At 72.4% G+C, this 450,369-nt stretch carries 392 protein-coding genes, 1 tRNA gene, 6 pseudogenes and 1 riboswitch (1 of these 400 only partly in view); of the genes and pseudogenes, 173 read left to right on the top strand and 226 right to left on the bottom strand.

Going from position 1 to position 450,369, the window contains the following annotated elements:
* Window positions 1-42: 42 nt before the first annotated feature.
* The 7 genes from AC3IYJ_RS36565 to AC3IYJ_RS36535 all read right to left on the bottom strand — a co-directional run bounded on the left by AC3IYJ_RS36565 (window position 43) and on the right by AC3IYJ_RS36535 (window position 9,698).
* Window positions 43-1,089: a glycosyltransferase family 2 protein gene (locus tag AC3IYJ_RS36565; RefSeq protein ID WP_489398810.1), complete on the bottom strand. Its 1,047-nt coding sequence runs from the start codon at window positions 1,087-1,089 to the stop codon at window positions 43-45.
* The gene (locus AC3IYJ_RS36560) at window positions 1,086-4,325 is read right to left on the bottom strand and encodes a DUF4082 domain-containing protein (protein WP_489398809.1); all 3,240 of its coding nucleotides are present in this window, start codon (window positions 4,323-4,325) and stop codon (window positions 1,086-1,088) included. The genes AC3IYJ_RS36565 and AC3IYJ_RS36560 overlap by 4 nt, the downstream gene beginning before the upstream one ends.
* Window positions 4,326-4,408: 83 nt before the next feature.
* Complete coding sequence (locus AC3IYJ_RS36555) at window positions 4,409-5,524, bottom strand: DegT/DnrJ/EryC1/StrS family aminotransferase (protein WP_489398808.1); 1,116 nt, start codon at window positions 5,522-5,524, stop codon at window positions 4,409-4,411.
* Complete coding sequence (locus tag AC3IYJ_RS36550) at window positions 5,521-6,321, bottom strand: NeuD/PglB/VioB family sugar acetyltransferase (RefSeq protein ID WP_489398807.1); 801 nt, start codon at window positions 6,319-6,321, stop codon at window positions 5,521-5,523. Before AC3IYJ_RS36550 ends, AC3IYJ_RS36555 begins: the two co-directional genes overlap by 4 nt.
* A complete protein-coding gene (locus AC3IYJ_RS36545) occupies window positions 6,318-7,514 on the bottom strand; it encodes a DegT/DnrJ/EryC1/StrS family aminotransferase (protein WP_489398806.1) in 1,197 nt (398 codons plus the stop codon). Before AC3IYJ_RS36545 ends, AC3IYJ_RS36550 begins: the two co-directional genes overlap by 4 nt.
* Entirely contained in the window at window positions 7,511-8,530 is a 1,020-nt protein-coding gene (locus AC3IYJ_RS36540) for an NAD-dependent epimerase/dehydratase family protein (protein ID WP_489398805.1), read from the bottom strand. The genes AC3IYJ_RS36545 and AC3IYJ_RS36540 overlap by 4 nt, the downstream gene beginning before the upstream one ends.
* A 67-nt stretch (window positions 8,531-8,597) precedes the next feature.
* The gene (locus tag AC3IYJ_RS36535) at window positions 8,598-9,698 is read right to left on the bottom strand and encodes a Gfo/Idh/MocA family protein (protein WP_489398804.1); all 1,101 of its coding nucleotides are present in this window, start codon (window positions 9,696-9,698) and stop codon (window positions 8,598-8,600) included.
* A gap of 407 nt (window positions 9,699-10,105) precedes the next feature.
* On the opposite strand from AC3IYJ_RS36535, the gene AC3IYJ_RS36530 reads away from it, so the two are divergent.
* The 3 genes from AC3IYJ_RS36530 to AC3IYJ_RS36520 all read left to right on the top strand — a co-directional run bounded on the left by AC3IYJ_RS36530 (window position 10,106) and on the right by AC3IYJ_RS36520 (window position 13,579).
* Window positions 10,106-11,011, top strand: coding sequence for a glycosyltransferase family 2 protein (locus AC3IYJ_RS36530; RefSeq protein WP_489398803.1), 906 nt, complete (start codon window positions 10,106-10,108; stop codon window positions 11,009-11,011).
* A gap of 157 nt (window positions 11,012-11,168) precedes the next feature.
* Entirely contained in the window at window positions 11,169-12,569 is a 1,401-nt protein-coding gene (locus AC3IYJ_RS36525) for an MFS transporter (protein ID WP_489398802.1), read from the top strand.
* Window positions 12,566-13,579, top strand: coding sequence for a TolB-like translocation protein (locus tag AC3IYJ_RS36520; RefSeq protein WP_489398801.1), 1,014 nt, complete (start codon window positions 12,566-12,568; stop codon window positions 13,577-13,579). The genes AC3IYJ_RS36525 and AC3IYJ_RS36520 overlap by 4 nt, the downstream gene beginning before the upstream one ends.
* 49 nt (window positions 13,580-13,628) lie before the next feature.
* On the opposite strand, the gene AC3IYJ_RS36515 is transcribed toward AC3IYJ_RS36520, so the two are convergent.
* Window positions 13,629-14,006, bottom strand: coding sequence for a helix-turn-helix domain-containing protein (locus AC3IYJ_RS36515; protein WP_489398800.1), 378 nt, complete (start codon window positions 14,004-14,006; stop codon window positions 13,629-13,631).
* Window positions 14,007-14,209: 203 nt separating this feature from the next.
* On the opposite strand from AC3IYJ_RS36515, the gene AC3IYJ_RS36510 reads away from it, so the two are divergent.
* Window positions 14,210-14,590 carry a hypothetical protein gene (locus AC3IYJ_RS36510; protein WP_489398799.1) on the top strand — a complete coding sequence of 127 codons (381 nt, stop codon included), beginning with the start codon at window positions 14,210-14,212 and terminating at the stop codon, window positions 14,588-14,590.
* A 102-nt stretch (window positions 14,591-14,692) separates the two neighbouring features.
* Here the strand turns inward: AC3IYJ_RS36510 and AC3IYJ_RS36505 are convergent, their stop codons facing one another.
* The 3 genes from AC3IYJ_RS36505 to AC3IYJ_RS36495 form a co-directional block, all read right to left on the bottom strand.
* A complete protein-coding gene (locus tag AC3IYJ_RS36505) occupies window positions 14,693-15,004 on the bottom strand; it encodes an SCO5918 family protein (RefSeq protein WP_489398798.1) in 312 nt (103 codons plus the stop codon).
* A 110-nt stretch (window positions 15,005-15,114) separates the two neighbouring features.
* Entirely contained in the window at window positions 15,115-16,758 is a 1,644-nt protein-coding gene (locus AC3IYJ_RS36500; RefSeq protein ID WP_489398797.1) for a DEAD/DEAH box helicase, read from the bottom strand.
* Between the two features lie 349 nt (window positions 16,759-17,107).
* Entirely contained in the window at window positions 17,108-17,311 is a 204-nt protein-coding gene (locus AC3IYJ_RS36495) for a cold-shock protein (RefSeq protein ID WP_053678014.1), read from the bottom strand.
* 343 nt (window positions 17,312-17,654) lie between these two features.
* On the opposite strand from AC3IYJ_RS36495, the gene AC3IYJ_RS36490 reads away from it, so the two are divergent.
* The 5 genes from AC3IYJ_RS36490 (at window position 17,655) to AC3IYJ_RS36470 (ending at window position 23,010) form a co-directional block, all read left to right on the top strand.
* Window positions 17,655-18,110 carry an SRPBCC domain-containing protein gene (locus AC3IYJ_RS36490; protein ID WP_489398796.1) on the top strand — a complete coding sequence of 152 codons (456 nt, stop codon included), beginning with the start codon at window positions 17,655-17,657 and terminating at the stop codon, window positions 18,108-18,110.
* Entirely contained in the window at window positions 18,107-18,505 is a 399-nt protein-coding gene (locus AC3IYJ_RS36485) for an ArsR/SmtB family transcription factor (RefSeq protein ID WP_489398795.1), read from the top strand. Before AC3IYJ_RS36490 ends, AC3IYJ_RS36485 begins: the two co-directional genes overlap by 4 nt.
* 132 nt (window positions 18,506-18,637) lie before the next feature.
* Entirely contained in the window at window positions 18,638-19,438 is an 801-nt protein-coding gene (locus AC3IYJ_RS36480; RefSeq protein ID WP_489398794.1) for a class I SAM-dependent methyltransferase, read from the top strand.
* A gap of 84 nt (window positions 19,439-19,522) precedes the next feature.
* Window positions 19,523-20,365 carry an NAD(+) synthase gene (gene nadE / locus AC3IYJ_RS36475; protein ID WP_489398793.1) on the top strand — a complete coding sequence of 281 codons (843 nt, stop codon included), beginning with the start codon at window positions 19,523-19,525 and terminating at the stop codon, window positions 20,363-20,365.
* Between the two features lie 278 nt (window positions 20,366-20,643).
* Window positions 20,644-23,010 carry a family 20 glycosylhydrolase gene (locus tag AC3IYJ_RS36470; protein WP_489398792.1) on the top strand — a complete coding sequence of 789 codons (2,367 nt, stop codon included), beginning with the start codon at window positions 20,644-20,646 and terminating at the stop codon, window positions 23,008-23,010.
* 66 nt (window positions 23,011-23,076) lie between these two features.
* Here the strand turns inward: AC3IYJ_RS36470 and AC3IYJ_RS36465 are convergent, their stop codons facing one another.
* Together AC3IYJ_RS36465 and AC3IYJ_RS36460 are read right to left on the bottom strand one after the other, a co-directional pair.
* A complete protein-coding gene (locus tag AC3IYJ_RS36465; protein ID WP_489398791.1) occupies window positions 23,077-23,808 on the bottom strand; it encodes a ribonuclease H family protein in 732 nt (243 codons plus the stop codon).
* A gap of 14 nt (window positions 23,809-23,822) precedes the next feature.
* On the bottom strand, window positions 23,823-26,057 hold the full coding sequence (locus tag AC3IYJ_RS36460; RefSeq protein WP_489398790.1) for an MMPL family transporter: 2,235 nt from the start codon (window positions 26,055-26,057) through the stop codon (window positions 23,823-23,825).
* Window positions 26,058-26,172: 115 nt separating this feature from the next.
* On the opposite strand from AC3IYJ_RS36460, the gene AC3IYJ_RS36455 reads away from it, so the two are divergent.
* Window positions 26,173-26,817, top strand: a complete 645-nt coding sequence (locus tag AC3IYJ_RS36455; protein WP_489398789.1) for a TetR/AcrR family transcriptional regulator — start codon at window positions 26,173-26,175, stop codon at window positions 26,815-26,817.
* Window positions 26,814-27,650: an LmeA family phospholipid-binding protein gene (locus AC3IYJ_RS36450; protein WP_489398788.1), complete on the top strand. Its 837-nt coding sequence runs from the start codon at window positions 26,814-26,816 to the stop codon at window positions 27,648-27,650. The genes AC3IYJ_RS36455 and AC3IYJ_RS36450 overlap by 4 nt, the downstream gene beginning before the upstream one ends.
* Window positions 27,651-27,654: 4 nt before the next feature.
* On the opposite strand, the gene AC3IYJ_RS36445 is transcribed toward AC3IYJ_RS36450, so the two are convergent.
* The 4 genes from AC3IYJ_RS36445 to AC3IYJ_RS36430 form a co-directional block, all read right to left on the bottom strand.
* Complete coding sequence (locus AC3IYJ_RS36445; protein ID WP_489398787.1) at window positions 27,655-32,424, bottom strand: DNA repair ATPase; 4,770 nt, start codon at window positions 32,422-32,424, stop codon at window positions 27,655-27,657.
* 88 nt (window positions 32,425-32,512) lie between these two features.
* Window positions 32,513-34,531, bottom strand: coding sequence for a flotillin family protein (locus AC3IYJ_RS36440; RefSeq protein WP_489398786.1), 2,019 nt, complete (start codon window positions 34,529-34,531; stop codon window positions 32,513-32,515).
* Window positions 34,532-34,603: 72 nt separating this feature from the next.
* The gene (locus tag AC3IYJ_RS36435) at window positions 34,604-35,269 is read right to left on the bottom strand and encodes a hypothetical protein (protein ID WP_489398785.1); all 666 of its coding nucleotides are present in this window, start codon (window positions 35,267-35,269) and stop codon (window positions 34,604-34,606) included.
* A 219-nt stretch (window positions 35,270-35,488) separates the two neighbouring features.
* Entirely contained in the window at window positions 35,489-37,372 is a 1,884-nt protein-coding gene (locus tag AC3IYJ_RS36430; RefSeq protein ID WP_489398784.1) for a D-alanyl-D-alanine carboxypeptidase family protein, read from the bottom strand.
* 180 nt (window positions 37,373-37,552) lie between these two features.
* Here AC3IYJ_RS36430 and AC3IYJ_RS36425 point away from each other — a divergent pair, with 180 nt between their 5' ends.
* Window positions 37,553-38,248 carry a peptidoglycan recognition protein family protein gene (locus AC3IYJ_RS36425; RefSeq protein WP_489398783.1) on the top strand — a complete coding sequence of 232 codons (696 nt, stop codon included), beginning with the start codon at window positions 37,553-37,555 and terminating at the stop codon, window positions 38,246-38,248.
* Window positions 38,249-38,351: 103 nt separating this feature from the next.
* Here the strand turns inward: AC3IYJ_RS36425 and AC3IYJ_RS36420 are convergent, their stop codons facing one another.
* On the bottom strand, window positions 38,352-40,088 hold the full coding sequence (locus AC3IYJ_RS36420) for a chloride channel protein (RefSeq protein ID WP_489398782.1): 1,737 nt from the start codon (window positions 40,086-40,088) through the stop codon (window positions 38,352-38,354).
* 248 nt (window positions 40,089-40,336) lie between these two features.
* Between AC3IYJ_RS36420 and AC3IYJ_RS36415 the strand changes: the two genes are divergently transcribed.
* Together AC3IYJ_RS36415 and AC3IYJ_RS36410 are read left to right on the top strand one after the other, a co-directional pair.
* Window positions 40,337-41,671 (top strand): cytochrome P450, encoded by a 1,335-nt coding sequence (locus AC3IYJ_RS36415; RefSeq protein ID WP_489398781.1) that lies wholly within the window; start codon window positions 40,337-40,339, stop codon window positions 41,669-41,671.
* Window positions 41,672-41,965: 294 nt separating this feature from the next.
* Window positions 41,966-43,180, top strand: coding sequence for an IS110 family RNA-guided transposase (locus tag AC3IYJ_RS36410; RefSeq protein ID WP_489398780.1), 1,215 nt, complete (start codon window positions 41,966-41,968; stop codon window positions 43,178-43,180).
* Between the two features lie 77 nt (window positions 43,181-43,257).
* Here the strand turns inward: AC3IYJ_RS36410 and AC3IYJ_RS36405 are convergent, their stop codons facing one another.
* Entirely contained in the window at window positions 43,258-44,367 is a 1,110-nt protein-coding gene (locus tag AC3IYJ_RS36405) for an alpha/beta hydrolase (RefSeq protein WP_489398779.1), read from the bottom strand.
* A 106-nt stretch (window positions 44,368-44,473) separates the two neighbouring features.
* Between AC3IYJ_RS36405 and AC3IYJ_RS36400 the strand changes: the two genes are divergently transcribed.
* The gene (locus tag AC3IYJ_RS36400) at window positions 44,474-45,094 is read left to right on the top strand and encodes an L-threonylcarbamoyladenylate synthase (protein WP_489398778.1); all 621 of its coding nucleotides are present in this window, start codon (window positions 44,474-44,476) and stop codon (window positions 45,092-45,094) included.
* An 18-nt stretch (window positions 45,095-45,112) separates the two neighbouring features.
* On the opposite strand, the gene AC3IYJ_RS36395 is transcribed toward AC3IYJ_RS36400, so the two are convergent.
* From AC3IYJ_RS36395 to AC3IYJ_RS36380, 4 genes are all read right to left on the bottom strand, one after another.
* Window positions 45,113-45,364: a hypothetical protein gene (locus AC3IYJ_RS36395; protein ID WP_489398777.1), complete on the bottom strand. Its 252-nt coding sequence runs from the start codon at window positions 45,362-45,364 to the stop codon at window positions 45,113-45,115.
* Window positions 45,361-46,020, bottom strand: coding sequence for a TetR/AcrR family transcriptional regulator (locus tag AC3IYJ_RS36390; protein WP_489398776.1), 660 nt, complete (start codon window positions 46,018-46,020; stop codon window positions 45,361-45,363). The genes AC3IYJ_RS36395 and AC3IYJ_RS36390 overlap by 4 nt, the downstream gene beginning before the upstream one ends.
* Window positions 46,017-47,525 carry an MFS transporter gene (locus tag AC3IYJ_RS36385; RefSeq protein WP_489398775.1) on the bottom strand — a complete coding sequence of 503 codons (1,509 nt, stop codon included), beginning with the start codon at window positions 47,523-47,525 and terminating at the stop codon, window positions 46,017-46,019. The genes AC3IYJ_RS36390 and AC3IYJ_RS36385 overlap by 4 nt, the downstream gene beginning before the upstream one ends.
* A 124-nt stretch (window positions 47,526-47,649) precedes the next feature.
* Window positions 47,650-48,534, bottom strand: a complete 885-nt coding sequence (locus tag AC3IYJ_RS36380) for a hypothetical protein (RefSeq protein ID WP_489398774.1) — start codon at window positions 48,532-48,534, stop codon at window positions 47,650-47,652.
* Between the two features lie 211 nt (window positions 48,535-48,745).
* On the opposite strand from AC3IYJ_RS36380, the gene AC3IYJ_RS36375 reads away from it, so the two are divergent.
* From AC3IYJ_RS36375 to AC3IYJ_RS36365, 3 genes are all read left to right on the top strand, one after another.
* A complete protein-coding gene (locus tag AC3IYJ_RS36375) occupies window positions 48,746-49,333 on the top strand; it encodes a hypothetical protein (RefSeq protein ID WP_489398773.1) in 588 nt (195 codons plus the stop codon).
* Between the two features lie 67 nt (window positions 49,334-49,400).
* The gene (locus AC3IYJ_RS36370; RefSeq protein ID WP_489398772.1) at window positions 49,401-50,648 is read left to right on the top strand and encodes a sensor histidine kinase; all 1,248 of its coding nucleotides are present in this window, start codon (window positions 49,401-49,403) and stop codon (window positions 50,646-50,648) included.
* Window positions 50,618-51,373, top strand: a complete 756-nt coding sequence (locus AC3IYJ_RS36365; RefSeq protein ID WP_489398771.1) for a response regulator transcription factor — start codon at window positions 50,618-50,620, stop codon at window positions 51,371-51,373. Before AC3IYJ_RS36370 ends, AC3IYJ_RS36365 begins: the two co-directional genes overlap by 31 nt.
* Before the next feature lie 7 nt (window positions 51,374-51,380).
* Here AC3IYJ_RS36365 and AC3IYJ_RS36360 read toward each other — a convergent pair whose 3' ends face one another.
* A complete protein-coding gene (locus AC3IYJ_RS36360) occupies window positions 51,381-52,583 on the bottom strand; it encodes an AI-2E family transporter (RefSeq protein ID WP_489398770.1) in 1,203 nt (400 codons plus the stop codon).
* 272 nt (window positions 52,584-52,855) lie between these two features.
* Between AC3IYJ_RS36360 and AC3IYJ_RS36355 the strand changes: the two genes are divergently transcribed.
* The 9 genes and pseudogenes from AC3IYJ_RS36355 (at window position 52,856) to AC3IYJ_RS36315 (ending at window position 62,641) form a co-directional block, all read left to right on the top strand.
* Window positions 52,856-53,221 (top strand): hypothetical protein, encoded by a 366-nt coding sequence (locus AC3IYJ_RS36355; protein ID WP_489398769.1) that lies wholly within the window; start codon window positions 52,856-52,858, stop codon window positions 53,219-53,221.
* A gap of 224 nt (window positions 53,222-53,445) precedes the next feature.
* Entirely contained in the window at window positions 53,446-57,516 is a 4,071-nt protein-coding gene (locus AC3IYJ_RS36350; protein ID WP_489398768.1) for an nSTAND1 domain-containing NTPase, read from the top strand.
* A gap of 90 nt (window positions 57,517-57,606) precedes the next feature.
* Window positions 57,607-58,020, top strand: coding sequence for a cytidine deaminase family protein (locus AC3IYJ_RS36345; protein ID WP_489398767.1), 414 nt, complete (start codon window positions 57,607-57,609; stop codon window positions 58,018-58,020).
* 141 nt (window positions 58,021-58,161) lie between these two features.
* Complete coding sequence (locus tag AC3IYJ_RS36340) at window positions 58,162-59,442, top strand: serine hydrolase domain-containing protein (protein WP_489398766.1); 1,281 nt, start codon at window positions 58,162-58,164, stop codon at window positions 59,440-59,442.
* Between the two features lie 123 nt (window positions 59,443-59,565).
* The gene (locus AC3IYJ_RS36335; protein WP_489403037.1) at window positions 59,566-60,402 is read left to right on the top strand and encodes an NPP1 family protein; all 837 of its coding nucleotides are present in this window, start codon (window positions 59,566-59,568) and stop codon (window positions 60,400-60,402) included.
* 191 nt (window positions 60,403-60,593) lie between these two features.
* Window positions 60,594-61,190, top strand: a complete 597-nt coding sequence (locus tag AC3IYJ_RS36330; RefSeq protein ID WP_489398765.1) for an HPP family protein — start codon at window positions 60,594-60,596, stop codon at window positions 61,188-61,190.
* Between the two features lie 85 nt (window positions 61,191-61,275).
* Window positions 61,276-61,461, top strand: coding sequence for a DUF6381 family protein (locus AC3IYJ_RS36325; RefSeq protein ID WP_489398764.1), 186 nt, complete (start codon window positions 61,276-61,278; stop codon window positions 61,459-61,461).
* 42 nt (window positions 61,462-61,503) lie between these two features.
* Window positions 61,504-62,423: pseudogene (locus AC3IYJ_RS36320) on the top strand (ISAzo13 family transposase); the annotation flags it as partial.
* Window positions 62,369-62,641, top strand: coding sequence for a hypothetical protein (locus AC3IYJ_RS36315; protein WP_489403071.1), 273 nt, complete (start codon window positions 62,369-62,371; stop codon window positions 62,639-62,641). The pseudogene AC3IYJ_RS36320 and the gene AC3IYJ_RS36315, both read left to right, overlap by 55 nt.
* Window positions 62,642-62,725: 84 nt before the next feature.
* Here AC3IYJ_RS36315 and AC3IYJ_RS36310 read toward each other — a convergent pair whose 3' ends face one another.
* Window positions 62,726-62,944: a hypothetical protein gene (locus tag AC3IYJ_RS36310; RefSeq protein WP_489398763.1), complete on the bottom strand. Its 219-nt coding sequence runs from the start codon at window positions 62,942-62,944 to the stop codon at window positions 62,726-62,728.
* 83 nt (window positions 62,945-63,027) lie between these two features.
* Window positions 63,028-63,246 (bottom strand): cold-shock protein, encoded by a 219-nt coding sequence (locus tag AC3IYJ_RS36305; RefSeq protein ID WP_489398762.1) that lies wholly within the window; start codon window positions 63,244-63,246, stop codon window positions 63,028-63,030.
* 1,150 nt (window positions 63,247-64,396) lie between these two features.
* On the opposite strand from AC3IYJ_RS36305, the pseudogene AC3IYJ_RS36300 reads away from it, so the two are divergent.
* Window positions 64,397-64,690: pseudogene (locus AC3IYJ_RS36300) on the top strand (DDE-type integrase/transposase/recombinase); the annotation flags it as partial.
* A 66-nt stretch (window positions 64,691-64,756) separates the two neighbouring features.
* Here the strand turns inward: AC3IYJ_RS36300 and AC3IYJ_RS36295 are convergent.
* Window positions 64,757-65,151 (bottom strand): annotated as a pseudogene (locus AC3IYJ_RS36295) (TSUP family transporter); the annotation flags it as partial.
* A gap of 562 nt (window positions 65,152-65,713) precedes the next feature.
* Between AC3IYJ_RS36295 and AC3IYJ_RS36290 the strand changes: the two are divergent.
* Window positions 65,714-66,043 carry a hypothetical protein gene (locus tag AC3IYJ_RS36290; RefSeq protein ID WP_489398761.1) on the top strand — a complete coding sequence of 110 codons (330 nt, stop codon included), beginning with the start codon at window positions 65,714-65,716 and terminating at the stop codon, window positions 66,041-66,043.
* Window positions 66,044-66,133: 90 nt separating this feature from the next.
* A complete protein-coding gene (locus AC3IYJ_RS36285; RefSeq protein ID WP_489403036.1) occupies window positions 66,134-66,964 on the top strand; it encodes an IS5 family transposase in 831 nt (276 codons plus the stop codon).
* Window positions 66,965-67,033: 69 nt separating this feature from the next.
* Here AC3IYJ_RS36285 and AC3IYJ_RS36280 read toward each other — a convergent pair whose 3' ends face one another.
* Complete coding sequence (locus AC3IYJ_RS36280; protein WP_489398760.1) at window positions 67,034-67,372, bottom strand: hypothetical protein; 339 nt, start codon at window positions 67,370-67,372, stop codon at window positions 67,034-67,036.
* Between the two features lie 136 nt (window positions 67,373-67,508).
* Window positions 67,509-68,702, bottom strand: coding sequence for a cytochrome P450 family protein (locus tag AC3IYJ_RS36275; RefSeq protein ID WP_489398759.1), 1,194 nt, complete (start codon window positions 68,700-68,702; stop codon window positions 67,509-67,511).
* Window positions 68,703-68,817: 115 nt separating this feature from the next.
* Here AC3IYJ_RS36275 and AC3IYJ_RS36270 point away from each other — a divergent pair, with 115 nt between their 5' ends.
* On the top strand, window positions 68,818-69,582 hold the full coding sequence (locus tag AC3IYJ_RS36270) for a dienelactone hydrolase family protein (RefSeq protein WP_489398758.1): 765 nt from the start codon (window positions 68,818-68,820) through the stop codon (window positions 69,580-69,582).
* Window positions 69,583-69,663: 81 nt separating this feature from the next.
* On the opposite strand, the gene AC3IYJ_RS36265 is transcribed toward AC3IYJ_RS36270, so the two are convergent.
* Together AC3IYJ_RS36265 and AC3IYJ_RS36260 are read right to left on the bottom strand one after the other, a co-directional pair.
* Window positions 69,664-71,463: an Ig-like domain-containing protein gene (locus tag AC3IYJ_RS36265; RefSeq protein ID WP_489398757.1), complete on the bottom strand. Its 1,800-nt coding sequence runs from the start codon at window positions 71,461-71,463 to the stop codon at window positions 69,664-69,666.
* Between the two features lie 8 nt (window positions 71,464-71,471).
* Window positions 71,472-72,551 (bottom strand): hypothetical protein, encoded by a 1,080-nt coding sequence (locus AC3IYJ_RS36260; protein ID WP_489398756.1) that lies wholly within the window; start codon window positions 72,549-72,551, stop codon window positions 71,472-71,474.
* Between the two features lie 251 nt (window positions 72,552-72,802).
* On the opposite strand from AC3IYJ_RS36260, the gene alc reads away from it, so the two are divergent.
* Entirely contained in the window at window positions 72,803-73,978 is a 1,176-nt protein-coding gene (gene alc, locus AC3IYJ_RS36255; RefSeq protein ID WP_489398755.1) for an allantoicase, read from the top strand.
* Between the two features lie 76 nt (window positions 73,979-74,054).
* On the opposite strand, the gene AC3IYJ_RS36250 is transcribed toward alc, so the two are convergent.
* Window positions 74,055-74,465 (bottom strand): organic hydroperoxide resistance protein, encoded by a 411-nt coding sequence (locus AC3IYJ_RS36250; protein WP_371619311.1) that lies wholly within the window; start codon window positions 74,463-74,465, stop codon window positions 74,055-74,057.
* Window positions 74,466-74,592: 127 nt separating this feature from the next.
* Here AC3IYJ_RS36250 and AC3IYJ_RS36245 point away from each other — a divergent pair, with 127 nt between their 5' ends.
* Complete coding sequence (locus AC3IYJ_RS36245; RefSeq protein ID WP_489398754.1) at window positions 74,593-75,066, top strand: MarR family winged helix-turn-helix transcriptional regulator; 474 nt, start codon at window positions 74,593-74,595, stop codon at window positions 75,064-75,066.
* Here AC3IYJ_RS36245 and AC3IYJ_RS36240 read toward each other — a convergent pair.
* The 5 genes from AC3IYJ_RS36240 to AC3IYJ_RS36220 form a co-directional block, all read right to left on the bottom strand.
* Entirely contained in the window at window positions 75,029-75,790 is a 762-nt protein-coding gene (locus tag AC3IYJ_RS36240) for a cytochrome b/b6 domain-containing protein (protein ID WP_489398753.1), read from the bottom strand. The two genes, AC3IYJ_RS36245 and AC3IYJ_RS36240, sit on opposite strands and share 38 nt — an antisense overlap.
* Window positions 75,774-76,451: a molybdopterin-dependent oxidoreductase gene (locus AC3IYJ_RS36235; protein WP_489403035.1), complete on the bottom strand. Its 678-nt coding sequence runs from the start codon at window positions 76,449-76,451 to the stop codon at window positions 75,774-75,776. Before AC3IYJ_RS36235 ends, AC3IYJ_RS36240 begins: the two co-directional genes overlap by 17 nt.
* Before the next feature lie 227 nt (window positions 76,452-76,678).
* Window positions 76,679-77,380 (bottom strand): NADPH-dependent F420 reductase, encoded by a 702-nt coding sequence (locus AC3IYJ_RS36230; RefSeq protein WP_489403034.1) that lies wholly within the window; start codon window positions 77,378-77,380, stop codon window positions 76,679-76,681.
* Window positions 77,381-77,500: 120 nt separating this feature from the next.
* Complete coding sequence (locus AC3IYJ_RS36225) at window positions 77,501-78,862, bottom strand: FAD-dependent oxidoreductase (RefSeq protein ID WP_489398752.1); 1,362 nt, start codon at window positions 78,860-78,862, stop codon at window positions 77,501-77,503.
* A 133-nt stretch (window positions 78,863-78,995) separates the two neighbouring features.
* A complete protein-coding gene (locus AC3IYJ_RS36220) occupies window positions 78,996-79,748 on the bottom strand; it encodes a hypothetical protein (protein WP_489398751.1) in 753 nt (250 codons plus the stop codon).
* A gap of 104 nt (window positions 79,749-79,852) precedes the next feature.
* Between AC3IYJ_RS36220 and AC3IYJ_RS36215 the strand changes: the two genes are divergently transcribed.
* Window positions 79,853-80,422, top strand: a complete 570-nt coding sequence (locus tag AC3IYJ_RS36215; protein ID WP_489398750.1) for an HAD domain-containing protein — start codon at window positions 79,853-79,855, stop codon at window positions 80,420-80,422.
* Here AC3IYJ_RS36215 and AC3IYJ_RS36210 read toward each other — a convergent pair.
* Window positions 80,412-80,960 carry a hypothetical protein gene (locus AC3IYJ_RS36210; protein WP_489398749.1) on the bottom strand — a complete coding sequence of 183 codons (549 nt, stop codon included), beginning with the start codon at window positions 80,958-80,960 and terminating at the stop codon, window positions 80,412-80,414. The two genes, AC3IYJ_RS36215 and AC3IYJ_RS36210, sit on opposite strands and share 11 nt — an antisense overlap.
* Before the next feature lie 237 nt (window positions 80,961-81,197).
* Here AC3IYJ_RS36210 and AC3IYJ_RS36205 point away from each other — a divergent pair, with 237 nt between their 5' ends.
* Window positions 81,198-81,935 (top strand): HNH endonuclease family protein, encoded by a 738-nt coding sequence (locus AC3IYJ_RS36205; RefSeq protein ID WP_489398748.1) that lies wholly within the window; start codon window positions 81,198-81,200, stop codon window positions 81,933-81,935.
* An 81-nt stretch (window positions 81,936-82,016) separates the two neighbouring features.
* On the opposite strand, the gene AC3IYJ_RS36200 is transcribed toward AC3IYJ_RS36205, so the two are convergent.
* From AC3IYJ_RS36200 to AC3IYJ_RS36185, 4 genes are all read right to left on the bottom strand, one after another.
* Window positions 82,017-83,177 (bottom strand): YncE family protein, encoded by a 1,161-nt coding sequence (locus AC3IYJ_RS36200; protein WP_489398747.1) that lies wholly within the window; start codon window positions 83,175-83,177, stop codon window positions 82,017-82,019.
* A 208-nt stretch (window positions 83,178-83,385) separates the two neighbouring features.
* Window positions 83,386-83,919 carry a GNAT family N-acetyltransferase gene (locus tag AC3IYJ_RS36195; protein WP_489398746.1) on the bottom strand — a complete coding sequence of 178 codons (534 nt, stop codon included), beginning with the start codon at window positions 83,917-83,919 and terminating at the stop codon, window positions 83,386-83,388.
* Between the two features lie 52 nt (window positions 83,920-83,971).
* Window positions 83,972-84,988 carry an isopenicillin N synthase family dioxygenase gene (locus AC3IYJ_RS36190; protein WP_489398745.1) on the bottom strand — a complete coding sequence of 339 codons (1,017 nt, stop codon included), beginning with the start codon at window positions 84,986-84,988 and terminating at the stop codon, window positions 83,972-83,974.
* Window positions 84,989-85,043: 55 nt separating this feature from the next.
* A complete protein-coding gene (locus AC3IYJ_RS36185) occupies window positions 85,044-86,099 on the bottom strand; it encodes a GNAT family N-acetyltransferase (RefSeq protein WP_489398744.1) in 1,056 nt (351 codons plus the stop codon).
* Between the two features lie 215 nt (window positions 86,100-86,314).
* Here AC3IYJ_RS36185 and AC3IYJ_RS36180 point away from each other — a divergent pair, with 215 nt between their 5' ends.
* Entirely contained in the window at window positions 86,315-87,115 is an 801-nt protein-coding gene (locus AC3IYJ_RS36180) for a VOC family protein (RefSeq protein WP_489403033.1), read from the top strand.
* Here AC3IYJ_RS36180 and AC3IYJ_RS36175 read toward each other — a convergent pair.
* Window positions 87,030-88,118, bottom strand: a complete 1,089-nt coding sequence (locus AC3IYJ_RS36175; RefSeq protein ID WP_489398743.1) for a PHP domain-containing protein — start codon at window positions 88,116-88,118, stop codon at window positions 87,030-87,032. The two genes, AC3IYJ_RS36180 and AC3IYJ_RS36175, sit on opposite strands and share 86 nt — an antisense overlap.
* Before the next feature lie 144 nt (window positions 88,119-88,262).
* Window positions 88,263-89,390: a hypothetical protein gene (locus AC3IYJ_RS36170; RefSeq protein WP_489398742.1), complete on the bottom strand. Its 1,128-nt coding sequence runs from the start codon at window positions 89,388-89,390 to the stop codon at window positions 88,263-88,265.
* Window positions 89,391-89,574: 184 nt separating this feature from the next.
* On the opposite strand from AC3IYJ_RS36170, the gene AC3IYJ_RS36165 reads away from it, so the two are divergent.
* From AC3IYJ_RS36165 to AC3IYJ_RS36155, 3 genes are read left to right on the top strand one after another with little or no spacing between them, the layout of a single operon-like run.
* Window positions 89,575-90,087 (top strand): mycothiol transferase, encoded by a 513-nt coding sequence (locus AC3IYJ_RS36165; protein ID WP_489398741.1) that lies wholly within the window; start codon window positions 89,575-89,577, stop codon window positions 90,085-90,087.
* Window positions 90,087-91,793: a carboxylesterase/lipase family protein gene (locus tag AC3IYJ_RS36160; RefSeq protein ID WP_489398740.1), complete on the top strand. Its 1,707-nt coding sequence runs from the start codon at window positions 90,087-90,089 to the stop codon at window positions 91,791-91,793. The genes AC3IYJ_RS36165 and AC3IYJ_RS36160 overlap by 1 nt, the downstream gene beginning before the upstream one ends.
* Window positions 91,790-92,932 carry a serine hydrolase domain-containing protein gene (locus tag AC3IYJ_RS36155; RefSeq protein WP_489398739.1) on the top strand — a complete coding sequence of 381 codons (1,143 nt, stop codon included), beginning with the start codon at window positions 91,790-91,792 and terminating at the stop codon, window positions 92,930-92,932. Before AC3IYJ_RS36160 ends, AC3IYJ_RS36155 begins: the two co-directional genes overlap by 4 nt.
* Before the next feature lie 12 nt (window positions 92,933-92,944).
* Here AC3IYJ_RS36155 and AC3IYJ_RS36150 read toward each other — a convergent pair whose 3' ends face one another.
* From AC3IYJ_RS36150 to AC3IYJ_RS36135, 4 genes are all read right to left on the bottom strand, one after another.
* Entirely contained in the window at window positions 92,945-94,468 is a 1,524-nt protein-coding gene (locus tag AC3IYJ_RS36150; protein ID WP_489398738.1) for an MFS transporter, read from the bottom strand.
* A 52-nt stretch (window positions 94,469-94,520) separates the two neighbouring features.
* A complete protein-coding gene (locus tag AC3IYJ_RS36145) occupies window positions 94,521-95,078 on the bottom strand; it encodes a TetR/AcrR family transcriptional regulator (protein ID WP_489398737.1) in 558 nt (185 codons plus the stop codon).
* A 285-nt stretch (window positions 95,079-95,363) separates the two neighbouring features.
* Window positions 95,364-95,624: a DUF6158 family protein gene (locus AC3IYJ_RS36140; RefSeq protein WP_489398736.1), complete on the bottom strand. Its 261-nt coding sequence runs from the start codon at window positions 95,622-95,624 to the stop codon at window positions 95,364-95,366.
* Window positions 95,625-95,673: 49 nt separating this feature from the next.
* Window positions 95,674-96,645, bottom strand: a complete 972-nt coding sequence (locus AC3IYJ_RS36135; RefSeq protein WP_489398735.1) for a LysR family transcriptional regulator — start codon at window positions 96,643-96,645, stop codon at window positions 95,674-95,676.
* 437 nt (window positions 96,646-97,082) lie between these two features.
* Between AC3IYJ_RS36135 and AC3IYJ_RS36130 the strand changes: the two genes are divergently transcribed.
* Window positions 97,083-97,511, top strand: a complete 429-nt coding sequence (locus AC3IYJ_RS36130; protein ID WP_489398734.1) for a type II toxin-antitoxin system PemK/MazF family toxin — start codon at window positions 97,083-97,085, stop codon at window positions 97,509-97,511.
* On the opposite strand, the gene AC3IYJ_RS36125 is transcribed toward AC3IYJ_RS36130, so the two are convergent.
* The 7 genes from AC3IYJ_RS36125 to AC3IYJ_RS36095 form a co-directional block, all read right to left on the bottom strand.
* Entirely contained in the window at window positions 97,508-98,386 is an 879-nt protein-coding gene (locus AC3IYJ_RS36125) for an aminoglycoside phosphotransferase family protein (protein ID WP_489398733.1), read from the bottom strand. The genes AC3IYJ_RS36130 and AC3IYJ_RS36125 overlap by 4 nt on opposite strands.
* 192 nt (window positions 98,387-98,578) lie before the next feature.
* The gene (locus AC3IYJ_RS36120; protein ID WP_489398732.1) at window positions 98,579-101,779 is read right to left on the bottom strand and encodes a TIM-barrel domain-containing protein; all 3,201 of its coding nucleotides are present in this window, start codon (window positions 101,777-101,779) and stop codon (window positions 98,579-98,581) included.
* 131 nt (window positions 101,780-101,910) lie between these two features.
* Complete coding sequence (locus tag AC3IYJ_RS36115) at window positions 101,911-103,404, bottom strand: hypothetical protein (RefSeq protein WP_489398731.1); 1,494 nt, start codon at window positions 103,402-103,404, stop codon at window positions 101,911-101,913.
* A 46-nt stretch (window positions 103,405-103,450) separates the two neighbouring features.
* Window positions 103,451-104,668, bottom strand: a complete 1,218-nt coding sequence (locus AC3IYJ_RS36110) for a cytochrome P450 (RefSeq protein WP_489398730.1) — start codon at window positions 104,666-104,668, stop codon at window positions 103,451-103,453.
* A gap of 180 nt (window positions 104,669-104,848) precedes the next feature.
* Window positions 104,849-105,496 carry a TetR/AcrR family transcriptional regulator gene (locus AC3IYJ_RS36105; protein ID WP_489398729.1) on the bottom strand — a complete coding sequence of 216 codons (648 nt, stop codon included), beginning with the start codon at window positions 105,494-105,496 and terminating at the stop codon, window positions 104,849-104,851.
* Window positions 105,497-105,986: 490 nt separating this feature from the next.
* Window positions 105,987-106,664, bottom strand: coding sequence for a response regulator (locus tag AC3IYJ_RS36100; protein WP_489398728.1), 678 nt, complete (start codon window positions 106,662-106,664; stop codon window positions 105,987-105,989).
* On the bottom strand, window positions 106,661-107,947 hold the full coding sequence (locus AC3IYJ_RS36095; protein ID WP_489398727.1) for a sensor histidine kinase: 1,287 nt from the start codon (window positions 107,945-107,947) through the stop codon (window positions 106,661-106,663). Before AC3IYJ_RS36095 ends, AC3IYJ_RS36100 begins: the two co-directional genes overlap by 4 nt.
* A 281-nt stretch (window positions 107,948-108,228) precedes the next feature.
* Here AC3IYJ_RS36095 and AC3IYJ_RS36090 point away from each other — a divergent pair, with 281 nt between their 5' ends.
* Window positions 108,229-110,436: an MMPL family transporter gene (locus AC3IYJ_RS36090; protein WP_489398726.1), complete on the top strand. Its 2,208-nt coding sequence runs from the start codon at window positions 108,229-108,231 to the stop codon at window positions 110,434-110,436.
* Between the two features lie 91 nt (window positions 110,437-110,527).
* On the opposite strand, the gene AC3IYJ_RS36085 is transcribed toward AC3IYJ_RS36090, so the two are convergent.
* The 4 genes from AC3IYJ_RS36085 to AC3IYJ_RS36070 all read right to left on the bottom strand — a co-directional run bounded on the left by AC3IYJ_RS36085 (window position 110,528) and on the right by AC3IYJ_RS36070 (window position 114,964).
* Window positions 110,528-112,333 (bottom strand): ABC transporter permease/substrate binding protein, encoded by a 1,806-nt coding sequence (locus AC3IYJ_RS36085; RefSeq protein ID WP_489398725.1) that lies wholly within the window; start codon window positions 112,331-112,333, stop codon window positions 110,528-110,530.
* Window positions 112,333-113,406 carry a quaternary amine ABC transporter ATP-binding protein gene (locus AC3IYJ_RS36080; RefSeq protein WP_489398724.1) on the bottom strand — a complete coding sequence of 358 codons (1,074 nt, stop codon included), beginning with the start codon at window positions 113,404-113,406 and terminating at the stop codon, window positions 112,333-112,335. The genes AC3IYJ_RS36085 and AC3IYJ_RS36080 overlap by 1 nt, the downstream gene beginning before the upstream one ends.
* Before the next feature lie 182 nt (window positions 113,407-113,588).
* On the bottom strand, window positions 113,589-114,617 hold the full coding sequence (locus tag AC3IYJ_RS36075) for a SigB/SigF/SigG family RNA polymerase sigma factor (protein WP_489398723.1): 1,029 nt from the start codon (window positions 114,615-114,617) through the stop codon (window positions 113,589-113,591).
* A gap of 56 nt (window positions 114,618-114,673) precedes the next feature.
* Window positions 114,674-114,964: a hypothetical protein gene (locus AC3IYJ_RS36070; protein WP_489398722.1), complete on the bottom strand. Its 291-nt coding sequence runs from the start codon at window positions 114,962-114,964 to the stop codon at window positions 114,674-114,676.
* A 188-nt stretch (window positions 114,965-115,152) separates the two neighbouring features.
* Here AC3IYJ_RS36070 and AC3IYJ_RS36065 point away from each other — a divergent pair, with 188 nt between their 5' ends.
* Window positions 115,153-116,739 carry a S8 family peptidase gene (locus tag AC3IYJ_RS36065; RefSeq protein WP_489398721.1) on the top strand — a complete coding sequence of 529 codons (1,587 nt, stop codon included), beginning with the start codon at window positions 115,153-115,155 and terminating at the stop codon, window positions 116,737-116,739.
* 91 nt (window positions 116,740-116,830) lie between these two features.
* Here AC3IYJ_RS36065 and AC3IYJ_RS36060 read toward each other — a convergent pair whose 3' ends face one another.
* Complete coding sequence (locus tag AC3IYJ_RS36060) at window positions 116,831-118,306, bottom strand: cellulose binding domain-containing protein (RefSeq protein ID WP_489398720.1); 1,476 nt, start codon at window positions 118,304-118,306, stop codon at window positions 116,831-116,833.
* A gap of 26 nt (window positions 118,307-118,332) precedes the next feature.
* Window positions 118,333-119,910 carry a beta-N-acetylhexosaminidase gene (locus tag AC3IYJ_RS36055; RefSeq protein WP_489398719.1) on the bottom strand — a complete coding sequence of 526 codons (1,578 nt, stop codon included), beginning with the start codon at window positions 119,908-119,910 and terminating at the stop codon, window positions 118,333-118,335.
* Window positions 119,911-120,122: 212 nt separating this feature from the next.
* On the opposite strand from AC3IYJ_RS36055, the gene AC3IYJ_RS36050 reads away from it, so the two are divergent.
* The 5 genes from AC3IYJ_RS36050 to AC3IYJ_RS36030 all read left to right on the top strand — a co-directional run bounded on the left by AC3IYJ_RS36050 (window position 120,123) and on the right by AC3IYJ_RS36030 (window position 130,038).
* On the top strand, window positions 120,123-121,040 hold the full coding sequence (locus AC3IYJ_RS36050) for a GntR family transcriptional regulator (RefSeq protein ID WP_489398718.1): 918 nt from the start codon (window positions 120,123-120,125) through the stop codon (window positions 121,038-121,040).
* Between the two features lie 191 nt (window positions 121,041-121,231).
* Window positions 121,232-123,124: a hypothetical protein gene (locus tag AC3IYJ_RS36045; protein ID WP_489398717.1), complete on the top strand. Its 1,893-nt coding sequence runs from the start codon at window positions 121,232-121,234 to the stop codon at window positions 123,122-123,124.
* On the top strand, window positions 123,121-126,141 hold the full coding sequence (locus AC3IYJ_RS36040) for an ATP-binding protein (protein ID WP_489398716.1): 3,021 nt from the start codon (window positions 123,121-123,123) through the stop codon (window positions 126,139-126,141). Before AC3IYJ_RS36045 ends, AC3IYJ_RS36040 begins: the two co-directional genes overlap by 4 nt.
* Entirely contained in the window at window positions 126,138-128,078 is a 1,941-nt protein-coding gene (locus AC3IYJ_RS36035; RefSeq protein WP_489398715.1) for a hypothetical protein, read from the top strand. The genes AC3IYJ_RS36040 and AC3IYJ_RS36035 overlap by 4 nt, the downstream gene beginning before the upstream one ends.
* A 1,045-nt stretch (window positions 128,079-129,123) precedes the next feature.
* A complete protein-coding gene (locus AC3IYJ_RS36030) occupies window positions 129,124-130,038 on the top strand; it encodes a hypothetical protein (RefSeq protein ID WP_489398714.1) in 915 nt (304 codons plus the stop codon).
* A 10-nt stretch (window positions 130,039-130,048) separates the two neighbouring features.
* Here the strand turns inward: AC3IYJ_RS36030 and AC3IYJ_RS36025 are convergent, their stop codons facing one another.
* Both AC3IYJ_RS36025 and AC3IYJ_RS36020 read right to left on the bottom strand, forming a co-directional pair.
* Window positions 130,049-130,867 (bottom strand): winged helix-turn-helix domain-containing protein, encoded by an 819-nt coding sequence (locus tag AC3IYJ_RS36025; RefSeq protein ID WP_489398713.1) that lies wholly within the window; start codon window positions 130,865-130,867, stop codon window positions 130,049-130,051.
* A 136-nt stretch (window positions 130,868-131,003) separates the two neighbouring features.
* Window positions 131,004-132,617: an IucA/IucC family protein gene (locus tag AC3IYJ_RS36020; protein ID WP_489398712.1), complete on the bottom strand. Its 1,614-nt coding sequence runs from the start codon at window positions 132,615-132,617 to the stop codon at window positions 131,004-131,006.
* A gap of 133 nt (window positions 132,618-132,750) precedes the next feature.
* Between AC3IYJ_RS36020 and AC3IYJ_RS36015 the strand changes: the two genes are divergently transcribed.
* The 4 genes from AC3IYJ_RS36015 (at window position 132,751) to AC3IYJ_RS36000 (ending at window position 137,701) form a co-directional block, all read left to right on the top strand.
* Window positions 132,751-134,334: an IucA/IucC family protein gene (locus AC3IYJ_RS36015; RefSeq protein ID WP_489398711.1), complete on the top strand. Its 1,584-nt coding sequence runs from the start codon at window positions 132,751-132,753 to the stop codon at window positions 134,332-134,334.
* 104 nt (window positions 134,335-134,438) lie between these two features.
* A complete protein-coding gene (locus AC3IYJ_RS36010; RefSeq protein WP_489398710.1) occupies window positions 134,439-135,095 on the top strand; it encodes a class I SAM-dependent methyltransferase in 657 nt (218 codons plus the stop codon).
* 128 nt (window positions 135,096-135,223) lie between these two features.
* Complete coding sequence (locus tag AC3IYJ_RS36005) at window positions 135,224-136,744, top strand: FAD-binding oxidoreductase (protein ID WP_489398709.1); 1,521 nt, start codon at window positions 135,224-135,226, stop codon at window positions 136,742-136,744.
* Between the two features lie 39 nt (window positions 136,745-136,783).
* Window positions 136,784-137,701: a hypothetical protein gene (locus tag AC3IYJ_RS36000; protein ID WP_489398708.1), complete on the top strand. Its 918-nt coding sequence runs from the start codon at window positions 136,784-136,786 to the stop codon at window positions 137,699-137,701.
* Here AC3IYJ_RS36000 and AC3IYJ_RS35995 read toward each other — a convergent pair.
* Window positions 137,655-138,047 (bottom strand): hypothetical protein, encoded by a 393-nt coding sequence (locus AC3IYJ_RS35995; RefSeq protein WP_489398707.1) that lies wholly within the window; start codon window positions 138,045-138,047, stop codon window positions 137,655-137,657. The genes AC3IYJ_RS36000 and AC3IYJ_RS35995 overlap by 47 nt on opposite strands.
* Window positions 138,048-138,099: 52 nt before the next feature.
* Complete coding sequence (locus AC3IYJ_RS35990; protein ID WP_489398706.1) at window positions 138,100-139,047, bottom strand: AEC family transporter; 948 nt, start codon at window positions 139,045-139,047, stop codon at window positions 138,100-138,102.
* Window positions 139,048-139,134: 87 nt separating this feature from the next.
* Here AC3IYJ_RS35990 and AC3IYJ_RS35985 point away from each other — a divergent pair, with 87 nt between their 5' ends.
* From AC3IYJ_RS35985 to AC3IYJ_RS35970, 4 genes are all read left to right on the top strand, one after another.
* Window positions 139,135-140,484, top strand: a complete 1,350-nt coding sequence (locus tag AC3IYJ_RS35985) for a sensor histidine kinase (protein WP_489398705.1) — start codon at window positions 139,135-139,137, stop codon at window positions 140,482-140,484.
* Window positions 140,481-141,161, top strand: a complete 681-nt coding sequence (locus AC3IYJ_RS35980; protein WP_489398704.1) for a response regulator — start codon at window positions 140,481-140,483, stop codon at window positions 141,159-141,161. Before AC3IYJ_RS35985 ends, AC3IYJ_RS35980 begins: the two co-directional genes overlap by 4 nt.
* 133 nt (window positions 141,162-141,294) lie before the next feature.
* Window positions 141,295-142,338, top strand: a complete 1,044-nt coding sequence (locus tag AC3IYJ_RS35975) for an alpha/beta hydrolase (RefSeq protein ID WP_489398703.1) — start codon at window positions 141,295-141,297, stop codon at window positions 142,336-142,338.
* Entirely contained in the window at window positions 142,335-143,603 is a 1,269-nt protein-coding gene (locus AC3IYJ_RS35970; protein ID WP_489398702.1) for an acyltransferase family protein, read from the top strand. Before AC3IYJ_RS35975 ends, AC3IYJ_RS35970 begins: the two co-directional genes overlap by 4 nt.
* A 117-nt stretch (window positions 143,604-143,720) precedes the next feature.
* On the opposite strand, the gene AC3IYJ_RS35965 is transcribed toward AC3IYJ_RS35970, so the two are convergent.
* Window positions 143,721-144,143: a DUF350 domain-containing protein gene (locus tag AC3IYJ_RS35965; RefSeq protein ID WP_330300040.1), complete on the bottom strand. Its 423-nt coding sequence runs from the start codon at window positions 144,141-144,143 to the stop codon at window positions 143,721-143,723.
* Between the two features lie 102 nt (window positions 144,144-144,245).
* Here AC3IYJ_RS35965 and AC3IYJ_RS35960 point away from each other — a divergent pair, with 102 nt between their 5' ends.
* Window positions 144,246-146,072, top strand: a complete 1,827-nt coding sequence (locus AC3IYJ_RS35960) for a GNAT family N-acetyltransferase (RefSeq protein WP_489398701.1) — start codon at window positions 144,246-144,248, stop codon at window positions 146,070-146,072.
* On the opposite strand, the gene AC3IYJ_RS35955 is transcribed toward AC3IYJ_RS35960, so the two are convergent.
* On the bottom strand, window positions 146,015-148,207 hold the full coding sequence (locus tag AC3IYJ_RS35955; protein ID WP_489398700.1) for an AMP-binding protein: 2,193 nt from the start codon (window positions 148,205-148,207) through the stop codon (window positions 146,015-146,017). The two genes, AC3IYJ_RS35960 and AC3IYJ_RS35955, sit on opposite strands and share 58 nt — an antisense overlap.
* 139 nt (window positions 148,208-148,346) lie before the next feature.
* On the opposite strand from AC3IYJ_RS35955, the gene AC3IYJ_RS35950 reads away from it, so the two are divergent.
* Window positions 148,347-150,263 (top strand): ABC transporter ATP-binding protein, encoded by a 1,917-nt coding sequence (locus AC3IYJ_RS35950; protein WP_489398699.1) that lies wholly within the window; start codon window positions 148,347-148,349, stop codon window positions 150,261-150,263.
* A 124-nt stretch (window positions 150,264-150,387) separates the two neighbouring features.
* On the top strand, window positions 150,388-151,248 hold the full coding sequence (locus AC3IYJ_RS35945) for an NAD(P)-dependent oxidoreductase (protein ID WP_489398698.1): 861 nt from the start codon (window positions 150,388-150,390) through the stop codon (window positions 151,246-151,248).
* A 12-nt stretch (window positions 151,249-151,260) separates the two neighbouring features.
* Here the strand turns inward: AC3IYJ_RS35945 and AC3IYJ_RS35940 are convergent, their stop codons facing one another.
* The 3 genes from AC3IYJ_RS35940 to AC3IYJ_RS35930 form a co-directional block, all read right to left on the bottom strand.
* Window positions 151,261-153,402, bottom strand: a complete 2,142-nt coding sequence (locus AC3IYJ_RS35940) for an ATP-binding protein (RefSeq protein ID WP_489398697.1) — start codon at window positions 153,400-153,402, stop codon at window positions 151,261-151,263.
* A gap of 74 nt (window positions 153,403-153,476) precedes the next feature.
* Window positions 153,477-153,950, bottom strand: coding sequence for a hypothetical protein (locus AC3IYJ_RS35935; RefSeq protein ID WP_489398696.1), 474 nt, complete (start codon window positions 153,948-153,950; stop codon window positions 153,477-153,479).
* Between the two features lie 868 nt (window positions 153,951-154,818).
* Window positions 154,819-155,565 carry a FadR/GntR family transcriptional regulator gene (locus AC3IYJ_RS35930; RefSeq protein WP_489398695.1) on the bottom strand — a complete coding sequence of 249 codons (747 nt, stop codon included), beginning with the start codon at window positions 155,563-155,565 and terminating at the stop codon, window positions 154,819-154,821.
* 166 nt (window positions 155,566-155,731) lie between these two features.
* On the opposite strand from AC3IYJ_RS35930, the gene AC3IYJ_RS35925 reads away from it, so the two are divergent.
* Both AC3IYJ_RS35925 and AC3IYJ_RS35920 read left to right on the top strand, forming a co-directional pair.
* Window positions 155,732-156,226, top strand: a complete 495-nt coding sequence (locus AC3IYJ_RS35925) for a gluconokinase (RefSeq protein ID WP_489403032.1) — start codon at window positions 155,732-155,734, stop codon at window positions 156,224-156,226.
* Between the two features lie 66 nt (window positions 156,227-156,292).
* The gene (locus AC3IYJ_RS35920) at window positions 156,293-157,690 is read left to right on the top strand and encodes a GntT/GntP/DsdX family permease (RefSeq protein ID WP_489398694.1); all 1,398 of its coding nucleotides are present in this window, start codon (window positions 156,293-156,295) and stop codon (window positions 157,688-157,690) included.
* Here AC3IYJ_RS35920 and AC3IYJ_RS35915 read toward each other — a convergent pair.
* From AC3IYJ_RS35915 to AC3IYJ_RS35895, 5 genes are all read right to left on the bottom strand, one after another.
* Window positions 157,687-157,935, bottom strand: a complete 249-nt coding sequence (locus AC3IYJ_RS35915) for a hypothetical protein (protein ID WP_489398693.1) — start codon at window positions 157,933-157,935, stop codon at window positions 157,687-157,689. The genes AC3IYJ_RS35920 and AC3IYJ_RS35915 overlap by 4 nt on opposite strands.
* Window positions 157,932-159,119 carry a hypothetical protein gene (locus tag AC3IYJ_RS35910; protein ID WP_489398692.1) on the bottom strand — a complete coding sequence of 396 codons (1,188 nt, stop codon included), beginning with the start codon at window positions 159,117-159,119 and terminating at the stop codon, window positions 157,932-157,934. Before AC3IYJ_RS35910 ends, AC3IYJ_RS35915 begins: the two co-directional genes overlap by 4 nt.
* Before the next feature lie 146 nt (window positions 159,120-159,265).
* Window positions 159,266-160,504, bottom strand: a complete 1,239-nt coding sequence (locus AC3IYJ_RS35905; RefSeq protein ID WP_489398691.1) for a cytochrome P450 — start codon at window positions 160,502-160,504, stop codon at window positions 159,266-159,268.
* Window positions 160,505-160,693: 189 nt separating this feature from the next.
* Window positions 160,694-161,215 (bottom strand): protein-tyrosine phosphatase family protein, encoded by a 522-nt coding sequence (locus AC3IYJ_RS35900; protein WP_489398690.1) that lies wholly within the window; start codon window positions 161,213-161,215, stop codon window positions 160,694-160,696.
* Window positions 161,216-161,240: 25 nt separating this feature from the next.
* The gene (locus AC3IYJ_RS35895; protein ID WP_489398689.1) at window positions 161,241-162,107 is read right to left on the bottom strand and encodes a serine hydrolase domain-containing protein; all 867 of its coding nucleotides are present in this window, start codon (window positions 162,105-162,107) and stop codon (window positions 161,241-161,243) included.
* Window positions 162,108-162,290: 183 nt separating this feature from the next.
* Here AC3IYJ_RS35895 and AC3IYJ_RS35890 point away from each other — a divergent pair, with 183 nt between their 5' ends.
* Window positions 162,291-163,025, top strand: coding sequence for an ATP-grasp domain-containing protein (locus AC3IYJ_RS35890; protein ID WP_489398688.1), 735 nt, complete (start codon window positions 162,291-162,293; stop codon window positions 163,023-163,025).
* 60 nt (window positions 163,026-163,085) lie between these two features.
* Window positions 163,086-164,570: an MFS transporter gene (locus AC3IYJ_RS35885; RefSeq protein WP_489398687.1), complete on the top strand. Its 1,485-nt coding sequence runs from the start codon at window positions 163,086-163,088 to the stop codon at window positions 164,568-164,570.
* A 19-nt stretch (window positions 164,571-164,589) separates the two neighbouring features.
* Here AC3IYJ_RS35885 and AC3IYJ_RS35880 read toward each other — a convergent pair whose 3' ends face one another.
* A complete protein-coding gene (locus tag AC3IYJ_RS35880) occupies window positions 164,590-166,533 on the bottom strand; it encodes a glycosyl hydrolase family 28-related protein (protein WP_489398686.1) in 1,944 nt (647 codons plus the stop codon).
* 254 nt (window positions 166,534-166,787) lie between these two features.
* On the opposite strand from AC3IYJ_RS35880, the gene AC3IYJ_RS35875 reads away from it, so the two are divergent.
* Together AC3IYJ_RS35875 and AC3IYJ_RS35870 are read left to right on the top strand one after the other, a co-directional pair.
* Window positions 166,788-167,483, top strand: coding sequence for a DUF6629 family protein (locus tag AC3IYJ_RS35875; RefSeq protein WP_489398685.1), 696 nt, complete (start codon window positions 166,788-166,790; stop codon window positions 167,481-167,483).
* Between the two features lie 408 nt (window positions 167,484-167,891).
* The gene (locus tag AC3IYJ_RS35870) at window positions 167,892-169,547 is read left to right on the top strand and encodes a GMC oxidoreductase (protein WP_489398684.1); all 1,656 of its coding nucleotides are present in this window, start codon (window positions 167,892-167,894) and stop codon (window positions 169,545-169,547) included.
* 117 nt (window positions 169,548-169,664) lie between these two features.
* Here the strand turns inward: AC3IYJ_RS35870 and AC3IYJ_RS35865 are convergent, their stop codons facing one another.
* The 5 genes from AC3IYJ_RS35865 to AC3IYJ_RS35845 form a co-directional block, all read right to left on the bottom strand.
* Window positions 169,665-170,144: a carboxymuconolactone decarboxylase family protein gene (locus AC3IYJ_RS35865; RefSeq protein WP_489398683.1), complete on the bottom strand. Its 480-nt coding sequence runs from the start codon at window positions 170,142-170,144 to the stop codon at window positions 169,665-169,667.
* Window positions 170,141-171,223 (bottom strand): NAD(P)H-dependent amine dehydrogenase family protein, encoded by a 1,083-nt coding sequence (locus tag AC3IYJ_RS35860; RefSeq protein WP_489398682.1) that lies wholly within the window; start codon window positions 171,221-171,223, stop codon window positions 170,141-170,143. The genes AC3IYJ_RS35865 and AC3IYJ_RS35860 overlap by 4 nt, the downstream gene beginning before the upstream one ends.
* Before the next feature lie 65 nt (window positions 171,224-171,288).
* On the bottom strand, window positions 171,289-171,462 hold the full coding sequence (locus AC3IYJ_RS35855) for a DUF6126 family protein (RefSeq protein ID WP_489398681.1): 174 nt from the start codon (window positions 171,460-171,462) through the stop codon (window positions 171,289-171,291).
* A gap of 28 nt (window positions 171,463-171,490) precedes the next feature.
* Window positions 171,491-172,162 (bottom strand): helix-turn-helix domain-containing protein, encoded by a 672-nt coding sequence (locus AC3IYJ_RS35850; RefSeq protein ID WP_489398680.1) that lies wholly within the window; start codon window positions 172,160-172,162, stop codon window positions 171,491-171,493.
* Between the two features lie 94 nt (window positions 172,163-172,256).
* Entirely contained in the window at window positions 172,257-173,807 is a 1,551-nt protein-coding gene (locus tag AC3IYJ_RS35845; RefSeq protein ID WP_489398679.1) for an ATP-dependent DNA ligase, read from the bottom strand.
* A 251-nt stretch (window positions 173,808-174,058) separates the two neighbouring features.
* Here AC3IYJ_RS35845 and AC3IYJ_RS35840 point away from each other — a divergent pair, with 251 nt between their 5' ends.
* The 3 genes from AC3IYJ_RS35840 (at window position 174,059) to AC3IYJ_RS35830 (ending at window position 178,536) form a co-directional block, all read left to right on the top strand.
* On the top strand, window positions 174,059-176,803 hold the full coding sequence (locus AC3IYJ_RS35840; protein ID WP_489398678.1) for an alpha/beta fold hydrolase: 2,745 nt from the start codon (window positions 174,059-174,061) through the stop codon (window positions 176,801-176,803).
* A complete protein-coding gene (locus AC3IYJ_RS35835; protein WP_489398677.1) occupies window positions 176,800-177,699 on the top strand; it encodes an ABC transporter permease in 900 nt (299 codons plus the stop codon). The genes AC3IYJ_RS35840 and AC3IYJ_RS35835 overlap by 4 nt, the downstream gene beginning before the upstream one ends.
* Before the next feature lie 147 nt (window positions 177,700-177,846).
* Complete coding sequence (locus AC3IYJ_RS35830; RefSeq protein ID WP_489398676.1) at window positions 177,847-178,536, top strand: carbonic anhydrase; 690 nt, start codon at window positions 177,847-177,849, stop codon at window positions 178,534-178,536.
* Window positions 178,537-178,599: 63 nt separating this feature from the next.
* Here AC3IYJ_RS35830 and AC3IYJ_RS35825 read toward each other — a convergent pair whose 3' ends face one another.
* Window positions 178,600-179,547 (bottom strand): aldo/keto reductase, encoded by a 948-nt coding sequence (locus AC3IYJ_RS35825; RefSeq protein WP_489398675.1) that lies wholly within the window; start codon window positions 179,545-179,547, stop codon window positions 178,600-178,602.
* Window positions 179,548-179,677: 130 nt separating this feature from the next.
* Window positions 179,678-181,477, bottom strand: coding sequence for a glycoside hydrolase family 35 protein (locus tag AC3IYJ_RS35820; protein ID WP_489398674.1), 1,800 nt, complete (start codon window positions 181,475-181,477; stop codon window positions 179,678-179,680).
* Window positions 181,478-181,657: 180 nt separating this feature from the next.
* On the opposite strand from AC3IYJ_RS35820, the gene AC3IYJ_RS35815 reads away from it, so the two are divergent.
* Together AC3IYJ_RS35815 and AC3IYJ_RS35810 are read left to right on the top strand one after the other, a co-directional pair.
* A complete protein-coding gene (locus AC3IYJ_RS35815; protein ID WP_489398673.1) occupies window positions 181,658-182,821 on the top strand; it encodes a LacI family DNA-binding transcriptional regulator in 1,164 nt (387 codons plus the stop codon).
* A gap of 189 nt (window positions 182,822-183,010) precedes the next feature.
* Entirely contained in the window at window positions 183,011-184,003 is a 993-nt protein-coding gene (locus AC3IYJ_RS35810; RefSeq protein WP_489403031.1) for a hydroxyacid dehydrogenase, read from the top strand.
* Window positions 184,004-184,035: 32 nt separating this feature from the next.
* Here AC3IYJ_RS35810 and AC3IYJ_RS35805 read toward each other — a convergent pair whose 3' ends face one another.
* Both AC3IYJ_RS35805 and AC3IYJ_RS35800 read right to left on the bottom strand, forming a co-directional pair.
* Window positions 184,036-184,824 carry a sugar phosphate isomerase/epimerase family protein gene (locus AC3IYJ_RS35805; RefSeq protein WP_489398672.1) on the bottom strand — a complete coding sequence of 263 codons (789 nt, stop codon included), beginning with the start codon at window positions 184,822-184,824 and terminating at the stop codon, window positions 184,036-184,038.
* Window positions 184,821-185,903, bottom strand: coding sequence for a LacI family DNA-binding transcriptional regulator (locus tag AC3IYJ_RS35800; RefSeq protein ID WP_489398671.1), 1,083 nt, complete (start codon window positions 185,901-185,903; stop codon window positions 184,821-184,823). The genes AC3IYJ_RS35805 and AC3IYJ_RS35800 overlap by 4 nt, the downstream gene beginning before the upstream one ends.
* 211 nt (window positions 185,904-186,114) lie before the next feature.
* Between AC3IYJ_RS35800 and AC3IYJ_RS35795 the strand changes: the two genes are divergently transcribed.
* The 6 genes from AC3IYJ_RS35795 to AC3IYJ_RS35770 all read left to right on the top strand — a co-directional run bounded on the left by AC3IYJ_RS35795 (window position 186,115) and on the right by AC3IYJ_RS35770 (window position 193,977).
* The gene (locus AC3IYJ_RS35795; protein ID WP_489398670.1) at window positions 186,115-187,266 is read left to right on the top strand and encodes a Gfo/Idh/MocA family protein; all 1,152 of its coding nucleotides are present in this window, start codon (window positions 186,115-186,117) and stop codon (window positions 187,264-187,266) included.
* Window positions 187,263-188,420 carry a dihydrodipicolinate synthase family protein gene (locus tag AC3IYJ_RS35790; protein ID WP_489398669.1) on the top strand — a complete coding sequence of 386 codons (1,158 nt, stop codon included), beginning with the start codon at window positions 187,263-187,265 and terminating at the stop codon, window positions 188,418-188,420. The genes AC3IYJ_RS35795 and AC3IYJ_RS35790 overlap by 4 nt, the downstream gene beginning before the upstream one ends.
* Complete coding sequence (locus tag AC3IYJ_RS35785; RefSeq protein ID WP_489398668.1) at window positions 188,417-189,256, top strand: sugar phosphate isomerase/epimerase family protein; 840 nt, start codon at window positions 188,417-188,419, stop codon at window positions 189,254-189,256. Before AC3IYJ_RS35790 ends, AC3IYJ_RS35785 begins: the two co-directional genes overlap by 4 nt.
* A 66-nt stretch (window positions 189,257-189,322) precedes the next feature.
* A complete protein-coding gene (locus AC3IYJ_RS35780) occupies window positions 189,323-191,716 on the top strand; it encodes a polysaccharide lyase 8 family protein (RefSeq protein ID WP_489398667.1) in 2,394 nt (797 codons plus the stop codon).
* A gap of 58 nt (window positions 191,717-191,774) precedes the next feature.
* The gene (locus tag AC3IYJ_RS35775; RefSeq protein ID WP_489398666.1) at window positions 191,775-193,430 is read left to right on the top strand and encodes a N,N-dimethylformamidase beta subunit family domain-containing protein; all 1,656 of its coding nucleotides are present in this window, start codon (window positions 191,775-191,777) and stop codon (window positions 193,428-193,430) included.
* A gap of 160 nt (window positions 193,431-193,590) precedes the next feature.
* Window positions 193,591-193,977, top strand: coding sequence for a VOC family protein (locus tag AC3IYJ_RS35770; protein ID WP_489398665.1), 387 nt, complete (start codon window positions 193,591-193,593; stop codon window positions 193,975-193,977).
* Here AC3IYJ_RS35770 and AC3IYJ_RS35765 read toward each other — a convergent pair.
* From AC3IYJ_RS35765 to AC3IYJ_RS35750, 4 genes are all read right to left on the bottom strand, one after another.
* Window positions 193,965-194,780 (bottom strand): ABC transporter ATP-binding protein, encoded by an 816-nt coding sequence (locus AC3IYJ_RS35765; protein ID WP_489398664.1) that lies wholly within the window; start codon window positions 194,778-194,780, stop codon window positions 193,965-193,967. The two genes, AC3IYJ_RS35770 and AC3IYJ_RS35765, sit on opposite strands and share 13 nt — an antisense overlap.
* Window positions 194,777-195,853: a FecCD family ABC transporter permease gene (locus AC3IYJ_RS35760; protein WP_489403030.1), complete on the bottom strand. Its 1,077-nt coding sequence runs from the start codon at window positions 195,851-195,853 to the stop codon at window positions 194,777-194,779. Before AC3IYJ_RS35760 ends, AC3IYJ_RS35765 begins: the two co-directional genes overlap by 4 nt.
* A complete protein-coding gene (locus tag AC3IYJ_RS35755) occupies window positions 195,853-196,845 on the bottom strand; it encodes an ABC transporter substrate-binding protein (protein ID WP_489398663.1) in 993 nt (330 codons plus the stop codon). Before AC3IYJ_RS35755 ends, AC3IYJ_RS35760 begins: the two co-directional genes overlap by 1 nt.
* 56 nt (window positions 196,846-196,901) lie before the next feature.
* A riboswitch (cobalamin riboswitch) is annotated at window positions 196,902-196,977 on the bottom strand.
* A 67-nt stretch (window positions 196,978-197,044) separates the two neighbouring features.
* Window positions 197,045-199,213, bottom strand: a complete 2,169-nt coding sequence (locus AC3IYJ_RS35750; protein WP_489398662.1) for an ATP-binding protein — start codon at window positions 199,211-199,213, stop codon at window positions 197,045-197,047.
* A 249-nt stretch (window positions 199,214-199,462) separates the two neighbouring features.
* On the opposite strand from AC3IYJ_RS35750, the gene AC3IYJ_RS35745 reads away from it, so the two are divergent.
* Window positions 199,463-199,675 (top strand): hypothetical protein, encoded by a 213-nt coding sequence (locus AC3IYJ_RS35745; protein WP_489398661.1) that lies wholly within the window; start codon window positions 199,463-199,465, stop codon window positions 199,673-199,675.
* On the opposite strand, the gene AC3IYJ_RS35740 is transcribed toward AC3IYJ_RS35745, so the two are convergent.
* Window positions 199,618-199,977 carry a hypothetical protein gene (locus AC3IYJ_RS35740; protein ID WP_489398660.1) on the bottom strand — a complete coding sequence of 120 codons (360 nt, stop codon included), beginning with the start codon at window positions 199,975-199,977 and terminating at the stop codon, window positions 199,618-199,620. The genes AC3IYJ_RS35745 and AC3IYJ_RS35740 overlap by 58 nt on opposite strands.
* A 122-nt stretch (window positions 199,978-200,099) precedes the next feature.
* Window positions 200,100-200,173: transfer RNA gene (locus AC3IYJ_RS35735), tRNA-Trp, on the bottom strand.
* Between the two features lie 144 nt (window positions 200,174-200,317).
* Between AC3IYJ_RS35735 and AC3IYJ_RS35730 the strand changes: the two are divergent.
* Window positions 200,318-201,274, top strand: a pseudogene (locus AC3IYJ_RS35730) (glycoside hydrolase family 18 protein); the annotation flags it as partial.
* Between the two features lie 100 nt (window positions 201,275-201,374).
* Window positions 201,375-202,589 (top strand): serpin family protein, encoded by a 1,215-nt coding sequence (locus tag AC3IYJ_RS35725; RefSeq protein WP_489398659.1) that lies wholly within the window; start codon window positions 201,375-201,377, stop codon window positions 202,587-202,589.
* Here AC3IYJ_RS35725 and AC3IYJ_RS35720 read toward each other — a convergent pair.
* Together AC3IYJ_RS35720 and AC3IYJ_RS35715 are read right to left on the bottom strand one after the other, a co-directional pair.
* Entirely contained in the window at window positions 202,562-203,566 is a 1,005-nt protein-coding gene (locus tag AC3IYJ_RS35720; protein ID WP_489398658.1) for a PfkB family carbohydrate kinase, read from the bottom strand. The two genes, AC3IYJ_RS35725 and AC3IYJ_RS35720, sit on opposite strands and share 28 nt — an antisense overlap.
* On the bottom strand, window positions 203,563-204,231 hold the full coding sequence (locus tag AC3IYJ_RS35715; RefSeq protein WP_489398657.1) for a bifunctional 4-hydroxy-2-oxoglutarate aldolase/2-dehydro-3-deoxy-phosphogluconate aldolase: 669 nt from the start codon (window positions 204,229-204,231) through the stop codon (window positions 203,563-203,565). The genes AC3IYJ_RS35720 and AC3IYJ_RS35715 overlap by 4 nt, the downstream gene beginning before the upstream one ends.
* Window positions 204,232-204,317: 86 nt before the next feature.
* On the opposite strand from AC3IYJ_RS35715, the gene AC3IYJ_RS35710 reads away from it, so the two are divergent.
* Complete coding sequence (locus tag AC3IYJ_RS35710; RefSeq protein WP_489398656.1) at window positions 204,318-205,118, top strand: IclR family transcriptional regulator; 801 nt, start codon at window positions 204,318-204,320, stop codon at window positions 205,116-205,118.
* A gap of 69 nt (window positions 205,119-205,187) precedes the next feature.
* Here the strand turns inward: AC3IYJ_RS35710 and AC3IYJ_RS35705 are convergent, their stop codons facing one another.
* Window positions 205,188-207,317 (bottom strand): tetratricopeptide repeat protein, encoded by a 2,130-nt coding sequence (locus AC3IYJ_RS35705; RefSeq protein WP_489398655.1) that lies wholly within the window; start codon window positions 207,315-207,317, stop codon window positions 205,188-205,190.
* Window positions 207,318-207,402: 85 nt separating this feature from the next.
* Window positions 207,403-208,446 carry a S66 family peptidase gene (locus tag AC3IYJ_RS35700; RefSeq protein ID WP_489398654.1) on the bottom strand — a complete coding sequence of 348 codons (1,044 nt, stop codon included), beginning with the start codon at window positions 208,444-208,446 and terminating at the stop codon, window positions 207,403-207,405.
* 115 nt (window positions 208,447-208,561) lie between these two features.
* On the opposite strand from AC3IYJ_RS35700, the gene AC3IYJ_RS35695 reads away from it, so the two are divergent.
* The 4 genes from AC3IYJ_RS35695 to AC3IYJ_RS35680 all read left to right on the top strand — a co-directional run bounded on the left by AC3IYJ_RS35695 (window position 208,562) and on the right by AC3IYJ_RS35680 (window position 213,826).
* Window positions 208,562-209,035 (top strand): helix-turn-helix domain-containing protein, encoded by a 474-nt coding sequence (locus AC3IYJ_RS35695; protein WP_489398653.1) that lies wholly within the window; start codon window positions 208,562-208,564, stop codon window positions 209,033-209,035.
* Entirely contained in the window at window positions 209,028-209,408 is a 381-nt protein-coding gene (locus AC3IYJ_RS35690; RefSeq protein ID WP_489398652.1) for a DUF4180 domain-containing protein, read from the top strand. The genes AC3IYJ_RS35695 and AC3IYJ_RS35690 overlap by 8 nt, the downstream gene beginning before the upstream one ends.
* A 77-nt stretch (window positions 209,409-209,485) precedes the next feature.
* A complete protein-coding gene (locus AC3IYJ_RS35685; RefSeq protein WP_489398651.1) occupies window positions 209,486-211,144 on the top strand; it encodes a sigma-70 family RNA polymerase sigma factor in 1,659 nt (552 codons plus the stop codon).
* A gap of 114 nt (window positions 211,145-211,258) precedes the next feature.
* On the top strand, window positions 211,259-213,826 hold the full coding sequence (locus tag AC3IYJ_RS35680; protein WP_489398650.1) for a helicase associated domain-containing protein: 2,568 nt from the start codon (window positions 211,259-211,261) through the stop codon (window positions 213,824-213,826).
* 35 nt (window positions 213,827-213,861) lie between these two features.
* Here AC3IYJ_RS35680 and gad read toward each other — a convergent pair whose 3' ends face one another.
* Window positions 213,862-215,253: a glutamate decarboxylase gene (gene gad, locus AC3IYJ_RS35675; protein ID WP_489398649.1), complete on the bottom strand. Its 1,392-nt coding sequence runs from the start codon at window positions 215,251-215,253 to the stop codon at window positions 213,862-213,864.
* A gap of 314 nt (window positions 215,254-215,567) precedes the next feature.
* Between gad and melC1 the strand changes: the two genes are divergently transcribed.
* Both melC1 and melC2 read left to right on the top strand, forming a co-directional pair.
* Window positions 215,568-215,960 carry an apotyrosinase chaperone MelC1 gene (gene melC1, locus AC3IYJ_RS35670; RefSeq protein ID WP_489398648.1) on the top strand — a complete coding sequence of 131 codons (393 nt, stop codon included), beginning with the start codon at window positions 215,568-215,570 and terminating at the stop codon, window positions 215,958-215,960.
* Window positions 215,960-216,823 (top strand): tyrosinase MelC2, encoded by an 864-nt coding sequence (gene melC2, locus AC3IYJ_RS35665; protein WP_489398647.1) that lies wholly within the window; start codon window positions 215,960-215,962, stop codon window positions 216,821-216,823. The genes melC1 and melC2 overlap by 1 nt, the downstream gene beginning before the upstream one ends.
* Here melC2 and AC3IYJ_RS35660 read toward each other — a convergent pair.
* Both AC3IYJ_RS35660 and AC3IYJ_RS35655 read right to left on the bottom strand, forming a co-directional pair.
* Complete coding sequence (locus AC3IYJ_RS35660) at window positions 216,763-217,485, bottom strand: response regulator (protein ID WP_489398646.1); 723 nt, start codon at window positions 217,483-217,485, stop codon at window positions 216,763-216,765. The two genes, melC2 and AC3IYJ_RS35660, sit on opposite strands and share 61 nt — an antisense overlap.
* Window positions 217,482-219,218 carry a sensor histidine kinase gene (locus tag AC3IYJ_RS35655; RefSeq protein WP_489398645.1) on the bottom strand — a complete coding sequence of 579 codons (1,737 nt, stop codon included), beginning with the start codon at window positions 219,216-219,218 and terminating at the stop codon, window positions 217,482-217,484. Before AC3IYJ_RS35655 ends, AC3IYJ_RS35660 begins: the two co-directional genes overlap by 4 nt.
* Before the next feature lie 123 nt (window positions 219,219-219,341).
* On the opposite strand from AC3IYJ_RS35655, the gene AC3IYJ_RS35650 reads away from it, so the two are divergent.
* Together AC3IYJ_RS35650 and AC3IYJ_RS35645 are read left to right on the top strand one after the other, a co-directional pair.
* Window positions 219,342-220,691 (top strand): cation:dicarboxylate symporter family transporter, encoded by a 1,350-nt coding sequence (locus AC3IYJ_RS35650; RefSeq protein ID WP_489398644.1) that lies wholly within the window; start codon window positions 219,342-219,344, stop codon window positions 220,689-220,691.
* Between the two features lie 267 nt (window positions 220,692-220,958).
* Window positions 220,959-222,725 (top strand): S8 family peptidase, encoded by a 1,767-nt coding sequence (locus AC3IYJ_RS35645; protein ID WP_489398643.1) that lies wholly within the window; start codon window positions 220,959-220,961, stop codon window positions 222,723-222,725.
* 17 nt (window positions 222,726-222,742) lie between these two features.
* Here AC3IYJ_RS35645 and AC3IYJ_RS35640 read toward each other — a convergent pair whose 3' ends face one another.
* The 4 genes from AC3IYJ_RS35640 to AC3IYJ_RS35625 all read right to left on the bottom strand — a co-directional run bounded on the left by AC3IYJ_RS35640 (window position 222,743) and on the right by AC3IYJ_RS35625 (window position 227,430).
* The gene (locus AC3IYJ_RS35640) at window positions 222,743-224,170 is read right to left on the bottom strand and encodes an alpha/beta hydrolase family protein (protein WP_489398642.1); all 1,428 of its coding nucleotides are present in this window, start codon (window positions 224,168-224,170) and stop codon (window positions 222,743-222,745) included.
* A 76-nt stretch (window positions 224,171-224,246) separates the two neighbouring features.
* The gene (locus AC3IYJ_RS35635; RefSeq protein ID WP_489398641.1) at window positions 224,247-224,942 is read right to left on the bottom strand and encodes a (2Fe-2S)-binding protein; all 696 of its coding nucleotides are present in this window, start codon (window positions 224,940-224,942) and stop codon (window positions 224,247-224,249) included.
* Between the two features lie 106 nt (window positions 224,943-225,048).
* Window positions 225,049-226,101, bottom strand: coding sequence for an SIS domain-containing protein (locus AC3IYJ_RS35630; protein ID WP_489398640.1), 1,053 nt, complete (start codon window positions 226,099-226,101; stop codon window positions 225,049-225,051).
* 66 nt (window positions 226,102-226,167) lie between these two features.
* Window positions 226,168-227,430, bottom strand: coding sequence for a PTS transporter subunit EIIC (locus tag AC3IYJ_RS35625; protein ID WP_489398639.1), 1,263 nt, complete (start codon window positions 227,428-227,430; stop codon window positions 226,168-226,170).
* Window positions 227,431-227,607: 177 nt separating this feature from the next.
* Between AC3IYJ_RS35625 and AC3IYJ_RS35620 the strand changes: the two genes are divergently transcribed.
* Window positions 227,608-228,375, top strand: a complete 768-nt coding sequence (locus AC3IYJ_RS35620; RefSeq protein ID WP_489398638.1) for a GntR family transcriptional regulator — start codon at window positions 227,608-227,610, stop codon at window positions 228,373-228,375.
* 117 nt (window positions 228,376-228,492) lie between these two features.
* Here the strand turns inward: AC3IYJ_RS35620 and AC3IYJ_RS35615 are convergent, their stop codons facing one another.
* Together AC3IYJ_RS35615 and AC3IYJ_RS35610 are read right to left on the bottom strand one after the other, a co-directional pair.
* Window positions 228,493-229,776, bottom strand: a complete 1,284-nt coding sequence (locus AC3IYJ_RS35615; protein WP_489398637.1) for an MFS transporter — start codon at window positions 229,774-229,776, stop codon at window positions 228,493-228,495.
* 100 nt (window positions 229,777-229,876) lie between these two features.
* Window positions 229,877-230,683 carry an alpha/beta fold hydrolase gene (locus tag AC3IYJ_RS35610; protein ID WP_489398636.1) on the bottom strand — a complete coding sequence of 269 codons (807 nt, stop codon included), beginning with the start codon at window positions 230,681-230,683 and terminating at the stop codon, window positions 229,877-229,879.
* Between the two features lie 140 nt (window positions 230,684-230,823).
* Between AC3IYJ_RS35610 and AC3IYJ_RS35605 the strand changes: the two genes are divergently transcribed.
* On the top strand, window positions 230,824-231,510 hold the full coding sequence (locus AC3IYJ_RS35605; protein ID WP_489398635.1) for a GNAT family N-acetyltransferase: 687 nt from the start codon (window positions 230,824-230,826) through the stop codon (window positions 231,508-231,510).
* A 78-nt stretch (window positions 231,511-231,588) separates the two neighbouring features.
* On the opposite strand, the gene AC3IYJ_RS35600 is transcribed toward AC3IYJ_RS35605, so the two are convergent.
* Genes AC3IYJ_RS35600 through AC3IYJ_RS35590 form a run of 3 tightly spaced genes read right to left on the bottom strand, consistent with a single transcriptional unit; the run spans window position 231,589 to window position 234,854 of the window.
* The gene (locus AC3IYJ_RS35600; RefSeq protein ID WP_489398634.1) at window positions 231,589-232,617 is read right to left on the bottom strand and encodes a TolB family protein; all 1,029 of its coding nucleotides are present in this window, start codon (window positions 232,615-232,617) and stop codon (window positions 231,589-231,591) included.
* A gap of 21 nt (window positions 232,618-232,638) precedes the next feature.
* Window positions 232,639-233,970: an MFS transporter gene (locus AC3IYJ_RS35595; protein ID WP_489398633.1), complete on the bottom strand. Its 1,332-nt coding sequence runs from the start codon at window positions 233,968-233,970 to the stop codon at window positions 232,639-232,641.
* Between the two features lie 2 nt (window positions 233,971-233,972).
* Complete coding sequence (locus tag AC3IYJ_RS35590; protein WP_489398632.1) at window positions 233,973-234,854, bottom strand: alkaline phosphatase family protein; 882 nt, start codon at window positions 234,852-234,854, stop codon at window positions 233,973-233,975.
* 265 nt (window positions 234,855-235,119) lie between these two features.
* Between AC3IYJ_RS35590 and AC3IYJ_RS35585 the strand changes: the two genes are divergently transcribed.
* The gene (locus AC3IYJ_RS35585) at window positions 235,120-236,517 is read left to right on the top strand and encodes an alpha/beta hydrolase (protein WP_489398631.1); all 1,398 of its coding nucleotides are present in this window, start codon (window positions 235,120-235,122) and stop codon (window positions 236,515-236,517) included.
* Here the strand turns inward: AC3IYJ_RS35585 and AC3IYJ_RS35580 are convergent.
* The gene (locus tag AC3IYJ_RS35580) at window positions 236,495-238,021 is read right to left on the bottom strand and encodes a carboxylesterase/lipase family protein (RefSeq protein ID WP_489398630.1); all 1,527 of its coding nucleotides are present in this window, start codon (window positions 238,019-238,021) and stop codon (window positions 236,495-236,497) included. The genes AC3IYJ_RS35585 and AC3IYJ_RS35580 overlap by 23 nt on opposite strands.
* Before the next feature lie 137 nt (window positions 238,022-238,158).
* Between AC3IYJ_RS35580 and AC3IYJ_RS35575 the strand changes: the two genes are divergently transcribed.
* The gene (locus tag AC3IYJ_RS35575; protein WP_489398629.1) at window positions 238,159-238,542 is read left to right on the top strand and encodes a hypothetical protein; all 384 of its coding nucleotides are present in this window, start codon (window positions 238,159-238,161) and stop codon (window positions 238,540-238,542) included.
* Between the two features lie 119 nt (window positions 238,543-238,661).
* Window positions 238,662-238,940, top strand: a complete 279-nt coding sequence (locus AC3IYJ_RS35570; RefSeq protein WP_489398628.1) for a chaplin — start codon at window positions 238,662-238,664, stop codon at window positions 238,938-238,940.
* A gap of 101 nt (window positions 238,941-239,041) precedes the next feature.
* Here AC3IYJ_RS35570 and AC3IYJ_RS35565 read toward each other — a convergent pair whose 3' ends face one another.
* From AC3IYJ_RS35565 to AC3IYJ_RS35520, 10 genes are all read right to left on the bottom strand, one after another.
* On the bottom strand, window positions 239,042-239,905 hold the full coding sequence (locus AC3IYJ_RS35565; RefSeq protein WP_489398627.1) for a tyrosinase family protein: 864 nt from the start codon (window positions 239,903-239,905) through the stop codon (window positions 239,042-239,044).
* A gap of 5 nt (window positions 239,906-239,910) precedes the next feature.
* On the bottom strand, window positions 239,911-240,303 hold the full coding sequence (locus AC3IYJ_RS35560; RefSeq protein WP_489398626.1) for a tyrosinase family oxidase copper chaperone: 393 nt from the start codon (window positions 240,301-240,303) through the stop codon (window positions 239,911-239,913).
* A gap of 74 nt (window positions 240,304-240,377) precedes the next feature.
* A complete protein-coding gene (locus AC3IYJ_RS35555) occupies window positions 240,378-240,905 on the bottom strand; it encodes a GNAT family N-acetyltransferase (protein ID WP_489398625.1) in 528 nt (175 codons plus the stop codon).
* A gap of 16 nt (window positions 240,906-240,921) precedes the next feature.
* Complete coding sequence (locus AC3IYJ_RS35550) at window positions 240,922-241,533, bottom strand: trimeric intracellular cation channel family protein (protein WP_489398624.1); 612 nt, start codon at window positions 241,531-241,533, stop codon at window positions 240,922-240,924.
* 122 nt (window positions 241,534-241,655) lie between these two features.
* A complete protein-coding gene (locus tag AC3IYJ_RS35545; RefSeq protein ID WP_489398623.1) occupies window positions 241,656-242,180 on the bottom strand; it encodes an SMI1/KNR4 family protein in 525 nt (174 codons plus the stop codon).
* A gap of 49 nt (window positions 242,181-242,229) precedes the next feature.
* The gene (locus AC3IYJ_RS35540; protein WP_489398622.1) at window positions 242,230-253,407 is read right to left on the bottom strand and encodes a LamG-like jellyroll fold domain-containing protein; all 11,178 of its coding nucleotides are present in this window, start codon (window positions 253,405-253,407) and stop codon (window positions 242,230-242,232) included.
* 166 nt (window positions 253,408-253,573) lie between these two features.
* Window positions 253,574-254,074, bottom strand: a complete 501-nt coding sequence (locus AC3IYJ_RS35535) for a BMP family ABC transporter substrate-binding protein (protein ID WP_489398621.1) — start codon at window positions 254,072-254,074, stop codon at window positions 253,574-253,576.
* A gap of 226 nt (window positions 254,075-254,300) precedes the next feature.
* Window positions 254,301-255,470, bottom strand: a complete 1,170-nt coding sequence (locus AC3IYJ_RS35530) for an acyl-CoA dehydrogenase family protein (protein WP_489398620.1) — start codon at window positions 255,468-255,470, stop codon at window positions 254,301-254,303.
* Complete coding sequence (locus tag AC3IYJ_RS35525; protein WP_489398619.1) at window positions 255,467-256,681, bottom strand: acyl-CoA dehydrogenase family protein; 1,215 nt, start codon at window positions 256,679-256,681, stop codon at window positions 255,467-255,469. Before AC3IYJ_RS35525 ends, AC3IYJ_RS35530 begins: the two co-directional genes overlap by 4 nt.
* Window positions 256,678-257,661 (bottom strand): NADPH:quinone oxidoreductase family protein, encoded by a 984-nt coding sequence (locus tag AC3IYJ_RS35520; protein WP_489398618.1) that lies wholly within the window; start codon window positions 257,659-257,661, stop codon window positions 256,678-256,680. Before AC3IYJ_RS35520 ends, AC3IYJ_RS35525 begins: the two co-directional genes overlap by 4 nt.
* Window positions 257,662-257,901: 240 nt before the next feature.
* Between AC3IYJ_RS35520 and AC3IYJ_RS35515 the strand changes: the two genes are divergently transcribed.
* The 3 genes from AC3IYJ_RS35515 to AC3IYJ_RS35505 all read left to right on the top strand — a co-directional run bounded on the left by AC3IYJ_RS35515 (window position 257,902) and on the right by AC3IYJ_RS35505 (window position 260,817).
* Window positions 257,902-259,131 carry a hypothetical protein gene (locus AC3IYJ_RS35515; RefSeq protein ID WP_489398617.1) on the top strand — a complete coding sequence of 410 codons (1,230 nt, stop codon included), beginning with the start codon at window positions 257,902-257,904 and terminating at the stop codon, window positions 259,129-259,131.
* Between the two features lie 64 nt (window positions 259,132-259,195).
* Window positions 259,196-260,095: an SDR family oxidoreductase gene (locus tag AC3IYJ_RS35510; protein WP_489398616.1), complete on the top strand. Its 900-nt coding sequence runs from the start codon at window positions 259,196-259,198 to the stop codon at window positions 260,093-260,095.
* A 119-nt stretch (window positions 260,096-260,214) separates the two neighbouring features.
* Window positions 260,215-260,817, top strand: coding sequence for a TetR/AcrR family transcriptional regulator (locus AC3IYJ_RS35505; RefSeq protein WP_489398615.1), 603 nt, complete (start codon window positions 260,215-260,217; stop codon window positions 260,815-260,817).
* Between the two features lie 7 nt (window positions 260,818-260,824).
* On the opposite strand, the gene AC3IYJ_RS35500 is transcribed toward AC3IYJ_RS35505, so the two are convergent.
* The 4 genes from AC3IYJ_RS35500 to AC3IYJ_RS35485 are packed head-to-tail and all read right to left on the bottom strand — an operon-like array spanning window position 260,825 to window position 264,313.
* Window positions 260,825-262,132: an MFS transporter gene (locus AC3IYJ_RS35500; protein WP_489398614.1), complete on the bottom strand. Its 1,308-nt coding sequence runs from the start codon at window positions 262,130-262,132 to the stop codon at window positions 260,825-260,827.
* Window positions 262,129-262,647 carry a hypothetical protein gene (locus AC3IYJ_RS35495; RefSeq protein WP_489398613.1) on the bottom strand — a complete coding sequence of 173 codons (519 nt, stop codon included), beginning with the start codon at window positions 262,645-262,647 and terminating at the stop codon, window positions 262,129-262,131. Before AC3IYJ_RS35495 ends, AC3IYJ_RS35500 begins: the two co-directional genes overlap by 4 nt.
* Before the next feature lie 44 nt (window positions 262,648-262,691).
* On the bottom strand, window positions 262,692-263,525 hold the full coding sequence (locus AC3IYJ_RS35490; protein ID WP_489398612.1) for an enoyl-CoA hydratase/isomerase family protein: 834 nt from the start codon (window positions 263,523-263,525) through the stop codon (window positions 262,692-262,694).
* A 23-nt stretch (window positions 263,526-263,548) separates the two neighbouring features.
* Window positions 263,549-264,313 (bottom strand): PIG-L deacetylase family protein, encoded by a 765-nt coding sequence (locus tag AC3IYJ_RS35485; RefSeq protein WP_489398611.1) that lies wholly within the window; start codon window positions 264,311-264,313, stop codon window positions 263,549-263,551.
* Between the two features lie 18 nt (window positions 264,314-264,331).
* Here AC3IYJ_RS35485 and AC3IYJ_RS35480 point away from each other — a divergent pair, with 18 nt between their 5' ends.
* Window positions 264,332-265,147, top strand: a complete 816-nt coding sequence (locus tag AC3IYJ_RS35480) for an MBL fold metallo-hydrolase (RefSeq protein ID WP_489398610.1) — start codon at window positions 264,332-264,334, stop codon at window positions 265,145-265,147.
* A 74-nt stretch (window positions 265,148-265,221) separates the two neighbouring features.
* Complete coding sequence (locus AC3IYJ_RS35475; protein ID WP_489398609.1) at window positions 265,222-265,722, top strand: DUF3887 domain-containing protein; 501 nt, start codon at window positions 265,222-265,224, stop codon at window positions 265,720-265,722.
* A gap of 42 nt (window positions 265,723-265,764) precedes the next feature.
* On the opposite strand, the gene AC3IYJ_RS35470 is transcribed toward AC3IYJ_RS35475, so the two are convergent.
* From AC3IYJ_RS35470 to AC3IYJ_RS35460, 3 genes are all read right to left on the bottom strand, one after another.
* Window positions 265,765-267,078 (bottom strand): alpha/beta fold hydrolase, encoded by a 1,314-nt coding sequence (locus tag AC3IYJ_RS35470; protein ID WP_489398608.1) that lies wholly within the window; start codon window positions 267,076-267,078, stop codon window positions 265,765-265,767.
* A gap of 149 nt (window positions 267,079-267,227) precedes the next feature.
* Window positions 267,228-268,313, bottom strand: a complete 1,086-nt coding sequence (locus tag AC3IYJ_RS35465) for an S-(hydroxymethyl)mycothiol dehydrogenase (RefSeq protein ID WP_489398607.1) — start codon at window positions 268,311-268,313, stop codon at window positions 267,228-267,230.
* Between the two features lie 109 nt (window positions 268,314-268,422).
* Complete coding sequence (locus AC3IYJ_RS35460) at window positions 268,423-269,364, bottom strand: LysR substrate-binding domain-containing protein (RefSeq protein WP_489398606.1); 942 nt, start codon at window positions 269,362-269,364, stop codon at window positions 268,423-268,425.
* A 70-nt stretch (window positions 269,365-269,434) separates the two neighbouring features.
* Here AC3IYJ_RS35460 and AC3IYJ_RS35455 point away from each other — a divergent pair, with 70 nt between their 5' ends.
* Window positions 269,435-270,346 carry a dihydrodipicolinate synthase family protein gene (locus AC3IYJ_RS35455; protein WP_489398605.1) on the top strand — a complete coding sequence of 304 codons (912 nt, stop codon included), beginning with the start codon at window positions 269,435-269,437 and terminating at the stop codon, window positions 270,344-270,346.
* On the opposite strand, the gene AC3IYJ_RS35450 is transcribed toward AC3IYJ_RS35455, so the two are convergent.
* Entirely contained in the window at window positions 270,343-271,194 is an 852-nt protein-coding gene (locus AC3IYJ_RS35450) for a GNAT family N-acetyltransferase (RefSeq protein ID WP_489398604.1), read from the bottom strand. The genes AC3IYJ_RS35455 and AC3IYJ_RS35450 overlap by 4 nt on opposite strands.
* A 172-nt stretch (window positions 271,195-271,366) precedes the next feature.
* Here AC3IYJ_RS35450 and AC3IYJ_RS35445 point away from each other — a divergent pair, with 172 nt between their 5' ends.
* Together AC3IYJ_RS35445 and AC3IYJ_RS35440 are read left to right on the top strand one after the other, a co-directional pair.
* Entirely contained in the window at window positions 271,367-272,395 is a 1,029-nt protein-coding gene (locus tag AC3IYJ_RS35445; protein ID WP_489398603.1) for a DUF5954 family protein, read from the top strand.
* A 354-nt stretch (window positions 272,396-272,749) separates the two neighbouring features.
* Window positions 272,750-273,478, top strand: a complete 729-nt coding sequence (locus tag AC3IYJ_RS35440; RefSeq protein WP_489398602.1) for a transglycosylase SLT domain-containing protein — start codon at window positions 272,750-272,752, stop codon at window positions 273,476-273,478.
* 21 nt (window positions 273,479-273,499) lie between these two features.
* Here the strand turns inward: AC3IYJ_RS35440 and AC3IYJ_RS35435 are convergent, their stop codons facing one another.
* The 7 genes from AC3IYJ_RS35435 to AC3IYJ_RS35405 form a co-directional block, all read right to left on the bottom strand.
* Window positions 273,500-274,105: a response regulator gene (locus tag AC3IYJ_RS35435; RefSeq protein ID WP_489398601.1), complete on the bottom strand. Its 606-nt coding sequence runs from the start codon at window positions 274,103-274,105 to the stop codon at window positions 273,500-273,502.
* Window positions 274,102-275,316, bottom strand: a complete 1,215-nt coding sequence (locus tag AC3IYJ_RS35430) for a sensor histidine kinase (protein ID WP_489398600.1) — start codon at window positions 275,314-275,316, stop codon at window positions 274,102-274,104. The genes AC3IYJ_RS35435 and AC3IYJ_RS35430 overlap by 4 nt, the downstream gene beginning before the upstream one ends.
* Before the next feature lie 161 nt (window positions 275,317-275,477).
* Window positions 275,478-276,398: a squalene/phytoene synthase family protein gene (locus AC3IYJ_RS35425; protein WP_489398599.1), complete on the bottom strand. Its 921-nt coding sequence runs from the start codon at window positions 276,396-276,398 to the stop codon at window positions 275,478-275,480.
* A 39-nt stretch (window positions 276,399-276,437) separates the two neighbouring features.
* Complete coding sequence (locus AC3IYJ_RS35420; protein WP_489398598.1) at window positions 276,438-278,129, bottom strand: serine/threonine-protein kinase; 1,692 nt, start codon at window positions 278,127-278,129, stop codon at window positions 276,438-276,440.
* Between the two features lie 76 nt (window positions 278,130-278,205).
* A complete protein-coding gene (locus AC3IYJ_RS35415; protein WP_489398597.1) occupies window positions 278,206-278,472 on the bottom strand; it encodes a GlsB/YeaQ/YmgE family stress response membrane protein in 267 nt (88 codons plus the stop codon).
* A 144-nt stretch (window positions 278,473-278,616) separates the two neighbouring features.
* Window positions 278,617-279,645 (bottom strand): hypothetical protein, encoded by a 1,029-nt coding sequence (locus AC3IYJ_RS35410; RefSeq protein WP_489398596.1) that lies wholly within the window; start codon window positions 279,643-279,645, stop codon window positions 278,617-278,619.
* On the bottom strand, window positions 279,642-280,439 hold the full coding sequence (locus AC3IYJ_RS35405; RefSeq protein WP_489398595.1) for a phosphatase PAP2 family protein: 798 nt from the start codon (window positions 280,437-280,439) through the stop codon (window positions 279,642-279,644). The genes AC3IYJ_RS35410 and AC3IYJ_RS35405 overlap by 4 nt, the downstream gene beginning before the upstream one ends.
* A 242-nt stretch (window positions 280,440-280,681) precedes the next feature.
* On the opposite strand from AC3IYJ_RS35405, the gene AC3IYJ_RS35400 reads away from it, so the two are divergent.
* On the top strand, window positions 280,682-281,407 hold the full coding sequence (locus AC3IYJ_RS35400) for a TetR/AcrR family transcriptional regulator (protein WP_489398594.1): 726 nt from the start codon (window positions 280,682-280,684) through the stop codon (window positions 281,405-281,407).
* 198 nt (window positions 281,408-281,605) lie between these two features.
* Here AC3IYJ_RS35400 and AC3IYJ_RS35395 read toward each other — a convergent pair whose 3' ends face one another.
* Both AC3IYJ_RS35395 and AC3IYJ_RS35390 read right to left on the bottom strand, forming a co-directional pair.
* The gene (locus AC3IYJ_RS35395) at window positions 281,606-282,142 is read right to left on the bottom strand and encodes a TerD family protein (protein ID WP_489398593.1); all 537 of its coding nucleotides are present in this window, start codon (window positions 282,140-282,142) and stop codon (window positions 281,606-281,608) included.
* A gap of 99 nt (window positions 282,143-282,241) precedes the next feature.
* Complete coding sequence (locus AC3IYJ_RS35390; protein ID WP_489398592.1) at window positions 282,242-283,369, bottom strand: hypothetical protein; 1,128 nt, start codon at window positions 283,367-283,369, stop codon at window positions 282,242-282,244.
* A gap of 280 nt (window positions 283,370-283,649) precedes the next feature.
* Between AC3IYJ_RS35390 and AC3IYJ_RS35385 the strand changes: the two genes are divergently transcribed.
* Window positions 283,650-284,459: a glutamate ABC transporter substrate-binding protein gene (locus AC3IYJ_RS35385; RefSeq protein ID WP_489398591.1), complete on the top strand. Its 810-nt coding sequence runs from the start codon at window positions 283,650-283,652 to the stop codon at window positions 284,457-284,459.
* Window positions 284,460-284,568: 109 nt separating this feature from the next.
* On the opposite strand, the gene AC3IYJ_RS35380 is transcribed toward AC3IYJ_RS35385, so the two are convergent.
* The gene (locus AC3IYJ_RS35380; protein WP_489398590.1) at window positions 284,569-285,135 is read right to left on the bottom strand and encodes a DJ-1/PfpI family protein; all 567 of its coding nucleotides are present in this window, start codon (window positions 285,133-285,135) and stop codon (window positions 284,569-284,571) included.
* Window positions 285,136-285,399: 264 nt separating this feature from the next.
* Between AC3IYJ_RS35380 and AC3IYJ_RS35375 the strand changes: the two genes are divergently transcribed.
* Window positions 285,400-286,239 (top strand): endonuclease I family protein, encoded by an 840-nt coding sequence (locus AC3IYJ_RS35375; protein WP_489398589.1) that lies wholly within the window; start codon window positions 285,400-285,402, stop codon window positions 286,237-286,239.
* A gap of 23 nt (window positions 286,240-286,262) precedes the next feature.
* On the opposite strand, the gene AC3IYJ_RS35370 is transcribed toward AC3IYJ_RS35375, so the two are convergent.
* The 5 genes from AC3IYJ_RS35370 to AC3IYJ_RS35350 all read right to left on the bottom strand — a co-directional run bounded on the left by AC3IYJ_RS35370 (window position 286,263) and on the right by AC3IYJ_RS35350 (window position 290,560).
* Window positions 286,263-286,715: a GNAT family N-acetyltransferase gene (locus AC3IYJ_RS35370; RefSeq protein ID WP_489398588.1), complete on the bottom strand. Its 453-nt coding sequence runs from the start codon at window positions 286,713-286,715 to the stop codon at window positions 286,263-286,265.
* A gap of 83 nt (window positions 286,716-286,798) precedes the next feature.
* Window positions 286,799-286,990, bottom strand: a complete 192-nt coding sequence (locus AC3IYJ_RS35365) for a hypothetical protein (protein WP_489398587.1) — start codon at window positions 286,988-286,990, stop codon at window positions 286,799-286,801.
* A 67-nt stretch (window positions 286,991-287,057) separates the two neighbouring features.
* Window positions 287,058-288,722: a beta-N-acetylhexosaminidase gene (locus tag AC3IYJ_RS35360; RefSeq protein ID WP_489398586.1), complete on the bottom strand. Its 1,665-nt coding sequence runs from the start codon at window positions 288,720-288,722 to the stop codon at window positions 287,058-287,060.
* A gap of 80 nt (window positions 288,723-288,802) precedes the next feature.
* Window positions 288,803-289,255 carry a GlcG/HbpS family heme-binding protein gene (locus tag AC3IYJ_RS35355; protein WP_489398585.1) on the bottom strand — a complete coding sequence of 151 codons (453 nt, stop codon included), beginning with the start codon at window positions 289,253-289,255 and terminating at the stop codon, window positions 288,803-288,805.
* A 72-nt stretch (window positions 289,256-289,327) separates the two neighbouring features.
* Entirely contained in the window at window positions 289,328-290,560 is a 1,233-nt protein-coding gene (locus AC3IYJ_RS35350) for an MFS transporter (RefSeq protein WP_489398584.1), read from the bottom strand.
* A 210-nt stretch (window positions 290,561-290,770) separates the two neighbouring features.
* On the opposite strand from AC3IYJ_RS35350, the gene AC3IYJ_RS35345 reads away from it, so the two are divergent.
* Entirely contained in the window at window positions 290,771-291,235 is a 465-nt protein-coding gene (locus tag AC3IYJ_RS35345) for a MarR family winged helix-turn-helix transcriptional regulator (RefSeq protein ID WP_489398583.1), read from the top strand.
* 38 nt (window positions 291,236-291,273) lie between these two features.
* Window positions 291,274-291,867, top strand: coding sequence for a hypothetical protein (locus tag AC3IYJ_RS35340; protein WP_489398582.1), 594 nt, complete (start codon window positions 291,274-291,276; stop codon window positions 291,865-291,867).
* On the opposite strand, the gene AC3IYJ_RS35335 is transcribed toward AC3IYJ_RS35340, so the two are convergent.
* The 3 genes from AC3IYJ_RS35335 to pdxR all read right to left on the bottom strand — a co-directional run bounded on the left by AC3IYJ_RS35335 (window position 291,806) and on the right by pdxR (window position 294,488).
* Window positions 291,806-292,468, bottom strand: a complete 663-nt coding sequence (locus AC3IYJ_RS35335) for a SigE family RNA polymerase sigma factor (protein WP_489398581.1) — start codon at window positions 292,466-292,468, stop codon at window positions 291,806-291,808. The two genes, AC3IYJ_RS35340 and AC3IYJ_RS35335, sit on opposite strands and share 62 nt — an antisense overlap.
* Before the next feature lie 7 nt (window positions 292,469-292,475).
* The gene (locus AC3IYJ_RS35330; RefSeq protein WP_489398580.1) at window positions 292,476-292,907 is read right to left on the bottom strand and encodes an LAETG motif-containing sortase-dependent surface protein; all 432 of its coding nucleotides are present in this window, start codon (window positions 292,905-292,907) and stop codon (window positions 292,476-292,478) included.
* A gap of 126 nt (window positions 292,908-293,033) precedes the next feature.
* Window positions 293,034-294,488: a MocR-like pyridoxine biosynthesis transcription factor PdxR gene (pdxR, locus tag AC3IYJ_RS35325; RefSeq protein ID WP_489398579.1), complete on the bottom strand. Its 1,455-nt coding sequence runs from the start codon at window positions 294,486-294,488 to the stop codon at window positions 293,034-293,036.
* A gap of 29 nt (window positions 294,489-294,517) precedes the next feature.
* On the opposite strand from pdxR, the gene AC3IYJ_RS35320 reads away from it, so the two are divergent.
* On the top strand, window positions 294,518-295,504 hold the full coding sequence (locus AC3IYJ_RS35320; protein ID WP_489398578.1) for a DMT family transporter: 987 nt from the start codon (window positions 294,518-294,520) through the stop codon (window positions 295,502-295,504).
* Between the two features lie 32 nt (window positions 295,505-295,536).
* Window positions 295,537-296,424 carry a helix-turn-helix domain-containing protein gene (locus tag AC3IYJ_RS35315; RefSeq protein ID WP_489398577.1) on the top strand — a complete coding sequence of 296 codons (888 nt, stop codon included), beginning with the start codon at window positions 295,537-295,539 and terminating at the stop codon, window positions 296,422-296,424.
* Here AC3IYJ_RS35315 and AC3IYJ_RS35310 read toward each other — a convergent pair.
* The 5 genes and pseudogenes from AC3IYJ_RS35310 to AC3IYJ_RS35290 all read right to left on the bottom strand — a co-directional run bounded on the left by AC3IYJ_RS35310 (window position 296,421) and on the right by AC3IYJ_RS35290 (window position 302,440).
* Window positions 296,421-297,875, bottom strand: coding sequence for a discoidin domain-containing protein (locus AC3IYJ_RS35310; RefSeq protein ID WP_489403029.1), 1,455 nt, complete (start codon window positions 297,873-297,875; stop codon window positions 296,421-296,423). The two genes, AC3IYJ_RS35315 and AC3IYJ_RS35310, sit on opposite strands and share 4 nt — an antisense overlap.
* 78 nt (window positions 297,876-297,953) lie before the next feature.
* A pseudogene (locus tag AC3IYJ_RS35305) lies at window positions 297,954-299,858 on the bottom strand (endo-alpha-N-acetylgalactosaminidase family protein); the annotation flags it as partial.
* Window positions 299,859-300,043: 185 nt separating this feature from the next.
* Window positions 300,044-300,418, bottom strand: coding sequence for a YbjQ family protein (locus tag AC3IYJ_RS35300; protein ID WP_489398576.1), 375 nt, complete (start codon window positions 300,416-300,418; stop codon window positions 300,044-300,046).
* An 83-nt stretch (window positions 300,419-300,501) separates the two neighbouring features.
* Window positions 300,502-301,212, bottom strand: a complete 711-nt coding sequence (locus tag AC3IYJ_RS35295) for a response regulator (RefSeq protein WP_489398575.1) — start codon at window positions 301,210-301,212, stop codon at window positions 300,502-300,504.
* The gene (locus AC3IYJ_RS35290) at window positions 301,202-302,440 is read right to left on the bottom strand and encodes a sensor histidine kinase (protein WP_489398574.1); all 1,239 of its coding nucleotides are present in this window, start codon (window positions 302,438-302,440) and stop codon (window positions 301,202-301,204) included. The genes AC3IYJ_RS35295 and AC3IYJ_RS35290 overlap by 11 nt, the downstream gene beginning before the upstream one ends.
* A 483-nt stretch (window positions 302,441-302,923) precedes the next feature.
* On the opposite strand from AC3IYJ_RS35290, the gene AC3IYJ_RS35285 reads away from it, so the two are divergent.
* Both AC3IYJ_RS35285 and AC3IYJ_RS35280 read left to right on the top strand, forming a co-directional pair.
* Window positions 302,924-303,427, top strand: coding sequence for a hypothetical protein (locus AC3IYJ_RS35285; protein WP_489398573.1), 504 nt, complete (start codon window positions 302,924-302,926; stop codon window positions 303,425-303,427).
* A 134-nt stretch (window positions 303,428-303,561) separates the two neighbouring features.
* The gene (locus AC3IYJ_RS35280) at window positions 303,562-304,236 is read left to right on the top strand and encodes a hypothetical protein (RefSeq protein ID WP_489398572.1); all 675 of its coding nucleotides are present in this window, start codon (window positions 303,562-303,564) and stop codon (window positions 304,234-304,236) included.
* Window positions 304,237-304,256: 20 nt separating this feature from the next.
* On the opposite strand, the gene AC3IYJ_RS35275 is transcribed toward AC3IYJ_RS35280, so the two are convergent.
* Window positions 304,257-304,625 (bottom strand): PIN domain-containing protein, encoded by a 369-nt coding sequence (locus tag AC3IYJ_RS35275; protein ID WP_489398571.1) that lies wholly within the window; start codon window positions 304,623-304,625, stop codon window positions 304,257-304,259.
* A gap of 183 nt (window positions 304,626-304,808) precedes the next feature.
* Between AC3IYJ_RS35275 and AC3IYJ_RS35270 the strand changes: the two genes are divergently transcribed.
* Together AC3IYJ_RS35270 and AC3IYJ_RS35265 are read left to right on the top strand one after the other, a co-directional pair.
* Complete coding sequence (locus AC3IYJ_RS35270) at window positions 304,809-305,027, top strand: hypothetical protein (RefSeq protein ID WP_489398570.1); 219 nt, start codon at window positions 304,809-304,811, stop codon at window positions 305,025-305,027.
* Window positions 305,020-306,243, top strand: a complete 1,224-nt coding sequence (locus AC3IYJ_RS35265; RefSeq protein ID WP_489398569.1) for a helix-turn-helix domain-containing protein — start codon at window positions 305,020-305,022, stop codon at window positions 306,241-306,243. The genes AC3IYJ_RS35270 and AC3IYJ_RS35265 overlap by 8 nt, the downstream gene beginning before the upstream one ends.
* Window positions 306,244-306,349: 106 nt before the next feature.
* On the opposite strand, the gene AC3IYJ_RS35260 is transcribed toward AC3IYJ_RS35265, so the two are convergent.
* The 4 genes from AC3IYJ_RS35260 to AC3IYJ_RS35245 form a co-directional block, all read right to left on the bottom strand.
* A complete protein-coding gene (locus tag AC3IYJ_RS35260; protein ID WP_489398568.1) occupies window positions 306,350-307,321 on the bottom strand; it encodes a phosphatase domain-containing protein in 972 nt (323 codons plus the stop codon).
* 5 nt (window positions 307,322-307,326) lie between these two features.
* Window positions 307,327-308,535, bottom strand: coding sequence for an RNA ligase (locus AC3IYJ_RS35255; RefSeq protein WP_489398567.1), 1,209 nt, complete (start codon window positions 308,533-308,535; stop codon window positions 307,327-307,329).
* Between the two features lie 62 nt (window positions 308,536-308,597).
* Window positions 308,598-309,305, bottom strand: coding sequence for a Rossmann-fold NAD(P)-binding domain-containing protein (locus AC3IYJ_RS35250; RefSeq protein ID WP_489398566.1), 708 nt, complete (start codon window positions 309,303-309,305; stop codon window positions 308,598-308,600).
* Window positions 309,306-309,334: 29 nt separating this feature from the next.
* Complete coding sequence (locus tag AC3IYJ_RS35245) at window positions 309,335-309,769, bottom strand: VOC family protein (protein WP_489398565.1); 435 nt, start codon at window positions 309,767-309,769, stop codon at window positions 309,335-309,337.
* A gap of 212 nt (window positions 309,770-309,981) precedes the next feature.
* Here AC3IYJ_RS35245 and AC3IYJ_RS35240 point away from each other — a divergent pair, with 212 nt between their 5' ends.
* Entirely contained in the window at window positions 309,982-310,689 is a 708-nt protein-coding gene (locus tag AC3IYJ_RS35240; protein ID WP_489398564.1) for a YoaK family protein, read from the top strand.
* A gap of 62 nt (window positions 310,690-310,751) precedes the next feature.
* On the opposite strand, the gene AC3IYJ_RS35235 is transcribed toward AC3IYJ_RS35240, so the two are convergent.
* Complete coding sequence (locus tag AC3IYJ_RS35235) at window positions 310,752-311,675, bottom strand: tellurite resistance/C4-dicarboxylate transporter family protein (protein WP_489398563.1); 924 nt, start codon at window positions 311,673-311,675, stop codon at window positions 310,752-310,754.
* 499 nt (window positions 311,676-312,174) lie between these two features.
* On the opposite strand from AC3IYJ_RS35235, the gene AC3IYJ_RS35230 reads away from it, so the two are divergent.
* The 12 genes from AC3IYJ_RS35230 (at window position 312,175) to AC3IYJ_RS35175 (ending at window position 324,730) form a co-directional block, all read left to right on the top strand.
* The gene (locus AC3IYJ_RS35230; protein ID WP_489398562.1) at window positions 312,175-313,140 is read left to right on the top strand and encodes an urea transporter; all 966 of its coding nucleotides are present in this window, start codon (window positions 312,175-312,177) and stop codon (window positions 313,138-313,140) included.
* A 153-nt stretch (window positions 313,141-313,293) separates the two neighbouring features.
* Window positions 313,294-313,599 (top strand): urease subunit gamma, encoded by a 306-nt coding sequence (locus AC3IYJ_RS35225; protein ID WP_489398561.1) that lies wholly within the window; start codon window positions 313,294-313,296, stop codon window positions 313,597-313,599.
* A gap of 3 nt (window positions 313,600-313,602) precedes the next feature.
* A complete protein-coding gene (locus AC3IYJ_RS35220) occupies window positions 313,603-314,442 on the top strand; it encodes a sirohydrochlorin chelatase (protein WP_489398560.1) in 840 nt (279 codons plus the stop codon).
* 22 nt (window positions 314,443-314,464) lie between these two features.
* Window positions 314,465-314,965, top strand: a complete 501-nt coding sequence (locus AC3IYJ_RS35215; protein WP_489398559.1) for an urease subunit beta — start codon at window positions 314,465-314,467, stop codon at window positions 314,963-314,965.
* On the top strand, window positions 314,965-316,689 hold the full coding sequence (gene ureC / locus AC3IYJ_RS35210; protein ID WP_489398558.1) for an urease subunit alpha: 1,725 nt from the start codon (window positions 314,965-314,967) through the stop codon (window positions 316,687-316,689). Before AC3IYJ_RS35215 ends, ureC begins: the two co-directional genes overlap by 1 nt.
* Window positions 316,686-317,402, top strand: coding sequence for an urease accessory protein UreF (locus AC3IYJ_RS35205; protein WP_489398557.1), 717 nt, complete (start codon window positions 316,686-316,688; stop codon window positions 317,400-317,402). The genes ureC and AC3IYJ_RS35205 overlap by 4 nt, the downstream gene beginning before the upstream one ends.
* A 70-nt stretch (window positions 317,403-317,472) precedes the next feature.
* Window positions 317,473-318,096: an urease accessory protein UreG gene (ureG, locus tag AC3IYJ_RS35200; protein ID WP_489398556.1), complete on the top strand. Its 624-nt coding sequence runs from the start codon at window positions 317,473-317,475 to the stop codon at window positions 318,094-318,096.
* A gap of 5 nt (window positions 318,097-318,101) precedes the next feature.
* Window positions 318,102-319,112, top strand: coding sequence for an urease accessory protein UreD (locus tag AC3IYJ_RS35195; protein WP_489403028.1), 1,011 nt, complete (start codon window positions 318,102-318,104; stop codon window positions 319,110-319,112).
* A 47-nt stretch (window positions 319,113-319,159) separates the two neighbouring features.
* Complete coding sequence (locus AC3IYJ_RS35190; RefSeq protein WP_489398555.1) at window positions 319,160-320,521, top strand: ammonium transporter; 1,362 nt, start codon at window positions 319,160-319,162, stop codon at window positions 320,519-320,521.
* Window positions 320,518-321,885 carry an ammonium transporter gene (locus tag AC3IYJ_RS35185; RefSeq protein WP_489398554.1) on the top strand — a complete coding sequence of 456 codons (1,368 nt, stop codon included), beginning with the start codon at window positions 320,518-320,520 and terminating at the stop codon, window positions 321,883-321,885. The genes AC3IYJ_RS35190 and AC3IYJ_RS35185 overlap by 4 nt, the downstream gene beginning before the upstream one ends.
* 109 nt (window positions 321,886-321,994) lie before the next feature.
* The gene (locus AC3IYJ_RS35180) at window positions 321,995-323,950 is read left to right on the top strand and encodes an APC family permease (RefSeq protein WP_489398553.1); all 1,956 of its coding nucleotides are present in this window, start codon (window positions 321,995-321,997) and stop codon (window positions 323,948-323,950) included.
* Between the two features lie 108 nt (window positions 323,951-324,058).
* Window positions 324,059-324,730 (top strand): DUF6445 family protein, encoded by a 672-nt coding sequence (locus tag AC3IYJ_RS35175; protein ID WP_489398552.1) that lies wholly within the window; start codon window positions 324,059-324,061, stop codon window positions 324,728-324,730.
* Window positions 324,731-324,736: 6 nt separating this feature from the next.
* Here the strand turns inward: AC3IYJ_RS35175 and AC3IYJ_RS35170 are convergent, their stop codons facing one another.
* Complete coding sequence (locus AC3IYJ_RS35170) at window positions 324,737-325,246, bottom strand: universal stress protein (protein WP_489403027.1); 510 nt, start codon at window positions 325,244-325,246, stop codon at window positions 324,737-324,739.
* 533 nt (window positions 325,247-325,779) lie between these two features.
* On the opposite strand from AC3IYJ_RS35170, the gene AC3IYJ_RS35165 reads away from it, so the two are divergent.
* Window positions 325,780-326,793 (top strand): Rossmann-fold NAD(P)-binding domain-containing protein, encoded by a 1,014-nt coding sequence (locus AC3IYJ_RS35165; protein ID WP_489398551.1) that lies wholly within the window; start codon window positions 325,780-325,782, stop codon window positions 326,791-326,793.
* On the opposite strand, the gene AC3IYJ_RS35160 is transcribed toward AC3IYJ_RS35165, so the two are convergent.
* The 3 genes from AC3IYJ_RS35160 to AC3IYJ_RS35150 form a co-directional block, all read right to left on the bottom strand.
* Complete coding sequence (locus AC3IYJ_RS35160) at window positions 326,790-326,993, bottom strand: heavy-metal-associated domain-containing protein (protein ID WP_489398550.1); 204 nt, start codon at window positions 326,991-326,993, stop codon at window positions 326,790-326,792. The two genes, AC3IYJ_RS35165 and AC3IYJ_RS35160, sit on opposite strands and share 4 nt — an antisense overlap.
* Before the next feature lie 8 nt (window positions 326,994-327,001).
* Window positions 327,002-328,066 carry an urease accessory protein UreH domain-containing protein gene (locus AC3IYJ_RS35155; RefSeq protein WP_489398549.1) on the bottom strand — a complete coding sequence of 355 codons (1,065 nt, stop codon included), beginning with the start codon at window positions 328,064-328,066 and terminating at the stop codon, window positions 327,002-327,004.
* A gap of 93 nt (window positions 328,067-328,159) precedes the next feature.
* The gene (locus tag AC3IYJ_RS35150; RefSeq protein ID WP_489398548.1) at window positions 328,160-328,597 is read right to left on the bottom strand and encodes a hypothetical protein; all 438 of its coding nucleotides are present in this window, start codon (window positions 328,595-328,597) and stop codon (window positions 328,160-328,162) included.
* Window positions 328,598-328,663: 66 nt separating this feature from the next.
* On the opposite strand from AC3IYJ_RS35150, the gene AC3IYJ_RS35145 reads away from it, so the two are divergent.
* Window positions 328,664-329,071 carry a hypothetical protein gene (locus AC3IYJ_RS35145; RefSeq protein WP_489398547.1) on the top strand — a complete coding sequence of 136 codons (408 nt, stop codon included), beginning with the start codon at window positions 328,664-328,666 and terminating at the stop codon, window positions 329,069-329,071.
* A gap of 35 nt (window positions 329,072-329,106) precedes the next feature.
* On the opposite strand, the gene AC3IYJ_RS35140 is transcribed toward AC3IYJ_RS35145, so the two are convergent.
* Both AC3IYJ_RS35140 and AC3IYJ_RS35135 read right to left on the bottom strand, forming a co-directional pair.
* On the bottom strand, window positions 329,107-330,282 hold the full coding sequence (locus AC3IYJ_RS35140) for a winged helix DNA-binding domain-containing protein (protein WP_489403026.1): 1,176 nt from the start codon (window positions 330,280-330,282) through the stop codon (window positions 329,107-329,109).
* Between the two features lie 105 nt (window positions 330,283-330,387).
* Entirely contained in the window at window positions 330,388-331,842 is a 1,455-nt protein-coding gene (locus AC3IYJ_RS35135; RefSeq protein ID WP_489398546.1) for a hypothetical protein, read from the bottom strand.
* Between the two features lie 378 nt (window positions 331,843-332,220).
* On the opposite strand from AC3IYJ_RS35135, the gene AC3IYJ_RS35130 reads away from it, so the two are divergent.
* Complete coding sequence (locus tag AC3IYJ_RS35130; RefSeq protein ID WP_489398545.1) at window positions 332,221-333,087, top strand: class I adenylate-forming enzyme family protein; 867 nt, start codon at window positions 332,221-332,223, stop codon at window positions 333,085-333,087.
* Between the two features lie 196 nt (window positions 333,088-333,283).
* On the top strand, window positions 333,284-334,663 hold the full coding sequence (locus AC3IYJ_RS35125) for an aspartate aminotransferase family protein (RefSeq protein ID WP_489398544.1): 1,380 nt from the start codon (window positions 333,284-333,286) through the stop codon (window positions 334,661-334,663).
* 130 nt (window positions 334,664-334,793) lie between these two features.
* Here the strand turns inward: AC3IYJ_RS35125 and AC3IYJ_RS35120 are convergent, their stop codons facing one another.
* Window positions 334,794-335,411: a helix-turn-helix domain-containing protein gene (locus tag AC3IYJ_RS35120; protein ID WP_489398543.1), complete on the bottom strand. Its 618-nt coding sequence runs from the start codon at window positions 335,409-335,411 to the stop codon at window positions 334,794-334,796.
* Window positions 335,412-335,505: 94 nt separating this feature from the next.
* On the opposite strand from AC3IYJ_RS35120, the gene AC3IYJ_RS35115 reads away from it, so the two are divergent.
* A complete protein-coding gene (locus AC3IYJ_RS35115) occupies window positions 335,506-336,903 on the top strand; it encodes an MFS transporter (RefSeq protein ID WP_489398542.1) in 1,398 nt (465 codons plus the stop codon).
* A 21-nt stretch (window positions 336,904-336,924) separates the two neighbouring features.
* On the opposite strand, the gene katG is transcribed toward AC3IYJ_RS35115, so the two are convergent.
* On the bottom strand, window positions 336,925-339,156 hold the full coding sequence (gene katG, locus AC3IYJ_RS35110; RefSeq protein WP_489398541.1) for a catalase/peroxidase HPI: 2,232 nt from the start codon (window positions 339,154-339,156) through the stop codon (window positions 336,925-336,927).
* 301 nt (window positions 339,157-339,457) lie between these two features.
* Between katG and AC3IYJ_RS35105 the strand changes: the two genes are divergently transcribed.
* Window positions 339,458-339,868: a Fur family transcriptional regulator gene (locus AC3IYJ_RS35105; RefSeq protein WP_489398540.1), complete on the top strand. Its 411-nt coding sequence runs from the start codon at window positions 339,458-339,460 to the stop codon at window positions 339,866-339,868.
* Window positions 339,869-339,927: 59 nt separating this feature from the next.
* Here the strand turns inward: AC3IYJ_RS35105 and AC3IYJ_RS35100 are convergent, their stop codons facing one another.
* Window positions 339,928-341,232 carry an ion channel protein gene (locus AC3IYJ_RS35100; protein ID WP_489398539.1) on the bottom strand — a complete coding sequence of 435 codons (1,305 nt, stop codon included), beginning with the start codon at window positions 341,230-341,232 and terminating at the stop codon, window positions 339,928-339,930.
* Between the two features lie 97 nt (window positions 341,233-341,329).
* Here AC3IYJ_RS35100 and AC3IYJ_RS35095 point away from each other — a divergent pair, with 97 nt between their 5' ends.
* A complete protein-coding gene (locus tag AC3IYJ_RS35095; RefSeq protein WP_489398538.1) occupies window positions 341,330-341,545 on the top strand; it encodes a hypothetical protein in 216 nt (71 codons plus the stop codon).
* Between the two features lie 134 nt (window positions 341,546-341,679).
* Window positions 341,680-341,892: a hypothetical protein gene (locus AC3IYJ_RS35090; protein ID WP_489398537.1), complete on the top strand. Its 213-nt coding sequence runs from the start codon at window positions 341,680-341,682 to the stop codon at window positions 341,890-341,892.
* Between the two features lie 45 nt (window positions 341,893-341,937).
* Here the strand turns inward: AC3IYJ_RS35090 and AC3IYJ_RS35085 are convergent, their stop codons facing one another.
* From AC3IYJ_RS35085 to AC3IYJ_RS35060, 6 genes are all read right to left on the bottom strand, one after another.
* A complete protein-coding gene (locus tag AC3IYJ_RS35085) occupies window positions 341,938-344,058 on the bottom strand; it encodes a PIG-L family deacetylase (RefSeq protein ID WP_489398536.1) in 2,121 nt (706 codons plus the stop codon).
* Between the two features lie 604 nt (window positions 344,059-344,662).
* Complete coding sequence (locus AC3IYJ_RS35080) at window positions 344,663-345,370, bottom strand: ABC transporter ATP-binding protein (RefSeq protein WP_489398535.1); 708 nt, start codon at window positions 345,368-345,370, stop codon at window positions 344,663-344,665.
* Complete coding sequence (locus AC3IYJ_RS35075) at window positions 345,367-346,128, bottom strand: ABC transporter ATP-binding protein (RefSeq protein WP_489398534.1); 762 nt, start codon at window positions 346,126-346,128, stop codon at window positions 345,367-345,369. The genes AC3IYJ_RS35080 and AC3IYJ_RS35075 overlap by 4 nt, the downstream gene beginning before the upstream one ends.
* On the bottom strand, window positions 346,125-347,114 hold the full coding sequence (locus AC3IYJ_RS35070; protein WP_489398533.1) for a branched-chain amino acid ABC transporter permease: 990 nt from the start codon (window positions 347,112-347,114) through the stop codon (window positions 346,125-346,127). Before AC3IYJ_RS35070 ends, AC3IYJ_RS35075 begins: the two co-directional genes overlap by 4 nt.
* A complete protein-coding gene (locus AC3IYJ_RS35065) occupies window positions 347,111-347,989 on the bottom strand; it encodes a branched-chain amino acid ABC transporter permease (RefSeq protein ID WP_489398532.1) in 879 nt (292 codons plus the stop codon). Before AC3IYJ_RS35065 ends, AC3IYJ_RS35070 begins: the two co-directional genes overlap by 4 nt.
* Before the next feature lies 1 nt (window position 347,990).
* Complete coding sequence (locus AC3IYJ_RS35060; protein WP_489398531.1) at window positions 347,991-349,169, bottom strand: ABC transporter substrate-binding protein; 1,179 nt, start codon at window positions 349,167-349,169, stop codon at window positions 347,991-347,993.
* Window positions 349,170-349,435: 266 nt separating this feature from the next.
* On the opposite strand from AC3IYJ_RS35060, the gene AC3IYJ_RS35055 reads away from it, so the two are divergent.
* Window positions 349,436-351,064, top strand: a complete 1,629-nt coding sequence (locus AC3IYJ_RS35055) for a carboxylesterase/lipase family protein (RefSeq protein WP_489398530.1) — start codon at window positions 349,436-349,438, stop codon at window positions 351,062-351,064.
* A gap of 46 nt (window positions 351,065-351,110) precedes the next feature.
* Here the strand turns inward: AC3IYJ_RS35055 and AC3IYJ_RS35050 are convergent, their stop codons facing one another.
* The 3 genes from AC3IYJ_RS35050 to AC3IYJ_RS35040 all read right to left on the bottom strand — a co-directional run bounded on the left by AC3IYJ_RS35050 (window position 351,111) and on the right by AC3IYJ_RS35040 (window position 353,976).
* On the bottom strand, window positions 351,111-352,166 hold the full coding sequence (locus AC3IYJ_RS35050) for a tartrate dehydrogenase (RefSeq protein WP_489398529.1): 1,056 nt from the start codon (window positions 352,164-352,166) through the stop codon (window positions 351,111-351,113).
* Window positions 352,167-352,236: 70 nt separating this feature from the next.
* The gene (locus AC3IYJ_RS35045; RefSeq protein ID WP_489398528.1) at window positions 352,237-353,124 is read right to left on the bottom strand and encodes a LysR family transcriptional regulator; all 888 of its coding nucleotides are present in this window, start codon (window positions 353,122-353,124) and stop codon (window positions 352,237-352,239) included.
* A 3-nt stretch (window positions 353,125-353,127) separates the two neighbouring features.
* A complete protein-coding gene (locus AC3IYJ_RS35040) occupies window positions 353,128-353,976 on the bottom strand; it encodes an MBL fold metallo-hydrolase (RefSeq protein WP_489398527.1) in 849 nt (282 codons plus the stop codon).
* Window positions 353,977-354,091: 115 nt separating this feature from the next.
* Here AC3IYJ_RS35040 and AC3IYJ_RS35035 point away from each other — a divergent pair, with 115 nt between their 5' ends.
* Entirely contained in the window at window positions 354,092-355,603 is a 1,512-nt protein-coding gene (locus AC3IYJ_RS35035) for a carboxylesterase/lipase family protein (protein ID WP_489398526.1), read from the top strand.
* Here AC3IYJ_RS35035 and AC3IYJ_RS35030 read toward each other — a convergent pair.
* The 4 genes from AC3IYJ_RS35030 to AC3IYJ_RS35015 all read right to left on the bottom strand — a co-directional run bounded on the left by AC3IYJ_RS35030 (window position 355,600) and on the right by AC3IYJ_RS35015 (window position 361,929).
* Entirely contained in the window at window positions 355,600-357,654 is a 2,055-nt protein-coding gene (locus AC3IYJ_RS35030) for an ATP-binding SpoIIE family protein phosphatase (protein ID WP_489398525.1), read from the bottom strand. The genes AC3IYJ_RS35035 and AC3IYJ_RS35030 overlap by 4 nt on opposite strands.
* Window positions 357,655-357,777: 123 nt before the next feature.
* Complete coding sequence (locus tag AC3IYJ_RS35025) at window positions 357,778-358,722, bottom strand: DUF4436 family protein (RefSeq protein ID WP_489398524.1); 945 nt, start codon at window positions 358,720-358,722, stop codon at window positions 357,778-357,780.
* A gap of 30 nt (window positions 358,723-358,752) precedes the next feature.
* A complete protein-coding gene (locus AC3IYJ_RS35020) occupies window positions 358,753-360,357 on the bottom strand; it encodes an alpha/beta hydrolase (protein ID WP_489398523.1) in 1,605 nt (534 codons plus the stop codon).
* A gap of 12 nt (window positions 360,358-360,369) precedes the next feature.
* The gene (locus AC3IYJ_RS35015) at window positions 360,370-361,929 is read right to left on the bottom strand and encodes an alpha/beta fold hydrolase (RefSeq protein ID WP_489398522.1); all 1,560 of its coding nucleotides are present in this window, start codon (window positions 361,927-361,929) and stop codon (window positions 360,370-360,372) included.
* A 235-nt stretch (window positions 361,930-362,164) separates the two neighbouring features.
* Between AC3IYJ_RS35015 and AC3IYJ_RS35010 the strand changes: the two genes are divergently transcribed.
* The 4 genes from AC3IYJ_RS35010 to AC3IYJ_RS34995 all read left to right on the top strand — a co-directional run bounded on the left by AC3IYJ_RS35010 (window position 362,165) and on the right by AC3IYJ_RS34995 (window position 367,892).
* Window positions 362,165-363,271, top strand: a complete 1,107-nt coding sequence (locus tag AC3IYJ_RS35010) for a serine hydrolase domain-containing protein (RefSeq protein WP_489398521.1) — start codon at window positions 362,165-362,167, stop codon at window positions 363,269-363,271.
* Window positions 363,272-363,525: 254 nt separating this feature from the next.
* Entirely contained in the window at window positions 363,526-365,058 is a 1,533-nt protein-coding gene (gene nhaC, locus AC3IYJ_RS35005) for a Na+/H+ antiporter NhaC (protein WP_489398520.1), read from the top strand.
* Between the two features lie 41 nt (window positions 365,059-365,099).
* A complete protein-coding gene (locus AC3IYJ_RS35000; RefSeq protein ID WP_489398519.1) occupies window positions 365,100-366,560 on the top strand; it encodes a basic amino acid/polyamine antiporter in 1,461 nt (486 codons plus the stop codon).
* Between the two features lie 72 nt (window positions 366,561-366,632).
* Window positions 366,633-367,892 (top strand): arginine deiminase, encoded by a 1,260-nt coding sequence (locus tag AC3IYJ_RS34995; RefSeq protein ID WP_489398518.1) that lies wholly within the window; start codon window positions 366,633-366,635, stop codon window positions 367,890-367,892.
* A 92-nt stretch (window positions 367,893-367,984) separates the two neighbouring features.
* On the opposite strand, the gene AC3IYJ_RS34990 is transcribed toward AC3IYJ_RS34995, so the two are convergent.
* Window positions 367,985-368,431 carry a DUF7144 family membrane protein gene (locus AC3IYJ_RS34990; protein ID WP_489403025.1) on the bottom strand — a complete coding sequence of 149 codons (447 nt, stop codon included), beginning with the start codon at window positions 368,429-368,431 and terminating at the stop codon, window positions 367,985-367,987.
* 271 nt (window positions 368,432-368,702) lie between these two features.
* On the opposite strand from AC3IYJ_RS34990, the gene AC3IYJ_RS34985 reads away from it, so the two are divergent.
* Window positions 368,703-368,897 carry a DUF1269 domain-containing protein gene (locus AC3IYJ_RS34985; RefSeq protein WP_489398517.1) on the top strand — a complete coding sequence of 65 codons (195 nt, stop codon included), beginning with the start codon at window positions 368,703-368,705 and terminating at the stop codon, window positions 368,895-368,897.
* Window positions 368,898-369,084: 187 nt separating this feature from the next.
* On the opposite strand, the gene AC3IYJ_RS34980 is transcribed toward AC3IYJ_RS34985, so the two are convergent.
* Genes AC3IYJ_RS34980 through AC3IYJ_RS34960 form a run of 5 tightly spaced genes read right to left on the bottom strand, consistent with a single transcriptional unit; the run spans window position 369,085 to window position 374,495 of the window.
* The gene (locus AC3IYJ_RS34980) at window positions 369,085-369,825 is read right to left on the bottom strand and encodes a response regulator transcription factor (protein ID WP_489398516.1); all 741 of its coding nucleotides are present in this window, start codon (window positions 369,823-369,825) and stop codon (window positions 369,085-369,087) included.
* A 20-nt stretch (window positions 369,826-369,845) separates the two neighbouring features.
* The gene (locus tag AC3IYJ_RS34975; protein WP_489398515.1) at window positions 369,846-372,506 is read right to left on the bottom strand and encodes an ABC transporter permease; all 2,661 of its coding nucleotides are present in this window, start codon (window positions 372,504-372,506) and stop codon (window positions 369,846-369,848) included.
* Complete coding sequence (locus AC3IYJ_RS34970; RefSeq protein WP_489398514.1) at window positions 372,503-373,201, bottom strand: ABC transporter ATP-binding protein; 699 nt, start codon at window positions 373,199-373,201, stop codon at window positions 372,503-372,505. The genes AC3IYJ_RS34975 and AC3IYJ_RS34970 overlap by 4 nt, the downstream gene beginning before the upstream one ends.
* The gene (locus tag AC3IYJ_RS34965; RefSeq protein WP_489398513.1) at window positions 373,198-373,896 is read right to left on the bottom strand and encodes an ABC transporter ATP-binding protein; all 699 of its coding nucleotides are present in this window, start codon (window positions 373,894-373,896) and stop codon (window positions 373,198-373,200) included. The genes AC3IYJ_RS34970 and AC3IYJ_RS34965 overlap by 4 nt, the downstream gene beginning before the upstream one ends.
* A complete protein-coding gene (locus AC3IYJ_RS34960; protein ID WP_489398512.1) occupies window positions 373,896-374,495 on the bottom strand; it encodes a hypothetical protein in 600 nt (199 codons plus the stop codon). The genes AC3IYJ_RS34965 and AC3IYJ_RS34960 overlap by 1 nt, the downstream gene beginning before the upstream one ends.
* A 112-nt stretch (window positions 374,496-374,607) precedes the next feature.
* Between AC3IYJ_RS34960 and AC3IYJ_RS34955 the strand changes: the two genes are divergently transcribed.
* A complete protein-coding gene (locus tag AC3IYJ_RS34955; protein WP_489398511.1) occupies window positions 374,608-375,900 on the top strand; it encodes a HAMP domain-containing sensor histidine kinase in 1,293 nt (430 codons plus the stop codon).
* A gap of 28 nt (window positions 375,901-375,928) precedes the next feature.
* On the opposite strand, the gene AC3IYJ_RS34950 is transcribed toward AC3IYJ_RS34955, so the two are convergent.
* Window positions 375,929-376,774 (bottom strand): COG4705 family protein, encoded by an 846-nt coding sequence (locus AC3IYJ_RS34950; RefSeq protein ID WP_489398510.1) that lies wholly within the window; start codon window positions 376,772-376,774, stop codon window positions 375,929-375,931.
* 64 nt (window positions 376,775-376,838) lie between these two features.
* Window positions 376,839-377,918, bottom strand: a complete 1,080-nt coding sequence (locus AC3IYJ_RS34945) for a bile acid:sodium symporter family protein (RefSeq protein WP_489398509.1) — start codon at window positions 377,916-377,918, stop codon at window positions 376,839-376,841.
* Window positions 377,919-378,131: 213 nt separating this feature from the next.
* Here AC3IYJ_RS34945 and AC3IYJ_RS34940 point away from each other — a divergent pair, with 213 nt between their 5' ends.
* Window positions 378,132-378,944 carry a COG4705 family protein gene (locus tag AC3IYJ_RS34940; protein ID WP_489398508.1) on the top strand — a complete coding sequence of 271 codons (813 nt, stop codon included), beginning with the start codon at window positions 378,132-378,134 and terminating at the stop codon, window positions 378,942-378,944.
* Here the strand turns inward: AC3IYJ_RS34940 and AC3IYJ_RS34935 are convergent.
* The 8 genes from AC3IYJ_RS34935 to AC3IYJ_RS34900 form a co-directional block, all read right to left on the bottom strand.
* Window positions 378,925-380,301 carry an ATP-binding protein gene (locus AC3IYJ_RS34935; protein WP_489398507.1) on the bottom strand — a complete coding sequence of 459 codons (1,377 nt, stop codon included), beginning with the start codon at window positions 380,299-380,301 and terminating at the stop codon, window positions 378,925-378,927. The genes AC3IYJ_RS34940 and AC3IYJ_RS34935 overlap by 20 nt on opposite strands.
* On the bottom strand, window positions 380,298-380,960 hold the full coding sequence (locus AC3IYJ_RS34930; protein WP_489398506.1) for a response regulator transcription factor: 663 nt from the start codon (window positions 380,958-380,960) through the stop codon (window positions 380,298-380,300). Before AC3IYJ_RS34930 ends, AC3IYJ_RS34935 begins: the two co-directional genes overlap by 4 nt.
* 43 nt (window positions 380,961-381,003) lie before the next feature.
* Window positions 381,004-381,849: an iron uptake transporter permease EfeU gene (efeU, locus tag AC3IYJ_RS34925; protein ID WP_489398505.1), complete on the bottom strand. Its 846-nt coding sequence runs from the start codon at window positions 381,847-381,849 to the stop codon at window positions 381,004-381,006.
* A gap of 22 nt (window positions 381,850-381,871) precedes the next feature.
* Complete coding sequence (efeB, locus tag AC3IYJ_RS34920) at window positions 381,872-383,161, bottom strand: iron uptake transporter deferrochelatase/peroxidase subunit (RefSeq protein ID WP_489398504.1); 1,290 nt, start codon at window positions 383,159-383,161, stop codon at window positions 381,872-381,874.
* Window positions 383,162-383,203: 42 nt separating this feature from the next.
* Window positions 383,204-384,343: an iron uptake system protein EfeO gene (efeO, locus tag AC3IYJ_RS34915; RefSeq protein ID WP_489398503.1), complete on the bottom strand. Its 1,140-nt coding sequence runs from the start codon at window positions 384,341-384,343 to the stop codon at window positions 383,204-383,206.
* Between the two features lie 156 nt (window positions 384,344-384,499).
* Window positions 384,500-384,769, bottom strand: coding sequence for a phosphatase PAP2 family protein (locus tag AC3IYJ_RS34910; protein ID WP_489398502.1), 270 nt, complete (start codon window positions 384,767-384,769; stop codon window positions 384,500-384,502).
* Window positions 384,770-385,056: 287 nt separating this feature from the next.
* Complete coding sequence (locus AC3IYJ_RS34905; protein WP_489398501.1) at window positions 385,057-385,665, bottom strand: phosphatase PAP2 family protein; 609 nt, start codon at window positions 385,663-385,665, stop codon at window positions 385,057-385,059.
* A complete protein-coding gene (locus AC3IYJ_RS34900) occupies window positions 385,662-386,345 on the bottom strand; it encodes a DedA family protein (RefSeq protein WP_489398500.1) in 684 nt (227 codons plus the stop codon). Before AC3IYJ_RS34900 ends, AC3IYJ_RS34905 begins: the two co-directional genes overlap by 4 nt.
* A 123-nt stretch (window positions 386,346-386,468) precedes the next feature.
* Here AC3IYJ_RS34900 and AC3IYJ_RS34895 point away from each other — a divergent pair, with 123 nt between their 5' ends.
* From AC3IYJ_RS34895 to AC3IYJ_RS34885, 3 genes are all read left to right on the top strand, one after another.
* Entirely contained in the window at window positions 386,469-386,846 is a 378-nt protein-coding gene (locus AC3IYJ_RS34895; protein WP_489398499.1) for a BlaI/MecI/CopY family transcriptional regulator, read from the top strand.
* Window positions 386,843-387,793 (top strand): M56 family metallopeptidase, encoded by a 951-nt coding sequence (locus AC3IYJ_RS34890; protein ID WP_489398498.1) that lies wholly within the window; start codon window positions 386,843-386,845, stop codon window positions 387,791-387,793. Before AC3IYJ_RS34895 ends, AC3IYJ_RS34890 begins: the two co-directional genes overlap by 4 nt.
* A 377-nt stretch (window positions 387,794-388,170) precedes the next feature.
* Window positions 388,171-388,467, top strand: a complete 297-nt coding sequence (locus AC3IYJ_RS34885; protein ID WP_489398497.1) for a hypothetical protein — start codon at window positions 388,171-388,173, stop codon at window positions 388,465-388,467.
* Between the two features lie 306 nt (window positions 388,468-388,773).
* On the opposite strand, the gene AC3IYJ_RS34880 is transcribed toward AC3IYJ_RS34885, so the two are convergent.
* Window positions 388,774-389,739 carry a pirin family protein gene (locus tag AC3IYJ_RS34880; protein ID WP_489398496.1) on the bottom strand — a complete coding sequence of 322 codons (966 nt, stop codon included), beginning with the start codon at window positions 389,737-389,739 and terminating at the stop codon, window positions 388,774-388,776.
* A gap of 189 nt (window positions 389,740-389,928) precedes the next feature.
* Here AC3IYJ_RS34880 and AC3IYJ_RS34875 point away from each other — a divergent pair, with 189 nt between their 5' ends.
* The 7 genes from AC3IYJ_RS34875 to AC3IYJ_RS34845 all read left to right on the top strand — a co-directional run bounded on the left by AC3IYJ_RS34875 (window position 389,929) and on the right by AC3IYJ_RS34845 (window position 394,911).
* Window positions 389,929-390,279, top strand: a complete 351-nt coding sequence (locus AC3IYJ_RS34875) for a tetratricopeptide repeat protein (RefSeq protein ID WP_489398495.1) — start codon at window positions 389,929-389,931, stop codon at window positions 390,277-390,279.
* 114 nt (window positions 390,280-390,393) lie between these two features.
* Window positions 390,394-391,590, top strand: coding sequence for a methyltransferase (locus AC3IYJ_RS34870; RefSeq protein ID WP_489403024.1), 1,197 nt, complete (start codon window positions 390,394-390,396; stop codon window positions 391,588-391,590).
* A gap of 111 nt (window positions 391,591-391,701) precedes the next feature.
* Window positions 391,702-392,457, top strand: coding sequence for a MerR family transcriptional regulator (locus AC3IYJ_RS34865; protein WP_489398494.1), 756 nt, complete (start codon window positions 391,702-391,704; stop codon window positions 392,455-392,457).
* A gap of 128 nt (window positions 392,458-392,585) precedes the next feature.
* On the top strand, window positions 392,586-393,239 hold the full coding sequence (locus AC3IYJ_RS34860; RefSeq protein WP_489398493.1) for a DUF6230 family protein: 654 nt from the start codon (window positions 392,586-392,588) through the stop codon (window positions 393,237-393,239).
* Window positions 393,230-393,649: a DUF6114 domain-containing protein gene (locus AC3IYJ_RS34855; protein WP_489398492.1), complete on the top strand. Its 420-nt coding sequence runs from the start codon at window positions 393,230-393,232 to the stop codon at window positions 393,647-393,649. The genes AC3IYJ_RS34860 and AC3IYJ_RS34855 overlap by 10 nt, the downstream gene beginning before the upstream one ends.
* Complete coding sequence (locus tag AC3IYJ_RS34850) at window positions 393,646-394,299, top strand: hypothetical protein (protein ID WP_489398491.1); 654 nt, start codon at window positions 393,646-393,648, stop codon at window positions 394,297-394,299. Before AC3IYJ_RS34855 ends, AC3IYJ_RS34850 begins: the two co-directional genes overlap by 4 nt.
* A 312-nt stretch (window positions 394,300-394,611) precedes the next feature.
* Window positions 394,612-394,911, top strand: coding sequence for a DUF2087 domain-containing protein (locus AC3IYJ_RS34845; protein WP_489398490.1), 300 nt, complete (start codon window positions 394,612-394,614; stop codon window positions 394,909-394,911).
* On the opposite strand, the gene AC3IYJ_RS34840 is transcribed toward AC3IYJ_RS34845, so the two are convergent.
* From AC3IYJ_RS34840 to AC3IYJ_RS34805, 8 genes are all read right to left on the bottom strand, one after another.
* Window positions 394,884-395,693: a metallophosphoesterase gene (locus AC3IYJ_RS34840; RefSeq protein WP_489398489.1), complete on the bottom strand. Its 810-nt coding sequence runs from the start codon at window positions 395,691-395,693 to the stop codon at window positions 394,884-394,886. The two genes, AC3IYJ_RS34845 and AC3IYJ_RS34840, sit on opposite strands and share 28 nt — an antisense overlap.
* A gap of 65 nt (window positions 395,694-395,758) precedes the next feature.
* Complete coding sequence (locus AC3IYJ_RS34835) at window positions 395,759-396,778, bottom strand: MFS transporter (RefSeq protein WP_489398488.1); 1,020 nt, start codon at window positions 396,776-396,778, stop codon at window positions 395,759-395,761.
* 55 nt (window positions 396,779-396,833) lie between these two features.
* Window positions 396,834-397,718: an NmrA family NAD(P)-binding protein gene (locus AC3IYJ_RS34830; RefSeq protein WP_489398487.1), complete on the bottom strand. Its 885-nt coding sequence runs from the start codon at window positions 397,716-397,718 to the stop codon at window positions 396,834-396,836.
* Between the two features lie 103 nt (window positions 397,719-397,821).
* Window positions 397,822-398,322 (bottom strand): hypothetical protein, encoded by a 501-nt coding sequence (locus AC3IYJ_RS34825; RefSeq protein ID WP_489398486.1) that lies wholly within the window; start codon window positions 398,320-398,322, stop codon window positions 397,822-397,824.
* A 162-nt stretch (window positions 398,323-398,484) separates the two neighbouring features.
* Window positions 398,485-399,003, bottom strand: a complete 519-nt coding sequence (locus tag AC3IYJ_RS34820; RefSeq protein WP_489398485.1) for a MarR family winged helix-turn-helix transcriptional regulator — start codon at window positions 399,001-399,003, stop codon at window positions 398,485-398,487.
* 151 nt (window positions 399,004-399,154) lie between these two features.
* Complete coding sequence (locus AC3IYJ_RS34815; protein ID WP_489398484.1) at window positions 399,155-400,414, bottom strand: MFS transporter; 1,260 nt, start codon at window positions 400,412-400,414, stop codon at window positions 399,155-399,157.
* Window positions 400,411-401,559, bottom strand: a complete 1,149-nt coding sequence (locus AC3IYJ_RS34810; protein ID WP_489398483.1) for a PLP-dependent cysteine synthase family protein — start codon at window positions 401,557-401,559, stop codon at window positions 400,411-400,413. The genes AC3IYJ_RS34815 and AC3IYJ_RS34810 overlap by 4 nt, the downstream gene beginning before the upstream one ends.
* Before the next feature lie 132 nt (window positions 401,560-401,691).
* Complete coding sequence (locus tag AC3IYJ_RS34805; protein ID WP_489398482.1) at window positions 401,692-402,120, bottom strand: hypothetical protein; 429 nt, start codon at window positions 402,118-402,120, stop codon at window positions 401,692-401,694.
* Between the two features lie 368 nt (window positions 402,121-402,488).
* Here AC3IYJ_RS34805 and AC3IYJ_RS34800 point away from each other — a divergent pair, with 368 nt between their 5' ends.
* The 3 genes from AC3IYJ_RS34800 (at window position 402,489) to AC3IYJ_RS34790 (ending at window position 404,087) form a co-directional block, all read left to right on the top strand.
* Window positions 402,489-403,049 (top strand): TetR/AcrR family transcriptional regulator, encoded by a 561-nt coding sequence (locus AC3IYJ_RS34800; RefSeq protein ID WP_489398481.1) that lies wholly within the window; start codon window positions 402,489-402,491, stop codon window positions 403,047-403,049.
* A 68-nt stretch (window positions 403,050-403,117) separates the two neighbouring features.
* Window positions 403,118-403,561, top strand: a complete 444-nt coding sequence (locus AC3IYJ_RS34795; RefSeq protein ID WP_489398480.1) for a PaaI family thioesterase — start codon at window positions 403,118-403,120, stop codon at window positions 403,559-403,561.
* Window positions 403,562-403,649: 88 nt separating this feature from the next.
* Window positions 403,650-404,087, top strand: a complete 438-nt coding sequence (locus tag AC3IYJ_RS34790) for a hypothetical protein (RefSeq protein WP_489398479.1) — start codon at window positions 403,650-403,652, stop codon at window positions 404,085-404,087.
* 55 nt (window positions 404,088-404,142) lie between these two features.
* Here AC3IYJ_RS34790 and AC3IYJ_RS34785 read toward each other — a convergent pair whose 3' ends face one another.
* The 5 genes from AC3IYJ_RS34785 to AC3IYJ_RS34765 all read right to left on the bottom strand — a co-directional run bounded on the left by AC3IYJ_RS34785 (window position 404,143) and on the right by AC3IYJ_RS34765 (window position 410,255).
* Window positions 404,143-405,573 (bottom strand): dihydrolipoyl dehydrogenase family protein, encoded by a 1,431-nt coding sequence (locus AC3IYJ_RS34785; protein ID WP_489398478.1) that lies wholly within the window; start codon window positions 405,571-405,573, stop codon window positions 404,143-404,145.
* 40 nt (window positions 405,574-405,613) lie between these two features.
* A complete protein-coding gene (locus AC3IYJ_RS34780; RefSeq protein ID WP_489398477.1) occupies window positions 405,614-406,099 on the bottom strand; it encodes a thioredoxin family protein in 486 nt (161 codons plus the stop codon).
* Window positions 406,100-406,151: 52 nt separating this feature from the next.
* The gene (locus AC3IYJ_RS34775; RefSeq protein WP_489398476.1) at window positions 406,152-407,591 is read right to left on the bottom strand and encodes an aldehyde dehydrogenase family protein; all 1,440 of its coding nucleotides are present in this window, start codon (window positions 407,589-407,591) and stop codon (window positions 406,152-406,154) included.
* A gap of 192 nt (window positions 407,592-407,783) precedes the next feature.
* A complete protein-coding gene (locus tag AC3IYJ_RS34770) occupies window positions 407,784-408,983 on the bottom strand; it encodes a thiolase family protein (protein ID WP_489398475.1) in 1,200 nt (399 codons plus the stop codon).
* 189 nt (window positions 408,984-409,172) lie between these two features.
* The gene (locus AC3IYJ_RS34765) at window positions 409,173-410,255 is read right to left on the bottom strand and encodes a LacI family DNA-binding transcriptional regulator (RefSeq protein ID WP_489398474.1); all 1,083 of its coding nucleotides are present in this window, start codon (window positions 410,253-410,255) and stop codon (window positions 409,173-409,175) included.
* A gap of 307 nt (window positions 410,256-410,562) precedes the next feature.
* On the opposite strand from AC3IYJ_RS34765, the gene AC3IYJ_RS34760 reads away from it, so the two are divergent.
* From AC3IYJ_RS34760 to AC3IYJ_RS34745, 4 genes are all read left to right on the top strand, one after another.
* Window positions 410,563-411,813 (top strand): MFS transporter, encoded by a 1,251-nt coding sequence (locus AC3IYJ_RS34760; RefSeq protein ID WP_489398473.1) that lies wholly within the window; start codon window positions 410,563-410,565, stop codon window positions 411,811-411,813.
* A 99-nt stretch (window positions 411,814-411,912) separates the two neighbouring features.
* The gene (locus AC3IYJ_RS34755) at window positions 411,913-412,608 is read left to right on the top strand and encodes an alpha/beta fold hydrolase (RefSeq protein WP_489398472.1); all 696 of its coding nucleotides are present in this window, start codon (window positions 411,913-411,915) and stop codon (window positions 412,606-412,608) included.
* Window positions 412,609-412,811: 203 nt separating this feature from the next.
* A complete protein-coding gene (locus AC3IYJ_RS34750; protein WP_489398471.1) occupies window positions 412,812-414,116 on the top strand; it encodes an NAD(P)/FAD-dependent oxidoreductase in 1,305 nt (434 codons plus the stop codon).
* Entirely contained in the window at window positions 414,117-414,578 is a 462-nt protein-coding gene (locus AC3IYJ_RS34745) for a type II toxin-antitoxin system PemK/MazF family toxin (protein ID WP_489398470.1), read from the top strand. It abuts the gene before it with no gap.
* 50 nt (window positions 414,579-414,628) lie between these two features.
* On the opposite strand, the gene AC3IYJ_RS34740 is transcribed toward AC3IYJ_RS34745, so the two are convergent.
* Both AC3IYJ_RS34740 and AC3IYJ_RS34735 read right to left on the bottom strand, forming a co-directional pair.
* Window positions 414,629-414,922 carry a hypothetical protein gene (locus AC3IYJ_RS34740; protein WP_489398469.1) on the bottom strand — a complete coding sequence of 98 codons (294 nt, stop codon included), beginning with the start codon at window positions 414,920-414,922 and terminating at the stop codon, window positions 414,629-414,631.
* A 253-nt stretch (window positions 414,923-415,175) separates the two neighbouring features.
* The gene (locus AC3IYJ_RS34735) at window positions 415,176-416,006 is read right to left on the bottom strand and encodes a TIGR02452 family protein (protein WP_489398468.1); all 831 of its coding nucleotides are present in this window, start codon (window positions 416,004-416,006) and stop codon (window positions 415,176-415,178) included.
* 109 nt (window positions 416,007-416,115) lie between these two features.
* Here AC3IYJ_RS34735 and egtA point away from each other — a divergent pair, with 109 nt between their 5' ends.
* The 4 genes from egtA to egtD are packed head-to-tail and all read left to right on the top strand — an operon-like array spanning window position 416,116 to window position 420,771.
* Entirely contained in the window at window positions 416,116-417,495 is a 1,380-nt protein-coding gene (gene egtA, locus AC3IYJ_RS34730) for an ergothioneine biosynthesis glutamate--cysteine ligase EgtA (protein WP_489398467.1), read from the top strand.
* Window positions 417,492-418,856 (top strand): ergothioneine biosynthesis protein EgtB, encoded by a 1,365-nt coding sequence (gene egtB, locus AC3IYJ_RS34725; protein WP_489398466.1) that lies wholly within the window; start codon window positions 417,492-417,494, stop codon window positions 418,854-418,856. The genes egtA and egtB overlap by 4 nt, the downstream gene beginning before the upstream one ends.
* Window positions 418,856-419,668, top strand: a complete 813-nt coding sequence (egtC, locus tag AC3IYJ_RS34720) for an ergothioneine biosynthesis protein EgtC (RefSeq protein WP_489398465.1) — start codon at window positions 418,856-418,858, stop codon at window positions 419,666-419,668. The genes egtB and egtC overlap by 1 nt, the downstream gene beginning before the upstream one ends.
* Entirely contained in the window at window positions 419,665-420,771 is a 1,107-nt protein-coding gene (gene egtD, locus AC3IYJ_RS34715) for an L-histidine N(alpha)-methyltransferase (RefSeq protein WP_489398464.1), read from the top strand. Before egtC ends, egtD begins: the two co-directional genes overlap by 4 nt.
* 284 nt (window positions 420,772-421,055) lie before the next feature.
* On the opposite strand, the pseudogene AC3IYJ_RS34710 reads toward egtD, so the two are convergent.
* The 3 genes and pseudogenes from AC3IYJ_RS34710 to AC3IYJ_RS34700 form a co-directional block, all read right to left on the bottom strand.
* Window positions 421,056-421,586, bottom strand: a pseudogene (locus AC3IYJ_RS34710) (lysophospholipid acyltransferase family protein); the annotation flags it as partial.
* Window positions 421,583-422,434: a GNAT family N-acetyltransferase gene (locus AC3IYJ_RS34705; protein ID WP_489398463.1), complete on the bottom strand. Its 852-nt coding sequence runs from the start codon at window positions 422,432-422,434 to the stop codon at window positions 421,583-421,585. The gene AC3IYJ_RS34705 and the pseudogene AC3IYJ_RS34710, both read right to left, overlap by 4 nt.
* 200 nt (window positions 422,435-422,634) lie before the next feature.
* Window positions 422,635-423,894: an extracellular solute-binding protein gene (locus AC3IYJ_RS34700; RefSeq protein ID WP_489398462.1), complete on the bottom strand. Its 1,260-nt coding sequence runs from the start codon at window positions 423,892-423,894 to the stop codon at window positions 422,635-422,637.
* Window positions 423,895-424,059: 165 nt separating this feature from the next.
* On the opposite strand from AC3IYJ_RS34700, the gene AC3IYJ_RS34695 reads away from it, so the two are divergent.
* Window positions 424,060-424,275: a dodecin gene (locus AC3IYJ_RS34695; RefSeq protein WP_384652974.1), complete on the top strand. Its 216-nt coding sequence runs from the start codon at window positions 424,060-424,062 to the stop codon at window positions 424,273-424,275.
* Between the two features lie 129 nt (window positions 424,276-424,404).
* Here AC3IYJ_RS34695 and AC3IYJ_RS34690 read toward each other — a convergent pair whose 3' ends face one another.
* The gene (locus AC3IYJ_RS34690) at window positions 424,405-424,899 is read right to left on the bottom strand and encodes a phosphatase domain-containing protein (protein WP_489398461.1); all 495 of its coding nucleotides are present in this window, start codon (window positions 424,897-424,899) and stop codon (window positions 424,405-424,407) included.
* 79 nt (window positions 424,900-424,978) lie between these two features.
* On the opposite strand from AC3IYJ_RS34690, the gene AC3IYJ_RS34685 reads away from it, so the two are divergent.
* Both AC3IYJ_RS34685 and AC3IYJ_RS34680 read left to right on the top strand, forming a co-directional pair.
* The gene (locus tag AC3IYJ_RS34685) at window positions 424,979-425,974 is read left to right on the top strand and encodes an LLM class flavin-dependent oxidoreductase (RefSeq protein ID WP_489398460.1); all 996 of its coding nucleotides are present in this window, start codon (window positions 424,979-424,981) and stop codon (window positions 425,972-425,974) included.
* Between the two features lie 30 nt (window positions 425,975-426,004).
* A complete protein-coding gene (locus AC3IYJ_RS34680) occupies window positions 426,005-428,473 on the top strand; it encodes an excinuclease ABC subunit UvrA (protein WP_489398459.1) in 2,469 nt (822 codons plus the stop codon).
* Window positions 428,474-428,482: 9 nt separating this feature from the next.
* Here AC3IYJ_RS34680 and AC3IYJ_RS34675 read toward each other — a convergent pair whose 3' ends face one another.
* The 5 genes from AC3IYJ_RS34675 to AC3IYJ_RS34655 form a co-directional block, all read right to left on the bottom strand.
* On the bottom strand, window positions 428,483-428,854 hold the full coding sequence (locus AC3IYJ_RS34675) for a cupin domain-containing protein (RefSeq protein WP_489398458.1): 372 nt from the start codon (window positions 428,852-428,854) through the stop codon (window positions 428,483-428,485).
* Window positions 428,855-428,943: 89 nt separating this feature from the next.
* Window positions 428,944-429,633 (bottom strand): hypothetical protein, encoded by a 690-nt coding sequence (locus AC3IYJ_RS34670; RefSeq protein ID WP_489398457.1) that lies wholly within the window; start codon window positions 429,631-429,633, stop codon window positions 428,944-428,946.
* A gap of 103 nt (window positions 429,634-429,736) precedes the next feature.
* A complete protein-coding gene (locus AC3IYJ_RS34665; RefSeq protein WP_489398456.1) occupies window positions 429,737-430,483 on the bottom strand; it encodes a succinate dehydrogenase/fumarate reductase iron-sulfur subunit in 747 nt (248 codons plus the stop codon).
* Complete coding sequence (locus tag AC3IYJ_RS34660; RefSeq protein ID WP_489403023.1) at window positions 430,480-432,432, bottom strand: fumarate reductase/succinate dehydrogenase flavoprotein subunit; 1,953 nt, start codon at window positions 432,430-432,432, stop codon at window positions 430,480-430,482. Before AC3IYJ_RS34660 ends, AC3IYJ_RS34665 begins: the two co-directional genes overlap by 4 nt.
* A gap of 92 nt (window positions 432,433-432,524) precedes the next feature.
* Window positions 432,525-433,229, bottom strand: coding sequence for a succinate dehydrogenase (locus tag AC3IYJ_RS34655; protein ID WP_489398455.1), 705 nt, complete (start codon window positions 433,227-433,229; stop codon window positions 432,525-432,527).
* 95 nt (window positions 433,230-433,324) lie between these two features.
* On the opposite strand from AC3IYJ_RS34655, the gene AC3IYJ_RS34650 reads away from it, so the two are divergent.
* The gene (locus AC3IYJ_RS34650) at window positions 433,325-434,203 is read left to right on the top strand and encodes a LysR family transcriptional regulator (protein WP_371619026.1); all 879 of its coding nucleotides are present in this window, start codon (window positions 433,325-433,327) and stop codon (window positions 434,201-434,203) included.
* Between the two features lie 31 nt (window positions 434,204-434,234).
* Here the strand turns inward: AC3IYJ_RS34650 and AC3IYJ_RS34645 are convergent, their stop codons facing one another.
* Together AC3IYJ_RS34645 and AC3IYJ_RS34640 are read right to left on the bottom strand one after the other, a co-directional pair.
* A complete protein-coding gene (locus AC3IYJ_RS34645) occupies window positions 434,235-434,549 on the bottom strand; it encodes a hypothetical protein (RefSeq protein ID WP_489398454.1) in 315 nt (104 codons plus the stop codon).
* The gene (locus tag AC3IYJ_RS34640) at window positions 434,546-435,217 is read right to left on the bottom strand and encodes a TetR family transcriptional regulator (RefSeq protein ID WP_489398453.1); all 672 of its coding nucleotides are present in this window, start codon (window positions 435,215-435,217) and stop codon (window positions 434,546-434,548) included. The genes AC3IYJ_RS34645 and AC3IYJ_RS34640 overlap by 4 nt, the downstream gene beginning before the upstream one ends.
* Window positions 435,218-435,348: 131 nt before the next feature.
* Between AC3IYJ_RS34640 and AC3IYJ_RS34635 the strand changes: the two genes are divergently transcribed.
* Window positions 435,349-436,425, top strand: coding sequence for an FAD-dependent monooxygenase (locus AC3IYJ_RS34635; protein ID WP_489398452.1), 1,077 nt, complete (start codon window positions 435,349-435,351; stop codon window positions 436,423-436,425).
* A gap of 1 nt (window position 436,426) precedes the next feature.
* Here the strand turns inward: AC3IYJ_RS34635 and AC3IYJ_RS34630 are convergent, their stop codons facing one another.
* Both AC3IYJ_RS34630 and AC3IYJ_RS34625 read right to left on the bottom strand, forming a co-directional pair.
* Window positions 436,427-438,610, bottom strand: a complete 2,184-nt coding sequence (locus AC3IYJ_RS34630; RefSeq protein WP_489398451.1) for a putative bifunctional diguanylate cyclase/phosphodiesterase — start codon at window positions 438,608-438,610, stop codon at window positions 436,427-436,429.
* On the bottom strand, window positions 438,607-439,437 hold the full coding sequence (locus tag AC3IYJ_RS34625; RefSeq protein WP_489398450.1) for an SAM-dependent methyltransferase: 831 nt from the start codon (window positions 439,435-439,437) through the stop codon (window positions 438,607-438,609). The genes AC3IYJ_RS34630 and AC3IYJ_RS34625 overlap by 4 nt, the downstream gene beginning before the upstream one ends.
* Window positions 439,438-439,753: 316 nt before the next feature.
* Between AC3IYJ_RS34625 and AC3IYJ_RS34620 the strand changes: the two genes are divergently transcribed.
* The 3 genes from AC3IYJ_RS34620 (at window position 439,754) to AC3IYJ_RS34610 (ending at window position 442,140) form a co-directional block, all read left to right on the top strand.
* Entirely contained in the window at window positions 439,754-440,458 is a 705-nt protein-coding gene (locus tag AC3IYJ_RS34620) for a hypothetical protein (protein WP_489398449.1), read from the top strand.
* Between the two features lie 33 nt (window positions 440,459-440,491).
* Window positions 440,492-441,262, top strand: coding sequence for a bestrophin-like domain (locus tag AC3IYJ_RS34615; RefSeq protein ID WP_489398448.1), 771 nt, complete (start codon window positions 440,492-440,494; stop codon window positions 441,260-441,262).
* 230 nt (window positions 441,263-441,492) lie between these two features.
* Window positions 441,493-442,140 carry a hypothetical protein gene (locus AC3IYJ_RS34610; RefSeq protein WP_489398447.1) on the top strand — a complete coding sequence of 216 codons (648 nt, stop codon included), beginning with the start codon at window positions 441,493-441,495 and terminating at the stop codon, window positions 442,138-442,140.
* Window positions 442,141-442,267: 127 nt separating this feature from the next.
* Here AC3IYJ_RS34610 and AC3IYJ_RS34605 read toward each other — a convergent pair whose 3' ends face one another.
* The gene (locus AC3IYJ_RS34605; RefSeq protein ID WP_489398446.1) at window positions 442,268-442,786 is read right to left on the bottom strand and encodes a hypothetical protein; all 519 of its coding nucleotides are present in this window, start codon (window positions 442,784-442,786) and stop codon (window positions 442,268-442,270) included.
* A gap of 352 nt (window positions 442,787-443,138) precedes the next feature.
* On the opposite strand from AC3IYJ_RS34605, the gene AC3IYJ_RS34600 reads away from it, so the two are divergent.
* Window positions 443,139-443,831 carry a class F sortase gene (locus AC3IYJ_RS34600; protein WP_489398445.1) on the top strand — a complete coding sequence of 231 codons (693 nt, stop codon included), beginning with the start codon at window positions 443,139-443,141 and terminating at the stop codon, window positions 443,829-443,831.
* Between the two features lie 97 nt (window positions 443,832-443,928).
* Here the strand turns inward: AC3IYJ_RS34600 and AC3IYJ_RS34595 are convergent, their stop codons facing one another.
* Together AC3IYJ_RS34595 and lysX are read right to left on the bottom strand one after the other, a co-directional pair.
* Window positions 443,929-444,867: a polysaccharide deacetylase family protein gene (locus tag AC3IYJ_RS34595; RefSeq protein ID WP_489398444.1), complete on the bottom strand. Its 939-nt coding sequence runs from the start codon at window positions 444,865-444,867 to the stop codon at window positions 443,929-443,931.
* Window positions 444,868-444,957: 90 nt separating this feature from the next.
* Complete coding sequence (gene lysX, locus AC3IYJ_RS34590) at window positions 444,958-448,260, bottom strand: bifunctional lysylphosphatidylglycerol synthetase/lysine--tRNA ligase LysX (protein WP_489398443.1); 3,303 nt, start codon at window positions 448,258-448,260, stop codon at window positions 444,958-444,960.
* 60 nt (window positions 448,261-448,320) lie between these two features.
* On the opposite strand from lysX, the gene AC3IYJ_RS34585 reads away from it, so the two are divergent.
* Entirely contained in the window at window positions 448,321-448,782 is a 462-nt protein-coding gene (locus AC3IYJ_RS34585; RefSeq protein WP_489398442.1) for a universal stress protein, read from the top strand.
* Between the two features lie 11 nt (window positions 448,783-448,793).
* Here AC3IYJ_RS34585 and AC3IYJ_RS34580 read toward each other — a convergent pair whose 3' ends face one another.
* Window positions 448,794-449,996 carry a CapA family protein gene (locus tag AC3IYJ_RS34580; protein ID WP_489398441.1) on the bottom strand — a complete coding sequence of 401 codons (1,203 nt, stop codon included), beginning with the start codon at window positions 449,994-449,996 and terminating at the stop codon, window positions 448,794-448,796.
* A 299-nt stretch (window positions 449,997-450,295) separates the two neighbouring features.
* Between AC3IYJ_RS34580 and AC3IYJ_RS34575 the strand changes: the two genes are divergently transcribed.
* On the top strand, window positions 450,296-450,369 hold the start of the coding sequence (locus tag AC3IYJ_RS34575; RefSeq protein WP_371619012.1) for a sigma-70 family RNA polymerase sigma factor. The gene runs 466 nt beyond the window's last position; 74 of the gene's 540 nt are visible here — the first part of the coding sequence; the start codon lies at window positions 450,296-450,298; the stop codon falls past the right edge of the window.

The raw sequence follows: 450,369 nt of genomic DNA, 5'->3' as shown, positions 1-450,369 counted from the left end.
CCCCAATGAAGGGGTGGCGGTGTTCGTGGTGGTGCTGGTTCATCAAATCCCTCGGCGTTTCCAGGACTGCCACCAGAGCCACTCGCGTCCCCGGTCGGCGACGGCCGAGAGCACCAGCGGCTGGAGGTACGGCATGACGCGGGCCCCGATCCTGCGGCGCCTGCGCAGTGCCCCGTATTCGCCCAGCGAGGTGTAGTCCGACAGGCACTCGGCGGCGAACGCCTCCAGTTCCTCGACCGGAACCGCCCCGGTGCGCCCGCGGTCGTAGGCCCGGTAGGCACGCCGCAGCGCGTACCGGGCGAGCCGGGTCCGCGCCAGGACCGACAGCCGGCCGGCCTCCGGAAGGAGGCCGGCGCACTTCTCCAGCACCGAGTCGAAGGCGACGAGGCGCTGGCGCAGGTCGTCGAGCTGTCCACCGAATTCGGTGGTGGACATGTTGTTTCCGTGGACCCGGTAGAAGGCCTGATCGGCGCCGCGGACGTAGCCCACGTCGGCGTGTGCCGCCAGCCGCATCCACATCTCGATGTCCCCCGCGTGCGGGAGGTCGGGGTCGTATCCCCCGACCTTGCGCTGGAGGCTGGTGCGGACGACCACCTCGGGCGAGGTGATGCACCCGGTGCCCTCCCTGAACCGCCGCTCCAGCCACCACCTGCCGGGGTAGACCACCGAACCGGTGCTCCGGGTCCGGGCGGCGGGCAGCGGCCCGCCGTGCTGGAACCGCAACGGCCTGCCGTAGGCGAATCCGGCCTCGGGGTGTGCGTCCAGCAGGGCCGCGGCGCGCACCAGGGCCCCGGGGACCAGCCGGTCGTCGGCCGAGAGCAGCGCGACGTAGTCCCCGTCGGCCCACTCCAACAGGCCCTCGTTGTAGGTGGCGATGTGGCCCTGGTTCTTCTCGTGGACCCGGACCTCGATCCGGGGGTCGGAGGCGGCGAGGGCGCGTGCGACCTCCCCCGAGTCGTCCGGGGAGGCGTCGTCGATGATCAGGACGCGTACGTCCACGCCCTCCTGCTCGTCGAGGACGCTACTGACGCAGTCGGCCAGGAAGTGCCCGTACTTGTAGCAGGGGATGACCACGCTGACGGTGCTCACTGGCTGGGCACCTCCGTCGCGGCCTGCGCGTCGAGGGCGGCCGGGGCCGTGGTGCTGAAGACGGGGCCGACCCAGTAGTTCACCGAGCCGAAGGTGTTGTTCGGGAAGGCCGCGGAAGAACCGTACTTGTAGAGGCCGTTGGCGCCGCCGCTGCCGTCGGCCGGTGCGACCAGCGGATAGGAGCGGTGCGCCGCGGTGAAGTACCCGCCGTCCACGGAGTACTTGCCGTTCGGCGCGTGGTACGAGGCCACGTAACTGGTGTTGGCCGTGATGGCCACCGGGGTGGTGAAGTGGAGCTGCTGCCAGCCTGACAGGGTTTCACTGCCGAAGGTGCCGGTGGCCAGCAGGGTGCCATCGGCCGACCAGAGACTGCCGGTGTGCGTGCCGGTGTTCCCGGGGCCCTTGTAGAAGGTGATGCCGGTGACGTAGCCGCCGACCGTGGACTGGAAACGGGTGCCCAGTTCCACGGAGTTGGTGTCGTCGTTGACGTTGGCGGTGGTCGGCTCGGCGGTGGACGGCCACAGGGTGCAGGGGCAGTTCACCGCGGGCGGGCTGGTACTGGTGGTGAAGTTCCAGGTGACCGGCGCGGCCATGTTGTTGCCCCACAGGTCCGCGGCCTGCACCGAGGCCGTGTACGTGGTGTTCAGCCCCAGTTCGGTGGAGGGGGTGAAGGTGGCGCTGTTCGAGGCGGTGAGCACCTTGGTTCCGGGGACGGTGGCGCCGCCCGGGTCCTTCAGCGTGAACTGAAGCGTGTCCACGTCGACGGCCGCGTTGAAGGTGGCCTTGACCGTGGCCGTGATCGCGGTGCCGGTGGCCGCCGACTGCGGGGTGGTGGAGGTGACGGTGGGCGGGGCCGTGCTCGCGGTGGCCGTGTCCAGGACGGCGTCCACCCAGTAGTTGCTGCCCGAGGACGTCGTGGAGGGGAATCCGCCCGTGGTGCTGTACTTGTAGACGCCGTTGCCGCCGTCGGTGCCGCTCTTCAGCGCCGTCAGCGGGGCCAGCCCCGCGTCGGAGGAGGCGAAGGTGTTGTCGTAGGAGTACCCGCCGCCCGGGGCGAAGTAGGAGGCGATGTACGTGGTGTTGGCCTTGACGGGGACCGGCGAGGAGAAGTTCAGCTGCTGCCAGCCGGAGGCCGTCTCGTTGGTGAAGGTGCCGGTGGCGAGCCGCTGTCCCGTACTGCTCCACAGGCTGCCGGTGTGGGTGCCGGTGTTGGCCGGGGACTTGTAGAAGCGCACGCCCGTGATCGAACCGGGAACGGAGGAGCGGATCTTGACGCCGAGCTCGACGGCGCCGCCGTCACCGGCGTTGATGGTCCCGGGTACCGCCGCGGCGGGCCAGACGGTGCAGGGGCACTGCTGGGGGCCGACGGTGAGCGGCACGGTGGTGACGGCGCCGATGTTGACGCTGTCGTCCACCGCCCGGACCTTGATCTGCAGGGAGGCGGGGGTGGTCGGGGTCCACGTGTAGCTCCAGGGCCCGACGCCCGTGGCCGCCTTCCAGGTGGTGCCGCCGTCGGTGGAGACCTCCACGCGGGCGACCACGCCGCCGCTGTCGGTGGCCGTGCCGGTGACGGTCACCGGGCGCAGCGCGGGAACGGTGGCGTTGGCCGCGGGACTGGTGACGGTGACGGCGGGACCGGTGGTGTCCGAGGAGGCGTCCGCGTTGACCAGGTCGTCCTGCTTGGACTTGGGCTTGACGCCCATGTCGGCGAACAGGTTCACCGTCGCCTGCTGCATCCTCTTGTCCGCGGTGACGACCACGTCGTCCGGATTGCCCGTCGGCATGTTGGTCAGGCCCCAGGACCACTGCACGGTGCCGGCGCCGAAGACCAGGGCGTGCGAGGTCTGGTCCCGGAAGGCGACCAGGCTGTGCTTGGCGGTGCCGTTGCCGTAGGTGTTGCCGTAGTCGAGCCGGAGTTTGCCGTCGTTGATGTCCACGGTGGTGGAGGACATGGCGATCTGACCGGGCGGGCGCGCCGCGTCCTCGACGTCGCTGTCCCACTCGTAGCCGAGCGTGCCGACCGGGAAGGTGGCGGTCTGCGAGGGGGTCAGGTTCGCGACGGTGGTGTTGCGCCACAACCGCATCTTGGCGTAGGCGCCGGGCACGGTGATCGCGTCGCTGCGGTAGCCGTTGACGCTGAACAGGGAGCCGGTCAGCTGGTTCTGCGGCTGGTAGGGGCGCCCGTTCGTGGAGCTGGCCGGGTCCATGAAGGTGCCGGTCCAGATTCCGCTCGGGTCCGGGATGCCGTTGGGCTGGGGGAAGGAGAGCTTGGTCTCCTTGTAGCAGACCAGCGTCCGGTTGGCGGTGTTGGCGCCGTCGATGCTGGGGGCCAGGCGGGTCTTCCAGAAGACCTCGTTGCCGCTGAAGTAGGTCTGGTTGACCCCGGCGTGACGGGCGTTCAGGGCGTTCGTGAACTGGTCCTGGGTCCAGTACTCGTCGTGCCCGGAGGACATGAAGACCTTGTGGTTCTGGAGCTGGGTGGCTCCGCGGGTGGACATGTCGATGCCGGACATGTAGCTGAGGTCGTACCCGTTGCGCTCCAGCCAGGAGATCATCTGGTACTCGGACCCGTAGATCCCGTTCTCCCCGCCGATGTCCATCGGCCGGTTGTAACTGACCTCGTACGCGCGGCCGTCGGGCGCGGGTCCGGCGCCGTCGTACAGGTCCTGGCCACCGTAGTTGTTGTACGCCTGCCAGGTCTGGTCGCTGGTCTGCACGACGATGTCGGAGTGGCTGGAGTCGTTGCGGACGACGAACGGGTAGGGCATGACCCCGTTGCCGTCCGCCTGGTCGAAGTTGGCGATGTACAGGCCGGACACGGCGTCCGGGGGAACCGTCCAGGTCGCCGTGACGGGCCAGTTGCCGCAGTCGACCAGGCCGGTGGCGGCCTTTGTGGTGCAGCTGCGCGGATTGCCGCCCGGCTGGAAGTTCGCCGGGTAGGTCTGGGCCGCCTGCGCCGGAGTGGACAGCATCCGGGCTCCGTTGCCCCCGTAGTAGCCCAGCCGGTAGACCGAGACCTTGTACGGGGTCGACGACTGGACCTTGAACTGCACGGTGTCGCCCGTCTGGACGCTCATCTGGGCGCTGAAGCCCTTGATGTCACCGTAGGCGCTCGGTGCGAACCAGTCGGACATCGGCGTGCCCGCCTTGGAGTTCTCGCACACGATCGCGTTCGTGCCGGACCCGCAGGGGTCCACCGCACCCGCCACCGCGGCCGGAGGTAAGACCGTGGCCATCAGAGCCACGATGGCTGTGAAGAGTCCGTATCGGAGCAGCCTTGTCCGTCTGTTCATCTGTACCTTCTTATGCGTCTCTGGCGTCAGCGCAGGGCGTCGGTGAGCGCTTCCACGACCCGCTGCTGTTGAGCGGGCGTGATCTGGGGGAAGAGCGGGAGGGAAAGCATCCGGTCCGCGGCCAGTTCGGCGTGCGGGAAGTCCCCGCGTCCGTGGCCTAGGTGGGCGAAGGCCCCGGTGAGGTGGACGGGGGCCGGGTAGTGCACGCCCGCACCGATGCCCTCCGCGTTGAGCTTGCCGACGACCGCGTCGCGGTCCGCGTCGCGGACCCGGACCACGTACAGGTGCCAGACGTGGACGTTGCCCAGCGCCGTGGCCGGCAGGGTCAGGCTTCCGGCGGCGGCGAGGTCGGCCAGCAGCTCGTCGTAGCGGGCGGCGGCGGCGCGGCGGGCCGCGTTCCCCTCGGCCAGCCGGGCCAGCTTGGCCCGCAGCACCACGGCCTGAAGCCCGTCCAGGCGGCTGTTGAACCCGGCAACGTCGTGGCGGTACTTGGCGACGCCGCCGTGGTTGGCGAGCGCCCGCACCAGGTCCGCGGTCTCCTCGTCGTCGGTCACCACCGCGCCCGCGTCCCCGTACGCGCCCAGGTTCTTGCCCGGGTAGAAGCTCGTTGCGGCGATCCCGCCGCTGCCGGGAGAGCGTCCGGCGCGGGTGGCGCCCTGGCTCTGCGCGGCGTCCTCCACGACCCTGGCGTGCGCGGGCAGGGCCGCGGCCAGCTCCCCGGCGTCGGCGCACTGTCCGTACAGGTGGACCGGGACCACCGCCCGGGTGGCCTTCCCGACCGCGTCCAGCGCGGCCTGCGGATCGATCAGCAGGGTGTCGGGGAGGCAGTCCACCAGGACCGGCCGCGCTCCGATGCGGGCGACGGCCCCGGCGGTGGCGATGAACGTGTTGGCGGGCAGCACCACTTCGTCGCCGACGCCCACTCCCACGGCGCGCAGCGCCAGTTCCAGCGCGTCGGTGCCGTTGGCCACGCCGACGCAGTGGCCGGTCCCGGCGAAGGCCGCGTATTCGCGCTCGAAGGCGCGTACCTCCTCGCCGCCGATGAAGGCGGTGCCGGCCAGCACGCGGTCGAATCCGGCGCGTATCTCCTCGGCGACTTCTGCGTGCGCCGCCTTGAGGTCGACGAGCGGTATCTGGTTCATCGGGTTGTGCTCCCCATCCGTGTCTCCGGCCTCCGGCCGGTCTCCAAGGCATCGGCCCGCAGCTCCTCGAGCGCCGGGCCACCGGCCTCGCGCAGCCGGCGGGCCGGGCTTCCCGCCCACACCTCGCCGGGCGGCACGTCGGCCAGGACCGTGCTTCCCATCCCGGTCAGCGACCAGGCGCCGACCGTGGTGTACTCCCGCACCAGTGCGCCCGCGCCCACATACGCGCCCCTGCCCAGGCGCACCCCGCCGCCGAGGCGGACCCCTGAGGCGAGGGTCGCGAAGTCCCCGATGGTGTCGTCGTGGGTGAGGACCGTGTGCGGCATCACCGCCACGTGGGCCCCCACGCGTACCGCCGCAGTCAGCACGCAGTGCGCGAGCAGCACCGAGCCCGCGCCGAGCTCCGAGGATCCGGAGACCGACGCCGTCGGGTGGACCACCGTCGCGTAGCGGGTTTCGGGCAGCGCGAGGCGGCGTACCAGCCGGGCCCGTACCGCGTAGTCGCGCGGACTGCCCACGCAGACCACCACGCGGGCGGACGGGCGGCTGTGCACCAGGTCGCAGCCGCCCAGCACCTCCACGCCGTCCACGTCCCGGCCGTGCAGGGCCGGATTGTCGTCCAGATGTCCGGCCAGCCGCCAGCGCGGTACGCGGCCGCCCGCCAGGTCGGCGGCGGCCGCGTCCCGTACGGCCTGGGCGGCCTCGCGGGCGAATCCGCCCGCGCCGACGACCAGCAGGTCCTCGGTGGCCGCGGTGGACCCGGCCGCCCCGGCGCCCCTGGTGCGGGGCCCGCTCATCCGCCGACCTGTCCGCGCAGCACAGCCACCACCCGGTCCTGCTGGTCCTGGGTCATCGTGTGGAACAGCGGCAGGATCAGCGAGTCCCGGCTGATCCGCTCGGTCACCGGCAGCGGGGCCGCCCCGTGTCCGGCGTACGCCGGCTCCAGGTGCGAGGCCATGATTCCGCGCCGGGCCGAGATCCCGGCTTCGGCCAGCACCGCCAGCAGCTCGTCCCGGCCGACCGGGTACTCCTCGGTGAGCAGCACCCAGTACGACTGGAAGTTGCCCTCGCCGTGGGCGGGGTCCCGCACGGGGCGCAGGCCCGTGATCCCGGCCAGCAGTCGCGCGTACCGGGCGGCGAGCCTGCGCCGGCGGGCCACGATCTCGTCCAGCTTGCCCAGCTGCACCAGGCCGACCGCGGCCTGGATGTCGGTCATCCGGTAGTTGTAGCCGACTTCCAGATAGCTCTCGGCGATCGGCTTGCTGCTCGCGTGCCGCTGCGCCGCGGACACGTTCATGCCGTGCTCGCGCAGTCGGCGCAGCCGCTCCGCCCACTGGGCGTCGTCGGTGGTGACCATGCCGCCCTCGCCGGTGGTGATCACCTTGCGGGGGTGGAAGGACCAGGCGGCCAGCAGGGCTCCCTGGCCCACGGACTTGCCGCCCACGGTGGCGCCGATCCCGCAGGCCGCGTCCTCCACCAGCGGGACGCCCCAGTCGGCGCAGGCCGCGCGCAGCGCGTGCACGTCGGCCGGCACCCCGCCCTGGTGGACGGCGAGCACCGCCCTGGTGCGCGGGGTACGCACTGCGTCCACGGTGGCCGGGGTCAGGTTCCCGGTGGCCTCCTCCACGTCCGCGAAGACGGGGTGCGCCCCCACGTAGCGCACCGCGTTGGCGGTGGCGATGAAGGAGAGCGAGGGGACGATCACCTCGTCGCCCGGTCCGAGCTCCAGGGCGATCAGGGCCAGGTGCAGGGCGGTGGTGCACGAGCTGACGGCGATGCCGTGCTCGGCGCCCACCCGCTCGGCGAAGGCCCGCTCGAACTCCGCGACCCTGGGGCCCTGGGCCACCCAGCCGGAGAGGACCGCGTCGGCCGCGGCCTTCGCCTCGTCCTCGCCGAGCCACGGGATCATGACCGGGACGCGGGCGGGGGCCTCCTTGGCGGCGGGGTCCGGCGCGGCGGGGTCCGGGGCGCCGGCGTCCGGCGCGCTCATCGGCCGGTTCCCTCGGCCGCGGCGGCGCGCGTGGCGGCAGAGGCGGCGTCCGCCGCGCGCTCGGCCCGCCACCAGTCCACCAGGTCGCGCAGCCCGGTGCGCAGGTCGATCCCGGCCGTGAAGCCGAGGCGCTGCGCGGCCTGCGTGGTGTCCGCGAGACGGCGGGTCACCCCGTTGACCGTGCGGGCCGGCCCGTGTTCGGGGACCAGGCCCTGCGCGCCCATGGCCTCCAGCAGCCCGTTGGCCAGGCCGAGCAGACTCGTCTCGGACCCGCTCGCGATGTTGAACACCTCGTCGGTCAGATCCGACTCGGCGGCCAGCAGGTTGGCGCGTGCGATGTCCCTGACGTCGACGAAGTCCATGGTCTGGGTGCCGTCGCCGAGGATCAGCGGCGGCTCGCCGGTGGCGATCCGCTCCATCCAGCGGATCAGCACCTCGGTGTACAGCCCGTGGATGTCCATCCGGGGGCCGTAGACGTTGAAGTAGCGCAGCGCGACGTAGTCCAGCCCGTACATGGAGTGGAAGCTGCGCAGCACCGCTTCGTTGAAGGCCTTCGCGGCCCCGTAGAAGGTGTCGTTGTTGTACGGGTGGTGGCGCTCGGTGGTCGGGAAGGACTCCGCAAGCCCGTAGACGGACGCCGAGGAGGAGGCGATGACCTTGCCCACCCCGGCGGCGGCCGCGGCCTCCAGCACGTTGAAGGTGCCGTCGACCATAACCTCGTTCGCCAGCCGCGGTTCCGCCGCGCACTGGGTGATCCGGATGGCCGCCAGGTGGAAGACCAGGTCGGCGCCCTCGGTCACCTTGTGTACGGTGGCCGCGTCCCGTATGTCGCCCTCGACCAGCTCGACCAGGCCGCTCGGCAGGGCCCGCGCCAGGTTGGCGGTGCGCCCCCGCACGAAGTTGTCGAGGACCACGATCTCGCGGGCCCCGTTGTCCACCAGCAGGTCGACCAGGTGGGAGCCGATCGTGCCCGCTCCGCCGGTGACCAGAATCTTCTTGCCTCGTACGCTGCTCAACGCCCTGCCCCTACTGAGTCGGTCATGGTCTTCCCTGCTGCGTCCGTCGTGGACGCCGCCGCGCCCGTCAACGCCCGGTGCGCAGTCCGACGACCGCGCCACGGAACTCCAGGCTCCGGGAGGCCGCTTCGAGGATGTCGAGGACCTGCAGTCCCGCCCGGCCGTCGGTCAGCGCCGGCCGTCGTGTCGTGATCGCCGCGGCGAACTCCTCGACCATGCTGCGCAGGGCCTCCTTCTCGCCGAGCGCGGGCGCCACCATGTCGCCGCTCCGGTAGGAGACGAGCATGTCGCGGCGCTCGTCCGCGCCGATCTCCTGCGGGGCCGTGAGGTCCACGCCGCGGTCGAACACGGCAACGCGCTGGCTGGGGTTGAGGTCGTCCCACACGAGGGTGCGCTTGGAGCCACCGACCATCGTGGTGCGGACCTTGACCGGGGAGAGCCAGTTGACGTGCACGTGGGCGATGGCGCCGGTGTTGAGCTGGAGCGTCAGATAGGCCACGCAGGACTGTCCGGCGCCGATCGGGTCGGCCCCGTGGGCGGCCACGGCCACCGGGTGGACGTTGTCCGGGAGGATGAAGTCGAGGACCGAGAGGTCGTGGGGGGCCAGGTCCCACAGGACGTCGATGTCCTTCTGGACCAGCCCCAGGTTGATCCGGACCGAGTCGACGAACTGGATCTCGCCGAGTTCCCCGGAGCGGACCATGTCGCGGATGCGGGCCACCGCGGGGGTGTAGCAGTAGGTGTGGTCGCACATGAGGGTGAGACCGCGTTCCTCGGCCTCCTTCACCAGCCGCAGACCGTCCTCGTACGTGGCCGCGAGGGGCTTCTCCACGAGGACGTGCTTGCCGGCGCGCAGGGCGGCCAGCGCCACGTCGAGGTGGGTGCCGGCCGGGGTGGCCACGGCGACCGCGTCGACGGCCGGGTCGGCCAGGACCGCCGCGTAGTCGGAGGTCGCCTGAACCGTGGAGTATCCGCCGAGCACCTGGCGAGCCCGGTCGACGTTCAGATCGCAGAGCCAGCGGAGCCGGAACTGCGGACTCGACTGGAAATTGCGGACGAGATTGGGGCCCCAGTAGCCCGCGCCGACGACGGCGACACCTAACGGCTCCACCGGCCCCGCATGTGCGGCCCCGGCTTCCTGCCGGGCGTCCTTCGCGGTGTCCTTCACAGCGTTCCCTTTCCTTCCGCGCACGCCCGCAGGCGTGTCGACGACCCATGGCCGGGGCGCGTGCGGAGGAAGGAGGTGCCGTCGACGGCAGGCCGGGCGCCTGCGCGACCCGTGCGTGACCCGCCCAACGGTGATGGCCCCCCACGACCGATGCCGTACGTGTTCCACGTACTTCCGCCCCCCGGCCGTCCGGCACCCCACGCGCCGGTCCGGCCATGGGCAGGCGGCTCGTTCCCCCAAGCCGCCGAACCCGTACCTGCCACAACTTCCCTGATCCGACCGGACAACGGCGGCGCCGAAGCACGCCGAATCCGGTCGGCTGCGTTCAATCTAGACCACGGGGCGTACCCCCGGGGTGAGTTGGAGGAAACGGTCGGTACGGGCGTTCGACCATGCATACTTCCGGGGTGACCAGCATCGTGATCCCGGCCCACAACGAGGGCCGGGTCATCGGCCGGCTCCTCGACGCGCTCCTGGCCGAGGCACCCGCCTCCACTCCCCCTTCGGCCTCCGGACTCGACATCGTCGTGGTGTGCAACGGCTGTACGGACGACACCGCCGCGGTGGCGGGCGCCCGCGGCCCCCTCGTACGGGTGGTCGAGATCCCGACTCCCTCCAAGCACACGGCACTTCGGGTCGGCGACGAGCACGCGCGGGGCTTCCCCCGGCTGTACGTGGACGCCGACGTCGTGGTCGGAGCCGCCGATGTACGGGCCCTGACCGGCGCCCTCGCCGCCGGACCGGAGCTCCTGGCCGCCGCCCCCGGCCGCGACATCCCGCTGGCCGGATGCGCCTGGCCGGTCCGGGCGTACTACCAGGTCTGGCAGCAGCTCCCGGCCGTCCGCGAAGGGCTGTTCGGCCGCGGGGTGATCGCGGTCTCCGAGGCGGGCCACGCGCGGATCGCCGCCCTGCCCCCGCTGATGGCCGACGACCTGGCGGCCTCCCTGGCCTTCGCGCCGGGAGAACGGCGCGTGGTCGAAGCGGCCCGTGTCTCGGTCCATCCGCCGCGCACCTGGGCCGACTTGATCCGTCGCCGCGTACGGGCGGCGACCTCCTCCGCCGAACTGGAGGCGTTCCAGGCCTCCCGGGCCGCCGCATCCCCGGACACCCTCCCTGGGGACGCGCCGCCCGCCCCTTCCGCGCGCACCGGTTTGGGCGACCTGCGCGCGCTGCTCCGGAGCCGGCCACAACTGCTGCCCGGGGTCGTCGTGTTCGCCGTCGCGGCGGTCGCCGCCCGCCGCGGCTCCCGCAAGGCCATCCGCACCGGGGACTTCTCCACCTGGCTGCGCGACGAGAGCAGCCGTCAGGGCTGATCCGCCCGGACAGGCCGAATCCGGCCGTACACAGCACAGTTGGCCCGTACAAGCACTAGGGTCACTCGTGCGTGCGAGCGCCGTACGCACGAGTGACGCGCATACGGCCGCGTACGCACGAGTGACCCAGACCGTCGCCACCGGGAGCTCCAGAGCCATGTACCTCGCGGACCGCTCCGCGCCCTCCGGCGCGAAGACCGCACCGGACGGGAGACCCGTCCGGGCCCCCGCGGTCGCCTCGGCCGTCCTCGCACTGGGCGCGGTCAGCCTGATCACCGACGTCTCCTCCGAGATGGTCACCGCCGTCCTGCCGCTGTACCTGGTCGCCGGACTGGGCCTGAGCCCCCTCGGGTTCGGCGCGCTCGACGGGCTCTACAACGGGGTCAGCGCCCTGGTGCAGCTGACCGGCGGCCACCTCGCCGACCGGATACGCAACCACAAGCTGATCGCGGGCATCGGCTACGGCCTCTCCGCCCTGTGCAAACCGCTGCTGCTGGTCGCCCACAGCCTCGGCCCCGTGGGCATGGTCCTCGCCCTGGAACGCACCGGCAAGGGGCTGCGCACCGCCCCGCGCGACGCGCTCATCTCCCTCTCCACACCTGCCGAGTTGCAGGGGCGCGCCTTCGGCGTGCACCGTGCGATGGACACCACCGGTGCGCTGCTCGGCCCCCTGGCCGCCTTCTTCATCCTGAGCGTGACGGTCGACGGGTACGACGCCGTCTTCGGGGTCAGCGCCTGCGTCGCCGCCCTGGGCGTCGTGGTGCTCATGCTGTTCGTCCCCTCCGGAGCAGGCCCCGGAGCGGACCCCGCCCCGGCCCGGACGAAACCCGCCGCCTCCCCGACCTCGTCCGCCGCCACCTCTGCCTCCGCCGCCTCCCCGGAGCCGGCGCCGGAGCCGGGCGCGGTGAACGTGCGCGAGGCACTGGCCCTGCTGCGGCTGCCCCGGCTGCGCGCCCTGGCCGGCTGCGCCGCCCTGCTGGGCCTCACCACCGTCAGCGACGCCTTCCTCTACCTGCTGCTCCAGGACCGCGCCGGCATCGGCGAACAGTGGTTCCCGCTGCTGCCGCTCGGTACCGCCGCCGTGTTCCTGCTGCTGGCCGTCCCGGCCGGCGCCCTCGCCGACCGGATCGGGCGCCGCACCGTGTTCCTCGCCGGACACGCCCTCCTACTGGCCGGCTACGGGCTGCTGCTGTGGGCCCCCGCCCACTCCACGCTGCCCTACCTGGTCCTCGCCCTGCACGGCATGTTCTACGCCGCCACCGACGGGGTCCTGCCCGCCGCCGTGGCCGCGACCGTCCCCGTACGGCTGCGGGCCACCGGCATCGCCGTCGTCGGCACCAGCCAGGCACTGGCCCGCTTCGGCTGCTCCCTCGCCTTCGGCGCCGCGTGGACGCTTCTGGGCTCCGGTCCCGCACTCGCCGCCGCCGCGGCCGCCCTGTGCTGCTGCGCGGCCGTCGCGGGCTTCGTACTGCGGCCGACGGCTCCGGCCGGGGACGGGGACGCCCCCGGTCCGGCCCGCACTCCCCCGCACCCCCGACGCTCCCGAGGAACCCGATGACGCGCTCACGCCGGCTGCTCGTACTCGCGCTGGCCGTGCTGCTCCTGGGAGGTCTCGCGGCGGTCGCGGTGCTGCGCGCCGCCGCCCGCTCCGAGCAGACCCGGGAGGGCGATCCCACGGTCGCCCAGGGCAAGGTCACGCTCGGCCGGTCCGACGCGCTGGCCTTCCTCAACGGCGCGCAGGGCCCGCACCGCGGAGCCGTGGCCTCGGTGGCGGCCGGGGCACCCCAGGCCGGACGCACGGCCTCGGACCTCACCTGCCAGCGCTTCTACGCGGCCGCCGGGACCGGAGTGTGCCTCAACTCCAAGCCGGGCGCCCTCGCCCAGGACAACCGGGCCCTGATCGTCGACTCCGACCTGCGCACCCTGCACAGCTTCCCGCTCGCGGGCACCCCGTCCCGGGCCCGGGTCTCCCCCACCGGCCACTTCGCCGCCTGGACCGTCTTCGTCGCCGGGGAGTCCTACGGAGCCGCGTTCTTCTCCACCCGGACCTCGATCGTGGACACCCGGACCTCGACGCTCGAACCCGACCTGGAGAAGTTCTCCATCGTGAAGGACGGCCGCCCCTACACCTCGGGCGACGTGAACTTCTGGGGCGTCACCTTCTCCAAGGACGACGACACCTTCTACGCCACCCTCGCCACCGCCGGCCAGACCTACCTGGTCAGGGGATCGCTCTCCCGACGCGAGGTCACCACCCTGGCCCAGAACGTCGAGTGCCCATCCCTGTCCCCCGACGAGACCCGGGTGGCGTACAAGAAGCGCGTGATGCGCGGTGCTTCCCTGTGGCGCGAGCACGTCCTGGACCTGAGCACCCTGCGGGAGACGCCCCTCTCGGAGAAGCGCAGCGTCGACGACCAGGCCCTGTGGCTCGACGACCGCACCCTGGCCTACGCCCTGCCCGCCGACGGCTCGGTGGACACCACGGACCTCTGGACGGTTCCGGCGGACGGCACCGGCTCCCCCCGGATCCTGGCCCCGGCGGCCTCCTCGCCGACCCGCCTGGGCTGAGCCCCCGGCAACCGGGTACTGGGGCCCGGGGCCCGGCACCCGCTCCGGATCAGGCCTCGGAGCCGGTACCCGCCCCGGTGTCCGTGTCGGTACCCGAGTCGGTAGCCGTGTCGGTGCCCGCCGCCCGCCGGTACTCGGCGTTGATGCGCTGGGCTTCCTCCAGCTGGTCCTCGAGGATGACGATGCGGCAGGCGGACTCGATCGGGGTCCCCTGGTCGACGAGCTCCCTGGCCCGGGCGGCGATGCGCAACTGGTAGCGGGAGTACCGGCGGTGGCCGCCCTCGGAACGCAGCGGGGTGATCAGGCGGGCTTCGCCGATCGCCCGCAGGAAACCGGGGGTGGTGCCGAGCATCTCGGCCGCCCGACCCATGGTGTAGGCCGGGTAGTCATCATCGTCAAGACGACCCAGAGAGTTCTCTGCTGTCACTTTCACCTCGTTTGTGGGACGCGTCGAGGGGCCCAGGCGCTGTACGGCACCGGGGCCCCGAGCCGCATTCAACACCATTTGCCGCGCCCCACTCCCCCTGCGCACCCTCCACGGGGTGGTGCGCGCCGACCCCCGGCCCCGTCCGGGCGTCCGCCGTCGGGTTCAGGGCGTACCCGTGGACGCGGAGAATCGTTGGGGCAGGCATGGGCACCACACACGCCGCTTCCCCGTCCCTGGCACGGCACAGGGCACCCGACCGCGGCTCCGCCGGGACGGTGCGGGCCATCCCCCGGCAGCAGTCTCCGCTCGGCTCTCCGCCCGCCGGCCGGGCCGCCGGCGGATCCGTCGTATTCGATCAGCTCGCACGTGAATGGGAGGCCCGGGGGGCCACCGTTCCCGGCCTGCCCGACCCGCTGTGGGACCGGCTGATCACCTACGAGCATTTCCAGCGCGAGACGGACGCCACCCTGCGCAGTCTGCGCCTGGACCGTGCCGACCCGCCACCACCGGCCCCGCCCGCCGCCCCCGCGCCCGTCCCGGCGGCTCCGGCCGCTCCGGCGGGCCCGCGCTGGACCCGGGCATGACGAAGCACCGAGGGCCCCGGCGGCTCGTGCCGTCCGGGACCCTCGGTGCTGTGCGTGCTGTTCGTGCCGTACGTGCGGTACGCGTCGTACGTGCGCCTTCGCTCAGACCCCGGCCGGGGCCCCGAGCAGCGCGGACGCCTTCTGGACCGGGGTGAGACCGGCGTCGGGCGGCGTCTCCGGGGCGAGCGCACGGCAGGTGAAGCCCAGCGCGGTCAGCGCCCTGGTCACCTCGGCGGCCGTGAAGTCGCGGCGGTCCTGGCGGGTGATGACCGCGCCCACCTGCTTGACGGGGTAGGCGCGGCGGCCGATGATCACGGACTCACCCGTGATCGGTTCGGGCTTGACGCCCTTCATCGAGGCCAGCACCCCGCTCTTGTCGAGGTCGAACGGAAAGCGTGCGATGACGAAGCGCATGATTCCTCACAGGGGGAAGAGAACCGTCCCGGCCGCTGCGGCACGGGGACGCCGGGGCGCGGAGCCCACGGGCGTGGAGGTGCGGAGCTGTGGAGCTTGACCGGGGCGGATCAGGCCGCGGTGGAGAAGGAGCTCCCGCGCTCGGACCGCGCGGGCGACGAGCCCGACCGGCTGCGCCGCTCCTGCGCCGGACGGCTCCGGCGGCCCCGGGAGGACGTACCGCTCTTGGAGCGCTCGGGGACGGGCGCGGTGATGGTGACCGGGATTCCGGACGGCGCCTGGGCGCCGGTGATCCGGTTCAGCTCGGGCTCGCCGGAGCGGACCTGGGTGGTCTGCGGGGTGATCCCGGCGGCCGCCATCAGGCGGGTCATCTCGCGGCGCTGGTTGGGCAGGACCAGCGTGACGACGCTGCCGGACTCGCCGGCACGGGCGGTGCGGCCGCCGCGGTGCAGGTAGTCCTTGTGGTCGGTCGGCGGGTCCACGTTCACGACGAGGTCGAGGTTGTCCACGTGGATGCCGCGGGCCGCGACGTTGGTGGCCACCAGCACCGTCACGTGCCCGGTCTTGAACTGCGCGAGCGTACGGGTGCGCTGGGGCTGCGATTTGCCGCCGTGCAGCGCCGCGGCGCGCACCCCGTTGTGGAGCAGGTGCTCGGTGAGCCGGTCCACGGCGTGCTTGGTGTCCAGGAACATGATCACGCGGCCGTCGCGGGCGGCGATCTCGGTCGTGGCGGCCTGCTTGTCGAAGTTCTGGACGTGCAGGACGTGGTGCTCCATCGTCGTGACGGCACCGGCCGAGGGGTCGACGGAGTGCACGACGGGGTCGGTCAGGTAGCGGCGGACCAGCAGGTCCACGTTGCGGTCGAGGGTGGCGGAGAACAGCATCCGCTGGCCCTCGGGACGCACCTGGTCGAGCAGGGCGGTCACCTGAGGCATGAACCCCATGTCGGCCATCTGGTCGGCCTCGTCCAGGACGGTGATGCCGACCTGGTTCAGCCGGCAGTCGCCGCGCTGGATGAGGTCCTTCAGGCGACCGGGAGTGGCGACGACCACTTCCGCGCCGCCGCGCAGTGCCTGCGCCTGCCGGTAGATGGGCATGCCGCCGACGACGGTGGCCATGCGCAGCTTGACGGCACGGGCGTAGGGGGTGAGCGCGGCCGTGACCTGCTGGGCGAGCTCACGCGTGGGTACGAGGATCAGCGCGAGCGGCTGGCCGGGCTCGGCGCGCTGCCCGGCGGTACGGGCGAGCAGCGCCAGGCCGAAGGCGAGGGTCTTGCCGGATCCGGTGCGGCCCCGGCCCAGGACGTCGCGGCCGACGAGGGTGTTGGGCAGGGTCGCGGCCTGGATCGGGAACGGCGTGGCCATGCCCTCGGCGTTGAGGGTGGCCAGCAGCTGGGCCGGCATGTCGAGGTCGGCGAAGGCCTCGACGGCGGGCAGCCCGGGGACCACGGTGACCGGCAGGGCGAACTCGCCCTGCGGTGCGGAGCTGCGGCGGCCGTAGCCGCCACCACCGGAGCGGGAGGGGCCGCCGGAACGGCCGGGGCCACCGGAACGGCTGGGAGCACCGGAACGGCTGGGGGCCGACGAGCCGAAACGGCTGCCTCGGCTCGCGGAGCCGGCGGAGCCGCCGTAGGAGCCCGTGGAGCCCCCGTAGGAGCCCGCGGAGTCCCCGTAGGAGCCGGTGGAGCCCCCGTAGGAGCCGCCGCTCTTACGGCTGCCGGAAGAGCGGTTGTTCGTACGTGTCGTGCGGTTCATGCGGAACCTTCCTCGATACGGCACACATCGAGGAATTCGGCAGCAGAAATCGAGCCGCACGATGATTCGCAAGAATGAGCCGATACAAAATCAGATATGACGAAGCCGGATTTAACTACTTCCGGGTTGTCACGAAGGGGGCGCCGCGCGGCGCGCCGATGGGAACGGCGGTCACACGCGGGCAGGGAGCCGAGGAAAAATCCATCGGCAGAACAGCTGGGCGCTGGGACAGCGAGCGCTGTCGCGCCGCTCACACGGGCCGCGACGGCCGGCGGAGCCTTGAAAACTACAACGAGCTGGGGCCCGCACCCCAAGGTGCGGGCCCCAGCTGCGTGGTTACGCTTCAGCGTCAGGCAGTGACGATGTTCTCAGCGGTCGGGCCCTTCTGGCCCTGCGCGATGTCGAAGCTGACCTTCTGACCTTCCTGAAGCTCGCGGAAGCCCTGGGAGGCGATGTTCGAGTAGTGGGCGAACACGTCAGGACCGCCACCCTCCTGCTCGATGAAGCCGAAGCCCTTTTCCGCGTTGAACCACTTCACGGTGCCATTAGCCATGTTAAATCTCCTTCGGGGCACAGCCCAGAGATCCGCACTGTGCGAACCTCAAGTCGCCGATGATTGCCCAGCCCGGAAAATGCCGGAAGTAAAATCTTGGGAACCACAACTGCAACTGAAACCACAGTAGCACGCCGGAACCGGCCGGGGGAGAACAATAATTCCACTCCGCCGGTCGGACCAGAAATTCTTACCGCACCCTGCATTCATTTCTGTCCTGGCCAACACAGATATTTCGACGACCAGACTCACGCAACCCTGCGGTTGCACCAACCCGCCCCGATGTGCAACCCTGAAGTTGCACCTCATCGTGGCGGTGGGGACCGAACCGAAGGAGTCCGCAATGAGTACGGATCGGATCGAACGCGACACCCTGATCGAGGCCTCCCTTGAGCGGGTCTGGTCGCTCGTCGCCGAGCCCGGCTTCTGGGTGGCCGACGACGCGGGCCTGACGGTGCTGGCGGGCACCGTGGCCAAGGAAGGGGAGTCGGTCGTGGTGACCAACGCCCAGTACGGCGACTTCCCGGTGCGCGTGGAGAAGGTGGAACCCCCGACCTACCTGGCATACCGCTGGGCCAGCGCGTTCCCCGGGCAGGAACCGAGCGAGGACAACAGCACCCTGGTGGAGTTCACCCTGACCCGGGAGGGCGACAAGACCCGGCTCCGCGTGGTGGAGAGCGGTTTCGCGATGCTGGCCGGGTCCCAGGAGCTGCGCGACCGGGCCCTGAAGGACAACACGGGCGGCTGGCCGCAGGTGCTCGACGCCTTCAGGAAGCGCGTCGAGCAGTCGGCGGCGTGACGGACGGCGAACGCCCCGGCGCGGACTCGGCGGTCGACGACGTCCTCGCCGCCCTCGCCGACCCGACCCGGCGCAAGCTGCTCGACCTGCTGGCCGCACAGGGCCGGGTCACCGCGACCACGCTCGCGCAGGGCCTTCCCGTCTCCCGGCAGGCGGTGGTCAAACACCTCGCCGTCCTGGACGCCGCCGGGCTGGTCTCCGGGAGCCGGGTCGGACGCGAGGTCCGGTACACGGTGCGGCCCGCGGCCCTGGACGCCACGGCACGGTGGATGGCCACCCTCGCCGCCGACTGGGACCGGCGACTGGCGGGCATCAAGCGCATCGCGGAAGCCGCCGAGGCCGCCGAGGCCGCGGAAGCCGCCGAGGCGGAGCGGGACGGGCGGCAGTCCCCGTAGTACCGAATGCCGAGTAGTACCGAAACCGGCGACGCCGGGGCCGGGGCCACAGGGGCCCCGGCCCCGGCCGCCGCACGATGCCACCGTGTCGTACCGCCCGGCCCGGCCGGTCGTGGCCCGATAGTGGTGACCGTGAGCGACAGGCCAGAGGGAACCGGGATGTCCGCGGCGGGTGCCGGGGAAGAGGGCGTCGCGTGGTCCGGGCCGCAGGGCGCGCGGGCCTTCGCGGCCGTGGACGCGGCCACCGACTGGCTGCTCGGGTACCCCTTCGTGTTCCGGGCCCTGGCGGGGTGGATCGACGGCCGCAGCGTCCTGGTGGACTACGGGTGCGGGCCGGGCAAGGTGGCCGACCACGCGGCCCGGCTGCTCGGAGCGCGGGTGCTGGGCGTGGACACCTCCCCCGAGATGCTGGCCCTGGCCCGCGGCTCCGGGACCGCGGTGGCCGAGTACCACCTGGTCGAGGGCGGCCGCACGGTCTGCCTCGCGGACGGCAGCGCCGACGCGGTGATGTGCAACCACGTGCTCGCCTCGCTGCCGACCGAGGAGACGGTGCTCTCGGTGTTCGGCGAGATCCGCCGGATCCTGCGCCCCGGCGCCCCGTTCGTACTGCTGGCCACCGATCCCGCGTGCAGCGGCACCGAGTACGCGTCCCTGCGCATCGGGGATCCGGGCGAGGAGTACGGTCCCGGCGACGAGCTGTTCGTACGGCTCCGGCGCACGGACGGAACCTGGCAGGCGATGCCCAACCACGCCTGGCCCGTGGAGCTCTTCCCCGCCCTGCTGGTGCGCGCCGGATTCCGGGACGTCGTCCAGCACCGCCCCACCGTGGACGAGGCACTGGCCCTGGCCGACCCCGCTCTCGCCGCGAGCCGCACGTGGGCGGCGGAGCGGGCGAAGCCGCCCTTGGTGATCACCACCGCCCTGGCGCTCTAGGTCCCGGTTCCGGACCTCTCCCCCACCGGGCGACCGCTCAAGATCGGCTTCCCCCAGTTCGAATTCGGCCAGTACAGTACGTGGATGGTGAACCTCCGCGAGCAGATTCTCGCCGAACTCGGCGTCAAGGCGACCATCGTCCCCAAGGTCGAAATCCGGCAACGGATCGACTTCTTGAAGGACTTTCTGCGGTCGACCCCGGCAACCGGCTTCGTGCTCGGGATCAGTGGCGGCCAGGACAGCACGCTGACCGGCCGGCTGTGCCAGCTCGCCTCCGAGGAGCTGCGCGCCGAGGGCCACGAGGCCACTTTCGTCGCGGTGCGGCTGCCCTACGGGGTCCAGGCCGACGAGCACGACGCGCAGATCGCGCTGGAGTTCATCCGGCCGGACCGCTCGATCGCGGTGAACGTCAAGCCGAGCGCGGACGCCGTCGGCGCCGAGGCGGCGCTCGGCCTGCAGGAGTTGCTGGGCGGCGAGCCGAAGCTCCGGGACTTCGTGCGCGGCAACATCAAGGCCCGCGAGCGCATGGTGATCCAGTACTCGATCGCGGGGCAGCTGGGGATGCTGGTCGTGGGTACCGACCACGCGGCCGAGGCGGTGACCGGCTTCTTCACCAAGTTCGGCGACGGCGGCGTCGACGTCACCCCGCTGACCGGACTGAGCAAGCGGCAGGGCGCGGCGCTGCTCCAGGAGCTGGGAGCACCGCCGAGCACCTGGGAGAAGGTTCCGACGGCCGACCTCGAGGACGACCGTCCCGCACTGCCCGACGAGGTGGCTCTCGGCCTGACCTACGCGCAGATCGACGACTACCTGGAAGGCGCCGCCGTCACCGCCGAGGTGGCGGCCAAGCTGGAGTCGATCTTCCTCGCGACCCGGCACAAGCGGACCGTCCCGGTCACCCCGCTCGACGAGTGGTGGCGCCCCTGATCCGGCCGCGGTAGCGGCTCTTCCCCGGACACCTCCGCGCCAGTGCCGCGTCGGGCGACTTCCGCCCGACGCGGCACTGGCCGTTTCCGGGGCCGCCGCCGCGGCCGGTCGGCCGGTGCGAGCCCGGCCGTGATCACCGATTCCCAGAGTCAGTTGCTCGATGTTGCTCGTTCAGGTGTGGTTTCGAGCAACTCTTGACATAGGTCGGGGACTGCGCTGCACTTTGGCCACTCCCTCCGGCAGTCACGGCCGGAAGGAGATACCGCCATGAAACCGCCATGAACTCCCCCTACCCTGACCACACCTGGGGACTCGCCATGCGTCTGCTCAGATTCCTCACCGCCTCCGCCTTAGCGGTGGCCGCACTCTCATTGCCCGGCGCCGCTTCCGCTTCCGCTTCCCCGGCGGCCGCCGCGGCCGCCGCGGCCGCCGCCGCGCCGCAGACCGTACCGGCCCTGCGGCAGTGGACCGCCGGCAGTGGCACGTACAGCTTCACGAGCACCAGCCGGATCGTCGTCGATCCCGCCTACACCGCCCAGCTCTCGGACGAAGCCGCCACTCTCGCCGAGGACTTGGGCGCGCTGGCCGGGCGCTCCGTGGCCGTGGTCACCGCAAGCGCTTCCCCCGGCGACATCGGGCTGAGCCTCGGTGACGGCTCGCTGCCCGCCGAGGGGTACCGCATGACCGTCGGGCAGAGCGTCGCCATTCAGGCGGGGACGGACACCGGGGCCTTCTACGGCACCCGTACCGTGCTGCAACTGCTGCACCAGTCGGCCTCGGTGCCCGCCGGAACGGCCGTGGACTGGCCGACGAAGGCCGAGCGCGGGCTCATGATCGACCAGGGCCGGAAGTTCTTCACCGTCGACTGGGTCAAGCAGCACATCAAGGAACTGGCCTACCTCAAGCTCAACTACTTCCACTTCCACGTGTCGGACACCTTCGGCTTCCGGCTGGAGAGCTCGACCCACCCCGAGATCGTCTCCACCGACCACTACTCCAAGCAGGACATCGCCGACCTGGTCGCGCTCGGGCAGAAGTACCACGTCACGATCGTCCCCGAGATCGACACCCCGGGGCACATGAACCAGATCCTGGCGGCGCATCCGGAACTCAAGCTCAAGAGCAGCTCCGGCGCGGTCAGCCCGGACTTCATCGACTTGTCGATGCCCGCCTCGTACACCCTGATCAAGGACTTGATCAACGAGTACCTGCCGCTGTTCCCGGCCGCGTACTGGCACATCGGTGCGGACGAGTACGTCACCGACTACAGCAAGTACCCGCAGCTGCTCAGTTACGCCCGCGCCCACTACGGCGCGAACGCCACCGCGAAGGACACCTACTACGGGTTCGTGAACTGGGCCGACGACCTGGTCCGGGCCGGCGGGAAGACCACCCGGATGTGGAACGACGGGATCAAGGCCGGGGACGGCACCATCACCCCGCACGCCGGCATCCTCGTCGAGTACTGGTACAGCTACGGGCTCACCCCGCAGCAGCTGGCGGCGGCCGGGCACAAGGTCGCCAACGAGTCCTGGACGCCCACCTACTACGTGCTCGGCGGCGCGAAGCCCGACACCAAGTGGATGTACGAGACCTGGACCCCGGACACGTTCGAGGGGGGCAACGTCCTCGCGGACGGGGCGAAGAACCCCGGCTCGCTGGTCCACGTCTGGTGCGACAACCCGAACGCCGAGACGGAGACCCAGATCGCCGCCGGCATCATGTACCCGCTGCGCGGCCTCGCCCAGCAGACCTGGGGTTCCCCGAAGCCGGTGAGCACCTACGCCGCCTTCACCCCGATCGTGGCCGCGATCGGCCACAACCCCGCGTGGCCGGGCACCTCGCAGCCGGGCAATCTCGCCCTGGGCCGCCCCACCACCGCCTCCAGCACCGAGACCGCCAACTTCCCCGCCCCGCTGGCCACGGACGGCGATCCGGGCACCCGCTGGTCGAGCGCGTACAGCGACCCGCAGTGGCTCGAGGTCGACCTCGGCTCCAGCCAGGCCGTCAACCGGGTGGTGCTGCGCTGGGAGGCCGCCTACGGCAAGGCCTTCCAGGTCCAGCTCTCCGACGACAGGACCACCTGGCGAACCCTGTACTCCACCACGGTCGGCACGGGCGGGGTCCAGGACCTGACCGGCCTGTCCGGCTCCGGCCGCTACCTCCGCCTGTACGCCACCCAGCGCGGCACCACGTACGGCTACTCCCTGTACGAGTTCGAGGCGTACGGGGGCCAGTTGAGCGGGACCCGGACCCTGTCGGCCGCCGGCAAGTCGCTCGACGACCCGGCGAGTTCCAGCGCCTCCGGGACCCAGCTGATCACGTGGACCCCGCACGGCGGACCCAACCAGCAGTGGCGACTCGCCCTCAACACCGACGGCAGCTACAGCATGACCAACGGCTCCTCCGGCCTCTGCGCGGACACGGCGGGCGGCTCGACCTCCGCCGGCGCGGCCGTGGTCCAGGCCACCTGCGGCACGGGCGACAGCCAGCGCTGGCTGCTGGCGCCCCTCGGCGCGGGCGAGTACTCCGTGACCAACAAGAAGAGCGCGTTGCTGCTGACCACGGCCTCCGGATCGGACGGCGCCCTGGTCAGCCAGCAGCCGAGCAGTGGTTCCGCCTATCAGCGGTGGCAGATCGGCTGACGGCGGGCGTGACCGGCGCTCCCCGCGCCGCCGGACCGGAACGGGTCCGGCGGCGCGGCGGAGGTCCTACTCGGCGGCCGCGCCGCCGCAGTCCGGGTGTCCCCAGCGGGACCCGAGCTTGGAGATCTTCTCTCCGGCGGCGTACTGCTTCCCGCACGGGCAGGTGCCCGGGAACTTCGCCTTGATGGTGACGCCGCCGCTCCGCGCGCCGGTCGCCTTCCGGGCGGTCGCGGTGCCGGTGCCGGTGCCCGTACCGGAACCGGCGGTACGGGCCTTCGTGGCGCGGGCCGGGGTGCTGCGGGCGGGCGCCGGGATCGGCATCGCGGTGTGGCCCAGCACCGTGCCGGCCGGCTCCTGGCTCACCGCCGCCTCGCTGGCGGCCTGGTCGGCGATCGCGTTGAGGTGGTCGCCGTCCTCGCGGTGCGCGGGGACGTAGCGGAACTCCACGTCCCGGTCGGTCAGCAGCGCGTCGATGCTCTCGACGAGCTCCCGGTTGGCCACCGGCTTGCCGGCCGCGGTCTTCCAGCCGTTGCGCTTCCAGGCCGGGAGCCACTGTGTCACGGCCTTCATCGCGTACTGCGAGTCCATGCGCACCTGGACGGCCGTCCCCGGCGCCACCGCCTCCAGCAGCCGCTGCAGGGCGGTGAGTTCACCCACGTTGTTGGTGGCCCGGCCCAGCGGCCCGGCCTCCCAGCGTTCGGGGTGGCCGTGCGCGTCGGCGATGACCCAGGCCCATGCGGCCGGCCCGGGATTTCCCTTGGCCGCCCCGTCACAGGCGGCGATGATGCGATCAGACATCCCCCGATCATGCCTCACCTCCGGGCCCTCCCCGGACCCTCCCCGTGCCCGGCCGCTTCCCGCGGGTGCGGCAGGAGGCGGTCGAGGAAGGGCGGCAGCCACCAGTTGGCGCGCCCCATCAGGAACATCGCCGCCGGAACGAGCACCAGCCGCACCACTGTCGCGTCCAGGATCACACTTACAGCGAGTCCCAGCGCGAGCATCTTGACGACCACGGTGGGCGAGGCCGCGAAGGACAGGAAGACCGCCGTCATGATGAGGGCCGCGCTGGAGATGACCCGCCCGGTGGCCGCCAGGCCGGTGCCGACGGCGAGGGTGTTGTCGCGGGTGCGGTGCCAGGTCCCGGCGATGGCGGAGAGCAGGAAGATCTCGTAGTCCATCGACAGGCCGAAGACGATCGCGAACATCATCATCGGCACGAAGGACTCGATGGGCACCGGCTCCGACAGCCCGATCAGGCTGCTCCCCCAGCCCCACTGGAACACCGCGACGAGGATCCCGTAGGACGCGGCGGTGGTGAAGAGGTTGAGGGCGACCGCCTTGAGCGGGATCACCACACTGCGGAACACGAAGATCAGCAGCACGAGCGCGGCCGCCAGGACGATGCCGATGATGAGCGGCAGCCGGTCCTTGACGGTGTCGCAGAAGTCCAGCTGCCCGGCGGTGGATCCGGTGAGGTAACCCTCGGCTCCGGTGCCCCTGAGCGCGGTGGGCAGGGTGGTGTCGGTGAGCCGGGTGAACAGGCTGCCCGTGCCGGCGGTCTGCGGCCCGGTGGCCGGGGTGAGCGTGGAGATGAGGAGCTTGCCGTCGGGGCTTGGGGTGAGCGGGGTGAACCGGGCGACCCCGGCCGTGTCCCGCAGGGCGGTGGTGAGCTCCGCGCTGATCCGGTCGGCCGGAACGGTGGCGTGGTGGAGGTCGGCCACCAGGACGAAGGGGCCGTTGGCCCCGGGGCCGAAGCCCGGTCCGCTGCCCTCGGCGATCCAGTCGTACGCCTGGCGGGTGCTGCTGCCCGCCTTGTCGGCGCCGTCGTCCACGTGGCCGAGCCGCATGGAGAACAGCGGTACGGCGCACAGGCCTAGCAGCAGGGTGCCCGCGGTCAGGAACTTCCACGGGTGCCGGGCCACCAGGGCCGAGTAGCGGTGCCAGCCGTCCTGGCTGCCGGAGGTTTCGGCGACCGGGCGGCGCACGGTGAACCGGTCGATGCGGCGCCCGACCAGGCCCAGGGCGGCCGGCACCAGGGTCAGCGCGGCAGCGCCCGTGATGGCGACGACGAGGGTGGCGGCCAGCCCCATGCGGCCGATGAAGCTCAGTCCGCAGGCGTACAGGCTCAGCATGGCCACGACGACGGTGACGGCGGCCACCACGACGGCGCGGCCGCTGGAGGCGGCGGTTCGGCCGGCCGCGTCGACCGGATCGTGCCCGTCGATGAGGTCCTGGCGGAAGCGGGTGGTGAGGAAGAGGGCGTAGTCGATGCCGACGCCGAGGCCGATCATCGTGGCGAGGGTGGGTGCCGCGGTGGCGAGGGTGACGGTGCCCGCGACGATGCCGACGACTCCGATGCCCACGCCCACGCTGATCAGGGCCGTGGCCAGGGGCAGCAGCGCGGCGGCGATGCTGCCGAAGGCGAGGACCAGGATCAGCAGGGCCGCGATCACGCCCACAGCTTCGCTGGCCTTGTCGTTGGCCGGCGGCCGCACGACCTGGTTCAGGTCCCCGCCGTACGCGACCTCCACCCCCGAGGCGCGGGCCGGGGCGGTGGCCGCGTCGAGCGTCTCCCGGTAGTCGTGCCCGAGCGTCTTGACCTGCCGGTCGAAGGACACGGTGGTGTAGGCGGTGCGGCCGTCCGCGCTGGTCACGACCGGGGACGCGGCGGCGACGTGGGGCATCTTCGCCAGGTCGGCCCGGCTCTCGTCGACGGCCTGACGGTGTCCGGCCAGGGATCCGGAACCGACGTGGAAGACGACGCGCCCGCTGGGGTCGCCGACCCCGGGGGCGGAGTCGGCCAGCAGATCGGCGCCGGTACGGGACTGCGTGCTGGGGAGGGAGATCTGGTCGCTGTAGGTGGGGTCGGCCAGGTGGCGGCCGAGTACCGCGCCGGCCAGCAGCAGGAGCCAGACCGCGATCACCCACACGGGATGACGGGCGCAGAAGACTCCGAGGCGGCCCAGACGGGAGGCCGGGGCCGGGGCAGCGGCCCGGGCTTCGGCTTCGGCCGGGGCCTGCGGTGCGGATGGCTGGGGGGACTGCACGAGGCCTCCAAGAAAGTGTCAGGACTGACACGAAGCACCTTGGCAGAAAATGTCATGACTGACAATTGTCGTGGGTGACAATTGACAGGAGTGACGTCATTGCTAGGCTGCGGCCATGACCCAAGATCCGCCCGACCCCGAAGCGGAAGCCGAATCCGGACTGCGCGAGCGCAAGAAGGAGCGGACCCGCAAGCTGCTGCGCGAAGGCGCCGCCGCGCTCTTCGCCGAGCACGGCTTCGCGGGCACCACGGTCGCGGACATCGCCGCCTGCGCCAACGTCTCGGAGCGGACCTTCTTCCGCTACTTCGAGAGCAAGGAGGCACTGCTCCTGCCCGACAGCATCGACCTCTTCGCGTACGTCGAGGCCGAGCTGGCCCGGCGCCCCGCGGAGGAGGCCCCGCTCGACGCGGTCTGCAACGCCCTGGTCTGCGCGGTCGCCCCGTTCGCGGCCTCCAGCCTCACCGCGCTGACCCACTCCATCGAGGGTGCCGAACGCGCCGTGGCCGCCCAGCTCGTGCACATCTTCACGGACTTCGACGACCGGCTCTCCCTCATCGTCGAGAGCCGCCTCCCCGCCGACACGCCCAACGCGGACCTCCGCGCCGCGGTGATCGCCGGCGCCGCACTGTCCGCCGTACGCGCCGTCCTGCGCACCCAGCGCCGGCGCCGCGCGAACGGCACCGCCACCGATTCCCCGCCGGCCCACCTCCTGCTCGAGGCCTTCGGCATGCTGAAGCAGATCGGATCCGCCCCGCAATGAAGCTCGCCACCCCCGCCACCTCCGGCACCCCGGCCACCCCCACCACCCCCGCCACCAAGCTCCGGCGCACCCCCGTACTCGTCACCGCAGGCATCGTCGTCGCCCTCGCCGCCGGCGTCTGCATCACCGACACCGTGGTCGCGCACAGCGCCCAGGACCGGATAGCGCGGGCCGCCGGCTGCCGCCTGCGGGCCGACGGCCCCGTCACCGCCGAGCTGGGCGGCACCTTCGCCGGACTCCGCGCCCTTTCGGGCGAGGTGGGCTCCCTCCATCTGGAGGCGCGCGGGGTGCACCGCTCGGACACCGACATGAAGGTCGAGGCCGATCTCTACGACGTCACGCGCGACGGCGGCGTGGGCGGCGGCCGGGCCACGGCCACCGTGGCCTACGGAGAGCTGCAGAAGCGTCTCGCCGCAACCGGTCAGGGCGGCGAGGCAGCCTCCGGCCTGAAGGTGGGCGCCGACTCGAAGGGTCTGACCTTCACCGGAACGGTGGGCGGCCTGGGCCTGCCCGTCACCGTCCACGCGAGCACCAGCACCACGGCGAACAGCGTCACGATCACGCCGACCACCGTCTCCGTCCTGGGCCGCGACATGTCCATCGGCAGTCTCAAGGCCCTGCCGGGCACCGCCGGCCTGACCGAACAGCTCGCTCCCCGGACCGTGAACATCGAGGACCTGCCCGAGGGGGCCCGCCTCACCGGCGCCCGGACCACCAGCGCGGGCCTCGGCCTGGACGTCACGCTCGCCCGCTCCACCGCCGCTCCGGGCTCCGCCGCCGGCTCGGACGGAGCCGCCGACGGCCCGGCCGGGACCCGCTGCCCCGCTGCGTGACGCCTCAGGACCCGCCCGGCCCCTGCGGACCCGATGCGTACGGGGCCTTGAGCGCGCTCCAGCGCGCCGCCTGCTCCCGGGTCGACGTGCCGCGCAGTTCGGCGAGTTTGAGGAGGTTGGCCTCGGCGCCCGCGGTCAGCGTCTGGGCCTCCGCGCGGTAGTGGTCGTCAATGATTGCGGCCAGCTCGGCGGAGTTCATCACCGGGTCGATCCGTGCCGCGATCCTGTTCATGTTCCGGTACGAGCCCTGCAGCCGGAACGGCGGTTCCGTACGGGTGGCGTCCTCCTGGGCCGCCGAGGCGATGTAGGCCGCGTTGACGGTGACCACCACGTCCCGGGCGGCCAGCAGATGCCGCAGCACGGCCAGGATCCGGTCGAGTTCGGCCGGGGCGTACCCGTGGACCAGGCGCTCCGCCCCGGCGGTCGGGTCCCCGGCCGCCAGCCGGGTCAGCAGTTCGAGGTCGGCGCGGTCGCGTCCGGCGAGCGGGGCGAGCACCGGGTGGGAGGTGAGGGCGTTCTCCACGAAGCTGGCCGCGAAGGCGGCCTCCTTGCCGGTCAGGACATCGCCGAGGTTCCACACGTCGGCCCGGTTGGCCAGCATGTCCGGGATCCGGAACCGCTCCCCAGATTCGGTGTACGGATTGCCCGCCATGCACACCGCGAACCGCTTGCCCCGCAGGTCGTAGGTGCGCGGCTCGCCCTCCCAGACCCCTTCCATCCGCCGCGTGGCATCGCAGAGCGGAATGAACTTCTGCAGCAGCTCCGCCGAGACGTGCTGGATGTCGTCGAGGTACAGCAGGGTGTTGTTGCCCGCCTCCAGCGCGAAATTGATCTTCTCGACCTCGCGGCGCGCCGTCGCGTCGGGCGCCTGCCCGGGATCGAGCGAGGTCACCCCGTGCCCGAGTGCCGGACCGTCCACCTTCACCAGGACCAGCCCGAGCCGGTCGGCCACGTACTCCATCAGCGTGGTCTTGCCGTACCCCGGCGGGGAGACGAGCAGCAGCAGGCCGTTGCTGTCGGTGCGCCGTCCCTCCCCCGTGGTGCCCAGCTGCTTGGCCAGGTTGTCGCCGATCAGCGGGAGGCAGACCTCGTCGACTAGGCGGCCGCGGACGAAGGAGGAGAGCACCTTCGGCCGGTGGTCCTCCAGCCGCAGCCGGACCCGCTCTCCGGCGACCAGGGCCGCGCGGCGGCGCTGGTAGTCGCGGAACCCGGGTGCTCCGGCGGCCAGTTCACCGGCCCGGGAGAGCAGGTCGTCGATGCGCACGGTGAGCGAACGGCCGTCGATCCGGGGGTGGTTCCCGAGGAGGCCGTCGACCGTCGCGGTCAGCGGCGCGTCCACGTCGTAGCGCGACAGCTCGGGGCAGAGTTCGGCGGCGACCGCCTCCGCGAGGTCCCCGGGGGCGATCCGCTCCCCGGCGGCCTGCGCGTACGCGCCGAGCCAGGCCTCCACCGCCTGGCGGCGATCGCCGAGTTCACCGAGCGCCGCGAGTCCCTCGTCGTACACCGAAGTGCCCATCGAGCGGCGGAACTTCTCCAGCAGGGTACGGACCCCCGCGCTCGTGACGAAGCCCCCGCTCCCGGCGGCCTGGTCGCGCGACAGCTCGTCGAAGAGGTACGCCGCCGCGCCTTCGGCACCCGATCCGCCGATGGCCGCGGCGAGTTCGGCCCGGAGCTCGGCGATCGCCGGAACCGGGCCCGCGAAGGTGTCCCGGGCCCGCGCGAGCAGGACCGCCCGGCTCGTCCACCGCGTACGGTCCTGCGCGCTCGCCCGGTGCGCCCAGAAGAGCTGTGCTCGCGCCCGGACCCCGGACGGGTGGCGCAGCAGCCCGGCGTTCGCGTGCAGGCCGAGCGCCGCGTTCAGGATCAGCACGGCGTCGTGGTCGTGGACCCCGCGCTCGTACCCCTCGTCGTAGGCGGCTTCGGCGGCCGAGCGCACCAGCGCGGGCAGGTCGGCCCCCGCCAGCGCGTCCGCTCCCCGCTCGGTCAGCAACCGCACCGCCAGGTACTCGGACCGGTAGACCCCGGCGCTCTCGGAGGGCAGCGACCGGTCCCAGTACGGGCGGGTGGCGGCGAACCGCGGGTCGGTGACCGGTGAGCGGTAGTCGGTCCCGGTGAGGGCGAAGGCCAGGCCCTCGCCGTGCGGGACCAGGGTCAGGTCGAAGGGCTGGGTGTTGACGGCGAAGCGGTGGCGGCCCAGGCGCAGGGTCCGGCCGCCGTCCGCGTAGAGCTCGGTGCGGTCGCGCAGGGACCGGGCGGCCTCCTGGCGGGCTGCCGCGATGCGGCCGTCGAGCTCCTCGGCCCGGGTCCGCTCGCCGAGTTCGCGCAGTTCGGCGGCGATGCGTCGGATCTTGGAGACCATGGGGTCGGAGGCGAAGAAGGTGCTGACGGCGTCGCCGTCGGCGAGGCCGGCCGCCCGCCGGGCGACCGTTCCCAGGACCCGTGCGGCCGAGTCGGTGAGCCGTTCGGCGCGGCGGGCGCGGGCGTCCTGGAGGGTCTGCTTGCGGGCCGAGAAGACCTCGTGGACCTCGGAGCGCCGGTCGGCCAGCCGGGCGAGGAACTCGTCGCTCTCCGCGAACCGCGATTCGAGGTCCTCCAGGCGCAGCAGCAGCCGGGACAGCTGCTCGTCGCAGGCCTCGGGGGTCCCGGCGGCGGCGAGCGCACCCGTCACCGCCTGCTCCAGGAGGGCGGATTCCGCGGCGAACTCGGCCCGCCCCTCCGTGCTCACCAGTTCCCGGCGCCGGGCGTCGAGGACGGCCCGCGCCCGGTTGACCCCGCCGAGCACCTCGGCGATGCGCTCCAGGATGGACGTGCGGACGGTGGTGTCGCCGATGTCCAGCCCGGCGACGACCTCGGTTACGGTGCCCAGACCCTCGCTCTGCGCGTCGAGCCGTTCGGTGAGCCGGGCCGCCTCGGCGGTGCCGGCCATCGCCCCGGCCTCCGCGGCCAGTCGGCCGATGTCCGCGTGGTGCGCGGCGAAGGCGTCCTCGCGTGCGAGGAAGGCCACGGCGCGGCGGGCGAAGGTGTCGATGTCGCCTTCGATGCCGGCGGCCAGGGCGTCGACGGCCTCGGGGTCGGCGTACCGCCGTTCCTTGAGGGTCAGCACGTGCCCGTGTGCGCGGCGCAGTTCCGTGAGCCGCTCCACCCACTCGCCGGTGGTGCGGGGGGCCTCGCCGCGGGCCCGGCGGATCAGCGAGGCGGTCCGCGCCGCCGCTTCGCCGAGCGCGTCGGCGGCCTGGCGGGTCAGGGTCAGCACGGTCTCGAACTCGGCGAGGACCTGCTCGGCGGTGGCCCGGACCTCGTCGAGCGGGGCCCGCAGGTCGCCGAGTTCGGGGTCGGCCAGCCAGTGGTGCTGGTCGCCGGCGCGGACGCAGGCGGCGACGAGGCTCTCGTACACGCCGGTGGTCGGCGTGGTCCCGGCGGCGGCTCCCGCGATGGAGAGGCAGTCGGAGATGCCGCGTACGAGGTCGGCGTTGCCGACGCGGGCCGCCGCTCCGGAGCCGGCCGGGCGCGAAGCCGCGTAGGTGTCCGAGACGAACGGGGAGCTCCAGCGCTGCACGGGGTGGACGCGGGAGGGTTCTGCGCCGTCGGCGCGCAGGACGAGCAGCGTGCCGTCCTCGAAGAGGGCGTGGCCGTGGCAGGTGAGCGGGGCGGCGAACTCCTTGCGGATGACGTTGTACGCCAGGAGCAGGCCGCGGCCGCCGCCCCGGGGCTGGAACACGTACAGCAGGTCCTCGCCGTTGGGTGAGCGTACGGTCCGCTCGAAGCGGAGGGGGGCGAGGAGCGCGGCGTCGATGTCGAAGGTCTTGGCGGCGCCGGTGCCTCGGGGGGCGCCGGCGAGGTGGTATCCGCCGGGGAAGACGATGCCCTGGTCCTCGGGGAGCCTGCGCGCGGCCTGCCCGATGGCGTCGAGGCGGACGACCTCGCGGGTGAGGGTGTCGAAGACCAGGTGACGGTCGGTCTCCTCCTTGTACGGGCGCACGCGCAGCAGGATCAGCGGCCCGACGCGGGCGTACGCGATGTCCGCGTCGGCGAGCGACTGGAGCGGTTCGTCGACCGGTTCGCCGTGGATCCCCTCGGCGGTCTCGGTGTCGTCCTCGGTCTTGACGGTCAGGGTGCCGCCGACGGTGGAGACGTAGAGCTCCGCGCCGATGGAGACGTGCGGGTGGCGGCCCAGGACGTGGTCGGCGCGGGTGGTGGCGGTCCATTCGAAGTCGTGGTCGTGGGAGGGCGGGTAGGCGTGGTCGCGCTCGCCGCGGGCGTCGAGGAACCTGGCGCCGCCGTCGGGGTCCAGGGCCCAGCGCAGGACGCGGATGTCCTCGCCGGTGTCGCCGGTGCGGAAGACCGCGAGCAGTCTGCCGTCCAGGCGGCGCAGCCGCAGCAGGCGGGCCTGGTGGTAGTAGCGGTGCAGGGCGGTGAACTCGCGCAGGAACCCGGGGTCGTCGAGGAGGCCGGGGACGGTGTCGTCGGGGAGCCTGTTCAGGTCCCGGTCGTGGAGGGCGAAGACTTCCGCGACCGCGCTCTCCCCCTTGACGGCGGGGGACGCGTGGTAGCCGAAGAGGAGGGTGTCGCCGACGGCCACGACGTCCCGGGGCGCACAGGGGAGTCCGGTGCGCAGGCTCCCGGTGGATTCGAGGGCGAGGCCCCGGGATCCGAACTCCTCGGTCCGGCGGGCGTTGAGGACCTCGGCGCGCCGCGCCAGCTCGCCGCCCTGGGCGGCGAGCCGGTCGCGCAGCACCTCGTAGGTGCCCGCGTCCAGGGGGGACGTGCTGGTCATGTGCGACTCCTGCGGGGCGCTGCGCCGGCGGGTCGGGGACCGGCCGGACCTCGCGGGGTCCGGCCGGTCCTGAGGCGGGTGGGTCGGGTCAGGCCTTGGCCGAGCCGTTGAGGGCGGAGGGCGCCGGACCGGTCTTCGGTTCGGGGCCTGTCGGGCCCGGGCCGCCGGCCTGGGCGAGCTTCGCCAGCAGGGCCGAGACCGTCAGGTTCTGCACGTCCGCGGTGGAGAACGAGCTCAGGACGCGCGTGAGGTCCTCGGTGAAGTCGTGGGTGCCGTCCAGCCACGATCCGGCGAGGCCGCGCGCGGTGTCGGAGTGCTGGACGAATCCGTCGATGCTCCTGCCGAGCGAGATGGAGGAGACCAGACGGTCGAAGAAGACCGAGTCCCCGCCCACGATGCTGATCTCGGCCTTCTCCAGCCCCGCCGCGACCACCATGGCCTGTGCCTCCGCGAGCCCCCGCTGGACGTCGAGCCCGGCCAGCCGGATCTCCTTCTCCGCGGCCAGCCGCAGCCGGTACTCCTCGTGCCCGCGCGAGGCCTCGTCCAGCGCGGCCATCGCCGCCGCCTTCTCGGTCAGACCCTGGGCCTCCGCCTTCAGCTTCTCGCCGATCGAGAGGGCCTCCGCGAGCGCCCTGACGCGGATCCCCTCGGCTTCCGCCTTCAGCCGCGCCTCCATCGCCTGGGCCTCGGCCCGCCCGGACTTCTCGATGGCGTCGGCCTCCTTCTCCCGTACCTGTACGGCCGCCAGCCCCTCGGCGGCGGACTCGGCCTGCACGCCCTCCGCCAGCCGCAGCTTGGCGCGCGCGTCGAGGTCGGCGGACTTCAGCCGGGCCTCGGCGAGCGTGAGCTGCTCCGCCGCCCGGTGGACGGCCGCGGACTCTGCGGCCTCCGCCGCCTTGATGTCCTTGACCAGCCGCTCCTGTGCCTCGGCCTCGGCCGCGATGACCACGGCCTGCCGGGTCCGCTCCGCCTCCTCGACCATCCGGAGCTTCTTGATCGACTCCTCCTGCTCGGCGACCGTACGGTCCACCGCGATCCGCTCGCGCACCACCTCGGCGACCTCGCGGCGCTCCGCCTCCACCTCCTTGTCCTTGGCGATCGAGGACAGCGCGGTCTCCCGCTCGCGCGCGATGACCTCCAGCATGCGGTCCTTCTCGATCCGCTCGTTCTCGACGGCGATGACGCGCTCGCGGTTCTTCTGCGCGACCGTGATCTCGCGCGCCTGGTTCTCGCGCTGCACCCCGAGGTGCTCCTCGGTGCGCAGGAACGCGCCCTGGGCGCCGAGGCGTTCCTCCTCCTGCACCTTGGCGGTGGCGGCCTCCTCCCGGGCCCGCAGCGTCTCGACCTCCCGGCGCTGCTTGATCTCGGCCTCGGCCTGGCGCCGTTCGAGCTCCAGGATGGTCTCGCGGGCGTCGACGTTCTGCCGGGTGATCTCCTTCTCCTCCGTGCGCTGGAACTCGTTGGTCCGCACGTGCTCGATGGTCGTCAGTTCGGTGATCTTCCGGATGCCCTGCGCATCGAGGATGTTGGCGGCATCCAGCTGGGTCATCGGGGTCTGTTCGAGGAAGTCGATGGCGGCGTCGTCGAGGTGGTAGCCGTTCAGGTCCGTTCCGATGACCGAGATGATCCGGTCGCGGAACTCCTCGCGCTTGGTGTAGAGGTCGACGAAGTCGAGCTGCTTGCCCACGGTCTTGAGCGCCTCGGAGAACTTCGCGGCGAAGAAGTCCTGGATGGCGACCTTGTCGCTCGCGGTCGCCGTTCCGATGGACTGGGCGACCTTGATGACGTCCTCGACGGTCTTGTTGACGCGGACGAAGAAGCTGATGTGGATGTCGGCCCGGATGTTGTCCTGGCAGATCAGCCCCTCCCGCCCGGTACGGCGGATCTCGATCGTCTTCACCGAGATGTCCATGTACTCGGCCTTGTGCAGCACCGGCAGTACGACGGCCCCGGTGAAGGTGACGTCGACCCTCTTCGTCTTGGAGATGATCAGGGCCCGGCCCTGCTCCACCTTGCGGAACAGCCGGCTGACCACCAGCAGCAGCACGACCGCGACGAGCAGGACAACGGCGACGAGTACGCCGATGCCCAGGGAAATGGCATCCATGGTGACGTCCTTGCGATGGAAGTGCGATGAGTGCGATGAGGTGCGTTCGGATCCGGCCCTGAGCTCGCGCGCTCAGCCGGCGGTACGGGGATCGAGCGCGGGGTCGTAGGGCGCGACCCAGAAGAACTCGCCCTCCTCGTCGTACGCGTACAGCAGCGCCGTGCTCCCCGACCCGAGCACGTCCCGCCCCTGCTGGCGGACCTGCACCACTGCGGTGGATCCGTCCTGCGCCGCGACCTCGGCCTGACCGAACCGCCCGGAGACCGAACCGGTCCGGATCGTGCAGGTCAGGCCGATGAAGTCCAGCCGGGACGGCGGCGGGTGGTCGGGGAACAGTGCGCGCAGGCGGCGCACCAGCAGCCGGGTCACGCCCCAGGCGAGCAGCAGGGCGGCGGCGAGCACCCCGAGGTCCAGGGCGGTCCGCGCGGTGCCCGAGGCACCGGAGCGGCGGACGAGCACGGAGCCGGTGAAGCTGATGAACCACGCGAGGGTGATCAGCAGCGAGGCCACGACCGTGACGGGCACCCCGCCGATGCCCTGTGCGTCGGTACGGGCGCTCCCGCCGGATCCGGAGTCCCCGTGCGCGGGTACGTGCACGTGTCCGGGCACGTGTCCGTGGAAGCCGCCGTGGTCGGCGGCGCCGAGCAGGACGAGGAACCAGAAGGCGACGACCACGACCAGCGCGGCGGTGAACAACGCGGCCGGGAAGCCGAGCGCGGCATCACGGAACTCGTCCACCTTGCATCCCTCCCCCGTCCCCGGCCTGGTGCGGCCCGGGATCCCCCGCTGCCATGGTGGCAAGCACCGTCGCGCGGCACATTGCCGGAGCCCGGCAGTCTTCGGGGTTCCTGCTTGCCGGAGCCCGGCGGGGACCGGGGGTCAGGAAACGCGCAGCCCCCGTACGTGGCTGCGTGCGGGGCTGCGTACGGGGCTGCGTGCGGGTGACGGGGCAGGCCGTCACCGCAGGCGCGTCAGCTTCGCGCCGAGGGAGGGGGCGGACAGGTCCTTCCCCAGTGCCACCGGGATCTTCTGCGCGCCGGGCCCGGTGCCGATGGTCAGCACTCCGACCTCCGTGCCCGCCTTCGCCTCGTGCGGGAGGTCCTTCTCCCCCGCGGCGAGGGTCAGGTCGACCTTCTGGCCCGGCACGGCCACGGCGGTCGCGTCCTTGGTGGCCACGACCGGGGTACGGGTCCCGAGCCCGTCGTCCACGTAGCCGACGACCTGCCCCTTCTTGACCGCGCCTGCCGTTGTCAGGGCCTCGCGGACGGCCTCGATGACCTTCTTGCTGTTGTCCTTGACGAGGACCAGGCTGTTGGAACCATCGGGGTCGGCCCCGGTGACGTGCTGGTCGAGCATGGTGCCGAGGATCATTGGGGTCTTGTCGCCCACGGTCTTGTAGGCCGCCCACATCAGCGTTCCACCGGCCGCCGAACTGGAGCCGGTCTTGATGCCCTTGATGCTGAGCCCGGACAGCAGCAGGTTGCCGTTGTTGTTGATGAGCGGCGTCGGATGGCCGGAGACCGAGGCGCTGGGCAGCATCACGATCGCGCGGAACGCGTCGATCTGCATGACCGCCTCGGCCAGCTTCAGCTGGTCGACGGCGGTGCTCACGGTCTTGGCGTCGAGTCCGCTCGGGTCCGTGTAGGTGGTGGAGTCCATGCCCAGCGCCTTGGCCTCGGCGTTCATCTTCTCCACGAACGCCGCCACGTCACCGCTGCCGGTGTCCCAACGGGCGAGCAGCCGGGCGATGTTGTTGCCCGAGGGGATCATCAGCATCTTCAGCATGTCCTGCTGGCTGAAGCGCGCGCCGGCCGTCAGGCCCTCGATGCGCGACTCGCTGTCCGACGTGCCGTCCGCGACCGCCTTGTCGTCGACCTCGATCGAAGGGCCGGCCTCGTCCTTCTTCAGCGGGTGGCCCTTGAGAATCACGTAGGCCGTCATCACCTTGGCCACGCTGGCCGTCGGCACGGGCTTCTGCTCCCCGAAGGTCCCCACGTCGCCCGCGCCCGCCACCCGCAGGGCGGCCTGGCCCTTCTCGGGCCAGGGCACGTCGAAACGGCCGTCGAGGGTGATGGACGACGCGGCATCCCCGCTCACCAGGGCGGCCGCGGGCACCGGACGCAGCGCCTGCACGACGGCGAGCACGGCGGCCAGCAGCAGGAGCAGCGGCACCCAGATCCGGACCCGGCGCGCGGCGGTGCGGGCCGGGGTCTCGGGCGGCGGCGGGGTGTTGGTGAGCTGTGCGAGCAGGTCGAGCGGGGGCAGCGGCTGCTCGGCGGTCCCCTGCGGGACGGGACCGGGGACGGGCGCGGGAGCGGGTACGGGTACGGGATCCGGCGCGGCTTCCGGTACGACGGCCCAGGAGGGGACGGGCACGGGGGCGGGCAGGGGGGCGGGCAGGGGCCGGGGCGCGGGAGGGTCCTCGTCGAGCGACTTGAGCGCGATGAAGGTGCTGGTCCGCTCGGCGTCCGACTCCGGCACGCCCTCCGAAGCCGGTTCCTGCTCGGGCTCCGGTTCCTGCTCCGACTCCGTGGCCGCCGCCGACTCCACCGAGGGAACCGCGTCGGGCTGTTCCACAGCTTCCGACTCCGGCTCCGGCTCCAGGTCGGGCTCCGAGGCGGACTCCACTGCCGGTTCCGTTTCCGGGTCGGGCTCCGGGGCCTTCCTCGGCCCGCGCACGTCAGGGGTACCGGCCTCGTCGGTCGTCCCGGCGGCTGCGGGCCTGTCCTCGTCCGCCGTCGCCGTCGCCGTCGCCTTCGTAGCCGCCGCGTCGGGCTTCTCGCCCTTCACCGGTACCGCCGTCATGCCGTACACCGCCTTGTTCGTGCTCTTCTCGATCACCGGCCAGTCTCCGCATCCCATGTGCGCGAGCAATGCGCACAGGATGACCATTTCGTCACGATCGGGCGAGTTCACGCCCCGTCATCAAACGATCATCTGGCCATCACGTCGCCATCATGCGGAACCCGAAGAATCACTTCCTCCCCCACGCGAGGCCCTTCAGGAAGCCGGACACCGTTCATGAACCACAGGAAACCCGCCCCCTCCAATCCGGGCAGGCGGCGCCTGCTGGCCAGGGGCGGAGCACTCCTCTTCGCCGCGACCGCCGGGACCCTGCTGGCCGCCAGGCCTGACAGGGCCGACGGTCCCGGCCGGCCCGGCGACGACCGCACCCCCTCCGGCGATCCACTGGCCTCCTCCACTGCCTCGGCGGCATCCGGCTGGATGCCCGGGGTGACCAGAAAGCCGCTGGAGCGGAACTTCGTCGTGGGCGAGCGCGATGCGCAACGCGGGCTCGTCCTCCACGTCCAGGAGGGCGAAGGCTCCCTGCACGAGCGGTTCAGCACCCCCGGAATCAAGGCCTCCTCCCACTTCTGGGTCTCGCAGGACGGCGAGACGGAGCAGTACGTCTCCGTACTCGACCGCGCCTGGGCCCAGGTGGACGGAAACGGCGCCTGGGCCTCGGTCGAGACCTCCGGCTTCACCACCCGGCCGCTGACCGAGGCCCAGGTGGACGCCGTATCCCGCATCTACACGTGGGGCGCGAGCGCCCACGGCTGGCCGCCCTCGATCAGCGACAGCCCGAACCAGCCCGGCCTCGGCACGCACGTCATGGGCGGCGCGGCCTGGGGCGCCCACGCCTGCCCCGGCCCGGTCCGCTCCGCCCAGCGCACCGAAATCATCCGCCGCGTGAAACAGCGCTCACCGGCCACGTGACCACCACCGCACCACGACGGCGACGCCGCCAGTCCGCCCGGCGAGCACCGGCCCGCGCCCGCGCACCCGGCGGGTCGCCATCCGCTTCTTGACCCGGCCGGCCTCAGGGCTGGGGGTGGAGGGCCAGGAGCGCGGAGCGGTGGGAGATCCAGCCCAGGAGGCGGCGGCCTTCCTCGTCGAGGACCGCGAGTCCTTCGCTCTCGCTCGCAGCGAGCAGCGGCATGGCTTCCCCCAGGGACTGGCCGGGGAGCAGGGTCGGCGGATACTCCCGTACCGCCTCGACCGAATCCTGCTCCGTGGCGCCCTCGTGCGGGGGTTGGGCCAGGGCGCGGGCCAGGGCCTGCGCGCCGACCGAGCCCTCGTAGCGGCCGTGGGCGTCGAGGACCGGGAGGCGGGTCGCGCCCGCCTCGATCATCGCCGCGGCGGCCTCGCGCAGCCGCGTACCGGGGGCCAGCGGGGCCGGCGGCGGACCCATCGCCGCGCGGACCTCGACTGCGGCGGGGCCCGTCAGGTCCAGATCGACCCCGCGGCGGCGGAGTTTGGCCGTGTAAACGGTGTCGCGGCTGAGCGCGTGGCTGACTCCGGTGGCTACCGAGATGGCAGCCATCAGCGGCAGGATGATCCCGTACTCGCCGGTCAGCTCGAAGATGATGATGACGGCGGTGATCGGGGCGCGGGCCGAGCCCGCGAAGACCGCGCCCATGCCGATGACCGCGTAGGTCGTGGCCGAGCCGGTCACTCCGGGCGCCAGGTGGTCCATCGTCTGCCCGAAGGAGCTGCCGAGCATGGCCCCGACGAAGAGGCTGGGCGCGAACACGCCGCCCGAGCCGCCGATTCCGATGGTGACGCTGCACGCGATGATCTTGCCTACGAGCAGCACCAGCAGGAATCCGACGGCATAGCCGCCCACCGCGGCCTTGCCGAGGACCGGGTAGCCGACCCCGTACATCTCGGGCAGCGCGAGCAGGATGGCACCGAGCAGGAGGCCGCCGGCCGCCGGGCGGAGCCATTCGGGGCCGTGCCAGACGGCGTCGCAGATGTCCTCGACCCAGTACAGGACCTTGGTGAAGAGCACCCCGACGGCTCCGGCCACCGCACCGAGCAGTACGTACAGGGCGTACGCGGCCACGTGGTCGACGCCCACCGGGGTCAGGTCCAGGAACCGCTCGTCCCCGAGCGCCGCGCGACCGATCACACTGGCGGTGACGGCCGAGACGGCCACCATGCCGAAGCCGCGGGCCGTGAAGTCGCGCAGGATCAGTTCCATGGCGAAGAACACGCCGGCCAGGGGTGCGTTGAAGGTGGCCGCGATGCCGCCGGCCGCACCGCAGGCGACCAGCAGCCGCATCCGCTCCTCGTCCATGCGCAGGACCGCGCCCGCGGTGGATCCCAGGGCGGACCCGATCTGCACGATCGGGCCCTCGCGGCCGACCGAGCCGCCGCCGCCGATGCACAGGGCGGACGCGATCGATTTCACCACGGCGACCCGGGGCGGGATCCGGCCGCCCCGGCGGGCGACGGCGTACATGACCTCGGGTACGCCGTGGCCGCGCGCTTCCTTGGCGTAGCGGTGGACGAGGGGGCCGTAGACCGCGCCCGCGACCACGGGTGCGAGCAGGACGAAGTACGGTCCGAGCCAGGGGACGTAGGGGTTGGCGGCGTGGCCCGCCGAGGAGTAGTCGTCGTGCCCTGACAGGATCTTGGTGACGCCCTCGATCAGCCATCGGAAGCCCACCGCGCCCAGTCCCGCCCCGGCCCCGACCAGCACCGCGGTCAGCAGCAGTCCGGTCTGGCTGCGGCACAGCGCGGCCCATGCCCCCTCTGCGGCCAACGGTCTCATCTCCACTCCTTCGGAGCCGGTGTCTTCCCGATCGCGCGCCCCGACCCCCTGACCACGATCCCCCGGACCACCCCATCCAAGGGTCCGCGTCCCGCCCCGCCCCGGAGGCGGGCCGGGGGCTACACCCGCACGGCCCAGCGGACGCCGGGGGGTTTGGGGGTGGTCGGGGGCCGCTGGGGACGGTTGCGGGGGCCGCTCGGGTGGTAGGACCGGCGGGAGCAGACGCAGCGGACGAACAGGGGAACCCGATGGCCGTCGAAGCCAGTCCCGAGCACCTCCCTCCGGCCCGGCTCGGGCCAGCGGTTCCAGAGCTGGATCCCGCCGTGGTGGAGCGGTGGCGGGCCGGCGGAGGTGAACTGGTCGAGCTGCTGGCCGAGGTGTGCGGGCGGCTCGGCGGGGTCGGCGCGTTCCGCCTCGGGGACGGGCCCGGGGAGCGGCCGACCGTGCTGGTCACCGCCCCGCAGGCGGTCCAGCACGTGCTGGCTCTGCATCCGCAGCGGTACGTCAAGCGCTCGCACCGCGCCCGCCTGCTGATCGGCGACGGTGTGCTCGCCGCGACCGGCGAGGCGTGGAAGCGGCAGCGGCGGCTCCTGCAGTCCCAGTTCACCGGGACCGGGATGCGCCGCTACGAGCAGCGGATCGCCGAGGCCGCGCGGACCACCGCCGGGCGCTGGGCCGCGTACGCCCGTAGCGGTGAAGTCCTCGATGTAGGCGAGGAGATGCGGCGCTTCGCCCTCGACACCATCTGGCGTTCCCTGACCGGGCATCCCCTCGACGCGGAAACCGAGCGCGAACTGGCCTCCGTCGCGGCCGTGGTGGCCGCCCTGCCGAAGCTGCCCGCCGACTCCGCCGACGCGGGGGAGGCCGTCGCCGCCGATCTGGCCAGGATCGACGCCGTCGCCGAGCACGCCATCGCCGCCGCGCGCAGCGGCGCCGCCGGGCCGGACGGGCCGGGGCTGCTGCACCTGCTGGTCGAGGCCTCCGCCGAGCGGCCCGAGTACACCGACCGGCTGATCCGTGACGAGCTGGTCACCCTGCTGGTGGCCGGTCACGAAACCACCGCCACCACCCTGACCTGGCTGTACCTGCTGCTGGACCGCGATCCGGCGGCCCGCGAGCAGGCCCTGGCAGCGGGCGGCGAGGGTTCACCGGAGCGTCGGGAGGCCGTCGCGGCGCTGGTCAGCGAGACGCTGCGGCTGTACCCGTCGGCCTGGATCCTGCCCCGGCACGCCGTCGAGGACGACACCTTGGCCGGCTACGCGATCGAGGCGGGCACCGATGTGGTCGTCTGCCCCTACCTCGCCCACCGCGACCCCGGGCTGTGGCCGGATCCCGAGCGCTTCGACCCGCGGCGGTTCACCACCGCGGGTGGCCGTCCGGCGGTGGCGGGCGGGTACGTGCCCTTCGGCATCGGGCCGCGCGCCTGCCTCGGCCTCCAGTTCGCGCTGCGCGAGTCGGCCGTACTGCTCGAACACCTGCTGCCCGCGTACACCCTGGCCTTCCGCTCCGTCCCGCGGAAGGCCGCCTACAGCATCACGGTCCGCCCCGACGGTCCGACCCCGGCCACGCTCACCGCCGTGTGACGGCTCCCCCCTTTGCTCCCTTGTGCTGCCCCCGTTATGTTTTTCGCGGTCCTGCAACGGGACCGCTGGCCTCCGGGCCCGGTATGACTGTGTCCCCTCTGTCGAAGTGATGGCCTGGGGGGTGGTGTCGCCGGGCCCGTGGGGTGCCGTCGGAGCCGCTGATGAGAGACCCGGCCACCGCCCGGTCCGGCGCAATGCCGGACAGAGACGTGGGCGGCAGGTCTGCATAACGTGGATGCGCGAGTACGGTGCCAACGCCGTGGCCGGCCAGGTCAACCACCCAGGAGGGGTTCGATGTTAGACACCGGCGATGTGGGCGTCTTCCTGGGTATGGACGTCGGCAAGAGCGCCCACCACGGCCACGGGCTGACGCCGGCGGGCAAGAAGGTCTTCGACAAGCCGATGCCCAACAGCGAACCCAGGCTGCGGGCCGTCTTCGACAAACTCAAGGCCAAGTTCGGCACGGTGCTGGTGATCGTGGACCAGCCCGCATCGATCGGCGCTCTGCCGCTGACCGTCGCCCGCGACGCCGGCTGTGAGGTCGCCTACCTGCCCGGGCTCTCGATGCGGCGGATCGCTGACCTGTATCCAGGCGAGGCGAAAACCGACGCGAAGGACGCGGCGGTGATCGCGGACGCCGCCCGAACCATGCCGCACGTCCTGCGGTCGCTGGAGCTGACCGACCAGATCACCGCCGAGCTCACGGTGCTGACCGGCTTCGACCAGGACCTCGCCGCCGAAGCCACCCGCACTTCGAACCGGATACGCGGCCTGCTGACCCAGTTCCACCCCAGCCTCGAACGAGTCCTGGGACCGCGGCTGGACCACCCGGCCGTCACCTGGCTCCTCGAGCGTCACGGATCCCCGGCCGCACTGCGGAAAGCCGGCCGCCGCAGACTCGTCGAACTCATCCGCCCCAAGGCCCCACGCATGGCCGTCCGGCTGATCGACGACGTCTTCGACGCCCTCGACGAGCAGACCGTCGTGGTCCCGGGAACCGGCACCCTCGACATCGTGATCCCGTCCCTGGCCGCCTCGCTCGCCACGGTCCATGACCAGCGCCGTGCGCTGGAAGCGCAGATCAGCAGCCTGCTGGAGGCCCACCCTCTTCACCAGGTCCTGACCTCGATGCCCGGAGTCGGAGTCAGGACCGCCGCCGTCCTGCTGGTCACCGTCGGAGACGGCACCAGCTTCCCCAGCGCCGCCCACCTCGCCTCCTACGCCGGCCTCGCCCCCACCACGAAGTCGTCGGGGACCTCAATCCACGGCGAACACGCACCCCGCGGCGGAAACCGCCAGCTCAAACGCGCCATGTTCCTCTCCGCCTTCGCCTGCATGAACGCCGACCCAGCCTCCCGCGCTTACTACGACCGGCAAAGAGCCCGCGGCAAAACCCACACCCAGGCACTCCTACGACTCGCCCGACAACGCATCAGTGTCCTGTTCGCCATGCTCCGAGACGGCACCTTCTACGACTCCAGAGTCCCCGCCGCCACCCTCGCCCCATGACCATCCCAAACAGCCTCATACCCGGCACCACGTCCTTGACGAAAGACATAGAGACACCCCCCCCCGGGAGGCTCCCGCTATTCGGTGGTGAGGCGGGTGCTGAGCCACTCCAGGGACGGCGGGATCTCGCGGTTCCAGGTCTTGAAGTTGTGCCCGCCGTGGTCGAGGGTGATCGAGGAGACCCGGGCGGGGTCCTTCACCTTCGCGATGAACTTCTGGGTGGGGCGGTAGTTCTCCTCGCCCTGGAGCGAGGTGGTGACGAGGAAGTTCGTCCTGCCCTGGGGCAGGTGGTCCAAGGCCCACAGCAGGTCGGACCGCTTCTCCTCGGCGGTGTTGCCGTGGAAGAGGTCGCCGGAGTCCCCGTCGATCTCCGGCGCGTAGTCCGCGGACAGGCCCACTCCGGCCGAGTAGGTCTCCGGGTGCTCCAGCGCGACCTTGAGCGCGCAGTAGCCTCCGGTGGAGTCGCCCATGATGCCCAGGCTCCGGGGCGAGGCGCCGATCCGGTAGGCGCCGGTGAGGGCCTTGGGGAGGTCCGTCCCGAAGAAGGTCTCGGTCTGCGGGCCGCCCTTGATGTCCACGCACTGGGTGTTGCGCGGCGGGGCCACGGTGGGCCGCATCAGCACCAGGATCATCGGCTGCATCTTCTTCTGCTTCGCCAGGCTCCAGGCGGTCTTCGGGTACCGCAGACCGTGGAGGAGGTTCTCCGCCGTGCCGGGGAAGCCGGTGAGGACCACGGCGGCGGGGAAGACCCGCTTCTCGTTGCCCTTCTGGAAGTACTCGGGCGGCAGGTAGACGTAGGCCGGGGTGGCGATCTGCGACCGCTCCCCCTGGATCATGATCTTCTCGATCTCGCCGCCCACGTGCTTGTTCGCGCCGCCGGGCACGTCCGGCTTCTGCCGGCCGATCAACTTCACGGCGGAGGTCCCGCCGGCGTCCTGGCTGAGGGCGGCCGGCTTGTCCACTCCGGCCAGCTCCGCCCACGAGCCGTAGATGAGGAAGCTCCTGTTCGCCGCGAGGCCGATGACCGACAGGGTGAGCACCTGCACGACGAGGACCAGGCCGATCCGGCCCAGGACCTGGCGCCACCCCTGCCGCGCCAGGCGCGGCCACAGCCATACGACGGCCCCGAACATCAACACGGTGATGAGCAGGGTCGTGAAGAAGAGCGAAGTACTTGTCAGAGTCACGTGAATCCAGATGGTCCTGAGCGCCGTTCCGTTCCCGGCCACAGCGTCCCATGATCACACTTCCGTGTCCGGATGCCGGAACCCCTGGATCCCGTAGGCTCGTCGGATGGCTAAGTACTTCGACGTACACCCCGACAACCCCCAGCCCCGGACCATCGGCAGCATCGCCGACAGCATCCGTTCCGGCGGGCTCGTCGCCTATCCGACGGACTCCTGCTACGCGCTGGGCTGCAAGATGGGCAACCGTGAAGGCGTCGACCGGATCCGGTCGATCCGACAGCTCGACGACCGCCACCACTTCACCCTGGTCTGCGAGAACTTCGCACAGCTCGGCCAGTTCGTGATCATCGACAACGACGTCTTCCGCGCGATCAAGGCCTCCACCCCGGGCAGCTACACCTTCATCCTCCCGGCGACGAAGGAGGTGCCGCGCCAGCTCCAGCACCCGAAGAAGAAGACGGTCGGCGTCCGCATCCCCGACCACGTGGTGGCCCAGGCCCTGCTGGCCGAGCTCGGCGAGCCGCTGCTGTCCAGCACGCTGCTGCTGCCGGACGAGACCGAGCCCATGACCCAGGGCTGGGAGATCAAGGACCGGCTCGACCACGTCGTGGACATGGTTGTCGACTCGGGCGAGTGCGGGACGCTGCCCACCACCGTCATCGACTTCTCCAGCGGCGAGGCCGAGATCGTCCGGCGGGGCGCGGGGGACACCACCCGCTTCGAGTAGCGGACGGCGGCACCCCGGTCACTTTTTCGGGTGCAGGACGGGCTTGAGGCCGTAGTCGAGTTCGGAGCCGTCCACCAGGAGGGCTTCGACCGTCCGGGTGACGGGATCGATGTCGGCCACCATCCCGTCCCCGGAGTAGCGCGGGTATCCCGAGGCACCGCTCTGGCCGGTCGGCGCGACCACGGCCGACCGGACGGCGTCGTCGCTGGACCCCTCCACCACGTGCTCGGGCACCAGCAGGATCTCGAACTTCTGCGTTTCGCTGCTCATCCCCCGACGCTAACCGGCGCTTCCCGGTCGTGCCGGACGGCCGCGCCGTCGATGAGCACCTGGAGTCCGGGCGCGTACAGATCCGCCAGCCGCTCCGGCGGCGTACGGGTTCCCGCGCCATCGGGCCGGTGCAGGCTCAGGGTCGCGCCCAGGCCCAGCAACTGGCCCGCGATCAGCTCGGCGCGCAGCTCCCGGTCGTGCCCGGCGAGGGAGCCGGCGAGCCGTGCGGTGACCTGTTCCCGGAAGCGTTCGCGCAGCAGGGTGCGCTCGTCGTCGATGCCCAGGGAGAAGACCACCCGCAGCAGCGGGTCCCCGCGCAGCTCGTCCCGGAGCCGGAGCGTGGTCAGGACCAGATGGCGGCCCAGCGCGGCCGGCGCCGCCGAGAACAGCGCGTCGGCGGCCGGCCGGAAGTCGGCGACGGTGTTGAAGAGCCGCTCCTTGCTGCCGAACCGCTTCACGATCAGGGACGGGCTGACCCCGGCGTCGGCGGCGATGCCGCGCAGGGTGACCTCGGCGTACGGGCGCAGGGTGAACGCCCGGCGGGCGGCGCGCACGATGGCGTCGCGGCCGGTCCCGGTGTCCGTGTCGGAGTCGTGGGCGGCGTCGGCAGCGGTGTCCGTGCCGGTCTCGGCGCCGGATTCCTCGGCGGTGCTCATGTGGCCTCCCGGGCAACGGGCGCGGACTGCGTCACCGCGACCGTACCGGGCGCACCGGCGGTGTCGGTGGTGCCGGGCGCCCCGCCCGGGGGCAGACAGAGCGCGGCCGCCAGCGCGGCGAGCGCGGCGCCGGCCGCGATGAGGAAGACCAGCAGGTACGCGTGCAGGGTGGGGGCGCTGCGCCCGCCCGCCAGGAAGGTCATGTGGGCGAGTACGGCCGCGACGGCGGCGCTGCAGCAGGCCTGGCCCACGGAGCGCATCAGGGTGTTGAGTCCGTTCGCCGCCCCGGTCTCGGTCACCGGCACCGCCCGCATGACGAGCGCGGGCAGCGCCGAGTAGGCCAGGGCCGTGCCGCAGGCGACCACCGTGGCTCCGGCCACGATCAGCCAGAGGACGTGGCTGGTGAAGAAGCGGACCACGTACCCCAGTGTCATGACGGCCGCGCCGAGGGCGAGGGCGGACCGGGGCCCGTAGGCGGCGGAGAGCCGCGCCGAGACCGGGGACAGCACGACCATGGCCAGCCCGCCGGGCAGCAGGCACAGGCCGCTGACCACGATGGAGGCGCCGAGCCCGTACCCGGTGCTGGTCGGCTCCTGCACCATCTGGGCCGTGACCAGGGAGTTCGCGTAGAAGGCGAAGCCGACGAGGAGGGCCGCGACATTGGTGAGCAGGACGGCGGGCCGCGCCGAGACCCGCAGGTCGACCATCGGGGAGCCGGTCCGCAGCTCGTAGCGGCCCCAGAGCACGCCGACGACCAGGGCGGCGGCGAGCAGGCCGAGGGTGGCCGCGGAGGTCCAGCCCCAGTCCGCGCCCTGGGTGATCGCGAGGAGCAGCGCGACGAGGGTCGTGGCGAGGCCGAGTGTGCCGGGTACGTCGAAGCGGCCCTCGGTGCGCAGCGGTGACTCGGGGACGATCCACAGCACGAGGAGGACGTCGAGCAGCCCGAGGGCGGCGGAGGCCCAGAACATGGCGTGCCAGTCGAAGTTCTCGACGACCAGGGCGGCCACCGGCAGGCCGATGGCGGCCCCGATGCCGAGGGTGGAGCTCATCAGGGCGATGGAGGGGAGGATGCGCTCCGCCGGGAGTTCGTCCCGGATGATGCTGATGCCGAGCGGGATGACGGCGAGGGCGGACCCCTGGAGGGCTCGGCCGCCGATCAGCCATCCGATGTCGGAGGTGACGGCGCACATGACGGAGCCCGCGGTGAGCACGCCGAGCGAGGCGAGGAGCACGCGGCGCTTGCCGTACATGTCTCCGGCCCGGCCGAGTACGGGGGTGAAGACCGCACCGGTGAGCAGGGTGATGGTGACGAGCCAGCCCGCCGCGGCCGGACTGCTGCCCGTCAGGTCCGGGACGTGCGGCAGCAGGGGGACGACCAGGGTCTGCATGACGGCGACGACCGCACCGCAGAAGGCGAGGACGGGGACGATCAGGCGCGGACGGGCGCCGGGACCGGGGCTGGGGCCGGGGCTGGGGCTGGGGCTGGGTGTCTCGGCGTGCTGCATGGTGCTCCCAACGCTGGCCCGGTGGGGGGTGTACGCGTGTTCACCCCCCAGGGTAAACGTTTGTGCACCCCCTGTCTCCGGCCCGTCGTGATGCGGCCGACCACGGGCACTCGGGGCCGACTGACTACGGGCGGCGCGCGCCGTCGGTCTGTCCGGCCTCGTCGCGGGGCGCCGAGGGGTGGCGCAGCAGGCCGTGGGCCCAGCGTTCGTTGAGCCCGGCCAGGAAGCCGATGGCGCCCCAGAAGAACCACGCCTTGACCAGGGCCTCGTGCCCGGCGGCCGTGAGCGGGCCGGGGCCGCACAGTTCGGCCGGGGAGACGGGCGGGGTCAGGACCGTCAGGATGCCGCCGCTGACCAGCAGGAACAGCGAGGTGGCCAGGAACCAGCCCACCACCACCCGGTACCAGCCCTCCTGGCGCAGGACCTGGGCCAACTGGACGGGGTCGGAGGCCAGGTTGCCGTGCCCGACCCGGGTGCGGATCAGCTTCTGCGGATCGCGCAGCCGGATGATGACGCTGAAGACCGCGCCCATCGCGCCGCCCGCGAAGCACACCAGGGCATGGACCAGGGCCTGCCGCTCCTGGCAGCCGAAGTCGATGCCGAAGAGTCCGGGCACCCACGTCCCCAGCGCGAAGACCACCATCAGCACCACCGGGCTGACCACGATCCCGAAGGTCAGGCCGGTGTTGAGGCCCCGCGACGCGGCGGTGACCGTATCGGCCTCCAGCCGGGCCCCGGCGAGGGCGACCGCATCCTCCAGCCGGGCGACGTCCGCGCCCTGGGCCACCGCGCGCAGGGCGCGGAGCAGGTCCTCGGTGACGGCGGCTCGCGTCCGGCGTTCGAAGGCCCGCTGCGAAGCCGCGTAGAGCCGGTCGAGTCGGAGCATCAGCTCCGGTTCCGCGCACCACAGTTCGCGCAGCCGCTCCGGGTCGATGCCGGGCACTTCTTCCAGTGCGCGTATCTCCCCGTCGGCCGCGCCCAGGAACCATTCGGTTGTCCCCCGCCGCATCTCAGCCCCCTCTTCGCTCAGCAGTTGTACCGTGCTTCGCCCCGGGGCGGTACCCGGGCCCCCGCACAGGCACCCCGCGGTACTACGCGCGCCTGCCCGGATCACCCCTGACCTCGCCGCACGGGGTGACGCCCGGCGCCGGGCCCGCTCCTAGCTTGGAGGAACCGGAGCGGACCGGGGCAGCCCGCCCGCCCTCCACAGAGGAGTCCTGATGAACGGTGTGCTGGAAGTCCTGCTGGCACTGATGGTGGTCGCGTTCGTGATCAAGCGCCAGCTCCGGAGCTCGCCGCTGCGGGGCAAGCGGCTCGTCGTGATGCCGGTGGTCCTGACGGTCGTCGGCGCCGCCGGCCTCGCCAGGAGCGGCGTCGCCCCGTCCGTGGCCGACATCGTCTGCCTCTCCGCAGGCGCCCTCGTGGCCCTGGGGGTCGGATTCGGGCAGGGCCGGGCGACGGTCCTGGAGGAGCGCGAGGGGGTCCTGTGGGCGCGGATGCCCGCGTGGGGTCTGTGGTGGTGGGCGGCGCTGATCGCCTCCCGGATCGCCGTCATGGTGATCGCGCACGGCCTGGACGCCCGGCTCGCCGCCTCCACCGCTCCGCTGCTGCTGATGCTCGGCGTCAACCGCATCGGGCAGGCCCTGGTCATCGCCACGCGCGTGCTGGCCGGTCCGGTGCCGTTCGCCCCCGAGAAGGACGGGTCCACCTTCCCCGCTGCGGACTCCGCGGTCGTCTCGCTACTGGGCCGGCAGGCCTCGCGTCCGTCCGGGCGAGCTCGCTCTGGGCACCGTGAGTACCGGAAGTGACCTCACCGGGCCACCGGGACGGGCCTTGCGACGGCCCGGAACGGCGGCCCGCCCGTATCGTGGCCATGTGCTGCGTACCGTGCCCTGGCTGATCCGGTCGGCCGCGTTCGCCGCCATCGGCGCCGGGGCCTTCTACCGGGCGTCCGACGCCGACCGCTCCGCCCACCTGGTGGTGGTGACCGCCTACGTGCTCTGCGGGGGCTTCCTGGCGCTCTGGGCCCTGCTGGACGTCCGGGGCGGGGCGCGGGGCGCGCGCGGTTCCGCGCTGCTGCCCGTCGCCTTCGCCGGAATGGCCGTGGCCGGCGGGTTCGCGGGCCCCTACCCCAACAGCGCGGCCCTCCTGGGCCTGGCCGGGATGGCCGTCATCGCGGCGGGCAGCGAGACCGCTCCCCCGGCCGGCTGGGCGGTCACCGCCGCGGGGGTCTTCGCGACCGTGGCCGGTGCGCTGGTGAACGACTCGCCCCGCGGGATCCTGCTGGGCTTCCCGCTCCTGCTGCTGATGGGCCTGCTGATCGGCCACAGCCGCCGGGCGTCCCGGGTCCGCGCCGAGCAGAACGTCGTCCTGCTGGCCCAGGCCGAGGAACTGCGGGCCGAGCAGGGCCGCACGGCGGTCCTGGACGAGCGGGCCCGGATCGCCCGCGAGATCCATGACGTACTGGCCCACTCGCTGGGCGCCCTCGGCATCCAGATCCAGACGGCCCGCGCCCTGCTCGCCGGGGGCGACCCCCGGCGGGCCGACGAGATCCTGGCCACCGCCCAGCGGCTGACCACCGAGGGGCTGACCGAGACCCGGCGCGCCGTCCACGCCCTGCGCAGCGATCTCGCGCCGCTGCCCGAGGCGCTGGCCGAGATGGCCGACGCCCACCGCCGTCGGCACGCGGACCCGGTCACCACGGCCGTCGAGGGCACCCCCGCGCAGCTCCCGCCCGAGCAGGTGCTGTGTCTGCTGCGCGCCGCCGGGGAAGCCCTGACCAACGCCGCCAAACACGCTCCCGGCCGGCCGGTGGGAGTGACCCTGAGCTACGAGGACCACGCCGTGACCCTGACCGTCCGCAACCCCCTCGGCAACAGCGGCAGAGGCGGCAAAGGCGGCAAAGGCAACGGCGACGCCGAAGCCCGCGGCCCGGGTGAGCCGGGGAGCGGCATCCGGGACGGGAACGGGGACGAGGACGAGGACGGGAAGCCGGGCTTCAGGACCGTCGACGGCGGCTTCGGGCTCACCGGCATGCGCGAACGGCTCCTGCTCGTCGGCGGCGCCCTGACCGCGGGCGTCGAGGAGGGCGAGTGGACCGTCACCGCCAGGATCCCGCGATGACCGGCCCGGCGCCGGGCGGTACCGCCGGGACCGGCGCGTCCGACCCCGCCGCCCCGCTGCGCGTCGTGGTCGCGGACGACCAGGCGACCATCCGCGAGGGGCTGGCCATCATGCTGGACCTGCTCGACGACATCCGCGTGGTGGGCACGGCCGCCAACGGCCGGGAGGCCCTGGACCAGGTGGCCGAGCACCTCCCCGACGCGATCCTGCTGGACCTGCACATGCCGGTGATGGACGGGACCGAGGCCACCCGGCACCTCACGGCCCGCTTCCCCTCCGTCGCGGTCGTGGTGCTGACCACGTACGCGGACGACGATTCCGTCCTGGAAACCCTGCGTGCGGGCGCCCGCGCCTATCTCACCAAGGACGCCGAGCGCGATCACATCGCCCGTACGCTGCACAGCGCGGCCGGTGGCTACACGGTCCTGGACCCGCAGGTCCAGGCGACCCTGCTGGCCGCCGCCGCCCGCCCGCCGGCACCCGAGGCCGAGGCCGAGGCCGGGCCGGTTTCCGTGCCCGCCGCGACGCTCCCGGACGGACTCACCCCGCGCGAGGGCGAGATCCTGACCCTGCTGGCCCGGGGCCGGAGCAACGCCGAGATCGCGGCGGACCTGTTCCTGAGCGCCAACACGGTCAAGACCCACATCAACCGCGTCTTCGCCAAGACCGGTTCCCGCGACCGCGTCGCCGCCATCCGCTACGCGCAGCTCCACCACCTCGGCTGAATCCCGCTCAGCGGGCACGGCCCCCGTGCGGGGAACCGTCGGTCAAGGAGCCGTCGTTCAAGGAGCCCTCGTCCAGAGGTCCCCCATGCAGGGACTGGCGGACCGACCAGGCGACCGAGACCAGGGGCACCGCCACCACGGCCCCCACGATCCCGGCGGCGATGGCCCCCGCGACCACCGACAGGGCCACCACCATGGGGTGCAGGCGTACGGCCCAGCTCATCACCAGGGGATGCAGCAGGTGCCCCTCGATCTGGCCGATGACCACGATGAGCGCGATCACCAGGGCCGCCACGAGCGGCCCCTTGGTGGCCAGGGCGACGACCACGGCCACGCCCAGGGCCACCGGGGAGCCGATGAGCGGGACGAACGCGGCGAAGAACTCCAGCAGCGCCAGCGGGACCGCCAGCGGCACCCCGAGGGCGAACAGCGCGATCCCCACGAGAACGGCGTTGGTCGCGGCCACGAGGACGATGCCGTGGGTGTAGCCGGTGAAGGTCCGCCAGGCCGCCGCCCCCGCCCGCGCCACCCGGTCCCGCGCGCCCCGCGGCAGCTGTTCGCAGAACCAGCTCCAGTGCCGGTCGCCCGAGTGGATGAAGAACACCGAGCAGAACAGCCCGAGGGCGGCCACGGTGAACACCGCCACGACCCGGCCCGCCCCGCTCAGCACCGTGCTCATCAGGGTCGAGCGGTGGCTGGAGAGGTAGGAGCCGATCCGGGACTGGAAATCGTCCAGCACGTGCGCGTCCAGCCGTAGCGGGGGACCCGCGAGCCAGTCCTGGATCCGGCCCAGTCCGTCCCTGAACTCCCGCACCAGTGACGGCCACTCCCCCGCCACCGCCTCCCCGACCAGCGCGAGGCCGCCGAGCACCAGGACCGCGCTGCTGATCAGCGTGCACGCCACCGCGAGCCCCCTCGGCATCAGCCGGGCCAGCAGGTCGGCCGGGGGGCGCAGCATGGCGGCGGCCACCAGGCCGAGGAAGAGGGCCAGCGCGATCTCGTGGAACCGTCCCAGTACCGCGAAGACCCCGTAGGCCGCCGCGCCGACGACCAGCAGCCGCCAGGCGTAGGCGGCCGCCGTGCGCAGGGCCGGGGAGACCGCGGAGACCCGGGGGGCCGGTGGACGGGCCGTACCCGCCCTGCCGGCGCGGCCCTCGCCGCGTGCGGCGCCCCGGCGTCGCGGCGGCCGTGTCAGGAGTCGCCTGGTCATGTGCGGCCGCACCTCCGAGGTGTGTTGGCCACCACGGCTATCACTCCGGCGGTGCCCGCTCCGCGCGCCGCGCAGCGCGTTCGCCCGAAGGCCTCATCCCCGCTGGGCCGAAGGGGCCGCGGCAGGTGTTGCCTCCGCTTAGGCTCCCGCGCTGGTCAGCGGGGGTTTCCCTGGGCGGGCCGCCGACCGGCAACGGGAAACCCGTCGACCCCCGGGTCCGCCGGGGACAGGCTGAAGTCGTCAGCAGGAGCCAAGACCCACAAGGGGACATCATGCGCAAGATGATCCGCGGCGCCGCCGCGTTCGCCACCGCGACGGCCGCCGTTCTGGCCCTCGGTGGCACGGCCGGCGCGCACCCGGCCGATGCCTGGGCCGGCTGCCCGGACGGCGCGGTCTGCATCTATCCCCAGAACCAGAACCCCGCCGTCAAGCCGAGCCAGATCTACTACAGCTACGGGGCCCACAACCTGAGCAACCAGTTCGGGAACCACTGGGTGCTCAACAACCAGACGGGCGGCGCCTCGACGAGCCTGTGTTACGGCTCCAACGGCACCAACTGCGGCAACCCCATCGCCGCGGGCACCGGGGTCTACGCCGACCTCGGGCCGATCAACTCCATCACCCTCAACCGGCCGTAGCCGGGCGCGCCACCACCCGCCCGTCCACCTGTCCGATCATCCGATCATCCACCCGTTCAATCATTCGCTCGTTCGCGAGAACGTTCCGGAGCCGGCCGCTGGACGGCTCCGGAACACCTCCGTTTCACGCCGCGCCGCACGAATGGCCGGTAGGCCGTCCGACCCCCGCGCTAGCCTGGGCATCCGCTCTCACGACCTGGGCGCACTGTGCCATGGGGGATGCCTTGGGGGATCCGGACCGCGGACGAACCACCGGCCGGCACGACACCTCGCACGATCCGGCCGAAGACACCGTGCCGCCCTTTCCCGCCCAGTTGCGGCGGCTACGGGTGGAGCGCGGCCTCTCGCTCGCCGACCTGGCCCGCCGCACGCACTACAGCAAGGGCTATCTGAGCAAGATCGAGACCGGCGTCAAGCCGGTCACCGCCGAAGTCGCGCGCAGCTGCGACCGGGTCCTGGGGGCGGGGGGCGAACTCCTGCGGCTGGTACCGGAGACCGAGGCGGCCGAGCCCCCGGCCACGGCGCGCACCGGCGCCGCCCGGCGCGAGGAGCCGGCTCCGCCTTCCGGGCCGCCGTCGGAGCGCGCGTGCCCGTACCGCGGCCCGGCCGCCTTCACCCCGCAGGACGAGCGGTGGTTCTTCGGCCGGGAGCGCGCCACGGCCGCCCTCGTCGAACGGGCCTACGAGCGCCTCGGCCACGGGCCGCTGCTGCTCCTCGCCGGATCGGGCGTCGGCAAGTCCTCGCTGCTCGGCGCCGGTCTGGTACCGGCCCTCGGGCGCGGCGCCTTTCCGGTCGCGGGGGCCGCCGGGTGGCCCGTCGTCAGGTTCACCCCCACCGCCCACCCGCTGCGGGAGCTGCTCGACGCGACAGCCAAGGCGGTGGGCGGTGATACGGGCATCACCCCGGAGATGCTGCGCGCCCGGCCGGAGCTGCTGCTCGAAGCCGTCCACCGGCTGTCGGACGGGGCCGGGGCCAACGCCGGGGCCGGACCGGAGTCCGGCGGGCTCCGGCCGGGGGGTGCCACGCGTCATCTGCCGACCGTGCGCCCGGTGCTGATCGTCGACCAGTTCGAGGAGCTCTTCACCCTCTGCGCCGACGAGGACGAACACCAGGCCTTCGTCAGGGTGCTCTGCGCCGTGGCCGGGTCCCGGCCCGCGGTGACCGGGTACGACCCCGCCGTCGTGGTGCTCGCGGTACGGGCCGACTTCTCCGCGAGCTGTCTCGACCTTCCCGAGCTGGCCGCCGCCTTCGCCGCCGGACCCTTCGTGCTGCCCCCGATGTCCGTGGCGGAGCTGCGGGAGTCCATCACGCGCCCGGCGGAGCTGGCCGGACTCACCCTGGAACCCGGGCTGGTGTCGTTGCTCCTGCGGGACGCGGGCGTACGCGAAGGCGCGGAGCAGGCCGTCCCTCAGGGCACCGCGGCTCCTTCGGGAGATCCTTCGCGGACAGCCGCGAACGCGGGCCCGGAGCCGGGTCCGGGCGGCGGTCCGGGCGGCGGTCCGGGTGCGGGACCATCCGCAGGGGCGGGCGCCGGGCCGGTCGCGGCGCCGGGCCCCGACGCGTACGCCGGGCCCGGCGATACGCCCTCCGGCGCCCTGCCCCTGATGTCCCACGCGCTGATGGCCACCTGGCAGCGGCGCGAGGGCTCCACGCTGACCGTCGCGGGGTACGAGCACGCGGGCGGTGTCCGGGGAGTCGTCGCGCAGCGCGCCGAGAAGGTCTTCGCCCGGCTGTATCCGGTCGAACAACAGGCGGTCCGAAGGCTCCTGGTGCGGCTGGTCCACATCGCCGACGGGGCCGGGCCCGCCCGGCGCCGCGTCGGCCGGGCCGCGCTGCTGGAACAGGACGCGACAGGCCGGACCGCGGCCGCCCTCGACGCCTTCGTCCGGGCCCAGCTGATCACCACGGACAGCGACACCATCGAGATCACCCACGAGGCCCTGCTGCACGCCTGGCCGCGGCTGCGCGGCTGGATCCACGCCGACCGGGCCGCGCTCCTCGCCCGCCAGCAGCTGGCCCAGGCGGCCGACGACTGGGTGCGCGAGGGCCGCGACCCGTCGCTCCTCTACCGCGGCTCCCGCCTCGCCGCCGCCCGCGCCCGGGCCGACGAGTTCGACGGCTGCGGCCCCTTGGCACCCCGGGAGGCCGAGTTCCTCCGGGCCGGACGGGCCGCGGAGGACGGCCTGCTCCGCCGGGCCAGGCTCCAAGTCCGCCTGCAGCAGCGGATGCTGGCCACCCTGGTCGTCCTGCTCCTGCTGGCGCTGACCGCGGGCGGCGTGGCGTACCAGCAGCGTGCGGGGGCGCTCGGCCAGGAACGTACCGCCCGCTCGCAGGCGCTCGCCGCACGGTCCCTCTCGCTGGCCGCCGGACAGCCCGAGGCCTCGATGCGGCTCGCCGCCGAGGCGTACCGTGCCGAGGCCACCCCCGAGGCACGCGGCGCCCTGCTCAGCACCCAGGCCCAGCCGTTCCTGGCCCGGCTCGGCGGGCACGGCGGCCCGGTCAACGCTGTGGCCTTCGCTCCCGGCGGCGCCCTGCTGGCCACGGCCGGCTCCGACGGGAAGGTCCTGCTGCGCCGTGTGTCCGACCGACGGACCCTCGCGGTGTTCACCGCGCCCGGCCGGGTGCGTACGGTCGCCTTCAGCCCCGACGGGCGGACGCTGGCGGCCGGTTCCACCGACGGCCCGGTCCGGCTCTGGGCCACTAGCGGGGCCGGCCCGGCGGCCGTGCTGCCCCCGAGCACGACGGGAGCCAGGGCGGTGGCCTTCGCCCCGGACGGCCGGACCCTCGCGGTGGCGACCGGGGACGGGACCGTCCAGCTGCGCGATCCCGCCGGCGAGCACCGCGAGGTCGCCACCCTGACCGGGCACACCGGACGGGTCTACGCGCTGGCCTACGCGCCGGACGGCCGGACCCTGGCCTCGGCCGGCGCCGACCGGACCGTACGCCTGTGGGACACGGCGCGGGCACTCCCGCTCGCCGTGCTGGAGGGGCACACCGGCGAGGTTCTGGGCGTGGCCTTCGCCCCGGACGGGCGGACGGTCGCCTCCGGCGGCGCGGACCGGACCGTACGGGTGTGGGACGCGGCCACCCACGAGACGGTCTCCACGCTGGCCGGGCACAGCGACGACGTCAACTCCGTGGCCTACACGCCGGACGGCACCACCGTGGTCAGCGGGGGCGGCGACGGCACCACCCGGCTGTGGGACCTGCGCGGCGGCCGGGCCGCCGCGATCCTCGCCGGGCACACCGACTACGTGCTCGCGGTCGCCGTGGATCCCGCCGGAGGACTGCTGGCCACCGCCGCGTTCGATCAGTCCGTGGTGCTGTGGGACCTGCGCGGGCCGGTGCTGACGGCGCGTCCCTTCACCGAGGTCTGGCACGCCGCGTACAGCCCCGACGGGAGACTGCTGGCCACCGCCGACGCCGATCACACGGTGCTGCTGTGGGACGTGGCCGCGCGCCGGGTCCTGGAAACCTTCAGGGGACACACCGAGACCGTGTTCTCGGTGGCCTTCTCGCCGGACGGCCGGACCCTGGCCTCGGCGGGCACCGACGGCACCGTACAGCTGTGGGACACCACCACCCGCAGCGCCCTCGCCACCCTCACCGGGCACGAGGGGACGGTGTTCTCGGTGGCCTTCTCGCCGGACGGCCGGACCCTGGCCTCGGCCGGCGCCGACGGCACCGTACGGCTGTGGGACCCCTCCACCCACAGGGCCCTCGCCACGCTCACCGGACACACGGACTTCGCCAACGACGTCGCCTTCAGCCCCGACGGGCGGACGCTGGCCAGCGCCGGGGACGATCTGACCGTACGGCTGTGGGACTTGACCGGGCACCACCCGCCGGCCGTGCTCACCGGGCACGCGGGAGCGGTACGGGCCGTCGCGTTCAGCCCGGACGGACGGACGCTGGCCAGCAGCGGAAACGACGGCACGGTCCGGCTCTGGGACCCGGCCCGGCGCCGCGACACCGCCGTCCTGACCGGGCACACCGGATCCGCGCGCGGCATCGCCTTCTCCCCCGACGGACGGACCCTGGCGAGCAGCGGCAACGACCGCACGGTGCGCCTGTGGGACGTGCCCCGACACCGGCTCCGGGCCGCCCTCTCGGGCCACACCAACGCGGTGTGGGGCGTCGCCTACTCCCCCGACGGCCGCACGGTGGCGAGCAGCAGCAACGACGGCACCGTCCGCCTGTGGAACCCGGATCCCGCGACCCGCCTGGCGGAAATCTGCCGCATGCGACTGCCCCCGGCAACCCTGGACCGCCCGGCGGACGCCTGCGGCGGCTGAGACGACGTCAGGCGCGCCCCGCCGATATCCGCTTGCGCATCCGTCCGCGCGCGGGGCAACGTCGCCCGACACCTCACGAAGGCAGAGAACATGACCACGCAGTTCCGCCCCGTCGACCACGAGCTCGTCCGGGCAGCGGCCGAAGTCGCGCGCACCCGCTGCCGGGGCGACAACCACACCATGGCGGCCGCGGCCCGCACCCGGGACGGCAGGATCGTCACGGCGGTGAACGCCTACCACTTCACCGGCGGCCCCTGCGCCGAGCTGGTCCTCATCGGCGCGGCAGCCTCCCAGGGCGCCTACGAGCTCGACACGATCGTCGCCGTCGGCGACCGCGAGCGGGGGGTCGTTCCGCCGTGCGGCCGGTGCCGCCAGGTCCTTCTCGACTACTTCCCCGCCATCGAGGTCATCGTCGGCGAAGGCGACGGCGTCCGGAGCGTCCTCATCACCGACCTGCTGCCGGCGAGTTACGTCTGGGCCGACCACCAGCTCGACGCCGAGTAGACGGGCCCCCGGGTGGGGGACATCCCGGTTCGGGGTGCAGATTGGCCGAAATGCGCGCCTACCCGCCGATGATCGTTTGTAGGCTCTGAAACGGCCTTACCCTGCCCATCTGCACCCTTTCCCACCAAGTCGAGGACCAACGTGCGCCTTTCGTCCCACCAGCGACGTCTTGCCGTCAGCGCCACTCTGCTCGCCGCGATCGCCGGCGGTGTGCTGCCGGCCACCGCCGCGCAGGCCGCCACCGCGGCGCCCGTCTCCGTAGCCGGACCGGCGGCACCGGGTCCGGTCGCGCCCGATCTGGACGCGTTGACGCAGGCGTTGCGCAATACGACGGCGGCCGGAGCGCCCGGCGCGATGGCCCGCTTCACCGGTCCGGGCGGGGTCCAGACCCGGGTGGAGGGGGTCCGCGACCGGAGCACCGGCGCGGCCATGGATCCCAAGGCCCGCTTCCGGATCGGCAGCGTCACCAAGACGTTCTCCGCCGTCGTCCTGCTCCAGCTGGTGGACGAGGGCAAGATCGAGCTGGACAAGCCGGTCAACAGCTACCTGCCGGGCCTGCTGCCCGACGACCGGATCACGGTGCGCCACCTGCTGAGCCACCGCAGCGGCCTCGCGGACTACACGAACGCGATGTTCGAGCACACCGTTCCCGGCTTCGAGGCCGTCCGGAACAAGGTGTTCACGTACAAGGAGCTCGTCGGCCTCTCGCTCGCCGAACCGAGGACCACCGAGCCCGGCGTGGCGTACCGGTACTCGAACACGAACTTCGTCGTCGTGGGCATGCTGATCGAGAAGCTGACCGGCAAGCCCGTGGCCAAGGAGTACGAGCGCCGCATCATCAAGCCGCTGAAGCTGCGCGACACCTCCTACGTCCACCCCGGCACGGCCATCAAGGGCCTGCACGTCAACGGTTACCTCCACCCGGACGAGGAGGGCGCGCCGCTGGTCGACTCCACCGAGCAGACCGTGTCCTGGGCGCAGTCCGCGGGCGCGATGATCTCGAACGCGGCCGATCTCAGCACCTTCACGTCCGCCCTGGTCCGCGGCAAGCTGCTGCGACCGGGCACGCTGGACGCCATGCTCACCATGACCCCGACCGACGCCACCAACACCCGCTTCTACGGGCTGGGACTGCGCCGGTACGACCTCTCGTGCGGTACCCAGGTCTACGGCCACACGGGCACGGTGCAGGGCTTCTACACGTACACCTTCACCACCCGGGACGGCAGCCGCGGCCTGTCCGCGATGGCGAACACCTCCAACCGGGGCCAGGCCAACACCGCCCTGGGCGGGACCCTGGAAGCGGCCTTCTGCGGCAAGCGGCCCGCCGGTCCGGCCGCCGTCTCCGGCTCGGACGGCCCCGCCGCCGTACGCGGCTTCGCGCTCGCCCCGGCCGAGGCGGATCTGCCCGAGCGCCGCTGACGGCGATTCCCGGCCACGGCAGGCTTCCGTCCCCCTGGTGTGGGGGGCGGAAGCCCGGGAAGCTGAACTCCGCATTCCCGTACGGGTGTTGCCCGTGCGACCGATGAGGAGGACGCGATGACGATGGCCATGCCGAGAGCGACGGCAACGGCAGGAGGAGACGGCTCGGCCGCGAAGCGGTCCGGGTCGGTCCGCCCGGCCCGGCGGACCCGCAGGACCCTGCTCGCGGCCACGGCGGGGGCCGCAGCCCTCGTCCTCGCCCTCCCCACCGCCGCCTACGCGGCTCCGCCCCGGGCCCTGCCCGGCAACGCCGACGGGCTGGAACAGACCTTCCAGCCGGCCTTCGACTACGACCGGGACGGCTGCTACTCCAGCCCCGCCATCGGCCCGGACGGCACCATCGCCCCCGGCCTCAAGCTGGGCGGGGACGTCAACGGCAACTGCCGCGACCTCTCCGACCTGGACAACACCAACGGGTACTCGCGCGAGAAGTGCAACAACGGCTGGTGCGCGATCATGTACGCGCTCTACTTCGAGAAGGACCAGGTCTCGCTCGGCCCCGGGAGCGCCGGGCACCGGCACGACTGGGAGCACGTCGTGGTGTGGGTCCAGAACAACCAGGTCGCCTACGTCTCGACCTCCGCACACGGCAACTTCGTGGTCCACGACCGCTCGCAGATGCGCTTCGACGGCACCCACCCCAAGGTCGTCTACCACAAGGACGGAATCGGCACGCACTGCTTCCGTGCCGCGAACTCCAACGACGAGCCGCCCGAGAACCACAAGGGGACCTGGCAGTTCCCGACGCTGGTCGGCTGGAACGGCTACCCCGCGGGCCTGCGCGACAAGCTGAGCCAGGCCGATTTCGGCAGCGCCCTCCTCGGGATCAAGGACGGGCAGTTCAACGCCCACCTCGCCAAGGCCAAGCCGGCCGGCATCGCCTTCGACCCGAACGCCTGACCGGCTGACCGGCTGACCGGCTGACCGTCCGGGGGTCCGGCCGGCTGGCCGGGCGGCCGTCGCGGGACCCGTATCCGGCGCGCGGCAGGCCGCCGGATAGGCTCCTCGCGGAACCTGTCGCCGCCCCGATGGCTTCCGCCCCCGCCCTGCCCGGCCGACGGCCGCCCTGCCCGGAAACCACCTGCCGAAGAATGAGTACCGCGCTCCACTCCGCACCCGCCCCCGATGCCACGCCCGCGGCCACATCCGTAGCCCCTGCCGACGGCCCGGCCACGGGCCCGGCATCGCCGCGCCGCCGGGCGATCGCCGGCCGGGCTCCCGCCCGGCCGACGGCCGCCGCCGCGATCCACAGCATCAGCGCCGCGACCACGGTCCTGCTGTCGCTGGTGGGCATCGGGGCCATGCTCCACGAGCCGATCCTGATACCCCCCTTGGCCGCCAGCGCCGCCCTGATCCACAGCGCCCCCACGCTGCCGCTGGCACAGCCGCGCGGGGTGGTCATCGGTCACATGCTGGGGGCCGCCGTGGGCTACGGCGTCCTGGCCGCGGCCGGAAGCAGCGCCTGGGCCGCCGCGGTGGCCGCCGGCGTCACGCTGGCCCTGGTGATGGCCGCGCGCACCCCGCACTCCCCCGCCTGCGCCACGGCCGTGGTGGTCGTGCTCCAGAGCCCGGTGGCGACCCGCTTCGTCCCGCTGCTCTTCGGCTCGACCGTGCTGCTCGTCCTCACCGGGTACGCGGCCTCGCGCGTGCGCCGCAAGGCCCCGAGGTATCCCGCGTACTGGTGGTAGCGGTTCGTCACCGTACGCGACGGCTCGAGATGCGCTCGGGGCCTGCGGCTGGTTCGCTGAATCCCCACGGCACGCAGGAGTGAACATGAGTGCAGGCGAGTCCCACGGCCGGTCCCGGCAGCTGCGCGACAAGGCCCAGGAGCTCAACGAGGCGGCCGCGCGGTCGACCGACCCCGACGAGAGCCGAAGGCTGCGCGACAAGGCCCGCCGCCTCCAGGAGCAGAGCGAGCAGGAACGCGTCATCGACGACCCGGGCATGGACCTGCGCTAGGCCATCTCCTTCGGCCTCTTTCGGGCTCCTTCGGCCTAGGCGCTGTTTCCCCACCTGGACGAGCGACAGCGCCGTCTGGCGGCCGGGGCTGAGGCCCGATCGTTGGGGCATGGTGGGATCCGGGTGGTGGCTCGGGCTGCCGGGATGCGTGCGGGCACCGTCTCCCGCGGAGTGGACGAGTTGGATTCGGCTGTGGAGCCGAGCGGCCGGGTCCGGCGCCCGGGTGGTGGTCGCAAGAAGCTGTCCGATCTGGACCCGGAACTGGTTCCGGCACTGTTGGCGCTGGTCGAGCCGGACATGCGCGGGGACCCGATGTCGCCGCTGCGCTGGACGACGAAGTCGACCAGGAATCTGTCCCGCGAACTGACCGCGGCCGGTCACCGCTGTTCGGCCGACACGGTCGCCGGCCTCCTGCACGTGGAGGGCTTCAGCCTGCAGGGCAACGCCAAGACGGTGGACACCAAGAAGAAGGAGCTGATCGGCGAGTACCGCAACGCCGGGACCGAGTGGGCGCCCGCCGGGCAGCCGGTCCCGGTGCGCACCCACGACTTCCCCGACGAGACCCTGGGCAAGGCGATCCCCTACGGGGTCTACGACGTGTCGGCGAACACCGGCTGGGTGAACGTCGGGGTCGACCACGACACCGCCGCGTTCGCCGTGGAGTCCCTGCGCCGCTGGCGGACCGCGATCGGCCGGGACACCTATCCGCAGGCCGGACGGCCATTGATCACCTGTGACGCCGGCGGGTCCAACGGCTACCGGCGCAGGTCCTTCAAGACGAGCTCGCCGCGTTCGCCGAACAGAGCGGCCTGGCCGTGACTGTCTGCACACTGCCGCCGGGCACGTCGAAGTGGAACCGCATCTTCCGGCGCTTCCTCGAGGACACCGGCCTCTTCTATGTCGGGCGGTGCCCAAGTCCCAACAGGTCCACGGTCCGCACACCGACCGCCGCGTCGGCCAGGATCCGCCCGAGGCCTGGCGGCGTCTTTCCGCAGCCCAAGACGCCAAGGGCAAGCGCGTCCACGACTGGGCGGCAGCTCGTCTGCCCTCGGTCTGGGAGTTCGACGGCGACGAACCGGTCCGGCAGCGCTGGATGTCGGCCCGCCGCAGCATCCACAGGCCCGACGAGATCCCCCACTGCCTCGCATGCGCGCCGTTGGAGCCACGGTCGAGGACCTGATCCGAGTCACTGGCTGCCGGTGGAAGATCGAGGAGTGCTTCCAGAGCGCGAAGCACGAATGCGGGCCAGAGTCCGGCTGGAGTACTAAGGGGCGGGGTTTTCGTTCTTGAAGGTGAGCCATTGCCGGGTGATAGTTCTGGCTTCGTCCGCCTGGTCTGGTGTGACGACGCCCTCTGTATGCGGAGCACGCTCCAGGAGGCTGCGCACCTGTTCGCTTTCTTCGGTGGTTACGTACCAGAAAGATGAGGTGGATGAGCCGTCGTCATGCCAGTCGAGGATGGTTAAGGTATGCCGGTCGGTCATGGCGTCCTCCTTGGAGCGCTCACCAGCCGTGCCGGAGGTGTGCCCACGTAGGCACACACCTCCAGCTTGCGGGTCGGCCAGAATTACTTGAGTTTCGTAACATTCACCGCCTGTAGCCCTTTGGCCCCTTTCTCGACGCTGAACTCAACATGCTGATTCTCCTCCAGGGAACGGAAGCCCTCTCCCGCAATCTCCGAGTAGTGAACGAAGACATCGGCGGTTTTGTCGTCCGGAGTGATGAACCCGAATCCCTTTTCAGAATTGAACCACTTAACGACGCCTTTAATGGTGGCTTGAGTCATGGCCCCTCCCGGGGTCGACCCCGCTGACCTGTCGGCCGGTTGCGGCCGGAAGGTCGGCAGGGGTCAAAATAAGAGAGCAGATGGACAGATGAGATACAACAACCCATACCGTACATCCAATACTTCCCGAACATCCAACCCCTGGGCGAATTCTTTACCCTTGCGCCTCAAGTATTCGAACACGCCTAACCGGGAGCTCGCGGTGATGGAATTCACTTCCCCCTGAGCCCGGGTTTACCGCGCCGCACCAGAACACAATTGAGGTGGAACTGTCGAGCTACCGTCGATCTCGATAGGAGTTTCCGTCCGGCCCTCTCAAGAGGTGATGGTGGCGGAGACGGAGGCCTCCGGACCATCGCGGGCAACGACGGCCGCCACCACCGGACCGTGGAGACATTTGAAGGCAGTTGCAGCACTGCACTCCGAAGCAGGACGGCGCGGCACCGGTCGGGGCCCTGCTCGTCCTTGAAAGTTCGAATGATCGGTTCGCTGGAGATGCCGTCGGTCTTCAAGGTGACAGCGGCCGGCGCGAAGGTGGCCACACCGCCCTTGCAGGCAGCCACGGTCGCCATTTGGGTCCCGGCAGATGAGGAAGTTGCCCGCGATGACCATGTCCTGCCACCGTGCGTGGTTGGCGGTACCCGCCTGGAACCGGGGCGGGAACAATGCCCGAAACGTGCGGCGTAGCACCTGTCTCCGCCCCATTCTGCGGAGTGGTGCCCATCGGCGCGCCAAGGCCAGAGCAGGGCGCCAGCAGCACACTCTCCGGATGCGCCGCCACACTGGTGAGCCTCCCACCAGCGAAGAGCGCGACGCATCAGCCCGACCCGCAGCCATCTCCACGCTCGGATCCAGCCGCGACCCTGAACCAGCACCGTTGACGAACATCCGGCACGCCCACTCTCTGTGAAGCAAACAGACGAAAAGGAAGCCAGCCCAACACGGGCCATTAACGCCTTCTAAGTCACCACCCCTGCAACCCCCCTCGCTCCGACAGGAAAAACTTCGGTGCTGTGGGTCTGCGGGGGATCTGTCCGGGAAGTCGAGTAAGCCCGTGATCTGACGATTGACGCAGGTCCGGTTGGACCCGTCCGTCGGAGAGGCAAGATCGCGTGACTGAGACTGAGATAGCCGACCCGTTCTTGTTTCGTGGCGGGTCGTCGACACTGACGTCATCCTTGTCCAGCACCCTCGCGACAAGGCCTTGGCCAGGCGTTTCTTCCGCCGGCTGCTGAAGACCGCGCGGCCGGTGCCACGGGTGGTCGTCACGGACAAGCTCCGCTCCTGCGGCGCCGCGCACCATGAGGTGATGCCCTCGGGGGAGCACCACTCCCACGAGGGCCTGAAGACCGGGCGGAGTACTCACACCAGTCGACGAGGCAGCGTGAACGCGCGTTGAAGGGGGTTCCAGTCCGCCGGATCGGCACAAAGACTCCCGTCATCACCGGGCAGGGGTCCCGTGCTCGTGGTGCCGTGAGGCGGTGTGCCTGCAGGTGCTGACGGCTGTATCGGGGTGCGGTCGGTGGCGGGCGGGGCGCAGGGTGCGCCAGCACAGCCAGGTCCCCAGCCGCAGGAGGAAGGTGGCGACGAGGATACGGAGGACGCCGGGCCGGAGAGGGCGAAGACGCGGATGGCGGGGCCGGTGACGACGCCGGGCAGGGTCCGCAAGACCAGGCACCGGGCCAGTCCGCCGCGCAGAGCGCCGGTACGGCGGTGGCGCCACAGGACCCCGTGCCCGGCCACCACGCTGAACAACAGGTTCGTCGGAGTGACGGCTGGACTGGGCGCGCCGGGAACGCTGATCTGAACCGGGAGAAGGCAGACCGGCCCGGGCACACCCACCGGCGCGGTCACCGTCGAGATCAGCAGCCCGGCGGTGAAACCGGCCCAGATCGTCCGCTCCACCGGCCGACACGGCCTCAAACGACCTCGCTCAGCCACCCACCAGCCCCAACTGAATCGGCGAGGCTAGCCTTTGACACACGCGAGTTGGCATAGCCGGATGGTTCTGGAGGGGTTTACCGCACCATCCAGACTCCGACCGGGGCCCTTCGCTGGGGTCCGGAGTCCGCAGCTCACCGCAAGCAAGGGAGACTGGCGTCAGGGAACTAGCAACTTTAAGTGCGAGAAAGGGATGAAGAGTCATCTCCCCTCTCATCCTTTCAGGGAATTGAGGGGTTCCAGAGAGATCGGAGCTGCGGTAATGCGGCCAAGAACTAAGTCACCCGTATCCTTTCAGATATCCGCAAGGCGTAAAAAGATTCGCGCTGCCCTCGTCACTATCACCATCGCCATCTCGGCCTGCCTTTTCCAGGCGTCTCCAGCGACGGCTTTAACGGTCCTCTCATGCACAGGCACCTACGCGACCACCTACAGCCCTGGCCTGACCTATACTCCGCAGCAGGTCACCTACAACACTTCCAATACCTACGGTCCCCCCAGCGGACACTGCTTGGGCGGTGGCGCGGTGATCTCCGGCACGTCAGGCCTGACCAACGCGCTGCTGCCTGCGGCATCATGCGTGGATCTCCTCGGATCCACCGTCACCGGATCAACCACCGTCACCTGGAACACCGGCGAAACCACCAGGTACGAGTGGAGCAGCACAGCCGCTGACGTCCTGGGCACACTCGTCACCACCACCACAGGCAAGGTAGTCAATGGCAAATACCTTGGTGGCAGCGTTCAACGCATCAGCATCGCACCGAATCTCCAAGTGCTGCAGAACGCCTGCAACAGCCCTCAAGGCCTCACCAGCGACAATGGAACGGTCACATTGACCATCCAATCCTTGTGATGCGTAGCGTGGAGCTTTGACCGCCCGACAACCGCATGCTGGACACAGCACATGAACCGAGCCCCCGCCCGGGATGTTGAGTTCTAGGCACTGTTTCTCGGATCTGGCGGTGCCCGTGGGGGCCGTTGGAGTGATCACCGCCGGGTGATCAACGGGGTGCTCTACCGGGTCCGGACGGGCGTGCAGTGGAGGGACCTGCCTGAGCGGTTCGGGCCGTGGGAGACCGTCTGCAAACGCCATCGGCGCTGGTCAGCGGATGGAACGTGGACGATGCTGTTGTCTCGGATCCAGGCGGCCGAGGACGCCGCGGGCCGGATCGACTGGGAGGTGTCGGTGGACTCGACAGCGGTGCGGGCCCACCAGCACGCCGCCGCGCGAGGAAGTCACCGGCGACCACAGGCCTTCAAAAGGGGAACCAGCGGGGGACGAACCAGGTCGATCTGGTTGGCGGAAACTGACGGTCCGGCTGGAGGAGGTGGTCCGATCGTCGAGTGCCTGGGACGCTCCCGCGGCGGATTCACCACCAAAATCCACCTCGCCGCCGACGGGCGATGCAGGCCCCTCGCCTTCGTCCTGACACCCGGACACTACGGTGACGGCCCCCAGCTCGAGCGGGTGCTGGAGCGGGTCTCCGTGCCCTGCATCGGCGTCGGACGGCCTCGGACCCGGCCCGACCATGTCCTGGCCGACAAGGCCTACACCTCCCGGAAGAACCGCCGCTACCTGCGACGACGCGGAATCCGGCACACCATCCCCGAACGCCTCGACCAGCAAAGGCACCGCAAGAACCGCGGGTCCCGAGGCGGCCGCCCCACCGGCTTCGACAGCGAGCGATACAAGAAACGCAACACCGTCGAACGCGCCATAAACCGCCTCAAGGGCTTCCGCGCCGTCGCCACCCGCTACGAGAAACGCGCCTAGATCTACCTCGGCACCGTCACCCTCGCAGCACTCATCATCTGGCTCCGAACATGATCCGAGAAACAGTCCCTAGAGGGCCGGGGCCTCGTCGAGCTCCCAGGCGTGGCGCTTGAACTCGCGGATGAAGTCCGCGTGGTCCTCCCACTGGCGGGCGATGCCGCGCAGCACGTCCCAGTGGTGCTCCACCGACTGGTCGATGACCCGGCGCACCGCGGGCTCGGCCGCGTCCCGCTGCTCGATGAGCCCCTTGGCCACCGAGGCCTCCAGCGCGGCGTTGCGCAGCGCGCGCAGGGCGCGGGAGGTGTCGTCCATGGCGAAACCGTTCTCGCTGCCCGTCTCCTCGGCGAAGAGCGGGGTGAGCCGCGCCTCGATGAACGCGGTGATCCGCTCGAAGTGACGTACGTCCATCGGGGGCTCCATCTCGGGTCGTTCTCGGCTTGCGGTGCGGGCCCTGCCCGTACCGCCGATCATTATCCCGGAGCCGGAACCCCTCCCCGATCCGGGGCCCCTTCAAGATCCGCTGGAGACGATCCGGTGCCGCCCGCTACCAGCGGAGCGGGAGCCTGCCGACCCCGCGCATCAGGCTGCCCGTCAGCCAGGCGGGAGGTCCGGCCGCCGGGTCCTCGGCCAGGTCGGGGAAGCGTTCGAGCAGGGAGCGGATCGCGATGCGGCCCTCCATGCGGGCCAGCGGGGCGCCGATGCAGAAGTGGAGTCCGTGCCCGAAGGCCAGGTGGCCCTGGGGGGCGCGGCGGATGTCGAAGGTGTCGGGCTCGGCGAAGCGCGCGGGGTCGCGGTCGGCTCCGGCCAGGGAGACGAGCACGGTGGATCCCTGCGGGATGGCCGTCCCCCCGATCTCCAGGGCCTCGCGGGCGTATCGGTAGGTGGAGTGCTGCACGGGGCCGTCGTAGCGGAGCATCTCCTCGACCGCCCCGTCGAGCAGTCCGTCCAAGTCGGCGCGCAACGCGGCCATTTGGGCGGGGTGGGCGAGCAGGGCACGGACGCCGTTGGATATCAGGTTCACGGTGGTCTCGTGGCCCGCGACCAGCAGCAGGAAGGCCATGCCGGTCACTTCGTCGTGCGAGAGGGAGTCGCCGTCCTCGTCGCGGGTCCGGATCAGCGCGCTGAGCAGGTCCTCGCCGGGCTCCTTGGCCTTGGCGTCGATGAGCTCCGTGAGGTAGGCGCCGAGCTGTTGGTGCGCGGTGTTGTCCGGAGCGCCGGGGGCGGGGGCGACGACCGCGTTGGACCAGGCGCGGAAGCGGTCGCGGTCCAGGTCGGGGACGCCGAGCAGTTCGCAGATCACGGTCATGGGCAGGGGGAAGGCCAGGGTCTCGATCAGGTCGGCGGCGCGTTCGGGCCGGGCGGCCATGGCGTCGAGCAGTCCGTCGGTGATCTGCTGGACGCGGGCGCGCATGCCTTCCACCCGGCGGCCGGTGAACTCCCGTGCGACCAGTCGGCGCAGCCGGGTGTGGCGCGGCGGGTCCGACTCCAGCATGTTGGAGTTGACGGCGGCGACGAGCGTTTCGGGGAAGTTCCCGGAGCTGCTCCAGTCCTTCGACAGGGCCGGGTGGTTGAGGGCCTGGCGCGCTTCCTCGTGGCCGACGACGAGCCAGCTCGGCTCGTATTCGTCGGCGGAGACGACGACCTGGTGGACCGGTCCCGCTTCGCGGAGCCTCGCGTAGTAGGAGTACGGGTCGGCGTTGAAGTCCTCGGCACTGGCACTGATGTCCACTACTGGCATCGGACAACAGTAAAGCGGCAGTTGACGCACGGAGGGGGCGATTTCCGGACACTCTGGTATGACTCGTCGATCACGGTATTCTGCCGCCCCTGCCATACGAAAGAGGGGGACGGCCATGACCACCGCACACGAGGTACGCCGGACAACCGTGGACATCACCACTCAGGACGGCACGGCCGATGCCTACCTGGTCCAACCGGAGGGCGAAGGCCCGTATCCCGGGGTCCTGCTGTACATGAACGCCCTCGGGGTGCGTCCGCACATCAAGTCGATGGCGGACCGGATCGCCGCGGCGGGGTACGTCGTCCTGCTGCCCAACCTCTTCTACCGTCACGGGCGCACACCGGTGTTCGAGCTGCCCGAGTTCGTCGACTTCGAGCGCCAGCCCGAGCTGTTCGACCGGGTCGGCCCGGTCCTGGACTCCCTGACCCCGGAACTCGTGGTGCGCGACGCGCCGGCCTATCTGGACTGGCTGGCGGGCTTCCCGTTGGTCGCCGCCGGGCCGGCCGCGATCGTGGGGTACTGCCTGGGTGCCCGGCTGGGTCTGCTCACGGCGGGCACTTACCCCGAGCGGGTGGCCGCCGTGGCCGGGTTCCACGGAGGTCTCCTGGCCACCGAGGCGGCCGACAGCCCGCACCTGCTCGCGGACCGGATCACGGCGGAGCTGTACTTCGGCCATGCCGACCAGGACCCGTCGCTGCCCGCCGAGCAGATCGACCGGCTGGAAAAGGCCCTGTCCGAGGCCGGTGTCCGCCACCGCGCACAGGTGTACGAGGGTGCGCCGCACGGGTTCACCCTGGCCGATACCGTCTCCTACGACGCCGCCGCGGACGAACGGCACTGGGCGGAGCTGTTCGCGCTACTGGACCGTACGTTCTGACGACGCCCGGTTCGTGGGGCGGGGAGGCGGTGTCCGCCGCCTCCCCGCCCCACGGCCTACGGGGCTCCGCCCGTCAGGCCGTCATCGGCACTGGCCGGACCGGGGTCCGAGGACGGTGACGTCGCTGACGTGCGGCGCCGGGGCGTTGGCCTCGCAGCTCAGCGGGCCGCTGACCCGGTCGGCCGAGAGCTCCACGCCTCCGGTGTTGCCCACCAGGGAGACCGGTCCCGTGATGGTGTTGCCCGCGCAGTCGGAGACCTGCGAGTCGGGGCCCGCACCGATCAGCACGGAGCCGCTGGTGGTCCGGACGCTCAGCGTGCCGGTCAGCTTCGATCCGCAGATGGAGACGGCGAGCGCCCCGTCGGCGGACACCGGGCCGGCCATCTGCCCGTTCGACACGGCCAGCGCGCCGCCGGGCCGGACCGTCACCGGGCCGGTCTGGCTGCCGCCGGAGCCGATGCAGACCGACTGTCCGGCGGCCACGGTCAGCGGGCCGTGGGAGGCGGTGGTGATGCAGGGCCGGCTGAATCCGACGGTGACCTCGGCCGGTTGGCCGGTGGCGCTCGCCGTGTGGTCGGCGTCCGGGGTGTACGAGGCGCTGATCGGGTGGAGGCCGGGACGCAGCGCGCTCGTGCTGAAGGTGGCCTTTCCGGCTTCGAGGGGAACGGTCGCGAGCGGGGTGGTCCCGTCCGAGAAGGTGACGCTGCCGCCCGGGGTGGCCGCGAGGGGGTTCGCCGAATCCACGGTCGCCGTCAGGGCGGCGGCGTGCCCGAACAGCGGGGTGGAGGTGTCGGCGACGAGCGAGGTCGACGTGGCGAAGCGGAACGAAATGACCGCCTTGCCGTCGCCGTGCTGGACGCCGGGGAACAGGCCGGCTTCGGAGACGCCCGCCTCCGCGGGGGCCGCGTAGCCGCTGCCGCCACCACCGCCCGCGCCGTAGAGGTTGCCCGGGTTGCCGCCGCCGGAGCCGCCGCCACCGCCGTGCCAGCCGCCGCCACCGCCGCCGCCGCCGTTGCCGCCGCGGCCGCCGTTGCCGCCCGTGCCGCCGCTGCCCGGGTTGGGCAGGCCGGTGTTCTGGTCGATGTCGCCCGCGTTGCCGCCGCCGGCACCGACCGGGTTGGTCCGGACGCCGGTGCCCGCCTGGGTCTGCGTGCCGCCGGTGCCGCCGATGCCGGAGCCTTCGGGGCCGCCGCCGTCGCCGCCGTTCTCGCCGGCGGGGCCGCCGCCGTTGCCGCCGTGCAGCAGGGGGCCGCCGTTGCCGGCGCCGCCTCCGCCGCCGGCCACCAGGATCCGCTCGGCCGGGCCGAAGCCGCCGGTGCGCAGGTCGGTGGCGCCGCCGCCTGAGCCGCCTCCGCCGTGGGCGCCGCCGCCGCCGGAGCCGTGGCCGAAGCCGCCGACCCGGGCGTACTCGCCGTGCCGGGAGGTGCCGGAGCTGCCGACTCCGCCCCGGGTGATCTGGAGGGTCTGGCCGGGGGTGACGGTCAGGGTCGCGCGGGTCCGGCCGCCGAGGCCGCCGGGGGAGCCGTCGTTCGGCGGGCTCGGGACCACGTATCCGGCCGCGCTGCCGCCCTCGGCCCCGTACAGGTCGACGGTGAGGGTGCTGACGCCCGCGGGGACGGTGAAGACGTCCGTGCCCGCGGTGGCGTACGTACAGGTGGGCGGGGAGCTGGTGAAGGCTCCTGCCGGGCCGCAGGGTCCGGCGGTGGCGTCCACCGGGTCGGCCGCCGCGGTGAGGGGGACCAGCAGGGCGGCGAGGAGGCCGGCCGCGCCGAGGGCCACCGCCGTCCGGGAGACGGCGTACGGGCTGCGGCCGGGTCCGGCCCCGGTCATGTTCCCGGTCATGTTCCTGGTCATCTTCGCGGTGCTCTCATGGTTCGTCATCGGGCGGCTCAGACTCCGTCGTTGGCGCACAGTGCCCAGGCTTCGGAGTAGGTGTTCGGGGAACTGCCGCCGCCGGTGTGCGTGGAGGCCGTCCAGTACGCGGCCGTGGTGGCCCCGTCGCCGACCGGGGTACCACCGGAGTCGCTGGGGAAGCTGCCGTTGAGGTGGTCGCCCGGCGAGCCCGGCCCGGTGAAGTCCGTGGTCGTCACGGAGCCGCCGCTGATGGCCGCGCCGCCGCTGATGAGCTTTCCGTCGTTGCCGCCGCAGGCGGCCGTCAGGGTCGCGCCCGCGGTCGCCGAGGTCGGGCCGCTGACCTCGTTGAAGCGGACCTTCACGGTGGTGCCGCTGATGTTGATGTTGTTGCCGCTGCAGATCGCGTAGGCGTACGTGGTGTTGTCGGTGCCGCCGCCCCCGCCGTTCCAGCCGACCGCGGTCCAGGAGTCGGGGTTCGTCTCGCCGTCGGCGGCCGCCTTCTTGCCGTAGTCGTGCCCGGCGTTGTTGAAGGTGGGGAAGGAGGCGATCGGCTTGAGGCTGCCGACGTCGGCCGGGGTGATGCGGGCACCGCCGCCGAGGAGGCGGGTGTTGGCCGGGCAGGTGGCGGTGACCAGGCCCACCGTGGAGGCCGAGATGGGGCCGGCGACCTTGTTCATCACCACCTGGGTGTGGTTGATCAGGTTGCTGGTGAAGCACATCGCGTAAGGGGTGCTGGAGAACGAGGCGTTCACCGCTCCGCCGCTTCCGCCGATGCCCAGCCAGTGGGTCACGTCGGTGCCGACGACGCCGGTCGAGCCGAGGTACTCGGTGCTGCCGTCGGAGCTGGGCGAAGTGCCGTTGACCTTGTTGCCGTTGGAGGACGTTCCCGTGCCGATGGCCTGGTTGATGCCACCGCCGGATATGAGGCCGGAGGAACAGTCCGCGTGGGTGGAGATCTCGGCGAAGGTGGCCGCGGGTCCGGCGGTGGCACCCGGGGTCTTGACGGTGACGCCCACGGTGTTGGCGTAGGCCGTGGCCGGCACCAGGAGTGCGAGCAGGGCGCCGACGACCAGTGACTTTCCTGCGACGGCGCGCCGCAGAACTGTCTTTGCCATGAAATTTTCTCCCTCATCCAGAGTCGCGCATGCGGACTGTAACAGTCCTTTTGCCGGTCATCTACTGGGTGAACCAGCTGTCTCACCTGGCAGATGCCGCATTGAATCCGGAGGCGGTCGCCGGCTGCATCTTTCAGCAATCCTGAAAGGAATTATCAAAAACAATCGATGGACCTGAGTGATCAGGATGGGCGAGAGTCGAGGCATCAACCCCCAACTCCCTTCCCCTACAAGGAAAGAAGGCCCTTCACATGCATGTCGAGACCACCGACTTCGCCGCCGCGCCCTACGTCTCCGGTGACCCCTACGCCGACTACCGGGGCGGCACCTTCCCCTTCTCCCACCTCACCGACCTCGCGGACCGCCGCCTCGGAGCGGGGGTCGTCGCCGCCAACGACGAGTTCTTCGCCGATCGGGAGAACCTCCTGCTGCGCACCCCGGCCGTCTTCGACGTCCACTCCTACGGCAACAAGGGCAAGACCATGGACGGTTGGGAGACCCGGCGGCGGCGCGGGGCCGGTGCCGAGGAGCCCTTCCCGACGGACAGCGACCACGACTGGGCCCTGATCCGGCTCGGCGCCCCCGGAGTCGTCCGCGGGATCGTCGTGGACACCGCACACTTCCGCGGCAACTACCCGCAGCAGGTCAGCGTTCAGGCCGCCGCCTTCGAGGGGACCCCCTCGGTGGCCGAGCTGCTCGCCCGGAAGGACGCCTGGGTGGAGATCGTGCCCCGCACCCCCGTGCGCGGCCACGCCGCCAACGGCATCGAGGTCGAATCCGAGCGCCGCTGGACCCACCTGCGGGTCACCCAGCACCCCGACGGGGGCATCGCGCGGCTGCGGGTCCACGGGGAGGTGCTGCCCGATCCGGCGTGGCTGGCCCTGCTCGGCACGGTGGACGTGGCCTGCGTCGTCAACGGCGGGGCCGTCGAGGACGCTTCGGACGGGTTCTACTCCTCCCCCGGCAACACGATCATGCCCGGCCTGTCGCAGAAGCAGGACGACGGATGGGAGACCCGGCGCCGCCGCGACAAGGGGAACGACTGGATCTCCTACCGGCTCGCCGGGCAGTGCGAGATCCGCGCGGTGGAGGTGGACACCGCCAACCTCAAGGGGAACGCGGCCGACTGGGTGTCCCTGTCCGTCAAGGACGTCACCGGCATCACGGACGGCGGGGACGGCGGGGAAGGCGCGGACGGCGCGGACGGCGCGGACGGCGAGTGGCGCGAGGTGCTCCCGCGCACGCGCCTGGAGCCCGACAGCCCGCACCGGCTGCCGCTCGCCGCGCCGGTCCTGGCCACCCACGCCCGGCTCGACGTCTTCCCGGACGGCGGCATGGCCCGGCTGCGCCTGCACGGCGGCCTGACCGACGCCGGAGCGGCCGCCCTCACCGCCCGCGCCGCGCGTGCCACGGGCACGGCGGGCTGACGGTGGGGACGGCCGCTCCGGCGGTGCGCCCGGGGACGGGCCGCGGGAACCGATCGGTCCGCGCGGCCTGCCCGGCCTACTCGACGACGAGCTCGACCTCGATGTTGCCGCGGGTGGCGCGGGAGTACGGGCAGACCTCGTGGGCCTGCTTGACCAGCAGGGTGCCGGTCTCGCCCGCCAGGGCGTCGGGGAGCTCCACACGCAGCACGACAGCCAGTCCGAAGCCCGCGCCGTCCTTGCCGATGGAGACCTCCGCCGTCACAGAGACCTCACTGGTGTCCACCTTGGCCTGCCGGCCGACCAGGCCGAGGGCGCTGGCGAAGCAGGCGGCATACCCGGCCGCGAAGAGCTGCTCGGGGTTGGTGCCCTGGCCGTTCCCGCCGAGGGCCGGGGGCATGGCCAGCGCGAGGTCGATCTGGCCGTCGGAGCTGACGGCGCGGCCTTCGCGTCCGTTGGCGGTGGCGACGGCGGTGTAGATCGCGTCCATCTCGGGTGTTCCTCTCACGGGGCGGAGGCGGGGCCGTCGGTCGTCGACCTCGCTCCATCAATATGGCACACAATTCAGTTGTGCACAACTTAGTTGCTGACACGGCACCCCGAGTACACTGGCCCGTATGACCGAGCAGCCGAGCGACACCCTCCCCGACCAGGACTTCCTGCGCCTCGACGGCCAGATCTGCTTCGCGCTCGGCGCGGCGAACCGCGCCTTCGGCGGCCTCTACCGCGTCGTCCTGAAGGACCTCGGGCTGACCTACCCGCAGTACCTGGTGATGCTGGTGCTCTGGGAGCACGGGGAGATGCCGGTCAAACAGCTCGGACAGCACCTGCGCCTGGACTCCGGGACGCTCTCACCGCTGCTCAAGCGCCTCGAAGCAACCGGTCTGATCGTCCGCGAGCGCAGCACGGCGGACGAGCGCTCCGTGCACGCCCGCCTCACCCCGGCCGGTACGGCGCTGCGTGCCCGCGCCGTCGAGGTGCCCCGGCGCATCGCCGCGGCGACCGGCTTCGAACTCGGCGAGATCAAGGACCTCCAGGACCGCCTGCGGCGGCTCACCGCCGCCCTGGACGCGGCGGTTCCGCAGGAGTAGGCCGTTGCCCGGGAGCAGCGGGGGCACTCACGGCGGGAGTCGCGGGCGGCGGGCGCCACAGGGGATGTTCCCGCCGCGCCCAGTCGGCGGCCACCGAGCCGGTGCGCATGCCCCGGCGGGCTTCCGGGTCGGCCAGGGCCTTCATGACGTGGCCGCCGACGGCCACGGCCAGGGCGATGGCCAGCCAGTCGTGGACGAAGGTCGCGCCGGTCCGCCAGGGCAGCGGGGCCAGGCCGGTGAACCACATGAGCAGGCCGGTGCCCAGCATCACCAGGGCCGCCCCCGCGCTCCAGCTCGCGTAGAGCTTCTGCCCGGCGTTGAACTTGCCCGCCGGGCGGGCCGTTCGCCGGTGGTCGCGGCGCAGCGCGGACCGCAGCCAGGTGCGGTCGTGCGGGCCGAACCGGTTGATCCGGCGCAGGTCGGCGCGGAAGGCCCGGGAGACGAGCCCCAGCAGGAAGGGGGCCGGGAGCAGCAGACCGGACCACTCGTGGACGGTGACCACCAGGTGGCGGCGGCCGACGAGTTCGGCGAGCGGCGGCAGGTAGAGGCAACCGGCCGTGACCAGGCACAGCCCTCCGAGGGCGGCGGTGGTCCGGTGGATCCAGCGCTCGGCGGTGGTGAAGCGGCGCACCCGGTGGGCCCGGCCCGCCGGGCCCGCCCCGTTCGCGCCGCTTTCGCCGCTTTCGCTGCCTTCGCCGCCCCCGCGTTCAGACCGTAGGGGCATCTTCGCGTCCGTTCGATTTGCCGACCCAGGCGTCGACGTCGTAGCGGAGTTCCTCCCAGTAGCCGGGCTTCACCTCGTCGGTGAGGGTGATGCCGGACAGCCACTTGGCCGACTTGTAGAAGTACATGGGCGCCACGTAGAGGCGGACCGGGCCGCCGTGTGCGTGGCTGAGCGGCTTGTCCTGCATGTTCAGGGCGACCATGACGTCTTCGCGGCGCGCCTGCGGGAGGGTGAGGCTCTCGGTGTAGGCGCCGTCGAAGCAGGTGAAACGGATCGCGCGGGCCTCGGGCCGCACGCCGGCGGCGTCCAGGAGACGCAAGAGCGGGACTCCCTCGAAGGGAGTGCCGGGGACCCGCCAGCCGGTGACGCACTGCACGTCGCGGACCACGCGCGTCTGCGGCAGGCCGCGCAGTGCGTCGAGGGTGTACGTGGCCGGGCGCTCGACCAGGCCGTCGACGGTGAGCCGGTAGTCCGCCGGGCCCCGTTCGGGGACCGAGGAGGTGACGGAGTAGTAGCGGAACCCGCCGCCGCCCGGCAGCAGTCCGGTGAGACCGGTGGGGTCCTTGGTCGCGGCCGCGCCGAGTACGGCGTCGAACCCGCTCTGGAGTCGCGGCCCGGCGGCCAGGCCGAGGGCGCCGAGCCCCACCATGCCGAGGACCAGCCGTCGGCCGACGGGGACACCACGGCCGTCGGGGTCGGCGGGTCCGTCCGGGTCGGCGGGTCCGCCGGGCCCCCCGGAGGCGTGCGGGGGGCCCGGATCGGCGTCCTGTTCTCTGCTCACCTGCCGATTCGACCACCCGCCGCACCCGGCGGCCAGGGTTCGCGGCCTTCCGTCAGACTTCCGTCAGATTTCGGCCGGGCCTCCCGGGCTTCCCTCCGAGACCCCCGCTAACCGCGGAAGTCCTCCTGTCGTTCCGCCGAGGCCTCGGCGAGGGCCTTGACCACGGCCTGCGTGCCCGCCCGGAGCCCGTAGACGGGGGTGCCGGGCTGCTGGCGCCAGGAGTCGTCGATGCCGCCCGAGTCCACGCTGTCGAAGCCGAGTTCGTCGATGAGGGCCCGTACGGTCGTCTTCGCCGCCTCGTCGTCGCCCGCCACGGGCAGGGCCAGCCGGTCCGGGTGGCCCGCGTCGAGCGGACGGGCCAGGATGTCTTCGGCGTAGGTGCCGTTGAAGGCCTTGACGACGGGGTGGCCGAGGTGGCCCTCGGTCCAGCGGCTCTCGGTGAGGCCCTCGTCCTCGATGCCGGCGATCCGGCCGTCGCGCTGGCGGGGGTAGTAGTTCCCCGTGTCGATGACGGCGAAGCCGGGCGCCGCGCCGTCGAAGAGACCTGCGGGCAGGTCCGGGACGTTCTTCAGAGGGATCGTCACGACGACGACCTCGGCCCCGCGGGCCGCCTCGGCGACGGTGACCGGCACGGCGCCCGTCTCCTCGGCGAGGTCGGTCAGGGTCTGGGGGCCGCGCGAGTTGGCGACGGCCACGTCGTGTCCGAGGGCGGTGAGGCGCCGGGTCAGGTTGCCGCCGATGTTGCCCGCGCCGATGATGCCGATCTTCATGAGCTCTCCCGTGCGTCCTGGGTGGTCGGGTGTCGCGATGATCCGAACCTCCCGCGGGCGCCGGGCATTCCGCCCCGGGGCGACGAGTTGGCGCGTTCCCCCGTACGAGGGAACGCCGCGGCCGGGACCCGTACCTCACGGATCCCGGCAAGAGACGGCCTAAGCCCCGCTCGCCTTGAGCATGTCCTCGCGCTCGACGAGCTTCACGCGCTCACGGCCCTGCGGCTCGCCCAGCGCCTTCTCGGCGGCGTCGAGCCTGTGCCAGCCCTCCCACGTGGTGAAACGGATCTCCCGCTCGGTGAGGAAGGTTTCGACCGCCTCCGGCGCCGGGGCGGCCGGGGTGCGCAGGCGGCCGTCCGCGTGGTCGGCGAGGAGGTTGGCGACGGTCTCGTTCGCGTCGCCCTTCGTGTGCCCGATCAGGCCGATGGGGCCGCGGCGGATCCAGCCGGTGACGTAGGTGGACGCCAGGTGCTCGCCGGCCTCCATGACGCGGCCGCCCTCGTCCGGGACCGTGCCGGAGTCGACGTCCCAGGGGAGCTTGGGCAGTTCGTCGGAGAGGTAGCCGACGGCGCGGTAGACGGACTGGACGTCCCAGTCGGTGAACTGGCCGGTGCCCTTGACGTTGCCGGTGCCGTCGAGCTCGGTGCGCTCGGTGCGCAGTCCGACGACCTTGCCGTCCTCGCCGAGGATCTCGGACGGGGACTCGAAGAAGTGAAGGAAGAGTTTGTGCGGGCGGTCGCCGATGTCGCGGATCGCCCAGTTCTCCAGGGTCTTCGCGACCATGTCCGCCTGCTTGTTGGAGCGGCGGGTGGTGATCGAGCCCTCGTCGTAGTCGATGTCCTCGGGGTTGACGATGACCTCGATGTTCGGCGAGTGGTCCAGCTCGCGCAGCTCCATCGGGCTGAACTTGGCCTGCGCGGGGCCGCGGCGGCCGAAGACGTGGACCTCGAGCGCCTTGTTGGCCTTGAGGCCGTCGTAGACGTTCGCCGGTATCTCGGTCGGCAGCAGCTCGTCGGCGGTCTTGGCGAGGATGCGGGCGACGTCGAGGGCGACGTTGCCGACGCCGAGGACGGCGACCTTCTCGGCCTCCAGCGGCCAGGTGCGCGGGACGTCGGGGTGGCCGTCGTACCAGGAGACGAAGTCGGCGGCGCCGTGGGAGCCGTCGAGCTCGACGCCCGGGATGGTCAGCGCGCGGTCCGCGGTGGCGCCCGTGGAGAAGATCACCGCGTCGTAGAACGAGTGCAGTTCGTCGAGGCTGATGTCGTTCGGGTAGTCGACGTTGCCGAAGAGGCGGACCTGCGGCTTGTCGAGCACCTGGTGGAGGGCGGTGATGATGCCCTTGATGCGTGGGTGGTCGGGGGCGACGCCGTAGCGGATCAGGCCGAAGGGCGCCGGCATCCGCTCGAAGATGTCGATGGACACACCCGGCTCGGTGGCCGCCTCGGACTTCAGCAGGGCGTCGGCGGCGTAGATGCCGGCGGGGCCGGCACCGACGATTGCTACCCGCAGGGGGCGAGGCATGGCTGGGTTCCCTTCGAACGACGAAAGACTCGATCAAGGGAACCCTAAACTGAGGCAAGCCTAACCCAGCACCCACCCCCTGCTTATGACCCTATAACCCTGACTTATGACTTCCCCAAGCAACGCTTGGGTCTCACCAGGACTCGGTCACGATCTCGGAAGACATCCGGAAGTCGCGGACGGTGAGCGTGCCCTTGTCCCCGTACACCTCGTGGCGCCAGGCCGCGAAGACCTCCGCCAGGGAGCGCGCGTCCTCGGCCTGCCCCTTGCCCACGCTCCCGGTGGTGATGGACAGCTCCGCGAGACAGGCTCCGCGCACCTTGCGGACGCGGACCTCACTGATGACGTCGGCAGGCATGCCGTCCGCCCACTTCCCCCGGTGCTTGTCGAAATAGGCGGCGAAGTCCGCGGTCATGTCGAACCAGCCGGCCGCGCCGCAGGGGCCGGCGCCGTTCGTGATGCCGGGGCGCTTGGAGGGCGCGGCCGTCCCGTCGGTGGGCGGACCGGGAGTGCTGGTGTCCTGGTCCGTGGGGGGATCGGGGGTCCCGGTGTCCTGGTCCGTGGGCGGATCGGGGGTCCCGGTGTCCTGATCGGTCGGCGGGTCGGGCGGTCCCGTCTCCTGGTCCGTGGGCGGACCCGCGTATCCGCCGGTCTGCTCCTCCGTCGGGATGTCGGGGGTGGCCGTGCCGCCGCCCGTGCCGCCGCCCGCCGTCCGGTCCAGATCGCAGATCTCCGCACTGGGCGCCGCCACCGGGGCGGGCCCCGCCGCCTCCCCGGTGCGTACGGTGCCGCAGCCCGCCAGCGTGGCGCACAGCAGCGCCGCCATTCCGGCCAGAGCCGTCCGCCCGGTCCGGGACATCCCGGTCCCCGTCGTGGTCCTTGTCATGGTCATCGCCCCCCTTTGCCCCTGAAGAGGGATTCACCGTAGCCGCGGTTCCCCCCGGGGGGCTCCTTTCCGTGCCGGTCCCGGGCCGTGGTCCCCTGTGCTCCATGGACACCGACACCGGTACACCCGGGCCCGACCGCCCGGTCCTCTTCCTCGATGTCGACGGGCCCCTCATCCCCTTCGGGGGGACGGACGGCTATCCGGTCCACGAGGTCCAGGGCCCGGCGGGCGCCGGAGCCTCGGCGCATCCGCTCCTGTCCCGGATCGATCCGGGACTCGGGCCCAGGCTCGCCGCGCTGCCGTGCGAGCTGGTGTGGGCCACGACCTGGGAGGAGGACGCGAACCTCTGCGTCGCCCCGCGGCTCGGGCTGCCGCGACTGCCGGTGGTGCACTGGCCCGAGCCCTCGGACGAGGACGGCCGGGGCGGGACCCACTGGAAGACCCCGGCCCTCGTCGCACGGGCGGCGGGCCGGGCCTTCGTCTGGGTGGACGACGAGATCGGCCGGGCGGACCGGCTCTGGGTCGCCGCCCACCACCCCGGCGCGGCCCTGCTGCACCGGGTCGACCCGCGCACCGGGCTCGGGGAGGCGGACTTCGCCGCGATCGACGCCTGGCTGTGCGGCCTCGCGGGCACCGCGCCCGGACAGCCCGGACGGCCCGGGATCAGCCGATGACCAGTACGCCCTCGCAGTTCGGCGGCTCCTCGGAGCGGCGCACCGCCTCCCGCCAGATCTCCTCGGTCCCCGTGGCCCCTCCGTCGTCCCCGTCCGGCTCGGCGTCGTCGTCGGTGCGCACCGCGCCCCAGACCAGCCCGTCGCCGTAGGACTCGGACGGAACCAGGGAGACCACGTAGCGCCGGCCCGGCTCCAAGGGCTGGATCAGCGGCTCGGCTTCCGGTGAGGTGCCGGCCGGCTGGCCGACGCTGACCTCTGAGGGGACCGCGCCCTTGAGTGTCTTCTCCACGTGCAGCGAGAGGAGTTGGCCGTCCGGGGAGGAGGCACGGTCGGAAACGGTGGCCACGATCACCTCGCTGGCCACGTGAACGATGTACTCCGGCTTCGACCACGGATCGGCGCACGGCCGGACCCCGGCCGTCGGCGGCACGTCATGGGCGTCCCACACGTCCCAGGCCTTCCACGTCTCCCAGCCGGTGGTGCCCAGCGTGGCGACGGCGGTCACGGCGACGACGATCCGCACGGACCACGACATCATCGGCTTTCCTTCCTCACGGATCGGCGAAGGCTCGCATGATGACAGCGCCTGCGCGCCGGATCCCAACTCCGTTCACCCATCAGGGGGATTGCACCGGCTGTGATCGCCCGCAGGCCGTCCGGCCGCGCACGAAAGGCGGCTTCGGGGTCGCCGTCCGGCGCGCCGCATGGCTTCGCGGCCCGTCCGAAATGGGTAGGCTTCCCGGGACATCGTGCACGGCGGGTTCGGGGTGGGGTTATGGGACGTCAGATACGGCTGCCCGGCGTGGTGCTGGCGGTCTCGCTGCTGCTCGGCGCGGCCGCGTGTTCCGGATCCGGTGCGGGAGCCGGCGGCCCGGCCAAGGATGCGAAGCCGGGTGCCTCCGCGCCCGCCAAGTCCGGGGCCCCCGCCCCCGCCGGCGGGAAGCCCGCCTCCGGGGACGTACTGCCCGGCATGGTCTCCGCCTCCGTGGCCCGGACCCAGCTCGCCGCGCTGGAGGTGGCCCCTCCCGGGACCATGTCCGGTTACAGCCGGGACAAGTTCACGCACTGGGCGGACCAGGGCAACAAGTGCGACACCCGCGAGGTCGTCCTCCAGCGGGACGGCGCCGACGTCACCCGGGACTCCGAGTGCAAGGCGGTGTCCGGCACCTGGAAGAGCCTCTACGACGACGTGGTGGTCACCGAGGCCTCGAAGATGGACATCGACCACATGGTGCCCCTCGCCGAAGGGTGGCGCTCCGGCGCCGCGGGCTGGGACGCCGCCAAGCGCAAGGCCTTCGCGAACGATCTGACCCGTCCCCAGCTGCTGGCGGTGAGCGCGTCCTCGAACCGGTCGAAGGGCGACCAGAGCCCCGATATGTGGCAGCCGCCGTCGAAGACGGCCTGGTGCCAGTACGGTCGGGCGTGGACGACGGTGAAGTCCACGTACGGCCTGACGGTCACGGAGCCCGAGAAGAAGATGCTCTCGACCATGCTGGACACCTGCGCGGCATGACGGGCGGGCCTGATCGAGGCGGAGCTCGGCCGCGTGGACGGCATCCCGGGGGCCGGTCCTGAACACGCCCCGCGGGGCCGCTCACAGCACCGCGATGCCCAGCGGCCGGGAGCCCGCCGCGAGCCGGTGGGTGCTCCCGCCGTCCAGGTCCACGACCGTGATGCCGTTCCAGTAGCCGTCGCGCGTGTAGCCCCCGGTGACGTAGGCCGTGCGCCCGTCCCGGGAGACGGCCACGTCCTCGTGCGGCCCGTCCAGCGGGTACACCCGCTCCGCGCCGTCCGGTGAACGGACCGTGAGCGAGGGCCCCTTGCCCTTACCGGGCTCCACGGCGCCGGTGCCGACGATCAGGAGTCGGCCGTCGGCGGTGACCGTGGTCCCGTGCTGGTGGGTGTCGGCCGTCAGCTTCTCGATCGTGGTGCGGCCGGTACCCGGATCCACGACGGCCAGCCGCTCGCCCTCGAAGGGGAACAGCAGCATTCCGTCCGTCGGCCGCACGGCGGCGTAGTGCGGTTTCAGCCAGGACCCGAGGCCGCCTTCGGTCCCGTACGGGGCCACCTCGATGCGGCGCGGCCGCAGTGAACCGGTGGGGACGACGGTGACGTCGAAGGAGTCGTGGCCGGTGACGTAGACCTCGGAGCCGTCGCGCGACACGTCCACGTCGAAGGGCCGTCGGCCCACCGGGACCACGGCGGAGACCCGGGCCGTCGCCGTGTCGATGACCTCCAGCACGCCGGTGGTCCCGGGAACGTTGACGCCCACGTAGGCGTGCGCGCCGTCGGGCGACAGCGCGATGCCCATGCCGCCGCCCCGGTACTCGCCGCCGGTGACGGGCCCCGTACCGGTGGTGCGGTAGGGGATCCGGGCCGTCCTGGTGCGCGTGCGGGTGTCGACGACGGCGACCCCCTCGGCCGTGGCCACCCAGGCCCGGCCGTCCGCGCCGACGGCCAGGCCGTACGGGGCCCTGCCGACGGGGACGGAGCCGACGGAGCCCCGCTCGGGGTCCACGAAGGTGACGGTGTCGGCCCCGAAGTCGGCGACCAGCAGGGTGCCCTGCGGGGTGGGCGAGGCCGTCGGGAGCGGGGAGGCGGCGGGCGCGGCGGCCGGAGCCGTGCCGGCCTGGGTGCAGGCTCCGAGGAGCAGCGCCGCGGCGAGGGCGGCGAGGGTGGTACGGGTGCCTCGTGCGCGGCGGTGCGCGAGCGGACGCGGACGCCGGCGCTGAGGGTGGCGGTCGTGCTCCGGCATGGGTGCCCCTCTCGGTTCCGGGGGGCGGGGCCGGTGGTGCGCCCGCTCCCCCGTACCCATCCTCACCGCGCGGGACCCGCCACCCGGTCCGCCCGGCGGCCGACAACCGGGTCAGCCGATCGGTTGACCCCGCGCGGCCCGGGGGTGTGCGGGGGCGGCGGGCGCAGGTGCGAGGTACGAGGTGCGAGGTGCCGGACGTGGGGCTGGCTCAGGCCTCGTACTCCGTGAGGTCGATCCCGTGGATGTTGAGCAGCGCGCCGCTCTCCGGGGCCGAGACGTCCTTCTCGGCCGTCATGCCCAGCTTGCGGATCACGTTCTCGGACTCGTCGTTGCCCGCCCGGTTGACGGCGACGACCCGGTCCAGCCCCCGGTCCTGGAGGGCGAACTCCAGCGTGGCGTGCGCGGCCTCGGAGGCGTAGCCCTGACCCCAGAAGGAGCGGCCGAGGCGCCAGGTGATCTCCGCGGCCGGCAGGACCTCGGGGAGCCACCACGGCATCGAGAGCCCGACGGCGCCGATCAGCTCGCCGGAGGCCAGCAGCTCGACGGCGAAGATCCCGAAGCCCTCCTCGTCCCACTCGTCCTCCCAGGCCTCCAGGAGCTCGGCGGTCTCCTCCAGGTCGAGGGTCTCCCCGTCACCGATCCAGCGCATCACTTCCGGGTCGGCGGTGATCTCCGACAGCGGGACGAGGTCGTCCTCGGTCCAGCGGCGGAGGAGGAGGCGGGGGGTACGGATCTCGGTCATGAGCACATCCTGCCGAACGCGCCCGGCATCGGGTAATCGGGGTCTCCCCGCCCTACCCGTCGGCCCCAGCGCCCGCCTCCTCGTCACCCTTCGCGTTCCCGTCGACCGGGACGGTGATGGCGTCGAGCTTCGCCCTGAGGTAGGCGTGCGAGTCGACCGGCTCGTGCGTGATGCGGCCGATGGGCGCGGGCAGGGACTCCACGAGGACATGGGGGTCGCACTCGTAGAAGTAGACCAGCGAGATCAGCTCCTCGGCCGGTGCGTCGGCGGGCGGGGGCAGCACCCGGTGGCGGCCGGCCCGCCACCGGTCGCCCGTCCAGCGCGCCATCAGGTCGCCGATGTTCACGGTGAGCGCGGCCGGATCGTACGGGGCGTCCTGCCAGCCCTCGGCGTCGGTGTGGATCTGGAGCCCGCCCGCGCCCTGCTGTCGGTCCAGGACGGTGACGGTGCCGAAGTCGGTGTGCGCGCCGATCCGGAACTGGCCGGGGAGCGGGGGACCGACGAGCTCGGTGCCGGGGTACCAGTTGACGTTGAAGCCCCAGGTCGGGTGGCCGGTGTGCCGGGTGAAATGGTCCGGGTCCAGGCGCAGCGCGGCGGCCAGCAGTTCCAGCAGTTCGTCGCAGAGCCCCCGCATCGCGGCCAGGTACTCCGTCGTGAGCGGCCGCAGCTCGGGCGCCTCGGCCGGCCACGCGTTGGGCCGGAACCACTCGGCGTCCACCGAGGGGATCCCCGTCGGGTCCTCGGCCGCACAGGACCAGGATTCCTTGAGGTCGGGCGGGGAGGCGGCGCCCTCCGCGTAGCTGTTGGCCTCCGCGCCGGGGCCGAGCCAGCCGCGCCCGCCGACCGCCACGGCGTACGGGGCCTTGGTGGCGGCCGGGAGCCGGAAGAACTCCCGCGCCGCCCCACGGATCCGCCGGGGCAGCCCGGGGTCGATCCCGTGCCCGGTGACCAGCAGGAATCCGGCCGCCTGGAGCGCTTCGTCGACCCGGGAGGCGATGCGGCGGCGCTCCTCGGCCCCGCCGCCGCGCCACGGGCCGAGATCGATCACAGGGACCTGGGAACTCACCACGGCGGGACCTGCTTTCCGGGTCGGACTGGGCCCCGGCGCATCCGGAAGGGACGGCCTACCGCAGGGCGTACCGGATCGCGCCTTCCCCGGAGCCCGCCTCCGTGAAACCGGTCCTCCGGAGCACCGCGTGGGAGGCCGCGTTGTCCTCGTCCACCGTGGCCGTCAGCAGGGTGAGGCCCGGCCGGCGCAGGGCCCAGCCCGTCAGCGCCTTCAGGGCCTCCGTGGCGTAGCCGTTGCCGCGCGCCGAGGGGGCGAGGTCGTAGCCCATCTCGGCACGGCCGTCGGCGTCCGGGGCGCCGTGGAAGCCCATGCCTCCGATGGCCCGCCGGTCACTCGCCCGGACGATCACGTACGGACCCCAGCCCGCCCGGTACCTTCCCTCCTCGTGGGCCTTCACCACCGACCCGGCGGCGCGCCGGGTGCCGTCGGCGGGGCCGTCCTCGGCCCAGTCGAAGCCGCCGGTGCCGCCCGCCACGAGGTCGGCCGCGACCGCCGGGAGGACGGGGCAGAGCAGTACGCGTTCGGCCGTGACCGGGTCGGAGTACCAGCGCCACACCGTCTTGCGGGCCAGGCCGGGGAGTTCGCCGCGCCCGGTGGCCCACAGCAGGGTCCGCCAGGCGTCGTCCCCGCGCGGGACGTGCGGGAAGAGCCGGTCCAGGACCAGCGCGGGCAGTTCGGGGCCCGGCTCCCAGTCGTGGACGCCGAGGCCGCCGAGGATGTCGTGGGTGTGCAGCAGCACCTCGACCACGCCCATCGCGGCGAAGCCGTCCGCGCCCGCGCTCCCGTACGGGTGCCAGGCACGGTCGTCGGGGCGGGCGACGGCGGTGATCGCGGACAGGAAACCTCCGGTCGCCGTGATCACCTCGATGAGGCCGTCTGGGGTCGTGCCCTCGTCGGCGCGGACCTCCAGCGGGACCCAGCCCTCGATCGCGCCGGTGACCAGCTGGGCGGCGTAGGCGGTGAAGTCCTCGGCCACGTGGACGGCGGTGTCGTAGCAGCTCCACTCCAGACCTGCGGCCGGCACCGTCCAGTCCAGATGGGCCACGCCCCGGAGCGCCTTGGTACAGAGGGATACGGCGGTGTCCACGTCCTGTGAACCGATGATCGTCATGGGCCGAAGACTAGAAGCCCGCCCGGGTGCCGCCAACGGGATTTCCGTGGCGCACGGCCGGTGGTCCCGGTGGCGCGCCTGCGGGCCGTGCCCGGGACCGGGGCGCAACGCTGGTGCCCTGACGGCGCGAGCGGACCGCGCCCCGGTGAAGGGCGGAACGAGCGGTGGAGATTTCGACGAGGGACGTCTTCGGGGCGCCGTGCTGGGTGAGCCTGATGGCCCGCGACCTCGGTGCGGCGCAGCGGTTCTACGGTGCGGTCGTCGGCTGGCGGTTCCGGCCCGCGCGGCTCGGCGAAGCCTTCGCGGTGGCCGACCTGGACGGGGTGCCGGTGGCCGGGATCGGGGCGCTGGCCGGGGATCTCGCGGTGCCGGTGGCCTGGACCCCGTACTTCGCCGTGGACGACGCGGACGTGGCGGTGAGCCGGGTGCGGGAGCGCAGCGGCACCGTCGCGGTGGGTCCGGTGTCCTTCGAGTCCGGGGGCCGCGCGGCCCTGGCGGCGGACCGGGACGGGGCGGTGTTCGGGATCTGGGAGGGCCAGGTGTCGGCGGACTGGCGGGTGGGTTCGGGACACGCGCCGGCCTGGCTGGAGCTCCGTACCCGCGACGCCTTCGAGTCGGCGATCTTCTACGGGGAGGTCCTGGAGTGGGCCACCGGCCGCGCCGGGTGCTGCGAGGTCTCGTACGAGAAGGACCAGGTCGTGCTGCGGCAGGGCGGGGAGGCGGTGGCGCGGCTCGACAGCGGTCCCGTGGAGGCGGCCGCCTACAGCCCCTGGACCAGGCCCCGTTGGCACGTCCACTTCCGGGTGGCCTCGCTGGAGGCGGCCGTGGAAGCGGCCGAGGCGCTGGGCGGGCGCACGGTGTCGGATCCCGTGGAGAGCGCGACCGAGCGGTGGGTGTCCCTGCGCGATCCGGACGGGGCGCTGTTCACGCTCACGGCGTCCCGGGAGGCGGACGGCGGGTCCGGGACCGGGGGCTGGGCCGGGGCCGGGGCTGCTTCCGGGTCCGGGTCCAGGTGAGGAGGTCGGCCGCCGCCCAGGTGTTGATGACGCGGTCGGCCGGTACCCCGCATTCCAGGGCGCGTTCGCAGCCGGTGGTCTGCCAGTCGAGCTGGCCCGGGGCGTGGGCGTCGGTGTCGATCGCGAACCAGGTGCCCGCGGCTACGGCGAGCCGCAGCAGTCGGCGCGGCGGGTCGAGCCGTTCGGGCCGGCTGTTGATCTCCACGGCGGCGCCGGACTCGGCGCAGGCCGCGAAGACGGCCTCGGCGTCGAACTCCGACTCGGGGCGGGTCCGGCCCGTGACCAGCCGCCCGGTGCAGTGGCCGAGGACGTCGAGGTGCGGATTGCGCACGGCGGTGATCAGCCGCCGGGTCATGGCGGGGGCTTCCATCCGGAGCTTGGAGTGGACGGAGCCGACCACCAGGTCGACTTCCGCGAGGAGTTCGGGTTCCTGGTCGAGCGAGCCGTCGGGCAGGATGTCGCACTCGATGCCGGTGAGCAGTCGGAACGGGGCCCAGGCGGCGTTGAGTTCGGCCACGGTCCGCAGCTGTTCGCGCAGCCGCTCCGGCGAGAGCCCGCGGGCGACCTTCAGGCTCGGCGAATGGTCGGTGAGCACGGCCCAGTCGTGGCCGAGGGCGGCCGCCGCCCGGCCCATGGCCTCGATCGGGGCGCCCCCGTCGGACCATTCCGAGTGCATGTGGCACTCGCCGCGCAGGGCCGCGCGCAGGACCAGGGCCCCGGGGCTCGGCGGCGGGCCCTCGGGATGCGCCGCGACCTTGTCCTCCAGCCCCTGCAAGTACGCGGGGACGGACCCGGCGAGGGCTTCGCGGACCACCTGGGCCGTCTTGGGACCGATGCCCTTCACGGATTCCAGCGAGCCCGTCGCGACCCGCTCGGCCACCTCCCGCTCCCCCATGCGGACGAGGGCCGCGGCGGCGGTGCGGAAGGCCTGGACCCGGTAGGTCGGTTCCTGGGCGCGCTCCAGCAGGAAGGCGATCCGGTCGAGCGCCGCCACCGGGTCCATCGTGTGTCTCCTTCCGCGCAGCGGCGAAGGGGGCCGGGCGGCGATCCCGTGGGATGCCGCCCGAACCCCCGGGGGCCGCGGCCGTCTACGCCGGGGCCGGGGCCGGGCCCTGGGCTGCGATCCCGCCCCGGGCCCGGGGCGGGATCAGGAGCCGTCCGCCCGTCCGGCCGCCGGACGGTACTGCAGGGCCAGGCCCGCGAGGACCGCTCCGCTCGCCGCGCTCAGCACCGCCGTGACGCCGGCCCAGCTCACGGAGGCGCCGACCGCTCCGGCGAGCGGGTCGAACTCCACGGCTCCGCCGACCACATGGAGCGCGGTGACGGCCAGCGCGACCACGGCTCCGGCCCGCCAGGCCCAGGCGGCGTCCCGTACTGCCAGCAGGGCTCCGGCGGTCAGGCAGAGCAGGGTGACGGCCAGGGCGAGCGGCCCGCCGGGGTCGCCGGAGAACAGGCCTGCCGGGTCGCTGGGCACGTGCAGCGCTCCGCAGACCAGCAGCGCGAGCGCCACCGGCCAGCGCAGCACGCGGCCCAGCGCGCCGCCGACGGGCCTCGCGGGCGTCCGGGGCCGGACCGGAACCCGGGGCGGGACCGGAACGGGGGCGGGCGGCAGGTGGACGGCGGCCCGGCCCGGCAGTCCCGGCTCACCCGCCCAGCCAGGGCCTCCCGCCCGGTCCGGCTCTGCGGGCCCGCTGTCCGCCCGGCGGTACGGGGCCTGTTCGCCGGTTCCTTCGGTCGTTCCTTCGATCGTTCCTCCGGTCGCCCCTTCGGTCGCCGCTTCGGTCGTTCCGAGGATGCTCACCAGCAGGGCGACGTCCTCGATGGGGCGTCCGAGTGCGGCGGCCTTCAAGGTGATGTCGGCCTCGCCGGTCTCGTGCAGGGGCCCGCCCAGCAGGTCGACCATCTCGCGGACCTCGTGCACGGGACGGGCCACGGCCGCCGCGCGCAGCGCCGCGTGTCCGGGGTGGGGGTGCTGGCCGGAGTCCTTGAGGAGGCCGACCAGCGCGGTGACCTCACTGACGGGTCGGCCGGTGGCGGCGGTCTCCAGGAGGGTGCGAACGGGCGTCTGCCCCACCCCTTCCGGCGGCGTGGGCCGGATCCAGGGGCCGGGGCCGGTGTCCGCCTCCAAGGGTGGCGCGGAGTCGGGGGCGTCCGTGTACTCGGCGTACTCGGCGGTCTCGGCGGTCCCGGCCGCCGGCGGCCGGATTTCCGTGGTGTCGGGGAGCCCGCGCGGTTCTTCGTACTCCGTCGCGGCGAGCGTGATCGGGTCATTCATGGAAAGCTCCGTTCGCCGACGCGCGGGTCTACACATCGCACGCCGGTCATCGTGCGTCATGGGAAGCGCACGCTTTGTTACATTCAGCGGCACCTCGCCGCGCTGCGCCATTCGGGGCGGGCAAACGGGGGTCCCCCGCGGCGCCGCGGGGCCTGCCGACACCTGTCGTGCGCATGGTGGGGGCATGAAGGGTACGGAGGTACTTGCCGACGCGTTCGGCCGGATCCGGGGCGTGGTGCACGAGGCGGTCGAGGGCCTGGACCCCGGACAGCTGGACGCGCGGATCGACGCGGGCGCGAACTCGATCACCTGGCTCGTCTGGCACCTGACCCGGATCCAGGACGACCACGTGGCGGACGCGGCCGGCTGGGAGCAGGTCTGGCACGCCGAAGGATGGGACGACCGCTTCGCACTGCCGCTGCCCGCCGGGTCGACGGGGTACGGGCACACCGCGCGGCAGGCCGGCACCGTGCGGGTCGACTCCGGGGACCTGCTCCTGGGGTACTTCGACGCCGTCCACGCGCAGACCCTGCGGTTCCTGCGGGGGTTGGGCGGCGCCGACCTGGACCGGGTGGTCGACGAGCGGTGGGATCCGCCGGTGACCCTGGGCGTGCGCCTGATCAGCGTGATCGCCGACGATCTCCAGCACGCGGGACAGGCGGCCTTCGTACGAGGCGTGCTGACGAGGAAGCCCTGATGGCGGCGACGACCGCACGGGGCCCCGGACCGACCGCGCGGCGGGCCCCTCGGCGCACCGCCCGACGCGCCGCCCGGCCCGCGCTCCTGCCCCTGGCGGCCCTGGCCCTGGCCCTGCTCCTGCCCCTCGCCGCCCCGAGCCGGGCCGGGGCGGCTGCCGCCGATGACGGCGGCCGGCCGGTGGTCGACACCGATCACGGGGCGGTACGGGGACGGCAGGCGGCCGGCTACCGCACCTTCGAGGGCATCCCCTACGCCGCGCCGCCGACCGGCCCGCTGCGCTGGCGGCTCCCGGTGCCCGCCGCCGCGTGGTCCGGCGTGCGGGACGCGGGCTCGGCCGGCGCCCGCTGCGTCCAGCTGCCCGCGGTGGGACCGGGCGGGCCGAGCGGCTCGGAGGACTGCCTGTTCCTCAACGTCACGGCTCCGGACGGCGCACCGACGGCTCCCCCGCGCCCCGTCATGGTCTGGTTCCACGGGGGCGGGTTCCGCAACGGCGCGGGCGATCTGTACGCGCCCGGGCGGCTGGCCGCCGAGGGCGGCGCCGTGGTCGTCACGGTCAACTACCGCCTCGGTGTCTTCGGGCTCTTCGGACATCCGGCCCTCGGCGGCGCCCCCGACTTCGCGCTCGCCGACCAGCAGGAAGCGCTGCGCTGGGTGCAGGCGAACGCCGCCCGATTCGGCGGTGATCCGGACCGGGTCACCCTCTTCGGCGAGTCCGCCGGAGCCCTCAGCGTCTGCGCGCACATGGTCTCCCCTGCCTCGACCGGCCTCTTCCACCGGGCGATCGTGCAGAGCGGCTCCTGTTCCACCACCATCCCCGCACGGTCCCTGCTGCCGGGGCTCGGCGCCTACACGCCGTTCGTACCGCAGGAGCGCACCCTCTCCGAGGGCTCGGCCGCGGCCGCCCGCCTCGGCTGCGACCGTCCCGCGGCCGCCGACACGGCAGCCTGCCTGCGCGGCCTGGACCCCGGGAAGCTGGCGACGCCCGAGCTGATGCAGCAGTTCTCCCTCGTGTCCTACGGGGGCGAACTGCTGCCGACCGAGCCGCGACGGGCCCTGGAACGCGGGGAGTTCGCCCGGGTCCCGGTGGTGCAGGGCTCGAACCGGGACGAGATGCGGATCTTCCTCGGGCAGACCCTGGCCGGCTACCCGGTCCCGGACCCGCAGGGCTACCGGGCCCGGCTGCGCGCCTCGTTCGGGAGTTCGGCCGCCCGGATCGAGGCCGCCTATCCCGTGACGGCGTACCCGACGCCCGCGCTGGCCTTCGCCGCCGTGCTGTCCGACGCCTCGTTCCTGTGCCCGCAGCTGCGGGACAGCCGGGCGCTGCTGCGGCACGTGGCCACGTACGACTACCGGCTCGACGACCGGGACGCGCCGAACCCCACCGGGCTGCCGGAGGTGGCGGGCTTCCCGTACGGCGCCTCGCACGGCTTCGAGCTGCCCTACCTCTTCGACACCGGGCTGCCGCTCAGCGCCGCGCAGCGGGCGCTGTCGGGGCGGATGACCGGCTACTGGACCCGGTTCGCGGCGACCGGGGACCCCAACGCGCCCGGGGCGGCGCCCCGGTGGCCGCGCTCCCCCGCCGTACTGTCCTTGGCGACGGGGCCGGCGGGAATCCGTACCGTGGACGCATCGGCCGAACACCACTGCGCCTTGTGGGACTCCGTGGCGCGCACCCCCGAAGAGCTCGGAGAGGCGGACTCGTGACAGGTTTGCTCGAAGACATCCTCCAGCCGTACGTGGACGGCGGGACCCTGCCGGGGGCGGTGGCCCTGGTGGACAGGGGCGACGGCTCCGGGCCCGAGGTGGCCGTCGTGGGCAGCTCGGACGCCGGGGGCGAGGTCCCGATGGTCCGGGACTCCATCTTCCGGATCGCCTCGCTGACCAAACCGGTGATCGCGGCGGCGGTCATGACCCTGGTCGAGGAGGGCCGGTTCGCGCTCGCCGACCCGGTGGCCCCCTGGCTGCCGGAGATCGCCGAACCCGTGGTCGTACGCACCCCCGCGAGCCCGGTGGACGACGTGGTCCCGGCGGCCCGGCCGGTAACCGTGGCCGATCTGCTGACGTTCCGCGCCGGCTGGGGCTTCCCCGCCGACTTCTCGCTGCCCGCGGTCGCCCCGCTCTTCGGTGAACTGCTGCAGGGGCCGCCCCAGCCGCAGCGGGTGGCGGCGCCGGACGACTGGATGGCCGCGCTGGCCCGGATCCCGATGCTCCACCAGCCGGGCGAGGCCTGGCTGTACAACACCTGCTCGGACATCCTGGGCGTTCTGATCGCGCGGGCCGCCGGGTGTTCGCTGCCCGAGTTCATGGCGGAGCGGGTCTTCGAGCCGCTGGGGATGAGCGACACCGGTTTCGCGGTGCCGGTGGGGCAGTTGGGCCGCTTCACCCACCAGTACCGCACCGGCGCGGACGGCGGCCTCGAACTGGTCGACGCCCCCGACGGCCAGTGGAGCTCCGTGCCCGCCTTCCCGTCCGGCGGCGGAGGGCTGGTGTCCACGGTGGACGACTGTTTCCGCTTCGCCCGGATGCTGCTGGAGGGTGGCGGCCCGGTGCTCGCCCCCGACTCGGTGCGGCTGATGACCACCGACTGGCTGACCCCGGTGCAGCGGGCCGGGGCCGAACTGTTCCTGGAGGGCCAGGGCTGGGGCTTCGGCGGTGCGGTGGACATCAAGCCGACGGATCCGTGGAACGTACCGGGCCGCTTCGGCTGGATCGGCGGGACCGGTACCGCCGCGCACATCGTCCCGTCGACCGGCGCCACCACCATCCTCCTGACGCAGCTGGAGCTGACCAGCCCGACGCCCACGGATCGGATGCGCGAGCTGTGGGCGTACGCGGCCTCGTAGGCCCCGACCCGGTCAGTGGTTCTCGGTCGGCTGGAGGTCGCGCGGGATCAGCGTCCAGGTGGTGACGGCGGCGGCCACCGCCAGGGCGCCGGCCAGCAGGAACGCAGGGGTGATCGCGAGGGTGTAGGCGTGCGAGGCGGCGTCGAGCAGGGTCTGGCCGACGCTGCCGCCGAGCCGTTCGGCGGTGTGGGCGGCCTCGCCCACGGAGTCCCGTACGGCGCTCAGGGTGGCGCCGTCCAGGTCCAGGGCCGGAAGGTTGCCGCGGTAGAGCGCGGCGGCCGTCGAGCCGAGGATGGCCACGCCCATGGCCGAGCCCAGTTCGTAGCAGGTCTCCTCGATGGCGGCGGCGCTGGAGACCTCGTCCGCGGGGGCCGTGGAGATGAGGGTCACCGAGGCCACGGTGGTGGCCAGGCCCGCACCCAGACCCATGATGGTCAGAGCCGCGGCGAAGGCCGGGTAGCCGAGGTCGGTGAACTGCTGGAGGGTCCAGGGCAGGGCCATGCCCGTGGCCAGGACCATCAGGCCGGCGCCGAGGACGTGGCGGATCGCGAAGCGCTGCATGAGGGTCGGGGCGACCATCGAGGCGCAGATCAGCGCGAGCGGAGCGGGCAGCAGGCGCAGACCGGCCTCGAGCGGGGTGTACCCCTGGCCGTACTGGAACCACTGGGTGACCAGGAAGAGGATCGCGCCCATGCCCACCATCGGCAGGAAGATCGCGGTGGCGGCCACGCTGAAGGCCGGCTTGGCGAAGAGCCTCACCTGGAGCAGCGGATTGTCCAGGCGCAGCTGGCGGCGTACGAAGACGGTCAGCGAGATCGCGGCGAGGGCGAGCAGCGCCCAGGGCAGCGGGTCGGCGATGCCGCTCTTGCCGAGCTGCTTGATGCCGCCCGCGAGGGCGAGCATGCCGACGATCGACTGGCCGACGCCCCACCAGTCCCAGGCGCCGGTGGCGCGCGGGGAGCGGGATTCGGGGAGGTAGCGCAGGCCGGCCGCGACGATGACCGCGGTCACGGGCAGGTTGAGGAGGAACGCGGAGTGCCAGCCGTAGTCCTGGACGAGCAGACCGCCGACGACCGGGCCGAAGGCCATGCCGCCGCCGAAGACGGCCGCCCAGACGGCGAGGGCGAAGGCGCGCTCCTTGGCGTCCGTGAAGACGCTGCGCAGGATGGACAGGGTGGACGGCATGATCGCCGCGCCGCCGACGCCGAGCAGTGCGCGGGCGGCGATGACGTGCCAGGCCTCGGTGGAGAAGACGGCTATGAGCGAGGCGACGGCGAAGATGCCGAAGCCCGCCATCAGGAGGCGCTTGCGGCCCCAGCGGTCGCCGAGGGCTCCGGCGGTGACGAGCAGGCCGGAGAGGGCCAGCGCGTAGATGTCGATGATCCACAGCTGCTGTACGGCGCCGGGCTGGAGGTCGCCGACGAGCGAGGGGAAGGCCACGTTGAGGATCGTGGTGTCCATCGAGATGAGCAGGAGACTGCCGGAGAGGATCGCGAGCACGATCCAGCGGCGCGGGTCCTGCGTGGGGGTGTGCATGGGGGTTCCGTTCACGCGTGTACGGGAGTGTGCGGTGGGGTGAGGTGCGGGGCTACGCGGCGGTGGGCCGGTTCCCGCTGAGGAAGGAGGTGAGGACGAGCCGGCCGATGTCGCGGGGGGCGAGGTGGCCGTCGCGGACGCCTTCGGCGGCGGCGTCGAGCAGGCCCCAGAGCGAGTACCAGATCCAGTACGGGGGCAGGTCGATGCGCAGTCGTCCGAGGCGCTGGCCGAGGGCCAGGAAGGCGAGTGCCCGCTGGTCCTGGCGCTGGATTCCGGCCCGGAACTCGGGGTCGGCGAGCACGGTGGCGTCCCGCCAGGTGAATCCGTACAGGTGCGCGGCGGGCAGCAGCCCGGTGACGAGCCGCTCCAGCGCGGCGTCGAAGGCCGCGGCGTCGGCGGTGGTCGGCAGATCGGCGGGGGCCAGGCATCCGTCGACCACGTCGATGGCCCGGACGGCGACGGCTTTCAGCAGCGCCTCGCGGGTCGCGTAGCGACGGCCGAGCGTGGCGCGGCTGGTCCCGATGCCTGCGGCGATGTGCGCCATGGAGGCGCTGTGGTCGCCGGCGAGGACGCGCGCGGCGCTGTCCAGTAGCTCTTCTTCGTGCACCATGTGATCCTCCCTCGCCTCAAACGATACAAATTTGTCTCACGTGAAGCAAGTCTGATGCACGCCGTGGGCATGGGTATCCGCGGCACGGTGGTGCGGCGGGGGTGGCTGGACGCCGAGGAGGACGGGGCGTTCGTGCTGCGGCTCGGGGACGCGCGCGTTCAGGTGGAGGCGGCCGGGACGGTGCCCGGCGGGGTCGTGCCCGGCTGGGTCCGGCTGCGCCTGGCCGCGGGCAGGCGGCGCTCTACCCGTACTACCTCCGACTCGGCAGGATCCGGAAGAGACGGCTCAGCGCGGCTCGTCCGCCGATGTGCGCGCACGCGCTCCCGAGCGGGTGCGGCCGGGGGTCTGGGCCCGCTCCGGGTGGCGGCGCAGGTACTCGCGCTCCAGCTCGTCCATCCGCTGGGTGTGGGTGACCAGCGCGTCGTCCGACCCGTGCAGCAGCGTCTCATGGCGCGTGCGGTGGATGGCTTCGAGCTCCTTCATCAGGCGGCCCTCTTCCAGCCTGCCCGCCGACGGCCCGCCTTCGCGCGCCTCCTGCTCCGCCATGACAGGTCACCTCCTCCTCGGCCGGGCCGAGCGGGTCGCCCGGCCGTGCTCACTCCATCATCGCGGAATCGAACGGGTCACGCTCAGGGGTGGCCGGCAGGTGACCGGCACCCTCGGGCCCGCTCGCAGCCCGGGCTACGCAGCTGCGGGCCACCGCGTCGGCGAAGGCGCGGGCCAGCGGGGTGAGGGAGGACCAGCGGCGGACGGCCCAGCCGACCGCGAGCGGCGGCAGGGCGGGGATCGGCACGAGCCGCAGCGGCCCGTCCGTTCCGGGGACCTGCCAGCCGGGCAGGGCGGGGACGACGGCGTGGCCCAGACCCAGCTCGGCGAGGAGGAGCGCGGTGTCCCAGTCGGCGGCGCTGGTGTCGGAGCTGATCCGGATGCCCGCTTCGGCGAGGGCCCCGTCGAGATGGGCGCGGGAGGTGGAGTTCTCGGGCAGCCGGATGTGGCGGATGGCGGCGAGGTCGGCGGGTTCCAGGCGGGCGCGGGCGGCGAGGGGATCCTCGGCGCCGACCGCGAGGACCCAGGGCAGTCGCAGGACAGGGCGTTGCTCGATGCCGCGCACGGGGTCGCCGATGGTGATCCAGGCGAGGTCGAGGTCGTCCGCGGCCAGGGCGTCGAAGCAGCCGCGGCTGGAGTTCTCGGTCTGGAACTCCAGGCTGGCCCGGGGGTGTTCGCGGCGGAAGGCGACGACCGCCTCGGCCATGAAGTGCCGGACGGTGGTGGCGCCGGTGGTGACGCGAACCGATCCGCCGTCGCCGCGCACCAGGGTGTCGAGGCGGCGCAGGGCTCCGTCGAGCCCGGCGAGACCGTCGGCGGCGGCCGCCTGGAGTATCCGCCCCGCCTCGGTGGGCAGGACGCCGCGCGGGTGACGCTCCAGGAGCGTCGCGCCGGTCTCCTTCTCCAGTCGGCGGATGTGCTGGCTGACGGCGGACTGGGTGCGGCCGAGGTCGCGGGCGACGGCGCTGAGGCTGCCGGTCCGGCAGACGGCGACGAAGACACGCAGATCATCGAGGGTCACAACCCCCAAGATATAGCTTGGGGGTTGGCAGGAAAACGGAGGATTGACTTGGACTTCCGGCTGCCCGACGATCAGTTCACGGCCCAGGGCGGCAACCCGTTCCCGCCATCGCGAGGGAGGGAATGGGTGCCGACCCGCCTGCACCGGCGGTAGTACGCGAGTTCGCCGGTGCTGCGGTCGCGGCGGATCAGCAACTGCCGGCTCCCGGGCCGGGGGTGGCCCGCCCGAGCAGGTGCTGCATGCCGGCCGGCTGCTCTCTCCGGCCCACTCTGCGATGGTCCAGCAGTTCTTGCGCGGCGGGCAGGGTCTACGCTGTGACCTGCGGCCACCGCATGATCTTCAGTCTTCACACACCGATGATCAACGGTGGCCGCACCGTCTCCACAGCGCGTCGGGGTCGCGCAGCGTCTGCCTGCCGTCATGCGTCTGGAGGACTTGTGCAACGTGGCGAAGTCTGGTGGGTCCGGTTCGACGAGCGGAGGCTGGTCGTACTGCTGTCGGGAGACGACACGTCCGGGATCCGGGTGATGCAGGTCGTCGCTCCGGCGGGCGTCGACATCAGCGGTCTGGGAATCGAAGTGACGGTCGGCGCCGATGAAGGACTGCTGTTCGAAGGCGTGCTGCGGCTCGCGTTCCCGCGTCCGGGCTTCACCCCGTGCACGTGGCTGACCACTGTGTCCCGGGACGACCTGATGGAGCGGGCGACCGTCCTGTCCTCCGTGAAGCTCAGCGAGATTGACGACGCCCTCCGACTCGCTGAACAAGCGCAGGAGCGGACCCCGGCCACGACCGCGAAGCTCAGCGAGATAAGGGATGCCCTCCGTCTCGGCGCCCCTCACCACCGAGATCCATCAGACACTCCCTAGCGGTCGGTGAGGGTCTCGCCGATGACGCGGCGGGCGGTCGCCGCCATCGTGGGGTTCGTGTTCCGGTAGTAGTCCAGTTCCATCAGCGCGATCGACAGGGCCCAGCCGCGGGCCCGCGCCCACATGGCGTCGTCGGCGGCCAGGGCGGCGCGGAAGGCGGGGCGGGCGGTGGCGGGCAGGACGTACCAGGCGGAGATCAGGTCGACGGCGGGGTCGCCGAGGCCGGCGCAGCCGAAGTCGATGACGGCGGCGAGCCGTCCGTCGGCGAGGAGCATGTTGCCGGGCTGCAGGTCGGCGTGGATCCACACCGGCGGGCCGGGCCACGCCGGGGCCTGCAGGGCCGTGTCCCACAGGGCGGTCACCGCCGAGCCGTCGACTTCGCCGAGCGCGGCGACGCCGGAGATCGCGGCGCGGACATCGGCGTCCCGCGCCGCCAGGGTTTCGCTGCGATAGGAGGCCGGGGCGTCGGCCGGGTCGACCCGGCGCAGGGAGAGCACGAACTCCGCCAGGTCCGCCGCCAACCGCTCGGGGTCCTCGATCCGCCCGGCCACCGGAATCCCGCCGGTGAGCCAGCGGAAGACGGACCAGGGCCAGGGGTATCCCTCGCCCGGCCGGCCCTCGGTGAGCGGTTCGGGAACGGCCACCGCGAGCGCCGGGGCCAGCCGCCGCAGCCATACGCGTTCCGCGAGCACGTCCCGGGCGGCGCCTGCCGTACGGGGGAGCCGTACCACCATGTGCTCGCCCAGCCGGTACATGGCGTTCTGGGTCCCGGCGGAGTCGACGCGCTCGACGGGCAGCCGTGCCCAGTGGGGGAACTGGGCGGCGATGAGGCGGCGCACGAGCGCCGTGTCGATGTCCGGTTCACCGTCATGCATCTTTCCTGCGGGCATGAGCACCTTCCTGAACGGTCCGAGGTCGCGGCTTCGGCGGCTCGTCGTCGCGTCGTCGCGGCCTCCAACGTATCGCCCGGGGGCGGAGGATGATCACCGGAACGCAGCGCAACGGCCGAGCCCGGCCCGGCGGGAGTGCCGGGCCGGGCTCGGGAGCGGCTCGCCGTCGGGGTCGGGTCAGGGGGTGAAGGTCCAGCGTTGGGCGGCGGTGGTGGCGCAGGCGACGCGGGTGATCCTGGTGCCGTTGGCGGTGGCGGAGCCGGCCGGGGTGAGGCATTGGCCGGCGTTGCGCAGGCTGCCGTCCGGGCCGGTCTGCCAGGTCTGGCCGGAGCTGCCATTGCAGGTCTGGACGGCGACGGCCGTGGCGGTGGTGGCGTCCAGGCAGACTCCGTTCAGGCCGGTCAGGCGGCCGTCGCTCTGCAGGGTCCAGCGCTGGTTGGGGCCTCCGTGGCAGCTGTAGAGGGTGGGTTGGGTGCCCGGGGTGGTGGCGCTGCCGGGAAGGTCGAGGCAGGTCGCCGAGGCTCCGTTGACCAGGGTGGCCTCGGCCGGGAGCGGGGTGGAGCGGCCGGTGAGGGTGATCTCGGCGGCGCTGGTCCACGGACCGCGGCCGCCCGCCTCGGTCAGGGACTTCAGCCGGAGGTAGCGGCCCGTCTTCGCCGACAGGGACACGGACTTGAGGGCCGAGGTGTCTGCGAAGGTGCCGGTGGCCACCGGGGAGCCCCAGTCGGTGGTGGTGTCCGAGAGGTACACCTCGTAGCCGCCGATCCGGCCGTTGACCCCGCCGTCCTGGCGGGGCAGGTAGCCGAGGCCGTCCACGGTGTAGCGGGCGCCGAGGTCGATCTGGATCTCGTGCGGCAGCGGGGCCGCGGTCCCTCCGGACCAGGCGGTGTGCCAGATGGTCGCGGAGTTGCCGTCGAAGGCGTTGCGGGCGGCTCCGTTCTCGGCGGCGGTCTCCTGGCTGTCGGCGGAGACCAGGGTCCAGGCCGACTGCGGGACGGGGCTGGAGGTGACCGGGATGGGGTCGGCCGCCGGGACGGACGTGCCGGTGGCCGAGACGCTGAACGCGCCCGACTTCGTACCCGTCTTGGTCCACAGGATGCCGCCGCGGTCCGCGGCGTCGAAGAACCAGCCGGTGGCCGCGGCGTCGTAGGCGGCCTTCGTGGTGAGCCGGGTGAGCGCGGTGCCGTCGACGGTGACCGCGCCGGGGGCGGTGGCCACGTGGAGGGTGAACTCGTAGCCGCGGGAGGCGGGCTTGCCGGTGTAACTACCGGTCGGTGCGCCCACGTTGACGGTGACCGCACCGGATCCGGTGGCGGGTGCCGTGACGTCGACCTGCTGGCGGGCGAACGCGCCCGACTGGTAGGCGCGGGTCGCGCCGTCGTCCTCGTAGATGCTGAAGGAGGAGTTCCCGCGCGGGTGGATGTCGTAAGTGAGGGTGGAGACGGGCTTCTCCCCCGTGTAGTTCATCTGCGGCCACATCGGGACGATCGCGCCGCCCTTGACGAAGAGGGGCAGGGTGTCGAGGGGGGCCTGGTAGCCGTTGAGCCAGCCCGGTCCGGCGTAGGTCCTGCCCGTCCAGTAGTCCGTCCACGTACCGGCGGGGAGGTAGATGCCGTCCCGGACCGAGGTGTCGGACACCACGGGCGCGACGAGGAAGGAGTCGCCCGCCATGAACTGACCACTGGTCAGGTTCCCTCGTGCCACCGGGTCTTCGGGGTATTCGAGGACCATGGCGCGGGTGCTCGGGACGCCGGTCTCGTTGGCGGTACGGCTCATCGTGTACAGGTACGGCATCAGCCGCATCTTCAGCTGGAGGTACTTGCGGTTGATGGAGAGGTACGGTTCCGCGAACCGCCAGGGCTGCTTGTCCTGGTAGCCCGCGCTCGGGCCGGTCGCACCCCAGCCGGACATGGTCATGAACGCCGGGGTGAAGGCCTTCCACTGCAGGTCGCGGGCGTACGTCTTGGGGCTGCCGGCGAAGATTCCGTCCACGTCCCCGGAGGCGTAATTGAGGCCGGAGAGGCCGGCCCCGGCGATCGCGGGGACGTGCCAGCGCATGTCGTCCCAGGTGCCGTTGGTGTCACCGGTCCAGACGACGGCGTTGCGCTGGGTGCCGGCCCAGCCGTCGACGGTCCAGACGTAGCGACGGGCGTCGGAGTTCTTCTCGATGCCGTCGACGGCCTGCTGGACCCCCGTGAACGCCGTCTTGTACCCGCCGCCGATCCAGGCGACGTCGGTCTTGACGCCCCGCGAACCGGCCACCCCCACCTCGTCGTTGATGGATCCGAGACCGGTGGAGGTCCACAGGCCGGTCTGGAACCCCTTCGCCTTCAGGGCGTCGACCGTGGACTTGAGGGGCGCTGTGTAGCCGCAGCCGTAGCCGTCGTTGGGCAGGAACCAGCCGGAGGGCATGTCGGCGGCGCGGGCGTCGGTGGCGTAGCCGACCACGTCCGGGGTGGTCTGGTGGCGGAGGCGGTTGTGGTCGCCCTGGTAGGTCGGGTTGGAGGCGTTGAAACAGTCCGCGTTGCCGAGCTCGAAGCCCCACTCGGGGGCCATGAAGGGCTTGCCGCTGACGTCCGTGTAGGCGTCGAGGACGGTCTTGAGGGAATCACCGGTGAAGTACCAGGCGTCGAAGCGCTTCTCGTCGTGGGTGAGGGTGGTGGGGGCGTTGAACCCGTACGAGCCCGGGGCCCAGGTGTTGCGCATCACGCCGTAGCCGTTGGTCGACATGTAGAACGGCGCCGGACTGGCGTTGTTGTTCTCGCGCCACTTGTTGTCGACGGCGACCGGTACGGTCTTGCCGCGCAGCGCCCATTCGCCGAGCCGCAGGCCGGTTCCGTAGAACTGCTCGTCGGCGCCGCGCGCGAGGTACTGCGTGGTCTGGGAGCCGGTCCAGGAGGTGGGCTGCGATTCCTGCCAGACCAGGGTGGTGTTGTCGGCCCGGTAGACGGAGAACTGCAGCGGGCTCTTGTTGACCCGGATCGACAGGGAACCGGTGGTGATCCGGTAGTAGGTGCCCGCGTCGGTCCAACTCGTGCTCACGGAACCGAAGTCGGTGGTGGGGGCGAGGTCGGTACCGGCGGGGTCGTTGGTGAAGGCGCCGTCGGGTGAGAGCCAGAGCCGGAAGATGTCGGCGCGGGCGACGACCACGCGGGCCTTGGCGCCACTGGAGGTGGTGGCGGTGAAGGTGTTCCCGGACTGCGTGAAGCCGGTGACGTTGCCCGCCGTGGCCGGTGCCGGCGCCGTGACGGCCGCCGAGGCCGGGGCGGCGATCGGTCCGGCGGCGGCCAGTCCGGCCACGGCGAGGGCGGCGGCGAGCAGTGCGGCAGCCGGTGCGCGCCGCCTCCGTGGGCTCCTGCGGATGCTGATGAGTCTCATGGGGCGGCTCCTCGTGCGGTCCGGATCGCGGACACACCTTTTGGCATGCACGGGGCAACATAGCGCTCCGGACGCCCGAGATGAAGGAAGATGCTCGAAGTGGCTTATCAGCGAGCATCTTTGAGCATTAGTCAGCGAGCCTCATCGATGTAGGCATTGACCAACTCCTCCATCAGGAGAGGGTCCAGGGCTGGATTGGCCGCGGCATGACGGGCGAGATCCCCGTCCTCCAGCAGCTCTACGATCCGTGCCGCGGGCAGCTTCGGATGCCGGGCCGAGGCGGCGCGGACCTCCTCGTCGAGGTCGCGCGTGAGGCGGTCGGCGAGGGCCGGGTCCAGCTCGGGATCCCGGGCCGCGAGCGCCCGTACGGCCGGGTCCTCGTGGTCGGCGTAAACGGCCAGGCCCACGGTCGGGAAGTGCGGGCGGGTGAGCAGGTCGGCGCGGTGGTCGCCGGTGTACTCCAGGAAGCTGCGCAGCAGGAACTCCGCGGAGGCGTCGGGGTGGTTCTGCGCGAGGGTGATCCGTACGCCGAGGTCCGGGTCGGCGGCGAGCAGGTCGAGGAGGTCGGGCGGCAGGAGCCCGTCCCCGGCCGCGCGGCGGCGCAGCTCGGGGTGGGCGGAGAGCGCGTCGCTCCGGACGGCGGCCGGGTCGCGCGGCGGCGACAGCTGGTAGCACGGCCCGAAGCTCCCGCCCTCCGGCACCTCGTAGTCGATCCCGGCCCGCTCGGACTCGGTCAGCGCGGGGTGCCTGGACAGGGTGAGGCGGACCTCCGGGTCGGGGTCGACGGCGAGTGCCCGGCGCTCGGCGGGAGCGAGGTCGTCGCGTCGGGCGATGTCCTCGCGGACCTTGGGGTCCGGGTCGGCGGCGAGCAGGACCACGACATCGGGCGGCAGGCTCGGGTTGCACGCGATCATCGCCCGGTCGTCCTTGCCGACCGGGGCGGTGAGCACGGAGTCGACGACGGCGCGGGTCAGCGGCCTGTGCAACAGCAGGTGGGTGCGCGCGTGGCAGGACCGGTCCGGAAGCTCGCGCTCGTTCCACTGCGGGTCCTCGTACCGGAGACGCAGCTCGGCGGACGCGCGTACGTCCGGGTCCGGGTCGGCGAGCAGTGCGGCCCGCACCTCCGCCGACAGGGAGCTCCACGAACCCACCCCCCAGAGGCGTACCTTCGCGTCCGGGTGGGTGGGCATGGCGCGGCGCAGCCCGTCGGATATCTGACCGTAGAGGCTCCCCAGCAGCTCCCCGTCGTACGTGTTGATCATGTGGACAACCGTCGGATCGGACAGCGGTCGAGGTCGCCTGACCCAGCGGGATGCCGGTCCGTCGGCCAGATGCGCCTTGACGATGAACTCGGGGTCGTCCACCAGCCGGGCCCGCTGTGCGGGATCAGCGTGCGGGCTGGAGGCGAAGACCGCACGCGCCCGCCGGTCGGGGTGCGCGAGCAGGGCGTCCACGACGGACTCGGGCAGGTCCCGGTCACCGCACAGCGCCATCCGGGCAGCGGGCGGGCCGTCGGCGAGCAGCCGGAGCAGGAGGCTCGCCGGAGCGGCCGGATTCACCGCCAGGCCCGCGAGCCGCCGCTCCGCCGGGCCCGCTTCGTTCCAGATCTTCTCGCGTATCCACATCCGACCGACACTACTGCCAGGTCAGGCCCTTCCAAGGGGACGGGCGCTACTCAAAGCGCACCGGCAGGTACTTGACCCCGTTGATGAAGTCCGAACGCAGCCGGCGCACCTCCCCCGCCAGGCCGAAGTCGGGGTGACGGCGGAGCAGTTCCCGGATCAGAGCCTTGATCTGGGTGCGGGCGAGGCCCGCGCCGAGGCAGAAGTGGGGGCCGCCGCCGCCGAAGGTGAGGTGGTCGTTCGGGGTGCGGCGGATGTCGAAGGCGAAGGGGTCGCCGAAGACCTCTTCGTCCCGGTTGGCGGAGGTGTAGTAGGTGACCACCTTCTGTCCGGCGGCGATCGGCTGCCCGCGCAGCGAGGTGTCGCGGGTCGCGGTGCGCCGGAAGTTGTGGATCGAGCCGCCCCAGCGCAGGAACTCCTCCGTGGCCGAGGTCCACAGGAGCTCGTCCTGCGGGGCAGCGGCCAGTTCGGCGCGGGCCACCGGGTGGTCCACCAGGGCGAGCAGGGTCGCGGAGAGCAGGTTGCGGGTGGTCTCGTTGCCCGCGACGCACAGCAGCACGAAGAACATGTTGATCTCGTCCTGCGTGAGCCGGTCCCCGTCCACCTCGGCGTGGACCAGGGTCGAGAGGATGTCCTCACGGGGATGGGCCCGGCGTTCGGCGGCCAGTGCGTCGCAGTAGGCGTAGATCTCGGCGGCCGCGAGGTCGCTGTCGTGCTTGCCCGCCGAGAGCTCCGGATCCTGGCCGCCGGCCATCCGGTTGCTCCACTCGAAGATCAGCCGCTCGTCCCCCTCCGGCACGCCGACCATCTCGCAGATCGTCTGGATCGGCAGCCAGGCGGCGACCTCGGCGACGAAGTCCATGTCCCGGCCCGGGGTGACCGCCCGCTCCACCAGCGACACCGCGCGCTCCTGGATCCGGGCCGCGAGCCTTCGTACCACCCGCGGCGTGAAGCCCGCGCTGACCAGGGAGCGGTACCGGGAGTGGCGCGGGGCGTCCATGCCGAGCAGCACCAGGCGCAGGGTCTCCAGGGACTCGGGGCTCTGGTCGCGGATCATGAACGAGCCGAGTTCGGTGGACCAGAGCTCGGGGTCGCGGCTGACGGCCTTGACGTCGGCGTGGCGGGTGACGGCGTAGAAGCCGTCGTGGCGGCCGGGCACTTCGTGCCAGTGGACCGGGTCCTCGCGGCGCAGCCGGGTGAACTGCGCGTGCGGGACCTCGCGGGCCCAGGTGTCTTCCAGGAGGTCTATTTCGCCGGTGGGTGGCACGGGTGGTTCCCTTCGTCCGAGCAGGTGGGAGCGTTCCGGGACGTACGGGGCGTGCGGGCTGTGCGGGCTGTGCGGGCTGTGCGGGCTGTGCGGGCTGTGCGGGCTGTGCGAGGCCTACGGAGCCTGCGGACCGAGCGGGAGCGTGCGCGGAAGCTGTTCGGGTCTTCGGAGACGGCCGTGTCAGCCGAGGCCGAGCAGGGCGCCGAGGGCGTCGACGACGAGGGTGTCGGGGATGCCCTTCGGATCGAGCCGGTGCTGCATGGCCAGTCCGAGGAGGATGCCGAGGACCAGGGCTCCGGTCTCCTGGGGCGGCCTGGTGAGCGGGGTGCCGGTGGCCTCGGCCCAGTCGGCGAGCCCTTCGCCGAGCCGGGCGCGGACCTCGGCGTAGCGCTGCGCGAGCGGGCCGCCGATGAGGGGGCCCCGGGCGGCGTGCAGCCACAGCTCCGTCTCCAGCAGGAGCCAGGAATTGCCGCGCTCGGGGTGCGGGCGGGTGAGGCTCCCCCACATCGCGGAGAAGTGCACGGCCGGGTCACCGGCGCCGCCCGCCGCGATCTCGGCGGCCAGTTCGTCGGCGGTGCGCTCCTTCCAGACCTCCAGAAGTGCGAGGAGCAGGCCCTCCTTGCCACCGAAGTGGCTGTAGAGCGCGCCCGTGGTGCGGCCGGCCGCCTCGGCGACGGCTTCGGCGGAGACGGCGTGGAACCCCTTGCGGGCGAAGAGCTCGGCGGCCGCGTCGATGAGGCGCGAGCGGGTCTCGTGCTTGCGGTCCGCCTGAGGCGTGCGTGACGCCTGCGGCGTGCGTGACGCCTGCGGCGTGCGGTCGGGTGTCACCGGGCCTCCGGCCCTCCGGGAACTTATATCGGGCTTCCGATATAAGTTCCTCCCTCCCCGACCGGCTGTCAATCGTCCTGCGTCACGCGCGTACCCGTCCGAGGTCCCGGTGGGACGCCGCCGCCCCGCCGGCCGGCCCCACTGCCAGGATCGGCGCCGCCGGTGACGTGTGCCGGTGGCCGCAGGGGTCGAACGCCAGGACCACCGGCTGCCCGGGACGCTGACGCCAGGAAATCCTCTCGGGGGCGCTTTCGCACACCGGACAGCACGGCAGCGGGCTGTGCTCCGGACGGCACTCGGGGGCGGCCGCGAGCGGCGTGGAGTGCGGATCACGCATGGAGGCTCCCTGGTCGTGCGGTTGGGCTGCCTCGCACTGTGCCATGGACAGGCCCCTGTCCGCACGGGTGAAATTTCCGGCATTTTGGCTGGTCAGGGATGTGCGCCCGGAATCCGGCGGGCCTTTTCCCCTTTCCTCGCGGCGACTTGACGCTCAGCCGGACCCGTTCTCCACCGCCACCAGGCCCGATTCGTAGGCCGAGATGACCGCCTGCGCCCTGTCCCGTACGCCCAGCTTGGCGAAGATGCCGGTGATGTGGTTCTTGACCGTGGAGACGCTGATGTCCAGGTCTGCGGCGATCTCGGCGTTGTCGCGGCCGGTGGCCAGCAGGTGCCAGATCTCCCGCTCCCGGGGGGTCAGTTCGGCGGGGACGGCGGCGCCCGCCGGCGGCTGGCCGACCGGCCGCGCGGGGCCCCGTACGAAGGTGGAGATCAGCCGCGTCAGCAGGCGCGGCGCGACGGCGGCCTCGCCGGTGTGGACAGTTCGGATCGCGGCGATCAGCTCCTCCGGGGAGACGTCCTTCGGGAGGAACCCGTAAGCCCCGGCGCGCAGGGCCGCGACCACGTACTCGTCCATGTCGAAGGTGCTCAGGGCCAGGACCCGGCACTGCGGCACCAGCCGGGAGAGTTCCGCGGTGGCCTCGACCCCGTCGAGGACCGGCATCCGGATGTCCATGACCACCACGTCGGGGTGAAGCCGGCCCGCCAGGGCCACCGCCTCGGCGCCGTCACCGGCCTCCCCGACGACCTCGAACTCCGGGTCGGGTCCCAGGATCAGAGCCAGGCCCCGTCGTACGAGCGGCTGGTCGTCGGCGATGAGCACGCGGATCATCCGTGTTGCACCTCTTTCTCTCCCCCGGGCACGCCGACAACCGAGTCCGAGGGCACCGGAAGGCGCGCCGCGACCCGGAAGCCGCCCCCGCGCAGGGCGGCGGCCTCCAGGGTGCCGCCCTGCAGGGCGGCCCGTTCACGCATACCGATCAGACCGTACCCGGAGCGCGGCGCCGACCGCGAAGGCTCCGGCCGGCCCCCGCCGCCGTCGCCGCCGGAGCCGGTCCCGTCGTCGGTGACCTCCACCGTCACCTCGTGCGCACCGTAGATGAGCCGTACGTCGGCCCGTGCCCGGCCGGCGTGCTTGCGGGTGTTGGTCAGGGCCTCCTGCACGATCCGGAAGACCGTCAGTCCGAGCGCGGGCGGCAGCGGGCGGACCGGCCCGGCGACGGTGAACGCGGTCTCCGTCCCGGCCAGCCGGGCCTCGGCGACGATCCGGTCCAGGTCCGCGGTCCCGGGCTGCGGAGCGGCCGGCCCCCGCTCCGGTTCGGGCTCCTCCACGGCCCGCAGCACGTCGAGCAGCTGCCGCATCTCGCGCAGCGCCATGCGTCCGGAGCCCTCCAGGGTGACCAGGGCCTCGCGGGCCGCCTCGGGGTCGTGCACGAGGTTGGCCCGTGCTCCGCCCGCCATCAGCTGCATGGCCGTGACGTGGTGGGCCACGATGTCGTGCAGCTCCCGGGCGATGCGGCGGCGTTCCTCGACCACGGCCCGTTCGGCGAGCAGCGTGCGGTTGGCGTCGACCTCCTGCTGCCAGCGGTTCATGGCGATGCCGGCTCCCCCGGCGAGGACGGCCGCGACCGTGTTGCTGAGCAGCCCCCACCCGGTCTGGGCCCAGTCCCCGCTCCGCCCGACGAGCGCGAGCGGTACGGTCCCCAGGGCAGCCAGCGCGGTGACCCCGGGGGTCCGGAACCTGCCCACGGAGTAGAGGGCGATGGCGAGTCCGCCGGTGAAGTGCGGGCCCAGTGGGGTGGTCAGGTTCACGGCGCCGTCGAGGACCACGACGGCGGTGAGCACGGCCACGGGGTGGCGCCGCCGGACGAGCAGGCAGAACGAGACGAGGATCACGAGGGCGACGGCGGAGACTTCCACGGGCCGGCCGTTGTCGGTGGTCCCGAGCGAGTAGCCGAACAGGTCCACGGCTGCGGCCCCGATGGCCACCAGGGCGTCGTTGCGGGTCCAGGCGAAGGCTCCCGCCCAGTCGAAGGCGCGGATCCGGCCGAAGGCTCCGGTAGGGGCCGGGCCCCGCGCGACGGCCGGGCCGTCTCCTCGTCCGACTGCAGCCATCGTGGCCGGTCCTCCCTCGTGTCAGAGCTTCGTACGGGGCTCCGTACGGGGTACGGGGCTCCGTGGGGCTCCGTACGGGATCAAGTCTCCCATCGGACGCGCTCCCGGCCGCGGGCCCCGGGTCGGAGTCCCGACCAGGACCGGAGTCCTGGTCGGGGGCCGGTCCGGGCTCCGGGCCCGGGTGCCGGGTCCTCCCCTGTCCCGACGTCGTGGCGCGCGGCCGGTGATGGGCTTGGGAGCAGCCGGGAACCCCCGGTGCCACCCCCGTTACGGAGGCCCCCTTGATCCGCGCCCTGACCGGCTTCGCCACCCGGAGTCCATGGAAGGTCATCGCCCTATGGGCGGTGCTGGGCATAGCCCTGAGCATCCTCGGCCAGGCCCTCGTCTTCCGTGCCACCCAGGCCGGGACGGGCGGGTTCCTGCCCGCCTCCTACGATTCGGCGGCCGCGCTGAAGGTCGCCCAGGAGCACTTCGGGGTCGAACCCGACGCCAATCCGCTGACCGTGCTGGTGGCCCGCGCCGACGGGCTGCCGCTGACCGCCGAGGACGAGCGGCGGATCGACGCCGACGCCGCGGAGCTGGCCCGCCGGCGCGTGGTCATGCCCAGGACGAAGGACACGATGCCCTTCACCCGGGACCGCTCCCAGGTCCCCGCCGTCGCCCCGGCCCTGACGGCTCCCGACCGGACCTTCCGGCTGCTGTCGGTGAAGCTGGACGGAAATCCCACGGACCCCGGTATGCATGACCTCTACCGGGCCTTCCGGGACCAGACCCGGGCCGAGTTCGAGCGGTCCGGGATGCGGACCGGGTTCACCGGCGGACTGGCCGACAGCGTGGACACCGTCGACGGCTCGAAGACCCGGTCGATGATCGTGGGCCTGGCCATGGTCGCCGTGATCGTACTGCTGCACGTGCTGGTGTTCCGCAGCTTCCTTGCCGCGCTGCTGCCGCTGCTCGCGGTCACCGTGATCGGCGGAGCCGCGGCCGGGGTGGTGGTCGCCGGAGCGCTGCTCACCGGGATCGAACTCGATCCGTCCACACCGCAGTTGATCAGCGTGGTGCTGGTGGGCATCGGGATCGACTACTTTCTCTTCCTGCTGTTCCGCTTCCGCGAGCAACTGCGCACGCATCCGGGGCAGTCCGGCAGGGCCGCCGCGGCGGAGGTCGCGGGCCGGGTGGGTACGGCCATCACCTCCGCGGCGCTGACCATCGTCGCCGCGTTCTCCACCCTCGGGGTGGCCGCGTTCGGCCAGTTCCGGGTGCTCGGCCCGGCGATCGCCCTGTCCGTCCTGGTGATGCTGTTCGGCAGCCTGACCCTGATGCCGGCCGTCCTCGCCGTCAGCGGGCGCAAGATGTTCTGGCCTTCGCGCGGCCTGGACCGCAGCCCCCGCGAGGGGTCGGCCGCGCGGATGGGTGACCGGATCGCCCGCCGGCCGCTGACCCTGGTGCTCGCCTCGGTGGCCCTGCTCGGGGCCCTGTCCGCGGGGCTACTGGGGATGCGGACGGACTACGGGCAGAGCGGCGGCGGTACGGGAACTGCCGCGGCGGCCACGGCCGCGGAGATCTCCCGGGCGCTGCCGGCCGGGGTGTCGGACCCGACCAGCGTGTTCGTCACGGCCACGGACGGGGGCGCCCTGACCGCCGGGCGGCTCGACGGACTGTCCCGGGCGCTCGGCAAGGTCCCGGGCGTGGGCCAGGTGGCCCCGACGGTACTGAGCGAGGACCACCGGGCGGCCCGGATCGACCTGTTCCCGACCGCCGATCCTCACACCCAGGCCGCCCGCGACCTGGTCTCCGGCCCGATCCGCCAAGCGGTTGCCGCGCACCGGCCGGACGGCACCCGGGCTCATGTCGGGGGCACCGCGGCGGTGTTCGCGGATGTGGCGGTCGCCGTGGACAAGGACCTGAAGGTGGTCTTCCCGGTGGCGGCGGCGCTGATCGCGCTGATCCTGCTCGTGCTGCTGCGCAGCCTCCTCGCTCCGCTGGTGCTGATGGTGGCGGTCGGGCTGGGGTTCGCCGCCACGCTGGGTGCTTCGACGCTGCTGTTCCAGCACGTGCTGGACCGGCCGGGCGTGGACTTCTCGCTGCCGCTGGTGCTGTTCCTGTTCGTCGTCGCGCTGGGCACCGACTACAACATCCTGATCACGGACCGGATCAGGGAGGAGATGGAGCGGCCCGGTCCGGCCCGCGGGGCCGTGGCCCGCGCGGTCCGGCACACGGCTCCCGCCATCGCCACGGCGGGCCTGGTGCTGGCGGTGTCCTTCGGGAGCCTGGCCGCCGGGGAGGGTTCGGCCACGCGGCAGATCGGCTTCGCGACCGGGCTCGGGATCATGCTCTCGGCGTTCGTGCTGTCGATCGTGCTGGTACCGGCCCTGGCCGCGCTGCTGGGCCGGTCCCTGTGGTGGCCGGTGCGGACCCGGCCGGCCGCCGGGCGGTCCGTGCCGGAGCGGGAGCCCGAGCAGGTGGCCGAGCGGGTGGCCGCCGGCTGAGGCTCCCGGGCCGTGCGGGGGAGCGGCGCGCGAAGCTTCGTAGGGCCCGTGAGGCCCGTAGGAGCTCCTTCGCGCGCCGGCTCCCCCGCGCTCACGCCAGCTCGGCCACCTCGGGGTGGTCGGTCAGCCAGGCGCGAACGGCCTGCTGCTCCTGGCCCTTGCCGGCCTCCTGGATCTTGGCCTCCAGGCCGGTCAGCTGGGCCTCGGTCAGCTTGAACGAGCGCAGCCACTGGGCGATCTGGGGCTCGTCGGCGGCGAAGCCCTTGCGGGCGATGTTGTGGATGCCGTCGCCCTTGCCCCAGACTCCCTTGGGGTCGGCGAGCTTCGTCAGGCCGTAGGTCGAGTACGCCCAGTGCGGCGACCACAGCACGACCGCGACGGGCTCCTTCTTCTCGTAGGCGCGCTTGAGCTCGGCGAGCATGCCCGGAGTCGATCCGTCGACGACCTTGTACTCGCCGTCGAGGCCGTACTCCGGAAGGACCTTGTCCTTGAGGATGCCCATCGCGCCCGCGCTGGGCTCGATGCCGATGATCCGTCCCTTGAACTCCCCGCCCTTGCCCTTGAGGTCGTCGAGGGTCTTCACGTCCTTCATGTAGGACGGGACGGCCAGCTCGATGGAGGTGGGTCCGTACCAGGAGCCCAGGTCGTCGAGCTTGTTCCCGTACTTCTTCCAGTACTCGGCCTGCGTCACGGGCAGCCAGGAGTCGGTCTGGAAGTCGATCTGGCCGCCCGCGAGCCCGGTGAAGAGGGCTCCGAGCTCCAGCTGGCGGGCCTCGACCTTGAAGCCGCGGCGCTCCAGGAGCTCCTTCCACAGGAACGTGGAGGCGATGCCCTCGTCCCACGGGATGTAGCCGATGCTGACCGTGCGGCCCTTGCCGATGTTCTCGGCTCCCGACCCGCCGGCGGCGCTGAGCGAGGACTTCCCGGAGTCCCCGAAGACGCCGAGGCCCCCCGCGACCAGGGACAGCACGACCGCCGAGGTGACGGCGAAGACGGGCTGCGGACGGTGGCTCCACACCTTGGCGGTGCCGGTGGCGGCGGACCGCGCCTTGGCGAGGGCGCGGCGGCCGAGCGGTGAGACGTGGCGGCCGAGCGCACCGGTCATCCGGTCCAGGTACATGGCGAGGATGACGATGGAGATGCCCGCCTCGAAGCCGAGGCCGATGTCCACGCTGCCGATGGCCCGGTAGACGGCGCCGCCGAGCCCGCCCCCGCCGACCATGCCGGCGATGACGACCATGGACAGGCCGAGCATGATGACCTGGTTGATGCCCGCCATGATGGTGGGCAGGGCCAGCGGGATCTGCACCCGCACCAGGGTGTCGCGCGGGGTGGTGCCGAACGCGTCGGCGGCTTCGACGAGTTCGGAGTCGACCTGCCGGATGCCGAGCTCGGTCATCCGCACGCCGGGGGCCAGGGAGAAGATGATGGTGGCGATGATGCCGGGCACAACGCCCACCCCGAAGAAGATGATGCCGGGGATGAGGTAGACCATGGCCGGCATGGTCTGCATGAAGTCCAGAACGGGCTTCAGGACGGCGCTGACCCGGTCGGAGCGCGAGGCCCAGATGCCCAGCGGGATCGCGAAGAGCAGGGTGACCAGGGTGGCGACCAGGACCAGCGCAAGCGTGGACATGGCCTCGGGCCACAGGCCGACGGAGTCGACGAGCGCGAAGCCCGCGAAGGCGAGCAGCGCGGCGAGCAGACCGCGCAGCCACCATGCCCCGACGGCGAGGATGCCGGCCAGGAGCAGCGGGGAGGGCGCGGACAGGACGGCTTCGATGCCGTCGTAGAACCCGGTGACGACGGCGCTGATGGCGTCGAACAGCCAGGACAGGTGGCTCTGGAGGAAGTCGACTGCGCTGTCGACCCAGGCGCCCAGGTGGAGGCGGGGCATCAGGCGGCCACCTCTTCGCACGTCAGCGGGGAGCGTCGCTCGTCGCCGATGAGGGCGACGAGCTGGCCCTGCTCGACCTCGCCGACGACCGAGCCGTCGGCGCCGGTGACGGCCACGGGGTGCGGGACGCGGGCGCTGACGGCGCAAAGGTCGGCGAGCGGGGTGTCGGCGGCCACGGTCGGGCAGCCGCAGTCCGTCTGTCCCTCGGCGGCGTCCGTCATGACGGCCTCGGCGGTCAGCACGCGCGAGCGGTCCACGTCCTGGATGAAGGAGGCGACGTAGTCGTCGGCGGGACGGACGAGGATGTCCTCGGCCGTGCCCTGCTGGACGATGCGGCCGTCACGCATGACGGCGATGGAATCGCCCAGCCGCATGGCCTCGTTGAGGTCGTGGGTGATGAACACGATGGTTTTGCCGAGGCGTTGCTGGAGTTCGAGCAGCTGATCCTGCATGTCGCGGCGGATCAGCGGGTCGAGGGCGCTGAACGACTCGTCCATCAGCAGCAGATCGGCGTCGGTGGCCAGTGCGCGGGCCAGGCCCACGCGCTGCTGCATGCCGCCGGAGAGCTCGTCGGGCCAGGACTTCTCCCAGCCGCCGAGCCCGCACAGGGCCAGCGCTTCGGCCGCCCGTCGTTCGCGCTCGGCCCGGGGGACACCCTGGACCTCGAGGCCGTAGCCGGCGTTCTCCAGGACACTGCGGTGCGGGAACAGCGCGAAGTGCTGGAAGACCATGCTGATCTTGGTGGACCGGACCCGGCGCAGCTCGGCCGCGGAGAGCGCGGTGAGGTCTTCGCCGTCGAAGAGGATGCGTCCCGCGGAGGGCTCCAGCAGTCCGTTGAGCATGCGCAGCAACGTGGACTTGCCGGAACCCGACAGACCCATGACGACGAAGATCTGGCCGGGCTCGACGCGGAAGGAGGCGTCGATCACCGCGGCGGTCGTTCCCTCGGCGCGCAGTGCTTCGCGATCGGTGGCGCCGCTTTCGAGGGCGCGGACCGTCTTCTCGACGGCCGCGCCGTTGTCGGGTCCTGGACCGAACACCTTGAACACGTGCTCAGCTATGAGCGTGGACACATACACCTCACGGGTAGTACCGGGAACGGCCCACCGGCGTACCTGCGGCCGGCGGGCCGTGGAGCGCGACGGGATCCACCCGTCGCCCGCGCCCCGGCCGGTCTCGGCCGGCGGGCGGGTCCGCTCCAGCAGCGCTACTGCCCTGCCTTAACCCCTGCAAACAGTGAAGTGAGTCTTGTCACCTACGGTACGTCGCCACCCGCGCCCCCGGCTGCGCCCTCCACATCGGGTTCCACTTGCTGCGGGGCACCGGCTCCGTCCCGGTCCGGGTCGTCGAGCATGGAGGCCCGCAGGTGCGCGAGCACCCGGGTCAGGAGGCGCGACACTTGCATCTGCGAGATGCCGAGGGCGGCTCCGATCTGGGCCTGGGTGAGCTCCTCGCCGAAGCGCATGGAGAGCATCCGGCGCTCGCGGTCGGTGAGCCGGTCCAGCAGGGGCGCCAGGGTCTGGATGTCCTCGACGCGCTCCAGGGCGGGCTCCTCGGCCCCCATGGTTTCGGCGAGGGTGTTGCCTTCGGTGCGGCCGTCGGCGTGCTCGGCGTGCGGGGCGTCGAGGGAGCCGCTGGTGTGGCCGTTGGCGGCGACGATGCCCTCGATGACCTCCTCCTCGGTGAGGGAGAGGTGCGCGGCGAGGTCGGCGACGGTCGGCGGCCGGTCCAGGACCGCGGTCAGCTGCTCCTTGGCCTTCGCCAGGTCGATGCGCAGCTCCTGGAGCCGGCGCGGGACCCGTACGGCCCAGGTGGTGTCCCGGAAGTGCCGCTTGATCTCGCCGGTGATGTACGGCATGGCGAGGGAGGAGAACTCGACCTCGCGGGCCGGGTCGAACCGGTCGATGGCCTTGATCAGGCCGATGGTGCCGACCTGGAGGAGGTCTTCGAGGTCGCCGCCGTCGCCCCGGCCGCGGAAGGGGCGGACCGCGAACTGGACGAGCGAGGCGTTCATCTCCACTAGCGTGTCGCGCACGTAGCGGTGCTCGGGGGTGTCTTCGTCGAGTTCCCTCAGCCGCCGGAAGAAGAGTCTCGACAGCTCGCGCGCGTCCGCGGGGGCCACCTCGCGGGGCTCTTCGATCCGCGGGAGGGGGATCGCGGCACAGGGTCCGTCGGCGGGGGCGGCCGTCGCGGCGGCGGGTCTCCCGCCGGGGCCGCCACTGGGTCCCGAGGCGGGTCCGGTTTCGCGTCCGGCGGTATGGGAGAACTGGGCGGGCATCGGCATGGGGTCGCTCCTTGGGCTGGTCGGCTTGCGGCGCGTGACCTTGATGGTCGACCACCCTAGCCGGTTCCGCATTCCCTTCCCCAGTCCTCGGCCGCCCATTCCAACCGGCCGGGGCCGGGCCGGATTTGTGGCGGGGTCCCGTTTCGGTTGCACATCGGCCTTCCGGCCAGGAACGTGTCGGCCGTACGGCCGTAGGCGCATCGGCCGTCCGGTCGGGCCTCATCGGCGACGACGGCGATGGCTTCGGTCACCGTGCTCGTCGTGACGTCGGTCACGGTGCCGGTCGTGACGTCGGTCACGGCGGTGGTCGTGGCGTCGGTCACGGCGGTGGTGGTGGCGTCGGTCACTTCGCATCCGGCCTTCGGCGGCCGCCAGTGGATCCTTCGGAGAGGCCGGGCCGGGTCGATTCGACGGGAGAAGGGGACCTCAAAGCGGGAGGTCCGGTTCCTTCTCCTTCGCCTCGTCCGACCCGGGAGCCCCTCCTGCCTCGACCGCGCCCTTGTGGCCCCGGTCCGGCGGCCACCACCGTGGACGGATGACTTCCAGACCGCACTTACGGACACCGACTCCTAGGTACTTACGGGGCTTCGTGCCGGTCCTCGCCGCCGCGCTCCTGCTCATCGCTCCCGGCGCCGCTTCCGCCGCCGCGACGGCCGCGCCGGCCGAGGGCGTGGTCCGCTACGCCGATGCGCAGGGCGCCGTCCCCGGCAGCTACCTCGTCGTCCTCGACCCGGCCCGCGCGAGTGCCCGTACGGCACGCGGCCGGTCCGTGGTCGAAGGGTTCGGCGGCACGATCGGCCGGACCTACGACTCCGCGCTCAACGGCTTCTCCGCCCGGATGACGCAGCGCCAGGCCCGGCGGCTCGCCGCCGACCCGGCCGTCGTCGAGGTCGTGCAGAACCGGAAGGTGAGGCTCGACGCCACCCAGCCGAGCCCACCGTCGTGGGGCGTGGACCGCATCGACCAGCGGCGGTTGCCGCTGGACGACGGCTACACCTACCCGGACTCGGCCGGCCAGGGCGTGACCGCGTACGTCATCGACACCGGGATCAACATCACCCACCAGGACTTCGGCGGGCGCGCCTCGTACGGCTACGACGCCATCGACGACGACACCGAGGCCGATGACATGCACGGGCACGGCACGCACGTGGCCGGGACCCTGGTCGGCGCCACCTTCGGGGTGGCCAAGCAGGCGAAGGTGGTGGCCGTGCGGGTGCTCGACTGGAACGGCGAGGGCACCACGGAGCAGGTGGTCGCCGGGATCGACTGGGTGACCCGCAACGCGGTGAAGCCGGCCGTCGCGAACATGAGCCTGGGCAGTGACCCCGACGACGTGCTCGACGCGGCCGTCCGGGGCTCCATCGCCTCCGGCATCACCTACGCGGTGGCGGCGGGGAACCAGAACATCGACGCCTCCCAGCACTCCCCCGCCCGGGTCTCGCAGGCGATCACGGTCGGCGCGGTCAACGACCACGACGCGCGGTCCTCGTACTCCAACTTCGGCCCGCTGATGGACCTGTTCGCCCCCGGTGACTACATCACCTCGGCGGTCTACTGGGGTGACGACTGGAGCACGGTCATGTCCGGCACCTCGATGGCCACCCCGCACGTGGCCGGCGCGGCCGCGCTGTACCTGGCGGCCCACCGCACCGCCACCCCGGCGCAAGTCGCGGCCGCACTGACCTCCTCGGCTTCCACCGGGGCGGTGCTGGGTGCCGGAACGGGCTCCCCCGACCGCTCCCTCTACGTGGGCAGCGCGCCGAACCGGGTGCCCGGCAAGCGCTTCGCGAGCACCACGGACTACCCGGTCGAGGACCTGGAGACCATCGAGTCCCCGATCACGGTCAGCGGTGTCCCGGGACGGGCTCCGGCCCAGCTCGGGGTGGAGCTGTACACCGTCCACCCGAACTCGGGGACGCTGCGGGTGGATCTGATCGCGCCCGACGGGACGGTCTACCCGGTCAAGGACGAGTACACGGACTGGGGCGAGAGCGATCTCGTCGCCCTGTACTCGGTGGACGCCTCCTCGGAGACGGCCAACGGGGTATGGAAACTGCGGGTGTTCGACGCGTTCGCCGGTTACACCGGCTATCTCGACGGGTGGGCGCTGCGCTTCTGAGGTGCTGCGGCTCCGAGGCCTCCGGCCCGCCTCATGGCGGCGCGGGGCGCGGGGGGCGCGCCTCTCGGCGCACCCCCCGCTTCCGGTCGGTTCAGCTGTTCGGGACCCCGTCCTCGAAGGCCGTGCCCGCCGTGCGGTAGGCGGCCACCTTGGCGGCCACCTGGGCCGGGGTGAGGACCTGGTCCTTGACGTGCAGGACGTAGTCCACCTTCTGGTCGTAGGCGCGGGCCGCCGAACCGGGCTGGCCGTTCAGGTCGATCAGCCACTGGTTGAAGTTGATCGACATCGGCCGCTCGGGCAGGTACTTGGCGTCGTGCGTGCCGAAGACCTTGCCGTCGATGTAGTAGGTGATGGCGTTGTTGTCGATGGTGAGCACCAGGTCGTGCCAGCCCGCGTAGCTGATGCGGGACTCCGTGTGCTGGTTGACCGCCTCCCACGGATCGGGGCGGTAGGTCTCCCAGGAGGTGGTGTAGAGGATGTTCGAGGGCTCGCCCCAGCCGCCGTTGGGGAGGTACTCGAAGTCGTACTCGGCGTAGTCGTCGGCCATCGGGGCCTTGAGGTCGTTGATGGTGAAGAAGGTCTGCACGAGGTGGTCCCCGTCCGGGCCGTACTTGGGGGCGTCCGAGAACTTCACCCGGGCCGCGTAGGTGCCGTTCTTGAACTTCGTGGCCTTGGTGAGGACTTCGGTCTGCTTGGTGCTCTCGCCCGAACCGGCCGTGGAGGTCTCCATGTTCATGATGGAGTTGCCGCCCTCGGTCGCGAAGGTGACGTTCTCGGGTGACCAGGTGGCGTTCGGGACGCCGGGGCCGCCCGAGTTGGAGCGCACGCTCCAGCCGTGGGCCGCTATCGCCGGATCGGCGGACGAGGCGTAGTTGAAGTCGTCGAAGAGCGTGGCTCCGGCCGGACCCGGGTCGGTCGGGGTCGGGGTGGGCGTCGGCGTCGGATCCGTCGGGTTCGGCGTGGGGGTCGCCGTCGGGGTGGGGTCCGGGGTGTTGCCTCCGGGCGCGGCGCCCCAGACGGTGGACAAGCCCAGGCGTGCGGTCACCTTGTCCCAGTCCCCGTACGCGCTCCGCGTCCCGTCGAAGGAGTAGTCGTCGGACTGCCGCAGGGTCCTCCAGTCGGCGCGGTAGAAGCGCAGCTGCATGTCGCCGGTGTCGGCACCCGGGGCGAGGGTTCCGGCGCCGCCGGTGAAGGTGATCTCCAGGTACCGGTCGGCGGTGGCCGTGGGGGTGGCCAGGGTGCCGAAGGTGCCGGTGATGTTGGCGCAGCCCTTGACCGCCCAGGAACAGGCGTACCGGTACTGGGTGTCCGGCCCGTCGGCCTTGAAGTAGTAGCGGATCTTGACCTGGTCGAGGGAGACGGCGGCGGAGCCGTTGTTGACCACCTTGAACCAGGGCTCCACCTGGTCGGCGGTGGCTCCGGTCGCGCTGGTGCGGTACTGGACCTTGACGGAGTCGGCCGCGGCGGTCGCGGGCAGGGCCGTCAGGGCGGCCGAGCCGAGCCCGGCGGTCAGGGCGATGGCCAGGGCCGCGGCGGTACGGCGCTTGCCGGTTCGTTGGGTGCGCATGCTGCGTTCCTCTCGGGGTGGGGGGATCACGGGGTGAGCAGAGGGGACTGCGGGGATCGGCCGCGCACGCCGAGGGCGGCGAGCCGGGTCTGGTGGTGGTCCAGCCGGTGGCGGAAGTCCGGCCAGTCGCGGTGTGCCGACCAGGCCGTGTCGGCCAGGGCGCACAGCCTCGGGAAGGCGAGGTACTCGATTTCCGCCGGGGTCCGCGCGTACTCGGTCCACAGTTGGGCCTGGGTGCCGAGGACCCGGCGCGCGGCCTCGGCTTCCCAGTGCGCGGGGACCGGCTCGTTCTCGTAGGCCCCGCGCAGGTCGAGCACCCCGTCCTGGCCGCGCGGCTCGCCGGGGTCGGCGGACTGCGGGTAGTCGAGGTAGGTGGAGCGGTACGGGGCCATGACCACGTCGTGGCCGCGCAGCGCGGCGGCCCGCCCGTGTTCGGCGTCCCGCCAGGCCATGGCCGTGAAGGAGGGCGGGAGTTCGTCCCCGGTGTCGGTCCAGCCGAGCGGGCGGCGGCCGAGCCGGGCGAGGTGTGCGGCGATCTCGCCGAGGAACCAGCCGTGGAGCGCGGCCGGCCCGGACAGCCCCTCGGCGGCGATCCGCGCGCGGGCGGCCGGGGAACGTTCCCATTCCACGCGGGGGCATTCGTCGCCGCCGACGTGGACGTGGGGTCCGGGGAACACGTCCGCGACCTCGTCCAGTACCCCGCGGCAGAAGTCGAGCACCTCGTCGTGGACCCCGAAGACGTTCTCGCAGACTCCCCAGCGGGTCCACGGCTCCAGCCGGACGCCGGGCCGGTTGCCGAGCCGCGGGTAGGCGGCGAGCGCGGCGCGGGCGTGGCCGGGCATCTCGATCTCCGGGACCACGCTCACCCCGCGCCGGGCCGCGTAGGCCAGGAGTCCGGTCAGCTCCGCGCGGGTGTAGGCGCCCTGGTGCGGGATGCCGTCCCCCGCGCTCCCGCTCCGGCGGCCGCCGATCCCGGTGAGCCGGGGGTAGGCCGCGATCGGCATCCGCCAGCCCTGGTCGTCGGTGAGGTGCAGGTGCAGGACGTTGAGCTTGTGCAGGGCGAGCAGGTCCACGAAGCGGCGCAGGTACGCCACGGGCTGGAAGTGCCGGGCCACGTCCAGCATGGCTCCGCGCCAGGCGAACCTCGGCCGGTCGGTGATCCGTACGCAGGGCACCGACCAGCCCGTGGAGGGCGTACGGGGCTGCGCGCCCCCGGTGGCCGCGGCCAGGGCCTCGGGCGGCAGCAGCTGGCGCAGGGTCTGGACCCCGCGGAGCAGCCCGTCGGGGCGGGCGGCGACCAGCAGGACGGCCTCGGGGCGGACGGTGAGTTCATATCCCTCGGCGCCGAGGGCCTCCTCCCCGGGGGCCAGGTGGAAGGCGATCGGCCCGGCGGCGTCGGGCGGCAGGGGCAGCCCCGTGGCGGGGGTCAGCAGTTCGCGCAGGAGGGCGGTCGCCACCTCCGCTCCCGGTCCAGCGCGCAGTCCGGTGCGGTGGTCCAGGGTGAAGCGGCCGGGCTGGACGGTGACCGAGTCGGGGCGCGGGACGAGGCCGAGTTCGGGGTGGCGGGTGGCGGCGGCGGGCAGCACGGTGTCGGGGATCCTCACCTGGTCGCCGGTGCAACTCGCCACTGGAGCGAGCGAGTTGACCAACTTACCAATTGGTTAGCTGAGTGGCTAGAAGGTGACACGGCCCTTCGACGCCGTCAACCCCGCACGCTCAGGGAAATTTCGGCGGATGCCTCGCTTCCGCCGCTGACCGAATGGTTAGATGCATATGACCAGTTGGACAGGTGACCAGCGGGAAGGGAGGTCCGGCCATGGAGAAGGACTCAGGAGACTCGAGGGGTTCAAGGGGTTCAAGCGGTCCCACGGATTCAAGGGAGCCGAAGGACGCGAAGGACGCCAAGGACTCGTCAGGCTCGGTACTCAAGCGGGAGCGCGTCCGCGAGCACCTGCTGGGCCTCATCGACATCCGCCGACCGGGCGACGCGATCCCCTCGGAGCGCACCCTGTGCGCCACCCTGGAGGTCTCCCGCCCCACCCTGCGAGCCGCGGTCGACGAGCTCGTGGCCACGGGTGTGCTCGTACGGGAGCACGGGCGCGGAATGTTCGTCGCCCCGGCCAAGATCACCCAAGAACTGGCCTCCGACGAGGCCTCGTTCGCGATGCGCCAGGCCGCCGGCCACTGGTCCAGCCGGATCCTGGAGCACTCCACCGTCCAGGCGGGCGCCCGCATCGGCCGCCGGCTGCGGATCTCGCCGGGCGCCGAGCTGCTGTACATCGCCCGCCTGCGACTGGTCGACGGCGCCCCGATGGCGATCGAGCACCTGCACATCCCGGCCGCCCTGGTGCCCGCCCTGACCCCGGCGGAGCTGGAGGCCGGCGACCTCTACGAGCACCTGCGCAACCACCACGGCGTGTACGTGCACGAGGCGCAGCAGTCCATCGAACCGACCGTGGTGAACGAGGCGGAGGCGGGCCTGCTGGACGTCCCGCTGCTCTCGCCCGCCCTGCTCATCGAGCGGCTCACCACCGACTCCACCGGCCGCCCGGTGGAGTACGTGCACTCCGTCTACCGGGGCGACCGCTACCGGATCGTCTCGCGCCTGGCCCTGGGCGTACCCCCGGGCGCCGGCCGGCCGGGCGGCCACCACCCGGGGATCCCGCCCGGCGACCTGGGCCGCCGGGCCGTCATCACCTCGACCACGACGGGGGACGTCCACACCGGCCCGTGAGGGTCGCGGCCGACCGCGCCGAAACCCAGGGCCTGCCGCAGGCCATCGCCTCGAATTGATCATGTGACGTGACGTCAATTCTGGTCATTTGCAGGTCAGTTCGAGTCAAACACCAGTCCGACCACGGATCCAGGCACTGACAGGGGCCTCCCTGGCAGGCACGATGCTCCGACATTCAACGGGGGGTCGTGATGAGTGCTGCCGAGGGCGTGACCGAGCTCGGGGAAGAGGGCGGTCCGGGAGGCCGGGAGAAGGAGGATGACGCGGCCGGCGCGGAGTTGGCGCTGCGCGTCTTCACCGGGGACGAGCGTTTGGGCTGGGAATTCGTCCAGCCTCCCGCGCCTCCGGCACACCGCGATGCCGGCAACCCGCCCGTGTACACGGCCCCTTCCGACGCCGAGGTGCGCTCCGCCCGGGAGCGGGCCATGGACGGCAGGAAGACCTCCGGCGCCGGCTGCGCGATCCTGATCGCGGGCATCGCCGCTCTCGCGGCCGGCGGGGTGGGGGCCGCGGTCGTCGTCATGGTGCTCGTCATCGTCGTGTTCGTCATGACCTCGCCCGGGGCCAGGCTGCGGGCCGCCGAACGCCGGTTGGCCTCCGCGAGGGAGCAGGCCCGCAGGGACCACGAGGCGCGCACGAGCGCCTGGCAGCAGAAACTCGCCGCCCACAACGCCGGGCACCTCCGCCACAACGAGACGCTGGACACCTGGTTCCCGATCTCGCTCACCTCCAAGCCCAGCCGGATCGACGTCTTCGGCGGTACGGGCAACGGCTGGGCGAGCCTGCTCGCCACGCTCGGCGGACCGCTCCTCGGCGGCGGACAGCCGGTGGTGGTCCTCGACCTCAGCCAGCAGGCGGTGGCCCTGGAGCTGGCCGGGCTCGCCGCCCGGCGCGGGGTCGCCGTCAGTCACGTACCCATGCCCGGAGCCCTGCTCGGCCAGGACCTGCGCGAGGAGTTCACCTCCGAGGAACTGGCCGAGGCCCTGGCCGAGGCGTTGGGGTCCATGCGCCCGCCCGGCGCGGACATCGACCTCCACACCATCGACGTGGACGTCGTCCAGACCGTGGCCGACCTGCTGGAAGGCCCGGTGACCTTCGCCCGCCTCGCCGCCGGCCTGCGCGTCCTGCTCCGCGTGTACGACGTGGACACCCAAGGGCCGGGCGCGCTCAGCCCGTCCGAGGTGGACTCGATCACCCAGGCCGTCGACCTGCTGGGCCAGGGCGAGCGCGTCCAGAACGAGCTCCGCTACGTACGGGCCCAGACGGAGCTCCTCACGAAGGCCGAGACGGTGGCCGCCCCGGGCGCCCTCGCGTCGGGCTGGTGGCGGCCCGGCGCTCTGACCGTCGTCACCACCGAGGACCTGGTCCAGCGCCGCAAGGACCTGACGGACCGCTTCGTCTTCTTCCAGCTGCTCCACACCCTGCGCAAGCGCGCCGTCGCCCCCGGCTCGGGCACCCTCGTCGTCGCCGGAGCGGACCACCTGGGCCGGGAGGCCCTCGAAGCCATGGCGCGCCAGGCACGTACCGCGGGAGTGCGCCTGGTCTTCCTCCTGGAACACCTCAGGGAGGCCACCGTCCAGGTCGCCGGCGGATCCGACAGCGCGACGGTGTTCATGCGCATGGGCAACGGCGAGGAGGCCAAGGCGGCCGCGCAGTTCATCGGCCAGGAACACAAGTTCCTCGTGAACCAACTGACCCGGCAGGTCGGGGAGACCCTCACCGAGGGGCGCGGCACGAGCTACAGCTATCAGCGCGGAGTGTCGGACACGGACGGCTTCAACCGGGGCGGAGGCTGGAAGTCCGGCAGCACCTGGGGCAGTTCCCGCTCCTACTCCACCTCCCTGTCCCGGAGCTGGCAGGACTCGACGAACACCTCGACCGCCCGATCGACGACGACCGGCGAAAACCTCACCCGCGTCTACGAGTTCACCATCGAGCCAACCCAGCTCCAGGCCCTTCCCGTGACCGGACTGGTGCTCGTCGAGGCCGGCCCGGGCGGTCGCCGCGTCGTGTTCGGGGACTGCAGTCCGGGGATCAACTTCCTGCCCCGGCTGTCCACCCGGCCGCGCCCGAGCCTGACGTGACCGGGGAGCTCGGCGCCCCGCCCCGACCCGCGGGGCTCGCCGCGTACCGATTCCACCGGCTGCTCACCGTGCCCCGCCGCCCGGAGGACCCGCGCACCGAGGACCGTACCGCCGCGCAGCTCACCGCCGCCGTGACGGCGGCGCATGCCGTACTCGGCCACCTCGGGGCGGCGGACCCGCACGGGGCGGCCCCGGTGGGGCTCGCCGCGGCGTGGGTCCGCCCGGGTCCCCACCAGCCGATGCACTTCCTCGTGGGCGGAAGCCCGTACTTCCCGCCCGCCGGGCCGGAGCCGCGCTCGGAAGGCGAGAGTCCGTTGAGCTATCCGCCGGGTGCGACCGCCCGCGGCGTCCCGGCGGGCGAGGCCCGCGCGCTGCTGGAGCGGATGCCGTACTGGCTGCCCTGCCTCGGATCCCACGACGCCTTGCGGATGGGCGACGACGAGCGCGCCCTGCCGACGGAGCGCCGCGGCTCCTTCGACGACTCCGTGGCCCACCTCCCGGACGCCTTCGCCTGGCTGGTGCTGGCCGAGCCCGTCCCGTACGAGCGGCTGGAACGGGAGCGCGGAGCACTGTCCGTACAGCTGCCCCGGCTGCGCCAACGGGAGAACTCCGAGGCCGACCGGGTGGCGGCCGAGCGTGCCGAGGCCCGATATCGCGAGCTGACGCGAGCGCTCGCCACCGGGGTCTGGAACGTACGCGTACTGGTCGGCGCCGAGCGGCCCGAGTCCGTACTCGCCTCGGCGGCGCTGCTGTGCGGTGCGGGTGATCTGGACGAGCTGCCGTACGTCCTCGTACCCGCCCGGCGTCCCGTGCCCCTGACGGACGCGCTGGCCGTGTCCACCCCCGCCACCAACGGGTCCGGACCGCCGGGAGCCACTCCCTTCATCGCCACCGCAGAACTGGTCGCGGCGCTCGCCAGGCCCCCGCAGCGCGAACTGCCCGGCATCCGCACGGTCGCCCCGAACCGCTTCGACGTCACCGCCGACGACCCGGGGGAGGCCGCGGCCGCAGACGGCTTCCTGATCGGCGACATCCTGGACGAGTCCCTGTCCGCCGCGGGCCGGCTCCACGTGTCACGCTCGACCCTGAACCGCCACGCCTTCGTCTGCGGGGCCACCGGTTCGGGCAAGTCCCAGACGGTACGGAGCCTGCTCACCGCCCTGTCCACCCACGAGCGGCCGATCCCCTGGCTGGCGGTCGAGCCCGCCAAGGCCGAGTACGCGCGCATGGCCGGACGCCTCGCCTCGGCGGGCGCAGCGGAGGCGGCGCGCCGGGTCACCGTGATCCGGCCCGGGGACGTGGACGTCCCGCCCGCCTCGCTCAACCCGCTGGAGCCGGAGCCCGGATTCCCGCTCCAGAGCCACGTGGACCTCGTACGGGCCCTCTTCCTGGCGGCGTTCGAGGGACACGAGCCGTTCCCGCAGGTGCTGGCCCGGGCCCTGTCCCAGTGCTACACGGCGGCCGGGTGGGACCTCGTCACCGGCGAGCCGCGCCCGCCCCACAAGCCCAAGTACCTGCTGGACGAGCCGGACGAGCCCCGGACGGCGGTCTACCCCACGCTCGGCGATCTCCAGTCGACGGCCCGGCAGGTCGTGGAGATGATCGGGTACGGCAAGGAAGTCACCGCGGACGTCAGGGGGTTCGTCGACGTCCGCATGGGCTCACTGCGGGAGGGCACGCCGGGCCAGTTCTTCGAGGGCGGTCATCCGCTGGACATCGCGGGCCTGTTGTCCGGAAACGTGGTCCTGGAGCTGGAATCGATCACGAACGACCAGGACAAGGCCTTCCTCATCGGCGCCGTACTGATCCGGCTCGTCGAGCACCTGCGGGTCCACCACGGCGCGGGAGGCGTGCCCTTGCGCCACGTCCTGGTGGTGGAGGAGGCGCACCGGCTGCTCAAGAACGTCGAGGACGGCCCCGCGGCCGCGGCCGTCGAACTCTTCGCCTCGCTCCTCGCCGAGATCCGCGCGTACGGCGAGGGCGTCGTCATCGTGGAACAGATACCCAGCAAGATCCTGCCCGACGTCATCAAGAACAGCGCGCTGAAGATCATGCACAGGCTCCCCGCGGAGGACGACCGCCGGTCCGTGGGCGCCACCATGAACCTCCAGCAGGAGCAGAGCGAGAACGTCGTCGCGCTGCCGCCGGGACGCGCCGCGGTGGCCGCCGACGGCATGGACCGGCCGGTGCTGACGGCGATCCCGCACGGTGAACACGACGAGAGCACCAAGGACGCGTCGACGGCACCGCCCCTGCTCACCGGCCGCAGCCCGCTCTGCGGAGCCTCCTGCCGCCGCGAGCCGTGCACCCTGCGCACGATGAACGACTCCCACCACCGCTCCGTGGTCCCGCTCCACCTGATCTGGGCGGAAGTGGCCGCGATGGCCCAGGCGATGGGCATGGCCGCTCCCGAGCCGAGCGAGGTGGTCCGCTCCTGGCTGACGGCGCTCCCCGCGCGCGACCTGGAGTGCACCCTCGTGTACCTGGTGGAACGGGCCGTCGGCGCGCGCGATTCCCTGATGCGCGACGAGGTCGACCCGGCGGACTTCGCGGACCGACTGCACGCGGTACTGGCCTGCGCGCTACGCGGTGTGGAGCCCCCGGCCGAGGACCTGCGCCGCTACACCTACGCCAACTACCGCTTCCGGGACGTGATCCGGGTGATCTCGCGGGCCCGTAAGGCGAATCCGAACGGCCCGCACAGCTACCCCGAGCACGCGGCCCAGTGGGCGGCCCGAGGCCTGGTCCTGACCGGAACCTCGGGCACGGACCACCGCCTCCAGGTCCATGCCCTGCCCGGCTACGGACCTGAGAAGGTCCACGCCCGGGTCGGCGACGTGGACCGCAGCGGCCTGCGCGACGCGGTGTCGGCGGTGACGGGCGGCACGACGCGGGAACACGTCACACGGGCTTTCGCACTGGCCTGCGCGGACGGTCCGCTGCTGACGGCGGTAGTGGCCGAGACGGCGGTGCGCGTGGCCATGGTGTGCGCCGCGGGAAGGGAGACCCGTCCATGAGCGAGCTCGGCGGCGCGTCCGACGCGCCACCCCCTCCCCCGCCCCCACCACCGCCGGTCGACGCACAGGCTCCCCGTGACGGGGACGAACCGGACGAGGCGGGATCCGAGGACACGGGCGCCCAGGACGCCTCCCAGGACGACCCGGACGCCCTCGACCCGGATCCAGAACCCGAACCGGACGACGTCCCCACCCCAGAGCAGCCGACGGACACCAACGCCGACGCTGACGCCGACATGCAGGAACCCCAGGCAGAGGCCGACCAGCCGGAGCCCGACGCGCCGCCGACCGACCAGGACCCCCCGAACACCCCCGACCACCCCACACCCGACACCCCGACCCCCACCTCCCCCGAAGACTCCACCCCCACCGACCAGACCTCGGACACCCCTGAACCGGAACCGGAACCGGAGCCGGAGCCGGAACCCGAACCTGAGCCCGAACCAGAGCCGGAACCCGAGCCGGAGCCCGAGCCGGAACCCGAACCAGAGCCAGAGCCGGAGCCAGAGCCCGAACCGGAACCCGAACCAGAGCCGGAGCCAGAGCTCGAACCAGAGCCAGAGCCAGAGCCAGAGCCAGAGCCCGAACCGGAGCCCGAACAACCAGAGCCGGATACAGATACGCATACGGAAGCCGAATCCGTACCCGCGCCGAAGGACGAATCCGAACGCGAACCCCAGGTCGAGGAGGAGCCCGAACCCGAACGGGACCCCGAATCGGACACACAGGCAACACCACAGGACGGCCGACCCGTCGACCCGCCCGGGGAAGACCCGTCCGAGGCGTCGCCGACCGAGGCCGACCGTCCCGAGCGGGACGAGGCTCCGCAGGAAGCACAGGACGGGGACACCCCGTCCGATCGGTCAGGCACGCCCGATCGGACCGACGCCCAAGACCAGGACTCCGACGAAGAACCCGCCGCCGAGGGAGCGGACGGCCAGGCCTCGCCTGCCGACGAAACGGTCGAGGCGGCGGTGAAGATCGCCGAAGGCACGGTCAAGCTCGCCGCCGCCGCGACCGAGGCCGCCGCGAACATCGCGGGACAAGCCGTCAACGCCGCGGAAGGCGCCGCTGCCGGCGCGTCCTTCTACTCCCGCGCCGACTCTCTCAACCGGGGCGTCACCGAGGCTCGCGGTTCGAGCCCGGACACTCCCCAGGATCCCGAGCCAACCGATTCGCACGCCGAGACTCCCCAACCCGGAGAGGTTCCCGCCCAGTACGACGCGGCCAATGCGGATGCCCCGGAGCCAGCCCCTGAAGCCCAAGAGACGAGGGCACCAGAACCGGACCGTGCGCAGACTGGAGAGACCGACGGCGCATCCAACGACACCGCAACGGCCCAGCAACTTGAGGAGCGTGGAGAACCAGCGGAGGCACGTGCTGGCGAAAGCGCTGACACCGCGGCTCCTGACAGCGCCGACGAGAAGCGAGCATCCAGCCGGACCTCGGAAGTCGGAGCCCGTGCCCAGGCAGACGGTGAGGCCAGGAGCGACGCCCGCCGCCCGCTCCAAGGCGTCCAATCAACAGTGCGTCAGGCAATCGGGGCTGCTAGGAATCGGGCGAACGACACCTACATCGGGCGACGGTTGACGGGGCGGCCCATGGAGCCGTGGTCAAGCAACCGAGAGTTGCACCGGAGCCTCGAAGGGGAGCGTCCGACAGCAAATGCAGTGGTCGGTGATCTGGAGGCGTTGGAGCGCGGGAACGGAACGATTGGGTACAAGGACGTGAATGCCAAAGCCCGGTCGGACGACGATCTGATCGAATCCGTTTTCTCACCTCGCGACGGGCAGTACATCTCGACGCATGTTGACCGGCCCGGCGTGATAGGGCAAGGAAACCACAGAGCCCAGGAACTCTTGGATCGAGCCAAGGATCCGGCCAATACAAAGATCGACTTTTCCACCCCGATATTCATCCACCGTGTCGGCGAGTGACGACACCAGGCATGACTTGCGGAGCGGCCATCCGAAAGGCCGAGTAGCAGAACGGGTAGTCACATGAACCCGGAGGCGTCTCATCAAAGGAGTGGCACGTGAGTGCAGGGGGGCAGTCGGGCGGCGAGGAGCTGGCCGGTGGGGTGTTCGGGGGGAATGAGCGGTGGGGGTGGGAGTACGTGGTGCCGGACGGGCCCGTCGCACATCCGGCGAGCGGGACTCCGCCGGTCTGGTACGAGCCCCATTTGCCGGAGTTGGCTCAGCAGGAGAGGCAGCTCTCCGGTCAGGTGATGAGCGGGGGCAAGATCGCAGGCATCGCCCTTGCCATCGGCGTCGGCGGGCTCCTGGTGGTGGGGCTGTTCGCGCCGGTCCTGGCAGTCCTGTTCCTCGCCGTCGTGCTGAGCCTCAAGCCGGGGCGTCGCCTCGACGAGGTCCGCCGCCGGATCGCCGAGGAGCGCAATCGGCAATGGGCCCTGCACCAGGAGCAACTGGGATCCTGGCAGCAGATGGTGGACGGGTACTGGCAGGCGCAGTTGCGGCGGCAGGCCGCGGCAGACACCTGGTTCCCGCTGGTCCTCGGTTCGGGCCAGGCCCGGATCGACGTCATCGGCGGTACCGGCGACGGCTGGGCCAGTCTGCTGGCCACCACTTGCGGCCCCACGCTCACCGGCGGGCAGACTCTGCTCGTCGTCGACATGACGGAGCAGGCCGTCGCGCTGGAGCTGGCGGGACTGGCCGCGCACCGTGGAGTTCCGGCCGCGCACGTCCCGTTCCCCGCGGCAGCCCTCCGTACCGATCTGGGCGCCGAGTTCGAGCCCGAGGACCTGGCGGACTCCCTGGCCGGCGCCCTGGCCACCATGAGGCAGCCCGGCACCGACACCGATCTGGCCGGGATCGACGCGACCGTGGTCCGCACCGTGGCCAGATCGGTGTCGGTGCCGGGCTGGCCGGGATCGACGCGACCGTGGTCCGCACCGTGGCCCGACGCCTCGACGCCCCCGTCACATACACCCGACTGGCGGCGGGTCTGGCCGTGCTGCTGCGCATGTACGAACCGGGGGCCGACGGTTCCGGCCCGCTCTCGGCCACCGAGGTCGCCAGGCTCACCGAGGCCATCGACTCGGTGGGCGGCGGCGAGCGCCGGATCGCCGAACTGCACTATGTGAAGGAGCAGTTGGAGTCCCTCTGTGAAGCGAAGGGCGACCTGGACGAGGCGGCGGAGGGGACGGCCGCCGGGTGGTGGGTGCCGGGACGGCTCACCGTGCTCTCGACCGACGGCCTCGGCCCCCGCCGCAAGGACCTGGCCGACCGGATCCTGTTCTTCCGGGTGCTGCACGCACTGCGTTCACGCACCTTCGCGCCCGGAACCGGCACTCTGGTCATCGCCGGCGCCGACCACTTGGGCCGTGACGCCCTGGAAATCCTGGCCCGACAGGCCCGGACCGCCGGCGTCCGGCTCGTACTTCTGCTGGAACACTTCCGCGAGGCGGCCGTGCACCTCGCGGGCGGCGCGGGCAGCGCGACCGTGTTCATGCGCATGGGCAACGGCGAAGAGGCTTCGGCCGCGGCCGGGTTCATCGGGCGCGAGCACAAGTTCATCGTCAACCAACTGACCCAGCAGATCGGCGAGACCATCACGTTGGGGTGCGGCGACAGCTACGGGGAACAGTTCGGGGAGTCCTCCACCCACACCTCGGGCAAGGCTCCGTCGACTTCGACCGGGACCTCGCTCTCCCGGAGCTGGCAGCAGAGCGTGAACTCCTCACAGGCGATATCCACGACGAAGGGTGAAACCTCCTCCAGGCTCTACGAGTTCACGGTCGAGCCGACGCAATTGCAGGCGCTGCCCCCGACCGGCCTGGTCCTCGTGGAGACCACCCCCGCGGGCCGCCGCGTGGCCTTCGGGGACTGCAACCCGGGCATCAGCCTGATGCCCCGGGTCTCCCCGCTCCCCCACTGACACCGCCCCTCTAGGTAACCCGCAGGCCGGCAGCAGGGTGGTTGCGGTCGAAGGTCAGCCGGTCCCAGGTGGGGAAGGAGAGGTCGGTGACGGCGAGGAGGCGGCCGGAGGCCTCGTAGAGGGTGCGGCGTACGGAGAGGCCGCCGGCCGGGGTGGCCCGGTGGGGGAAGGTGGTGCGGGTCATGGTGATGGTCTCGGCGACCCGGCCGGTCCGCGCGGCGCGCTCCAGCCAGAGCTGCAGGGGCCCCAGGTCCTCGTCCCGGACGCCGGCCGCCGCACGGTCGCGGTAGCGGCTCAGTTCGGGGGCCCCGGCCACGGCGCGCGGGCAGAGGTACGTCACCGCGTGCCGCCGTGTCTGGCCCGTCGGGCCGGATTCACGGTGGTGGTGGACGAGGGTGCGCTGGCCGCCGCGCATGCCGAGCTGTTCGGCGAGGGCGGGGGCCAGGGTGACCAAGGTGAGCCAGCTCTGCGCGGAGCCTTGGGGGGACCCCTGTGGGGACCCGTGCGCCGATGCGTGCGCCGATCCGTGGACCGATCCCGGTGTGGACCCGTGCGCGGATCCCTGGGCGCCCGGCGGCGGGGGCGGCGCGGGGAGGGCCGGACGGGTGCCGCGGCGGCCGGTGACGACGAGGCCGTCCTCGCGCAGGAACTGGAGAGCGGCCCGGATCGTCTGCCGGTTGACCTCGTACCGGAGCGCCAGGGTGCGCTCGGAGGGCAGTTTGGCTCCGGGGGTGTGGGCGGTGCGGTCGATCTCGCGCCGCAGCGCTGCGGCGATCCGCTGGTACTTGGGCATGGCGGCCGGGCCGCCGCCCCGCGAAGGGGAGGGCATGGCTTCTCCTCTGACGGGTGGTCAAGGACTGCGCGGTCTGCCCGATCAACCTAGCATTGGTCTATACCTTTAAGTGAGGGGTCCCCGGCAACCCTTCCGTGATTGGCCGGAACCCCACCGCCCGCTCCGCTGCCGCTCAGTCGTGCAGGGGGTTGGGAAGCGGCAGGTAACGGGCGTCCGCGCCGTCGGCCCGGGTCCAGCGCAGCAGCAGGTTGGTCTTGGCCGGGAGGCTGGGGGCGGCCAGCAGGGCGCGGATCTCGGGGAGGTCGTGGGCGGAGTCGAAGCGCAGGAACTCCTCGCGGGCCGCGGGCCACAGGGACCCGGCCACCTGCGGATGGTGCTGGGCGAGGGCCCCCGCGATCTCGGTCAGGTGGTTGACCACCAGGCAGTAGACCAGCCGCTGCCAGGCGGCTGCGCGCTCCGGGTCGGGCAGCAGCTTCACGCCTTCCGCGTCCCGGAAGAGGGCCTGGGCCGGCATCCCCTCGGCGTCGACGGCGACCAGGGTGTTCTGGAGGTGGGCCTCCAGGACGATGCCGTGCCGGGCGAAGAGGTGCAGCACGGGCGGTACCACCTGGCGCAGGTACGCCTTCCACCACCCGGCCGGGTCGGCCGTGACGGCCGGCGGGCTGCCCGGGTAGCCCTCCGCCAGCGCCGCGGCCAGCAGCGGCGTGAGGCCGGGTTCGGCGTGCGCCCGCAGGCCGTCGCGGACCAGCACCGCGAGCTCCTCGAAGGCGAACGCCGCCGTGCGGTAGCCCCGGTCGGGGAGCCAGGCCGCGTTCGATCCGGTCGCGCGCAGCTCCGCGAAACCCGCCTCGACCGCCGCGTCCGTGCGGCGGAGCTTGAGGAGGTCGTGCCGCCACAGCCGGCGCACGTCGTTGGTGATGCGCACGTCGAGGCTGAACTTCACGAAGAGGTCGCCGTCGTCCGGGACCTCGGCCGCCGGAGCCCCCGGACCGGCATCCGGAGCGACGTCCGCGCCGGCGTCCGGACCGGCGCCGCCGGGCACGTACAGGGTCCGGATCGAGGCGGTGGGCCAGACCGGCCGCCGACCGGTCCCCAGCCGCAGCATCCGCCCGTCCGCGAAGGCCTCGCGCACCGCGCGGCGGGACCCGACCAGGTCGAGCTGCCAGGGGTGGGCGGGCAGCAGCCGGTAACCGGCGGGCGGGAGCGGCCCGCCCGCTGCCGCCGCCAACGAGTCGATCGCGGCGGCCGCGCGCGGCCCGCCCTCCTCCACCACCTGGTCCTCGCGCAGCCCGAGGAAGACCAGCGGGAACCGGGCGTGCGCCTCCGGGGCGTACGGGAGCCAGCTCGCGGCCGGGGCGCCGCCCCGGGCCTTGGGCGCGGGGTGGTACGGATGCCCCATGACCAGGGCCTGCTCGGAACGGACGTACGGGTCCTCGGGCGGCTCGGCCACGGCGCGGGCGGCCAGCAGAGCGGCCAGGGTCTCGCGGCTGTCGGCGATCTCCACCGGCAGCTCGTCGTTGGAGACCCCGGTGTACTGGCGCAGTTCGTCGGAGACGAGTTTGACCAGTTCGGTGTGGTTGAGCGGGTGCCAGCCGCCCGCCGTGTGCAGTTCGGGGTCCGCGGGCCGCCGCCCGGCGCGCACGCGCAGCAGTCTGCCGCTGCTCAGCAACCGGTAGGAGCCGTCTCCGGCGGGCTCGGCCGCCTCCCTGAGCAGGCAGTTCAGCAGCGGGGCGGCAGCGTACGCGTCGGCGGCGCTGTCGGCGGCGTTGAGGTCCACTGATTCCATTCGGTCCATCCGGTGCGCCGGAGGTTCGCGGGGCGTCCCACCGGCCGTGATCTTCAGTATCCGCGATGATGAACCGATCATCACGTCACTCGTTCGCGTTCACCCGTGAGAGGACAAGACCCTGGCTTCCAGCATGCACCTCCCCACCACCCCGGCCGAAGAGGCCGTCGCCGCAGAACTGGCAGAACCGGACGGAGCAGAACCGGACGGACCGACCGGACCGACCGGACCGGCCGGACCGGCCGACCGCCCCGCCCTGGGTCCCGCCTACGCCGCCGCACTCCCCGGCGCACGCGCCGCCGTGCTGACCCGGCTGTGGCGGGGGCTCGCCTGTGAACCGCTGCCGTGGGTGGAACGCCGAGAGCGGGGCTCCGACGGGCTCCGGCTGAGGCTCTCCTCGGGTGCCGTGCTGGAGGGCCCGCCGCCGGATCCGTACGCCACCGCGCCCTACGTCACCGAGCTGCTGCTCGACGGCCGCCCGTACCGGCAGGCCGCCCGGCTGGTGGTGGCGCTCGGGCTGCTCCACGGGGAGGAGTTCGCCGCCGAACTCGACGGCAGCACCGCCTCCCTGGCCCTGTCCCGGGCCGGGCAGCCCGCCGGGGAGGGGACCGGGCCGTCGGCCACCTGGGAGTGGGAGCAGCGGGTGGTCGACGGGCACCCGTACCACCCCAACTGTCGCTCCCGGCCCGGCTTCACGGTGGCGGAGCAGATGGCGTACGCACCTGAGCACCGGCCGGTGGTCACGCTCGGGCTGGCCCCCGTACCGACCGGGCAGTGCCTGGTCGCCGGTGACTGGCCGGATTCCTGGCGGGAGGCCGGGCAGATCCTCGTACCGGTCCACCCCTGGCAGGCCGAGCACGTCCTCAAGCAGGGGACGGACCCGTCGGGGATCCGGCCGGGGCCGGCCTCGCACCCGCTGATGTCCCTGCGCACCCTGGCCCCCGCCGACGGCGGACCGCACGTGAAGACCGCGCTCAGCGCCCGGCTCACCTCCTCCGTGCGCGACATCTCCGTCTACTCCGTCGAGACCGCCGCCGTCCTCTCCGACTTCGCGCAGAGCCTGTCCGAACACCTGGACGGCCGCCTCCACGTCACCCGCACCCTGGGCGCCGTCACCGCGCACTGCGCCGACCTGGCCGCCGTGCTCCGCGAGCCGCCCGAGGTGTACGCGGACGCCGGCGCGGGCGAGCGCGTGCTGGCGGTCGCCGCGCTGGCGCTGACCCCGTACGCGCGTTCCGCGTCCTGGCGGGCCGGGTTCGCCCGCCTCGCGCTCTCCGTGTGCCTGCGGGTCCTGGACCTGGGGGTGGCCCTGGAGGCGCACGGCCAGAACCTCCTGGTCGTCCTCGCGGCGGACGGCACCCCGCTGCGCCTCGTCTACCGCGATCTCGCCGACATCCGGATCAGCCCGGCCCGGCTCGCCCGCCACGGCCTGCCGGTGCCCGCGCTGTCGGGCCGTCTGATCACCGATGACGAAACGATTCTGCGCCGCAAGCTCTTCGGTTCCCTGGTGGCCGGGGCGCTCGGTTCCACGGCCGGTTCGGCCGAGGCCCTCGGCGCCGATCTCGCGGCGGCGGCGTCCGGCCTCGCGCCGACGGCCGACACCCGGGCGCTGCTGACCGGTCCGCTGCCGACCAAGGCCCTGACCCTGATGCGGCTGAGCCCCGGCACCCCGGGCGATCAGTGGGCCCACCTGGACAATCCGCTGACCGGGGGCTGAGTTCCGTGCACGGTCGGCACCAGTGCCGCGTCAGGCAGTGTTCGCACCGGACGCCCCTCCCTGAGGGGCGAACGTCGCCCGACGCGGCACTAGTGTTCAGGGGCATGGCACCGACTTCGCACCTGAACGCCGTACGGGCGTCCTACGACACCGTGGCCGCCGACTACGCCCGGCTGCTGAGCACCGAGCTGGCGGGCAAGCCGCTGGACCGGGCGATGCTGGCCGCCTTCGCGGAGTGCGTGCGCGGCGACGATCCGCACGGCGGCCGTGCGGTCGCAGACCTCGGCTGCGGGCCGGGCCGGGTGACGGCGCACCTCGACGGCCTCGGCGTCCGGGCCTTCGGCGTCGACCTGTCCCCCGCGATGGTGGCGGTGGCCCGCCGGACGTATCCGGGGCTGCGGTTCGAGGTCGGCTCGATGGCCGCGCTGGACATAGCGGACGGGGTGCTGGGCGGGGTTCTGGCCTGGTACTCCACGGTCCACACCCCGCCCTCGGAACTGGCTCCGCTGTTCGAGGAATTCGCGCGGGTCCTGGCCCCGGGCGGGTACGCGCTGATCGCGTTCAAGGCGGGCGGGGATCGGCGCAGGCTGGAACACGCGTACGGACATCGGGTGGAGCTCGACGTGTACGAGAACCAGCCCGAGCACATCGCCGCGCTGCTGGCCCGGGCCGGTCTCGCCGAGGTGGCCCGGCTGGTCCGGGAAGCGGACGCCCGGGAGAGGTCCCCGCAGGGGTTCCTGATGGCCCGCAAACCCGCCTGACACCGCCGGGGCCTCCTCGGCGCCGACCGCCCTCCCGGGCCTCCCCGGAATGGGCCGTTCGGGCGGCAACTCGGCCCCGGCGGACCCGCCTTCGCCCCGAACGGGCGCCGCGGTGGCAGGAAGGAGGGATGAGCCTCCACCGCCGCCGGGTCCTCGCGGGCGCCGCCGCCGGCGTACTCGCCTCCCTGGGTGCGACGACCCGCCGCGCGGGACCGGATTTCGGGGCGCTGGCCCGCACCCTCGACGGCCGGGTGATCACGGCGGCCGACGGGGACTACGCCGAGGCCCGCCGGCTCTTCCAGCCCCGCTACGACACGGTCCGGCCGGGCGCGGTGGCCTATCCCGCGCACCCCGGCGACGTGGCCGCCTGTCTGGATTTCGCCCGGAGCTCGACCGTCGCGGTGGTCCCGCGCGGCGGCGGGCACGACTACGCGGGCTGGTCCACCGCCGAGGGCGGGCTGGTCATCGACGTCGGCGCCATGGCGGACGTGTCCGTGATCTCCGGGAGCGAGGTGCGGATCGGCGCGGGCGCCCGGCTCGGCGAGGTGAACGCCACCCTCGCCGGACGGGGCCTGGCCGTCCCGACCGGGCTGTGTCCCTCGGTCGGCATCGCCGGGCTCACCCTCGGCGGCGGGCTGGGCATGGCCTCCCGGTCCTACGGAACCACCTCGGACCAGCTCACCGGCGCGACCGTGGTGACCCCCGACGGAACCGTCCGCCAGGTCGACGCGGACCGCGACCCCGACCTGTTCTGGGCCCTGCGCGGCGGCGGGGGCGGCAACTTCGGTGTGGTCACCGGCTTCCGCTTCCGCCCCCGTCCGGTCGCCGACTGCGCCTTCGCCGAGCTGCACTGGGCCCCCGCCGACTCCGCCGCCGTCCTGCGCGGCTGGCAGCGCTGGCTGGAGGCGCTCCCGGACCCGTTCTGGAGCCAGGTGGAGTTCATGGTCGACGGCGGCCCGGTCGGCGCCCCGGCCCTGCGGGTGCTCTGCCTGGACGGCGGCCGCGGCGAGCTGGACCGGCAGCTGAACCGTCTCTCCGGCCTGGTGGGACGGGAGCCCCGGGACGACTGGAGGGTCGTGCGCGGCTACGGGGACACGGTCCTGGCCATGTCGGGCTGCCTCGACCGGAGCCCGGCCGAATGCCGGCTCCCCGGCACCCTTCCCGGCCACGACCCGCGGGGCCGGCTGGGCCGCGATTCGTATGCCGCCCGCTCCGATTTCTGGGCCCCGGGCGGGCTGACCGGCCCGGCCGCCGAGGCGGTGCTGGCGGCCCTCGGGCGCTACGGCGCGAGCGTGCCGGGCGGCGGGATCGGGGTGGTGCAGTTCGACGGGGTCTGCGGCGGCGCCCTCAACCGGCTCCCGGTGGGGGCCACCGCCTTCGCGCACCGCTCCGCCGGGTTCCTCGCCCAGTACCTCGTCTACTGGCCCGGCCCGGCTCCGGCCGCAGACATCGCCCGGCACCAGGCCTGGCTGGACGGGCTCTGGCGCGACCTGCGCCCCTGGGCGAGCGGAGCCGCGTACCGCAACTACGCCGACCCGAAGCTGACCGGCTGGCGCGAGGCCTACCACGGGCCGAACCTGGCCCGCCTCGAAGAGGTCCGGCGCAGGTACGACCCGGACCGGCTGTTCCGCTTCCCCCAGGCGATCTGACACGACCCAGGACTCCCCATCCTCGAGAAGGAGACGGACATGCGACGTACGTTGACGGTGGCGGCGACGACGGCCGCCCTGCTGCTGCCGGGCGGGCCGCTGCCCGTGGCCGAGGCCGGGAACGCCCCGCCGCCCGCCGGCCGGTGGTCCGCCCGGGAGGCGGAGTCCTTCTGGACCCCGGTCCGGATGGCGTCCGCGGTGCCGATCAGCCGCGGCGGCGCCCCGGCGGCGGGCGACGGCACCGGCCAGGACTTCGACGGCATTCCGGTCGTCGGCCGGATGTTCGTCATGAAGAGCGGCGGCGCGTACTTCTGCACGGCGAGCGTGGTCGCCTCCCCCGGCCGCGACATGGTGCTCAGCGCGGCCCACTGCCTGCTCGGGACGGACGCCCGCCAGGTGGCCTTCGTACCGCAGTACACGGCCGGCAACCCGCAGCCCTACGGGATGTTCCCGATCCTGCGCGATGCGGGCGGCCGCTCCAAGGTGTGGATCGATCCGCGTTACCGGGAGCTCGGTGCCGACCGGGGTGCCTCCCTCGACGTGGCGTTCGCTCAGGTCGGCCCGGATGCCGACGGTTTCCCGGTGGAGGACGTGGTGGGCGGCAACCGTCTGGTCACCGACGCCGGGTTCGTGCACGGGAAGGTCTCGCTGATCGGCTATCCAGCCTCGGCCGCCCGGCCGCGGCTGTGCGTGAACCGGACCACCAAGTTCACCAGCACCGATCCGGGGATCCCGGGGGACTTCCTGCGGATCGACTGCACCGGCTACCCGGGCGGGACCAGCGGAGGCCCGTTCCTGACCGCGTACGACGAGCGGACCGAGACGGGCAGTGTGGTCGGCGTGATCGGCGGCTGGAAGACGGGCGGGGACACCGCCGACACCTCTTACAGCTCCTACTTCGGCTCCGACATCAGGAAGTTGTACGAGACGGCTCTTGTCGGGGCGCGGGTGGGGTGAGCACCCGCACCCAGCGGGTGCGGCGCGGATTGCCCACGGTCCGCGGGGTCGTCGGCAGCCCGTCGGCGGTCAGCGGGTCGGGGGGCGCGAGCCCGAGCTGACGGCGCAGGTCCGCGAGCGCGGTGTGGACCGGGGCGAGGATGACCTCGGCTCGCGGGTGGGCGTACGCGAGGGCGAGCGCGGCCGTCTCGATGGCCTCGGCGGCGTCCTCGGCCGCCGTCCGGCTCCATCCGCCGGGCGCGGCGTGCCGCCAGGGCGTGAGGGTGTCGTACAGATGGCAGGCGGCGTCCGCCACGGCGTCGGCCTGTTCCCCGACCCCGGGCGCCGCGATGGTCGGCAGCTCCATACCGGGTCAACGAGCGGGGCCCGCCGGAGGAACGAGGGTTCCCCCGGCGCCTTCAGGCGACCACGGCCTGCAGCCAGAGCGGCAGCAGCAGGAGGGACACCACCGAACTCTTGATCACGACGGAGGCGGAGAGGTCCACGCCCACCTCGTAGCGCTGGGCGAAGATGAACAGGTTCTGCGGGGTCGGCATCGCGGCGATCAGCACGAGGTACGTGAGCCACTCGCCCCGGACTCCGAACAGCACCCCGCACACCGCCCAGGCCAGCAGCGGGAAGGCCAGGCATTTGAAGCCGATGAGCGCCAGTTCCTCGCGGGTGGTGCCCCGTATGTCGAGGCCCATGCCGCCGAGGTGGAGGCCCAGGGCGAAGAGGGCCACCGGGGAGGCGCTGTCGCCGACGAACGCGGCCCCGTCCAGGACCACCTTGGGAATGTGCACGGACAGCAGGTTCAGCAGGATCCCCCCGTTGCAGGACAGCACCACCGGGGTGACGAGCGAGGCGCCGACGGCGCGGGTGAGCTTCTGGCCGGTGCTGCCCGAGCCGGGACCCGAACGGCCCAGTTCCATGATGGAGATGACGACGAGGGACAGGACGCAGACCTGGAAGAGCAGGACCGGGAAGATCGGCGCCGCCGTACCGAAGAAGGTGATGAAGACGGGGACCGCGAAGTAGGCGGTGTTGACCTGGACCCCGGCCATCACCCGCAGCGCCACGTCGCGGGGCTCCCGGATCCCGGCCAGGGCCGAGGCGGCGGCGACCAGGACGACCGCGAGGGCGGCGGCGGCCGCGTAGCCGCCGATGGCCCGCCAGTCGAAGAGGGCGGAGAGGTCCGCGGCGTAGATGTTGCCGAAGAGGTAGCAGGGGACGGCGAAGAGGAAGGCGTAGTCGGCGAAGACCTTGGAGGCCTCGGCGGGAATCACCTTGCGGCGTGCCAGCAGCACCCCGGCGCCGAAGGCCAGTACCACCGGCATCAGCTTTTCCAGTGCGGCTGCCCCGCCCATGTGAACCGCTCCCCCTTGATCGACCGCCTCGCACCCTACTCGTACCGTTCGGTCGGTCGGGCGGCCGCCCCGTAGGGTGGCCCGACCATGAGCAAGACGCTGAGGAAGACGCCGGGGAAGACCCCCCGGCCGAAGGCCCGTATCCCCGCTTCCGCCTCGCGGGCACCGCGCGAGCTGTCCCAGCTCGCGGTGGCGCTGCGGACGCCCGCCAGGGCCGCCGAGCCGCTGTTCGCGCAGGCCCCCAGGGCCTGGCAGCGGATGCTGCCCTACGCCGTGACCGCCGTATGCGTGCTGACGCTGCTGCCGGTCACGATCGTGGTGCTGACCAACGACTACGCGGCGGGCGGCGGCTGGGCCGGCGCGCTGGGCGTGGCCCAGACCGTGCCGCTGCTCCTCGCCGTGACCCGGCCGCTGCCCGCCTGGGGGATGGTGCTCCTCGCGGACACCGTGGGGGCCGTGGTCCTGACCCAGGCCGACCGGGTCGCCGGGCACGCCTGGCCGTGGACCCCGATGGTGATCATCGGCTACCTGGTGCTGATGGCCTGCCTGGGGCTGCGCGAGTCCATCCGGACCCTGGTCGGGGTGTGGCTGGTGACCGGGGTGACCGGGGTGGTGCTGGGCTTCTCCCAGCCCACCGGGGTGATCAACACGGTGGCCCTGATGTTCGTACTGAGCGGGGTCGTGCTCGCGCTGACGGGCGCCCTGCGCGGGCTCGGGGACGCGCGGTACCGGATCGCCGAGCAGGAGAGCATCAGCGAGGCCGAACGGGCCCGGCGCACACTCCTGGAGGAACGGGCCCGGATCGCGAGGGAGTTGCACGACGTGGTGGCCCACCACATGTCGGTGATCACGGTGCAGGCGGACTCGGCGCCGTACCGGCTGCCGGGCATGGACCGGCCGGTGCAGGAGGAGTTCGCCGCGATCGCGGCGAGCGCCCGGGAATCGCTCGGGGAGATGCGGCGGCTGCTCACCGTGCTGCGCGGGGACGAGGCGAACGGCGGCGACCTGGCCCCGCAGCCGGGGCTCGGGAGACTGCAGCAGCTGGTGGAGGCGACCGTACGGGCCGGGCAGCCGGTGGAGTTGTCGCTGGCGGCGGGCGCCGCGGAGGCGGCCCCGCCGGCCGTGGACCTGTCCGCGTACCGGATCGTGCAGGAGGCCCTGGCCAATGTCGTGCAGCACGCGCCGGGGGCGCCGACCCGGGTGTCGGTGACCTTCGACGCCGAGGAGGTGCTCGTGCTCGTGGTCAACGGCCCCGCACGGGACGCCGTGGTGGTGCTGGAGGCCTCCGGCACCGGGCACGGTCTGGTGGGGATGCGCGAACGCGTACGGTTGACCGGCGGGACGCTGGACACCGGCCCGCTGCCCGACGGCGGCTTCCGGGTCGCCGCCCGCCTGCCGCTCACCCCCGTGGACACGACCGCCGAGGACGCAAGTTGACCATCCGCGTGATCATCGTCGACGACCAGGCCATGGTGCGGGCGGGGTTCGCCGCGCTGCTGTCGGCGCAGCCCGACATCGACGTGGTGGGCGAGGCCCCGGACGGGCGGCGCGGCGTCCAGGTCTCCCGCACCGTCCACCCCGACGTGGTGCTGATGGACGTGCGGATGCCGGAGATGGACGGGCTGAGCGCGGCCCGCGAGCTCCTCGATCCCCCGCCGGGGGTGGTGCACCGGCCCAAGGTGCTGATGCTGACCACCTTCGACATCGACGACTACGTGTACGAGGCGCTGCGCGCCGGAGCCTCCGGGTTCCTGCTCAAGGACGCCCCGCCGGCCGATCTGATCGCGGCGGTCCGGGTGGTCGCCTCGGGCGAGGCGCTGCTGGCCCCTTCGGTGACCCGGCGGCTGATCGCGGACTTCGTCGAGCGGCGGCCGGCGCCGCGCAGGAATCCGGCGCTGCGGCTGAACGGGCTGACCCCGCGTGAGACCGAGGTACTGGAACTCATCGCGCGCGGGCTGTCGAACCAGGAGATCGCCGGGCACCTGGTGCTCGCCGAGCAGACGGTCAAGACCCACATCGGGCGGGTGCTGGGCAAGCTGGACCTCCGGGACCGGGCCCAGGCCGTGATCTTCGCGTACGAGGCCGGGCTGGTGCGGCCGGGCGACGGCGGCTGAGACTCCCGCTTCCCCCGGCCCGTCTCCTCCACCCCCTACCGGGGTATGACATCCGACTTGGCTCCACGGTCCGACGCCCGCTCGGGTACCTCCTTCTTACCTTCCTCCTCGTCACGAGGAGAGGAGAAGGGGCATGCGCCGCTTCGCAAGGACACTGGTCACGGTCGCACTGGCGGTGGCCGTGGTCGCGGGAACCGCGGGATGGGCCTCCGCGGACGCCCAGACCGCGATCACGGGGCCGCCGCCGGGCACCGCCGCCTGGCGGGCCGACTCGGTGTCCGGGCGTCCGCTGCCCGACCCGGCCCGGACCGCGCCGAGCGAGGTCGCCCGCTTCTTCGCCGGGCTGGACGACGCCCGGGCACGAGGCCTCGTACGGTCCCACCCGCTGGTGGTGGGCAACCTGGACGGGGCTCCGCTCCCCCTCAGGTACGAGGCGAACCGGCTGGCCGTCCTCGCGACGGGCGAGGCCCGCTTCGCCTCCCTCGCGGCGCCCGGCCGCCAGATCCTGGCCTTCGACCCGCGCGGGCGGGGCCAGGTCGCCGAGGTGTTCGGTGACCTGGGGCGGGCCGCGCACGTCTCGGTGATCGTGCCCGGCTCGGACAACGACGCCGCCCGGCACGACCGCAGGCGCGCCCCCTACACGGGACCGGCCGGGATGGCCCGCGCGCTGCGGGCCGCAGCCGGGGACACGACCGCCGTCATCGCGTGGACCGGCTACACCACCCCGGTCGGGGTCGGACTGGACGCGGCCGAGGACCGGCTCGCCGCGGCGGGCGCGGTCCGGCTCACCCGCCTGACGGAGGGACTCGACGCGGTCGGGGCCCCGGATCCGGTGCTGTTCTGCCACAGCTACGGCTCGGTGGTCTGCGGGCTGGCGGCCCGGCACACGGACGCCACCGACATCGTCGCCCTCGGCTCCCCCGGAATGCAGGCCGGAACCGTCTCGGACCTGCGCACCGGTGCCCGGGTGTGGGCGGCGCGCGGGCCCTCCGACTGGATCTCGAACGTGCCGAACGTGGAGTTCGCGGGGCTGGGCCACGGCGCCGATCCCACCTCGGCGGCCTTCGGCGCCCGCCGGATCCCGGCGGGCGACGTGTCCGGCCACACCGGCTACTTCACGCCCGGCACCCAGTCCCTGAAGGCCTTCGCCGCGATCGCGACGGGAGAGAGCCGATGAGCACGACGACGAGCAGGCCGGTCGGTGAATCGGTGAGCAGGCCCGCGGGCGCACCGGGCGCGCTCGCCCGGCTCCGCCGGACCGCCGGCCGGATCGACGCGAAGACCCCCGCCCACCGCGACCGGGCCATCGACGGGCTGCGGGCGCTGGCCCTGCTGGCCGTGCCCACCGGGCACTGGCTGCTGGGCGGGTTCACCCTCGACTCCGACGGCGCCCTGCACAACGCCAGCCCGCTCTCCGCCTTCGGCGGCCTGGCCCCGGCCAGTTGGCTGCTCCAGATGCTCGGCATCTTCTTCCTGGTCGGCGGCTACGCCTCGGTGCTCTCCTTCCGGCGGCACACCGGCGGGGCGGGGGCCTGGCTCAAGGGACGGATCGCCCGGCTGGGGCGGCCGGTGCTCGGGGTCACCGCGGTGTGGGCGCTGGCCGCGCCCCTGCTGTACGCGGCCGGGGTGCCCGAGACCACGCTGCGGACCGGGGCGACGCTGGTGATCCAGCCGCTGTGGTTCGTCGGGGTATACGCGGCGGTCACCGCCCTGACCCCCTACTGCGTACGGGCGGCGCACCGGCTCGGCGGCTGGGCCGCGGCCCCGCTGCTGGCATCCGTGGCGGTGGTCGACTTCCTGCGCTACGGGCCCTTCGCGGACTCGGTGCCCGGCTGGCTGGCACTGGTGAACATCCTGCCGGGCTGGCTGTTCGCCTACCAGCTCGGGGTCTCCTGGGGCGAGGGCCGGATCGACCGGCGCGGGGGGTGGCTGCTGCTGGCGGGCGGGAGCGTGCTGTTCGCGGCGCTGCTGACGCTCTTCCACTACCCGGCGTCCATGGTCGGCGTACCGGGTGCGGCCCGGACCAACTCCCATCCGCCGTCGCTGCTGGTCCTGGCACTCGCGGCGGCCCAGTCGGGGGCCGCGATCCTGCTGAGGGACCGGCTGGCGCGGCTGCTGGCCCGGCCGCTGCTGTGGGCTCCGGTGGTGGTGATCAACCTGTGCGCGATGACGATCCTGTGCTGGCACCAGACGGCGATGCTGGCCGCGGCCGTGCCCGCGTCGTTCGCGGGAGGGCTGGCGGGGCTGACCACGGCGCCGGACAGTGCGGGGTGGATCCTGGCGCGGCTGGCGTGGATGCCGGTGTTCGCGGCGCTGCTGGTGGGCATCGCCCGCTACGCGCGCCGGTTCGAGCAGCCGTGGACCAGGGCCACGGCGGTGCGCAGGACGGTGGCGGGGCTGCTCGCCGCCGGGTTCGCGGTCTTCGCGCTGGGTCTGGCGTAGGCCGGGCCGCGCCGCGAGGGCACCGGCATACGACGAGAGCGCCGCTCCCTCCAGGGGGCGGCGCTCTCGTTTCGCAGCGGCGCTCCCAGGCGCTTGCGCTCTCGGGGTCTTGGGCTCTCAGGCGATGGACGCGGCGACGATGGCGGCCACGGCGATGTTGCAGGAGGCCGTCACCCACACGGCCGGGTGCGGCTCGCGGTCGACCACGATGGCGCCGAGCTTGCCCGGGGTCACCAGGTCGAGGACCAGGAAGGCCACCGCCATCAGGACCAGGCCGAGCAGGCCGAAAGCCGCGGTCGAGAGCAGGCCCTTGCCGAAGTCCTCGTAGGAGGTCCAGATCGCGGTGAAGAGGATTCCGCCGATGCCGAGCAGCGCCGAGCTGAGCACGACGGCCGCGTTGCTGTTGCGCTCTTCCCAGATCTGCTTCGGCAGCTTGCCGGGGGTCAACACGTCCACCAGGACCATGCCGAGGATGAGCAGCACCAGGCCGACACCGCCGAATGCGGCGGTGCGGCCAAGTCCGTTGATGATGTCGCTCATTGAGAAGCCGTCTCCGGGTGGGTAGGAAGTACGTCGCGTGCCTGTCGTCGCGGTGGCCGAATCTATCGCACGCCGTGGCACCGGACCATGGGAGGTCAGGAAATGGCAAAGCTCAGGCCCGCGCGGGCCGCGGAGGCCGAAGCCCTGACGGGGCTGGTCATGCGGTCGAAGGCGCACTGGGGGTACGACGCCGAGTTCCTGGCGGCGTGTGCGCCCGAGTTGCGGATCGACGCCGCGGAGGTGGCGGGACGGCGGATCGTGGTCGCCGAGGATCCGGCCGTGGTCGGGCTCGCCTCGCTCGACGGGGAGCCTCCGCTCGGGCGGCTGGGGCTGCTGTTCGTGGAACCGGCCGCCATCGGGCGGGGCGTGGGGCGGCAGTTGTACCGGGACGTGCTGCGGCGCGCCGCAGCGCTGGGGTTCCGGCGGCTGCTGATCGATTCCGATCCGCACGCGGCCGGGTTCTACCGGGCCCTGGGCGCCCGCCCGGCGGATGCGGGGGCTCCGCCCGGCCTGGTCCGGTTCGAGGTGTCGCCCGTGCCGCTCGCCGACTGGGCGCGGGAGTGGACGGGCGGTGGGTCCGCGGTGCACGTGGGCAATGTCGCCGAGTACAACGCGCAGTTCGCGGACGCCTCCCTGGGCCGGGAGCAGCGGACCGCGCACCACTACGCCTGTCTGGCGGCCTTCTACAGTCCTCGGCCGGCCGCTCTGGTGCTGCCGCTCGCGGTACCGGCGGGCTGGATCGCGCTGGTCGGCCACCAGCTGGGCTGGCCGCAGGGGCCGGACACCGCGGTGGAGGTGTACGACGGGCTCGGGGAGCGCGATTGCGGGCTCTCGGACGCCGTACGGGCCCGGCCGGCCCTGGCCGCGCTGCTGACCGGGGCCGGGCTGCCCCTCGTACCGTGGGGCCTGACCGCGCCCTTCGCCCGGCTGGCGGGACGGCCCTGGCGGCCGCGGGAGCTGCGGTACGAGTCGAAGTCGGCGGCGCACGGGCTGTTCGGCCGGATCCTGGCGGAGGGCGGCCATCCCGGGATCGTGCTGCCCGCGCAGTGGCGGGCCGCCACCCGGCGGGCGGCGGTGCGGCTGCTGGCCGCGCGGGCCGAGGCGGGTGAGAGGACCGTTCTCAAATCGGAGCACGGTGTCGGGGGTTCGGGGACCACCGTGGTGACCTCGGAGCGGGTCCGGGCCGCGGGCGGGGCGCGCGCCGTGCTGCGCGGGATCCCGCGCGGGCCGCTGCTGGTGGAGGAGTACGTGTGCGGCCCGACGGACCCGGAGGAGCCGCGCGATCTCACGTACGACGGGTTCGTGGACCCGCGGGGCCGGGTGCACGAGGTCGGCGGGGCGGTGATGGACGTGGTGGACGGCGGGTACCGCGGGGCGACGGTGGGGCCCGGGGTGGTGCCCGGGTGGGCGGAGAAGCCGCTGCTGGCCTTCGGGGAGGCGGTGGGCCGGGAACTGTCGGCCGCCGGTTACCGGGGCTGGTTCGACATCGACTTCGTCGCCGACGGCGCGGGCCGGCTCGCCCCGGCCGAGACCAACCTGCGGCTGACCGGCCCGTCCGTGGCCTTCATGGTGGCGGCCCGGCTCGACGAACTGCGCGGCGCGGGACACCTCGTACGGATCTGCGACCGGGTGGAGCTGGGCGCCCGGCTGCCGGAGGCGGCCTTCGACGAGCTGTGCGGGCGGCTGGCCGCGCGGTGTGCGGAGCTGGGGGCGGTGTTCGTGCCCGCCATCCCGACCGGCGCCTTCGAACCGGCGCCGTGGATGGGCGTGCTGGTGGCCGCGCCCGGCGCGCGGGAGCTGGACGCGGCCGAGGCGCTGGTTCGGGCGCAGGCCCTCGCCGTCGGGGCGATGTTCGACGGGTCCGGTCCCGATCAGTCCTCGGGATCCGGGTCGAAGTCGAAGGCGTTGCGCGGCGACTGGATGACGTAGAAGACCACGACCGCGGCGGCGATCATCAGCGGGACGTTGAAGGCGTAGACGAGGGAGGCCTGGAGCTGCCAGTCCTGTTTGGCGGCGAGCCGGTAGAAGTTGTCCTGCGGCCACCAGGCGGCCAGCAGGTAGAAGACCGCCAGGTGGGCGGCCTTGGTGATCACCGGGCCGCGGCGCTGGCGCCGCATCCGGGAGCGGCCCATGAAGAGGAACAGCACCCCTGCGGCGAATGCCGTGGTCTCGAACAGGTAGAGGACGAAGAAGAGGAAGGCGTACGGGGACGGTACGCCGGTGAGGTCGGTGGAGCCGGGCCAGAACACGTCCGTGAGGGACACGGCGGCCATGGTCAGGAAGAACATCGCCACGATGACGGAACAGGACGGGGTGAACCCGCCGGGGTTCACGGCCGAGGACTTCCCCGAGCCCCGGACCATCGGGTCCCGTTCGGCGGGCCGGACCGGCAGGGGCAGTGCGCCACGGTCCTCCCGGCCGGCCCGGTCCCGCGGGATCTTCGCCAGCCGGACCACCGTGCGCGGCAGCCCGTCGGCCGGGACCTTGTCCGCCAGATACCGGCGCAGCGCCCCGCCGTCGGGGAGGCGGAAGCCGTGCGACCGGCCGTTGTCCTCGGCCGGAGGGGCGATGTAGGCGACGAGCACCGGCCGCGCGTTCCTGCCCCTGCCGCTCTTGCCGCCCCGGCCGCTCCTGCCTGCCTTGCCGTCCGTGCCCTCGCCCTCGCCGGGGATCTGGCGCAGGAGGACGGCGCCGATGCCCCCGTGGGTCCGGATCTCGGATTCCACGGGGTGCGGGTCCAGCGTGCGGCCGTCCAGGGTGAGCCGGTCCCGGATCCGGCCGCCGAACTCCAGCAGCCCGTCGGGGCGCAGCTGTGCGAGGTCGCCGGTCGGGACCGGATCGCCGCCGCCGGGTGGGGTCAGGCGGAGTTCGCCGTCGCGGAGGTCCACGTGGCAGCCGGGAAAGGGGGCGCCGATCAGTGAGAGCCGCTCGGGGCGTGCCGTGGGATTGGCCGCCTGCGGGAGTTCGAACCAGGTGCCGATGCCCGCGGACTCGGTGGTCCCGTAGACGTTGAGCAGGCGGGCACCGGGACGCAGGCGGGTGAGCAGGGCGGAGTGCTCGTCGAGGTAGAGGCGGTCTCCGGTGACGGTGACCAGGCGCAGGGAGCGTACGGCTTCGTCCGTGCTCTGCAGGGTGTGGGCCCGCACGGCCTGTTGGTCGCGCAGCAGGAGCTGGGTGACGGTGCCCGGGTCGGTGTGCAGGACGGTGACGCGCTCCGCCTCCAGCGCGCGGCGCAGTGCCTCGGCCGTCCAGCGCCGGCCTTCGGGCACGACGAGGGTGCCGCCCGTGCACAGCGCCCGGGTCCAGCCGGCGGCGAAGGCGGTGAGGTCGGATCCGGCGGTGATCAGGTGCCGGTCCGCGGGCTCCGGTTCGGCCACTTCGGCCCAGCTGTCGAGGGCGGCGAGGAGCAGCGCGTGGCCGACGGGGACGGGCCGGCGTTCCGCGCCCCCGGTGAACAGGACGGCGGCGGTGTCCCCTTGCGGTGCGCGGGCCGCGGGGACGGAGGGCCGCCGGGCCGGGTCGGCGGACCCGGCGGTCCGGCCGGTCCCGGCAGCCCCCACGGCCTCTGCCGCCTCTGCCGCCTCCGCGGCCTCCGCGGCCTCCGCGGCCTCCGCGCCGAGGGGGATCACCCGCAGGCCCCGGCCGTCGTCCAGGCGGGCCCGGTGGGTGGCGTGGGCGAGCAGGGCGAAGGGGCTGATCGCGGCGAGCTGCCGCTGCCCGGCGCGCGGGTCCTGCACGTCGACCACGGCGCAGGCCGCGCCGGCCTTGAGCACGCCGAGGAGTGCGACGAGGACCTCTGCCGGCCGGTCGGTGCCCACGGCCACGACGGCGCGCTCCGGCAGTCCGGCCTCCTGGAGCTGGTGCGCCACCTGTTCGGCACGGGCGTCGAGCCGGCCGTAGGTGAGAGCGTCCGAACCGTCCCGGCCGTCCGAACCGTCCCGGCCGTCCGAACCGGCGGCCACGGCCTGGGCCTCGGGGGTGTCGTGAGCCCACCGTTCGAAGCGGGACAGAACGGTGTCGACGGTGCGCCGACTGGACTGCGTGGACTCTGATCCCTGCGTCATGGACCGATGATGTCACCGGGCGCGGGTGCGCACGAGAGCCCTGAAAATCCCTCATACGAGCGGGAGTTGGACACGTTTCGGAGTGACCCTCGCCCGATCCCTTGACCTCAAGTTTGATTGAGGTCTTAACGTTCGGTTCATGGACATGGAAGTCACCGCTTGGACATCGCTGCACAGCGCGATGAACGCCCAACAGGACCGGCGCCCGCTCTCTAAAGAGGGCCTGCGCCGGGTCGCCGCCTTCGCCCGCCCGCACCGCCGCGGGCTGACGCTGTTCCTGCTGCTCAGCGTGGTGACCGCACTGCTCGCGGTGGCCACCCCGGTACTGGCGAGCCGGGTGGTCACCGCGATCGTCGACGGCCGCGAGAGCGGTACGGTCACCCGCCTCGCCCTCCTCATCGCACTGATCGCCGTCGCCGAGGCGGGCCTCGGGCTGCTCGTCCGCCGCCTGTCGGCCACGCTGGGCGAGGGGCTGATCCTGGATCTGCGGACCGCGGTCTTCGACCACGTGCAGCGGATGCCGGTGGCGTTCTTCACCCGCACCCGTACGGGGGCGTTGGTGAGCCGGCTGAACAATGACGTGATCGGCGCGCAGCGCGCCTTCAGCAACACCCTGTCGGGGGTGGTCGCCAATACCGTCACCCTGCTGCTGACCCTGACCGTGATGCTGGGGATCTCCTGGCAGATCACCCTGCTGGCCCTCGTGCTCCTGCCGGTGTTCGTGCTGCCGGCCCGCCGGATGGGCGCGCGGATGGCTTCGATGCAGCGGGAGGCCTCGGCGCTCAACGCGTCGATGGGCACGCAGATGACGGAGCGGTTCTCGGCTCCGGGCGCCACCCTCGTCAAACTCTTCGGGCGCCCGGCCGACGAGTCCGCGGAGTTCGCGGCGCGGGCGGCCCGGGTCCGGGACATCGGGATCCGGACGGCCATGGCCCAGTCGGCCTTCATCACCGCCCTGACGCTGGTCTCGGCGCTGGCCCTCGCCCTGGTCTACGGACTCGGCGGCTACTACGCGCTGCACGGCACCCTGGACGCGGGGTCCGTCGTCGCGCTCGCCCTGCTCCTGACCCGGCTGTACGCGCCGCTGACCGCGCTCGCCGGGGCCCGGGTGGAGGTGATGAGCGCGATGGTCAGTTTCGACCGGGTCTTCGAGATCCTCGACCTGAAGCCGCTGATCGCCCAGAAGCCGGACGCCCGACGGGTGCCGGAAGGCCCCGTGGCGGTGGAGTTCGACCGGGTCTCCTTCGGATACCCCTCCCCCGACAAGGTCTCCCTCGCCTCGCTGGAGGAGGTCGCCACCCTCGACGCGCGGGGCGGTACGCGCGTGCTGCACGAGGTGTCCTTCCGCGCCGAGCCCGGTCAGATGATCGCCCTGGTCGGCTCCTCCGGAGCGGGCAAGTCCACGATCGCGCAGCTGCTCCCGCGGCTGTACGACACCGACCTCGGCTCGGTGCGCCTCGGCGGCGTCGACGTACGGGACCTCACCGCCGACTCCATCCGGGAGACGCTGGGCATGGTCACGCAGGACGGCCATCTGTTCCACGAGTCGGTACGGGCCAACCTGCTGCTGGCCCGCCCCGGGGCGACGGAGGAGGAGATCTGGGAGGCCCTGCGCCGCTCCCGCCTGGACGGTCTGGTGGCCTCGCTCCCGGACGGGCTCGACACGGTCGTCGGCGAGCGCGGCTACCGGCTCTCGGGCGGTGAGCGCCAGCGGCTGACGATCGCCCGGCTGCTGCTGGCCAGACAGCGGGTGGTGATCCTGGACGAGGCCACCGCCCATCTGGACTCCACCTCGGAGGCGGCGGTCCAGGAGGCCCTCGGCGAGGCCCTGTCGGGCCGGACCGCGGTGGTGATCGCGCACCGGCTGTCGACCGTGCAGGCCGCCGACCTGATCCTGGTGGTGGAGGACGGCCGGATCGTGGAACGCGGCACCCACACCGAGCTGCTGGCGGTGGGCGGACGGTACGAGGAGCTGTACCGCACCCAGTTCGCGACGGCCGGCACGCCTTCGGCGAACACCGTCCCCGGCGGCGCGGCGAGCCCCTCCGGCGGATGATGGGCCGACGGCAACTCACTCTTGTGATTCGGGTCGGAGGGCCTTCCGTGCGGGGATCGGGCCGCGTACGCGTGAGACTGTCCCCGGAGAACGCCCGAGGGATGGTCAGAGGAGAAGTGACGCCGTGAGCATTGTCGCGCTGCTGGGAACCGGGATCATGGGGTCGGGCATGGCCCGCAACCTGCTCCGGGCCGGGTTCGAGGTCCGGGTGTGGAACCGGACCCGGGAGAAGGCGGTCGCGCTCGCCGCCGAAGGCGCCGTCGTCGCGGACGGACCCGCCGAGGCGGTGGCCGGGGCCGATGTGGTGCTCACCATGCTGGCCGACGGCGCGGCGGTGGCGCGGGCCATGGCCGCGGCCGTGGAGGGGCTGAGCGCCGGTCAGGTGTGGGCGCAGATGGGTACGGTCGGCGTGGCCGCGCTCGAAGAACTGGCCGGTTTCGCGCAGGAGCACGGACTGGTCTTCGTGGACGCCCCGGTGCAGGGCACTCGCCAGCCCGCCGAGGCGGGGACCCTGGTGGTCCTGGTGGCCGGCCCCGCCGACCCCCGCCTGGACCCGGTCTTCGCCGCCGTCGGGGGCAAAGTGCTGCGGGCCGGGGACGAGCCCGGCGCGGCGACCCGGCTGAAGCTGGCGACCGTCGGATACGCGATCACGGTGACGGCCGCGGTCGGCGAAGCCCTGGCGCTGGCGGAGGGGCTCGGGGTGGACACGGACTTGTTCGCGCAGGCCGTCACCGGTGGCCCGATGGACAATCCCTACCTCCAGGCCAAGATGCGGGCCGTGCTGGAGCGGGACTTCGCGCCCTCCTTCACGGTCCGGGGCGCCGAGAAGGACACCGGCCTGATCGCCGACGCCGCGGAGGCGGCCGGGATCTCGGTCGACCTGGCGGTGGCCGCGCGGGCCCGCTTCCACCGCGCCGACGCCCTGGGTCACGGGGACGAGGACATGGCCGCCGGATACTTCGCGGGCTTCCCCGACCAGCCCTGAGCGGCGGCGCGCTCAGCCCCCGTCGGGCCGGGCCCGCGTGCGCAGGGTGTGGCCGTGCCGGACGCCCTCCAGGAAGGCCGCCTCGTAGGCCTGGTCGCCGAGGGCGCCGCGCGCCGTGCGCTCGAACTCCTCGCGTACGGAGGCCAGCTCGGGCGTGCCGCGCTGCGGGTGGCCGACCGCCTGCCAGTAGGCGTGGCCGGTGCCGTACGCGCGCGCCGCGCCCGCCCCGTCGCCGGACGCCGCCCGGGCCGCCGCGAGCAGGTCCAGGCCCAGGGCCGTGCCGAAGCTGTCGCCCAGCTCCCGCTTGCTCTCCAGCATGGCGCGGGCGTGGACGGCGGACTCGGCGGGGCGGCTCTCGAACAGGCAGATCAGGGCCAGCTGGTAGTCGGCGTAGGCCCGGGTCCAGTGCTCGCCGCGCTCGGCGCAGCCGGAGCGCAGCAGTTCCGCCTCCTCGCGGGCGTCGGTGAACAAGCCCATGCCGGTCAGCGCGAAGACCCGTACGAGGTGGCAGCGGATCCGGGGCGCCGAGTCGAAGGGGGTGCCGGGGTAGGCCGCCAGGGCGTTGTCGGAGACGATCCGCGCGGCCAGCGTCCGCCCGGCCAGGAGGTGGCTCAGACCCAGCAGGTACGCGGCGTCCAGCGCGGGCCCGGAGGCTCCCGGTCCGGATCCGGCCTCGCCGTCGAGCCCTGCGGCCAGTGCCTCGCAGCCGACGGCCAGCCGGTGGGCCTGGTCCTGTTCGCCCTGGAGCAGCAGGGTCACTCCGAGGGCCCACAGGGCGCGGACCCTGATCAGCGGGGACACCTCTTCGGGCCGTGCGGTGGCCAGGGCCCGTTCCAGGTAGCCGCGGGCGGCGTGCAGGTGGCCGCAGCAGGCCCAGTAGAAGCCGGCTCGGGCGGCCAGGTCCAGGGCGCGTGCGGGGGCGGTGTCCAGGTAGTGGTCGAGGGCCGCGCACAGATCTCCGTGGACGGCCGCGACCCGCCGGTAGCCCTCCTGCTGGGCGGGGCCGAGCCAGTCCCGCTCGGCGGCGCGCACGAGGTCGGTGAAGTACGCGGCGTGCGCGGCCCGCAGCGCGTCCCCTTCGCCGGCTTCGTCCCGCCACATGGCCCCGTACTCCCGGATCGTGTCCAGCATCCGGTACGAGCCGTCCGCGCCCCGGCGCACGACGGACTTGGCGACGAGCGCCGCGAGCAGCGGTGCGACGAGCGCCTCGTTGAGCGGCGGGGCGGAGCACACGGCGCGCGCGGCGGACTCTTCGAAGGTGCCGCCGAAGACGGACAGCCGCAGCCACAGCAGCCGTTCGCGCGGTTCGCACCACTCGTGGCTCCATCCGACGGCGGTGCGCAGCGCGCGGTGGCGGGGCGGCTGGACGGGGACGGCGGTGGACAGCGGACCGATCCTGCGGGCGAGCCGCACGGCCAGTTCCTCGATGGTGTGGTCCGTCAGCTGCGCGACGGCCAGTTCCAGCGCGAGGGGGATCCCTTCGAGGCGGGCGCAGATCGACCGGGCGGCTCCGAGGCGGGCTTCGGTCCAGGGCGGCGCGTGCCGGGGGGCGGTCGCGGCGGCCCGCGCGGTGAACAGCGCGAGGGCTTCCTCGTTGCCGTACGGGTCGGCCGCGTGCGGCAACGGGCCGATGTCCAGGACGTGTTCGCGCTCCAGTCCGAGCCGCTGCCGGGCGGTGAGCAGGAGCACGAGGTGCGGGGCCGCGTCGAGCAGCTCCGGTACGAGGCTCCGCAGGGCCGCCACCAGGTGCTCGCAGCAGTCCAGCACGAGGAGCAGCCTGCGCTCGCCGATCCATTCGCGCACCGCCGTGGCCAGGCTGCGCGAGGTGTGGTCGGCGAGGTCGAGCGCGTCGGCCACGGTGGCCACGAGCAGGCGTTCGTCGGGCAGCGGGGAGAGGTCGGCCCAGTGCACCCCGTCGGGGAACGGGCCCGCGGCGCCCACGGCCTCGGCCCGGCCCGCGGCCCGCCGGGCCAGGCGGCTCTTGCCCACGCCGCCCGGCCCGGTCAGGGTGATCAGCCGGTCACCGGTCCGCCCGCCCTGCCGCTCTCCCCGCCACTCGCCCCGCAAGGCCCTGTCGAGCGCGGCCAGTTCGCCGACCCGCCCCACGAAGGAGGCACTCCCGCCGCCTTCGTACCCGTCGCCATGTCCCAGCACCCGCCCAGTGTGGCGTACGGGGCGGATGCCGCGATGCGGGCGCCGGGGCGCGCATCAGCGCGCCGGAGCACGATTCAGGAGGTGGGCGGGGGTACCGGCAGCGCTCCGGGCTGCGGGACCACGGGCGACCAGGGCGCATCGCAGATGACGGCGCGGCCGTTGCTCACGCAGTGGGTGTGGTAAAGAGTGCCCGTCTTGGTGAGTGCCTTGATCTTCACGTCGTTGCCCTGGATGGCCAGGCCCACGGCGCAGACCTCGGCCGGATAGCCGGTGACGGGTGCCACGGTGAGGTCGGTCCAGCCGAAATCGCCCCAGTTGCCCACCATGTCGCGGGTGCGGCGGCCGAGGTAGGTCTTGCTGTCCTTGAGGACGAGCGCGAACTCCTCGGAGTTGTTGGGCATCTGGCTGTCCACCGAGGAGCACGGTCCCATCGGGCCCGGCACCCCCTGCGGGCCCACGGGGCCGAGCGGGCCGAGCGTTCCGGCGGTGCCGGTGGGGCCGGGAGCGCCCTGGCGGCCGGGAGGTCCGGCGAAGCCCTGGGCGCCCACGGGGCCGGGGAGTCCGGGAAGCCCCTGGGCCCCGGGGGGACCGGCCGGGCCGGCGGGGCCCTGCTGGCCCTGGGGTCCGGCGGGCCCGGCGTCACCGGAGCGGCCGGGGTCGCCCTTGGGTCCGGCGTCGCCCTTGCGGCCGAGGGCGCCGCGCTCCCCGTCGGGGCCGGCGGCCCCCTGCTCGCCCGGCTCGCCCTTGGGGCCCGGCGGACCGGTGTCCCCCTTGGGTCCGGCGTCGCCCTTGGTCCCCGGCGCGCTCGTCCCCCCCTCTCGCCCCGCTCTCCCTTGTCGCCCTTGTCGCCCTTGTCGCCCTTGGTGCCCGGCGGCCCGGCCGGGCCCTGCTTGCCCTGCGGCCCCCTGGGCCCGTGGGGTCCGGCAGGTCCCGCGGGTCCAGCCGGTCCGGCGGGTCCGGCACAGGGGTGACCGTTCTCGGGTACCGCCTCGGCGCGGGTCCGGTCGCAGGTGCCGGGCCCGGCCCGGTCCTCGTCGGGGGCGCCGCCCGAGCCTCCCCCGGCCTCCGGCGCGGGCGCCGTCACCGCGGCGACTTCCGCGGCTCCCGCCGCACCGCCTTCGAAGGCCGAGGCCGGAATCGTGAATCCGCCCAGTGCCACGGCCACCGGCAGCACGAGGCCACCGGCCAGCCGGGCCCTTCGTCCGGTTCTTGCTGTGGAAGACATGCGAGTACCCCTTCGCCGAACGGAATGGTCGAATGCTCCGGCCGAAGCGAGGGGGAGCATCTCCCGGGCAGGGGTCGCACGAAGATCAAAAACGCTAATGTCGCCGCAGTGTCAGCGAGTTGGTCCAACGACACGCGGTGCCGGTACGCCGAACGGCAGCCCGTACGGGGCCTCGCGCGAGGTCCGGCAGGCTACGGGGCGAGCACGTCCAGTTCCTCCAGCGCGCCCACCGCGATCTGCCGGGTCAGCGCCTCGGCGCGGGCCGCGTCCCCTTCCCGTACCGCCTCGGCCACCCGTACGTGCAGGGTGACGGCGGCCGGGTCGGGGTCGTGGAACATCACCGCGTGCTGGGTCCGGCCGGTCAGGACCTCGGCGACCACGTCGCCGAGCCGCGCGAACATCTCGTTGCCGGAGGCGTTGAGCACGACCCGGTGGAAGGCGATGTCGTGGCGGAGGTAGCCGTCGAGCTGGTGGCCCCGCGAGGTGCGGACCATTCCGAGCGCCGCCTCGGTGAGTTCGGCGCACTGCTCCGGGGTGGCCCGGGCGGCCGCGAGCCCGGCCGCGACCGGTTCGATGGCGGATCGCAGCACGGTGAGGGAGCGCAGCTGGCGGGGGCGGTCCGTGCCGGCGAGCCGCCAGCGGATGACGCGCGGGTCGTAGACGTTCCACTCCTCGGCGGGGCGGACGGTGACCCCGACCCGGCGGCGGGACTCGACCAGGTGCATCGACTCCAGGACCCGGACGACCTCGCGGACCACGGTGCGGGAGGCCTCGAAGCGCTCGGCGATCTCGTCGGTGCGCAGGACGCTGCCGGGCGGGTGTTCCCCCGCCGTGATCGCGAGGCCGAGGGTGTCCAGGACGTGGGAGTGGAGCCCTTGGCCGCCCTGGCCGTCCCGGCCACCTTGGCCTGCCTGGTCTCCCGAGCCTTCTGTGGTCATGGCGTAAGCGTACGGTGATGCCCCGACGAACAAAAGGTGTGATGTTTTACCGAGCAACCCTTGAATAAGTACTACGTAATGGGCTTCAGTGGTGCCAGGCGCCGTACGGGCCGATGTCGACGAGGACAGCGAAACGAGGTGCGCGGTGAAGCGCGTCATTGTGGTGATGGGCGTGGCCGGTACGGGAAAGAGCACCGTGGGCCGGCTGCTCGCGGACGCCCTCGCCCTCCCGTACGCGGAGGGCGACGCCTTCCACCCGGCGGCCAACGTGGCCAAGATGTCGGCCGGCACCCCCCTGGACGACGGGGACCGCCGGCCCTGGCTGGACGCCATCGGCGACTGGATGCGCAACCGGGCCGGCCACGGCGGCGGGGTCGTCGCCGCCTCCGCCCTCAAGCGCGCCTACCGGGACCGGCTGCGCGCCACCGCCCCCGGGACCGTGTTCGTCCACCTCACCGGCGAACGGGCCCTGATCGAGGAGCGGATGGCGGCGCGCAAGGGGCACTTCATGCCCACCACGCTGCTGGACTCTCAGTTCGCCACGCTGGAGCCGCTCCAGGCGGACGAACCCGGCGTCCTCGTGGACGTGTCCGGAACCCCGGCGGAGATCGCCGAACGGGCGCTGGCCGCCCTGCGCGACCTCCACGTCCCCACCGCGTAGCGCCCTTTCCCCTCTCCTCTCCGGAGTTCGACACCTCCGGAGAACGACACCTAAGGAACCGTCACCGTGACCAGTCTCAGCGTCGAGACCCTGGCAGCGGCCGCCACCGAACCGATCACCTCGGCCGGCAGCACCCAGCTGGGCATGGCCGTCATCGCGGGCATCGCCGTCATCGTCCTGCTCATCACGCGCCTCAAGCTGCACGCCTTCCTGGCGCTGACGCTCGGCTCGCTCGCACTCGGCGTGTTCGCGGGCGCCCCCCTGGCCAAGACCATCACCAGCTTCACGGCCGGACTCGGCTCCACCGTCGCGGGCGTCGGCGTACTGATCGCGCTCGGCGCGATCCTCGGCAAGCTGCTCGCCGACTCGGGCGGCGCGGACGAGATCGTGGACACCATCCTGGCCCGCGCCAAGGGCCGGGCGATGCCGTGGGCGATGGTGCTCATCGCCTCGGTGATCGGACTCCCGCTCTTCTTCGAGGTCGGCATCGTGCTGCTGATCCCGGTGGTGCTGCTGGTGGCCAAGCGGGGCAACTACTCGCTCATGCGGATCGGCATCCCTGCGCTCGCCGGCCTGTCCGTGATGCACGGGCTGATCCCGCCCCACCCCGGCCCGCTGGTCGCCATCGACGCGCTGCACGCCAACCTCGGCGTCACCCTCGCGCTCGGCGTGCTGGTCGCCATACCCACCGTCGTGATCGCGGGCCCGGTGTTCGCCCGGTACGCGGCCCGGTGGGTGGACATCCCGGCGCCCGAGCACATGGTGCCGCAGCGGCCCTCGGCCGACCTGGAGCACCGCCCGCGGTTCGGGGCGACGGTCTTCACCGTGCTGCTGCCGGTGGTCCTGATGCTGATGAAGGCCCTGGTCGACATCGTGGTCAACGACCCGGCCAACGCGGTGCAGCGGGTCACCGACGTGGCCGGGTCCCCACTGATCGCCCTGCTCTCGGCGGTGCTGGTGGGCATGTTCACCCTCGGCCGGGCGGCCGGATTCACCAAGGCGCGGCTCTCCGTGACGGTGGAGAAGTCCCTGGCCCCGATCGCGGGGATCCTGCTGATCGTGGGCGCGGGCGGCGGCTTCAAGCAGACCCTGATCGACGTCGGCGTCGGCCGGATGATCATGGACTTGTCGCAGAACTGGTCGATCCCGACCCTGCTGCTCGGCTGGCTCATCGCCGTGGCCATCCGGCTCGCGACGGGCTCGGCCACGGTCGCCACCATCTCGGCCGCCGGCCTGGTGGCCCCGCTCGCGGCGGGCATGCCGACGGCCCAGACCGCCCTGCTGGTCCTCGCCATCGGAGCCGGGTCGCTGTTCTTCAGCCACGTCAACGACGCCGGGTTCTGGCTCGTCAAGGAGTACTTCGGCATGACCGTCGGCCAGACCCTCAAGACCTGGTCGGTGATGGAGACGATCATCTCGGTGGTCGCCCTGGGCTTCGTCCTGCTGCTGTCGCTCTTCCTCTAGAGGCTCTCGCGGTTCCTCCGGGACCGCTCGCAGCCGGCGAGTTGGGCCGCCGCCAGGTCGAAGCCGCCCGCCGCCGTGGCGCAGCGCTCGGCCAGGTCCTCCACCTCGGCGCGCAACGCGTCGGCCCGCGGCCCCTGCCAGTGCAGGTCGTCCGCGGCCCGGCGCAGCCGCTCGGCGTGCGAGCGCAGGGCGGCCGAGTGGGCGCGCAGGCCTTCGGACGGAGCGGGCCCGGACGTCTTCCTCAACTCGGCCTCCCGGGAACGTAGACGTCGGGGCGCCCCGGCAGTCCGACGAGATGGCTGCCGGTGACCCAGCCCTCGAAGGCGGCGAGGGCGGCCGGGGATCCGGGGCCGGCGCACAGCCGGGCGGCCGGGTAGACGGTGGTGAACTCCCGGCTCGTGGCCAGCCGTTCGGCCGAGTCGGCGCCCGGTCCGCAGCCGACCAGGGCGAGTTCGGATCCGGAGGGCACGAGGCGGCGTACGGCCCCGGCCACCATGCGGAGGTATCCGTCGGGCCCGTCGTCCCCGTCGGGCCCGCCGCAGCCGCCGTCCGGGGAGCCCTCGCGGTCGGGCCCGATGGGCGGGGGGCCGGCCAGCTGGACCACGTAGCGCTCGCCGTCGTCCGCCCCGACGACCTGCTGGAGCAGGACCGCTCCCCCGGCGGCGGCGCGGAGCCCCTCCGCGTTGCGCAGGTATCCGGCCGGGGTGCCGGTGGTGTCCAGTTCCGCGAGGAAGCCGGTCTCCGGTCCGGGGCAGTCGGGGCCCGGCGCGAAGAAGGCCCGCAGGGCGGCGCCGATCCCGAGGAGCGGTTCGGCTCGCACCGCCCTGCCGGTGGCGATCTGCCAGCCCGCATGGTCGTTGAAGGGGTTGCCGTCGGTCAGCGCGTTCCAGGCGAGGATGTCGGCGAAGGACGGGTTGAGCAGGGCGAAGGCCGGTCCGGCGCCCTGCCGGCGCACCAGGTCCTGGAACTCCCGGACGGCGTCGGCCTGCCGGTCCTCCTCGACGGCCCGCAGGACCACGGCCGCGTCCGGGTCGGCGGCCAGTTCCGGGTTACGGGTCCGCGCGGCCCGGATCCGTCCCTTGAGTCCGCACACCGCGAGGCTCACGGCCAGGCTCTCCCGGCCGGCGAAGACCCCGGCGAGCCAGCCGGCCCGGGCCACGCCCCGGCCCCGGGGGGCCCAGCCGAGTCCGGCCGGGTCGGTGAGGGCGCGCAGCAGCGTACGCCAGGCCGCCCGGCGGCGGCTGCCCGAGGTCAGGGCGGTGACCGGCAGCCGGGAGCCGAGGGCCAGGCCGGAGGCGTAGCGGGCGGCTTCGCCGACGGCGTCGGCGGCTTCGCACAACTCCCGGCACAGGGCGCCCAGCTGATCGGCGTCCGGATCTGAGTCCGGATCGGCCGACTCGGAGGTCGCGGAGGTCGCGGCGTCGGACATGGATCCCTCGTGTGGTCGGGCGGATGGGGCAGGGCGGACCGATGCTGTGGACCGGTGCTGTGGAGCGGACTTTCAGCACAGGCTTCAGCACGGGCTTCAGGACGGGTTTCAGGACGGGTTTCAGGACGGGATGCCGGCGCGGGGCTTCAGCGCCGGGTCAGCCGGAGCCGGATCCCCTGCGGTTCCAGGGCGGCGGGCAGCGGACCGAGCGGGTCGAGCGCGGGCCGCACGGCGTGGACCCGGTGCCCGCGCAGCACCTCGGCGCAGAGCGCGGCCGTGACCAGCAGGCCCAGTTGCTCACCGGGACAGCGGCCCTCGGCATGGCTGAAGGGAGCCATCCGGATGTCCCGCACCGCCTCGGGCGAAGCCCACCGGCCGGGTACGAAGACGTGGGCGGCCGGTACGCGTCCGGGATCGCGCTGGTGGAACAGGGCGGGGAGCAGCACGCAGGTCCCTGCGGGATGACGCACGCCCCGCCACTCGGTCTCGGCGCGGGTGATCCGTATCAGGTCGGGGACCGCCGGGTACAGGCGCAGCGCTTCGCGGACGCAGGCCCGCAGCCGGGGCAGCGCTCCCTTGGCCGCGTCCGCTTCCCGTGCCTCGGCGGCCGCCGCGCGCTGCTCGGCCGGGTGCGCGCCGAGGAGCAGCAGGGTGCGCAGCATCAGGCCGGGCACCAGGTCGAAGGCCGACAGCCAGTGCCGGGCCTGCTCGACCGGGTCGAAGCTCCCCGTCGGGTCGGCGTGGCTGCGTGCCCGCCCGACGAGGGTGTGCGGCTCGGCGTCGGCCGCGTACGCGGCGATGCGCGCACCCGTCTTGTCGTGGAAACGTCCGAGCCTGCGGGTGAGTTCCAGGTCCTCGGCGGCCGCGTCGCCGAGGACGATGCGCCGAGCGGCGCGGGCCACCACGTGGCGGGCGCGGGTGAGTTCGAGGGAGCCTCCGGCCGTCAGCCGCCGGGCCTCCTCGGCGAGGACCGACAGGAACGGCCCGCACGAGGGGTGCACGGGGATCCCGGCGGCGAGGACGGAGCCGTCGAGCGCCCGCCGCTGGGCGCTCGGCCCGGCGTGGGCGCAGCCGTCCGGGGTTCCGGGGGCGGAGGCCGGGGCGAGGGTGTCGACGGGTTCGGCGTAGAACTGCCGTACGTCCTGCGGGTCCAGGATGAGCAGGACGGTGCCGGTCAGCCCCCGTACTAGTACGGGCGCCCCGCCGTGCCGCTCGCGCAGAGCCCGCAGGGTGGCCGCGGACCAGCGCGGCCGACCGGGAGCGGCGTGCCCCCGTCCGGTGCGGGGGCGGGCGCTCACGAAGCCCCGTACGAGGACCGGCAGCGCGTGGGCAGCCGCGAACCGGACGCTCCCGGCGCGGCCGGCGCGACCCGCACCGGCCGTCATTCGCGGGCCGCCGCGGCCGGAGCCGGGGCCGCCGTGGCGGGGTCCGGCGCCGCGGGCACATCGAGGGCGGTCTCCTGGGCCGTACGCATCCGTGTACCTCCGCGCAGCCGGGATTCGACGGTCGGTGATCTCGCGCTCACCGTACGTCGATCACCCGGGGTCCGCGCTCCGAGGGACGAGGAGCCCGGCCTACGGGAGCGGGTCGAGCTCCACGAGCAGCGCGGCGGTGTCCAGCCCGGCGGCGAGGTACTCGGTGAAGGTCTCGTTGTGCAGGGCCCACGGGGAGCGCTTGCGGCGGACGAGCTCGATCGCCTCGGCAGCGGCCGGTACGAGGCCGCGCTCGACGAGGCACTGGGCGACGACGAGCCCGGACCGGTTGTAACCGGAATGGCAGCGGACCAGGATCGTCCGTCCGGAGGCGAGGGCGGCGCAGGCGGCCCTGGCGAGCCGCTGGACCGTACGGAGCTGCGCGCCCGTGAGCGGGGCGTCGGGCATGTGGCCGACCAGGTGTTCCACGCCTGGACCCGGACCGTGGCCCGGGTGGGTGAAAAGGCTGATGACCAGGTCGAACTCGGCTCCGACGACGACCGGCTGCAGCTCCCCGGCCGGGTCGGTCCAGAAGTGACCGCCCATCCAGAGGCCCGGGGCGATCTCGTCCCACGGACTCCCGGGACCGGGCGGTTCGCGGTCCTTCCGACGGGTCTTCTTCATCGGATCCCGAGGATACAACCAACCATCAGTGGGCGGGAGTTGAATCGAAGACGGCGTCACGGAAGGCGGTACGGAGCGGGGCCGACGGAGTGGTGGGGAGCAGGGCCGCCCAGCGCCGACGGCGCGGGGAGACCCACAGGGCGGGGCCCTCGCCGTGGGACCAGGCGCCGTGCGGGGCCGGATGCCAGAGCAGGCCGCGGGCGGGGGTGAGCTCGCCGGTGCGGATGCGCAGCGACTCGTCGGTCCAGGCCCGGCTGACGGGCCGCGCACCGGATCCCTCGCAGGAGCCCGCGGCGGAGCAGCCCTCGCCGGAGCCCTCCGCAGGGGCCAGGAGATGGGTCAGGAACCGGGCGAGGTCGGCGACGGGGGCGCGCAGGGTGCCGTCCGCGGCGAAGCGGGTCCGGGTCATGCCGAGCGGACCCCAGATCCGGTCCGCGGCGAACTCGGCGAGCGGCCGGCCGCAGAGCCGCTCGGCCAGCCGGACCAGAGAAGGTAGGGCGGACACGGCAACCGGGGCGGGGCCTTGGGGGAGGTGGCCGAGGTGGCCAACGTGGCCGACGTGGGTGAGCAGTTGGTGTGCGGTGGCTCCGGCGGGCAGGCCGTCGCCCGCTCCGTACGCGGTGAGCGGGGTGTGCAGGCTCAGCTCCCCTTCCCTCACAAGGATCCCGATGACGGGCCAGACGGCCAGCACGGCCGCCAGCCCACCGACGTCGAGCACCTCGGGTTCCGCACCGGCCCGGTGCGTGGCGCCCGCTCCGGCCGCCGCGCTCGGGCCCTGCGGACCTCCGTATGCCCAGGCGGCCCCGGGGTCGGCCTCCCGCACGAGGGCCTCGACCCGTTCCGCGCACCCGCTCTGCCCGCTCTGCCCGGCCCGGTCGCTCTGCAGCGTCATGGTCGGTACGGTACGGCGTCCGGCCGCGCGGCTCCGGCGCGTCCCACGGGCCGGTCAGCGCCGCCACCCGAATGCCCGCACCCGCCCTGCCGCCTCCCCAGACCGCCGACCGCCGATCGCCGCCCACCGCCCGCCGCCGAAATCCGGATGACGCCGGGCTGGATCCTCCGGCAAGGTCACCGCATGACCCTGCTCCTCCCTCCCCGCCTCACCGCGTCCGCCACCCGGCTCCGGGACGCGGCGCACGCGCGCGGGCTGGCCACCGTACGACTGGACACCTTCGACGTGCCCGAAGGGCTGCGGGCCGCGCATGTGCACGCCGGTCCGCGCTTCGCCGACGCGGTGGCCCCCGGGCTCGGGATCGGCCTCCTGGAGGCGCCGTCCGACTGGCTGGCCCGGCTGCCGCGCCGGCTCACCGGCCGGGAGATCCGGCTGATGCCGCTGCGCGAGGCGTACGGGCTGCGCCGGCCCGTGTTCGTGAAGTCCCCGAACGACAAGGAGATCCCGGCGCTCGTCTACGCGGACGGCTCCCGGCTGCCGGGACCCGACGCGGTGGATCCGCGGACCGAAGTACTGGTCAGCGACGTGGTGCGGTTCACCGCCGAGTACCGGCTCTTCCTCCTCGACGGGGCGGTCCGCACCGCGAGCCGCTACGCCGAGGACGGCCGCCTCAGCCTGGGCCCGGCCTCGGCCGACGCCCTCGCCTTCGCCGCCGGGCTGCCGTTCTCCACCCTGCCGTCGGCGATCGTGGTCGACGTGGGCCTCGCCGACGGCGGCGGCTGGTCGGTGATCGAGGCCAACGCCGCTTGGGCGAGCGGTACGTACGACTGCGACCCCGGCCGCGCGCTGGACGTGGTGCTGCGCGCCGCCCGCCCCCTTTCGGCCCTGGAACCCCGGGACCTGGAGTTCCTCCGCTGACCGTGGAACCGTGTCCGCGGCCGGGTGGCCGTCCGGGGGCGGACCGGCCAGCCTGGGGGAATGACCGACCCCGTCGCACAACAGCCACCCGGCGTCCGGCTCCGCTCCGCGCAGGGCCGGTGGATCGTGCTGACCACCGTCCTCGGGTCCGCCATGGCGCTGCTCGACTCGACCGTGGTCAATGTGGCCCTGCCCAGCATCGGGCGGGACCTCGGCGCCGATCTGGCGGTGCTGCAGTGGACGGTCAACGCGTACCTGCTGACCCTCGCCGGGCTGATCCTGGTCGGCGGGGCGCTCGGCGACCGCTTCGGGCGGCGCCGGATCTTCGTGCTCGGGGTGGTGTGGTTCGCGGTGGGCTCGCTGCTGTGCGGAATCGCCCCGAACGCCGGAGTGCTGATCGCGGCCCGCGCCCTGCAGGGCATCGGCGGAGCACTGCTGACTCCCGGTTCCCTCGCCCTGATCCAGTCCTCGATCCACGCCGACGACCGGGCCCGTGCGGTGGGGCTGTGGTCGGGGTTCGGCGGGGTGGGCGCGGCGGTGGGGCCGTTCCTCGGCGGCTGGCTGGTGGACGGGCCGGGCTGGCGCTGGGTGTTCCTGCTGAACGTGCCGCTGGCCGCGCTGTGCGTCCCGGTGGCGCTGAGACACGTACCGGAGTCCCGGGATCCGCAGGCGCACGGGCGGTTCGACGTGGCGGGCGCCGTCCTAGGCGCGGCCTCGCTGGCGCTGATCACCTACGCCCTCATCGAGGCCCGGTCGGGCACCGCCCTCGTCGTGGCGGCGGGGGTCGGCGGCGTCCTGCTGGGCTGTGCCTTCGTCGCCGTCGAGCGGCGGCGGGCCGATCCGATGGTGCCACCGGGGATCTTCGCCTCGCGCCGGTTCACCGCCGTCAACCTGGTCACGCTGTGCGTGTACGCGGCCTTCGGCGGGTTCTTCTTCCTCGTCGTGCTCCAGCTCCAGGTGGTGTCCGGCTACTCCGCCCTCGCCTCCGGGGCCGCCCTGCTGCCGACCACCGCCCTGATGCTGCTGCTGTCGGCCCGGTCGGCGGAGCTGGGCGAGCGGATCGGCCCGCGGATCCCCCTGACCGTGGGGCCGCTGCTGTGCGCGGCGGGGATGCTGCTGATGCTGCGGGTCGGCGAGGAGGCCTCGTACGTACGGGACGTGCTGCCGGCGCTGCTCGTGATGGGGATGGGCATGGTGACCCTGGTGGCTCCGCTGACGGCCACCGTCCTGTCCTCGGTGGATCCCGGCCGGGCGGGGCTGGCCAGCGGGATCAACAACGCCGCCGCTCGCGCCGCCGGGCTGCTCGCGGTGGCCGCGCTGCCGCTGCTGGCCGGGATGGGCCCGGACGCCTACCTCTCGGCCGGAGCCTTCGACGCGGCGTTCGGGCGTGCGATGCCGTGGTGCGCGGGGGTGCTGGTGCTCGGCTCGGTCGTGGCGTGGACGACCGTACGCTCCCCCGCGCCCGGGAGCTGCCACCCGCAGTGCCGTACGAACTGCGCGGTGACCGCTCCGCCGCTCGAACCCCCGGGAGCGGCGGAGCGGTGATCCGGACGGCCCGCCCCTGCTACCAGGGGCCGGGCGCGGGCGGGGCCACGACCGGCGGGCGGTCGTCGCAGGTGATGGTGTTGGGCAGTTCCCAGCCGGCCAGCCAGGGGCCCGTGGTGCCGCCGCCGTCGTTGCCGCCCCGGTCCACGAGGGTGAACTCGGAGCCGGTGCCGGGGAAGTTGAAGGAGCCGCAGTTGTTGGCCCCGACGGCGCCCACGTTGCGGGCGTCGACGTTCTCGAAGGTCGCCGAGCCTGCCGACCGCGCGCTGAGGACGGAGGTGCCGGTGCCGTCGACCTTGATGTCCTTGAAGTGGACGTTCTCGATGCGCACCTTGTCCTTCACCGGCCAGTCGCCGACCAGCATGACGGCGTTGTAGGTGCTGTCGAGGAAGGAGTTGTCGGTGACCTGGATGTCGGCCTGGTCGATGCTCCGGTCGAGGGCGTAGAACCAGATGGAGCCGAGCCCGATCTTCCAGTTCAGTTCGTACGTGCCCGCGCGCGCGGTGGTGTTGCCGGCGATCCGCAGGGTTCCGGTGAAGGGTTCGGCGCCGAAGCGGGAGCCGACGTGCAGGGCGCTGCCCTCCCGGACCGGGTCGGCGACGAGGTTGGCGGTGACGGTGGTGTCGGCGCCGCCGTAGACGGCGATGCCGTTGGCCAGGGTCGGGCTCTGCACGGTGTTGTGGTCGAAGGTGTTGCGGGCGTCGGCCGTCTTCTCGGACCAGAGCGCGAGGCCGTCGTCCCCGGTGTTGCGGACGAAGTTGTCCTGGACGAGGGAGTCGGTGACGCCGGTGTGGAAGTTGAGGCCGTCGGCGATCTGGTCGGTGATGACATTGCGGGTGACTTCGAGGTTGCTCATCGGGCCGTCGAACCAGAGCCCCACCTTGGTGTGGTGGATGTAGAGGGAGTCGACGGTGGAGTCGCTCATCGCTCCGCCCACGCCGTTGACCTGGTCGGTGTCCACGCGCTCGCGGACGTCTCCTTCGATGGCGAAGCGGGAGAGGTGGACTCCCCGGCTGCCGCCGTCGGCGGCCTCCTTGCCGTAGAAGCCGACGCCCTTGCCCTTGACGGTGGTGTACCAGCTGCCGGCGCCGGTGACCGTCACGTCGTCCACGACGACGTGACGGTTGACCTGGTAGGTGCCGGGCGGCAGGTAGACCGGGAGCCGGTGGCGCCTGGCGAAGGCGATGGCCCGGTCGAGGGCGTCCGCGGAATCGCGGCGGCCGGTCGGGTCCGCCCCGAAGAGCAGGACGTTGGCCGCGGCCGTCTCGATGTGGGGAGCGCCGACGAGTTCGGAGTCGATCAGGTCGATCACGGTCCAGGCGGCGGTGCTCCCGGCCGGGACGGTCAGGCGGATCTTGTCCCCGGCCCGGTGGGTGCGGCCCAGGAGCAGCCGCTGCTCGTCGTACATGTGGGTGGGCCGGAACGGCTTGGTGACGACCGGGGCCGGGGTGGTGGCTGCGGGGACGCAGCCGCACTCGGTGATCCACCAGTCGGGGTGCAGGAGGTCGGCCTGCGGGTCGTTGCTGAAGGGGTACTGGTTGTACAGCCACGAGTACTGCGAGGTCAGCGTCATGGAGCGGCGGTTCTTGCCGTTGACGGTGACGTCGAGCGGGGCCGTGATGCCGCCGCCGGAGGGGGCGTCGGGGAGGCTGTAGCGGACGGTGAGCGCGTTGGCGGCCGCGGGCAGGGTGAACTCCGCGTACTCGCCCGGGGCCAGTTTCACGGCCTTGCGGCCGGAGGCCTCCGCGGGCAGGGCGTAGGCGGTGCGGTCGGGGCCGATGGGCGTGCCGGAGGTGACCGCGTTCTCGGCTTCCTGCTCGGCGAAGGGCACCCGGGCTCCGCGGCCCTCGACCAGTGCGGGATCGAGGGCGGCCCGGGTGACGGCTGTCGCGGGGGCGGGGGCTGTGGCGGGGCCCGCTGCGGCCGAGCCGGCGCCCAGGGCGCCGAGACCGAGCGTGGTCACGGTGATCGCCGCCAGCGCGGCGGCGGCTCCTCCGGGAACGGCTCTTCTCGCGGCTCCTCTCTCGGTTCCGGCCGTGACTCTGCCTGCGGCGCTTCTTGCGGCTCTTCTTGGGGACATGGCGGGGACAGTAGAACCCCGCGCATGAACACAGCAAGAGTCGTGCAGAAATCTTCTTTGTCCTGTCGAGTTTTTCCAGTGATCTGTGGCGTGGCAGACGGCGCCGGTCCGCCCTACCGTGAGAGCGGGAGGTCACCATGTGCTGGAGCGCGACGGCCGATCTGACGGCGGGTACGGCCATCACCGCCATCGGGATCGTCTGCCTGGTGCGCACGCGAAGGGCCAGGGACCTGCCCGTCGCCGCGCTTCCGCTGATCCTGGGCGCACACCAGCTGATCGAGGCCGCCGTCTGGAGGTCCGGCGGCGGCTGCGGCCCGGCCACCACCGCCTGGGCGGTGATCGCCCTGCCGCTGCTGCCGGTGTGGGTGCCGCTGGGGGTCCTCCTCGCCGCCGCGCCGGCGCTCCGGCCCCGCCTGTGGTGGCCGGCGGGCGCCGGTCTCGCCACCGGCGCGTACCTCTCGTACTGCCTGGCGACGCGCCCGGTGAGCGCCGAGGTACGTGGCCACGTCCTCGGGTACGGCGTGAACGTTCCATGGATGCCACTGGTTCTTGCGGGCTATCTGTTCGCCACGCTCGGCTCCCTGCTGATCTCCGGCGACCGATTGCTCCGCCGCCTCGGCGCGCTCCTCACCGTCGGGGCACTCGTCTGTTTCGCGCTGTGGCGGCTGGAATTCGCCTCCACCTGGTGCGCCTTCGCGGCCGCGGCCTCCGTTCTGGTCCTCGTCCGGACCGGGGAGCGCGGGTTCTCCTTGTGTACACGGGGTCCCGGACCGGGGGACGCCGGGCCTGTAACACCGGCCCGGACGGCGAACAGACCCACTTGGCGAAGGTAAAAAGATTCCGGGCCCGATCACGGCCGCACGCTGCGGTTTGCCGCTTTTCGGCCGTCGGGTGCGCGCGACACAGCCATGACGGAGTGGCTGCGTGGTCCGGACCTTCCCGTCACCCGGCACTGGACTCCGCCCCGTAACGCGTTCGACTTCTGACGTGCCGGATTCGACCGGCACGCGCTCCGCCCGCCCATGCCCGCCCCCCGCGCTCCAGTCACTCCCAGACCACCACTGCGCCACAGCCAGTGGTCGTTCCCAGCGTCCGATGGGACCTTCGGCGACGGAACCCGGACCCCGGACCGGCGCCCTCCGCGACCACGAGCAGCGAAAGATACCTAGGCGTATCTAGTGACTTCACAAGCACTCAGCAGTAGAACTCGTTCTCATTCAGCCTAGAGTGAGGAAGCTCACATGAGCGACAAAAGCCTGCACAAAACCAACACCAACGGCGTCTCGCGTCGCGGGTTTCTGGGTAGAACAGGTTCCATTCTTGGGGCCATGGCCCTTGCGGGTCCGATCATGCCGACCCAAGCACAGGCCGCCACGGCCGACGCGACCGCCGCCGGCCCCATCGACAACGGCGCCCACGTACCGGCCCTGGTGATCGGCACCGGGTACGGCGGCTCCGTCGCCGCCCTGCGGCTCGCCCAGGCCGGCGTGGACGTCCACATGATCGAGATGGGCATGGCCTGGGACACCCCGGGCTCGGACGGCAAGATCTTCTGTAGCACCACCAGCCCGGACCAGCGCTCCTACTGGCTGCGCACCAAGACCAAACAGCCCCTGAGCAACTTCCTGGGCTTCCCCATCGACAAGGACATCCCGCGCTACACCGGCATCCTGGACGCCGAGGAAATGGGCGGCATCATCGTCTACCAGGGCCGCGGCGTCGGCGGCGGTTCGCTGGTCAACGGCGGTATGGCGGTCACCCCCAAGCGCGCGAACTTCGGCGCCATCCTCCCGTCCGTGGACGCGGAGGAGATGTACAGCACCTACTACCCGCGCGCCAACGCGGGCCTCGGCGTCGGCCTGATCGACCCGGCCTGGTTCGACACCGTCGACTGCTACCAGTTCGCCCGCGTCGGCCGCAAGCACGCCCAGCGCTCCGGCTTCCCCTTCGTCTTCGTCCCGGACGTGTACGACTGGGACTACATGAAGCAGGAGGCGGCCGGGACCGTCACCAAGTCCGCCGTGGCCGGCGAGATCCTCTACGGCAACAACTACGGCAAGAAGTCCCTCCAGAAGACCTACATCGCCCAGGCCAAGGCCACCGGCAAGGTGACCATCTCGCCACTGCACAAGGTGACTTCGGTCTCCCAGGCCTCCGGCGGCGGGTACACGGTCGTGATCGATCAGATCAACACCACCGGCGACACCATCGGCACCAAGACCGTCCTCGCGGACAAGGTGTTCTTCGCGGCGGGCAGCGTCGGCACCAGCAAGCTGCTCGTCCGGCTGAAGGCCACCGGCGCACTGCCCAACCTGAACTCGGAGATCGGCAAGGGCTGGGGCGACAACGGCAACGTCATGGTCGGCCGGGCCAACCACATGTGGGACCCGACCGGCAAGGTGCAGGCGTCGATCCCCTGCGGCGGCATCGACAACTGGGACGCGGGCGGCGCCTTCGCCGAGGTGGCCCCGCTGCCGACCGGCATCGAAACCTACGCGTCCTTCTACCTGTCGATCACGAAGAACCCGAACCGTGCGGAGTTCAGCTACGACGCGGCCTCGGGCGCGGTCAAGCTGAACTGGCAGACGGCCTGGAAGCAGCCGTCCATCGACATGGCCAAGACCATCTTCGACAAGATCAACTCGAAGGAGGGGACGATCTACCGGACCGACCTCTTCGGCACCAACAAGATCTGGGGCGACCACCTCACCTACCACCCCCTCGGCGGCGCGATCCTGAACAAGGCCACCGACAACTACGGTCGCCTGCACGGCTACACGGGCCTGTACGTCATCGACGGCGCGCTCATCCCGGGCAACACCAGCGTCAACCCGTTCGTCACCATCACCGCGCTCGCCGAGCGCAACATCGAGAAGATCATCGCCACCGACCTGTAACGCCCGACGCCCTGCCCGCAAGGGTCCACCAGGTCGTGACAGGCAGCACGAAGGCCCGGGGCCGTCGGATTCACCGACGGCCCCGGACCCATGTGCGCCGCTCTCCCCCTCCGCGGCTCAGTGGCCCGGCAGCATGCACACGCTGTCGAGCCCGAGCACGTGGTTGAGCCGGCCGAAGGCCAGCCAGGAGCCGATGCTCATCGTCAGTTCCACGATCTCGACCTGGCTGTAGAGCGCCGACATCCGCTCCCAGAACTCCTCGTCCAGGCCGTGGTGGTCGAGGCAGTAGCGCTCGGCGTACTCCGCCGCCAGCCGGGTGCGCTCGTCGAAGCGGTCGGTGGTGCGCCACTGGGTCACGGCCTCGGGGAACTCGTCCTCGACCTTCTGCCCGTCCCGGTCCGTGCGCCAGTCCAGGCAGAAGATGCACCCGTTGATCTGCGCCACGCGCAGCCGGGCGGCCTCGAACTCGCGCAGCCCCAGGGTGGTGTGGGCGTACACCGACAGCGAGAAGTTGGCCGCGGCCATCCCGATGCCGGGTACCAGGTCGCCCCACACGTACTCGATGGGGTGCTGGCCTTCGGGTACGTCGATCCTCATGGGTGCTTCCTTCCGAGTTTGCCGATGGCGGGGCGCAGCGGGATGTCCAGGGCGTCGTAGAGCCCCGGTTCGGCCTCCACCAGCCAGTCGATGGCGCCGACCAGACGGCCGACGGCGGTGGCGTTGCCGCCCGCGGAACGGTTCTCGCCCTCGTCGGTGGCCTCGATGGTGACCTCGATGTGCGGGCGGCCCTCGATGACGACCCGGTGTGCGCCGTCCCCGCCGTCGGGCGGAGACGGCCAGTCGGGGGCGCAGGAGGCGTGGATGCGGGTGACGTGCTCGATGACGATGCGGGGCTCGCCCTCGACGATGCCCTGCACTTCGAAACGGATGGCGCCCTGGGTGCCGGCCTCGAAATCGCCCATCGTCCTCGTGGTGACGGTGGTTTCGAGGGCGCGGCGGTCCACCGTCTCGCGGATGTCGTCGAGTTCGACGCCGAGGGCGCGGGCCATCATCCGTATCTGGCCGCCCCACACCATGGTCGGGATGGACGGCATCAGCATCATCGGTTCGAAGTCCATGGGCTGGCCCATGCCGACGAGGAGGCGGACCGAGTCGGGCTGGTCGTAGGTGGAGTAGTCGAATATCTCCTGGCAGCGGATGACGTCGACCCGGGTGCCGAGTCCGCTGAGCAGGAGCGGGAGCACGTCGTTGCCCCAGCCGGGGTCGACGCCCGAGGCGAAGAGCGAGCCACCGCCCTCCGCGACCGCGGCGGTCACCGGATCGAGGAACTCCGGTGGTGCGTTGCGGTAGTCGTAGAGCGGGTAGAGGGCGGGGCTGACGACGACGGCCCCGGAGCGGATCGCCCGGCTGATGTCGGCGAGGGCGTCGTCGGGTCGGATGTCGCCCGACGCCGCGTAGAAGACGGCCTGCGGGCGGGCCGCGAGCACCGCCTCGATGTCGTCGGTGGCCGCGACACCGACCTCGTAGTCGAGCTCGCCGAGTTCACCGGCGTCGCGGCCGACCTTCTCGGGATTGTGGACGATGACGGCGGCCAGTTTCAGCGCCGGATGGGCCTCTACGGCACGGATGGCCAAACGGCCGACGTTGCCGGTACCCCAGACAACCGTGGAAATCATGCGCGGAGGGTAACTTCAAGACTTGCAGGTTCCCATAGCCGCGAGCGGAAACTTCGCGCCCGTCCTCACTGGCTCTTCGCGCCGAGGACGAAGAGCAAGTAGACGAAGAAGGCGAAGAGATGGCCTACGAACAAGTAGGCAATGAGCCGGATGACCAGACCGCGCGGGAACTTCGACTCGATGCGGCGCAGCACGGTCGGGGTCTGCTCCGCCTTGGGCTGCTGTTCTGTCCGGGACATGGGTACGGCTCCTTCGGCTGTCGGTCGGCTACTGGTGGCGCGTGGTGGTGGCGGTCGTGCCCAGGCACAGCCCGGCGAGGCTGCTCTGCAGCAGGGTGTGGACGAACAGCAGGTCGGCTCCGGCGGCCGAGGCCGCGCCGATCCGGTGCGACGTGAGCGAGTCGAAGTGCGCGCTGTCCCCCGGCTCCAGCAGGTGCTCGCTCTCCCCAAGGTGCAGCCGCAGCCGCCCCTTCAGTACGTACAGCCACTCCTCCCCGGGATGCACGCGGACCAGCTCGCCCTGGCTGCGGCCGTAGGGCACGTGCACGCGCAGGGCCTGCATGCCGCGGCCGGAGCCGCCGGCCTGCCAGTACGTCCAGCCGTCGGCCTCGCGGGCGCCGGGGCCGCCGGCCCGTACGATGGGATCGGCCACGGCCGGGGTCTCCCCCAGCAGCTCCGAAACCGTCGTACCGTAGGTGCGGGCGAGACCGAGCAGCAGCGGCAGCGAGGGCTGGCGCCGTCCGGTCTCCAGTCGTGACAGGTGGGCGGGCGAGAGCCGGGCCCGCGCGGCCGCGGCCTCCAGGGTGAGCCCGGCGCGGCGGCGGAGCTCGCGCAGCTGAGGGGCCACGGTGGGCAGCTCCAGGCCGCTGTCGGCGTTCTCGCCGCTGTTGCCGTCGAGGTCGGCCGCGTCTTCGGGGCCGGGGGCAGGACCGGTTGTCATGCCCCGATTGAGCCAGATTCTTACCCCACTGGCAATCTCCGTTGCCTCTGAGGCAAAAAGCCCTCGCCCGACTCCGGCGGCATCCCTGACGTACCTATTCCGGCGGATCCCCCGGCTCCTGCCCGCCCAGCACCGTCTCCACCGTGTCCGCGTCCTGCGCGCGCTTGTCGGGACGGTGGCGCAGGACCCGCGCGAAGCGCAGGGCCACCCCGGCCGGGTAGCGCGGGGAGCGCTGCAGCCCGTCGTAGGCGATCTCCACGACCAGTTCGGGGCGGACCCGGACGGTGTGGCCGTCGTCCTCGACGGCGAGCTCGCCGAGCCGCTCGGTCTGCCAGCGCAGCATCTCGTCGGTGAGTCCCTTGAAGGTCTTGCCGAGCATGGCGTAGCCGCCGTCGGCCGCGCGTGCGCCCAGGTGCAGGTTGGACAGGAGCCCGGTGCGCCGGCCTTGACCCCGTTCGACGGCGAGCACCACCAGGTCCAGGGTGTGCACCGGTTTCACCTTGAGCCAGTGTTTGCCGCGCCGGCCGGCCGCGTAGGTGGAGTCGAGTGCCTTGACCATCACTCCCTCGTGCCCCCGGCGCAGGGTTTCGGCCCCGAACTCCTCGGCTTCGGCGAGCCGCGCCACCGGGTCCTCGACCACGAGGCGACGCACCCGGGACTCCTCGGGCACCAGGGCGGCCAGGACCTCGTGGCGCTCGCGCACCGGCAGGTCGAGGAGTACGTCCGCACCCGCCGCCAGGACGTCGAAGAAGAAGACGGCGACCGGAAGGGTCCGCCGGGCGGCCTCGACGTCGACGCGCGAGCCGACCCGGCTCGCCACCTCCTGGAACGGCACCGGACGCCCGTCGGCCCCCGGCCTCCCGATGACCTCCCCGTCGAGGATGAACCGCTCGCCCGGCAGCGACCGGGCCAGCTCGGCCACCTCCGGCAACCGGTCGGTGATCTCGTCGAGGGAACGCGTGTACACCCGTACCTCGTCCCCCTCACGGTGGACCTGCACCCGGATCCCGTCGAGCTTCTCCTCCACGGCGCACGGCCCGAGCGCGGCCAGCGCCTCGGCCACCGACTTGGCGGTGTTCGCCAGCATCGGCTGTACGGGGTGCCCCACGCGCAGGGTCACTCCGCGCAGGGCCGCCTCCCCGTCGGCCAGGACCGCCGCCGCCACCCGGGGCAGGGAGCCGTCGAGCATCGCGGCCCGGCGAAGCTCCGCGGCCGGCACCCCGGCCGCGGCGGCCACGGCGTCCAGGGCCACGGCGTCCAGTGCGCCCTGGCGGACCTCGCCGGAGAGCAGGCTGCGCAGGAACCGCTGCTCGGCTCCGGTGGCGGCGCCGAGCAGGCCGTCCAGGATCCGGCGGCGCTCGGCCTGTGCGCCGGTACCGGAGACGGCGGCGAGCCTGGTCACCGCCGCGTCCACGGCGGACACGGTCAGGGTGGGCCCGGCGGCGGGCTCCACCTCGCGGGCGAGCGCGCGCCAGCCGATCCCCGGACGCCCCTGCGGGAGCCGTCCGGCGAGGTACGAGACCACGAGCGCGGCCTCCTCCGGGGGCGCGGCGGCGAAGACCCCGGCGAGCAGCCCGGTCTTCCCGGACCGGGCGGAGGTCTCGGCGACCTCCCGGGACACGCGCGCGACCTCGGCCAGCAGCATGCGGCCATCCTCGCCCGGCTCGGCGGAGCGCGCAGGTCGGCGGGACGCGCGGGTCGGCGGGGGTGCTCGGGTCGGCCGGGGTGCTCGGGTCGGCGGGGCGCGGATCGGCGGTGGTGCTCGGCGTACACCGCGGGCGCCTCGGCGCGTACAGCAGGCGCGGTACGGACAGCGGGTGAAGTAGTCCTTGAGGACGTCGGCAGTTCAGCCTGCGGGAGCGCGGGCGCGGCGGGCCCGGCGACTAGGGTTCCCGTATGAAGCTCCGACTGCCCCGGCGCCGCCGAAGCCGCCTGCTCGCGGGCGCCGCCGCGCTCGCCGTCGTCGCGGGGGCGGGCACGCTGACCGCCACGGCCGCGGCCGGCGAGGATCCGGCCGTGCACCGCGAGGACCGGACGCTCGACATGCCCGGTGCCGGAATCGACATCTCCTACTTCACTTCGGGCGACCGGGGCGGTCAGTCGGGAGGCGGCGGGGAGAAACGTCCCGCCGTACTCCTCGCCCACGGCTTCGGCGGCAGCAAGGAGGACCTCCGGCCGCAGGCCGAACGGCTCGCCCGCGACGGCTACGCGGTGCTGACCTGGTCGGCGCGCGGGTTCGGCCGCTCGGGCGGCACGATCGGGCTGAACGACCCCGACTACGAGGTCAAGGACGTGTCCCGGCTGATCGACTGGCTCGCGGCCCGCCCCGAGGTCCGGCTGGACGCGGCGGGCGATCCGCGGGTGGGCATCGCGGGAGGCTCCTACGGCGGGGCGATCTCCCTGCTCGCGGCCGGACACGACCCGCGCGTGGACGCCATCGCTCCTTCCATCACCTACTGGAACCTCGCGGACTCCCTCTTCCCGAACGACGTCTTCAAGAAGCTCTGGGCGGGACTCTTCTTCACCACCGGTTCCGCGGGCGGGCTCCAGCCCAGCGCCTCCGCCGGGAACGGGTCCCCGGCCACGGCCGGCGCCCCGGCCGCCGCGACCGGGTGCGGGCGCTTCCAGCCCGAGCTGTGCGCCATGTACGAACGGGTCGCGGTGGCCGGCAAACCCGATCCGGAAGCCCGCGCCCTCCTGGAACGGCGGAGCCCGTCCGCCGTCGGCTCGGCGATCAAGGTGCCGACGCTGATCACACAGGGCCAGGACGATTCCCTCTTCCCCCTGGACCAGGCCGATGCCATGGCCAAGGCCATCGCCGCCAACGGAGCTCCCGTCTCCGTGGACTGGGCCGCGGGCGGGCACGACGGCGGAATGCGCGAGGCGGACCGCGTCGAGGGCCGGGTGAAGACCTGGTTCGACCGCTACCTCAAGGAAGACCCGTCCGTGGACACCGGCCCCGTCTTCCGGGTCTCGCGCTCCGGCGGCATCGACTCCACCGACGGCGAGGTCGAACTCCGCGGGGCGACCGGCTCCACCTACCCCGGGCTTCTGTCCGGCCCGCGCGAGTTCGCGCTGGCCGGCCGCGAGCAGAGCTTCGGCAATCCGGCCGGCGGAGCCCCGCCCGCGCTGTCCGCGCTCCCGGGCATCGGCGGGCAGCTCGCCGCCCTCGGAGGCGGGCTCTCGCTGGACTTCCCCGGGCAGAACGCCCGGTTCGAATCGGAGCCGCTGACCGACGAAGTGCGGATCACAGGGACCCCGACTGTCACCCTAAAGGTGAGGTCGACGGCTGCCGACGGTTCGGCCGTGCTGTTCGGCAAGGTCTACGACGTCGGGCCCGACGGCCGCCAGCAGGTTCTGCCCAGTCAGCTGGTGGCCCCGGTCCGGGTGGAGAACGCGCAGCAGGACCGGACCGTCGAGCTGCGGCTGCCCGCGATCGACCACGCCGTCGCGGCGGGGCACCGGCTGCGGCTCGTCGTCGCCGCCACCGACCTGGGCTACGCCTCTCCGGCCGCGCCCGCCACGTACACCGTCTCGGCGCAGGGACCGCTGGCCGTGCCCGTCGCGGCAGGCGTGCGCACGGCGTCCTCGGGGCTGCCCGCGTGGACCTGGGGGATGCCGCTCGTGGCGCTGCTGCTGGCCGCGGGGCTGGTGGGGATCCGCAGGACCGGCCGGGGGCCGGGCGGGATCCGGGTGGGCGCACCACAGCCCGACCCGGCTCTGGCCGACGTACCGCTGGAGATCACCGGGCTGACCAAGCGCTATGCCGGGTCGCAGGACCGCTACGCCGTACGGGACCTGTCCTTCCGGGTGGAGAAGGGCCAGGTGCTCGGCCTGCTCGGGCCCAACGGCGCGGGCAAGACCACGACCCTGCGGATGCTGATGGGCCTGATCACCCCGGACGCCGGGGAGGTCCGGGTGTTCGGGCACGCGGTACGGGCCGGCGCGCCGGTGCTGTCGCGGGTCGGGGCGTTCGTGGAGGGCGCCGGCTTCCTGCCGCACCTGACCGGGCGGGCCAACCTGGAGCTGTACTGGCAGGCCACGGGCCGTCCCGCCGAGGACTCGCACTTGGCGGAGGCCCTGGAGATCGCCGGGCTCGGCGACGCCCTGGAACGCGCGGTGCGCACGTACTCCCAGGGCATGCGCCAGCGCCTCGCGATCGCGCAGGCCATGCTCGGGATGCCGGACCTGCTGATCCTCGACGAGCCGACGAACGGTCTGGACCCGCCGCAGATCCGCGAGATGCGCGATGTGATGATCCGCTACGCGGCGGCCGGGCGGACGGTCATCGTCTCCAGCCACCTGCTGTCGGAGGTGGAGCAGTCCTGTACGCACCTGGTGGTCATGGACCGCGGCCGTCTCGTACAGGCGGGCGAGGTCGCCGAGATCACCGGTGGCGGGGACACCCTGCTGGTGACCCTGGCCGGGCCGGTGGACGAGGCGACGGTCGGCAAGCTGGCCTCGCTGGAGGGAGTGGAGTCCGTGGACGCCGCCGACGACGGGCTGCTCGTACGGCTGGACGGCGCGAGCGCCGTCGAGCTGATCACCGAACTCGTACGGCTGGAGGTGCCGGTGACCGGAGTGGGACCGCACCGAAGGCTCGAAGACGCGTTCCTCACCCTCATCGGAGGTGCGGCATGAGCGCCGTGACGGATGCGCCGGACCGCCCCGACGGCGCGGCGGTAACCGAGGTGGCTCCCGGCTACCGGGCGAGCCGGACGCTGCCGCTGCGCGTGGAGGCACTGCGGCAGTGGCGACGGCGGCGGACGCTGGTGATGGCCGGGATCCTCGCCGCGCTGCCGTTCGTCCTGATGATCGCCTTCGCGGTGGGCGGCGGGCCGGGCAGCCGGGGCGGCGGCAACGGCCGGATCACCCTCATCGACACGGCGACGGCCTCGGGCGCGAACTTCGCGGCCACCTGTCTGTTCGTGTCGGCCGGGTTCCTGCTGGTGGTGCCGGTGGCGCTGTTCTGCGGGGACACGGTGGCCTCCGAGGCCAGTTGGTCCTCGCTGCGCTACCTGCTGGCCTCGCCCGTGCCCCGGGCCCGGCTGCTGTGGAGCAAGCTGGTGGTGGCGCTGGGGTTCAGCCTGGCGGCGATGGTGCTGCTGCCGGTGGTGGCGCTGGCGGCGGGCACGGCGGCGTACGGGTGGGGGCCGCTGAAGCTCCCGACGGGCGGCGCCCTGGCGGCAGGGGACACCCTGGGCCGGCTGGCGATCGTCGTCGCGTTCATCTTCGTGTCCCAGCTGGTCACGGCCGGGCTGGCGTTCTGGCTGTCGACGCGGACGGACGCGCCGCTGGGCGCGGTGGGCGGTGCGGTCGGTCTGACGATCGTCGGCAATGTGCTGGACGCGGTGACGGCGCTGGGGTCCTGGCGGGAGTTCCTGCCGGCGCACTGGCAGTTCGCGTGGGCCGACGCCCTGCAGCCTCAGCTGGAATGGGGCGGAATGATCAAGGGTGCGGCGGTGTCGGTGTCGTACGCGCTGGTGCTGTTCGCGCTCGCCTTCCGCGGGTTCGCGCGCAAGGACATCGTGTCCTGAGCCCTTCCCGGCTCAGGCACCCTCGGCATCGACCGTCCGGGGCACGGGCGCCCGCGCCCGGGTGTGCCTGCCAGGGCCCGCCCCTCCCGGGCTGAACAATCGCCACGGCCAGGACGCCGCCGCGAGCAGCACCGAGGGGTAGACCCGATGGGCAGAGCAGAACTTCCGCCGCGCAGGTTCGTGCTGACCGGGGGCCTCGCGGCCGCGGTGGCCGCCGCGACCGCGCTCTCGGGGTGCTCGGCGAAGAGTGCCCCGGAGGCGATGACGGCCGCACCACAACCGCGTCCCAGCACTCCGGAGGCCGCGTACGCCCGGCTGATGGAGGGCAACAAGCGCTGGGTCGGCCCGGTCGTCACCGGGTCGGTCGAGTTCGGGCCGGTGACGGCGGGCACCCCGCTGATCCTCGTCCTCGGACACCAGCGCTGCGGGGCCATCGACGCGTCGTACCAGGCGCTGCGGGACGGCAATTCGCTGCCCGGCAACCTGCAGGCGATCTCCAAGGCCCTGGAGCCCGCGTACGCCGCGACCGTCAAGAACCCGGGCGCCGATCCGGTCGACACCATGATCCGCCATCAGATCAAGCTGACGGCGGACGAGCTGCGGGCCAACGCGGACCTGGCGCCCCTGGTGAAGAAGGGCTCCGTCGCCGTGGTCGGCGGGTACTACTCGCTGGACACCGGCCTGGTGGAGGTCCTGACCGGCGCGCCGGCGGGCGCCGCGTACGCGAGCCCGTACGCGAGTCCCTCCGCGAGCGCTTCGCCGAGCGGCTCCTCGAGCGGCTCGGCGAGCCCTTCGCAGTCCGCTTCCGAAGCACCCGAAGGACAACCGACCCCGTAGGACAACCGACCCGTAACCCCCGCCGCCCGGCCGACCGCTACCCCGCTCCGCCCACCGTGCCCGTCACCGCGCGGCCCCCGCTATCGCGTCGACCTCGGCCAGCAGTTCGGCGTCGAGCGGCCGGTCGGCGACGGCCGCGTTGGCGCGCACCTGCTCGGCGGAGGTGGCGCCCGCGATCACGGAGGAGCAGCCGGGCTGGGCGCCGAGCCAGCCGATGGCGAGTTCCAGGACGGTGCGGCCGTGCTTCTCGGCGAGCGCGGCCAGTGCCTCCACGATGTCGAGGCGCGCGTCGGTGAGGTAGGCGTCGCGGCCTTCGAGGCGGGAGCCGGCCGGTACGGGGGCGCCCCGGCGTATCTTGCCCGTCAGCAGGCCGTTGGCGAGCGGGAAGTACGGCAGGACGCCGACGCCGTAGTGCAGGGCGGCCGGGACGAGCTCGCGCTCCGCCGACCGCTGGAGCAGCGACCATTCGTTCTGGGCGGAGACGAAGGGCGCCGCGCCGGTTTCGCGCGCGACGTGGGCGGCTTCGGCGAGCTGCCAGCCGACGAGGTTGGAGTGTCCGATGTAGCGGATCTTGCCTTCGGCGACGAGCTCGGTGAGCGCGGCGAGGGTCTCGCCGATGGCGACGGTCGGGTCGGGGGTGTGCAACTGGTAGAGGTCGATGTGGTCGGTCCGCAGGCGGCGCAGGGACTCCTCGACGGCGCGCCGGATGTACGCGCGACCGCCGCGGGAGCCGGCGGCGGCCCCGTATCCCATGTCCGTGGAGTGGTGGCCGAACTTGGTGGCGAGGACCACCTGGTCGCGGCGTCCCTTGAGGACCTCGCCGAGCTGGATCTCGGAACCGCCGCGGCCTCCGTAGATGTCGGCGGTGTCGAGGAGGGTGATGCCGGCGTCGAGCGCGGCGTCCACGACCCCGCGGGTGGCCCGCACGTCGAGGCGGCCGCCGAAGTTGTTGCAGCCGAGCCCGATCGCGGACACCTGAAGACCTGAATTGCCCAGGGGGAGATAGCGCATGCTCTTCGTTCCTCCACAGTCGTCCGGCGGATGATCAACCAAGTCGCCAGTCTAGGCCGACCGGTTGACGCCGGGCCTCCCCTTGTGGAGAACCTCTGACGGGTACCCGCCAGAGGCTCCGGACCCCCGCTCAGTAGTCGATGTCGACGACCGTGGGGCGACCGAGGTCGGGCTGGTCGCGCAGTGGCAGCCCGGTTCCGGGTTGCTCCAGTTCCAGTACGACGATCTCGTTCGCGCCGGCCCGCCAGAGCGGGGCGGGGGCGTACAGCGCGCGCTGCGGGCCGCGCGGAGTGTCGTAGTGGCCCAGGAGGAAACCGTTGAGCCAGACCAGGCCGGTGCCCCACCCGGACAGGTCGAGGAAGCCGTCCGCGGGCGGCTCGACGAGGGAATGGGTGAACCGGTGGAAGGCGGGCTCGCCCGGCTCGGCTCCGTCCGCCGACCACCGCAGGGCGCCCGGACCTGCCGTGTCGGAGAGCGGCAGCGGCCGTATCTCCCACTCGAAGAGGTGCTGGTGGCCGTGGCGCACGGCCCGCGTGATGCCCTTGCGGTCGTCGAGCAGGGGCCCGTAGTTGACCCGGCCCTGGGCCCGGACGAGGAGGTCGAGGACGACTCCGGCCTCGCCGACGGGCAGGTCGAGCCCCTCGTCGGGGGCGTTGCGGTCGAGGACGCCGAGCGGCACCCCGTCCGCGAAGACGTACGCGCGGTCGCCCAGCCCGTCGATCCTGACGGGCATCGCGGGGCGCGGCCCGGTGATCGTGGTGCGGTAGTGGATCAGGCCGTGGTCCTGGCCGAGCTTCTCCATGGACTCGGGAGCCGGACGCAGGACCGGTTCCCCGGCGAGGACGTCCAGGTGGGCGAGGAGCGGCGCGACGCCCCCGGGGACGGCTTGGGCGGGTGTCATCCGGGGCAGCGGCTCGGGCAGCGGGCCTTCGGGCAGCGGCAGGTACTTGCCGATGACCTCGCGGAACGCGTGGAACTTCGGAGTCAGTTCGCCCGCCTCGCCGATCGGGGCGTCGTAGTCGTAGCTGGTGACGGTGGGCTGGTAACCGGGGTCGCCGGGGCGGGAACCCGTGTGGTTGGCACCGGCCCAGTAGCCGAAGTTGGTGCCGCCGTGGGCCATGTAGAGGTTGACCGAGGCGCCGGAGGCCAGGAGTTCGTCGAGCGACTGCGCCGCTTCCTCGACCTCGCGCACGTGGTGCTCCTCGCCCCAGTGGTCGAACCAGCCGATCCAGAACTCCATCGCGGTGAGCGGGCCGGTCCGCTGGTAGCGGCGCAGGTTCGCGAGCCGCTCCGCGGGCTTGGCCCCGAAGGTGGCGGTGGCGAGCCTGCCCGGGACCATGCCGCCCTGCAGCATGGCGTCCTCGGGGCCGTCCGCGGTGAACAGCAGGCAGTCGACGCCGCGTTCGAGGAGTCCGCGCTCGACGTGGGCGCGGTAGCGGGCGTCGTTGCCGTACGAGCCGTACTCGTTCTCGATCTGGACGGCGACGACGGGGCCGCCGCGGCCGGCGAGATGGGGCAGCAGCTCGGGGACGACCTGGTCGAACCAGCCGTCCACCTCGGCCTCGAAGCGGGGGTCGGAGCAGCGCAGGCGCAGGCCGTCGATGGCGAGCAGCCGGGCGGGCAGGCCGCCGAAGTCCCATTCGGCGCAGATGTACGGGCCGGGCCGGACGATGACGTCGAGGCCGAGGTCCTGGGCGATGCGCAGGAACCGGCCGAGGTCACGCGGGCCGGTGAAGTCGGCCTTGCCCGGGGCGGTCTCGTGGAAGTTCCAGGGGACGTAGGTGTCCACGGTGTTGACGCCCAGGGCGCGCAGCCGGGTGAGGCGGTCCTCCCACAGGTCGGGGTGGACCCGGAAGTAGTGCAGGGCCCCCGAAACGATGCGGTGGGGGCGATCTGCGCGCCGGAAGCCGTCCTGGTCGTGCGTGAGCATGCGCTGACTCCCGGGAGAGGTCGAGATGCTGCCGTGAGGTGCGGGGACCTGGCCGAATATATGAACGCGCGGTCCGCGCCGTCAATGACCGGTTGATCGGGATCGATCGATTCGATTGTTTCGATTACCTATGATGGAAGCGAGCACGTCACGCCGCGCCCGCCGACAGCAGGGGGATCCTTGAGACCACATGTGGACCACCGCCAGGCCCGGGTGCGCGAACTCGTCCGAGTACGGGGCAGCGTGCGCGTGGTGGACCTCGCCCGGGAGCTCGGCGTCTCCCCGGTCACCCTGCGGCGGGACATCGAGGCGATGGCGGCGCGGGGCGAGATCCAGCGGATGCACGGGGTGATCAGCCGGGTGATCGGCCGGGCGGGCGATTCGGGCAGCGCGTCCGATGTGCGCCGCGGCCCCGGCGCCCGTGGCGCCAGTGGCGCCGTCTCAGGCGGCTCCGTCCCCGGTGGCGGCGGGCTGGTGATCGGGATGGTGGTGCCGACCACCGACTACTACTACGCCGACGTCGTGCGCGGGGCCCGCGAGGTGGTCGAGGCCCGGGGTGCGCGGCTCACCGTGGGGCTGACCCGGTACCTGCCGGGCGAGGACCGGACGCAGGCCGACCGGCTGCTGTCCACGGGAGCGGACGGACTGCTGCTGACCCCGAACTGGGACACCGGTTCGGCCGGCCCCGGCGAGGGCGCGTGGACTGCGGAACTTCCGGTTCCGGCGGTGCTGGTGGAGCGGTGGGCCCCGCCGGGGCACCCGGCAGCGTCGCTGGACCGGGTGGCCTCCGACCATGCGCACGGCGCGGCGCGGGCGGTGCGGCACCTGGCGGGGCTGGGCCACCGGCGGATCGCCCTGGCCAGCCGGGAGACGCCCACCTCGGCGCGGCTTCGGGCCGGGTTCGAGGGGGCCGTGGCGGCGCTGGAGCTGGAGTCCGCACCGGCCTGGCCGGCCGCCGGGCCGGGGCCGCTCACGGAGGCGGAGGTGTTCGCGCGGACGCTGGACTACCTGTGCGCGGCGGTGACCTCGGGCGGCGTGACGGCCGCGCTGATCCACAGCGACACGGACGCGATCATGCTGATCCCGCGGCTCCAGGCGCGGGGTGTGCGGGTGCCCGAGGACCTGGCGGTGATCACGTACGACGACGAGGTGGCCGGGCTGGCCGACGTACCGCTGTCGGCGGTGGCGCCGGCCAAGCGCGAGGTGGGGGCGCGGGCAGCGGCCCTGTTGCTGGACCGGCTGGCCGGGGGCGGGGGCGGGGGCGGGGGCACGGGAACGGAGGACTCGGAGGAGAGCCCGCGACAGCATCTGGAACTGCTCCCCCGGCTGACCGTTCGCCCGTGAAGGGCGGGCCGGGCGAACTGAACTGATTGTTTTGATCGACTTGCGCGTTCAGTCTTGACTGCACGGTCGCCCGCGCAAAGGATGGGCCTCGTCGCCGGATCTCACCGCAGGAGCCGTCAAGTGACCCACCCCGCCTCCGCGTCCGGTCCTGCCTTCGTCCCGCCGTACCGCCCCGCCACCGTGCTCGCCATGAGCCCCGGCACCCGGGCCGCCGTGCTCGGCGGCCGGGTCCTGCCGGAGCTGATCAGGGTCGCCGACGTGGACCCCGATCTGCTCCTGACCGACTTCGGGTCCGCCTTCGCCGAGGACGCCTTCGCCAGACGGCTGGCCACGGCCGAAGTGCTGTTCACCGGCTGGGGGTGTCCGCCCCTGGACGCGGGCGCGCTGGAGCGGATGCCGAGGCTGCGGGCCGTCGTGCACGCGGCCGGAAGCGTCAAGAACCATGTCACCCGGGCCTGCTGGGAGCGCGGGCTGCTCGTCTCCAGTGCCGCCGCCGCGAACGCCCTGCCGGTCGCCGAGTACACGCTCGCCGCCATCCTCTTCGCCAACAAGCGCGTCCTTGAATCCGCGCACGCCTACGGGGCGACCCGCGGCCCCATCGACCTGCTCCGCCGCTATCCGGCCGTCGGCAACTACCGGCGCACGGTCGGCCTGGTCGGAGCCTCGCTCATCGGCCGGCGCGTGCTGGAGCTGCTGCGCCCCTTCGACATGCGGGTGCTCGTCCACGATCCGTATGTCGACCCGGGCGAGATCGCGGCCCTGGGCGCCGAGGCCGTCCCGCTCGACGAACTGCTGCGCCGCAGCGACGTGGTGAGCCTGCACGCTCCCGCGCTGCCCGAAACCCGCCATCTGCTGGACGCGTCGCGGCTGGCCCTGATGCCGGACGGCGCGACCCTGGTGAACACCGCGCGCGGCTCGCTCGTCGACACGGCGGCACTGACCGAGGAACTGGTCTCGGGCCGGCTGCACGCCGTGCTGGACCACACCGAGCCGGAGATCCTCCCCGCCGTCTCCCCCCTGTACAACCTGCCGAACGTGCTGCTGACCCCGCACGTGGCGGGGTCGCTCGGCGGCGAACTGGACCGCCTGGCGGCAACGGCGGTGGCCGAACTGGAGCGCTACGCCCTGGGCCTCGGCTTCCACCACCCCGTCGACCCGTCCCGCCTGGGCAACTCGGCCTGACGACCGGACGGCCCGGACCGTCCCCGTCCTCGCTACAGGCCCCGGGCGGCGAGCCCCTCCAGGTACGCCCGGCCCCGCGCGAGCTGCCCCGGCAGTTCGGCGGCGTCGGGGTACCAGCGCTTCTCGTACTCCCAGCAGAGCCATCCGTCCGGCCGTACGAGGGCCACTGCCTCGGCGAGCGGCAGCGCACCCGCGCCGAGCCCGAGGGGGGTCGGCTCGTGCGCCGACGCCACGTCCTTGACCTGTACGTAGCCCAGGTGCGCGGCCAGGGCGCGGTGCGACTCGGCGGGCGATTCGCCGCCGAGCCAGGTGTGGAGCACGTCCCACAGCGCGCCGGCGGCCGGATGCCCGACCCGGTCGAGCACCCGGGCCGTCGCGTCCGCGGTGCGGTGCGAGTCGTGGGTCTCCAGCAGGATCCGCACCCCGTGCCGCTCGGCGAAGGGTGCGGCGGCCCGGAGGCGGCGGACCGCGTGGGCATCGGCTTGCGCCGCGGGCAGTTCACCGCCGCCGGGGAAGACCCGTACGCAGGGGGCTTCGAGGTCGGCGGCGAGCCGGACCAGGGCGTGGATCTCGGCGAGGACCGGCTCGTCGGGCCCCGCGGCGGCCACTCGGGCGTACCCGGCGACCCCGAGGACCGTGACGCCCGCGGCGGTCAGGGTCCGCAGCCCCGCCGCACGGTCGGCGGCGGAGCTCCCTGCGTGCAGGGGCTCCTCGGCGTGGGCGCGCAGCTCGAGCCCCTGGTACCCGTGGGCCGCGGCGAGGGCGGCGCTGCGCTCCAGGGCGGCGCCGGGCAGACCGAGGGTGGAGAAGGCGTACTTCACGGGCGGCTCCCCGGGACGGCGGCGGGCGGCGGCGCGGTGGAGCCGCGCACCATCAGCTCCGCCGGGAGCGTGGTGATGCCGCCGGGAGGCAGTGCTCTGCGGCCGGTGACGAGCTGCGCGGCGAGTACCCCCGCCTCGCGCAGCGGCACCCGGACCGTGGTGAGTGCGGGCGCGGTGTCGACGCAGACGGGCAGGTCGTCGAAGCCCGCGATGGAGACGTCCTCGGGTATCCGCAGCCCGGCCTCGCGCAGGGCTGCGGCGACCCCGGTGGCCACGGTGTCGTTGGCCGCGGCGACGGCGGTGAAGGGGGCTCCCCGGCGGAGCAGTTCGCGGGTGGCGTCGTATCCGGCGGAACGCTCGAATCCGGCGTGCACGGTGAGGTCCGCGCAGCGCTCGGGCAGTCCGGGGTCGTGGTGGCGCAGGGCGTCCTGGTGTCCCGCGAGCCGCTCCCGGGTGGTGCTCAGTCCGGGCGGGCCGGCGATGTAGGCAATGCGTCGGTGCCCGAGGCTCAGCAGGTGCTCGGCGAGCCGGAAGGCGCCGCCCCGGTCGTCGAACATGACGGTGGCGACGGGGAGTCCGGCGGGCATGGGCAGCGGGGGGCGTCCGCACAGGACCACCGGGGCGCCGGTGGCGGCTATCCGGGCGAGGCGGGCGGCGAGGGCCCGGGTGTGCTCCGGTTCCTCGACGGCTCCGCCGGTCAGGACGACCCCGCCGGCCCGCTGTCCTTCCAGGAGGGCGAGGTAGGCGAGCTCGGCGGCCGGCGCTCCCTCGGTGTTGCAGACGACGGCGAGGCGGCGGACCTCGCCCTGGCCGCCGGGGGCCAGGGCGCGCTGGACCGACCCGGCGAGGATGCCGAAGAAGCTGTCGGCGACGTCGTGGACGAGGACGCCGACGAGATCGGAGGTGGCGGCGGCGAGGGCCCGCGCGGGGCCGTTGGCGATGTAGCCGAGGTCCTCGACCGCTTGCTCGACCCGGGTCCTGGTGGCACCGGCCACCGGATATCCGCCGTTCAGCACGCGCGAGACCGTGGCGGGCGATACGCCCGCCTGCGCCGCGACTTCGGCGAGTGTCACCGCCATCAGACCCCCTCCTCCCGCTCTTGCGACCGATGCCTTCCGGTCCGTCCCGGCCCATCGTCTCATCCGGTGTGTGGATCTCCATTCTCGCCGATGGAGAAAGCGCTTTCTATCACCCGTTCGAGTCTTGCAGAGCCGTGTTACACGGACCTAGCCTGATGTGAGTGAAAGCGCTTTCTATCGCATGGCTTCTATCGCACAGGAGGGGGACACCATGAAGCGCAGGACCATCAAGATCGCAATGAACGGCGTCACCGGGCGGATGGGATACCGCCAGCACCTGGTCCGTTCCCTGCTCGCACTGCGTGAACAGGGCGGGCTCGACCTCGGCGACGGCACGGTGCTCTGGCCGGAGCCGGTGCTGGTCGGCCGCCGCGAGGCGGCCCTGCGGGCCATCGCCGAGCGGCACGGCCTGGAGCACGTGTCCACGGACCTGGCGGCCGTGCTGGCCGATCCGGAGGTCGAGGTCTACTTCGACGCGCAGGTCACCGGGGCCCGCGAGGCGGCGGTAAGGCAAGCCGTGGCGGCGGGCAAGCATGTGTACTGCGAGAAGCCCACCGCCCTGACCTTCGAGGCCTCGCTGGAGCTCGCCAGACTGGCCGACGCGGCCGGGATCAAGCACGGGGTGGTGCAGGACAAACTGTTCCTGCCCGGCCTGCTGAAGCTCAGACGCCTCGTCGAAGGCGGCTTCTTCGGCGAGATCCTCTCCGTGCGCGGGGAGTTCGGCTACTGGGTCTTCGAGGGCGACTGGCAGCCCGCCCAGCGGCCGTCGTGGAACTACCGGACGCAGGACGGCGGCGGCATCGTCGCCGACATGTTCCCGCACTGGGAGTACCTGATGCACGAGCTGTTCGGCCGGGTCCGCACCGTGCAGGCGCTCACACGCACCCACATCGGCCGCCGCTGGGACGAGGAGGGCAAGCCGTACGAGGCGACGGCCGATGACGCGGCGTACGGGATCTTCGAGCTCGAGGGCGGGGCGGTCGCCCAGATCAACTCCTCCTGGGCGGTCCGCGTCCACCGCGACGAGCTGGTGGAGTTCCAGGTCGACGGGACCCACGGCTCGGCCGTGGCCGGGCTGCGCGGCTGCCGGATCCAGCACCGCGCGGCGACGCCGAAGCCCGTGTGGAATCCGGACCTGCCGCTGACCGAACGGTTCCGTGACCAGTGGCAGGAGGTACCGGACAACAGCCCCGCGGAAAACGGTTTCAAGGCCCAGTGGGAGCTGTTCCTGCGTCACGTCGTCCTGGACGAACCCTGGCAGTGGGACCTGCTGGCCGGGGCCCGCGGGGTGCAGCTCGCCGACCTCGGGCTGCGCTCCGCCGCCGAGGGCAGGCGGCTCGCGGTGCCGGAGGTGAGGCTGTGAGCATCCGGCTCCCCTCCCCCGACGGCGCGCTGCGCCTGCACACTGCGCTCACCCCTCCGCTGGCTCCGCTGACGTGCGGACCGGCCCGCAGCCGCACCTTCTATTCCGCCGCGCACGTGGTCGCCGATCCGCTCCGGGCCTGCGCCGACTCCCCGCCGGTGATCGACTGGGAGAGCACGCTCGCCTTCCGCCGCCGGCTGTGGGACCAGGGGCTCGGGGTCGCCGAGGCCATGGACACGGCGCAGCGCGGGATGGGCATGGACTGGCCGGCCGCGGCGGAGCTGATCCGCCGGTCCGCCGCCGAGGCCCGCGCGGTGGGCGGCCGGATCGTGTGCGGTGCGGGCACCGACCAGCTGGCTCCGGACACGCAGCATTCCCTGGCCGCCGTCACTGCGGCGTACGAGGAGCAGCTGGCGCATGTCGAGGAGTGCGGGGCGGGGCCGGTGCTGATGGCCTCGCGGGCCCTGGCCGCGGCGGCGCGGGGCCCGGAGGACTATCTCGAGGTCTACGGCACGCTGCTGAGCCGCAGCGCCCGGCCGGTGGTCCTGCACTGGCTGGGGCCGATGTTCGACCCGGCGCTGGAGGGGTACTGGGGACACGCCGGTCTCGACGAGGCCACGGACGTCTTCCTGAAGGTCGTCTCGGAGCATCCGGAGAAGGTCGACGGGATCAAGGTCTCGCTGCTCGACGCGGGACGTGAGGTGGACATCCGGCGACGGCTTCCGCCAGGTGTCCGCTGCTACACCGGCGACGACTACCACTATCCGGAACTGATCGCCGGAGACGGCGAGTCGGCCAGCGACGCCCTGCTGGGTATCTTCGATCCGATCGCCCCGATCGCGGCGCGGGCGGCGCACGCTCTCGACCGGCAGGACGTGGCGGGGTTCCGCGAGCTGCTGGATCCCACGGTGGCGCTGTCGCGGCACCTGTTCGCTCCGCCGACCCGGTACTACAAGACGGGGGTGGTGTTCCTGGCCTGGCTGGCGGGACATCAGGAGCACTTCGCGATGGTGGGCGGGCTGCACTCGGCCCGCTCGCTCCTCCACCTCGCGAGCGCCTACGAACTGGCCTCCGGCCTGGGTCTGTTCCCGGATCCGGAGCTCGCCGAGGCCCGGATGCGGCAGCTGCTCTCCCTGTACGGGGTGGCCTCGTGAGCCGGGCACCGGCTTCGGCCCGATTCAGTCTGAACCAGGAGACGATCCGCCAGTGGTCGCTGCCCGAGCTGGTCGCCGGGTGCACGGCGGCGGGGGTCGGGGCGGTCGGGCTGTGGCGCGATCCGGTGCAGCGGTTCGGGGTGCGGGAGACGGCGAAGCTGGTGGCCGGAGCCGGACTTCGGGTCAGCTCCCTGTGCCGGGGCGGCTTCTTCACCGCCGCCGACCCGGCCGGGCGCGCGGCCGCCCTGGAGGACAACCGCCGGGCCGTCGAGGAGGCCGCCGAGCTGGGCGCGGACGCGCTGGTGCTGGTCTCGGGCGGGCTGCCGGACGGGGACCGGGACCTGGCGGGGGCCCGGCGGCGGATCGTGGACGTCCTCGGCGAACTGGCCCCGTACGCCGCCGCCCACGAGGTGCGGCTGGGGATCGAGCCGCTGCATCCGATGTACGCGGCGGACCGCTGCGTGGTCTCCACGCTCGGCCAGGCCCTGGACATCGCCGAGCAGTTCCCGGCGGAGCGGGTGGGGGTGGTGGTCGACTCGTACCACCTCTGGTGGGACGAGCGGCTCCCCGCCGAGGTACGGCGGGCCGGTGAGGGCGGGCGGATCGTGTCCGTGCAGGTCGCCGACTGGGTGACCCCGTTGCCGGAGGGCGTGCTGCTCGGCCGGGGGCAGCTGGGTGACGGCTCGATCGATCTGCGGGCCTTCCGGGAGCTGACCGACGCGGCCGGGTACCGAGGTCCGGTGGAGGTCGAGATCTTCCATCCGGGCCTGTGGGCCCGCGAGGGTGCGGAGGTCCTGCGGGAGGTGATCGAGCGCTACCGCGAGCACGTCGCGTGAGCCGTGCGGCAGGGGTGGATCAGCGGGGTCGAGTAGCCGGAAGCGATTCAGTCGAAGGAGACTGCGATGACAGATGTGTGGAGCCGCCGTGCCTTCCTCTCGGCGGCGGGTGCAGGTGTGGTGCTGCTCGGTACGCCCGCCTTCCAGGCGGTCGCGGGGACGGTGACATCGGTCCACGAGGCCATGCGCACGGTCTGGCAGGGCCTGGTCCTGGGTTCACGGTTCTCCGCCACCGCGGAGCCGTTCCGTACCCGGTTGGCGGCCCTGGGCGCGCAGGCCGGCCAGTGGCAGGCCTCGATGGCCCCGGCCACCGGTTCGCTCTGGCCCGACCAGGTCTTCACCACCGACCCCGAGTGGATGGCGCAGAGCTACTACCGGCTGCGGACGATGGCCGAGGCCCATGTCCGTCCCGGCACCGGGCTCACCGGGGACCCCGGGCTGCTGGCGGCCGTGCTGACCGGGATGGACCACATGCACGCGCAGGTCTACAACGCCTCAAGGGCGCGGTACGGAAACTGGTGGTGCTGGCAGATCGGAGCCCCGCAGGCCCTGCTCGACATCTGCGTACTGCTCTACGACCGGCTGCCGCCGGCAAGGCTCGCCGATTACTGCGCGGCGGTGGACCATTTCGTGCCCGACTCGGTGGTCGCCTCGTACTCCGGGACCAGCACGGGCGCCAACCGGGTGGACCTGTGCCGGGTGCTGGCGCTGCGCGGGGTGGTCGCCGGGGAGGGCGCGAAGATCGCGCTGGCCCGGGACGCCCTCTCCCCGGTCTTCCCGTTCGTCACCACCGGCGACGGGCTCTACCGGGACGGCTCCTTCATCCAGCATTCCTATGTGGCGTACACCGGCTCGTACGGATCGGTCATGCTCGGCGGACTGGGCATGCTGTTCGGCCTGTTGAAGGGGACGGCGTGGGAGGTCACCGATCCCGGCTCGCAGATCGTCTTCGACGCGGTCGAGAACGCCTGGGCCCCGTTCCTCTTCAACGGACTGATGATGGACGCGGTGTCGGGGCGGGCCCCCAGCCGGGGCGTCCAGGTGGCCGATCCGCTGCAGGTCCAGATGGACGACCACACCCGCGGGCACGCCGTACTCGCCGCCATCCTGCTGCTCTCCGAGGGCGCGAGCAGTGCCGAACGGGCCCGCTGGCGATCCCTGGTCAAAGGCTGGGTGGCGCGGGACTACTACAGCGCACCGCTGTCGGACACCACCCTGACCCTGTCGGCCCTGGCCCGGCTCTCCGAGTTGTCGGCGGACACGTCGGTCACGGCCGCGGCGGAGCCGGTGGCGCACCGGCTGTTCCCGTCGATGGACCGGGCCGCGCACCGGCGGCCCGCCTGGGCGGCCTCGCTGTCCATGGCCTCGAAGCGGATCACCCACTACGAAACGGGCAACGGCGAGAACCTGCGCGGCTGGCACACCGGCAGCGGCATGCTCTGCTGGTGGGGATCCGGCTACGGCAACGGGCAGTACTCGGACGCCTTCTGGCCCACGGTGGATCCGTACCGGCTGCCCGGGATCACCGCCTCGCGCAAGGCCCTGGCCGATGGCGCGGGCGGGGACTGGGGGGCCTCCCGGCCGGACGTCACCTGGGTGGGCGGCACCACGGACGGGGAGTTCGCTTCGGTGGGTCAGCATCTGAAGGGGCTGGGGAGCACGCTCACGGCGCGCAAGTCCTGGTTCTTCCTCGATGACACGGTGGTCTGTCTGGGCGCCGGGATCAGCGCCTCCGACGGCACCGCGGTCGACTCGGTCATCGACAACCGGAATCTGGGCGCGGCCGGCGCCCATGCCCTGACCGTCGGCGGCACGGTCCAGCCGGCCACCCTGGGGTGGACCGCCTCCTTCCCCGGACCCGGCTGGGCGCACCTGGCGGGCTTCGGCGGGTATGTGATGTCGGGCTCCGGGACCTTCAGGGCACTGCGGGAGGCCCGTACCGGCAAGTGGAGCGATATCAACCGGAACGCTTCCGGCACGGCCCTGACCCGGCGCTATCTGACGCTCTGGTACGACCACGGGACGGATCCGACCGACGGGCGCTACGTCCACCAGCTGATGCCCGGCGCCTCCGCCGCCCAGACCTCGGCGCGGGCCGCGGCGACGGGATGGCTGACCGTGCTGGCCAACAACCCGGCCGCCCAGGGCGTGTCGGTCGGCTCTCTCGGCTTCACAGGAGTCAACTTCTGGCAGGCCGGAGCGGTGGGTCCGCTGCAGGCGAGCGCGCCCTGTTCGGTGACGGTGCGCGAGCGCGGCGACGGCACGGCCGTGGTCTGCGTCTCGGACCCGACGCGCACGCTGACGGCCCTGACCCTGGTGTGGAACCGGCCCGTGGCGCAGGTGCTCTCCCGGGCGGCGAGTGTGGTCTCGGCGACCGGCGGGACCGGTCTGCGCCTCGACTTCGCCGGCCTGACCTCGCTGGAGGGAGCCTCCCAGGAGGTGGTGGTGCGGCTGGGGTGATCCGGACTCCCGCGGGGCGGTAACAGCTGAGGCCATGAGGTGACATAACGTGCCCGGTATGGATCAGGAGCACAGAACCGGGGACGGCGAGGGCCGCGAGGGCGCCGAAGGCACCGGCGCCGGCAGGCGTCGGTTCCTCGTCATGGCGACGGGGGCGGCGGCCACCGCCGCCGGGCTGGCCGCCGTGACCGGCTGCGGGAAAACGGACGCCGCGAACACGGGAGGGGCGGACGGAGCGGGCACCGGCAAGAGCCCGAAGCCGTCCGGCTCGCCGGACAAGGACGGGGCGCACGGCTTCGACGTCAAGGCCGAGAACGCCCGCCCGGGGAACGCCGACTGGCAGGTGACCAAGGCCGGACCGGCGGGGGCCATCGAGGGCTTCGCCGACAAGGTGAGCGTCCTGTCCGGCGAGTCCTTCGGCCTGCACGTCTCCACCACCGCACCCCGGTTCACCGTCTCCGCCTACCGGATGGGCTGGTACGGCGGGGCCCGCGCACGCCTGGTCTGGCGCTCCGAAGCCCTGCCCGGGGCACGCCAGCCCGACCACACGGTGGATTCGGCGACCCGCATGGTCCGCACCCGGTGGACCCGTAGCGCCACCGTCGAGACCAAGGACTGGCCCGAGGGCTGCTACTTGCTCCGGCTGGACGCACAGGGCGGCGAGGGCCAGCGCTTCGTCCCCGTCACCGTGCGGTCGGCCGACACGGCCGGACGTACCGTCGTGGTCAACGCGGTGGCGACCTGGCAGGCGTACAACCGCTGGGGCGGCTACGGCAGCTACGACGGCCCCTCCGGGGGCTACGCCTCGCGCTCACTGGCGGTCTCCTTCGACCGGCCCTACGACTACGACGACGGCGCGGGCCTGTTCCTCGTCTACGAGGCTCCGCTGCTCGCGCTCGCCGAGCGGCTCGGCATACCTCTGGCGTACACGACGACCACCGACGTGGCACGCGAGAAGCGGCTGCTGGAGGGGGCTTCGGCCGTGCTCTCGCTCGGCCACGACGAGTACTGGTCGCCGGAGCAGCGCGCGCACTTCACGGCGGCCCGGGACGCCGGTACCAACATCGCGATCCTCGGGGCCAACTGCTGCTTCCGCCGGATCCGGCTGGAGGCCTCCGACCTCGGACCGGACCGCACACTGGTCTGCTACAAGTCCTCCTACGAGCAGGATCCCGGCTTCAAGCGCGGTCATCCCGCCACCGTCGACTTCCGTTCGGCGCCCGGGGCCGACCCGGAGAGTTCGCTGCTCGGCGTGATCTACGACGGCTACCCGGTGGACGCCCCGTACGTCGTGACCAACCCGGGACACTGGCTCTTCGAGGGCACGGGTGCGAAGGCGGGCGACAAGTTCGCGCACCTGGTCGGCGTGGAGTACGACAAGGTCAACACCGGTTTCTCCACCCCCCGCCCGATCGAGATCCTGGCCCACTCCCCCGTGGTCTGCGAGGGCCGGCCCAGCCACCAGGACACGGCGTACTACACCGTGCCGAGCGGCGCCGGGGTCTTCGCGACCGGCACCATGCGTTGGGTGGAGGCCCTGGACGCGACGGGCGACGGGCGCAGCGGCGCCAACCACGGGCTGGACGCCCGGTCGGGTGCGCTGACCACGCGGGTGACGGAGAACCTGCTGCGGATCTTCGCCGCCGGTCCTGCGGGCCGGACGCACCCGGCGCAGGACAACGTGAAGGCGGTGTACGGGGGTTCGGGGTCCTGATGCCGGAGGGCCCGACCTCGGGCCCCGCCGTCGGCGGGGCCCGAATGGGCTGGACTCCATCCGTAAGGGGTGTTTAGGATCATGTCGCGGCATCGCGTGTCGGTCACCGGCCGGGTGAGACATGGAGGTGCCGAGACATGCCTTTCGGAGGCATTCACTCATGTCGATTCAGCTCAACCACACGATCATCCACTCCCGTGACAACCGGGAATCCGCCGAGTTCCTGGCGTACTTCCTCGGCCTGGAGGTCGGAGCCCCGTGGGGCCCGTTCATCCCCGTCGACACCGCCAACGGCGTCACCCTGGACTTCGCGACCGTCCCGGCTGAGTCCATCACGGCCCAGCACTACGCCTTCCTCGTCTCCGAGGCCGAGTTCGACGAGGCCTTCGAGAAGATCAAGCGGGCGAAGATCACCTACTTCGCCGACCCGCACGGCCGGCTGCCTGGCGAGATCAACCACAACGACGGCGGCCGGGGCGTGTACTTCCAGGACCCCTCGGGCCACGGGATGGAACTGATCACCCGTCCCTACGGCTACCAGGAATGATCCGCCCGGTCCGCTTCCCGCGGTAGGTAGACGATGTTCACCGCCCCCGTCGCCGGATGGGCGGCGACGCGGGTGCGGACGCCGTAGACCTCGGCCAGCAGGGGCTCCGTCAGGACCTCCGCCGGAGTGCCCGAAGCCGCCACCCGGCCGCCCGCCAGGACGTACAGGCGGTCGCAGTACATCGCCGCCAGGTTGAGGTCGTGCAGCACCAGCAGGGCGGTGGCCGGCAGGGAGCGGACCAGGCCGAGGATCTCCAGCTGGTAGCGGATGTCCAGGTGGTTGGTCGGTTCGTCCAGGGCGAGCAGACCGGGGTCCTGGACGAGGGCGCGGGCCACCAGGGCGCGCTGGCGCTCGCCGCCGGAGAGCCCGTCGAAGCGGCGGTCCGCGAGGGCGGCCACGCCCACGGTCTCCAGGGCCCCGGCGACCTTGCGAAGGTCGTCGGGGCCGTCCTGTTCCCAGAACCGCTTGTGCGGGCTGCGCCCCATGGCCACCACCTCGCGCACGGTCAGCCCGAAGGTGCCGACCGCGTCCTGGGGCACGACCGCGACCCGGCGGGCGCGCTCCTTGACCCCCAGCGAGGCCGCGTCGGCGCCGTCCAGCAGCACGCGCCCGCCACTCGGGCGCAGGGTCCCGTAGACACAGCGCAGCAGTGTCGTCTTGCCACTGCCGTTCGGTCCGACCACTCCGACCGTCTCGCCGGGGTGGGCCGTGAGGTCGATCCCGTGCAGCAGCGGCTGCCCGTCGATCTCGTAACGCACGGCCTCGAGCGCGAGTTCCACCGGTTCCGGTGCCGGCCCCGTCATCCCACGACTCCTTCGGTACGGGTGGACCGGCGCAGCATCCACAGGAAGAACGGACCGCCTACGAGCGCGGTGACCACGCCCACCGGGATCTCCTCCGGCACGGCGACGGTACGGGCGGCCAGATCGGCCAGGGTCAGGAACACCGCCCCGGCCAGCGCGGCCACGGGCAGCAGCCCCCGGTGTCCGGCACCGACGACCATGCGGGCGGCGTGCGGAACCATCAGCCCGACGAAACCGATCGCCCCGCTGCAGGCCACCAGCACCCCGATCACGAGCGAGGTGAGGACGAAGACGGCGGCCCGGAACCGGCCGGTGTCCAGGCCGAGGGTGTGCGCCCCCTCCTCCCCCGCGAGCAGCAGGTCGAGGGGACGGGCCAGGGCTATCAGCAGGCCGGTGCCCAGGAGCAGGGCGGCGGAGGGCAGCGCCAGTTCGCCCCAACGGGCCCCGCCGAGGCCGCCCAGCGTCCAGAACAGCACGCTGCGGATCTGGTCGGGGTGCGCGGCGAGGACCAGGACCAGGCTGGTCAGGGCGGACAGGACGTACTGGACGGCGACTCCGGCCAGGATCAGCCTGCCGGTGGTCATGGCGCCGCCGCGCCGGGCCATCGCGTAGACGGCGACGAGTGCGCCCATCGACCCCGCGAAGGCGGCGAGCGGTACGGCGGCCCCGCCGGCGAACCCGAGGATCCCGGCGCCGAAGACGATCACCAGCACCGCGCCGGCGGAGGCTCCCGAGGAGGCCCCGAGGAGGAAGGGGTCGGCGAGCGGGTTGCGCACGAGGGCCTGCAGCACGGTGCCTGCGACGGCGAGCCCGGCGCCGACCACCGCCCCGAGCAGCACGCGCGGCATCCGGACGTCCCACACGATGGCCCGGAAGGCTCCGCCTCCCCCGCCCGGCCCGGCTCCGGGTCCGGCTCCGGCTCCGGGTCCGGCGAGCACCAGGTCGAGCACTTGGCCCGCGGGGATCCGTACGGGCCCCAGGGCCAGCCCCGCCACGGCCGACACAACCAGCGCGGCGGCGAGCGCGGCCAGGACGACGGGCGTACGGGTGAACGCGCGGGCGAGCCTTCGCATCACGCGGCGTCGGGGTGGAGCTGGGCGCCCAGCGATTCGACGGCGTCGGCCACGCGCACGCCCAGTACGGCGGAGGAGAGCGGCAGCACGACGAACCGCTGGTTCCTGATCGCGGGAACCTGCGCCAGCGCCGGGTCGTTCAACAGGCGCTGCTTCTTGGCTTCGACGGTGGTGCCGCCGTAGTCGTAGATGAGGACGACCTCGGGCTTGCGTTCGATGACCTTCTCCCACGACACGTCACCGAAGGTGTCCTGGAGGTCGGCGAACACGTTCGTCCCGCCCGCCAGCGAGACGATCTCGTTGCCGATGCCGTTGCCTCCCGAGGTGAAGGCGGAGGAGTCACCGGAGTCGTAGGCGAAGACCGTCGGCCTGGGCTTGTCCTTCACACGCCCCGTTACGGCGTCGATGCGGCGCTGCTCGTCCGCGATGAGCTTCTCGCCGCGCTCGGTCACCCCGAAGGTCCGCGCCACTTCGGTGATCTCGGTCTTGAGCTGCCCCAGGCCCACGGGTCCCTCGGTGCAGTACTCCACGCTGAGCCGGGAGTTGATCCCGGACTTCGCGAGCCCCTCGCGGTCGCGGCCCTGCGCCTTGTCGAAGGCACTGGAGTAGCCCCCGTACACGAAGTCGGGGTTGGCGCCGAGGAGGACCTCCCTGGACGGGTACTCCTTGGCCAGCACCTTGATCTTGTCGTAGGCGGGCCGGTAGGCGGGCAGTACGGCGTCGTCGAGGTAGGCCGTGCCGACCGTCCTCTCCTCCAGCCCGAGGGCGAGGAGAAGCTCGGTGGCGTGCTGGTTCATGGCGACCGCCCGCTGCGGAGGCGCCTGATAGGTGCTGCTGACACCGCAGTTGGTGACGGTGTACGGGTATCCGGGCGCGGCGCCCGGCCCCGGGGCCGCGTCCTGCGCTCCGGGCGAGCCACCGCAGGAGGTCAGGGTTATCAGGAGTGGGACGGGTACGAGCGCGCGCAGCAGTGCGCGGGGGTACGACGACATGGCGAAGCCTCTCCGGGGGATCCGCGTCCCCTGGCCGATGTGAAGAGGCGGTGCGTCAGTGTCTGACTCCCGGTTCCCGCGGGGGCTCCGGTCACAGTGGCGGGACCGCACCGGATTCGCACCGGTTTCCTGTCCTGCACCGCCTGGGTAACCCGGCCCAGTCTGCCAGACGGGTGATCGTCGGCGGTCCCGGCGTCCGCTACGTCGGCTGCGCCTCGTCGAGACGGGCATCCACCCGGCTCATCGCCTCCTGTGCCGGCCGAAGGTCGGGGACGCCCGCCTCGGTGAAGTAGTCGAGGGCCCTCAGCAGACACTCCCGGGCGGTGGTCAGGTCACCGAGTCCCTCCGCGGCCCTGCCCCAGGCCATCATGATGCGGGCCCGGTACTGGCTGGAGCCCGAATCCTCCATGACGGCCCAGGCTTCGCGGGCGAGTTGGACCGCCTCGGACGCGCGGTCGGCGCGGGTCAGCGCTTCGGCGAGATACACGCGGCTCATCGCCAGCACGGGAGGGTCGTCGAGCCCCGCGGCCAGCTCGCACGACCTCTCCAGCGCTTCGACCGCCGCAGCGGTGTGGCCGGCCGCATGGTGCGCCGATCCCAGGAGCCTCCCGGACAGGGCCTCGCTGCGGACCTCCCCCGCCCTGCGGTCGACTTCCACGGCCTGGCGCAATGTCCCGATCGCCTCGTCGAACCGGCCCAGGCCCCGGGCGGCCATCCCCACCAGCTGGAGCGCCGCGGACTCCGCCGGTCCGTGCCCGGCGGCCCGCGCCGCGGCCAGGGCGGCCCTGCCTTCCCCGAGGGCCTCCTCCTCCCGGAGCAGATTGTGGAAGGCCGTCCCGCGCCGGTGGTGCATCCGGGACTTGGCCGCCTCGTCACCGCACCGGTCCGCGGCCTCGATGCCCATCCCGTAGGCGGCGATCCAGTCCTGGAAGTGCTTGCGGTACAGGAACAGCGAGTACATGGCCTCGCACAGCTGCCAGACCAGGTGATCCAGCCCGAAGTCGGTCGCGGACCTCAACACCGCCATCAGATTGGGAAGTTCGGACTCCAGGCTGTCCAGTGCCTCGATCCCGGTCGCGAATACGGGACCCGCCGCGCCGTCGCGCCCGTAGGCCGGGCCCACGTGCCATTCCCCGGGATTCACCGTACGGTCGGCCGCCACCACCACGGTCAGGTAGTGCTCCGCGACGCGCTCGACCACCGCGCGGGCCCCGGCGTCACCGTCGTGCTCCGCCGCGCGTTCCCGGGCGTGCAGGCGGATCAGGTCATGGAAGCGGTAGCGGTCGATCCCCCGGTCCTCCAGCACACTGGCGTCCACCAGCGACTCCAGCACCTCGGTGGCTTCCTCGGCGGGCAGCTCCATCACCGCGGCGGCCGCCCCGAGTCCGAAATCGGGGCCGGGGTGCAGGGCCAGGAGCCGGTACGCACGGGCCTGCGGCGCGGAGAGCCCTTCGTACGAGACGTCGAACACACTGGTCACCGACACGCTCTCGTCCATCGAGAGCGCCGCCAGCCGGCGCTGCTCGTCCGTCAGATCCCGCACCACCCGGCCGACCGGCCAGCGCGGACGCGACGCGAGCCGTGCGCCCGCCACACACAGGGCGATCGGGAGCCGGCCGCACAACCTCGCCAGGTCCCCGACCTCCTGCTCCTCGGAATCCGCCACGGGCCGGCCGACCGCGCGCACGAGCAACTCCATGGCGTGCTCCTGCGACAGGGCCGCGACCTCGACCAGCGCGGCGCCCCGGGCCAGCACCCCGGCCAGCCGCAGGCGGCTCGTGACCAGGACCATGCACTCGGCGGATCCGGGCACCAGCGGGGCGACCTGTGCCGCGGAGGTCGCGTTGTCGAGGAGCACCAGCAACCGCGATCGCGCCGTCATCGACCGGAACAGCGAAGCCTGTTCGGTCAACTCGACCGGCACCCGCTCCGGCGCGACGCCCAGCGCGCGCAGGAAGGAGCTCAGCACCTGCTCCGGCTCCACGGGCCGGCCCGGACCGAATCCACCGAGGTCGGCGTACAACTGGCCGTCCGGGAAGCGGTCCGCCGCGCGGCCACCCCAGGAGGAGGCCAACGCCGTCTTGCCCGCGCCTCCGGGGCCACTGAGCAGCGCCACCGCCGGAGCGCCCTCCCGCCACCCGCCCCAAGCCTCGTCGAGCAGTCGGGCCTCCGCGGTCCGGTTGGTGAAGTACGCGGGTACGGGGGGAAGTTGCCTGGGCACCAGGCGCGAGTCCGCCGGGGGATGGACGTGCACGCCGCCGTGGATCATCCCGGCCTGCACATTCGCACCGAAGGACCCGCCGGAGACCGTGTTGCTCACCGCGGCCCCGGTTCTCTCCAGCGCCCCAACGGCATCCGATCCGTTCATGCCCACACCCCCTGGTATCGCACCCTGCCTGTTCGAGGGTCGACGCAGGCCGGACGCGGACCTCATCCTCATGCGTGTCGCGGGTTCGCGGCAAGGCCTCGAGATCCAATCGGGCCGGGAGCACCTGGGCGCTGCAGCTCCGCCACCGCTCCGACGCCGAAGGCCGCATCCGACGCCGCCGGCGCCTTCGCCGTCGTACCCTCCGCCAGGCCCGGCACCACGGTCACCGCCGAAAACGACGCCAATCACATGCTCGGCCGCCCCCACGGCTACACCTCCAAAATCACCTTCACCGACAGCCGGATCCCCGCCGACCAGACCGAGGGCCACAAGCCCGAGGACGTCGAACTCGGCGGCAGCATCGAAACCTTCGCCAACCCGGCCGACGCCAAGGCCCGCGGAGACTACCTCCAGGCCGTCACCAAAAACGAGCGCGTGGGGGAACCCTGGACCCGGTTTTGATTGGGCGCCTTGCGGACGAGTTGGTTCAACATGGCCTCATCAAGAGCCGAACGCTTGAGCGGATCTCCCTGGCGGCCGGCCTTCTCGCAGCCATCGCCATCTTCGCAGTCGGCCTTACGGGAGTCCTGATCGACGGCAAGCACGCGACAACCGAACCACTGCCCGCCTGGTTCATTCCCGTCATGGGCGCCATCGTGCTGCTGCTGGCGATCGCGACGGTTGCCGCGCTGCTCGTCCGGGAGCGCAGGAAGGCCGCCGTCCGGCGCGAAGAACGCGAGCGCCTCGAAAATGCCGCGGATCACCTGCAGGAGAAGATGGAACTGGCCAGCCTGGTCAACTCAACCGTAGGGGGAGGCGGCCCCACGGCGCGAGCAAACACCGAAGGCCCAGGCAGACGGAGTCTGACCTGGGCCTTCGGACACAGCAGGGGTGACAGGAGTCGAACCTGCGACATTCGGTTTTGGAGACCGACGCTCTGACCAACTGAGCTACACCCCTTCGGCTGGACCAACCATGTCACGGCGCGGGCGGAAGATCCAATCAATTCGGGGATCGGCCGCGGGTCAGTCGCGTGAAATTTCCTCGCGGGTCCGGGCGCCGGAGGAGCGGAGCCAGTCGATGAGCGGCACGTCCTCGCCGGACTTCAACCAGCTGCGCGAGCTGAAGGCCAAGCATCCTGGCCTCAAGGTCCTGCTCTCGCTGGGCGGTTGGAGCTGGTCCACGCACTTCTCGGACGCCGCGCTGACCCCGGCCTCCCGCAAGGCGCTCGTAGCGTCCTGCATCGACCTGTACATCAAGGGCAACCTCCCGCAGGACGGCAGCCGCGGCGGCGCGGGTGCGGCGGCCGGAGTCTTCGACGGGTTCGACATCGACTGGGAATGGCCCGGTTCCGCCGGCGACACCGACACCACCTACCGCCCCGAGGACAAGAAGAACTTCGCCGCGCTGGTGGCCGAGTTCCGCAGCCAGCTCGACGCCTACTCCCGCAGCCAGAAGCGGAAGTCGAAGTACGAGCTGACGGCCTTCGTCCCGACCGCCCCCGCCAAGATCGACGCGGGCTTCGACGTCCGGCGGATCATGCGGGACCTCGACTTCGTGACCCTCCAGGGCTACGACTTCCACGTCTCCGGCGAGAAGACCACCGCCCAGCAGTCCGCCCTGTACGCCCGGAACGACTTCAGCGTCGACGGCACCGTGGACGCATGGGAGCGGCGCGGCGCGCCCGCGTACAAGCTGGTGATGGGCATGCCGTTCTACGGTCAGGGCTGGACCGGCGTCAGCGGCGGCGGGGACGGCATGGGCCGGCCCGCGACGGGTCCGGCGCCCGCCACCTGGTCGGCCGGGTACGAGGACTACAAGGCCCTGAAGAAGCTTGCCGATTCGGGCAGTTACAAGGTCTACCGCGACCGCCGCAACGGGAGCGCCTGGCTCTTCGACGGCTCCAGCCTGTGGACGTACGACGACCCGCAGGTGCTGCGCGCCAAGACCCGGTACATCCGCGAAGAGGGCCTGGGCGGCGCCATGTTCTGGTCCCTGGACGCCGACACCGCCGAAGGCGAGCTGATGACCGCCGTCGACCAGGGCCTGCGCGGCCACTGACCGGCCGGTGCGCCGCCGGTCGGTGCGCCCCCGAACAGCGCCGCCGGGCCGCGGAAAAACGACCCGGTCCGGCGGCGCCCCAACCCGTACGCTCCCCCGCATGAAGACGGAGACGGTACGGGCGGTCAACGCGCTCACCTCACACTGGGCGGAGCACGCGGCGGCGCAGGGCGCGGGCACGGTGTTCACGGCGGCCGGGGTCTGGCCGCTGCTGGCCCTCCTCGCCGACGGCGCCGACGGCCCGGCCCGCACCGAGCTGGCCGCGGCCCTCGGCATACCCGCCGACACTGCCGCCGGGGCCGCGCGGGAGCTGCTGGCCGCGCTGGACGGTGTACGGGGCCTGCGCGCGGCCACCGGGCTGTGGACGCGGCGGGACCTCCCGCTGGAGGAGGCGTGGGCGGCCGGGCTCCCGGAGGGCGCCCACGGGTTCCTGACCTCCGACGAGGAGGCCGACCGCAAGGCCTTGGACGCCTGGGCCGCCGACCGCACCGGCGGCCTCATCGAAAGGATGCCGGTCGAGGTCGACGAGGAGACCCTCCTCGTGCTCGCCTCCGCGCTCACGCTGCGCCTGCGGTGGATCCAGCCCTTCTCGGACTGGCCGGTCCAGATCGACGAAGGCCCCTGGGCCGGGGCTCTGGTTCAGGGTCTGAACCGCAGTACGGCCCTCCTGGACCGGGTGCGCGTGGCGCAGGCGCCGACCGGGCCGGTGACCCTGCTGGAGGTGGTGGGCGACGGCGGAGTCGACGTCCACCTGGTCCTGGGCGAGCCGCAGGCCCCGCCCGCGCAGACCCTCCGGGCGGGCATCGCGGCCGTCACCCGGGCCATCCCGTCCACGGGGGCGAGCATGCTTCCCGAGGGGAATCCGGGGCCCGGCCTGCACATCGGGCAGATGCGCTCGGAGGAACCCCGGCACCGGCTGGACATCCGGACGGTGGCCTTCGAAGTTGAGGCGGACCACGATCTCCTGGACCCCGCAGGGTTGTTCGGCCTCAAGAGCGCCTCGGACCGGCGGTCCGGACACTTCCCGGGCGTCAGCGGCAGTCCGCTGGCCGTCGGTTCGGCCCGCCAGTCCGCCATGGCCCGCTTCCACGCGGAGGGCTTCGAGGCGGCGGCCGTGACCGCGATCGGCATGGCCGCCGGTTGCGCCATGCCCCGCCTGAAGTACCTCGTCCGCCGGGCCCAGGTCGCCTTCCACCGCCCCTTCGGCTTCCTCGCCGTCCACCGGACCTCCCGCCTCGTCCTGGCCGCGGGCTGGGTGGCGGACCCCGTCCCGCACGTGGAACCGGACTACGAGGCCGAAGAAGAGTGGGGTTGATCCGGCCTGACACGGTGGGCGGCCGCGAGGGCGGCCGTCTCGGAGAAGCCGGGTACGCGTCCGGTGCCGCCGCGGCCGGACACCGAGAGCGAGGCGGCCGCCATGGCGTAGGCGACGGCGTCGTCGAGGGTGTCGCCCAGCGCGAGCCGGGCGGTGGCGGTGCCGGTGAAGCAGTCGCCGGCGCCGGTCGCGTCGACCGGGGCGTGGTTCACGGGGACGGGGAGGTACCTGGCTCCCGTGCCCCCGCCGTCGTCCAGCAGCAGCCGGTCGGCGCCCGCGGTGACCGCGACCGTACGGGCTCCCAGCGCCCGGTAGCGGGCGGCGGATTCGACGGGGTCGTCGGTGTCGACCATGGCCAGCGCGTCGGCCGGGCAGGAGGTCTTCAGCAGCCCGGTCATCGGGGCCATCCGGGCCAGAAGCGAGCGGGCCTCGCCGCGACTGGTGAGCCGTGAGCGGAAGTTGGGGTCGTAGGACAGGTGCCCGCCCGCCTCGTGCACGGTCTCGGCGGCGAGCAGCACGGCCTCGCGACTGCTCGGCGACAGGGCGCCGGTGATCCCGCTGGTGATGAGCGCCCTGGAACCGGTCAGCAACTCCCGCCAGGATTCGACGTGTTCCACCGAGAGGGTGGAACCGGCGCTGCCGGTCCGCCAGTACACGAACTCCCGGTCGCCCTCGGTGTCGGCGGAGAGCAGGTAGGCGCCGTTGGGTCGCGGGGAGCGGCGTACGTGGGTGACGTCCACGCCGAGTGCGGCGGCGCGGGCCAGCAGCGGGACGCTCAGCTCGTCCTCGCCGACGACGGCGAGCAGGGCGGTGCGGGCTCCGGCGGCGGCGGCCGCCGCCGCGGCGTTGAGGGCGTCCCCGGAGTAGGAGACCCGGGCGGGTGCGCCGTCGGCGGCGTCCCGCAGGGCGGCGGAGACGTGGATCTCGACGAGTACCTCGCCGAGCACGAGGACGTCGTACTGCTCGGGCCCGGTCACGGCCGGAGCTCCGTGCCCGTGGCCGGACCCGCACCCGTACCCACGCACTCGCCGCAGCAGGGCTGGGCGAGGTCGGCGAAGACGGTGGCCAGCTCGTCCGGGTCGGCGGGCAGCCCGTTGCCTATGCCCACGGCCGCGGCCCCGGCGGCCAGCCACTCCCGGACCTCGCCCGGCTTGATGCCGCCGGTCGGAATGATCAGGGCGTCCGGGAGGACGGCCTTGAGGGAGCTGACGAACCGGGGGCCTCCCACATGGGCGGGGAACACCTTCGCCGCGCCGCCGGAGCGGATCGCGGAGGCGATCTCACCGGGGGTGAACCCGCCTTCGATGAAGACAGCCCCGCACTCCGCGGCGACCTCGCGGACCCCGGGGGCCGGGTAGGGGGAGATGAGGAAGGCAGCTCCCGCGTCGAGGGCGGTCCTCGCGGCTTCGGCGGTGGTGACGGTGCCGACTCCGATGAGGGCGGGACGGCCGTGCGCGTCGGCGAGCGGCACGGTGCGGGCCACGGCCTCGGCCCAGCCGGGGGTGGAGGTGGTGAGTTCGACGGCCCGGCACCCGGCGGCGAGGAGGGCGGTGGTGTGGCGGACGGCCTCGTCCGCGTCGGCGTTGCGCAGGACCGGCAGCAGTCGCTGCGCGGCGATGACCGCGTACGGATGACAGGACAAGGGATCCTCCATTTGTTCCACGTAGTGGAACTTGGTATCATGTAGCGGAACCTCTAGCGCAGACCATACCCAGGTTTGGAGATCACTTGTCCACGGAGGAGCAGTCCGGGAACGCCGAGGCCGAAAACACCCCGCGCGGCGGCCGGACTTCGGCGGCGGGCACGGCGCTGGAGAAATCGATGCGGATCCTGGAGGCCGTCGCCGCGCCCGGCGGCCCGCACCGACTCACCGACGTGATGGCGGCGGCCGCGGTCCCCAAGTCGAGCACCTTCCGCATCCTGGCCGCACTGATCGAGCAGGGCTTCGTACGGTCCGAGGGCGAGAGCCGCTACGGCGCCGGCCCCCGGCTGCGCGCCCTCTCCGCGCAGGTCAGCGGCGGGGAACCGGCCGGCATCGAGCAGATCCTGCGCGATCTCCAGCAGGCCACCGGGCAGGCGGTCCACCTAGCGCTGCACAGCGGGGAGAGCATCACCTACATTCGGAAGCTGGAGAGCGACCAGCCCTTCCGGACCGCCTCGCGCGTCGGCATGCGGATGCCGCTGCACACGACCGCGATCGGCAAGAGCATCCTGGCCCACCTGCCGCCGGCCGAGGTGCGCGAGCTGGTCTCCGCCGCCGGGCTGCCGCGCCGCACGCCGAACACCCTCACCACGCCGGAGGCGCTGGACGCCGAGCTGGCGAGGGTCCGGGACCAGGGGTTCGCCCTGGACGACGAGGAGAACGAGCCCACCATCCGCTGCCTCGGCGCCGCGATCGTGGGCCCGACGGGCCGCCCCGTCGGTGGGGTCAGCATCACCACGGTCACCTTCCTGGTCTCCCGCGAGGAGATCGAGGCCTACGCCCCCGCCCTGCACGCGGCCACCCAGGCACTGGCCCCGCTGCTCTGAGCGGCCGCGCGCGGGTGAGGGACCGCGCCCGAGCGGGGAACCGCGCCCCGTCGAGGGACCGCGCCCGGCCTACGTGTCTTCGTGCCCGGCGCGGTCGCGAACCACGGCCAGCAGCTCACGGGCGGTGCGCAGATGCAGGTGGCCCGGTTCCAGGACGGACTGCGCGTGCGCCAGCACCGCGGTCAGGAGCTCACCGGCTTCCCAGGCCCGGCCCCGGGCGATCAGGGCGCGGGCCCACTCCAGCCGGGCGTAGATCACGTGCGGATGGTCCGCGCCGAGCACCCTGGTCCGGTCCTCGGCGAGCTCCGCCCAGGCATCGGCCGCTTCGGCGGCCCGCCCCGCGCGGGCGGCCAGCGCCGCCCGGCTCCCCCGGATGGCGAGGGTGTGCGGGTCGTCGGGGCCGATCCGCTCCTCGGCCTCGGCCAGCAGTTGCGCCAACTCCCGGTCCGCGGCGGCCGGATCGTCCGAGCGGAACCAGATCAGGCTGCGCCGGGCGGCCAGGACCAGCGGGTGGCCCGGACCGTGGACGCGCAGCCGGTCGGCGAGCAGCGCATCCAACTGCCGGGCCGCCGCACCGGTGTCGCCGGTCGCTCCCGTGAAGTAGGCCAGCTGGTGGCGGGCCGCCAGGGTGTCCGGGTGATCGGGTCCGAGCACCTCCCCGGCATCGGACACCAGGGCCGCAAACCTGGCCGCCGCCGCCCCGTGGGCTCCGGACTCCCCTATGAAGAAGGCCAGTTGATGTCTGGCGGCCAGGGTCTCCGGATGCCGGGGCCCCAACCGGTCCGTGCGCCGACGGGCGATTCCGGCGAGGTCGGTGGAGGCCCGGCGCGGCTTGCCGGAGTCTCCGATGGCGATGGCCAGCGGCAGTTCGGCGCCGGGGACGCCGCCGCGCCGGGCGAGGTCGAGTGCCTCGACGGCGCGCGCGAGCCGCCCGTCCTGATGGGCCACCAGGCCTATGTCGTAGGCGTCGTCGGGGTCCACCCGGGCCAGCAGCCCGCGCCACAGATGGTCGGGAACCGGGACGCCTGCATGGCCCGGCGCGTTCAGCAGGTAGTCGAACGCGGTGAATCCGGCGCCGTAGTTGCCGATCAGGAGCCCGCTGGTGGCGTAGGCGGCCGCGCAGGCCCATTCCATGGCCTCGGCGAAGGGCTCCGGCTGGAGGTCGCCGCCGCCCCGGGCCGCCAGGTAGGGGGCGTGGAGTTCGCGCAGCCACTCCCGGCTCACCGGGCGGCGCAGTCCGGCCCGGCGGCAGTCCACGGCCGCCGCGACGACGGCGGCGCCGCGCGGATTGGCGCCCGGAGCCCAGCCGTTCTCCCAGGAGGCCAGCAGTTCCGGACCGGCCGCCAGGACCTCGGCGACCCCGAACCGCTCCCCCGCGCGCAGCGCGGCCCCGATCCGGGGATCGCCCCGGTGGGCGGCGGCCCGGCGGCGCTCCGGCTCCGACCAGTGCCGTGGCAGCCGTAGGACGGTGGCCTGCTGGAGCAGGTCGCGCTGGGCCCGCCAGGCGTCCCGGTCGGAGCCGGTGAGCCGGCTCTCCTCGCGGGCGTCGTAGCGCCGGTATTCCTGGACCCGCATGGTGGCGATCACCACCGCCTGTTCCAGGGAGGCCAGTTGGACCGCCGTGAAGCCGCCCGCGCCGAGGTGGTCCTCCAGATCGTCCAGCCAGAGCACGGCGCGCCGGCGGCGCGCGGCGATCCGTACCGCCTCGGGGAGCGCGGTACGCGAGAGCGGGCGGACGAAGGCGTGCCGCGGGAACCGGGTGCGGGCCACCTCGTAGGCGAGCCGGGTCTTGCCCGCCGTGGACTCCCCCACCACGAGGACGAAGCGGGCCCGCTCCAGGGCGGCGCGCAGCCCCGGCTCGGCGTCGCGCTCGATGTACGCGGGTGCGGCGCCCGGCGCCTGGGCCGGGTGGGCTCCGGCCAGCTCGGGCCGGTCCACCTGGCGCAGCAGCGGAACGCGGCCGCCCGGGGTGCGCAGCACTTGTCCGGCGGCGTCGGCGGCGGCTGCCGTCTCCTCGGGCCGCATCCGCTCGGCCGCCAGCCCGGCCAGGGTGGTGACGGCCGCGCCGATCCCGGCTGCCCAGGGTCCGGAGGTCCAGACCGCCGCCAGAGCGACCGCACCCGCGCCGAGCCCGACCGCGCCGAGGTATCCGGCCCAGGCCCGCGCCCGGCCGGATCCCCGTAAGAGCAACGCCGACATGCCGCCCCCAACACGTCCCGTGGAGTCCCATTGTCACCCCGGACCGGGATCCGGGCACCCCAACGGACGTACGGGGGCGGGATGTTCAGTAGGTGACGAAGATGCGGCGGGCCACCCCGTCCACGCGGATCCGGCCCCCTACCGGGATCACCTGCTGCGGGTCGGTGTGCCCGAGGTCCACGTCGAAGACGGCCATGGTGTCGGGGGCGTACTCGCGCAGGGCCCGCAGCACGGCCTCGCGCTGCTCGCGGCGGTAGCGCTCGCGCTCCTCGGCGCCGAAGCGGTTCTCGAAGGACCAGCTCTTCGCCCGGCCCATGAGCAGGGCCGGGAAGCGTCGCAGCAGTCCGCGCTCACCCATGGCCCGGAGGATCCAGTAGACCTCCTGGGCGCCGGGCATGTCCTCCGAGGTCTCCAGGAAGAGCACGTCTCCTGTGTACTCCCCGGTGGGCCGGACCGCGCGGTCGGCCATCAGCAGCCACGAGATGATCTCCAGGTTGCCGCCCCAGCCGTTGCCCTCGACCACCCGGTCGCCGTTGTGCCAGGACCAGCCTCCGGAGGGTTCCAGCTCCGGTTCGGCGTCGAAGGTGCGCGGGTCGTCCCAGGGGCCGTTGACGTCCCCGACGGCGGGGGCCGGGGTGAGTTCGTACTCGCCGGAGGTGAACAGTGCCGCGCGCAAGGACCGCTCGGTCAGCGGATGCATCGCTCCGGGCCGCCCGAGCTCGACCATCACCGACCCGCCGTGATAGCCCACGATTCCCAGGTCCCGCAGGAACAGCAGCAGGTTGGTGTTGTCGCTGTAGCCGAAGAAGGGCTTGGGGTTGGCCCGGAGCAGAGCGGGGTCGAGGTGCGGCAGGACGGTGATCTGGTCGTCGCCGCCGATGCTGGCGATCACGGCCTTGATCTCGGGGTCCGCGAAGGCCGCGTGGAGGTCCGCCGCGCGCGCCTCGGCGCTCGCGCCCATCTTCCGGGTCGTCGGGTACTCCACCGGCCGGAGTCCGAAATCCTCCCGCAGTCTGCTCAGTCCGAGCTCGTAGGGCTGCGGGAAGAGTCCGGGCAGGCCCGAGGAGGCGGAGACCACCGCGATCCGGTCCCCGGGGCGGGGCTTGGCGGGGTAGCGAGGAGCCGTCATCCCGAGAGCCTAGGAGACGGACGGAGCGACACCGAAGCAATTTTCACCTCCCCAGGATCCCCTAACCTTCCCTATCACTCCTCATCAGCCACTTCTTACGGTAGGGTTCGGCACTATGGAGAATGAAGGGCGCGAGCTGTACTCGGTCGGCGAGGTCGCCGAGCGGCTGGGGCTGCACGTGCGGACCGTACGGAACTACGTCCGCGACGGGCGGCTGAAGGCCGTGCGGATCGGCAAGCAGTACCGGATCAGCCGCGAGGACTTCGAGGCGCTGACCAGCCTGCCGACCGCGGACGCCGCACCGGCGGAGCCGGACCGGCCGCGCGGGCACGTGGAGGTGTCGAGCATCGTGCAGATCGACTCGATCGGCCCGGACGCGGCGAGCCGGCTCGCCACCCTCGTCACGGCGGCCGCGCAGTCCCCCCGGGACACTCCGGACCAGTTGCGCGTCCAGACGGTCTACGACAAGGAGCGGGCCCGCATGAAGATCGTGATCCTCGGCGATCCGGCCACCACCGCCGATCTGCTGCACCTGGTCGACGGCGTGCTCGGACCGGGCAACGGCATGGGGGTGACCCACCGTGGCTGACCGGCTCGTGGAGCACCACGGCGTTCCGGTGCTCGTCTGCTCCGCGGACGGCCCGCCCGTCGCCTCCGAGCAGGACGCCCTCGACCAGCTGATCGGCGCGGCCTTCTACCGGGCCGAGGTGGTCGCCGTCCCGGCGCCGCGGCTCGACGACGGGTTCTTCGACCTCAGCAGCGGACTCGCCGGGGCGATCATGCAGAAGTTCGTGAACTACCACCTCCGGCTGGTGGTCCTCGGAGACATCTCGCACCACCTGCGGGCGAGCTCCGCCCTGCCCGACCTCGTCCGCGAATCGAATCAGGGGCGCCACATCTGGTTCCTGCCCGACCTCGATGCGCTGGCGGCCCGGCTGGCTCCGGATTCGTACTCCGGATAAGTGTTATCCGGGGTCCCCTCGACGGTCTCCCAGGTATTGGGCATCATCGACCGTCGGCACGGACAGGGATTCGCATCATGAGCACTCAGCACACGGCAGCACTGGTCGCCGCCGCCCGCGCGGGCGACCCGCAGGCCCAGGACGACCTGGTCAGCGCCTATCTGCCGCTCGTCTACAACATCGTCGGGCGGGCCCTGAACGGGTCCGTCGACGTGGACGACGTGGTCCAGGACACGATGTTGCGCGCACTCGACGGCCTGGGCGGCCTGCGCGACGACGACAGCTTCCGCTCCTGGCTGGTGGCGATCGCCATGAACCGCGTGCGCGCGTACTGGCAGGCCCGCCGCAGCGCCTCCGGCGAGAGCGGACTGGAGGCCGCCTGGGAGCTGGCCGATCCGGGCGCCGACTTCGTGGACCTGACCGTCCTGAGGCTCCAGCTGGACGGACAGCGCCGCGAGACGGCCCGCGCCACGCGCTGGCTGGAGCCCGAAGACCGGGCGCTGCTGTCGCTGTGGTGGCTGGAGTGTGCCGGGGAGCTGACGCGCACGGACGTGGCCGCGGCGCTGGAGCTGTCCCCGCAGCACACCGCGGTACGGGTGCAGCGGATGAAGGCGCAGCTGGAGTCGGCGCGGGTGGTGGAGCGGGCGCTGGGCGCGCAGCCGCCCTGCGAGGGACTGCGGACGGTGGCGGCGGGCTGGGACGGGCTGCCCTCGGTGCTGTGGCGCAAGCGAATAGCACGGCACGCCCGCGAGTGCCTGCGGTGCTCCGGACTGTGGAACGGTCTGGTGCCGGCCGAAGGGCTGCTCGCCGGGCTGGCACTGGTGCCGGTCTCGGTGGCGCTCCTCGCGGGCGTCCGGTCGGCCGCCGCGGCCGGCCTGGAGCCCGTGGGCCTGGCCTCCGCGGCCGCGGGCCAGGGGGATGCCACGGGCCTGGCGGGCGATGCCCTGACGTCCTTCCACGCCGACGGGGGAGCCCACACCCTCGTGGACGCCGCCGACGCGGGTTCGGGCCGCGCCTCGCTGCGCAAGCGCCGCCGTACCCGCAGCCGCCGCCGGGTGGTCGGCGGCGCCGTGCTCGCCGCCTGCGTCGTGGGCGGCGGGCTGACCTACCTGGCCACGCGGCCCGGTACCGCCGCCCCCGAGAGCCCGGCGGCCTCGCTGCTGGCTCCCGACTCCGGTGTCGCGTTGCCCCCGCAGTCCCCGTCGCCCTCCCCGAGCCCCTCTGAATCCGCTTCGCCGAGCGCGAGCCCGAGTCCGAGTCCGAGCGCGACCCCCACGCCGACCCCCACTCCCAGCGCCAAGCCGAGCCCGAAGTCCTCCCCGGCGAAGCCCCCCGCTCCCGCCCCGGCCGGCGGCGGGGCCGCAGCCCAGGTGATCGCGCTGGTCAACTCCGAGCGCGCGGCGGCCGGCTGCGGTCCGCTCAAGGAGGACGCGCAGCTGCGTACGGCCGCGCAGGGGCACTCCGACGACATGGCGAACCGGGACTTCTTCTCGCACACCAATCCCGACGGGGCCGACCCCGGGCAGCGGACGACGGCGGCCGGGTACCGCTGGTCCACGTACGGGGAGAACATCGCGATGGGGCAGCAGACCCCGCAGCAGGTCATGGACTCCTGGATGAAGAGCCCGGGACACCGCGCGAACATCCTCAACTGCTCCTTCAAGGACATCGGCGTGGGCATCCACCAGGGCGGCGGCGGGCCGTGGTGGACGCAGAACTTCGGAGCCCGGATGTAACCCTCGTCCCCCTCTCCCCCTGCGTCGCGCACCGGATCACCCCGTATTTGATTCAAAATGGGGGCAAGATAGGGGCTGGAAGAGAACGGGCAGTTCACGGGGGAGGTGACCCGCATGGCCAGGAAGAAGCTCCGTCCGCACCAGCGTGAGGCCGTCGACGCCGTGGTGCGGGCCCTGGAGCTGCCCACCGGACGCCGGGTCCCCCAGGCGGGGCTTCGGACCCAGGTCATCATGGCCACCGGTTCCGGCAAGACCCTGGTCGCGGTGCACGCGGCCGACGAGCTGCGGGCCGGGCGGGTACTGGTCCTGGTGCCCTCCCTGGACCTGCTCGTCCAGACGGCGGCGGCCTGGCGCGCGGGCGGCCGGACCGGGCGCGCCTTCGCCGTGTGCTCGCTGCGCGGCGAGGACGCGGGCGTACCCACCACCACCGATCCGGCCGAACTGGCCGACTGGGCGGGCCTCCCGGTGGACCGGGTGACCGTGTTCGCCACGTACGCCTCGCTGGGCCTGGGCACCATCGAGCGCGCGCACCTGGAAGGGCTGCCGGGCTGGGACCTGATAGTGGTCGACGAGGCGCACCGGACCTCCGGCCGGATCGGCAAACCATGGGCCGTGGTCCACGACAACACCCGGATCCCGGCCGTCCGCAGGCTGTACATGACGGCCACGCCGCGGGTCTGGCAGGACGGCGAGGAAGCGGACTACCCGGAGGAGGCCGCGCGGACCGCGGACACCGGCGGCACGGGCGGCGGCGGTGGCACGGGCGGCGGCAATTCGCGCGGCCGGGGTGACCTGGTGGCCTCCATGGAGGACGATCCGGACGGCCCGTTCGGCGCGCGCTGCCACACCCTGACCCTGTCCGAGGCCATCGACCGGGGCATCTGTGCCCCGTACCGGGTGGTCTGCGTGGACGTCAGCGATCCGGAGTTCCAGGCGGCCGTCCTGCTCGGACCGGACGGACGCTCCGACGCGGTCCGCGGGGTGCGCCTCGCGGCGCTCCAGACGGCGCTGGTCAAGGCCGCCGTGGAACAGGGGTTCCGGCGCACCCTGGTCTTCCACCACCTGACCAAGGAGGCCGAGGCCTTCGCCGCCGGGCTCCCCGCCGTGGCCGCACGGCTGCGGGCCGCGAGCTGGGCCCCCCGGCCCGTGTACCCGCGCACCGTCTGGGCGGACTGGCTGTGCGGGCAGCACACGGCGGCGCAGCGCCGCCGGGTGCTGAGCGCTTTCGCGGACGACCGGCGCGCGGACAAGGCGTTCCTCGGCAGCGTCCGGGTGCTGGGCGAGGGCGTGGACACCAAGGAGTGCGATTCGGTCTTCTGGGCCGACGTACGGGGTTCCATGCCCGACCTGGTCCAGGCCGTCGGCCGCGCGCTGCGCATCCGGCCCGGGGAGGGCAAGGTCGCCTCCCTGGTGGTTCCGGTGCTGCTGGGACCGGGCGAGTCCCCCGAGACGATGCTGTCCTCACGGGCGTACGGGGACCTCGCGCGGCTGCTGGAGGCGCTGCGGGCGCACGACACCCGGCTCGTCGAGTCCCTGGCCCAGCCCCAGGCTCCGAGCCGCCGCGCCCCCGAGTCCGGCAACACCGTCTCGGAATTGGGCGCCTCCGGCCTGCGCAGCGGCGCGGAGGCCCTGCTGAGCTTCTCCACCCCGCGCGATCCGGCCCTGCTGGCGGCCTTCATCCGGCTGCGGGTCCTGCACCCGGAGCACGAGCACTGGCGGCGGGGCGTGGAGGCGGCCCGGCTGTACGCCGCCGCGGCGGGGGACCTGAAGGTCCCCTTCGCGTTCAAGGTGCCCGGTGACGGCAGGACGGGAATTCCCCTGGTGGCCGCCACGGCCGGGCCGGCCGAAGAGGGTGCGGAGGCCGAACCGGTTGCGGCCGGCTCCGAGTGGCCGCCGGGGCTCGCCCGGTTCCCGCTGGGTCAGTGGATCGCGGACGCGCGCCGCGCCAACCGCCGTGGTGCGCTGGGCCGGGAGCGGGTGGCGCAGCTCGATGAACTGGGCATGGTGTGGAGCCACTTCGACGTGGCGTTCGAGGAGGGGCTCGCGGCGGCCCGCGGCTGGGCGGACGAGCACGGGCACCTGCTGCCCCCGGCCGAGGCCAGCTGGCGCGGCGCCCCGGTCGGGGTGTGGGTCAAGAACCAGCGGGCGGCGGCGCGCCGCGAGGGCCCGGGCGCGCTGACGGAAGAGCGCCGGGAGGCCCTGGAGGCCATCGACGCCTCCTGGTGTCCGGCCTGGGAGGTCTCCTGGCAGCGGGCCTTCCACCTGACCCGGGTCCACCTGGACGCGGGCGGCCGGCTCCCGGCGGGGCCGGGCGAGGCCGTCGTGCAGGGCGAGGACCTCGGCGTGTGGCTGCGCAGGCAGCGCACGTCCTGGGAGCGGCTGACGTGGGCCCAGCGCTGGCTGCTGGAGCACACCCTCGGAGTGACCCCGGCCGTGGGGGCGGAACGGCCGCGGGCCCGGGTCCCCCACGCCGAGGCCTGGGCGGCGCACCTGGAGGCCGCCCGGCAGTTCCACGACCGCGAGCGGCACCTGCGGGTGCCTCGTACGCACGTGGAGCGGGTCGGCGAGCGGGAGCTGCGCCTTGGCGCGTGGATCGCCAATCAGCGCTCCCGCGCCGCCTCCCTCACCCCGCAGCGCGCGACCGCCCTCACGAACCTGGGCATGCGCTGGTCGGGCTCCTAGGGCGTCAGAATGCCGTCCGCCCCGTGGGCAGCCGGTCAGTGGTGGAAGCCGGACCGAGGCGCGGCGGACGGCACGGGCTGGGGGGTCGAGCCCAGGTGTTCCACGGACCGGCGCAGGTCGGCGACGAGCAGGGCGATCTGGTCCCGGGTCACCCCGTGGCGGATCAGGACGCGTTGGATGACGGTGTCCTCGCGGTCGGCCGGCAAGGGGTACGAGGGCACCTGCCAGCCCCGCATCCGCAGCCGGTCGGAGAGGTCGTAGAGGCTGAAGCCCGCGGCCTGCGGATCGGTGAGCCGGTAGGAGACGGCGGGGAGCCCGCCCTGGCCGTTGTAGAGGAGGGTGAAGGGGCCCATCGCCTCGATCTCGCGGGCCAGGTACTGGGCCGTGTCGGCGCAGGCCTGCTGGACCCGGCGGTAGCCGCCCTTGCCCAGGCGCAGGAAGAGGTAGTACTGGGCGATGATCTCGCCGCCGGGCCGGGAGAAGTTGAGCGCGAAGGTCGGCATGTCCCCGCCGAGGTAGTCCACGGAGAAGACCAGGTCGGCCGGGAGCAGTTCGGCCGTGCGCCAGACGATCCAGCCGACGCCGAGCGGGGCGAGACCGTACTTGTGCCCGGAGGTGTTGATCGAGGCCACGCGCGGCAGGCGGAAGTCCCAGACCACGTCGGGGTGGAGGAAGGGGGCGACGAAGCCGCCGCTGGCCCCGTCCACGTGGATCGGTACGTCCCAGCCGTGCTCGGCCTGGATCCGGTCGAGTTCGGCGGCGATCTCGGCGACGGGCTCGTAGACGCAGGTGTAGGTGACGCCGAGGATGGCGACGACGCCGATGGTGTTCTCGTCCACGTGGGCGGCGAGCTGCTCCGCGCGCAGGCCGGTAGCGCCGGGTTCCAGCGGGACCTGGCGGAGCTCGACGTCGAAGTAGCGGGCGAACTTCTCCCAGCAGATCTGCACCGGCCCGCACACCAGGTTGGGCCTGTCGGCGGGCAGTCCGGCGGCGCGGCGGCGTTCGCGCCAGCGCCACTTGAGGGCGAGGCCGCCGAGCATGGCGGCCTCGCTGGAGCCGGTGGTGGAGCAGCCGGTGCCGGTGGTGCCGGCCGGGGCGTTCCACAGGTCGGCCAGGATGTTGACGCAGCGGGCCTCGATCTCGGCTGTCTGCGGGTACTCGTCCTTGTCGATCATGTTCTTGTCGAGGCACTCGTTCATCAGCCGGTGGACCTCGTCGTCCGACCACGTGGTGCAGAAGGTGGCCAGGTTCTGGGCGGCGTTGCCGTCGAGGAGCAGCTCGTTGTGGAGGAGCTGGTAGACCACCTCGGAGGGCGAGTGGTCGTCGGGCATCCGGTACTTGGGGAGGATCTCGCCGCTGAGGGCGGAAGCGAACACGTCCGTCTCGGCGTCGCGGGCACGCGCGTCCTTCGTCTCATGCAGAGCCATAGCGGGACCATAGGGGAGACAACACCCCAAAGTCGGCTCCGGGAATCTTCAGGACTTTTTCGGCGCCGGGACGGGTTCCGGAGGTCGGTTCATACTGCACCTTCCGGCCGAGTCCTCCGTGTGACCTCCTCCATATCCTCCCGGCGCGACCGTAAGATCTATTGCCATCCAAGCCTTCCTCCACAAAATTTTCCGTTCCGGCCACCAAAACCGGTTCGGACGGGAAGATCATCCCAAATGGTTCGTCAGGCAACTTATCCGCGTGTGCCCGGATAGCGCCCTACGGTTCTCCGCGCCCTGATACCTCTCGAACCATGAACAAGATCACCCGCAGGCAGGCGTTAACCGCCACCGCCGGCGCGCTCAGCGTCCTCGGCCTCGCAGGCGCCACCGCGCACGCGGCCGTCACCGCCCCCCGTCCCGCCGCACCCGCCACCCCCACGGGAACGGTCGACGAGGTCTACCAGGGCCGTCGCATCCGAATAGCCCCCGCAGCGGGCGGTGGTGGCCACCACGGCGGCCACCACTCCCCCGGCCTGCCGACCGTCCTCATAGACGGCCGCGAACTGCACGTCATGCAGAATGCCGACGGCACCTGGATCAGCGTGGTCAACCACTACGAGACCTACGCCGACACCCTCACCCTGGCCCGCGCCGCCGTGCGCGAACTCCAGGGCGCCGCCCTCGTCCCGATGGGTGGCATGTGATGGCTGTCCGCAAGAACCAGGCCACGCTCACCTCCGAGGAGAAGCGGGCCTTCATCAACGCCCTGCTGGAGCTCAAGCGCTCCGGCCGCTACGACCGGTTCGTCACCACCCACAACGGCTTCATCATGGGCGACACCGATTCGGGCGACCGGGTCGGCCACCGCTCCCCCTCCTTCCTGCCCTGGCACCGCCGGTTTCTGCTGGAGTTCGAAGCGGCTCTGCAGGCGGTGAACCCGAAGGTGGCGCTCCCGTACTGGGACTGGACCGTGGACCGCACGGCCCGCTCCTCGCTCTGGGCCGCCGATTTCCTCGGCGGCACCGGGCGGGATCGCGACGGACAGGTGCTCGACGGTCCGTTCGCCTACGCGGCGGGCAAGTGGGAAGTAGCCGTAAAGGTGGACGGGCGCTCCTATCTGCGGCGCGCACTCGGCACCGGCGTGGCCCAGCTCCCGACCCGGGCCGAGGTGGACTCCGTACTCGCGATGCCGGTGTACGACGCCGCTCCCTGGAACAGCTCCTCCAACGGTTTCCGCAACAACCTGGAGGGCTGGCGCGGGGTCAACCTGCACAACCGGGTGCACGTGTGGGTGGGCGGCCAGATGGCCACCGGCGTCTCGCCCAACGACCCGGTGTTCTGGATGCACCACGCCTTCATCGACAAGCTGTGGAGCGAATGGCAGGCTCTGCACCCGCAGTCGACCTACCTGCCCGCCGCCGGTACGCCGAACGTCGTGGACCTGCACGACACCATGCGGCCGTGGAACAACGTGACCCCGGCCGACATGCTGGACCACCGCAAGTACTACGCCTTCGACACCGAGCCGGCCACGGTTCCGGCGGGAGCCGCCGCCAGCCAGCGGTAGTGCAGTTCGGGGCGGCCGACCTGGCCGTACCGGGGGCTGCGGTCCGCGCGACCGGTGTCCACCAGGTGCTCCAGGTAGCGGCGGGCGGTGATCCGGGAGATCCCGGCCGCCTCGGCCGCCCCCGCCGCGGTCAGCCCCTCGGGGGCCGACCGCAGCAGCGCGGCGACCCGGTCCAGGGTCGGCGCGCCGATCCCCTTGGGCAGTTCGGCCGGTCGGGGTGCGCGCAGGGCCGCCATGGCCCGGTCCACATCGTCCTGTCCGGCCGCCTCGCCCGCCGCGCTGGCGCGGAACTCGGCGTAGCGCAAAAGCCGTTCGCGCAGGGTCGGGAAGGCGAAGGGCTTGAGTACGTACTGCACCACACCCAGCGAGACGCTCTCGCGGACCACGCCCAGATCCCGCGCCGAGGTCACCACGATCACGTCGGCGGGGTGACCGGCGGCCCGCAGCCCGCGCGCGAAGCGCAGCCCGTGACCGTCGGGCAGGGTGAGGTCGAGCAGCAGCAGGTCGATCCGGGTGCGTTCCAGGACCCGGGTGGCCTCGGCCAGCGAGTGGACGGCCGCGACGGCCGTGAAGCCGGGCACGCGGCCCACGTACAGCGCGTGCGCGTCGGCGGCGACGGGGTCGTCCTCGACGACCAGGACCCGCACCTCGGGCATGTTCATGCGCTCACCTCTCCGCTCACTCCCGCGCTCATCTCTGCGCTCATTTCTGCGCCTGCTTCCGCGCTTGCCTCCGCGCTCGCTTCTGCGCCCGCCTGGCCATTCGCCTCCGCGCGCGCCGGCAGTCTTACGGTGAACCGCGCGCCGCCTTCGGGCAGCCGGTCGGCATCGGCGCTGCCGCCGTGCCGGTGGGCCACTTGCCGGACCAGGGCGAGGCCGAGGCCGCGCCCCTCCCCCTTGCCGGACCAGCCGCGCCGGAACACGTCGGCCCCTTCGGGGAGTCCGGGGCCGTTGTCGGCCACGCTGAGCAGGATCCCCTGCCCGGCGGCGGCCGCCGGGCCGTCGGGGCGGACCGTGACGGCGATCCGGCCGCCGGGGACGCCGGTCAGGGCGTCGACGGCATTGTCCACGAGGTTGCCGAGGACGGTGACGAGGTCCCGGGCGCAGGGCCCGCCGGGCCCTGACCCGATGGCCCCGCTGTCCGGGGTGACCACCAGTTCGATGCCCCGCTCGTGAGCCTGGGCGGCCTTGCCGAGCAGCAGTGCCACGAGCACCGGCTCGCCCACCGCCGCCATCACCTCGTCGGTGAGGGCCTGCGCCAGGGTCAGTTCGGCGGTGGCGAACTCCACCGCCTCCCCGACCCGGCCGAGTTCGATGAGGGAGACCACGGTGTGCAGCCGGTTGGCCGCCTCGTGGGCCTGGGACCGCAGCGCCTGGGTGAATCCGCGTTCGTGGTCCAGCTCCCCGGTCAGGGACTGGAGTTCGGTGTGGTCGCGCAGGGTGACCACGGTGCCGCGGCGGCCGCCTCCGGCCACCGGCGCGCTGTTGACCACGAGCACCCGGTCGGCGCTCAGGTGCACCTCGTCCACCCGGGGCCGGTCGGCCAGCAGGGCGCCGGTGAGCGGGGCGGGCAGCCCGAGGTCGGCGACCGCGGTCCCCTTGATCTCGCCCTCCAGGCCGAGGAGTTCGCGCCCCGCGTCGTTGACGAGGGTGATCCTGCGCTGCCCGTCGAGCATGAGGAGTCCTTCGCGGACCCCGTGCAGGGCGGCCTGGTGGTAGTCGTACATCCGGCTCAGCTCCCCGGCGTTCATCCCGTGGGTGTGGCGGCGCAGCCGGGCGTTGACCACGTACGTGCCCACGGCGCCGAGGGCCAGGGCCCCGCCGGCCACCCAGGCAAGGGCGGAGAGCTGCGCGGCGAGCCGGGCGCTGACGGCGCGGACGGTGATCCCGGCGGCGACCATGCCGACGACCCGGCCGCCGTCCATGATCGGCGTGACCACGCGGATGGAGGGGCCGAGGGTGCCGGTGTAGGTCTCACTGAAGGTTTCCCCGCGCAGCGCGGGCGCGGTGTTGCCGAGGAAGGGCTCGCCGATGCGGTGCGGGTCGGGGTGGGTCCAGCGCCGCCCGTCCGGGGCCATGATCGTCACGAAGTCCACGCCCGCGTCGGCACGGACCTGCTCCGCGTAGGGCTGCAGTGCCGCGGAGGGTCCGGCTCCGGAGACGTTCCCGGGCACGTCCGCCCGTACCGCCGCACGGACCGCTTCGCGCACCGACGGCGAGTCCGCGACCGCGCGGGCCACGGCTCCGGCCTGGCGCCGGGCGGCCTCCTCGGCTTGGCCGCGGGCGGTGGCGTAGGCGAAGACGGCGCATCCGGCGACGACCACGGCGACCAGCACCACCTGCATGGCGAAGAGCTGGCCGGCGAGGCTGCGCGGCGGCCGGGGAAAGCGGAACATGGCGCTCAGTGTGCACCCGGCCGTGAACTCTATGAACGCAAGGGTGACCGGGGTCACAGCGGCGGGCGATGGTCTCCCGGGACGCCTTCACCACCAGGAGGCCAGGCACAACCAGGAGGCAGCGTGGCCGCCAGGCGCGACAAGACGCACTATCTGTACATCGCGGTGATCGGCGCCGTACTGCTCGGCATCGCCGTCGGCTTCGCCGCGCCCGGCGTGGCCGTGGAGCTCAAACCGCTGGGCACCGGCTTCGTCAACCTCATCAAGATGATGATCTCGCCGGTGATCTTCTGCACGATCGTCCTGGGCATCGGCTCGGTGCGCAAGGCCGCCAAGGTCGGCGCCGTGGGCGGACTGGCGCTCGGCTACTTCATGGTCATGTCCACGGTGGCGCTGGCCATCGGACTCCTGGTCGGCAACCTCCTGGAGCCGGGCAGCGGGCTGCACCTGACCGAGGCCGCCCGGCACGCCGGCGAGGCCCAGGCCAAGGCGGGCGGGGCGCAGAGCACCCCGGAGTTCCTGCTGGGGATGATCCCGACCACGCTGGTGTCGGCCTTCACCGGCGGCCAGGTGCTCCAGACCCTGCTGGTGGCGCTGCTGTGCGGGTTCGCGCTCCAGGCGATGGGCCCGGCGGGCGAGCCGGTGCTGCGCGGGATCGGACACGTGCAGAAGCTGGTGTTCCGGGTGCTCGCGATGATCATGTGGGCGGCGCCGGTGGGTGCGTTCGGCGCGATCGCGGCGGTGGTCGGAGCCACCGGGATGGACGCCCTGAAGTCCCTGGCCGTCATCATGATCGGCTTCTACCTGACCTGTCTGCTCTTCGTCTTCGTGGTCCTGGGCACCCTGTTGCGGGTGTGTACGGGGATCAGCGTCTTCGCCCTGCTGCGCTACCTGGGCCGGGAGCTCCTGCTGATCCTGTCCACCTCCTCCTCGGAGTCGGCACTGCCGCGGCTGATCGCGAAGATGGAGCACATCGGGGTGTCGCGGCCGGTGGTCGGCATCACGGTTCCCACGGGCTACTCCTTCAACCTGGACGGGACCGCGATCTACCTGACGATGTCCTCGCTCTTCGTGGCGGAGGCCATGGACAAGCCGCTCGCCCTGGGCGAGCAGATCTCGCTGCTGCTGTTCATGGTCGTGGCCTCGAAGGGCGCGGCCGGGGTGACGGGAGCCGGTCTCGCCACGCTCGCCGGAGGGCTCCAGTCGCACCGGCCCGAACTGGTCGACGGCGTAGGCCTGATCGTGGGCATCGACCGGTTCATGAGCGAGGCGCGGGCGTTGACGAACTTCGCGGGCAACGCGGTCGCGACCGTGCTGATCGGGACCTGGACCAAGGAGTTCGACCGGGCCCGGGCGACCGAAGTCCTCGCAGGCCGCCTGCCGTTCGACGAGAGCACGCTCACCGAGGACGACCACGGACCCGCCGCCGTCCCCGTCCAGCCGGACGGCGCCAAGGACGGCGTACCCGCATAGCGGATACGCCCGAAAGGGACCGGTCGGGCAGGGCTCGCCCCCACGGTGCCCAGCCCGGCCGGTTCCGACACCTCGCCCACCGGCGTTATTCAGCCAAGTTCAGACCAACCGTCCTGCGGTAAAAGGTACTTCCATATCGGTGCAGACGTCTGACATCTTGCGTCCACCACTCGTTTCGTACGGACCGGTAGGTGCCACCCGCGCCACGGGCCGTCTTCGGAGGACGCATTGATACCCCACATATCCAGCCGACCTCGCCGTACCCTCGTGCTCGCCGCCGCCCTGGGCGCCGCGCTTGCCTTCGGAACCCCGGCCGCACTGGCCGGCACCCAGCCCATATCCCCCTCGGGCGCCCCCGTCACCTCCGCACCCGCCAAGGCCCTTGCCGCGGCGCCGACTTCCCAGAGTGCGACCTGGGCTGCCGGCACCCGCGCCTACCTGGTGATCACCGCCGCCGGTGACAGCTCGGCGGTCCGCTCCGCCATCACGGCCAACGGCGGCACCGTCTTCTCCACCTTCGACTCCATCGGCGTGATCGTCGCCCACTCGACCTCCGCGACCTTCGCGGCCACCATGCGCGGGGTCAGCGGGGTCCAGCAGGTCGGCGCGACGCGCACCTCGGACGTCCCCGCCGACGCCTACAACCCGGCGCTTCCGGCCAACCCGGCGCAGTCGACGACCCCCGCGGGCGAACCCGTACGGGCCGACATGAGCCAGATCAAGGCCGACCAGGCCTGGGCCGTGAACCCCGGCTCCGCCTCGGTCAAGGTCGGCATCCTGGACACCGGCGTGGACGACCAGCACCAGGACCTGGCGCCGAACTTCAACGCCGCCGACTCCGCCTCCTGCGCCTACGGCAAGCCGGACACCCGGGTCGGCGCCTGGCGTGACGTGGACACCCACGGCACCCACGTGGCGGGCACCGTCGCCGCCGCCAAGAACGGCAAGGGCGTCGTCGGCGTCGCGCCGGGCGTGAAGATCTCCTCGGTCCGCGTGGCCGAGCCCGGCAACTCCTTCTTCTTCGCCGAAAACACCATCTGCGCCTTCGTCTGGTCCGGCGACCACGGCTTCAAGGTCACCAACAACAGCTATTACACGGATCCGTGGCAGTTCAACTGCCCGGACAACATCGACCAGGCCGCCATCATCGAGGGCGTCAAGCGCGCCCAGGAGTACGCGGAGGGCAAGGGCTCGCTCCAGGTCGCCGCGGCGGGCAACGAGAACTACGACCTCGCCCACAAGACCACCGACTCGGCGAGCCCCAACGACTCGACGCCGACCACCCGCACCATCACCAACGCCTGCCTCGACATCCCGACCGAGCTCCCGGGCGTGGTCACGGTCGCGGCCAACGGCACGGGCACCACGAAGGCCTCGTTCTCCAACTTCGGCCAGGGCGTCATCGACGTCGCGGCCCCGGGCAGCAACGTGTACTCCACCGCCCCCGGCGGCGGGTACAGCACCAAGAGCGGCACCTCGATGGCCACCCCGCACGTCGTGGGCGTCGCGGCGCTGATCGCCAGCGCCAACCCGGGCATCACCCCGGCGCAGATCCGCGACAAGCTGGCCACCCAGGCCAATGACACGGCCTGCCCGTCCGACAACCGCTGCACCGGCACCACGGCCAACAACTCGTTCTTCGGCGAGGGCCAGGTCGACGCGCTGAAGGCGGTCGGCTCCACCCCGCCGCCCGGGAAGTACTTCGAGAACACCAACGACTTCGCGATCAACGACAACGCGACCGTCGACAGCACGATCACCGTCAGCGGAGTGACCGGCAACGCGCCGGCCACCCTCAAGGTGGGCGTGGACATCAAGCACACCTACATCGGTGACCTCAAGGTCGACCTCGTGGCTCCGGACGGCTCGGTCTACACCCTGAGCAACCGGGCCGGCGGCAGCACGGACAACATCATCCAGACCTTCACCGTCAACGCCTCCTCCGAGGTCGCGAACGGCGTCTGGACGCTGCGCGTGAACGACAACGCCAGTGCGGACACCGGCAAGATCGACGCCTGGAACCTGACCTTCTAGTCGGTCGGGCCGTTCCATCAGCGGTGCAGTACGTCGGCCAGCCAGTCGAAGACGACGTCGCAGTGCTGCTGCGGGGCCATCGGGGAGCAGTGCAACTGCGCCCCGGTGGCCTCCGTCATTTTCACGTACTCGCGCCGCGAGCGGAGCAGGTCGTACATCTGCTTCGGCTGGCCGGGGTAGAACTGCTCGAAGTCGTAGTCGAGGACCAGGGTGGGCACCTTGATCTTCGGCACCACGGCCGTGACGTCGAGGCCGACGGCGAGCCGGGCAGGGGTCCACAGGTCGGTGAGGACCCGGCCCGCGCGCGCCTGTCGCAGTGCCTCCCCGGAGAAGATCTCGAGCCGCTTCTTGACCGTGTACGCGAGTCGCGGGGTGAGTTCGGGGACGACCTCCTCGTTCCACACCCGGTTGGTCTCCGCCTTGTCCGCGGTGACGACGTCGCGCAGCTCCTTGGGGAAGCCCAGCCACGGGCTGAGGCAGCCCGGCTGGCAGACCAGGGCCGCGATCCGGGGTTCGAAGGCGGCGGCGCGCGCGACGAGGTTGCCGCCCATGCTGAGGCCGGTGAGCGCGATCCGGGCGCTGTCCACGTCCTTGCGCCCGTCCAGCCAGTCGATCAGCGGCCCTACGACCTTCTCCCAGCGGTCGGTGAAGGGGATCTCGTCGAGGAACAGCAACTGGCCCTGGCCCGGTCCGTCGTAGACCAGGGCGTTCCAGCCCCGGTCCAGGGCCGCGGACACCCCGTAGGTCCACATGTCGACATTCTGGCCGTCGCTGCCGTTGGTGAGGATCACGGTGGGTCGCGGCTCGGACGGGTCCGCGCCCCCGGGGCGGAAGAACCACACCGGCAGGTGCGTCCCGCCGTACGGGACCTTCGCGCGGACGGCCGCCGGGGAGCAGAGCTGGGTGAAGGTGTCCCAGGCACGGCGCCCGGCGAGGTACACCTCCTTCTCGTCACCGGGCCGCTCGGTGCCCAGTACGTAGAACAGTGCCTGCGCGTAGTACTGCGCGGCCCGCAGCGCGCGGAAGCGGCGGGTCTGCGAGGGGGTCTCGCGGCCGTGCCGGCCGGCGGCCGGGGGTGTGGCGAGCCGGTCGCCCCAGCCGCGGAAGGTATCGGTGAAGGTCTGCTCGGACAGCCCGGCGGCGTTGACCGCGTCGACGGCGGTGAGGACCTCGCCGACCTCGGAGGCCCGCATCCCGGCGGCGCCCAGGGCGAACAGGCCGGCGAAGTTGAATCCCGGGTCGGCGAAGAGCTGCATGGCTCCGGGCGCGGGGTCGGGCGCCGCGGCGTGAGCGGCGGTGCCGGGAGCGGCCGCAGCGGCGGCGGCCGGCGTCCCGGCGGCCCCCGCACCGACGGCGAGGGTCCCGGCCCCGGCGGCCAGCCCGGTCAGGGCCACCCGGCGGGAGATCCCGAACGGGTCCCCGTGCGAAGTCTGAGCTTGAGTCATGGCAGGGAAGGTAGAAGCAGCGCCGGGCAAGTCCCCGGCCGCCACACCCTCGCTGCTCCGAACGGCCCTGGGCGCCCTACTTGGTCCGCAGCACGCAGTCCCCGCACAGGCCGCCACCGCGCACCCGGTAGTACAGGCAGCAGCTGCGGCGTACGAAGGCCACCCCGAGGCCGGGCTCGTGGACGAAGGTCCCGGTGCCGGCGAGCGGCCCGCCGTCCGCGAGCAGCTCGGCCGCGAGGACCGCCGCCGTCTCCCCCGGCACCCGGTCGCCCAGTACCCGCACCGCGCCGACCAGCCCGGAGGCGGCGTTCCCGCGCAGCACCTGCGGCGAGACCCCGAACCGTGCGCGCAGCGAGGCGTCGAGCGGGGCGAGGTTGCCCGTGAGCACGGTGTCCGCCAGCGACTCCCCCAGCGCCTCGCCGGGCAGTGCGGCGGGATCGGGCAGCCACAGTTCCAGCGACCCCGCTTCGGGGAGCCGCCACCAGAGCCGGTCGGGAGCCAGGTCCGGGGCCCGGCCCGACAGGGCCGCGCAGCCGAGCGCGATCGACCAGAGTCGGGAGGCGATCCCGAACTGCGCGTTCGAGGCCGCCACCCGACCGGGGCCGCTCCCGAGCCGCCGCCCGATCTCCTCGACGTAGGCCCCGAGGTGCTGCCCGTAGAGCTCGGTGAGCGGGCGGAAGCCGCGCTCGGGCGGCTCCTTCCCGTACGCCACGGTGAAGAACGGCCCGACGGAGCGCAGCTGCCGCAGTACCGGCGCGAAGTCCAAGTCCATGCCCGGATGATCTCAGGCGGCGGACGGCCGCCCGGGGGCAGCCTGCTGCGGGCGGCGGCTGCTGCCACCGCCCGCAGCGGAAGGAAGGGACGGACGGAGGGACGGCCTAGGCCTGGGTGAAGGCCGCGACCTCGAAGTCGGACATGTCGAGCCCGCCCTGCTTGGTGTCGTCGTTGGCGAAGACGAAGGACTCGATCGGGACGTCGCGCTCGGCGCTGAGCTGGGCGACCAGCTCCTGGAGGACCACCGTCTCCAGGACCACCCGGACCGCGTCCGCGACCTCGGGGAGCCGGACGACCGACAGGTTGTCCGCCGGGGCGGTCTCCACGGTGGTGATGAGCAGGGTGAGGTGGCCGGCGCCCGCCAGCGAGCGGGCCAGCTCGATCTCGCGGCCGTCGCCGTAGACGAGGTGGAGGGTGTTGCCCGCCGACTCCATCTCGCCGTGCAGGTAGTTGCGGGTCGCCGAGGCGGCCGCCGTCATCCGCACCACCTCGCGCAGCAGCAGCGCGCCCTCCTCGGCGGAGGCCCGGGAGGCTCCGGCCGCCACGCCGTCGGAGGCGATGCAGCGGGCACCGCGCTCGCGCAGCCCGGCCACGATCTCGGTGGCCTGCCGGTGGACCGCAGTGGTCTGCTCGGCGATGTCTGCCCACGGGTCGCCTTCGCGTCCCGCCACGGCGCCCGCGATCAGGTCGAGGGCGACGACGGTGCCGGTGTAGCCGATGGTCGAGGCGTACGAGTCGGGCTCGTTGCCGAGGTCCACGGTCAGGTCGGCGAGGTCGCCGAGCGGGGACGGGACCACGTTGAGCAGCGCGGTCTTCGTGATGCCGGGGGCGGCGCACTCGAAGGCGGCGATGGTCTCCGAGCTGCGGCCGCCCTGGGAGACGGCGATCAGGCAGTCGGTGTCGAAGCCCGCGGTGCCGGTCTCGATCTCGCTGGACAGGACGCGCTGGGTGACGATCCCGGCCTCGCGCAGCTGCTGTACGGGGACGGCGAGGGCGGCGTAGGAGGCGCCGATGCCGGTGAAGAGGGGGCGTTCGGCGGCACGCAGCCGGGCCAGCTCCGGGGTGGCGAGGCGGGTTCGGACGCGGTCGGCGATCCGGGCGAGGGCTGCGCCCTGGTCGGCCTGGCCTTCGAGGAAGGTGATGCGGGATCCGGACATGGTGTGGGGGTCCTTAGCGGGTCTGGGGAAGCCTGGGCGGCCGGTACGAGGGGGAAGCGGGCGGGATCAGGCGGAGGAGCCGGCCTTGGTGTCCCGCCGCGTTTCGCTCTCCTCGTCCCGTTCGCGGCCCGGGGTCGGCAGGTCGAACTTGACGATCGCCCAGCGGAAGAGCACGTAGTAGACGGCGGCGAAGGCCAGGCCGATCGGGATGAGCATCCAGGGCTTCGTGGCGATGCCGTAGTTGACGATGTAGTCGATGGCGCCGGAGGAGAACCCGAAGCCATCGCGGATGCCGAGGGCGTAGCAGACGGCCATCGAGACGCCGAAGAGGAAGGCGTGGATCGCGTAGAGGACCGGGGCCACGAACATGAAGGCGAACTCGATGGGCTCGGTCACGCCGGTGACGAAGGAGGTCAGGGCGACGGAGATCATCATGCCCTTGACCATGGTGCGGTTCTCGGGGCGGGCGGTGTGCGCGATGGCCATGGCGGCGGCCGGGAGCGCGAACATGTAGATCGGGAAACCGCCGGTCATGAACTGGCCCGCGGTCGGGTCGCCGGCCAGGAAGCGGGCGATGTCTCCGTGCACCTCGGTGCCGGTGGCGGGGTTGACGAAGCTGCCGGCCTCGAACCAGGGGAAGACCGAGAAGAAGTGGTGCATCCCGATCGGGATGAGGGCCCGGACGACGAGGCCGAAGAGACCCGCGCCCCAGGCGCCGGTGCCGACCAGCCACTCGCCGAAGTGGAAGAACCAGCCGCCGACGGTCGGCCATACCACTCCGAATACCACTCCCATGCCGACGCCGGCGAAGGCGCTCAGGATGGGCACGAGCCGGCGTCCGCCGAAGAAGCCGAGCCACTCGGGGAGCTTGGTGCGGCTGAAGCGCTGGTAGAGGAGGGCCGCTATCAGACCCATCACGATGCCGCCGAGGACCTTGGCGTCGAGCGGTTCGCCGTCCACGCCCTTGGGGAAGGCGGGGCTCGCGAGTACGGCCTTGAAGACCAGGTAGCCGACCACGGCCGCCAGGGCGGTGGAGCCGTCGGACTTCTTCGCGAAGCCGATGGCCACGCCCACCGCGAAGAGCAGCGGCAGGTTGGCGAACACCGTGTCGCCCGCCGCCGCCAGCACCATCGCGAGCTTCCGCACGAGCATCGGGAAGTTCTCGCGGCCCAGCAGGTCGGCGCCGCCGAGCCGGGTCAGCAGGGCTGCGGCGGGCAGCGTGGCGACGGGCAGCATCAGGCTGCGGCCGATGCGCTGCAGGACCGGCATGACGCGGCCCGGCTTCTTTCCGGCGGCTGGTGCGGCAGCCGGGACGGTGGCCGTACTCATCTCGGGACTCCTCGTCGAGCGGGGGTGGTGGGAACGACTCGAACGTAGCCAGTGGTTTTGAATTGGTCAACAGTGGTCTCTTGTGGTCTTACAGAAAATATCAAGATGAGGCCGAAGGTCCCGCTGCCACGAGGTCAGAAGCCAAAACGAAGTGGTAGCAAGTGGTATGTTTTGACCATGACCGACGACGCTGCCATCGCCGCCGCCACCCCCGCCGTGAACGCCTCCGACCCCCTGTGGTCCCAGGCCTCGGACCGGATCCGCGAGGAGATCGCGCGCCGAGGCCTGTCCGCGGGCAGCAAGCTGCCGCCCGAGCGCGAGCTCTGCACCCGGCTGGACGTCTCCCGCGTCACCCTGCGCCGTGCGCTGGCCCACCTCGTCGACCAGGGCCTGGTCACCGCCTCGCACGGCCGCGGCTGGTTCGTCGCCGCGCCCGTGCCGCCCGCGCCCGCCCGTGACTGGCCCAAGGACCTGGAGTCCTTCACCGCCACCGCCCGCCGCAAGCACATGCGCGCCAGCTCGGTCGTCCTGAGCCAGGAGACCGTCACCGCCTCGCTCGACGACGCCGACCGCCTCGACGTGCCCGCCGGCACCCCGCTGCTGCGCCTGGAGCGGGTCCGGCTGCTCAACGACGTCCGGATCGCCGTCGACCGGACCCTGGTGGTCGCCGAACTCGCGCCCGACCTCACCCGCACCGACTTCCGTGAGGCTTCCCTCTTCGAGGAACTGCGCCGCTGGGGCGTCGAGCCCGACCGCGCCGAGGCCACGATCGAGGCGCGCACCGCCGACGGGGAGCTCGCCGGGCACCTGGGCATCGCCGAGGGCGCGCCCGTGCTCGTCCTCGACCAGACCGTCTACACGCGGGACCAGCGGCCGCTCCTGCTGTCCACCGTGGAGTACAGCGGGGACCGCTACCGGCTGCGCACCACACTGCAGACAGACTGACACCGCCGCCGCGGCGCGCGGTAGCACCGTTCGGCTCCCACGGAGCCGCCGAACGGCCCCGGCCGGGCGGGCTTCCGCCCTGTCGGCGCGGTGACCCCCGGCGCGGAGTCCCGGGGGCTACCGGGACCGTGCGACGGACCGCGCGGGCCCGTCCCCGCCCTGGTCCCCGTCCCCGCCCTCGTCCCCGTCCCGGTCCCGGCCGCGGGAGGCCTCCGCCCGGCGCACGGCCGGGCCCATCGCGTACGAGGCCGCCAGCAGCAGCCCGCCCAGCAGCAGCCAGCCCGGGATCCCCCAGAGCAGCAGCAGCGAGGTCAGCACCAGCGGGCCCAGGGTCCGGGCGACCGGTACCCCGGTGCCGAAGAAGCCCTGGTACTGGCCCATCCGCTCGGCGGGGGCCAGCTCGAAGCCGATCTGCCAGGAGCCGGCCGACTGCCGCATCTCGGCGTCCACCTGGAGCACCGCCCCCGCGAGCAGGATCACCGCGGCGGCCCACCCGGACCGGGGCAGCGCCGAAAGGGCGAACACCCCGCACGCGGCGGCCACCACCAGCCCGGAGACCCGTACCGCCCGCCGGGCGCCGTCCAGGTCGGTCACCGGCCGGGCCACCCGCACCTGGAACAGCATCACGGCGAGGGTGTTGAGCACGAACAGCGCCGACGCCATCCAGCCGGGGGCGTGCGTGCGCTCCACGATCCACAACGGTATCGCCAGGCTCAGCAGCGGCATCCGCAGCAGCAGGACCGCGTTGAGCAGCGTGACCAGCGCGTACGGGCGGTCCCTGAGCACGGCCAGGCGCGGCTCCCCCGCCGCCCGGTCCGGTACGGGCGCCACCGCCGGCAGCCGCAGCAGTACGGCGGCGCACAGCAGGAAGGCCAGGGCGTCGAGCACGAAGACGGCGAAGTAGGCGCGCTCGGTGCCGGCGGCGAGGGCCAGTCCGCCCACGGCCGCGCCCACCGCGAGGCCCGCGTTCAGCACGGCCTGGAGGTGGGCCAGCACCCCGGTCCGCTCCCCGGGCGCGACCAGGCCCGCCAGCAGCGCCTGACGGGCCGCGGCCAGTCCGCACTGGGCGGTGGCGTAGACGAGGACGGCGGCGAGGAAGGCCCAGAAGGAGCGGATGAACAGGAAGGAGCAGACGGAGGCGGCCGTGGCCACCGCCAGCAGCACCGAGGTGCCGCGGGGCCCCCGCCGGTCGGCGAGCGCCCCCAGCGGCACGCCCGCGACCGAGCCGACCGCCCAGGCGATCGTGAGCCCCAGGCCTATCTGGGCGGGCGAGAGACCCACCACCCGGGTGAAGTAGAGCGCCGAACACACGTAGTAGGCGCCGTCTCCGACGGCGTTGCTCAGCTGGGCGGCGGCCAGGCGGCGCGGCACTCCGGGCGGGGGCAGGATCCGGTTCGTCACGGACTCATTGGACCAGCTGAATGGCCCATTCCGCTGGTCCAATCCGCAGCCGGTCCACCGGGCCACTCGGCCGGGCCGCCGGGGCGCTGGGCCCCTTCGCTCAGAGCGTCGCGAGGAACTCCAGCAGCGCCCGGTTGAAGGCCTCCGGCTGCTCCACGCCCGGCAGGTGCCCGGCCCCGTCGATCACCGCGAGCACCGAGTGCGGGGCCAGCGACCGCATGGACTCGGCTTCGGCGACCGGGGTGTACACGTCGTCGCGCCCGACCAGGATCAGGCAGGCCACGGAGGCCGGCAGTGCGGCGAGGACGGGCCCGTAGTCGGGCCGCTCGGCCCGCCCGCGCAGCGCGGCGGCCGCGCCCCGCGGATCCGTCGCGTACATCATCGCGGTCACCTTCGCGGCCGCCTCGGGCATCGCGGTCACGTTGTACGCCGCGAGCATCTTGTCGATGACCTCGTCGGTGTAGGGCTTCATCCCCTCCGCGAGGAGCCGCTCGGCGAGCTCGCGGCGGTAGGTCCTGCCGTCCTCGGTCTCCGGCGGTGCGGAGGTGTCGCTGAGCAGGAGGGCCCGTATCAGACCCGGGTGGCGCAGCCGCATTTCGAGTGCGATCTGCCCGCCCATGGACACACCCCCGACGACCGCCTGTTCGATTCCCAGGGAATCGAGCAGGGCGGCCAGATCATCGGCGAAGTCGGCGAGCAGGGTCTTCCCCGGCACTACCGGGCTCTGGCCGTATCCGCGCAGGTCAGGGGTGATCACGCGGTAACCGGCGGTGGTCAGGGCCGCCGTCTGGGGGGCCCACATCGAGTGGTTGAACGGATGTCCGTGGATGAGGATTACGGGGGCTCCGTCGCGGGGACCCAAGTCCTCGAAAAAGACGTTCACGCCATTGCCAATCAGGGGGTTCATGAGAGCACTTTAAGGAGCTACATTGAGCCACTCGCGTTCACCTGACAGCCCGTTGCCTTTCACCCGTGTTTTGCACGGGGGGCGACGTCAGGGACGCAGACTGTGCAACCACCCCACCGCCCAGAAGGACCGAAGGCTCCGTGCCCGTACCCGTACTCCTCGCCGGCCGCTCCGTGCGGCTCGAGCCCCTCGCCCCCCACCACACCGAGGCCTTGGCCCTGGCCGGGGCCGAGGATCGTACGACTTACGCCTTCACCCCCGTACCTCACGGGTTGCAGGCGTCCCACGAGTACATCGACCGTGCCCTCGCTGATCAGGCAGCGGGTCGATCGCTCCCGTTCGCGGTGGTCAGAGCCGCCGACGGTCGGGTGGTCGGTTCGACCCGGTTCCTGGAACTCGACTACTGGCAGGGGCCACTGGTGTGGCCCGCCGTGCCGGGGGTCCCGTTCGGCGATCCGGCGACGGCGATCCCCGATGCCGCCGAGATCGGCAATACCTGGCTGTCCCCGGCAGCCCAGGGAACCGGCATCAACACCGAGGCGAAGCTGCTCCTGCTCCGCCATGCCTTCGAGACCTGGGGCGTGCGCCGCATCTCGCTGCGCGCGGACGCCCGCAACGGCCGCTCGCGCGCCGCGATGGAACGGCTCGGGTTCACCTGCGAGGGGGTCCGCCGGGCCCATTCGCGGGGCCTCGACGGCGCGGTCCGCAGTACGGCGTTCTACTCGATCCTCGACGAGGAGTGGCCCACCGTGCGGTCGATCATCGAGCTGCGGATGTCGGCGGGTGCTCAGCGCAAGCGGCGACGAAAGACGCTCATCCCGGCGTAACGGTCCTTCTGCACGGACAGCGGCCCGTACGCGGGCCGCAGGCGGTCCGCGCACGACCCTCCCCCCGTCTCCCCGGCGTCAGCCGAGGAAGGCGGGGGCGAGGGCCGAGGTCATGAACCGGGCCGGTGCTCCGCTGCCGTCCGCGGGCAGCGAGTACAGATCGGCGCCGAAGTCTCCGGGCAGGGAGTAGACGACCGTCCTGTCGTCGGTCCACACCACCTGGTCGTCGACGCTGCGCTCCTCCGCGAGCGGGGTCTCCGTCATCGTGCCCAGGTCCAGGACGTACAGCCGCCACGGCGCGTCCGGCGACAGGCCGGGCACCCGCTTCTTGAAGACCAGCCGGGTCCCGTCGGGCGACAGGGACGGGCATTCCAGGTTCTCGCGCAGCGTGGTCACCGTGCGCGCGGTGAGGTCGCCGCGGACCAGGTAGGTCTGGCCGCCGGTCGCGAGCGTCGCGTAGAAGGTCTGCTCGTCGGCCGCGAAGGTGACCCCCCAGAAGTTGACGTCGGCGTTGCGGTACGCCTTGCCGTCCTTGAGGATCGCGAAGTCCTCCAGGGAGGCGTCGAACCGCCCCGTCCGCAGGTCCAGCAGCGAGGTCCGGGTGGAGAAGTTCGTACCGGCGTAGGAATCACCGCCCACGAAGACCGTCCAGGCGACCAGGTGGCCGCCGGGCGAGACGCGCGCCCGAGTGGGGATGCCCGCCAGCGGACGGCTGGAGACCTCCTTCAGGTGCGCGTCGAGGACGACGGCCTTGTAGCTGTCCTGCACCCCGCCCTTCTCCGCCTGGAGGCAGATCCCGGTGCCGGCCGCGGAGTGGAAGCGCAGGCAGCTGACCCCCGAAGCGGTACGGGCGCCTTCGGGCGCGTCCGCGGGCACGGTGGAGAGCTCGTCGCGGTGCGGCCCCCAGGCCATGTTGCGGAACACGATCCGCCGGCCGCCGTCGCCCCGGGCGAGGGAGACCTCGCCCGGGGTGATCGGCGGCCCGCCGGCCTGGACCCGGTTCTTCTCGTCCGCCCGCGAGGAGGCCCGTACGACGGCGAGCGCTCCGACGGCGGCGAGCAGGGCGATGGCCGAGACGAGGATCAGGATCCGGCGCTGCAGGGTCATGCGTGGGGGGCCTTTCTGGATCTACGGGATGTTTCGGACGGCCGAGTCGACCGCGTCGGCCGCGCCGTCCTCGAGAGCCGCACCCTCTTCGGCGCCGCCCTCCGGCCGCAGCCGGGCGCAGAGCGCGACGGCTCCGGCCAGGGTCACGGCGGCGACGGCCAGCGCGGGGCGGGCGCCCCAGAACGTCCAGGCTGCTCCGAAGCCGAGCGAGGCGGCGAACCGGGCGAGGGCCTGGCCGGTCTGGACGAGGGCGAGGCCCCCGCCGCGGTGCTCCTCGGGGACGGCTCCGGCGGCCGTGGCCATGAGCACACCGTCGGTGGCCGCGTAGAACGCGCCGTGCAGCAGGAGGACCGCGTACGGCAGCGCCGGCTGGTCCCCGCCGACGAGGAGGATCCCGTAGGCGGCGAGCAGCGCCAGGTGGCCACCGAGGAAGACGCGCCAGCGGCCGACGCGGTCGGCGAGCCGCCCGAGCGGCAGCGCGAGCAGGAAGAACGCGGCGGCGGTGCCCAGCGGCAGCAGGGCGAACCAGCGGTCGGCAATGCCCGTGGCGTGCTGGAGCAGCAGGAAGACGAAGGCGTCGCTGACGGTGCACAGGCCGAGCAGCAGGGCGCAGAGGCTGATCCGGCGCAGGTCGCGGCGGCCCAGCAGCCCGAAGGAGGCCCGCAGCGAGACGGGGGCTCCGGTGGCTTTGGGCGCGGTGCGCCGGCCCGGTACGAAGAGCACCAGCACCAGGACGCCGAGCGCGGCCACGCAGGCACTGACCGTGAAGACGGCGTCGTAGCCCTCGGCGGCGCCGCGCAGGATGAGGAAGGCCAGGATCGGCCCGATCAGCGCTCCGGCGGTGTCCATGGCGCGGTGCACACCGAAGGCCCGGCCGCGGTCCTCGGGGGCGGCCGACAGCGAGATCAGCGCGTCGCGCGGGGCGGTGCGCAGGCCCTTGCCGGTGCGGTCGAGCGCGAGGACGGCCCCGATGGCGGGCAGGGTGTGTGCGAGCAGCAGGAGCGGCTTGCACAGGGCGGAGAGTCCGTAGCCGATCCCGGCGAGGGCCTTGTGGCGGCCGAAGCGGTCGCCGAGGTGGCCGCCGGTGAGCCGGACGAGGGCGCTGACCCCGTTGTAGAGGCCGTCGAGCAGTCCGAAGCCGAGCGGGGTGAGCCCGAGTCCGGCGACGAGGTAGAGCGGGAGCACGGCCGTGACCATCTCCGAGGAGACGTCGGTGATGAGGCTGACCGTGCCGAGGGCGAGCACCGTGGGGGCGAGCGCGGCGCGCCGCCCCGGGCGGATGCCCGGGGCGACGGCCTGCGGCTCGGGGGTCACGGCGGGCGCGGGGGTACCGCGACTGTCCGCAACGTACATGGTCAGGAAGTCCAGATCCCCGTGATGTCGGCGGCGCTCGCAGCGTTCCCCGCGTGGGTGGTCAGGCCGGAGAGGCTTTCGAGGGTGTGCAGCATGTCGTAGTGGTTGTAGGTCGTGGAGGTGGTGGAGCCCGGGGTCACGGACTGGCCGTAGAACACGGTCGGGATCTTGTTGCCGGCGAGCCGGTTGTCCTCGTCGAAGGTGACGACGAGGAGGCTGTTGTGGGTCTTGGCCCAGTCCGCGTAGGCCTTGAGGTTGTTCTTGAGCCAGGTGTCGCCGGTGCCGACGGAGCAGTCGTGCATGTCGCTGCAGAGGTTCGGGACGACGAACGAGGTCTTGGGCAGGGTGGTGAAGTCCGTCGGGAACTGGGTCATCGTCTTCGCGGTGCTGGTGGGCACGTTGGAGAAGGCGAACCAGGGGTTGTGCTTCTGCGCGTACTTGCCGCTGGAGCAGGTGGTGGAGCCCTGGCTCGGCAGGGTCTCGTTGTAGCTGCCCCAGGTCTTGCCGGCGGCGATCAGCTCGGACGCCAGGTTGGGCGCGGAGCTGAAGCCGGGCGTGTAGCAGCTGTCGCCGGTCACGCCCTGGTTGGAGCCCGAGAACAGCTGCAGGTAGTTGGGCTGGCTCGGGTGCGTGATGCCGAAGGAGTTGGTCAGGTTGGCTCCCCCGGTCTTGAGGGAGTTGATGTAGGGGGCGCTGGAGCTGCCGATGACCTGGTTGTAGGCGTGGTTCTCGAAGACCACGACGACGATGTGGTCGGGTGCGGGCAGGCCTGCCGCGTGCGCGGGCTGAGCGGTGCCGATGCCCGCCCACAGCGCGGCCGCGGCGGCGGTGAGGCCGAAGGCGGTGGCGAGGGCGGTCTTGCGACGGGACCGTGAAATGGGCATGCCGAACACGGAAAATACCTCCGGGCAGGGGGAGTCTGGGGCGGCGCGGACGTACCGTACCGAGTGGCATGTGCATGGGCCAGGGATACTTGGCGAACAGAACGGGAACTCCACAGGCCGTTTTCGCGACGGGCAACGTCCTTCTCTAAGGAACCCCAAGAGTCGGAAAAATGAGGAACCCCGGAGCACGTACGCTCATCCTTTCGATCGAAAGCAGTCTCATCCCGCCCCAATGGGGCAGCACCAAGCCGGAGAGCACCCGCACATGTCGCAGCAGCCGCCCTACGGGCAGCCGTACCCGCAAGGGCAGCAGCAGTACCCCCCTCACCCTCCGCAGGGCCAGGGCTACGGTCAGGGTCGGGGCTACGGCCAGGGCCAGGGCTACGGTCAGCAGCAGCCTCCTTACGGACAGCAGGAGGGCTACGGCCGCCAGGATCCGTACGGGCAGCAGCCCGGCTACGGCCGGCAGCCCGGCTACGGGCAGGAGCCCGGCTACGGTGAGCAGCAGCAGCCGTACCGCGAGCAGCGGCCCTACGACGGGCAGCCCCCTTACGGCGACCAGCCTCCCCACGGCGACCAGCAGGAGCCGTGGGAGCCGCCTCGGCGCCGCTCCAGGGTCCGGCGCTGGGTGATCGCGGGCGTCTCCGTGCTGGCGCTCGCGGGCGTCGGCGCGGCCGTGATGAGCTACTACGAGATACCGCCGTTCACCGACAAGGGCGAGAGCGTTTCCTTCGGGAAGGCCCCTGGCGGTTCCGGCAATACCGGTGGTTCGGCCGCCAAGCCGCCGCCGAACTCGAAGATGTCCATGCCGACCGGCCCGGCGGCGGACTTCAAGAACGCGAACACCCTGGCCGACGGCACGCACATCGCCGTCACCACCTTCGACGGCAAGAAGTCCGGCTTCAAGGGCAAGGTCTGGGTCTGGGCCCCCAAGGAGTACAACGACCCGAAGTACGCCAAGAGCGGGTTCCCGGTCATGATCGCCCTGCCCGGCGGCGCGGGCTTCCCGAACAACTACTGGATGGGCGCCGACCTGGGCCTCGAGGCCAGCATCACCAAGTGGTACAGCGAGGGGAAGAGCAAGCCCTTCATCCTGGCCATGCCGGTGCTGAACCCGGCCGGGGACGAGAAGGGCATCTACTGGGACGGCTCGGACATCCCGGACCAGCCCAAGATGGGCACCTGGCTGACCGACGACGTCCCGGACCTGATGCGGGCGAACTTCCGCACGATCAAGTCCCGGGACGGCTGGTCGTACATGGGCTCCTCCACCGGCGGCTTCGCGAGCCTGAAGGCCGTGCTGAAGTACCCGGAGAAGTTCAAGGCCGCGATCTGCTCCGGCCCGGACATCGTCCCCGACTCCTCCCTGTGGAAGGGCCACGACAAGGAGAAGGCGGAGAACAACCCCGAGCTGCTCGCCAAGGAGCTGATCGACAAGAAGGGGCCGGACGTCTACCTGGCCTTCCAGGTCGGCACCAACGAGAGCAACAAGAACACCTTGCCGAACGTGCAGAAGTTCATCGCCACGTACGGCAAGGGGCCGATCCACACCGACCTGAGGGTCATCCAGGGCGGCCAGCACAACGCCAAGACCTATGTTCCCAACATGGGCGAGGGGCCGATCCAGTTCATCAGCAAGGTCATGGAAGGACCAGTGGAGTAACCGGCCGGTCCGCACCGGGCTCCGTTTCCTTCAGCCCCCGTTCCTCCCGCTCCGGCCCGCCGAACACCTTCGGCGGGCCGTCGCCGTTCCAGGGCGCCCAGCCCGGGTCCCCTTCGACGGCGAAGCGCACCCAGGCCGCGTGCATCTCCCGCGCCAGCTCCTGCGGGGCGTCGGGCCCGGCCAGCCAGGAGGCCTCGGGCACGGACAGGGTGTCGAAGACGAAGCCCAGTTCCAGCGCGTGGCAAGACCCGAGTCCCGGGACTCCGGAGGGCCACGCGAACTCGTAGACGAAGCGCGGAGCGGTACGCCGCTGCGCGCGCTCCCCGCCGCCCGCGGCGAGCCGGCGCAGCGGATCGCGCAGCAGCCGGTCGGTGAGCAGGTGGCCGGCGAGGTCGGCCGGGCCCGCTTCCGGCCGCTCGGCGCGCAGTGCCCGTACGGCGGCCCGGTCCTTGCCGCCGCGGATCCGGCCCAGGGCCACGGCGAGCGGCCCCAGCCGGTCCAGGAGCCGCATGGCGCCGGTCGGGGCCAGCCAGAGCCGGTACTCCTCGGCGGTCCAGCCCAGCAGCAGCGGCACCTCCCCGGCAGCCTCCGCCGCCGCTTCGAGCGGGTCCGCCGGCAGCGTGTCCGGGTCGGCGACCAGGCCGAAGGCGGGGCCGCCGAGCAGCGGGGAGGAGCGGCGCAGTACGGCCGCCTGGGCGGCGAGCAGGTCGGGCAGGGCGACGGCGGCGAAGACCCCGGCGGTGGCGTCCACCTTGAGCAGCGCGGCCATCCGCCGGACCATCGTGCGGACCTTCTCGCGCGCCAGTGCCTCGGGGGCGCCGCTCTGCAGGACCGCCTGGTGGAAGAGGCCGGCCGCGCGGGGGGCCGCGAGCAGGGCGCCGATGCTGATGGCCCCGGCGGATTCGCCGAAGACGGTGACCCGGCCGGGGTCGCCGCCGAAGGCTTCGATGTTCTCGCGGACCCAGGTCAGGGCGGCGATCTGGTCGAGCAGGCCGCGGTTGGCGGGGGCGTCGGGGAAAAGTCCGTAGCCGAGGACGCCGAGGCGGTAGTTGACGGAGACGAGGACGACTCCGTCGCGGGCGAAGGAGGAACCGTCGTAGACGGGGACGGCCGAGGAGCCGCGGGTGAGCGCCCCGCCGTGGATCCACACCATGACGGGCAGCCGGGCGCCAGGCTCCGGGGCCGGGGTCCACACGTTGAGGTTGAGGCAGTCCTCGCCGGGGATCTCCGGGTCGGGCAGCAGCGCGGCGAAGTCGTCGGGGTAGGGCACCTTGGGCGCGGTGGGCCCGTACGCACCGGCATCGCGCACGCCCTCCCACGCCTCGGGGGGCGCGGGCGCGGCGAAGCGCAGGGCGCCGACGGGTGGGGCGGCGTAGGGGATGCCGCGGAAAACGGCGGTGCCGGCGGGGCCGCCGCGGCCCTCGACGGTGCCGTAGGCGGTCCGGACCCTGGGCCGTGGACCGGATCCGGTACGGTCCTGGGCTTCGTCGGCCGCTGTGCTCATCGTGTCCGTCCTCCTGGGCTGAATCCGGCTGGATCCGGTGGTGCGCGCACCACCGGACGCACCGTCGCACAGGCGCGCGGCGGGTGACAAGGCGTGACCCCCGCCGGGGCGCGCCGGGTTGGGCGGGCATGCGATCCATGCCTCTTCACCACACCATTCGGAGCCTGGTCCGGGCCGGCTCGGTCCCGGTCCTGCTGTTCGCGGCCGCGGCCGCGACGCTGACGGGCGCCGACGCGTACGCGGCCGACGGCCCGACCGCCGCCCTGGGTACTCCGTCGACCGTCGGTCCGGGGTTCCAGTACCTGGGCACGGACGACAAGCCGCACGGTTTCACGGCCCCCAAGGGCTGCCTGGCCGCGTCGGGCGGCGGCGGGCGGGCGGTGACGAACAAGACCGGGGCCACGGTGACGCTCTACCGGGAACCCGGCTGCGCGGGCCCCGCGGTGGAGGTCCTGCGGCCGGGAGCCGTCCAGCCGGTGCGGCCGTACTTCGCCTCCGCCCGATTCGGGACCACCAAGTAGTTCGGATCACAGGCGGCCCAGCGGCCGTGACCCTTGGGCGGTCCCCGCGTTGTATGCCATGTCAAACGCCGCAGGTTCTCTCTTTCTGCGGCACCCACGTTCCTCTCTAGGAGATCTTGATGTCGCGTATCGCGAAGGCATTCGTCATCACCGCTGCCGCCGGTAGCGCCCTGGCCGCCGGTGCGGGTCTGGCGGCTGCCGATGCCGGAGCGCACGGTGCGGCGGTCGGCTCCCCCGGTGTCCTGTCGGGCAACCTGCTCCAGGTTCCGGTGCACGTCCCGGTCAACGTCTGTGGCAACACCGTCAACGTGATCGGCCTGCTGAACCCGGCGTTCGGCAACACCTGCATCAACCAGTCCGGTGGCGGCCACCACACCGAGGGCAACTACGGCGGCTGAAGCGCCTGACCGGCCCTGAAGGGGCCCCCGCCGTGCGGCGGGGGCCCCTTTCCCGTGCCGTCGCCCCGCCCCCGGGCTCACCGGGAGCGGTGCGGGCCGGATCATTCGTAGCGGTAGAGCCCCTGGTGGCCGAGCATCTCGCGCGGGCTGACGTCCCAGGGCGGCATCGGCTCGTCGGCGGCGATCACCCGGCCGCGCTGGAGGTCGCCCAGTTCGAGCGGGGCGGCGGGCAGGTAGCCGGCCTCCGGGTGCTTCTGCTGCCAGCGGTCCCAGAGCAGGTCCACGAAGGCGTGGTGCAGCCAGAACACCGGGTCGTTGGGCGCGGTGCCGCCGGTCATGTGACCGCCGATCCACTGGTGCACCTTGTTGTGGTTGCGCCACTTCTCGCTCTTGGGCGCGGACCAGCCCTCCAGCTTGTTGCGGAAGCCGCCGTCCGCGGCCGTCGAGTCCCACGGCGCGGAGTCGTACGTCGGGTCGTCGATCGCCCACTGGAGCTCGGCCGGGGTCGGCAGGCTGATCGGGTTCTGCGGCCGGCCCAGGTTGCGGGTGAGGAAGCGGGCTTCCGTGATGCCCACGGTGACCGTCCAGTTGCCCCGTTCGTAGGCGAACGGGCCCGTCATCACCTGACGGTCGCTCTCGCGGCCGGTCCCGCCGAGGAAGTCGTCGGCCCACAGGGAGGAGGCCGGGCTGTTGTCGGTGGTCCAGTCCCAGTAGGGGATGGTGACACCGGAGTCGACGGTCTGCAGCTGACGCTCGAACTCCAGCAGGTAGCAGCGGTGCCAGGGGAAGAACGACGGCGACATGTGTCCGACGCGCAACTTGCTGTCGCGGTCCGGGACGAAGTACTTGTCGTGGGTGCGCACGAAGGCGTCGTAGGTGCCGTTGCGCTTGAGCTCGATCACGGCCGCCGTGAACCGCTTCTTCTGCGCGCTGGTCAGGTCCTTCTGGTTCTGCCTGGTGTACACGGCCGTTACTCCAGTCCGCCGTGGTGCGGGGCCCCGAACGCCAGCTGGTTGGAACCCAGTTCGTCCACCGCCGCGCGGGCCAGCTGCAACGGGGTGTCGTAGGACTGGAAGTGGTTGATCCCGCTGAGGTAGCTGCCGTCGGCGCGGCGCATGACGTGCAGGGGCCGGCCGTCGATGCGGACGGCGGCGGCCGCGAGGTCCACGGCGATGTGGCGGCCGCGGTAGGTCTCCTCGGTGAACCGCGTGAGCGGGGCCGGCGTGAGGGTCTGCCGGGGGCGGCGGGCGCGCAGTACGGGGGCCAGCGCCGCGGCGGTGCCGGCGAACACGGCCGCGGTGAATGCCGTACGGAGGACCGCGCGGCGGGTGAGTGGTTCGGCGGCGGCGGGTGCTGCGTACATACGGTCTCCCTCGCTCGGTGGCCGGTGCCTACGGGTCTAACGCGGCGCGGCGGGCGAGGTCACCGAGGAGACCCCTACTGCTTCGTGTGCTTGTAGTAGAGCGTGGTCGCCACCAGCCGTCCGGCGGGATCGGTGGCGTAGTCGGGGATGGAGCCGGCCACGGTCCAGCCGGCCGCCCGGTAGACGCGCTCGGCGGGGCTGCCGCTCTCGGTGTCCAGGAACAGCAGCAGCACCCCGGCGCGGGCGGCGGCCGCCTCGGCCTCGGCGAGCAGCGCGCGGCCGGTGCCGCGGCCGCGGGCCCCGGGGTGGACCATCAGCTTGCGTACCTCGGCGCGGTGGCGGCCGTTGGCCTTCGTCTCGCGGTACCAGCTGACCGTGCCGTCGGCCACGCCGTCCGGCCCCCGGGACACCCACAGCGCGAGGGAGCCCTCTTCGACGGCGGGGAGCAGCGAGTCCCACCAGGCGGCGGCGCCGGCCCGGTCGAGGTCGGCGAGGAAGCCGATGGAGGAACCGGATCGCACGACGGCCAGGAGGAGATCGGCGAGTTCGTCCCGGTGGGCGGCGAGCTGGATGGCGTCGAGCCGGGCGATGTCGTGGGTCACCCCCCGAGGATAGGGATCAGCCGGATACGCGCTGCAGGCGGGGCAGGTGCAGATCGCGGAAGACGGCGGCCATCCGGAGTCCGAAGACGAGGACGGCGGACACGACGGTGCCGACGGTGTCCGAGGTCCCGGCGGAGTGCAGGCCGAGGTAGCACAGGGCCCCGGCGAGCGCGGCCGTCGCGTACACCTCCTCGCGCAGCAGCAGTGGCGGGAACTCCCCGCAGAGCACGTCGCGGACGACCTCGCCGGTGACTCCCGTCAGGACGGCGAGGATGAGCACGGCGACGGGGGTGACGTGCGCGTCGATGGCGGCGCGGGCCCCGATGACGGTGACCACGGCCAGCCCGACCGCGTCTACCACCATGAGCGCGCGGTGCGGGAGCTCCCAGCGGCGCAGGTAGAGCATGGTGGCCACGGCCACGGACGCGATGAGGACGAGCAGCAGCCAGTCGTGCGTCCAGTACAGCGGGTGCCGGTCGAGGATGAGGTCGCGCAGGGTCCCGCCCGAGATGCTGGCCGCGAAGGCGAGGACCAGCCCGCCGAAGGGGTCCATGTTGGCGCGGTGCGCGGCGAGGACGCCGGAGGCGGCGAAGGCGGCTATGCCGAGGAGATAGAGGGCGTGCAGCACGGCGCCTCCTTACGGAGAACGGGGGCGGGGGACGGTGGGACAACCTGTAGAGGTTGCCCCACCGTCCCCCGCCCCCGCATCGGCCGTTCGGCCGGGCTTCGGCCTTGGCCTTGGCCTTTCGGTCAGCCGAAGATCGACTCGAACGTCGGCTTGTCCCAGGGGTAGTCCTCGGGGAAGACGTCGATCCGCGTCGTCCCCGAGAGGACCCCGACCAGGAACTCGACGATTCCGCCGTCGAACCTGGACCACTCGGGTCCGCGGGGCTCGTTCACCACGAGCGGCCAGCGGTCGGGCTCCGTCAGCGGGTCCCGCATCCAGAAGACCCGGTTTCCGTTCTCCGTGGTGCAGACCGGAACCAGCAGGCTCCGGTCGCAGGGGAGCTCATGGCCGGCGCGCAGCAGGATACGGAGCGTGAGCTGCGCGGCCTCGATCTGTGCACGGAGATCGACGGTGGGGACCGGGTACACCGGGCAGATGACGGAGAGGAAATCTCCGAACAGCCCGGGGGGATACGCCGCGGTCAGTTCCTTGTAGTCGCCGGGGAGCTCGAAGCCGAGGCTCTCTTCCAGCGCGGCCCAGTCGACCGGGTCCCCGGCCCGGGGACCCGGGGGGCACATCCGGATGAGCGATTCCAGAAAAGCAGACACTTCGACTCCGATCTCACCAAACCAAAACCAGTGGTACGAAAAACCCGGCTCAGTAAACCCCATTGCCTCCTGTGCGGATCGCGGCGGCGGGGTTCGTCAGCCATGCCGACAGCTGGAACCCCTGGTTGCCCACGGCTTCCATGCGTATCTCGATGGGAATGGGATTGGATCCCTCGTACACGGGCGTGATGTCGTACTGCACGATCTCATTCGCCTTTACGCGCTCGAATATCGGGCTCTCGACCAGATTCGCCATATCGGGCGTGTTCGTGGGGTCCTGGGTCAGCGTGACCAGGTTGCGCTTCCCGTTCGAGCCCGTTCCCTTGCCTCCGAGGCGCCCCGCGAACAGGTGCCCGCGCGCTTCGTTGAAGAAGTTCCCCTGGTTGCGCCAGCCCGGCGGCTTGATCTTACCGGCCTCGGTGCCGAGTCCCTTCTGGCCCTCGTCCTTGATGCGGAGCATGTCCCGGCTGATGGAAGCCGAGACTCCGGTCGGGCGGCCCAGGCTGTCGAACCCCTTGTACCTGACGCTGCCGCCGGCCTCGTAGGTGTCCCCGTTCTTGCAGTTGTGCACGAGCACGGGGGTCTCGCCGGCCAGCACGAAGTACGTGTGCAGGTCGCCGATGGTGAGGTCGTACGTGGTGGTGTCGGCGTGGAAGAGCTGGACCGCCGTGACGGTGGCCGTGCCCGAGGGGGTCTGGAGGACGTCGCCCGGGTGGAGGTCCTGGGCGTCGACGAAGGCGTGCCGGGTCTGGTCGTAGAAGGGGTGGTGGAAGGTGGTGGTGAGGGTCGAGCCGTGGGCGTCGACCTCGGCGTCCGAGCCGGTGTCGGCCGCCGCCGGCTGCGACTGCGCCGTGGTGGACGGCGCTTCCGCCGCCTGGGCCTCCTGGGCCGGTGATCCCGCCCAGAGGGTGAGGGCCGCGACGCTCGCGGCCAGGCCGAGGGCGGCCTTGGACCAGCGTCCGCCGGACTTGGCCGGGGCGGCTTCGGTGGTCGTGGCCTGCGGGGTGACGGCCTCCGTGGTCTTGGGCGTCGTGGCCGTCGTGGCCGGGGCGATGGTGACGTTGACGAAGTCGTGGTCCGTCGTGGTGACGATGACGTCCGTGACCGTGTGGGATTCGGTCCCGCTCTTGCCCGGGACGGCGTTGGCGACCTGGTCGCCGATCTTGATCTGGTCGATCGGCTTGACCGAGTTGTCGGCCATCAGGACCGGGGTGGAGCCGGTGAAGCTGTGGGTCACCCCGCAGCCTCCCCTGCCCTTGAGCGCGCCGCCGATGCCGCCGCCTATCGCACCACCGATCGCCCCGTCCACGGCCCCGCTCACGCCCGCGCTCGCCGCGCCGGACCATGAGCAGCTGTCGCCGCAGGTGAGGCCGTAGCCGGCCGCGCCGGTGATGGCTCCGGTGACTCCGCCCATCGCCGCGCCTTCCAGGGCGCCGGTGGCGAAGGAGGGCAGGATCTTGCCGAGGGCGGAGGCGGCCAGCTTGCCGCCGAAGGCGCCGCCCAGGGCGCCGCCGATCGCGCCGCCGATGCCGCCGATCGCGATGGCCGCGCCGAAGGCGCCCACGGAGCAGGCTCCCGCCTCGCCCTTGTGGCACTTGAAGGCCTGATCGACCGCGGCGCCCGCCTCACCCGCGAGGGCTCCGCAGGCAGCGGCGCCCACGACGGCTCCGACACCGCCGGTGGCGACGCCGATGGCCGCCTCGCAGCCGACGAACACGGCGGCCGAGACCACGAACGAGGTGATCGCTGCGGCGTGGTCCTTCACGTACCTGGCCGAGGCCGCGGCGGTCGCGGTGACCGCATGGCCGACGGCGGCGGCCGCGTGGCTGACCGTCTTGCCCACCGTGTGCGCTACGTGCTGCACCTTCTGCACGGCCGCGTGGTAGGCCGTTTTGACCACGTGGACGGTTGCCTTCGCGTAGTTCCTGACCGTCCTCACGGTGTTGCGGTAGACGCGTCGCGTCGTCCGGTAGACCCGTCGGCTGACGTCCGCCACGTAGTGGACGGCGTTGTTGACCTTGCGCTGGACCGTCTGGACGACCTGCGTGACCACCTGGGCCACGTAGTGGTAGGCCTGCTCGGCCTTCTGCGAGACGTAGCTGGAGGCGCTGTTCCAGGCTGAGGAGACGGTCTTGGCCGCGTGCGAGACGCCGCAGACCACGTCGTACCAGGAGCAGTGACCGGACGGGTCGGTGCCGGCCAGCGGGTTGTCGTTGACGTAGGCGAACGGGTTGGCGGAGACCGAGGTCGGCACCGCGTTGAGGGAGACGGTGTCCTTGTTGAGGAACTGGCCGTTGCCCGGGTTGTACCAGCGCGAGCCCATGTTGACCTTGCTGGTCGCCCCGTCCGTCCAGCCGGACTGGAAGCCCAGCTGACCGATCAGACCGGCGGTCGCGGTCATCTTGCCGAGCGGGTCGTAGGTCTGCGAACCCGTCAGGGTGGTGGAGTTGGTCGCGAACTGGCCGATGACGTCGTCGTGCTGGTCGGTCATCACCAGGCGTCCGGCCGAGGTGGCCCCGCCCGGGGTGTTCACGCCGACCAGCCCCGAACCCGGATCCCAGGTGTAGGTGTTGGATCCGTCGGAGGCGACCTGGTTGGTGTCGCCCGTGTACTGGAAGGTGCGCGTGCCGCTCACCGCGTTGGCCGCCGTGATCACGCGACCCGCCGCGTCCAGGTTGTACGTCTGCTGGTCGGCCAGGATCTGCTGCCCGTAGGCGTCCGACCCGTAGACCAGCGGTGTCCCGCCCTGGCGGTCCTCCGTCATGGTGCCGCGCGCCGAGTACCGGTAGGTGTGCTGGCCGTCGGAGGTCAGCTGGTCGCGCTCGTCGTAGGTGAAGACGTTCGAGCCGACCTGGGTGCGGTTGCCCGAAGCGTCGTAGGAGTAGGCCGTGTTGGTGGTGCCGTTGTTCCAGGAGGTGAGGCGGTTGGCGTCGTCGTAGGTGTAGGTGTTGGCGGCGGCCCCGGTGACACCGGTGGTCGTCTTGGAGGTCATGTTGCCATTGGCGTCGTAGCCGTAGCCGACGGAGGCCAGGGTGGACGCGCCCTTGGTCAGGGTGTCCTTCGTCAGCCGGTGCAGGGAGTCGTAGGTGAAGGCCCTGCTCTGGCCGCTCGCCCCGTAGCCGATGGAGACGGGCATGGAGAGCGAGTTGTAGCCGTACGTCAGGGTGTTGCCGGTCGCCGGGTCGGCGATGGTCGACAGGCGTCCCGCGTTGTCGTACCCGTAGGAGGTGGTGCCCGCCGCGTCCGTGCGGGAGGTCAGCAGGCCGTCCTTGCTGTAGGCGAAGGAGCTGTTGCCCGCCGAGCCGGCGGCCGAGAGCAGGTCGCCCCGGTCGTCGTACCCGAAGGTCTCGCTGGTGGCGCTCTGGAAGCCCGCCTGTCCCGCGGTGCCGGCCGCCGCGGTCTGCGCGGTCAGGATCTGGCCCAGGTCGTCGTAGGTGAAGGACCGGGTGGCGGTGGCCACTTCGGCTCCGCTGCCCGACTGGGAGACCAGGTTGCCCGAGACGTCGTAGGACATGGTGTTCACGACCCCGCCGGGCTGGTTCACCCGGGTGAGCTGGCCGAGCTGGTCGTAGACGTACGTGGTGGTGCTGTCCGCGGCGCTGCTGTAGGCGGTCGTGGACGGGGCGACGGCGGTCTCCTGGGAGCCCCACGCGTTGTAGGTGTACTTCCAGGAGTTGCCGCGGCCGTCGGTGAAGCGGGTCCGGTGGCCGGCCGCGTCGTACCCGAAGGAGGTGGTGATGGAGGTGCCTGCCCCGACGGGCTGGACCTCCCCGGTCACCTTGCCGGTGGCGTCGTAGGTGAAGGTCGAGGTCTTTCCGCGGGCGTCGGTCGTGGACAGGACGTTGCCCACGGCGTCGTAGACCTTCGAGGTCTGTGCCAGCAGGGTGTTGCCGGCGTCGTACTGCTTGCCGTACGCGGGCAGGCCCATCGCGTTGTAGTCCACCTGGGACCAGGTGCCGTCCGGCGCGGTGGTCTTCTGCTTCCTGCCAGTGAAGTCGTAGGAGTAGCGGGTGGTGTTGCCGACCGGGTCGGTGACGGAGGCCATGTCGCCGACGCGGTTGTAGGCGTAGGTGGTCGTGCGGCCGTCGGCCGTCGTCCCGGAGGAGACGAACGCGCCGTACGGGTTCCCCGCGGTGACCGCGTACGAGGTGGTGCTGGTCAGGGTCTGCGCGGTCGGGAACCGCTCAAGGACGCTGCTGGTGATCCGGCGGCCGAGCCAGTCGTACGTGGCCTGGCGCACCCCGCCCGAGGCGTCGGTGGTGGAGAGGACGTCCCCGTTCGCGTCGTAGGTGTAGCGGGTCTTCTTTCCGTCCGGGGTGGTCTCCTGCGCGAGCTCGCCGCGCTGGTCGAAGAGGTAGCTGCTGAACTTGCCGTCGGGCCGGGTCGCCTTGATCACGTTCCCGAGCACGTCGTACGTCTGCGAGGTGGTCGCGGTGATCGGGGTGCCGGAGCCCGGCGGGGTGTAGGACGGGTCGGTGGTGGAGGTTTCCTCGCCGTTGGCGTCGTAGGTGTGCCTGACCTGGTTGCCGTTGGGGTCGAGGACCTCCACCTCCTCACCGAAGGTGTTGAAGCCGGAGGTGGTGGTCGGGGCCGCCTGCACGGCGCTGCCGCCGGTGGTCTCGACCGAGACGGTCGGCGCGATGGCCGAGGTCCGGTTTCCGGCCTCGTCGTAGACGAAGTCCGTCCGCTGGCCGTTGGCGTCGCGCACGCTCGTGGTCAGACCGCGCTGGTCGTACCCGAAGGTGCTGGTCTGCTCGTTGGAGGAGCCGACGGTGCCGCCGGTGCGTCCGTTGCCGTAGAGCGTCTGCGTCTCGGCGGCGGGCAGCGCCCGCTGGTAGGCCTGGACGTTGGCGACGGTGCCGCTGAGGGGGGCGTTGGCCGCGCCCGAGACCTGGTCCCGGCCGATGACGAACGGTCCGCTGCTCGCGCCGACCACGGTGTGCGGGGCGGAGCCCGCCAGGACGCCGTTGACGTACAGGCTGATGGTGCCGGCCGATGCGTCGTAGACACCCACCAGGTGGGTCCACGTGCCCGTCTGCGCCGTGCCCGCCGCCCCGACGCTGTCCGCGTGCCAGCCGGCGGTGTCCGAGGTGGACGCGCCGAACTTCCAGTGGCCGTCGTAGTTGTACCAGAGGATGAAACCGCTCATCTGAGTGGAGTCCTGGCTGGCGATCACACCCGTGGGAGCGCCGGCCGGAACGTTCGCCCAGGCGGAGACGGTGAAGCTGGAGCCGGTGTTGAGCACCGGACCGTTGCTCGCGATCTGCTCGCCGGTGCCGGCGTGGAAGGTGGCGCCGCCGCCCGACCAGGCGACCGGCCCGGTGACGGACGTGGTGTAGCCGGTTCCCGAGTTGTCGGTGACGGTGGAGCCCGAGGTCTGGTCGAGCTTCCACCAGGCGTTGGGGTGTCCGGACGCGTCGCCGTGCAGGGTCCGGGTCAGGGCGCGGCCGGCCGTGTCGTAGGTGGCCGAGATCGTCCGGTCCCAGCCCGAGGAGTCGTGCTGGTTGCTGGTCGCGACCAGGTCGTCGGGGGTGAAGGAGAGGTTGGTGGTGCGGTTGACGCCGGACGGGTCGACGGTGGTGGCGGTGGTGCGCGAGGCCGCGTCCACCTGCATCTGCGTCACCGTCGCACCGTTGTCGGTGGTGCGCTGGGTGAGGTTGGCGGCCGCGTCGTAGACGTTGGACTGCAGGACGTAGGAGAGGGTCCCGTTCGGATCGGTCCTGGTGACCGTCGCGGTGAGACCGTCGTCGGTGTAGGTGTACGAGGTGGTGCTGCCCATCGCGTCCGTCACCGAGGCCAGGCGGCCGGCCGGGTCGTAGGCTCGGGAGGACTCGACCAGCGTCTTCGGGGAGGACGGGTTGTTCGGGTCCCCGGTGTGGTTCAGCAGGCTCTGGGTGAGCAGCTTGCCGTCCGAGTCGTAGGTGAACTGGGTGACGTCCCCGGCGGGGTTGGTCTCCTGGACGACGTTGCCGCTGGTGTCGTAGGCGAAGCGGGTCGTGGCCCCGTTGGCGTAGCCGGCGTTGCCGTTGGCGTCGGTGCGCGTGGCGACGTGGTCGTACTGGTCGTAGGTGCTGCTCTGGGTGCGCGGGGCGTCACCGCCGGTGGTGTCCGCCACCGTCTGGGAGGTGACGTTGCCGTCGGCGTCGAAGACCGTCGAGGACACGGCGGTGTGCACCGCGCCGGTGACCCGGTCGGTGATGGCGGGGCTGGTCTCCTGGACCACCTGGCTGGAGCCGTCGTAGGTGTAGGTGTTGGTGAGGCCGGCCGGGTAGCTGTCCGAGATCACCGTCTTGGCGGTGGGGCGGCCGAGACCGTCGTAGGTGTACGTGGTCTTGAGCCCGGAGGCCATGGTGGTCGAGGCGATGTCGCCGTTGTGCAGGTAGGCGATCGCGCTGATCGCGCCGCCGGGCGAGGTGACCTTGACCGGCAGGCCCGCCGGTACGTTGCCGCTGTCGGTCGCCGGGTAGGCGGCGGTTCCGTCGCTGTAGGTGGTGGTGGCCGTGCGGCCGCCCGGGAAGCCCGCGACGGCCGGGCTGGTGACGGTGGTGCGGTTGCCGGCGGCGTCGTAGCCGTAGCTGGTCAGGTAGGTGTTGTCGGTGGCCGAGGAGGAACGTCCGTCGCGGACCGTCAGGAGTACGTCGTTGCGCGCGTCGGCCGTGGTCAGCGGGGCGGTCGTGGCGTCCGGGTAGTACGTGAAGTACTTGGTGGAGCAGGTGCCCGCGGACTGGTTCTGGCAGGAGGTGGCGGACACGGTGTTGCCGCGCACGTCGTGGCCGGTGGTGGTGACCGAGCCGTTCGGGTCGGTCACGGTGCGCATGAAGCCGCCCGTGTCGTACCCGTAGGTGGTCCTGTTGCCGCCTCCGTCGACCTCGGCGATCTGCCGGTTGCCCGCGTTCGGGTCGTACTGGTGGGTCAGGGTCTTTCCGCTGGGCTCGGTGATGGTCACCGTCTCCACCGGGGTCGGGCCCGAGGAGTTCTGTCCGGCCTGGTAGTGCGCGGAGGCCTCGGCGGAGGACAGCTGCGAGCGGTAGAAGGCGACTTCGGCGATGGAGCCGGGGAAGTAGCCGAGGGTGTTGGTGGGTGCGGACGGCCAGCCGGCCGCCTCTCCCGCGCCCACGTAGACGTATTGCGAGTTGCTGGCCGTGAAGGTGCCCGCGGAGGTGCCGACCTGGGTCCCGTCCAGGTACATCGTCTCGGCCGTCGCCCCGGCCGAGAGCACGACGTGGTGCCACTTGCCGTCACTGACCTTGGAGCCGGTCGTCACGTAGCCGAATCCCCAGAACCGGCCGCGCAGCAGCCCGTCGCTGCCCACGTACAGGGCGGGGACGTAGCTGTTGGAGGCCGGGCTGCCGCCGGTGAGCGAGGCACCCGCGTAGTCGAAGAGGACGCCGCCGGCGGTACTGCCCGCCGGCATGTTGAACCACATCTCCACGGAGTTGGGTCCGGTGGCGATGGTGTCGGTGCTCGGGAGTTGGACGTAGGAGGAGCTCGCGTTGAACTTCGCCGCGGTGGCGTCCGAGAAGGGACCCCCGGATCCGAGGGTGACGGCGTTGTACGTGCTCAGCCCGTAGTTGACCTCGTCGTACGCGGAGGACGCGCCCGCGGTGTCGCCCAGGCGCCAGTATCCGGCCGGGCCGGAGCCCAGGACGGCCGCCCGGTAGACCTGGCTGGAGCCGGCCACCGAGGGGGCGCCGACCTTCCAGAGGCCGCCGTTCTCGTCGGTCACCTGGGTGACCCGGGCCGCGTTGGTGTCGTAGGCCACCGATGCGAACTGCTTGCCCGAGGGGCGGGTCATGCCGCTCAGCAGGCTGCCGGTCTTCTTGCCCGCGTTGTAGAGCGCGGTGACCTGGTCACCGGCCAGCCCCTTCGGGAAGGCGGCGACCTGGGCGATGGAGCCGTTGAAGTAGGTCGCGTAGCCGGTGTTGCTGCTGGTGGAGTAGTGGGACTCGTCGGGCCAGGTGCCGCCGAGGAAACCGCCGCCGATGTAGGTGTGTCCCTGGAGCGCGCTGGTGTAGCCGCTGCTGCGCGAGATCATGCCGGAGGCGGAGCCGACCTGGGCCCCGTCGAGGTAGAGCTTCTGCGAGGAACCCGCACCGGAGAGCACCACCTGGTGCCACTGGCCGTCGGTCACGGCCGTGGGGCTGACCATGGGGGCGACCCCGCCGGTGTTCCAGAACTCGGCGTTGATCTTGCCGTCCGTGCCGATGTAGATGGACGGGGTGTACTGGGCGAGGGTGGTGCCCGAGCTCAGCGGCTGCGTCGAGTAGGAGAACAGGACGCCGGGCGCCGTGGTCGTCTTGAACCACATCGACATCGTGTACTGGCTGGAGCTGCTCGCCAGGCTCTTGGGTATCTCGACGACCGAGGAGGTGCCGTTGAACCCCGCCGCGGTGGCGCCGCTGCCCGCCAGCGCGCCGGGCTGGCCCAGGGTCACGTTGCTGTACGTGGCCTTGTCGGCGCCCTCGTTGGTGTTGACCGCGCTGGCCGCCATGGTGGCGCCGGCGGTCTCGGAGAACGGCCAGAGCGAGGAGGCCCCGGCGTCCAGGACCTGGGTCTGGAACTGCGAGCCGGCCGTGTAGTCGTACTGGCTGCAGCTGGTGGTGTCGGTGGGCGCGCAGAGCTTGGTCAGCTGGTCGCCGGTGTAGGTGTAGTTCCAGGTCAGGACCGTGGCCGAGTCGCCCGGCTTGGCCGGGTCGGTGTACACGGAGGAGACGTGGGCGGCGCCCGCGCCGGAGGGGGTGGCCCAGTTCAGGTGGAGCGCGCGGCCCGAGACCCCGGAGGTCATCGCCGAGATCCGGCCCGAGGCCCAGGTGAAGTTGACGGCCCGGGCGTTGGCGTCGGCTATGGAGGTGACTCCGTAGGCACCGGAGCCCAGGGACTGGGTGAAGGTGTCGACGGTCGCGTTCTTGTCGGTGAGCGTGTAGCCGCCGGTGACGGAACGCAGGGTGGCGAAGCGCCCGGACGGCGGGGTGAAGGTGCCGTCGGCGTTCTTGCCGAAGCCGACCTGGGAGCCGTCGGGGTAGGTGACGGTCACCGCGGCCACGGCGCCGGAGGCGTTGTAGCGCTCGGTGGCGCGGGCGTCGAAGACGCTCGACCAGCCGGTGCCGAAGGCGCCGGTGGTGCGGGAGTCACGGGAGTTGTAGCTGCGGACCACGTCCAGGGACGGGCCGGCCCCGCCGACCTCGGCGTCGGTGACCGACTTGGTGAAGTTGCCGATGGCCGGGTCGAAGCCGCGGGCGTCGCTGTTCTGGGACAGGGAGGAGGTGAGGGCCGGCTGGGGCACCTGGACGCTCAGCACGGACCACGGGTACGACTCGGAGTACAGCGCGCCGTCGTAGGCCTGCGCGGTCCAGTAGTAGGACTGGCCCCACTTCAGCTTGCCCGCGGGGACGGTCCACGAGCCGCTGCCGGTCAGCCCGGAGTCGACGACCTGGGTGCTGTTGGTGTCGTAGACGAAGAATCGATACTGCACGGACGCGTTGGGCGCGTGGTCGTCGTCGGCGAAGGCCTGCAGCTCGGGGGTCAGGGTGTCCGTCGCCCCGCCGCTCTGCGGGAACACCGCTTCGACCTGCGGCGCGATGTTGCCGGTGTAGTCGTAGACGATGTAGGGCTCGATGCCGGGGAAGGCCATCGAACCGAACTGCTTCCAGTGCAGGTTGTCGGTGGTCGACGCGTAGATCGCCAGGCCGTTGTCCGTCATCGAGCCGTTGGCCCAGTTCTGGATGGCGTTCTTGTCCAGCGGTACGGTCACCCAGTCGCCCCCGGTGGGGCTGCCCGTGGTGTTGGCGCAGGCGTGCGGAACGCTGGGCGTCACGGTGCCGATCTGGCCGCCGATGGACGGGCCCGGGTAGCTGACGGTCGTGGTCGGGGACCAGGCCTGGGTGACCTGGGCGACCGAGATCGACTGCGGGGTGCAGGTCGCGGCCCAGATGTCGTACAGGTGCAGGTTGGCCGAGACCAGCGAGACGCCGGAGCCGTCGAAGGCGCGGTACCAGTCCTGCTCGAAGGCGCGGGCGGAGTGCGGGCCGGAGTCCCAGGAGCCGATCTTGAGGGTCTGCTCCATCGAGTGGTCGACCTGCGGGATGTCCGAGCCGGTCTCCACGTAGGTGGTGTTCGGCCGGTCCCATACCGACGGGTCGACGGTCACCGGGAAGACGCGGGCCGCGTCGTGCAGCCAGGCCTCGTCCAGGGTCATCCGCAGGGCGGGCTTGCCGCCGTCGGTGGTGAGCTCGTACTTCACCGCGTGGGTGGTGCCGCGCTCACCGGAGACCGGGGAGATCTTCGAGTCGAAGGCGTAGGCGGCCGGGATCGTCTCCATCGGCTTGCCCGAGGCGTCCTGGAGGTCCACTCCGCCCGCGGCGTTGATCTTGGGCGTCAGGCCCTTGAGGTCCAGCGGGAAGACCCAGGAGTTCCCGGCCTTCGCCGAGTGCAGGATCACCGACTCCTTGACCCCGGAGGCCATCGGCGCGAGCTGGAGGTCGGTGTCCGGCAGCACCCCGGCGTATGTGACCGCGGAGCCGGCGGCCGTGCCCTGGACGGGAGCGGCGCCCTTGAGGGCGTACGAGAGGCTGTGGCCCTCGTCCACGCCGAGCGAGGCCAGCGCCCCGTCGGCGGCCTGGGCCGCGAAGTCCACGGTGAGCGAGTTGGCCTTCTGGTGCCAGCGGCCGTCGCCGCCCTTGTCCACCCCGGTGTCCACGGGCTGCCAGGCACCGGAACGGTCACGGTAGTTGGTCTTGGACTGGGAGACCTTCCGGCTGAAGCTGCCGTCCGCGTTCTCGTAGTAGTCGGAGTTGGCGGTCGACTTCGCGGCATCGCGCTTGCTGGTCCGGGGGTTGAAGCCCTCGTGACCGGAGGCGCTCGGGCCGGTCTTGACGTTGCGGGTGAGCGGCTTGGACGCGTCCAGCTCGCCCTTGCCCTTGCCCGCCGGGTGCCCCGAGCCGCCGCCGGCCCGGGTGTCGCTCGCCGGAACGCTGTGACCCCGGCCCGCCGCGGAACCGGACTTCTGCTTCGGCAGGCCGTTCCACGAGGGGTCGCCGCCGGTGGCCCAGGCCACCAGCCCCTTCAGCGGGGCGAGGGTCAGCGGAGGCAGGGTGGCGCCCTGCGCCACCGCCTGCTCCGTCGTCAGCACCAGCGCGAGCGCGGTGACCGCCAGGAGCGACAGCGCTCTCAGGAGGCGTTTGCGGATCGCCCGTTGGCGGCGGGATGGACGGGTGGGACGAACGGGCACGGCGAACCCCAGTCAAGATCAAAGAGATGGCCGGGGCATCTCATCCGATCACCGCACAGGCCGACAAGAGGCATGGGGGAACCTTTGCCTCGACATGTCCACTCCTTGCCGCACCCACCCTGACCTGCGTAAATAAAAGCGACATAAAAGCCACGGATCATTCCGCTTACCTCTGCGTCGCCTCCTTCACCAGGTGTGCGACCGCGCTCTGTACATCGTCGGATTCCTGAACCACCGTCACGTTTCCAGCCGATTCGCCCTGGCCGACCACGACGAAACGCACCTTCGGGTGGGCCGAAGCCACGGCGCGCAGCGCCTCGCCGGGCACCTCACCCCCGGCGAGCACCATCGAGCACTTCTGCTGGAGCAGGGTGTTCGCGAAGATCTGCGCGTGGGCGGCCGTCACCGGGTCGGTCACCTGCATCCAGGACACCTGGGCGCGCGTCACCCCCGAGGCCTCCTGCATCCCGGCCCACACGGGAGCCTCCGGCTTGCCGGTGATGCCCTGCCCGCCGGCCAGCAGACAGGCCCGGACGTCGGTGTACTGGCGGGCCCGGACGGGCAGTTCGTCGGCGTCGTCCCCCGGCAGCAGGGCGAGGACCAGGGCTCCGGCCAGCACGACTCCCCCGCCGATGCCGACTGCCCACTTGACCCGACGACGATCCATCCCGACTCCTCGGTAAACGGGTCGGCCATCGCCGACCGCACGGAGCCGAGAGCATAAACGGCGGCTTTCCTTCCGGAACGGCCAGGGTGGTGGTGCGGCGCTGTGGTGGTAGTGCGGCGGTGTGGTGGTGCGGCGGGGGGCGGGGCTTGGCGTCGCCAGGAGCTCGGACTTCCGGTCCCGGTCGCCGGAGGGCGGCCGGGACCGGAGCGATCCGGCAGGGGCCCGGCTACCGGGGCGCCGGGAGCTCCGCGAAGTCCGCCACCAGGCCGCGGTGGTGGCCGGCCGTGCCGAGGGCCAGGGAGTCGGCCTTGGCCCGCTTGAGGTAGAGGTGGGCCGGGTGTTCCCAGGTCATGCCGATGCCACCGTGGAGCTGTACGCACTCCTCCGCCGCGCGGACCGCGACGCCCGAGCAGTAGGCCTGGGCCACGGCCACCGTCAGCGGTGCGTCGGGGGCCCCCGTCGCGAGGGCGTCGGCCGCGGCGCGGGCCGCCGCGCGGGCGGAGGCCACGTCGAGCCAGAGCCGCGCAAGGCGGTGCTTGAGCGCCTGGAAGGAGCCGACGGGCCGGTTGAACTGGTGGCGGCCGCGCACGTGGGCCACGGTTTCCGTCAGGCACCACTCGGCGATCCCGAGCTGTTCCGACGCGAGCAGTCCGGCCCCCGAGAGCAGCGCTCCGGCGATGGCCGCACGGGCGGTGGCCGGGTCGGCCAGCCGGGTTCCGGCGGCCCCGTCGAGGGTGACGGTGGCCAGCGGCCGGGTCAGGTCCAGCACGGTGAGCGGGGTGAGCGAGACCCCGGCCGCGTCGGCCGGGACGGCGTAGAGGCCGGTGTCGGCGAGGACGAGCAGTACGTCGGCGGCCACCGCGTCGGCCACGGCCGTGACGGTGCCGCTCAGCGCGGTGCCGCTCAGCACCCCCGCGCCGGTGTCCCGCGCCGCGGGCGGCAGCGGCGCACCGGGGGCCAGGGTCAGCGGCAGCGCGGGTACGCAGATCCGCCGGCCCGCCGCGAGTTCCCGTAGGAGCTCCGCGGCCTGCGCGCCGTCGCAGCCGAGCAGGATCTCCGCCGCGAGGACCGCGCCGGTGAGGTACGGAACCGGCGCCGCGGCCCGGCCAAGCTCCTCCAGGACCACTGCCGCCTCGCGGTGGCTCGCGCCCTGTCCGCCCAGCTTCTCCGGTACGAGGAGTCCCGCCGTGCCGATGTCGGCGGCGAGGGTCCGCCACAGCTCCGGGTCGTGCGGCCGTCCGCTCTCGATCCGGCCGAGGACGGCCGGGGCGTCGCAGCGGGCGGCGAGCAAGGAACGTACCGCCGTGCGCAGTTCCTCCTCCGTCTCGGAGTAGAGCAGGTCGAGGGGGGTGGCGCTCGGGGGGGTCGGGAAGTCCGGAGGGGTCGGCGGCGTCATCGAGCCAGGTCCTTCCATGCGAGGTCCTTGTCGTCGCGCGGTTCGGCGGGCAGGCCGAGTACGCGTTCGGCGACGATGTTGAGGAGGATTTCGCTGGTGCCGCCCTCGATGCTGTTGCCCTTGGCGCGCAGGTAGCGGTATCCGGCGTCGCGGCCGGTGAAGTCGACGATCTCGGGGCGGCGCATGGTCCAGTCCTCGTACAACAACCCTCCCTCGCCGAGGAGTTCCACCTCCAGTCCGCTGATCTCCTGGTTGAGGCGGGCGAAGGTGAGCTTCATCCCCGAGCCCTCGGGACCGGGCTGTCCGGCGACGAGCTGCTGGCGCAGCCGCTCCCCTGTGAGCCGGGCGACCTCCGCCTCGACCCACAGTTCGAGCATCCGCTGGTGGAGGGCGTGCGTACGGAGCTGCGGGCGCTCGCGCCAGGCGGCGGCGACCGGGGCGATCATGCCGCCCTCGCGCGGGATCCGCATGCCGCCGATGGAGACCCGCTCGTTCATCAGGGTGGTACGGGCGACGGCCCAGCCCTGGCCCACCTCGCCGAGGCGGTGGGCGTCGGGGATCCGGACTCCGGTGAGGAAGACCTCGTTGAACTCCGCCTCGCCGGTGATCTGGCGCAGCGGACGCACCTCCACGCCCGGGGCGTGCATGTCGCAGAGGAAGTAGGTGATGCCCTGGTGTTTGGGCAGTGCGGGGTCGGTTCGGGCGATCAGGATGGCCCAGCGGGCGGTGTGGGCGCTGGAGGTCCACACCTTCTGGCCGTCCACGACCCACTCCCCCGCGGCCTCGTCGAGGACCGCGCGGGTGCCGAGCGCGGCCAGGTCGGAGCCGGCGCCGGGCTCGCTGAAGAGCTGGCACCAGACTTCCTCGCCGATCCACAGGGGGCGCAGGAACCGCCGCTTCTGCTCCTCGGTGCCGTACGCGAGGATCGTGGGCGCGGCCATGCCGAGGCCGATGCCGATCCGCCGCGGGTCGTTGTCGGGTGCTCCGGCGGCCTCCAGCTCGGCGTCCACGACCGCCTGGAGGGAGCGGGGCGCGGCGAGTCCGCCGAGGCCCCGGGGATAGTGGACCCAGGCGAGTCCGGCGTCGAAGCGGGCCCGCAGGAAGTCTTCGCGGGCGGTCCGGGCGGGCGGGTGCGCGGCCAGCAGCTCCCTCACCCGCAGGAGCAGTTGGTCGGCGGTGACCGCGGCGGCAGCCGGGTCCGCGGCGGTCATCGGGCGCCCCCGTCCAGGGCGGGTACGACGACCAGTCGGCCGGTGGTGGTCCCGTCGGCGAGGCGCTGCACGGCGTCGGCGGCTTCGGCGAGGGGGACCCGTTCGCTGACCAGCGGTCTGATGGCGCCTTCGGCGGCGAGGCGGGTGAGTTCGGCGTGGCAGGCGGCGATGGCGGCCGGGTCCTTGGCGGCGTAGAGGCCCCAATGGAGGCCGAGGACGGCGTAGTTCTTCACCAGGGCGTGGTTGAGCGCCGGGGCGGGGATGGTGCCGCTCGCGAATCCGACGACGACGATGCGGCCCTCGAAGGCCACGCACTTGGCCGAGGCGGCATAGGCGTCGCCGCCGACCGGGTCGTAGACGACGTCGGCTCCGCGGCCGCCGGTGAACTCCTTGACCCGGGCCGCGATCCCGGCCGTGTCCTCGCTCGTGCGGTCGATGACGAGGTCGCAGCCGAGCTCCTCGGCGGTGCGGACCTTGGCCTTGCCTCCGACCACTCCGATGACGGTGGCCCCGGCGGCCCTGCCGAGCTGGACGGCGGCGCTGCCGACCCCGCCGGCGGCGGCGTGCACCAGGAGGGTCTCGCCGGCCTGGAGCCGGGCCCGGCGGTGCAGGCCGAACCAGCCGGTCTGGTAGCCGATGTGCAGGGCCGCGGCCTCGGCGTCGTCGAGGGTGTCCGGGGCGGGGAGCAGGGACCGCGCGGAGGCGGTGACGTACTCGGCGAAACCGCCGTGCGGCAGGCTCGGGTTGGCGATGACGCGGCGGCCGTCCTCGGTCTCCCCGCAGATCTCCACGCCGGGGGTGAAGGGCAGCGGCGGGCGGATCTGGTACTGGCCGCGCACGAGCAGCGCATCGGGGAAGTTGACGTTGGCGGCGAGTACCTTGAGCCTCACCTCGCCGTCGCCGGGCACCGGTTCGGGCACCTCTTCGAGGCGCATGGCCTCGCGGGGCTCGCCGGGGGTGTGTACTCGCCATGCCTGCATCCGGGGCCTCCAGCCGCCGACGGGAATCACGCCTCGCGGGCATACTAAGCGGTCGCTTGCAGCTCTGGGAACCAGCTGGAGCCCCCGGGAACGAACCCCTCCGCAACAACACGCGCCGGGCCGGTGCCCGCCCCCTCCCCGCTCGGGCAACATACGGCAGGCGCACATCATGATCGGATATGACGTGCCACGGGGGCCCCGCCTTCCGGGCGGGGCGAACTTCCTTGGGGGAAGCACCACATGACGAGAAGCATGTCCGCGGCCGGAGTCGCCGCCGTCGTCCTCGCCGGCCTCATCACGGCCGCGGGTCCGGCCTCGGCCGCGCAGGCCGCGCCCGCGACGGGCGCCGCCGGCACCAAAGCCGTCGCGAACGCGGTCGCGAACGCGGTTCCGGCCGCCGTTCCGGCCGCCGCGTGCGCGCCGGAGGTCGTCACCCTTCCGAGCCTGCCCGACGGTCCCTGGAGCGACGCGGGCGGCGTCGAAGGCCTCGGAGCGGCCGGCCTCGCGGTCGGCCGGAGCAGGGGCCTGCCCGCGTACTGGACCGCCGACCGCGCGGTGCACGCCGTCCCGCTGCCCGACGGATTCCAGAGCGGTGTGGTCGCGGACGTCAACGCCAAGGGTCTGATGACCGGCACCGTGGAACGCGCCTCGGACCACGCGCGGGCCGCCTTCACCTACCGTGCGGGCGACGCGGCGGTCCGGCTGCTGACCGGCGCCGCCGCGGGCACCGACGCGACGGACGTCAACGACGCCGGTCACGTCGTCGGCATGGACGCCGGAACGCCCAAGGAGTGGGTGAACGGCATCGCCGTGCGCGAGCTGCCGGTCCCCGCGGACGCGCACTCCGGCACCAGGATCGTTTCGCTGAACGGCATCAACAAGCGCGGAGACGTGCTCGGAACCGCGCACACCGAGTACGTGGACGTGGAGAACGACCAGGTCGTCAGCACCACCTTCCCGGTCGTGTGGCCGGCCGGCGGCGGCTACCCGCCGTACAGCCTGCCCGTCTGGACCGAGACGTACTGGACGACCGGCACCGAGGCGACCGGCATCGACGACAAGGGCCGCGTCGTCGGCTTCGAGCAGGAGAACTACCGGGAACTGCGCCGCCGGACCCCGGCCGTCTGGAAGAAGCCGTACGACGCCCTGCCCTCCAGCCCCGCGCTGGTCCCGGGCTACGAGAACCTGACCCTCGACGCGATCAGCCCGACCACGAACGTGACGGTCGGCTCGGCCGTCACCTTCGTCGAGGGTTACGCGCGCTACGTGCGGGCCGCCTACTGGCCGGGCACGGGCACCCCGCTGCTGCTGCCGGACCCGGCGGGCGCGAGCTCCGACGTCAACACCGAGGCCCACGCCGTCTCGGACGACGACCGGGTGGGCGGCTCCTTCCGCGACCTGACCGCCGGGACGAGCAGCGCGGTGGTCTGGACGTGCGCGAGCAAGCAGGCGTACGCCCCGAAGAAGTAGCGCGGGAAACCGCCCCCGGCACGGGCATGGCGATCTCGGCGCCCGCACGCTATCGATGGGCCGCATGGAGAACCCCTTGCGCGGCCTGCCCGCGCCGCCGCCGCTCGGCTCCGCCGCCCTGCCTCCCGGTACGTACGCGGGGCAGGTGGTGCTCGTGACCGGCGGCGGCACCGGGCTGGGCAAGGCCATCGCCACCGAATTCGCACGGCTCGGTGCCGACTTGGTGATAGCCGGCCGCCGGATCGAGCAGCTGAAGTCGGCCCAGGAGGAGTTGGCGGCCGTCCCCGGTGCGGGCCGGGTGACGGCCGCCGTCTGCGACATCCGGGATCCGGAACGGGTCGCCGGGGTGTTCGACGCCGCCGAGGCCGCCCTCGACCGGCTTCCGGACGTGCTGATCAACAACGCGGCGGCCAACTTCCCCTGCCCGGCGGAGGACTTGTCCCCCAACGCCTGGCGGGCGGTGGTCGACATCACCCTCACAGGGACCTGGTTCACCACCCGCGAGTTCGGCCGCCGCCACCTGGCCGCCGGCAGCCGCGGATCCATCGTGAACATCGGCGCCTCGTACGCCTGGACGGGCGGACCCGGATTCGCGCACAGTTCCGCCGCCAAGGCCGGGGTGAAGAACCTCGTGGAGACCCTGGCCGTCGAGTGGGGCCCGTACGGCATCCAGATCAACGGCCTGGTCCCCGGTCTGTTCCCGCACACGGACATGACCGAGGGCATCCGGGGCGGCCTGGACCGGGCCGCCCCGGAGGCCAAGGACAACCGGCAGCCCGCCCTGCGGGTCGGCGCGCCGCGCGAACTGGGCTGGGCCGCCACCTTCCTGGCCTCCCCCTACGCCCGTTTCATCACCGGCCACACCCTGGTGGTGGACGGCGCGAACTGGCAGCGCCGGTCCGTCGTCAACCCCGAGGTGGTGCCCGTACGGGAGCAGTTGGGCCGGGGCCCGTTCACCCGCTGAACCAGCCCCGGGGCTGCGGGGCGCACCTGGCGCGTTACGCCGCTTCGGCACGACACGCCGGGATGCGATGGTGTGGCACATTGACCTCTTGATCCCATCGACCCCCCGGAGGTGTTGCGGTGAACACGGTGAGCACGGGCCGCCCGTCGTTGACGGAGCGGCGCAGGGAGGCCACGCGGTTCGAGATCGCGGAGGCCTCGGCCGCGCTGTTCTCCGAGCGGGGGTACGAGGCCACGACGGTGGACGACATCGCGCGGGCCGCCGGAATCTCGCTGCGCACCTTCTACCGCTACTGCCCGGCCAAGGAGGACGCGCTGACCCCCGTGCTCACGGCGGGGGTCGCCACCCTGGTGGAGGAGCTGGCCCTGCGCCCCGCGGGCGAACCGCTCACCGAGGCCGTCCAGGCCGCCTTCACCACCGCGACGGCGGGTGCGCGCTACGAGGAACCGGGCCAGACGGTCCGCCTGATCCAGGTGATGAGCCGCGTCCCGGCGATCCGCCTGCGCTGGCTCGCGGCCGCCCGCGCGATGCAGGACCGTCTGATCCCGGTCCTCGCGCTCCGCACAGGCCGCTCCGAATCCGCCCTGGAGACCCGCCTCCTGTCGGCCGTGCTCATCGACGCCGTCACGGTCGCCCTCGAGCACTGGGCCGCCGAGGACGGCCGCGACCCGCTCCCCGCCGTGTCGGCCCGCGCCCTCGCACTGCTGCGGCTGGAGGAGTAGCGGCCGGTCAGTTCGAGCACGTGCTCGTGGACGACGGCGCGGGCGCACCGCGGCGGACCCAAAGGAGGGCTCCCGCCAGCAGCGCGGCGCCTCCCAGCAGCCAGGGCAGCGGCCCCAGCGGCAGGACACCGACGGCCAGACCGGTGAGGGCCCCGGTCAGTTGCAGGGCGAGGGACTGGACCGAGAGCGCGGTGGCCCGGCCGGCGCTGGAGACCCGACGATGCAGGAGGTCGTTCTCGCTCGGCCCGGCGGCGCCGATGCCGAGATGGACCAAGCCGTAGCCGGTGGCCGCGAGGACCATGGAGCCCGCCCCCGTGGACAGGGCAGTGGCGCCGAGCAGGAGCAGGCCCGTCGCGCCGAGGCCGAGGCCCACCATGACGGCACGCTCACCGCTGCCCGCGAGCCGGGCGGCCAGCGGTGCGAGGTGGCTGCCGACGCCGGAGCAGACGAATCCGGCGCAGGCGAGCGCTGCGAAGAGCACGGCGCCCGAATCCGATGCGCCCGTGAAGGCCGCGGCGCGCCCCGGAGTGAGCAGTTCGAGCGCGGCCAGGGCGCTGCCGGCGGCCCCGGCGCTCAGGAGCACCCGGCGGACCAGTGCGTCGCGGCCACCCAGACGCAGTCCGTCCACGACGGTGACCGGGATGCCCCGGAGCACCTCACGCAGGGTGGCCGCGGGCCGGGGCGGTTCGGGCAGGGCTGCCAGGACGTACACCACGAAGGTGATTTCGACCGCCGCGCCCAGCAGCAGCGGAACGGAGAGCGGCAGCACCAGCCCGGAGGTGGCTCCGCCCAGCCGGGCGCCGAGGTCGGATCCGGCGCCGAGCAGCCAGGGAAGGGTTCCGCCGACCAGGGTGCCCGCGGCCAGCGCGGCGGAAGTGGCCGAGGAACCGCGGGCCAGGCCGGTGCGCAGCTCGGCGTCGGGGCCGGAGTGCGCCTGGAGGGTGTCGACGTACCAGGCTTCGGCCGGTCCGCTGGAAAGGGCACGGCCCGCGCCCATCAGCACCATGCCGAGGCCCAGGAGCCAGGGGGCGGAGCCCAGGCCGAGGAGGGTCAGGGCGGCCAGGTTGAGCAGCCCGGCGGCGGCCAGGACGGATCGGCGTCCCAGGACGTCGGACAGTCCCCCGGTGGGCAGTTCGAGGGCAGCGGCGACGAGGGAGTGCGCGGCGAAGAACCCGGCGACGGCCGCCATGGTCATGCCCCGCTCGGTGAGCAGCAGGATCAGCGGGGCGACGGTCAGCCCCAGCGGCAGCCAGAAGAGCACGCAGACCGTGACGTAGCGGCGGCGCGCGACGGGTATGTCCAGCGGCCCGGTCACGACGCCTCCCCCGTGTCCGTGACCTCGGGCTCCGCCGCGGAGGCGGGCTCGGGGGCGGAGGCCGGGGCGGTCCCGGCGGCCGGGGCGGGGGCGTCCGGCGATCCACCCGGTTCGGACGGTGCCAGGGGCAGCCCGGCGGTGACGAGCACGACCCGGGCCGCGCGGGGGTCCTGGGCGTCGCGGCCGGTCAGCTCCTCCAGCTTGCGGCCGAGCACCTCCCACAGTTCGGTGAGCGACTCGGGGGTCAGGCGGGGCATCAGGTCGTCGTTCCTGGAGGGTTCCGCCCACTCACGCCCCAGCCGGCCGTCGGCCATGTCGGCCTCGTGCCGGACGAGGGAGACCTCCAGGTGCTCGATCTGGGCCCGGCGCGACAGCCCGACCCAGGCGCGGCTGTCCGGCGAGGCCTCCATCGCTCTGTTGCTCCAGGAGGTCACGGAGTGCACCGCCCGCCAGCGGCGCTCCCGCCCGTCCCGGTGCTCGGCGTCGGCGACGCCCACGACTCGGCCGCCCGGCACTTCAACCGCCCCCCTCGACCGCCCCCTCAGCCCCCTCAGCCCCCTCAGCCCCCAGTGAAGCGCGGCGGGCGGCGCGACGCCTTGGCCGTGTAGCCCTCGCGGGAGTCCTCCGACGTGAGGGTGAGGGCCGCCGTCATCGCGACGCGATCGAGGGCCGCGGGCAGGGCGGCGTCCGCGTAGGAGTCGACGGCCCGCTTGATGCCCTGGACCGCGAGGGGGGCGTTGGCCGCGATCTCCGCCGCGAGGGAACGGGCCGTTGATTTCAACTCCGCTTCTGGGACGACCTGTTGGACCAGGTTCAGTCGCAGCGCCGTCTGCGCGTCGATGCGACGGCCCGTCAGGGCCAGGAACTTGGCCCAGCCCGCGCCCGCCTCGCGGGCGATGCGCAGGTCCCCGCCGGCGTCGACCGCGACGCCCAACTGGGCTTCCGGCAGGGCGAAGACGGCGTCGTCCGCCGCGATCCGGATGTCGGCCATCAAGGCCAGCTCGAAGCCGAAGCCGAGACAGTAGCCCTGCGCCGCGGCCACCACCGGCTGCGGCAGCCGCGCGAGGACCGCGAAGCGTTCGTGGACCCAGCGGATGCCCTCGTAGTAGTTCCGGTTCCGCTCGGCGGCCGAGGCACCCGTGATCGCCCCGCCCGGGGCCGTCACGTCGATGCCCGCACAGAAGGCCCGTCCCTCGGCCCGCAGCAGGACCGCCCGGACGTCCGGGTCGAAGCGGATCCGGTCCGCCAGCAGGCCCAGCTGGCGGGTGGACTCCCAGCTCCAGCCGTTGAGTTTGTCCGGGCGGCAGAGGGTGAGTTCCGCGATCCCGTCCGCGACCTCCAGACGGATCCGTTCCTCACCCTCCGCGATCTCCGTGCCGATGGTGTCGATCACGCGGACACCCTAGGGCGGACCGCTCAACGCGGGAAGACCTCGAACGCCACCGCGGGCCGCCCGCCGAACCGGGCCGCCGCCTGGCGGGCGTTGCCCGTCAGGAAGTTGCGTACGTACGTCTGCGGGTCCTCGTCCGTCAGGACCTCGATGTACGCCTTGTGCTCCAGCAGCGATTTCACCGACCGCTCCAGCCCCGGACCGGCGTCGGCCGCGTGCGTGGGCGTCGTGGTGCCGGACACCGCGACCCAGCGCACCCCGTCCCAGGGCTCCAGCCCCTGCTCCGAGATGAGTTCGGGGAAGATCCAGCGGTTGCCCGCGTCGCCCGCCGCGTCCAGGGTGGCCCGGCCGACCGCCTTGTGGTCGGGGGTGTTCCACCAGCCGCCGCCGTCGGCCCCGCCCCACGTGTCGCGGTGGTTCATGGTGATGACCAGCTCGGGCCGGTGCCGGCGGATGGCGGCCGCGATGTCCCGGCGCAGCGCGAGGTTGTACTCGATCACGCCGTCGCTGTAGTCGAGGAACTCCACCTTGGACACTCCGACCACCGCGGCGCTGGCGCGCTGTTCGGCTTCGCGCAGCGGGGCGCAGGCGGCGGGGTCGATCGTGTCGATGCCCGCCTCGCCGCGCGTGGCCAGCAGGTAGACCACTTCGCGGCCACCGTCGGTCCAGTCGGCGATGGCCGCCGAGCACCCGTACTCCAGGTCGTCGGGGTGGGCCACCACGGCGAGCGCACGCTGCCAATCGGTGGGCATGGGCTCCAAGGGGGCCGGTCCGTCCAGTTGTTCAGTCATGCGTCGCACAATAGGCGAATGGATGGACAGGGTCTGGTAGTGGCGCTGCTCGACGCCTCGGGGACGTTCTTCGAGCCGGCCCGCACGGCGTTCCCCGGGGCGAGCGCCGCCGCCTGGGCGCGGGCCGCCCTGCTGGATCCGGGCGCGGCCGGGCCGGAAGGCGCCTGGCGGCTGGACTTCCGGTGCTTCGCCGTGGCCCGGCCGGGCGGCCGGTGGGTCCTGATCGACGCGGGGGCCGGTCCGGCGCACGGGCCGGCGGCGGGCTGGGCCCCGGTGCCGGGCCGGCTGCCGGCGGCACTCGCCGAGGTCGGGATCGCTCCGGCCGATGTGGAGGCGGTGGTCCTGACCCATCTGCACGAGGACCACACGGGCTGGATCCAGGACACCACCGGCCAACCGTTCTTCCCGGCCGCGCGTCACCTCGTACAGAGCGCTGAGGTGGCCGCCCTGGACCGGGCGGATCCCGTGTGGGAGTGGCTGGTCGCGCCGCTCCGGGCCGCCGGGCAGCTGCAAGAGGTGACCGGGGTGCACCGGCTCGCCCCCGGTCTGACCCTGCTGCCGACGCCCGGTCACACGCCGGGCCACCAGTCGGTGCTGGTGGAGCAGTCGGCCCCGGGCGGCGGTGCCAGGGACGTCCTGGTCACCGGGGACGTGCTGGTGCACGCCGTGCAGCTGGCCGATCCGGCGGTCCCGTACTCCCACGAACGCGACCGGGCCACCGCCCGCGCATCGCGGGAGGAGATCCTGGCCCTGGCGGTGCGCCGGGGCGCCCTGCTGGCCACCGCTCACCTGACCCGCGCCTTCGTGGAGCCGTCCGTACCGGGCGACTGGTGACCCCGGGCGCCCGCCGTGGCCGACGTGCGACCGCCGTCCGGGCGTCCTAGCATGAACGGGAGAAGGGGAGAGCCATGACTCTGATGTCCGGCAAGCCCACGGCGCACGGCGGTAAGCGGCGGTTCCTCCGGATCGTGCCCGCGGTCGCACTCGCTTCCAGTGCCGTGCTCCTGACGAACGTTCCCTCCGCCACGGCCGCGGTCCCGGCCATGGTTCCTGCCGCGATGAAGGTCGCGGCGCGGGCCGATGGCCAGCAGGACGACAAGCAGCTCGCTCTCGACGCGCTCGACGAAGTGGTGCGGGGCGACTTCAACGCCGTAGCGGGCCGCTTCGACGAGACCCTCCGCGTCATGGTGTCTCCCGAGCTCCTCGCGCGCTCCTGGCAGGACTACCAGGAGCGGTTCGGGCCCTACCTGTCACACGGGGAGCCCCAACAGGTCCCGTCCGTCCAGGGAATTGTCGTCAACGTGCCGCTGCGCATGACGAAGCAGCCCGGAGAGTTCCGGGTCACCTTCAACGAGACCGGGCACCTCACGGGTCTGTACTTCCTGCGAACAGGCATACCGGTCCCGTAACTTGCCCGGATTCCCCGGACCAGCCTCCCCGGATTCCCCGGATCAGACCTCGTCGCGCACAAGCGCCAGCAGCCGGTCCAGGACCCGCGGGCCGCCTGCCCGGACGCCGTCGTGGTCGAACTCGTCCGTCACCCAGGTCCGCAGGCCCCGTACCGCCTCGGCGGTGGCCAGGGAGTGCGCGGTGTCCACGTACATGTCGTCGTGGTAGACCGCGGCGGCCACCGGGACCTCGTTGGCGGCGAGCCGCGCCGGGTCGTACAGGGCAGTCCAGCCGGTACGGGCGGCCAGCAGCACGGCGGTCTCGCGCAGCGGGGCGAGCGCCGGGTCGCAGTCGAAGTGCCAGGGGTGGATGGTCTCGCCGGTGAAGTACAGCGGCTCGTCGCCCTTGAGGGTGCGGGCGGCGTCGAAGCGCGGCTGGTCGGCGCGCACCCGGTCGGCAGCCCAGCCGAGGGGCTCGGCCGGGTCCTGGGCGTAGATCGCCTCGTGGATCAGCGCGTAGAGGGGGTGTCCGGCGAAGGAGAGCTGGGCGTGCACGGCCTCCAGGAAGGCGTCCGAGAGCGCGGGTCCGGCCGCGGTGGGGACGAAGGCGTCCTCCAGCAGGTAGTGCAGCTGGTGGCTGCCGTCCGACACGCCGAGCAGCAGGCCCAGGGACTGGAAGGCCTCGACCGTCAGCCGGTAGCCGCCGGGAAGTTCGGTGGGGTGGTCCTGGAGGTGGGCGGCGATGCGGCGGGCCCGCTCGACGTCCATGGGGTAGCGGGCGTAGTGCTCCCGGTTCTTGCGCTCCATACGGGGGTACGCGGCCTCGTAGACCTCGGCGGCGGTCGCACCGAGGGACGGCAGCCCGCCGGTGATCAGGGCCGCGGCCAGCCCCTCGGGGGCGGCGCCGAGGTAGTGGGTGACGCAGAACCCGCCGAAGCTCTGGCCGAGGACGGTCCAGGGCGCGCCGCCGGTGAGCAGGGGGCGAATGGCCTCGGCGTCGCGGACGATGGAGTCGGCGCGGAAGTGCGCGAGGTACTCGGCCTGCTGCGCGGGGGTGCCGCGCAGGGGCAGGGTCTGCCGATTGACCGGGGTGGACCGGCCGGTTCCGCGCTGGTCCAGGAGCAGGACCCGGTACTCGGCCAGGGCCCGCTCCAGCCAGGCCTGGCGGCCGACGAACCGGCGGGCGCCGAAGCCGGGACCGCCCTCCAGGTAGAGCAGCCACGGCAGGGACTCCGGGTCCTTGCCGGTGGCCACCAGCTCGCGCGCGTACAGCTCGATCCGCTCGCCGCCGTCCGGCCGGGCGTGGTCGAGCGGGACCGTGAAGCTGTGGTCGGTGATGACGACACCGGGCTGGCGGTAGCTGGCGCTGGAGGTCACGGACGGCCCCTTGGACGGCGATGCCCCGGCCGGGTCGCGGCCGGGGTGCGGAATGGCGGTGCGGCCGAGTCTAGTACGACTCTCCGCTACACCCCGCCCCTTACCCCGAGGATCCCGGACGGGTCACCCGCAAGCCCCGGGCCATCGCGTCAGAACTCGACCACCGAGCGGAGCACCTCGCCGCGTTCCATCCGCTCGAAGGCCGCCTCGACCCCGTCCAGTGCGATCCGCTCGGAGACGAACGCGTCGAGGTCCAGGCGCCCCTGCAGGTAGAGGTCGATGAGCAGCGGGAAGTCCCGCTCGGGCAGGCAGTCCCCGTACCAGGAGGACTTCAGGGCTCCGCCGCGCCCGAAGACGTCCAGGAGCGGGAGTTCGAGCTGCATCTGCGGCGTCGGGACACCGACCAGGACCACGGTGCCGGCCAGGTCGCGCGCGTAGAACGCCTGCCGGTACGTCTCGGGGCGGCCGACGGCCTCGATGACCACGTCCGCGCCGTTCCCGCCGGTCAGCTCCTGGATGGCCTTGACCACGTCCTGCGTACCGCCGTTGACGGTGTGGGTGGCGCCGAGTCCGCGCGCCCACTCCAGCTTCCGGTCGTCCAGGTCGACCGCGATGATCCGCGAGGCACCGGCCAGCCGGGCCCCCGCGACGGCCGCGTTGCCCACTCCCCCGCAGCCGATGACGGCGACGGAGTCCCCGCGCCCGACGTTGCCGGTGTTCAGGGCGGCGCCGATGCCGGCCATCACCCCGCAGCCGAGCAGTCCGGCGGCCGCGGGCGACGCGGCCGGGTCCACCTTGGTGCACTGGCCCGCCGCGACCAGGGTCTTCTCGGCGAAGGCGCCGATGCCCAGGGCCGGCGAGAGCGGGGTGCCGTCCTCCAGTGTCATCGGCTGGGTGGCGTTGTGCGTGGCGAAGCAGTACCAGGGCTTGCCGCGCTTACAGGCCCGACAACTTCCGCACACCGCACGCCAGTTGAGGATCACGAAGTCGCCGGGCGCCACGGAGGTGACGTCCGGGCCGACCGATTCGACGACCCCGGCGGCCTCGTGGCCGAGCAGGAAGGGGAACTCGTCGTTGATCCCGCCCTCGCGGTAGTGCAGATCGGTGTGACAGACCCCGCAGGCCTGGACCCGTACGAGGGCCTCGCCCGGCCCGGGATCGGGCACGAGGATCGTCGTCGTCTCCACCGGTGCGCCCTTGCTCCGGGCGATGACCCCTCGTACGCGATGCGTCACGTGCTACCCCGATCTCGTTCCACGTTCCGGTCGGGTCCGGTCCGGCTGCTCCGACGGATCCCCCCGGTCCGGCCAACGTACACGCGCGTTCACACCTGCGGGAGTTGCCTCACTCCCCCGCGCGCCGGGTGGCCAGTTCCGGCGGTACCGCCGAGCGCAGGGCGGCGCCGAAGGCGGCTACGGCCGGGTGGGCGCCGGCCCCGCTGCGGAAGGCCAGCTTGGTTCGGCGTTCCATGAGGAGGCGGGTGAGGCCGACGGCCGGATCCGCGTGCCCGGTGATCCCCAGCTGCGGCACCACCGCCACGCCCTGGCCGGCCGCGACCAGCGCGAGGACGGTGGCGAACTCGTCGACCCGGTGGCGGATCCTGGGGGCGAACCCGGCGGCCTGGCAGGCCCGTACGGTCATGGCGTGGCAGAGCGTGCCGTGCGTGGCCATGATCCAGGGCGCGTCGGCGTGCCTGCGGAGCACCTCGCCCTGATCGGGCACGGCGGCGGCCCCGTCGGCCCGGGTCGCCGCCTCCGCCGGGGCCGCCAGGTACATCGCCTCCCGGTAGAGCGGCTCGGTGGCCAGTCCGGGCTCCTGCACGGCGGGGACGAAGTCGTACTCGTGGATCAGGGCCACGTCCAGGTCCCCGGCCCGCAGCGCGTGGGCGACGGCCGCCGGGTCGGTCTCGGACACCATCGGCTCCAGCCCCGGGTGGCGGCGGCCCAGCGCCACCAGGGCCGCCGGGACGATGGCCCGGGTGGCGGTGGGGAAGGACCCGATCCGCAGCGCTCCGGCCAGGCCGTTGCGGGCCTCGGCGAGATCCGCTTCGGCCTGTTCGAGGAGTTCGAGGACGGCTTCGGCACAGCGGACCAGGTTCTGCCCGGCGGGGGTGAGCCGGACCCGTCGGCCGGTGCGCTCCAGCAGGGCCAGGCCCGCCTCGCGCTCGAGGACGCCGAGCTGCTGGGACACCGCCGAAGGGCTGAAGGACAGAGCTTCGGCGACGGCGGCGATGGTCCCCCGGCGGGCGAGTTCGCGCAGCAGGCGCAGGCGTCGTACATCGAGCATCGGATCAGCTTACGGTTCTGGTAAGAAATGCGAACTGGATTCGACGCTCGGAGCGCGCAAAGCTCGACGCATGACACCGAACCACTCCACGCGGAGCCTGCGCGGGATCCACGTACCGCTCGTCACCCCCTTCACCCCCACCGGCGAGATTGCCGCCGACGCGTTGGAAGCACTGGCCCACGAGGTGCTCGGCGCGGGCGCCACCGGGATCGTGGCCCTGGGCACCACCTCGGAGGCGGCCGCCCTCGACGAGCGGGAGCGCGACCTGGTCACCGACGTCTGCGCCCGGGTCTGCCGGGAGCGCGGAGCGCTGCTCACCGTGGGAGCCGGGGCGAGCGCGACCGTGGCCGCCGAGGCCTCGCTCCTCCGGCTGAAGCGGTGGCCCGAGGCGCACGCGGCGCTGGTGAGCGTGCCCCCGTTCGTCCGGCCCTCGGCCGCCGGGGTGCTCGCGCACTTCACCCGGCTCGCGGCGGTGAGCCCGGTGCCGCTGATCGTCTACCACGTCCCGTACCGGACCGGGCAGTCCCTGGACGCGGCCGCGCTGCGGGCGATCGGAGCGCTGCCCGGGGTGGCCGGCGTGAAGTACGCGGTCGGCGCCGTCGACCAGGACGCGGTGGAGCTGGTCGGCGACCTGCCCGAGGACTTCGAGTTCCTGGTGGGCGACGACGCGTACCTCTCCGCGCTGCTCGCGCTCGGTGCGGCGGGCGGGATCCTCGCCTCGGCGCACCTGGCGACGGCCTCCTTCGCCGCACTGGCGGCGGCCTGGAGCGCGGGCGGGGCGGGCGATGCGGACCGGGCCCGCACCCTGGGCCACGCGCTGGCCCGTCTCTCCGCCACGCTCTTCGCCGAGCCCAACCCGGCGGTGATCAAGGGCCTGCTCTACGCACAGGGCCGGATCCCGACCCCGGACGTACGCCTCCCCCTGCTTCCGGCGAGCGCCACCGCGGTGGCGGCGGCGCAGCGGGAGCTCGCCGGTCTCTAGAGCTCGATCGAGCGGAACTCGTCCAGCACTGCGAAGCCGGTGCTGTCGTAGAGGCTCATGGCCACCTCGTTGCCGCCGAAGACGTTGAACATCATCGCCTCGTCGCCGCCCTGCCGGGTGGCCCACTCGCCGGCGGCCATGGCGGCCCGGCCGTAGCCCTTGCCGCGGTGCTCCTCGTAGACGTCCAGCGAGAAGCCGAAGGTCACTCCGGGCAAGAAGCCGTGGTTCACCCAGCCGGTGCCGATCACCGTGCCCTCGGCCTCCAGCGCGTAGAAGGCGTGACCCGGGGTCAGGAACCCCTGCGGAAGGTACTTCACGAAGTCCTCGTCGGACTTCTCCTTGGCCTGGGCCGCGGTCAGGGCTCCGGCCCGGACGATGTCCGCGATGTACGCGGCCTCCTCCGCGGCGTACCAGCCCGGGTACTCCTCCTCCGTGAGCCGACGAACCGTCAGGCCGGTTGGCAGCTCGGGCCGTTCGGCCACGGCTCGCAGCCGGTTCTGCCCCCGTACGGGGTAGTCGGCGAAGGCTCCCGCTCCGCCGGTGAGCCGGACCTCCACCCGCTGCGCGCCGTGCTCGGCGCACCACCGCTCGGCCCACGAGCGCGCCCGCGGCACCGTCAGGTCGTGTATCCGGCCCACGGTCGACCCGTTCTCCTCGGTGACCTCGACGGCGATCCATCCGGCGCCGTCCGTGGCCACCGTCCAGCCGTCGATCCCCTTCACGGCCCGTTCCAGCAGGGCCCGCGCCAGCGGCTCCGAGCAGCCCGCGGCCCGGTATCCGGCCAGCACCCGCTCCTGGAACCCGGCCCGCCAGTCACGCCGGTCCGCCACGATCTCCATCTCGTCCATCCGTCCACCCTAGGCCGTCTCCTTCGGCACCCCGCCGGGCCAGTGCCCGGAAGGGATCCGGCGGGCGGACCCGGCGAAATCCGAAAGGGATCGCTTAGCACAACCTCACTGATTCGTGGGCGAGTTGTGGATGCTCCCGGCCCCCCGGTCCGAGGTGTGCCGAGAATGCGGGATGAGCAGTGAGGTACCTCCCGGGCGCGAGCACCTCTACATGAACGTCGAGCACGCGCGGCATCCGGTGGCCGCGGCGCAGGAGGCCGACGCCTCCGACGCGGCGCGGAAGTACGACCACTACATCATCCGGGGGCCGCTCTTCGGGATCGCCTGCCGGCCGGTGGGCGGCGGGCATCGGTGGCAGGTGCTGAACCCGGTCGCCCGCGGGTTCCCGCAGGACGCCCGGGACGGCCTGAACTCCTCCCTGTGGTTCCGGGCCAAGGACGGCACCGCCGACCGGGAGGTCCGCCGGGAGCTGCTGGCGGCCGTGGCGCGGCTGGAGGCGGAGCCCCTCAACGAGATCACGGCGGCCGGCACCCGCTACCGGGTGGTGCGGTGCGAGGAGCTCCTCTACGGCAACAGCGAGGGGCCCGAGCCGCCCCGGCCCACCGATCCGCAGCCGCCCGAGCGCGGCTGGGACCCCGGGGCCCGGGATCCCGCGCTCGACGCGGGCTTCGTGATCGACCACATCGCCGCGACGAGCGTCATGGAGGCCACGGAGCGGCTCGCGCTGATGGGCCTGCACTACCGCAGCCCCCGCTACCCGGCCGGGGTGCGGGCGGACTCGCGCAGGGCGGTGCGCACCCATGCCGGGATCGTGCTGCTGCCGGCCGCGTTCCGGGTGCTGGAGCGCACCGGGGCGGGCTGGGAGCCGGCGAGCACGGTGCTGGCGAGCCCGCACGCGGCCCGGCGGGCGCTGTTCCACCTGCTGACGCGGCTCTGGCCTGCCGTGTACGAGCTCCCGGAGCGGGAGCGGGTCGGGTACGCCAGGGTGGCGGCGGAGTTCCGGGAGGCCGGCGACGCGGACTCGGTGCGCCTGGACGACGGCCGTGAGCTGCTGGTCGTACGGATGCGGCGGGTGGTCCGGATCGGGCCCGACGGGCCGGAGACGGCCCGCCCGTCGGACGAGGAGGAGGGCTCCGGCGGGCCCTGCCGGCTGCACCCCTCGATGGACGAGGACGGCACGGTCGCCGACGGGACCGATTGACCCCTGGTGGGCGATTCGCCACCAACGGGCGGGTCGCCCGAATCAGGTGCGGCGACGGGCGACTTGCCCGTTTTGAGGATCCGGTCCGGGTCCCGTGATGTGGGTCACGCCCGCCGGATCAACATCATTTCTCCGGAAGGGTCGATTCCCTTTTCCCGGAGGGAATTTCCGCAATTCCCGGATCCCTTTTCAAGGTCATCCACCGGGCCGATAGCGGGAAGTTGATCTCGCGGTCCAATTCGTGTCTTGTTCCGGCCCCGCGGACTCGCCTACGTTCGCCTCGTTCCCGGTGGTTCGCTGCCGAATCCGGCCGCCGCCAGGGCTCTCCCGTACCCCCACGTGAGGAATTCCGCCATGCCCGCACAGGGAAAGCACCGTCGGCCGAAGCACAACCCGCTCACCCGCAAGCTGGCCCTCGCCGGCACCGGCGGCGCGGTCCTGGCCCTCCCGCTGATCAGCGCGACCACGGCCGGAGCAGCCCAGGCGCCCACCGCGGTGACCGGCACAGTGACCACCGCGGTGACCGGCACGGTGACCGCCGCCGTCACCGCCGTCCCGACCACGTACTCCGTGGTCAGCGGCGACACCCTGGCGAAGATCGCGGCGGAGCACTCCATCGGCGGCGGCTGGCAGCAGCTCTACGCGGCCAACCGCAGCGCGGTCGGAGCCAACCCCTCGGTGATCCGTCCCGGCCTGAAACTGAAGCTCGGCACCGTGGCACCGGCCGCGGCCCCCGCCGCCGTCCCCGCGGCCACCGGCTACGCCAACAACCTCGACGGATGGATCCGCCAGTCCCTCGACGTCATGGCCAAGCACGGAATTCCCGGCAGCTACGAAGGAATTCACCGCAACGTGATGCGCGAATCCTCCGGGAATCCGATGGCAATCAACAACTGGGACTCCAACGCCGCGGCCGGCATACCCTCCAAGGGCCTGCTCCAGGTGATCGACCCGACCTTCCGCGCCTATCACGTCCCCGGCACCGCCCTGGACTCGTACGACCCGGTCGCCAACATCACGGCCGCCTGCAATTACGCGGCCGCCCGCTACGGCTCGATCGACAACGTCAACGGCGCCTACTGACCCGGTTTCAGGGCCCGCCGGTCACAGCCAGCCCTGACGGCGGGCCGCACGGACGGCCTCCATGCGGTTGCGGGTACCGGTCTTGCCGATCGCCGCGGACAGGTAGTTCCGTACGGTCGACTCCGACAGGTGGACCTTCGCCGCGATGTCGGCGACGGTGGCTCCGTCCGCCGCCGCACTCAGGACGCCGACCTCGCGCGGGGTCAGCGGGTTCGGGCCGGCGCTGAGGGCTGCGGCCGCGAGCGCGGGGTCGATCACGGTCTCCCCCGCGAGCACCCGCCGTACGGCCGCGGCCAGTTCCTCCACCGGGCCGTCCTTCACGAGGAACCCGGCCGCCCCCGCCTCCATGGCCCGGCGCAGGTAGCCGGGCCGGCCGAAGGTGGTCAGGATCAGCACCCGGCAGTCCGGGCACCGGCGGCGCAGGTCCACCGCCGCGTCGAGGCCACTGCGGCCGGGCAGTTCGATGTCGAGCAGGGCCACGTCGGGCCGGGTCTCCAGGGCGGCGGGCACGATCTCGTCACCGGCGCCGACCTGCGCCACCACCTCGATGTCCTCTTCCAGTCCGAGCAGCAGGGCCAGGGCCCCGCGCATCATGCCCTGGTCCTCGGCCAGCAGCAGCCTGATCATCGACCCTCGCCCTCACCCGCGGTCTCGTACCCGGTCTCGTACCCGATCTCGCCCGCGGTCCCGTACGCGTCCTGGTCCACCGGGAGCTCGGCGGTGACCCGGAAGCCGCCCCGGCCCGGGAGCGGACCGCCGACCAGCGTGCCGCCGGCCACCGCGAGCCGTTCGGCCAGCCCGGTCAGACCACTGCCCGGCGGGGTCGAGCCTACGCCGCCCCCGTCGTCCGTGATCAGCAGGCGGACCCGCTCGGCGGATCCCCGCACCTCGATCTCGCACGTGGTCGCCGCAGACCCGTGCCGGATCACGTTGGTGACGGACTCCCGGACCACCCAGCCCAGCAGCGCCGCGGTCTGCGGGGGCAGCGGCGGCCCCGACTGCCGTACGACGGGCTCGATCCCGGCGGCGGACAGGACCCCGCGGGCCCGGTCGAGCTCGCCGGCCAGACTCGCCTCGCGGTAACCGGTGACGGCCTCGCGGATCTCCACGAGTGCCTGGCGGCCGACGGACTCGATGTCGGCGACCTGGGCAAGGGCGGCGTCGATGTCTCGGGGCGCGATCCGGCGGGCCGCCTCCGACTTCACCACGATCACCGACAGGGTGTGGCCCAGCAGGTCGTGCAGGTCCCGGGAGAAGCGCAGCCGCTCCCGCTCCACCGCGGTGCGCGCCAGCTCCTGGCGGGTCTCGCGCAGTTCGCGCACCGTCTCGGAGAGGGCGAGGATGGCCGCGGTGACCATGCCGGACAGGAAGGTCCCGTAGACGACGCCCACCGCGCCCCAGCCGTCGCGGTAGACGCCGATCGCGCCGGCCACGGCGCACAGGCCAAGGACGGTCAGGCCCAGTGCGCGGCCCCGGAGCACGGCCCCGACGGCGAGTCCGAGCAGGGGGAAGAAGGCCAGCCAGCTGCCCCCGTAGGCGAGGGCCAGCCCGCAGGTGAGCACGCCCATGGCGACCAGGCTCCAGCGGGTGCTCGCGGCCTCCCGCGCTTCCTTGTGGAAGGCGCGGAACACCACGCTGATGTAGAGGGAGTTGAAGATCAGCAGGCCGACGCCGCCGACGAGCGGGTTGGGGGTCCTGCCCTGGAGGATGTTGGAGAAGGCGCCCAATCCCATGAGCAGCCACGGCAGCAGGGCCAGCCCGCTGTTGACTCCGATCCCGGCGGGTCCGGGCAGTCTGCTCCTCTTCTCCCCGGTGACCGACCCGGCGCTCACGCCCATGTCCGTTCCCCGTTCCGCGGCGCATGCCGCATCGCGTACCGCGCGCATCGCCTACTGGGTCCGCGTCCGCGTCATGTACGGAACGTTACGGAGCGCGGCGGCGCCCCGGCAGATGCGCATGTACGGACTCCGGCCGTACAAATGTCACTGCCGTTCGGATGTCACCGCCGGACGGCGGTGCGCGGCCGCTGGGCCCTGGCGCGGGCCAGGGTGCGCAGCGGTGCCACGAGGCCGTAGCCGACGTCCTTGCGCAGGGCGCCGACGCCGGCCCGCTCCACCCCCGCGAGCTGGTGTTCCATGAGCTCGGTCATCGTCACCACGACGGGCCGCAGCCCCGGGTCGGCCAGGTCGAGGAGGACCTCCGCGGCGGCGAGGGCGGTACGGGCGCGGGCGCACTCGGCGGTCAGGAGTTCACGTACGCCCGGGGTGTCCCGGGCCTGTTCGAGGTCGGCCCGGGTCACGGAGTGCTCGGCGAGCCGGTCGCGGGGGATGCAGAGCCGGCCGTCCGCCAGGTCCCCGGCGAGGTCGGCGAGGAAGTCCACCCGCTGGGCGGCGTCCACGAACCGGCGCCAGCCCGCGGCCTGTTCGGCGTCGGGCCCGCCCTGGTACTGGAGCCCGGTGAAGACGAGCACGCCGGGCCAGGCGTAGGCGTCGAGGTAGGCCTGGAACTGCTCCTCGGCGGCGAACCCGTCGAACACCGCCTCCGCGGTGGCGGCCCCGTCGAGGAAGCGGAATATCCATTCGGTGGGCAGGCCGCGGACGCCGACGGCGTGGGCGTAGGCGCGCAGCAGCGGGTCGGGGCTCTCGCCGGTCTCCAGCGCCCGGCGCACCTCGTCGCCCAACTCCGCCAATCCCTCGGCCCGCTGTTGTGGGGTGCCGGTCTCGGCGACGTCGTCGACCCGGTTCATGAAGGCGAGCCCGGCCGCCAGCCAGGGCTGGAGCGCCGGGTCGGCCAGCAGCCTCAGGGTGAGGTAGGGGGCGGGCTCCCGGCGCAGTACCCGGCGGGCCGTGTGCGTGTAGTCGGCGCGAAGCCGGGCGCCGGAGATCCCGGCGGTGGTGAGCGTGGTGCGCCAGCTGGGCATGGTGGTGGGTACTCCGCTTCGTTCGTCCGTACCGGGTGGTCAGCTCCGGTAGACCTTCTTGATCTTGAAGTCGGTGTCCGCGAGGACGTAACCGCCTTGACCGTACGGGTCGCTGATGTACGGACGGATCGCGGGGGTGCCCAGCCAGGGCGAAACGTTGAGGTAGCGCGAGCTCGGGATCTCGACGGCGAGCTCCTTCTGCGACTGCGCCAACAGGGCGGGCAGGGCGTCCCAGTTGATCGCGGCCATGTCCATGAGGGGATCGCCGGCCTTGACGGTGCCTTCCGGGCCGCTGCGCTTGGCTGCGCCGTTGCGGTACTGCCAGGAGTCGACCGTCTTGGCCCCGGGCGCGGTGGGGATCGAGGCGATCACGTACTCGTCGTAGACCCTCATGTCGACGAAGGTGGTGGTGCCGGCCTGCTGCTTGAAGGCTTCGACGGCGGCACGGATGCCCGCGGGGCCGATCAGGCTGCCCTTGGGCGGGGCCGAGGTCTGGGAGGCGCTCGCCTTCGGCGTCGGGGTGGCGGAGGTGCCCGGGGTCGCGGGCGAGGGGGAGGGCTGCGCAGAGGAGGAAGCGCTGCTCGCCGGCTTGGCGTCGGTGCTCTTGTCCTTGCTCCCGTCGGCGTCCGCGCCGCCCGGCCAGTTCAGGATGCCGATCGTCCCGGCGGCCAGGACCGCCACCAGGAGCCCGCCGAGCAGGGCGGGTCGGCGTCCGGGGCGGTGGGGGCGGCCGGACCCGGGGACGGCCACGGTCTGTGCGTACGGGTTGCCCGCGCCGGGTTCGAAGGGCGTGGGGGTGGGGGCGGGGGCGGGCGGGGCTGCCGGAACCGCGGGGCCGAACTGGCCCAGGGCGACCGGCGGGGTCACCGGGGTGGCGCCGCCGAGAGCACTGCTCGCACTGCGGAGCAGCGCTTCCAGCTCCTCGGCGCCGGGCCGCAGGGCCAGGTCCCGTACCAGCAGCCGCTCCAGTACGGGCCCCAGCGGGCCGGACCGTACCGGCGCCGGGATCGGCTCGTCGAGCACCGCGACCACGGTGGCCAGGCTGGTGGCCCGGCGCAGCGGGTGCACCCCCTCCGAGGCCACGTACAGGAGCATGCCGAGCGACCACAGGTCGGAGGCGGGCAGCCCCTCCTCGCCGCGGGCCCGCTCGGGCGCGATGTACTCCGGCGAGCCGATCAGCACGCCGGTGGAGGTCAGCGCGGTCGCCCCGTGCAGCGCGGCGATGCCGAAGTCGGTGAGGACGGCGGAACCGTCGGTCCGCAGCAGTACGTTGGCCGGCTTCACGTCCCGGTGCAGCACCCCCTCCGCGTGCGCGGCCCGCAGCGCGGAGAGCACGTCGAGCCCGAGCCGCAGCACGTCCGCGACCGGCATCGGCCCGGAGGCCAGCCGGTCGTGCAGGGAGCCGCCCTTGACCAGCTCCATCACGATCCAGGGATGGCCCTCGGCCCCGTCGGCGGGCTCCACGATGTGGTGGATCGTGACCACATTGGGGTGGGCGAGCCGCGCGAGGGCGCGGGCCTCGCGGACGGCCCGTTCGCGCAGCTGGACGGCGAGATCAGGCTGTGCGGCGGCGGTCGCCGGGTCCGGGGGCCGGACCTCCTTGAGTGCGACGTCGCGGTGCAGGGCGATGTCCCGCGCGCGCCACACCGTCCCCATCCCGCCGCTGCCCAGGGGCCCTGCGAGTTCGAAACGCCCGTCGATCAACCGTCTGCCGGAGTCACTGCTGTCCATGGCCGGTCATCGTAAGGGCCGCCACCGACGGAGGTACCACCGGAGTGGGTGGTACCGGTGCCGTCCGGAGCCGGGGTCAGCGGCGGGAGTTGCCGAACAGGAGCCGGTAGGCGACGAGCAGGACCAGGGAGCCCGCGATGGCGGAACCCCAGGTGGCGAGATCGAAGAACTCGGTCTGGATCGGCCGGTCGAGGAACTTCGCCGAGAGCCAGCCGCCGATGAAGGAGCCGGCGACGCCGATGAGGGTGGTGACGATCAGGCCGCCGGGGTCCCGGCCGGGCAGCAGGACCTTGGCGATCCCGCCCGCAAGCAGTCCGAGGATGATCCAGCTGATGATGCCCATGCCTGTTCACTCCGCTTCGGTGTGCGCACCCCGTGCGCGCTTCGTCTTACCGAGGAGGACGCGCGAAGAGGCGAAACGGTTCTCGTCACGGGGTGGCAAACGGAAGGCTGCGGCCGGCGGCGACCCGCGCCGCCGACCGCCGGATCATGCCGGGACCCGGTGCTTACGGGCCGCCGGGGCGGACGCGGATGCCGCCGGGGACGGAGCCGACTGCGGGGAAACCGTCTGCGGGGGAACCCCCGGGAGCGGACCGGCCGACTGCGCGGCCGGAACGGACAGCGAAACCGACGCCATTGCCGGTGCCGGTACCGGTGCCGGTGCCGGTGCCGGTTTGGCCGCCGTCGGCCCCTGCGCCGGCGCCGAGGTCCGTGTGAGCAGGAGCACGCCCCGGGCCGCCGCGAGCGCACCCGCGACCGCCAGCAGGAGCCCGAACGCCCCGCCCTGGAGGCGTTCGCCGAGCAGCACCATGCCGATGGCGGCGGCGGCCAGCGGGTTGGCCAGGTTGACCACGGCGAGCGGTGCTCCGAGGCCTCCCCGGTAGGCCCGCTGCGACAGCAGCATCCCGCCCACCGCGAAGACCACCACGAGCAGGGCCACCGAGACCACGCGGACGCTGAGCAGCGCTCCGCCACGACCGCCCGCCACGGCCACGGTCTGGGTCAGGGCGGAGGCGGCCGCCGAGGCCAGCCCGGAGGCCGTCGCGTGGCGCAGCCCCGAGCGCGTGTCCCTGCGTACGGTCAGCAGCACGATCACCGCGGCCGTGGCGCCGGAGACGGCGAGCGCCTCGGTCAGGGTGAGGGTGTCGTCGGGTGCCGGGCCGGAGGCGGGCAGCAGGAGCAGGCCGAGGCCGATCACGGTGGCCAGCGTGCCGCGCCACTCGGTGGCCGCGACCCGCCGTCCGGCGCCGTGGGCGCCCATGGGGACGGCGGCGACGAGGGTGAGCGCGCCGAGCGGCTGGACCAGGGTGAGCGGCCCGTACCGCAGGGCCGCGGCGTGCAGGAGCGCCGCGGCGGCGTTGAGCCCGGCGGACCACCACCAGGCGCCGTTGCCGAGCAGCGAGGTGGCGCTGCGGGCGACGGCCCGGCGCGCCAGGCGTTCCTGGGCGACGGCGGCGGCCGCGTAGGTGGCGGCCGCGGCGAGGCAGAGCAGGACGGCTACGAGGGTGGCATTCACCGGACTCCTCCTACGGTGGCCGGCTCGGGAGCGGCGCGGCGCTGCGCCGGCACGCTGCGCGCCGCGACGAGGGAACGGACGGCGGGACGCGGGACCAGCAGCAGGGCGGCCCCGAGGAGCAGGGCCGCGACGATCGCGTCGAGCCAGTAGTGGTTGGCCGTGCCGACGACGACGAGCAGGGTCACCAGGGGGTGCAGCAGCCAGAGGACCCGCCATCGTGAGGAGGTGGCGGCGATCATGCCGAGGGCCAGCATCAGCGCCCAGCCGAAGTGCAGGGAGGGCATTGCGGCGAACTGGTTGGCCATGCTGTCGGCGGCGGGCGAGGCCCCGTAGACGGTGGGGCCGTAGACCTGGCCGGTGTCGATCAGGTGGGCGGCGGCCAGCATCCGCGGCGGCGCCAGGGGGAAGGTCAGGTGGATGGCCAGGGCGGCGCCGGTGAGGACGGCCAGGACCCGGCGGGTCCAGAGGTAGTGCGCGGGGCGACGCAGGTAGAGCCAGACGAGGAAGAGCACGGTGGCCGGGAAGTGCACGGCCGCGTAGTAAGTGTTCGCGGTGTGCACGAGGGCGTCCCCGTGCAGGAGCAGCCGCTGGATCAGGCCCTCGCCGGGCAGGTGCAGGGCGCGCTCCGCGTCCCAGACCCGGGTGGCGTTGCGGAAGGCCTCCTCGGTGCGGCCGGTGGACAGCATGCGGCCGCACTTGTAGACGGCGAAGAGACCGGCGACGAGCAGCAGCTCGCGCATGAGGCGTCGGCGCTGTACGGCGCCGGCCCCGGCAGGTGTGGTGTGGGAGGTCATCCCCCGGTCTCGCTTCCTGTACACGGGCACACATCGACACGCCAGTGTATCGATACATTCGCGTATCGATACGCGGGTGTACCGATACGCCTGCGTTCCCGTAGACTTTCACCCGACACAGTCTCCGGATGGTCACTAGACGATCACTAGAAGATCGCCGGAGGACCGCAAGGCGACCACCAGAGCCGCACGCGGGACCGACTGCGATACCGGACGCGAGCGCCACCGAGGAGAGCAGCCCCATGACGTCGCCGACGCCGGACGCCGCCCCGGCCCCTGCGCGCCGCTCCAAGATCACCCCGGAGCGGGAGCGGCAGTTCTACGAAGCCGTCCTGGACCAGCTGCGCGAGGACGGCTACGAGGCCCTGACCATGGAGGGCATCGCCGCCCGGGCCAGCTGCGGAAAATCCACGCTCTACCGGCAGTGGAAGACCAAGCCACAGCTCGTCGCGGCAGCCCTGCGCGCGGACCGGCGGGGCACCCTGGCGGCGGTGGACACCGGGACGCTGGCCGGCGACCTGCGCGAGGCGGCCATGATCGCGGCCTGCACCTCGGGGCGCGACACCCGGCTGACGCAGGCCCTCGGGCATGCGGTGCTGAGCGACGAGGAGCTCAAGGCGGCACTGCGCGAAGCGATCGTGGAGCCCGAGCTGGCGGCCTTCGACGCGATCGTGGACCGGGCCGTGGCGCGCGGCGAGCTCCCCGCCGGACATCCGGCCGTGGAGTTCCTGCCGGCGCAGCTGATGGGTGTGGTGCGGATCCGGCCGGTGCTGGACGGGCGCTACGCCGACGCCGAGTACCTCGTACGGTTCGTCGACGCCTGCCTGCTGCCGGCGCTGGGCGTGAGCCCGCGGCCGGCCGTGCCCGCGGGCCAGGAGCCGGCGACCGGCCCCGAGGCGTCGACCGGCCCCACGTCAGCCACGGGCCCGGAGCCCGTCACCGGTCCGGAAGCGGACCGGACCCCCTGAACCGGCGGACCGCCGTCCCCGATGACCGGACGGCGGCCTGCCCGCGCTGCCTCGTGGGGACGGCGGCAGCGCACCACCGGGCCGGACGGCGGCCACTCCCTCGCGGAGTGCCCGCCGCCCGGTCTGCGCGGTGACCCGGCGCGATGCCCCGGCACTACGACCCGGCACGGCGACCCGGCGCCGTGGAGCCGCGCGGGATCAGCCCCGGGCGGAGCCCATGACCCGGGCGAACTCCTCCGGGTCGACGTCGAAGCCCCGTACCGCCGGGTCCAGCGACCAGCTGCCCGAGGGCTCGCGGGTGAACTCGGCGATCGTGGCGGCGCGGGCGGAACCGACGGCCGTGAACCCCTCCACCGAGAGGTCGGTGTAGCCCTCCCGGATCCGCAGTCCGGTACCGGCCACGGAGGAGAAGGTCAGCTCCGGACCGGAGCCCGTCGGCTGGATCACCACACCCACCACCACCCGGGTCAACTCCGAAGCCATCCGCGACAGTTCGAGCGTCATTACCTCGTCGAAGCCGAGGCCCTGACCGGTCCGGCTGTCCCGGTCCAGCGTGATGGTGCCGTCGGGCGAGCGGCTCCCGAAGTGCACGAGGTGGACGGGCCGCCCGTACGGGTCGGCGGCTCCGTAGACCGCGGCGAGTATGTCCAGATCGTGTACGGGCGCGCCCGCCGGGCTGGGATCCCAGCGCAGCGCGATCTCCACCTTGGACAGGCCCTTGCGTACTCCGCTCACCGAACTCCCCCTCCGCCTACCGTGCGTTGCCCTCCCATGCTGTCACGGGTCCGTACGGGCGGCCCGAACCACCGTACGTAACAGGCCAGTACGCGGTTCCTACCAGTCCCCGTCCTGCACGGGCCGGCCCGGCCTCGGGGTCTTCCCCAGGGGCTTGACCTGGCCGGGGGCCGGCTGGATCCACGGGCCCGCGTCCTCGCCGAGCCATTCGCCCACCGGCTGCACCTGCCCCAGCTCGCCGGAGGGGGCCAGGTCGGTGCCGCTCCCGTCGTAGTAGTCGAACCACGGCAGCCCGGCCTTGGTGTAGGCGGCCCGGTCCACCGGCGAGGGAGGCGGCTCCTCCCCGGTGATCCGGCGCCATGCGGGCGGGGACACCAGGTGGACGAAGACCCGCGCGGCCGGCTCGTGCGCCCACTCGCCGGGCCCGCGGTCGTCCCGGTACACCTCCTGGCGCATGGACCCGCCGACACCGAGCCCCATCGCGGGAGCCGTCCGAGCATCCGCCGCGCGGGCCCGGAACCGCGGCGCCCCGGCCGGGCCGGGGGGACCTCCGGGAGCCGGCGCCGCAGCCGCCGCCGGCATCATCGGCCCGGCTCCGTACGCCACGGACGGCGCACCGCCGGACGGCGCGCCCGGGGGCGGACCGCCGCCGGGCCGGCCCCAGCCCTGCGCGGCCGTGCGCGCCCGCTCTGCCTCCTGCCACCGCGCCAGTGCCTCCGTACCCAGCGGGAACGCCTGGAGCTGGACCCCGCCCGTGGTCTCCTCGCCGGTGACCTGGCCCTCGACGGTGGCGCCGAGCCCGAGCGGGACGGCGACGAACTGGCGCACCGTGCCCCTGCCCGAATTGATCCCGTCCAGCCACGGCTGGCGCGGGAGCACGAGGTAGTTCTGCGGATCGCGCCCGAGCTCCCCGCTCCACCGCTCACCGGAGACTGCGCACACCTTGCCGACCCCGACCTGGAGCGCGGTGGGCCGGCTGGTCCCCGCGAAGCTGAGCCACATCGCCTCGCGCAGGTACACCGGCAGCATCACCCCGCCCTTGGCCAGCCAGTCCGCCGGCACCGTGTCCGGATGGTCCTCCACCCGGCGCAGCGGAAACTCTCCGAGCCCCGGAGGAAGGTTGTGCGTACCCGACTCCGGAAGGCGCAGCGTCCGCATGAAACGGACCTCCGCGCCGTCCCCCAGCAGCAACACGTTCCCCTCGACCCTTGCCCCGCCCTTGGCCACGCGACCGGCTCCTCTCCCGCACAGGACCGGATCCGCCGCAGGATCTGCAGCCGATCCGGATCGTTACCCTCAAGATTTGCTCAGATGCCGTGACACTGTGCCCGGCGGTTTCCTAGCTTCCTCATATACGCGTCCACCTGCCCCCGCGGTTCCCCGCGTCCAGGGCCCGTTCCGGCGCGCGCCCGCGCGCCCGCGCGACCCCGTGTACCGCTCACGCGTACCGCTGTCGCGCACCGGGCACCGCGCATCGCCCATCGCGTATCCAAGGAAAGAGTGCAGCATGAAGGTTTCCCAGGCCGGTGCGGTCGCCGCAATGATCGGTCTCGTACTGACCGCATCCGGATGCGGCGGTGACGACGGCCAGGAAGACCTCTCCATCGGCATCAAGTTCGACCAGCCGGGCGTCGGCATGCGGGAGCCGGACGGCACCTTCACCGGTTTCGACGTGGACGTGGCGAAATACGTGGGGAAGGCGCTCGGCTACAAGCCGGACCACATCACCTTCAAGCAGGTCCGCAGCAGCGACCGCGAGCTGCTGCTCCAGTACAACGAGGTCCAGTTCGTCGCGGCCAGCTACTCGATCAACGACAAGCGCAAGGAGAAGGTCGACTTCGCCGGCCCGTACTTCCTGGCCCACCAGGACCTGATGGTCCGCGCCGACGACCCGTCGATCACCAAGGCCGAGGACCTCAACAGCAAGCGGCTGTGTTCGGTGACCGGCTCGACCTCGGCGGAGAACGTCAAGAAGAACCTCGCCCCCAAGGCGAGCCTGCTGGAACTCGGCGGCTACTCCGAGTGCGTCGTCGCGCTCCAGGACCACCTGGTCGACGCCATGACCACGGACAATTCCATCCTGGCCGGGTACTCGGCCCGCAAGGGCAACGAGGGCAAGTTCAAGCTGCTCGGGCTGAGCCTGAGCAACGAGAACTACGGGATCGGCATGAAGAAGGGCAGCCCCGAGCTCCAGGGCAAGATCAACGCCGCGATCAGGAAGATGGTCGCCGACGGTTCCTGGGAGGCGGCCGTGAAGAAGAACTTCGGCGCCGACTACAAGTACGAGCCGGCCCCCGAAGCCGTCACGGGCAACTGACGGCCACCGGGCCGGCGGGAGGTGGCCGGGCCACCTCCCGCTCCCCGGCCGTGACCGCCGCGCACGGGGTCACGGCCCGTCGGCCCGGCAGGGTCCGAGAGGGGACGGCCTACGCCAGCGGGGCCTTGCCGCGCAGCACGGTCAGGAATTCCCGCATCCAGGCCGAGTGGTCGGGCCACGCCCGGGCCGAGACCAGCGTCCCGTCCACCACGGCTTCGGAGTCCTCGAAGTCGGCGCCCGCCGCCTTCATGTCCAGCTCCAGCGCCGGATAGGCCGTGACCCGGCGGCCGTCCAGAGCGCCCGCCGCGGCGGTGATCAGGGGGCCGTGGCAGATCTGCGCGATCGGCTTGTCGGAGCCTGAGAAGGCGGCCAGGATCCGCCGCACCTCGGGGTCGTTGCGCAGGTACTCGGGGGCGCGCCCGCCCGGTACGACGAGGGCTGCGTACTCCCCCGGGTCCACGTCCGCGAAGGCGATGTCGGCGGGCCAGGTGTAGCCGGGCTTCTCGGTGTAGGTGTCGAAGCCGTCCTCGAAGTCGTGCACGACGAACCGCAGTTTCTTCACCGACGGCGCCGCGATGTGGACCTCGTACCCCTCCTCGCGCAGACGCTGGTAGGGGTAGAGGACCTCCAGCGACTCCGCCGCGTCGCCGGTCACGATGAGGATCTTCACTGCCATGGGCTGCTCCTGGTGGGGCTGTTCACGGTGTGGCCTCCGCTTACGGTGCACGCATCGCCGGGTTCTGCCAAGAGGGCCGTGCGCCAATCCCACCCGGTCGGCGCAGATCGTCGGCGCAGGCGGTCGACGGAGGCGAAAGTCCGGGCTCCCGACACATGGTTTTCACCTGTAGGGCACATGACAATGTGAGCCTCGCTCTGCCACCTGATGCCCCGCCAATTCCCCGGGCGGGAGCGGTGCGTGTGGAGAGGTAACCCCCACGTGATGAGATTCTCGCGCCTGGCTCCCTGGGCGGCCGGCCTCGCGGCGGCGGCCCTGGCCCTGGTCCCGGCCTCCGCCACGGCCGGCCAGCGATCGGCCGCCGCGTCCGCGGCCCCCTCGATCTCCTCGGCCTCCTCGAACTCCGCCGCCTCGGCCGCGGTGGACGCGTACTACGCCTCCGCCGAGGGCAAGACCGGCGCCGCGCTCAAGACCGCACTGCACAACATCATCAAGACCCAGTCCAAGGTGACGTACGACGGCGTCTGGAATGCCCTGAAGGTCACCGACCAGGATCCGGCCAACCCCAACAACGTCATCCTGGTCTACTCGGGCCGCTCCCAGTCCAAGTCCACCAACGGCGGCGGGGCCAACGACTGGAACCGTGAGCACGTCTGGGCCAAGAGCCACGGCGACTTCGGCACCGCCACCGGGCCGGGCACCGACCTGCACCACCTCAAGCCCGAGGACGTCACGGTCAACAGCACGCGCGGGAACAAGGACTTCGACAAGGGCGGCAGCCCGGTCGCCGAGGCCCCCGGCAGCTTCACCGACTCCGACTCCTTCGAGCCGCGGGACGCGGTCAAGGGCGACGTGGCCCGGATGCTGCTCTACATGGCGGTGCGCTACGACGGCGGCGACGGCTTCGCCGACCTCGAGGTCAACGACAAGGTCAACAACGGCAGCGCGCCCGCGATCGGCCGGATCAGCGTCCTGAAGCAGTGGAACCTCCAGGACCCGCCGGACGCCTTCGAGCAGCGCCGCAACCAGGTCATATACGACACGTACCAGCACAACCGCAACCCGTTCATCGACCACCCGGAGTGGGTCAACTCCATCTGGTAGCCGCCCGGTCGGCCGCGTCCCGCCTACTGCTCGCCCAGGGTCATCCATTTGTCCGGGGCGGCGAGCGGCTCGAAGCCGACCTTGGCGTAGACCCCGTGGGCGTCCCCGGTCGCCAGCAGGATCCGCCGCAGTCCGTACGGGGCGAGGTGGTCGCGCACGGCCCCCGCCAGGGCCGTGCCGAGCCCCTTGCCCCGCACGCTCCGGTCCACGTACACGTCGCAGAGCCACCCGAAGGTGGCCCGGTCGGTGACAACGCGCGCGTAGCCGACCTGGGCGCCCGACACCCCGTCGTAGACGCCGAAGTTCAGCGATCCGTCGATCGCGGCGTCCTGCTTCTCCCGGCTCCGCCCGAGGGCCCAGTAGGAGTCCTCGGACAGCCAGCGGTGGACCAGCGCACGGTCGAGCCGGGCGGGGTCGACGGAGATCCGGTAGCCGTCGGGGCACTCGGGCGGCTCTGGCAGGCGTTCACTGTTCATTCCCGCATCCAAGCAACACGGCACCACCCGGACCAGCGAATATCCCGCGCAGCGAGCTCCGCACGCCGATCCGGGCCGGTCGATCAGCTGGGGCCGTTGAAGTCCGTCTCCGGGTCCGCGGCCGTCTCGGCGTCCGCGTCGGCCGGGGCAGCGGTCAGGCCGACCCAGTCCGTCTCGGGATCGGCCGGGGCCGCAGTCGGGCCGAGCCAGTCGGCGTGCTGGACGTTGTCCGCCTCCTGGGCGGCGCCCGGTTCCGTGGAGTCGTTCTCTCCCATGATTCCCCCTCGGGTTCAATTCCCTTGTCCTGCACAGGACATGACGCAGGGCGCAGCCGGGTGGTTCCTATTGCTGGAAGCGGTCGGCGAGGGTCTTGAAGGACGTCCAGTCCAGGCCGGGGGTACGGGGGTCCCAGAGCTTCTGGGACAGGGCCGCGAGCGGGAGGCGGATGCCGGCCGCCACCTGGGCCTGGGTCTGGGCGCCGGCCAGATCGCACCAGACGGCGAAGCGCGCGCCCAGGATCCGGTCGCCGTAGCTCGCGGGGACGGCCGTGGTCCCGCGCAGTACCAGGGGGGTCCACTGCTCGTATATCCGCCGGCCCGTGGGGTACGTGAACTGGTTGGGCTCCCCCAGCACGTAGTAGAGGTACTCGTCGTTGAGGTTGACCACCTTGCGGCCCTCGCGCAGGTACTCCAGCGGCGGCCGGGCCCCGTTCTCCTTGCCCGTCCAGTACTCGACCTGGATGTCCTTCGCGGGCTGGGCGACGCCGCCCGCGAAGAATCCGTCGTTCCACGCCGCCGGCGCCCGGCCCGCGGAACGGACCACGTTCGCACGGTCGTTGAGCCATCCCGTGGCCAGGTCCGAGACCCGCCCGGCCGAGCCGTACCGCTGGTGCGCCGCCGCCGCGAGGCCCGGGAAGGAGGCCTGCGGATCGCTGTAGACCAGCGCCTGGTACTCGTCGGCGCCCAGGTTCCATATCGCGCCGGGGAACAACGGGAGGTACTCCCGCAGGAGTTCGTCCACGAGCTTGGCCGCCGCCGGGTTGGCTATGTCCACCGCGCCCTTCACCGCCCGGCCCTGCACATCGCGCAGTTGCAGTCCGGGGTACGCGCGCAGCACCGCGCCGAGGTGGCCGGGCGAGTCGATCTCGGGGATCACCGCGATGTGCAGCCGGGCGGCGAGCGCCGTGATCTCGCGCACCTGCGCCTTCGTGAGGTGCGGGGTGGAGACGATCTCGGGGTGGGTGTCGGATTCGATCCGGAAGGCCTGGTCGTCGGAGAAGTGCAGGCCCAGCTGGTTCAGCTTCAGGTCGGCCATCTCGCGCAGCCGGTCCTCGATCCAGTCCGGGGTGAAGTTCTTGCGGGCGATGTCCAGGTTGAGCCCGCGCTGCGGCTTGGCCGGGGCGTCCCGCACGGTCCCTTCGGGGGCCGAACGGCCGCCGGTCACTTCCTGTTTGAGGGTGCGGGTTCCGTAGAAGACTCCGGCCTCGTCGGGCCCGGTGATGCGGACCCGGCCGTCGCTCACGGTGAGCGTGTAGGACTCGGCCGCTCCGGAGCCCTTGGCGCCGAGGGACAGTTGGACGTCTCCGCGGCGCGTCTCGGCCGATTCGGCGAATCCGATGTGCAGTTCACCTGCCAGCAGCCTGCCTTCGTCGGACAGGGCCGCGCTGTCGGCCGGCGCCACGACGACCCGCGCCCCGGAGGCGGGCCGCCAGCCGGGGCCGCGGGCCGGCACGTGTTCCCGTACGGCCGGGATGGTGCTCGGAGCGGCGGACAGCGGGTACGAGCCCGTCGGCGAGGGTTCGGCGGCCGACGGGGTGACGCCGGACGGGTTGGCGGCCGACGCCGATACCGCCGGGTCCGACGAGCCGGCTGCGGCCGGGGGCCGGGTCGCGCCGGGGGCGGCCGAGCCGGTCGTGCAGCCCTGGACGGAGACAAGGGAGACCAGCGCGGCGACCGTGGCCGTCGCGATGAGATGGCTCCGCCTGTCCTGCTTCGTCTGTTTCATCATGCGTCCGTGTCCCCCGTACCAACGTGGCACGGGGGACACCGGTCCGCGACCGGGGCGGCCCGTCGGCCGGGCCGAGGGGGTCAGGCCAGGAGCGCGAGCGCGGCGGCCGCGAAACCGTGGTCCTGGGCGGGAGCCCCGCCGCCGACTCCGACGGCTCCCACGAGCCGGCCGTCGCGGTGCACGGGCAGGCCTCCCGCGATGAACAGCAGCGGCCGGTCGAGGGCGGTGGGCAGGGTGTGGAAGGGCCCGCCGGGCTGGACGGCGTCGACCAGGTCGGCGGTGGGGGCGTTCAGCTGGAGTGCGGTGAAGGCCTTGCGGGTGCTGGTCTCGCCGGAGATCAGGACGGCCCGGTCGTCGCGCCGGAAGGCCAGCAGGTGGCCGCCCGCGTCGAGGACGGAGACGCTGACGGCGACCCCCGCCGCTTCGGCAGCGGCCGTGGCGGCGGCGACGAGCCCCTCGGCATCGGCGGTGGTCAGCGGGGCGACGGCCGTACGGGTGACGGTGGTGGTGGCGGCTGCGGTGCTGCTGGACATGCGGGGTGTCTCCTGTGCCTGTGGTTCGGTGCGAGGTACGGGGTGCGGTTTGCGGGTACGAGGGCCCGTGGATCAGTGGTGGACGGGGACGGGGACGGCCTCGGCCGCGAAGGCGCCGGCCGCGACGACCCGGCCGGGGCCTTCGCCGACCGCTCGGGCCGCCGTACGCCGTTCCAGTGCTCCGGAGAGCAGGGCGAGGACGAGGGCGGAGGCGGCGAGGGCTGCGCCGACCCAGTTCGGGGCGGTCCAGCCGAACCCGGCGGCGATGACGATCCCGCCGAGCCAGGCGGCGAGCGCGTTGCCGAGGTTGAAGGCGCCGATGTTCACGGCCGAGGCCAGGGTGGGAGCTCCGGCGGCCTGGTCGAGGACGCGCTTCTGCAGCGGCGGGACGGTCGCGAAGCCGAGGGCTCCGATGAGGACGATGGTGACGGCCGCTCCCGCCTTGGTGTGGGCGGTGAGCGTGAACACCGCGAGGACGGTGGCCAGCGCGCCGAGGGACACGTAGAGCATCGGCATCAGCGCGCGGTCGGCGAACCGGCCTCCGATGAGGTTCCCGGCGACCATGCCGAGGCCGAAGAGGACGAGCAGCCAGGTCACGGAGGCGTCGGCGAAACCGGCGACATTGGTCATCATCGGCGTGATGTAGGTGACGGCGGCGAACACCCCGCCGAAGCCGAGGACGGTCATCGCCATGGCGAGCAGGACCTGGATGTTGCGGAACGCGGCCAGTTCGTGGCGGATCCGTACGCCTTCGGGGCGGGGCAGGTCGGGGACGAGCCGCGCGATGCCGATCAGCCCGAGGACGCCGAGCGAGGCCACGGCCAGGAAGGTGACCCGCCAGCCGAGGTGCTGGCCGACGAGGGTGCCGAGCGGGACGCCGACGACGTTGGCCACGGTGAGGCCGGTGAACATCATGGCGATGGCGCCGGCCTTCTTCTGGGGCGCGACCAGCTCGGCGGCGACGACCGCGCCGATCCCGAAGAAGGCGCCGTGGGCGAGGGAGGCGACGACGCGGCCGGCGAGCATGACGCCGAAGGCGGGGGCGAGCGCGGAGACGAGGTTGCCGAGGATGAAGAGGCCCATGAGCAGCATCAGCATGCGCTTGCGCGGAATGCGGGTGCCCAGGACGGTCATCAGCGGAGCGCCGAGGACCACGCCGAGGGCGTAGCCGGTGACCAGGAATCCGGCGGTGGGGATCGAGACGCCGTAGGTGCCGGCGACTTCGGGGAGCAGGCCCATGATCACGAATTCGGTGGTGCCGATTCCGAAGGCGCCGATGGCGAGGGCGAGGAGTGCGAGAGGCATGAGGGGGGGTGCCCTTCAGGGGGGAGGTTGCGTGCGCGGCGGCAGCGGGGCTCCGGAAGCGGAGGGGGGAGGTTCGCTGCCATGGCGGCTTACCTGCGTACACATTAATTGCAGACGCGGGTTAATTGCAAGCGCGGGCTATTGCGGCTGTGGCCTATCCTGTGGGTACACGCCCTGCGCGACTTGCTCGCCGGACTCGAAGGAGGGGCCATGACGGCCACGGACAGCGCACTCACCGCCCTCTCCCAGGGCTGGTGCGCCCTCTCCCTCCTGCACGGGCGGATCGAAACGCACATCGAGCGCGCGCTCCAGGCGGGACACGGGCTGAGCGTGCGCGAGTACTCACTCCTCGACGTCCTCAGCCGCCAGCACAGCGGCCCCGGCGGCCACCTGCGGATGCACCAGGTCGCGGACTCGGTGGTGCTCAGCCAGAGCGCGACGACCCGGCTGGTCAGCCGGCTGGAGGACCGCGGGCTGCTGGCCCGCTACATCTGCGAGACCGACCGGCGGGGCATCTACACCGATGTCAGCGAGGCCGGCCTGGCCCTGCTCGCCGAGGCCCGGCCCACGAACGACACCGCCCTGCGCGAGGCGCTGGACGAGGCCGCGCGCACGCCGGAACTGGCGCCGCTGGTGGCCGCCGTGAAGAACACCCCGGCGGCGGACGCGAAGTAGGCGTCCGCCGCGGCCCCCGCTATCGGGAGCCGGACGCGGTGGCCGGCGGCCGCGAAGGCGACGCGGAGGGCACGGACGAGGAACCGGACGAGGGACCGGAACCCGGCCGCGGCGACCCGGCGCCGGGCATGGGCGTGGGAGACGCGCTGGGCCCCGAACCGGGCGCCGGAACCGGTGTCGCGCCGGGCGGGACCGAGACCGCGGGCGAAGACGACGGCCGGGCCGACGGCGAGGACCCCGGGGACGACGACGGGGCCGTGACCGCCGGATCCGGCGTCGCGGTCGGCGCGCCCGACGGCGGCGCGGCCGGCGGAACCGGGCCCGGGTGGACCGACCCCGGGGGCGGAGCCAGTACGGCGTACCCCACGGCCGCCGCCGCGGCCAGCCCCGCCAACGGCAGCGCGAACCCGCGCAGGCGCAGCCGCGCCCACGGCAGCCTCCGTACCCCCGGCCCCGGGGGCCGCGCCGGGCTCAGCTCGCGCACGGTGATCGCGGCGGCGCGGGCGTCGAGCGCCTCCCTCAGCCGCCGCTCGACGGGCCTCCCGGGAGCCTCGGGGCCCTGGTCACGCGTCATATCCGACCCTCCAGAATCCGTTCCAGCGCGTCCAGCCCGCGGCTCGCGTTCGACTTGACCGCGCCCCGGCTGATCCCGAGCGTCTCGGCGATCTCCGCCTCGCTCAGGTCGGCCCAGTAGCGCAGCACCAGGACCTGGCGCCGCCGCGGCGTCAGCCGGCCCAGCGCGGCGAGCACTTCGCGGTGCGCCTCGTCGAGGACCACCGAGGCCTCGGCCGACGGTACGTCGACGGGCGGAGCGGGGGTCCACGCGCGGGCGGTCCGCCTGCGGCGCAGCACCGACCGGGCGGTGTTGACCACGGAGGTGCGCAGGTACCCCAGCGCGTTGTCCACCTCCGTGATCCGCTCGCCGTGGCGCCGGTACAGCGCCGTGAAGGCGTCCTGCACCACGTCCTCCGCGGTCCCCACGTCGTCCACGAGCAGCACCGCGAGGCGCACCATGCGCAGCCGGTGGGCGTGGTAGAGCTCGGTCACCGTGGGCTGCGGGTTGCCGTCCTCCCAGGCCCGGTCGTACGTGTACTCGTGCCGGTACGGCTCCGCGTGGGCGGGCGGGGCCGCCGGGGCCGATCGCTCGCGGCGCAGCAGGAACGACCACAAGCCCCGCCGCGGCCGGTCGAAACCGGGCGCGGCGGGGCCCACGGACGGTGCGAGGTGGAGCACGGGGTCCTCAGCCGTTGGTGCGGCGCCGCAGCGTGTACAGGGTCCCGGCCCCGGCGACGATCAGCACGGCGGCCCCCGCACCGAGCGCGGCGGTGGTGGCGGAGGAGCCAGTATGCGCGAGCTCGGGCGCGCCGGGTGCGGCCGGGGCCGCGCTGGGAGCCGCGCTCGGGGTGGCGCCGGTGCCGCTGCTCGGGCTCACGCTCGGCGCCGTGCCCGGGGGCAGGCTCACCGAGGGCTGCGCGGTCGGCCGGGCGGAGGGGGAACTGCTCGGCTGAACGCTCGGCGCGACCGTCGCCGGGGCGGGCGATGCGCTGGGCGTCGCGGACGCCCCCTGCGCGGCGGAGGCCGGCCCGGCCAGCGCGACGGCCATCCCGGCGGCCGCGACGGCGACGGCCCCGGCCCTGCGGACGTCCAGCGGGATGCGCTTCAGGTTCTTCACGGTGGTTCTCCACGGTCGGGTCGAGGACGCGGGTTCACGCCCTTCACCCCCACACGACGCGCGACCCTCCGGTAGGTTGCCGCGGTTCCCGAAAAACTTTTCCGCCCGGGGAAAACCGCTCCGTGCTCAGCCCCGGAGCCTCCGCAAGGCCGCGCCGAAGGCGGCCACCCCCTCCTCGATCTCACCGGTCGTCCCCGCCGCGTAGCCGAGGATCAGCCCCGGCGGTCCCGGGGTCATCCGGTGCCAGGACAGGGGGTGGGCCTTGACTCCGAGGGCGAGGGCCTCGGCGGCCAGGGCGGTGTCGTCGAAGCCGGCTCCGTCGAAGGTGACCATCAGGTGCAGCCCGGCGGCGGCTCCGTGCACCCGCGCGCCCGGCAGTTCGGCGGCGATCGCCCGCAGCATCGCGTCGCGGCGGGCCCGGTGGCGGCGGCGTACGAAGCGCAGGTGGCGTTCCAGCTCCCCCGATTCCATCAGGCGGGCGAGGACCAGCTGGGCGAGGACCGGGTTGCCGAGGTCCGCGTAGCGTTTGGCTTCGATCACCGCGTCCAGGTGGCGCGGGGGGACCAGCAGCCAGCCCAGCCGCAGGGCGGGGGCCAGGAGTTTGGAGACGCTGCCCGCGTAGCAGACGGCCTCGGGGAGCATGGCGCGCAGCGCGGGGACGGGGGCGCGGTCGTAGCGGTGCTCCGCGTCGTAGTCGTCCTCGATGACGATGCCGCCGGCGGCCGCCCAGTCCAGGAGCCGGCGACGCCGCTCCCCGTCGAGCACGACCCCGGTCGGGAACTGGTGCGCCGGGGTCAGTACCACCGCCTGCGCCGGTCCGGCCGCCAGGGCCGCGGTGTCGATGCCGCCCTCGTCCACCGGTACCGGCAGGAGCTCCATCCCGCCGTGTTCCAGTTGCTGGCGGGCCCCGAGGGAGCCGGGGTCCTCGACCGCGACGCGCCGTACGCCCCGGGCGTGCAGCACCTGGGCCAGCAGTCCGAGCGCCTGCGCGACCCCGGCCACGACGACCACCTCGCCGGGGTCGGCGCGGATCCCCCGGTTCAGGGCGAGCCAGCCGACGATCGCCTCGCGCAGCGCGGGCGTGCCCTGCGGGTTGCCGTAGCCGAAGTCGGCGGGGGTGAGTCCGTCGAGGACCCGGCGCTCGGCCTGGAGCCAGGCCGTACGCGGGAACGCGGTCAGGTCGGGCACCCCGGGCGAGAGGTCGATGCGGCACGGTACGGCGCGCAGGGCGTCGACCAGCCCGCCGCGCGCGGGGGGCGGCGCGGGCGGGCCCACCGGTGGCGGGGCGGCGACGACCACGGTGCCGGCCCGGCCCCGGCCGTCGACCTGCCCGGTCTCCGCCAGCCGCTGGTACGCCTCGGTGACCAGGCCCCGGGAGACCCGGAGCTCGGCGGCAAGGATCCGGGTGGCCGGCAGCCTGCTGCCGACGGGGAGCCGGCCGTCGGCGATGGCGGCGCGCAGCCGGTCGGCGAGCCAGTCGGTGCGGCCGCCCGCAGGGGCGCGGCCGATGTCGAGCTGGAGGAAGTCCGAGCCCGCCGCAGCTTTGGACCCGTCAGACGTGTTCTTTTTGGACCTGCCCATGAGTCCATTGTGGCGGCAGGCTCGAAGACATGAACAGGACTTCCGCCGCTTCGGCCACTTCGTCCACCACCGCCACGCCGGCCACCACCGTCACCTCGACCAGCACGGCCACCTCCGCCACCTCCAGCACTTCGTCCACTTCGCTGCGCGACCTCGCCCCCGGCGTCGTCGGCATGGCGCTCGTCGGCAGCAGCGTCACCGTCTCCCGGTCCCTGGTCGACGCCCCGCTCTTCGGCGTGCAGGCCGTCCGCTACACGGCGGCCGCGCTGCTCCTGCTCGCCCTGGCCCGGTTCGCCCGGGTGCGGATCCTGCTGCCGCGCGGCCGGGAGTGGCTGTGGCTGGCGGGGATCGCCGCGACCGGGCTGGTGCTGTTCAACGTGGCGGTCGTACGGGGCGTCGCGCACGCGGAGCCGGCCGTGATCGCCGTGGCCGTGGCCTCCGTACCGATCCTGCTCGGGGTGATCGGTCCGCTGTTGGAGGGCCGCAGGCCGAGCCGCCGGGTGCTGCTGGCCGCGCCGGTGGTCGTGGCCGGGGCGGTGCTGGTGGAGGGGACGGGCCGGACCGACGCGGCCGGAGTGGGGTGGGCGGCGCTCGCGCTGGGCTGCGAGGCCGGATTCACCCTGCTCGCGGTGCCGGTGCTGCGGCGCCACGGCGCGTGGGGGGTGTCGCTGCACGCGGTGTGGATGGGGGCGGTGATGCTGGCGGCGCTCACGGTGTGCGTCGAGGGGCCCGCGGAACTGGTTTCGGTGACCCCGCGTCAGTGGGCCGCCGTCGGGTACCTCGCCGTCATGGTGACGGCGGTGGCCTTCCTCCTCTGGTACCGCACGGTGGCCGCGGTGGGCTCGGGCCGGGCCGGGCTGCTGACCGGGATCGCCCCGCTCGCCGCGGCCGGCGCGGGCGCCGCCACCGGCAGCGGGGTACCGGGTCCGGCGGTGTGGCTGGGCCTGGCCGTGGTGATCGCCGGGCTGGCGGCCGGACTGCGGCCGGAGCGGAGCCGGGGGTCGGCGGCCCCTTGAGCGGGCCGGGCGTTGTGGATCACAATCCGCAGATGGCAACGCCCCCGTACACCAGCTGGATGCGGTACTTCTCGCCCACCGCCAACCACCGCCGGCTCGGCCTGGTGTGCCTCGGCGTGGGGGTGCAGGAGGGCCTGCTGCCGGTCGTCGGCCCGCGCGTGCTCGACCACCACGTCGCGGTGGTGGTCTGCGGCGGGCGAGGCTGGTTCAGCCACGGCGGCCGGGCCCCGCAACCGGTGACGGCCCCGGCGCTGCTGTGGCTGGTGCCGGGGGTGGAGCACCACTACGGCCCCGATCCCGAGACCGGCTGGGACGAGTGCTTCGTGGATTTCGCCGGTCACAGCGTGGAGGCGTACACCGACCTCGGCTACGTCACCCCGGACCGCCCGCTGGTGCCTCTGAGCGGGACGGCCGGGGTGCGGCACGTGGTCGACGGGATCGTACGGGCGGCCCGGCGCGGTGGGCCGCTGCTGGAGGTGGAGGCGGCGGCGGCCGTGCACGGGCTGCTCGTCGCCCTGCGCTACGCCCGGGCCGAGGTGTCCGTCCACGGGGACGCCGTGATGGACACCCTGGCCCGGGACGCGCTGCTGCCGATATCGGTGGCAGAGCACGCCGCCCGGCTCGGGATGCCGCTGCCGCAGCTGCGCTGGGCGGTGCGGTGCAGTACCGGCGAGGGGGTCAAGGAGTACCTCCTGGGCATCCGGCTGAGCCGGGCCAAGGAACTGCTGGCCCGGACCGACCTGCCGGTCGCCGGAATCGCCCGGCGGGTCGGCTACGAGGACGCCGCCTACTTCAGCCGGCTCTTCAGCCGCCGGGTGGGGATGGCGCCCGTACGGTTCCGCCAACAGCAGTCGGTACAGCAGCAGTCGGTACAGCAGCAGGCGCTTCAGCCGCAGGCGGTGCAGCGGTCACTGCCCTAGGGCAGGTAGCCGATGCTGAGCTCGGCGACCGCCGTCCACGGATTGCCCGAAACCTCCCTCGTGGCCTTGAGCTTGACGTAGCGGGCGGTGCGCGCCGTGAAGGTCACGTCCTGCTGGGCGGTGCTGTTCGCAAAGGTGCCGGAGGCTGCCGCCGTACCCCAGTTGACCCCGTCGGTGGAGGTCAGCACCTGGTAGTCGGCGATGCGTCCGTTGCTCTGCGTCTGCCGGGGCAGGTAGTGCAGGGCGGAGACGTTGTACGAGGCCCCGAGGTCGAGGGTGATCTCGTGCGGCATCGGCGCGGTGGCCTGGTACCACTGGGTGTGCCAGATGGTGGCGCTGTCCCCGTCCAGGACGTTGGCGGCGGCGCCGTTCTCGCCCACGGTCTCCTGGCTGTCCACGGCCTTGACGCCCATCTGGCTCTGCGGGACGAGGAGTTCGCCGCCGGTGCCCGTGCCGAGGTCGTCGACGGCGAGGTCGTCGAGGATGAAGTCGGCCTCGTTGTGGGAGCCTTCGGCGGTCACCTTGCGGATGCCGATCCAGGCGTCGGTTCCGGCGGTGAAGGTCTTGGTGAAGGTGGTCGCCGTGCGGGCCTGGTTCAGCGCGGTCGCGGTCTCGGTGCTGCCGGAGCCGGTGATGAACTGGTAGTCCCCGCTGAAGCCGTTCTCGTAGCTGAAGGTGACCTTGTACTGGCGGCCCGCCGTCAGCCGCAGCGTCTGCGGGAGGGTCCGGTAGACCAGGCCCTGCCGTTCCTCGTGCGACTTCAGGGAGTTCTGGCCGCCGATGACGTCGTCGACCAGTTTTCCGCTCCAACCCGCCTGGGTGTAGGGGGCATTGCGCTGGGCGATGTGGGTGCGCGGGTCGGTGGCCGATCCGCCGGCGCCGCCGAAGGCGAAGGGGCCCCAGCCGGCGTCCACGTTCTCGAAGTCCTCGGTGAACCAGTGGCCGTTCAGCGGGGTGCGGGCGGAGCGCACCACCCGTACGTCGTCCAGGTAGACGGTGCCGGAGCCGGAGGCCGCGGACAGTTTGAGGGTGGCTGCGGACTGTCCGGCCGGTACGTCGAAGAGCACCTTCATGCGCTGCATCTTGGTGGTGTTCTTCTCGCTGCCCCCGAGGCTGTTGGTGAGCGTCGAGGAGTCGGCGTGGACGGAGGCTGCGGTCCCTCCGGCCGGGGTGACGGCGAGGGTGGTGGCGCGGCCGGCCGGGGTGGAGACCCAGACGGAGGCGGCGTAGGTGCCGGGGGTGAGGCCGGTCAGCTGCTGGGAGACGGCGGGGGCGGTGCTCGCGGCGAAGGTGAGCTCGTTCTGGCCCTGGGCGTTGCGGGCGACGGCCGCGCCGGTCCCGGTGACGGTCCAGGCGTTGAGGTTGCCCGCGAAGAAGGAGGGGTCCTTGACGGGGGCGCCCTCGCCCCAGTTCGGGTCGGCCTGGGCGGGGGCCGCGCCGTTGGTGACCACGTAGGCCGTCCTGGCGGTGGCGTTGATGGTGACCTGGCCGCCGGTGACGGCGAGGTCGCCGACCAACTGGCGCCCGGTGTCGGTCAGTTTGTAGAGCTTGGGCGAGGCCCATCCGGCGGGCAGGGTCCAGGTTGTGTTCCCGCCCTTGTCGTTCCAGTGGTAGAGCTTGCCGTCGCGCGGGAGCAGGTAGGTGGAGCCGCTGAGCACGGTCCGGCCGCCGGTGGTGATCTTGCGGGTGTTTCCGGTGGTGGTGACGGTGGTGCCGTTCGCGAGGGTGACCGTGTCGCTGGTCCACTTCACGATCGGGGATTCCTGGAGGTACTTGGTCGGCAGGTTTGTGGCGAAGGTGCCCGCGAGGAAGGCGGTGTAGTCCCGCTTGCCCTGCCAGCCCTCGTAGGCGGTGAGCTCCGCGCCGCCGAGCAGCGCGTTCCCGGCGATCCAGTCGTCCTTGGCGTGGTTGCCGATGAAGCGGGCGATGGTGGAGTTGATGCCCTTGAGGTCCGTGCCGCCGTAGTTGACGTCGTTCGCCCAGTGGTTCCAGAGCGACTGCTCGGTCATGGAGTTGGGGAACTCGGTGGCGAGCTGGTAGCCGAGGCCGCCGATCTCGCGCTCGAGCTTGCGCGAGACGTAGCCGTCGCCGTACCAGACGTCCACGTAGAGGAAGTCCAGCCCGGGGGCTGCCGTCTTGAGGTCCTGGAGGCGCTTGATGCGCCCGCCGGACTGGCCGTCCTTGCGCGTGTCGACGTAGTACGACTGGTCGAGCCAGTCTCAGCCGAGGCCACCGGTCTGGTGGGCGGGGTCGAAGGTGGCCGAGACCGGGTACTCCTCGGTGGCGTTGATGTGCACGCCGAAGTCGGCGTTGTAGGCGTGCCCGGCGTTGACGAGCGTGTTCAGGTCGGTGGCGCCGCCCAGCTTGGAGCCGATGTTCTTGTAGTCCATGTGCGCCGAGTCGTGGCCCTCGGAGGCGTACCCCTTGAGCAGGACGAACTGGCCGAGGCCGTCGGTGGCGAGGTTGACCCGCTTGGTCTCGTCGAGGGTCTCGGCGAAGGGGTGGGTGGCCTCGGAGGCGAAGTTGAAGGGGATGCGCTGCACGACGCGGTCGGCGGTCTGCTCCCAGCCGGTGGGCGGGGTCCAGATGTCGCGGTAGGCGACGGCGGCGTCCTGCCAGTCGACGGTGGAGTCGCCGTTGCGGTCGGCCGTGATCGCGACCCTGGCGTACGGGAGCGGCTCCGTGTCGGTGTCCGCGGCCCCCGTGGCCCGGTAGAGCCAGGATCCGCTCCACAGGCCGGCCCGGCGGTAGCCGCCCTTGTCGGTGACCTGCTTGGTGATCCGGCCGTTCTCGGTGGCGGTGCCGCCCGAGGGGGCGTCGTAGTAGGAGTTGGAGTCGATGGCCGCGGCGAGCTTCCCGGTGTTGGCCAGCCCGTACATCACGGTCGTGGCGGAGGCGTCGACCGGGGTGCTCGCCGTGATCGGGGTGAAGGTGTCCCCGGTCCCGGTGGTGGCGGTGTACATCTTCGCCGTGGAGAGCGCGGCGCCCGCCTGGTTGCTGCGGACGCTGACGAGGTTGTGCTCGGGGATCGCGAAGGTCCGCACCCGCAGGGCGGCCGTGTCCTCGATCGCCGTGACCTTGAACTCGACCACCGAACCGGCCACCGACAGCCTGGCCCTGACGGTCACTCCGGAGAAGGAGAGCGCGTAGTCGACGCCGGAGGCGGAGGGGGTGGCGGTGACGGCGGGGGTGTAGGTGGTCCCGTTGACGACGATCGCGCCGATGGCGTCCTCGTTGCCGTTCAGCACGTCCCCGGTGGCGGTACGGGTGTAGCTGATGACGCGCGGGAAGGCGCTGTCCACGCTGACGGACAGCTCGGGCGAGGTGATCGTCACGGCGGCGGCCGCCGCGGCGGGGGCGGCGGGCACGGCCACCAGCAGGGTGGCGACCAGGCCGGCCACCGCGGCTGCGGCCGGCCAGATTGGGGTTCGCATCGGACCTCCGGGAGTCGGCGCTTCCTTGGCGGAAGACCGCACGACGTGGAGGCCGGCGGTCCGCTCACTGACTGGACAGCTTGCGGATCGCGGCACTGCAGGCCCATGGACAAAGCAGAGCGCCGTCCTGGACTTATGTGACCGGTGGGTCACATGGGTGGAGCTTCCGGCACGGTCGGGACGGCTCAGGTGCCCGCGGGGACCAGTACGACGGCCGTCCCGTACGCGCACACCTCGGTGCCGACGTCGGCGGCGTCGGTCACGTCGAAACGCATCATCAGCACGGCGTTCGCACCGCGCGCCTTCGCCTGCTCGATGAGCCGGTCCATGGCCTGGTTGCGGGTCTCCACCAGGGTCTTGGTGAGGCCCTTCAGCTCGCCGCCGATCATCGACTTCAGGCCCGCGCCGATCTGGCTGCCCAGGTGACGGGAGCGCACGGTGAGGCCGAAGACCTCGCCGATCACCCGCTCGACCCGGTAGCCGGGGACGTCGTTGGTCGTCACGACCAGCACGCCGGTCTGCTGTGCGCCGGGGCCGCCGCCGTAGTCTTCGATACCCATGGGTCCCAATGTGCGGGCGCCGGGCGGAGCCCGCAACCGGCCGGACGCTTCACCCGTCCGCTCCGGGCGGGCTCCGGACCACGTCAGCCGAGCCCGGCGGCGAGGCCGAACTCGTAGGCCACCACCACGGCCTGCGCCCGGCTGGAGAGGCCCAGCTTGCTCATGCAGCGGTGCACGTGGGTCTTGACGGTGGCGGCGCTGAGCACGAGGCCCGCGGCGATCTCGGTGTTGGACAGTCCGGCACCGACCAGGCCGAGGATCTCGCGCTCGCGCGGGGTCAGGGTGTCCAGGCCGGGACGCGGGGTGCGGGCGGCGACCGGAGCGGCGTACGTGTCCACGAGCCCGCGCAGGGCACCGGGGCTGAACAGCATCTCGCCGGCGTGCACGGTGTTGATGGCGGCGAGCAGCCGGTCGGGCGGGGTGTCCTTGAAGAGGAAGCCCCCGGCCCCGACGCGCAGGGCCCTGAAGACGTACTCGTCGGAGTCGAAGGTGGTCAGCATGAGCACCTTCGGGCGCGGGCCGGACTCGGCGGAGGAGGAGGCCGCCAGGATCCGTTCGGTGGCGGTGATCCCGTCGATTCCGGGCATCCGGATGTCCATCAGGATCACGTCGGGTCGGGTCTCGGCGGCGAGCCGCACCGCCGCTTCGCCGTCCTCGGCCTCGCCGACGACCTCGTAACCGGGCGCGGCCGTGAGCAGCGCGGTCAGGCCGGACCGGATGAGGAACTGGTCGTCGACGACGAGCACGCGCAGCACGCTCTCTCCTTCTCTCTCGGATTCCCGGTCAGCCTGCATGGCCCGTCCGGGGCACGGGGACGCACAGGCTGACCTCGAAGCCGCCGTCGGGGGCGGGCTCGGCGGTCACCGTGCCGTGGTAGATCATCGCCCGCTCGCGCATGCCGATCAGCCCCTGTCCGCCGCCGCGCCCGCCGGCGGACCCGTGCCCCCGCCCACCGCCGCGTCCGTCCCGGTGACCGTCCTGGTGTCCTTCCCGGTGTCCGTCGTCCTTGACCCGTACCCGGACCTCGTCCTCGGCGTAGTCCACGCGGACGGTGGTGCGCGCGGACGGGGCGTGCTTGAGGACGTTCGTCAACGCCTCCTGGACCACGCGGTACGCACAGAGGTCGATCCCGGGCGGCAGGGCGTACGCCGTCCCCGTGATCGTGACGTCCACGGGGACGCCCGCCTCGCCGACCCGGCGGACCAGTTCTTCAAGACGGCCGAGCCCGGCGACCTCCGGGGTCCCGGCCCCGGCCGGGGCCGTTCCGTCCTCGCGGAGGACGACCAGCATCCGGCGCATCTCAGCCAGGGCCTCGCGGGCGCTCGCGCCGATGGTGTCCAGGGCCCGGCGGGCGGTCCCGGGGTCGGAGGCGAACACGTACCCGGCGAGCCCGGTCTGCACGGAGATCACCGAGACGTGGTGCGCGATGACGTCGTGCAGTTCGCGGGCGATCTGGATGCGCTCCAGGGCGACGGCCCGGCGGGCCTTCTCCTCCTGCTCCAGCCGCAGCTGACGGGTCAGCTCGCGCAGCCGCCGGGAGCCGTCGCCCGCCACCCAGCAGACGGTGGTGGTGACGCTCACGAAGCCGACGCTGAGGGGGCCGATGCCGGGTTCGGCCAGCCGGGTGCCCCAGAGCAGGACCACGAGCGAGACGGCGGCGCAGCGCAGGGAGACGGGCCGGGGGCGCAGGGAGGCGACGGTGTAGAGGGCGAGGAGCACCCCGCAGACGGCGGGCACGTGGTAGTACCCGAGGGTGAAGTAGGTGTCGACGCAGAGCGCGGTGCTCGCCAGGACGGCCACGGGGAAGCGGCGGCGCAGCACGAGCGGCAGGTAGACGGCGGCGAGCAGCGCGTAGGCGAGCGGGTCGGTGTCGCGCCAGTAGCCTTCGGGATCCGGCCAGTTCCGGAGCATGGTGGTCGAGATCCACAACGAGCCGAAGGCGTACACGATTTCGCCGATGACCGACCGCGCGGCGCGGAGCCGGGTCGCCACCGGGTGCGCTGACAGCGCGGACAACTGCACGTCGAACCCCCTCGTGTACACCCCTGGTTGTACAGGGTCACCACCCTCGGGGGTAGCCGGGGTTCAACCCGTGGATGGGCGAGGGCGGCGGGCCGGCGCCCGTAGATTCATCGGGCCGGCCCCAACCGGCAGTGGCCCGATCCCCCCGGGGCCCGCCAGGCGGCCGTGCCCGTTCGGGGGCGGGCACGGCCCCGCCGGCCACCCTCGCACCGTCGGCACCGGGCGGGCGCCCGCCCGGAGGCCATCCGAAGGCCATCCGGAAGCCCCAGCGCCCCGCGCTCCCTCTCCGCGCACCCCTTACACCACCGCACTCCACAACGCATCACCACACATCGCCGCAGATTGGGCATATCGAGCTAAATCCCGGTGCGCCAGCGGGGCGGTGCGCCCCTCCGTCGTCATAGTCGTCCCTGGCGACCGCCAGGTCGCCGTCCCGTGCCGCCTTCCGCGGCCGGGTGGACGTCTTCTCGGAGGAGCCGGCTCATGTTGAAGCCCACCAGGACCATCCTCGCCCTCGCCGCCGGAAGCCTGGTGCTCGGCCTGGTAGGGGCGGGTACCGCCGTCGCCGACCAGGACCCGCGGCCCCAGCACCCCGGCCAGCAGAACATCATGGACGACGAGGACCAGGGTTCCGACGACCTCTCCGACCACGACGAGAACAAGAAGAAGCACACCCGGGGCATCGTCACCTCGAAGGGCCCGCTGACCGTGCGCAGCAAGCCGACCACCCACTCGTACAAGGTGGGCCGGGTGCACCCGCACGAGAAGCTCTCCATCGTGTGCAAGAAGCGCGGCGAGCGGGTCGACGGCAACAACCTCTGGTACCTGCTGGACGACAAGGACAAGAAGGACGGCACGGACGGCATGAACGGCATGAACGGCTCCGGCATGATGTCGATGCCGAAGGCCGCCAAGGACCACAAGGCCCTCTGGGTCTCGGCGCGCTACGTCAAGAACTTCACCGAGGTGAAGTACTGCCGCTCATAGCCGCACCGGCTGTGACCTGCGCCTCCGCCGACCCGGACGTACGGGATTCCATTGGCCATCCGGGCCGCGGGCCAGGTAGACAGGCTCTGTCCCCGCAGGCAGACGGCCTGCGGGCAGAGCGAAGGACAGACACGGTGCCCCGTACCGGACGACCCAAGCACCCCGCCACCCTGGCGACGGCCGTGGCGGCCGCAGCGGCCGTGGCCGCTCTCGGCGGGTGTTCCTCGGGCGGCGCCACTACGGACCGGGCCGCGGCCTCTCCGAGCGGCTCCCCCACCCCGTCGGCGCCCGCCCCGTCCTCCTCGGCCCCCTCCCCCTCCTCGCAGGCCCCGTCCAGCGGCCAGAGCCCGCAGTCGGGCCGGAGCTGGCCGGACGTCTTCACGGTCATCCAGAAGTGGAAGGACCAGCCCCGCGGTGTCGGCGCCCCCGACGCGGAGGCGGTCCACTCGAAGTCGGTCGCTCTGCTCAACAACACCGAGACCCGCTACGGTTCCGAGAAGGGCTCCAAGTGCTGGCCCGAGCGGCCGACTTCGCTGACCCCGCTCTGCGCCGGCAACGCGGCCAAGGCCGCCGAGACCGCGAAGACCTCCCTGTCGTGGATCCACCACGAGGACCCGCGCACCTTCACCACCCTGCGCGCGAACGCCGACAAGGTCACCAAGGCGGCCGAGTTCTACAAGTCCCACGCGTGCGAGAGCGCCCCAACGGCCCAGGCGGAGCGCGACGCCTGCTGGGAGGCCGGCTGGACCATCGCCCAGGCCTACCCGTTGCTGCGCGACGGATTCGTCGCCGCCCTCCAGGCCCGCTGACCCGGGGCCCGTACGGCCCTCTACGCCCCCTGTGCCCCCTGTGCCTCCGGGCGCACGGCCCGCGGTCCCACGCATCGCGCGCCGTGCGCCCGTACCCGCTCGCGCAGTTCCCGGTCCGCAGTGACCACCACGCACCCGCCGCGCTCCGCGCAGGCCTCGGCCAGCTCCACGATCCGGTCGTCGCCGCTCCCGGGCGCCGGGTCCACCCGTACCCCGGGAACGGACTCGACGCCCCGGGCGGCGCCTTCGACGACGAGGATGATCTCCTCCCCCTCGTCCCGCCCGGCCAGCAGGTCGCGCAGCCGCTCCGCGGCGCCGTGCCGGTCGCGCCACCAGCCGTCCGGCACGGACCCGACGACGTTCGCACCATCCACGATCAGCACAGTCACCACCCCAGTATGGACAGGTGGGACCGGGTCGGGTCGCCGCGCCGAGCCACTGCGGCCCGGAAGGGCCCCGGACGCCGAGCGTGTCGCCGTTGCAGCCGGTTTCTCCATAGTGCGGACGCCGCGCACTAAGTGAAGCTATGTTGCAGACGCGCAGGCGCCATCAGCGACGAAAGGTCCACCGCCATGTCTCGCCTCAACATCGCCCAACTGACCCTCACCGCAACCCAGAACATCCAGACCGCCAACGACGTCCGTCGCGACCCGGCCGTCGTCAAGGCTGCCAAGCAGTTCAAGGAGGACGGCGTCCGGGCCCTGCGCTCGGGCGGCGCGCTGGCGCGCGAGCTCAAGTCCTCCTGGGATCGCCACAGCCCGCTGGCCAAGGGGGCCGGAACGGATGAGTGATTTCAGCGCGGAGGCCATGGGCCTCGTGATCCGCGAGCACCGCCAGGCCTGCAACCCCCCCATGACCCAGGAGGAGTTGGCCGATCTGGCCGACTACGGGAAAGGGGGCGCGGTCTCGATCTCCCGGATCGAGCACGGGCTCATCAGCCCCGGGGAGCACCGGTTGGCCGCCATCGCCCTCGCGCTCCGGCTGACACCCGCGCAGCTGGAGCTGGAGGCGGAGGACCGGACCAGGTCCCTCGCTCATGAGCGGGGCCGGCGACCGGTGAAACTGCGCGACCAGGTCGCGGACACGAAGAGACGCCACGCCGAGATCAACGAGAAGACGGCCCAGCGCTCGAAGATCACCCAGGAACACGCGGAAGCCTTCAACCTCGTCCACGACGTCGTCCGCGACAAGTTCTTCATGGAGTTCGTGGAGCTGGCCAGGAGCATCGGCGGAGCTCCCGAGCCGGAGGGGCCGGGCGAGGAGGAGACCGGGAGCACGGGCGGGACCCCTACGGCGATCCGCATCGAGGCCATGTCCGCCGGGATCGCCAACGCGATCCGCGGCGCCGCCGCCGGAGGTGCGGCCGGAGCGGCAGCCGGTGGCGCCGTGGCCTACGGCGCCTTCACCGCCGCCGCGTTGTTCGGGACCGCCTCCACCGGGACGGCCATTTCTACGCTGGCCGGGGTCGCCGCGACCAACGCGACGCTGGCCCTCTTGGGAGGGGGCACGCTGGCCGCGGGCGGTGCGGGCATGGCGGGTGGAATCCTCCTGCTCACCGGCATGGTCGCCGCCCCGGCGGCAGCCCTGGCGGCCGCCGGCTTCTACGTCTTGAAGCAGCGCCGGACCAAGAAGGAGGAGGAACGCCTGCGAACCGAGGTCGAGGCCGCGGAGGCCGCTCTGGACCAGTCACAGAAGGGCTTCGACACGATGGTCGACGTGCTGTCGCGCGCCACGGCCGTCATGGAGTACGTCCAAGTCCACGGCACCCACGCCCTCGAGAGGTGGAGGACGAGTCTGCCGCCGGAGCCCCGGGACTGGGAATCGCTGGGGCACGAGGGGCAGGACCGGTACAAGGAGTTCCTCACCGTGGCGGGATGCTTCCTCGCCGCGAGCATCATCAACGTCCCCGCTCTCCTCACGGCGGGGCCCGACGAACTGCGCGAGATGGACAGGGCCGTCGACGAGACGCTGCGGTACGCGGACAAGACCATCAGGTCGATCGTCTGAGTCCCGGAGCCGTTGCCGAGCGGGGACCCGGAACGTCCAGGCCCCCGCTCGCTCCGTCCGCCTCGCTCCGTCCACCTCGCCGCCCGCGCCGAGTGACGCAATCGCCCTAGAAGTCGCCGTAGTTGACCTGCCAGGTCGGCAGGCCCATCCGGCGCCAGATGGCCACCACCCGGTCGCGGTCGTCCAGGGAGACCCTGACGGCGTACCGGCCGCGCACGTGCTCGTTGAACAGTTCCGCCTTGACGATGTCGTCGCGCCGCGTGTCTCCGGCCGGGCGCATCCACAGTTCGTCGTACGGGACTTCGTGCTCACGCAGCCAGGCCTCGGTCGGCTCCCGGTGCTCCTCGCCCCGGCCGGACAGCAGCACGATGACGTCGCCGTCGGCGCGCCGGAAGGAGTCGAGGGCGTCGCGCACCGGCGCGTTCAGCGTGTCGATGCCGCAGCGCGAGAAGTCGTACGGATTGCGGTCGCCGGTCAGCGCGAGCGTGCCGTCGATGTCGCACATCACCGCCGAGGGCAGCGCCGGGTCGGCCACGTACGGGGACACATCCGGCTGGTCGTTGAGCCACTCCGCGGTGAGCCGCCAGCCGCCCCTGCGCGCCTTCGCGTGCTTGTCGGCGAGTATCCGGATGATCTCCTCGCCCACCTGACGCTCGCGCGCGGCGTCGCGGCGCAGGCACTCCTCCACGGGCACGTCGGTGAAGTCGTGCACGACGAAGGTGGCCCGCCCCGCCACGGCCGCCTTCAGCCGCTTGGGGATGTAGGAGGTCAGGTGCGTGTTGTCGACGACCACGTCGAAGCCGCCCTCGACGGCCGCGTCGACCGCCGCGTCCTGGATGTCCAGCACCGTCTGCTCGTGCTTGTACGAGCGCTCGCGCCCCGGATCCGGCACGTCCAGCATGCTGCGCAGGTCGTCGAGGTTGACGCGGCGCATCCGTCCGCCGGACTGCTCCTGGAGGGCACGCGCGGCGGTGGTCTTGCCGGAGGCCGGCAGCCCCGTCATGACGTGCACCACCGGCAGCGCGGGGGGCGTGGTTTCGGTCTCGGTCTCGGTCTCGGTCTCGGGTACTGCGGACACGGGGGTCAGTTCTCCTCGTCGTTCGTGAAGGGGTCGGCGGTCTCGGGCCGCACCTGCCGCCAGGTGACCAGCTCGGTCGTCCTGCCGTCCAGGCGCTGGAACAGCGCGCCGCGGATCCCGCTGTCGCGCATCCCCTTGGTGGCGCGCGCGAACGCGCCGCGGTCGTCGGCCAGGTGCGCGAGGGACGCGTACGCCTCGTCGATGGCGCGCTCGCGCCCCCGGGCCTCGTCCTCCAGGCGGTCGATCACCGAGCGCACCCAGTGGTCGAACTCGTCCGGCACCTGCTCCAGCAGGGCGTCGAGCGGCTTGCCGCCCGAGGCCTCGATGTCGGCGACGGTGCAGTTCAGCCCCTGGGCCACCTGCTTGACGGGCAGTCCGGCGAACCGCTGGATGCCGTGGCTCCGCCAGATGTCCCGCTCGGTCACGCCGGTGAGCACCTTGTGCAGCCGTACGTACTCGGCGATCTTGGCCTTGGCGCGGACGCCCGAGGCGAAGCGCAGCACGAAGCCCTCGGCGTCGGTGCCGGTCGCGTTGCCGCCGTCGGGCAGGGTGTTGGAGGCGGTCAGCGCGAGCAGTTCGTCGAGCGGCATGGCGGGCCACACGGTGACGACGGAGCCGATCCCCTCCCAGTGCGCGGCGGCCTCGGCGAGCGGCACCTCGGCGCCGGCCGCTCCGTACGCGGCGAGCAGCACGAGGTCGCGGCGGTCGCCGTAGTCCACGACGATCCGGTTCTGCGGGTACAGGATCTCCGCGAGGTACGTGGTCCCGGGAACCAGACCGGAGGTGTCGCGCCGGTCGAGGCGGCGCTGCGCCCAGACGGCCTGGGTGCTGGTGAAGGAACCCCTGGACGCGACCCGCCACTGCCCCGCGTAGTGGAAGACCACTCCGAGACTGCCGTCGACCTTGTCGTACACCTCGAACGGCTCGTCGGGCAGGGCGGGCGCGTAGGGCTGCCCTGCCTCGTGCTCGCCCACGTTGAAGAACTTGGGCAGCGGCAGCGCGACGACCGCGCCGGTGACGTCGTCGGCGACGAGACCGCGACAGCGCGTGGTGACCTCGTTCCAGACCCGCTCGTACTGGGCGGTCCGGGTGTAGGTGTAGAGCGACAGCGGCAGCTCGGGGTGCGTCTTGCGCAGCACGTATCCGGCGTCGATGGCTTCGGTCAGCGCCTGTGCGGGCATCAGGTCGTGCAGAGTCAGGCGGTCCTGGCTCATGGGGTTCCTCCCGGTTCGAGATGCCTCATTCTCAGGGGCGGAAGGGTCCGACCGGAACCGAATTACCGCTGGTCCGGGCCCTCGCCGCCGAGCCGGTTGATGTCCTGGGGCCGCAGGATGCGCTGGGTACCGGCGTCCGCGGGGCCGGCCGCCGCGACCGTGATCATGGCGCGGCCCAGCGCCCGGGTGGTGGTGACCAGGTTGGGCGCGAAGCGCCGCAGGACGGGGAAGAGGGGCGCGGTGACCGCGTACGCGGCCCGGTAGAGCGGGGTCTTGGAGGGCGTCCCGCGGTCGGGCTGCACGATCCCGGGGCGGAACATGTAGGCCTCGAAGTCCAGCTTCAGCAGGTCGTTCTCGGTCTTCCCCTTGACCCGGGCCCACATGGAACGGCCGCTCTCGGTGCTGTCGGTGCCCTCGCCGGAGACGTAGGCGAAGGTCAGCCGGGGATTGGCGGCGGCGAGGGGGCGGGCGGCCGCGAGCGTCAGATCGTGGGTGATCCGCCGGTACTCGTCCTCCTTCATGCGGAAGGAGGAGATCCCGAGGCAGAAGAAGCACGCGTCGTACGAGGCCAGGTCGACGCCGGCGTCCGGCAGGCCGCTGTCCGACAGGTCGGTCGGGTCCGGCCGGACGAGCTCGCGCAGTTTGGGATGGGTGACGGCGAGTGGGGTGCGGCCGACGGCCAGGACGCTTTCCACGGAGTCGTCGCGCAGGCACTCGCGCAGCACGCCCCGGCCGATCATTCCGGTCGCGCCGAAGAGGATGACGTTCACGGCCCCACCCTATGCGGGGGCCGTGCGGGTCAGTGGGAGACGCAGAGCTCGTTGCCCTCGGGGTCGAGGAGGGTGGTCCAGGCGAAGGGGCCCTGGCGGCCGTCGTGCAGGTGCTCGGCCCCCTTGGCGATGAGCCGTTCGACCACGGCCTTGGGGTCGTCCTCGCCCGTGCGGACATCGAGGTGGATCCGGTTCTTGACGGTCTTGGGCTCCTCGATCAGCTGGAAGAGGACGCGGGGCGCCCGTTCGAGGCCCTCGGGGTGGCGGATCCCCTGGCCCGCCTTCCAGACGAGGACGCCCCGGTGGGTGGTGGTGTCCTCCTCGCTCGCGTGCCCGGCGGCGATCAGCCCCCGGATGAACTCCTCGTCACTGGGCTCGACTTCCCATCCGAGGGCCTCGGCCCACCAGTCGGCGAGGGCGTGCGGAGTGGCGGAGTCGACGGTCACCTGAAACGTGTAGGCCATGCCGGGACCCTACTGAGCGGCCCACGACGGCGCCACCGGGCCGCCGCGCGCCGCCCGCCCGGGGGCGTGCCCGTCGGGAACCCACCGGGCGGGCACCGCTTTGAGTCGGTATCTCCCGATCGCGCCCGCGCTCGCTATCGTGTGGCGCGCCGCGACCCGGCAAACCCTTCCGGTCACAGCACCAGCGCACCAGCTTCAGAGGGGCGGGCCACATGACCTCCACCGCACGGCACGGGATCCTGAGGCCGCTTGCCGCGCTGCTGTTCCCGCTGGAGCCGGGCGGCGCACCGCCTCCGCACGGGGTGCTGCCGCCCCTGCTGATCGTCCTGACCTTCGTCAGCGGTGTGGTCGACGCGGTGAGCTACCTGGGCCTCGACCATGTCTTCGTGGCCAATATGACGGGCAATGTGGTCTTCCTCGGCTTCGCGATCGCCGGGGACCGCTCCCTGTCCGCTCCGGACTCCCTGCTGGCCCTGGGCGCCTTCCTGGCCGGGGCCGCGGCCGTCGGCCGACTGCGGCGGGGCACGGGGGCCGCCCGGATGTTCGTGCCGCTGGTCGCGGTGCAGACCGTACTGGTGGGCGGCGCCCTGGCGCTGACCGCGGTCGGCGGCCCGCCGTCGGGCGTCGTCGCCCTGCTCGCGCTCGGCATGGGCCTGCAGAACGCCGTGGTGCACCGGCTCGCCGTTCCCGATCTGACCACCACCGTCGTGACCAGGGCCCTGACCGGGCTCGCGGCCGATCCGTGGGGACCGGCGCCGCTGCGTCGCCTCGTCACGGTGGTGGCCCTGCTGCTCGGCGCCCTCGCCGGCGGCCTCCTGACGTTGCGCCATGGTGCGCTGTGGGCACTGGCCTTGGCCGTGGGCCTGCTGGTGTGCGTGGCCCTCTCGCCGCGACTGGACGGTCACGGGTGGCGGCCCTGACGGTTGGACCGTCCCACCTTCGCGGAGCACCCCCGGCTCGTTCGCGAAAGGCCCCCGGACGGTCAGGCGTCGGCGCGCGCCGCGAGGAAGCCCACGAAGGTCAGCGCCCATGCGCCGACGGCGACCCAGAGCAGCACCGTGCCGAGGGGGCGCAGCCACTCCACGCCCGTGGGGCCGGCCGCGGAGAGGCAGGCCGTCGCGGTCATGCCGAGCGGGAAGACGCTCGACCAGCGGCGGACGTCGTAGCACGGGCGCGGCCGGAAGATCTCGGCGCCGAGGAGTACGGCGTACCAGGCGAGGGAGATTCCGAGCGTCACCAGGGTCGCGGTACGCAGTCCCTCGTGCACCCAGCCCGTCCACAGGGGTGAGGAGACGAGACCGGCTCCGGCCAGCGCGGTGATGGACAGGGCCCCGCCGGCCACCCAGTGGTCGCCCGCGCCGGACACCACTTCCCGGAAGTCGAAGCGCACCAGCGCCTCCACGTACAGCAGCAGCCCCAGGCAGAAGGCGGCCAGCGCCGCCCGGCCGAGCCAGTCCTGGCCGGTGGCTCCGGCCAGGGTGCCCGCGAGGACGGCGAGCCCCTGGGTGGCCACGCAGACGAGGAACGCCGCACCGGGCATCCGCCGCCCCCAGTGCCGCAGGACGGCGAGCAGCAGCCCCGGCCAGAGAGCTGCCGCCAGCGCCAGCATCGCGACGGCCACCGGCTGCCATCCGAGGACGGAGAGCCGGGCCCCGAGCACGGTCGTGGCGGCGACGGCGGTGAGGGCCGCCGGGGTGTCGGCCTCGGCGCGAAAGCGCCGCCGGTCACCGAGCAGCCGGGCGCCGAAGTCGGCCGCGAGTACGAGCCACAGTGCCACGGAGACGGCCAGCGCGGCGAGCGACAGCGCGCCTTGGCCGATGAGGCGCAGACCGGCCGAAATGATCCCGGCGGCCATGACGGCGGCCCCGGCGGCCGGTGTCAGCTCGTCCCACCAGCGGGCGCCCACGCAAACTCGCACCTGCCCAGCGGACACCGCCCGGCCGCGCTCCGCCGGTGAGGCGCGCCACGCAGGCCCTGGCGTTGACTCTTCCGGGCCCCGGCCCGGACTCCGGCCCGGACTCCGAAGAGCGCCGGAGAGCGCCGGATCGGCACTCCGGTATTCCGATGTTCCGATACCCGGACCACAATTCCGGCCTCATGGAACAGGAAATTCGAGGTCCTATTGCAAGATTTGCGCAATAAGGCAAATAACACGAGGGGCGGAACTCCGCAACCGCGCGGACTTTCGACCGCCCGACACCTCCACGAACCTCCGGACCCGGTCCGCGCACGACCGCGAACGGACCCGTGACACCCTCGCCTCCAGGTGGGATTGTCACGATTTACCGGTACTGTCGGTGCGTGGTCGGTCACACCCCGCCCCATCCGGTTCCGGTTGCCCAGTCGCGGCGAAGGACAAATCCAGGCCCTTCCGGGCCCTCTCTTCCTGCGCATTGGAGAAGGAAATGCAGGCCGTGGCAACGGAGCCCTTACCTCAGGCTCCCGCTCAACCCGCAAGCTTTGTCCAGGAAGTCCTGCGGGGCGTCGCTCAGGTCGATTTCATGCCGAATGCGATCACGGGCATCTTCTTCCTCGCCGCCCTCGCCGCCGCCGGCTGGCAGTACGCCCTCTACGGACTCCTCGGCGCCGTCGTCGGCACCGCCACCGCCTACGCCTTCGGCATCGACCGCGAGATCGTCTCGGTCGGACTGCGCGGCTTCAACGGCACCCTGGTCTCGCTCGGCTTCGCCGTCTTCCTCGGCGCGGAGCACCTGTCCACCCTGCTGCTCGCGATCGGCGGCAGCATCACCGTCGTGGTCGTCACCTCGGCGCTCGCCACGATCCTCGGCACCTGGAACATCCCCACGTTCACGGCGCCCTTCTGCATCATCGCGAGCGTGATGACCATCGCGGCGCCCAGCTTCTCCCGGGTGTGGCACGCGGGCCCCGGTCTGGCGGCGCTCCCCGAGCCCGCCGCGGGAACCACGACGCTGGGCTGGGAGCAGCTCTGGCACGGGTTCTTCTCCAACATCGGCCAGATCTTCTTCATGCCGCAGTGGTACGTCGGCCTGATCTTCCTGGCGGGGATCTTCGTGGCCGACCGGCTCGCCGGGGTCATGGCCTGCGTCGGCAGTCTCAGCGCCATCTTCGTCGCGTGGGCGATGGGTTCGCCCGCCGAGGGCGTGTCCCAGGGCCTGATGGGCTACAGCAGCGTGCTCGTCGCGATGGCCCTGTGCGGGGTCTTCATCGTCCGTTCGAACTGGAGCTTCGCCTTCGCCGTCCTCGGCGCCGGGGCGGCGACCGGGCTGACCGCGGCGATGACCGCCTTCTTCGCCCCGTTCGGCGGCCACACCTTCACCTGGCCGTTCGTCCTGACCGCGCTCGTCTTCGTCGCGGCCGTCCCGCAGATCCCCCGGCTGCGACGGACCTGAGAGGTCCGTCCGGAACCTCCCGGAGTCCCGCCCTGCCCGACCCTGCCCTGCCCGATCCCGCCGCCCCACTCCGTCCGCCCCCGCCGCGCCCCGCTCCGTCCTGAACCCGAGTCGTGCGTCCGAACCACCTTGAGAGCCGAAAGTGAGTGACCGATGAATCTGGCCCCCCGTGAGATGGACAAGCTCTGGATCTACGTCGTGGCCGATCTGGCCCGCAAGCGGCGCGACCGGGGCGTCAAGCTCAACTACAGCGAGGCCTGCGCCCTGATCAGCGAGGGCATCCTCGAAGGCGCCCGCGACGGCAGGACCGTCGCCGAATGCATGGAGCTCGGCAAGCAGATCGTCTCCGGCGCCGATGTCATGCCCGGCGTACGGGAGATGCTGCCGCTGCTCCAGGTCGAGGCCGCCTTCCTCGACGGCACCAAGCTCGTCTCCTGCCACGACCCCGTGGGCGCCTGATCCATGGCCGCCGCAGTCGCACCCGAACGGCCGGGCACGGTCCCGGAGTCGGCGGCCACGGTCATCCTGGCCGGCGGCCACGAGGGCGGAGCCGCGGCCGGGGCCTTGAGCGCGGGCCGACCGCTCGCCGAAGCCGTGCGCCGTGCGCTCGCCGATTCGCCCGACCCGGTCTGCGTGGTCCCGATGACGCTGGGGCGCGACCCCGGGCTGATCGCCGACTGCGCCCGCGCGCTGCGCTGGCTGGGCCGTGACGAGGGCCGCGGGCGGCTCGCGCTGGCCCCGCCGTTCGCCACCGTGGACCATCTGACCGCGTGGCTCCGTACCGCCGCCCTCAAGGCGGTGCGCGAGGCGCCCGAGACCTCGGCCGTCCTGGTCACGGCGCCCGCCTCCGGGCCCTTCGAGGACGCCGACCTCTTCCGGGTGGCCCGGCTCGTGCGCCAGTACGGGCACCACCGCTGGGTCGAGGTCGCCTTCGACGGCGGCGACCCGGACCTCGCTGAGGGGGTGGAGCGGTGCCGTCGCCTGGGCGCCGAACAAGTCGCTCTGGTCCGCGCCGCGTTCGCCGCTCCCGCCGAGATGCCGGCCGGGGTCCTGGACACCGGTCCCCTGCTGTCGGAAGCGGCGCTCGCCCAGGTGGTACGGGCCCGGGTTCAGGAGGCCCTGCACCGGCTGGCGCACGGGCAGGACGGCATCACCGAGGGGCTGGACGCCGAGCACGGCCACGGGTACGCGCACTCGCACGGCCCGGACGGCGACCACGGTCACACGCACGAGCACGGTCACGCGCACGGGCACGAGCCGTCGCACGGTCACGGTCACACGCACGGCCATTCCCACCACTGATCCGAAGGAAGGAAGTACCACCATGTCCGGTGGCGCCAAATACCTCTACGGAGAAGGCTCCGTAGAGATCAACGCCGGCCGCCGCAAGGCCAAGGTCACCGTGTCCAACACGGGCGACCGCGCGGTCCAGGTCGGCTCGCACTACCACTTCTTCGAGGCCAATCGGGCCCTGGACTTCGACCGCAACGCCGCCTACGGCATGCACCTCGACCTCCCGGCCGGTACCGGCGTCCGCTTCGAGCCGGGCGACACCCGCGAGGTCGAGCTCACCGCGTACAGCGGACACGGGCGGCTGATCGGCTTCAGCTCCCTCGTCGACGGCGGTCTCGGCTCCACCGACACCCGGATCCGCGCCCTGCGCCGGGCGGTCGAACTGGGCTTCAAGGGCGCCCGGATCGAGGACGTACACACCGAGACGGCGCCCCGCGCCGCCGGTGCCGGTGACTCCGCCGCGGGCCAGGGCCAAGGGTCCAAGGGCGAGGACGGCAAGAAGAACAAAACCCACAAGAAGGGCGAGAACTGATGGCCGTCTTGAGCCGCAAGCAGTACACCGACCTGTTCGGGCCGACCGTCGGCGACCGCTTCCACCTGGCGGACACCAATCTGGTCGTCGAGGTCGAGAAGGACCACAACGAGGGCCACTACGGCGACGAGGCCGTGTACGGCGGCGGCAAGAGCATCCGCGACGGCATGGCCCAGGACCCGCAGGCCACCAACGCCCAGGGCGCCCTCGACCTGGTCATCACCAACGTCGTCGTCATGGACGCGATCCTGGGCGTGGTCAAGGGCGACCTGGGGATCAAGGACGGGTTCATCGCGGGTCTCGGCAAGGCCGGGAACCCGCACACCCAGTCCGGGGTCCACCCCAAGCTGGTCATCGGCCCCGGCACCGAGGTGATCTCGGGCGAGCACCTGATCGCCACGGCCGGGGGCATCGACACCCACATCCACTTCATCTCCCCGCAGCAGGCCGAGCACGGCCTGTCCAACGGCATCACCACCCTCATCGGCGGCGGCACCGGCCCCTCCGACGGCACCAACGGCACGACCTGCACCCCGGGTCCGTGGAACATCGGCCGCATGTACCAGGCGGTCGAGGACATGCCGGTCAACGTCGGTCTGCTGGGCAAGGGCAACGGCTCGCTGCCGGACGCCCTGATCGAGCAGGTCGAGGCGGGCGTCTGCGGCCTGAAGGTGCACGAGGACTGGGGCACGACCCCGGCCGCGCTGAGCAAGGCCCTGGACGTCGCCGACGACTACGACGTCCAGGTCGCCGTGCACACCGACACCCTCAACGAGTCCGGATTCTTCGAGGACACCCGCTCGGCCATCGACGGGCGCACCATCCACACCTTCCACACCGAGGGCGCGGGCGGCGGCCACGCCCCCGACATCATGCGGGTGGCCGGAGAGCCCAACGTCCTGCCGTCCTCCACCAATCCGACGCTCCCGTACACCGTGAACTCGGTGGACGAGCTCCTCGACATGGTGATGGTCTGCCACCACCTGTCGCACGACATCCCGGAGGACGTGTCCTTCGCGGACTCCCGCGTGCGCGCCGAGACGATCGCCGCCGAGACGGTGCTGCACGACGAGGGCGTCATCTCGATCTTCTCCTCCGACTCGCAGGCCATGGGCCGCGTCGGGGAGTCCTGGACCCGCGCCTTCCAGACCGCCCACCACTGCAAGGACCAGCGCGGCAAGCTCGACGGCGACACCGAGCGCAACGACAACTTCCGCGTGCTGCGCTACCTGGCCAAGATGACCATCAACCCGGCGCTCGCCTCGGGCACGGCCGACTACATCGGCTCCCTGGAGGCGGGCAAGCTCGCCGACGTCGTGCTGTGGCCGATCAACTCCTTCGCCGCCAAGCCGAAGATGGTCATCAAGGGCGGCCTGATCAACTGGGCGCTGATGGGCGACCCGAACGCCTCGCTGCCGACCCCGCAGCCCGTGTACTACCGGCCCATGTTCGGCGCGTACGGCAAGGCCCGTCAGGCCACCCGCGTCTCCTTCATGTCCCAGGCCGCGATCGACCTGGGCGTCCCGCAGAAGCTGGGCCTGGACAGCAAGGTCCTGCCGGTGCGGCACTGCCGGACGGTCGGCAAGCAGCACATGGTCCGCAACGACGCGCTGCCCGTGATCAAGGTGGACCCCGAGACGTACAAGGTCAGCCTGGACGGGGTGCCTGCCACCATCGAGCCGGCCCGCGAACTGCCCCTGAACCACCTCTTCTACCTGGCATGAGCAGCGCCGTGGACTTGCCCGGCACCACGCCGGTACAGGCCCTGTTGGTCAGCCTCCAGCTGACCGACTCTGCCTTCCCCAGCGGCTTCTACACCCTCTCGCACGGCCTGGAGGGCTACGCCCAGGCCAAGGCCGTGGCCCCCGAGGGCGTTCCGGGGCTGCTGGCCGACCTGCTGCGGCATTCGGTGGGCCCCTCCGACGCCACCGCGCTGGCGCTGGCCCACCGGGCCGCACTGGCCGGCGACTGGGACGCACTCGCCGAGACGGACCAGCGGCTGAACGCGACCAAGCTCAACGAGGGGCTGCGCCGCGCGGCCACCCGTACCGGCCGCCAGCTGCTGGATCTGGCCCGCGAGTGCGTCGGCGGCGAGCCGCTGGAGCGGTACGCGGAGCTCGTCGCCGCCAAGCGGGCCATCGGCACACAGGCCGTGGCCGCCGGGGTCGCCTACGCGGCCGCCGGCGTCCCGGCCGAACAGGCGGTGGTGAGCGACCTGTTCGCGTACGCGGCCAGTTTCACCGGGGCCGCACTGCGGCTGCGGCTCACGGACCACCGCAAGGCCCAGGTGGTCCTGCGGGGCATCGCACCCGTCATCGAGGAGGTGGCGGGCGCCGCCCTGCGGCGCGAACTCGCCGACCTCGGCGGGTGCGTTCCGATGGCCGATGTGATGTCGGGCCGTCACGAGCGGGCCGAGGCGCGGCTGTTCGCGACCTGACCGAGCCAACCAGTTGCCGCTCGAACCTTGTTGTCCGGATATCCGAAATCCAGAAGGTATGTGACTTGCGATGAACGTGGACAACGTCCTGCGCGTCGGCGTCGGCGGCCCCGTCGGCTCCGGGAAGACGGCGCTGATCGAGGCCCTGGTGCCGATCCTCATCGAGCGCGGCCACCGGCCCGCCGTGATCACGAACGACATCTACACGCAGGAGGACGCCCATCACGTGCGCCGCACCCTCGCCGGGGTGCTCGACCCCGAGCGGGTCGTGGGCGTCGAGACCGGGGCCTGCCCGCACACCGCCGTGCGCGACGACCCGACGATGAACCTCGCCGCCGGCGCCGAGATGCTCGAACGCTTCCCCGACGTCGACACCCTGCTCTACGAGTCGGGCGGAGACAACCTCACCCTGACCTTCAGCCCGGTCCTCGTCGACATGTTCCTCTTCGTCCTGGACACCGCGGAGGGCGAGAAGATGCCCCGCAAGCGCGGGCCGGGCATCACCGAGTCCGACATGCTGGTGATCAACAAGATCGACATCGCCCAGTACGTGCGCGCCGACCTCGGCGTGATGGAGCGCGACGCGCACCACGTGCGCGAAGGGCGCCCCGTCGCCCTGACCAACTGCCTGACCGGCCAGGGCCTGGAGGAGATCGCGAACTTCATCGAGTCCTTCCGCCGGGTACCGGCGTGAGCATCGTGGCCGCCGAGCCCGAGGCACCGGTTCCGCCCGACGCACCGGTTCCGCCCGAGACACCGGTCCCGCCCGAGACACTGATCCCGCCCGCGCGGCTGGACCCGGCGCACTACGAGCCCCCGCGCGTCCCGCTGGAGGTGCTCCGGCACTCTTCGGTGCCGGACACCCTGGGCGTCGGGCGACCGGGCAAGGTCGGACTGCTGGAGCTGGGCTTCGAGCAGGCCGGCGGGCGGACCGAGCTGGTGCGGCACTACCAGAAGTCCCCGCTGCAGATCATGCGGCCGCTCTACTTCGACCCGCACCGCCCCGACCTGCCCATCACCTTCCTGATGTCCACCGGCGGCGGGATCATCCAGGCCGACAGGCTGCGCACCGACCTGGTCTTCGGCCCCGGCACCTCGGGGCACATCACCACCCAGGCGGCGACCAAGGTCTACCGGATGGAGCACGACTACGCCGTCGCGCAGACCTTCCTGACCGCCGGCCCGGACGCATACGTCGAGTACCTGCCGGATCCGGTCATCCCCTACGTCGACTCGCGCTTCTACCAGCGCACCATCGTCACCGCCCACCCCACGGCCACCGTCCTGGCGAGCGAGACCGTACTCTCGGGCCGGCTCGCGCGCGGCGAGCGCAACGCCTACGAGGTCTTCGCCTCGGACTTCGAACTGCGCAGGCCGGGCGGCGAGTTGGTCGCGCTGGACACCGTACGCCTGGAGCCCGGCGGGTCCGGGGTGGACGGTCCCGCCGTGCTGGCCGGTCACTCCGTGATGGCCTGCTTCTTCGCCGTCAGCCCGCTCGCCCCCGCCCGGGAGCTCGCCGATCTGCTGCACGCGACGCTGGCCGGCCGCGGACTGCCCTACGGGGTCAGCGTGTTGCCGCAGGAGTGCGGAGCCTGGGTGCGGGTGCTGGGCGAGCACACCGAGGCCGTGACCCAGGCGCTCACCGCCGTCTGGGACGCGGTGCGCCGGCGCCTGATCGGCGTACCGGCTCCGGCCATACGCAAGACCTGAACCCCGCCCCGCCTCCCGCACGTTCACGATCAGAGAGAGCTCCGCCCATGCCCAGTGGCTACGACACTGGTAATACCGCCTGGATGATGGCGAGCACCGCGATGGTGCTGCTGATGACTCCCGGCCTCGCCTTCTTCTACGGAGGCATGGTCAAGACCAAGCACGTACTGGTGATGCTCAAGATGAGCTTCGCCTGTCTGTCGCTGGTGACGATCCTGTGGCTCGCGGTCGGCTACACCCTCGCGTTCGGCAAGGACTCCTGGGGCGGCCTCATCGGCAATCTCGACCACGCCTTCTTCCAGGGCATCGGGATGGACTCGCTGCACGGCTCCATCCCGACGGTGATCTTCGCCTGCTTCCAGATGTCGTTCGCCATCATCACGGTGGCGCTGATCAGCGGCTCGATCGCGGGCCGGGCCACCATGAAGGGCTGGCTGGTCTTCGTCATCGCGTGGACGATGCTGGTCTACGTGCCCACCGCGCACTGGGTGTTCGCCCCCGACGGCTGGATCCAGAAGTCCCTGGGCGCGCTCGACTACGCCGGCGGCCTGCCCGTCGAGCTCAGCTCGGGAGCCTCGGGACTCGCGGTCGCCATCGTGCTGCGCAAGCGCAGGGACTTCGAGCGCGAGCCGATCCGCCCGCACAACCTGCCGCTGGTGGTCATCGGTCTGGCGCTGCTGTGGTTCGGCTGGTTCGGCTTCAATGCGGGCTCCGCGCTCCAGGTCGAGGGCAGCGCCCCGACCACCTTCTTCAACACCCAGCTCGCGGCGGCGGGCGCGATGATCGGCTGGCCGATCATCGAGAAGTGGCGCCTGGGACACGTCGAGATGCTCGGCGTGGCATCGGCGGCGGTCGCGGGCATGGTGGCGATCACCCCGTCCTGCGGCGAGGTCTCCCCGCTGGGCGCGCTGATCATCGGTTTCATCGCCGGCGTGGTCTGCTGCTTCGCCATCAACCTGAAGTACAAGATCGGCGTGGACGACACCCTCGACGTGGTCGGCGTGCACGGCTGGGGCGGCATCGTCGGCGTCCTGTCCATCGGCTTCTTCGCGACGGCCGCGATGAGCGGCAAGAAGGGCCTCTTCTACGGGGGCGGCCTCGACCAGCTGTGGCGCCAGGCGGTCGGCATCCTGGCGGTCGGCACCTTCTCCTTCGTCATGACCTGGCTCATCGCCCGGGCGATCGACAAGGCCGTCGGCTTCCGCACCTCCGAGGAGTACGAGAACGTACCCGGCCGCGAGGAGGAGGTCGCCTACGACAACGAGACCCTGGAGCAGATCCGCGACCGGATGGACGAGTCCGGTGGCCCGTCCAAGGAGCACGCGACGGTGGGCGCCGACGAGCGTCAGGACGCCGCGCTGCTGGCCGAGATCGTCTCCGTACTGGACCGACGGGAGCGTGACAAGTGAACACCCTGACGGCTGCCGCCGTCGCGGACTCGGGCAATGCCTCGTGGCTGATGATGGCCTCGGCCCTGGTACTGCTGATGGCCCCCGGCGTGGCCTTCTTCTACGGCGGCATGGTCCGCACCGGTCAGATCATCGCCATGCTGAAGATGATCTTCTTCTGCGTCGTGATCGTCACCGTGCTCTGGTACGCGATCGGCTACTCGCTGGCCTTCGGCCCCGACGCCGGCGGGCTCGGCGTAATCGGCACCCTGGACCACGCCTTCCTGCGTGGGATCGACGCCTCCTCGGTGACCGGCACCGTGCCCACCGTCACCTACGTGGTCTTCCACATGTCCTTCGCGATCGTCACCGTGGCCCTGATCGCCGGCTCCATCGCGGGCCGCGCGAGCATGGGCGGCTGGATCGCCTTCGTGATCGCGTGGACCCTGCTGGTCTACATCCCCATGGCGCACTGGGTCTTCGACCCGGAGGGCTGGGCGGCCAAGCAGCTCGGCGCCGTGGACTTCTCGGGCGGCACGGTCGTGGAGATCGGCTCGGGAGCGGCCGGGCTCGCCCTCGCGATCGTCGCGGGCAAGCGGGCGGACTTCGAGCGCCAGGGCATCCGGCCGCACAACCTGCCGCTGGTCGTCATCGGTCTGTCGCTGATGTGGTTCGGCTGGTTCGGGTTCAACACCGGCTCCTCGCTGGGGACCCCGGGCGGGGCCGCGATGGCCTTCCTCAACAGCCAGCTCGCGGCGGGCGCCGCGATGGCCGGCTGGGCGGTCACCAGCTGGTGGCGCACCCGGCGGGTCGGCCTGCTCGACATGTGCATGGGCGCCGTCACGGGCCTGGTCGCCACGACTCCGCTGGCGGGCGGGGTAAGCCCGGTGTGGGCCACCGTCATCGGCTTCCTCGCCGGCCTGACCTGCGCTTTCGCGATCAGCTGGAAGTACCGGCTCGGCGTGGACGACACCCTGGACGTCGTGGGCATCCACGGCTGGGGCGGCATCGTGGGCATGGTCATGGCGGGGCTGTGCGCGACCGGCACGCTCACGGGCCGCAAGGGCCTGTTCTACGGCGGCTCCTGGGACCTGCTCGGCAAGCAGCTCACCGCCACCGTGGTGCTGGGCCTGTTCTCCTTCGCGATGACCGCGCTGATCGGCAAGGTCATCGAGGCCACCATCGGCCTGCGCCAGCCCGGCGGGCTGGTCGAGAAGGAGCAGGCCTACGCCGAGGTCCTCTCCGACCACCTCAAGCAGCTCTCGGCCGACGACAGCCGCGTCTCCGGGACGAGCGAGGAGCCGGAGAGCGCCTCCGCCCTGGTCGCCCGGCTGCGCGAGGTCCTGCTGACGGCCCAAAAGAACGGCGGGGACCAGCGGCGTTAAGAGCGCGTCAGGATCGGGACCCGCGCGTGAAATCCCTGTCAGGTTCCGTACGCTCAGTGCTCGGTCGTACTGATGGCCGAAAATCGAGTTGTACGACAGGAGCACCACGATGGCTTCCGCCACCGCCACCCCGACCACGCGACTGCGTGCCTGGCTGCTGGACGGTCTCACCGAACGTCCCAAGCACCACACCGGCGGGGACGGCCCTCAGGCGACGGGAACCGAGCCCGAGGGCCGGCCGTGGTGGCGGGTGATGTGCCTGACGGGTCTCGACTACTTCTCCACCCTCGGCTACCAGCCGGGCATCGCGGCGCTGGCCGCCGGACTGCTGTCACCCCTGGCGACCATCGTGCTCGTCGTCCTGACCCTGTTCGGCGCGCTGCCGGTGTACCGGCGGGTGGCCGAGGAGAGCCCGCACGGCGAAGGCTCGATAGCGATGCTGGAGCGGCTCCTGTCGTTCTGGAAGGGCAAGCTGTTCGTCCTGACCCTGCTCGGGTTCGCGGCGACCGACTTCCTCATCACCATCACGCTGTCGGCGGCCGACGCCACCGCGCACCTGGTGGAGAACCCGCACCTGACGAGCGTGCTCAGCGGTCACCAGATGGTCATCACCCTGATCATGATCGCCCTGCTGGGCGCGGTGTTCCTCAAGGGGTTCAGCGAGGCCATCGGCGTCGCCGTCGTCCTGGTCATCGCCTACCTCTCGCTGAACGTCGTGGTCATCGGGGTCGGCCTGTGGCAGGTGCTCAGCAAGCCGCACGTCATCGGGGACTGGACCGAGGCGCTCACCACCCAGCACGGCAACCCGGTCATGATGGTCGCCATCGCGCTCCTCGTCTTCCCCAAACTCGCCCTCGGCATGTCCGGCTTCGAGACGGGTGTGGCCGTCATGCCGCACGTCCAGGGCGACGCGGGCGACACCCCGGCCAAGCCCGCCGGACGGATCCGCGACACGAAGCGGATGCTGACCACGGCCGCCGTGATCATGAGCGTCTTCCTCATCACGAGCAGCTTCGTCACCACCCTGCTCATCCCGGCCGATCAGTTCAAGCCGGGCGGCGATGCCAACGGCCGCGCCCTGGCCTACCTCGCCCACGAGAACCTGGGCTCCGCCTTCGGCACGGTCTACGACGTCTCGACCATCCTCATCCTGTGGTTCGCCGGCTCCTCCGCGATGGCGGGTCTGCTCAACCTGATGCCGCGCTACCTGCCCCGCTACGGCATGGCCCCGCACTGGGCCCGCGCCCTGCGCCCGATGGTCATCGTCTTCACCCTCGTGGCCTTCCTCGTCACCTGGATCTTCGACGCCGACGTCGACGCCCAGGGCGGCGCGTACGCCACCGGCGTGCTCGTCCTCTTCACCTCCGCCGGTGTGGCCGTGACCATCGCCGCCCGCCGGGCGGGGCAGCGCGGCTGGACCATCGGCTTCGGCGTGATCTCCGTGGTGCTGCTCTACACCACCGCGGTCAACGTCGTGGAGCGGCCCGACGGCGTGAAGATCGGCGCCTGCTTCATCGCCGGCATCATGGCCCTGTCCCTGCTCTCGCGCCTCGCCCGGGTCTTCGAGCTGCGCGTCACCCACGTGGAACTGGACGACATGGCGGAGCTGTTCGTCCGCGACACCGCCAACCGCACCATCCGCTTCATAGCCAACGACCCCGGCAACCGGGACAAGGCCGAGTACCGCGACAAGGTCGACCAGATCCGGACCGACAACGACATCCCGGCCGGCGACGACGTGCTGTTCGTCGAGGTCACCGTCCTGGACCCGTCCGAATTCGAATCGGGTCTGAAGGTGCGGGGCGAGGTGCTCCACGACCGCTACCGCGTCCTGACGCTGGAGAGCTCCACCGTGCCCAACGCCCTCGCGGCCCTCCTGCTCCACGTGCGCGACGCGACCGGCCAGCGCCCCCACATCTACTTCGAGTGGACCGAGGGCAACCCGATGGCCAACTTCCTGCGCTTCTTCCTCTTCGGCCAGGGCGAAGTCGCCCCCGTCACCCGCGAGGTCATCCGCGAAGCCGAACCGGACCGCGCCCGCCGCCCCCACGTCCACGCGGGCTGACCGCGGCGACCCGCTGAGCGGGCCGCCTCCCCCGCATGGCGAACACTTGACGCAAGGTTGACCGCTTCGGAGGAGAGCCCGCGGCCAAGGTCAACTACCTTCCCTGGCATGCCCCTACACCCCCCACCCCTGCCGGTCCTCCCGTACCGGAAGCCCACCCGCGGGCGCGACTACTGGGAACTGGACAACGTACTGCCGGATCCGGCCGCCGTACGGGAGCGCCTGCTCGCCCGGAACGACTGGACCGAGGGATACCCCCACAAGCCCGAGGCCTGGCCGGGCCTGCGCTCCATGCCCGCGCTCGAACCGGACGAACTCGCGCACGTGGAACGGCTGGTGCGCAAGGCGACCGGAGCGCCGCGGATCTGGGCGCAACAGCCCGCCGGCGGCGGCACGTTCAACCACAACTGCGTCCAGGTCGTCGGCGAGGGCGAGTGCGAGCCGCGGCCCCACACCGATTCGCGCACGCTGTGCCGGTACGCGGCGGTGCTGTACCTCAACCCCAAGGTCCCGAAGGGCTGCGGCACCAGCTTCTACCGCCAGAGCCTGCCGGGCGGCGCCCTCGGCGGCAACCAAGTGGCCGCCCCCCACAACAACCTGGTCGACGCACTGGGCACCCGCTTCGTCGCACCCGACTCCTTCGTCGAGGACATACGGGTCCCCCACCGGGCCAACAGGCTGCTGCTCTACTCCGCCAACCTGATCCACACCGCCACCGCCTACTGGGGCCACACCCTGGAGGACAAACGGATGACGGCGGTGTTCTTCTGGATGGCCTGACCCGGCTCAGTGCTGTGGCCCGACCAGGTCCCCGACGTCCAGCGGCCGCCGCCACACGATGCGGCGGTGCACGGCGTCCAGGTCGGCCCGCAGCGGACCGGGCGGCACCGCCAGCACCGGGCAGGGGGCATGCGCCAGGCAGTACCGGGAGACCGAGGGGCGCAGCGCGCGCAGCAGCGGGCCGCGCGAGCCCGTACCGACGACCAGCAGGTCGTCCGGGTCACGGACGGTGTCGACCAGCGCGGCGCCCGGTGTGCCCCTGACCGTCAGCCCGGCCAGTGTCACGCCGGACGGGGCGCCGCCGAAGGCGGTCATCAGGACCTCACGCAGCCGCTCGCCCGCCGCTTCCCGGGAGGCGGCGAGCAGCGGCGTGCCGCCCCCGCCGCGCCGGGCGCCCGGTCCGCCGAGCGGCGGCTGCCAGGCCAGGACGACCCACAGCTCCGCGTCCCGCGCCCGCGCCTCGGCGTGCGCCACGTGCAGTGCCGTCACGCTCCCGAGGGATCCCCGCGCCCCCACCACGACTCGTCCTCGCACCGCGCCGTCCTCCCTCCGCGCGGCCCCTCGGCCGCGTCCACCGGGTCGGGCGGACGAACCGCTTCGCGCGCTTCGCCGCCTTCGTCACCTCCATGGAACGACGGCGGCGGGCACCGGGACAGACTTCCTGACGGCCTCATGACGCCCGGACGGCAAACCCTGACGGACCCCTGACGGACCCCTGACGGACCTTGCCGCGCGGGGGCCCAACCGGCTCAGCCGGTGAAGCCCCGCTCGCGCAGCGCCTGCTCGATCCGCGAGCGGTGCTGCTCCTCCCAGGCGTCGAGGGACTCCTCGGTTGTTGGGGGAACATCCTTGAATGCGTCGTCCATGCCGGTCGTCCTCCGTACTGTGAAAGTGCTGGTCGCAGGTGGTTCCGCGGTCCGAGCCCGACAGTACGGGGGCGCCTTCGCACCCTGCTCGCCGTCCCGCGGCCCTTCCTCGGAGGCGCCCGTCGGGTCCGCTGTCCGCGAACCCGCCCCGCCCTGCCGGGCTCCGCGTGCTTGGCTGTCGGGATGGAGATCTTGGTTCTGGGTGGAACGGCATGGCTGGGCCGGGAAGTGTCCCGGCAGGCGATCGAGCGCGGTCACCCGGTGACGTGCCTGGCGCGCGGCGAAAGCGGGGAAGTCGCCGACGGGGCGACGCTGGTGGCCGCCGACCGGCGCGGCCCTTCGGCGTACGAGGCCCTGCGCGGCCGCGACTGGGACGCGGTCGTCGAGGTCTCCTGGCAGCCGGGCTTCGTCCGCGCGGCGCTCGACGCGCTGGGCGACCGGGCCCGTCACTGGACCTACGTCTCCTCCGTCAGCGCCTACGCCTCCCACGGCACCCCGGACGCGGACGAATCCGCGCCGCTCCTCTCCCCGACCGACCTGGACGAGGCCGACCGCGAGGCCTACGGCGAGGCGAAGGCCGCCTGCGAGCTCGCGTCCACAGCCGCCGTGGGCGAGCGCCTCCTCATCGCCCGCGCCGGGCTGATCGGCGGCCCCGGCGATCACAGCGGCCGCTCCGGCTACTGGGCCGCCCGCGCCGCACTCGATCCGCGCGGCCCGCTGCTGGTCCCCGACGAACCGGGCATCCCCACCCAGGTGGTCGACGCCCGGGACCTCGCCGCCTGGATCCTCGACTCCGCGGAGAGGGGCACCACCGGTGCCTACAACGCCGTCGGCCCCGTCGTCCCGTTCGCCGAGTGGATCGAGCTGTCCCGCGCCGTCGGCGGCCACACCGGCCCGGTGGTCACCGCCGGGTCGGATTGGCTGATCGCCCAGGGCGTGGCCCAGTACATGGGGCCCGAGTCGCTCCCGATGTGGATGGTCGAGCCGGGCTGGGAGGGATGGTCCGCCCGCAACGGCTCGGCGGCGGGCTCCACGGGCCTGCGCCACCGACCCCGGGCGGAACTGCTGGCCGACACCCTGCGATGGGAACGCGAGCAGGGCCTGAGCCGGGACCGCCGGGCCGGCCTCGGTGCCCGCCGCGAACGCGAGCTGCTCGACGCGCTCGGGCTTCCCGGCAGGCCCGAAGCGGCCGGTTAGACGGTCCGCTCGGCTCCGTATCCCGCCGCGGCGATCGCCGCGAGGACCTCGGCCGGATCCACGGGCCGGTCGGTGTCCACGACGGTGCGGCCGGTGCGGATGCTGGTCGCGCTGGCGACCACCCCCGCCAGTTCCTCGACCTCGTCGTCGATCAGCAGGCCGCAGCTCGCGCAGTGCATGCCGGTCACGGTGAATTCCATCCGCGTGTTCACTGGGTGGCTCCCGGAGTCTCGAAGGTGATCAGGCCGCCGTACATGCCCATGCCGCAGCTGTACGACAGGGTGCCGGGCTTTCGGGTGCCCAGGTCGATGTCGGTCCTCCCGGTCGTGGGGAGGACCTTCTGGATGCCCAGGTCGGGGATGACGAAGGAGCGGACGCAGCCGCCCGTGCCCTGCGTGGCCACCACCAGCGTGGTGGGCACCCCGGCCTTCACGGTGACCACGGCCGGGCTGTACGAGGTCGTGCGGGCCCGGATGGTGACCGTCTGGCTGCCGTCCGCGTTGATCACGACGGTCCGGTCCGCCCCGGCTTCCGGCGAGCCCGCGCCCACCGGCGCGGCCGCGGCCGCCGAAGGTCCGGCGACCGGCCACCAGCCTCCGAGGCGCAGCCCGGACGTGAGCGTCCACACCGCGACCAGCAGCACCACGACGGCGGTCACCAGGGTCAGCCGCCCCTGCCACAGGCGGGCGGCGGAGCGCAGGAAGAAGCCCAGGACGGCGAAGAGCGGACCGGTCCCCAGGACGAAGCCGGCCATCACCGCCGCTCCGGCCAGCGGCGTGCCGGAGGTGACGGCGAGGAGTTCCACGCTCAGCGTCACCCCGCAGGGGATGAGCACGGTCAGGAACCCGAGCACGGCCGGCGTGGTGACGGCGGCGGACTTCGCGGACCGGCGGACCCGCCTGCCCCAGGAGGCGGGCGTCCGGGGCACGAAGCGGCGTACGGCCCGCACCCCGAACATGTCCAGCGCGAAGAGCACCATCAGCACACCGGCGAGCAGCATCAGCGCGGCCTGGGTGCGCGGGCCCGGCTGGATCGCGGCGCCGAGCAGGCCGAGGGCGGCGCCGAGCAGGGCGTGGGACACGAGCTTGGCGCCGAGGAACGCGCCGACGGGAGCGAACAGGCCGCTGCGCTCCCACCTCTCCTTGGACCACTCGGCGGAGCGGCGGCCGACCGCCCCGGCGAGCAGGCCTCCCTGGACGGCGGCGCAGGACGCGCCGCCGGCGAACAGACCGGTGGAGACACCGGTGACGAACAACGTGGTGGTCGAAGCCATGGAGGAACGGACTCTCTGTGCGTCTGTGCGGATCAGGACACGGCGCGGCACCCCGCCCGCCCGGCGTGCGGGCGGGTACGGGTGCGGGGCCGGTCAGGACCGGCTGACGCAGAGGGAGTCGGGATCGGGTGCGCGCGGCTGCGCGCACGCCCGGTGCGGCACGGGTCCGGCGGGGCCCGCGGCCACGGGAGGCGGGCTCCACGCGGCGGAGACGGCAAGGTTGTTCGTCGCCGGGGCGGCGGGCCCGGCCGGGGCCCACGCCGAGGCCAGCGGGCAGTCCTCCCCGGAGACCGAGCAGCCGCCGTACGGGCTCTTCCCCATGGCGGGGCCCGGTCCCGTGTCGGTGTCCGTGTGCACAGCCGCGGCCGCGGCCGCGGAAACGGCCATGTCCATCGCGGACACGGCGGGCATCGTCATCGTGGCCATGGACGGCACGGGATGCGTGAACAGCCCCCCGCAGACGAGCAGCACCACGGCCAGGACGCCTGCGGCGATGGCCGCCGTGCGTCGCGGGGCCCGGATGATGTGCATGGCCGCGATGCTACGACAGCCGCCCGGCCGTCTCGCGGACCGGGGCGGCTCTGCCACCCTGGAGCCATGGACGCACCTCTGCGCGGCGCATGGCTGCGCGCCGGAATCAGCCGTGACGACGGCCCGCTGCGGGAAACCGGGCACGTCGTGTGGCTCCAGACCGGCACCTTCTACGCGGACAGCCGCGGTTTCGCCGGAACCACCTCCTACGACGGCGGCCGGGTCACCTTCCACCACGACGCCGGCACCCCGGGCCACGACGTCGGGACCCTGCGCGCCGAGGGCACCCTCATGATCGAAACCGGCACCAACCTCGACGGCAGCACCTTCATGGAGATCTGGACGCCGCTGCCCCACGTCGAAGGCCCCGAAGGCTCCTGGACCACCGCGGGTGCGCAGACCGTCCGGGTCGGAAGCCACGTCGTCCACGTCGACGCCGCCGGCCGCGGCACCCACCTGCTCCTCCCGGACTGAGGCCGCGCTCGAACCCCGGGCCCCCGATGCCCGGCTCAGCTCCCCGGGAGCAGCCGGGTCTCGGCGACCGGCAGCTTCTTCCACCAGTGGCCGTACCGGCTGTAGACCGCCGGGTCCCGGGCCGCGAGGAAGGCCGTCAGCGCCCGGGCCTCCTCGGCGAGTTCCTCCCAGGCCCCGTCCGGCAGCGGGTGGAAGGCGGTCGCCTCGATCCCTCCCCCGGCCGGGCGCCACACTCCGGCGACGTACCCGTCGACCAGCAGGGTCGGCAGGGTGTCGCCGTTCACCCGGGTGACGAGCTTGCGGTACTGCGGCGGGATGACGCGGTCGCGGTCGGAGTAGGCCAGCAGGGTGCTGTCCCACATGGCCATCAGCCGCGGCGGCGCCGGTGTGTCCTCGTCCGGTCGTGGTGCGCCCGGGACGTCGAACAGCTCTTCGCCCTTCGGTCCTTCCAGGCGTTCCACGCGCGGCCCGTCGCCTTCGGGCGCGGTCTGCGCCCGCAGTTCCTGCAGCGCCTTCCTGACCCTGGCCCGCTGGACCATCGCGAACTGTGCCACGTCCGCCACCGACGCCGGTCCGAACCCTTCGAGGTAGCGCAGCACCAGCTTGCGCAGGGAGTCCTCGGCCGCCTCCGGGTCGGCCGGCACGGCCCTCGGGACGGTCGGGGGCGCGATGTACGACGGTCGCTCGCCGAAGGACCACGGCGGCGCGGTCGGTGCGTGCAGCAGCGGCGCGTACTGCCGCAGCCCCCACCACGCGCCCGGCTGCGCCGGCGCACCGAGCCGCTCCCCCAGCCAGGCCTCGCACTCGGCGTTGGTCCGTGGCCGGTCGGCGAAGGCCAGCAGCTCCGGGACCAGCGCGTCGGCGTCCTCGGCGGTCAGCCCGGACGCCGTGAACCGGTCCCCCAGCCGGGCTGCCCGTACCCCCGGCTGCACGGCCTCGCGGAAGGCGGGGAAGTCCTCGCGGTGGACGGCGTGCAGGGTGATCCGCATCAGGGTCGCCTTGACGACGGTGTGGCGGGCGAAGGCGGCGTCGAGACCGTCCGGGTCGAATGCGCTGAGCCGGTTCCACAGCGCGAGGTAGGGCGAAGCCGCCTGCTGCGCCTGCAGCGCGACCACGCGCCGGATCCCGTCCTCGACGCCCAGGGGCGCCCGCTCCAGCAGCAGCTGCCGGGCGAGGGTGGCACGGTTGAGTGCTCGTGCGGTGATCGTCACGGCTGTCACTTGATGCTCCTGCGGTGCGGGTGTCCGGGATCGGCGGGGCAGGCGAGGACGCTGAGCCTGCCCCAACGGCCCACGCCGGTCCAGGGGCTCGCCGACTCAGCCCTTGGTGATCCTGACCACCCCGGTCTCCGTGCCCTGGTAGAGGGTGCCGTCGGGGCCGGTGGTTCCGGTCATCTGGAGCGGGTTGTAGACCAGGCCGATGCCCAGGAAGGAGCTGGTGAGCTGCGCCCCGGTGGCCGGGTCGAGCACGGAGTGGCGGTACGAGGCGAAGGTGTTGAGGCCCGCGCTGCCCGTCGGTCCGGTGACGGAGACGGTGTAGATCTTGCCGTCGGCCACCGAGAGCCGGGGCAGGGCGGCCGACTTCACGTTGCTGTTCCACACCAGGTTGCAGCCCGTCCCCTCGGCGTTGACGTCGACCCGGCTGAGGCCGCCGTCGAAGTTCGCGGAGGAAGGCTTGCTCTCCGGGGCCCCTTCGGGCAGGGCCGGGTAGGGGTATCCGTAGGTGTTGGTGACGAAGACGCTGCGTCCGGAGGCGATGACGGCGTCCTCGGTCCCGCTGTTGGCGAACTGGGTGAGCACCGGGGTGGAGCAGATCGGCGCCGGTCCCCCGTCCACCCGGTAGACGAGCAGGTTCTCGTGCGGGGCGGCGTTGTCGGTGATGGTGACGTACTCCGTCCCGTCACCCGGTCCGAAGAAGCTCGGGGTGGCCCCGGTGCCCCAGCTGAGCTGGCCGGGCTTGCGGCCGGGACCGCGGTCGTACGGGGCCCGCCAATCGATGACGGGGGTGCCGTCGGGCGACTCGGACAGCAGGTAGAGGGCGTGGTCGGTGGCGACCGCCGTGTGCCCCGGAACGGTGGAGATGCTGTTCTGTACGCCTTCGCCGGTGCCGATGGCGCGTACCGCTCCGGTACCGGTGTCCACGGTGCCGATCACGCCGCCGGTGGTGGCGAACCAGACCTTTCCGTTCCACGCGGGGGCGAGACCGACGATGTTGTCGCCTGCGGGGACGGCGCCCGTGAGCGGGGTGGACTGATCGACCGTCAGAGTCCAGCCGGAGCCGCTGCGGTGGTGGCCGATGCGGACGAGGTTGTTGTTGCCGTCCACGGCTACCAGGCGGTCGTCGTTGTCGAGGTAGGAGTAAACACCCCCGAACAGGCTGCCCTTGGGCAGGGAGAGGGAGGCGAGGTCGGCTCCACTGGCGGGGTCGAGCAGGTGCACGGTCGGGGTCCGGCCGAAGATGGTGGTGCACAGGGTGACCACGTAGCCGTCCGATCCGATGACCACGGTCGGGCAGGCGGAGGCCAGCGCGGTACGGGAGTACGCGATCTTCCCGGTTCCGGGGCCCGGGTAGGGCGTGGTGTCGCTGGAGGCACTGTCGCCGTGCATTCCGGCGGTGCCGTTGGGGCCGCTGGCCGGATTGCGCGGCGGCAGCGGACCGTAGGCCGAGGTGTCGGCGGAGGCCGTGGCGGTGGCACCGAAGGCGCCCAGGGCAACGACCAGGGCGAAGGAGAGCGCGGCGAAGCGCCCGCCCGCAGGCAGGGAAAACGGCATGGAGGTGTCCTCGGACAGGAAGTGACGGCGGGGAACGGCAGGGAACGGCAGGGAACGGCTGGGAGACGCGCGAATCGGCGTACGGCTCGTGCTGTGGCCTGTTGTGGTGGCCCCGGGCCGTGCTCCGATCGCGGTGGCGCACCGGCACGGCTCTGACGAAGACGCTAGCCGGTGATCACTGCCGCCAGTCGGCTCCGGGGCACACCGCACAGCATGTTCATGCTCCCGCAGCACTCGCGCAACAGAGCGTCGCGCCGGCCGGGGATCCGCCCGATCAGTCCGGCAGCCGTACGGTGGCCCGGAGTCCCGAGATCAGTTCCTTGCCGCCCGAGGTGACGGTCAGGAGCACCACGGCTGCGCCTTCCCGCGTCAACTCGCGTGCGCGGGCCGAACGTGACGCCCGGCTACTGGAACGATCCGGCCGCCACGCGCGAGGCCCTGCGCGACGGCGGCTGGCTGCACACGGGGGACATCGGGCAGCTGGACGCGGACGGATACCTCTACGTCGTCGACCGCGCCAAGGACATGATCATCACCGGCGGCGAGAACGTCTATCCGGCCGAGGTGGAGCGGGCCCTGACCGGCTGCCCCGGGATCGCGGACCTCGCGGTCGTGGGAACCCCGCACCCGCGCTGGGGCGAGACGGTCGTGGCCGTCGTGGTCCCCGAGGACGGGGCCGCACCCGGCCTCCAGGAGGTACGGGACCACGCGGAGCAGCGGCTGGCGCGCTACAAACTGCCCTCCGCGCTGCTGCTCACCGACGCCCTGTTCGTGAATGATCGAGATCTCACCGCGGTCGAGCTCCTCGGTGCACAGGTACGTCGGCAGTACGGAGACACCCGCTCCGGCCTGCACTGCGGCCAGCACCGCCCGCAGGTCCGGAATCACGGCCTGCGGGCGGAAGTTCGGCGGCTGATGGAAGACGCTCGTCCAATACAGGCGCAGGATCGCGAGGGGCCTCAGGGTGGAGATGACCAGGTCGTACTCGCCGGCTTCCAGGCCTCTGAACAGGTCTTCCGCAAGGCCGAGCCCGACCCTGAGCCGCAGGCCGCCGCACATCAGGTCCGCCAGCGCCGGAAGCACCCGCGCCGACATGATTCCCGGGGGGCCCGCGAGGTGCAGCGGACGGTCGGATATTCCCTCCGGCTGAAGGCTGCGGTCGATTACCGCTTTCAAGTCGTCGAGGGGTCTCGACGTCTGCTGAACGAGATCGTGGGCGGCATCGGTCGGCACCGCTCCTTGTGATGTCCGCAGGAATAGCGGCTGCCCCAGGGTTTTCTCCAGATTCCGTACGAGGAACGGTTATCGACCCGCCGATCCGCCCGAAGGCCGATCCGTTCAAAGGCCGATCCGTTCAACGGAATGGCGCACGATTCCGGTGCGCGAACACCGCGGGCTCCTCCCCCGGAGCCCCGGACCAAGACCTACTGCTGAGGTATCGATGACTGCGGACTATTCAAAGACCGCCTACGACCATCTGTGGATGCATTTCACCCGGATGTCCACGTACGAGAACAACCCCGTGCCGACCATCGTGCGCGGTGAAGGCACGTACATCTACGACAGCAACGGCAAGAAGTACCTGGACGGGCTGGCCGGACTCTTCACCGTCCAGGCCGGCCACGGCCGGGAGGAGCTGGCCGAGGCCGCCGCCAAGCAGGCCAAGGAGCTGGCCTTCTTCCCGGTGTGGAGCTACGCCCACCCCAAGGCCGTCGAACTGGCCGAGCGCCTCGCCCACTACGCGCCGGGCGACCTGAACAAGGTGTTCTTCTCGACCGGCGGCGGCGAGGCCGTCGAGACCGCCTGGAAGCTGGCCAAGCAGTACTTCAAGCTGACCGGCAAGCCGGCCAAGCACAAGGTCATATCCCGCGCGATCGCCTACCACGGCACCCCGCAGGGCGCCCTGTCGATCACCGGCCTGCCGGCCTACCGGATCCCGTTCGAGCCACTGGTTCCGGGCACCTTCAAGGCCCCCAACACCAACATCTACCGCGCCCCGTCCTTCCTGGAGGACGCCGACGGCCACGTGGACCCGGAGGTCTTCGGCCGCTGGGCCGCGGACGAGATCGAGACCGCGATCCTCAACGAGGGCGCCGACACGGTCGCCGCCGTGTTCGTCGAGCCGGTGCAGAACGCGGGCGGCTGCTTCACCCCGCCGCCCGGCTACTTCCAGCGGGTCCGCGAAATCTGCGACCGCCACGACGTGCTGCTGGTCTCCGACGAGGTCATCTGCTCCTTCGGCCGCCTCGGGACCATGTTCGGCGCCGACAAGTTCGGCTACGTCCCGGACATGATCACCTGCGCCAAGGGCATGTCCTCGGGCTACTCCCCCATCGGCGCGACGATCATCTCCGACCGGATCGCCGAGCCGTTCTACAAGGGCGACGCCGTCTTCCCGCACGGCTACACCTTCGGCGGCCACCCGGTCTCGGCCGCGGTCGCGCTGACCAACCTCGACATCTTCGAGCGCGAGGGCCTCAACCAGCACGTCCTGGACAACGAGGCGAACTTCCGCAAGACGCTGGAGAAGCTGCACGACCTGCCGATCGTCGGCGACATCCGCGGCAACGGCTACTTCTTCGGCGTCGAGCTCGTCACGGACAAGGCGCGCAAGACGACCTTCACCGACGAGCAGTGCGAGCGGGTGCTCTACGGGTACCTGTCCAAGGCCCTCTACGAGAACGGCCTGTACTGCCGGGCCGACGACCGGGGCGACCCGGTCGTCCAGTTCGCGCCGCCGCTGATCGCGGACCAGGGCACCTTCGACGAGATCGAGCAGATCATGCGCCACTGCCTCACCGAGGCGTGGAGCAAGATCTGACCGGCCCCACCGGACCCCGGTGCGCTCCGGGTCGTCGAGTTCCCCACGGGCGCACCGGCCAGGGCCATGCCTGTTCGACCAGGCAGGGCCCGCCCCCGCCCCCGGCCGCCCGGCCCAGCCGGCCCGGCCCTCAGCCGGACGGTCTCGGGTGTACGACCGCACGGTCGCCGCGCGGTCCGAACAGGTGCAGGATCTCCACGGCAGTCGTGCCCGCCGGACCGAACCAGTGCGGTTCCCTGGTGTCGAACTCGGCCACTTCGCCGGGGCCGAGGGTGGACTCGTGCTCCCCGATGACCAGGCGCAGCTCGCCCGCCAGGACGTACAGCCACTCGTAGCCCTCGTGGGTGACCAGCTTCGGCTCCCTCGGCGCCAGTACCTGCTTGAACACCTGCACCCGGCCCGGATACTGCGTCAGGGGTACGAGGGTGCTGCCGTGCCCCTTGTGCAGCGGCGCGAGGTGCACCCGTGGGTCGCCGCTGGCCGGCGCGGCCACCAGCTGGTCGAGGGCGATGCGGTGCGCACGGGCGAGCGGGATCAGCAGCTCCAGGGTCGGGCGCCGTTTGCCCGATTCGAGGCGGGACAGCGTGCTCACCGAGAACCCGGTCGTGGCGGCGAGCGCCTCCAGCGTGAGCCCGCGCTCCCGGCGCAGCGCGCGCAGCCGGGGCCCGATCGCGTCGAGGATCCGCTCCACTTCCCCGCCCGTGCCGTTGGCGGCAGCGGCCTGTTCCTGTCCCCGTCGCTTGTCCATGGCTCCATTTTGCGGTCTTCGCAAATCTTCTGGGTCCTCGCGGCCGTCCGGCCGGAGCATGGCCGCACGGATTGACGACACTGTGAGGCAGACCGTGACCACGACGATTCACGCAGTTCCCCCCGTGCTGAGCGCACGCAGACGCTGGACGGTGCTGGCCGTCTGCTGTCTGAGCATGTTCCTGGTGGGCCTGGACACCACCATCGTCAACGTGGGCCTGCCCGCCATCGGACGCGGCCTCCACGCCGGGACCCGCCCGCTCGAATGGACCGTGGACGCCTACACCCTGGTCCTGGCCAGTCTCCTGATCACCTCCGGCGCGATGGCGGACCGCTTCGGGCGCCGCAGGGTGTTCCGGCTCGGGCTGGCCGTCTTCGCCGTCGCCTCGCTGCTCTGCGCGATCGCTCCCTCGGTGGAGGCCCTCATCGCGGCCCGCGCGGTTCAGGGGATCGGCGCCTCGATGCTCAGCCCCGTGGCACTGGCGATCGTGGTGAACGCGATGCCCGACCCGAAGGAGCGGGCGCAGGCGATCGGGGTCTGGGCAGCGGTCTTCGGGCTGAGCATGGCCGTCGGCCCGGTCACGGGCGGCGCCCTCGTCGCGGCCTTCGGCTGGCGGTCGGTGTTCTGGATCAACGCGCCGGTCATCGTCGTCGCCCTGGTGCTCAGCTCGGTGTTCGTCCCGGAATCCCGGGCGCAGCGGGTGCGGCGCCTCGACCTGCCGGGCCAGCTCCTGCTGACGGCGGTCATCGGGATCTCGGTCGCCGTCCTCATCGAGGGTCCGCACATCGGCTGGACCTCGCCCCGGGCACTGTGGGCGTACGTGTTCACCGCCGCGGCGGCGGCCGCGTTCGTACGGGTCGAGTCCCGCCGGAGCGAGCCGCTGATGGATCCTCGGCTCTTTCGCGTCCCGGCCTTCAGGAGTGCGTTCCTGGGCGCCGTCGCGGCCTTCGTCGCCCTCAACCTGACCCTGCTGCTCAACACCCTCTACCTGCAGCACACCCGTGGATGGTCCCCGCTGGCCGCCGGTACGGCCACCTTGCCGATGGCGCTCGGAGCGGTCTTCTGCGCACCGCTGTCCGGCCGGATGACCGGCCGCGGCGGACCCCGGCTGCCGCTGCTCCTGGCCGGCGGGTTCATGACGGCGGGCGGGCTCTGCCTGGTCCGGCTCGATGCGGACACCGGCGTGCCGCTGCTCCTGCTCGCCTACCTGCGCATCGGCACCGGGTTCGGGTTCGCCAACGCGCCGATCACCAACACGGCGGTGAGCGGACTGCCGCCGGCCAGGGCCGCGGTGGCCGGCGCGATCACGTCCACGGCACGGCAGTTCGGCGCCGCGATCGGCATCGCCGTCGCCGGCGGGCTGGTCGCCGGTACGGACCCGGCCGGGCTGGCGCGGGCCTCGCGGCCGGGCTGGATCCTGGTCGCCGCCTGCGGGCTGTTCCTCTTCCTCGTGGCCCGGGCGGCGCGGCGGCCGGCCGTCATCGACGGATGATGACGGCCGGCCCCGGCTCCGTTACTGGACCAGGTCGAAGCGGTCCAGCTTCATGACCTTGTCCCAGGCGGCGACGAAGTCCTTGACGAACTTCGCCTTCGCGTCGTCGCTCGCGTAGACCTCGGCGAGGGCGCGCAGCTCGGAGTTCGAGCCGAAGACGAGGTCGACGCGGGAGCCGGTCCACTTGACCGCGCCCGCGGCGTCACGGCCCTCGAAGGTGTTCTCGTCCCCGGCCGCCGTCTTCCACGTCGTGCCCAGGTCGAGCAGGTTGACGAAGAAGTCGTTGGTCAGCGTCCCGGGAGCCGTGGTGAGGACGCCGAGCTTGGACTGCTGGTGGTTCGCGCCGAGGACGCGCAGACCGCCGACCAGGACCGTCATCTCGGGGGCGCTCAGGTTCAGCAGGTTCGCCTTGTCGAGCAGCAGGTACTCGGCCAGCAGGCGGTTGCCCTTGCCGAGGTAGTTGCGGAACCCGTCGGCGGCCGGTTCGAGCGCCGCGAAGGACTCCACGTCCGTCTGCTCCTGCGAGGCGTCCGCGCGGCCCGGGGTGAAGGGGACCTGGACCTGGACACCGGCGTCCTTGGCGGCCTGTTCGACGGCCGCGCCACCGGCGAGGACGATCAGGTCGGCCAGCGAGATCTGCTTGCCGCCGCTCTGCTCCGAGTTGAAGGACTCGCGGATGCCCTCCAGCGTGCGCAGCACCGTGGCCAGCTCGTCGGGGTTGTTGACCTCCCAGCCGCTCTGCGGCTGGAGGCGGATGCGCGCGCCGTTGGCGCCGCCGCGCTTGTCGCTGCCGCGGAAGGAGGAGGCCGAGGCCCAGGCGGTGGAGACCAGCTGGGACACCGACAGGTCCGAGGCGAGCACCCGGCTCTTGAGCGAGGCGATGTCCGCGGCGTCCACGAGCGGGTGCGTCACCGCGGGGAGCGGGTCCTGCCACAGCAGCGTCTCGGAGGGGACCTCGGGGCCGAGGTAGCGCACCACCGGGCCCATGTCGCGGTGGGTCAGCTTGAACCAGGCGCGCGCGAAGGCGTCCGCGAACTCGGCCGGGTTCTGGTGGAAGCGGCGCGAGATCTGCTCGTAGGCGGGGTCGATCCGCAGCGAGAGGTCGGTCGTGAGCATCGTCGGCGCGTGGGTCTTGGACGGGTCGTGGGCGTCGGGCACGGTGCCGGCCCCGGCGCCCGCCTTCGGCCGCCACTGGTGGGCGCCGGCCGGACTCTTGAACAGCTCCCACTCGTAGCCGAAGAGGATGTCGAAGAAGGTGTTGTCCCAGGCGATCGGGGTGTTGGTCCAGATCCCCTCGAGTCCGCTAGTGATGGCGTCGCCGCCCTTGCCGGTACCGAACGAGTTGGCCCAGCCCAGGCCCTGTGCCTCGATCGGGGCGGCCTCGGGGTCGGCACCGACGCTCTCCGCCGGGCCGGCGCCGTGGGTCTTGCCGAAGGTGTGGCCGCCCGCGATCAGGGCGACCGTCTCCTCGTCGTTCATCGCCATCCGGCGGAACGTCTCACGGATGTCGCGCGCCGCGGCGATCGGGTCCGGAGTGCCGTTGGGGCCCTCGGGGTTGACGTAGATGAGGCCCATCTGGACGGCGCCGAGGGGGTTTTCGAGCTCACGGTCCCCGGTGTAGCGCTCGTCGTCGAGCCAGGTGGTCTCGGGACCCCAGTAGACGTCCTCGTCGGGCTCCCAGACGTCGGCGCGGCCGCCGCCGAAGCCGAAGGTGTCGAAGCCCATCGACTCCAGGGCCACGTTGCCGGTGAGGATCATGAGGTCGGCCCACGAGAGGCTCTGGCCGTACTTCTTCTTGACCGGCCACAGGAGTCGGCGGGCCTTGTCCAGGTTGCCGTTGTCCGGCCAGCTGTTGAGGGGCGCGAAGCGCTGCTGACCCGCTCCTGCGCCACCGCGGCCGTCCCTGATCCGGTAGGTGCCCGCGCTGTGCCAGGCCATTCTGATCATGAACGGGCCGTAGTGGCCGAAGTCGGCGGGCCACCAGTCCTGCGAGCTGGTCAGGACCTCGGCGATGTCCCGCTTCACCGCCGGGAGGTCGAGGGTGTTGAACGCTGCGGCGTAGTCGAACTCCTCGCCCAGCGGGTTGGCCACGGCGGGGTTCTTCGCGAGGATCTTCAGGTTGAGGCGATCCGGCCACCACTGGCGGTTTCCGCCGCCTTGGGTCGGGTGCGCAGCGCGTTCGTGCGCGACCGGACAGCCCGTCGCGCCCTCCGCCTTCGCGTCGGTGACGATTGCGTCATGGTTCTCAGACATGGGAATCCTTCCGGACCGGACCAGGCGGTCACGGTGATCAGGAACTGCATGCGGTGGAACATTGATGGCTCAGGACCCCGGAATCGGGCCCGACTCCGTGGATCGTCCTGACGCCGAGGTTGTCGCTCACGTCCAGTCTCCCGCTGCTTCGGAGTCTGTCTGTCCCTTGGCTATCGACGGAACCGATCCTACGATCGACGGAATCCAAGTCAAGAAAGACACCGAGCCCATATCCCGTCGGTTCCCGGACATGCGCCGGCGGGTTCCGGAGTACCCGTCGAACCTGAAAAGGTGAGCCGATATGAGTGACCTGCTGGAACGGCTACGAGGGCGCGCCTGGCGGATGACCTCCCAGCGGCGCGTGGTCGCGGAGGTCCTCGACGGCGACCACACGCACCTCACGGCCGACGAGGTGCACGCCCGCGCGGTGCGGCTGCTGCCCGAGATCTCCCGGGCCACCGTCTACAACGCCCTGGGCGAACTCGTCTCCCTCGGCGAGGTCGTGGAGATCACCACCGACGGCCGGGCGAAGCGCTACGACCCCAACGCGCACCACCCGCACCAGCACCTGGTCTGCTCCGGCTGCGGCCTGATCCGCGACGTCCATCCGGAGGGCAGCCCGCTGGCCGGCCTTCCGGCCGAGGAGCGGTTCGGCTTCACGGTGACCGGGGTCGAGGTCACGTACCGCGGGCTGTGTCCCGACTGCGCGTGAACCTGTGAGGAAAGGGGCGCCGCCCTGCCCTCCGCCCCCGGGTGGGCGCCCCGTCGTGATCAGCGCAGGGGAACCCCGGAGTCGTCCAGCTGCATCTGGGGACGGCTGGTGACCAGGAGCCAGGCCGGCAGCAGGGCGATGCACAGCAGCGGCAGCAGGCCCGGGTCCGGGGCGAGGACCACCGCGGTGAACAGGCTCACCCAGCCCTGCCGGGTGACGGCCAGCAGGACGCCGAGGACCCCGCACGTCACCCCGACCGGCAGCTGCACCGCCGGTACGAGGGCGCACGCGGCCAGGCCGAAGGCCACTCCCGCGAAGACGGACGGGAAGATCCGCCCGCCCCGGAATCCGGACCCGCAGGCCACCATCACGGCGACCAGCTTCACCACGCTCATCAGGATGAGGGATCCCGCGGAGTGCGCCGCGGGATCGGCGGCCAGTTCACCGACCTCCTCCAGCCCCTTGAAGAGGGTGAGCCTGCCGCCCAGCGCCCCGAGCAGACCCAGTACCACTCCGCCCAGGGTCAGTGCCAGCACCGGATGTGGCAGCAGGTGGAAGACCCGGTGGACGTGGGGGAAGGCGTAGACGGCGGCCATGCCCAGCAGCGCGGCCAGCGGGGCGATCAGGAGCGCCGAGAGCAGGTCGCCCCAGTGCGGGCCCTCGAACGGCGGCAGGGGGATCCCGAAGGCCGGCGCACCGAGCAGCTTGGCCGTCACCCCACCCGCACCCGCCGCGACCAGCGGGGCGAAGAGCTGGTCCCAAAGGCTGGGCGAGCGCCCGTCCGGGGTCTGCGGCCGGGGCGCCGACACCAGTGACTCCGTGAGGATCAGCGCGGCCGCGACCGGGGTGCCGAAGAGCGCTCCGACCGTTCCCGCCGCGCCCAGGGCCGCCCACACCTGTGCCGGGCTGCCGGGCAGCAGGCGTCGGCCCAGCCAGTAGGCGAGGGCGATGTTCACGGCGGTGATGGGGTTTTCCGGGCCCAGGCTCACCCCGCCGGCCAGGGCCAGCCCGGTGGCCACCAGCAGCCCCGGGACCACCCCGGCAGGCAGCGGGGCGTCCACGAGTCCGGTGGTCGCGGGATCCGGCCCGGCGTGGCCGTGGACCTTCCACACCACGAGGCCGACGGCGATGCCGGTCGTGGTCAGGACGACCATGGTCCAGGCCACGGACCAGCGGCCGATCCCGAGGGCGTCGGGGAGGGTCTCCCACAGCACGTCCTTCAGCAGCTCGGCCGCATCGCTCACGCCGGTGAGGAGCAGGCTCGAACCCACTCCGATCAGAAGGGCGGGCAGGACCAGGGGCAGCAGGGCCCGTGCGGGGGTGGGGGCCGGCGGGTGCACGGCGGGCTTCACGAGGTCGCTCACCGGATCAAACTAGCGGCGAATGGTAGGAAAACCTGGCAAAAGCCGCACTCAAGTGGCGCCCCGCGGACCCGGACGCCACCCGTACGGCGGCCCTGTCTTGGCGGGCTCCGCCCGTCGCGGCCACGACGGGGGATCCGGGCGCGCCCTGCTCCGGCCCGACGGGGCCATGGCGGCGGGATGGGCCCCCGGCTGGATGCACTCCTGGCCGCGCGACTCCAGCTTCGCCGCCGCAGCGTTCGCACACAGCGGCCACGAGTCCGAGGCCTACCGGATCCTCCGCCACAGCGCCCCGCGGACCTCGCCGTCGAGCTGAACAGGCCGCAGGACGCAGCCCGTTGGAGCGCCGCCGCCGGGCGTCTGTCCTCCGCGCCGGCCAAGAGCTTCGCGCCCCTGGGATACCGGCGCACGGCCAACGGGCGGCACGGCCACGACAGCGCGGTGACCTTCATGGCGCCCCCGTTCAACGCGGCCCGGGCCGGCCTGTCCCGAGCACTCGACACCACGTACGAGGCCCTGCTGCTGCCCAACGGCGGCATCACGCCGGGGAACGACCCGAAGGCGCCGTGGGGCGGGAACGCCTGGACACCGAGCACCTCGCTCTTCGCCCTCGCCTGGGCCGGCACGGGGAGGACGCTCCCGACGCCGCCCCTGCGGTCCTGAGGGGTGAGGTGCGGCCCGGACCCGGCAAGACCCGAAAGGGACGGCCTAAGGCCTGACCGCGCGGTGCCACGGGGAGGGCGGGCCGGCCGGCGGCTTGCCTCCGGGCGGCGGGGGCGGCGTGATGACGTGCAGATCGGCGTCCAGGCCGAGGGCCGCCGCGACGTCCGTACGGGCTCCGTCGGCCACGCCGGCCGGGGCGCCCGTGTACAGCATCCTGGACTCCTGCCAGTCCTGCGGACCGCCCATGCCCGCCATGCCCACCAGGCCGACCGCGCCCGTGCTCGCGCGGCCCACCAGCATGTTGCCCACGACGCCCACCGCGCCGTAGCCGCCCGGACCGCCGGTCTCGGTGACCGGGGAGAACTTCGGCGCGGGCTGCCCGCCCGCGGTGGCCAGGGTCGTGGCGACGGTGCCCTTGCCGGGCCGGCGGAAGAACAGGCGGACGCCATCGCCCTCGGCGGTCGCCGAGAGCACACCCGTCGTCGGGGGCAGATAGGTCGGGAAGGGGCCGCCGAGAGGGGCGCCCGACGTCGGCTGGACCCAGGCCAGTACGGACCCCTTGGTCGCCGCGTACACGTGGCGCCGCCCCGACGCGTCGGTCCGGGTGACCGGGTCGCCCTGGAGTTCGGCGCCGCCCAGGGCCTTCCAATCGCCGAAGGCCCCGCCCGGGGCCGACTGGGCCGCGGCACGCAGGGTGCGCCGGGAATCGCGCACGTACGCCGTCATCCGGCCCGCGGGATCCACGGCCACGGCCGGTCCGCTGATCGCCGAGGTGCCGGACCGGTCCCCGGGGTCCGGGGAGCCCAGTGACCTCCACGGGCCGAACGCGCCGTCGGCCGCGGACTGCTCGGCGTACACGAGATCGCGGCTGTAGTCCTGGTGCTTCGTGCCCAGGGTGGTGCGGGTGGCGAACACCGCGATCCTGCCGCCGGAGAGGCGGACCGCGGTCGCCCCGGTGTCGAGTCCGCTACCGGGACCCGTGCCGGGGTTGGGGAGGAACTCGGGGCCCTTCCAAGTGTCCTTCGCCCCACCGCGGGTCCAGTACGCCATGCGACCGTCCAGCACGGCGAAGGCCCACAGCCGGCCGGGGGCGCCCTCCGCCATCCAGGAAGTGGCGTCGCCCCGGCTGTAGCGGATGGTCTGGTTCCAGCCGGCGCCGGTGGGGCGGGTGGCGGTCTTGCGGTCACCGCAGCCGGCGGGGCTGCGGCACCAGTCCTCGTGATCCGTCCAGGCGTAGGTCTTGAGGTAGCCGAGCTTCTCCTCGGCCGCACGCGGGTCGAGCGTCGGGGGCAGGCCGGTGTTGGGGTAGCTCACGTAGTTCTGGATGGAGAAGTGCGGCCGGTCCGCGGACTGCGCGTAGCGGTCGGCGGCGGCCTGGACGAAGCGGGCGCCGTATATGTGGTCCTGGTGGTCGAGGAGGACGCCGGTGGCCTGCACCTTGCCCGGGGTCGGGTCCTGCGTCCGTATCGTGGTCGGCTTGTACGTCGACAGCACGCCCGCGATCGCGGCTATCGCCTGGTCCTTGGTGTACGAGAACGTCTGCTTGACCGGCGATCCGGAGGACAGCAGGGCTCCGAGGGAGGCTATCTTGCCGTCCCACAGCCCGCGCAGGCTCTCCGGGTTGTCACCCGAGATGCTGCGGGCCTCGCGGAGCTCCATCCACACCAGGTTGACCTCGGGGCGGGCGATGAGGACGTCGACCTCGGCGCTGCCTCCACCGGCGGTGCGTATGGACTTGCGCTCCCAGGGGCTGGTCCGGTCACCGGTGGCCATCTGCGCGTAGGCGCCGCGTACGCCGTTCTGCCTGGCCTCCGAGTAGGAGGCGTGGTCGGCGGGCTTGACGGGGTCCTGCAGCGGCCCGCCGTGCGCCTCGTTCCTGCCGTCGGACTCGCCGGAGGTCAGGTAGACGGTGGTCACCTTTATGCCGGCGGCTATGGAACGGCTCACATCGGGGTTCATGAAGAAGAGGTCGTCGTCGGGGTGCGCAACGATCTGGAGGGTGGAGCCCTCGGTCACGCTGGCCTGGTCGGCCGCCTCGGGCGCTTTGCCGTCCTGCCGCCCGGTGCCGTTCCTGCCGTCGTCGTAGGCCCACGCCGTCACACCGGCGGCGCCGACGCAGACCGCGGCGACCAGGGCCGCGAGGCGGGTGCGACTGACCACGGACATCTAGAACACCTCGGAGTATCGGTCCGGCGCGGAATCCCGCCTGCAGGTCCGCCGGTGCTCGATGGTCCGAAGCTGCCGGGAAACGACCGGTCCCAATTATGCCTTGTTCGCTTGCCGATGACGTACTTTCAAGAGCCATATCAAATAAAGAGAGTTGAATGGGCAATATCTGCAGATTGCGGCTTTTGCCTCTTTTGGGACCAAGGTCATCCAGGTCCCGCCAGCGGCTCCGGCGTGGCCTGCGACACATTTCGGCGGAACCGCACGGGGGGCGACACCTCCTCGGCAGGTTTCGCGCGCAGAGCGCGGCCGCAGCCGAAATCAAGCCAACCGGCGGCGAGTCGGACCAGGCGGGGACACGTCCACAGCCGGGCGGCTCCGGTTCGGGGGCGACGGAACGCATCCCTCCGCCGACCACCCGGGCACCGGCGCCACCCGGCGGCGAAACGCTCCGCCCGCGTCGGTGCCCGGCCGGCCGCCGACGCGGGCGCACAGGATCCCGGTGACCAGTCTCACGCCGGCGCCGGCGCGACCGGGCGGCCCCGCTCCCCGGAGGACCTCGGGAGTGACCCAGTTCACACGCGCGGGCTCCAACAGCCGGTGGTCAGTCGACGCCCAGTAGACGCCGCCTGTCCTCGGGGCTGTCCCGGAACTCCGCGCAGGACGCCCGGTGCACGATGCGGCCCTTCTGCATGACCGCCACGTCCCTGGCCGCGGAGAAGGCGAGTCCCAGGTTCTGTTCCACGAGGACCACCGACATGCCCTGCGCGCTCACCTCGCGGATGACCTCTCCCACTTGGGCGACGATCGCGGGAGCCAAGCCGTCGGACGGCTCGTCCAGAAGAAGGAGACGCGGGTTCCCCAGCAGGGACCGGGCGATCGCGAGCATCTGCTGTTCGCCTCCGGAGAGCTGGTCACCGCGGTGCCCCAGCCGCTCCCCCAGCCGCGGAAGCAGATCGAGGACGCGGGCCCTGCTCCACGGGCCCCGGCCCGATCGCCTCGAGGCGATCGTCAGGTGCTCCGCCACGGTCAGCGGCGCGAAGACCCGGCGCCCCTGCGGTACGACGCCCACCCCGGCCCGGGCGATCACGTCGACACGGGATCCGGCAATCTCCCGGCCGCCGAGGGTGACGCTGCCCTCGTACGGCCGGACGAGACCCATGACGGTCGAGACGAGAGTGGTCTTCCCGACCCCGTTGCGGCCGAGGACCGCGACGGTCCCGCCTTCGTCGAGGTCGAGATCGACACCGCCCAGGACCACGCCCCCGGCGTACCCGGAGCTCAGGCCCCGGATGCTGAAGAACGGCTTCACGAGGCGGCCCCCGTCGTGCCGAGGTAGGCGTTCTGGACCTCGTTGGAGGCCCGCACCTCGTCCGGGGAGCCGGTTTTCAAGTGTCTGCCGAGGTGCATGACCGTCACCGTGTCGGCGAGCTCGAAGACCATGTCGAGGTCGTGTTCGATGAGGAGCACCGTCACTTCGGCGGGCAGGGCGACGACGAGTTCGGTGAGCCGCGCCGTCTCGGCCGGAGACATCCCGGCGGCCGGTTCGTCCAGCAGCAGCAGCCGGGGTTCGGTGGCCAGGGCCACGGCGACCTCCAGCTGCCGCCGTTCGCCGTGCGAGAGGGCGGCCGCCGGGATCTCGTGCCGGGTGGGCAGTCCCACCCGCTCCAGCAGCGTCCGCGCCTGCGCGATCGCCGCCGTCCGGGCGCTCACCCTGCGCCAGCCGCCGAATGCGGAACCGGCCCGGCGCACGACGGCGAGCAGGACGTTCTCCAGCACGGTCTCGCGCAGGAAGAGACTGGAGTGCTGGAAGGTCGCCGCGACGCCGAGTCCGACCCGGCGGTCCACGGGCAGCCGGGTCACGTCCTGCCCGTCGACGCGGATGGTGCCGGCGGTCGTCGCCAGGGTTCCCGAGATCAGTCCGAACAGCGTCGACTTTCCGGCGCCGTTCGGGCCGATGACCGCGTGCCGGGCACCCCGGCGGACGGTGAGGTCGACCTCGTCCAGGGCCCGGAAGGAGCCGAAGTGCCGCGACACCCCGTGCAGTTGCAGTAGCTCGTGTGTCGTCACGCCGTTCTCTTCCGGGTCAGCTGGGGCGGGAGCCGTACGCCTGCCAGCCCTTGGGGCAGCGCGTAGACGGCGATGACGAAGAACACTCCGAGGAGCAGCGGCCCGCGGCCCGCGACGGCTTCGAGGTTTCCGAGGTAGTCGCGGGTGAGCCAGACGAGCGCGGCTCCGACGCAAGTCCCCCACATCGAGCCGGAGCCGCCGATGACGACGGCGAGCAGGGCCAGGGCGGCGATCTCGAATCCCGCGTCGCCGGGCGAGACGAACCGCTGCACCGACACCCACAGGCCACCGGCGACGCCGGCCAGCGCGCCGGCGCCGCAGTAGGCGGCCAGGGCGTACCGCCGGGTCGGGTAGCCGATCGCGCTCATGCGGCGCTCGTTGTCGCGGATTCCGCGCAGGGCGAGGGCGAACGGCGTCGAGCCGAGGCGGGAGACGGCCGCGAAGAGCGCCAGGAACACGGCCAGGACGTAGAAGTACACCAGCCCGTCCAGCTCCAGCGGGGACATGCCCGGCAGTGGTACGACGGGCGGGATGCCGGACACGCCGTCGGTGCCGTTCGTCATCGACTTCCAGTTGACGGCGGCGCTGTAGGCGATCTCGCCGATGGCCAGCGTCAGCATCAGGAACACCACGCCCCTCGCCCGCACCGCCAGCCACCCCGTGACCACGGCCACCAGGGCGGACACCACGGCGGCGATGAGCAGTTGGAACACCCCGACGTCGGTGAGCCGCGTCGCGACGACGGCCGCCGTGTAGGCGCCGACGCCGAAGTAGGCCGACTGGCCGAGGGTGGGCAGCCCGGTCAGGCCGGTGAGCAGGTTCACGCTGATCGCCAGGAGGGCGAACACCAGGACCCGCGACAGGGTGCCGATGGCGTACGAGCCGAGGAGGAAGGGGGCCGCCGCGAGCCCGAGGGCAACGGCGCCCACGGACAGCCGCCGCCTCAGCGGCCGTGCGGCGGATCCGCCGGATCCGGACGCGCTCATGCGCGCACCCCCGCCGGGACCAGGCCGTGCGGGCGGACGACGAGCACGGCCAGCATGGTGCCGAAGAGCAGGAAGGGGGCGTACTGCGGGAGCAGCGCCACCCCCAGCGTCTGCACCTGGCCGATGAGGAGCGCGCCGACGAGCGCGCCGCGCACGGATCCGAGGCCGCCGACGACCACGACGACGAGCGAGAGGACGAGGACGGTCTCGTCGACGCCGGGGCCGGGGCCCAGGATCGGCGCCCCGAGGACACCGCCGACCACGGCCAGGGCCGCGCCGAGCCCGAAGACCCCGTAGAGCACCTTGCGGATGTCCACGCCCAGCGCGCGGACCATGTCCCGGTCGGCGACGGTCGCCCGTACCAGTGCTCCGAGCGAGCTGCGCTCGAACACGAGGTACACGACGGCGGCGAGGCCGGTCGCGACGCCGATGAACACGAGCCGGTAGACCGGATAGGCGTGGCCGAGGAGGCCCACCGTCCCGCGCAGCGCGGTCGGCGGGTCGGTGGGCAGCACCTCGCCTCCGAAGGCGGCGGCGAGGAGGTCGGCGACGATGAAGGTGATGCCGAGCGTCAGCACGGCCTGGTCCAGGTGGCCCCGCCGGGCCAGTGGCTGGGTGAGGAACGTCAGCACCGCTCCGCCCAGGGTGCCCACGAGGACGCCGGCCGCCAGGGCGAGGAGCAGGCCCCACAGGGTTCCGTCGGACAGGGCGTAGGCGACGTAGGCCCCGGCGAGGTAGAGCGTGCCGTGGGCCAGGTTGAGCACGTCCATCATGCCGAAGACCAGGGAGAGGCCGACCGCGATCGTGAACAGGAGCAGACCGAAGGCGACCCCGTCGACGACGCTGACGAAGTTGCCGTCCAACCATCCGTACATGTCAGCCGCCCAGCCGGACGAGCTCGGAACCGACGCTGTTGGCGCCCTGCTTGACCTCGCGCAGGTACCAGGGCTGGACGGGCGTGCCGCCGCCGTTGAAGTGCCAGGTGCCCCGCGGGCTGTCGATGTCCCCCACTGCGGCGATGGCGGCGTTGACCGTTTCCGGGGTCACCGTGTCACCGGCGGCCTTGATCGCCCTGTCGAGCACCTGCGCCGCGTCCCATGACGCCATCGCGTACGTGGTCGGGGCCGATCCGTAGGCGGCCGTGTAGGCCGGTGCGAACTGCTTGTTGGCCGCGTTGTCCAGGTCGGCTCCGTAGTTGAGGGCGGTGAGGATGCCGTCGGCGGCCTCGCCCTGGCCCTTGAGCACGCCACCCTCGGTGAGGAAGCCGGGTGCGTAGAGCGGGATCCTGCCGGCCAGGCCGAAGTCCCGGTACTGCTTGACGAAGTCGACGGCCGCGCCGCCGGCGTAGAAGCAGAAGACGGCCTTGGCCCCGGAGCGCTCGATCTGCGCGAGGTAGGGCTGGAAGTTCTTGGTCGCCGGGAACGGCGTGTAGACCTCCTCCCCCGCGATCTTTCCGCCCGCCGGGAGGAAGGTGGACTTGAAGCCCTCGACCTCGTCCTTGCCGGCCTGGTAGCCGGCGGCGATCAGGAAGACCGGGCCGCCGGCCTTCTCGGCCACGTACTTGCCGAGCGCCTTGCCGGGTTCGTCGTTGACGTACGAGGTACGCCAGATGTACTTGGTCCCGGTCAGGGTCGTGGGCGAGGCGTTCGAGCCGACGAGCGGGACCTTGTTGCTCTCGAACAGGTCCTTGACGCCGTTGATGGTGGCCGAGCTGACCACGCCGCTCACCGCCAGTACGTGGTCCTGCTTGACCAGCTTCTCCGCCGCCGCCTTGCCGGAGTCGGCCGTCTCCCCCTCGTCGGCGACCACGACCTCCGCCGCGCGCCCGCCGAGCTTGCCGCCGTGCCGTTGGACGTAGAGCTCGAAGCCCTGCTTCATGTCGTCGCCCAACGCCTTGTAGGTCCCCGACTGCGGGACGAGGAGCCCGATCTTCACGGGCCCGTTCTGCTTGCCTCCATCGTCCGACCCCAGGCTGGCGCCGCCACACGCCGTGGCCAGGAAGAGGGTTGCCGTCGTCGCGGCGATCAGACCAATGGGACGGATTCGACCTGCCATGGAAACTCCGAACGTTGTCAACCGGCGCTGGAGGGCCGGATGTTGCTGATGGCCTGGGCGAGCTCTCCGCCCGGCAGCGCACCGGAAGTGACACGTGTCTATCGCGTAATACTGACGCACGTCAAGACTTCTCGATATCAACGATCCACGGGAGCCCTACCCCTTGACCCCAACCCAGGGCATGTCGTAACACTGACCCTCGTCAAAAAGACGCTATGCCGATTCGGTTAGCGGCGGGCTCTTGATCAGTCAGGGAGTGAAGCACCATGACCGACGATCCATCGCGGCGCAAAGTCCTCAAGAAGACCGGGGTGTTGGCCGGCGCCGCACTGCTCTCCGGCATACCGGGCGCGGGCACGGCCCAGGCGGCCCCGCGTACGGCCGGGTCCCCGCCCGTGGTCGAGGCGCCCGCGGGCCGGCTGCTCGGAAGCGCGGAAGGCGGCCTCGACGTCTTCAAGGGCGTGCCCTACGCGGCGCCGCCGGTCGGCGCCCTTCGCTGGCGACCGGCTCAGCCCCACCCCGGATGGCAGGGCACGCGCGATGCGACCGCTTTCGGGCCGAGCGCACCGCAGCCCTACCGGGAAGGCGGCGACCAAGTCCTCGGAACGCACGGCTCGCCCCCCTTCGACGAGGACTGCCTCACCCTCAACGTCTGGACCCCCGGAGCAGGTGACGCCAAGCGGCCGGTGCTGGTGTGGATCCACGGCGGCGGCTTCATCTCCGGATCGGGCTCGCTGCCGAACTACTCCGGCGAGACCTTCGCGCGCAACGGCGACCTCGTCGTCGTGACCATCAACTACCGTCTCGGGCCACTGGGTTACCTCTACTTCGGTGAGGACGGAGCCGGCGGGAACTTCTGGCTCACCGACCAGATCGCCGCGCTGAACTGGGTACGGGACAACATCGCCGCGTTCGGCGGCGACCCGGACAACATCACCGTCGCCGGACAGTCGGGCGGCGCGCTGTCGGTCGCGGCGCTGGCCGGCGCCCGCACCAGGGGCCGCCCGCTGTTCCGGCGCGCGATCCTGCAGAGCCCGCCGCTCGGCCTGAAGATCCCCATCCGGGCCGAGTCGCTGCAGCGCACCGCGACCTTCCTGGACATCGTCGGAGCCAAGAACGTCACGGAGCTGCGCGCCGTGCCCTGGCCGCGCCTGATCGCCGCCACCTTCGAGATGTTCGGGCGCACCGGACAGTGGGGGTACTGGTCGACCCCGTTCCTGCCGGTGCTGGACGGGGTCACCCTGGACCGCGACCCGGCCGAACTGCTGACAGGCGGCGCCGGGGCGGACATCGAGGTCCTCCTCGGCTGGACGAGGGAGGAGGCGAACTTCGCCTTCGCCCTGAGCGAGCCGTACGCCACGGCGACCAAGGAGCAGGTGCTCGCCAGGGCCCGGGACACCTTCGGCAGCCGGGCCGCCCAGGCCTACACCGCCTACGAAGAGGCCCGGCCCGGCGCCCGCCCGCTGGACGTGCTCATGGATCTGATCACCGATGACCTGTTCCGCATGCCCTGTGTGGCGCTGGCCGAAGGGCGGGCGGCCCGTGGACGTCCGGTCTGGGCGTACCAGTTCAGCCTCCCGACGCCCGCGCACAACGGTCAACTGGCCGCCGCGCACTGTCTGGAGCTGCCGTTCGTGTTCAACAACTTCGACAAGTGGTCGCAGGCTCCCTTCCTCGCGGGGCTGACCCCCAGGGTCCGGGACGGTCTGGCCGCGACCGTGCACGCGTCGTGGATCTCCTTCATCCGCACCGGCGATCCCAACCACCACCCCATGCCGCGGTGGGACCGCTACGGCCGGGACACCCGTACGACGATGACCCTCGACTCGGTCACCACCGCCACCGAGGACATCGCCGGATACTGGCGCCGCCTGCGCCGTCCGGACGCGGCGTAGCAGCCCCGTCGCGGACGGGCGGCACCTCTGACGGGGTGGGGTCCCGTCAGAGGTGCTGGAGGAGGGTGGAGGTGAATTCGGCGGTGGAGGCGCGGCCGCCGAGGTCGCGCGTGCGGACCGAAGTGGTGGCCAGGACGCGGGCGATGGCGTCCGTGATGTCGGCCGCGGCCCCGGGGTGGCCGAGGTGGTCGAGCATCATGGCGGCGGACCAGATCGCGCCGATGGGATTGGCGATGCCCTGACCGGCGATGTCGGGGGCCGATCCGTGGACCGGCTCGAACATCGACGGGTAATCGCCCCGCGGGTTGAGGTTGGCGGACGGAGCGATGCCGATGCCGCCGGCCACCGCCGCGGCCAGGTCGCTGAGGATGTCCCCGAAGAGGTTGGACGCGACGACGACGTCGAAGCGCGCGGGGTCCAGGACGAACTTGGCGGCCAGCGCGTCTATGTGCTCCTGGTTCCACTCGACCGCGGGGTGCTCGGCGGCACGCTCGGCCACCAGCTCGTCCCAGAACGGCATGGTGTGCACGATGCCGTTGGACTTCGTCGCCGACGTGAGGGGGCCGCCGCGCCGCTCGGCGAGAGCGAAGGCGAAGTCGAGGACCCGGGTCACTCCCGCCCGTGTGAACACCGCTTGCTGCACGGCCATTTCGTCCGGGCGCCCGCGGTTCATCCGGCCGCCGATCTCGCTGTACTCGCCTTCGGTGTTCTCCCGGACGACCACGAAGTCCACCTCGCCGGGCGCGGCACCGCGCACGGGTCCGGGAAGGCCCTCGAACACCCGGATCGGGCGGAGGTTGACGTACTGGTCGAAGGCCCGGCGGATCGGGATGAGCAGCCCCCACAGGGAGATGTGGTCCGGGACGCCCGGGTAGCCGACGGCGCCGAGCAGGATCGCGTCGTGACGGCGGAGCTGCTCCAGTCCGTCCTCGGGCATCATCGATCCGTCGCGCAGGTAACGCTCGCAGGACCAGTCGAACTGCTCGTAGCCGAAGGCGATGCCGTGCCGCTCGCCCACGGTGTCGAGGACCTCGCGTGCCGCCGGAAGGACTTCGGTGCCGATGCCGTCACCGGGGATGAGGGCGATGCTGTGGTGGGTCATGCCTCGAATTCCAGCAACCGGGCGCCCTCCGGGTCCAACACGTATCCCCGATGAGGCTCATAGGCCGGTCCTATGGGCCGGCGGCCGGCGGGACGGCGATCTCCAGGAAGGCGCGGGCGGCGGGCGTCAGCTGCGCCTTGCGGCTCACGAGGACGTTGTGCTGGAGGGCGGCCGGTTCCAGGTCGAGGACGAGGGCTCCGGCCCGTTCGGACAGGTCGGCCCAGGATGCGGTGACCACCGCCAGTCCGACGCCTCCGAGCACAAGGGGCAGGAAGGCCATCCGGTGTTCGCTCTCCACGGCGATGCGGATGCCGATGCCCTCGGCCTTCAGGTCGTCGACGTAGGCCCGGATCCCGGTCCCCCGCTGCCCGACGATCAGCCGGTGCCCGTCGAGCTGTTCCGCCCGCACGGGCCGGCCGGGCGGGAAGGGTCCGTCCGGCGGGGTGACCAGGACGAGCCTGTCGTCTCCGAGGTGGTGCGCGACGACGTCCCGGCCCGGCAGCGGCGACGTGGTGGTCAGCAGTCCGAGTTCACAGCCTCCCGTGCGCACGGTCTCGACCACGTGCTCGCGGGTGAGGGCTGTGCGCAGGCTGATCGACACGTCCGGAAAGCGCTCGGTGAAGCGCTGGACCAGCGTGCTGAGGGGTTCGATCGTGGGTGAGGCCATCGCGGCGATCTCCAGGCGCCCGCCGCGCAGTTCACGGACGGCTCCGACGCCGGCCCTGGCGAGTTCCAGCGCGTGCAGGGCTTCCCGTGCCCGTGGCACCAGCGCGGTGCCCGCCCCTGTCAGGACCACCCTCCTGCCGATCCGGTGGAACAGGTCGCTGCCCAGGTCGCGTTCCAGGGTCTGAACGGCCTGGGACAGGGACGGCTGCGATACGTAGAGTGCCGCGGCCGCGCGGTTGAAGCCGCCGTGGTCCACGATGGCAAGGAAGTACGTCAGCTGTCGAAAGTCCACGGTTCAGCGCGTGCCGTCCGCCACGAACCGTACGGCCCCGTCGCCGCCGCGCCGGAGCAGGCCGGCCGTGGGGGGCGGGAAGTGCGTGCCGATCACGAGGGTTCCCGTGTCGGCGTACCGCTCGACGAATTCCCGCCGGGTGGCTGCGGCGCGCGCCGGGTCGGCGTCGGAGAGGCCGGCCACATCGGGTTCGATGAACTGCACCGGGTGGTGCACGAGGTCGCCGGTGATCACTGCGCGTTCCCCGCCCGATTCGACCACGACGGCGACCTGGCCCGGGGTGTGCCCCGGAGCGGCTTCCAGGCGCACGCTGTCGCAGACCCGGTGATCGGCCGCGACGAAGTCGACGAGGCCCTCGTCGATCAGCGGCTGCATCGTGTCGGGGAGGTTCGTGTCCGCCTCGTCCGCCCAGTGGTCCCATTCCGCGCGGGTGACCAGGTGGCGCGCGCGGGGGAAGGTCGGCACCCACATCCCGTCCACGAGCCGCGTGTTCCATCCGATGTGGTCGAAGTGCAGGTGGGTGCAGACCACGGTGTCGATCGACTCGGGAGGGTAGCCGAGGGCGGTGAGGTCTTCGAGCCACGTGGTGTCCAGCATGCGCAGGAAGGGCACCGACGCCCGCGCGTTGCCCACGCAGGTGTCCACGAGGATCCTGCGCGCACCCGTGTCCACGACCAGTCCGTGGACCGAGAGCAGGAAGGTGCCGTCGGCCCTGCTGAAGTCGGGAGCGGGCCACGGGTACCTCTTCAGGAGCGCGGTGTCGTCCGTCCGCAGGGCCCCGATGAAGGGAACGGGGACCTCCGCCTCCAGCACTTTGTGGATCACCGTCGTACCGATGTGCCACGTCGTCATTCGCGCCTCCACCTGATCCGGGGATCGAATAATATTGACGGTCGCCATAAATGCGCAATAACTTGAGCGCGCCGAAGCCGAAGGCTCTGGATCACGGTCTGGAAGGACGCACCTCATGGGTTTCGCTCAGGACAGCACCGCACCCGTCGTGAACACGCGCTCGGGCCCGGTCCGCGGCCTCGCCGAGAACGGCCTGGCCGTGTTCAAGGGCGTGCCCTACGCGGCGCCGCCCGTAGGGCCCCTGCGGTGGCGCCCCGCCCAGCCGCACCCGGGATGGAGCACCACCCTCGACGCGACGGCGTACGGCCCCGGCTCCCCGCAGGCCGTCCGCGAGGGCGACCCCATCCTCGGCGGCCACGGCTTCCCGCCCTTCGACGAGGACTGCCTGACGCTCAACGTGTGGACCCCCGCCACCGACGACGCCCACCGTCCCGTGCTGGTCTGGATCCACGGCGGCGCCTTCATCTCCGGGTCCGGGGCCATGCCGAACTACTCCGGCGAGACCTTCGCGCGCCACGGCGACCTGGTGGTCGTGAACCTCAACTACCGGCTCGGACCGCTCGGCCTGCTGTCCTTCGCGTCGGACGACGGCGCCGAATGCCGCAACCTCTGGCTCACGGACCAACTCGCCGCGCTGCGTTGGGTCCAGGAGAACATCGCCGCCTTCGGCGGTGACCCTGCCAACGTCACCGTCGCCGGCCAGTCCGCCGGCGCCCTGTCCACCGCGGCACTCGCGGGCCCCGGAGGCGACGGCCGCCTCTTCCGGCGGGCCATCCTGCAGAGCGTCCCGCTCGCCATGCCCCTCGCCACGCCCGCCGAGTCCCTGGCCCGCACCGCCGCGTACCTGGAGATCGTCGGCGCGAAGGACGAGGAAGAACTGCGCACGGTGCCGTGGCCGCGACTGGTCGAGGCCACCACCGGACTCCTGGCCGCCACCGCGCAATGGGGGCACTGGACCGCGCCGTACATGCCGGTGCGGGACGGCCGGACGGCGGCGCGGGAACCCGCCCAGAACCTGCTCGAAGGTCCGGGCGCGGACATCGACGTCCTCATCGGCTGGACCAGGGAGGAGTCCGCCTTCAGCTTCGCCCTGGGCGAGACCTACGCGTCGGCGACCAGGGAACAGGTGCTCCGCCGGGCACGGGACAGCTTCGGTGACGGCGCGGCCGAGGCGTACGCGGCGTACGAGGCCGCCCGCCCGGGCGCACGGCCGGTCGACGTCCTCGTCGACCTCTCCACCGACGAGCTGTTCAGGAAGCCGACCCTGGCGTTCGCGCGAGCGCGGGCGGCACTGGGCCGCCCGGTCTGGGCGTACGAGTTCGCCTTCCCCACCCCCGCGCACGACGGCCGACTGGGCGCCCCGCACTGCCTGGAACTGCCGTTCGTCTTCGACAACTTCGACCAGTGGTCGCACGCCCCGTTCCTGGCCGGGATGGACACCCGGATCAGGGACGGCCTCGCCAGGACCGTGCACGGGGCGTGGATCGCGTTCGTACGCACCGGCGACCCCAACCACCCGGCCGTGCCGCGCTGGGACCCGTACGACGAGCGGTCCCGCACCACCATGCGCTTCGACACCGTCACCGAGGCGGTCCCACAACGCCAGGCATGTGCCTTCCGGATCTAGCCGAGGGGCCCGCCGATGGGCTGCTCCGTCCAGATGGTCTTCCCGGTACTGGTGAACCGGCAGCCCCAGCGGTCGGTGAGCTGGGCGACGAGGAACAGGCCGCGCCCGCCCTCGTCCGTCTCACGGGCACGGCGCAGCCGCGGCTGGGTGCCACTGCGGTCGGACACCTCGCAGACGAGCACCCGGTCGCGGATCAGTCGCAGCCCGACCGGTCCCCCGACGTAGCGGATGGCGTTCGTGACGAGTTCGCTGGCGACGAGCTCCGTCACGAAGCCCAGTTCGTCCAGATCCCAGTCGGACAGCCGTCCCGTCACCAGCTCGCGTGCGTGCGCGACGAGGGACAGGTCGCCTTCGAGTTCCCACTCCGCGACCTGGTCCGACGACAGGACGCGGGTGCGGGCGAGCAGCAGGGCGACGTCGTCGGTGGGCCCTTCGGGCAGCACCTTGTCGAAGACGCCCTGGCTGATCTCGCCGAGGGGCCGTCCCGAGTCCACGCCGGTGAGCACGCTCCTCAGCCTTTCCATTCCTTCCTCGATGTCGCCGCTGCGGCTCTCCACGAGTCCGTCCGTGAAGAAGGCGAGCATGCTGCCGGGCCGTACGCCGAACTCCGTCACCTCGAAAGGCATTCCGCCGACTCCCAGCGGCGGTCCGGGCACCATGTCGACGAAGGACGGCTCCCCGCCGGGAGACAGCACGGCCGGCGGTGGATGGCCCGCCGTGGCGGCGGCGCACGTCCTCGTCACCGGGTCGTAGACGGCGTACAGGCACGTCGCTCCGAGCACCGCCGTCTCGGAGCGGGAATCTCCGGCCGTCACCTCGCCCACCTCGCCGGAGAGATCGAGCACCAGGTCGTCCAGGTGCGTGAGGAGCTCGCCCGGATCCAGATCGAGGTCCGCGAGGGTCTGCACCGCGGTCCGCAGTCGCGCCATGGCGGCGGTGGCGTCGAGGCCGTGGCCGACGACGTCCCCGACGACGAACGCGACGCGCAACGACGGCAGGGGAATCACGTCGAACCAGTCCCCGCCGACTCCCAGGCCGCCGCCCGCGGGCTGGTAGACCCCCACCGTCTCGGCGGCGGCGCAGTCCAGGGCGGATCGCGGCAGCAGGCTGCGCTGGAGGGCCACCGCCGAACGGTGCTCCTTGGTGTAGCGGCGGGCGTTGTCCACGCCGAGCGCGGCCCGGGAGACGACGTCCTGAAGCAGGGCCGCGTCCTCCTCGCCGAACGCGGAAGGCAGCTGACTGCGCCAGACCGTGACGCAGCCGAGGACCAGACCGCGGGCGTAGAGCGGCACCGCCACGGAGGAGTGGGCCCCTCTCGGGACGAACAACGGCAGGCTCTGCGGATCCACGCCCAGTTGCGCGTGCAGGACGGCGACGTCCGGCACCAGCACGGGCAGCCCCTTCATGAGGGGGCGCATCAACGTGCTGTCCGTGACGGGCGGAAGCGCCTCCCCCACCGCCAGGAGGTCCTCGGCGGATATCTCCGGGCTCTGCGCGGCGGCGGTCCGGCGCAGGCGGACGTCGCCGCTGGTGTCGAGGTGCGGTGGCTCGTCGCCCGCCAGTACCTGTTCGGCGATGTCCACGGTCGCCAGGTCGGCGAAATCGGGGACGAGCAGGTTCACGAGGGTCTCGGCCATCTCCGTGACGTCCAGGGAGGCGCCGATGCCCGCGGCGGCAGCTTGGGACAGGCCCGCCCGGCGTCGCAAGGCGTCGCGCTCGGCGGCCTCCACCGCGGTTTCGGCCGGGGTGACCAGGACGAGCCACTGCGCGGCGGCGCCGCGATCGCTCCGAGCGCGGGCCGCCAGCCGGACCACCGTACAGACCAGTGGGATCCCTGCCCCTGGCCCCGCGTGGTCGCCGCCCAGAACGGTCGGAGCCGGTACCGGGTTCCCGGCCGGTTCCGCATCCGTACCGGTCCGCGGCAGCAGCCCCAGCAGGGGCTCGCAGATCTGGCCCGGCGAGCATTCCAGCAGCGTCGCGGCCGCCCGGGACCGGGCGAGGACCGTGCCGGTGTCGTCCAGCACCACCGCTGCCGTTTCGCTGACGGGCACCGAGTGCGGCCTCGGGCCACGATGCTCCGCTTCACCCATGTCGCCTCCACGCACCGTGACCTTCAGTATCTGCCCGGAGGCCGGACCCGGCGACCCGCGGCACGGGCCCGCGCCGGGCGGCCTTCATGCGGGACGGGCGTCGTCGGGGACATCGGTGACGCCGGTGACACCTGGGTCTTCACTGTCGTCGTCGTGCCGGAGAGCGGCGCGGACGCCGGTGACGACCACGGCGATCAGGCAGAGGGCGATGAGGGTCTCGGCCCACAGGAAGGCGAACCAGTCCAGCACGCAGCCGATCGGAGGTGAGCCGGGGGCGTTGTTGCGGAACGCCGAGAGGGCGAACAGGGTGGCGGCCATCCAGGAGAGGGCGGCCCAGACGAGTCCCTCGCGGCGGGTGATCAGGTACCAGGACCCGATGAGCACGGATGCCGCCAGCGCCCACATCACGAGCATCATGAAGACCGCGAAGACCAGCAGGCTGCCCGATCGGGCCAGCTCCACTCCCAGCCCCGCGCCGGCGGCCTGCTGCTCGGACGGGACGGGTGTCGCGGAGACCGAGAAGAGCGTGTCGTTGTTGGAGAACAGCATGCGCACCGGCACCTGCTTGCCGTCCAGCTCCGCCCAGAACCCGATGTCGGTCCGGTAGGTGTCGAAGGGGTAATCGCTGATCGACCCACCCGTGATCGCCACCTGCACGTCCCTGGTCGTGAGCCGCTCGTGCGCCTTGAACTCCAGGTCGCCCAGGGTCTGCGCGGAGGTCTGGAGGACGAGATCGGCCGCCGGGGCGGTCCCGTCCTCCTCGCCGAGGGTCCCGCGCGGGGTGACCCGGACCCGTAGCACCAGCTCTCTGGCCTTGGCGTCGACCTGCTGGACGTCGGCTTCCACGTCCACCCGGTCGGCGGCCCCGGATCCGACCGTGTGGACCGTATCGAGCGCCTGCCGTTCGGAGAACTGCAGCCACGACCCCACGGCCACCGCCACCACGATCAGGATCGCGAGGGGAAGCAGCACCGGCAGCAGCGAGGCCCCCGAGCGGCGGGTGCGACGTGATTCCCAGGTTGGGGCCATGGTGACTCCGGCGACGGGGCACGAGCGGATTCAGGGCGCGGTCTCGAACTCGGGCGGCTGAAGGCTCTTCAGGCATCCGGTCTTCGGTGCGGTCGGGTTCTCGAAGAACGAGACGGCGATCTCCTGGGCGCACTTCGACGTGGCGAACACCACGTGCGGCTCGTAGGGGATCGTGAGGACCTCGGCCTTGCTCAGCGTTTTGGCGACGTACGTTCCGTTGTCCGCCCCGGTCTGGGCGTCGAACCCGCCCGACAGGACGAGGGTGGGGATGTCGCTGGTCGTGACGGACCGGATCGAGGGCGCGGCCGGGGGGACCTTCCAGACGTCGCAGCTCTCATGGAGGAAGGGGAGTTGCGGTGCCTGGGCCTGCACCGAGCGGGGGAACGACGGATACGTCTGCTGTCCGCCCCGGATCGCCGCGTCCTTGCTCTCGTACGGAGTCCACTCGCTGCAGAAGATGCCGTTGGTGAGCCCGTGCGAAGCCACGCCGATGCCCTTGGGGTTGGTCCTCCAGCCCGCCCACTGCTGGGCGATCCGCTGCGGGTTGCCGTTGGCCAGCTCGTACAGGGAGCGGGGTACGCCCTCCGCCGCGTGGGTCGCGGTGGCCAGCCAGGTCACCAGGGCTCCGCCGTCCAGTACGACCTTCACCGGCTTGTCGTTGCCGGGGACCTTGACGGTGGTGGTGACCGGTTTGGCTTCGAGGTCGCGGACGAGCTTCTCGAAGGTGGCCGGCAGGTTCGGGTAGCGCTCGTTGCAGGCCGGTTGGTCCGCGCAGGCCTTGAACAGGCCCTCGAAGCCCTGTCGGGCGCCGGTCCAGGCCACGACGGATCCTGACGTGGACGGCGGCAGAATGCCGTCGATGCCCACCGACCGCAGACCCTCGGGGTGCAGGCGCATGGAGATCAGCGCCAGGTCGGTGCCGTAGGAGATGCCGTACAGGTTCCACTGGTCGACGCCCAGCGCGGTGCGCAGGTCCGCGTAGTCCGCGGCGCTCTCGGTGTCGTTGTAGGCGCTGAGGTCGGCCCCCGTGGCCGCCAGTTTGTCGTGGCAGGCCTTCGTGGCCTCGACCTGCATGCGCCCGGTGGACGGGGCGTCGAAGCCGAGGCCGACCACGCGTACGAAGAACGCGTCGAGGTCGGGGCACAGGAGCGCGGGGTCGGCCGAGTAGGTGCCCCGCTGGGACATGAAGATCACGTCGCGGTCGTGGTTCAGGCCGCCGTCGATCGCCATCTTCGCCTCGCCCACCGCGTCGTCGCCGGGGCCGCCCGCGAGCCACACGATGGGGTCGGGTTTCGGTGTGGCGGCCAGGGCGGGCACGATCGCGACACCGAGCTCGATCGTCCTACCGCTCGACTTGGCACGGTTCTCGGGCACGGTGAGCGTGCCGCAGCGGGCCCCGTTCAACTCCTCGATGGGATCCGCCGTCTTCGGGCAGGCGCCGGGCTTGAAGGTGGCGTCGCCCACCGTCCGGGCGACCGTGCCGATCGGCGCTCCGGGGCTCGCGTCGCTACGGGACTGCGCCTGGGCGGGAGCGGTGAGCAGCCCGGTGACGAGGAGGCCGGTCGCCATGCCGGCCGAGGTGGCCAGGAGCCGTCGTGCGGCGCGCCGACGACGGGGTGCTCGGTGGAGAGTCATCTGTCCTCCCGGTCACTTCGGGATGATCGTGAACGGCTGGGGCTTGAGATCGTCCACGCAACTCGTGTCGGGCGCAGCCGGGTTCCTGAGGAACGAGGCCAGGACGCTCTGCGCGCAAGGCGACTGCGGGACCACCCAGTGGCCGATGCCCGGAACCAGCACGGAGGTCGAGCGGGACAGGTTGCGGGCCACGCCCTTCGCCCAACTCGCCCCGGTCTTCACGTCGAACGTGCCGGAGAGGACGAGCGCCGGTACGGAGCTGACCGTGGGCACCCGCTGGACGGAGGCGCGGTCCGCGACGTTCCAGATCCCGCACACCGGGTACTGGAAGGGCAGCTGCGGGGGCTGGGCCAGGACCGTGTCCGGCCATGTGGGGTAGACCTTCTGCCCCGCCTTCAGCACGTCGGACTCCGAGTACCCCGGCGCCCATTCACTGCACACGATCGAATTCGTCAGTCCGTGCGCGAACTCGCCGGTCTTCTGGACCGCACCGCCCGCGCGGGCCTGAGCGAAGCGCTGCGGGTTCCCCTTGCCGAGTTCCTCCAGCGCTGCGGGCATGTCCTTGGGCCGCGGGGTGAAGGCCACGATCAGATTGAGCAGCGCGCCCCCGTCGAGAACGGTCTTGACGGGCTTCCCGCCGCCCGGCTGGGGGACGTTCAGCGTCAGGGGGTGTGCCTCCAGCTTGCGGACCTGCTCCGTCAGCAGTTGGGGCAGGTCCGGGTAGCGGTCCTTGCAGGCGGGCTGCGCCGCGCACGCCTCGAAGATGTTGTGGATCCCCTCGGCGGTGCTGCCCCAGGCCCACGGCAGGGTCACGTACTGGGGAGGCGTGATCGAGTCGATCGTCACCGCGCGGATTCCCTCGGGGTGCAGCCGCAGGTACGTCAGCGCCAGGTTGCTGCCGTAGGAGTACCCGTAGACGTTCCACTGGGGGATGTCCAGGGCCTTGCGCAGGTCGGCGAAGTCCGCGGCGTTCTCGGTGCTGTTGTAGGCGTTCAGGTCGACTCCGTCGGCCACGAGGCGGGCCCGGCAGTCCGTCACCGCCTTCAGCAGGATCTGCTGCGCCTGCGGTGCGTCGTAACCCAGGCCCACGGCCTTCTCGTTGAACCGGTCGACCTCCGGGCAGGCGAGGTTCGGCCGGTCGTAGAGGTTGCCGCGCTGGGCCATGACGATCAGATCGCGGTCCTTGTTCAGGCCGGAGTCGATCAGGAACGGGAGTGCGTCGAAGGTGTCCTCGCCCGGGCCGCCCGCCATGAACACCACGGGGTCCGCGGCGGGCTTGTCCGAGGCCGCCGGGATCCTCGCCACGGCCAGCTCGATGGTGCGGCTGTCGGGGCGCGAGCGGTTCTCGGGAACCTCCAGGACGCCGCATTTCGCGTCGCTCAGCGCTTCGATGGGCTCGGGCGTCTTCGGACAGGTGCCCGGCACGAACCGGGGTGCCACCGGGCTCGGCTGCCCAATGGACCGGGCAGGTGCCGACGCCGCGCTGCTGGGTGTGGTGCCGACTGCTGCCAGGCAGACCAGAGCGGCCGCGGCGGCCGAGGCGGTCACCGCGTGGATGCTGTGCTTTGGCATGGGATCTCGTTCCTCTGCCGACATCGGCGGCGGCCCTGCCGGGTCGATGCCACAGCGGTTTGGGCGGAACGCACCTTCTCGACGCTACCGGGTGGCTGCTGCGCGCGCACCCGGAGTGGCCGGGGACCCCGTGGCCGGGGAGCGCGTCCGCAGGCCGCCGAGTAGCGTGGATTACGTGCGCTCCGCCCGCGCCACCACTTCGCCTCGTTCCAAGGAGAGAAGGAGGGTGGTGTCCGTGAATCGGAAGACGTCGTTGTGCGCCGCCGGGGGCGCCACGGTCGTGGCTGTACTGGCCGTACTGGCCGGAGCCGCGGGGCCACAGGCACACGCGAGCGGCGATGACCGCGAGAAGCGCAGCGCGGAGGTCCTCCAGCAACTGGTGCCCTCTCCTGACGGCCCGGGGTGCGCGGCAGCCGTCGGCGTGCGGGGCGACGTCGTCTGGGAGGCGGGAAGGGGCAAGGCCGATCTGACGACCGGGCGCGCCATCACCTCCGGGACGGTCTTCGACATGGCGTCCAACTCCAAGCAATTCACCGCGGACGCCGTCCTTTTGCTGGCCGGCCGGCATGAACTCGCGCTGAGCGACCCCCTGTCCGACTTCCTCGACAACCCGCCCGCCTGGACGCGGCACGTCACCCTGGGCGACCTGATGCGCCACACCAGCGGAATTCCCGACTACCAGGGCCTGCTGGAAGCCAAGGGCGTCAAGGTGACCGATCCGGCCGGGCAGCAGGAGGCGATCGCCGCCATCCTCGCCTCACAGCCGGAAGACCCGCCGGGCAAGCGCTTCTCCTACTCCAACTCCAACTACGTCCTCCTGGCACACGTCGTCGAGAGGGCCACCGGCAAGCCGTTCCCGGCCTTCGTCCAGGAGGAGTTCTTCACCCCGCTCCACCTGCGCATGACCCTGTCCCCGGCGGTGGACGTCCCCGGCAAGGCGAAGTCGTACGACGAGAAGAACGGCTCCTTCGCCGCGAACTCCTCCCCCTGGAAGCAGTACGGAGACGGGTCCGTCCAGACCACCCCCGGAGAAATGGTCCGCTGGGCCGACAACTACCGCACCGGCCGCATCGGCGGACCGCAACTGCTCGCCGGGGTCACGGAGGGCGCGGTGAGCGTGGGCGACGTCCTGCGCGCGCGGGGAATCGAGGAAGGGCGGTACGGGGCCGGGATCCTCGTCCTCCCCGACAAGACCCTGGTGCACCGCGGCGACTGGGAGGGATTCCACAGCACCTTCGAGGTGAGCCCGGACCGCGCCACCGCCGTCACCGTCGTCTGCAACGTGGATCCGCCCGATCACTTCCGTGCTGCGAACCAGCTCCTGGACATCTGGAGCAAATAACCGCGAGCAGCCGGTTCGCGCAGCTCACTGCGCCCGATCCAGTTCCGGAGTCCCGCACCGCATGGCAACGAAGTCGCCGCTCGTCACGACGGTCCGCCAGGAGAAGAAGTGGTCGCCGCGGCCAGGTGCGCTCCTCAGCACGGACGCCGTCAGGTCGCGACACTCACTCAGATACGAGATATCCACCGATATTGGGCTATATTCCACTTCTCGGAGGGCTAAGCCGTCGCGGCCCATGCGTGAACGGGGCTGAGATGCGGGACGAGGAAGAAGGCGAAGCGCCGGGCCCTCCGGTGCGCGAGCCGTCCCTCCTCGACTCGATCGTGCCCCTGGTGGTGCTGGCCGTACTGGTCGCCGGGTCGCTGGCCCTGTTCGGGCTCGACGCGCTGGACGGGCCGATCCAGGTGGCCCTGGTGCTGTGTGCGATGGCTGCGGCGCTGGTGGCGATGAAGAACGGCCACCCGTGGAGTGCGGTGCAGCAGGCAGGCCAGCGCGCCCTTTCGTCGATCACCAGTGCGGTGTTCATCCTGCTGGCCGTGGGCGCCCTGATCGGCGTGTGGAACCTTTCCGGGACGATCCCGACCTTGGTGTACTACGGCATCCAGGTGCTGTCACCGAGTTGGTACTACGCGGCCACGGCCGTCATCTGCGGCGTCATCGCCATGAGCATCGGAAGTTCCTGGACGACCGCGGGCACGATCGGTGTGGGGTTGGTCGGGGTCGCGGACATGCTCGGCGTGTCCACAGCGATCACAGCCGGCGCGGTGATCTCGGGCGCGTACCTCGGAGACAAACTCTCCCCACTGTCGGAGACGACGGTGCTGACCGCCCAGATGGTGAAGGTCGACGTCCACGAGCACATCAAACGCCAGGCGTGGACATCACTGCCCGCGTTCGCCATCGCCTTCGCGGTCTTCCTGGTGATCGGCCTGGTCAAGAGCGGCAACGTGGTCAACCCGGTGGGAGAGGACATCGAGCTCGCCCGCCTCGGCGACATCTACCACATCACTCCCTTGAACCTTCTGCCCCTCGTCCTCCTGGCCTTCCTGTCGGTCAAGAAGGTGCCGGCCTCGCTCGCCCTCATCGGCGCGGCGATCTTCGCGGGCGTGCTCGGCGCCTTCCTGCAGCCCTCCGTGATGCGGGACTTCGTCGCCGGGTCCGAAGGCGTCGTGCTGGAGTCGCTGAAGGGCATCTGGCTCGCCATGGCGAACGGATTCTCCATCCAGTCCGGTGTCCCGCTGATCGACCAACTGCTCTCACGCGGCGGCATGGACAGCATGCTCCTCACCCTATGGCTGATCATCGGTGCGGTCACCTTCGGTGCCGTGCTTGAGGAGTTCGGCCTCATCGCGCGGCTCGTGGACCCGCTGATCCGCTCGGCGAAGAGCACCGGCCGACTGTTCCTCACCGTGTTCGCCTGCGCCTTCGGCCTGAACGTCGTCGCCGGTGACCAGTACATCGCCCTCGTTCTGCCCTCGCGGGTGTTCCGTCTGGAGTTCGAGAAGCGTGGGCTCGCAGCGACGAACCTGTCCCGTCTCTGCGCCGACAGCGGCACGGTCACCTCCGCGCTCGTCCCGTGGAACTCCTGCGGCGCGTTCATGGGAGCGGTGCTCGGCGTCCCCACCCTGACCTACGCCCCGTTCGCGATCTTCAACTACGCCAGCCCGGCCCTGAGCGTCCTCTACGGCATCACCGGATTCAAGATCGAGAAAGTCGCACCGCCCGAGGCCGGGTCAGCGACCGGCTCCGAGGACGGGTCCGGGTCCGGAGCCTCCGTCGGCCCGTAGCCGGCAGCCCCCACCACCGAGAGTCGTAGACGAAGGAAGCCATGAGCAACGCCGAGACCAACGACGCGGCGGCGACCACCGCGGGCCGGCCGGCCGTCAAGCTGACGCTGCTGACACTGACCGCGATGGTGGTCGGCTCGATGGTCGGCGCCGGGGTGTTCTCCCTACCGCGGCGCTTCGCCCAGGAGACGGGGGTCGCGGGCGCCCTGATCGCCTGGGCGATCGCCGGTACGGGCATGCTGATGCTCGCGTTCGTGTTCCAGACCCTCGCGGTGCGCAGGCCCGACCTCGACGCGGGCGTGTACGCGTACGCCAAGGCCGGATTCGGGGAGTACCTCGGGTTCTTCTCCGCCTTCGGCTACTGGGCGAGCGCGTGCGTCGGCAACGTCACCTACTGGGTGCTCATCATGTCGACGATCGGCGCGATCTGGCCCGCGCTCGGCGACGGGGACACCCTCCTCGCTGTCATCCTCTCCTCGGTTGGCTTGTGGGCGTTCTTCCTGCTGATCCGCCGCGGAGTCAAAGAGGCGGCCGCGATCAACAAAATCGTGACCGTGGCGAAGGTCGTGCCCATCCTCGTCTTCGTCGTCCTCGCACTGTTCTGCCTCGACACGGACGTCTTCGCAGCCAACTGGGGCGGCGCCGACTACGCCGGCTCACTGTTCAATCAGGTGCGCGGGACGATGCTGGCCACCGTCTTCGTCTTCCTCGGTGTCGAGGGGGCGAGCGTCTACTCCCGGCACGCCAAGCGGCGCGAGGACGTCGGGCGCGCCACCGTCCTGGGATTCCTCAGCGTCTTCGCCGTCTTCGCCTCGGTCACCATCGTGTCCTACGGGATCATGCCGATGGCCGAGATCGCCGAGCTGCGCCAGCCCTCCATGGCCGGTGTCCTGGAGCACGCGGTCGGCACCTGGGGGAAGGTCTTCGTCAGCGTCGGCCTGATCGTCTCTGTCCTCGGCGCCTATCTGGCCTGGACGCTCATGGCCGCGGAAGTGCTCTTCGTCGCCGCGAAGGACAAGGACATGCCTCGTTTCCTGGGGCGGGCCACCTCTGAGGACGTGCCGGTTCCCGCGCTGTTGATGACCACGTCCCTGAGCCAGATCGTCCTGGTCGTCACGATGTTCTCCGAGGACGCGTTCAACTTCGCGCTCGACCTGACCAGCGCACTGAGCCTGATCCCCTTCCTGCTCGCGGCGGCCTTCGCCGTGAAGGTCGCCTCCGGGCCGGGCCGCGAGGAGACCGTCGGGCGGAGCACGCGCGGGGAGCTGGCGATCGCGGTGGTCGCCACGCTGTACACGGCGTTCCTGCTCTTTGCCGCCGGGCTCAAGTTGGTCCTGGTCTCCTTCATCCTCTACGCCCCTGCGACGTTCCTGTTCGTCAAGGCGCGGCGGGAGCAGGACCGGCGCCCGTTCTCCCCCGGCGAGGCCGTCATCTGTGCCATCTCCATCGCCGGCGCCCTCGTGGGAGTGCTCGCTCTGGCCGTGGGCTGGATCGAGCTGTGATCCGTACCTGACCCCCGATCCCCCATCGGGTCGTCCGATCCCCCCGGTCCATCAAACGAAAGGCGCAACGCGTTGAGCACTGACAGCACCCCCCGGCCCGCCTTCGGCGTCCACTCCGAGGTCGGCAGGCTCCGCAAGGTCCTGGTCTGCGCCCCCGGGCTCGCGCACCGCCGTCTGACCCCCACCAATGCGGACGACCTGCTCTTCGACGACGTCATGTGGGTGGAGAACGCCCAGCGCGATCACGCGGACTTCGTCAACAAGCTCACCCAGCGCGGAGTCGAGGTCGTCGAGCTGCACGACCTGCTCGCCGAGACCATGACCATCGCCGAGGCCAGGACCTGGCTCCTCGACCGGAAGATCACCGCCAACGAGGTCGGACTCGGCCTCCTCGACGGCACCAGGGCCTTCCTGGAGACCCTCACCCCGCGCGAGCTGGCCGACTTCCTGATCGGTGGGCTGTCGACCGCCGACCTGCCGGACGACTTCCGGTCCGGCTACGTGGCGCTCGCCCGCGAGGGGACCGGTGCGCGGGAGTACCTGATGCCGCCCCTCCCCAACACCCTCTACACCCGCGACACCACCTGCTGGCTCTACGGCGGCGTCACGCTGAACCCGCTGTACTGGCCCGCCCGGCACGACGAAACCCTCCTGATGAAGGCGATCTACACCTTCCACCCCGACTTCAAGGCCTCCACGGTGTGGTGGGGCGATCCCGAACAGAACTGGGGACAGGCCACGTTCGAGGGTGGCGACATCATGCCGGTCGGCAACGGCGTCGTGCTGATGGGCATGAGCGAACGCACCTCCCGCCAGGCCATCACTCAAGTCGCCGCCTCTCTCTTCAAGAACGGCGCCGCCCAGCACGTCATCGTCGCGGGCATGCCCAAGCTGCGCGCCGCCATGCACCTCGACACCGTCTTCACGTTTGCCGACCGCGACATCGTCACCCTCTATCCCAAGATCATGGACGCGGTGCACACCTTCTCCCTGCGGCCGAGCGACAAGCCCGTGGGCGTCGAGATCACGGACGAGGGATCGAGCCCGTTCGTCGACGTCGTGGCCAAGGGCCTCGGGCTGCCCCGGCTGACGGTCATCGAGACCGGTGGGGACGTGTACGCCTCCGAGCGCCAGCAGTGGGACAGCGGCAACAACGCGGTCGCCCTGGAGCCCGGCGTGGTCTTCACGTACGACCGCAACACGCAGACGAACACGCTGCTGCGCAAGGCCGGTGTCGAGGTCATCACCATCGTCGGTGCCGAACTCGGGCGCGGGCGCGGTGGCGGACACTGCATGACGTGCCCTCTCATCCGCGACGCCGTCTCCTTCTGACGGGCCGGGCGCCGTCGCCGGGCGGCCCGTCGGATCCGCCGGGCCGCCCGGCGGTGGGGTGCGGGGGGGGCTGGACGTCGTGTACGGCCGGGTCAGGCAGTCAGGCCCGCGTCTGCTTCTCGGTGCATACCCGTGCACAGCGCCCAGATGACGAGAATGTTGATGGCGATGAGCACCAGGGCCCACATGGGGTAATACGGCAGCCACAGGAAGTTGGCGATCGCGCCCAGCCCGGCGATGGCGACACCGAAAAAGCGCGCCCACAGGGCTCCGCTGATGACGGCGCATCCGGCGAAGACGAGGACGATGCCCAGGATGAGGTGGATCCAGCCCCAGCCCGCCAAGCTGAACTCGAAGATGTAGTGCCGCGTCGCAAGGAACACGGTGTCCTTGGTGATGGCCGCGATCCCTTCGAAAATCGCCATGGCTCCACCGAAGATCATCAAGGCTGCTGCCAGGACGGTGGTACCGGATACGGGCGCATGCCAGGGACTCGGGTGTGAGTTACCTGCTCGGGGTCTGCTGGCGTCACTGGCCATTTCGATCTCCATGGGTTGCAGAGTCGGCCGACCTCCTATGCCGGGATCGGCGTGATCCCCTGTTTCAGCGTGTCACGGCGGCCATCCATCGGCATTCCGGACCACGACGTCTCCCCCCGCGTTCCCGCAGTTCCGAGTGCCGGAGAGCCGACGAGCCGGGGCTGAGCTCGACGCCCGGCGCACGCGGCGGTGGCGGGATACTGAAGCCCCCACGGGGGCATAGCGTGCGTTGAGGTCCTGTCGCCACACCGGGAGGCATTCCGTCTTCGGCGTGCTGTTCATTCTGCCCGGGGTCGGGATCGTTGCCGGCGCGGCGGCCGGCGGACTGCTGGGGAAGCTCGGAAAATCAGGTGTCGATGAGGAATTCCGCCGACACGTTCAAGATCTCCTCAATCCGGGGTCGGCGGCCGTGGCGATCATGGGCCTGATCGTTTCGGACGCCATCTTCATCTGGTCAGCAAGGTGACCTGAAAGGCGCGGCCTATTCGTTCCGCCAGTTGACGAAGGACGCCTCATCCAAGGCCACGCTGATCTTCCCCTGCCGGAAGGCCGCATCGCCCAAGACCTTGCGAAGGAACTCAGCCATCCCGAAGACCTAGGCAGAACCCCTTCACGCATCGGTCCGAGGAGCGCGACACACCTCATGTGACGGGTTACCGGGAAGGCACCGGGTCGAGTCGGTAGCCGTGGCCGCGGAGTGTCGTGATCTGCGGGAGGTGGACGGTGCGCGATGCCGTGGCCTCCGCCGTGTGAAGGCGGCGACGGAGGGAGGCCATGGTGACGTCGAGGGTCTTGGTCGGGCCGAACCAGTTCTCGTCCCATACCCGCGCCATCAACGCCTCCCGGGAGACTGCGCTCCCCTGATGGCGGGCGAGTTCGGCGAGGAGTTCGAACTCCTTCGTCCGCAAGGAGACTTCCTGCTCGGCGACCAGCACGCGCCGGGCGGCCGTGTCGACCGTGAGGTCGCCCAGCTGGATGGGCTCGCTCTCCTGCTGTGCCTCGGAGGGAGGTCTGCGGCGTAGGTGGGCCCGTAGGCGGGCGAGCAGGACGGTCATGCTGAAGGGCTTGACCAGGTAGTCGTCGGCCCCCGCGTCCAGTCCGGCGATCACGTCGATCTCGTCGGTACGGGCGGTGAGGATGACGATCAGGAGCTCCGGCAGGTCCTCGCGCAGCCGGCGGGCGAGGTCGATCCCGTCGAGGTCGGGCAGACCCAGATCGAGGAGGACGAGGTCGGGCAGTTCGTGGTGGGCGGCAGTCAGGCCTGCCGAACCGGTACGGCACCAGGTGGTGCTGTAGCCATTGCCGCGCAGCCCGCTCTCCAGGTGGCGGCCGATGGTGTCGTCGTCCTCGATGACCAGGGCGGTGGGCGGGCGCCCTGCAGTACCGGTGCTCATGGCTTGAGGTTATGGGCTGGTTACGGTTCGCGGAGTTCTTCGACGGCAGGGCGCCCGGAACCGCGGGCGGCGTGCAGGGCGGCGGCAGTAAGGGCTGCGAGCGTCGCGAGCAGGGTGAGGGCCATGTACGGCCAAGGGAGGGACAGCGACGAGGGAGGCGGGTCGAAGACCCCGGTGAGGACCTTCGTGAGCATCTGTGCGAGGGCCCAGCCGATGAGAGCGCCCCCAGTGAGGCCGAAGAGTGCGACAGTGGCCGCCTCGGCCAGGACCATGCCGCGCAGCTGGCCCCGGGTGGCACCGAGAACGCTCGCCAAGGCGAGGGTACGGCGACGCTCGGTCAGACCGAGGGCGAGTACCACTCCTCCGGCGCCCGCTGCCAGAGCCACGGCGAACCCGAGTTCGATCCGGGTCAGTCCGGCGAGGTCGACCGACGTGAGGCTGGAGCCGACGGCGGATCGGGTCTCGGTGAGGTCGGTGACCGTGGCCGTGGCGCCCAGTCGCTCGCGCAGCCGGGCGGCGACCGCCTGCTGGTGTACGCCGCCGGTGTCGACGAGGAACGCACCGACGGCATCGCTGCCGGTCTCGCGAGCGACGTATGCGGCGTTGGCGACGAAGAAGCTGTCCTTGGGGGCTGTCGGGAACTCCTTGACTACACCCGCGTAGTGGAACTGCACGGTGCTCAGCTGCTTGGTCCGGCTGTCCTGGAGGCGCAGGTTGAGGCGGTCGCCGGGCGTGAGCTGGAAGTCCTTCACCGTCTCCTCGCTGACGAGGACCGAGTCGGGGCGGGTCGCGAGCTTGTCCAGGAGGGTCTTGGCGCTGCCGCCCGCGAAGTAGGTGTCCTGGAGCGCGGTTGCGGAGGTGATCGTGGCGGGGTTGACGCCGTACAGGTCCTGGAGGTCGGATCCGACGTAGGCGAAGCGGTGTTGGAGGGGTTCTACGTGGCGCACTCCGGGGACGGACGCCAGCACGTGCCCGGCGTCGGGGCCGGTTGCCGCGCCGGGTGGCTGGGTGACGGTGACGTCTGCGCCGTTGGTGAGCTGGGCGTCCACCTCCGCCTGGTGGCGGTAGGTGTCGTTGAAGGCTGCGGTGGAGAGTGCGAACGATACGGCGAGGGCGAGGAGGATTGCGGAGCGGGCCAGGACCCTGCGTTGACGGGTCATGCCGGATGCCGTCGCGGCGGCGAGGGTGCCCGTCAGGGGCCGGACCATGAGCGTAAGCGGACGGCGTCCGTGGGCGAAGGCGTACGTCATCAGCCGCCACAGGAGCAGCGCGGAGCCCAGCCAGAGCAGCGCGGGGCCGAGGAACGCCCAGTAGGACACCGAGATGCTCGCCACTCCCTCGGGAGCGAGCACCAGGGCGTACTGGTTGCCTGCGGCGGCACGGAAGACGAGGAGTGCGACCACGAGCAGGATGAAGTCGAGTCCGATGCGCTGCCAGAGTGGGGTGCCGGTTGAGCGGTGACTGCGGCGTGCGGCGGTGACCGTGGTGGTGCGCTGGTCGTGGATGGTGGGCAGCAGGACTGTCACGGCGGCGACGGCCACACCGACGGCGAACGCGATGAGAGACCATCGCAACGGCACGAGGCCGGCGGCCCCGAACGACGCTTGGCCGAAGGCGATCCGGCCGGCCAGCGCGGCAAGGGCGATGCCGAGCAGGCCGCCGCCCAGACCGATTGCGCCGGCCTCCACCGCGGCGAGCACGGTGACCCGGCGCCGGTCGAGGCCGCGGGTGCGCAGCAGGGCCTGCTCCCGGCGGCGGCGGTCCGCTCCGGCGCTGACCAGGGCGGAGGTGAGAAGGGCTGCGAGGGCCACACCGGGGGCTCCGAGGAACAGGAAGAGCAGCTGCGCGTACGAGGCGTCCTGGCGTGCGGCGTCCAGGGCCGCGCCGAGATTGTCGCCGACCTGGACGGCTCCGGAGAGTCGCGCTTCGAGATGGCGGGCGGCTCCTGTGACGGCTGCGAAGGCGACGGCGGGGTCGCCGGGCAGGGTGGCGCCCCGGGCCACGTGCACCTGTGTGGTGACGGCAGCGGGATCCTGTACCCGGGCGCGCGTGGTGAGGGACTCGAACAGGCCGGCGGGCAGAAGTACGACGTTGTCGGGCGGAGCGGCGGGTTGTGACTGCGGCGGGGCACCGACCTTCTGGAACAGGGAATCGGCCTGGGGCAGGTCGACCACTCCGGTGACCGTCACGGTGGCGTCGGCCGTACCCGGCAGCGCGATGCGTACGGTGTCACCGGGTGCGGCGTGCAGGTTGGCGGCGGTCTGCTGAGCGAGGAGGACTCCGTCCCGGGCGCCGGTCAGCGGCCGTATCTCGCCCGGGAAAGCGGTGCGATAGCCGTCGGGGATGCCGAGCACCACGCCGTCGCCGGTGGTCTGTACGGAACCTGCGGCCTTCGTCTGCAAGCCTGTGCTGCGGGTGTAGGTGACGGGCAGTGCGGTGCGGATCCCTGGGGTGTGGCGGATCGTGTCGAGCACCGTGGCGGGCTCCGCGGTGGGCTGGAGCTGCACCTGCCAGTCGACGGCGACGGACCGGGCGGCCCGCGCAGTCATCGTCGAGCGGGAGGCGGTCAGGAACGTGCCGAGTGCGGCCATGAGTGCGACGGCCAGCGCCACGGTCAGTCCGGACACGAAGAGCCTGCCGCCGCGGTGCCGGAGCAGACCGGCCAGCCAGACGGTGATCACGGTGTGCCTCCGTCCGGATGCGGGTGGAGTCGTCCGTCGCGCATGGTCCAGTGAGTGCGCAGGCGTTCCCCGACGGCTGGGTCGTGGGTGCTCACCACCAGGGCCGCGCCGATCTCGTCCACCGCCGCCAGCAGGACGTCCACGACGTGGCGGCCCGTGGTGCGGTCGAGGCGGCCTGTCGGTTCGTCCGCCAGGACGAGTCGGGGCCGGGAGGCCAGGACCCGGGCGACCGCGACACGCTGTGCCTGGCCTCCCGAGATGTCGTCGGGCAGCCTGTCTGCGAGGTCGGCGACGCCGACGCGGTCCAGGGCTGCGAGCGCCCGCGCCCGAGCGAGGTCGGCGGTCTCGCCGGCCAGCACCAGCGGAAGTCCGGTGTTCTCGGCTACGTCCAGGGTGGCGATGAGGCTGGGGCTCTGGAAGACGACCCCGATGGCCGTCGCCCTCGCCCGTACCCAAGCCCGCGGGTCGGCGGCATCCGCGTACCAGGGCCACACCACCTCGCCGCTGGTCGGCTGCTCCAGGCCGGCCATCAGGTGGAGCAGCGTGGACTTGCCCGACCCCGAGGGCCCCATGACGGCGATCCGGTCGTGGGCGTGCACCTGGCAGTTCGTGCCGTGTACGGCCACCACCGCCGCAGGGCCTCGCCCGTACGTCCGCCCGGCCTCCCGGCAGATGACGAGCGCCCGGCCGGTCATGGCCGGAGCCTGCCGTCGCGGAGGGTCAGGACCCGGTCGGCGCCCCCGATGACGGCCGTGCTGTGGGTGACGAGCAGTACGCCCCGCCGCCCATCGCTCCGTCGGGCCCTCAGCAGTTCCAGGACGCGTTGTTCGGTGTTCCCGTCGAGCTCTCCCGTGGGCTCGTCGGCGAGCAGCAGATCCGGGTCGTTGGCCAGGGCCACGGCCAGTGCGGCGCGGGCCAGTTCTCCGCCCGCCAATTCACGGGGCAAGGCGTGGGCCCGGCCGAGAAGGCCCACCTGGTCGAGGAGTACGTCAATTTCCTGTGCTGGGGAGCCGTGGCGGCCGGCGGCCGTGCGTGCGAGGCGGATGTTGCGTGCCACGTCGAGGTGGGCGATCAGGTTCTCCGTCTGGAGGAGGATGCCGATCCGGCGGGCCCGGATCCCGGCCCTCTCTGCCTCCGGCCGGTGGCTGATCCTCTCCCCCGCTATCCGTACGGACCCGCCGGCGGGTTCATCAAGGCCCGCGAGGCAGGCCAGCAGCGTGGACTTCCCCGAGCCCGAGGGACCGACCACGGCTACGAGCTCTCCGGGGGCCACCGTGAGGGACACTCCTCGCAGGGCGAGGGTCTCCTCTTCCCCGGCACGGTAGAAGCGGTACAGCTCGCGAGCGTCGAGAGCCGGAGCGGTGTCCGCAATGACCGTGCCCACGTCCATCACCGCCACCTCAGCGAGTCGGTGACGGTCCGCCAGGGGTCAACGTTGTCGGCGTGGACCGGACCCGAGAGCGTGACGACGACGTCACGGCCCTGGTGGTGGAAGACGTAGCGCTCGAAGGCGTCGCGGACGGCCTTGCCCGTGACCGGGTCCGCCGCGGAATTGCCCTGGTAGGTGTACAGGACGGCGGTGCCGGCCTTGCGGCTGACCTCGGAGGCCTTGCCCGGTGCGAAGGCGGGGACGCTCTTGGCCAGAGACGGTACATCCGCCGCGGTCACCGATGCTGGGGTCGGGGCGTGTGCGGCAGGGTGCTCGGACACTTCGATCCGGTTCAGCTTGTCGGTGAAGGTCGTGACGGGGCCCGCAATGGTGCGCGCCCAGCCCTCGGGCACGCTGACGGTGAAGCCCGCGCCGGGCGGCTCGAAGGCCACATAGGCCTGGTTGTCCGGGATGTCGCCGGGCGGGTTGGACTCGGCAGGGGCGGGAGGCGGTGGATTCGGGCCGGCGGCCGTGGCGGAGCCGGAGGCGCCGCATCCGGCGAGGACCGCGGTGAGGAGGAGGACTCCCGCACAGGGGGCGAGTGTGCCGCGTACGTTCATGAGGGCCTCCGCAGGACGAGGTGTCTTCCACGCTAGGCAGCGGGAGGTGAAGGGACGGGGCGGCGGTGGTTAGACGACGGCAAAACCGGATGCCGGGCGCCATGATGGGCGCATGAGGCAGCGTGTGGTGCGTGTCGCGGTGTCCGCCGCACTGGTGGCCCTCGTCCTGCTGGCCGGACCGCTCGCCTGGGTCATCCACCGGTCCTTCTTCGCGGACGAACTCGGCGCCCTGGAGCGTACGGCTCTGGCCGCGACGGTCACGGTGGGGCCGGAGTTCGTCTCCGGCGACGCACTCGAGCTGACACCGCCCAGGCCGGGCGGGAAGCTGGGGGTGTACGACCTCTCGTCGCGGCTGCGCGCGGGCAGCGGTGGACCGGTCGCCGACCGGGTGACCCGTGAGGCTGCCGGAGGCAGAGCCGTCAGCGGCAGCAGCGGGGCTGATCTGGTCGTCGCCGTCCCGGTGGTCTCCGCCGAGAAGGTGATCGCGGTGGTACGGGCCACGGTCCCCGCGCGATCGGTCTGGACGCGAGTGCTGTGGGCCTGGGCATTGCTCCTCGGAGTGACCCTTGCAGCGCTGGCCACGGCGGTCCTGGTCGCACGCCGACAGGCCCGCGCGCTGAGCACTCCGGTGGAGGCACTCTCCCGTACGGCCCGTGCGATCGCCGACGGCGACTTGGCCGCCCGGGCAGCACCCTGCGGGATTGCCGAACTGGACCAGCTGGCGAGCAGCCAGAACTCCATGGTCGAGCGACTGACCCAGCTCCTGCGCCGGGAGCGGGACTTCAGCGCCAACGCCTCGCACCAGCTGCGCACTCCCTTGACCGGGCTGCAGCTCGGCCTGGAGGCCGCCCGGCAGCTGCCGCCGGGCTCGGACCTGCGCCCCGCACTGCGCGAGGCTCTGGAGACGGCACGCCATCTGGAGGAAACCGTCGAGGAGGTGCTGCGGCTGGCCCGGGCCGGCACCGAAGGCGAGCCCCCACTCCCCCGTGAGGTTCTCGTCCGGGTGCTGGAAAGGGCGGAGTCGCGCTGGCACGGTGCGCTCGCCGCCGCCGGCCGACGGCTGGAGGTTCACTCGCAGCCGGGGGCCGGGTCGTTCGAGGTCCCCGGCCGCACGACGGCACAGATTCTCGATGTCCTCATCGACAACGCCCTGCGCCACGGCCGGGGTGCAACCTCCGTAACCGCACGTGAGGCGGCCGGGGCGGTCGCGGTCGACGTGTCCGACGAGGGGACACTCACGCTCGACTCCGGGACGGTCTTCGTGCGCGGCGGCACCGGCGGCTCCGGAAGCGGGATCGGCCTGGCGGTGGCCCGGGAGCTCGCGGAAGCTGCAGGGGGAAGGCTCAGCCTGCGCGGCACCGAGCCGACCACGTTCACCCTGCTCCTGCCGGGCGCGCCGGATTGACGTGCCGCCGCGCCCGGCCCGGCGTGGCTCAGCCGGGCTGTCCGGACGGATCCGACGCCACGGGCGAATCGGCCCGGCTGACCTGGAGGTATCCGACGAGCGCGGCGATCGGGACCAGCAAAGCGAGGCTGACCAGCCCGGTTCCCCAGCCGAGGCCGTCGCGCGTGGCGGGGACGCCCATCCAGTCCGCGAACGAGGCGCCGAGCGGCCGGGTGAGGATGTAGGCGGCCCAGAACGCGGCCACCGCGTTCAGCCCGAGGAGGCGGCGGCACAGCACAGGCAGGGCGATCAGGGCTGCGAAGAGGAGGCCGGAGGGCAGATAGCCCAGGTGCAGGGTCCCGGCCGTAAGGTCACCCACCGCGGTGCCCAGGGCGAAGGTGGTGAGCACCGTCGCCCAGTAGAACAACTCCCTGCGGGTGGTGTGGATGCTGTGGATGGAGAGGGTCCGCTCGGTGGCGTACCAGAGGGTCAGGACGGCGGCGAGGGCGAGGGTGAAGCCCAAGGCCGACACCGTGTAGGGAATGCCGGCGATGACGTGGACGACGTCGGCGGCCATCGTGCCGAAGACGCTGACCATGACAATCGCCGACCAGTAGAGCCAGGGGCGGTAGCGCGCAGACCAGAACTGCAGGATCAGCAACGATGCCAGTCCGGCAAATCCGAGGCAGCCGGCCGGCACCGGGCCCAGCGTCCGCGCCAGGAAGTCGGACGCGGTCTCCCCCATGCCGGTCGTGAGGATCTTCACCGTCCAGAACCACGCGGTGACTTCAGGCACCTTGGAGAGGGCCGCCCCCGGCCGCGTACGGCGTGTCACCCCCTGCTGCGGTACGCCCGAGCTCCGCCGTGCCGTTGTCCTGCTGTCTGTCCCGACCATCTACGTCCACCCTTCCGGCAACGGCTGCAGCGCCGTGCCGCTGATGCCGACATTCGGGCAGGCGTCAGCCTCCGGGAATCCCCGGGCGGGCCCGCCACCCGAACCAATGTCTACAGAACAGTAGACGATACCTGCGGGGGCCCCGCCGCCCGATCTGCACCCTCCAGCGGGGCGGGCGTACGGCGCGCTGAGCGGCCAGCTTCTGCAGCAAGCCGTAGGCCAGCACGGGCAGCAGGACGTGGGGCCGATCAGGCAGCACCGCACCGATGAGGACCGCGCCCGCGCTGCTGTTGTTCATCCCGCAGGCCAGCGTCACGCAGGCTCGTCCCCCTGTGTCCAGTCGCAGCAGGGACCCGGCGACGCGGCCGAACAGGAACGACAGCGAGCACACGAAGAGGGCCACGGCCACGGCCGCGATCGGCAGCAGGGCTGCCGGGTGCGCCAAGAACCGGCCAAGGGCACCCGCTGCATTGAGGTACGTCAGGGCCAGCGAGGCGAGGACCGCAGTGGGCGGTGCGGTGCGCCGCAAGCCTGCCAGGGCCCCGGCGGGCACGGCGATATGGCACAGCAGCCCGGCAGCGCACGGCAGCAGCACACCGGTGAGGGCGAAGCCCTGTCCTGCCGCGCGCCCCGCAGCAGCGGGCGTGCCCGGATGGTCGCCACCCACGAGCGGCGCCAGTGCTCCGAGGGTCAGGGGCAGGGTGAGCGGGCTGAGGAAGGTGGAAGCGAGGACGAGACCGAGCATGGTGGGCTGGTCACCGTCGGCGCGCGCGGTCCAGACGGTCGCCCCCGCCGCCACGGGCATCGCCGTAAGGAAGATCATCGCGGTGGTCATCCCCGAGCCCCCGTCGGTGTCGGGCGTCCAGGACAGCATCGCCGCCAAGCCCGGGATGATCAGCAGCGGGGCCAGGAGGTGCGCCGCGAGTCCCGCCAGCAGGGTCACGGGCCGACGGACCACCCGGACGAGGGCCTGCGGTGACACCTGGAGCCCGGCGCAGAACAGCACGAGGGCCAGCAACGCCGGTGCGAGGTCCAGACTCAGCGCCACGTCCCCCGCGCGAAGTTCACGGGGCCTGCGCAGCCACATCCCGGGAGCGGGGCAGACAGCGGCGGTGAGGTAGGCGGCAGCGACGGCCCAGCCCAACCGTTCCCTCAGCCAACCGGCAAGACCGCGTGGGGCAGAGGGCTGCGTGGCAGGAGACAAGACCGTGGCCACCGTTCATGGCAGGAGCTGGGACCGCACGGGCGCGATCGGGAGGACACTAGGGGTCCGGCCCTGACTGCGACGCAGGGCTCGGGGCATGTCGTTCGGCGTGCTCAGGATGTGTTCAGGTTTCCAGTGACACGGCCTGGTGCCATGACATCCGAGACATACAGTCGGCACGACGCCACCCGCGACCGGGCACTGCGCCGGAACAAGGTGCCCGAGGTCACGCTCTACTTCTGGGTCATCAAGATCCTGTGCACGACCGTGGGAGAGACGGCCGCGGATTTCCTCAACGCGCACATGGGGTTGGGCCTGACCGGCACTTCGATCGTGATGAGCGCGCTCCTGGTTCTGGCGCTGGTCATCCAGTTCCGGGCCGCCACCTACCGGCCGAGCGTCTACTGGCTGGTTGTCGTACTGGTCAGCGTGGTGGGAACCCTGATCAGCGACAACCTGACGGACAATCTGGGCGTGCCGCTGGAGGCCACCACCACGGTATTCGCCGTGGCCCTGGCACTCGTCTTCCTCGCCTGGTACCGGACCGAGCGGACCCTGTCGATCCACAGCATCGACGCCAAGCGCCGGGAGTCCTTCTACTGGGCGGCCGTGCTGTTCACCTTCGCCCTGGGCACAGCTGCAGGAGACCTGGTCGCGGAGCAGCTCTCCCTCGGCTACTCGGTTTCGGCGGCCGTATTCGCGCTGGCGATCGGCGCCGTGTGGCTCGCGCACGCCCTCGGCCTGGATGCGGTGTGGAGCTTTTGGATCGCGTACGTCCTCACCCGACCGCTCGGCGCCTCCCTGGGCGACTACCTCTCCCAGCCGGCCGACGACGGCGGCCTCGGGCTGGGAACCGTCGTCACCAGTGCTCTCTTCCTGGTGGTGATCCTCGCGCTGGTCGTCTTCCTCACGCTCACCCGCAAGGACGCCGCCGACCGGGAGGGCTTCAGCCGGCCGGCAGCCTGACCACGAACACCGCTCCCCCGCCGCCCTGTTCCCCGAGCTCTGCCTCCCCGCCCGCGGAGCGGGCCAGGCGCCGGGCGAGCGGCAGCCCCAGACCCGCCCCGTCGTGGCCGTCGCCCGGATCGGCCCGGCGACCGGGCTGGAACAGATGGGCACGGAAGCATTCGGGAACGCCGGGGCCGTCGTCACCCACTTCGATCCGGACACGGCCCGGCTCCCGGAAGGCGCGGAGGTCGACCGCTGTCGCCGCATAGCGCAGCGCGTTGTCCAGCAAGGGGCTGACGATCCGCTCCAGGACGGCAGCGGGCACTCCCGCGGTCAGCTCCCCACCCTCGTCGGCGATCACGACACGGACCGGGACGACCTCTGGGTCGGTGCGGTCAGCCAGGGCATTCAGGACAGGGAGCACGGCGGTGGTGCCAGGCGCCCTGCCGGCGTCCTCGCGGGCTTCTGCGAGAAGGGTGTCGCAGATGGTCTGCATGGTCCGGGCCGCATCGTCGATGGCCCGCTGCACAGTGGCCGTCTCGCTCTCGCTGCGGGGGCGGGACTGCCACCAGTCGAGCTCGGCGACGATGGTGGCCAGCGGGTTGCGCAGTTCGTGCGACAACTCGCTGGTGAGCTGCTGTTCGTGACGCAGGGCTGCCCGGATCCGGTCGAGGAAGGCATCCAGCGACGCGCCCAGCCGGGCGAGTTCGACAGGCCGGGGCACACCGCTGAAGCGTTCTTCGGAGGCGGTCGCACTCCACTGGGCGGCCTGGTCGGTCATCGTGCGGACGGGTCGCAGGGCCCGGCCGACGGCGAGTCGGGTGACCGCGTACGTGCAGAGGAGCATGACGGCGTCCAGCGCCAGGGATGCCGTCAGCAGGGTGTCGCCCGATGCGCGGTACGGAGCGAGGTCGAGCGCGGTGACCACGGTCGCGGCCCTCTCGCGGCCGCCTGGGGCGGGCACTGGCCGGGCACAGAGCCGGATGTCCGCCGCATCGTGCGAGGTGGTGGTGCACTGGGCGCCGCCCTGCGCTGCAAGACGGGCGGCCGCGCGGGTGGCGGGGCTGTCCGCCCGGGCGGCCGGGGGCTGCTCGACCAGGCTGGCCCCTTGGTAGATCCAGGCGTTGGTGTCAAGGAGGTCCTCCTGCGGGGTCTCCAGGACACGCAGCACGGGACCGCTGGTGTCGACGGTCGCGGCGATGGCAGAGGCCCGGGCCCGCAGCTGGTCGTCCGCCTGGCGGGCCAGGTGCTGCTGCACGAACGCGTTGAAGACGATGGTGAACACCGCCATGATGAAGGCCGCGGTCACGACCGCGAGCAGGGAGAGCCGTCCGCGCAGGGTCGTCGGCCGCGCTCCGGCTCGGAGTGGTCTCATGACAGCCGGTGCCCTACGCCGCGGGAGGTGCCCAGGGTGAGGATGCTGCCGGCCTCCCGAAGCTTGCGACGGAGCCGGGTCAGGTACTGGTCGAGGGTGTTGTCGCTGACCTGGGCTCCTTCCGGCCAGCCGGCGCGCACCAGATCCCGCCGGGTGACCAGGTCCCCCGCGGCGGCGAGCAGGGCGGCCAGGATCCGGAATTCGGTCGGGGTCAGGCTCAGGGGGACGCCTCGTACGGTGCAGGTGTGGCGGACGGCGTCCAGCACCACCTCTCCCCCGGCGACGGGGGCGGTCGGACGGCTGCGTTTGACGGCGGCCCGGAGTCGGGCGGCCAGTTCGGCGAGGTGAAAGGGTTTGACGAGATAGTCATCGCCTCCCGCAGAGAACCCGCTCAGCCGGTCGGTGAGGTGATGACGGGCGGTCAGGAAGATCACCGGGCGGTCGAACCCGTTGGCGCGCAGCGCCTGGCACACGTCGCGGCCGTCCGCATCGGGCAGGCCGATGTCCAGGACGACGGCGTCGACGCCGGCCACGGCCAGTCTCAGTGCCGCTGCGCCGTCCTGCGCGGGGGTGGTCTCGTAGCCCTCCTCACGCAGGCCGCGCAGCAGCACGTTGCGCAGTCGGTGGTCGTCCTCGACGACCAGGACGTGTCGGCTCATGCGGGCCCCTGTTCTGTGCGGACGCGGACGCGGACGCCGGAAGTCAGCCGGTCTTCGCCGTCTTCGCCTCCGCACCGGCGGCGGGGGCGGTACTGCGCGCAGGTGCGAGGAAGAGGGCCATCACCGGAACGAGGTAGAGGCACCACACGGTGACCTGGAGGGCGGTCGGGTTGGGCTGGAAGTTGAACACGCCCTTGAGCAGGGTCCCGTACCAGCTGTCCGAGGGAATGGTCGTGCTGATGTCGAAGGCGAGGGTGTGCAGGCCGGGCAGGAAGTCGCCTTCCTGGAGGTCGTGGAAGCCGTACGCGAGGACTCCTGCGGCGACGACGACCAGCATGGCACCGGTCCAGGTGAAGAACTTCGACAGGTTGATCTTCAGCGCGCCCCGGTAGAACAACCAGCCCAGCACCACCGAGGTCAGCAGACCGAGCACCGCACCGACCAGGGGCCGAACTCCGTCACCCGTGGCCTGGACGGCCGTCCAGATGAACAGCGAGGTCTCCAGTCCTTCCCGGCCGACGGCCATGAAGGCGGTGAAGACCAGCGCGCCGGTGCCCACGGCGAGCGCCGCGTCGAGCTGGCCCTGAAGCTCCGATTTCAGGTTCCGGGCCGTGCGCTTCATCCAGAAGACCATCCACGTCACCAGGCCGACCGAGATGATGGACAGGCTACCGCCGAGCAGTTCCTGGGCCTGGAAGGTAAGGGTGGAGGAGCCGAACTGGAGGGCGGCGCCGAAGCCCAGGGAGAGGGTGACGGCCAGGCCGATGCCCAGCCATACGGGTGCGAGTCTGTCCTTGTGGTCGGTCTTGACCAGGTAGGCGATGAGGATGCAGACGACGAGGCTGGCTTCCAGCCCTTCGCGGAGTCCGATCAGGTAGTTGCCGAACACGGCGTGGGGTTCCTTCCGGTCGTCACGTGAACAGCGTCCGGCCCCACCAGTCGTCCTTGTCACGGACGCCCGGCGGGACGGCGAAGACGGCCGAACCCACGTGCTGGATGTATTCGTTGAGCGAGTCGTTCTTCGACAGGCGCCGCTGGATCTGCACGAAGCCCTTGCGGACGTCGCGCTGGTAGGCGAGGAAGAACAGACCCGCGTCGAGGCGGCCCAGTCCGTCCGTGCCGTCGGTGAAGGAGTAGCCGCGGCGCAGGATCGTCGCGCCGTCGTTGGTGTCCGGGTGCGCGAGGCGGACGTGCGCGTCCGGCTTCATCGCCTTCAGGAACGGCTCGTCGCGCTCCTTGGACTTGCCCGCGGGAGCACCCTCGCCCTTGTCGCGGCCGATGATGTCCTCCTGCTCACCGAGCGAGGTCCGGTCCCAGGTCTCGATGTGCATCCGGATGCGCCGGGCGACCAGGTACGAGCCGCCGGTCAGCCAGTCGCTGCCGTCGCCCGCGCCGACCCACACGTGCTTGTCCAGCGCCGCGTTGTCGGTGCCCGAGATGTTCCGGGTGCCGTCCTTGAAGCCCATCATGTTGCGCGGGGTCTGCGCGTCCGGGGTGGTGGACGAGGTCTTGCCGAAGCCGAGCTGCGACCAGCGCACCGCGGTCTTGCCGAAGCCGATGCGGGCGAGCTGGCGGATGGCGTGCACCGCGACCTGCGGGTCGTCGGCGCAGGCCTGGACACAGATGTCGCCGCCGCTGCGCGCCGGGTCGAGGTTGTCCTTGGGGAACGCCTCCAGGTCCACCAGCGCCTCGGGGCGCTTGCCCTCCAGGCCGAAGCGGTCCTTGGCGAACAGGCCGGGGCCGAAGCCTATGGTCAGGGTCAGGCGCGAGGCCTTCAGGCCCAGGGCCTCGCCCGTGTCGTCCGGCGGGGCCTCGGGGAGGCCGCCGTAGCCGCCCTCGCCGACCGGGTGGCCGGCCGTCATCAGCCGGGCCGCCTCGGTCCAGTCCTTGAGGAGCTTGACCAGCTCGTCGCGGCTCTTCGTCTTCACGTCGAAGGCCGCGAAGTGCAACCGGTCCTGGACGGCGCTGGCTATGCCGGACTGGTGCTCACCGTGGAAGGGCACGACCATCCCCACGGTGCCAGGGGCTGCAGGCTCGGAGTTCTGGCGCAGAATCGCCACGGTCCCGCCGGCTGCGGCGGCGCCGAGCGCAAGCCCGGCCCCGCCCCAGGCGAGCAGCGCCCGCCTCGGGGTGCCGCCGCCGGACACGTCCGCGGTCGCGCCGCTACCGCTCTGGCCGGATTCCGGGTCCGCTTCGGACATCACTGCTCCCTGCTTGCTTGTGGTCTGCTTGCTGTGCCCGGGCTACTTGGCGACGGCCGCCGCGAGCTTGGAGAGCGGCTCCGCGAGCGCGTTGACGCCGTCCGAGAGCTCCTTGCGCTCCGGCTCGCCGACCTTCTCGTACGAGGTGAACTCGTAGCCGGTCTTGTCCGCCCGGTACTTGTCCAGCAGCGTGTTGATCGCGGTGAACTGGGCGTCGAGGTTCTTGGCCAGCTCCGCGTCGTTCTTCACGGTGACGGGCTTCAGCAACTCGTAGACCTTCTCGGCGCCCTCGACGTTGGCCTTGAAGTCGGCCAGGTCGGTGTGGCTGTAGCGGTCTTCCTCGCCGGTCACCTTGTTGCGGGAGACCTCGTCAAGAAGTTCTTTGGCGCCGTTGGCCATGGAGGTGGGGGTGATCTCCGCCGTGCCGACGCGCTTGTGCCACTCCGCGATGTCGGTGTCCAACTGGGAGGCGAGGGCCTTCTCCTCGTCGCCGATCTTGTTGTCGGCCCACAGGGACTTCTCCAGCCGGTGCCAGCCGGTCCAGTTCTGACCGGGCTCCAGGCCGTCCTCGCGGACGTCGGTCTTCGGGTCGATGTCACCGAAGGACTCGGCGACCGGCTCGGTACGCTCCCAGCCACGCCGGGAGGAGGCGAACGCCTTCTTCGCGGCTTCCACGTCCCCGGCACGGACGGCGTCGGTGAACGTCTTGACCGCGGGGAGCGACTCCTCGGCCTGCGCGAGCACGTAGCTGCGGTAGGCCGCGACAGCAGCGTCCAGTTCGGGGCTGCGCTTTTCACCGCCGCCGCCCGTGGCCTTGACCATGGTGCGGATGCCGTCGCCCTTCATGCCGGGCTTGCAGGCGAACTCGTAGTCGCCCGCCTTGATCTCGGCGGTGATGGTGGCCTTGGTACCCGGGCCGATGTTCTCGCGCTCGGCGACGATGCGGTCATCGGGGAAGAGCACGTACAGCTCCGTGACCTTGGATCCCTTGTTCTCCACCTGGATGGTCACCTTGCCCGCCGGAAATGCGGTCTTGGAGACTTCGCAGGCGCTGTCGGACGCGGTCACCTGAAGGGCGCCGGCCGACCCGCTGTCGCTCTTCTGGGCACACCCCGTGGCGGTGGCGGTGACTATCGCGAGACCGGCGGCTGCAAGAAGCGCCGAGCGGGCGGATGAAGACATGGGTACTCCCAGGCATGGCGGGACGGCAAAGCCGCGGCAGGCCTCTGGTTAGGCAAGGCTGCCCTTTCGTCTACGGCACTGTAGACGATGCTGTGCGATACGTCTGTCACCGGGGCGCAGGCGCGACCTCCACCTCACGTCGGCACGCACCACCCATCACCCGACTCCCGCTCGGAGCTTCCGATCCCGCCCGACCCTGGCCACCACGGCCATGGCTGCGGTGAGCCAGGTGAGGGCGTAGAACCAGCCTCCGAGGACATCGGTGGGCCAGTGCACGCCGAGGTAGACGCGGGTAAGGCCGACCGTGACGGCCCAGCAGGCGAACAGGGCCCACCAGAGCCGGGCAGCGGCCGGTGAGACCGCACGCCATACCGCCCGGGCGAACAGACCGGCCACGAGCGCCGAGGTTGAGGAATCCGAGCGCACCCGCGGTCATCAGCAGCCGACCCCGGCTGCCCCGGCCCCATCCGGAGACGAGTCCGGCGGTCACGGCGCACAGGTACGGGACGGGGCCGGTTCCGGTTGCGGTGACGCCGCGCGCGAGGGCGACCGCAACGGCGGGACGGTGCCGCACCGACCACTGGTGCACACTCTCGTCGAATGCGTACGGGCTGTCGTGGCGGGCCGCGACGAGTGCGGTCAGTAGGGCGAACAGGGCTGCGCACAGCGCCGCAACCAAGCCCCAGCGGGTGGCTCGCGGTGCGGCCGGGACCTCATCGGGGTGCGACCAGGGGTCGCAGCGACGTGCCGCCCATCCGTTGCACGAGGGGGGCCGCGCGGCGTGCGGCACGGGTCAGCAGCCAGGCGATGACCGCCCCGACGGCCAAGCCGAGTACGACGTCGCGGGGGTAGTGGGCACCCACCCAGACCCGCGAGAAGGCCATCAGTAGTGCGGCCGGCACCGCGATCGCCGCAAGTCGGCGGTCGGTGACCCAGAGGGCCGCGGCGGCCGCGGCGGCGATGGCGGCGTGGTTGCTGGGGAAGGACCAGTCGCCGAGCGGCGGGCAGGCCTCCAGCGTGACCGTGTGCAGGGTCTGACAGGGGCGCTGCTCCCGGAAGACCGATTTGATGCCGGTGTCGGCGAGGAAGGCGACGACCACGACCAGGGGTGCCGCCAGCGCCATGGCGGTCCTGGCCGGATCAGCGGCCGCTCGGGCGCGCCACCAGGCAGCCAGCATCAGCAGGGCGAAGAGGGCGAGGCCGTAGTCGGACCAGGCGGTGACCAGGCCATCGAGCCAGCCGGGGGCCTGCTGGGCCAGGCCGGTGAGCCAGGTGTACAAGTTTCCGTCGACGGCGGGGCCGTCCAGGGCGAGCAGGCTCAATGCGGCGTTCCGTTCGAAGTGCGGCCACCCCGCCGGCGGAAGAATTCCACGGCAAGCGGGGCGAGGGAGATGAGTACGACGAGGGCGACGATCGGCAGAAGATATCGGTCGACATTGGGCACGGAGGAGCCGAGCGCGTATCCGGCCAGCACCAGTCCCACCGTCCACACGAGCCCGCCGATCACCTGCCAGAGCGTGAAGACGCCGGCCGGAACGTTCAGAGCCCCGGCCATCGGGTTCAGGACGGTGCGCACGATCGGCACGAAGCGGGCCAGGACGATGGCCTTGGCATGTCCGTACCGGTGGAGGAGTTCGTCGGCCTTCGCGGCGCCCTCGTGGAGTTTGCGGCTACGGCTGCGGGCCAGCAGGGTGCGTCCGCCGCGCCGCCCGAGGAGGTAGCCGGTCTGGGCTCCGAGCAGGGCGCCGGCCACGGCCGCGCACAGGACCTGCGGGAGCGAGAGGTGGACCGGTCCATGGTTGCCCGGCACGCAGAGCAGGCCGGCGGTGAAGAGGAGCGAGTCTCCGGGCAGGAAGAAGCCGACGAGCAGGCCCGTCTCGGCGAACAGCACGACCGCGACTCCGAGAGCGCCGAAGGCCGACAGGAGAGAACCGGCGTCCAGCAGATTGACGGCCTGCGGACTGAGCGCCTGCGATGCTGCGGCGAGATCGGGCCAGGTCATGACGGACGGCTCCCCTAGGGTGAGAGGTGCAGGGTCCGGGACGGCGCCCCGCCCCGCTGGCGTCTACAGTTCCGTAGACGGTCTACAGCACTGTAGACGATTGACGTGTGGAGGAACGCACTCATGGGCGACAGGAATGCGGAGCGACGCCCTGCCGGCGAGCTCGAGGCCGGCGTGCTGACGGCGCTCTGGGCTGCGGACGGCCCGCTGTCCCCGGGCCAGGTCCAGGAGATAGTGGGCGGGTCGCTCGCCCGCACGACCGTAACGACGATCCTGTCCCGCTTGTACGAGAAGGGGACCGTGAGCCGATCGCGGTCCGGCCGCGGGTTCGCCTACACCCCCACCGAGGACGCCTCCGGGCTCACCGCCCGGCGCATGCATGCCGAACTCGCGAAGGACGAAGACCGCGAGGCCGTACTGAGCCGCTTCGTCTCACAGCTGAGTACCGAGGATGAGCGCCTGCTGCGCGCCCTGCTCGACGGGGAAGGAGACGCGACGTGATTGACGTGATCCACACCGCCTGGATCCCCCTCCTCGTTCCGTTCCTGGTCGCACCGGTGGGCAGGCAGCTGGCCTCGAACCTGCCGCCGCGGCAGGCCATGTGGCTGCTGACGGCGACCGCGGCCGGTCTCGCCACCGCGAGCACCTGCGCGCTGACCCTGCTGATCGTCCCCGGCGCCACCCACCTCCACGTCGTCGCCGCGCTGGGCCACCTGCTCACTCCGCTGAGCAGCGGATCACCCGGCTCCGTCATCGCGACCACCGTCGCCGCCGGGGCCCTGCTCACCTGGTGCACAACCCGGCTGGTGCGCGGTCTGCGTCGGCGCTGGACCCAGCTCCGCCATGCCGGAAGGCTCGCCGCCGAGGCGGCCGGCGAACTCGTCGTCCTGCCCGACGAGCACCCCGACGCCTACGCACTCCCCGGCAGCCCAGGCCGCATCGTCGTCACGACCGGCATGCTCCGCGCGCTCTCGGCGTCCGAGCGCGAGGTCCTGATCGCCCACGAGCGCGCGCACCTCAGGGAGCGCCACCACCTCTTCACCGCCGTGGTCGACCTGGCCGGCCTGTGCCACCCCGCGCTGCGGACCCTGCGCGAGCCGCTGGCTTACGCGCTGGAACGCAGCGCCGACGAAGCCGCGGCCAGCGCGGTGGGCAGCCGACGCCTGGCCGCCCGGGCCATCGGCCGGGCCGCTCTCGCCACCCGCGCTTCCACCGCGGCCGGCCGTACGCGTCCCGGCTTGGCCCTCTCGGCGACCGCCGGGCCCGTTCCCCGCCGCGTCGCTGCCCTCCTCGGCCACGGCACCGAGGACCGGATGGCCCGGCCCCTCGCCCGGCGAGCCGCGGTGCTGGTGTTGGTGGCATGCCTGACGCTCTCCGCCGGCGCGTCCCTCCAAGCAGCCGACAACCTGCACGACGGCATCGAGGTGGCCCAAGGCGAAACCCGTTGACGCGCAGCGCCGGAGGGAAAGAGGCTCTGACGAGACGCGGCCCCAAATGTGATCCGGCGGCCGCCATTGCCACCCCTCACGCACATGCGTCCCCCAGCGCAGCAGTCGCACGGGTTCGCGAAGGCCGACTCGGGCCCGATTCCGAGCCTTGGCGCGCGCAGGACCCGGTGTTCCCTTCCGCGCATCCGGACCGGTCGAGCCGAGGTCGAGCCACGACCCGTAGAGCTAGATAAGGCAAACTGACCGCGCGTGGATGGGCGGTCAACCCGTGGGGGCAGGGAGTCCTCAACCACCCTGTTCAAGCCGCGCTCCGAGGGACGGACAGCTCCCTTCGGTGGACTCCCGATCTCCTTGCCGCCAAGGAGGGCCACGTCGCAATGATCGACTGCAAGAGCAGCATGACCAGTCGGGCGACGCACCGCCACGCGCTCGAGAGCGCCGCGGTCCGCGCACACCTCCAGCTCGTCGCGTGGACCGTGCTGCCCCTCTACTACGTGTTCGACAACCTCGACGTCCTCACCCCGTACGACGCCCTCGCGGCGGGGCAGACCGGCCCCCACTCGGTCGCAGGTTCAGGGGCCCCGTACCTGCTCGTACCTACGACGCGCTGTCGCACCTTCGACTCGACGTTCGGGTCGCGGAGGCAGCCGTCCGTCGCGAGCGACGCCGCCTGAGCCCAGCGCCCCGCCAGACCGCTGCTCGGTACAACGCGTTGTACCGAGCAGCGTCGGACCTCGAACGCCACCGAGAGCCTCATGGCGGGACGCCAGCAGACCTGACGAACTGTCACCAAAGTCAGCATTGGGTCAGCATTGGTCCTGCCAAAGCTGACCCCAGCTGGTCACACCTGGGAAAGCACGGAGCCGCGGAATCAGCTTCCGGGAACCCCTGCCGCGAGCCCCTCCGGAACGATCTCCGCGGGGCGCCACCTTCGTTCCGGCTGCTCTCGGGCCGATCAGCCCGATCTAAAAACGTGCAGTTCAGCGCACCCGACCACGTGCCTTCAGCGGCCCCGGTGGGAGTTGCGGAGCGGGGATCGGAGGGCCGTCGTAGCCCTTGACCTCGCCGTAGCGGGTGCCCTCCATCCAGTCCGCCCGGAACTGCTCGATGTCGGCCTGGCTGCGCCCGATCCAGTTCCAGAACATCACCAGCTCCTCCTCGAAGGGCTCGCCGCCCAGCAGCATCAGGCCGGCGTCCGAGACCGCGCGCAGGGGGAGGTCCGTGCGGCCGCAGCCCAGGTAGAGCATCGAGCCGGGGAGGAGCGGGACTCCGTCGACGTGGGCTTCGCCCGACATCGACAGGACCGCGTACTCGAAGTCCGGGTCCAGCGGGAGGCGGGTTTCGGTGCCCGCGGCCAGGGCCAGGTCCGCGCCGACGATCGGGGAGTACGTGGATCCGGGCGAGGTGGCCGTGTCCAGGGTGCCCAGGATGACGGTCGCCGTCAGGCCGGGGGCGGTGACCTGCGGGAGGTCCGCGTGGTGCTGGAAGTGCGGGGCCACGTCGCGGTGGGCGTCCGGGAGGGCCACCCACAGCTGCGCGCCGTGCAGGAAGCGGGCGTGGCGGCGCGGGCTCTCCTCGGAGTGGCTGATTCCGTGGCCCGAGGTCATCAGGCCGAGTTCGCGGGGGCGGATCGTCGCCAGGCTGCCGACGCTGTCGCGGTGCAGGACCTCGCCCTCGTGGAGCCAGCTGACGGTCTGCAGGCCCGAGTGGGGGTGGGGGGCCACCGCCATGCCGGGCTCTTCGGCGATGTCGTCCGGCCCGTAGTGGTCGACGAAGCACCAGGCGCCCACCATGCGGCGGCCCAGGTTCGGCAGGAGCCGGCGGACCTCGGTGGATCCACCGAGCTTGACGGTGCGCGGGCTCAGGAGCTCGCGCACGGGCTCGGCCACGACGAAGCCGCGGCCGCCGCAGGCGGAGAGAGCGGGCTGGCGATCGAGATTGCTCATGGGGCACAACTTAGTACCGGCGCCGTCCCCGCGGTCCTTGGAATGTCGAACGCGATGCCCGTGTTGGAGGGGGTGCCGGAGCACGTGCCGGAGCCCCGCCGGAAGGCCGGAGCCGGGCGCGGAAGCACGGCACCGGACGCCGGGCGGCCCACGGCCCGGCGTAGCACCTGAACGGCGGAAGGGATCCGAATGGACGCGTCGACCGGCTACCTGGAGCACGGGACCACGGCGGAGCGCTGGGATCGTGCCCGGCTCTTCTTCGGCGCCAAGGAGTACGCGACGGCCGCCCGGGTCCTGGGCACCGTCACCGCCGAGGCTCCCGAGCAGCTGGCGCCCCGGCTGCTGCTCGCCCGCGCCTACTACCACTCCGCCCAGCTGTCCCCGGCCGAGCGCGAGCTGCGGGCCATCCTGGAGCGCTGGCCCGTGGAGGACTACGCGCAGCTGATGCTGGGGCGGACCCTGGAGCGCCAGGGCCGGGCCGCCGAGGCGGCGCCGTACCTGCGGATCGCGGCGGCGATGGCCGGAGACTTCCCGGCGTAGACGGGCCCGCGGGCACTCCGCCGGACCCCGCGGGTACTCCCCCGGGGCTCCCCCGGCCCCGCCCATGCGGGACCGGGGCCGCCCCTCGGTTAGCCTGGGGGCAATATGAACCGTCTGACCACGCCCTTCGGCTCCTACGAGCTCGCCCGCTTCCCCGAGGACCCGCGCGACCGGCTCTTCGCATGGGACGCCGCCGACGAGTACCTGCTGCGCCACCTCGAATCCGGTACGGGCGAACGCGGCCCGGTGGATCTGGCCGGCGCCGGGCAGATCACCGTGATCGGGGACCGCTGGGGGGCGCTGACGACGGCGCTGGCCGCGCACCACCCCACCCAGATCACCGACTCCTCGCTGACCCGCTCCGCGACCGCGGCGAACCTGGACCGCAACGGCATCGGCACCGCCAAGAGCACGGTGACCCTGCTGACCGTCCAGGACCCGCCGCCCGAGCGGATCGACGTGCTCCTGGTGAGGGTCCCCAAGAGTCTGGCGCTGCTGGAGGACCAGCTGTACCGGCTGGCCCCGCACGTGCACGCCGGCACTGTCGTCGTGGGCACCGGCATGGTGAAGGAGATCCACACCTCCACCCTGCGGCTCTTCGAGAAGATCCTGGGCCCGACCAAGACCTCCCTGGCCGAGAAGAAGGCCCGCCTGATCTTCTGCACGCCCGGCAACCCCGGAGCGACGCACCCCACGACCCCCGGGCCGTGGCCGGTGACGTACACGGTGGACCAGGAGGCGGGGTCGGGCTCCGGTCTGACCGTCGTCAACCACGCCGGGATCTTCTGTGCCGACCGCCTCGACATCGGCACCCGGTTCTTCCTCCAGAACATCCCGACCAACACGGACGGGGCCCGGGTCGTCGACCTGGGCTGCGGCAACGGCATCGTCGGCACGGCGGTCGCGGTGGCCGACCCCGACGCCGAGGTGGTCTTCACCGACGAGTCCTACCAGGCCGTCGCCTCGGCGCAGGCGACGTACCGCGCCAACATCCAAGGCCGCCTGGACCGGGCCGAGTTCCTCGTCGGCGACGGTGTCGCGATGCTGCCGCCCGGGTCGGTGGACCTGATCCTCTGCAATCCGCCGTTCCACTCCCATCAGGCGACGACCGACGCGACGGCGCTGCGCATGTTCGCGCAGTCCCGCAAGGCGCTGCGGCCGGGCGGCGAGCTGTGGGTGGTCGCCAACCGCCACATGGGCTACCACACCCACCTGCGCCGTCTCTTCGGCAACAGCGAAGTCACCGCGAGCGAGCCGAAGTTCGTGGTCCTGCGGGCGGTCAAGCGGCGCGAGCAGCCCCGCCCGGCGTGACCTGCCGGAACGCCTCCCGGCGCTCCTCCGGGAGGCCCGCCCGGCCCACCGCCGAAACGCCCCTCCGGTAACCCGCCGGTAGGCCCGCCGCTTCGTCCTACACTCGGCCGCGTGAGCAGTCAGGTGGATCAGGACGGGAGCTCCGGCGGGCGCTACCGCCGGGAGGACGTGGCCCGCGCGGCCGGCGTCAAGGTGCGCAACCTGCGCTACTACCAGGAGCGCGGGCTGCTCCCGCCGCCGCGCCGCGAGGGCCGGATCGCCTGGTACTCCGACGACCACCTCACCCGACTGCGGCTGATCAGCGACCTGTTGGGGCGCGGCTACACCGTCAACGGCATCGCGGAGCTGCTGGCCGCCTGGGAGCAGGGCGGCGGGATCTCACAACTGCTGGGCCTGGAGCGGGAGATGACGCGCGACTGGGAGCAGGAGGAGCCGGTCGCGATGTCCCGGGCCGAACTGCGCGAGCTGTTCGGCCCGACCGCCTCCGCCGAGGACACCCGGCGGGCGGCCGAGCTGGGCTACGTGACGGTCTCCGGGGACCTGGTCACGCACCGCAGCGCGCGCCTGCTGCACGCGACGCTGACGCTGGTGCGCGCGGGGGTGCCGCTCGGGGAGGTCCTGAACGCGGGTGGCTTCGTACAGACGCAGGCGGCCGCGGTGGCGGACCGGTTCGTCGCCCTGTTCCGGACGCACGTGATCGGCGCGGAGGGGCTGGAGCAGCTTTCGGCCACGCGGCTGCGTCAGATCACGGAGGCGGTCGCCGCCCTGCGTCCGCTGGCGGGCGAGGTCGTGGCCGCCGAGTTCGCGCGGGCGATGGCCCGGCGGGTGGACGCGGAGGTCTCCGAACTGCTGCGCACGGAGCCGTAGGCAGCTCGGCCGGACGGCAGGAGTCGGCCGAAAAGGTACGCCCGAGCAACCTTGCCAACCCCCATTGGCACTCTTACATTCGACTCGTCGGTAACAACGGTGCACAGCCGAAGATAAGGGTCGATCTCATGGCAGATTCCCCGAACTTATCCGATCCCCCCGGCGACGGGAGCGAAGGCAGAGCCGACGACGAGGGCCGGGTCCGCTGGCGCCGGTTCGCCGTACTGACGGTCCCCGCCATCGCCGTGACCGCGGGCCTCGGAATCGCCCTCGCGCAGGGCGCGCTCGCCGCCTCCTTCGCCGTATCGGGGCAGCAGTTCAAGGTCTCGGCTACGAGCCTGGAGGGCGAGGGCTTCGCGCAGTACGGCAGCGTGGACGTCAACGCCCGCCAGGAGCTCATCCCCGTGGCGATCACCGCCATCAAGGAGGCCAAGCTCCACAGCCTCTGCCAGTCGGTGGTCACCACCCTGCCGCTCATCGGCGACATCTCGCTCAACCTCACCGCCGGCCAGAAGGCCCCCGTCGAGGCGAGCAACCTCTTCGTGGACGCCACCCAGCTCTCCGGCGACGCGGTCTTCACCAACATCGAGATCGGGCGGGACGCCTCCACCCTCGACAAGGGTCCGGCGGAGGCGGTCGGCATGCAGGACCTCTTCGCCCAGCAGGCGGACACCGTGGCCATCTCCGACCTCCACCAGACGGCCTGGGCCACCAACGCGGGCACCTTCAAGCTCTCCGGGCTGAACATGAACATCAGCAAGGGCAAGAAGGAATGCTTCTGAAGCGATGGCGGCGATGGCGGCGCAGCCGGCCGTTCTGGGGCGGGGTCTTCGCCATCATCGCCGGGGCCGAGATCTGCGCCCTCCCGCTCGCACCGTTGAAGATCATGCTCCAGCAGGGAGTGGCGGGGATCCCGTCCGTTCTGATGGGCATCGTCATGATCGTGCTCGGCCTCACCGCCTGGTTCTCGCCGGCGCAGCGCACCCTGGCCGGCGTCCTGACCACGCTCATCGCCACCGCCGCGCTGGTCCTGTCGAACCTCGGCGGGTTCCTGTTCGGCACGGTGCTCGGCATCATCGGCGGCGGCCTGATGTTCGCCTGGCAGCCGTACGCCGCCAATCCCGCTCCGCCCACCGCCACCCCCACCCCCGCTCCTCCACGGCACCACGATCCCCAAGGAGCACAGCCATGAGCCGTACGCGCACCACCCTCACGCTCGCCGCGGCCGCCGCGGCCGCAGCCCTGTCGCTGGCGTCGGTCTCCGCCACCGCCGCGCCGTTACCCCTGGCCGGGTCGACCACCGTCACTCCGGCCGGACATGCTTTCAAGGCCACCCTCAGCGGCAAGGCCACCCTCAAGGCCGGTTCGGTCACGGTGACTTGTACCGTCTCCGCCTCCACCGGCGCGGTGCCGGCCGCCCCCGGCAACCAGAACGCCTCGGGGCCCGTCTCCTCCCCGATCTCGCCGCCCACGTACAGCTCCTGCACCTCCAGCATCCCGGGCGTGACCCCCACGGTCACCACGAGCGGTGCCTGGTCGGTGTCGATGCAGAACGGCTCCCCCATCACCGCCACCATGACCGTGCCGACGGGCGGGCTCGTCGTGCACACCACGGGGCTGGCGGTCTGTACGGTCACCGCCGCGCCCTCCGGTCCCGCGGGCGTCGCCGGAAGCTGGACCAACGGCGCCCCGCCGAGCCTGACCTTCACCAACGCCTCGGTGCCCGTCACCGTCACCGGCGGCTTCGGCTGCCCGACGAGCGCGACCTCGTCCACCTTCAACGCCGTGTACAAGGTGGCCGACACCACCGACCCGGCGCAGCAGATCACCGTCGGTCCCTGACCGGAGCACCACCGCATGAAGAGGCCCGCCGGCCCCGGAGCGCTCCGGGGCGGGCGGGCCCGTTCGTGCGGGCGGATCTGAGCGGTGGGCCGGGAACTCCACCACCTGCTGATAGGCGGGCCGGTTCTGCCAGTTGATCCGCGGATGGGCCAGACCGCCCACCGGCCGCTGAACGATCGAGTCGGCGCACCACTGGTTGCCCGCGGCGCAGGTGCTCGCCCTGGTGGGAGCACCTCAGCCCGGCGTCCGCGCTCGCCCCGCCGGAGGAAAATGCGTTGCCCCGCGACCGGCCGCCGGGTGATGCTCGGCCATATGTCCCAGAACACGGAAGAACCCGCCGCGCGCACCCCGCGAGGCGTATCCGACCTCTTCAACGCCGCCGGCCGCCTCTCGGTCATCCCGCGCAAGCCGGCCCGCCGCGAGCAGCTGCTCACCCACCTCGCCGAGACCCTGTTCGCGACGGACCGCGACTACACGGAGTCCGAGGTCAACGGAGCACTGCGCACCGTCCACGAGGACTGCGCCGCGCTGCGGCGCTACCTGGTCATCGCCGGGCACCTCGCCCGGACCCGCGACGGCTCGGGCTACCGGCGGGCCACGACCACCCTGTAGTGGGTGGTCAGCCGTCCGTCGTCGCCGATGACGTGGAAGGCGAGGGCGGGCGGCTCGTCGAGGTGGACGTAGTCGCTCTCCCCGGACGCCGCCTCCCACGGAAGCCTGGTCGTGGACACCACGCCGGGCGCCACCAGCAGCGGACGCCCCGCGAAGGTGGTGGCCGCGCCCGTGTGCGCGTGCCCGCACAGGAAGGCGGTCAGGTGCGGGTGCCGATCGGCGAGCGCCGCGAGCCGTTCCTCGCCGAACTGCCGGATCCCGTCCACGTACGGGATGTGCAGCGGTACGGGCGGGTGGTGGAAGGCCACGAGTACGGGCACCTCGCGCGGGGTGGCCGCGAGCACTCCGTCCAGCCAGTCGATCGTCGTGTCCTCCAGGAATCCCCGGTGTTCGCCGGGTACCGAGGAATCGCACACCGCGAGCACGAAGCCCTCGCCGCGCAGTACTTGATCGACGGGCGCCGCGGACGGCCGCTCGTCCCCGGCTCCGCCAGCCTCGCCCAGGAGCCCGTCGCCGAGCCCGCCCAGGAGCCCGTCGCGGAAGGCGGCCCGGTCGTCGTGGTTGCCGGGGCAGACGACCAACGGATGCCGCGAGCCGAGCAGTTCGCGCGCCTCCTCGTACTCCGCGGCGGTCGCATGATCGGCGATGTCCCCGCTGACCAGCACCGCGTCGAGCTCGTAGGGGAGTTCCTTGAGGTACTCCATGACCGCCCGGGTCCGCTCGGCGGCCCGGCCTCCGCCGCCGTCGAGGTGGACGTCGCTGAGGTGGGCTATCACGATCACGGGTGGTGGCTCCTTCGGTCCAGGGGCCACCAACCTACCGACCGGCGACCCCGGACCGCTCCCCCTCAGGAGGTCGGCCGCACGGTCCGCATCCGCCCGTAGGCATAGACGCATCCGGCGAGCGCCAGGTCCGACAGCAGCATGAAGCCGATCGAGTACGAGTCCTTCGCGCTGTAGATCGCACCCATCACCAGCGGGGGCACGAAGCCGCCGAGGAGGGCCACCAGGCTCAGGGCCCAGGCCGTGACCAGCGCCGGGTGGATCCGGTCCGACAGCCAGCCGCCGATCGGCCGGAAGACCACCATGACCAGGGCGAAGCCGGCCGCCTTGGTGCCCGCGTCGGTCGCCGAGAGCCCGTACCAGGTCTTCAGGTACGTCGGCAGGTACACCCCGAACGCGACGATCCCGCCGAACCCGATCGCGTAGAGCGCGGCCAGCTCCCACGTCACCCGCAGGCGCCCCGCCGCGCGCAGTCGGGAGGTGAGCGAGGCCGTCGGCACGGGCCGGTCCGGGCGGTCCCTGAGCAGCAGGACCGCCAGGACTGCATACGCGGCGAGCGCCAGCGCCACCACGAGGAACGGCAGTTTCGGGCTGTGTGCGGCGATGCGCGGCGTGACGTACCCGGACAGGGCGACACCGCCCATGCCCATCCCGAAGACCCCCAGTGCGAAGCCCCTCCGGTCGGGCGGGAACCAGGAGTTCACCAGCGGGATGCCGATCGCGAACGTCGTGCCGCCCAGACCCAGCAGGAAGCCGACCGCGAGGGTCAGACCGTAGCTCTCGCGCGCGGGGATCAGCAGCAGCACCGGCACGATGGTGAGCGCGGACACCACCGGAAACATCAGCCTCGCCCCGTAGCGGTCGGTCAGCGCACCCACCGGAATCCGCCCCAGCGACCCGACCAGCACCGGCACCGCGACGAGCAGCGACTGCTGGAACGAGGAGAGGTGGAGCCGGTCCTTGTAGTCACCGGCCAGCGGCGCGATCAGGTCCCACGCCCAGAAGGTCAGCGTGAACCCGAGCGTCGCCAGAACCAGATTGCGGTACGCGGCGCCCGAGGGCCGCGACGTCGACGTGGCGTCCATCCCGCCAGTCAAGATGTCACGGACCGGCGGGTCGCGCAGGACTACGCCGAACGGTTCACGGACGTGCCGCGGCACCAGCGGAGAAGAGTCCGTGGTGTTCTCGCAGGAAGGCGTCGAGGGTGCGGGGCGGGCGGCCGAGGATGTCACCGACGGCGGTGGTGGGGGTTTCGGGTCGGCTGATGGCGAGTTGCTGGATCTCCGTCACGTGGTCGGCGAGCCAGTCGGGCATGTGCGCCTGGTGGATGAGGTTGTCGCGCAGCTCGTCCGGGGTGAGGTCGACGTAGCGGATCGGCCGGCCGGTCAGGACGCTCAGCCGGGAGGCGAGCTCGGGGTAGGAGACGGCTTCGGGTCCGGTCAGGGTGTAGGTGCCGCCTGCGATGTCGGGCCTGGTGAGGGCGGCGGCGGCGACTTCGCCGATGTCGCGGCAGTCGATGTGGTTGCAGGGCGCGGCGCCCATCGTGCCCAGGATGACGCCCTGGGCGACGGCGGGCGCCAGGCGCAGGAGGTTCTGCATGAAGGCGTAGGGGCGCAGGATCGTGTGGGTGAGGCCGCTGGCGCGCAGGTGTTCCTCGACGGCGTGGTGTCCGCGGGAGACGGCGACCGGGGAGTCGGCCTCGGCGGCGGGTGCGGAGATCTTGACGACGTGGTCGATGCCGGAGTCGGCGGCGATGTCGATGACGCGGGTTTCGAGTTCGCCCTGTACGGGGCTGTTGGCCATGGCGAGGAAGAGCTGGTCGGCGCCCTCGAAGGCGGCGCGCAGCGAGTGGGGGTCGGTGGCGTCGGCGTACTGGACCTCGACGGGCGCTCCGTGTGCGCCGGCCACGCCGGGTATCGGCCTGTCCGGGGTACGTGTCAACGCGCGGACGGGTGTTCCGAGCGTGAGGAGGCTGCGGAGCAGGGCGTTCCCGGTTGCTCCGGTCGCTCCCATGACAACGATCATCGTGCGCTCATTCCTTCGTTCGTTGGTGACTCCCCCGGCGGCGGGCGCCGTCGGGGTGGGTTCGGTCGGGCTCGTAGGGTGGGTGCGTCGGCGGCAGGGCCGGTTACGACCGGGATGCCGCGACGGTGCTGCGCCAGCGCAGGGTGACGATGGTGGTGGCGAGGACCGCGGAGACGGGCAGGTCGATGCGCAGGCGCTCCAGCCACGCGGCCGCGGGGACCGGGGTGTGGGCGGGTAGCCACTGGGCGGCGAACCATCCCAGCAGGGCCGCCGCGCCGGCGGTGATGAGGACGAGTACGCCGGTCAGGGCGACGCGCGGCATGGTGGCGGTCCACCGTCGGGGCCGGCCACCGTGCCGCAGCCAGGCGCCGACCAGGAACGCCACCCCGGCGGAGGTGCCGGCGATGGAGGTGCAGGCGGCCACGGCCAGGTCCTGCTGCCCCGTGACGATTCCGGCGGTGCCGGCCATCAGTGCGGGGGCGAGGTAGGCGGTCAGCACCTCGCGCCACAGGATGAACGGCCGCGAGGGCCTCCCGGGCGACCTCCGGGAGGGCCGGGAGGCTGCCTGGTTCCGGCTGGTCCTTCTGTCCTTCGTTGCGGGCATGCCGGCCTCTTTCTCGTTCGTGCGAGGAAAGCGAAGGGGTGCGGCGGAGGGCATCGGGCGCACTGCCCAGTGCCGACTCCGCCGATAAAATTAGGCAGCTAACTATTACTCCGAAGAAAGGGGCCCCTCCCGGAGGGCGGGGCCGGTCCGGTCGCGAGCCGGTCAGTCGGCGGCCAGGGCCGCACTGCCGCGCACGACGCGGGCGAGCAGGTCGAGGAACACCGCGCGCTCCTCGACGGAGAGCCCGCCCACCATCGCCTCGAGCCGCCCGAAATGCTCGGGCGCCATGTCGCGCAGGCGCTGCGCTCCGCGCGCGGTCAGGACGGCCACCGTGCCCCGACCGTCCTCCGTGGACGGGCGTCGGGCGATCAGGCCTTCGCGTTCGAGGCCGTCCAGCAGGCCGGTGACCGTGGCCCTGGAGACATCGAGGTCGTCGGCGAGGTGCGAGGGGGACTTCTCCCCGCCGTGGGCTTCGAGGTCGGCGAGCAGCCGATAGCGTCCCGTCGACAGGCCGAACCTGGCGAAGTGCGCCTCGGCCGCCCGGCCGACCCTCGCGCCCGCCGAGATCAGCCGCACCGCGACCAGCACCGCCTGTGGATCGACCTCCAGGCCGTAGTGCTCGACCTGCGTCCTGGCCTGATCCAGCGTAGGGCTCTCACCGTCGATGCCGTCCCTCTTCATGTAAGTAATATGGTGGCTAACCATCTGGGCTGTCAAGGCCTCGGGCACCCGGGGCCGACGGCCGGACGGGCGGGGCCGACGGCCGGACGGGCGGGGCCGACGGCCGGACGGGCGGCGTCCGGCCGGAGCACCGGCCCCGGGACCCGGATCCTCAGCGGACCGCCGCCTCCTCCCGCGGTGCGGACCGCAGGTGTCCGCCCCGGTCGAGGGCCGCCACCGCACCGGCGCAGCCCAGACCCGTCACGGCGAGCGCCGCCCAGGGCAGCCAGGCCGCACCGACGTCGAAGAGCGCCCCCACCGCCAGGTTCCCGACGGCGATCGCGATGCCGGAGACCGTGCTGTAGGCGCCGTAGTAGGTCGCGACGAGTCGGTCTCCGGCCAGGCGGACGACCGTGTCCATCTCGAACGGATAGAGGAGCGCCCCTCCCCACGCCAGCAGTGCCGCGCACAGCGCGAGCGCCGCCGCACCCAGCGCCTGGCCGCGCATGCCTTCGTACGGTCCGGGCAGCAGCGGCAGGAACGCGGCTCCCATCACGGCCAAGCCGCAGACGATGGCGCGAGGCCCGGACAAGGTCCGCTTCGCCCACGCCGTCAGCTTCAGCTGTCCGGACAGGGCGGCCAGCGCGGATACGGCGAACACGGCCCCCGTGACCACGCCGGTCCGAGCCCCGAAGAGCTGCCCGGCCCGCAGCGGCAGTGCCAGGTACACCTGGAAGGCCAGGAGGTACGCACCGGACATGGCCGCGGCGAACAGCAGGAAGGGCCGGTTCCCGACGATGGACCGCCAGTCCGTGAGCACCGCCCGCCAGGCCGGCTCCGCGCCGCGGTCCATCGGCGGCCGCGCGGGCAGGGCCCGTGCCTGCAGCAGCGCGAGGGCGCCGAAGACGGCGGCGGATGCCGCGCAGACCGCCCGGAAGTCCCAGGCCAGCAGGGCGAGCCCGGCGAGGGGGCCGACGAGGATGCCGGCCTGGTAGAAGACGTTGAACGCGGCGAAGGCCTCCACCCTGCGCTCCTCGCCCGCCTCCGCCGCGAGGTACGCCCGCACCGCCGGGTTGAACAAGGCGCCCGCCAGTCCGGTGAGCGCCGAGGCGACGATCAGCGCGGGCAGCGACTGCACGGTCCCCAGCAGGGCGAAGGCGACCGTGCGCAGCGCGCACCCGGAGAGGATCATCGGCTTGCAGCCGTAGCGGTCGGCCAGCGTCCCGCCCACGAGGAACATGCCCTGCTGGGACAGGTTCCGTACGCCCAGCACCAGCCCGACGGCCCAGCCCGCCAGTCCGAGCCCGTGGGCCAGATGGTCGGCGAGGTAGGGCATCAGCATGTAGAAGCCGAGGTTGATGGCGAACTGGTTCACCATCAGCAGCCGCACACTCGCGTCGAAGGAGGCGACCTGCGCCCGCAGGCGCCTCACCGCGGACCCGTCGCGCCACCGGCGTCGGACACGGCCGCACGCGCGAGCGGGTCGCGCACCCGGCCGCACCGCGTCCACGCCGTCACGGCGCACTCGTCCGGGGCCGCGATCTCGGCGGGCTCGCACGGCGGCTCGGCCGCCAGAAGACCCTGCTCGGCGCACCAGTCGTCGTTGTAGACCGTCTCCAGGTACCGGTGCGGGCCGTCGGGGAAGACCGCGGCGATGCGGGTGCCGGGCGGCATGGTCCGGGCCGCCCATCCCGCGACCAGCGCGACCGCGCCCACGCTCCAGCCGCCCGAGGCGTAGTGGCGGTGGGCCAGGCGGCGACAGGACCAGGCGGCTTCTCCCGGTGCCACCCAGTGCACTTCGGAGAAGGCCCCGTAGTCGACGTTGGCGGGGTGGATGCTGGAACCGAGCCCGCGCATGAGCCGCGGACCGACGGGCTGGCCGAAGATCGCGGAGTTGACGGAGTCCACTCCGATGAGCCGCAGCCCCGGACAGTGCTCGCGCAGTCCCGCCGCGATCCCGGCGGAGTGCCCGCCGGTCCCGACCGCCGCGACCAGGACGTCGATCCGGCCCAGTTGCGCGATCAGCTCGGCGGCCAGGGGCCGGTAGGCGCCGACGTTGTCAGGATTGCCGTACTGGTCCGGGCAATACCCACCGGGAGCGGCCGCCAGCAGTTCGGCGACCCGCTCACGGCGGGCTTCCTGCCAGCCCCCCGTCGGATGCGGCACCCGCACCTGGTCGACGTAGGCACCGAGGGCCGTGAGCAGTCGTACGACGACCGGCCCCATGCCGGGGTCGGAGACGACGGTGACCGGATGCCCGTAGGTCAGTCCCGCCAGGGCCAGTCCGAGGCCCAGGGTTCCGCTGGAGGACTCGATGACGGGCGCCCCCGGCAGGAGGTCACCGCGCTGCCGTGCCCTGCGGATCATGTACAGGCCGGGACGGTCCTTGATGCCGCCGGGATTGGCGCCCTCCAACTTCGCGAAGAAGCCGCGACCGGGCGGGGCGAAGGGCTGGTCGATCCACAGGACCGGAGTGTTTCCGACCAACTGCGCGGGCCGGCGGGCAATGACGGGCACCGGCGCATGAGCTGCCGGGGAGAGCGGACCGAAGTCGTCGAGCAGGGAACGGCGATGCATGTGCGTGCAACTCCTACGCGCCCCGGGCATGCGGGGGCACCGGACGGGAAGACGGACGGAGGGTGCGCGGGCAGGCCCCGGCCTCCCTCGGCGGCGAACCGGCCGGAGGGGGCGAGGGATGCCTGGACGCTCCTACTGCCGCCGGACGCAGTTCATCGCGAGGTCGGCGCTCCACGACGGGCCCTCGTCGCCGTCGGCCCGGCGCCGGGAGAAGCCGGAGCCGCACCACGGGTCACCGACCGGAAGCAGGGACACGACGGCGGTCCCGGTGGGCTCCGGGACGGCGGCGAGCCCCTCCGGCCGCGGCCTGTCCACCGCGTGGTCGATGTGGTCGTCCGCGTCGTGCCGGTGCGCGGGCTGCGGTGCGAACACCGGGCCGGAAGAGGCCTGGAGAGCCTGGTGCTGGGGGGACGCGAATGCCACCACAGCATGCGGTCCGCCGAAGGCGGCGCTGTGCGAGGCTCCGGCCGGATGCACGGCGATCAGCACGACGAGCACGGGCAGGAGGACGCAGCGGCCCCGCCGCATCGCCTCCAGAAGACCGCGACACATCCCGATCATCCACCAAGGGTAAGCGAGCGACTACGAAACGTCACGCTCCGGCGGTCCTTGTACTCCTATCGGGCCACCTCACGCTTCGCGGGCGCACGCCGTCGGACCGTCCAGAACCGCATTCCCGCGGCACCGTCCCCACCGGCGCTGCCGCGTTCACCACCGATACGTCCATCCGCGCCTTCTACCGCACGCTGCGGTAGCCCCAACCGGCCCGGCCCGCCCCGCGCCCTGCCCCAGCTACTCCGCGACCCCTCTTGCATGTTCTATGCCATACACCATAGATTACTGACCGGTAGCCCGGCCTGGCGGGCCACACCGTCGCCGGGAAGGTGGTGCAGCGAGTGAGTCCGCGCAGGAGTGACAGCCGCGACCGGATGATCCACAGTGCTGCCGCCCTTCTGCCCGAGTACGGGGCGAGCGGGACGAGCATCGACCGGGTGCTCGCCCACAGCGGAGCGCCCCGGGGCTCGGTGTATCACCACTTCCCCGGCGGGCGGACCCAGCTCATCGACGAGGCCGTGGCGCTGGCCGGGGACTTCGTCGCGGGTCTGATCGACACCATGGCGCAGGCCGATGATCCGGTGGCCGCCATCGACGCGTTCTTCTTCCTGTGGCGCGACCGGCTCGTGGAGAGCGACTTCCGGGCCGGCTGTCCGATCGTGGCAGTGGCCGTGGAAACCAACGACGAAGCGCCCCAACTCGCCCGCTCCGCCGCCGTGGTCTTCGCCCGCTGGCAGGATGCCCTCGCGGCCCTGCTCGCCCGACACGGCTTGACCGAGGAACGCAGCCGGAGGCTGGGCTCCTTCATCATCGCCGCGGTCGAAGGCGCGGTGATCATGTGCCGGGCCGAGCAGAGCACCGCCCCGATCGAGGCGGCCGCCGCCGAGATCCACGACCTGCTCCTGCACGCCCTGCGCGAGCGCGGCGAGTCCTGACCCCTGCTCCGCCCCCGGCCCGCATCCGCGCCGCCAGTACCACCCCACCCCGTACAAGGAGAACGACCGTGACCACCGCCGACCTCACCTCCATGACCGGCCTGGAACTGATGCGCTGGGTGCAGAAGGAACGCCCCACCGACATCCCCTCGATCGGCCGACTGCTCGGCATGCGCTTCGACGAGGTCGAGCACGGCCGCATCGTCGTCTCGCTCGACACCCGCCCCGACTTCGCCAACCCGCTGGGCACCGTCCACGGCGGCATCGCCGCCACCCTCCTCGACTCCGCCATGGGCTGCGCCGTCCACACCACGCTCCCCGCCGGGACCGGCTACACCACCCTCGAACTCAAGGTCAACTACATCCGCGCCGCCCGCACCGACGGACAGGTGCTGACCGCCGAGGGCAGCGTCATCCACGCCGGCCGCCGCACGGCCACAGCCGAGGGCAAGGTGCTGGACGAGCAGGGCAAGCTGATCGCCCACGCCACCACCACCTGCATGATCTTCTGACCGCCCGGTGGACCCCGGAGGTGCCGGTGGGGGACTCCGGCCGGGGCGGCACGCGCAAGGACCCCACCCGGGGTGAGGAGGAAAACCGGTGAAGCGTACGAGTTTCCTCGCCATCCGCATCGCCTCCGCGGCAGTGACGGCGCTGCTCGCTCTGTCGGCCACCGCCTGCACAGGGAACGGCAGCGGCTCACCGAAGGCCCGTAGCGGGGGGCCCGTCGGCTTCCAGGACACCACCTACCTGATCGCCTTCACCGCACCGACGGCCGACGCCGAGACGTTCATCGCCGACCTGCGCCCGGAGGAACCCCTGCGCGCCAACACCCCGCGCGACCCCAAGACGTACACAACCGTCACCCCGTGGTCCCACCTCGGACTGCCGGAACCGGAAACCCAGCAGAAGGTCCGAGCCACCTCGGTGTGCCCGCCCTGCATCAAGGACGAGCGCAGGTCCACCGTCCAGTCCATCACCATCTTCGTCCAAGACGTCGGCGACGGCCGTGCACGGGTCTACCTGAAGGCATTCTGACGTCACCCCGCAGTAGGACGGACAGGGTGTGAACATTCGCCTTTAGCGGCGGTAGCTACCCCCGGTACGTCTCCAGCAGCCGTAGCCAGATCTCGCTGATCGTCGGGAAGGCCGGGACCGCGTGCCACAGCCGGTCGATCGGGACCTGCGCCGCGACCGCGATCGTCGCCGCGTGCAGCAGCTCGGCCGCGCCCGGCCCCACGAAGGTCACCCCGAGCAGGATCTCGCGGTCCAGGTCCACCACCATGCGGGCCCGGCCCCGGTAGCCGTCGGCGTACAGGCCCGCGCCGGAGACCCTGCCGAGGTCGTAGTCGACGGCCCGGACCCGGTGGCCCGCCCGCTGCGCCTCCGCGAAGGTCAGCCCGACCGCCGCGGCCTCCGGGTCGGTGAAGACGGCCTGCGGGAGGGCTTCGGTATCGGCGGTCGCCGCGTGGGCGCCCCAACGGCCGGTGTCCAGCGGCACGTCGCCCGCCGCCCGGGCGGCGATGACGGCTCCCGTGATCCGGGCCTGGTACTTGCCCTGGTGGGTCAGGAGCGCCCGGTGGTTGACGTCGCCGACCGCGTACAGCCAGTCGATCCCCGGCACCCGGCAGCTGTCGTCCACCGCGATCCACCCGCCCGGCGTGAGGCCGACGGTGTCCAGGCCGATGTCCTCGGTGCGCGGCGAGCGGCCGGTCGCCATCAGCAGCTCGTCGCCCTCCAGCGTCTCGCCGCCTTCGAGCACCACGGTGACGGGCCCCGTCGGGCCGTCGCGTACGACGGACTCGACCGCGACTCCCGTACGAACCTTCGCGCCCGCCTCGCGCAGTGCCTCGGCGACGAGCTCCCCGGCGAACGGCTCCATGCGCGGCAGCAGCCCGGAGCCCCGTACGAGCAGGGTCACCTCGGAGCCGAGCGCCTGCCAGGCGGTGGCCATCTCGGTGGCCACGACCGAGCCCCCGACGATCAGCAGCCGGCCCGGCGCCGCCTGGGCGGAGGTCGCCTCGCGGCTGGTCCACGGCCTGGCGTCCACCAGGCCGGGCAGATCGGGGATCACGGCCCGGGTGCCGGTCGCCACGACCACGGCGTGCCGGGCGGCGAGCACGTGGTGCTCCCCCTCGGGGCTGGTGACGGCGACCTTCCGGACTCCGTAGAGCCGCCCGTGCCCCCGGTACACATGGGCGCCGACCGACTCCAGCCAGTCGATCTGGCCGTCGTCCTTCCAGTTGCCGGTCCAGTAGTCCCGGTGCGCGAACACCGCCTGGGCGTCGAGCGGGCCGGCCGCGGCTCCCGCGAGACCCGGCACCCGGCGCGCGTCCGCCCGGGCGAGCGCCGGGCGCAGCAGTGCCTTGCTGGGCACACAGGCCCAGTACGAGCACTCCCCGCCCACCAGCTCGCTCTCCACCAGGGCCGTGCTCAGCCCGGCGGCGCGGGTCCGGTCGACGATGTTCTCGCCGGCCGGGCCCCCGCCGAGCACCACTACGTCGTACTCCACCGCTTCAGTCATACGGGCCAGTCTCACCGCAGGGCGAGGGCCCGTCACGTACTCAGGCGTCCGGCGCGGCGGCCTCCGGGGTCCCGGTGCCTGCTTCTCCGTCGGCCTCGCTCTTCTTCTCCGCGGCGATCTTGGCGCGCACCTCGTCCATGTCCAGGGCGCGGGCCTGCCCGATGAGGTCCGTCAGGGCCGCTTCCGGCAGCGCGCCGGGCTGGGAGAAGATCGCCACCTGATCGCGGACGATCATCAGGGTCGGGATCGAGCTGATCTGGAAGGCCGCGGCGAGCTCCTGCTGGGCCTCGGTGTCCACCTTGGCGAAGAGCAGGTCGGGGTTGGCCTCGGCTGCCTTCTCGTAGACCGGGGCGAACTGCAGGCAGGGACGGCACCAGCCCGCCCAGAAGTCGATCAGGACGAATGAGTTCTCGCTCACCGTCTGGTCGAAGTTCTCCTTGGTGAGTTCGACAGTAGCCACGATTGTCCAGACCTCCTGATTGCTGCACTTCTTGTCCTGCGTGAACGAACGGAGGGCCCCAAGCATTCCTCGGGGTGCGTTTCGCGGGTGCGTTTTGTGGAGTGCATCCCGCGGGACATCAGAACCCGTGCGCCCCGGGCGTGGCGCGGACCGTGGTCCAGCGGAGCTCGGTGAACGCGTCCAGGTTCGCCTCGCCGCCGAAGCGCGCGCCGGTGCCCGAGGCGCCGACGCCGCCGAAGGGGGCCACCGCCTCGTCATTCACCGTCTGGTCGTTGATGTGCGCGATCCCGGTCGGGATCCGGCCCGCCAGGTCCAGGCCGCGCGCCGCATCGGCGGTCACGATCCCGAGGGCGAGTCCGTAGGGGCCGGCCGATGCCAGCCGTACGGCCTCCTCCTCCGTCGCGAAGGACCGTACGGGCGCCACCGGGCCGAAGACCTCCTCGGCGTAGGCGGGGGTGTCGTCGTCGACGGCGGCAAGCACGGTGGGCCGGTAGAAGAGGTCCTGGTGGGTGCCTCCGGCGACGAGCTTGGCGCCCTGCGCGGTGCTGGCCTCCACCAGACCGTGGACCCGGTCGAGTTGTGACCGGTCGATCAGCGGCCCCAAGTGCACCTGTTCGCGGTACGGGTCCCCGACCGCGAGCTCCTGCGCCCGTGCGGCGAGCCGCTCGACGTACTCGTCGTGGAGCGAGGCGTGCACGAGGTGACGGCCCGCCGTCATGCAGATCTGGCCCTGGTGGAAGAAGGAACCCCAAGAAGCCTGCGCGACGGCTGCTTCCACGTCGGCGTCGCGGAGCACGACGAGCGCCGAGTTCCCGCCCAACTCCAGGTGGGCGCGGGTGAGGTGACGACCTGCCAGTTCAGCTACGGCCCGGCCGCTCGCGGTGGATCCGGTGAACGACACCACCCGCACCAGGGGGTCGGCGACCACCGCCGCACCCGTGTCGGCGCCGCCGGGCAGGACGTGCAGCAGCCCGGCCGGCAGGCCCGCCTCCGCGAGGACCGCGGCGAGCAGCAGGCCGCCGCACACGGCGGTGCGCGGGTCCGGCTTGAGGAGCACCGCGTTGCCCAGTGCCAGCGCGGGCGCCACCGAGCGGATCGCGAGGATCAGCGGGGCGTTGAAGGGGGCCACCACCCCGACCACGCCGACCGCTTCGCGGCGGGTGAAGGACAGCCGCGGCGCCTCGCTCGGCAGCACCTGGCCGGCCGGGCGCGAGGCCAGTGCCGCGGCTTCGTAGCACTCCTGCGCGGCGACGTGCAGCTCGAAGTCGGCCTTTCCGGGTATCGACCCGGACTCCCGCACCAGCCAGTCCCGCAGCTCGTCGGGGTGGGTGGCGAACAGGTCTCCGGCGCGGCGCAGCACGGCCGCCCGCTCCAGGTGGGTTGCCCGTGCCCAGTCGTGCTGCGCCGCGTGGGCCCGTACGGCGGCCTCCGCCACGTCGGCCGGGGCCGCCAGGTCGATGGTGGCGAGGGTCTGCCCGGTGGCGGGTTCGACCACGGGGGCGGTACCGCCGGTGAGCGTGGGTCCGTCCTGCCAGAGCGTCGGATCGAGAAGCGGCATGGCGCGGGGCCTCCGGGTGCGGGTGGGCGGGGCGGGGGGCGGCAGCTCGCGCCATCGTGCCACCACCCCGCGCCCGAGGCACCAATTCCCTTCACCCAGCGAATGGTTGCCGCCGACCTATGGCCGAAAATGATCGTCAGGAGAGCATTTCCCCGCTTCCCTGCTTCCCTGCTTCACCGCTTCCCCGACGGATCAGCGCTCCAGAACGAGAGCGATGCCCTGCCCGACGCCGATGCAGAGCGCCGCCACGCCCGTACCCGAACCGGCCGCCGCGAGCTGATGCGCGATCGAGCCCGCCAGCCGGGCCCCCGAGGCACCCAGCGGATGGCCGATCGCGATGGCCCCGCCGCGCGGATTGACCAACGCGGGGTCCAGGTCAGGCCAGTTGGCGAGGCAGCCCAACGCCTGCGCCGCGAAAGCCTCGTTGAGCTCGAAGGCGGCCAGGTCCCCGAAGCCCCGGCCCGCCTTGGCGAGCGCGCGCTCGACGGCGTCCACCGGCCCCAGACCGAAGAGCTGGGGCTCGATCCCGGTGACCGCGGAGGCGCTGATCCGCGCCAGCGGCTCCCGCCCGGTGGCGGCGAGCCCGGCCTCGTCGGTCAGCAGCAGCGCGGCGGCGCCGTCGTTGAGCGGGGAGGCGTTCCCGGCGGTGACCGTGCCCGTGCCGTCCTTGCGGAAGGCGGGCTTCAGCCGCGCCAGTGCTTCGGGCGTGGACCCCTCCCGGATGCACTCGTCCCGTACGAGGTCCACCCCGGCCCACGGCACGACCTCGGCGTCGTACTGCCCGGCGGCCCAGGCGGCCGCCGCCTTGCGGTGGCTCTCCAGCGCGAAGGCGTCCTGCGCCTCGCGGGTGATGCCGAGCTTGTCGGCCACGAGCTCGGCGCCCTCACCGAGGGAACCGGTCCACTCGGCGGGCATCCGGGGGTTGGTCATCCGCCAGCCGAGGGTGGTGGACCACATCTGCTGGTGTCCGGCCGGATAGCCGCGCTCCGGCTTCTGCACCACCCACGGAGCCCGGCTCATGGACTCGACCCCGCCCGCGATGGCGACGGAGGCATCGCCCAGCGCGATCGCACGGGCCGCCTGGATGACGGCTTCGAGCCCGGACCCGCAGAGCCGGTTGACGGTGACCCCGGGCACGCTGACCGGCAGGCCCGCGAGCAGCACCGCCATCCGGGCCACGTCCCGGTTGTCCTCGCCCGCGCCGTTGGCGTCCCCGAACACGACGTCGTCGATGCGGGCCGGGTCGAGCTCGGGCGTACGGTCCACGAGCGCGCGCACCACGTGGGCGGCCAGATCATCGGGCCGGACCCCGGCGAGGGCACCGCCGAACTTGCCGATCGGGGTGCGGACGGCGTCGACGACGTAGACGTCGCGGACGGTACGGATGCTCATGGAGTCCCTCCTGGGCGAGCGAGCGGCGGTGCGTCCTCACCGACGCCGTTGTCCGGCCCGGCGCACGCCCCGCCTGCACCCGGTGGGGCGCGCCCGAAGTCTCCGTCCGCCCGTCCCCCCATGTCAACGCCCCTCCGGCCCGGCCGGCCGGGCGGACCGTCCGGTGTGCGGCCGGTCGCAGCGCCCCCGTCAGGTCGAATCGCGCGGCAGCGCCACCGCCGCCATCAGGTCGTGCCGCCGCACCACGGCCGAAGGCTCCCGTACCGCCTGGTCCACCAGCCCGGCCAGCCGCTCGCCCGTCGGCATCTCGATCCGGACCGTGCTCAGCCTCGGCCGCAGCAGCCGCCCGATCAGCAGATCGTCCGCCCCGATGACGGCCACGTCCTGCGGCACCCGCAGCCCCGCGTCCTGGAACGCCCGCATCAGCAACATCGCGTACTCGTCGTTGTACGCGAACGCCGCGTCCAGGCCGAGCCCGGCCCACCGCTCCGCGAGGGCCGCCGCGGACTCCTCCGAGTAGGCCAACGGCACGGCCACGACCTCGGCTCCGGCCACCGACCGGGCGCCGGCCAGCCGGGGCGCGGAGAAGAGCTCCAGCCCTTCCTCTTCCGGCACGATCACGCCGATCCGGCGCCGGCCGCGGTCCACCAGGTGCTCCGCCGCCCGGACGCCGACCTCCGCCTGGTCCATGACCAGCGCGTGCGCTCCGGGGACGCTCACCGGTCCCATCGTTATCACCGCGCGCGCCCCGGCCCGTTTGAGGGTGGCGACGTTGTGCGCGGACAGCACGATCTCGCCGAGGGAAATCACCGCGACCGGCCTCAACTCCGCCCAGGCGCGCGCCGCCTCGTCACCGTTCAGCCCGAGGCTGCCGTACTGGACCACCGTGTAGTCGAGGCGGCGCAGCGCCCACTGCAACTCGTTCAGGAAGGTGCTGTAGAGCGGGCCGATCGGCACGTGCGAGGTGGGCAGCAGCACGATGCGCGTGTGCCCGGCGCGCAGGCTGCGGGCGGCGGCGTGGGGGACGTAGCCGAGCTCCTCGGCGGCTCGGCGCACCTTGAGGCGGGTCGGCTCGCTGATGCGGACGGCCTCCGCGTTGTTCAGGACGTACGAGACCGTCGCGCGCGACACCCCGGCGAGCCGGGCCACGTCCGCGCTGGTCGGCACGGGCGGAGTCGGAGCGGACTGGTCCGGCACGACGGAATCCTGCGCGGCCGGTGACGGCGACTCGGGTGGCTTCTGGGACTTCGGGGGCTTCGATGACTGAGACATTGCCGTCGCATCTTTCCAGACCGGTTGCGCCCAGGGGCTAGCGGATGGCCGGAAACGAATGCTACACAGTGGTTACACGATTCACTGACACGTGTAACCAGGGCGTCACCCCAGCTTCACCGGAGGTGTCTCCGCACGTGCCGTGGCGTGTCCAGTCGTGCCCGCCGTCCCGTCGCGTTCCGTCGCACCCCCGCCGTCGTGACGGGGCGGCGAGCACTCCTCCCCGTACCGCTTCCCGCACCCCTCCAACACCTTCAGGCACTCCTCCCGTACCCCTCAGCCCCCAAAAACTGCCCAGGAGGGCACCGTGGCCCTTTCCTCCCCCGGCACCGGCACCGCCGCCACCACCGAAGCCCCCGCCGAGTCCACCCCTGGACGCGGCCTGCTCCCCTTGCTGCTCCTCGGCAACAGCGCCATGTACTCGCTGTACATCGGCGTGGCCGGCGTACTGCTCGCGCTCCAGGTCGAAGACATCGACCCGGCGAACAAGGTCGCCAACTTCGGCCTGATCGCGGGGGTCTCCGCGATCTTCGCGACGGTCTTCAACCCGGTCGCGGGCGCCCTGTCCGACCGCAGCGGACGGCGCAATCCCTGGATCCTGGGCGGCGGGCTCGCCGCCATCCCGGCGATGCTGCTGCTCGGCGCTGCGGACACGATCCTGCTGATCACCATCGCCTGGTGCCTCGGCCAGGCCGTCATGAACATCTACCAGGCCGCCATCACCTCCGTGGTCCCCGACCGGGTCCCGATGAGCGCCCGAGGCAAGGCCTCCGCGGCCGTCGGCCTCGGCCTGCCGTTCGGCTCCACCATCGGCGCCCTGGTCGGCGCGGCCTTCTCGGACGACTACCGCACCGGCTACCTGATCTTCGGCGCGATCGTCGCCGGCGCCGCCGTCCTGTTCACCACCTGCACCCGTGAGCAGCGACTGCCGGCCCGGGCCCCGATGCCGGTCAAGCAGCAGCTCGCGGCCTTCACCAGCGCCCTCAAGGACCACGACTTCCGCTGGGCGTTCATCGGGCGGGCGCTGCTCGTCCTCGGCTACTTCGCGGTGAGCGGCTACCAGCTGTACATCCTCCAGGACCACACCGTCCTGCCCGAGGGCATGAAGCCCGAGTCGGCCGTGGCCATCATGATGCCGCTGACCAGCGTGGCGATGGTGGTCTCCACCGTCCTCGGCGGCTGGCTCTCGGACAAGTACGACCGCCGCAAGCTCTTCGTCGGCGCCTCCGCGCTGCTGTCCGCGATCGCGCTGGTGATCCCCGCCCTGTCGACCAGCTGGACGGCCATGCTGGCCTTCGCGGTGATCAACGGCCTCGCCTTCGGCTGCTACATGGCCGTGGACACCGCGCTGGTGACGATGGTCCTCCCGAAGGCCGAGGACGCCGCCCGCGACATGGGCGTGCTCAACATCGCCAACGCCGGCCCGCAGATCGTCGCGCCGTTCATCGCCTCGGTGATCGTGTCGGTCAGCGGGGGCTACACCGCCCTGTTCATCGTGGCCGCCGTACTCGCGGTCGCGGGCGCGCTGGCGGTCAAGCCGATCCGCAGCGTCCGGTAGGACCTGCGCCCCCGGCCCCGGCCCCCGAACCGGCCTCGCACACCTCGTTCCACCCCACCCACCTCGTGCACAACACCGTTGTCGATGAAAGGCACCACCGTGCAGCTTCACACCCACACCTGGGGCGAAGGCGATCGCATCGCACTCCTGATCCACGGGATCATGGCCGACCACCGGACCTGGCGCCGGGTCGGACCCGCCCTCGCCGAGCGCGGCTACCGTGCCATCGCCGTGGACCTGCGCGGCCACGGGGCCAGCGGCCGGGGCGAGTACAGCCCGGAGGCGTTCGCCGACGACGTGGTGGAGACGCTGCCGGCGGGCGCCGAGCTCGCCATCGGGCACTCCCTGGGCGGCCTCACGCTCTCGCTCGCCGTCGACCGTCTGAAGCCGAAGCGTGCCGTGTTCTCCGACCCGGCCTGGCACCTGGCCGCCCCCGAACCGGGCTTCACCCCGGAGATGTTCGCCCAGTTCAAGACCGCGCCCAAGGAGCAGATCCAGGCGATGAACCCGCGCTGGGACGAGGCGGACGTGGACATCGAGCGGGAGACCCTGGCCGTGTGGGACGAGGCGACCGCGCTGAGCCTCGCTCCGCTGATGGGCTCCGACCTGCTGCCGACCGCGCCCGTGGTCCCCTCGCTCGTACAGCTGGCGGACCCCAGCTTCCTGATCAACGACGAGCGGGCGGCGGCCCTCCGGGAGCGCGGCTTCGAGGTCCGTTCGGTGGCGGGGGCCGGACACACCATCCACCGCGACGACTTCGACGGCTTCATGGCTTCCCTCGACGGGTGGGTCTAGACCGGGGGGATGCGGCGGTCGGCCGGGTGCTCCTGACGGACCCCGGCCGGCCGCTTCCTCGTCAACGGCGTGCGGAGCCGCACGGCTTGATCTCGCATCACCCGATCACCTTCTCCCTATAGTTGGTCATGTTCCTGACAGCAGTGGCACTGCGCGCGCCACTCACACGAACGGCACCACACCCCGAAGGGAGCGATCGGCACATGACCAGGCCTGAGAGCGCGGGACACGAGTACGACGTCGTCATCAGCGGAGCCAGCCTCGCCGGCAGCGCCGCGGCGATCCTGCTCGCCCGACGCGGTGTCCGCGTCGCACTGATGGAACGCCACTCGGACCCGGCGGCGTACAAGGTGCTGTGCACCCACTCCCTCACGGCCAACGCCTACCCGGTGCTGGACGAACTCGGCCTCATTCCTGTGCTCGAAGAGGCGGGAGCCGTGCGCAACCTGGCCCGCTGGTACACCCGTTGGGGATGGATAGAGCCCCGCCCCGCGCCCGGCGGGCCCGAACTGCCCTACGGGTACAACATCCGGCGCAGCACCCTCGACCCGTTGATCAGGTCCCGGGCGGCGCAGACCCCCGGCGTCGATCTGCTCCTCGGCCACCAGGTGACCGGGCTGATGAGGAACGCCGGGCGGATCTCGGGGGTGCGCGCGTCGACGCCTCAGGGCGAGCGCGAGTTCCGGGCCCGCCTGGTCGTGGGCGCCGACGGCAAGGATTCGGCCGTGGCGAAGTTCGCCGGGGTGGTCGACCGGCAGGTCGAGAACGGCCGGTTCGGCTATCTCGCACACTTCCGCAACCTTCCGCTGCACGGCGGGGTCAGTCACGCCTGGTTCCTCGATCCCGACATGGCGTACGCGTTTCCGAACGACGACGGGGTGACGGTCGTCGCGGTGCTCCCGGACAAGAAGCGGCTGCCGGCCTTCCGGGAAGACCTGGAGGGCAGCTTCCTCGATTTCGTGCGCGCCCTGCCCGAGGCGCCGCCCATCGACTCCGCGGAGCGCGTCACGAAGATCACCGGCACCGTCAACTACCCGCTGCACAGCCGCAAGCCGACCGCACCGGGCCTCGCCCTCGTCGGCGACGCCGCCCTGACCAGCGACCCCCTGTGGGGAGTGGGGTGCGGATGGGCCCTGCAGTCCGCCCAGTGGCTGGCAGAAGCGGTCGCCCCGGCCGCAGCCGGCCGGGGCGACCTCGAAAAGGCGCTCAAGACGTATTCACGCAGGCACCAGTGGCGACTGAACGGCCACCAGCGCATGGCCGCCGACTTCGCCAAGTCCCGTCCGTTCAATCCCGGAGAGCAGCTGATGTTCGCGGCGGCGGCACGCGACGAATCGGTAGCGCGGCACATGCACCTCTTCGCATCCCGCCTGATCGGTCCGCTGCGCTTCCTGAACCCCGCGGCACTGGCCAAGGCCTCGGCCGTCAACATCAAGCACCGCGGGGCGGACGCAAAACCAGTACCCAGCGGTGCGACAGGGGACTCAAAGCCCAGTAATCTCCCCTAAATGACGGCACTTTCGCATCACAGCAACGGTTCCATCGAGCAGCCCGGTCGCGATGGGCAGACCGCGACCGCCGAGGCCGATCCGCATGCCATCGGGCCGGTGCAGACCTCGTACGCGCCCGTTCACGACGGGGATCCGGACCCCGGTGAGATCGTGTGGACCTGGGTTCCCTTCGAGGAGAACGACGGGCGCGGGAAGGACCGGCCGGTGCTGGTCGTGGCGCGGGAGGCGGCCGGAACGCTGCTGGCCGTTCAGTTGTCCAGCAAGCGGCACGACCACGACCGGGAATGGGTCCCGATCGGGACCGGGCCCTGGGACGGCGCCGGCCGGGAGTCCTGGGTGGACGTGGACCGGGTGCTGCGCGTGCACGAGGACGGCATGCGGCGCGAGGCGTGCGCGCTGGACCGGGGGCGCTTCCAGCTGGTGGTCGACCGGCTGCGCGAGCGGTACGGCTGGCGGTAGCCGGCCGGGCCGGGGCAGGCCCGCGAGGGCCCTGCCCCGGCCGCCGCCCTTCAGCCGAGCCGCACGCTGTGCGGAACGACGGTTCCGAAGTTCGCCGAGCCCCCGGGGCGCATCACCAGCGCGGCCCCGCCCTCGCAGCCACGGTCCGTGAACAGGGAGGCCCGGGTGTCGGTCGCGTTCTCCGCCCGGCGCGCGCCGCTCAGCAGGAGGTAGCACTCGCCGTTCACCGGGCTTTCGAGGGTGAAATCGTCCCCCTCCACATTGACGTACCGGAATTCACCCCCCGCCGCGTGGGCGCTGGTCGACACCCCCGTGAACAGGGTCAGGGCCGCTCCGATCGCCACGGCCGTCCTTACCGCGTTCCTTGCCGCGTGCTTCATCGCCCGCATGGGACTCCCTCGATGTCACCGACGGTCAGATCCGGTCACAACCAGTGTCGAGTCCACCGGTGGCGCGGCACAGGCCTCGCTGCGGCCGTCACCCGAATGCGGGTAGTGAGGGGCAGAACCGTGCAGGACCGGCGCTTCCCGCTCCCCCGACCGCGCCCCCGTCACGCCCCGCCGTACCGACGTACCGCCGGGCTGCGTGCCCCAGTGATCACACGAGCCCTGCCAGCACCCTCTCGAACGCCTCCCGCGTCTCCGGTTTCCGGTCCAGGATCCCGAACACGACCCGCTCGAACACCCCCGCGAACCGCCCCGCCAGCAGCCCCCGGAAGGCCTCCGCCACCTGGGCCGGATCGTTCTGGAAGACCCCGCACCCCCACGCTCCCAGCACCAGGTCCCGGTACCCGTGCAGCGCGGCCACCTCCAGCACCAGCTCGGCCCGGCGCACCAGGGCGGCGGGAATCTCGGGCTCCCGCTCCGGCTCCTGGCGGCGGATCGTTCCCGCGTTCGGGGCCGGGGAGGTGAGGAAGCCGGCCCGGAAGGGGGTCTCCATCAGGTCGCCCCGGTCGTCGCGGAAGACGGGGACCCCGGGTGAGTGAATCACCCGGTCGGTGTAGAAGGTGCTGACCTCGGCCCGGTGGATCTCGTAGTACTCGGGGGCCTCCAGGAGGGTCTCGTACAGGGCCGAAGCGCGGCAGAGCGCCTCCTCCTGAGCCTTGGCCCCGCGGACGTAGCCGCCCCCGGGATTGCGGGCCGAAGCGAAGTTCAGGACCGCGACCGCGGCCGCTTCCGGGCGGTCCGCCGCGAGCCTGCGGGCCGCCGCCGTGCTGCTCTCCCCCGTGACCTCGACGACGGTCCTGCCGGTCCCGCCGAGGGTCGGTTCACCTGGAATAACCCGGTTTGGGCCATATATTCTGGTTCCTGCCCTGGCCTCCGCCAGGGCGGCGGCGAGCGCCACCTGCCGCCCCGACCGCGCCCGGTACCCACCGGACGCCACGATCTCCGCGTTTTCTCGCGCGATCTCACGCAACCTGCCACTCATGCTGTGATCTTTGACGCTCCCGGCGTGCGGTAGCAAGGGAGTTTGCGCCCCTAAGGACGGGTAGGCACGGGTGATGTCACATCCGACGACACGAGACGAGGGCCCCGTCATGCCCCAGGACTCCGTCCAGGAAACACCCGAGCGCCCACCCGAACAGCCGTCCCGTCCCACCAGCCTCACCGAGTCCTCCGCCGAGGACCTGATCCACGGCATCTGCTTCAAGACCGGCCCGCCCCGCTTCCTCGGGGCCGAGCTCGAATGGCTGGTGTTCGACGCCGAACGCCCCGACCTGCGCGTATCCCCCGAGCGGCTGGCCGCCGCGCACGACTCGGCCCGCGCCCTGCCCCTCGGTTCCCGCGTCACCGTCGAGCCCGGCGGCCAACTGGAGCTGAGCTCGGCCCCCGCCTCCTCCCTCACCGGGTGCGTGGACGGCCTCCAGTCCGATCTGACCGCGGTACGGGGAGTCCTGCGCGAGCAGGGCCTGGTGCTGCGCGGCCTCGGCCAGGACCCGCGCCGCCCGTACCGCCGGATGCTGACCAGCCCCCGGTACGAGGCGATGGAGAGCTACTTCGACCGCACCGGCCCCGCCGGCCGCGCCATGATGTGCGCCTCCGCCTCGGTGCAGGTGTGCGTGGACGCCGGGCAGGAGGAGCCGGGGCCCCTCGGGCACGGCCGTCGCTGGCGGCTGTCCCACCTGCTCGGCGCGGTACTGGTCGCCGCCTTCGCCAACTCCCCCGCGCACGAAGGCCCGTACGCCGGCTGGCGCTGCGCCCGCCAGGGCGTCTGGAGCGACATCGACATCCGTCGCGCGCTCGCCCCGGCGCTGGAGGCCGAGCCTCGCGAGGCCTGGACCCGGCAGGCGCTGGACACCGACGTGATGTGCGTGCGGCCGTCCGGCGACGGCGCCGAAGCCGCCGACGGGTCACCCTGGACCGTGCCGCGCGGGCTCACCTTCCGCGGCTGGCTGCGCTCCGACGACGGGCTGCGGCCGCCCACGGCCGAGGACCTGGAGTACCACCTGACCACCCTGTTCCCACCGGTGCGGCCCCGCGGCCACCTGGAGCTGCGGATGATCGACGCGCAGCCCGGCGACGACGGCTGGATGGTCCCGGTGGCCGTCGTGCACGCGCTGTTCGACGACCCGGAGGCCACCGAGACCGCGTACCGGGCGGTGAAGGCGCTCGCCGACGGCTACGGCGCCCAGCCCGCCCCGCGCAATCCGCTGTGGCGCGGCGCCGCGCAGCACGGGCTCGCCGATCCGGAGCTGCGGTCCGCCGCCCGCGCGTGCTTCCGGGTCGCCTCCGAGGCGCTGCCCCGGCTGGGGGCGAGCACTCGAGTGGCGGACTCCGTGGCCGAGTTCACGGACCGCTACGTCAAACGGGGCCGGTGTCCGGCCGACGACGGGTCGCCGCAGCGCCGGTCCCCGCGACGGCCGCAGGCCCGTCAGCACCCCCACCCACAGCCGACCGGCGAGGAGGCACGCTCATGACCACCGAACCGGAGCTCCTGCGCGAGCGGGCCGCCGCCGCGCTGACCGCCGCGCGGGTCCGTACGGCCGGGCTCACCGACGCGAGCGCCGTCAGCGACGAGGACCTGACCGCCCAGCACTCCCCCCTGATGTCCCCGCTGGTCTGGGACCTGGCACACATCGGCAACATGGAGGAGCTCTGGCTGCTGCGCAACGTGGCCGGACGCGAATCCATGCACCCCGAGATAGACCCGCTCTACGACGCCTTCGAGCATCCCCGTTCGGAGCGCCCGAAGTTGCCGCTGCTCGGCCCCGACGAGGCCCGCCGGTACGCGGCCGAGGTGCGCGGCCGCGTCTTCGACCTGCTGGAGCGCACACCCCTGGAAGGCACGGCCCTGCTGGACGGCGGCTACGTCTTCGGGATGATCGCGCAGCACGAACAGCAGCACGACGAAACGATGCTGATCACCCATCAGCTCAGACAGGGCGGCCCGGTACTGACCGCGCCCGACCCGGATCCGCCCCGGGGAGATCCGCCGTACGCGGCCGAAGTCCTCGTGCTCGGCGGCCCGTTCACGATGGGAACCTCCGCCGAACCGTGGTCGCTGGACAACGAACGGCCGGCCCACGTCCGGGACACCGAGGAGTTCTGGATCGACACTGTGCCGGTGACCAACGCCGCGTACCAGGTCTTCATCGCGGACGGCGGCTACCACAACCGGCAGTGGTGGGCCGCCGAGGGCTGGGAGCAGATCCGCAGGCACGGCATCGAGGCCCCGCTCTTCTGGCGCCGCGAGGGCGGCACCTGGCTGCGCCGGCGCTTCGGGGTGACCGAGCCGGTACCCGGGGACGAGCCGGTGCTGCACGTCAGCTGGTACGAGGCCGACGCGTACGCCCGCTGGGCCGGGCGGAGGCTGCCCACCGAGGCGGAGTGGGAGAAGGCCGCCCGCCACGATCCGGTGACGGGCCGCTCCACCCGCTATCCGTGGGGCGACGAGGACCCGACCCCGGACCGCGCCAACCTCGGCCAGCGTCATCTGCGGCCGGCCCGCGCGGGCAGCTATCCGGCCGGGGCCTCCCCGCTCGGGGTGCGCCAGCTCATCGGCGACGTCTGGGAGTGGACCTCCTCCGATTTCCTGCCCTATCCCGGGTTCCGGGCATTCCCGTACCGCGAGTACTCGGAAGTCTTCTTCGGCCCCGAGCACAAGGTCCTGCGCGGCGGGTCGTTCGCCGTGGACCCGGTGGCCTGCCGCGGCACCTTCCGCAACTGGGACCTGCCGGTACGCCGGCAGATCTTCTCGGGCTTCCGGACCGCCCGGAGCGCGGGGCCCACTGCGGGCGCCGATCCGGAGCCGGACATACGGTCGGCAGGTGGTGCCTGATGTGCCGTCACCTCGCTTATCTGGGACCGCCGGTGACGCTCGGGCGGCTGCTGAGCGAACCCGAGCACTCACTGGTGCGCCAGTCCTGGGCGCCGCGCCACCAGCGCCACGGCACGGTCAACGCCGACGGGTTCGGCATCGGCTGGTACGCGGAGGGCGATCCGGTGCCGGCCCGCTACCGGCGGGCCGGGCCCATCTGGGGCGACCTGTCCTTCGCCGATCTCGCGCGCGTGATCCGCAGCGGCGCCGTGCTGGCCGCCGTACGGGATGCCACGCGCGCCGGGGCGGACGGCGAGGCGGCGGCCTCGCCGTTCGCCGAAGGGCACTGGCTGTTCAGCCACAACGGGTCCGTACGGGACTGGCCCGACGCGGCTGCCCCCGTCGCGGCCTCGCTGCCGCCCCAGGAACTGCTGTCGCTGGCCGCCCGCACGGATTCGGCGCTGCTCTGGGCGCTGGTCCTGCACCGACTGCGCAAGGGGGACACCCTCGGCGCGGCGCTCGCAGCACCGGTCCGGGAGCTGGCCGAGGCCGCGCCCGGCTCCCGGATGAACCTGCTGCTGACGGACGGCCGGACGATCGCGGCGACGGCCTGGGGGGATTCCCTCTGGTACCTGGCCGACGCGGCGGCGCAGCGCACGGTGGTGGCCTCCGAGCCCTACGACGACGACCCGCGGTGGACCGAGGTGCCCGACCGGACCCTGCTGACCGCCACCCGTACCCGAATCGACCTCTTCTCCTTGAAGGAACCCCTGAAGGGCCCCCTGGAGGAGACCTCTGCGAGCGCCACGCACCAAGGAGACGAAGGCCAGTGAACGACTTCCGGCTGACCCGCACGCTCGACGAGGACGCCGCCGACGCGGCGTTGCGCACGGACGTGCTGCACGGGCTGAGCCAGTCCCCGAAGACTCTGCCGCCCAAGTGGTTCTACGATGCCCGGGGCAGTGAACTCTTCGAGGAGATCACCCGGTTGCCCGAGTACTACCCGACCCGCGCCGAGCGGGAGATCCTCCTGGAAAGGGCTCAGGAGATCGCTTCGGTGAGCGGTGCCCGCACCCTGGTGGAGCTGGGCTCCGGCTCTTCGGAGAAGACCCGGCACCTGATCGAGGCCATGCCCGCGCTGGACACGTACGTACCGGTGGACGTGAGCGAGAGCGCGCTGACCGGGGCGGCCGAGGCGCTGCTGGCCGAGCATCCGGGCCTGCGGGTGCACGCCCTGGTGGCCGACTTCACGAAGCCGCTCCAGCTGCCCGAAGTCCCGGGACCGCGGCTGGTGGTGTTCCTGGGCGGCACGATCGGCAATCTCCTGCCTCCGGAGCGGGCGGTGTTCCTGGCGGACGTACGGGCGATGCTCTCGCCCGGCGACGCGCTGCTGATGGGGACGGACCTCGTGAAGGACGAGGCCGTGCTGGTGTCGGCGTACGACGACGCCCAGGGGGTGACGGCCGAGTTCAACAAGAACGTACTGACCGTCATAGACCGGGAGTTGGGTGCGGATTTCCACACCGCCGACTTCGCGCACGTGGCGGTGTGGAACCGTGAGCACGAGTGGATCGAGATGCGGCTGCGGGCTCGGGCGCAGGCGTTGGTGAAGGTCCGGGCCCTGGATCTGGAGGTGTCGTTCGATGTGGGTGAGGAGATCCTGACGGAGATCTCCGCGAAGTTCCGTCAGGAGGGCGTCCGGAAGGAACTCGCGTCCGCCGGACTGGAACTGACGCACTGGTGGACGGACGCGGCGGGCCGCTTCGCCCTGTCCCTGGCGGTGGCCGACGGCATCGGCGCGGACGGCTGGGAGGGTACGCCCGGCAGCAGTGGCCGAGCCGGCGAGGCGGGCGGCTCCGGCGACAGCGGCGGTCCCGCGGGCGCGGGCGGCTCCGGTCGCGGTTCCGGGTCCGGCCGCCCCAGTACGGCGGCCTGAGCCGCGGCCGCGAGGTCCCGCCGGTCCGCGTACCGGCCCGGCGGGATCCGCGGCAGCAGCCACACCTCGGCCCGTACCCCGCGGGCCCGCGCGATCCGCCACAGGGAGGCGGTCAGCGGATCGTCCCCGACGAAGGCGGGCGCCCCGGCCAGAGCCCCGGCATGCTCCCCGCCGTGGTCGCCGCCCTGGTCGCTGCCGTGGTCGCCGTCGTCGAGCACGTAGGCGATCCGTACGGGCTGTACGGGCACCCGTGCGTCCAGCGCGGCCTGGAACGCGGCGCGCCGGAAGGTCCCCTGGGCACGCCCGCACCACGTGGAGCCCTCGGGGTAGACGGCGACGCGGTCGCCCGCGAGCAGGGCGCGCGCCATGGCGTCGACGGTGGCGGGCAGCGCGCGGATCCGGTCGCGTTCGATGAACAGGGTCCCGGCCTGCCGGGAGAGCGGGCCGAGCACGGGCCAGGTGCGGATGTCGCTCTTGGCCAGCATCCGGGAGGGCAGGACGGCCGCGACGAGGGGAATGTCCAGCCACGAGATGTGGTTGGCGACGATCAGCCGGCCACCGCCCGCGCCGGGGCTCCCGTGCACGGTGATCCGTAGGCCGAAGGCGCCCAGCAGCGCGGCCGCCCAGGCCCGGACCACCACGTGCCGGGGCCGCTCCGGCAGCAGACGCAGTGGCGGGGCGCCCAGGATGCCGAGCAGGATCAGGGCGACGGCGGCGCCGAGCCGCAGCACCGCGCGGGGCACGCTCGCGGTGCGGCCCTCGTGGCCGGCGCAGGCCTCGGGCGTGCAGGGCGAGGTGGGGAGCCAGACGCTCATGCGCCCGGGGCGAGCGAGAGGAAGTGCTTGAGGTAGCGCGGGTTGGTGCGGCGCAGCGAGAGCAGGACGTAGAGGTCCGCGCAGCCGAACTCGGCGTCGAAGGCGGGCTCGCCGCATACCCAGGCGCCGAGGCGCAGGTAGCCGCGCAGCAGCGGTGGCAGTTCCATCCGGTCGGGGAAGGCGATGCCCCCCGGGTTCCAGGGGAGGTGCGGGGCCACCCGGTACTCGGCGGGGGCGAGGCTGCGGGTGAGCACGTTCTCGCGGGTGGCCGCTGCGAGGACCCCGCCGTCGGACAGCGGGACCGAGCAGCAGCCGGCCAGCCAGTTGTGTCCGGAGCGGTCCATGTAGCGGGCGAGGCCGGCCCAGATCAGGGCGATGACGGCGCCGTTGCGGTGGTCGGGGTGGACGCAGGAACGGCCGACCTCGACCAGGTCGGGGCGGATGGGCGCGAGGGCGGAGAGGTCGAACTCCCCCTCGGAGTAGAGGCGTCCGGCGACGGCGGCGCGCTCGGGGGGCAGCAGCCGGTAGGTGCCGACGACCTGCTCGGTCTCCTCGTCGAGGACGAGCAGGTGATCGCAGTAGGCGTCGAAGGCATCGACGTCGAGGCCCGGCTCGGGGCCGTCGAGGCGGGCGCCGAGCTCGCCCGCGAAGACCTGGTGGCGCAGCCGCTGGGCGGCGCGGACCTCGTCCTCGTTGCGGGCGACGCGGACGGCGTAGCGGGGTGTTGTCGGGGCGCTCGGGGCGCTCGCGACCGTCGGGACGGTCGGGGCGGTCGGCGAGGCCGCCCGGGGGACGGCCGGGGCGGGGGTGAGGGGAAGGGCGGACGGGGACAGGGGTGCGATGGTCATGGCGGCTCCTGATCCGGACACGGAGAGCCAGGCCGACAGGTCGCGTGGCCTGGCTTCTTTACTTCTTCCGTGCAGGACTGGATTCGACATGACCGCTTCGCGGCACTTGGATGTGCGAACGCTGAACTCGGCGGTCCAGGGACCTGCAGCACACCGGGCCGCAGGCCCGGCCACGAGAGCCGCGAGGGCCGCACACCGGATCAGCGGTCGGCGCTGAGGACCTTGCTGATGGTCGCGGAGGCCGTCTTGGCGGCCTCCTTGGGGTCCTGGCCGGTGAGGACCGCCGTCATGAACGGCTTGAGCGGGTTCTTGGCCTCGACCTCGGCCCAGCGGGGGGACTTCGGGGTGGCGCGGCCCTGGGCGGCGCCGGGGGCCATCGCGGCGGCGCCCTCGTTGCTCTCGACCACGTGCGCGAGGGTGGTCTTGTTGGGCACGTAGCTCATCGTGGTCGCCAGTTCGGTCTGCCACTTCTCGCTGACCAGGGCCGTGATGACGTTGACGGCGTTCTTCCGCTGCTTCGTCCGCTCCGGGATGATCAGGTCGGAGCCGCCGGTGAAGACCGCGCCCGGCTTCTCGGCGGTCTTGCCGGGTATCGGGAAGAAGCCGAGCTTGCCCTTGAGCGCCGGGTTTGCGGCCTCGATCGCGGCGGCCTGGCCGGGCGGGGCGATGATCTGCGCGATCCCGCCGCGGGCGAAGACCTCGGACTGCGGGGGCGTCTCCTCGTCGGCGTCCTTGGGGCCTTGGCCGAGGGCCTGGAGCTGCTTGTAGAACTCCATGCCGGCGAGCGCCTTCTCGTCGTCCAGGGTGCCGAGCCACTGGCCGCTCGTCTCGACCGCGAGCTCGCCGCCCTCGTCCCAGATGAAGCCGGAGAGCACGTACCAGTTCTGACCGGCGAGGTAGATGCCCTGCTGGCTGCCCTTGTCGAGCTTCTGGGTCGCCTGGATCCACTCCTGGCGCGTTCTGATCGGCGCCTTGATCCCGGCGTTGGCGAACAGGTCCTTGTTGTAGATCACCACGCGGTTGGCCGCGTACCAAGGGACGCCGAACTGGGCGCCGTTGACGCTGCCGGGGTCGGAGAGGCCCTTCAGCCAGTCCTTGCCGTCCCACTCGCGCAGTGCTTCCAGGGTGAGTTCGGAGACTCCACCGCTCTCCACGTACTGGGCGACCTGGGTGTTGCCGACCTCGATGACGTCGGCGCTCTCCTTGCTCTTGCCTGCCAGGACGGCGTTGACCTTCGCGCCGATGCCCGTCCACTCCTGGATCTGGACGTCGAGGTCGATCCCCGGGTTGTCCCTCTCGAAGGAGCTGGTGAACTGGGTGATGAACTCGTCCGACGCGCTCCCCTTCATCAGCCAGAGCGTCACCTTCTGCGGACCTCCCGCCGATCCGGCCAGACTGCAGCCGGTGAGTGCGGTCGCCGCCGCGAGAGCGGTGGACACGGCAAGGAAGCGCATCTTCACGAAGGTCACCTTCTGGGGATGGATCTCAGATGGCTTGAAATTGGCATAGACCAATGGGTGGGTCAAGAGGGTTGGGCTGTGGATTCTTCACACAAAGTTCGCGGACCCGGACTTACTGGGGCACCGTAGAACAAGGCAACAGCCACCCAGTGTCGGGAGACGTCCATGTCCAATCACACGTACCGGGTGACCGAGATCGTCGGCACGTCCCACGAAGGCATCGACCAGGCGATCCGCAACGGGGTCGCGCGCGCGGGCGAGACACTGCGCGGGCTGGACTGGCTCGAAGTGACACAGATCAGGGGTCACATCGAGAACGGCGAGATCGCGCACTACCAGGTGGGGCTGAAGCTCGGCTTCCGGCTCGACGGCGAGGACTGAGGCCCCGTACGCAGCCGTACGGGGCCGCACGCAGCCCATACATGGCCCTGCGCGGCCCTACGCGACCTCGTGCGGCCGTACGCAGCCTCGCGCGGCCGGAAACCGCGCCGCCCCCGCCCGGCCGGGCGCTCAGGTGCGGCCCTCGCCCTCCTGCGCGTCCTTGAGCTCCGGCGCCGGGGCCGCCCAGTCCGCCAGGACCACGCGGAACCCCTCCGCGCGCGCCGCCCGGCAGACCAGCTCGTCGTCGTCCACGAGCATCCGCACCTCACGGCCCCGCGAGATCCGCCGGAGCACCTCCAGCTTCGTCGTCCGGGCGGGCCGCCGGTCCTGGTTCCCGCGCATCCACAGCCGCCCCTCGGGCAGCCCGTGCCGGGTCAGCCATTCGGCGGTGTCCGCACGGCAGCGCTCCGGCCGGCCGGTCAGGTAGACGACCTCACAGTCGGCCGCGCTCTGCACCGCGAGCTCGATCCCCCGGGCCAGCGGCGGATCGGCCGGGGCCGCGCCGAAGAAGCCGTCCCAGTCGCGGGGCCGGCGCTCCAGCCAGTGCTGGCGGTGGCCGGTGTCGGCGAGGGTGTTGTCGATGTCGAAGACGGCCAGGGGCCTGCGGTTCTGAGTCTCGGTCACCCCGCCAGCCTAAGCAGCGGCCGCCTCCGGTCCGGCGCCACCCGGGGAATCCTGGAGCGCCCCGTGCGTTGACCCTTGTGTGATCCGGAAACTCTCGATACTCGACCGGTCCCGCACCCGCGAAGGGCACCCCGCCCCCGAGGCCCTGCGGGACACCGTGGAGCTGGCGCGCGCCGCCGAACGGCTCGGCTACCACCGGTTCTGGGTCTCCGAACACCACAGCGTGCCCGGAGTCGCCGGTTCCGCCCCCACCGTGCTCGCCGCCGCCGTCGCCGGGGCGACCGGCCGGATCCGGGTCGGCACCGGCGGGGTGATGCTGCCCAACCACCAGCCGCTGATCGTGGCGGAGCAGTTCGGGGTCCTCGAATCCCTCTTCCCCGGCCGGATCGACATGGGCCTCGGCCGCTCGGTCGGCTTCACGGGCGGGATCCGGCGGGCGCTGGGCCGCGACACCGGGGACGCCGACCGGTTCGAGGAGCAGCTCGCGGAACTGCTGGGCTGGCTGGACGGCACCCAGCGGGCGCACCCCGAGGTGCACGCCCGCCCGGCGGAGGGGCTTCGGATCCCGCCCTTCGTGCTGGCCACGGGCGAGGGGGCCGGTATCGCTGCCCGCGCGGGGCTCCCGCTGGTGGTCGGCGACCTACGGGCCCGCGCCCGGGTCGTGGAGATCATCGAGGGGTACCGCTCGGAGTTCCGGCCCTCGCCCTGGGGTGCGGAGCCGTACGTGATCGCCTCCGGGACGGTCGCGGTCGCCGCCACCGCCGAGGCCGCCCGGCGGATCCTGATCCCGGAGGCGTGGGCGCTGGCGCAATCGCGCACCCGTGGCAGCTTCCCGCCCCTGCGCCCGGCCGAGGAGATCGAGGCCCTGGCCATGACCCCCAAGGAGCGGGAGCTCTACGAGGGGGCCCTCACCGGGCACGTCCACGGCACCGAGGCCCAGGTCGCGGCCGAGCTCGCCGCCCTCGCGGAGCTGACCGGGGCCGACGAACTGCTCGTCACCACGTCCACGTACGACCGGACCGCGCTGCTGGACTCGTTCACCGGACTCGCCCGCCTCACAGGCATCGCTGAATAGCCGCTGAACCCAGACACTAAACTAGGACGAATGCACCAGCCCGCCGCCCCTCGCCTCCCCGGCCCGCACGACCCCTACGTCCGCGTCCGCGGCGCCCGGGAACACAATCTGCGCGGGGTCGACGTGGACATCCCGCGCGACGCCCTGACCGTCTTCACCGGGGTCTCCGGCTCGGGCAAGAGCTCGCTCGCCTTCGGCACCCTCTTCGCCGAGGCCCAGCGCCGGTACTTCGAGTCCGTGGCCCCGTACGCCCGCCGCCTGATCCACCAGATCGGCGCGCCGAAGGTCGACTCCGTCACCGGGCTGCCGCCCGCCGTCTCGCTGGAGCAGCGGCGCTCCTCCCCCGGGTCGCGTTCCTCCGTCGGGACGGTGACCATGCTGTCCAACTCCCTGCGGATGCTCTACTCGCGAGCCGGGGCCTACCCGCCGGGCGCCGAACGGCTCGACTCCGACGCCTTCTCCCCCAACACCGCAGCGGGCGCATGCCCTTCCTGCCACGGCCTCGGCCGGATCCACCGCACCAGCGAGGAACTCCTCGTCCCTGACGACTCTCTGTCGATCCGTCAGGGAGCCATCGCCGCCTGGCCCGGGGCCTGGCAGGGCAAGAACCTGCGCGACGTCCTCGATGCGCTGGGCCACGACGTGGACGCGCCGTGGCGGTCATTGGCGGCGAAGGACCGCGAGTGGATCCTGTTCACCGAAGAGCAGCCGGTGGTGACGGTGCATCCGGTGCGCGAAGCGGACCGGATGCAACGGCCCTACCAGGGGACGTACATGAGCGCCCACCGGTACGTCATGCGGACCTTCTCCGACAGCAGGAGCACCACCCTGCGGGCCCGCGCCGAGAAGTTCCTGACCTATTCCCCGTGCCCGGTGTGCGAGGGCCGGCGGCTGCGGCCGGAGGCGCTGGCCGTCACCTTCGCGGGCCGCACCATCGCGGAACTGGCGGCCCTGCCGCTCACCGAGCTGGACGGCGTACTGGCCACCGCGCTCGGGGGCGGCGAAGGCGAAGCGGCGCGGGTACTGGCCGAGGACCTGTGCTCCCGGATCGGCCCGGTCACCGAGCTCGGGCTGGGCTACCTGAGCCTGGACCGGGGCGCCGCGACCCTGTCGGCGGGCGAGCTCCAGCGGCTGCGGCTGGCGACGCAGCTGCGGTCCGGACTGTTCGGGGTGGTGTACGTCCTGGACGAGCCTTCGGCGGGACTGCATCCGGCCGACACCGAGGCGCTGCTCGGCGTACTGGACCGGCTCAAGGAGGCCGGGAACACGGTGTTCGTGGTGGAGCACCACCTGGACGTGGTCCGGCACGCGGACTGGCTGGTGGACGTCGGTCCGCTGGCCGGGGAGCACGGCGGGCGGGTGCTGCACAGCGGGCCGCCGGAGGGGCTGGCCGCGGTGGCGGAATCCGCGACGGCCCGGTACCTGTTCCCGGACGCGGCCGCCCCGGCCGGGGCCCCGACTCGCGGCGGGCGCGATGAGCGGCCCGTGCGGAAGGCCACCGGGACCGTCCGCCTCAGCGGGGTGGACCGGCACAACCTCCGTGACGTGACGGCCGAGTTCCCGCTCGGGGTGTTCACGGCCGTGACCGGGGTCTCGGGGTCCGGGAAGTCCACGCTGGTCGGGCAGGCGCTCGCGCGGGAGGTCGGCGAGCGGCTGACGGAGCCCGGCTTCCCGGTGCGCCGGCTGGTGGAGGTGGACCAGAAGCCGATCGGGCGCACCCCGCGCTCCAACCTGGCCACGTACACGGGGCTGTTCGACGTGGTGCGGCGGCTCTTCACGGCGGCTCCGGAGTCGAAGGCGCGGGGCTGGAAGGCGGGCCGGTTCTCCTTCAACGTGCCGGGCGGCAGGTGCGAGGCCTGCCAGGGCGAGGGCTTCGTCTCGGTGGAGCTGCTGTTCCTGCCGAGTACGTACGCCCCCTGCCCCGAATGCGCGGGGGCCCGGTACAACTCCGAGACCCTCGAGGTCCGTTACTCGGGGCTGAACATCGCCGAGGTGCTCGCCCTGACGGTGGATGCTGCGGCCGCCTTCTTCGCGGAGGTCCCGGCGGCGGCGCGGAGCCTGGGTGCGCTGTCGGACATCGGCCTGGGATATCTGCGACTCGGGCAGCCTGCCACGGAGTTGTCGGGCGGCGAGGCCCAGCGGATCAAGCTGGCCACCGAGCTGCAAAGGCAGCGCCGCGATCACACGCTGTACCTGCTGGACGAGCCGACGACCGGGCTCCATCCGGCCGATGTGGAGGTGCTGCTGCGGCAGTTGCACGGGCTGGTGCACGCCGGGCATTCGGTGGTCGTGGTGGAGCACGACATGGCGGTGGTGGCCGGCGCGGACTGGGTCATCGACCTGGGACCGGGCGGCGGCGCGGACGGCGGCCTGGTGGTGGCCGCGGGCACACCGGCCGAGGTGGCCCGCGCCGCCGGCAGCCGGACAGCGGCCTACCTGGCGCGGGCCCTCGCCGGCCGGGCACCGGACCCAGGAACCGGAGCCGGGAACCAGACCTAGGAAGCAGACCTAGGAACCGGCAGGCTTGGCGAAGTCCCCGTAGCCCTGCCAGTCGAGGACCACGCACGGCTCGTCGCCGAGCACCCAGGCGTCGTGGCCGGGGTCGATCTGGATGAAGTCCCCGGATCCCGCCTCGACGCTGTCCCCGTCGTCCATGACGATCTTCATGCGTCCGCTGACGACGTACCCGACGTGGGCGGCCTCGCAACTGTCGGTTCCCGCGATCGGCTTGATGTGCTGAGACCACTGCCATCCGGGCTCGAACACGGCGCGCCCCACCGGTCCGTGGCTGGTGTGGAGCAGATCGAGCCTGCCCTTGCCGTCTTCGAACTGACGCGTCTCGTCCGCGGAATCGAAGCCGCGGTGCACGATTCCAGACATGACCGGCTACCTCCAGGCGCACGACTGCCCCGAGTCCTCTTCTCAGACTACGCCCGTACTCCGTGGTACCCGGCCTTACCCGGCAGTACCTACGCGTCCCCGGAGAGCAGGTGCTGCGGCAGTTCCCGGAAGCTCCAGACGCCCTGCCTGCGCGTGAACATCCACACCAGGTCGTAGCGGTCTGGCCAGGCGGCGGGCAGTCCCAGCACCCCCTGAGCCCCGAGGCCCCGGATCAGGCGCGGCATGCCGGTGTGCTCCCAGCAGACGAGTACGGGCATCCGTGCCGCGAGCACCGCTCGGGCCAGGGCCGGCTCGGCTCCGACGGCGAACTCGGTGCGCACGCCCGTGTGGAGCCCGGCGGCCAGCGCCTCCACGGTCTGGCGGCACCGCGCGGGCGCTCCCGCCTGGCCGCCGGCCGCGAAGACCGCCTCGGGTCGGGGCAGGGCCGCGCCGCGGGTGGGTCCGAAGAGGGCGGGCAGTTCCTGGGCCCGGCGCCATCCGCGGACCGCGAGGAAACCGGGGTCCTCGTTGCCCTCCTCGTCCTCGCCGGTGTCCCCGGCGTACGGTTTCTCGGCGTGCCGGATGACCATGACCAGGGCGTCCTTGGCGGCCTCGGGTCCGGGGCGCGGGGTGCGCGGCCGCTCCTCCCCGGCGCAGCCGGCCACCGCCAGCGGGGCGAGGGCGGCGGCCAGCACGGTGCGGCGGCGCGGGCCGGAGCGGGAGACGCCCGCCCGGCCCGCGGCGTCCGGCTCCAGTTCTCGAACACGACCCAGGGGCATGGGGCCACTGTCGCCCATGCCCGGGAGGCCGGCCGCTCGCGGCACAGCGGCCACCGCACAGATCATCCGATCGGCGGATGACCTGCGCTTCGCGGTGCCCGGGTCAGCGCGGGCCCTTGCGGACCGCCCGCAGCCACTCCTTGTTCATGGCCGTGATGGAGGGCAGCGGTATCCCCTTGGGGCAGGCCGTCGCGCACTCTCCGGTCAGCGTGCAGCCGCCGAACCCTTCCGCGTCCATCGTGGCCACCATGTCCAGTACGCGGGTCTCGCGCTCCGGGGAGCCCTGCGGGAGCACGTTCAGGTGGTTGATCTTGGCGGAGGTGAAGAGCATCGCGGAGCCGTTGGGACAGGCCGCCACGCACGCCCCGCAGCCGATGCACTCGGCGTGCTCGAAGGCGTAGTCGGCGTCCGGCTTGGGAACGGCCGTGGCGTGCGCCTCGGGGGCGGCTCCGGTCGGGGCGGTGATGTAGCCGCCCGACTGGATGATCCGGTCGAAGGCGCCCCGGTCGACGACGAGGTCCTTGACCACGGGGAAGGCCGAGGCCCGCCAGGGTTCGACGTCGATGGTGTCGCCGTCGGCGAAGGCGCGCATGTGGAGCTGGCAGGTGGTGGTGCGCTCCGGGCCGTGGGCGTCGCCGTTGATGACGAGGCTGCAGGCGCCGCAGATGCCTTCGCGGCAGTCGTGGTCAAAGGCGACCGGGTCCTCGCCGCGCAGGGTGAGGTCCTCGTTGAGGGTGTCGAGCATCTCCAGGAAGGACATGTCCTTCGAGATGCCGTCGACCTCGTACGAGGCCATCGCGCCGGTGGCGTCGGCGTTGCGCTGGCGCCAGACGCGCAGGGTGAGCTTCATGCGTAGCTCCGCTGGGTGGGGTGGACGTACTCGAAGACGAGGTCTTCCTTGTGCAGGACGGGGGCGACGCCGGTCCCGGTGTACTGCCAGGCGGCGGCGTACCCGAACTCCTCGTCGCGGCGGGCGGCTTCGCCGTCCGGGGTCTGGGACTCCTCGCGGAAGTGTCCGCCGCAGGACTCGGCGCGGTGGAGGGCGTCGAGGCACATCAGCTCGGCGAGTTCCAGGTAGTCGATGATGCGATTGGCCTTCTCCAGCGACTGGTTGAACTCCTCGCCGCTGCCGGGGACCTTGACGCGCCGCCAGAACTCCTCCCGGATCTCGGGGATCCGGGCGAGCGCCTTGCGCAGTCCCGCGTCGGTGCGGGCCATCCCGCAGTACTCCCACATCAGTTCACCGATCTCGCGGTGGAAGGAATCGGGAGTGCGGTCCCCGTCCACCGCGAGCAGCTTCGCGAGGCAGTCGCGGGTCTCGCGGACGGCGGCAGCGGCCTCGGGGTGCGTGTCGTCCACGGCTTCCAGGTGCGGGTGGCGGGCCAGGTAGTCGTTGATGGTGGACGGGAGCACGAAGTAGCCGTCGCCGAGCCCCTGCATGAGCGCGGAGGCGCCGAGCCGGTTGGCACCGTGGTCGGAGAAGTTGGCCTCGCCGATCGCGAACAGGCCGGGGACGGTGGTCTGCAGGTCGTAGTCGACCCACAGTCCGCCCATCGTGTAGTGCACGGCGGGGTAGATCCGCATGGGGACCTCGTACGGGTTCTCCGCCGTGATCCGCTCGTACATGTCGAAGAGGTTGCCGTACTTCTCCGCGACGCTGTCCTTGCCCATCCGGCGGATGGCGTCGGCGAAGTCGAGGTAGACGCCCTGCCCACCGGGGCCCACCCCGCGACCCTCGTCGCAGACGTTCTTGGCGGCGCGGGAGGCGATGTCGCGGGGGACGAGGTTTCCGAAGGAGGGGTAGATCCGCTCCAGGTAGTAGTCGCGTTCCACCTCGGGGATGTCGGCGGCGGGGCGGGTGTCGCCCTTGGCCTTGGGGACCCAGATCCGGCCGTCGTTGCGCAGCGACTCGCTCATCAGGGTGAGCTTGGACTGGTGGTCGCCGGTGCGCGGGATGCAGGTGGGGTGGATCTGGGTGAAGCAGGGGTTGGCGAAGTAGGCGCCGCGCCGGTGCGCCCGCCAGACGGCGGTCGCGTTGGAGTTCATGGCGTTGGTGGAGAGGTAGAAGACGTTGCCGTATCCGCCGCTCGCGAGCACCACGGCGTCCGCGTAGTGCGTGTCGATCCTGCCGGTGACCAGGTCGCGGGCGACGATGCCGCGCGCCACGCCGTCGACGGTGATCAGGTCGAGCATCTCGGTCCGGGCGTGCATCTCGACGTTGCCCGCCGCGATCTGCCGCGAGAGCGCCTGATAGGCGCCGAGCAGCAGCTGCTGTCCGGTCTGGCCGCGGGCGTAGAAGGTGCGCGAGACCTGGACTCCGCCGAAGGAGCGGGTGTCGAGGAGGCCGCCGTACTCGCGGGCGAAGGGGACCCCCTGGGCCACGCACTGGTCGATGATCTCGACGGAAATCTGCGCGAGGCGGTGGACGTTGGACTCGCGGGCCCGGAAGTCGCCGCCCTTGACCGTGTCGTAGAAGAGGCGGTGCACGGAGTCGCCGTCGTTGCGGTAGTTCTTGGCGGCGTTGATGCCGCCCTGCGCGGCGATGGAGTGGGCCCGGCGCGGGGAGTCGGAGAAGCAGAACTGGACGACGTGGTAGCCCTGTTCGGCGAGGGTGGCACCGGCCGCGCCGCCGGCCAGGCCGGTTCCGACGACGATCACCTTGTGCTTGCGCCGGTTGGCCGGGTTGACGAGCTTGGCCTCGAAGCGGCGGCGGTCCCAGCGTTCGGCGATGGGGCCTTCGGGGGCCTTGGCGTCGGCGATCGGCTCGCCGGTGGTGTAGTCGGCGTAGGTCGCGCTCATGCTCTCGTCATCGTTCGCGTGGGCACAGGCACGGGCGTGGGCGTTGGTGCCGGTGTTGGCGTGGGCGTTGGTGTTCTCGTTCGCGCTCATGGTCAGCTCACCACTCCGGTCATGACGGCGACGGGTACGGACACGAAGCCCGCGAACAGGACGAGGGCGAGGGCGTTGGCCAGGAACTTGAGCGCCCGCTCGCGTCGGGCGCTGCCCGCGCCGAGGGTCTGGGCGGCGCTCCAGAAGCCGTGGCGGACGTGCAGGCCGAGGGCGGCCATCGCCACGATGTAGATCGTGTTGCCGTACCAGGTGGAGAAGGTGGCGAGTACGTTCTCGTACGGATGCCCCGCCCAGGCGCGCTCGTTGACGGTGAGCGTGGTGAGGTCGAGCAGGTGCCAGACGATGAAGAGGGCCAGGATGATGCCGCCCCAGCGCATGGTGCGGGTGGCGTAGCTCGCGCGGCGGCGCTTGTGGACGTACTTCACCGGGCGCGCCTTGATGTCGCGGCGGCTGAGCTGGTAGGCGCAGACCGCGTGCGCGACGACGGCGGCGACGAGGGCGACGCGGACGATCCACAGGGCCCATTCGTGGTGGAGGAAGGGCGAGCCGAGGGTACGCAGCCAGTGGGCGTAGCCGTTGAACTCGTCCGCCCCGAAGAAGATCTTGAGGTTTCCGAGCATGTGCACGACGAGGTAGCCGAGCATGATCAGGCCGGAGACGGCCATCACGGACTTCTTGCCGACGGATGAGTCCCAGAGCGTGCGCGTGGTGGACGGCCGTCGATCCGTCCGCGTTGCCAATGCCATGACATCGACCGTAGGGACCAAGGTCCCGAAAGGTCCAAGACATGGTGGAGCTCAAGTCGATAGAGAATGCCTATGTACGGCGTTACGCTGGGACGATGCAGTTCCAGCAGCTCGTCTACTTCGTCGCCGTCGCCGAGACCCGGCACTTCACGCGGGCTGCGGAGCGCGAACACGTGGCCCAGCCCTCCCTGTCCCAACAGATCAAGGCGCTCGAACGGGAACTGGGCGCCGAACTGTTCAGCCGGGCGCGCGGGAATATCGCACTCACGGACGCCGGCGAGACCCTGCTGCCGCTGGCCCGGCGGATCCTTGCGGACGCCGACACGGCGAGGCTGGAGGTGCAGGAGCTGGTGCAGTTGCGGCGGGGCCGGGTCCGGCTGGGGGCCACCCCGAGCGTGTGCACCGGCTTGCTGCCCGACGTACTGCGGGCATTCCACACCGCGCATCCGGGGATCGAGCTGCTGATCGAGGAGAGCGGCTCGCTGGATCTCGTACGGGAACTCGCGCGCGGGTCCCTGGACCTCGCACTGATCGCCCTGCCACTGCCGCCCTCGGCTCCGGCGCTGACCACGGTGGAGCTGCTGACGGAGGACCTGGTGGTGGTCTCCTCGGCGGCCCTCCCGCCCCCGGCGGGCGGCGGCCCGCTCACGGTGTCCGCGCTGCGCGACGAGCCGATGGTGATGTTTCGCCACGGCTACGACCTGCGGGACCTGACGGTGGCGGCCTGCCGCGCGGCGGGGTTCGAGCCGGTCTTCACCGTGGAGGGCGGCGAGATGGACGCGGTACTGGGCTTCGTCCGCGCGGGACTGGGCATCGCGGTGGTTCCGGCGATGGTGGTGGACCATGCGGGCCCCGGACTGCGCGCCACCGCCCTGGCGGGCTCCCCGCTGCGCCGCACGGTCGCCCTGGCCCACCGCACGGACGTGGCACCGCCGCGCGCGGCCCGCGAGCTGAAGCGCATCCTGCTGGGCTGAGACGGGGCGTGCAGCGGGGTGCCCTGCGGGCTTACGAGGCTGCGCGGCTGCGGGCCTCCGTGCCGCCCGTCACCGCGACACGGGCCGTCCATGCGTCCGACTCGCCGGGCTCCTCCCAGGTCACCGTGACGTCGACGTCATGGAACTCCAGGCACAGGCCCCGCACCATCTCGGCGGCGGCCTGCCGCGCCTCCTCGGGATCGGCGTCGGCGGGCACCGATCGAAGTCGCCCGCACATGATCGCCTGCCGCTCGGTCACGATGCTCGTCCGCCATTCACCGGACCCCGCGAGCAAGGTGAGCGACCGGGGCAGGCCGAAGGGCGGCCGCCACTTCTTGTCCCTCATTGGGCGCCGCTCCCGGGCGCGGGCGCCAGGGCCCCGTCGAGGCCGTCGGCCAGCATCGCGAAGGCGCGGTCGGCCTCGGCCGCCGCGATCGGGTGCGCCTCGTCCGCGGTCCGGCCGGCGTCGAGGCGGCGCCAGTTCTCCCGGCCCAGTTCGTGGCGGGTCGCCACCAGGTGCATGGCCGCCAGCCGGGCGGTGAGCGGGTCGGCCGCTTCGGCTTCGAGCACGGCGGCGAGCAGCTCCACCTCGCGGCCCGTGTAGTGGGCCATCCGCGATTCCAGGCTGGCGGTGGAGTAGAGCAGCCGCTGGAAGGCGAGGGCGTTCGGGTGGTCGCAGAGCCCGGTGATCGGATCCCGCTCGGCGAGGGCCGCCAGGAAGTGGGCGCGCACCGCCGCCACCGGAGTCTGGCCGGCGGGCCTGTCGCGCACGATGCGGGCCGCCTCGTCCTGGTGGTCGGCGAACCGGTCCAGGAGCAGGTCCTCCTTGCTGGGGAAGTACCGGAACAGCGTGGGCTTGGAGACCTCGGCGGCGGCCGCGACATCGGCCACCGAGACGGCATCGAAGCCCCGCTCCAGGAAGAGCTCCAGTGCCGTGGCCGCCAGCTGGCGGCGCGTACGGAGCTTCTTGCTCTCGCGCAGGCCCGTCACGCTCTCGTTGGGTTCGCTCTCCATGGGTCCAGGATAACACGAACGAGTGACCAAGTAATTTTCGTTACCCGGTTGCATTTTTGTTCGGGAGCCGCTTTCCTTGAGTCATCGACAACGGATCGATCGACAACGGATCGCCAACGAGAGGACCTCCGATGACCGACGTACTGATCGCGGGCTCCGGCCCCACCGGGCTGACGCTCGCCTGCGACCTGGCCCGCCGCGGCATCGGCGTGCGGGTCGTCGAGGAGCGGCCGGCGCCGCACCGCGAGTCCCGTGGCAAAGGGCTCACCCCGGGCAGCCTGGCGGTCTTCGGAGAACTGGGGGTGGCCGAGCGCCTGACGCCCGTCGGGCGCCGGGAGACCGTGCTGCGCAAGTACTTCGACGGGGCGCACATCAGCGACACCGTCGTGGGCGACGGGCTGCTCATCGGTCAGTGGCAGGTCGAGGCGGCGTTGCGCGAACGCCTCGCCGAGCTGGGCGTTCGGGTCGAGTACGGGGCCCGGCTCGCCTCGATCGCACAGGACGGGGAGGGGGTCGACGCGAAGCTGTCGGACGGCGGCGTCGTCCGGTCCCGCTATCTCGCCGGGTGCGACGGCGGCCGCAGCACCACCCGCGGACTGGTGGGCATCCCCTTCGAGGGGTACAGCGCTCCGGAGGAGTCGATGGTGATCGGGGACGTCCGGGCGCCGGGGCTGAGCCGGGACTTCTGGCATCAGTGGTTCACCTCGGAGGGCGGCGGGATACTGCTCTGCCCAATGCCGGGGACGGACACCTTCCAGCTCCAGTCCTCCCCCGAGCGGGACGAGCGGGGCGAGCCCCTGCCGCCGTCGGTGGACAGCTTCCAGCGGCTCTTCGACCGCCATGCGCGGATGCCGGGGATCCGGCTCGAGGAGGCCGGCTGGCTCTCGGTCTGGCGGGTCAACGTCCGCATGGCGGCCCGGCTCCGCGAAGGCCGGGTCTTCCTCGCCGGAGACGCCGCGCACGTCCATCCGATAGCCGGCGGACTGGGGATCACCACCGGGGTCGAGGACGCGGCAGCCCTCGCCCGGACGTTGGCCGCCGCCCTGGGCGGGCCGGCCGGGACCGGCGCCCCCGACTTGCTCGACGGCTACGAGGCCGAGCGGCTGCCGGCCGCCGCCGCGGTACTGGCTGACACCGCGGAGCGGCACGAGCGCGTACTGGCGGCCGTGCGGACCCCCGGCCGCGGGACGGAGGCGGGCCGGGGGTAAGTCAGAAGACGCTCGGGGCGGCGTCGGAGAGCGACAGGGCGTGGATCCGGTCCGGCGCGCCGGGGCGGGCGTAGTACCACCCTTGCGCCGTGTCGCAGCCGAGGGCTCGGAGCTGGGCGGCCTGGGCGCCGGTCTCCACGCCTTCGACCGTGACGGCGAGTTCGAGGCTGTGGGCCAGGGCGACGATGCCCTCCACGATCTTGACGTCGATCGGGTTGGCCGGGTGCTGCTGCATCCCCTTGGTGAAGGACCGGTCCAGTTTCAGGACGCTGACGGGCAGGCGGCGGAGGTTGGCCAGGTTCGAGTAGCCCGTGCCGAAGTCGTCGAGGGCGATGTCCACGCCCAGGGCGGCGAGGCGGCGCAGCGGTTCGAGGAGCTCGTCATCGGCACCGATCAGCGCCGACTCGGTGACCTCCAGGCACAGCGTGCCCGGAGCCAGGCCGGAGGACTCCAGGACCCGGACCGTGTCGGCGACCAGGCCGGGGTGGTGCAGCTGGGTCGGGGACAGGTTGACGTTGATCCGCAGGGTGGCGCCGCCCTGCTGGTGCTGCCAGTTGCGGGCCTGACGGACCGATTCTTCCAGGACCCAGCGGCCGAGCGGCACGATCAGCCCGGTCCGTTCGGCGAGCGGTATGAAGCGGTCCGGGCCCAGTACCCCGTGCTGCGGGTGGGACCAACGGACCAGCGCCTCCGCACCGTGCACGCTGCCGTCGTGCATGTGCACCAGCGGCTGGTACTCGATGAAGAACTCGCCGCGTTCCAGCGCCGCCGGCAGGGCGTTGGTCAGCCCGTGGCGGGTGATGGCCCGCGCGTCGGCCTCGGCGTCGGCGAACTCGAAGCGGTTGCCGCCGGCCGCCTTGGCCCGGTACATGGTGATGTCGGCGCTGCGCAGCACCTCGGCCGGGGTGCGCTCGCGCGCCGGGCCCTCGACGATGCCGATGCTTCCCCGGACGGTCAGTTCCCGGCCCTCCAGCCGGATCGGGACCGAGAGGGCGGAGAGGATCCGGACCGCGAGCTCGGTGGCCGTCTCCTCGGTGTCGGGGCCGGTGGTCAGCGCCACGAACTCGTCTCCGCCGAGGCGTGCGACCACTTCACCGGGCCCGGTCGCGCAGCTCTGCAGCCGGTCGGCGACCTCCACCAGCAGCCGGTCCCCCGCCGAGTGGCCGAGGCTGTCGTTGACCGCTTTGAAGCCGTCGAGATCGAGGTAGCAGAGACCGAAGCGGGTGTCGCCGGCCCCGCTCAGCGCCTTCTCCAGGCGCTCGAAGAACAGCGTGCGGTTGGGCAGCCCGGTCAGGGCGTCGTGGGTGGCCTCGTAGCGCAGCCGCAGGTTCAGCAGCCGGCGTTCGGTGGTGTCCTCCATCAGGGCGAGCTGGTACTGCGGCACACCCTCGGCGTCGCGCAGCAGCGAGACCGTCAGGTTGGTCCACAGGACGGTCCCGTCGTGCCGGTAGTACGGCTTCTCCACGCGGTAGCTCTCGCGCTCTCCGCGCACGAGTTCCCCGTACATCCGCCAGACGTGCGGGGTGTCCTCGGGGTGGCTCCACTCACTGACGTTGCGGCCCCGGACGTGCCCGTCCATGCCGCCGAACATCTGCAGCAGCGCGTCGTTGACCTCCAGGACGTTGCCCTCGAGGTCCGCGATGCCGATCCCGATGGCCGCGCCCTCGAAGACGGCCCGGAAGCGGGCCTCGCTCGCGTGCAGGGCCTGCTGGGCGTCGATGCGCGCGGTGAGCGCGGAGCGGGCGATGGCCTCCTGCTCCCTGAGGGTGCGCTCGCGCAGCGCGCGGGCGAATCCGGCCGCTATGGCGTGCTGGAGGCGGGCGCACCGGGAGCGGTACTCCTCGACGCCCTCCACACCCGGACCGTCCGGCCCGCAGTAGAGCACCAGGTACGACTCGACCACGCCGAGGGTGCCGGCCAGCGCCTCCGGGTCCGTGCAGTGGACGGCGACGAGCTCGGCCCCGACCTGCTGGCCCGCGGAGGCGTCGAAGGGGCGGGCGTGCAGGGCCTCGACGAGCGTGCGGGTGAGCGGCAGGAGGTGCTGCTCGAACTCGGTGCGGGTGAGCGAGGTCGCCGTGACGGGGAAGATCGCCCGCCCCCAGATGGTCGCGAACCGGCCGATCCGGTCCTCCAGCCCACCCTGCGGCGTGCTCGCGCCACCCGCCGTCTGTGCGGGCAGTCTCACGCCTTGCGTCCCACACCTGCGAAGCCCGAGAAGGCGAACGGGTCCTCGTCCACGGCCCCGCCCTCCGACTCCTCGGGCGCGTCGGGCCGCCAGTTGGGCATGGCCACCAGACCAGGTTCCACGGGCTCGAAGCCGTCGAAGAAGCGCTCGACCTGTTCGCGTCCCCGCATGACCAGGGGGTTGCGGATGTCGCGGTAGACGCCGACGGCCCCGCCCGCGACCTCCTCCGGGAGCGGGATCCCCTCGTACGAGGCGTGCGTGAGGATCAGGAGGCTGCCGGGAGCCAGCGCGTCGCGCAGCTCGGCGACGGCGGCGTAGGGCTCGTCCGAGTCCTCCAGGAAGTGCAGGACGGCGACCAGCAGCAGGGCCACGGGACGGTTCAGGTCGAGCACCCGGCCGGCTTCGGGAGCGGTCAGGATCTCCTGCGGCTTGCGCAGGTCGGCTGCGACGACCCCGGTCCGCTCGGTGCCTTCGAGGACGGCCTGGCTGTGGGCCACGGCCACCGGGTCGTGGTCGACGTAGACCACGCGTGCTTCGGGGCTGGCGGCCTGGGCGATCTCGTGGACATTGCCGAAGGTGGGGATGCCGGAGCCGATGTCGAGGAACTGCGTGACGCCTTGGCCGACGGCGTACCGGACGGCCCGGCGCATGAATGCCCGGTTGGCCTGCATGATCTTGGGCAGGCCCGGCAGGAATTCCATGGCGCGGCGGGCGGCCTGTCGGTCGACCTCGAAATTGTGCGAACCGCCCAGGTAGTAATCGTAGATGCGGGACACGCTGGGCACCGAGATGTCGATGCCTGGCGGGGCCCAGGCGGGGCGCTCCATCGGGGTCTCCAAGCCGTAGTCCTGCCGAGGTCCGGACGAGGTCGGACTCCTGTCCGAGCCGAATGTACTGATCATTGGCCAACGGAGCGAGCGAAAGCGGAAATTGGCGATCCGTTCTTCGTCACACGACAAACATGTGCACGGGATGACGTCCGGCGATTGATCGAAACCGACAAATACCTTTTGAGAAAAGACCGGTGACGGATCGAACACACTCCGAAGCTGGCCTAAACCTCCGTAGCCAACGGACCACCCGTTCAGGCGAACCAAAGCCAACCGACGCGTGTGCGTGCGCGCGCGACCCCATGCTCCCCGGGTGAAAAGAGCCTCTTCCAGGCGCCTGCTGGCGGTCCCGGTCCTGCTGTGGGCCGCGCTGTCGACCACACCGGCCATGGCCGATAGCAGCGCCTACGCGACGTACGACGCCGGTGACGGGGCAAGTGTCTTCAGCCTGGTCGCGTCCGCCGCCCACGGCGCGGCCGGGGGCAACCGGGGTGGCCGAGATCACGGAAATCGCGACGATCCCGGCCACGGAAACAGCCACGGCAAGGGCCGCGGTCACGACCCGGGCGACCACCACGGCGGGGGCCATCACCACGACCCGCCCTGCCCGCCGCCGCCCCCTCCACCACCGTGCCCGCCCAAGCCCACCCCGACCCCGACCCCCACCCCGAAGCCCACTCCGACCCCCGAGCCCACCCCGCCGCCCCCCGCACCCCCGCCCAAGCCGGCGCCGACCCCGCCGCCGCCCCCACCGCCACCGCCGCCCAAGCCCGCACCGAAGCCACCGCCACCGCCCCCCGTGCGCAAGGCGCCCGAGCCCGCGCCCGCGAAGCCGGCCCCGCCACCGCCACCGCCTCCCGTGGTGGTCCCGGCGGCCGCGCCCAAGAAGCCGGTCGCGCGCCCCAGCTACCACACGGCGGCCCTCAAGCCGATCGAACACCACATCTCTCCGGTGACCTTCACCTTGATGACCGCGGCCCCCGCGGTGCTCGCGATCATCGCGCTGCGCCCGCGCTAGGAACCACCGCCCGACCGTATTTTTGGAGTCATCTTGTCGGAATGGCTCGTCCTGTCCATCGCGATGGCGGCCGCGTGTGCCGTGGTCCTGTCCATCGCCTTCTTCAACCAGCGCCGCATCGGCGACGACGACGACCCGAGCGAGACCCCGGACGTCATCGAGTACATGACGATGATGATCGGGGTGATCTACGCGATCGTGCTGGGCCTGGCGATCGCCGGAGTCTGGGAAGGCCGGGGAGCCGCCCAGGAGTACGTGCGCCAGGAGTCACAGGCCCTGCACGAGGTCAGCGTCCGCTCCGAGGTCTACCCGCCCGACGTGCGCAAGAAGATCCGCGCCGATGTGGACGCGTACGTGACCTACGTCGTGGACACCGAATGGAAGGAAATGGCCGAGAACGGCAAACTCACCGACCGGAGCGGGGAGCTGCTGGAACGCATCCGCCGCGATGTGACGGACTACGAACCGCAGACCGACCACGAGGGCCAGGCCTACCAGCCGCTCGTGGACCAGGTCGCCGTGGTCGACGACGCGCGCAACGCGCGCGGCCAGAGCGCGGCGGCCACCATGCCGGGGGTGGTGTGGTTCGGGCTGACCGCCGGAGCCCTGGTGACGGTGGGGCTGATCTTCACCCTGCAGATCAGGCGCTCGTTCCGGGAGCTGCTGCTCGCGGGCCTGTTCAGCGCGCTGATCGCCTTCCTGCTCTTCCTCATCTGGGACTTCGACGCCCCCTTCGGCCGGGGCGTCGCCGCCACCGCCGAGCCGTTCTTCGCCCAGTTCCCGCATCTGGGCCTGCGCGACTGACCTGCCGGCGCCGCCGCGGACACCCCGGCGGCGCCCGCAGACCGGGTGAGCGCCCGGCAAACCGGGGACGGGCCCCCCGTCCCCGGTTCGGCCCACGCCCATGCCCCATTCGCCCGTTCCTGATCGCGGGTCACCGCGCCCGGACCTAGCGTGGCGGACATCGAGGCGCACGACCCCCCACGTGCGGAAACCGTTCCGCGGCTGCTCCTCGGGGATCCGGAGAATCAACCATGGGCGCGATACGCACCTCCCCCTCCTCCCTGTTGGGCGCCGCCGCCGCGGGCGCCGTCCTGATACTCGGTGGGGCCGTCGCCCCCGCCGCGAGCGCGGCGGCCGGGGCCGGATCCGGTTCGGAAGCTGCGCCCATCACCTCGTTCGGCTTCGCCATCACCCCCTCGACGGTCGCCCCCGGCGGCCAGGTGGTGCTGTCCGTCACCGGCTGCAACGCCGCCTACGCCACCGTCTCCTCCGGGATCTTCGACACCGTGAGCATCGAGCGCGGCAAGACCGTACGGGTCACCGTCGACCGGGACGCCCGGCGCGGAGCCCAGTACTCCGTCTCCTTCACCTGCAGCGGCGAGACCGGCTCGGCCGACCTCACGATCGCCGGCGGCACCGCGAAACCCACCACCAGCTCCACCGCCGGGACCCGTACGGGCTCCAGCGCGGGCACCGGTACGCGTTCGGGTACGAGCGCGGGGACGGGCACGGTTACGGGCGCTTCGCGCCGCGCCACCCTCGGTGTGCGCGGCGGCCTCGGCGGCAGCGTGGCCCGGATGAAGCCCCTGGAACTCGCCGCCGGCGGAGGGCTCCTGCTCGGCGGCCTGGTCGGCCTCGGCTACGCCCTGCGCCGCCGCGACATCCGACGCGTCCACTGAAGACGCGGCGACCGGAGCCCGGTGTGCGCGCCGCCCGAACCGCCGCCCGAACCGCCGGTCGCCCCGAGTCCTGGCCAGGACTCGGGGCGACCGGCGGTTGTCCGGGCTGACCGGGGAGGTCGGCCGGTCAGACCCGGCCACGGATCGGCCGGCGACGGCGCATCACGTGAGCACCGGCACCCAGGGCCGCGGCGCCGACGAGGCCCGCGCCGATGGCGGTCTCGGTGGTGGACGGGCCGAAGGAGCCACCGATGCCGCCCTGGGCGCCGTTGCCGGGCAGGATGGTGAAGCGCTGGGTGGCGACCAGGCTGTTGTCGTGGCACTTGACCGACAGCGTGTGGTGGCCCGGCGAGGCGTGGTTGAAGATCCGGATGTGGGCGAAGCCGATGTGGCCGCCCGACAGCCTCGCCTCGTCGAAGTTGTCCCGGGAGAAGACGACTCCGCCGTTGTTGCCGCAGCCGGCCGCGCTGACCTGCATCGTGGAACCCTGGTGCACGGAGTACGGGTTGACGGTGACGTTGCTCGGCCCGCCGCTTCCGCCCGGACCCGGCGGACCGCCCGCAGGGTTCGCGGAGGCGAACGGGATACTGAGCCCGATCGCGGCGCAGGCGGCCGCGGTCACGGTGAGAGCGCGGAGAACACGCATGGTGGAACCTCCAGCGGGAAGCGCCCCCGAGCGGTGGCCCGGGAAGATCGACGAGAACGCCTCCCATCTCGAACCCTCGGGGCGGTCCGCAAGCAGCGCATTTCCGGCTTTGGGCCGCAAGGTTGAGCGACACGCCGAGGAGCGGACGCGTTCGCTGACGGATCCGCAGGTCACGACCCGTCAGGCATTTATGTGACGATTACCTGGATGGGCGCACCCCTTCCGGCCCCACCACCCGTTCGCCCCTCCCCGATCGCCGTCCCGCGCACACCGCCTTAGCGTGCGTGAAGTAGGGCGTACAGGGGTGGGACAAGAACGCGGGTCGGGACCCCCGCGTCGGGAAGGGAGAACCATGACCGAGGACGAGAGTGAGAGGCCGCCGAGAAGACGCTCCCCGTGGGGTGCGATCGCGCTGGTCATGCTCAGCGGCCTCGCCATGATGCGCAACGGGGCCGATGTCACGGCCGGACCGCCGCAGCCCGCCGCCGCGGCGGCCGTCTCGGCCACGTCCGGGGCCGCGGTCGGGACGCCGCAGAACGACCAGTCGGCCGCTCAGGCGCCCACGCCGTCGCCGGACCTGGAGGTGCTGGAACACTCGTCCGTGCAGCGCATCCGGATCCCGTCGATCAGCGTGGACGCTCCGGTGATGACGGTGGGGCTGGACGCCCAGGGCTGGATCGACGCGCCGCCCCCGCAGGACAAGAACCTGGCCGGCTGGTACCTCAACGGCATCTCTCCGGGCCAGCAGGGGTCGGCGGTGATCGTGGGCCACGTGGACAACGCACAGGGCCCGGCCGTCTTCTACGGCCTGGGCTCGGTCCGCAAAGGCAGCCACATCGAGGTGGCGCGCTACGACGGGCGCACCGCGGTGTTCGAGGTGTACGGCGTGGAGGTCTTCTCCAAGGAGACCTTCCCCGGCGCCCGGGTGTACGGGGACACCGGGCACCCCGAGCTCAGGGTGATCACCTGCGGCGGCGGCTACTCGAAGGCGAAGGGGTACGACGGCAACGTCGTGGTCTTCGCACGGATGGTGGAAGTCCGCTGACCGCCCGGACGAAGGGACCCCGCCACCCGCACCGCTGTCGAATACCGGCGCCGGGCAGGGCCGCCGGAGGCCGCCGCCGCGCGGCAGGAACGAATCCTCAGCGCGGCGGCCACGTCGGCAGCGTCATCCGGTGGCCCCGCCCGAGCAGTTGCGGCAGGTAGCTCGCCAGCGCCTGGACGCTCTGCGAACGGTTGCCGCCCGCGTCGTGGTTCAGCACGATCACCCCGGGCGCGGCCCCCTTAAGGACCCGCGAGACGATCGTGGCCGTGCCCGGCTCCTTCCAGTCCAGGGTGTCCACGGTCCAGGCGAGCGGCTCCATGCCGAGCTCCGCGCCGATTTCGAAGGCGGCCCGGTTCCACGCCCCGTAGGGCGCCCGGAACCACACCGGCGCCTCGCCCACCGCCTGCTGCACGACCTCGCTCGTGCGGCCGATCTCGTCGGCGAGGGCGGGCCGGCTGAGCTTGGGAATGAGCGGGTGCGTCCAGGTGTGGTTGCCGATGACGTGGCCTTCGGCGACCATCCGGCGCAGCAGGTCGCGGTTGTCGGTCGCCATCTCCCCACAGACGAAGAACATGGCCCGCACCCCGTACCGCGCCAGGGTGTCGAGGATGCCCGGGGTGTAGCGCGGGTCGGGCCCGTCGTCGAAGGTGAGCGTCATGGCGCCGCCCGTCCGGGCCTCCTCCGGGAGTTCCAGGATGGGCCGGGTCCGTACGGCGGGCTTCGCCGCGGGCGGCCGCTCCGGAGTTCCTTCGGAGGTCATCGGCTGGAGCCGGTACGGGGCCCCGCGCGGGCTCTGCGGCCGCGCGGCGACCCCTGGGGCTCCGGCCATGGGCCCCGGCCCGGCGGCTCCGCCGGGTCCCGGCCCGAACCCGGCTTCACCAAGGGCCCCGGGCCCCCCGGCCCCCGTGACCCCGGGAGCTCCGGGGCCGGCGCCGGGCTCGCCACCGGTGAGCAGTCCGGCGGCTGCGGCGACTCCGAGGAAGACGGCGGAGCGCAGGAGCACGCGTCGCCCTACTGTCGGCTCGTCATTTTTCATTACTACTACGTATCAACGACATCGCCGCAGATGTCGAGAGGCGCGATCGCGCCAGGCGGCGCTCACCCGCTCAGCGCACAGTCCCGTCGGTCAACCGCGCCGCACCAACGGGAACGGCAGCGTCTCGCGGATCGTCAGACCCGTGAGGAACATGACCAGCCGGTCCACGCCGATGCCCAGCCCGCCGGTCGGCGGCATGGCGTACTCCAGCGCGTCCAGGAAGTCGTTGTCGATCTCCATCGCCTCCGGGTCGCCGCCCGCCGCCAGCAGTGACTGCGCGGTGAGCCGGCGCCGCTGCTCGACGGGGTCGGTCAGCTCCGAGTAGGCGGTGCCCAGTTCGGTGCCGAAGGCCACCAGGTCCCAGCGCTCGGCGAGCCGCGGGTCCTTGCGGTGCTGGCGGGTGAGCGGAGAGACGTCGGTCGGGAAGTCCTTGTAGAAGGTGGGCAGCTTGGTCCTCTCCTCCACCAGCCGCTCGTACATCTCCAGCACCACGTCACCGCGCGTGTTCTCGGGCGCGTGCGGGACGCCGGCCCGGTCGCAGTGCCTTCGCAGGACGGCCTCCTCCGTGTCGGCGTCGACCTCCTCGCCGAGCGCCTCGCTGATCGCCCCGTACATCGTCTTGACCGGCCAGGGCCCGGAGATGTCGTGGACGACGAGCTTCCCGTCGGGGCCGGCCTTGTGGGCGATGGGCGAGCCGAAGGCGGCGGTGGCGGCGCTCTGGATCAGCTCGCGCGTCAGGTCGAGCATCACGTCGTAGTCGGCGAAGGCCTGGTAGGCCTCCAGCATCGTGAACTCGGGGTTGTGCTTGTAGGAGACGCCCTCGTTGCGGAAGGTGCGGCCCATCTCGAAGACCTTCTCCATGCCGCCGACGCACAGCCGCTTCAGGTAGAGCTCGGGGGCGATGCGCAGGTACAGGTCGAGGTCGTAGGCGTTGATGTGGGTGCGGAACGGCCTGGCGTTGGCGCCGCCGTGGATCTGCTGGAGCATCGGGGTCTCGACCTCCAGGTAGCCCCGGTCCAGCAGCCCCTGCCGCAGGGCCTGGACCGCGCTGGAGCGGGCCCGTACGACGTCTCGCGCCTCGGGGCTGGCGACCAGGTCGAGGTAGCGGCGCCGGACCCGGGCCTCGGGGTCGGCCAGGCCCTTGCGCTTGTCGGGCAGCGGGCGCAGGCACTTGCCGGTGAGCTGCCAGGAGTCGACCACGACGGACAGTTCGCCGCTCCTGCTGGCGCCGGCCTCTCCGCTCGCGACGACGTGGTCGCCGAAGTCGACCTGGTCGGTGAAGGTGTCGAGCACCTCGGCGCCGGCCTCGTCGCGGGTGAACATCAGCTGGACGTCGCCGGACCAGTCCCGCAGGACGGCGAAGACCACTCCGCCGAGGTCGCGCACGACCATCACGCGTCCGGCGAGGGTGACCGGCGAGCCGGTGCGGGTGCCGGGCGGGTAGCCGGGGTGGGCGGCCTTCATCTCGGCGACCGTGTGGGTGCGCTGCCGGATGCCGACGGGGTACGGGTCGGTGCCGGACGCCCGGATCCGCGCGAGCTTGTCGTGCCGGACCCGGACCTGTTCGGGCATCCGCTCGACCGGGGCCGCGTCCCCGTCCTCCCCCACGAGTTCCAGGCCGAGGGATTCGATGGGCGGCAGGCCGGCGGTGGTGGCGGGGGCGGTGAGGCCGCGCGCGTGGCCGTTGCCCCACAGGGTGCGCATGCTCGGCACGGACACGAACCCCTCGGCGATGCCGGAGGCGAGGCTGACCCGGGCGAGCGAGCCGGCGTCCTGGTAGCAGAGGAACCGCGGGTACCACTCGGGGCCGTACTTGACGTTCGAGCGGTACAGGGCTTCCAGCTGCCACCACTTGGAGAAGAACAGCAGGAGTTTGCGCCACAGCTTGAGGACGGGGCCGGCGCCGATCCGGCCGCCCTCCTCGAAGGCGGAGCGGAAGACGGCGAAGTTGAGGGAGATCCGGCGCACGCCCAGGCCGGGAGCGGCGGCGCAGAGCTCGGCGACCATGAACTCCATGACCCCGTTGGGGGCCGCGCGGTCGCGGCGCATCAGGTCGAGGGAGATGCCGTCCTTGCCCCAGGGCACGAAGGACAGCAGGGCGATCAGCTCGCCCTTGTCGTCGAAGGCCTCCACGAGCAGGCAGTCCCCGTCGGCGGAGTCGCCGAGCCGGTCCAGGGCCATGGAGAAGCCGCGTTCGGTCTCGGTGTCGCGCCATTTGTCGGCCCGGTCCACGATCATCTGCATCTCGTCCTCGGAGAGGGCGGAGTGGCGGCGGATGACGGTGGTGGCTCCGGTGCGCTTGACCCGGTTCACGGCCTGGCGGGTGACGCGCATGTCGCGGCCGTCGAGGTCGAAATGGGCGATGTGCAGGATCGCCTCGTCGCCGAGCTGGAGCGCGCCGAGTCCGGAGCGGGCGTACGCGGTCGCGCCCGCCTCGGAGGCGCCCATGACGGCGGGCTGCCAGCCGTAGCGGCGGGCGACGGCCAGCCAGGCGTCGATGGCGGGGGTCCAGGCCGCCGGGTCGCCGACGGGGTCGCCGCTGCCGAGGCAGACCCCGGCCTCCACTCGGTAGGTGACGGCGGCCTTGCCGTTGGGGGCGAAGACCACGGCCTTGTCGCGGCGGGTGGCGAAGTAGCCGAGCGAGTCGCCCCGCCCGTACGCGCCGAGCAGGGCCCGGATGCGGGGCTCCTCGTCCCCGTGGAGGGCGGCGGTCAGCCGCTGGGAACGGAAGAGGGTGGCGGCGGCGTTCAGCAGGGCGAGGGCGCCGAAGAGGCCGAGCAGGAAGTACAGGATCCTGGCCGGGTGGCCGTCGAACTGGCGGGCCGAGAAGAGCCCGCCGAAGACCTGCTTGGCGGCCCAGTCGAGCCACTGCCCCTTGGGCAGGGTCCCTGGGAACAGTGCGACCAGGCCCCAGCCGAGGAAGACGGCGGCGAGCAGTCCGAGGCCGAGCACGAGCATGGCCCGCCAGAGGGCACCGGGGCGGGAGGCCGCGTAGAACTCCTTGCGGGCGGCGATCAGGATCACGAGGGCCGCGACCGTGATGGCCATGGAGGAGAAGCCGATCCAGTAGTCCTCGTCGGCGATGATCAGCACGTCGGTCAGGAGCAACAGCGCCAGATAGGTGACGACGATCCACCAGGCGATCTTCTTGCGCATGCCGAGTGCGGCGGCGAGCAGGAAGAGGAAGACGGCGTAGGCGAGGTTGGCGCTGACCGGCACCACGACGTCGTCGAGGAAGCGCACGAGGTGCCGCAGGAGCCGACGTAGCGTTGGTGAGAGCGACAGTAGGGCGCAGACCAGCCCGAGCGTTCCGAAGAACGCGCCGAAGGCGTCGGGCACCCGGTTCAGGAAGCGGTTCCGCGTCCCGCGCGTCTCCTCCACGGTGGCACTCATGGTTCGCACTGTAGGGAGGCCTGCGGATCTCCGCGCGCCGAACCGGTTAGCCTCGGTCAGGTGACGGAGCACGTGAATACGGGATTCGAGCGTGGTACCGACGGCCCCAAGGTGATTCTCGCCGGGGTGGACGGGTCGGAGTCCTCGCTGCGCGCGGCGGCGTACGCGGCCGGGCTGGCCCGGCGGCAGAACGCGCTGCTGGCGCTGGTGTACGTACAGCCGGTGATGGCTGCCGGGGCCTCGCTCGGTGCGCCCGTGGGCGATGCCACCGCGGAGATCGCGGAGGGCCTGGTGGCCGAGATCCGGGAGTACGCGGAGCGCCTCAAGGGGATTTACGACGTCCGCTGGCAGTTCCACACATTCCGCGGCGACCCTTACGCGGGCCTGGTGAGCGCGGCGGATGAGCTGACGGCGGACGCCGTGGTGGTCGGCGCCTCGGAGCAGGCCGGGCACCGGATCGTGGGCTCGGTGGCGGTCCGCCTGGTGAAGGCGGGCCGCTGGCCCGTGACAGTGGTGCCGTAACCCGGGCTCGCCTACTTCGCGGCCGTCAGGCCGTCCTTGGCCGCACCGCGGCCGAGTACGGCCTCGGTGATGGCGTCCCGGGCGGTCTCGTAGTCCTCGCGGCCGGGGTGCTGTGCGAGGGCGGCGGGGAGGTTGACCACCCGGCCCGCTGCGAGGTCCATCATCTGCGGGACGAACTCGGCCTTGGTGACCTGCCAGCGCTGCCCGGGGGCGGCCGGCGGGGCGAAGGTGAAGCGGCCGATGGAGCCGTAGTTGCCCCGCATGTCCCGGGCGCCGGTGTGGTTGAACATCTCGCCCGCGACCTGGTCGCCCATGCCGTAGATGATCCAGGTCCCGTTGACCTTCTCGTACGCCTGCGGGATGTGGGCGTGCGTGCCCATGATCAGGTCCACGTCGGGGCGCCCGCCGGTCTGCGAGGCGGTCAGCGCCTTGCCCAGCGAGAGCTGCTTCTCGTCCGGTTCGGTCTCCCATTCGGTGCCCCAGTGGAGGCTGACGAGGACCACGTCCGCGCCCGCCTTCCGGGCGGCCCGCGCGTCCCCGACGATCTTCTCCTCCTCCATCAGGTTGACCGCCCAGGGCTGGCCGTCGGGCATCGGGTAGCCGTTGGTGTCGTAGGTGTACGCCAGGTGTGCGACCTTCGCGGAGCCGGCCGTGTACATCGTCACGGTGCCCGCCTCGGCGGCCGTGCGGGCCGAGCCCGCGTGCTTCAGGCCGGCCTTGTCGAACTTGTCCAGCGTCCGCTTGAGGCCGGCGGCGCCGCCGTCGAGGGTGTGGTTCGAGGCGGTGGAGCAGCCGTCGTACCCGGCGTCCTTGAGGCCGTCGGCGACCTCGGGCGGCGACTGGAAGGCGGGATAGCCGGTGAACGGCCCGCCGTCCTGCCCGTAGACGGTCTCCATGTGGCAGATGGCCAGGTCGGCGGCGGACACCACCGGTTTGACCCCGGAGAACATGGGCCGGAAGTCGTATCCGTCGCCGTCCGCGTCCGAGGCCGCCCGCCGGATGACCGACTCGTGGGGCAGTACGTCGCCGCTCGCGACGAGGGTGAAGCCCCGCGCGACGGGGGCCGTGGTGGAGCCGGGGGCGCCGGACGGGGCCTGCGCCGGGGAGCCGGCGAGGCGGGCCGGGGCGGGGTCCCCGCCCGCGGAGCAGCCGGACACGGCCGACAGGACGACGAGGGCGAGGAGTGCGAGGGCGTGGCGGGTGCGCGCGGTCATCTGTCCCGGCTCTCCTTAGATAAATATGACTACCTGATCATCAGTCAATTCATCGAGGAGTCGACCCGAAGTCAAGGAACGGCTCCGACGGCAGGGCACGCGCTCACTCCAACGGCCGTTCGGCGCGCCGTTCGACCGTTCACCGCCCCGCGCTGCCGCCCGCCGGATCACCGGGGTGCTTGGGCGCACCGTCCGCGCCGGACCGTTCCCGGGCGGCTCCGTGCAGGTCAGGGTGGATCCGTCGAGCCCGGACGCAACCACCCACACGACCCTGCACGCACCCCCGGAAGGAGCCTCCCGTGCCCCTCGCCCCCACCCTGCGGCGCACCGAACCCGAGGCGTTGGCCGAACTCCAGCGCGAACACGGGCGGGC

It is taken from the genome of Streptomyces sp. GL_140 (assembly GCF_057834465.1).
The sequence above is the reverse complement of the archived record's forward strand: the minus strand, read 5'-3'. Positions and strand labels throughout refer to the sequence as shown.

Coding starts and splice junctions, on each gene's coding strand:
- AC3IYJ_RS35370 (WP_489398588.1), bottom strand. CDS start 286,715: ATGAACAGTGAACGCCTGCCAGAGCCGCCCGAGTGCCCCGACGGCTAC.
- AC3IYJ_RS35440 (WP_489398602.1), top strand. CDS start 272,750: ATGCCCGCACAGGGAAAGCACCGTCGGCCGAAGCACAACCCGCTCACC.
- AC3IYJ_RS34930 (WP_489398506.1), bottom strand. CDS start 380,960: ATGAGCCGACACGTCCTGGTCGTCGAGGACGACCACCGACTGCGCAAC.
- AC3IYJ_RS36375 (WP_489398773.1), top strand. CDS start 48,746: ATGAACGGTGTGCTGGAAGTCCTGCTGGCACTGATGGTGGTCGCGTTC.
- AC3IYJ_RS35405 (WP_489398595.1), bottom strand. CDS start 280,439: ATGACCTCCCACACCACACCTGCCGGGGCCGGCGCCGTACAGCGCCGA.
- AC3IYJ_RS36550 (WP_489398807.1), bottom strand. CDS start 6,321: ATGAGCGGGCCCCGCACCAGGGGCGCCGGGGCGGCCGGGTCCACCGCG.
- AC3IYJ_RS35400 (WP_489398594.1), top strand. CDS start 280,682: ATGACGTCGCCGACGCCGGACGCCGCCCCGGCCCCTGCGCGCCGCTCC.
- AC3IYJ_RS35455 (WP_489398605.1), top strand. CDS start 269,435: ATGACACCGAACCACTCCACGCGGAGCCTGCGCGGGATCCACGTACCG.
- AC3IYJ_RS35430 (WP_489398600.1), bottom strand. CDS start 275,316: ATGGGCGTGAGCGCCGGGTCGGTCACCGGGGAGAAGAGGAGCAGACTG.
- AC3IYJ_RS35515 (WP_489398617.1), top strand. CDS start 257,902: ATGACGAGAAGCATGTCCGCGGCCGGAGTCGCCGCCGTCGTCCTCGCC.
- AC3IYJ_RS35225 (WP_489398561.1), top strand. CDS start 313,294: ATGAATCTGGCCCCCCGTGAGATGGACAAGCTCTGGATCTACGTCGTG.
- nadE (WP_489398793.1), top strand. CDS start 19,523: ATGGTGAACCTCCGCGAGCAGATTCTCGCCGAACTCGGCGTCAAGGCG.
- AC3IYJ_RS34580 (WP_489398441.1), bottom strand. CDS start 449,996: ATGACCGCGCGCACCCGCCACGCCCTCGCACTCCTCGCCCTCGTCGTC.
- AC3IYJ_RS34635 (WP_489398452.1), top strand. CDS start 435,349: ATGACCGACGTACTGATCGCGGGCTCCGGCCCCACCGGGCTGACGCTC.
- AC3IYJ_RS36440 (WP_489398786.1), bottom strand. CDS start 34,531: ATGGATGCCATTTCCCTGGGCATCGGCGTACTCGTCGCCGTTGTCCTG.
- AC3IYJ_RS36120 (WP_489398732.1), bottom strand. CDS start 101,779: ATGAGACTCATCAGCATCCGCAGGAGCCCACGGAGGCGGCGCGCACCG.
- AC3IYJ_RS35220 (WP_489398560.1), top strand. CDS start 313,603: ATGGCCGCCGCAGTCGCACCCGAACGGCCGGGCACGGTCCCGGAGTCG.
- AC3IYJ_RS36220 (WP_489398751.1), bottom strand. CDS start 79,748: ATGACAAGGACCACGACGGGGACCGGGATGTCCCGGACCGGGCGGACG.
- AC3IYJ_RS36400 (WP_489398778.1), top strand. CDS start 44,474: ATGGCTAAGTACTTCGACGTACACCCCGACAACCCCCAGCCCCGGACC.
- AC3IYJ_RS34980 (WP_489398516.1), bottom strand. CDS start 369,825: ATGAGCACCGGTACTGCAGGGCGCCCGCCCACCGCCCTGGTCATCGAG.
- AC3IYJ_RS36045 (WP_489398717.1), top strand. CDS start 121,232: ATGAGTGCTGCCGAGGGCGTGACCGAGCTCGGGGAAGAGGGCGGTCCG.
- AC3IYJ_RS34950 (WP_489398510.1), bottom strand. CDS start 376,774: ATGGTCGGGACAGACAGCAGGACAACGGCACGGCGGAGCTCGGGCGTA.
- AC3IYJ_RS35885 (WP_489398687.1), top strand. CDS start 163,086: ATGACCGACCCCGTCGCACAACAGCCACCCGGCGTCCGGCTCCGCTCC.
- egtB (WP_489398466.1), top strand. CDS start 417,492: ATGACCACCGAACCGGAGCTCCTGCGCGAGCGGGCCGCCGCCGCGCTG.
- AC3IYJ_RS36060 (WP_489398720.1), bottom strand. CDS start 118,306: ATGCGCACCCAACGAACCGGCAAGCGCCGTACCGCCGCGGCCCTGGCC.
- AC3IYJ_RS36210 (WP_489398749.1), bottom strand. CDS start 80,960: ATGATGTCGTGGTCCGTGCGGATCGTCGTCGCCGTGACCGCCGTCGCC.
- AC3IYJ_RS35345 (WP_489398583.1), top strand. CDS start 290,771: ATGACGGCCACGGACAGCGCACTCACCGCCCTCTCCCAGGGCTGGTGC.
- AC3IYJ_RS36200 (WP_489398747.1), bottom strand. CDS start 83,177: ATGCCGGAGCACGACCGCCACCCTCAGCGCCGGCGTCCGCGTCCGCTC.
- AC3IYJ_RS34600 (WP_489398445.1), top strand. CDS start 443,139: ATGACCGAGGACGAGAGTGAGAGGCCGCCGAGAAGACGCTCCCCGTGG.
- AC3IYJ_RS34935 (WP_489398507.1), bottom strand. CDS start 380,301: ATGAGACCACTCCGAGCCGGAGCGCGGCCGACGACCCTGCGCGGACGG.
- AC3IYJ_RS36525 (WP_489398802.1), top strand. CDS start 11,169: ATGTACCTCGCGGACCGCTCCGCGCCCTCCGGCGCGAAGACCGCACCG.
- AC3IYJ_RS34645 (WP_489398454.1), bottom strand. CDS start 434,549: ATGAGGGACAAGAAGTGGCGGCCGCCCTTCGGCCTGCCCCGGTCGCTC.
- AC3IYJ_RS35425 (WP_489398599.1), bottom strand. CDS start 276,398: ATGCCCAGCTGGCGCACCACGCTCACCACCGCCGGGATCTCCGGCGCC.
- melC1 (WP_489398648.1), top strand. CDS start 215,568: ATGAACAAGATCACCCGCAGGCAGGCGTTAACCGCCACCGCCGGCGCG.
- AC3IYJ_RS35180 (WP_489398553.1), top strand. CDS start 321,995: ATGGCTTCCGCCACCGCCACCCCGACCACGCGACTGCGTGCCTGGCTG.
- AC3IYJ_RS36310 (WP_489398763.1), bottom strand. CDS start 62,944: ATGACCGACCGGCATACCTTAACCATCCTCGACTGGCATGACGACGGC.
- AC3IYJ_RS36115 (WP_489398731.1), bottom strand. CDS start 103,404: ATGTGGATACGCGAGAAGATCTGGAACGAAGCGGGCCCGGCGGAGCGG.
- alc (WP_489398755.1), top strand. CDS start 72,803: ATGCATGTCGAGACCACCGACTTCGCCGCCGCGCCCTACGTCTCCGGT.
- AC3IYJ_RS35905 (WP_489398691.1), bottom strand. CDS start 160,504: ATGACGGCCGGTGCGGGTCGCGCCGGCCGCGCCGGGAGCGTCCGGTTC.
- AC3IYJ_RS36265 (WP_489398757.1), bottom strand. CDS start 71,463: ATGACGAACCATGAGAGCACCGCGAAGATGACCAGGAACATGACCGGG.
- AC3IYJ_RS34735 (WP_489398468.1), bottom strand. CDS start 416,006: ATGAGTGGCAGGTTGCGTGAGATCGCGCGAGAAAACGCGGAGATCGTG.
- AC3IYJ_RS34940 (WP_489398508.1), top strand. CDS start 378,132: ATGACATCCGAGACATACAGTCGGCACGACGCCACCCGCGACCGGGCA.
- AC3IYJ_RS34680 (WP_489398459.1), top strand. CDS start 426,005: ATGCACCAGCCCGCCGCCCCTCGCCTCCCCGGCCCGCACGACCCCTAC.
- AC3IYJ_RS36360 (WP_489398770.1), bottom strand. CDS start 52,583: ATGACCAGGCGACTCCTGACACGGCCGCCGCGACGCCGGGGCGCCGCA.
- AC3IYJ_RS35870 (WP_489398684.1), top strand. CDS start 167,892: ATGAGCGACAAAAGCCTGCACAAAACCAACACCAACGGCGTCTCGCGT.
- AC3IYJ_RS36470 (WP_489398792.1), top strand. CDS start 20,644: ATGAACTCCCCCTACCCTGACCACACCTGGGGACTCGCCATGCGTCTG.
- AC3IYJ_RS35835 (WP_489398677.1), top strand. CDS start 176,800: ATGAGCGCCGTGACGGATGCGCCGGACCGCCCCGACGGCGCGGCGGTA.
- AC3IYJ_RS36010 (WP_489398710.1), top strand. CDS start 134,439: ATGGCACCGACTTCGCACCTGAACGCCGTACGGGCGTCCTACGACACC.
- AC3IYJ_RS35065 (WP_489398532.1), bottom strand. CDS start 347,989: ATGTACGGATGGTTGGACGGCAACTTCGTCAGCGTCGTCGACGGGGTC.
- AC3IYJ_RS35035 (WP_489398526.1), top strand. CDS start 354,092: ATGGGTTTCGCTCAGGACAGCACCGCACCCGTCGTGAACACGCGCTCG.
- AC3IYJ_RS35950 (WP_489398699.1), top strand. CDS start 148,347: ATGGACATGGAAGTCACCGCTTGGACATCGCTGCACAGCGCGATGAAC.
- AC3IYJ_RS35965 (WP_330300040.1), bottom strand. CDS start 144,143: ATGAGCGACATCATCAACGGACTTGGCCGCACCGCCGCATTCGGCGGT.
- AC3IYJ_RS36095 (WP_489398727.1), bottom strand. CDS start 107,947: ATGGCTGCAGTCGGACGAGGAGACGGCCCGGCCGTCGCGCGGGGCCCG.
- AC3IYJ_RS35725 (WP_489398659.1), top strand. CDS start 201,375: ATGAAGACGGAGACGGTACGGGCGGTCAACGCGCTCACCTCACACTGG.
- AC3IYJ_RS35155 (WP_489398549.1), bottom strand. CDS start 328,066: ATGGCTTCGACCACCACGTTGTTCGTCACCGGTGTCTCCACCGGTCTG.
- AC3IYJ_RS36245 (WP_489398754.1), top strand. CDS start 74,593: ATGACCGAGCAGCCGAGCGACACCCTCCCCGACCAGGACTTCCTGCGC.
- AC3IYJ_RS35165 (WP_489398551.1), top strand. CDS start 325,780: ATGGAGATCTTGGTTCTGGGTGGAACGGCATGGCTGGGCCGGGAAGTG.
- AC3IYJ_RS35655 (WP_489398645.1), bottom strand. CDS start 219,218: ATGTTCCGCTTTCCCCGGCCGCCGCGCAGCCTCGCCGGCCAGCTCTTC.
- AC3IYJ_RS35530 (WP_489398620.1), bottom strand. CDS start 255,470: ATGACGCCGCCGACCCCTCCGGACTTCCCGACCCCCCCGAGCGCCACC.
- AC3IYJ_RS35745 (WP_489398661.1), top strand. CDS start 199,463: ATGCTCGGCCGCCCCCACGGCTACACCTCCAAAATCACCTTCACCGAC.
- efeO (WP_489398503.1), bottom strand. CDS start 384,343: ATGTCTTCATCCGCCCGCTCGGCGCTTCTTGCAGCCGCCGGTCTCGCG.
- AC3IYJ_RS35300 (WP_489398576.1), bottom strand. CDS start 300,418: ATGGGTATCGAAGACTACGGCGGCGGCCCCGGCGCACAGCAGACCGGC.
- efeB (WP_489398504.1), bottom strand. CDS start 383,161: ATGTCCGAAGCGGACCCGGAATCCGGCCAGAGCGGTAGCGGCGCGACC.
- AC3IYJ_RS36495 (WP_053678014.1), bottom strand. CDS start 17,311: ATGGCTAATGGCACCGTGAAGTGGTTCAACGCGGAAAAGGGCTTCGGC.
- AC3IYJ_RS34605 (WP_489398446.1), bottom strand. CDS start 442,786: ATGCGTGTTCTCCGCGCTCTCACCGTGACCGCGGCCGCCTGCGCCGCG.
- AC3IYJ_RS35090 (WP_489398537.1), top strand. CDS start 341,680: ATGGCGCCCCCGTTCAACGCGGCCCGGGCCGGCCTGTCCCGAGCACTC.
- AC3IYJ_RS35215 (WP_489398559.1), top strand. CDS start 314,465: ATGTCCGGTGGCGCCAAATACCTCTACGGAGAAGGCTCCGTAGAGATC.
- AC3IYJ_RS36005 (WP_489398709.1), top strand. CDS start 135,224: ATGAGCCTCCACCGCCGCCGGGTCCTCGCGGGCGCCGCCGCCGGCGTA.
- AC3IYJ_RS35995 (WP_489398707.1), bottom strand. CDS start 138,047: ATGGAGCTGCCGACCATCGCGGCGCCCGGGGTCGGGGAACAGGCCGAC.
- AC3IYJ_RS34705 (WP_489398463.1), bottom strand. CDS start 422,434: ATGACCATCGCACCCCTGTCCCCGTCCGCCCTTCCCCTCACCCCCGCC.
- AC3IYJ_RS35630 (WP_489398640.1), bottom strand. CDS start 226,101: ATGTCCGGATCCCGCATCACCTTCCTCGAAGGCCAGGCCGACCAGGGC.
- AC3IYJ_RS35820 (WP_489398674.1), bottom strand. CDS start 181,477: ATGCTCACGCACGACCAGGACGGCTTCCGGCGCGCAGATCGCCCCCAC.
- AC3IYJ_RS35860 (WP_489398682.1), bottom strand. CDS start 171,223: ATGATTTCCACGGTTGTCTGGGGTACCGGCAACGTCGGCCGTTTGGCC.
- AC3IYJ_RS36195 (WP_489398746.1), bottom strand. CDS start 83,919: ATGACCGAGATCCGTACCCCCCGCCTCCTCCTCCGCCGCTGGACCGAG.
- AC3IYJ_RS35025 (WP_489398524.1), bottom strand. CDS start 358,722: ATGGCCCCAACCTGGGAATCACGTCGCACCCGCCGCTCGGGGGCCTCG.
- AC3IYJ_RS36280 (WP_489398760.1), bottom strand. CDS start 67,372: ATGGACGTACGTCACTTCGAGCGGATCACCGCGTTCATCGAGGCGCGG.
- AC3IYJ_RS35205 (WP_489398557.1), top strand. CDS start 316,686: ATGAGCAGCGCCGTGGACTTGCCCGGCACCACGCCGGTACAGGCCCTG.
- AC3IYJ_RS36465 (WP_489398791.1), bottom strand. CDS start 23,808: ATGTCTGATCGCATCATCGCCGCCTGTGACGGGGCGGCCAAGGGAAAT.
- AC3IYJ_RS36505 (WP_489398798.1), bottom strand. CDS start 15,004: ATGCGCTTCGTCATCGCACGCTTTCCGTTCGACCTCGACAAGAGCGGG.
- AC3IYJ_RS35765 (WP_489398664.1), bottom strand. CDS start 194,780: ATGACGGGGCCGGCACCGGAACCGGTGGAACTCGCGCTCGAGGCCGTG.
- AC3IYJ_RS34655 (WP_489398455.1), bottom strand. CDS start 433,229: ATGGCATTGGCAACGCGGACGGATCGACGGCCGTCCACCACGCGCACG.
- AC3IYJ_RS35420 (WP_489398598.1), bottom strand. CDS start 278,129: ATGGACAGCAGTGACTCCGGCAGACGGTTGATCGACGGGCGTTTCGAA.
- AC3IYJ_RS35060 (WP_489398531.1), bottom strand. CDS start 349,169: ATGGCAGGTCGAATCCGTCCCATTGGTCTGATCGCCGCGACGACGGCA.
- AC3IYJ_RS34850 (WP_489398491.1), top strand. CDS start 393,646: ATGAGCCGTACGCGCACCACCCTCACGCTCGCCGCGGCCGCCGCGGCC.
- AC3IYJ_RS36325 (WP_489398764.1), top strand. CDS start 61,276: ATGAGTGCAGGCGAGTCCCACGGCCGGTCCCGGCAGCTGCGCGACAAG.
- AC3IYJ_RS36140 (WP_489398736.1), bottom strand. CDS start 95,624: ATGGCGGAGCAGGAGGCGCGCGAAGGCGGGCCGTCGGCGGGCAGGCTG.
- AC3IYJ_RS35375 (WP_489398589.1), top strand. CDS start 285,400: ATGAGATTCTCGCGCCTGGCTCCCTGGGCGGCCGGCCTCGCGGCGGCG.
- AC3IYJ_RS35435 (WP_489398601.1), bottom strand. CDS start 274,105: ATGATCAGGCTGCTGCTGGCCGAGGACCAGGGCATGATGCGCGGGGCC.
- AC3IYJ_RS34965 (WP_489398513.1), bottom strand. CDS start 373,896: ATGGACGTGGGCACGGTCATTGCGGACACCGCTCCGGCTCTCGACGCT.
- AC3IYJ_RS36035 (WP_489398715.1), top strand. CDS start 126,138: ATGAGCGAGCTCGGCGGCGCGTCCGACGCGCCACCCCCTCCCCCGCCC.
- AC3IYJ_RS36260 (WP_489398756.1), bottom strand. CDS start 72,551: ATGGCAAAGACAGTTCTGCGGCGCGCCGTCGCAGGAAAGTCACTGGTC.
- AC3IYJ_RS35985 (WP_489398705.1), top strand. CDS start 139,135: ATGAGCAAGACGCTGAGGAAGACGCCGGGGAAGACCCCCCGGCCGAAG.
- AC3IYJ_RS36250 (WP_371619311.1), bottom strand. CDS start 74,465: ATGGACGCGATCTACACCGCCGTCGCCACCGCCAACGGACGCGAAGGC.
- AC3IYJ_RS35485 (WP_489398611.1), bottom strand. CDS start 264,313: ATGACTGAACAACTGGACGGACCGGCCCCCTTGGAGCCCATGCCCACC.
- AC3IYJ_RS35595 (WP_489398633.1), bottom strand. CDS start 233,970: ATGTACGTTGCGGACAGTCGCGGTACCCCCGCGCCCGCCGTGACCCCC.
- AC3IYJ_RS35800 (WP_489398671.1), bottom strand. CDS start 185,903: ATGGCGGTGACACTCGCCGAAGTCGCGGCGCAGGCGGGCGTATCGCCC.
- AC3IYJ_RS36560 (WP_489398809.1), bottom strand. CDS start 4,325: ATGGCCACGGTCTTACCTCCGGCCGCGGTGGCGGGTGCGGTGGACCCC.
- AC3IYJ_RS34875 (WP_489398495.1), top strand. CDS start 389,929: ATGGACGCGTCGACCGGCTACCTGGAGCACGGGACCACGGCGGAGCGC.
- egtA (WP_489398467.1), top strand. CDS start 416,116: ATGCCCCAGGACTCCGTCCAGGAAACACCCGAGCGCCCACCCGAACAG.
- AC3IYJ_RS35695 (WP_489398653.1), top strand. CDS start 208,562: ATGGAGAATGAAGGGCGCGAGCTGTACTCGGTCGGCGAGGTCGCCGAG.
- AC3IYJ_RS35825 (WP_489398675.1), bottom strand. CDS start 179,547: ATGCGCTATCTCCCCCTGGGCAATTCAGGTCTTCAGGTGTCCGCGATC.
- AC3IYJ_RS36415 (WP_489398781.1), top strand. CDS start 40,337: ATGGCCGTCGAAGCCAGTCCCGAGCACCTCCCTCCGGCCCGGCTCGGG.
- AC3IYJ_RS34770 (WP_489398475.1), bottom strand. CDS start 408,983: ATGAGCATCCGTACCGTCCGCGACGTCTACGTCGTCGACGCCGTCCGC.
- egtC (WP_489398465.1), top strand. CDS start 418,856: ATGTGCCGTCACCTCGCTTATCTGGGACCGCCGGTGACGCTCGGGCGG.
- AC3IYJ_RS36450 (WP_489398788.1), top strand. CDS start 26,814: ATGAAGCTCGCCACCCCCGCCACCTCCGGCACCCCGGCCACCCCCACC.
- AC3IYJ_RS34960 (WP_489398512.1), bottom strand. CDS start 374,495: ATGAACGTACGCGGCACACTCGCCCCCTGTGCGGGAGTCCTCCTCCTC.
- AC3IYJ_RS35525 (WP_489398619.1), bottom strand. CDS start 256,681: ATGACCGCCGCGGACCCGGCTGCCGCCGCGGTCACCGCCGACCAACTG.
- AC3IYJ_RS34675 (WP_489398458.1), bottom strand. CDS start 428,854: ATGTCTGGAATCGTGCACCGCGGCTTCGATTCCGCGGACGAGACGCGT.
- AC3IYJ_RS34860 (WP_489398493.1), top strand. CDS start 392,586: ATGGCAGATTCCCCGAACTTATCCGATCCCCCCGGCGACGGGAGCGAA.
- AC3IYJ_RS35750 (WP_489398662.1), bottom strand. CDS start 199,213: ATGAACGGATCGGATGCCGTTGGGGCGCTGGAGAGAACCGGGGCCGCG.
- AC3IYJ_RS35190 (WP_489398555.1), top strand. CDS start 319,160: ATGCCCAGTGGCTACGACACTGGTAATACCGCCTGGATGATGGCGAGC.
- AC3IYJ_RS34990 (WP_489403025.1), bottom strand. CDS start 368,431: ATGGCCAGTGACGCCAGCAGACCCCGAGCAGGTAACTCACACCCGAGT.
- AC3IYJ_RS36275 (WP_489398759.1), bottom strand. CDS start 68,702: ATGCCAGTAGTGGACATCAGTGCCAGTGCCGAGGACTTCAACGCCGAC.
- AC3IYJ_RS35640 (WP_489398642.1), bottom strand. CDS start 224,170: ATGACTCAAGCTCAGACTTCGCACGGGGACCCGTTCGGGATCTCCCGC.
- AC3IYJ_RS36030 (WP_489398714.1), top strand. CDS start 129,124: ATGTACGAACCGGGGGCCGACGGTTCCGGCCCGCTCTCGGCCACCGAG.
- AC3IYJ_RS35960 (WP_489398701.1), top strand. CDS start 144,246: ATGGCAAAGCTCAGGCCCGCGCGGGCCGCGGAGGCCGAAGCCCTGACG.
- AC3IYJ_RS36380 (WP_489398774.1), bottom strand. CDS start 48,534: ATGCGGCGGGGGACAACCGAATGGTTCCTGGGCGCGGCCGACGGGGAG.
- AC3IYJ_RS35450 (WP_489398604.1), bottom strand. CDS start 271,194: ATGGACGAGATGGAGATCGTGGCGGACCGGCGTGACTGGCGGGCCGGG.
- AC3IYJ_RS36490 (WP_489398796.1), top strand. CDS start 17,655: ATGAGTACGGATCGGATCGAACGCGACACCCTGATCGAGGCCTCCCTT.
- AC3IYJ_RS35535 (WP_489398621.1), bottom strand. CDS start 254,074: ATGGATCGTCGTCGGGTCAAGTGGGCAGTCGGCATCGGCGGGGGAGTC.
- AC3IYJ_RS35795 (WP_489398670.1), top strand. CDS start 186,115: ATGAAGCGCAGGACCATCAAGATCGCAATGAACGGCGTCACCGGGCGG.
- AC3IYJ_RS35570 (WP_489398628.1), top strand. CDS start 238,662: ATGTCGCGTATCGCGAAGGCATTCGTCATCACCGCTGCCGCCGGTAGC.
- AC3IYJ_RS35590 (WP_489398632.1), bottom strand. CDS start 234,854: ATGCCCATTTCACGGTCCCGTCGCAAGACCGCCCTCGCCACCGCCTTC.
- ureC (WP_489398558.1), top strand. CDS start 314,965: ATGGCCGTCTTGAGCCGCAAGCAGTACACCGACCTGTTCGGGCCGACC.
- AC3IYJ_RS36425 (WP_489398783.1), top strand. CDS start 37,553: ATGAACCACAGGAAACCCGCCCCCTCCAATCCGGGCAGGCGGCGCCTG.
- AC3IYJ_RS35850 (WP_489398680.1), bottom strand. CDS start 172,162: ATGACAACCGGTCCTGCCCCCGGCCCCGAAGACGCGGCCGACCTCGAC.
- AC3IYJ_RS35285 (WP_489398573.1), top strand. CDS start 302,924: ATGTTGAAGCCCACCAGGACCATCCTCGCCCTCGCCGCCGGAAGCCTG.
- AC3IYJ_RS35360 (WP_489398586.1), bottom strand. CDS start 288,722: ATGATGAAACAGACGAAGCAGGACAGGCGGAGCCATCTCATCGCGACG.
- AC3IYJ_RS35480 (WP_489398610.1), top strand. CDS start 264,332: ATGGATGGACAGGGTCTGGTAGTGGCGCTGCTCGACGCCTCGGGGACG.
- AC3IYJ_RS34695 (WP_384652974.1), top strand. CDS start 424,060: ATGTCCAATCACACGTACCGGGTGACCGAGATCGTCGGCACGTCCCAC.
- AC3IYJ_RS35000 (WP_489398519.1), top strand. CDS start 365,100: ATGAGCAACGCCGAGACCAACGACGCGGCGGCGACCACCGCGGGCCGG.
- AC3IYJ_RS35160 (WP_489398550.1), bottom strand. CDS start 326,993: ATGGAATTCACCGTGACCGGCATGCACTGCGCGAGCTGCGGCCTGCTG.
- AC3IYJ_RS34820 (WP_489398485.1), bottom strand. CDS start 399,003: ATGAAGAGGGACGGCATCGACGGTGAGAGCCCTACGCTGGATCAGGCC.
- AC3IYJ_RS35295 (WP_489398575.1), bottom strand. CDS start 301,212: ATGCAGGCTGACCGGGAATCCGAGAGAGAAGGAGAGAGCGTGCTGCGC.
- AC3IYJ_RS35845 (WP_489398679.1), bottom strand. CDS start 173,807: ATGCTGCTGGCCGAGGTCGCGCGCGTGTCCCGGGAGGTCGCCGAGACC.
- AC3IYJ_RS35875 (WP_489398685.1), top strand. CDS start 166,788: ATGTGCTGGAGCGCGACGGCCGATCTGACGGCGGGTACGGCCATCACC.
- AC3IYJ_RS34855 (WP_489398492.1), top strand. CDS start 393,230: ATGCTTCTGAAGCGATGGCGGCGATGGCGGCGCAGCCGGCCGTTCTGG.
- AC3IYJ_RS35925 (WP_489403032.1), top strand. CDS start 155,732: ATGGGCGTGGCCGGTACGGGAAAGAGCACCGTGGGCCGGCTGCTCGCG.
- AC3IYJ_RS35610 (WP_489398636.1), bottom strand. CDS start 230,683: ATGAACCCCCTGATTGGCAATGGCGTGAACGTCTTTTTCGAGGACTTG.
- AC3IYJ_RS35135 (WP_489398546.1), bottom strand. CDS start 331,842: ATGCCGTTTTCCCTGCCTGCGGGCGGGCGCTTCGCCGCGCTCTCCTTC.
- AC3IYJ_RS36125 (WP_489398733.1), bottom strand. CDS start 98,386: ATGCATGACGGTGAACCGGACATCGACACGGCGCTCGTGCGCCGCCTC.
- gad (WP_489398649.1), bottom strand. CDS start 215,253: ATGGCTCTGCATGAGACGAAGGACGCGCGTGCCCGCGACGCCGAGACG.
- AC3IYJ_RS35460 (WP_489398606.1), bottom strand. CDS start 269,364: ATGCTCGATGTACGACGCCTGCGCCTGCTGCGCGAACTCGCCCGCCGG.
- AC3IYJ_RS35240 (WP_489398564.1), top strand. CDS start 309,982: ATGACCTCCACCGCACGGCACGGGATCCTGAGGCCGCTTGCCGCGCTG.
- AC3IYJ_RS35700 (WP_489398654.1), bottom strand. CDS start 208,446: ATGACGGCTCCTCGCTACCCCGCCAAGCCCCGCCCCGGGGACCGGATC.
- AC3IYJ_RS36205 (WP_489398748.1), top strand. CDS start 81,198: ATGGGACGTCAGATACGGCTGCCCGGCGTGGTGCTGGCGGTCTCGCTG.
- AC3IYJ_RS36150 (WP_489398738.1), bottom strand. CDS start 94,468: ATGCACACCCCCACGCAGGACCCGCGCCGCTGGATCGTGCTCGCGATC.
- AC3IYJ_RS34885 (WP_489398497.1), top strand. CDS start 388,171: ATGATCGACTGCAAGAGCAGCATGACCAGTCGGGCGACGCACCGCCAC.
- AC3IYJ_RS35150 (WP_489398548.1), bottom strand. CDS start 328,597: ATGCACATCATCCGGGCCCCGCGACGCACGGCGGCCATCGCCGCAGGC.
- AC3IYJ_RS35145 (WP_489398547.1), top strand. CDS start 328,664: ATGGACGCACCTCTGCGCGGCGCATGGCTGCGCGCCGGAATCAGCCGT.
- AC3IYJ_RS35320 (WP_489398578.1), top strand. CDS start 294,518: ATGAACAGGACTTCCGCCGCTTCGGCCACTTCGTCCACCACCGCCACG.
- AC3IYJ_RS34805 (WP_489398482.1), bottom strand. CDS start 402,120: ATGATCGGGATGTGTCGCGGTCTTCTGGAGGCGATGCGGCGGGGCCGC.
- AC3IYJ_RS35445 (WP_489398603.1), top strand. CDS start 271,367: ATGAGCAGTGAGGTACCTCCCGGGCGCGAGCACCTCTACATGAACGTC.
- AC3IYJ_RS36510 (WP_489398799.1), top strand. CDS start 14,210: ATGGGCACCACACACGCCGCTTCCCCGTCCCTGGCACGGCACAGGGCA.
- AC3IYJ_RS36420 (WP_489398782.1), bottom strand. CDS start 40,088: ATGAGACCGTTGGCCGCAGAGGGGGCATGGGCCGCGCTGTGCCGCAGC.
- AC3IYJ_RS36145 (WP_489398737.1), bottom strand. CDS start 95,078: ATGGTGCACGAAGAAGAGCTACTGGACAGCGCCGCGCGCGTCCTCGCC.
- AC3IYJ_RS35175 (WP_489398552.1), top strand. CDS start 324,059: ATGCCCCTACACCCCCCACCCCTGCCGGTCCTCCCGTACCGGAAGCCC.
- AC3IYJ_RS34830 (WP_489398487.1), bottom strand. CDS start 397,718: ATGATCGTTGTCATGGGAGCGACCGGAGCAACCGGGAACGCCCTGCTC.
- AC3IYJ_RS35600 (WP_489398634.1), bottom strand. CDS start 232,617: ATGACCCTGCAGCGCCGGATCCTGATCCTCGTCTCGGCCATCGCCCTG.
- AC3IYJ_RS35125 (WP_489398544.1), top strand. CDS start 333,284: ATGACTGCGGACTATTCAAAGACCGCCTACGACCATCTGTGGATGCAT.
- AC3IYJ_RS34900 (WP_489398500.1), bottom strand. CDS start 386,345: ATGACCTGGCCCGATCTCGCCGCAGCATCGCAGGCGCTCAGTCCGCAG.
- AC3IYJ_RS35350 (WP_489398584.1), bottom strand. CDS start 290,560: ATGCCTCTCGCACTCCTCGCCCTCGCCATCGGCGCCTTCGGAATCGGC.
- AC3IYJ_RS35415 (WP_489398597.1), bottom strand. CDS start 278,472: ATGGGCATCATCAGCTGGATCATCCTCGGACTGCTTGCGGGCGGGATC.
- AC3IYJ_RS34825 (WP_489398486.1), bottom strand. CDS start 398,322: ATGCCCGCAACGAAGGACAGAAGGACCAGCCGGAACCAGGCAGCCTCC.
- AC3IYJ_RS34780 (WP_489398477.1), bottom strand. CDS start 406,099: ATGCTTGGGGCCCTCCGTTCGTTCACGCAGGACAAGAAGTGCAGCAAT.
- AC3IYJ_RS34835 (WP_489398488.1), bottom strand. CDS start 396,778: ATGGACGCCACGTCGACGTCGCGGCCCTCGGGCGCCGCGTACCGCAAT.
- AC3IYJ_RS36000 (WP_489398708.1), top strand. CDS start 136,784: ATGCGACGTACGTTGACGGTGGCGGCGACGACGGCCGCCCTGCTGCTG.
- AC3IYJ_RS35040 (WP_489398527.1), bottom strand. CDS start 353,976: ATGACGACGTGGCACATCGGTACGACGGTGATCCACAAAGTGCTGGAG.
- AC3IYJ_RS35120 (WP_489398543.1), bottom strand. CDS start 335,411: ATGGACAAGCGACGGGGACAGGAACAGGCCGCTGCCGCCAACGGCACG.
- AC3IYJ_RS36390 (WP_489398776.1), bottom strand. CDS start 46,020: ATGAGCACCGCCGAGGAATCCGGCGCCGAGACCGGCACGGACACCGCT.
- AC3IYJ_RS35380 (WP_489398590.1), bottom strand. CDS start 285,135: ATGGCAGTGAAGATCCTCATCGTGACCGGCGACGCGGCGGAGTCGCTG.
- AC3IYJ_RS36185 (WP_489398744.1), bottom strand. CDS start 86,099: ATGACGATCATCGGTTCACAGGACGTGGACACCGCCGTATCCCTCTGT.
- AC3IYJ_RS35810 (WP_489403031.1), top strand. CDS start 183,011: ATGAGCCCCGGCACCCGGGCCGCCGTGCTCGGCGGCCGGGTCCTGCCG.
- AC3IYJ_RS36330 (WP_489398765.1), top strand. CDS start 60,594: ATGAGTACCGCGCTCCACTCCGCACCCGCCCCCGATGCCACGCCCGCG.
- AC3IYJ_RS35070 (WP_489398533.1), bottom strand. CDS start 347,114: ATGAGCGCGTCCGGATCCGGCGGATCCGCCGCACGGCCGCTGAGGCGG.
- AC3IYJ_RS34765 (WP_489398474.1), bottom strand. CDS start 410,255: ATGTCTCAGTCATCGAAGCCCCCGAAGTCCCAGAAGCCACCCGAGTCG.
- AC3IYJ_RS34800 (WP_489398481.1), top strand. CDS start 402,489: ATGATCCACAGTGCTGCCGCCCTTCTGCCCGAGTACGGGGCGAGCGGG.
- AC3IYJ_RS36305 (WP_489398762.1), bottom strand. CDS start 63,246: ATGACTCAAGCCACCATTAAAGGCGTCGTTAAGTGGTTCAATTCTGAA.
- AC3IYJ_RS34970 (WP_489398514.1), bottom strand. CDS start 373,201: ATGACCGGCCGGGCGCTCGTCATCTGCCGGGAGGCCGGGCGGACGTAC.
- AC3IYJ_RS36270 (WP_489398758.1), top strand. CDS start 68,818: ATGACCACCGCACACGAGGTACGCCGGACAACCGTGGACATCACCACT.
- AC3IYJ_RS36100 (WP_489398728.1), bottom strand. CDS start 106,664: ATGATCCGCGTGCTCATCGCCGACGACCAGCCGCTCGTACGACGGGGC.
- AC3IYJ_RS35055 (WP_489398530.1), top strand. CDS start 349,436: ATGACCGACGATCCATCGCGGCGCAAAGTCCTCAAGAAGACCGGGGTG.
- AC3IYJ_RS35015 (WP_489398522.1), bottom strand. CDS start 361,929: ATGCCAAAGCACAGCATCCACGCGGTGACCGCCTCGGCCGCCGCGGCC.
- AC3IYJ_RS36025 (WP_489398713.1), bottom strand. CDS start 130,867: ATGCCCTCCCCTTCGCGGGGCGGCGGCCCGGCCGCCATGCCCAAGTAC.
- AC3IYJ_RS35955 (WP_489398700.1), bottom strand. CDS start 148,207: ATGACGCAGGGATCAGAGTCCACGCAGTCCAGTCGGCGCACCGTCGAC.
- AC3IYJ_RS36240 (WP_489398753.1), bottom strand. CDS start 75,790: ATGCCCCTACGGTCTGAACGCGGGGGCGGCGAAGGCAGCGAAAGCGGC.
- pdxR (WP_489398579.1), bottom strand. CDS start 294,488: ATGGGCAGGTCCAAAAAGAACACGTCTGACGGGTCCAAAGCTGCGGCG.
- AC3IYJ_RS35365 (WP_489398587.1), bottom strand. CDS start 286,990: ATGGGAGAGAACGACTCCACGGAACCGGGCGCCGCCCAGGAGGCGGAC.
- AC3IYJ_RS35660 (WP_489398646.1), bottom strand. CDS start 217,485: ATGAACATGCCCGAGGTGCGGGTCCTGGTCGTCGAGGACGACCCCGTC.
- melC2 (WP_489398647.1), top strand. CDS start 215,960: ATGGCTGTCCGCAAGAACCAGGCCACGCTCACCTCCGAGGAGAAGCGG.
- AC3IYJ_RS36395 (WP_489398777.1), bottom strand. CDS start 45,364: ATGAGCAGCGAAACGCAGAAGTTCGAGATCCTGCTGGTGCCCGAGCAC.
- AC3IYJ_RS36410 (WP_489398780.1), top strand. CDS start 41,966: ATGTTAGACACCGGCGATGTGGGCGTCTTCCTGGGTATGGACGTCGGC.
- lysX (WP_489398443.1), bottom strand. CDS start 448,260: ATGAGTGCCACCGTGGAGGAGACGCGCGGGACGCGGAACCGCTTCCTG.
- AC3IYJ_RS35230 (WP_489398562.1), top strand. CDS start 312,175: ATGCAGGCCGTGGCAACGGAGCCCTTACCTCAGGCTCCCGCTCAACCC.
- ureG (WP_489398556.1), top strand. CDS start 317,473: ATGAACGTGGACAACGTCCTGCGCGTCGGCGTCGGCGGCCCCGTCGGC.
- AC3IYJ_RS34955 (WP_489398511.1), top strand. CDS start 374,608: ATGAGGCAGCGTGTGGTGCGTGTCGCGGTGTCCGCCGCACTGGTGGCC.
- AC3IYJ_RS36170 (WP_489398742.1), bottom strand. CDS start 89,390: ATGAATGACCCGATCACGCTCGCCGCGACGGAGTACGAAGAACCGCGC.
- AC3IYJ_RS35900 (WP_489398690.1), bottom strand. CDS start 161,215: ATGAAGAAGACCCGTCGGAAGGACCGCGAACCGCCCGGTCCCGGGAGT.
- AC3IYJ_RS35020 (WP_489398523.1), bottom strand. CDS start 360,357: ATGACTCTCCACCGAGCACCCCGTCGTCGGCGCGCCGCACGACGGCTC.
- AC3IYJ_RS35760 (WP_489403030.1), bottom strand. CDS start 195,853: ATGCGAAGGCTCGCCCGCGCGTTCACCCGTACGCCCGTCGTCCTGGCC.
- AC3IYJ_RS34775 (WP_489398476.1), bottom strand. CDS start 407,591: ATGCCGCTTCTCGATCCGACGCTCTGGCAGGACGGACCCACGCTCACC.
- AC3IYJ_RS36165 (WP_489398741.1), top strand. CDS start 89,575: ATGAAGGGTACGGAGGTACTTGCCGACGCGTTCGGCCGGATCCGGGGC.
- AC3IYJ_RS34745 (WP_489398470.1), top strand. CDS start 414,117: ATGACGGCACTTTCGCATCACAGCAACGGTTCCATCGAGCAGCCCGGT.
- AC3IYJ_RS35575 (WP_489398629.1), top strand. CDS start 238,159: ATGCCTCTTCACCACACCATTCGGAGCCTGGTCCGGGCCGGCTCGGTC.
- AC3IYJ_RS36175 (WP_489398743.1), bottom strand. CDS start 88,118: ATGGACCCGGTGGCGGCGCTCGACCGGATCGCCTTCCTGCTGGAGCGC.
- AC3IYJ_RS35105 (WP_489398540.1), top strand. CDS start 339,458: ATGAGTGACCTGCTGGAACGGCTACGAGGGCGCGCCTGGCGGATGACC.
- AC3IYJ_RS35930 (WP_489398695.1), bottom strand. CDS start 155,565: ATGACCACAGAAGGCTCGGGAGACCAGGCAGGCCAAGGTGGCCGGGAC.
- AC3IYJ_RS35685 (WP_489398651.1), top strand. CDS start 209,486: ATGAGCACTCAGCACACGGCAGCACTGGTCGCCGCCGCCCGCGCGGGC.
- AC3IYJ_RS36215 (WP_489398750.1), top strand. CDS start 79,853: ATGGACACCGACACCGGTACACCCGGGCCCGACCGCCCGGTCCTCTTC.
- AC3IYJ_RS35355 (WP_489398585.1), bottom strand. CDS start 289,255: ATGTCCAGCAGCACCGCAGCCGCCACCACCACCGTCACCCGTACGGCC.
- AC3IYJ_RS35680 (WP_489398650.1), top strand. CDS start 211,259: ATGGCCAGGAAGAAGCTCCGTCCGCACCAGCGTGAGGCCGTCGACGCC.
- AC3IYJ_RS36355 (WP_489398769.1), top strand. CDS start 52,856: ATGCGCAAGATGATCCGCGGCGCCGCCGCGTTCGCCACCGCGACGGCC.
- AC3IYJ_RS35780 (WP_489398667.1), top strand. CDS start 189,323: ATGACAGATGTGTGGAGCCGCCGTGCCTTCCTCTCGGCGGCGGGTGCA.
- AC3IYJ_RS34610 (WP_489398447.1), top strand. CDS start 441,493: ATGGGCGCGATACGCACCTCCCCCTCCTCCCTGTTGGGCGCCGCCGCC.
- AC3IYJ_RS35255 (WP_489398567.1), bottom strand. CDS start 308,535: ATGAGCCAGGACCGCCTGACTCTGCACGACCTGATGCCCGCACAGGCG.
- AC3IYJ_RS35245 (WP_489398565.1), bottom strand. CDS start 309,769: ATGGCCTACACGTTTCAGGTGACCGTCGACTCCGCCACTCCGCACGCC.
- AC3IYJ_RS35770 (WP_489398665.1), top strand. CDS start 193,591: ATGTCGATTCAGCTCAACCACACGATCATCCACTCCCGTGACAACCGG.
- AC3IYJ_RS35050 (WP_489398529.1), bottom strand. CDS start 352,166: ATGACCCACCACAGCATCGCCCTCATCCCCGGTGACGGCATCGGCACC.
- AC3IYJ_RS34880 (WP_489398496.1), bottom strand. CDS start 389,739: ATGAGCAATCTCGATCGCCAGCCCGCTCTCTCCGCCTGCGGCGGCCGC.
- AC3IYJ_RS36180 (WP_489403033.1), top strand. CDS start 86,315: ATGGCCCGCGACCTCGGTGCGGCGCAGCGGTTCTACGGTGCGGTCGTC.
- AC3IYJ_RS35830 (WP_489398676.1), top strand. CDS start 177,847: ATGGGCAGAGCAGAACTTCCGCCGCGCAGGTTCGTGCTGACCGGGGGC.
- AC3IYJ_RS35895 (WP_489398689.1), bottom strand. CDS start 162,107: ATGACGCTGCAGAGCGACCGGGCCGGGCAGAGCGGGCAGAGCGGGTGC.
- AC3IYJ_RS34640 (WP_489398453.1), bottom strand. CDS start 435,217: ATGGAGAGCGAACCCAACGAGAGCGTGACGGGCCTGCGCGAGAGCAAG.
- AC3IYJ_RS34595 (WP_489398444.1), bottom strand. CDS start 444,867: ATGAAAAATGACGAGCCGACAGTAGGGCGACGCGTGCTCCTGCGCTCC.
- AC3IYJ_RS35085 (WP_489398536.1), bottom strand. CDS start 344,058: ATGTCCGTGGTCAGTCGCACCCGCCTCGCGGCCCTGGTCGCCGCGGTC.
- AC3IYJ_RS35625 (WP_489398639.1), bottom strand. CDS start 227,430: ATGAGTACGGCCACCGTCCCGGCTGCCGCACCAGCCGCCGGAAAGAAG.
- AC3IYJ_RS35620 (WP_489398638.1), top strand. CDS start 227,608: ATGACCGACGACGCTGCCATCGCCGCCGCCACCCCCGCCGTGAACGCC.
- AC3IYJ_RS35705 (WP_489398655.1), bottom strand. CDS start 207,317: ATGTCGGCGTTGCTCTTACGGGGATCCGGCCGGGCGCGGGCCTGGGCC.
- AC3IYJ_RS34895 (WP_489398499.1), top strand. CDS start 386,469: ATGGGCGACAGGAATGCGGAGCGACGCCCTGCCGGCGAGCTCGAGGCC.
- AC3IYJ_RS35270 (WP_489398570.1), top strand. CDS start 304,809: ATGTCTCGCCTCAACATCGCCCAACTGACCCTCACCGCAACCCAGAAC.
- AC3IYJ_RS35755 (WP_489398663.1), bottom strand. CDS start 196,845: ATGTCGTCGTACCCCCGCGCACTGCTGCGCGCGCTCGTACCCGTCCCA.
- AC3IYJ_RS35510 (WP_489398616.1), top strand. CDS start 259,196: ATGGAGAACCCCTTGCGCGGCCTGCCCGCGCCGCCGCCGCTCGGCTCC.
- AC3IYJ_RS34810 (WP_489398483.1), bottom strand. CDS start 401,559: ATGCATCGCCGTTCCCTGCTCGACGACTTCGGTCCGCTCTCCCCGGCA.
- AC3IYJ_RS36445 (WP_489398787.1), bottom strand. CDS start 32,424: ATGACCAGCACGTCCCCCCTGGACGCGGGCACCTACGAGGTGCTGCGC.
- AC3IYJ_RS34785 (WP_489398478.1), bottom strand. CDS start 405,573: ATGACTGAAGCGGTGGAGTACGACGTAGTGGTGCTCGGCGGGGGCCCG.
- nhaC (WP_489398520.1), top strand. CDS start 363,526: ATGCGGGACGAGGAAGAAGGCGAAGCGCCGGGCCCTCCGGTGCGCGAG.
- AC3IYJ_RS36455 (WP_489398789.1), top strand. CDS start 26,173: ATGACCCAAGATCCGCCCGACCCCGAAGCGGAAGCCGAATCCGGACTG.
- AC3IYJ_RS36050 (WP_489398718.1), top strand. CDS start 120,123: ATGGAGAAGGACTCAGGAGACTCGAGGGGTTCAAGGGGTTCAAGCGGT.
- AC3IYJ_RS34670 (WP_489398457.1), bottom strand. CDS start 429,633: ATGCCCCTGGGTCGTGTTCGAGAACTGGAGCCGGACGCCGCGGGCCGG.
- AC3IYJ_RS35580 (WP_489398630.1), bottom strand. CDS start 238,021: ATGAGCACAGCGGCCGACGAAGCCCAGGACCGTACCGGATCCGGTCCA.
- AC3IYJ_RS35865 (WP_489398683.1), bottom strand. CDS start 170,144: ATGAGGATCGACGTACCCGAAGGCCAGCACCCCATCGAGTACGTGTGG.
- AC3IYJ_RS36015 (WP_489398711.1), top strand. CDS start 132,751: ATGCACCTCCCCACCACCCCGGCCGAAGAGGCCGTCGCCGCAGAACTG.
- AC3IYJ_RS35990 (WP_489398706.1), bottom strand. CDS start 139,047: ATGGGCGGGGCAGCCGCACTGGAAAAGCTGATGCCGGTGGTACTGGCC.
- AC3IYJ_RS36335 (WP_489403037.1), top strand. CDS start 59,566: ATGGCCATGCCGAGAGCGACGGCAACGGCAGGAGGAGACGGCTCGGCC.
- AC3IYJ_RS35840 (WP_489398678.1), top strand. CDS start 174,059: ATGAAGCTCCGACTGCCCCGGCGCCGCCGAAGCCGCCTGCTCGCGGGC.
- AC3IYJ_RS36555 (WP_489398808.1), bottom strand. CDS start 5,524: ATGAACCAGATACCGCTCGTCGACCTCAAGGCGGCGCACGCAGAAGTC.
- AC3IYJ_RS35385 (WP_489398591.1), top strand. CDS start 283,650: ATGAAGGTTTCCCAGGCCGGTGCGGTCGCCGCAATGATCGGTCTCGTA.
- AC3IYJ_RS36085 (WP_489398725.1), bottom strand. CDS start 112,333: ATGCCCCGCCTCCACCTGGGCGCCTGGGTCGACAGCGCAGTCGACTTC.
- AC3IYJ_RS35775 (WP_489398666.1), top strand. CDS start 191,775: ATGGATCAGGAGCACAGAACCGGGGACGGCGAGGGCCGCGAGGGCGCC.
- AC3IYJ_RS34750 (WP_489398471.1), top strand. CDS start 412,812: ATGACCAGGCCTGAGAGCGCGGGACACGAGTACGACGTCGTCATCAGC.
- AC3IYJ_RS35910 (WP_489398692.1), bottom strand. CDS start 159,119: ATGTCCGACGCCGCGACCTCCGCGACCTCCGAGTCGGCCGATCCGGAC.
- AC3IYJ_RS35970 (WP_489398702.1), top strand. CDS start 142,335: ATGAGCACGACGACGAGCAGGCCGGTCGGTGAATCGGTGAGCAGGCCC.
- AC3IYJ_RS35560 (WP_489398626.1), bottom strand. CDS start 240,303: ATGTACGCAGCACCCGCCGCCGCCGAACCACTCACCCGCCGCGCGGTC.
- AC3IYJ_RS34845 (WP_489398490.1), top strand. CDS start 394,612: ATGTCCCAGAACACGGAAGAACCCGCCGCGCGCACCCCGCGAGGCGTA.
- AC3IYJ_RS36075 (WP_489398723.1), bottom strand. CDS start 114,617: ATGCCGATGCCCGCCCAGTTCTCCCATACCGCCGGACGCGAAACCGGA.
- AC3IYJ_RS35475 (WP_489398609.1), top strand. CDS start 265,222: ATGACTCTGATGTCCGGCAAGCCCACGGCGCACGGCGGTAAGCGGCGG.
- AC3IYJ_RS36065 (WP_489398721.1), top strand. CDS start 115,153: ATGACTTCCAGACCGCACTTACGGACACCGACTCCTAGGTACTTACGG.
- AC3IYJ_RS35265 (WP_489398569.1), top strand. CDS start 305,020: ATGAGTGATTTCAGCGCGGAGGCCATGGGCCTCGTGATCCGCGAGCAC.
- AC3IYJ_RS35635 (WP_489398641.1), bottom strand. CDS start 224,942: ATGGACTTGGACTTCGCGCCGGTACTGCGGCAGCTGCGCTCCGTCGGG.
- AC3IYJ_RS36545 (WP_489398806.1), bottom strand. CDS start 7,514: ATGAGCGCGCCGGACGCCGGCGCCCCGGACCCCGCCGCGCCGGACCCC.
- AC3IYJ_RS36020 (WP_489398712.1), bottom strand. CDS start 132,617: ATGGAATCAGTGGACCTCAACGCCGCCGACAGCGCCGCCGACGCGTAC.
- AC3IYJ_RS34665 (WP_489398456.1), bottom strand. CDS start 430,483: ATGAAGCTCACCCTGCGCGTCTGGCGCCAGCGCAACGCCGACGCCACC.
- AC3IYJ_RS35890 (WP_489398688.1), top strand. CDS start 162,291: ATGACCCTGCTCCTCCCTCCCCGCCTCACCGCGTCCGCCACCCGGCTC.
- AC3IYJ_RS35855 (WP_489398681.1), bottom strand. CDS start 171,462: ATGTCCCGGACAGAACAGCAGCCCAAGGCGGAGCAGACCCCGACCGTG.
- AC3IYJ_RS36500 (WP_489398797.1), bottom strand. CDS start 16,758: ATGAACCGCACGACACGTACGAACAACCGCTCTTCCGGCAGCCGTAAG.
- AC3IYJ_RS35585 (WP_489398631.1), top strand. CDS start 235,120: ATGTCGCAGCAGCCGCCCTACGGGCAGCCGTACCCGCAAGGGCAGCAG.
- AC3IYJ_RS34625 (WP_489398450.1), bottom strand. CDS start 439,437: ATGGAGCGCCCCGCCTGGGCCCCGCCAGGCATCGACATCTCGGTGCCC.
- AC3IYJ_RS36520 (WP_489398801.1), top strand. CDS start 12,566: ATGACGCGCTCACGCCGGCTGCTCGTACTCGCGCTGGCCGTGCTGCTC.
- katG (WP_489398541.1), bottom strand. CDS start 339,156: ATGTCTGAGAACCATGACGCAATCGTCACCGACGCGAAGGCGGAGGGC.
- AC3IYJ_RS36225 (WP_489398752.1), bottom strand. CDS start 78,862: ATGCCTCGCCCCCTGCGGGTAGCAATCGTCGGTGCCGGCCCCGCCGGC.
- AC3IYJ_RS34650 (WP_371619026.1), top strand. CDS start 433,325: ATGCAGTTCCAGCAGCTCGTCTACTTCGTCGCCGTCGCCGAGACCCGG.
- AC3IYJ_RS35315 (WP_489398577.1), top strand. CDS start 295,537: ATGGCAACGCCCCCGTACACCAGCTGGATGCGGTACTTCTCGCCCACC.
- AC3IYJ_RS36160 (WP_489398740.1), top strand. CDS start 90,087: ATGGCGGCGACGACCGCACGGGGCCCCGGACCGACCGCGCGGCGGGCC.
- AC3IYJ_RS36385 (WP_489398775.1), bottom strand. CDS start 47,525: ATGCAGCACGCCGAGACACCCAGCCCCAGCCCCAGCCCCGGCCCCAGC.
- AC3IYJ_RS35975 (WP_489398703.1), top strand. CDS start 141,295: ATGCGCCGCTTCGCAAGGACACTGGTCACGGTCGCACTGGCGGTGGCC.
- AC3IYJ_RS34660 (WP_489403023.1), bottom strand. CDS start 432,432: ATGAGCGCGACCTACGCCGACTACACCACCGGCGAGCCGATCGCCGAC.
- AC3IYJ_RS35520 (WP_489398618.1), bottom strand. CDS start 257,661: ATGCAGGCATGGCGAGTACACACCCCCGGCGAGCCCCGCGAGGCCATG.
- AC3IYJ_RS36345 (WP_489398767.1), top strand. CDS start 57,607: ATGACCACGCAGTTCCGCCCCGTCGACCACGAGCTCGTCCGGGCAGCG.